Origin of the sequence: Bifidobacterium [indicum] DSM 20214 = LMG 11587 (genome assembly GCF_000706765.1) — a bacterium.
In the GTDB taxonomy this organism is placed as follows: domain Bacteria; phylum Actinomycetota; class Actinomycetes; order Actinomycetales; family Bifidobacteriaceae; genus Bombiscardovia; species Bombiscardovia coryneformis.
Genome location: NZ_CP006018.1, coordinates 288,357 through 749,729, shown reverse-complemented (window position 1 = coordinate 749,729; position 461,373 = coordinate 288,357). Strand labels below are relative to the sequence as shown.

The 461,373-nt window shown below is 61.6% G+C and carries 345 protein-coding genes, 7 tRNA genes, 1 other RNA gene and 6 pseudogenes (2 of these 359 running past the window's edge); 115 read left to right on the top strand and 244 right to left on the bottom strand.

All coding sequences use genetic code 11. From position 1 onward, the window contains the following. Positions 1-575: the 3' portion of a threonine synthase gene (thrC, locus tag BINDI_RS02780; RefSeq protein ID WP_033490832.1), read on the top strand. It extends 916 nt beyond the left edge of the window; only the last 575 of its 1,491 coding nucleotides appear in the window; its start codon lies beyond the left edge, outside the window; the stop codon is at positions 573-575. Between the two features lie 40 nt (positions 576-615). Here thrC and BINDI_RS02775 read toward each other — a convergent pair whose 3' ends face one another. The 13 genes from BINDI_RS02775 to BINDI_RS02715 form a co-directional block, all read right to left on the bottom strand. Continuing rightward, positions 616-1,281 (bottom strand): HAD family hydrolase, encoded by a 666-nt coding sequence (locus BINDI_RS02775; protein ID WP_033489965.1) that lies wholly within the window; start codon positions 1,279-1,281, stop codon positions 616-618. 169 nt (positions 1,282-1,450) lie between these two features. Continuing rightward, entirely contained in the window at positions 1,451-3,229 is a 1,779-nt protein-coding gene (locus BINDI_RS02770; RefSeq protein WP_033489963.1) for a DNA repair protein RecN, read from the bottom strand. Continuing rightward, positions 3,229-4,152, bottom strand: coding sequence for an NAD kinase (locus BINDI_RS02765; protein ID WP_051875628.1), 924 nt, complete (start codon positions 4,150-4,152; stop codon positions 3,229-3,231). The genes BINDI_RS02770 and BINDI_RS02765 overlap by 1 nt, the downstream gene beginning before the upstream one ends. A gap of 122 nt (positions 4,153-4,274) precedes the next feature. Beyond that, a complete protein-coding gene (clpX, locus tag BINDI_RS02760) occupies positions 4,275-5,636 on the bottom strand; it encodes an ATP-dependent Clp protease ATP-binding subunit ClpX (RefSeq protein ID WP_033490830.1) in 1,362 nt (453 codons plus the stop codon). A 161-nt stretch (positions 5,637-5,797) separates the two neighbouring features. Beyond that, complete coding sequence (locus BINDI_RS02755) at positions 5,798-6,466, bottom strand: ATP-dependent Clp protease proteolytic subunit (protein WP_033489961.1); 669 nt, start codon at positions 6,464-6,466, stop codon at positions 5,798-5,800. Between the two features lie 7 nt (positions 6,467-6,473). Then, complete coding sequence (locus BINDI_RS02750; protein WP_033489959.1) at positions 6,474-7,091, bottom strand: ATP-dependent Clp protease proteolytic subunit; 618 nt, start codon at positions 7,089-7,091, stop codon at positions 6,474-6,476. Between the two features lie 244 nt (positions 7,092-7,335). After that, positions 7,336-8,742: a trigger factor gene (tig, locus tag BINDI_RS02745; RefSeq protein ID WP_033489957.1), complete on the bottom strand. Its 1,407-nt coding sequence runs from the start codon at positions 8,740-8,742 to the stop codon at positions 7,336-7,338. Positions 8,743-8,791: 49 nt separating this feature from the next. Then, on the bottom strand, positions 8,792-10,114 hold the full coding sequence (locus BINDI_RS02740; protein ID WP_052108905.1) for an HRDC domain-containing protein: 1,323 nt from the start codon (positions 10,112-10,114) through the stop codon (positions 8,792-8,794). A gap of 136 nt (positions 10,115-10,250) precedes the next feature. Continuing rightward, positions 10,251-11,132 carry a pyruvate formate-lyase-activating protein gene (gene pflA / locus BINDI_RS02735; protein ID WP_033489955.1) on the bottom strand — a complete coding sequence of 294 codons (882 nt, stop codon included), beginning with the start codon at positions 11,130-11,132 and terminating at the stop codon, positions 10,251-10,253. Between the two features lie 94 nt (positions 11,133-11,226). Then, the gene (gene pflB / locus BINDI_RS02730) at positions 11,227-13,602 is read right to left on the bottom strand and encodes a formate C-acetyltransferase (RefSeq protein ID WP_033489953.1); all 2,376 of its coding nucleotides are present in this window, start codon (positions 13,600-13,602) and stop codon (positions 11,227-11,229) included. Between the two features lie 293 nt (positions 13,603-13,895). After that, complete coding sequence (locus tag BINDI_RS02725) at positions 13,896-14,108, bottom strand: hypothetical protein (protein WP_033489951.1); 213 nt, start codon at positions 14,106-14,108, stop codon at positions 13,896-13,898. A gap of 185 nt (positions 14,109-14,293) precedes the next feature. Then, the gene (locus BINDI_RS02720; RefSeq protein WP_052108699.1) at positions 14,294-15,976 is read right to left on the bottom strand and encodes an NAD+ synthase; all 1,683 of its coding nucleotides are present in this window, start codon (positions 15,974-15,976) and stop codon (positions 14,294-14,296) included. 81 nt (positions 15,977-16,057) lie between these two features. Further along, the gene (locus tag BINDI_RS02715; protein WP_052108698.1) at positions 16,058-17,773 is read right to left on the bottom strand and encodes an MFS transporter; all 1,716 of its coding nucleotides are present in this window, start codon (positions 17,771-17,773) and stop codon (positions 16,058-16,060) included. A gap of 331 nt (positions 17,774-18,104) precedes the next feature. Between BINDI_RS02715 and BINDI_RS07130 the strand changes: the two genes are divergently transcribed. The 5 genes from BINDI_RS07130 to BINDI_RS02690 all read left to right on the top strand — a co-directional run bounded on the left by BINDI_RS07130 (position 18,105) and on the right by BINDI_RS02690 (position 21,466). After that, positions 18,105-18,833 (top strand): TetR/AcrR family transcriptional regulator, encoded by a 729-nt coding sequence (locus BINDI_RS07130; RefSeq protein WP_158332588.1) that lies wholly within the window; start codon positions 18,105-18,107, stop codon positions 18,831-18,833. Then, positions 18,830-19,189, top strand: coding sequence for a YccF domain-containing protein (locus BINDI_RS02705; protein WP_033489949.1), 360 nt, complete (start codon positions 18,830-18,832; stop codon positions 19,187-19,189). Before BINDI_RS07130 ends, BINDI_RS02705 begins: the two co-directional genes overlap by 4 nt. Positions 19,190-19,381: 192 nt before the next feature. Continuing rightward, complete coding sequence (locus tag BINDI_RS02700; protein WP_033489947.1) at positions 19,382-19,921, top strand: peptidylprolyl isomerase; 540 nt, start codon at positions 19,382-19,384, stop codon at positions 19,919-19,921. 16 nt (positions 19,922-19,937) lie between these two features. Next, positions 19,938-20,417, top strand: a complete 480-nt coding sequence (locus BINDI_RS02695) for a very short patch repair endonuclease (RefSeq protein WP_052108695.1) — start codon at positions 19,938-19,940, stop codon at positions 20,415-20,417. A 2-nt stretch (positions 20,418-20,419) separates the two neighbouring features. Beyond that, positions 20,420-21,466, top strand: coding sequence for a Gfo/Idh/MocA family protein (locus tag BINDI_RS02690; protein WP_033489945.1), 1,047 nt, complete (start codon positions 20,420-20,422; stop codon positions 21,464-21,466). A 17-nt stretch (positions 21,467-21,483) separates the two neighbouring features. Here the strand turns inward: BINDI_RS02690 and BINDI_RS02685 are convergent, their stop codons facing one another. Next, on the bottom strand, positions 21,484-22,062 hold the full coding sequence (locus BINDI_RS02685) for a haloacid dehalogenase-like hydrolase (RefSeq protein ID WP_033489943.1): 579 nt from the start codon (positions 22,060-22,062) through the stop codon (positions 21,484-21,486). Positions 22,063-22,402: 340 nt separating this feature from the next. Between BINDI_RS02685 and BINDI_RS07125 the strand changes: the two genes are divergently transcribed. Together BINDI_RS07125 and BINDI_RS07490 are read left to right on the top strand one after the other, a co-directional pair. Continuing rightward, complete coding sequence (locus tag BINDI_RS07125; RefSeq protein WP_052357149.1) at positions 22,403-22,693, top strand: MarR family winged helix-turn-helix transcriptional regulator; 291 nt, start codon at positions 22,403-22,405, stop codon at positions 22,691-22,693. Then, on the top strand, positions 22,690-22,845 hold the full coding sequence (locus BINDI_RS07490; protein ID WP_158332587.1) for a hypothetical protein: 156 nt from the start codon (positions 22,690-22,692) through the stop codon (positions 22,843-22,845). The genes BINDI_RS07125 and BINDI_RS07490 overlap by 4 nt, the downstream gene beginning before the upstream one ends. 203 nt (positions 22,846-23,048) lie before the next feature. Here the strand turns inward: BINDI_RS07490 and BINDI_RS02675 are convergent, their stop codons facing one another. Then, the gene (locus tag BINDI_RS02675) at positions 23,049-24,440 is read right to left on the bottom strand and encodes a replication-associated recombination protein A (protein WP_033489941.1); all 1,392 of its coding nucleotides are present in this window, start codon (positions 24,438-24,440) and stop codon (positions 23,049-23,051) included. Positions 24,441-24,770: 330 nt separating this feature from the next. On the opposite strand from BINDI_RS02675, the gene BINDI_RS02670 reads away from it, so the two are divergent. After that, complete coding sequence (locus BINDI_RS02670) at positions 24,771-26,279, top strand: amino acid ABC transporter substrate-binding protein/permease (protein WP_052108902.1); 1,509 nt, start codon at positions 24,771-24,773, stop codon at positions 26,277-26,279. Positions 26,280-26,323: 44 nt separating this feature from the next. After that, the gene (locus tag BINDI_RS02665) at positions 26,324-27,118 is read left to right on the top strand and encodes an amino acid ABC transporter ATP-binding protein (protein ID WP_081830864.1); all 795 of its coding nucleotides are present in this window, start codon (positions 26,324-26,326) and stop codon (positions 27,116-27,118) included. Positions 27,119-27,333: 215 nt separating this feature from the next. Here BINDI_RS02665 and BINDI_RS02660 read toward each other — a convergent pair whose 3' ends face one another. The 7 genes from BINDI_RS02660 to hisS form a co-directional block, all read right to left on the bottom strand. Next, positions 27,334-29,871 (bottom strand): DEAD/DEAH box helicase, encoded by a 2,538-nt coding sequence (locus BINDI_RS02660; protein ID WP_052108691.1) that lies wholly within the window; start codon positions 29,869-29,871, stop codon positions 27,334-27,336. Between the two features lie 203 nt (positions 29,872-30,074). Then, on the bottom strand, positions 30,075-31,250 hold the full coding sequence (locus BINDI_RS02655; RefSeq protein ID WP_033489938.1) for an amino acid ABC transporter permease: 1,176 nt from the start codon (positions 31,248-31,250) through the stop codon (positions 30,075-30,077). 5 nt (positions 31,251-31,255) lie between these two features. After that, the gene (locus BINDI_RS02650; protein ID WP_033490820.1) at positions 31,256-31,933 is read right to left on the bottom strand and encodes an amino acid ABC transporter permease; all 678 of its coding nucleotides are present in this window, start codon (positions 31,931-31,933) and stop codon (positions 31,256-31,258) included. Positions 31,934-31,935: 2 nt separating this feature from the next. Continuing rightward, a complete protein-coding gene (locus BINDI_RS02645) occupies positions 31,936-32,787 on the bottom strand; it encodes a glutamate ABC transporter substrate-binding protein (protein ID WP_437123904.1) in 852 nt (283 codons plus the stop codon). Positions 32,788-32,831: 44 nt separating this feature from the next. Beyond that, positions 32,832-33,578 carry an amino acid ABC transporter ATP-binding protein gene (locus BINDI_RS02640; RefSeq protein WP_033489936.1) on the bottom strand — a complete coding sequence of 249 codons (747 nt, stop codon included), beginning with the start codon at positions 33,576-33,578 and terminating at the stop codon, positions 32,832-32,834. Positions 33,579-33,918: 340 nt separating this feature from the next. Continuing rightward, complete coding sequence (aspS, locus tag BINDI_RS02635) at positions 33,919-35,724, bottom strand: aspartate--tRNA ligase (protein WP_033489933.1); 1,806 nt, start codon at positions 35,722-35,724, stop codon at positions 33,919-33,921. 38 nt (positions 35,725-35,762) lie between these two features. Next, complete coding sequence (gene hisS / locus BINDI_RS02630) at positions 35,763-37,148, bottom strand: histidine--tRNA ligase (RefSeq protein ID WP_033489931.1); 1,386 nt, start codon at positions 37,146-37,148, stop codon at positions 35,763-35,765. Between the two features lie 123 nt (positions 37,149-37,271). Between hisS and BINDI_RS02625 the strand changes: the two genes are divergently transcribed. Beyond that, complete coding sequence (locus BINDI_RS02625) at positions 37,272-38,807, top strand: DUF349 domain-containing protein (protein WP_437123907.1); 1,536 nt, start codon at positions 37,272-37,274, stop codon at positions 38,805-38,807. A gap of 86 nt (positions 38,808-38,893) precedes the next feature. On the opposite strand, the gene BINDI_RS02620 is transcribed toward BINDI_RS02625, so the two are convergent. The 3 genes from BINDI_RS02620 to BINDI_RS02610 all read right to left on the bottom strand — a co-directional run bounded on the left by BINDI_RS02620 (position 38,894) and on the right by BINDI_RS02610 (position 42,118). Continuing rightward, positions 38,894-41,248, bottom strand: coding sequence for a RelA/SpoT family protein (locus tag BINDI_RS02620; RefSeq protein WP_052108897.1), 2,355 nt, complete (start codon positions 41,246-41,248; stop codon positions 38,894-38,896). Positions 41,249-41,336: 88 nt separating this feature from the next. Next, entirely contained in the window at positions 41,337-41,825 is a 489-nt protein-coding gene (gene dut, locus BINDI_RS02615) for a dUTP diphosphatase (protein ID WP_033489927.1), read from the bottom strand. Further along, positions 41,825-42,118: a DUF4193 domain-containing protein gene (locus BINDI_RS02610; RefSeq protein WP_033490817.1), complete on the bottom strand. Its 294-nt coding sequence runs from the start codon at positions 42,116-42,118 to the stop codon at positions 41,825-41,827. The genes dut and BINDI_RS02610 overlap by 1 nt, the downstream gene beginning before the upstream one ends. A gap of 152 nt (positions 42,119-42,270) precedes the next feature. On the opposite strand from BINDI_RS02610, the gene sepH reads away from it, so the two are divergent. Beyond that, positions 42,271-43,545 (top strand): septation protein SepH, encoded by a 1,275-nt coding sequence (gene sepH / locus BINDI_RS07120; RefSeq protein WP_052108689.1) that lies wholly within the window; start codon positions 42,271-42,273, stop codon positions 43,543-43,545. Positions 43,546-43,608: 63 nt separating this feature from the next. On the opposite strand, the gene BINDI_RS02600 is transcribed toward sepH, so the two are convergent. Further along, positions 43,609-44,832 carry an alkaline phosphatase family protein gene (locus tag BINDI_RS02600; RefSeq protein WP_033489925.1) on the bottom strand — a complete coding sequence of 408 codons (1,224 nt, stop codon included), beginning with the start codon at positions 44,830-44,832 and terminating at the stop codon, positions 43,609-43,611. A 120-nt stretch (positions 44,833-44,952) separates the two neighbouring features. Between BINDI_RS02600 and BINDI_RS02595 the strand changes: the two genes are divergently transcribed. Next, positions 44,953-47,571: a DNA gyrase/topoisomerase IV subunit A gene (locus tag BINDI_RS02595; RefSeq protein WP_033489923.1), complete on the top strand. Its 2,619-nt coding sequence runs from the start codon at positions 44,953-44,955 to the stop codon at positions 47,569-47,571. Positions 47,572-47,798: 227 nt separating this feature from the next. Here BINDI_RS02595 and BINDI_RS02590 read toward each other — a convergent pair whose 3' ends face one another. From BINDI_RS02590 to BINDI_RS07115, 3 genes are all read right to left on the bottom strand, one after another. Beyond that, positions 47,799-50,231 (bottom strand): DNA gyrase/topoisomerase IV subunit B, encoded by a 2,433-nt coding sequence (locus tag BINDI_RS02590; RefSeq protein ID WP_033489921.1) that lies wholly within the window; start codon positions 50,229-50,231, stop codon positions 47,799-47,801. A 147-nt stretch (positions 50,232-50,378) separates the two neighbouring features. Next, positions 50,379-51,971, bottom strand: coding sequence for an RNA polymerase sigma factor (locus BINDI_RS02585; RefSeq protein WP_033489919.1), 1,593 nt, complete (start codon positions 51,969-51,971; stop codon positions 50,379-50,381). Between the two features lie 112 nt (positions 51,972-52,083). Then, complete coding sequence (locus tag BINDI_RS07115; protein ID WP_052108687.1) at positions 52,084-52,782, bottom strand: hypothetical protein; 699 nt, start codon at positions 52,780-52,782, stop codon at positions 52,084-52,086. Between the two features lie 207 nt (positions 52,783-52,989). On the opposite strand from BINDI_RS07115, the gene BINDI_RS02575 reads away from it, so the two are divergent. Continuing rightward, complete coding sequence (locus tag BINDI_RS02575; protein WP_158332586.1) at positions 52,990-54,201, top strand: polyprenyl synthetase family protein; 1,212 nt, start codon at positions 52,990-52,992, stop codon at positions 54,199-54,201. Positions 54,202-54,250: 49 nt separating this feature from the next. Further along, complete coding sequence (locus tag BINDI_RS02570; protein ID WP_033490813.1) at positions 54,251-56,500, top strand: Stk1 family PASTA domain-containing Ser/Thr kinase; 2,250 nt, start codon at positions 54,251-54,253, stop codon at positions 56,498-56,500. 37 nt (positions 56,501-56,537) lie between these two features. Here the strand turns inward: BINDI_RS02570 and BINDI_RS02565 are convergent, their stop codons facing one another. Further along, positions 56,538-57,227, bottom strand: a complete 690-nt coding sequence (locus BINDI_RS02565; protein WP_033489917.1) for a lysophospholipid acyltransferase family protein — start codon at positions 57,225-57,227, stop codon at positions 56,538-56,540. A gap of 48 nt (positions 57,228-57,275) precedes the next feature. Between BINDI_RS02565 and BINDI_RS02560 the strand changes: the two genes are divergently transcribed. Continuing rightward, complete coding sequence (locus BINDI_RS02560; protein ID WP_052108685.1) at positions 57,276-57,821, top strand: hypothetical protein; 546 nt, start codon at positions 57,276-57,278, stop codon at positions 57,819-57,821. Between the two features lie 22 nt (positions 57,822-57,843). Here BINDI_RS02560 and trpD read toward each other — a convergent pair whose 3' ends face one another. The 4 genes and pseudogenes from trpD to hpf form a co-directional block, all read right to left on the bottom strand. Further along, positions 57,844-58,917, bottom strand: a complete 1,074-nt coding sequence (gene trpD / locus BINDI_RS02555; RefSeq protein ID WP_033489915.1) for an anthranilate phosphoribosyltransferase — start codon at positions 58,915-58,917, stop codon at positions 57,844-57,846. 229 nt (positions 58,918-59,146) lie between these two features. Next, positions 59,147-59,332: pseudogene (locus BINDI_RS07805) on the bottom strand (SEC-C metal-binding domain-containing protein); the annotation flags it as partial. Between the two features lie 177 nt (positions 59,333-59,509). Beyond that, a pseudogene (gene secA / locus BINDI_RS02550) lies at positions 59,510-62,056 on the bottom strand (preprotein translocase subunit SecA); the annotation flags it as partial. 280 nt (positions 62,057-62,336) lie between these two features. Beyond that, complete coding sequence (gene hpf / locus BINDI_RS02545) at positions 62,337-63,002, bottom strand: ribosome hibernation-promoting factor, HPF/YfiA family (RefSeq protein ID WP_033489911.1); 666 nt, start codon at positions 63,000-63,002, stop codon at positions 62,337-62,339. A 249-nt stretch (positions 63,003-63,251) separates the two neighbouring features. Here hpf and rnpB point away from each other — a divergent pair. Beyond that, an RNA gene (rnpB, locus tag BINDI_RS07225) (RNase P RNA component class A) lies at positions 63,252-63,623 on the top strand. Positions 63,624-63,716: 93 nt separating this feature from the next. Here the strand turns inward: rnpB and BINDI_RS07285 are convergent. From BINDI_RS07285 to BINDI_RS02510, 7 genes are all read right to left on the bottom strand, one after another. Next, the gene (locus BINDI_RS07285; protein WP_033489909.1) at positions 63,717-64,439 is read right to left on the bottom strand and encodes a regulatory protein RecX; all 723 of its coding nucleotides are present in this window, start codon (positions 64,437-64,439) and stop codon (positions 63,717-63,719) included. Between the two features lie 3 nt (positions 64,440-64,442). Beyond that, the gene (gene recA / locus BINDI_RS02535) at positions 64,443-65,618 is read right to left on the bottom strand and encodes a recombinase RecA (RefSeq protein WP_033489907.1); all 1,176 of its coding nucleotides are present in this window, start codon (positions 65,616-65,618) and stop codon (positions 64,443-64,445) included. Between the two features lie 180 nt (positions 65,619-65,798). Further along, entirely contained in the window at positions 65,799-66,032 is a 234-nt protein-coding gene (locus BINDI_RS02530) for a DUF3046 domain-containing protein (protein ID WP_033490811.1), read from the bottom strand. 221 nt (positions 66,033-66,253) lie between these two features. Next, on the bottom strand, positions 66,254-66,751 hold the full coding sequence (locus BINDI_RS07650; protein WP_033490810.1) for a helix-turn-helix domain-containing protein: 498 nt from the start codon (positions 66,749-66,751) through the stop codon (positions 66,254-66,256). A 133-nt stretch (positions 66,752-66,884) separates the two neighbouring features. After that, entirely contained in the window at positions 66,885-67,439 is a 555-nt protein-coding gene (locus BINDI_RS02520) for a CinA family protein (protein ID WP_033489905.1), read from the bottom strand. Between the two features lie 95 nt (positions 67,440-67,534). Beyond that, positions 67,535-68,170, bottom strand: a complete 636-nt coding sequence (gene pgsA / locus BINDI_RS02515) for a CDP-diacylglycerol--glycerol-3-phosphate 3-phosphatidyltransferase (RefSeq protein WP_033489903.1) — start codon at positions 68,168-68,170, stop codon at positions 67,535-67,537. 106 nt (positions 68,171-68,276) lie between these two features. Beyond that, the gene (locus BINDI_RS02510) at positions 68,277-71,051 is read right to left on the bottom strand and encodes an FtsK/SpoIIIE family DNA translocase (RefSeq protein ID WP_033489901.1); all 2,775 of its coding nucleotides are present in this window, start codon (positions 71,049-71,051) and stop codon (positions 68,277-68,279) included. A gap of 119 nt (positions 71,052-71,170) precedes the next feature. On the opposite strand from BINDI_RS02510, the gene BINDI_RS02505 reads away from it, so the two are divergent. Further along, the gene (locus BINDI_RS02505; protein ID WP_033489899.1) at positions 71,171-71,884 is read left to right on the top strand and encodes a Fic/DOC family protein; all 714 of its coding nucleotides are present in this window, start codon (positions 71,171-71,173) and stop codon (positions 71,882-71,884) included. 94 nt (positions 71,885-71,978) lie between these two features. On the opposite strand, the gene BINDI_RS02500 is transcribed toward BINDI_RS02505, so the two are convergent. From BINDI_RS02500 to miaB, 4 genes are read right to left on the bottom strand one after another with little or no spacing between them, the layout of a single operon-like run. Continuing rightward, positions 71,979-73,046 carry an alcohol dehydrogenase catalytic domain-containing protein gene (locus BINDI_RS02500; RefSeq protein ID WP_033489897.1) on the bottom strand — a complete coding sequence of 356 codons (1,068 nt, stop codon included), beginning with the start codon at positions 73,044-73,046 and terminating at the stop codon, positions 71,979-71,981. Beyond that, positions 73,043-73,582 carry a MerR family transcriptional regulator gene (locus BINDI_RS02495; protein ID WP_081830763.1) on the bottom strand — a complete coding sequence of 180 codons (540 nt, stop codon included), beginning with the start codon at positions 73,580-73,582 and terminating at the stop codon, positions 73,043-73,045. Before BINDI_RS02495 ends, BINDI_RS02500 begins: the two co-directional genes overlap by 4 nt. Positions 73,583-73,628: 46 nt before the next feature. Next, positions 73,629-74,648 (bottom strand): tRNA (adenosine(37)-N6)-dimethylallyltransferase MiaA, encoded by a 1,020-nt coding sequence (miaA, locus tag BINDI_RS02490; RefSeq protein WP_033489895.1) that lies wholly within the window; start codon positions 74,646-74,648, stop codon positions 73,629-73,631. A 4-nt stretch (positions 74,649-74,652) separates the two neighbouring features. Next, entirely contained in the window at positions 74,653-76,080 is a 1,428-nt protein-coding gene (gene miaB, locus BINDI_RS02485; RefSeq protein WP_052108683.1) for a tRNA (N6-isopentenyl adenosine(37)-C2)-methylthiotransferase MiaB, read from the bottom strand. Between the two features lie 97 nt (positions 76,081-76,177). Between miaB and BINDI_RS02480 the strand changes: the two genes are divergently transcribed. After that, positions 76,178-76,966: a GTP pyrophosphokinase gene (locus tag BINDI_RS02480; protein ID WP_496196047.1), complete on the top strand. Its 789-nt coding sequence runs from the start codon at positions 76,178-76,180 to the stop codon at positions 76,964-76,966. Positions 76,967-77,062: 96 nt separating this feature from the next. Here the strand turns inward: BINDI_RS02480 and BINDI_RS02475 are convergent, their stop codons facing one another. Next, the gene (locus BINDI_RS02475) at positions 77,063-77,902 is read right to left on the bottom strand and encodes an aldo/keto reductase (RefSeq protein WP_033489893.1); all 840 of its coding nucleotides are present in this window, start codon (positions 77,900-77,902) and stop codon (positions 77,063-77,065) included. 366 nt (positions 77,903-78,268) lie between these two features. Here BINDI_RS02475 and BINDI_RS02470 point away from each other — a divergent pair, with 366 nt between their 5' ends. From BINDI_RS02470 to BINDI_RS02460, 3 genes are all read left to right on the top strand, one after another. Beyond that, entirely contained in the window at positions 78,269-83,581 is a 5,313-nt protein-coding gene (locus tag BINDI_RS02470) for an InlB B-repeat-containing protein (protein WP_033489892.1), read from the top strand. A 210-nt stretch (positions 83,582-83,791) separates the two neighbouring features. After that, positions 83,792-84,766, top strand: a complete 975-nt coding sequence (locus BINDI_RS02465) for a Bax inhibitor-1/YccA family protein (protein ID WP_232340064.1) — start codon at positions 83,792-83,794, stop codon at positions 84,764-84,766. Between the two features lie 277 nt (positions 84,767-85,043). Next, positions 85,044-88,556 (top strand): RCC1 domain-containing protein, encoded by a 3,513-nt coding sequence (locus BINDI_RS02460; RefSeq protein ID WP_033489890.1) that lies wholly within the window; start codon positions 85,044-85,046, stop codon positions 88,554-88,556. A gap of 61 nt (positions 88,557-88,617) precedes the next feature. Here the strand turns inward: BINDI_RS02460 and acnA are convergent, their stop codons facing one another. From acnA to BINDI_RS02395, 13 genes are all read right to left on the bottom strand, one after another. After that, positions 88,618-91,332: an aconitate hydratase AcnA gene (gene acnA / locus BINDI_RS02455; RefSeq protein ID WP_033489889.1), complete on the bottom strand. Its 2,715-nt coding sequence runs from the start codon at positions 91,330-91,332 to the stop codon at positions 88,618-88,620. Between the two features lie 115 nt (positions 91,333-91,447). Continuing rightward, on the bottom strand, positions 91,448-93,937 hold the full coding sequence (locus BINDI_RS02450) for an HAD-IC family P-type ATPase (protein WP_052108681.1): 2,490 nt from the start codon (positions 93,935-93,937) through the stop codon (positions 91,448-91,450). A 2-nt stretch (positions 93,938-93,939) separates the two neighbouring features. Continuing rightward, positions 93,940-94,599, bottom strand: coding sequence for a type 1 periplasmic-binding domain-containing protein (locus BINDI_RS02445; RefSeq protein ID WP_148301964.1), 660 nt, complete (start codon positions 94,597-94,599; stop codon positions 93,940-93,942). Between the two features lie 174 nt (positions 94,600-94,773). Continuing rightward, positions 94,774-96,051, bottom strand: coding sequence for a class I SAM-dependent RNA methyltransferase (locus BINDI_RS02440; protein ID WP_033489886.1), 1,278 nt, complete (start codon positions 96,049-96,051; stop codon positions 94,774-94,776). Positions 96,052-96,096: 45 nt separating this feature from the next. Beyond that, on the bottom strand, positions 96,097-96,876 hold the full coding sequence (locus BINDI_RS02435) for a DUF3159 domain-containing protein (protein WP_237742966.1): 780 nt from the start codon (positions 96,874-96,876) through the stop codon (positions 96,097-96,099). A 4-nt stretch (positions 96,877-96,880) separates the two neighbouring features. After that, positions 96,881-97,552 (bottom strand): DUF3710 domain-containing protein, encoded by a 672-nt coding sequence (locus BINDI_RS02430; RefSeq protein WP_052357148.1) that lies wholly within the window; start codon positions 97,550-97,552, stop codon positions 96,881-96,883. Further along, a complete protein-coding gene (locus BINDI_RS02425) occupies positions 97,549-97,773 on the bottom strand; it encodes a hypothetical protein (RefSeq protein WP_041031338.1) in 225 nt (74 codons plus the stop codon). The genes BINDI_RS02430 and BINDI_RS02425 overlap by 4 nt, the downstream gene beginning before the upstream one ends. An 80-nt stretch (positions 97,774-97,853) precedes the next feature. Next, on the bottom strand, positions 97,854-99,869 hold the full coding sequence (locus BINDI_RS02420; protein WP_033489882.1) for a dipeptide ABC transporter ATP-binding protein: 2,016 nt from the start codon (positions 99,867-99,869) through the stop codon (positions 97,854-97,856). A gap of 11 nt (positions 99,870-99,880) precedes the next feature. After that, a complete protein-coding gene (locus BINDI_RS02415) occupies positions 99,881-100,870 on the bottom strand; it encodes an ABC transporter permease (protein WP_231570944.1) in 990 nt (329 codons plus the stop codon). 31 nt (positions 100,871-100,901) lie between these two features. Further along, the gene (locus BINDI_RS02410; RefSeq protein WP_033489880.1) at positions 100,902-101,828 is read right to left on the bottom strand and encodes an ABC transporter permease; all 927 of its coding nucleotides are present in this window, start codon (positions 101,826-101,828) and stop codon (positions 100,902-100,904) included. A gap of 230 nt (positions 101,829-102,058) precedes the next feature. Continuing rightward, positions 102,059-103,714: a peptide ABC transporter substrate-binding protein gene (locus tag BINDI_RS02405; protein ID WP_033489878.1), complete on the bottom strand. Its 1,656-nt coding sequence runs from the start codon at positions 103,712-103,714 to the stop codon at positions 102,059-102,061. A 143-nt stretch (positions 103,715-103,857) separates the two neighbouring features. Then, entirely contained in the window at positions 103,858-105,552 is a 1,695-nt protein-coding gene (locus tag BINDI_RS02400; RefSeq protein WP_033489876.1) for a peptide ABC transporter substrate-binding protein, read from the bottom strand. 208 nt (positions 105,553-105,760) lie between these two features. Next, positions 105,761-106,702 (bottom strand): tyrosine recombinase XerC, encoded by a 942-nt coding sequence (locus tag BINDI_RS02395; RefSeq protein WP_033489875.1) that lies wholly within the window; start codon positions 106,700-106,702, stop codon positions 105,761-105,763. Positions 106,703-106,772: 70 nt separating this feature from the next. On the opposite strand from BINDI_RS02395, the gene BINDI_RS02390 reads away from it, so the two are divergent. Next, positions 106,773-107,090 carry a DUF6725 family protein gene (locus tag BINDI_RS02390; RefSeq protein WP_231570900.1) on the top strand — a complete coding sequence of 106 codons (318 nt, stop codon included), beginning with the start codon at positions 106,773-106,775 and terminating at the stop codon, positions 107,088-107,090. A 4-nt stretch (positions 107,091-107,094) separates the two neighbouring features. Here BINDI_RS02390 and BINDI_RS02385 read toward each other — a convergent pair whose 3' ends face one another. The 18 genes from BINDI_RS02385 to msrB form a co-directional block, all read right to left on the bottom strand. After that, positions 107,095-108,132: a prephenate dehydrogenase gene (locus tag BINDI_RS02385; RefSeq protein WP_033490801.1), complete on the bottom strand. Its 1,038-nt coding sequence runs from the start codon at positions 108,130-108,132 to the stop codon at positions 107,095-107,097. A gap of 86 nt (positions 108,133-108,218) precedes the next feature. Further along, positions 108,219-109,244 (bottom strand): prephenate dehydratase domain-containing protein, encoded by a 1,026-nt coding sequence (locus BINDI_RS02380; RefSeq protein ID WP_033489873.1) that lies wholly within the window; start codon positions 109,242-109,244, stop codon positions 108,219-108,221. Continuing rightward, on the bottom strand, positions 109,241-109,792 hold the full coding sequence (locus BINDI_RS07105) for a hypothetical protein (RefSeq protein ID WP_052108680.1): 552 nt from the start codon (positions 109,790-109,792) through the stop codon (positions 109,241-109,243). Before BINDI_RS07105 ends, BINDI_RS02380 begins: the two co-directional genes overlap by 4 nt. 54 nt (positions 109,793-109,846) lie before the next feature. Next, positions 109,847-111,766 (bottom strand): translational GTPase TypA, encoded by a 1,920-nt coding sequence (typA, locus tag BINDI_RS02370; protein ID WP_033489871.1) that lies wholly within the window; start codon positions 111,764-111,766, stop codon positions 109,847-109,849. A gap of 120 nt (positions 111,767-111,886) precedes the next feature. Continuing rightward, positions 111,887-112,615 carry an SMC-Scp complex subunit ScpB gene (scpB, locus tag BINDI_RS02365; protein WP_081830761.1) on the bottom strand — a complete coding sequence of 243 codons (729 nt, stop codon included), beginning with the start codon at positions 112,613-112,615 and terminating at the stop codon, positions 111,887-111,889. Next, positions 112,612-113,439 (bottom strand): segregation and condensation protein A, encoded by an 828-nt coding sequence (locus BINDI_RS02360; RefSeq protein WP_237742965.1) that lies wholly within the window; start codon positions 113,437-113,439, stop codon positions 112,612-112,614. The genes scpB and BINDI_RS02360 overlap by 4 nt, the downstream gene beginning before the upstream one ends. An 8-nt stretch (positions 113,440-113,447) precedes the next feature. Beyond that, positions 113,448-114,287: a ParA family protein gene (locus tag BINDI_RS02355; RefSeq protein ID WP_033489870.1), complete on the bottom strand. Its 840-nt coding sequence runs from the start codon at positions 114,285-114,287 to the stop codon at positions 113,448-113,450. An 82-nt stretch (positions 114,288-114,369) separates the two neighbouring features. Beyond that, positions 114,370-115,275 carry a site-specific tyrosine recombinase XerD gene (xerD, locus tag BINDI_RS02350; protein ID WP_033490797.1) on the bottom strand — a complete coding sequence of 302 codons (906 nt, stop codon included), beginning with the start codon at positions 115,273-115,275 and terminating at the stop codon, positions 114,370-114,372. A 70-nt stretch (positions 115,276-115,345) separates the two neighbouring features. Further along, on the bottom strand, positions 115,346-116,767 hold the full coding sequence (locus tag BINDI_RS02345) for a sensor histidine kinase (RefSeq protein ID WP_158332584.1): 1,422 nt from the start codon (positions 116,765-116,767) through the stop codon (positions 115,346-115,348). Then, a complete protein-coding gene (locus tag BINDI_RS02340) occupies positions 116,758-117,417 on the bottom strand; it encodes a response regulator transcription factor (protein WP_033490796.1) in 660 nt (219 codons plus the stop codon). Before BINDI_RS02340 ends, BINDI_RS02345 begins: the two co-directional genes overlap by 10 nt. A 124-nt stretch (positions 117,418-117,541) precedes the next feature. Continuing rightward, a complete protein-coding gene (locus BINDI_RS02335; RefSeq protein ID WP_033489867.1) occupies positions 117,542-118,318 on the bottom strand; it encodes a lantibiotic immunity ABC transporter MutG family permease subunit in 777 nt (258 codons plus the stop codon). After that, the gene (locus BINDI_RS02330; protein ID WP_033489865.1) at positions 118,318-119,079 is read right to left on the bottom strand and encodes a lantibiotic immunity ABC transporter MutE/EpiE family permease subunit; all 762 of its coding nucleotides are present in this window, start codon (positions 119,077-119,079) and stop codon (positions 118,318-118,320) included. Before BINDI_RS02330 ends, BINDI_RS02335 begins: the two co-directional genes overlap by 1 nt. Next, positions 119,076-119,798 (bottom strand): lantibiotic protection ABC transporter ATP-binding protein, encoded by a 723-nt coding sequence (locus BINDI_RS02325; RefSeq protein WP_033489863.1) that lies wholly within the window; start codon positions 119,796-119,798, stop codon positions 119,076-119,078. The genes BINDI_RS02330 and BINDI_RS02325 overlap by 4 nt, the downstream gene beginning before the upstream one ends. Before the next feature lie 259 nt (positions 119,799-120,057). Beyond that, positions 120,058-120,441, bottom strand: a complete 384-nt coding sequence (rplT, locus tag BINDI_RS02320) for a 50S ribosomal protein L20 (protein WP_033489862.1) — start codon at positions 120,439-120,441, stop codon at positions 120,058-120,060. 49 nt (positions 120,442-120,490) lie between these two features. Then, positions 120,491-120,685, bottom strand: a complete 195-nt coding sequence (gene rpmI / locus BINDI_RS02315) for a 50S ribosomal protein L35 (RefSeq protein WP_033489861.1) — start codon at positions 120,683-120,685, stop codon at positions 120,491-120,493. Next, positions 120,666-121,427: a translation initiation factor IF-3 gene (gene infC, locus BINDI_RS02310; RefSeq protein ID WP_081830758.1), complete on the bottom strand. Its 762-nt coding sequence runs from the start codon at positions 121,425-121,427 to the stop codon at positions 120,666-120,668. Before infC ends, rpmI begins: the two co-directional genes overlap by 20 nt. Positions 121,428-121,738: 311 nt before the next feature. Next, the gene (gene asnB / locus BINDI_RS02305) at positions 121,739-123,628 is read right to left on the bottom strand and encodes an asparagine synthase (glutamine-hydrolyzing) (protein ID WP_033489858.1); all 1,890 of its coding nucleotides are present in this window, start codon (positions 123,626-123,628) and stop codon (positions 121,739-121,741) included. A 134-nt stretch (positions 123,629-123,762) separates the two neighbouring features. Continuing rightward, complete coding sequence (gene msrB / locus BINDI_RS02300; RefSeq protein ID WP_033490795.1) at positions 123,763-124,833, bottom strand: peptide-methionine (R)-S-oxide reductase MsrB; 1,071 nt, start codon at positions 124,831-124,833, stop codon at positions 123,763-123,765. Positions 124,834-125,083: 250 nt separating this feature from the next. Here msrB and BINDI_RS02295 point away from each other — a divergent pair, with 250 nt between their 5' ends. From BINDI_RS02295 to gap, 5 genes are all read left to right on the top strand, one after another. Further along, entirely contained in the window at positions 125,084-125,806 is a 723-nt protein-coding gene (locus BINDI_RS02295) for an AzlC family ABC transporter permease (RefSeq protein WP_237742964.1), read from the top strand. Continuing rightward, a complete protein-coding gene (locus BINDI_RS02290; protein ID WP_033489856.1) occupies positions 125,803-126,162 on the top strand; it encodes a branched-chain amino acid transporter permease in 360 nt (119 codons plus the stop codon). The genes BINDI_RS02295 and BINDI_RS02290 overlap by 4 nt, the downstream gene beginning before the upstream one ends. Positions 126,163-126,201: 39 nt before the next feature. Further along, on the top strand, positions 126,202-127,158 hold the full coding sequence (locus tag BINDI_RS07100) for a thiamine pyrophosphokinase (RefSeq protein ID WP_052108677.1): 957 nt from the start codon (positions 126,202-126,204) through the stop codon (positions 127,156-127,158). A gap of 56 nt (positions 127,159-127,214) precedes the next feature. Further along, positions 127,215-127,628, top strand: coding sequence for an arsenate reductase family protein (locus BINDI_RS02280; RefSeq protein ID WP_052108676.1), 414 nt, complete (start codon positions 127,215-127,217; stop codon positions 127,626-127,628). 189 nt (positions 127,629-127,817) lie between these two features. Next, the gene (gene gap / locus BINDI_RS02275; RefSeq protein WP_033489855.1) at positions 127,818-128,873 is read left to right on the top strand and encodes a type I glyceraldehyde-3-phosphate dehydrogenase; all 1,056 of its coding nucleotides are present in this window, start codon (positions 127,818-127,820) and stop codon (positions 128,871-128,873) included. Between the two features lie 83 nt (positions 128,874-128,956). On the opposite strand, the gene BINDI_RS02270 is transcribed toward gap, so the two are convergent. After that, positions 128,957-129,556, bottom strand: a complete 600-nt coding sequence (locus tag BINDI_RS02270; RefSeq protein ID WP_033489854.1) for a DedA family protein — start codon at positions 129,554-129,556, stop codon at positions 128,957-128,959. A gap of 168 nt (positions 129,557-129,724) precedes the next feature. Next, a complete protein-coding gene (locus BINDI_RS02265) occupies positions 129,725-130,846 on the bottom strand; it encodes a 4-hydroxy-3-methylbut-2-enyl diphosphate reductase (protein WP_052108888.1) in 1,122 nt (373 codons plus the stop codon). A gap of 301 nt (positions 130,847-131,147) precedes the next feature. Here BINDI_RS02265 and BINDI_RS02260 point away from each other — a divergent pair, with 301 nt between their 5' ends. Both BINDI_RS02260 and BINDI_RS07755 read left to right on the top strand, forming a co-directional pair. Continuing rightward, positions 131,148-132,098 carry an aldose 1-epimerase family protein gene (locus BINDI_RS02260; RefSeq protein WP_033490791.1) on the top strand — a complete coding sequence of 317 codons (951 nt, stop codon included), beginning with the start codon at positions 131,148-131,150 and terminating at the stop codon, positions 132,096-132,098. Positions 132,099-132,193: 95 nt separating this feature from the next. Beyond that, positions 132,194-132,268, top strand: a complete 75-nt coding sequence (locus BINDI_RS07755; RefSeq protein ID WP_099327425.1) for a 50S ribosomal protein bL37 — start codon at positions 132,194-132,196, stop codon at positions 132,266-132,268. 121 nt (positions 132,269-132,389) lie between these two features. Here the strand turns inward: BINDI_RS07755 and BINDI_RS07425 are convergent, their stop codons facing one another. Both BINDI_RS07425 and BINDI_RS02250 read right to left on the bottom strand, forming a co-directional pair. Then, entirely contained in the window at positions 132,390-132,680 is a 291-nt protein-coding gene (locus tag BINDI_RS07425; protein ID WP_237742963.1) for a hypothetical protein, read from the bottom strand. Positions 132,681-132,729: 49 nt separating this feature from the next. Continuing rightward, complete coding sequence (locus tag BINDI_RS02250) at positions 132,730-133,365, bottom strand: sigma-70 family RNA polymerase sigma factor (RefSeq protein WP_033489853.1); 636 nt, start codon at positions 133,363-133,365, stop codon at positions 132,730-132,732. Between the two features lie 173 nt (positions 133,366-133,538). Between BINDI_RS02250 and BINDI_RS02245 the strand changes: the two genes are divergently transcribed. From BINDI_RS02245 to BINDI_RS02230, 4 genes are all read left to right on the top strand, one after another. After that, on the top strand, positions 133,539-134,294 hold the full coding sequence (locus tag BINDI_RS02245) for an exonuclease domain-containing protein (RefSeq protein ID WP_033489852.1): 756 nt from the start codon (positions 133,539-133,541) through the stop codon (positions 134,292-134,294). Positions 134,295-134,460: 166 nt separating this feature from the next. After that, on the top strand, positions 134,461-136,065 hold the full coding sequence (locus BINDI_RS02240) for a UDP-N-acetylmuramoyl-L-alanyl-D-glutamate--2,6-diaminopimelate ligase (RefSeq protein ID WP_033489851.1): 1,605 nt from the start codon (positions 134,461-134,463) through the stop codon (positions 136,063-136,065). 75 nt (positions 136,066-136,140) lie between these two features. Beyond that, on the top strand, positions 136,141-137,385 hold the full coding sequence (locus tag BINDI_RS02235; protein ID WP_033489850.1) for a carboxylate--amine ligase: 1,245 nt from the start codon (positions 136,141-136,143) through the stop codon (positions 137,383-137,385). Next, positions 137,382-138,104, top strand: coding sequence for an aspartate/glutamate racemase family protein (locus BINDI_RS02230; RefSeq protein WP_033489849.1), 723 nt, complete (start codon positions 137,382-137,384; stop codon positions 138,102-138,104). Before BINDI_RS02235 ends, BINDI_RS02230 begins: the two co-directional genes overlap by 4 nt. A 180-nt stretch (positions 138,105-138,284) precedes the next feature. Here BINDI_RS02230 and smc read toward each other — a convergent pair whose 3' ends face one another. Further along, entirely contained in the window at positions 138,285-141,929 is a 3,645-nt protein-coding gene (smc, locus tag BINDI_RS02225) for a chromosome segregation protein SMC (protein WP_033489848.1), read from the bottom strand. Next, complete coding sequence (locus tag BINDI_RS02220) at positions 141,929-143,350, bottom strand: bifunctional folylpolyglutamate synthase/dihydrofolate synthase (protein WP_033489847.1); 1,422 nt, start codon at positions 143,348-143,350, stop codon at positions 141,929-141,931. Before BINDI_RS02220 ends, smc begins: the two co-directional genes overlap by 1 nt. A gap of 351 nt (positions 143,351-143,701) precedes the next feature. On the opposite strand from BINDI_RS02220, the gene BINDI_RS02215 reads away from it, so the two are divergent. Then, entirely contained in the window at positions 143,702-145,261 is a 1,560-nt protein-coding gene (locus BINDI_RS02215) for an aminopeptidase P family protein (protein WP_052108884.1), read from the top strand. Positions 145,262-145,264: 3 nt separating this feature from the next. Further along, positions 145,265-145,802 (top strand): annotated as a pseudogene (locus tag BINDI_RS02210) (NUDIX hydrolase). A gap of 100 nt (positions 145,803-145,902) precedes the next feature. Here BINDI_RS02210 and BINDI_RS02205 read toward each other — a convergent pair. Continuing rightward, a complete protein-coding gene (locus BINDI_RS02205) occupies positions 145,903-147,138 on the bottom strand; it encodes an ROK family transcriptional regulator (protein ID WP_033489844.1) in 1,236 nt (411 codons plus the stop codon). Between the two features lie 248 nt (positions 147,139-147,386). Here BINDI_RS02205 and xylB point away from each other — a divergent pair, with 248 nt between their 5' ends. Continuing rightward, a complete protein-coding gene (gene xylB / locus BINDI_RS02200; protein WP_033489843.1) occupies positions 147,387-148,892 on the top strand; it encodes a xylulokinase in 1,506 nt (501 codons plus the stop codon). A gap of 183 nt (positions 148,893-149,075) precedes the next feature. Here the strand turns inward: xylB and xylA are convergent, their stop codons facing one another. Next, positions 149,076-150,419 (bottom strand): xylose isomerase, encoded by a 1,344-nt coding sequence (xylA, locus tag BINDI_RS02195; protein WP_033489842.1) that lies wholly within the window; start codon positions 150,417-150,419, stop codon positions 149,076-149,078. A gap of 298 nt (positions 150,420-150,717) precedes the next feature. Between xylA and BINDI_RS02190 the strand changes: the two genes are divergently transcribed. Together BINDI_RS02190 and BINDI_RS02185 are read left to right on the top strand one after the other, a co-directional pair. Continuing rightward, positions 150,718-151,932: an ROK family transcriptional regulator gene (locus tag BINDI_RS02190; protein WP_033490789.1), complete on the top strand. Its 1,215-nt coding sequence runs from the start codon at positions 150,718-150,720 to the stop codon at positions 151,930-151,932. A gap of 156 nt (positions 151,933-152,088) precedes the next feature. After that, complete coding sequence (locus BINDI_RS02185; RefSeq protein WP_033489841.1) at positions 152,089-152,988, top strand: carbohydrate kinase family protein; 900 nt, start codon at positions 152,089-152,091, stop codon at positions 152,986-152,988. Between the two features lie 181 nt (positions 152,989-153,169). Here the strand turns inward: BINDI_RS02185 and BINDI_RS02180 are convergent, their stop codons facing one another. Next, entirely contained in the window at positions 153,170-153,454 is a 285-nt protein-coding gene (locus BINDI_RS02180) for a hypothetical protein (protein WP_033489840.1), read from the bottom strand. Positions 153,455-153,652: 198 nt separating this feature from the next. Between BINDI_RS02180 and dtd the strand changes: the two genes are divergently transcribed. After that, positions 153,653-154,126 carry a D-aminoacyl-tRNA deacylase gene (gene dtd, locus BINDI_RS02175; protein WP_033489839.1) on the top strand — a complete coding sequence of 158 codons (474 nt, stop codon included), beginning with the start codon at positions 153,653-153,655 and terminating at the stop codon, positions 154,124-154,126. Positions 154,127-154,130: 4 nt separating this feature from the next. On the opposite strand, the gene BINDI_RS02170 is transcribed toward dtd, so the two are convergent. The 12 genes from BINDI_RS02170 to mraZ all read right to left on the bottom strand — a co-directional run bounded on the left by BINDI_RS02170 (position 154,131) and on the right by mraZ (position 168,561). Beyond that, on the bottom strand, positions 154,131-155,159 hold the full coding sequence (locus BINDI_RS02170; protein ID WP_237742962.1) for a cell division protein FtsQ/DivIB: 1,029 nt from the start codon (positions 155,157-155,159) through the stop codon (positions 154,131-154,133). Continuing rightward, positions 155,156-156,832 (bottom strand): UDP-N-acetylmuramate--L-alanine ligase, encoded by a 1,677-nt coding sequence (locus BINDI_RS02165; RefSeq protein ID WP_033490787.1) that lies wholly within the window; start codon positions 156,830-156,832, stop codon positions 155,156-155,158. Before BINDI_RS02165 ends, BINDI_RS02170 begins: the two co-directional genes overlap by 4 nt. Before the next feature lie 196 nt (positions 156,833-157,028). Beyond that, positions 157,029-158,249 carry a UDP-N-acetylglucosamine--N-acetylmuramyl-(pentapeptide) pyrophosphoryl-undecaprenol N-acetylglucosamine transferase gene (locus tag BINDI_RS02160; protein ID WP_052108675.1) on the bottom strand — a complete coding sequence of 407 codons (1,221 nt, stop codon included), beginning with the start codon at positions 158,247-158,249 and terminating at the stop codon, positions 157,029-157,031. Positions 158,250-158,263: 14 nt separating this feature from the next. Further along, on the bottom strand, positions 158,264-159,493 hold the full coding sequence (locus BINDI_RS02155) for an FtsW/RodA/SpoVE family cell cycle protein (protein WP_033489838.1): 1,230 nt from the start codon (positions 159,491-159,493) through the stop codon (positions 158,264-158,266). Beyond that, positions 159,477-160,910, bottom strand: coding sequence for a UDP-N-acetylmuramoyl-L-alanine--D-glutamate ligase (murD, locus tag BINDI_RS02150; RefSeq protein WP_033490784.1), 1,434 nt, complete (start codon positions 160,908-160,910; stop codon positions 159,477-159,479). Before murD ends, BINDI_RS02155 begins: the two co-directional genes overlap by 17 nt. 87 nt (positions 160,911-160,997) lie before the next feature. Continuing rightward, positions 160,998-162,101, bottom strand: a complete 1,104-nt coding sequence (gene mraY / locus BINDI_RS02145; RefSeq protein ID WP_033489837.1) for a phospho-N-acetylmuramoyl-pentapeptide-transferase — start codon at positions 162,099-162,101, stop codon at positions 160,998-161,000. A 74-nt stretch (positions 162,102-162,175) separates the two neighbouring features. Then, the gene (locus BINDI_RS02140; protein WP_148301962.1) at positions 162,176-163,690 is read right to left on the bottom strand and encodes a UDP-N-acetylmuramoyl-tripeptide--D-alanyl-D-alanine ligase; all 1,515 of its coding nucleotides are present in this window, start codon (positions 163,688-163,690) and stop codon (positions 162,176-162,178) included. 9 nt (positions 163,691-163,699) lie between these two features. Continuing rightward, positions 163,700-164,578, bottom strand: coding sequence for a hypothetical protein (locus tag BINDI_RS02135; RefSeq protein ID WP_033489835.1), 879 nt, complete (start codon positions 164,576-164,578; stop codon positions 163,700-163,702). Positions 164,579-164,625: 47 nt separating this feature from the next. Beyond that, positions 164,626-166,410, bottom strand: coding sequence for a peptidoglycan D,D-transpeptidase FtsI family protein (locus BINDI_RS02130; RefSeq protein ID WP_052108674.1), 1,785 nt, complete (start codon positions 166,408-166,410; stop codon positions 164,626-164,628). Beyond that, positions 166,407-166,874, bottom strand: a complete 468-nt coding sequence (ftsL, locus tag BINDI_RS02125; protein ID WP_033489834.1) for a cell division protein FtsL — start codon at positions 166,872-166,874, stop codon at positions 166,407-166,409. The genes BINDI_RS02130 and ftsL overlap by 4 nt, the downstream gene beginning before the upstream one ends. Next, positions 166,874-167,989 carry a 16S rRNA (cytosine(1402)-N(4))-methyltransferase RsmH gene (rsmH, locus tag BINDI_RS02120; RefSeq protein WP_052108876.1) on the bottom strand — a complete coding sequence of 372 codons (1,116 nt, stop codon included), beginning with the start codon at positions 167,987-167,989 and terminating at the stop codon, positions 166,874-166,876. The genes ftsL and rsmH overlap by 1 nt, the downstream gene beginning before the upstream one ends. Positions 167,990-168,018: 29 nt before the next feature. Next, positions 168,019-168,561, bottom strand: a complete 543-nt coding sequence (gene mraZ / locus BINDI_RS02115) for a division/cell wall cluster transcriptional repressor MraZ (RefSeq protein ID WP_033489833.1) — start codon at positions 168,559-168,561, stop codon at positions 168,019-168,021. A gap of 507 nt (positions 168,562-169,068) precedes the next feature. Here mraZ and BINDI_RS02110 point away from each other — a divergent pair. Beyond that, positions 169,069-171,339, top strand: coding sequence for a HelD family protein (locus BINDI_RS02110; protein ID WP_033489832.1), 2,271 nt, complete (start codon positions 169,069-169,071; stop codon positions 171,337-171,339). Positions 171,340-171,416: 77 nt separating this feature from the next. Here the strand turns inward: BINDI_RS02110 and nrdR are convergent, their stop codons facing one another. Together nrdR and BINDI_RS02100 are read right to left on the bottom strand one after the other, a co-directional pair. Further along, positions 171,417-171,896 carry a transcriptional regulator NrdR gene (gene nrdR, locus BINDI_RS02105; RefSeq protein ID WP_033489831.1) on the bottom strand — a complete coding sequence of 160 codons (480 nt, stop codon included), beginning with the start codon at positions 171,894-171,896 and terminating at the stop codon, positions 171,417-171,419. Between the two features lie 257 nt (positions 171,897-172,153). After that, positions 172,154-172,525, bottom strand: coding sequence for a LysM peptidoglycan-binding domain-containing protein (locus BINDI_RS02100; protein ID WP_237742961.1), 372 nt, complete (start codon positions 172,523-172,525; stop codon positions 172,154-172,156). Between the two features lie 181 nt (positions 172,526-172,706). On the opposite strand from BINDI_RS02100, the gene lexA reads away from it, so the two are divergent. Next, complete coding sequence (gene lexA / locus BINDI_RS02095; RefSeq protein WP_496196046.1) at positions 172,707-173,486, top strand: transcriptional repressor LexA; 780 nt, start codon at positions 172,707-172,709, stop codon at positions 173,484-173,486. Between the two features lie 116 nt (positions 173,487-173,602). On the opposite strand, the gene BINDI_RS02090 is transcribed toward lexA, so the two are convergent. From BINDI_RS02090 to hflX, 3 genes are all read right to left on the bottom strand, one after another. Then, positions 173,603-174,553 (bottom strand): cation diffusion facilitator family transporter, encoded by a 951-nt coding sequence (locus BINDI_RS02090; protein ID WP_033489829.1) that lies wholly within the window; start codon positions 174,551-174,553, stop codon positions 173,603-173,605. Between the two features lie 339 nt (positions 174,554-174,892). Beyond that, positions 174,893-175,855 (bottom strand): L-lactate dehydrogenase, encoded by a 963-nt coding sequence (locus tag BINDI_RS02085; protein ID WP_033489828.1) that lies wholly within the window; start codon positions 175,853-175,855, stop codon positions 174,893-174,895. Positions 175,856-176,070: 215 nt separating this feature from the next. After that, positions 176,071-177,543 (bottom strand): GTPase HflX, encoded by a 1,473-nt coding sequence (hflX, locus tag BINDI_RS02080; RefSeq protein WP_437123905.1) that lies wholly within the window; start codon positions 177,541-177,543, stop codon positions 176,071-176,073. Between the two features lie 279 nt (positions 177,544-177,822). Between hflX and BINDI_RS02075 the strand changes: the two genes are divergently transcribed. From BINDI_RS02075 to BINDI_RS02065, 3 genes are read left to right on the top strand one after another with little or no spacing between them, the layout of a single operon-like run. Beyond that, the gene (locus tag BINDI_RS02075; protein ID WP_052108874.1) at positions 177,823-178,479 is read left to right on the top strand and encodes a class I SAM-dependent methyltransferase; all 657 of its coding nucleotides are present in this window, start codon (positions 177,823-177,825) and stop codon (positions 178,477-178,479) included. Further along, complete coding sequence (gene hrpA, locus BINDI_RS02070; RefSeq protein WP_033489827.1) at positions 178,476-182,666, top strand: ATP-dependent RNA helicase HrpA; 4,191 nt, start codon at positions 178,476-178,478, stop codon at positions 182,664-182,666. The genes BINDI_RS02075 and hrpA overlap by 4 nt, the downstream gene beginning before the upstream one ends. 2 nt (positions 182,667-182,668) lie before the next feature. Next, the gene (locus BINDI_RS02065) at positions 182,669-183,562 is read left to right on the top strand and encodes a LasA N-terminal domain-containing protein (protein WP_237742960.1); all 894 of its coding nucleotides are present in this window, start codon (positions 182,669-182,671) and stop codon (positions 183,560-183,562) included. A 31-nt stretch (positions 183,563-183,593) separates the two neighbouring features. Here the strand turns inward: BINDI_RS02065 and BINDI_RS02060 are convergent. The 16 genes and pseudogenes from BINDI_RS02060 to BINDI_RS01985 form a co-directional block, all read right to left on the bottom strand. Continuing rightward, positions 183,594-184,932, bottom strand: a pseudogene (locus BINDI_RS02060) (glutamine synthetase family protein). A gap of 46 nt (positions 184,933-184,978) precedes the next feature. Further along, positions 184,979-185,710, bottom strand: coding sequence for a bifunctional 1-(5-phosphoribosyl)-5-((5-phosphoribosylamino)methylideneamino)imidazole-4-carboxamide isomerase/phosphoribosylanthranilate isomerase PriA (gene priA / locus BINDI_RS02055; RefSeq protein ID WP_033489825.1), 732 nt, complete (start codon positions 185,708-185,710; stop codon positions 184,979-184,981). A 1-nt stretch (position 185,711) separates the two neighbouring features. Next, positions 185,712-186,461: an imidazole glycerol phosphate synthase subunit HisH gene (gene hisH, locus BINDI_RS02050; protein WP_033489824.1), complete on the bottom strand. Its 750-nt coding sequence runs from the start codon at positions 186,459-186,461 to the stop codon at positions 185,712-185,714. Positions 186,462-186,492: 31 nt separating this feature from the next. After that, the gene (locus BINDI_RS02045) at positions 186,493-187,284 is read right to left on the bottom strand and encodes a hypothetical protein (protein WP_148301960.1); all 792 of its coding nucleotides are present in this window, start codon (positions 187,282-187,284) and stop codon (positions 186,493-186,495) included. Beyond that, positions 187,281-187,883, bottom strand: a complete 603-nt coding sequence (gene hisB, locus BINDI_RS02040; RefSeq protein WP_033489823.1) for an imidazoleglycerol-phosphate dehydratase HisB — start codon at positions 187,881-187,883, stop codon at positions 187,281-187,283. Before hisB ends, BINDI_RS02045 begins: the two co-directional genes overlap by 4 nt. Positions 187,884-188,010: 127 nt before the next feature. After that, complete coding sequence (locus tag BINDI_RS02035; protein ID WP_033489822.1) at positions 188,011-189,159, bottom strand: histidinol-phosphate transaminase; 1,149 nt, start codon at positions 189,157-189,159, stop codon at positions 188,011-188,013. Then, positions 189,156-190,553: a histidinol dehydrogenase gene (gene hisD / locus BINDI_RS02030; protein ID WP_033489821.1), complete on the bottom strand. Its 1,398-nt coding sequence runs from the start codon at positions 190,551-190,553 to the stop codon at positions 189,156-189,158. Before hisD ends, BINDI_RS02035 begins: the two co-directional genes overlap by 4 nt. Before the next feature lie 82 nt (positions 190,554-190,635). Next, positions 190,636-194,196 (bottom strand): DNA polymerase III subunit alpha, encoded by a 3,561-nt coding sequence (gene dnaE, locus BINDI_RS02025; RefSeq protein ID WP_033489820.1) that lies wholly within the window; start codon positions 194,194-194,196, stop codon positions 190,636-190,638. A gap of 78 nt (positions 194,197-194,274) precedes the next feature. Then, entirely contained in the window at positions 194,275-195,204 is a 930-nt protein-coding gene (locus BINDI_RS02020; RefSeq protein ID WP_033489819.1) for an RluA family pseudouridine synthase, read from the bottom strand. After that, positions 195,201-195,764, bottom strand: coding sequence for a signal peptidase II (locus BINDI_RS02015; RefSeq protein ID WP_237742959.1), 564 nt, complete (start codon positions 195,762-195,764; stop codon positions 195,201-195,203). The genes BINDI_RS02020 and BINDI_RS02015 overlap by 4 nt, the downstream gene beginning before the upstream one ends. 10 nt (positions 195,765-195,774) lie before the next feature. Beyond that, positions 195,775-197,109: a DivIVA domain-containing protein gene (locus BINDI_RS02010; RefSeq protein WP_033489817.1), complete on the bottom strand. Its 1,335-nt coding sequence runs from the start codon at positions 197,107-197,109 to the stop codon at positions 195,775-195,777. Between the two features lie 99 nt (positions 197,110-197,208). Next, on the bottom strand, positions 197,209-197,493 hold the full coding sequence (locus tag BINDI_RS02005) for a YggT family protein (protein WP_033489816.1): 285 nt from the start codon (positions 197,491-197,493) through the stop codon (positions 197,209-197,211). A gap of 67 nt (positions 197,494-197,560) precedes the next feature. Next, entirely contained in the window at positions 197,561-198,025 is a 465-nt protein-coding gene (locus BINDI_RS02000) for a cell division protein SepF (RefSeq protein ID WP_033489815.1), read from the bottom strand. 17 nt (positions 198,026-198,042) lie between these two features. Next, positions 198,043-199,224, bottom strand: coding sequence for a cell division protein FtsZ (ftsZ, locus tag BINDI_RS01995; protein WP_033489814.1), 1,182 nt, complete (start codon positions 199,222-199,224; stop codon positions 198,043-198,045). A 350-nt stretch (positions 199,225-199,574) separates the two neighbouring features. Continuing rightward, complete coding sequence (gene dusB / locus BINDI_RS01990) at positions 199,575-200,765, bottom strand: tRNA dihydrouridine synthase DusB (RefSeq protein WP_269147297.1); 1,191 nt, start codon at positions 200,763-200,765, stop codon at positions 199,575-199,577. Between the two features lie 22 nt (positions 200,766-200,787). Beyond that, positions 200,788-202,305: a glycine--tRNA ligase gene (locus tag BINDI_RS01985; protein ID WP_033489813.1), complete on the bottom strand. Its 1,518-nt coding sequence runs from the start codon at positions 202,303-202,305 to the stop codon at positions 200,788-200,790. Between the two features lie 201 nt (positions 202,306-202,506). Here BINDI_RS01985 and BINDI_RS01980 point away from each other — a divergent pair, with 201 nt between their 5' ends. The 4 genes from BINDI_RS01980 (at position 202,507) to BINDI_RS01965 (ending at position 207,035) form a co-directional block, all read left to right on the top strand. After that, positions 202,507-202,851, top strand: coding sequence for an MTH1187 family thiamine-binding protein (locus BINDI_RS01980; RefSeq protein WP_033489812.1), 345 nt, complete (start codon positions 202,507-202,509; stop codon positions 202,849-202,851). Positions 202,852-202,922: 71 nt separating this feature from the next. Next, positions 202,923-203,972 (top strand): LacI family DNA-binding transcriptional regulator, encoded by a 1,050-nt coding sequence (locus BINDI_RS01975; RefSeq protein ID WP_033489811.1) that lies wholly within the window; start codon positions 202,923-202,925, stop codon positions 203,970-203,972. Between the two features lie 171 nt (positions 203,973-204,143). After that, complete coding sequence (locus BINDI_RS01970) at positions 204,144-205,436, top strand: MFS transporter (RefSeq protein WP_033489810.1); 1,293 nt, start codon at positions 204,144-204,146, stop codon at positions 205,434-205,436. 78 nt (positions 205,437-205,514) lie between these two features. Next, a complete protein-coding gene (locus BINDI_RS01965) occupies positions 205,515-207,035 on the top strand; it encodes a glycoside hydrolase family 32 protein (protein WP_033489809.1) in 1,521 nt (506 codons plus the stop codon). Positions 207,036-207,164: 129 nt separating this feature from the next. Here BINDI_RS01965 and BINDI_RS01960 read toward each other — a convergent pair whose 3' ends face one another. From BINDI_RS01960 to BINDI_RS01930, 7 genes are all read right to left on the bottom strand, one after another. Beyond that, positions 207,165-207,953: an isoprenyl transferase gene (locus tag BINDI_RS01960; RefSeq protein WP_033490772.1), complete on the bottom strand. Its 789-nt coding sequence runs from the start codon at positions 207,951-207,953 to the stop codon at positions 207,165-207,167. 2 nt (positions 207,954-207,955) lie between these two features. Further along, positions 207,956-208,678: a DNA repair protein RecO gene (gene recO, locus BINDI_RS01955; RefSeq protein WP_033489808.1), complete on the bottom strand. Its 723-nt coding sequence runs from the start codon at positions 208,676-208,678 to the stop codon at positions 207,956-207,958. A gap of 18 nt (positions 208,679-208,696) precedes the next feature. Further along, entirely contained in the window at positions 208,697-210,421 is a 1,725-nt protein-coding gene (locus tag BINDI_RS01950; RefSeq protein ID WP_052357147.1) for an alpha/beta hydrolase family protein, read from the bottom strand. 33 nt (positions 210,422-210,454) lie between these two features. Next, on the bottom strand, positions 210,455-211,702 hold the full coding sequence (gene ispG / locus BINDI_RS01945) for a flavodoxin-dependent (E)-4-hydroxy-3-methylbut-2-enyl-diphosphate synthase (protein WP_045921135.1): 1,248 nt from the start codon (positions 211,700-211,702) through the stop codon (positions 210,455-210,457). An 11-nt stretch (positions 211,703-211,713) separates the two neighbouring features. Next, entirely contained in the window at positions 211,714-212,982 is a 1,269-nt protein-coding gene (dxr, locus tag BINDI_RS01940; protein ID WP_081830754.1) for a 1-deoxy-D-xylulose-5-phosphate reductoisomerase, read from the bottom strand. An 85-nt stretch (positions 212,983-213,067) separates the two neighbouring features. After that, positions 213,068-214,756 carry a DivIVA domain-containing protein gene (locus tag BINDI_RS07090; protein WP_052108673.1) on the bottom strand — a complete coding sequence of 563 codons (1,689 nt, stop codon included), beginning with the start codon at positions 214,754-214,756 and terminating at the stop codon, positions 213,068-213,070. A 79-nt stretch (positions 214,757-214,835) separates the two neighbouring features. After that, positions 214,836-214,909, bottom strand: a tRNA-Val gene (locus BINDI_RS01930). Between the two features lie 116 nt (positions 214,910-215,025). Between BINDI_RS01930 and BINDI_RS01925 the strand changes: the two genes are divergently transcribed. Next, entirely contained in the window at positions 215,026-216,555 is a 1,530-nt protein-coding gene (locus BINDI_RS01925) for an MDR family MFS transporter (RefSeq protein WP_033489806.1), read from the top strand. A gap of 93 nt (positions 216,556-216,648) precedes the next feature. Here BINDI_RS01925 and BINDI_RS01920 read toward each other — a convergent pair whose 3' ends face one another. Together BINDI_RS01920 and BINDI_RS01915 are read right to left on the bottom strand one after the other, a co-directional pair. Beyond that, positions 216,649-217,065: a DUF3052 domain-containing protein gene (locus tag BINDI_RS01920; protein WP_033489805.1), complete on the bottom strand. Its 417-nt coding sequence runs from the start codon at positions 217,063-217,065 to the stop codon at positions 216,649-216,651. 83 nt (positions 217,066-217,148) lie between these two features. Beyond that, on the bottom strand, positions 217,149-218,030 hold the full coding sequence (locus tag BINDI_RS01915) for a S16 family serine protease (RefSeq protein WP_033489804.1): 882 nt from the start codon (positions 218,028-218,030) through the stop codon (positions 217,149-217,151). 92 nt (positions 218,031-218,122) lie between these two features. On the opposite strand from BINDI_RS01915, the gene BINDI_RS01910 reads away from it, so the two are divergent. Continuing rightward, positions 218,123-219,703: a zinc-dependent metalloprotease gene (locus BINDI_RS01910; protein ID WP_033489803.1), complete on the top strand. Its 1,581-nt coding sequence runs from the start codon at positions 218,123-218,125 to the stop codon at positions 219,701-219,703. Positions 219,704-219,827: 124 nt separating this feature from the next. On the opposite strand, the gene BINDI_RS01905 is transcribed toward BINDI_RS01910, so the two are convergent. Next, complete coding sequence (locus tag BINDI_RS01905; RefSeq protein ID WP_033489802.1) at positions 219,828-221,336, bottom strand: ATP-dependent helicase; 1,509 nt, start codon at positions 221,334-221,336, stop codon at positions 219,828-219,830. Positions 221,337-221,464: 128 nt separating this feature from the next. Between BINDI_RS01905 and BINDI_RS07645 the strand changes: the two genes are divergently transcribed. From BINDI_RS07645 to BINDI_RS01895, 3 genes are all read left to right on the top strand, one after another. Continuing rightward, positions 221,465-222,412: a phosphotransferase gene (locus tag BINDI_RS07645; RefSeq protein ID WP_237742958.1), complete on the top strand. Its 948-nt coding sequence runs from the start codon at positions 221,465-221,467 to the stop codon at positions 222,410-222,412. Positions 222,413-222,485: 73 nt separating this feature from the next. After that, entirely contained in the window at positions 222,486-223,019 is a 534-nt protein-coding gene (locus BINDI_RS07640) for a hypothetical protein (RefSeq protein WP_052357144.1), read from the top strand. An 89-nt stretch (positions 223,020-223,108) separates the two neighbouring features. Beyond that, positions 223,109-223,348 (top strand): DUF3107 domain-containing protein, encoded by a 240-nt coding sequence (locus BINDI_RS01895; protein ID WP_033490765.1) that lies wholly within the window; start codon positions 223,109-223,111, stop codon positions 223,346-223,348. Between the two features lie 44 nt (positions 223,349-223,392). Here BINDI_RS01895 and BINDI_RS01890 read toward each other — a convergent pair whose 3' ends face one another. Further along, positions 223,393-224,301 carry a PHP domain-containing protein gene (locus BINDI_RS01890; RefSeq protein WP_033489801.1) on the bottom strand — a complete coding sequence of 303 codons (909 nt, stop codon included), beginning with the start codon at positions 224,299-224,301 and terminating at the stop codon, positions 223,393-223,395. A 104-nt stretch (positions 224,302-224,405) separates the two neighbouring features. On the opposite strand from BINDI_RS01890, the gene BINDI_RS01885 reads away from it, so the two are divergent. After that, complete coding sequence (locus BINDI_RS01885) at positions 224,406-225,056, top strand: vitamin K epoxide reductase family protein (RefSeq protein WP_033489800.1); 651 nt, start codon at positions 224,406-224,408, stop codon at positions 225,054-225,056. 39 nt (positions 225,057-225,095) lie between these two features. On the opposite strand, the gene BINDI_RS01880 is transcribed toward BINDI_RS01885, so the two are convergent. After that, a complete protein-coding gene (locus BINDI_RS01880) occupies positions 225,096-226,124 on the bottom strand; it encodes a diaminopimelate epimerase (RefSeq protein ID WP_033489799.1) in 1,029 nt (342 codons plus the stop codon). Positions 226,125-226,191: 67 nt separating this feature from the next. On the opposite strand from BINDI_RS01880, the gene murI reads away from it, so the two are divergent. From murI to BINDI_RS01865, 3 genes are all read left to right on the top strand, one after another. Continuing rightward, positions 226,192-226,977, top strand: a complete 786-nt coding sequence (gene murI / locus BINDI_RS01875; RefSeq protein ID WP_033489798.1) for a glutamate racemase — start codon at positions 226,192-226,194, stop codon at positions 226,975-226,977. A 57-nt stretch (positions 226,978-227,034) separates the two neighbouring features. After that, a complete protein-coding gene (locus tag BINDI_RS01870) occupies positions 227,035-227,886 on the top strand; it encodes a patatin-like phospholipase family protein (RefSeq protein ID WP_033489797.1) in 852 nt (283 codons plus the stop codon). A gap of 354 nt (positions 227,887-228,240) precedes the next feature. Next, positions 228,241-229,188, top strand: coding sequence for an aldo/keto reductase (locus tag BINDI_RS01865; RefSeq protein WP_033489796.1), 948 nt, complete (start codon positions 228,241-228,243; stop codon positions 229,186-229,188). Between the two features lie 197 nt (positions 229,189-229,385). On the opposite strand, the gene ileS is transcribed toward BINDI_RS01865, so the two are convergent. From ileS to BINDI_RS01815, 10 genes are all read right to left on the bottom strand, one after another. Then, positions 229,386-232,733, bottom strand: coding sequence for a mupirocin-resistant isoleucine--tRNA ligase (gene ileS / locus BINDI_RS01860; RefSeq protein ID WP_269147296.1), 3,348 nt, complete (start codon positions 232,731-232,733; stop codon positions 229,386-229,388). Positions 232,734-233,023: 290 nt separating this feature from the next. After that, the gene (locus tag BINDI_RS01855) at positions 233,024-234,049 is read right to left on the bottom strand and encodes a LacI family DNA-binding transcriptional regulator (protein WP_033489795.1); all 1,026 of its coding nucleotides are present in this window, start codon (positions 234,047-234,049) and stop codon (positions 233,024-233,026) included. 219 nt (positions 234,050-234,268) lie between these two features. Beyond that, positions 234,269-235,648: a C4-dicarboxylate transporter DcuC gene (gene dcuC / locus BINDI_RS01850; protein ID WP_198181352.1), complete on the bottom strand. Its 1,380-nt coding sequence runs from the start codon at positions 235,646-235,648 to the stop codon at positions 234,269-234,271. Positions 235,649-235,682: 34 nt separating this feature from the next. Next, positions 235,683-236,603, bottom strand: a complete 921-nt coding sequence (gene rihC / locus BINDI_RS01845; RefSeq protein ID WP_033489794.1) for a ribonucleoside hydrolase RihC — start codon at positions 236,601-236,603, stop codon at positions 235,683-235,685. Further along, positions 236,600-237,067 (bottom strand): GNAT family N-acetyltransferase, encoded by a 468-nt coding sequence (locus BINDI_RS01840; RefSeq protein ID WP_052108670.1) that lies wholly within the window; start codon positions 237,065-237,067, stop codon positions 236,600-236,602. The genes rihC and BINDI_RS01840 overlap by 4 nt, the downstream gene beginning before the upstream one ends. 107 nt (positions 237,068-237,174) lie before the next feature. Beyond that, complete coding sequence (locus BINDI_RS01835; protein WP_033490759.1) at positions 237,175-238,449, bottom strand: glutamate-cysteine ligase family protein; 1,275 nt, start codon at positions 238,447-238,449, stop codon at positions 237,175-237,177. Positions 238,450-238,536: 87 nt separating this feature from the next. Beyond that, entirely contained in the window at positions 238,537-240,837 is a 2,301-nt protein-coding gene (locus BINDI_RS01830) for a glycoside hydrolase family 3 N-terminal domain-containing protein (RefSeq protein ID WP_033489793.1), read from the bottom strand. Positions 240,838-240,862: 25 nt separating this feature from the next. Next, positions 240,863-242,977, bottom strand: a complete 2,115-nt coding sequence (locus tag BINDI_RS01825; RefSeq protein WP_081830753.1) for a beta-galactosidase — start codon at positions 242,975-242,977, stop codon at positions 240,863-240,865. 19 nt (positions 242,978-242,996) lie between these two features. Continuing rightward, entirely contained in the window at positions 242,997-244,352 is a 1,356-nt protein-coding gene (locus BINDI_RS01820) for a glycoside hydrolase family 30 protein (protein ID WP_033489792.1), read from the bottom strand. 94 nt (positions 244,353-244,446) lie between these two features. Then, the gene (locus BINDI_RS01815) at positions 244,447-245,781 is read right to left on the bottom strand and encodes an MFS transporter (RefSeq protein ID WP_033489791.1); all 1,335 of its coding nucleotides are present in this window, start codon (positions 245,779-245,781) and stop codon (positions 244,447-244,449) included. 296 nt (positions 245,782-246,077) lie between these two features. On the opposite strand from BINDI_RS01815, the gene BINDI_RS01810 reads away from it, so the two are divergent. Then, positions 246,078-246,695: a TetR/AcrR family transcriptional regulator gene (locus tag BINDI_RS01810; protein ID WP_033489790.1), complete on the top strand. Its 618-nt coding sequence runs from the start codon at positions 246,078-246,080 to the stop codon at positions 246,693-246,695. A gap of 90 nt (positions 246,696-246,785) precedes the next feature. Here the strand turns inward: BINDI_RS01810 and BINDI_RS01805 are convergent, their stop codons facing one another. Together BINDI_RS01805 and BINDI_RS01800 are read right to left on the bottom strand one after the other, a co-directional pair. After that, the gene (locus BINDI_RS01805) at positions 246,786-247,439 is read right to left on the bottom strand and encodes a sugar O-acetyltransferase (RefSeq protein WP_033490756.1); all 654 of its coding nucleotides are present in this window, start codon (positions 247,437-247,439) and stop codon (positions 246,786-246,788) included. A 131-nt stretch (positions 247,440-247,570) separates the two neighbouring features. Next, a complete protein-coding gene (locus tag BINDI_RS01800) occupies positions 247,571-253,015 on the bottom strand; it encodes an acyl-CoA dehydratase activase-related protein (RefSeq protein WP_052108669.1) in 5,445 nt (1,814 codons plus the stop codon). Positions 253,016-253,484: 469 nt separating this feature from the next. On the opposite strand from BINDI_RS01800, the gene xseA reads away from it, so the two are divergent. Together xseA and BINDI_RS01790 are read left to right on the top strand one after the other, a co-directional pair. After that, positions 253,485-254,762: an exodeoxyribonuclease VII large subunit gene (gene xseA / locus BINDI_RS01795; protein ID WP_051875774.1), complete on the top strand. Its 1,278-nt coding sequence runs from the start codon at positions 253,485-253,487 to the stop codon at positions 254,760-254,762. Between the two features lie 77 nt (positions 254,763-254,839). Continuing rightward, on the top strand, positions 254,840-255,160 hold the full coding sequence (locus BINDI_RS01790; RefSeq protein ID WP_052108668.1) for an exodeoxyribonuclease VII small subunit: 321 nt from the start codon (positions 254,840-254,842) through the stop codon (positions 255,158-255,160). Between the two features lie 31 nt (positions 255,161-255,191). Here the strand turns inward: BINDI_RS01790 and BINDI_RS01785 are convergent, their stop codons facing one another. The 3 genes from BINDI_RS01785 to BINDI_RS01775 form a co-directional block, all read right to left on the bottom strand. Beyond that, positions 255,192-256,217, bottom strand: coding sequence for an endonuclease/exonuclease/phosphatase family protein (locus tag BINDI_RS01785; protein WP_033489789.1), 1,026 nt, complete (start codon positions 256,215-256,217; stop codon positions 255,192-255,194). 261 nt (positions 256,218-256,478) lie between these two features. Continuing rightward, positions 256,479-257,492, bottom strand: coding sequence for a coiled-coil domain-containing protein (locus tag BINDI_RS07080; RefSeq protein ID WP_052108667.1), 1,014 nt, complete (start codon positions 257,490-257,492; stop codon positions 256,479-256,481). Positions 257,493-257,553: 61 nt separating this feature from the next. Next, complete coding sequence (locus BINDI_RS01775) at positions 257,554-258,159, bottom strand: DJ-1/PfpI family protein (RefSeq protein WP_202805352.1); 606 nt, start codon at positions 258,157-258,159, stop codon at positions 257,554-257,556. 166 nt (positions 258,160-258,325) lie between these two features. On the opposite strand from BINDI_RS01775, the gene BINDI_RS07735 reads away from it, so the two are divergent. From BINDI_RS07735 to BINDI_RS01760, 4 genes are all read left to right on the top strand, one after another. Continuing rightward, positions 258,326-258,709 carry a GrpB family protein gene (locus BINDI_RS07735; RefSeq protein WP_367401670.1) on the top strand — a complete coding sequence of 128 codons (384 nt, stop codon included), beginning with the start codon at positions 258,326-258,328 and terminating at the stop codon, positions 258,707-258,709. Further along, positions 258,633-258,896 carry a GrpB family protein gene (locus BINDI_RS07705; RefSeq protein WP_202805350.1) on the top strand — a complete coding sequence of 88 codons (264 nt, stop codon included), beginning with the start codon at positions 258,633-258,635 and terminating at the stop codon, positions 258,894-258,896. Before BINDI_RS07735 ends, BINDI_RS07705 begins: the two co-directional genes overlap by 77 nt. Positions 258,897-259,085: 189 nt before the next feature. Beyond that, entirely contained in the window at positions 259,086-259,727 is a 642-nt protein-coding gene (locus BINDI_RS07275) for an excalibur calcium-binding domain-containing protein (protein ID WP_081962148.1), read from the top strand. Between the two features lie 175 nt (positions 259,728-259,902). Next, a tRNA-Arg gene (locus BINDI_RS01760) sits at positions 259,903-259,975 on the top strand. Between the two features lie 1,540 nt (positions 259,976-261,515). Here BINDI_RS01760 and BINDI_RS01755 read toward each other — a convergent pair. The 3 genes from BINDI_RS01755 to BINDI_RS07730 all read right to left on the bottom strand — a co-directional run bounded on the left by BINDI_RS01755 (position 261,516) and on the right by BINDI_RS07730 (position 263,287). After that, positions 261,516-261,588, bottom strand: a tRNA-Arg gene (locus BINDI_RS01755). 352 nt (positions 261,589-261,940) lie between these two features. Beyond that, entirely contained in the window at positions 261,941-262,792 is an 852-nt protein-coding gene (locus tag BINDI_RS07075) for an excalibur calcium-binding domain-containing protein (RefSeq protein ID WP_148301959.1), read from the bottom strand. A gap of 222 nt (positions 262,793-263,014) precedes the next feature. Next, positions 263,015-263,287, bottom strand: a complete 273-nt coding sequence (locus BINDI_RS07730; RefSeq protein ID WP_158332583.1) for a GrpB family protein — start codon at positions 263,285-263,287, stop codon at positions 263,015-263,017. Here BINDI_RS07730 and BINDI_RS01745 point away from each other — a divergent pair. Beyond that, positions 263,257-263,817 (top strand): DJ-1/PfpI family protein, encoded by a 561-nt coding sequence (locus BINDI_RS01745; protein WP_081830750.1) that lies wholly within the window; start codon positions 263,257-263,259, stop codon positions 263,815-263,817. The two genes, BINDI_RS07730 and BINDI_RS01745, sit on opposite strands and share 31 nt — an antisense overlap. Before the next feature lie 125 nt (positions 263,818-263,942). On the opposite strand, the gene BINDI_RS01740 is transcribed toward BINDI_RS01745, so the two are convergent. The 3 genes from BINDI_RS01740 to BINDI_RS01730 form a co-directional block, all read right to left on the bottom strand. Beyond that, the gene (locus tag BINDI_RS01740; protein ID WP_033491782.1) at positions 263,943-264,956 is read right to left on the bottom strand and encodes a LacI family DNA-binding transcriptional regulator; all 1,014 of its coding nucleotides are present in this window, start codon (positions 264,954-264,956) and stop codon (positions 263,943-263,945) included. Positions 264,957-265,057: 101 nt separating this feature from the next. After that, on the bottom strand, positions 265,058-266,347 hold the full coding sequence (locus BINDI_RS01735) for an oligosaccharide MFS transporter (RefSeq protein WP_033491783.1): 1,290 nt from the start codon (positions 266,345-266,347) through the stop codon (positions 265,058-265,060). 87 nt (positions 266,348-266,434) lie between these two features. After that, a complete protein-coding gene (locus BINDI_RS01730; RefSeq protein ID WP_033491785.1) occupies positions 266,435-267,430 on the bottom strand; it encodes a glycoside hydrolase family 43 protein in 996 nt (331 codons plus the stop codon). 265 nt (positions 267,431-267,695) lie between these two features. On the opposite strand from BINDI_RS01730, the gene BINDI_RS01725 reads away from it, so the two are divergent. Next, the gene (locus tag BINDI_RS01725; RefSeq protein ID WP_033491800.1) at positions 267,696-268,388 is read left to right on the top strand and encodes an L-ribulose-5-phosphate 4-epimerase; all 693 of its coding nucleotides are present in this window, start codon (positions 267,696-267,698) and stop codon (positions 268,386-268,388) included. A 65-nt stretch (positions 268,389-268,453) separates the two neighbouring features. On the opposite strand, the gene BINDI_RS01720 is transcribed toward BINDI_RS01725, so the two are convergent. Together BINDI_RS01720 and BINDI_RS01715 are read right to left on the bottom strand one after the other, a co-directional pair. Further along, a complete protein-coding gene (locus BINDI_RS01720) occupies positions 268,454-269,125 on the bottom strand; it encodes an endonuclease III domain-containing protein (protein ID WP_237742957.1) in 672 nt (223 codons plus the stop codon). A gap of 133 nt (positions 269,126-269,258) precedes the next feature. Beyond that, positions 269,259-269,462 carry a hypothetical protein gene (locus BINDI_RS01715; protein WP_033491604.1) on the bottom strand — a complete coding sequence of 68 codons (204 nt, stop codon included), beginning with the start codon at positions 269,460-269,462 and terminating at the stop codon, positions 269,259-269,261. Positions 269,463-269,801: 339 nt separating this feature from the next. Between BINDI_RS01715 and BINDI_RS01710 the strand changes: the two genes are divergently transcribed. Continuing rightward, a complete protein-coding gene (locus BINDI_RS01710; RefSeq protein ID WP_033491602.1) occupies positions 269,802-270,506 on the top strand; it encodes a DUF4391 domain-containing protein in 705 nt (234 codons plus the stop codon). Between the two features lie 131 nt (positions 270,507-270,637). Here the strand turns inward: BINDI_RS01710 and BINDI_RS01705 are convergent, their stop codons facing one another. Beyond that, positions 270,638-271,756 (bottom strand): zinc-binding dehydrogenase, encoded by a 1,119-nt coding sequence (locus BINDI_RS01705; RefSeq protein ID WP_052109092.1) that lies wholly within the window; start codon positions 271,754-271,756, stop codon positions 270,638-270,640. A 330-nt stretch (positions 271,757-272,086) separates the two neighbouring features. Here BINDI_RS01705 and BINDI_RS01700 point away from each other — a divergent pair, with 330 nt between their 5' ends. After that, positions 272,087-272,755, top strand: coding sequence for an SOS response-associated peptidase (locus BINDI_RS01700; RefSeq protein WP_033491600.1), 669 nt, complete (start codon positions 272,087-272,089; stop codon positions 272,753-272,755). Here the strand turns inward: BINDI_RS01700 and BINDI_RS01695 are convergent. The 3 genes from BINDI_RS01695 to pepN form a co-directional block, all read right to left on the bottom strand. Then, entirely contained in the window at positions 272,741-273,403 is a 663-nt protein-coding gene (locus tag BINDI_RS01695) for a peptide deformylase (RefSeq protein WP_033491598.1), read from the bottom strand. The two genes, BINDI_RS01700 and BINDI_RS01695, sit on opposite strands and share 15 nt — an antisense overlap. Before the next feature lie 50 nt (positions 273,404-273,453). Further along, positions 273,454-274,830 (bottom strand): phosphoglucosamine mutase, encoded by a 1,377-nt coding sequence (glmM, locus tag BINDI_RS01690; protein ID WP_033491597.1) that lies wholly within the window; start codon positions 274,828-274,830, stop codon positions 273,454-273,456. Between the two features lie 174 nt (positions 274,831-275,004). Further along, positions 275,005-277,629, bottom strand: coding sequence for an aminopeptidase N (gene pepN / locus BINDI_RS01685; RefSeq protein WP_033491596.1), 2,625 nt, complete (start codon positions 277,627-277,629; stop codon positions 275,005-275,007). Positions 277,630-277,907: 278 nt separating this feature from the next. Between pepN and BINDI_RS01680 the strand changes: the two genes are divergently transcribed. From BINDI_RS01680 to BINDI_RS01665, 4 genes are all read left to right on the top strand, one after another. Then, a complete protein-coding gene (locus BINDI_RS01680; RefSeq protein ID WP_033491594.1) occupies positions 277,908-278,750 on the top strand; it encodes an alpha/beta hydrolase family protein in 843 nt (280 codons plus the stop codon). Between the two features lie 314 nt (positions 278,751-279,064). Further along, positions 279,065-280,372 (top strand): ABC transporter substrate-binding protein, encoded by a 1,308-nt coding sequence (locus tag BINDI_RS01675; protein ID WP_033491593.1) that lies wholly within the window; start codon positions 279,065-279,067, stop codon positions 280,370-280,372. Between the two features lie 106 nt (positions 280,373-280,478). Beyond that, positions 280,479-281,417: a carbohydrate ABC transporter permease gene (locus tag BINDI_RS01670; protein ID WP_033491592.1), complete on the top strand. Its 939-nt coding sequence runs from the start codon at positions 280,479-280,481 to the stop codon at positions 281,415-281,417. 36 nt (positions 281,418-281,453) lie between these two features. Beyond that, positions 281,454-282,335 (top strand): carbohydrate ABC transporter permease, encoded by an 882-nt coding sequence (locus tag BINDI_RS01665; RefSeq protein WP_033491629.1) that lies wholly within the window; start codon positions 281,454-281,456, stop codon positions 282,333-282,335. A gap of 116 nt (positions 282,336-282,451) precedes the next feature. Here the strand turns inward: BINDI_RS01665 and BINDI_RS01660 are convergent, their stop codons facing one another. The 8 genes from BINDI_RS01660 to BINDI_RS01625 all read right to left on the bottom strand — a co-directional run bounded on the left by BINDI_RS01660 (position 282,452) and on the right by BINDI_RS01625 (position 298,048). Continuing rightward, a complete protein-coding gene (locus BINDI_RS01660; RefSeq protein WP_033491591.1) occupies positions 282,452-284,326 on the bottom strand; it encodes a ribonuclease J in 1,875 nt (624 codons plus the stop codon). Positions 284,327-284,394: 68 nt separating this feature from the next. After that, complete coding sequence (gene dapA / locus BINDI_RS01655; RefSeq protein ID WP_033491590.1) at positions 284,395-285,300, bottom strand: 4-hydroxy-tetrahydrodipicolinate synthase; 906 nt, start codon at positions 285,298-285,300, stop codon at positions 284,395-284,397. A 79-nt stretch (positions 285,301-285,379) separates the two neighbouring features. After that, entirely contained in the window at positions 285,380-286,132 is a 753-nt protein-coding gene (gene dapB, locus BINDI_RS01650) for a 4-hydroxy-tetrahydrodipicolinate reductase (RefSeq protein ID WP_033491588.1), read from the bottom strand. A gap of 174 nt (positions 286,133-286,306) precedes the next feature. Next, positions 286,307-287,608, bottom strand: coding sequence for an MFS transporter (locus BINDI_RS01645; RefSeq protein WP_033491587.1), 1,302 nt, complete (start codon positions 287,606-287,608; stop codon positions 286,307-286,309). After that, positions 287,605-288,303, bottom strand: a complete 699-nt coding sequence (locus tag BINDI_RS01640) for a GNAT family N-acetyltransferase (RefSeq protein ID WP_148301958.1) — start codon at positions 288,301-288,303, stop codon at positions 287,605-287,607. Before BINDI_RS01640 ends, BINDI_RS01645 begins: the two co-directional genes overlap by 4 nt. Before the next feature lie 240 nt (positions 288,304-288,543). After that, complete coding sequence (locus tag BINDI_RS07635; RefSeq protein ID WP_034260894.1) at positions 288,544-292,719, bottom strand: ATP-dependent helicase; 4,176 nt, start codon at positions 292,717-292,719, stop codon at positions 288,544-288,546. Continuing rightward, positions 292,716-297,191, bottom strand: a complete 4,476-nt coding sequence (locus BINDI_RS01630) for a PD-(D/E)XK nuclease family protein (protein WP_148301956.1) — start codon at positions 297,189-297,191, stop codon at positions 292,716-292,718. The genes BINDI_RS07635 and BINDI_RS01630 overlap by 4 nt, the downstream gene beginning before the upstream one ends. A gap of 89 nt (positions 297,192-297,280) precedes the next feature. Then, a complete protein-coding gene (locus BINDI_RS01625; RefSeq protein WP_033491586.1) occupies positions 297,281-298,048 on the bottom strand; it encodes a tyrosine-protein phosphatase in 768 nt (255 codons plus the stop codon). A gap of 158 nt (positions 298,049-298,206) precedes the next feature. Between BINDI_RS01625 and BINDI_RS01620 the strand changes: the two genes are divergently transcribed. The 5 genes from BINDI_RS01620 (at position 298,207) to BINDI_RS01600 (ending at position 310,492) form a co-directional block, all read left to right on the top strand. Further along, the gene (locus tag BINDI_RS01620) at positions 298,207-299,700 is read left to right on the top strand and encodes a serine/threonine protein kinase (RefSeq protein ID WP_052109089.1); all 1,494 of its coding nucleotides are present in this window, start codon (positions 298,207-298,209) and stop codon (positions 299,698-299,700) included. Positions 299,701-299,913: 213 nt separating this feature from the next. Then, positions 299,914-305,460, top strand: a complete 5,547-nt coding sequence (locus BINDI_RS01615; protein ID WP_052109088.1) for an Ig-like domain-containing protein — start codon at positions 299,914-299,916, stop codon at positions 305,458-305,460. Continuing rightward, positions 305,453-306,733, top strand: coding sequence for an AAA family ATPase (locus BINDI_RS01610; RefSeq protein WP_162472054.1), 1,281 nt, complete (start codon positions 305,453-305,455; stop codon positions 306,731-306,733). The genes BINDI_RS01615 and BINDI_RS01610 overlap by 8 nt, the downstream gene beginning before the upstream one ends. 4 nt (positions 306,734-306,737) lie before the next feature. After that, on the top strand, positions 306,738-308,078 hold the full coding sequence (locus BINDI_RS07070) for a DUF58 domain-containing protein (RefSeq protein WP_158332582.1): 1,341 nt from the start codon (positions 306,738-306,740) through the stop codon (positions 308,076-308,078). Then, a complete protein-coding gene (locus BINDI_RS01600; protein ID WP_052109085.1) occupies positions 308,075-310,492 on the top strand; it encodes a transglutaminase TgpA family protein in 2,418 nt (805 codons plus the stop codon). Before BINDI_RS07070 ends, BINDI_RS01600 begins: the two co-directional genes overlap by 4 nt. A gap of 134 nt (positions 310,493-310,626) precedes the next feature. On the opposite strand, the gene BINDI_RS01595 is transcribed toward BINDI_RS01600, so the two are convergent. The 4 genes from BINDI_RS01595 to BINDI_RS01580 form a co-directional block, all read right to left on the bottom strand. Then, complete coding sequence (locus BINDI_RS01595) at positions 310,627-314,754, bottom strand: DNA-directed RNA polymerase subunit beta' (protein WP_033491584.1); 4,128 nt, start codon at positions 314,752-314,754, stop codon at positions 310,627-310,629. Between the two features lie 114 nt (positions 314,755-314,868). Beyond that, positions 314,869-318,435 (bottom strand): DNA-directed RNA polymerase subunit beta, encoded by a 3,567-nt coding sequence (rpoB, locus tag BINDI_RS01590; protein WP_033491582.1) that lies wholly within the window; start codon positions 318,433-318,435, stop codon positions 314,869-314,871. A gap of 243 nt (positions 318,436-318,678) precedes the next feature. Further along, on the bottom strand, positions 318,679-319,353 hold the full coding sequence (locus BINDI_RS01585) for a hypothetical protein (RefSeq protein ID WP_033491580.1): 675 nt from the start codon (positions 319,351-319,353) through the stop codon (positions 318,679-318,681). A gap of 27 nt (positions 319,354-319,380) precedes the next feature. Then, positions 319,381-320,418 carry an HhH-GPD family protein gene (locus BINDI_RS01580; protein WP_033491615.1) on the bottom strand — a complete coding sequence of 346 codons (1,038 nt, stop codon included), beginning with the start codon at positions 320,416-320,418 and terminating at the stop codon, positions 319,381-319,383. A 263-nt stretch (positions 320,419-320,681) separates the two neighbouring features. Between BINDI_RS01580 and BINDI_RS01575 the strand changes: the two genes are divergently transcribed. Then, positions 320,682-321,350, top strand: coding sequence for a tRNA (cytidine(34)-2'-O)-methyltransferase (locus BINDI_RS01575; protein WP_081830747.1), 669 nt, complete (start codon positions 320,682-320,684; stop codon positions 321,348-321,350). An 85-nt stretch (positions 321,351-321,435) separates the two neighbouring features. Here BINDI_RS01575 and BINDI_RS01570 read toward each other — a convergent pair whose 3' ends face one another. From BINDI_RS01570 to BINDI_RS01480, 19 genes are all read right to left on the bottom strand, one after another. After that, positions 321,436-322,800, bottom strand: coding sequence for a PFL family protein (locus BINDI_RS01570; protein WP_033491578.1), 1,365 nt, complete (start codon positions 322,798-322,800; stop codon positions 321,436-321,438). Positions 322,801-322,812: 12 nt separating this feature from the next. Continuing rightward, on the bottom strand, positions 322,813-323,085 hold the full coding sequence (locus BINDI_RS01565; RefSeq protein ID WP_033491577.1) for an ACT domain-containing protein: 273 nt from the start codon (positions 323,083-323,085) through the stop codon (positions 322,813-322,815). Positions 323,086-323,248: 163 nt separating this feature from the next. Beyond that, entirely contained in the window at positions 323,249-324,508 is a 1,260-nt protein-coding gene (gene galK, locus BINDI_RS01560; RefSeq protein WP_033491576.1) for a galactokinase, read from the bottom strand. A gap of 111 nt (positions 324,509-324,619) precedes the next feature. Continuing rightward, the gene (gene galT / locus BINDI_RS01555) at positions 324,620-325,894 is read right to left on the bottom strand and encodes a galactose-1-phosphate uridylyltransferase (protein ID WP_033491574.1); all 1,275 of its coding nucleotides are present in this window, start codon (positions 325,892-325,894) and stop codon (positions 324,620-324,622) included. Positions 325,895-325,979: 85 nt separating this feature from the next. Next, positions 325,980-326,834, bottom strand: coding sequence for a DeoR/GlpR family DNA-binding transcription regulator (locus BINDI_RS01550; protein ID WP_081830746.1), 855 nt, complete (start codon positions 326,832-326,834; stop codon positions 325,980-325,982). A gap of 271 nt (positions 326,835-327,105) precedes the next feature. Then, a complete protein-coding gene (locus BINDI_RS01545) occupies positions 327,106-327,864 on the bottom strand; it encodes a polyprenol monophosphomannose synthase (RefSeq protein ID WP_033491573.1) in 759 nt (252 codons plus the stop codon). A gap of 30 nt (positions 327,865-327,894) precedes the next feature. Further along, positions 327,895-329,061: an NADH:flavin oxidoreductase/NADH oxidase gene (locus BINDI_RS01540; protein ID WP_081830745.1), complete on the bottom strand. Its 1,167-nt coding sequence runs from the start codon at positions 329,059-329,061 to the stop codon at positions 327,895-327,897. A gap of 146 nt (positions 329,062-329,207) precedes the next feature. Beyond that, positions 329,208-331,544: a transglycosylase domain-containing protein gene (locus tag BINDI_RS01535; protein WP_052109094.1), complete on the bottom strand. Its 2,337-nt coding sequence runs from the start codon at positions 331,542-331,544 to the stop codon at positions 329,208-329,210. 65 nt (positions 331,545-331,609) lie between these two features. After that, entirely contained in the window at positions 331,610-332,329 is a 720-nt protein-coding gene (locus BINDI_RS01530) for a Crp/Fnr family transcriptional regulator (protein WP_033491569.1), read from the bottom strand. 105 nt (positions 332,330-332,434) lie between these two features. Further along, complete coding sequence (locus BINDI_RS01525; protein ID WP_052109084.1) at positions 332,435-333,676, bottom strand: lipoate--protein ligase family protein; 1,242 nt, start codon at positions 333,674-333,676, stop codon at positions 332,435-332,437. Next, positions 333,676-334,743 (bottom strand): TM2 domain-containing protein, encoded by a 1,068-nt coding sequence (locus tag BINDI_RS07065; protein WP_237742955.1) that lies wholly within the window; start codon positions 334,741-334,743, stop codon positions 333,676-333,678. The genes BINDI_RS01525 and BINDI_RS07065 overlap by 1 nt, the downstream gene beginning before the upstream one ends. Positions 334,744-334,795: 52 nt before the next feature. Then, complete coding sequence (locus tag BINDI_RS01515; RefSeq protein ID WP_033491568.1) at positions 334,796-335,839, bottom strand: 3-isopropylmalate dehydrogenase; 1,044 nt, start codon at positions 335,837-335,839, stop codon at positions 334,796-334,798. A gap of 33 nt (positions 335,840-335,872) precedes the next feature. Continuing rightward, positions 335,873-338,224, bottom strand: coding sequence for a S9 family peptidase (locus tag BINDI_RS01510; protein WP_052357142.1), 2,352 nt, complete (start codon positions 338,222-338,224; stop codon positions 335,873-335,875). A 256-nt stretch (positions 338,225-338,480) separates the two neighbouring features. Continuing rightward, positions 338,481-339,686 (bottom strand): App1 family protein phosphatidate phosphatase, encoded by a 1,206-nt coding sequence (locus BINDI_RS01505; protein ID WP_033491565.1) that lies wholly within the window; start codon positions 339,684-339,686, stop codon positions 338,481-338,483. A gap of 27 nt (positions 339,687-339,713) precedes the next feature. Further along, positions 339,714-340,127: a glycine cleavage system protein GcvH gene (gcvH, locus tag BINDI_RS01500; protein WP_033491563.1), complete on the bottom strand. Its 414-nt coding sequence runs from the start codon at positions 340,125-340,127 to the stop codon at positions 339,714-339,716. A gap of 103 nt (positions 340,128-340,230) precedes the next feature. Further along, entirely contained in the window at positions 340,231-341,880 is a 1,650-nt protein-coding gene (locus BINDI_RS01495; RefSeq protein WP_052109082.1) for a L,D-transpeptidase family protein, read from the bottom strand. 70 nt (positions 341,881-341,950) lie between these two features. Beyond that, positions 341,951-342,994, bottom strand: coding sequence for an NAD(+) diphosphatase (gene nudC / locus BINDI_RS01490; RefSeq protein ID WP_033491562.1), 1,044 nt, complete (start codon positions 342,992-342,994; stop codon positions 341,951-341,953). A 1-nt stretch (position 342,995) separates the two neighbouring features. Beyond that, complete coding sequence (locus BINDI_RS01485; RefSeq protein WP_033491561.1) at positions 342,996-343,883, bottom strand: alpha/beta fold hydrolase; 888 nt, start codon at positions 343,881-343,883, stop codon at positions 342,996-342,998. A 55-nt stretch (positions 343,884-343,938) separates the two neighbouring features. Continuing rightward, positions 343,939-344,568 carry an NUDIX hydrolase family protein gene (locus BINDI_RS01480; RefSeq protein WP_033491559.1) on the bottom strand — a complete coding sequence of 210 codons (630 nt, stop codon included), beginning with the start codon at positions 344,566-344,568 and terminating at the stop codon, positions 343,939-343,941. A 170-nt stretch (positions 344,569-344,738) separates the two neighbouring features. Between BINDI_RS01480 and trxA the strand changes: the two genes are divergently transcribed. The 4 genes and pseudogenes from trxA to BINDI_RS01455 all read left to right on the top strand — a co-directional run bounded on the left by trxA (position 344,739) and on the right by BINDI_RS01455 (position 357,311). Continuing rightward, a complete protein-coding gene (gene trxA, locus BINDI_RS01475; RefSeq protein ID WP_033491557.1) occupies positions 344,739-345,083 on the top strand; it encodes a thioredoxin in 345 nt (114 codons plus the stop codon). Between the two features lie 159 nt (positions 345,084-345,242). Further along, a complete protein-coding gene (locus BINDI_RS01470) occupies positions 345,243-346,271 on the top strand; it encodes a resuscitation-promoting factor (protein WP_052109081.1) in 1,029 nt (342 codons plus the stop codon). 257 nt (positions 346,272-346,528) lie between these two features. After that, positions 346,529-351,749: pseudogene (locus BINDI_RS01460) on the top strand (RCC1 domain-containing protein). A gap of 351 nt (positions 351,750-352,100) precedes the next feature. Beyond that, complete coding sequence (locus BINDI_RS01455) at positions 352,101-357,311, top strand: RCC1 domain-containing protein (protein ID WP_041031335.1); 5,211 nt, start codon at positions 352,101-352,103, stop codon at positions 357,309-357,311. Positions 357,312-357,500: 189 nt separating this feature from the next. Here BINDI_RS01455 and BINDI_RS01450 read toward each other — a convergent pair whose 3' ends face one another. After that, positions 357,501-358,901 (bottom strand): NCS2 family permease, encoded by a 1,401-nt coding sequence (locus tag BINDI_RS01450; RefSeq protein ID WP_033491683.1) that lies wholly within the window; start codon positions 358,899-358,901, stop codon positions 357,501-357,503. Positions 358,902-359,118: 217 nt separating this feature from the next. On the opposite strand from BINDI_RS01450, the gene BINDI_RS01445 reads away from it, so the two are divergent. Further along, positions 359,119-359,298: a hypothetical protein gene (locus BINDI_RS01445; RefSeq protein ID WP_033491682.1), complete on the top strand. Its 180-nt coding sequence runs from the start codon at positions 359,119-359,121 to the stop codon at positions 359,296-359,298. Positions 359,299-359,341: 43 nt separating this feature from the next. On the opposite strand, the gene BINDI_RS01440 is transcribed toward BINDI_RS01445, so the two are convergent. The 5 genes from BINDI_RS01440 to BINDI_RS01420 form a co-directional block, all read right to left on the bottom strand. Continuing rightward, positions 359,342-360,349 carry an AEC family transporter gene (locus BINDI_RS01440; protein ID WP_033491680.1) on the bottom strand — a complete coding sequence of 336 codons (1,008 nt, stop codon included), beginning with the start codon at positions 360,347-360,349 and terminating at the stop codon, positions 359,342-359,344. Positions 360,350-360,514: 165 nt separating this feature from the next. Next, positions 360,515-361,294 (bottom strand): phosphate ABC transporter ATP-binding protein PstB, encoded by a 780-nt coding sequence (gene pstB / locus BINDI_RS01435; protein ID WP_033491679.1) that lies wholly within the window; start codon positions 361,292-361,294, stop codon positions 360,515-360,517. A gap of 67 nt (positions 361,295-361,361) precedes the next feature. Then, positions 361,362-362,378: a phosphate ABC transporter permease PstA gene (gene pstA / locus BINDI_RS01430; RefSeq protein WP_033491704.1), complete on the bottom strand. Its 1,017-nt coding sequence runs from the start codon at positions 362,376-362,378 to the stop codon at positions 361,362-361,364. Between the two features lie 53 nt (positions 362,379-362,431). Then, positions 362,432-363,427, bottom strand: a complete 996-nt coding sequence (gene pstC, locus BINDI_RS01425) for a phosphate ABC transporter permease subunit PstC (protein WP_052109103.1) — start codon at positions 363,425-363,427, stop codon at positions 362,432-362,434. Positions 363,428-363,447: 20 nt separating this feature from the next. Further along, on the bottom strand, positions 363,448-364,578 hold the full coding sequence (locus BINDI_RS01420; protein ID WP_033491678.1) for a phosphate ABC transporter substrate-binding protein PstS: 1,131 nt from the start codon (positions 364,576-364,578) through the stop codon (positions 363,448-363,450). A 386-nt stretch (positions 364,579-364,964) separates the two neighbouring features. Here BINDI_RS01420 and BINDI_RS01415 point away from each other — a divergent pair, with 386 nt between their 5' ends. After that, the gene (locus tag BINDI_RS01415) at positions 364,965-366,584 is read left to right on the top strand and encodes an MDR family MFS transporter (RefSeq protein ID WP_052109100.1); all 1,620 of its coding nucleotides are present in this window, start codon (positions 364,965-364,967) and stop codon (positions 366,582-366,584) included. 25 nt (positions 366,585-366,609) lie between these two features. On the opposite strand, the gene BINDI_RS01410 is transcribed toward BINDI_RS01415, so the two are convergent. The 14 genes from BINDI_RS01410 to BINDI_RS01345 form a co-directional block, all read right to left on the bottom strand. Beyond that, positions 366,610-367,383, bottom strand: coding sequence for an HNH endonuclease family protein (locus BINDI_RS01410; protein WP_033491676.1), 774 nt, complete (start codon positions 367,381-367,383; stop codon positions 366,610-366,612). 42 nt (positions 367,384-367,425) lie between these two features. Next, entirely contained in the window at positions 367,426-368,274 is an 849-nt protein-coding gene (locus BINDI_RS01405) for an aldo/keto reductase (protein ID WP_033491675.1), read from the bottom strand. 158 nt (positions 368,275-368,432) lie between these two features. Continuing rightward, complete coding sequence (locus BINDI_RS01400) at positions 368,433-368,732, bottom strand: hypothetical protein (RefSeq protein WP_033491674.1); 300 nt, start codon at positions 368,730-368,732, stop codon at positions 368,433-368,435. Then, entirely contained in the window at positions 368,722-369,858 is a 1,137-nt protein-coding gene (locus BINDI_RS07060; protein WP_052109099.1) for a class C sortase, read from the bottom strand. Before BINDI_RS07060 ends, BINDI_RS01400 begins: the two co-directional genes overlap by 11 nt. Before the next feature lie 470 nt (positions 369,859-370,328). Beyond that, a complete protein-coding gene (locus tag BINDI_RS01390; protein ID WP_148301954.1) occupies positions 370,329-371,141 on the bottom strand; it encodes a hypothetical protein in 813 nt (270 codons plus the stop codon). 222 nt (positions 371,142-371,363) lie between these two features. Beyond that, on the bottom strand, positions 371,364-373,289 hold the full coding sequence (locus BINDI_RS01385) for a SpaH/EbpB family LPXTG-anchored major pilin (protein ID WP_033491671.1): 1,926 nt from the start codon (positions 373,287-373,289) through the stop codon (positions 371,364-371,366). A 299-nt stretch (positions 373,290-373,588) separates the two neighbouring features. Next, positions 373,589-375,103: an L-arabinose isomerase gene (araA, locus tag BINDI_RS01380; protein ID WP_033491669.1), complete on the bottom strand. Its 1,515-nt coding sequence runs from the start codon at positions 375,101-375,103 to the stop codon at positions 373,589-373,591. A 56-nt stretch (positions 375,104-375,159) separates the two neighbouring features. Then, positions 375,160-376,773, bottom strand: coding sequence for a xylulokinase (locus BINDI_RS01375; RefSeq protein ID WP_033491668.1), 1,614 nt, complete (start codon positions 376,771-376,773; stop codon positions 375,160-375,162). 139 nt (positions 376,774-376,912) lie between these two features. Next, positions 376,913-377,989 (bottom strand): LacI family DNA-binding transcriptional regulator, encoded by a 1,077-nt coding sequence (locus BINDI_RS01370; protein WP_033491699.1) that lies wholly within the window; start codon positions 377,987-377,989, stop codon positions 376,913-376,915. A gap of 123 nt (positions 377,990-378,112) precedes the next feature. Next, positions 378,113-378,799, bottom strand: coding sequence for a ribonuclease HII (rnhB, locus tag BINDI_RS01365; protein ID WP_033491667.1), 687 nt, complete (start codon positions 378,797-378,799; stop codon positions 378,113-378,115). 9 nt (positions 378,800-378,808) lie between these two features. After that, the gene (gene lepB, locus BINDI_RS01360) at positions 378,809-379,579 is read right to left on the bottom strand and encodes a signal peptidase I (RefSeq protein WP_051875583.1); all 771 of its coding nucleotides are present in this window, start codon (positions 379,577-379,579) and stop codon (positions 378,809-378,811) included. Between the two features lie 187 nt (positions 379,580-379,766). Next, on the bottom strand, positions 379,767-380,135 hold the full coding sequence (gene rplS, locus BINDI_RS01355) for a 50S ribosomal protein L19 (protein WP_033491666.1): 369 nt from the start codon (positions 380,133-380,135) through the stop codon (positions 379,767-379,769). A gap of 229 nt (positions 380,136-380,364) precedes the next feature. Then, positions 380,365-382,059, bottom strand: a complete 1,695-nt coding sequence (gene pgi / locus BINDI_RS01350; protein WP_033491665.1) for a glucose-6-phosphate isomerase — start codon at positions 382,057-382,059, stop codon at positions 380,365-380,367. A gap of 190 nt (positions 382,060-382,249) precedes the next feature. Then, complete coding sequence (locus BINDI_RS01345) at positions 382,250-383,374, bottom strand: mannose-1-phosphate guanylyltransferase (protein ID WP_033491664.1); 1,125 nt, start codon at positions 383,372-383,374, stop codon at positions 382,250-382,252. A 119-nt stretch (positions 383,375-383,493) separates the two neighbouring features. On the opposite strand from BINDI_RS01345, the gene BINDI_RS01340 reads away from it, so the two are divergent. Then, positions 383,494-383,566: transfer RNA gene (locus tag BINDI_RS01340), tRNA-Thr, on the top strand. A gap of 205 nt (positions 383,567-383,771) precedes the next feature. Here the strand turns inward: BINDI_RS01340 and BINDI_RS01335 are convergent. Further along, positions 383,772-385,637 carry a SpaA isopeptide-forming pilin-related protein gene (locus tag BINDI_RS01335; RefSeq protein WP_033491663.1) on the bottom strand — a complete coding sequence of 622 codons (1,866 nt, stop codon included), beginning with the start codon at positions 385,635-385,637 and terminating at the stop codon, positions 383,772-383,774. A 53-nt stretch (positions 385,638-385,690) separates the two neighbouring features. Continuing rightward, complete coding sequence (locus BINDI_RS01330) at positions 385,691-388,792, bottom strand: Ig-like domain-containing protein (protein WP_033491661.1); 3,102 nt, start codon at positions 388,790-388,792, stop codon at positions 385,691-385,693. A gap of 400 nt (positions 388,793-389,192) precedes the next feature. Between BINDI_RS01330 and BINDI_RS01325 the strand changes: the two genes are divergently transcribed. Continuing rightward, positions 389,193-389,273: transfer RNA gene (locus BINDI_RS01325), tRNA-Leu, on the top strand. 26 nt (positions 389,274-389,299) lie between these two features. Here BINDI_RS01325 and BINDI_RS01320 read toward each other — a convergent pair. From BINDI_RS01320 to BINDI_RS01305, 4 genes are all read right to left on the bottom strand, one after another. Continuing rightward, positions 389,300-390,271: a class C sortase gene (locus BINDI_RS01320; protein WP_052109098.1), complete on the bottom strand. Its 972-nt coding sequence runs from the start codon at positions 390,269-390,271 to the stop codon at positions 389,300-389,302. Beyond that, positions 390,258-390,938, bottom strand: a complete 681-nt coding sequence (rdgB, locus tag BINDI_RS01315) for an RdgB/HAM1 family non-canonical purine NTP pyrophosphatase (RefSeq protein WP_033491660.1) — start codon at positions 390,936-390,938, stop codon at positions 390,258-390,260. The genes BINDI_RS01320 and rdgB overlap by 14 nt, the downstream gene beginning before the upstream one ends. Before the next feature lie 133 nt (positions 390,939-391,071). Further along, positions 391,072-391,836 (bottom strand): ribonuclease PH, encoded by a 765-nt coding sequence (gene rph / locus BINDI_RS01310; RefSeq protein WP_033491659.1) that lies wholly within the window; start codon positions 391,834-391,836, stop codon positions 391,072-391,074. 58 nt (positions 391,837-391,894) lie between these two features. Continuing rightward, a complete protein-coding gene (locus BINDI_RS01305; protein WP_033491693.1) occupies positions 391,895-392,530 on the bottom strand; it encodes a Pr6Pr family membrane protein in 636 nt (211 codons plus the stop codon). A 129-nt stretch (positions 392,531-392,659) separates the two neighbouring features. On the opposite strand from BINDI_RS01305, the gene BINDI_RS01300 reads away from it, so the two are divergent. Further along, the gene (locus BINDI_RS01300) at positions 392,660-393,991 is read left to right on the top strand and encodes a nicotinate phosphoribosyltransferase (protein WP_033491657.1); all 1,332 of its coding nucleotides are present in this window, start codon (positions 392,660-392,662) and stop codon (positions 393,989-393,991) included. A gap of 21 nt (positions 393,992-394,012) precedes the next feature. Continuing rightward, entirely contained in the window at positions 394,013-395,023 is a 1,011-nt protein-coding gene (locus tag BINDI_RS01295) for an aldo/keto reductase (protein ID WP_033491656.1), read from the top strand. 57 nt (positions 395,024-395,080) lie between these two features. Here BINDI_RS01295 and BINDI_RS01290 read toward each other — a convergent pair whose 3' ends face one another. Further along, positions 395,081-395,434, bottom strand: a complete 354-nt coding sequence (locus BINDI_RS01290; protein WP_033491655.1) for a DUF3039 domain-containing protein — start codon at positions 395,432-395,434, stop codon at positions 395,081-395,083. 127 nt (positions 395,435-395,561) lie between these two features. Between BINDI_RS01290 and coaD the strand changes: the two genes are divergently transcribed. From coaD to BINDI_RS01250, 8 genes are all read left to right on the top strand, one after another. After that, complete coding sequence (gene coaD / locus BINDI_RS01285; protein WP_033491653.1) at positions 395,562-396,062, top strand: pantetheine-phosphate adenylyltransferase; 501 nt, start codon at positions 395,562-395,564, stop codon at positions 396,060-396,062. Next, positions 396,055-396,807, top strand: a complete 753-nt coding sequence (locus BINDI_RS01280; protein ID WP_437123902.1) for a cell division protein — start codon at positions 396,055-396,057, stop codon at positions 396,805-396,807. The genes coaD and BINDI_RS01280 overlap by 8 nt, the downstream gene beginning before the upstream one ends. Positions 396,808-396,893: 86 nt before the next feature. Beyond that, on the top strand, positions 396,894-397,490 hold the full coding sequence (locus tag BINDI_RS01275) for a YceD family protein (protein WP_033491652.1): 597 nt from the start codon (positions 396,894-396,896) through the stop codon (positions 397,488-397,490). Between the two features lie 105 nt (positions 397,491-397,595). Then, positions 397,596-397,790 carry a 50S ribosomal protein L32 gene (gene rpmF / locus BINDI_RS01270; RefSeq protein WP_033491651.1) on the top strand — a complete coding sequence of 65 codons (195 nt, stop codon included), beginning with the start codon at positions 397,596-397,598 and terminating at the stop codon, positions 397,788-397,790. A gap of 120 nt (positions 397,791-397,910) precedes the next feature. Next, entirely contained in the window at positions 397,911-398,735 is an 825-nt protein-coding gene (rnc, locus tag BINDI_RS01265) for a ribonuclease III (RefSeq protein WP_081830741.1), read from the top strand. A 208-nt stretch (positions 398,736-398,943) separates the two neighbouring features. After that, entirely contained in the window at positions 398,944-400,884 is a 1,941-nt protein-coding gene (locus tag BINDI_RS01260) for an acetolactate synthase large subunit (protein WP_033491650.1), read from the top strand. A 16-nt stretch (positions 400,885-400,900) separates the two neighbouring features. Further along, positions 400,901-401,455, top strand: a complete 555-nt coding sequence (gene ilvN / locus BINDI_RS01255) for an acetolactate synthase small subunit (RefSeq protein ID WP_033491649.1) — start codon at positions 400,901-400,903, stop codon at positions 401,453-401,455. A gap of 76 nt (positions 401,456-401,531) precedes the next feature. Beyond that, entirely contained in the window at positions 401,532-403,544 is a 2,013-nt protein-coding gene (locus tag BINDI_RS01250) for an ABC-F family ATP-binding cassette domain-containing protein (protein WP_033491647.1), read from the top strand. Positions 403,545-403,636: 92 nt separating this feature from the next. On the opposite strand, the gene BINDI_RS01245 is transcribed toward BINDI_RS01250, so the two are convergent. After that, positions 403,637-404,362, bottom strand: coding sequence for a type 1 glutamine amidotransferase (locus BINDI_RS01245; RefSeq protein WP_033491645.1), 726 nt, complete (start codon positions 404,360-404,362; stop codon positions 403,637-403,639). A 159-nt stretch (positions 404,363-404,521) separates the two neighbouring features. Between BINDI_RS01245 and cysS the strand changes: the two genes are divergently transcribed. Together cysS and BINDI_RS01235 are read left to right on the top strand one after the other, a co-directional pair. Further along, positions 404,522-406,144: a cysteine--tRNA ligase gene (cysS, locus tag BINDI_RS01240; RefSeq protein ID WP_033491644.1), complete on the top strand. Its 1,623-nt coding sequence runs from the start codon at positions 404,522-404,524 to the stop codon at positions 406,142-406,144. Positions 406,145-406,166: 22 nt separating this feature from the next. Further along, a complete protein-coding gene (locus tag BINDI_RS01235; RefSeq protein ID WP_033491642.1) occupies positions 406,167-407,168 on the top strand; it encodes a LacI family DNA-binding transcriptional regulator in 1,002 nt (333 codons plus the stop codon). A 78-nt stretch (positions 407,169-407,246) separates the two neighbouring features. Here the strand turns inward: BINDI_RS01235 and BINDI_RS01230 are convergent, their stop codons facing one another. Continuing rightward, on the bottom strand, positions 407,247-408,383 hold the full coding sequence (locus BINDI_RS01230) for a glycoside hydrolase family 172 protein (protein ID WP_033491641.1): 1,137 nt from the start codon (positions 408,381-408,383) through the stop codon (positions 407,247-407,249). A 219-nt stretch (positions 408,384-408,602) separates the two neighbouring features. On the opposite strand from BINDI_RS01230, the gene ffh reads away from it, so the two are divergent. From ffh to trmD, 8 genes and pseudogenes are all read left to right on the top strand, one after another. After that, on the top strand, positions 408,603-410,219 hold the full coding sequence (ffh, locus tag BINDI_RS01225) for a signal recognition particle protein (protein WP_033491640.1): 1,617 nt from the start codon (positions 408,603-408,605) through the stop codon (positions 410,217-410,219). A gap of 21 nt (positions 410,220-410,240) precedes the next feature. Further along, entirely contained in the window at positions 410,241-411,278 is a 1,038-nt protein-coding gene (locus BINDI_RS01220) for an endonuclease/exonuclease/phosphatase family protein (RefSeq protein ID WP_033491639.1), read from the top strand. A 197-nt stretch (positions 411,279-411,475) separates the two neighbouring features. Beyond that, a complete protein-coding gene (gene rpsP, locus BINDI_RS01215; RefSeq protein WP_033491638.1) occupies positions 411,476-411,967 on the top strand; it encodes a 30S ribosomal protein S16 in 492 nt (163 codons plus the stop codon). Between the two features lie 28 nt (positions 411,968-411,995). Continuing rightward, positions 411,996-412,229, top strand: a complete 234-nt coding sequence (locus tag BINDI_RS01210) for an RNA-binding protein (RefSeq protein WP_033491689.1) — start codon at positions 411,996-411,998, stop codon at positions 412,227-412,229. Then, entirely contained in the window at positions 412,226-412,900 is a 675-nt protein-coding gene (gene rimM, locus BINDI_RS01205) for a ribosome maturation factor RimM (protein ID WP_052109097.1), read from the top strand. Before BINDI_RS01210 ends, rimM begins: the two co-directional genes overlap by 4 nt. A gap of 168 nt (positions 412,901-413,068) precedes the next feature. Then, positions 413,069-414,085, top strand: coding sequence for a YdcF family protein (locus BINDI_RS01200; protein ID WP_033491636.1), 1,017 nt, complete (start codon positions 413,069-413,071; stop codon positions 414,083-414,085). A gap of 335 nt (positions 414,086-414,420) precedes the next feature. Next, a pseudogene (locus tag BINDI_RS01190) lies at positions 414,421-419,752 on the top strand (RCC1 domain-containing protein). A 229-nt stretch (positions 419,753-419,981) separates the two neighbouring features. After that, positions 419,982-420,893, top strand: a complete 912-nt coding sequence (gene trmD / locus BINDI_RS01185; RefSeq protein WP_033491444.1) for a tRNA (guanosine(37)-N1)-methyltransferase TrmD — start codon at positions 419,982-419,984, stop codon at positions 420,891-420,893. A 70-nt stretch (positions 420,894-420,963) separates the two neighbouring features. On the opposite strand, the gene BINDI_RS01180 is transcribed toward trmD, so the two are convergent. The 4 genes from BINDI_RS01180 to BINDI_RS01165 all read right to left on the bottom strand — a co-directional run bounded on the left by BINDI_RS01180 (position 420,964) and on the right by BINDI_RS01165 (position 425,357). Beyond that, complete coding sequence (locus BINDI_RS01180) at positions 420,964-421,572, bottom strand: RsmD family RNA methyltransferase (protein ID WP_033491415.1); 609 nt, start codon at positions 421,570-421,572, stop codon at positions 420,964-420,966. A gap of 16 nt (positions 421,573-421,588) precedes the next feature. Beyond that, entirely contained in the window at positions 421,589-424,039 is a 2,451-nt protein-coding gene (locus BINDI_RS01175) for an ATP-dependent DNA helicase RecG (protein ID WP_052109054.1), read from the bottom strand. Positions 424,040-424,303: 264 nt separating this feature from the next. Further along, on the bottom strand, positions 424,304-424,498 hold the full coding sequence (rpmB, locus tag BINDI_RS01170; RefSeq protein WP_033491413.1) for a 50S ribosomal protein L28: 195 nt from the start codon (positions 424,496-424,498) through the stop codon (positions 424,304-424,306). Between the two features lie 178 nt (positions 424,499-424,676). Then, positions 424,677-425,357, bottom strand: coding sequence for a sugar O-acetyltransferase (locus tag BINDI_RS01165; protein ID WP_081830740.1), 681 nt, complete (start codon positions 425,355-425,357; stop codon positions 424,677-424,679). Positions 425,358-425,374: 17 nt separating this feature from the next. On the opposite strand from BINDI_RS01165, the gene BINDI_RS01160 reads away from it, so the two are divergent. From BINDI_RS01160 to BINDI_RS01150, 3 genes are read left to right on the top strand one after another with little or no spacing between them, the layout of a single operon-like run. Continuing rightward, the gene (locus BINDI_RS01160; RefSeq protein WP_033491411.1) at positions 425,375-425,605 is read left to right on the top strand and encodes a hypothetical protein; all 231 of its coding nucleotides are present in this window, start codon (positions 425,375-425,377) and stop codon (positions 425,603-425,605) included. Continuing rightward, a complete protein-coding gene (locus BINDI_RS01155) occupies positions 425,602-426,057 on the top strand; it encodes a GNAT family N-acetyltransferase (protein WP_033491410.1) in 456 nt (151 codons plus the stop codon). Before BINDI_RS01160 ends, BINDI_RS01155 begins: the two co-directional genes overlap by 4 nt. After that, the gene (locus BINDI_RS01150; RefSeq protein WP_330935110.1) at positions 426,054-426,968 is read left to right on the top strand and encodes a mechanosensitive ion channel family protein; all 915 of its coding nucleotides are present in this window, start codon (positions 426,054-426,056) and stop codon (positions 426,966-426,968) included. Before BINDI_RS01155 ends, BINDI_RS01150 begins: the two co-directional genes overlap by 4 nt. An 88-nt stretch (positions 426,969-427,056) precedes the next feature. Here BINDI_RS01150 and BINDI_RS01145 read toward each other — a convergent pair whose 3' ends face one another. The 9 genes from BINDI_RS01145 to leuC form a co-directional block, all read right to left on the bottom strand. Next, positions 427,057-428,220, bottom strand: coding sequence for a D-alanine--D-alanine ligase family protein (locus tag BINDI_RS01145; protein ID WP_033491439.1), 1,164 nt, complete (start codon positions 428,218-428,220; stop codon positions 427,057-427,059). Positions 428,221-428,465: 245 nt separating this feature from the next. Then, positions 428,466-429,467 carry an NAD(P)H-dependent glycerol-3-phosphate dehydrogenase gene (locus BINDI_RS01140; RefSeq protein ID WP_148301949.1) on the bottom strand — a complete coding sequence of 334 codons (1,002 nt, stop codon included), beginning with the start codon at positions 429,465-429,467 and terminating at the stop codon, positions 428,466-428,468. Between the two features lie 112 nt (positions 429,468-429,579). Further along, positions 429,580-430,473 (bottom strand): lysophospholipid acyltransferase family protein, encoded by an 894-nt coding sequence (locus BINDI_RS01135; protein WP_052109048.1) that lies wholly within the window; start codon positions 430,471-430,473, stop codon positions 429,580-429,582. A gap of 82 nt (positions 430,474-430,555) precedes the next feature. Further along, positions 430,556-431,887, bottom strand: coding sequence for a UDP-N-acetylglucosamine 1-carboxyvinyltransferase (gene murA, locus BINDI_RS01130; protein ID WP_033491405.1), 1,332 nt, complete (start codon positions 431,885-431,887; stop codon positions 430,556-430,558). A gap of 125 nt (positions 431,888-432,012) precedes the next feature. Next, a complete protein-coding gene (locus BINDI_RS01125) occupies positions 432,013-432,972 on the bottom strand; it encodes a CPBP family intramembrane glutamic endopeptidase (RefSeq protein ID WP_158332579.1) in 960 nt (319 codons plus the stop codon). 247 nt (positions 432,973-433,219) lie between these two features. Next, positions 433,220-436,645 (bottom strand): CPBP family glutamic-type intramembrane protease, encoded by a 3,426-nt coding sequence (locus BINDI_RS07055; protein ID WP_052109046.1) that lies wholly within the window; start codon positions 436,643-436,645, stop codon positions 433,220-433,222. A 127-nt stretch (positions 436,646-436,772) separates the two neighbouring features. Then, entirely contained in the window at positions 436,773-437,738 is a 966-nt protein-coding gene (locus tag BINDI_RS01110) for a CPBP family intramembrane glutamic endopeptidase (protein ID WP_033491399.1), read from the bottom strand. Between the two features lie 102 nt (positions 437,739-437,840). Beyond that, on the bottom strand, positions 437,841-438,527 hold the full coding sequence (leuD, locus tag BINDI_RS01105; RefSeq protein ID WP_033491398.1) for a 3-isopropylmalate dehydratase small subunit: 687 nt from the start codon (positions 438,525-438,527) through the stop codon (positions 437,841-437,843). A gap of 49 nt (positions 438,528-438,576) precedes the next feature. Beyond that, on the bottom strand, positions 438,577-439,980 hold the full coding sequence (leuC, locus tag BINDI_RS01100) for a 3-isopropylmalate dehydratase large subunit (RefSeq protein ID WP_033491397.1): 1,404 nt from the start codon (positions 439,978-439,980) through the stop codon (positions 438,577-438,579). A gap of 135 nt (positions 439,981-440,115) precedes the next feature. Here leuC and BINDI_RS01095 point away from each other — a divergent pair, with 135 nt between their 5' ends. Beyond that, the gene (locus BINDI_RS01095; protein ID WP_033491396.1) at positions 440,116-440,955 is read left to right on the top strand and encodes an IclR family transcriptional regulator; all 840 of its coding nucleotides are present in this window, start codon (positions 440,116-440,118) and stop codon (positions 440,953-440,955) included. Between the two features lie 10 nt (positions 440,956-440,965). On the opposite strand, the gene BINDI_RS01090 is transcribed toward BINDI_RS01095, so the two are convergent. Further along, complete coding sequence (locus BINDI_RS01090) at positions 440,966-442,453, bottom strand: metallophosphoesterase family protein (RefSeq protein WP_033491394.1); 1,488 nt, start codon at positions 442,451-442,453, stop codon at positions 440,966-440,968. A gap of 150 nt (positions 442,454-442,603) precedes the next feature. Here BINDI_RS01090 and BINDI_RS01085 point away from each other — a divergent pair, with 150 nt between their 5' ends. Next, positions 442,604-443,563, top strand: coding sequence for a polyprenyl synthetase family protein (locus BINDI_RS01085; RefSeq protein WP_158332578.1), 960 nt, complete (start codon positions 442,604-442,606; stop codon positions 443,561-443,563). Positions 443,564-443,595: 32 nt separating this feature from the next. Here the strand turns inward: BINDI_RS01085 and cydC are convergent, their stop codons facing one another. From cydC to nrdD, 10 genes are all read right to left on the bottom strand, one after another. After that, a complete protein-coding gene (cydC, locus tag BINDI_RS01080; RefSeq protein WP_237742954.1) occupies positions 443,596-445,422 on the bottom strand; it encodes a thiol reductant ABC exporter subunit CydC in 1,827 nt (608 codons plus the stop codon). Continuing rightward, complete coding sequence (gene cydD / locus BINDI_RS01075; RefSeq protein ID WP_033491392.1) at positions 445,400-447,232, bottom strand: thiol reductant ABC exporter subunit CydD; 1,833 nt, start codon at positions 447,230-447,232, stop codon at positions 445,400-445,402. The genes cydC and cydD overlap by 23 nt, the downstream gene beginning before the upstream one ends. 46 nt (positions 447,233-447,278) lie before the next feature. Further along, the gene (gene cydB / locus BINDI_RS01070; protein ID WP_033491390.1) at positions 447,279-448,331 is read right to left on the bottom strand and encodes a cytochrome d ubiquinol oxidase subunit II; all 1,053 of its coding nucleotides are present in this window, start codon (positions 448,329-448,331) and stop codon (positions 447,279-447,281) included. Next, the gene (locus BINDI_RS01065; RefSeq protein ID WP_033491388.1) at positions 448,328-449,824 is read right to left on the bottom strand and encodes a cytochrome ubiquinol oxidase subunit I; all 1,497 of its coding nucleotides are present in this window, start codon (positions 449,822-449,824) and stop codon (positions 448,328-448,330) included. The genes cydB and BINDI_RS01065 overlap by 4 nt, the downstream gene beginning before the upstream one ends. Positions 449,825-449,872: 48 nt before the next feature. Then, complete coding sequence (locus BINDI_RS01060) at positions 449,873-451,048, bottom strand: NAD(P)/FAD-dependent oxidoreductase (protein ID WP_033491387.1); 1,176 nt, start codon at positions 451,046-451,048, stop codon at positions 449,873-449,875. 275 nt (positions 451,049-451,323) lie between these two features. After that, a tRNA-Gln gene (locus BINDI_RS01055) sits at positions 451,324-451,395 on the bottom strand. Positions 451,396-451,437: 42 nt separating this feature from the next. After that, positions 451,438-451,510 (bottom strand) — tRNA-Glu (locus BINDI_RS01050). Between the two features lie 69 nt (positions 451,511-451,579). Then, positions 451,580-453,106 (bottom strand): glutamate--tRNA ligase, encoded by a 1,527-nt coding sequence (gene gltX / locus BINDI_RS01045; RefSeq protein WP_033491385.1) that lies wholly within the window; start codon positions 453,104-453,106, stop codon positions 451,580-451,582. Between the two features lie 46 nt (positions 453,107-453,152). Then, complete coding sequence (gene nrdG / locus BINDI_RS01040) at positions 453,153-453,878, bottom strand: anaerobic ribonucleoside-triphosphate reductase activating protein (protein ID WP_110444468.1); 726 nt, start codon at positions 453,876-453,878, stop codon at positions 453,153-453,155. A gap of 106 nt (positions 453,879-453,984) precedes the next feature. After that, the gene (gene nrdD, locus BINDI_RS01035; RefSeq protein ID WP_033491384.1) at positions 453,985-456,396 is read right to left on the bottom strand and encodes an anaerobic ribonucleoside-triphosphate reductase; all 2,412 of its coding nucleotides are present in this window, start codon (positions 456,394-456,396) and stop codon (positions 453,985-453,987) included. A gap of 537 nt (positions 456,397-456,933) precedes the next feature. Between nrdD and BINDI_RS01030 the strand changes: the two genes are divergently transcribed. The 3 genes from BINDI_RS01030 to BINDI_RS01020 all read left to right on the top strand — a co-directional run bounded on the left by BINDI_RS01030 (position 456,934) and on the right by BINDI_RS01020 (position 460,116). Then, positions 456,934-458,037: an ABC transporter substrate-binding protein gene (locus BINDI_RS01030; protein ID WP_148301948.1), complete on the top strand. Its 1,104-nt coding sequence runs from the start codon at positions 456,934-456,936 to the stop codon at positions 458,035-458,037. Next, on the top strand, positions 458,034-458,804 hold the full coding sequence (locus BINDI_RS01025) for an ABC transporter permease (RefSeq protein WP_033491382.1): 771 nt from the start codon (positions 458,034-458,036) through the stop codon (positions 458,802-458,804). The genes BINDI_RS01030 and BINDI_RS01025 overlap by 4 nt, the downstream gene beginning before the upstream one ends. Positions 458,805-459,051: 247 nt before the next feature. After that, a complete protein-coding gene (locus tag BINDI_RS01020) occupies positions 459,052-460,116 on the top strand; it encodes a DUF805 domain-containing protein (protein ID WP_033491381.1) in 1,065 nt (354 codons plus the stop codon). Positions 460,117-460,247: 131 nt separating this feature from the next. Here BINDI_RS01020 and BINDI_RS01015 read toward each other — a convergent pair whose 3' ends face one another. Both BINDI_RS01015 and BINDI_RS01010 read right to left on the bottom strand, forming a co-directional pair. Further along, entirely contained in the window at positions 460,248-461,123 is an 876-nt protein-coding gene (locus BINDI_RS01015) for a hypothetical protein (RefSeq protein ID WP_033491380.1), read from the bottom strand. Between the two features lie 74 nt (positions 461,124-461,197). Then, on the bottom strand, positions 461,198-461,373 hold the end of the coding sequence (locus BINDI_RS01010; protein WP_033491379.1) for a histidine phosphatase family protein. The gene runs 481 nt beyond the window's last position; 176 of the gene's 657 nt are visible here — the last part of the coding sequence; the start codon falls outside the window, past its right edge; it ends in the stop codon at positions 461,198-461,200.

Sequence of the window (461,373 nt, the reverse complement as noted above, 5' to 3'; positions counted from 1 at the left end):
TGTATGACAGGAACCGCCCCTTCTACACCACCACCTCCCCCAGCATGGACATCCTCATCTCCTCCAACCTGGAGAGGATGCTCTACTACATGTCTGACGGCGACACGAAACTGATCGCCTCCCTGATGGAAGACCTCGCCACTACCGGCCGATATCAGGTCCCGTCCGGCCTCCTGAGACGAATCCAGTCCCTCTTTGCATGCGGCTGGGCCGATGAAGACGAGGTGTCTGCAGCGATACACGATTGCTGGCAGGACCACAACTATCTGATGGACCCCCATACTGCCTGCGGCTACCATGTAATGAACCGCGGGCACCGCCGCGACGGCATCCCCCGCATCCTTCTTTCGACCGCAAACCCATACAAGTTCCCCCGTGTGGTCGGACAATCACTGGGGCTTGCCACCCAGGGCAGCGACTTCGCCTGCATGGATGTCCTCTCTGATGCGACCCACACCCAGGCACCGTCCAACCTGCGCAACCTGGAAACGGCCAAGGTCCGCTTCACGGACTGCATAGATATCGCGGAAATGCCGGCATACGTTCGCCGTGCCGCCATGGAAATGAACAGCTAGGGAACCCACCTGCCGGGACGCAGAGAGGAAGCGGCTTCTCTCAAAGTCGGAGCGGTGCCTGGTCGAAATCGCGAATGACCCCATCCGCTTCCTTGCGGATACGTTCCCAATCACCTTGGGAGGATGCATCAAACATGGCCCAGACCTGCATTCCTACTGACTTTGCCGTACGGACAGCGATGAGTATATCCTCGAAAACCGTACAATCTTCAGGAGCCACACCGAGGTTCTTCGCAGTATAGAGGAAGATGTCGGGGCGTTCCTTGCCTCCAAGACCGGCGTCATCGACACTGCATACCACATCAAAGCAGTCCCTGATGCCTGCATGCAACAGGGCGGCATCCCTCAATCTGGGTGCCAGGCTGGTCGCAACGGCCAATTTGGCCCCGGTGCTGCGCAGGTGATGCAGGTACTCGAGGGCGTGCGGTTTCGTCCGGACCTGGTTCGCATACAATTCCTCTGCCGTATCAGTCCATTCCCGCATCAGGTCCTCCCTGTCCTCATCCAAGGAGAATCGCCTGATGGTGTAGTCGGCTATATCGCCTGACTGCATGGCCGCCACCGCATGGGCATAGTCGGGTGGCATGGAGATGCCACGGCGTTCGAAGAACAGCCTGTCCACTTCCTTCCAGACCCCCATGGAGTCCAAGAGGGTGCCATCCAAATCGAAAATGGCGCCCTTACCCTCATTGACGAGCTGTGTCATCACTACCGATCACCTTCCCGAGTTGTGAACCTGCGGCAACCACTACAGTTTGCAGGATGCTTGAGATTCTCTATGCAGGCGGATCTCTGGCTAATCCAGGTCACCCGCAAGACCGCTGGAGTTGAAAAGGCAGGTCACCCACCGGTTCAGAGGCCTGACAGCGATTACCTCACAAGCGACTGGATACAAGAAGCTCCCGCGCATGTTCCAAAGAGGTCGTCGATTCGCTTCCCGACAGCATTCGTGCTATCTCACGCTGCCTGGTTTCGCCGGCAACCTCATCGACGACGGTTTCCACTCCCCCGGACTGGCCGTCATGTTTGGATACGACAAACTGAGCATCGGCCCAGGAAGCCACCTGAGGCAGGTGGGTGACCACAATCACCTGGGATGTGACCGCCAACCTGGCCAGGCGACGACCGAGCTCAACAGCGGCACGTCCTCCCACGCCGGCATCCACCTCATCAAAGATGAACGTCATGGATTCCCGCATGGCCTGATTCTGGTTCGGCAGGACATCCCCGCCTCCATCCGAGGCCTGGCCATTACCCGCACCGGGCTTCATGCCGGCCGTCCTTGCTTCAGCCGCCACCAGTTCCATGGCCAGCATCAGACGACTCAACTCACCACCCGAAGCACTCTTGCCCATAGGCAACTGGGGCGATCCCGGATAGGGGGTGAAGAGGAAGGATATGTCATCCAGTCCATGCTGGTCCAAGGCATCGTCGTCTTGCTGTACGACCTTGACCTCCAGGCCAGCCCCTGCCATTGCCAAGGATTCCAGCTCTTCGGAAACCCTGTCGCCCAGGGTATGGCCTGCTGTGGCCCGGGTCCGGGAAAGTGCTCGAGCCGCCTTCAGGGCGGCATCCCTGTCATGGCTGCACTGGTCCTGCAGCTCCTGGAGCTTCTCAGGCGAGGCATCCATGTCTTCCAGATCCAACCGGGACTTGTCTCTCCAGGCCAGCACGTCATCTATGGTGGGGCCCCACCTCCTGGTCAGCTCTCCCAGGTCGTGAATCCGGGCATTTATCTTGTCCAGATCCCCCTCTTGAACCTCATCATCCATCTCACTGCTGAGGGTGAAGACCAGGTCCGACAGGTCCGTGTTCATTGAACGCAACCGTCGGGCGCTCTCCTGGAAGACGCCACCGATCCCGATTCCTTCCAGGGCTGATATGGCCTGCTCCAGCAGTCCCGACACCGACGGACCGTCACCGTCCGGATCCACCTGGGCGGCATCCAAGGCACCCAGGGCCATCCTCAATCCCTGGCTTATCTGGGCAGCATGTTCAATCCTGTCACGCTGCTGGTGAAGGTCCTCGTCCTCACCGGGGTGGGGGTCAACCTGGTCAATCCTGTCGATGGACTCACGTAGGTAATCGGCCTGGGCCGCCAGACCTGCCTCCTGATTGCGCAGGGAATCAAGACGTTTCCGGCTGGACTGATAGCTGGACCAGGCCAGCCGAAACTCGGCCAGTTCGTGCTCATCCTGGGCATAGGCATCCAGAAAATCGCGCTGACGACCGGGATTGGCCATCCTCATCTGATCAGTCTGCCCATGCACGGTGACCAGGTCGGAGGAAATCCCCTCCAGAAGTGACAGAGGGGCAGACCTCCCGTTGACGGCTGCCCGGGATCTCCCTCCGACGGGTATCGAGCGGGAGATGAAAACCTGACCATCATCTTCGGCAGGCAGCCCCGCCTGATCGATGATTCCAAGTACCGGCGCCCCCTCTTCCTGGGTGAATATGCCCTGCACCCAGGCCTCTTTGCTACCCGGTGACACAAGGTCACCCCTGGCCGGAACCCCGGAAAGCAGCCTTATGGCGTTGAGCAGCATGGACTTCCCGGCCCCGGTTTCACCGGTGATGGCCGTCATGCCGGTCGCAGGTTTCAAAAGGGCATGATGGATCGGACCCAGATCACGGACCTCAAGCTCCTCCAACATCAGCGCCTCCCCTCAGATTGCCCTGGACCCGCGCCCCGCTGATTGGGCTTATGCTGCTCACGCCAGCCGACCACAGGCAGGTCGAACTTGGAAACCAGACGTTGGGTGAAGGGAACCCCGGAAAGACGCGCCAGACGCAGGATGTCTTCGGATTGGCGGACGACCACCCTTGACCCCGTGGGCACAAGCCGCTGCCTGCGACCGTCATTGCAGATCCATCCCGCGGACTGGGAGTCGTCAAGAACATCCAGGGTAAAGCGCGAATCCGGTCCAATGATGAGTGAACGGGCAAAGAGGGCGTGAGCCGCAATCGGCACCATTTGAAGGGAGTTGGCGTCGGGCCAGATGATGGGGCCACCCACAGAAAAGGCATATGCCGTGGACCCAGTGGGCGTGGACACAATCATCCCGTCGCACCCGAAGGAGCTCATCTCCACATCGTCAACCCGAACTGATACCTCAATCATCTTGCCCCGGTCGTAACGTTCGAGGGTCATATCGTTCAGGGCCCAGTCAGATATAGGCTCATCGACCCCGGGCAGCCACAGATCCACGTGAGCCAGCATCCGCTCGTCTATGGAGTAATCATGATCGGCCACCCGTCGGATGGCCTCGCCTATCTGGAAGCTCTCGAACTCCGCCAGGAAACCCACGTGCCCCGTATTGACACCGAGAATGGGGACCTTGGTGCCCTTGACCAGTTCGGCGGCACGAAGTATGGTCCCATCTCCGCCAAGAACGATGACGATTTCCGTATCATCGCTGACCTGCTGAGAGCCTTGCCCGAACTCTGGAGCCTCGATATTGTCTATGATGTCGACCTGGAACCCATCGGTCTGAAGCTGCTGGACCGCCTCATTGACCAGATTGCCACTGGAGCGCACACGTCTGTGCGTGACCACCACGGCATTGCGTTTGCCCATGGGCGTTCCTTCCGAAGACACCATTTGCGAACTGAGACGGGCATCCTATGCGGGACCCGCCTGTGTCCGCACCGGTTACCATCCTATCCGGCCCGGTCAACCGGGCACCCCGACCATTCCGATCAGCTCTTGCGACGACCGGTCCTGCCCGTCCCGCCCTGTTCCATCACATACTGGGGGGGCCTCCTGCCTTCCACCGCGTCGGCATCGACCAGAACCTTGGTCACATCCTGCCGGTCGGGAATCTCGAACATGGCCCCTTCCAGGATCCTCTCGATGATGCCACGTAGTCCTCTGGCCCCCACACCGCGCTCCAGGGCGATCCCAGCCACCCGGTCCAGTGCCTCATCGGTGAATTCCAGATCCGCCCCATCATCCAGGAACATGCGGCGGTACTGGTTGACCAGGGCATCGTCGGGTTGCGTCAGGACCTGCTTGAGCTGGTCTACGGTAAGCGGGCGCAGGGTCGTCACCACAGGCAGGCGTCCGATGAACTCCGGGAGGAGTCCGAACTCCTCCAGGTCGTCGGCACTCACCTCCCCCAGGATGTCCTCATCCGCCACCCGCTTCTCCTGCTCCCTAGCGGCGGAGAACCCGCTCTCATGCACCCCCAAACGCCTGCGGACGATGTCATCCAGCCCCACAAAGGCTCCACCGCAGATGAAGAGTATGTCACGGGTGTTCATCTTGACCGTCTTGATCTCACCATGCTTACGGGTCCCCTCAAGGGGGACGGAGGCCATGGTCCCCTCGATCACCTTGAGCAGGGCCTGCTGGACCCCTTCGCCCGACACATCCCGGGTAATGGAGGTGTTTTCGCCCGATTTGCGGGCGATTTTATCGATTTCGTCGATATAGATGATGCCGTGCTGTGCACGGTCAAGGTCACCGTTGGCTTCCTGCAGGAGGCGCTGTAGGACGGTCTCCACATCGTCTCCCACATACCCGGCTTCGGTGAGTGTGGTGGCGTCGGTGATGACAAAGGGAACATCCATGATTTTGGCCAGGGTCTGGGCCAGGTATGTCTTCCCCACCCCCGTAGGGCCAAGAAGCAGGATGTTGGACTTATCCACCTGCGCATGCAGGGCAGGGTCCTCGTCCTGGCCCGCAGGCTCACTGCTCGGACCTTTGAGCGTCATGGCGCTCCGGCCACCATCCCCCGCTGTGGTCTGGAGATCGTTCAACTCCAGGTTGACCCGTTTGTAGTGATTGTAGACCGCCACCGAGAGGGTCCTCTTGGCGGAATCCTGACCAATCACATACCGGTTCAGATAATCGAATATGCGGCTGGGCACCGGCAGGGACTTCCTGTCCTTGGCGGCATCCTTGGCCTGGTCCTCCTGGATGATCTGCGTGCAGAGTTGGATGCACTCGTCGCAGATGGCCGACGAGGGGCCTTTGACCAAACGACGCACCTGATGCTCGTCCTTGCCGCAGAACTCACATCTGCTCAGGCCGTCGTTATAGCTGACCACTCGTCCCATTCTCAACCTTCCCGTCGAATCGGTAAGGACCCACAGAAATCCCACCGTCATATTTCATGATAGGCCCTGCCTGCCTCCAGGATATGAAAAATCCCCGACCTGCCCATCTTCATAGACCAGTCGGGGAATTGCCCTGCCCGGAAAACCGGGTGGGACCGAATCTACTTGCGGTGTTCCAGAACCTCGTCCACCATGCCGTAGTCCTTGGCCTCCTGGGCCGTCAGGATCGTGTCGATTTCGATATCCTTGCGAATCTTCTCGACAGACTGGCCGGTGTGCCTGGAAAGGGTCTCTTCCAACCAGGTCCGCATACGCAGCATTTCCTTGGCCTGAATCTCTATCTCCGTGGCCTTGCCGAAGTCCTGTTCCATGGCCGGCTGGTGAATCAGCACACGGGCATTGGGCAGAATCAGCCGCTTGCCCTCGGTGCCGGCAGCCAGGAGAATGGCGGCGGCCGATGCCGCCTGCCCGAGGCAGACGGTCTGTACGTCGGGCTTGATGTACTGCATGGTGTCATAGATGGCCGTCATGGCAGTCATGGAGCCGCCGGGCGAGTTGATGTAGATAATCACATCGCGATTGGGATCCTGGCTTTCCAGGACCAGCAGCTGGGCCATGATGTCGTCGGCGGAGGTGTCGTCGACCTGAACACCCATGAAGATGATTCGATCGTCAAAGAGCCTGGTGTACGGATCCTGACGCTTGTACCCGTAAGGGGTGCGCTCCTCGAACTGAGGAAGCACGTACCTGCTCTGAGGCATGGCCGCAAGGCCGCGGGGACCAGCCAGACGCTGGGCCCGTGCCACGAATTTCGCTTCTTCTGATGCCATGAAAAGCTCACTTCCCTCCCTGGGCACCCATGGTACCCGGGGTTGTTACGATCTTGTCGACGAAGCCGTATTCCAGGGCCTGCTGGGCTGTGAACCAGTGGTCGTACTCGTTATCGCGGTAAATCTCCTCCACGGTGTGACCGGTCTGCTCTGCGGTCAGCTCCGAGAGAGTCTTCTTCATATCCATGATCAACTCTGCATTGATCCTGACATCGGTGGCCGTACCACCCACACCGCCCGAGGGCTGATGCATGAGAACCCTTGCATGTGAGGTGACGAAACGCTTGCCCTTGGCTCCGCTGGACAGGAGGAACTGCCCCATGGACGCTGCCATGCCAACCGCAACCGTGGCCACATCGGGCTCGATCAGCTGCATGGTGTCGTAGATGGCCATGCCGGCAGTGATGGAACCGCCTGGCGAATTGATGTAAAGCCAGATGTCCTTCTTGGGATCCTCGGCCGCCAGCATCAGCATCTGGGCGCAGATGACGTTGGCATTGGTGTCCTTAACCTCATCGCCCAGCCAGATGATCCTGTCCTTCAACAGCCTGTTGAAGATGGGGTCCGCAGGTGCAGCGGCCTCCCCCTCTTCCATGACAGGGCTGGTTGCAAGTGTATTGCTCACCGTGTCTCCTTCGATAAACGTGTCATGCCTTAGAGCCTAGCGCCCACAACCGACGCTTGGGGGAACTTCCGCTCTTTGCGCAACCATGGAAGGGCTAGGCCGGTCTACGGAGAATCCCTGGAGAGCGGCCGCAACAAAAAGGACGCCCGGCGACAATTCGCCGGGCGTCCTCTGATCAAACGGTCATATCACAGTAGGTCCGCAACCGCTCCTGAGAGCAGGTCCGATCCGCCGGATGAAGACGTCAGTCCTTGTTTTCCGCCTCTTCGGCCGAATCTGAATCCGAGAGTTCGTCGGCCACAGCGGCAGCGGCGGAAGCAGCCTGGACGCTCTCGTCCTGGTCTTCCATGGACTGTCCGTCCTCTTCATCACCACCCAGGAAGCGGGTCAGATCGACCTCGTTCCCTTCGGGATCCTTGAAGGTGACGGCACGCATGCCGGCGAGCATACCCTTGGAACGTCCGACCTCCTGAACGGCAGAACCCAGCTGACCGTTCTGGACGATGGAGTTGATGAAGGCGGAGGGGTCCATGCCGTACTGCTGGGCAATCGAAGCCAGGAAGTTGGTCACATCCACCTGGCTGACACTGACCTCCATCTTTTCGGCCAGGGCATCCAGGGTCATCTGGTCACGGAGTTCCTTCTCGACGTTCTTTTCGGCCTCGGCCTTCTCGTCCTTGGTGGCCTTCTCGGAATCCTTGCCGGTGTTCTTGAGCTGATCGGCGACCATGTTGGCCTTGATGCCCTTGGGGACCGGAATTTCCAGGCCGTCCTGAAGCTTGGCGATGAAGGCATCGCGGGCGTCGGTTGCCTGGCGGCCCTCGGCGTCGATCTCGCACTGCTTGCGCACATCGGCCTTGAGCTCTTCCAGGGTGTCGAACTCGGAAGCCTCCTGGGCGAACTCGTCATCCAGCTCAGGCAGCTCCTCGGCCTTTACCGAGTTGACCTTGACCTTGATCTGGGCCTTCTCGCCCTGGTGATCGCCGGCCTCCAGGGTGCCTTCGAAGGTGGTCTCCTCACCGGCGGAGAGGCCGTCAAGGGCCTCATCCAGACCATCGAGCATGGTGTTGGAACCCAACTCGTAGCTGATGCCCTGCTGGGAATCCACAGACTCCCCGTCGATGAGGGCATCCAGATCAATGCTGGCGAAATCACCCTTCTTGGCGGGGCGATCCACGCTGACCAGGGTGCCGAAGCGCTGACGGAGGTTGTCCAGACGCTTGTCGACATCCTCATCGCTGACTTCGGGCTTGGGGACCTCAATCTCCATGCCGTCCAGGTCGGGCAGGTCGAACTTGGGGCGAATCTCCACCTCCGCGGTGAACTTCAACTTGGTCTCGTCCTTGGCGGACTGGGGAACATCCTTGACATCAATCTGCGGCTGGTCCATGGCGTGGAGCTTCTTCTCCGCCAGGGCCTTGGAGTAAATCTCGGGGACGCCGGCATTGATGGCTTCGCCTGCAACGCTGGCGAAACCGACACGCTGGTCGACGATGGGGCCGGGCACATGTCCCTTGCGGAAGCCGGGAATGGTGACCTGCTTGCCGATCTCCTTGCGGGCCTGGTCCAGGTACGGGTCCAGCTCCTCCGAATCGACGGTGATTGTGAGCCTGACCTTGGTGGGCTCGAGGTTCCTGACGCTGATTTTCACGCTGCGCTCCAATTCATCAAAACCGTTTGATCTGCCAGTAAGGCAACCGTTACATGATAGCGCGACTTAGGGACTCTGACAGGAGGGAAACCTGCCAGGGCCTGGCGCCCTGCTCTTCGAGGAAGTCGGCCACGTCCCTTTTTCCGGGCTCATCGGTCCAGCAGAGGTTACGCAGGTACTTGGGCTTTATCAGAACATCGACCGGGGTATTGGTTTCCTGCCCTATCCTGGCCACGGTCTTCCGAGCCGCTTCGAGCCTCGCCATACGCTCCGGATGGCGCTGCCGCCACACCTGCATGGACTTGGGGGCGTTGCTCTGGTCCGCCTGCGGTTTAGGCCCTACGGGGAGTTCATCAGCAGGCAGATCGAGCGCCTCCAAGATGGTCTCCCTCCAGACCGTCGGCCGAACCTTGCGCTGAATGGGAGCGTACCGTTCGAACATCCTGTCCTGCTCCCCACCCGCATGGATCCTCACCCGCTCATTCAAGGAGCGGATGGCACGGAACTGGGCGGCATTACGTGGTTTCGCCTGGGCGGCGGCGATGATGGACCTGTCGGTCAGGAGAAGGCTGGGAGCGATGTCATACTCCCTGCCCAGTTCCTCGCGCTTGGTCCATAGGGCCCTCGCAACAGCCAGGCCGCGTCGGTCCTTGCGGAGGGTGCTGATCTGCGACAAATGCCGCCAGGGTTGCTCGGGTCTGGGCTTGCGCTGTGACCGCTTGTCCAGCAGCCAGACGAATTCCTGCCGGGCCCATTCTTCCTTGCCCTGCCTTTCCAGCTCCAGCAGCATGCGCTCACGCAGGGGAACCAGAAGCTCCACATCCAGGGCGGCGTAGTTGCGCCAATCCCTGGGAAGGGGGCGGTGCGACCAGTCGGCGGCGGAGTGTTCCTTGGCCAGGGAGAGACCAAGGAAGTGCTCGGTCACCGCAGAGAGACCGAAATGCCGGAGGTTCAGCATTCGCGCGGTCAACTCCGTATCGAACAACGATGAGGGCTTCATGCCCAGGTCGTGGAAACCGGGAAGATCCTGAGGTGAGTCATGGATGATCCACTGGGCACCATCAACGGCCCGGTTGAAATCGTCCCAGTCACATCCTGCACGGTTCAGTGCCTGAGGATCCAGAAGGAAGATATCCGATGACCCGCGCTTGAACTGGACCAGGTAATCATCATGTCCATAGCGAAAACCCGAAGCCCGCTCGGCATCGGCAGCCAGAGGGCCGCGTTCCTGGGAGAGTTCACGGCATGCCCGCGCAAACCCCTGCGCATCATCGATGACCGGTGGGACACCACCCCTGGGTTCGGCCAGCAACCGGGCTGGTTCGGCGTCTGACTCTCCTTGACCTGGACGCTCTTCCTGGCGACCGGTCATGTCCTGCCGACGGGCACTATCCTCCATACCTGTTCTCTTTCCGGAGGTGCCTCACCCGGGTCCCTCGCACGGCAGAAAGCATAGCTCAACAAGAGGGCCCCGGCCAACTTCCCGGCCGGGGCCCTCCGTCATCTCATCAGTAGACCACGAAACCATGGGCTTCGAGCTGCTCGGTCACACGCTTCTTCAGTGAGGCCGAGGGGCCCTTGGCATCCTCCAGGGGGTAGGGTATGCGCAACTCATGCCACTTGGGTCTGCCCAATTGGTGGAAGGGCAGAACGTCGATGTGCTCGATGGCATCCTTGAACTGCTCACATACCTCGGCCACCTTTTCGACGTTCTCCTCCGAATCGGTCAGGCCGGGGACCAGGACGAAACGTACCCAGATCTTGCTGCCCCGCTCTGCCAGCCTCTTCCCAAAGGCGATTGTCGGAGCCAGCGTGCCTCCGGTGACCTCCTTGTATGTCTCCTCGTCACCCGACTTGACATCCAGAAGGCACAGATCGATGTCGTCTATCATGTCGTCCGTGTAGTTGCGGTTGAGGAAGCCCGAGGTGTCGAGACAGGTGTGGACACCCATCTCCTTGGCTGCACGGAAGACACGAGATACGAAGGCGGCCTGCATCATCGATTCGCCCCCACTGAAGGTGATGCCCCCGCCCGTCGCCTTGAAGAGGTCCTGGTAGCGCGCCACCTTGTCAATCATGGCCTGGAGGTACACGGGCTGACCGTCACGCATCTTCCAGGTATCGGGATTCTGGCAGTACTGACACCTGAGCGGGCATCCGCTCATGAATACGGTCATTCTGGTTCCGGGACCATCCACCGAAGTATTGATGTCCCATGAATGTACAAATCCGATATCGCCCGTACGCAAGGCCGCCATCCGGTCGTGCCGGTCCAGTCCGATGGGTGATTCGAATCCCGATAGTCCACCCATCAAAGTCTGGCTCTGGTATACCTTGGACTCTTTGAGCATGTGCGGCTGGGTGGTATGGAAGGTCATGGTGTCCGTCATTGGAACCTCCTGATTACGAATTTGAAGGGGGCGGGGTTGCTTCCCCGCCCCCTTCGGCTCACCGTCTTTCAACGGGTAGGACCACCGATGTCAATCAGTCGGTCACTGCACCCTGATGGAAGGTGCGGGAGATCACATCGAGCTGCTGCTCGCGGGTCAGCTTGACGAAGTTGACTGCATAGCCCGAAACACGCACGGTCAGGTGCGGGTACTTTTCGGGATGCTCGACCGCGTCTTCAAGCTGCTCCTTGCGCAGGACGTTGATGTTGGCGTGATACAGACCGTGGCCATTGCCGGCATCCAGGATGCCCACCAGGTTGTTGATCCGTTCGTCCTCATCGCGGCCCAGGCCGTCAGGGGTGATCGTATTGGTCAGCGAGATGCCGTCGAGGGCATCGTCGTAGTCGATCTTGCCGACGGAGAACATGGAGGGCAGCATACCGTGGGAATCCATGCCGTTCTCGGGGTTCGCACCAGGGGCATACGGGGTGCCCTTCTTGTGGCCCGAGGGGAAGGAACCGGTGTTCTTGCCATACTCCACGTTCGAAGTGATGGTCAGGATGGACTGGGTGGGGACGGCGCCACGGTAGACGGGCAGGCGCTTGATCTGACCCATGACCGTGGAGACGGCCCACTTGGCCAGGTCGTCGGCGCGATCGTCGTCATTGCCGTAGACAGGGAACTCACCCACGGTCTTGTAGTTGACGATCAGGTCATCGGCAGCACCTTCGACATACTCCGGTGTACCCTTGGCATCCTTGTTGTAGATCGGGTAGACCTTGGCGTACTTGATGGCAGCCAGGGAGTCGGCCGCAATCGACAGACCGGACATACCGCAACCGAGGGTGCGGTAGACCTCCTTGTCGTGCAGGGCCATCTCGATGGACTCGTATGCATACTTATCATGCATGTAGTGGATGATGTTCAGAGCCTCGACATAGGTCTCGCTCAGCCACTGCAGGGCCTTCTCGTAGTTGTCCTTGACTTCCTGGAAGTCAAGGGAGCCGTCCTCCTTGGGGGTGACGGGCTTGATGACACCCTCGTCGATGACCTGCATTCCGGTCATCTCATCGCGGCCACCGTTCATGGCGTAGAGCAGGGCCTTGGCCGAGTTCACACGCGCACCGAAGAACTGCATCTGCTTGCCGACCCTCATCGGAGAGACGCAGCATGCAATGGCGGCGTCGTCTCCCCAGTGGGCGCGGATGTCCTTGTCGGACTCATACTGGATGGCCGAGGTGTCGATGGAGATACGGGCGCAGAAACGCTTGTAGCCTTCAGGCAGCTTCGGATCCCAGAAGATGGTGATGTTGGGCTCGGGGCCGGGTCCAAGGTGCTCCAGGGTCAGGGTTGCCAGCAGACGGAAGGAGGTCTTGGTGACCAGCGGGCGGCCGTCATCGCCGAAGCCTGCATCCGACCAGGTCGCCCAATAGGGGTCTCCGGAGAAGATGTTGTCGTAGTCCTTGGTACGCAGGAAGCGGACGATACGGAGCTTCATGACGATGTTGTCGACAATCTCCTGGGCATCCGTCTCGTCGATCAGGCCGCTCTGGAGGTCGCGCTCGAAGTAGATGTCGAAGAATGCGGACAGACGGCCGATGGACATGGCCGCACCATCCTGGCTCTTGACGGAAGCCAGGTAGGCCATATAGGTCCACTGGACGGCCTCCTTGGCATTCTGCGCAGGACGGCTCAGGTCCAAACCGTATTCCTGCCCAAGCTTCAGCAGCTGCTTCAGGGCCTTGATCTGCTCGGAGTGCTCCTCGCGGAAGCGAATCCAGTGCTCGATCTCTTCCTCGGTGAAGTCGTTGCGGTAGGGAATCGAATCCTTGTCGGCCTTCTTCTGGGCGATCAGCTCATTGATGCCGTACAGGGCCACACGACGGTAATCGCCGATGATGCGGCCACGACCGTAAGCATCAGGCAGACCTGTCAGAATCTTGTTGTGGCGGGCCAGCTTGATACGGCGGGTATACACGTCAAAGACGCCGTCATTGTGGGTCTTGCGATACCGGGTGAAGATCTTCTTGACCTCGGGATCGGGCTCCTTGCCGGCCTCCATGAGGGCCTGCTCAACCATGCGCCAACCTCCGTTGGGCATCATGGCGCGCTTGCAGGGAACATCGGTCTGCAGGCCTACGATGACGTTGTCCTGCGTCTCGTCAGCCGACTTGCCGTCGATGTATCCGGCGGGGAAGGCGTCGATTCCGGCAGGCGTGTGGGTGTCTACATCATAGATGCGCTGCTTGCGCTCAACGGCAAGGAAGTTGTCGTCGAGGTAGTTCCACAGGAACTTGGTCTTCTCGGTGGCAGGCGCCAGGAAGGATTCGTCTCCGGTGTAGGGGGTGTAGTTTTCCTGAATGAAGTCTCGGACGTCGATGTTCTTTTTCCAGTCTTCACCCTTGAAGCTGTCCCAAGCCTTGGCTTGCAGCTCCTCGGGAGAGACTGATGTGGTCTCAACTGCTGTCATACTCAACTCCTTGTTGATATGTCAATGGCGCTTCCTCACACCACTGTTACCACCAAGTATAGAGTTGGCGTCATTCCCGAAAGTCAGCCAGGGACGTGAGCTTTGTCACATTGAGCAAGCCGTTCTTGAAGATATGCGGAAATGGGCTTGCATCCGCCGCCAAGACCTACGGAACGAGCCCATGACATGCGCGGCAGGAGCGTTCCATCCACTCAGTCGGCGACGGAGATGGAGAGAGCCGAAACACAGTAATCAGCGGAGACTCCCCAACTCTTCCCATTTCCGATACCCCTCTATGAGGACTCCGGGTCCCCCTCCCACTCCTGGCGCCAGCGCCGGTCTTCCTCTTCCCAGGCCTTGTTGCGCTTTTTGGCGATTTTCCATGCATTGAGAGCTTCCTCGTAAGACTGATAAGGACCCATCCTGCGGTCGGCAGGTGACTGCTTGCCCAGCTCAGGCTCGCCCGTCACCGTGTTGAGAAACCACTCTGGCTTCCGCTTCGACATGATTGCCTCCTGGACATGATTCCTGTCACCGCATGCCGCCGGACCTGGTGGTGTCATGCAGCCGTATCCTGCGAGCGCCTACCAGCACCGGTCTTCACAACGGGAAAGACGAGGCCCCAGCAAAGGTGGATCCTTACTTCGCCATGCCGAAACCGAATCAAGCGGACTCGGTTTCGCCCTCGATGTCACTCCCTGAAAGCGTTGGTGATCGGGAGGCGACGATCCCGACCAAAGGCAAGCGATGTCACCTTGGGACCCAGGGGGTACTGACGCCTCTTCCACTCGGCCCGATCCACCAGACGCATGACCGTATTGACGGTCTCCGGGTCAAAACCGTCGGCCAAAAGGTCCTCGCGGCCGTGGGCCTTCTCGATATACGCCTCCAAGACACGGTCCAGAAGGGCATAATCAGGCAGGGAATCAGAGTCCTTCTGGCCCTCTCGCAACTCGGCCGAGGGTGGCTTGAGAATCGAATTGGCCGGAATGGGTTCAACCTGCCCCTGGCGCCTTGCCTCCTCATTGCGCCACCTGGACAACTCCCAGACCCTGGTCTTCAGAAGGTCCTTGATCGGAGCGTACCCGCCCACAGCGTCTCCGTAGATGGTCGAATACCCACAGGCGAGCTCGGACTTATTGCCGGTGGCCAGGGCCAGGAGGTTCCTGGAATTGGAATAGGCCATGACGATGACACCACGTATGCGGGCCTGTATATTCTCTTCGGCCACACCTTCCAGGTGCAACTCCTCCTGGAAGGCATCGAATTCGGGGCCGATGGCCTTCACCTCGTAATGCAGGCCCAGCCGCTGGGCCAGGTCGGCCGCATCGTCACGAGACCCTTCGGAGGAGTACCGGCTGGGCATGGAGATGCCCCATATGTTGGAGCCACCGCAGGCATCGGCGGCGATTGTGGCCACCAGAGCCGAGTCAATCCCCCCGGACAGTCCCAGACAGACCCCCGTGAAATGGTTCTTGACCATATAGTCCCGCAGACCGAGCACACAGGCCCGGTAGATTTCCTCATCTCCGGGAAGATCACCGATCAGGGCGGACTTGGACCCGGCAGCCGTCTTCCCCGCAACCCCCGATTCCGGCAGGGTCCAGTATCCCAGGTGCTCTATGAACTGGGGGGATCGCTCCAAGAGGGCACCGTCGGCACCTACCACGAAGCTCCCGCCATCGAAGACCAGGTCGTCCTGCCCTCCTACCTGATTGACATAGATGACCGGGGCATCGACCTGGCGAGCGCGCCTGGCCGCCAGGTCACGCCGTACATGTCCCTTGCCCTCCTCGAAGGGGGAACCGTTGATGGTCACCAGGAGGTCAATGCCCTCTTGGGCCATCTCGCTGATGGGCCCGCCCTCCTGCCAGATATCCTCGCATATGGCCAAACCGATACGTCGGCCTTTGATGTCGAGAATGACGCTCTCCTGGCCGGGAGTGAAGATTCGATATTCGTCGAAGACCCCGTAGTTGGGCAGGAAGTGCTTGTCATACCCGGCCCACACCAGACCGTCGTGAAGGACCACCATCCGGTTGCGCGGCCTGTCCTGTTCCCGGTCCGTGCCGACGGTACCGACGATGACGTATAAACCACCCAGCCCCTCATCCTGGAGACCCTTGGCCAACTGGTCGGCCTTGGACCAGGCTGCCCTGCGGAAAGTCGCCCGGAAGGCCAGGTCCTCGATCGGATACCCCGTCAGGGTCATTTCGGGGAAGACCACCAGATCGGCCTTCCTGGAGGCGGCTTTGCGGCAGTACTCCATGATTTTCGCCGCATTGCCGTCCAGGTCACCCACGCAGGTATCAATCTGAGCCAGGGCCACCAGGAGGGAGCCGTCGGATGAATGGTCGTGTTCTTCTATACCCATACTGGCGATTCTAAACCGAAAGCGGTGCCAGGCAGGGAAACCGCGCGTGATTCACCGGTCGATTCCCCTTGCACAGCCCTGTCAGACCCGGTCGGCACCGGCCTTGCGTGCCGCCTGCCGCACCTTGATCGAGGCCACCAGACCTACCAGAAGGAGCACCCCCGCGAAGGCCATGGACAGTTGGGCCCCCTGGGTGAATCCCCGTGTCAAAGCTTCTGTGACTTGGGGTCCCAGCACGCCGAGTTGCCCCTTGGTGCCCTGCATCCTCATGGAGGATATGACATTGCCCGCCGATGACCGCACCGACTGGGTCAATCCCTGGGCAACACCGGTTGGCAGGCCGGGGATCGCCTCCAAGTGAGCCGGCATGACCATACCCACGGCGGCGGAAAGAACGCTGCCGGAAACGGCTGCTCCCAGGGCTGTGCCCCACTGTCGAATCGTCGACTGGGTGGCGGAGGCCTGACCTGACTGGGCAACAGGCACGCCGGACAGGACCAGGCTGGTCAGCTGAGCGGACGCAAAGCCCAGACCCGTCCCATAGATGACAAGGGTCACCAGCATGGTCCAGAGCGGCATGGAGTCGCGCATGAACAGGACCGAGGCGGCAACACCGAGAATCTCCATACCCAGACCAAGCTGGACAGTACCGCCCGCGCCCAGACGAGCGGAGACCAGCCGGGCAAGCCCGCCGGAGACCACAGACCCCAGAGCCATGATGCCCAGGACCGATCCTGCCTGAAGAGGGCTGAGGCCACGGGCATTGATCATATAGAGAGGCAGGATGAAGATGACGGCGAACTGGCCTGCATTGATGATGGCCGCCGTCAGGTTTCCCCAACCGAAGGTACCGATGGTGAACATGGACACATCGAGGACAACGATACGGTCCTGCCTCTTGCGGCGAAGCTCCACCAGGGCAAAGCCGACCAGGAGGACCAATCCCAGGACCAGGCAGATCGGCACCGGTGATACTGGCGCGCTGTCCGACCAGACCAGCGGACCCAGGACCAGGGTGGACGCAGGCCTGACCCAGCCATAGGTCTGTCCCTCAATCAGGGCAAAGACCACAAAGGCCGAACCCAAAGCCGACAGGAGGATTCCCTCCCAGTCGCGGAGCAGACCGAAACGGTCGGCGGATCCCGCCGGCGACGACTTGGTCTCGGGTACGAAGGCCATCGAGGCGAGGATGACAACCAGCCCCAAGGGAAGATTGACCAGGAATATCCAACGCCAGCCAATCGTAGAGGTGAAGAGACCACCCAGGAAGGGTCCGACTGCTGCGGCACCGGACATGACGGCCCCCCAGACACCGAAGGCCGTGGCTCGGTACTTGCCTCGGAAGGTGGCCGACACCGATGAGAGGGTTGACGGCATGACCAGGGAGCCGCCTATGCCCTGGACGACACGTGCCATCAGAAGCCAGGACCCGCTGGAAGAGGTTGCCGCAAGAAGGGAACCCAGAATGAAGATGACGGTCCCGACCTGGAGCATCCGCTTCCTGCCGACCATGTCGCCCAGTCGTCCGGCGGGCAAAAGGAGGGCGGCCAGGACGATGCTGTAGAGTGCTGTGACCCACTGCGCCTCGGTCATGGTGATGTGGATGGCATTGATGATGGCCGGTATCGACACATTGACGATGGAAGAGTCGAGAACAATCATGGCCAGCCCCAGGGCCAGCACCCAGAGCGCCTTCCAGGGCGGTTTGCCTGCGCTCGCTTCCCCTACCGGATTCGTCCGTGCTTCTGTTGCGGCCCGGGTCCGCTCCCCCCCGTCGCCCTGATCTCGTCGGGTCATCCGACACCCCCTCATTGTCTGCCACCGGGAATCTTATGCGCTGATGTCCATTCAGCATCCCGATAACTCGTCTACGGACTTTTGAGACTATACGTCGCAAAAATTTCCCTGGCAAGCAGCGAGGCGGCAATCGCCAACAGCGGAACGGAAGAATCAGGACGGGGAATCGGGGCAGCATCGCAAAACGGCACCAACAAGCTGAGGCAACCAAGACCCGATGTCCGCCAGCCGAAGTTGAGTCCATACACCCGGAGCCATATGATTCTTTCCAGCGGGAAGAATCGCGGCCTAATGCGATCGCATCATGCAGGAGCACAACCCCAGGAGGATCATGCCCAAGATCGAGGAAGCCAGCCTGGACGAGCACCGTTCCAGGACACTCTCGCGCATCCTCACGGCAACCGAGCGGATACTCAGAACCTCTGGCCGGCGTGGTCTGACCATGGCCGCAGTCAGCAGAGGGGCAGGCATGGCGAGGAACTCCCTCTACCGGTACGCTGCCGACACCGACCAGCTCTGCGACATGGTCCTGGAGGCCCACCTGCCCGTCTGGTCCACGTCCCTGACCCAGGCTCTGAGTCAGGCGCACACGCCACAGGAGATCATCCTTGCCTGGACCCGGACCAACCTGATCCAGGCCGGCCATCACGGTCACAGCTGGCTGATGAACCTCTACGCCGACAGCAATGACACCCAGTTCCGAGACTCCTTTCTGTACGGGCAGCCCATCGCACCCGACCAGAAAAAGATAGGCTCCACAGATAGGACCACGGGCGCCATGGTGGACTTCCACCGTCAGGTGAACCAGCCCTTGATTGACGCCTGGGAGTCCTTGCGTCCAGGAGATGCCCGGACCGGCGTGGAGGTCACCAGAGGCATCGTCCAATCCGGTATGCGACTGATTGACGCCTTGGCCATGGAGGGCGGAGAACCCAGCCGCGACAAGGTATCACGTATCGTCGAAGACATCACGAAATCCACGCAGGCCGTGGTGGAAACCCTGTCTGCGGAACAAACACGGCCACATCAGAGGGACCGGGGCAAGGACAACCTCTCATGAGATTCCTGGGCAACATCATCTGGCTTCTCCTGGGCGGTCTGGCAATCTCACTGTGCTGGGCCCTGATCGGCATCATCCTCTGCTTCACAATCGTCGGCATTCCGCTGGGTGCACAGGCTTTCAAGATGGCCGGTCTGACCCTGTCGCCCTTCGGCCACTCCGTCGCTTATCAGGGACGGTTCGGATCCGCACTGGCCAATCTGCTATGGCTGGTCCTGGGTGGCTGGTGGTTGGCCCTGTCATACTTCGTGGCAGGCCTGATCAACCTCGCCACCATCGTCGGGATACCCTTCGGCATACAGTCTTTCAAGATGGCGAAATTGGCCTTGATGCCCTTCGGCGCCGTCATCCGTTGAACCAGGCAGAATCGCCAGGGCTCTGCGACAGCCCAACCCCCTCCCCCTCCCCTCTCGCCGAAACCGTACAAGGCGGAGCAATGAGCACACTTGGCCTTGCGGTCGTTGGCCTGCCCGAAACGAGAAGGGCACTCGATTGAACAGGTCGCGCACCTGGGCTATGCGTCGGGCAGTCATGAAAGAATAAGAGGCATGACTACCATCATCATGCATACATCGGAAGGCGACATCCGCCTTGACCTCTTCGACGACAAGGCACCTGAAACCGTGTCCAACTTCCTGGATCTGGCCCAGGGCAAGAAGACATGGACGGACCCGGAGACCGGCCAGGAAAAGGAGGACCCCTTCTACGACGGTCTGACCTTCCACCGAATCATCAAGGACTTCATGATTCAGGGCGGCTGCCCCCTGGGAACAGGCACAGGCGGCCCCGGTTATGAATTCGACGACGAGATTGACTCCGAGCTGACCTTTGACCAGCCCTACAAGCTGGCCATGGCCAATGCCGGCCTGCGTCGCGACCCCGCCACAGGCCGGGCCCACGGCACCAACGGCTCCCAGTTCTTCATCACGACCGTGCCCACCCCCTGGCTGGATGGTCACCACACCATCTTCGGCCAGGTTGCCGATGAGGATTCCAAGAAGGTCGTCGACAGGCTTGATGCCGTAGCCACCGACTCCGGCGACCGCCCCCAGGAACCGGTCTTCATCAACAGCATCGAAGTGCTCTGAGCATAGGGTCCCGGGTATGCCTTCGAAGGTGGCTCCAAGCAAGTACAAACCCGGTACCCGCAGCTACACCATGTCCCGCATCAGGGGCAAGGAGACCTCCATTGAACGGTTGGTCCGGTCCTACCTCTTCGCCCGCGGACTCCGCTTCCGCAAGAACGACAAAAGGTACCCGGGCCACCCCGATGTGGTCCTGCCCAAGTGGCGGGCCATGGTCTTCGTCAACGGCTGTTTCTGGCATATGCATGAGGGCTGCGCCAAATTCTCCATCCCGAAATCGAACGTGGAATTCTGGACCACCAAGCTGACAAGGAACCGTCAGCGGGACCAGGAACAGGGCAGCAAACTGCGTGCCATGGGATGGAGGGTCTTCACGGTATGGGAATGCCAGTTGGACGCCACCCACCGCGATAAGACCCTGGACGAACTGTATCAGGCCATCATCGACCCCGATTGCCAAGACGAGTCGATAAAAGCACCAATCCAAACAAAGGAGTAAAGATGAGCAGATTGAACGGCAGGCGGCAGGAAGCCCGGCAAAAGGGAATGCGCGTCAACGTGGCTATTCTGGGGGCCGGCCGCATAGCCCACTCCCTGGCCAGGACACTGGTCATGATGACCAAGGATGAGCGCTACAACCGACTTGTGGCCCCCTACGCCGTGGCCTCCCGAGACCGCGAGCGCGCCGGAGCCTTCGCAGCCCAGTATGGCTTCGAGCACCCATACGGTTCGTACCAGGAACTCCTGGAGGACCCCGAAGTCGACCTGGTCTACATCGCCACCCCCCATAATCTGCACGCGGAACAGGCCGTAGCCTGCATGGAGGCCGGCAAGAACGTCCTGGTTGAGAAGTCGTTCACAGCCAACGCCAAGCAGGCCAGGCAGGTGATCGAGACCTCGCAGAAGACAGGACTCCTCTGCACCGAAGCCATCTGGACCCGTTACATGCCTTCACGATCCATCATCGACCGCATCGTGTCATCCGGCGATCTGGGCACCGTGCAGACGGTCACCGGCAATCTGGGCTATGTGACCACAGGAAAAGCCCGCATGACCGACCCTGCTCTTGCCGGCGGCGCCCTACTCGATGTAGGCGTCTACCCGCTCAACTTCATCGACATGATCATGGGGCCCAGGCCCATCGAGCGAATCACCACAGACTGGGTACGCAGCCCCGAAGGGGTCGACAGCCAGAATTCAACGACCCTGCTCTACCAGGACGGGTCCATGGGGGTGGCAACCAGTTCCATGGTTTCGAACAGTGACCGCTTCGGCTCCATATGGGGAAGCGAGGGCTACCTCATGTGTGGGAACATCAACAACGTGGAATCCTTGGACCTCTACGACAATACGCACGAAAAGATCCGCAGTTATCCAATCCCAGATCAGCTGACAGGATACGAATACGAGGTGGCCAGCGCCGCCGAGGCCATCCTGGACGGACGGACCGAGTGCCCGGAGATGCCCCACCACGATACCCTGCGCATCATGGAGCTGATGGACTCGATTCGCCAGCAATGGGGTCTGGTCTACCCATTCGAAGGCTGATTCCTTGTTCCGAAGGGTCACTTGATGCGGTGCACGCATCCCCTCTCAACCAGGTATGCCTTCCTGGCCAGCTGCACCATCGGGGCATCGAAGTCGCTGTCAGTGTAGAAGGAGTCAATCCGTGCATCGTCCCCGACCGCTTCCATGAAATGAACTGGTTTGCCCGGACCGAAGTTGAGATACCCGACCTCCAGGGTCTCCATATCGAGTGTCGAACCGATGCATCGGCCCACTCCCAGACGGCGGCACGCCTCTCCCGCCACCACATCGAAACTAGCCGTCAGGATGACATCATCCTGACGGGGTCGGTACCAATCCATGATTTTGCTCATGTTCCTGTCCCAGAATTCGCTGACCAATCGATCCATATCAAAATCGGGACGGGACGTGAGCTGCTGTAGATACCTGCCGCCTATGCGGCGCATGGCCCTGTCGAGCTCTTCCAGGGTTACCCTGCCGAGCCGGTACCTGATGGCGTAGTACAAGGCGGCAGGGGCGAACCTCACCATGCTGCCGTACCGGCGCAGGGTGAAGAAGTAGAAGTCGAGCAGGCTCTCACCGTCATAGATGGTGCCATCGAAATCCAGTACCCGCATACCAACCTTCCTGACCAGGGCTCAGAACGAAGTGAACCCTAGCGTGCAGTAATGACAGGAGCGAGGGTATCTTTCCCCTTGAACCCAGACCTGGCAATCCGCACGTCCACCGGTAATCGAGTCCTGACATCTCCGGTAGGGCTCGTCAGATTACTTGCCAATCACTTGATTATTGTCATCGAGACTCCACGGTATGTACTATTGTCGCTATTCTGTCGGTTTTGCCATGGAAAACAGGGGGGTTGGCCATGTCGGAACATCGGCAGTAGACGAAAGGCAGCATGATACCCATGAGGGGGGGGGGGCATGTTCGTATCGGTTAGGGAAAGGCAACTGAACCATGCTCAGGAAGAAGCAATACCACAACCTCAGTGGCTGCATTGCCGGCATTTACCGGCACTCAAGAAACAACATCAACAGGTACATCAAGAGCAACGGAATCAGGGGCACGCAAAACGACCTGATCATACACCTCTATGACCACCCGGGACTGAGTCAGCGGCAGATCGCCCGTGATCTCTGCGTCGACCCCAGCCTTCTGGCTCGTGACCTGAAGGCCTTGATTGAGCAGGGCCTGGTGAGCCGTGAACAGAACCCCTCCGACCGTAGGGTGAATATGTCATCACCTTGACCGGAAAAGGCTCCGATATCGCCCAGGACAGGATCAAGGCAATCAACGGTTGGTGGGCAGAGCTCTTCGATGAGAATCCTCAGATCGATCCCGAGGGCTTCTATAAGGAGTTGCGTTGCGTTTACAACCGACTCCTCACGGCCGATGCGTGAGGGCCACCGAACCACGGAAAAGGCTGTGCTCCTTCTTTGTGTCCGGGCACAGTCTTGCCCCTTATCTGCCGCAGAGGTCACCTGATACAAGGACTCTCACCCGGCATCGATGCCGTTCTCCCAGCCAGAGAAAGCAACCAGGAAGAACAGGTTGCCTAGGCAGCGATCACCCATCCTCGATTCGCAGGCAAATCCATCACGACTTATCTGTCACCGGACCCGCTCTGTGAGCCATCAGCCTGATCCAGTATCCTCCTGATGGCCTCCAGCCGAGGCCCAAGCTGGTGTTCATACCCGCGGTCCTTGGGCTGGTAATAACGACGACCTACCAGATCGTCCGGCATATACTGCTGTGGCGCCACGGCACCCGGAGCATCATGGGCGTACTGGTAACCCTCGTGGTTGCCCAACTGCTTCATCAGTTTGGTGGGTGCATTGCGCAAGTGCAGGGGAACCGGACCGGTCCTGCCGGCATCAACATCGGCAAGCGCATCGTTGATGGCCATATAGGTGGCGTTTGATTTCGGGGCCGTCGCGACCGCAACGACCGCCTCAGCCAAAATCAGCCGGGCCTCGGGCATCCCCACCATGGCTACGGCCTGGGCCGCCGCCACCGTTACCTGAAGCACCTCGGGAGAGGCCATACCGACCTCCTCGGCCGAGGCGATCATAATCCGCCGGGCAATGAAACGGGGATCCTCCCCCGCCCTCAGCATCCTGGCCAGATAGTGCAGGGAGGCATCCACATCAGACCCTCGCATGGACTTGATGAAGGCCGAAGCCACGTCGTAATGGTCATCACCCTTTTTGTCGTACCGGACCGTGGCCACATCCATCACCGAGGAGACCACGTCGGCGGTGATAATGGGGCGCCTCGCCCCCTTCGCCCTGGGGCCGTCCTGAGTCACAGCCCCGGCCGCCGCCTCCAGAATGGTCAGCGATCGACGGGCGTCTCCCCCGGCGAAGCGGACAATCTGATCCAGGGCCGCAGGATCCATGCGAACCTGGTTCTTGAGTCCTCGCTCATCCTTCAGGGCTCGCTCGATCAGGGTTTTGACATCCTCCACATCAAGGGCCTCCAACTTGACAACCACGGAACGTGACAGCAGGGGCGCAATGACGGAAAAACTGGGATTCTCTGTCGTGGCGGCAATCAGGGTCACATCCCGGTTCTCAACACTCGGCAGCAAGGCATCCTGCTGGGACTTGGAGAATCGATGGACCTCATCGATGAAGAGGACCGTCTCCTGGCCACTGGTGACGAGTCGCTCGTGGGCCCGGGCAATGACGTCACGAACCTCCCTGACTCCGGATGTGACAGCGGAGAGTTCTTCGAAATGCCTGCCGGACTGACCAGCCACGATGTATGCCAGGGTGGTCTTGCCGACCCCGGGAGGACCGAAGAGAATGATTGAGCTGGGTGCAGTCAGCTTATTGGCCGGATCAGCCCGGGCCAGACGTTCCAGAGGTGTGCCGGGGGCGATGACCTTGTCCTGGCCCAGCACCTGGTCAAGTCTGGTCGGACGCATCCGTACAGCCAGGGGCAGGGTGTGATCCTGCGGAGGATCTGCCGCCTGAAACAGATCATCAACCATGGTGCACCTCTCTCATACGCTTACCTGATTCGTTTGCTCTGATGCTACTTCCAGCATAGGTGGTACCTCAGGCAGGCAAGGCGCGCCTGAGACCGACCGCAGCGATGGCAAATCGTATCGCCATACGCGAATTAAACGGTTCGTAACCATCGACGAGTAGAGTATTGCTCTACTTCACAGGCGTGAACAGAACAGATATGCCTTGATGTAGCTCGTGCCAAGCCCGGACACCCCTACCGGGCGTACCATTCGGTACAGCACGTCTTGAAACGCACGTTTCATATCCATGCCCCCTGTGGGGCACAGTACAGTCAGGAAGGGATGCACGTGATGCCTCTGAGGAATAATCAAGGCAGGAGCCTGAACCTGCCCAGGTGGGTTGCGATCCTCCTGTCGCTGCTGTTGGGTGCCGCCACCCTGACAGGAACCCTGGTGACGACCGGGGAGACGGCAGAGGCGTCCACCGTCTCTCAGGCGGTCGAGGGGAAGACCTTCAGAATCGCCACGGACACCACGTTCGCCCCCTTCGAGTTCCGCGACACCACAGGCGAACTGGTCGGTATCGACATGGACCTGATCCGGCAGATTGCCGAACGGGAGGGGTTCAAGGTTGAAATCCAGTCCCTGGGCTTCAATGCCGCCCTCCAAGCCCTGACCTCCAAGCAGGCTGACGCCGTCATCGCCGGCATGACCATTACCGAGGAACGCAAGCAGGTCTATGATTTCACGGACCCCTACTTCGATTCTGGCGTACAGATGGCCATTGCCAAGAGCAACGACGAGATCAAGGGATACAAGGACCTCAAGGGCGCGGTTGTCGCTGTCAAGACCGGCAGCGAGGGCGAAGCCTTCGCCAAGCGTAATGCAGACAAGTACGGCTACTCGATCAAGGCAGTCGATCAGTCTTCCACCATGTACGAAATGGTCAAGTCGGGCAACGCCCAGGCCGTCGTGGATGATTACCCCGTCCTGGCCTATGGCATAACCCAGGGCAACGGGCTCAAGACCGTTACCGAAAAGGTACCGGGCGGTTCATACGGAGTGGCCGTCAACAAGGGTGAGAACCAGGACTTCGTGGCCGCCTTCAATGAGGGTCTGGCCAAGATGAAGACCGACGGCAGCTATGACAAGCTCCTCAAGCAGTACCTGGGTCAGAGCGGCTCCGGAAAGAAAGCCGCAGCACCTAAACTCAGCTTCTTCGGCCTGGTCCGCCAGTCCTTCCCCTCCCTGATGCTCGGCCTGAAAAACACCCTGCTGATTACGGCCATGGCCTTCGTCATCGCCCTCCTGATCGGCGTTGTTCTGGGCCTGTGGCGAATCAGCCCCAACAAGATCCTCTCCTGGATAGCACGGATCTATGTGGCGATTTTCCGGGGTACGCCCGTCCTGGTCTGGGCCTTCTTCTTCTACCTGGGTGTTCCCCAGCTGATTGGCCATAAAATCAGCATCTGGCTTGCCGGTGCCCTGACCCTTGCCCTGAATTCCGGTGCCTACCTGGTGGAAATCGTCCGAGGAGCCATCCAGTCGGTCGATACCGGACAAATGGAGGGGGCTCGGTCCCTGGGTCTCACCCGGCGCATGGCCCTTCGCAGGGTCATCCTTCCCCAGGCTGTTCGCATCGCCACCCCGTCCATCATCAACCAGCTGGTGATCATGCTGAAGGACTCCTCGCTCCTCCTGGCCATCGGGTTCGGCGAGCTGCTCTACCAGGCCCAGCAGATATACGCGGCCAACTTCCGCGTTACCGAGACCCTCTTCATGGTGGGCATCATCTACTTCGTGGCCATAACCCTGTTGACATGGCTGGCCAATATCCTTGATAGGAGGATGAACCGATGAATCAGGCACTGAACCAGGCCATTGGCGGGCTTGAGGATTCCGACATGGACACCAGCCGGCTGACCCGGCGAATCCGTCAGACCCAGCAGAGCGACAAGCAGGGAAATACCGGAGTAGCCGTCAGAATCAAGGACCTTCACAAGCGCTACGGGAATACCGAGGTGCTCAAGGGAATCGACATGGAGGTGAAGTCGGGCGAGGTCATTTCGATCATCGGCCCCTCCGGTGCCGGCAAGTCCACCCTTCTGAGGTGCGTCAACGCCCTGGAAATGCCCAGCTCCGGATCGGTCACCGTCTACGGCATGGATCTATCCGACCCCAAGACCAACATCGACAAGGTCCGCGAGCATGTGGGCATGGTCTTCCAACATTTCAACCTCTTCCCCAACATGAGCGTGGCGGAGAACATCATGCTGGCACCTCGCATGATTCACAAGACCCCCAAGGAGGACGCCTACCAGCAGGCGCTGGACCTCCTGGAGATTGTGGGACTCAAGGAGAAGGCCGATACGCGCCCCACCGACCTTTCGGGCGGGCAGCAGCAGCGCGTCGCCATCGCTCGTGCCCTGGCCATGAATCCTGCCGTCATGCTCTTCGATGAAGCCACATCAGCACTGGACCCTGAAATGGTGGGCGACGTGCTGGAAGTCATCAGATCCCTGGCCGAGGGCGGCATGACCATGCTCCTGGTCACCCATGAGATGGGATTCGCCAGGGAGGTCTCATCCCGGGTCATCTTCACTGACGCAGGAGTGATCGAGGAGGAGGGAACGCCCGAACAGATTTTCGGGAACCCCCAGAGCCCCAGGCTTCAGTCCTTCCTCTCCAAAGTGCTCTGATGACAAAACACCTCATTCACAGCCTCTGGCGTTCGTCCGAGAACCGTGCCAAGCCCTGACGAACACCAGACCGGACACATGGACAGGGAGGCCCCTGCTTCGGGTTGCAGAAACCGAAGCAGGGGCCTCCCTGGTTTTCCAGTAGGAGGGCCTGCACATGTGACGGCCCGAACACCGGTTCACTCCATGCAGGGATGCCACTTGAACCGTCCGGGTCAGAGGGCCATGAGTTCTTCGATGGGCCCGACCCTATAGCCGCCGAATACCACCTGACCGCTTTCCTGGGTGGCATCCAGGTCTACGATGCCGGCAATCCCCCAGTCGTGGTCTCCCTCCACGTCATCGAAGATCTGGCGGACCTTCCAGGTGTGATTCCTGGATTCCCCCTGCTCGTCAATGCTGAAGTAGTCGGTGGACCGGGCCTGGGCATCCGTCCGTATCTCATCATGGGCCTCATAGAGGTCATCCAGCTTGTCCTGCCAAGCCCGCAAGCCGTAACCCCAGTCGGAGTCCAACTCGGCCAGACGCTCGGGTCTGTCGTTGGCGACCAGTTCCACCCGCTGGAACATGGCGTTACGGACCAGAACCGTCAGCCCTCGCCGGTCCCCGACCACCTGGTCGTCCTGGCTGGGCGGGGCTGCGTCCAGACCGCTCCCCTGGTCAGAGTCCGTACGTCCTGCGGCCTCCCACTCATCGACCAGGCTGGAATCGACCGATCGGACAATCAGCCCAAGCCAGGAGACGATATCCTCCAGGCGCTCGTCCAAGTACTCTTCGGGAACCGTCCTGTCCAAGGCCCTGTAGGCATCAGAAAGGTAGCGCAGGAGGGTCCCCTCCGACCGGGATATGCCATAGCGAGATATGTACCCGTTGAAGTCCGAGGCCGTCTCAACCATGTCGCGCAGGACGGACTTGGGGTGAATCTCATAGTCGTTGGCCCAAGGCACGTCCCTGCGATAGCGGTCAAAGGCCTCTGCCAGCATATCCCCCATCGGCATGGGGTAGGTCACCTCCTGGAGCCGTTCCATCCGATCCTCATATTCAAGCCCCTCCTCTTTCATCTCCTGAATTGCCACATCCCTGGCCTGTCGCTGCTGGGCCTTGAGTATCTGCCTGGGATCCTCCAAGGTGGCCTCAACCATGGAAATGAGATCCATATCGTACGAGGGATCATCGGGATCCAGCAGTTCCAGGGCGGCCAGAAGAAATGGCGAAAGAGGCTGATCCAGAGCGAAGTCCTCAGGCAGATCGACGGTGGTGTAGTAGTCAAGGCCACCATCAGGGTTCCGCTCCGTTTCGATGACCTCCGTGTCGGTCAGGGTCTGGAATATCTCGTCGGCTCTCTCCTGGAGGTTCTCCTTCTGCTGGGGCGTTTGACGGGAGTCCTCGATGAGGTCTTCCACCCTGGCGCGGGCATCACCACCCTGAGCCACCTCGTTCAGGACCATGGCATGGGTGATTTTCAGGTGTGGTGTCAGGGTTTCGGGGCTGGCGTGGATCAGCTTGTCGAAGGTGCCCTCGCCCCAAGTGACGAAACCCTCCTGAGGCTTCTTCTTTTTGATTCGTTTCAGCTTCTTGGGATCATTGCCTGCCTTGGCCACAGCCTTGGCGTTTTCGATTTCGTACTCTGGCGCCTCGGCCACGACCAGGCCCTGGGTATCGAAGCCCATCCGACCCGCGCGCCCGGCTATCTGGTGGAATTCCCTGGCCCGGAGCCTGCGCATCCTGGCCCCGTCGAACTTCGTCAATCCTGTCAGCAGGACCGTATGGATAGGTACATTGATGCCGACTCCCAAGGTGTCCGTACCGCAGATGACGGGGAGCAATCCCTCCTGGGCCAGCTGCTCAACCAGTCGGCGGTAGCGGGGAAGCATGCCAGCATGGTGGATTCCCACGCCAGTGCGGAGAAGCCGCTGCAGTATCTTGCCGAAGGCCGTCGTGAACCGTGTTCCGGCCATGGCCTCCTTGACCCGATCACGCTGCCTTCGGTCCGACACCCCTGAACTGGACAGGGCCTGGGCGGTCTCCAAGGCAGCATCCTGGGAAAAGTGGACGATGTAGACCGGAGTGTCCTGATTCTCCAGCAAGGATTCGACCGTTGTCGGCAGGGGTGTATCAACGTATCTGTATGACAGCGGTACAGGTCGTGGGGCATCCGAAACGATGTCCACATCCGATCCTGTCTTCCGTTCCAGGTCATCGGCGATTTGGCTGACATCACCCAGGGTGGCTGACATAAGCAGGAACTGGGTGTCGGGGAGGGTCAGGAGCGGCACCTGCCACGCCCAACCCCTGTCGGGGTCACCATAGTAGTGGAATTCATCCATGGCCACACAGCCGATATCGGCATGACGCCCCTCGCGCAGGGCCTGGTTGGCAAGAATCTCCGCCGTGCAGCATATCACCGGCGCATCCGTATTGATATGGGTGTCACCGGTAATCATCCCCACCCGGTCACGACCCAGAACCTTGACCAGATCGAAGAACTTTTCAGAGACCAGAGCCTTGATGGGCGCCGTGTAGTATGACCGCCTCCCGGTGCAGAGGGCGATGTAGTGCATGGCGAGAGCCACCATCGATTTCCCTGAACCTGTCGGAGTGGCAAGAATGACATGATTCCCAGACACCAAAGAGAGGACGGCCTCCTCCTGATGGGGCCAGGGGGTGATGCCTCGGGATTCGACCCATTGGAAGAAGCGCTCATAGATGTCATCATCCGTCAGATTGCGCGGCTCTCCCCACTCCGGCACCATGTCGCCGAGGAGAAGAGGGTCCCCGGTTTGCTCCTTGGACGAGGTCTCCCCCGGTGTGGATGAGGTGGGTTGCACATGTTCTGACAAAGACATGACTCCCAGTCTATCCATCGGCAATCACATAGGGTGCCGGACTCATGGAAAAGCCCCCGCCTGCCAACATCGATCAGGCAGGGGCGGAGGCTCACTGACAGGAATCAGGTTCAGGATTTCCTGCTGGACGAATCGGAGGCGCCATTGGAACCGCGCCCCTTCTTCTTCCCCTTGTTCCTCTTGTCCTTATACGGGATAGGTGGCTTGAGGAAATCGGATATCTCCATGCTCCTGGGCTCGACCAGGGTATCCGGCTGGGTACGGTCGTATCCCTGGATGTACCGGGTCTTCTTCCAGTGCTTGATGGAGGCGTTGGACCCCCGATGATGCTCATGGTACTGCCTGGGAGCGCCACCGTACTTGTCCTCGTCGACCTCCTTGGCCACGGCGATCTGGTTCACATTCGAGGGATCCATGATGGCCAGGGGCGCCACCGGCTCCACAAAATCAGATGGGGCCGCCGTCCGTTCCTGCATCTTCCTGGGCAGCCAGCGCGCGAAATGCGAGAGGAGGAAGCAGACGAAGAAGTAGACCACGGCCGCAACCACCAGGGTCTGGAGAATGTTGAAGTACATGGACCCCAACCGCCGAGACTCCTGGAGCAGATCCGTATACATGATGATTGAACCGAGGGCCGTATCCTTAAGAACCACGACCAGCTGGGTCACGGCCGCAGGGAGCATGGCGTAGACCGACTGGGGCACCTCTATCTGCATCAGGGACTGGGTCCTGGTCAGACCGAGGGCCAGGGAGGCTTCACGCTGTCCGTTGGGCAGGTTGCCCACCCCGGAACGTATCAACTCGGCCACAACAGAACCGTTGTAGAGGATCAATCCCAGAACAACGGCCCAGTAGGAGGCTTCGCCGATGCCGGAGAAGGCGAACCACCGCCAGAAGAAAATCATCAGCATCAGAACGGGGACGGCCCTGCAGAACTCGACGATGAAACCGGAAACCGTTCGAACGATGACGCTGGGAAGGAGGCGTCCTATGCCGAAGATGAAACCGAAGAGGACTGAGCCTATCACTGCCAGGACCGCGGCCTTGAGTGTCAGCCATAGGCCCGGCAGGTAGAAGTCCGTCCAGGCCTCATAATCAAGTGCCGGCTTCCATAGATCCCAACTGAGCTGGTTCTCCCCGCCCGGGGGATTGTGCAGACGCATCAGAATCAGGACAATGATCAGCGCGAAAACCAACGCCGCGACGAAATTGGCGATACGAATGACGCGACGCCCCTTGGGACCGGGCTGGTCAAAGAGGAGTGAACTCTCGTTTGTCTGTGCCATCCCGTTCACCTCCTCACGGCTAGCTTGTTGGACAGGAAGGTGGTCAGGGCCCCGATGGGCAGAATCAGAACAACGTATCCCATGGCGAATATCAGGAAGATCGCCACGATGGAATTGGCATGGTACTCAATCATCTCGCTCATCAGGGAGGAGCTCTCCGAAGCCACCGACGCGGCTGCAGCCACCGTGGAGTTCTTCAGGAGGGCGATGAAGGTGTTCCCCAGAGGCGCAACCGATCCTCGGAAGGCCTGGGGCAGGATGATCTCAGAGGCCGACTGCACGAAGCTCAGACCAAGGGCTCTGGCTGCTTCCGCCTGACCCAGGGGAACCGTGTTGATGCCGGACCGCAGGGACTCGCAGACGAAGGCTGCTGTGTAGAAGGACAGTCCGACCACGGCCAGCCAGAAGAAGTTCACGGAAAAGACGTCCGAGAAACTCAACTTGAGCTGGGCAAAGGCACCCAGGACCATGAAGACCATGATGATGGTCAGGGGCATGTTCTGGAAGAACTCCACATAGGCCTTGCTGAAGATCCTCATTGAGGAGATCGGCGAGATGCGCATGACCACCAGGAGCACACCCAGAATGAGCGAGAAGAGGGCAGCCCAAAGCGTCAACTGGATATTGACCCAGAAGGCGCCCGGTATGTTGTACTCGGAGAATAGCTGAAGCACGGAACCCATGATCACTCCCCTTCCTGAGGCTTGGGCGGATTGAACTGGGGATTGGGCTTGTAACGGGTGCCCCTGGTGTTGTTGTCGAGGGCGCGCTGCCAGGAGCCGTTGGCCTCCATATCCACCAGAGCGGCGTTGATCTTCTTTGCCAGTTCCTTGTCGCCTTTCTTGATGCCCACCCCGTAACGCTCCTCGGTGAAGGGCTTGCCGACCAGTCTGAGCCGCCCGCGGGAGGCTGAGGCCAGGCCCGCCAGGATGATATCGTCCGTGGTAACGGCATCGACAATCCCCGAAAACAGCGCGGTGGCGCACTCGGCGTATCCGGGCTGCTCCATGAGCTGGACCTCGCTGGCGAACTTCTGCTTGACGGTGACGGCCGACGTAGAGCCGGTCACCGAGCAGAGGCGCTTGCCGTTCAGGTCCTCCGGCCCGTTGATCTGGTGGTCATCCGTCCTGACCATGAGGTCCTGCCCGGCCACAATGTACGGCCCGGCAAAACTGACCGCCTTCTTTCGTTCATCGGTGATGGAGTATGTGGCCAGAATCATGTCCACGTCACCGTTCTGAAGCATGGCCTCACGTTGCTTGGAAGGGGCCTCCTTCCAGACGATGTCGTCTTCCGAATACCCCAGCTTGTTGGCTATGTATGTCGCCACATCAACGTCGAAACCCACGTAGGTTCCGGACTTCTTGAATCCCATTCCAGGCTGGTCGAATTTGATTCCGATGCGAATCTTGCCGGCCCCCTTGTCCGACCCGCAGGCCGCCAGGGAGAAGAGACAAGCCATGGCGCACAGGGCCGCTGTCAGGTTGCGTAAGAACCGCCTGGCATGGACCACCATCCCTTGCATGTTGTCTTTCATTCCATGTTCTTTCTATGACTGTTCAAGTCTTGCCTTCACTCGACTCAGTGGGTGAGTATCTTGGAGAGGAAGTCCTGGGCGCGCTTGGTCTTGGGGTGGTCGAAGAAGCCATCGGGGGTGTCCTCTTCGAGGATGCGACCATCGGCCATGAAGACGATTCGATTGGCTGCCCTGCGGGCGAATCCCATTTCGTGGGTGACGCAGATCATGGTCATCCCCTCCTGGGCCAGCTGGGTCATAACATCAAGCACCTCGTTCACCATTTCAGGATCAAGGGCCGAGGTGGGCTCATCAAAGAGCATGATCTTGGGCTTCATGGCCAGGGCACGCGCAATGGCCACCCGCTGTTGCTGACCGCCGGACAGCTGGGAGGGCATCTTGGATGCCTGGGATTCCACTCCGACCCTGGCCAGGAGATCCATAGCCAGGTCCTCGGCGTCCTTCCTCTCCATATGGCGCACCTTGATCGGCGCCAGGGTCATGTTCTCCAGGATGGTCTTGTTGGCGAACAGGTTGAAGGACTGGAAGACCATACCCACCTCGGCCCTCAGATTGGCCAGGTCCCTACCTTCCTGCGGCAGGGGTTCGCCGTCTATCCTGATGACACCGGAATCGATGGACTCCAGCCTGTTGATGGTCCGGCACATGGTCGACTTGCCGGAACCGGACGGACCGACCACCACCAGGACCTCCCCGGTGTTGACCTTCAGGTTGATGTCCTTGAGGACATGCAGGGACCCGAAGTGCTTTTCAACGTGGGACAGTTCCACCAAAGGCTTGGTGGCTGTCATGGCTGCTGAGACGCCATTACCGGCATGGCTTTCCGCGGTAGGCGCTGTTCTTGTCTCGGTTTCACTCATAAACGGCAGTGTAGTCAAGGTTTGTTAGGAGGCAAGAAACGAGGTCGGTTCCAGATAGGCGTTGATGGTGCCGAATCGGATAATCCTTGGAAAACCGCTGAATAGCAAAAAGGGAAACGGGAAAACCAGTCTCGCATATTGAGCAGGACCGTGTATTTCAGGAGGTGATGCGAATGAAACATGGGAATCAGCGGGAAGGATAACCCAGCACCCTGAAAAGCAATGGGGAGGGGCCGAAACAGATGGCCCCTCCCCTGCACGAAATCGACCGTCAGTCGGTCTCGTCCTCTGCATCAGGGTCGTAATCGACGCCGGTCTCGGCACGCTGGTCATCGGAGATGGGAGCCGGGGCACCGGTCATCGGATCCTGTCCGCCACCGGACTTGGGGAATGCGATGACATCGCGGATTGAATCGGCCCCGGACAGAATCTGCGCAGCCCGATCCCACCCGAAGGCGATGCCCGCGTGGGGCGGTGCACCATACTTGAAGGCCTCAAGCAGGAATCCGAACTTCTCCTGGGCCTCTTCCTTGTCGATGCCCAGCACGTTCAGGACCCTGTCCTGGATGTCATCACGGTGGATACGGACGGAACCGCCGCCTATCTCCTCGCCGTTGCAGACGATGTCGTAGGAATCACTCATGGCATGCTCGGGATCCTGGTCGAACCCGTCAATCCAGTCTGCCGAAGGCATGGTGAAGGGATGGTGCATGGAGGTCCACTTGGAGTGCCCCACTGCCACATCGTCGTCCTCCGGGTCATCCGTTGGCTTGAAGAGCGGGAAGTCGACAACCCAGGCAAGGGCGAACTCATCAGGCTTCAACAGCCCCTGACGACGGGCTATCTCGACCCTGGCGGCACCCAGGAGGGTCTGGGACACCTCACGCTGACCGGCGGCAAAGAAGACGGCATCCCCATTCTCGGCATGGACGGCCTCCTTGAGCCCTTCACGCTCCTGGTCCGACAGGTTCTTGGCCACAGGCCCCTTGAGAACACCGTCTTCGGAGAACTGGACGTATGCCAGGCCCTTGGCCCCACGCTGTCGGGCCCACTCCTGCCATGCGTCGAATTGACGGCGGGGCAGGTCGGCGGCGCCCTTGTAGACCACGGCACCAACGTAAGGGGCCTGGAACACCCGGAAGGGGGTGTCCTTGAAGTAATCGGTCAACTCGACAATCTGGTTGCCAAAACGCAGGTCAGGCTTGTCGGAGCCATACTTATCCATGGCATCATGCCAGGAGATGCGCTGGATGGGGAGCTTGACCTCAAAGCCTGCTGCCTTCCAGACGGACGCGATGACCTGCTCGGCCATGGCCATGACATCCTCTTGCGAGGCGAAGCTCATCTCGATATCAAGCTGGGTGAACTCAGGCTGGCGATCGGCTCGGAAGTCCTCGTCACGGTAGCAACGGGCTATCTGGTAGTACCGCTCGAACCCGCCGACCATCAGCAACTGCTTCAGGAGCTGGGGGGACTGCGGCAGGGCATACCAGGAACCGGGAGACAGGCGGGCCGGCACCAGGAAGTCACGGGCACCCTCAGGAGTGGACTTGATCAGGGTGGGTGTCTCGATTTCGCAGAAGTCCATATCATCCAAGGCGGCACGGGCGGCCTTGTTCATCTTGGCCCTGAGTCGAATCGCCTGCTGCATGGAGGGCCTGCGCAGGTCCAGATAGCGGTACCTGAGGCGGACATCCTCACCGGGAAGCTTGTTCTCGGACTCGTTCTCCAGGGCCGTGGAGACCTGGAAGGGCAGGGCATCGGACTTGGAAAGCACCGTGATGGCATCGGCCACGATCTCGACATGACCGGTGGTGAGATGGTCGTTGTCGTTGCCCTCGGGCCTGGCCCGCACCATTCCCCTGACCTGGACGACGAACTCGCTCCGAAGGGGACGGGCGACCTCTTCGTCGTAGATGACGACCTGGACCAGACCTGAGCGGTCCCTCAGATCGATGAAGGCCACACCGCCATGATCTCGACGACGATCCACCCAACCGGCGACCGTAACCTCTTCTCCGATCCTGGCCTCGGTGACCTCCGTGGCGTAGCTGGTTCTGTAAGCCGAACGGCCCATGCTTCCTCGTTCCTCCATTGTGCTCGCCTGTCCCTGTGTCAGGCCTTGAATTCCACTGTCTGCCGGGCATATACGCTATCCGGCGTCCAAGACAGCAAATCAGCAGGTTCCTGATCTCCTGTGATGATGTTCTTGACCTGGTCGCCCTCTTCCCCGTCTTCCTGGGCCGGGAACCAGACATAGGGGATACCCAGATGGTCGGCGTACCGGATCTGCTTGCCTATCTTGGCGGCTGTCGGTGCCACATCCGCCGCTATTCCCCTGGCCCGGAGGTCCTGGGCGATGTGGTTGCTGGCGGGGCGGTCATCCTCGTTCCAGACGGCCACCATGACCGATGCCGGGGAGACGCGCGAGGCCTGGGCCCCATGGGCCAGCAGGTACGACAGGAGTCGGGAGAGCCCGATGGACAGGCCCACACCCGGATAGGTCTTCTTGCCCTGGGAGGCAAGGTTGTCGTAGCGACCGCCGGAGCAAACGGAACCAAGGGACTCGGCCCCCTCAAGGAAGGTCTCATATACGGACCCGGTGTAGTAGTCCAGGCCGCGGGCGATCTTCAGATCCGCGATGACCGCGCCGGGTCTGATCCTATCGGCCTCGTCAATGATCATGGCCAGGGTTCCCAGTCCCTCCATGGCCAACGCATAGGAGTCCGATCCCTTATCGATGCCTACCCTGTCGGCCAGGTCCTCGAACCGCTCGCGCAGCTGGTCGCCGTTCCGGGCGGTCAACTCGGCCAGATCCAGGCAGGCGCGGGCCTGTTCCCGGTCGGCACCGCACTCGGATACCAGGAGGTCGGCAACCTCGTCCGCCCCGACCTTGTCCAGCTTGTCGATCTCGCGAAGCACACCCTCGATGTCGGTCAGCCCAATGCCCCGATAGAACCCTTCGGACAGCTTACGGTTGTTGGCATGGACCGTGGGTTTGGGCAGGCCGAACGCGCGAAGCTCCTCCAAGGCGCTGAGCATGACAAGCGGCACCTCTACCTCGTAGTGGTCGGGAAGATCACCATTGCCCACCACATCCACATCCGCCTGGACAAACTCGCGGAACCGGCCTTCCTGGGGCCTCTCCCCCCTCCAGACCTTCTGAATCTGCCAACGCTTGAAGGGGAAGACCAGCTGCCCGCTGTTCTCGACCACGTACCGACTCAGGGGCACGGTCAGATCAAAATGGAGTCCGAGGCGGTTCTCGACCGGCACGTCCTTTTCCTGGCCCAGATCCTGAAGCCTGGAAAGGAGATAGATCTCCTTGCTGGTCTCACCCTTTTTGAGCAGACTGGCGCCCTGCTCCACGGCCCTGGTCTCTATGCCTATATACCCGTTGAGCTCAAAAACCCTGCGGAGAGTATCGATGACCCGCTGCTCAACCACCCGCTGGGAGGGCAGCCATTCCGGAAATCCTGATAATGATGCGCCTTTTGCCATAAGAACCTATAATAGAAGAAATCAAGGAAAACGCACCGTCGTATTCTGCGATCTCTCCAACACACAAGCTTAAAGGAGCTGGCCATGGCCGATGAGACTGCCACCACACCCGAGAACACCCAGATGCCCGAGGGGGAGCAGCGCACAGACAATGCGGTGGGCGGCAACGCAACCGCCGTCACCCCCCAGGTCGGCACCGAGCCCACTGCCACAGCCGAAGCTCCGACACCCTCCGAGCCTGAGGTAACACCCGAAGCACCGGCAGCACCGGTTTCCCCTGTTGCGGAAGCCGCACCCGCCTCCGCCGGAAAGCCCGTACCCGCTCCGGGCAAACCCGAAGGTCCTGCCCCCACACCGGCTGCTTTTGCGAAGAAGACCCCGCAGGTGGCCCCCGCTCCCGGCACACCCACATACTCCGATAAGGACATCAAAGAGGCCGAGAGTTTCGGCCGGGTGGACGACGAAGGCAATGTGTTCGTCAAAGAGGGTGAAACAGAACGCCAGGTAGGCCAGTTCCCGAACGCCACCAAGGATGAGGCGCTGAACCTCTATGCTCGCCGCTTCCTGGACATCAGGGAGAAGCTTGACCTCTTCGCAGCCCGGCTCAAGACCACCAAGATCAAGCCTCACGAGATTGACGAGTCGGTCAAGAGCCTGGGTGAGGAAATCAAGGAGCCTGAGGTCGTCGGCGACATCGCCTCCCTCCGGTCCCGTCTTGACGACCTGACCAAGCAGGGCCAGGCGAAGAAGGAGGAACTGGCCGAGGCCCGAAAGGCCGCCATGGCCAAGGCCATCGAAGAGCGCACAGTCATCGTTCAGAAGGCCGAGGAACTGGCCAATTCCCTGGATGAATCGACCAACTGGCGTTCCACGGCCGACAAGTTCCGCTCCCTCTTCGAGCAGTGGCAAAACCACCAGCGCACCGCCATCCGCATCGATAAGGCCGAAGCGGATGTCCTCTGGAAGCGTTTCTCCTCAGCCCGGACCACATTCAATCAGGCACGCCGTAAGTGGGCCCAGCAGCGTGATGCCCAGCGTTCCGACGCCAAGCGCATCAAGGAAGAGATCATCGCCCAGGCCGATAAGATCAAGGATTCGACCGATTGGGGCGCCACCTCCCATGAGTTCAATGAGCTCATGGACCGATGGAAGCAGGCTGGGCGTGCAGGCCGTCAGGATGACGACCAGCTCTGGGCTCGCTTCCGACAGGCCGCCGACGTCTTCTTCAACGCCAGGCAGGCCGACCGCGACAAGACCTCCGTCGACGAAAAGGACAACCTGGCCAAAAAGGAAGCCCTTCTGACCAAGGCGGAGGCCCTGCTGCCCGTCAAGGATGTCAAGGCCGCCAAGCAGGCCCGCCAGGCCCTGGCCTCCATCCAGGAGGAATGGGACCAGATCGGATATGTCCCCCGCGATGACGTCCGACGCATCGAGGGCCGGATGGATGCGGTGGACAGGGAGATCAAGTCCGTGGAAGATGCCGCTTGGAACCAGTCCGACCCCGAAACCGATGCACGCGTATCCAGTTTCGAGGGGCAGCTCAGGGCCCAGCTGGAAGAGCTCAACCAGCAGATCGCCGCCGAGACCGACCCGGATAAGAAGCGTCAATTGGAGACCGAGAAGGCCACCAAGGAACAGTGGCTGAGCGCAGTCAAGTAATCGGCTCTCCTCGCCCGTGATTCAGGGCAAACCTAGAAGGGGGTCCGCACCGGTAAGGTGCGGACCCCCTTCACTTATGTCCTGTTCTAAAAACTGCGCATATGCGGGGTACCCGAATCCTTGGCGCCCGTCAGACGGTATGCGTCAAAGACCCCGTCAATCCTGCGGACGGCTGCCAGGAGGGTATTGAGATGCTGCGGGTCGCCCATCTCGAATACAAACTGACTGATGGCCACCCGGTCGCGACCGGTTGACTGGCTGCCGGACAGGATGTTGACGCCATGGTCCGAGAGGACCTGTGTGATGTCTGAGAGCAGATGCGGCCGATCAAGGGCCTCGACCTGAATCTGGACCATGAAGGTTCCCTGTTTGCTGGTCCAGGCCACCTCGATGATACGTTCGGGTTGCTTGCTCTTCAGGTCCAGAAGATTCTGACAGTCGGCCCGGTGAACAGAAACGCCCTGGTTCTTGGTGATGAATCCGACAATCCTGTCCCCCGGTACCGGGGTGCAGCAACGGGCCAGCTTCACCCAGACATCGTCTACGCCCTTGACGGAAATGCCTTGGGAGGACTCCGTGTGAGTGGTCTTGGTCACCTGGCCCAGGGGGATGGCCTCCTGCTCCACCTCCTCTTCCAGGTTGGACCTGCCGGCATCCTGGACCAGTCGCGAAATGACGTTTTGCGTGGATATCTGCCCGTCACCGATGGCGGCATAGACGGCTTCCTCGTTCGGGAAGTTCAGCTCGTCTGCCGCCCCGACCATGGCCTCCGGAGTCAGGAGGGTGTTGACAGGCAGATTGCGCTTGCGCATGGCCCTGATCAGGTCGTCCTTGCCCTCTTCAATGGTCTCGGATCGACGTTCCTTGCTGAACCACTGACGAATCTTGCTGCGTGCCCTGGGACTCTTGGCGAAACTGAGCCAATCCCTGGATGGCCCGTTGGTATCGGACTTGCTGGTCAGAATCTCGACCGTGTCGCCGTTCTGGAGCTTGGTGTCGAGAGGTACCAGGCGCCCGTTGACCCTGGCCCCCATGGTCCGGTGCCCGACCTCGGTATGGACCGAATAGGCGAAGTCGACAGGGGTCGAATCCGCAGGCAGGGAGATTATCTTCCCCTTGGGGGTGAAGACGTATACCTCCGAAGATCCCAGATCGTCCTTGAGTGATCCCAGGAACTCATCCGAATCGGGAGTCTCGCTGGTCCAGTCCGCCAGTTGCTGAATCCACTTGAGGTTGTCCTCCTGTGACAGCTCACTGACTTCTTCCTTTTCGCGCTTGACATCCGACTGGTCGGGTTGGGAGAGTTGCCTGCCGGCTGTCCCGTTCGCCTTGTACTTCCAGTGGGCGGCGATGCCGAACTCGGCCCTGCGATGCATCTCCCAGGTCCGTATCTGGATCTCGACCGGCTTGCCCCCGGGGCCAACCACCGTGGTGTGGAGGGACTGGTACATGTTGGTCTTGGGCATGGCTATGTAGTCCTTGAACCGGCCAGGAACCGGCGACCAACGGGCATGGACCGCGCCCAGTGCCGCATAGCAGTCTCGGATGGAATCGACGATGATCCTGACACCGACCAGGTCATAGATGTTCGCGAAGTCATGCCCCCGCACAATCATCTTCTGGTAGATGCTGAAGTAATCCTTGGGGCGGCCGGTCACCTGTGCTTCGATGCCCTGGGAGTCCAGATCCTCATGGATTTCGTCCAGTATCTGCCGCAGATAGACCTCACGCTGCCCCGCCCGCCTGGAAACGAGGACCACGATTTCGTCGTAGATCTTCGGGTAGAGGGTCTTGAAGCTGAGCTCCTCCAACTCGGTCTTGATGGCGTTCATACCCAGCCGATTTGCCAGAGGGGCGTAAACATCCAGGGTCTCACGGGCCTTACGCTGGGCCGATGAGGGTTTCACGTACCGCCAGGTACGGGCGTTGTGGACCCTGTCGGCCAGCTTGACCACCAGGACCCGAACATCCCGACTCATGGCCACGATCATCTTGCGGATGGTCTCGGCCTGGGCCGAATCACCGTAGTCCATCTTCGATATCTTGGTGACCCCATCGACCAGACCGGCCACCGTATCACCGAACTCCTCCCTACACTCGTCAAGGGTGTAGTCGGTGTCTTCGACCGTGTCGTGCAGGAGACCCGCCGATACCACGGTCGGCCCCATGCCCAGGTCGGCCAGGATCTGTGCCACGGCAAGGGGGTGGATGATGTATGGCTCCCCCGATTTGCGCCTCTGGTCGGCATGTTGCCTGACCGCACGGTCATAGGCCTTCTGGAGCATGGAGAGGTCTTCGTCGGGATGGTGGGCCCGGCATATCCATCTGATGGGGGCCAGCGGATTGAGAGGATTGTCGCTCACCTCGCACCCCAAGGCGCGGGAAGACAGCTCAGACGGCCCCTTGCCGCTCACGTCATTGCCGCAGACGCTGCCTTCCATAGCGACCATCAAACCTCCAATGTCCGATAATGCACCAATCCTACACGCTTCAGGCGTGCCGGCCCCAACCGTGTCTACAGTCCCCGGGTCAGACTCCTGTGGAGCCGAATCCCTGCGTGGAGCGGACCGAACCCGGCAGACGAGTCGCCGGCACGAACCGGGCCTGCACATAGCGCTGGATGACCAGCTGGGCAATCCTGTCACCCGGTTGGAAGCGGACCGTATGCTCGGGGTCCAGGTTGATCAGCGGAACCTTGATTTCACCACGGTATCCGGCATCGATGGTCCCCGGTGCGTTGAGAACGGTGACACCCTGCTTGACGGCAAGGCCCGAACGCGGATGGACCAGGCCGACGTATCCGGCCGGGAGGGCCAGGGATATGCCGGTCGGCACCAGAGCGCGACTGAATGGTGCCAGCTCCACAGCCTCGCGGGTTCGCAAATCGGCCCCGGCATCACCCTCCAAGGCGTAGACCAGGGGGACGGACTCCTCCGTCCCCTCACCGTCAGGACCACCTACAGTCTTGATGAGGACCTCAATGGTTTCAGGTTCGTTGTACGCCTCATCCCAGGCCATCAGGCGGCGCACTCCTTGCAGACAGGCTGCCCGTCAGGAGTGGTGTAGGCCAACTGGCTACGGTGCTTGACCAGGAAGCAGCTCGAGCAGATGAACTCATCACCCTGCATGGGAATGACCGTAACCGATGAATCCTCGTTGCTCAGGTCCGCTCCAGGAAGTTCGTAGTCCTCAGCAATGGCGTTCTCGTCATCATCCAGGTCCGCCCCGGCGTCCTGGCTGGTCTTGCCGAGTTCCTGCAGGGATTCCTCATCTTCGTCCTTGTCACGGGGGGAATCGTAATCCTGTGCCATCATTACCCTTTCATTATTCATCCGGCCCTGTTCACCGATGAAGCGTATACGACATGTACTGCGCATAGGATACACGATTTCAAAAGCACGTAAAATACAAGCCATAGGGCACAATGGAATAAACCATGACAATCGAAGAGATAGGGGCATGAATGTCTGAGAATGGGATCAGGATGGCCCGCTTTGACCACGTAAGTGAGAAGGGCGAGCTGGTCTTTGTCTGCGACCATCGGCACTTTGCCGTGCCGGTCGATGATGCGCTTGATCATGCCATTCTCGAGGCCAAGCAGGTCAAGGAAGAGGAGGAAGGCGCACCCCGTCCTCAGGCATCCACGCCCCTGCCGGTCTCCTCTATTCAGGCCGCGGTCAGGGCCGGTGCCCGCCCCGCGAACGTGGCCCAGCAATTCGCTGTGAACGAAGCCATCGTTCGGCGTTTCGCGGCCCCTGTCGAAACAGAGAAGAAATACGCCATAGAACAGTTCCTGACCATGCAGGCCCCCAAGGGTTCCGCCGGACACACCAATCAGGACCTGATCGCCAAGGTGCTCAGGCAGGCAGACGCAAGCATGAAGGACCTGACCTGGGAGGCCACACGCCGGGGGTACGAACCCTGGATGATAAGCGGGGTCATCCAGCTCGACAAGCTGATCATCAACGCCCAGTGGTCCTGGAACATGCGCGACAACACGGTCACCTGCCTCAACGATGCCGCACGGACCCTGCTTGACCAGTCCAGCCTTACCGACCTCCTCGGCAACATGTCCTCACCGACGCAAACACAGCAGGCAGACCCCGAACAGGTTCCGGAGACCGAGCCGATTCAGCCTCAGCCTGAGATGACGGGGCCTCTGCAGGATTCCTTCGGGACGGAACAAGCCCTCCCAATTCAAAACACCGCTCCGATCGAGAACCCGATTCCGGTCGATAACCCCGTTACCAGCACTCCAATGACTGCCGCTGAAGCGATCGACAATGGGCCTCTGCCGACCGAGACGCACGAAAGTAAGTCCGGGGCCGGCAACGATGACCGGCACTCCGCCCTCACCGCCTGGCTTTACGGGAAACCCTCCAAGGAGAAGGCCAAACCACGAGAGACCCCACGGCTTGAGAACACCCCCCAGGGGCTGGACGACGAAACCAAACACTCGTTAGGCCAACCCGCAGCGTCCGTCCCTCTCCAGGAGCCGATGGATGATGATGCGGCCACAAGGATTATGCCGACCCAGGAACCAGTCGCACCTCAATTCGCCGAAGCCGACACACCACAGCAGACGGAAGAGACCCAGGTCCTTCCCCGGCAAAACCAGATGCACCAGGTATCCAGGGAGCCGGAAGCACAGCCGAGCCAGCAGGCAAGGGTGAGTCAGCGCAAGCACTCGGGACGTTCGGCCGTACCCAGCTGGGATGAGATTCTCTTCGGCGACTGATTCCGGCTGGGAAGAACTCCAGCCTCCAGGGCAATGATCCGGGCGGGCTGGAGACCCGGAGTGTCAGACCAGATCGATCAGGCAGGGAATCCGGGTCTCCAGAACCGTCGAAGATCCATGCACACCCGGCAAGCGCGTTGCTGCATCGATTTGAATCCTTGAATCCACCAGGGTCACGCGGTCATGGGCCAAAACCAGGAGGTCACCGATCATCGGCCTGACCCGATTATCGACCTCCCCGAAGAGTCCGGCACCAATGGCCTCCTCTCTGGTCATGACCGTGGCCAGGTCGCCAAGTCTGGTCCTCCATCGCTCTGCTATGGCTTCCGGGGCCACGTCTTTCCGGGCATACAGCATGACGGCTCTGGGCTCCCCGCCGACCAGCTCCACCCCCTCGTTCAGCACCGGTTCACAGGCGATATCGATTCGCTGGGCAGGGTCGGCCGCGACCATGCCGTGGTCTGCCACAATCACGACCAGGGTGCCCTTGGGCAGGCTTCGATGCAGGAGGGCCAGAAGGGCATCGGCGCTCTCCAGGGCCGCGATCCACTCCGGCGTGTCCCAGCCGTGATGATGCCCAACCTTGTCAACGTCACGAATGTAGAGGTAGGTCAGACCTGGTTCGCGAGCGGCCTTGGCCGTATCCAGAACACGCTGACGGGAGTGGTTTGCCGATTGGTAAACACTCCCCCGTAGTGCCGCCCTGGTCAAGGCGGAATCACGGAATCGGGGAAGACCGCAGGAGGTCACCCTGACATCCTGGGCCACCAGCTGCTCGAATACCGTCGGCTGCCGTTGCAGGTCGAGTGGGTCGAGGGCATCCCGGAACTGAATCATCTGACTGATCAGACCGTTCTCAGGATTGAGCTGGGTGTAACCCGTCATTCCGGTCAGCCCCGGGCAGGTACCCGTGCCGAAGACGCCCATGGCGGCAACCGTGGTCGAGGGCAGGCAGGTGGTCATGGGGGGCTGGTTCAGGGGTTCATTCAAAAGCGAGCGCAGATAAGGCACATGCCCAGCCCGGGTGGCCAGGTTCCAAAAGCCCAGTCCATCCACCAGCACCACCACGGCAGAGTCTGCATCCGGCAGATTGAGCGCCGCCTGGAGCCCCTCCGGCGAAGGATGGACGGGAGTCGCAATGGGATGCCCTATGGCCGAGCTCACCGCAGGCAGAACAGAAGAGAGATGCCGGGCCCCGCCGACTTTCCCTATATCGTCCTGGTCCCCATATTGCAACGGCATGGTGGGGTGCAGCAGTTCCTTCATCTCCGGTACGTCCAGGCCCATGAGCCTCATTCAACCACGCTTTGCCGATATTCAGAGCGCCGCTCGATCCGTCGGAACCTGTTTTGGCGGACCATCCGGTTATCATGGGGCGGAACGTCAGGAAGCAGGAGAGCAGACAGCATGGCAAGGCAACGCAGGAGCAAGGCTGCCGGGTACGACCCCCGGGAGGTCAAGGAAAACATCGTCGAGACCCCTCTGAACGAGGAGATGAGCAAGTCCTTCCTGGAGTATGCCTACTCCGTCATCTACGCCAGGGCCCTCCCCGACGCCCGCGACGGCCTCAAGCCGGTGCAGCGCAGGATCATCTATCAAATGGGGCAGATGAACCTGACCCCTGACCGGCCCTACATGAAGTCCGCCCGTGCCGTGGGCGAGGTCATGGGCAAGCTCCACCCCCATGGCGACTCCTCCATCTACGAGGCCATGGTCCGTCTGGCCCAGCCCTTCGCCATGCGTCTGCCCCTGGTTGATGGCCATGGCAACTTCGGATCGCTGGATGATGGTCCGGCAGCCTCCCGATACACCGAAGCACGCCTGGCCCCGGCCGCGCTGGGCATGAACGCCGACATTGACCAGGACACCGTCGACTTCAGCCCCAACTACGACAACAAGCTGAAGGAACCGGTTGTCCTCCCCTCGGCCATACCCAACCTCCTGGTCAACGGGGCCTCCGGCATCGCCGTGGGCATGGCCACCAATATGGTCACCCACAACCTGGGCGAGGTCGTGGCGGCCGCCAAGTACCTGATGGGTCACCCAGACGCCGGCCTTGATGATCTGATGCGTTATGTCCCCGGTCCCGACCTTCCCGGCGGGGGTGTCATAGTAGGACGTGACGGGATTCGCCAGGCCTATGCCAAGGGCCGCGGCGCCTTCGTGACCCGATCGGTGACCCATGTTGAAAACGTCACCGCCCGGAAGAAGGCCATCGTCGTCACGGAACTCCCCTTCATGGTCGGCCCTGAACGTGTCCTGGAACGGATCGGCGAGGGGGTCAAGAACCACAAGCTGGAGGGGATTTCCAGCGCCATCGATCTGACAGACCGCCACAACGGCACCCGTATCGTCATCGAGATCAAGACAGGGTTCGACCCGGGCAAGGTCCTGGGCAAGCTCTTCAAATACACACCGCTTGAGGATTCGTTCACCATCAACAACGTGGCCCTGGTGAGCGGGCGGCCCCACACCATGGGACTCAAGGAGCTTCTTGAGGTCTGGATCGAACATCGACGTACGGTAATCAGACGGCGCAGCGAATTCCGCAAAACCAAGGCCAAGGAACGCCTCCACCTGGTCGAGGGCATGCTCCTGGCTCTGGTCGACATCGACGAGGTCATCCAGGTCATCCGCACCTCAGAAAACGCCGATGAAGCCAAAAACCGGCTCATGGCGGTATTCGACCTGGATCAGATCCAGGCCCAGTACATCCTCGACCTTCGTCTGCGCCGCCTGACCAGGATGAGCCGGATTGAGCTGGAAAGCGAAAGGGACGACCTGCGCCGCCAGCTGGATGAACTGGAAGGCATCCTGTCCTCAAGCGCCGCCCTGGACAGGGTGGTGATTGATGAGATGGACAAGGCCGTTGAGGAGTGGGGCAGCCCCCGGCGGACCGTGATCCTGGACCAGGAGCCTTCGGGCGAGTTGGCCCCGGTCACCGCCCAAGAGGATGAGGAGAGCGCCCAGAGACTGGCCAAGGCCACCAGGGCCCTTGCTGCGGCAGGAGAACCCGGCAAGAGTGGTGCCGGAGCAGGTGCCGACCTCCAGCTTGAGGACCAGCCCTGTACCGTCATGATGAGCGCGACCGGTCTTCTGGCCCGGAGCACGGCTGGTGCCCTGGATGTCTGGAAGGGCAGGAGCAACGCGGACGGGCGGGCGGCCGATGATCAGATACTCTCCATCTTCCCCACCACGACTCTTTCCTCCTACGGACTGATCACCTCCGCCGGCCGTCTGGTCACGGCCCAGGTGGCAGACCTCCCCCTGATACCGGCCACAGCCAGTCTCAGCCTGACAGGGGGTGTCCACGGGAGCGAGCTCCTGAACGGGACCCAGAGTACCGACCCCACGCCCGGGGAGGAGGCCATAACGGTCGTCGACCTCAAGGACACCACTCCCCTGGCCATCGGAACCAGGAACGGCATCGTGAAGCGGTGGAACCGTGAGGCGCCAACAACCATGGACTCCTGGCCCATCATTGATCTGAAGGATGGCGACGAGGTGGTCTTCGCCTCTCCTTGCGCAGACAAGGACCGACTGGTCTTCATCGCTTCCGATGCCAGCCTCCTCACCTTCCCGGCCGAGAAGGTCCGCCCACAGGGACGGAACGCCGGAGGCATGGCGGGAATCAGGCTGAACGAGGGATGCCGGGTCACCACATTCGCCGTGGTACCGGTCGGTGGACTGGCCTGGACCTACGAGGAGACGGATACCGGCCTGACCTCCCAGTCCGGTGCCGTGGTCCTGACCGTGGCCGGTGATTCCGAGGCCCTGCCGGGGACCGAGAACGGTGCCGCCAAAGTGACACCCCTGGAGATGTACCCCATCAAGGGACGAGGCACTGGCGGAGTGCGTTCCCAACGCTTCCTGAAGGGGCAGGACACCCTCCTGACGGCATTTGTGGGTTCCTGGCCGCTTCGAGCCTCCACGGCCGCTGGCACCCCCGTAGAACTCCCCGAAGTGGATATGCGCAGGGATGCCTCCGGTCAGGAACTGGCCGCACCCATTGCCTACGTGGCCTGAAAGCAGATCCGATTGTGTGAGGCTCCGGGTGGGAAGGTCCTGTTCCGGTAACACCGACTCTCCCGCCCGGACCTGAACGGGCGAGTCCCCTAAGGCACGAGCGCATATCGGCCGTCTTGGTGCAGGAGGCATCCCGACGCCTGTGAACAGGAGCACCTGAGATGAATCGGGGGTAAACGCCCCCATAGACGTTTACCCCCGAACCGAACAGCCGGAATCAGGACCGATCAGGTATCGATCTTGCTCCGATCAAAGTCATCGGCATTGTCCACGATGAACTGCTTGCGTGGCGGCACGTCATCACCCATGAGCAGTGGGAATATGCCGGAAGCCCTCTCGGCGTCCTCCATACGGATTCGGCGAAGCATCCTGGTCCTGGGGTCCATGGTGGTGTCGGCCAGCTGGTCGGCATCCATCTCACCCAGACCCTTGTAGCGCTGCACATCGGGGTTGTAATCGATATGCTGCCTACGCAGATCGGCCAGCTTCCCCTCCAGTTCATCGTCCGAATAAGTGTAGATGAACTCACCCTTGCGCTTGCCCGCCAGGGCGATTCTGTGAAGGGGCGGCACGGCGGCGTATACATGACCGTACTCGATCAGCGGCCTCATGTACCGGTAGAAAAGGGTCAGCAGGAGGATGCGGATATGGGCACCGTCAACATCCGCATCAGTCATCATGATGACCTTGTTGTACCTGGACTGGTTGATATCGAAACTGGCTCCGGAACCGGCCCCGACTACCTGGATGATGGAGGCACACTCCTTGTTGGTCAGCATCTGGGAGAGCGAAGCCTTCTGGACGTTGAGAATCTTCCCCCTGATGGGCAGAAGGGCCTGGAACATGGAGTTCCTGGCCGCCTTGGCCGTACCCAGGGCGGAATCGCCCTCCACGATGAAGAGCTCGGCGATATCGTCATTGCCCGGCATGGAATCCGAGAGCTTCGATGGCATCGAGGCGGACTCCAAGGCGTTCTTGCGCCGGGTGACCTCCTTGGTCTTTCTTGCCTGAATGCGGGCATGCATCTCGCCCACGATCTTTTCGAGGACCCGGCCCGACTGCTCCTTGAATCCCCGCCTTGAGCCGGTAATCATCTCACCGAACTGATCATCCGTCATTCGGGTCACCAGTGGCTTGACCTGCGCCGTTCCCAGGACGTCCTTGGTCTGACCCTGGAACTGGGGTTCGGCGATGCGAACCGTGACCACGGCCACCAACCCGGCCAGGACATCGTCACGTTCGATCTTGCTGTGGGAGTCCTTCAGGTTCACCTTGAGCTTACGGGCGTTGGCCTCTACGGCCTTGCGAACCTGGCGGGTCATGGCGTTCAGAAACCCATCCACGTGCATGCCGCCGCCGGGCGTGGCCACCACATTGACGAAACTGCGAATGACCGAGTCGTAGTCATTGACCCAGCGCAGGGCTATATCCACCCCGCAGGTTCGTTCCACCTGCTCGGCATGGAGCTCCCCGTCAGGACCTACCTTCTGGGTCTCTTCCTGGTAGGTGGACTCGCCGGAGATGTGCCAGACATCACTGACGGGCTCCCCCTTGGAAAGGAAGTCAACGAAGTCCTTGACCCCGCCCGTATGGAGGAACTCCTCCACGCGCCGGTGACCGGCCGATTCCACCGGCTCCAGCATGGCCTGGTCAGCCTGCTCGGTGGGGCCAATCTCCGCCCCGGCCTGCTCGGTCTCCCCTGCCTCGGCAGTCTTGGAAACCTCTACAGCGGCCTCATCCTCTTCGTCATCACCAGGTAGAGCGGCATCTGAGAGTTCTGATTCCAGATTCAGCGAAGCCGCCGAATCGGATAGGAACCCAGCTGTCGAATCCGTGGTCTCGTCAGCGGATGGACCCGACTCGGAGGACACGAACTCGGAGGAACCCTTGTCAACCTCCTGCATGAGGTCCCGGTCCGGATCGCCTGTTTCCGGCACCTGCTCATCTATGACGGTTATCTTCAGACCGGGAACCAGGAAGCTGGTCTGTCTGGCCCTGTCTATCAACTGCTCATAAGAGAAGCGGGCCGTGGTATTGAAAATCTCGGGATCGGCCCAGTACCTGACCCTGGTACCGGTCTTGCGCTTGGAAACGCTTCCCACAACCTCCAGGGGGGTGGGCTTGTTCTTTCTGGTCCGCTTGAAGGGGGAATCCGGTGAGGGATGCTCAGGGTCGGCATCCTGGTAGACACCGGGATGACCCTGGTGGAACTGCATCCGATGGGTCTTGCCGTCCCTGTCGACCTCAACATCCAGGCGGGAACTCAGCGCGTTGACCACGGACGAACCGACACCGTGCAGACCACCTGCAGCATTGTATGAGGCGTTGCCGAACTTGGCACCCGCATGGAGCTTGGTAAGGACCACCTCGACACCGCTCAGGCCCGTCTTGGGCTCAATGTCGACAGGAATGCCTCGGCCGTTGTCCGCCACCTCGATGGAGCCATCCTGATGGAGAGTGACCGTGATCTCTGTGCAGGCCCCGGCCAGAGCCTCATCGACGGAGTTGTCGATGATCTCCCAGAGGCAATGCATGAGCCCCTGGCTGTCGGTGGTTCCGATATACATACCTGGACGCTTGCGCACCGCGTCCAGACCTTCCAGAACCGTCAGACTATTGGCACCGTATCCACTGCCCGTCTCAGCCTTGCTGCCAGCCATTTTCCTCGCTGTCCACCTTCGAAACCGTGGGCGGCTCCCGCAGACCGGACCGGATTCCTCCGAGCCGACCCGAGTAGACTGCCCTCACCTACCGTCAACCTTTTCTAGCAAGGGACCCCCGACAGTGCCGGGCTCCCCCGCTTGGACTCACTGGTCCAGGAAGTCGCGCAGGGTCTGCGACCGTGAGGGGTGACGCAGTTTGGACATGGTCTTGGACTCGATCTGACGGATGCGCTCACGTGTAACCCCGTAAACCCTGCCGATGTCGTCCAGGGTCTTGGGCTGCCCGTCCTCCAGGCCGTACCGCATCTTTATGACGCCGGCCTCTCTGGGGCTCAGGGTCTCCAGAACCTGCTTGAACTGCTCCTGGAGAAGGGAGAAGGCCACGGCATCCGAGGGAGCGATGGCGTCCGTATCCTCAATCAGGTCCCCGAACTCGGAATCACCATCTTCGCCCAGCGGGGTGTGGAGGGAGATGGGTTCGCGACCATACTTCTGGACCTCCTGTACCTTCTCGACAGGCATGTCCAGTTCCCTGGCCAGCTCGTCAGGGGTGGGTTCGCGTCCCAGGTCCTGGAGCATCTGACGCTGAACGCGGGAGAGCTTGTTGATGACCTCGACCATGTGAACAGGCACACGAATGGTGCGGGCCTGGTCAGCCATGGCCCTGGTGATGGCCTGACGAATCCACCAGGTGGCGTAGGTCGAGAACTTGTAGCCCTTGGTGTAATCGAACTTCTCCACGGCTCGAATCAGACCCAGGTTGCCTTCCTGAATCAGGTCCAGGAAGAGCATGCCACGGCCGGTGTAGCGCTTGGCCAGGGAGACAACCAGACGGAGGTTGGCCTCCAGGAGGTGATCCTTGGCCTTCTTCCCGTCGTTGGCGGCCCACTTGAGCTCACGCCGACGCTTGAAGTCCATTCCCTCATCATCGGTATCCAGCAGGTGCTGGGCATAGAGACCGGCCTCGATGCGTTCGGAGAGGTCCACCTCCTGCTCAGCGTTCAGCAGGCTGACCCGGCCAATCTGCTTCAGGTAGTCCTTCACCGGATCCGCAGTGGCACCTGCAGTGACCACGCGACGTTTGGGATTGCCGGAGGGGGTGACGCTCTCGTCATCCTCGGAATCGTCTACAACGAAGGCTCCTTTGACCTTGGCGGCCAACTCGTGGGCGGCCTTTCGGTCCTCCTCGGCCTCCTCGCTTACTTCGCGGGCCTCGTGCTCTTCCTCGTCGTCACTGCCGGGCTCGTCTTCCAACTGGTCCTGGTCCTTATCCAGTTCGTCGGATTCGGGGGTGCCGTTCTCATCGATGTCCGTGACATCGAATTCGTCCTCGCCGGTCTGGTCCTCCAGGATTGCGTCGTCAACGGGCTTATCCGTCGTCTTACCGGCCTTGGTCGAGGTACTCTTACCGCTTGTTTTCTTGGTGGTCCCGGTCTTGGCTGCTGATTTTTTGGCAGAGGACTTCCTGGCTCCGGTCGACTTGGACTTCCCCGTTGAGGAACCCTCTACCGACTCCTTCTCAGCAGTGGCTCCGCTCTTGTTGGAAGAGGCCTTGGCGGCGGCGGTCTTCTTCGCGGCGGACTTCTTGGTCGGCGTTGCCGTCTTGCCCTTGGCCCGGGTACCAGTCTTGGCCTTGTCACCCTTTTGGCTCCGGTCCTTACCGGAAGTCGAGGGGGTCTTGGCCTCCTCGGCGTCCACCTCGGCTGTCTTGACTGACTTGGTGTCCTTAGTGGCCAAATTATCCTCCTGCGGTATACCCACCTTGCGAACCGCCCTTTGGGCACAGTTATGGCAAGGTCAAATCTTTACTCATTAAGTGAACCATCTCAGGGGGACGATTATTCCCGATTCAGCCGAATTCCTTCCAAGCCGGCAGAATCGAGTGAACCGTCAGGTTGAGCACGATGGCCGCCAGACTGCACTGGGCATCATCGGCAAGGGCCTCCTCCGCCTTGGCAGCAGCCCCATCACCACCCATCCACCAGAGGGTATAGGCGGCCACCGCATGGGATTGGGCCTTATGCCCCCGGCGCATGATCCCCGCCATGCGGTCCAGCAGGGCCAGTCCCGCCCTGCACCGGGGAAGGTCCGGATGTGAATCGCCATCCTTGAATGCCGAGTCGAGGATATCGCAGAGCAGGGTGACGTTGTCGGCCTCGTGGGGATGTACACACAAGTCCAGGAGTCTGGGACAGTCCAGATTGCCCTTTCCGTATATCAAGGAAACAATCAACCCGTCACGGATGGGCAGGGTTTCACCAATCAGGACCGCCAGGACCGCCATCTGAGCCAGGGACATGCACCGATCCGAAGTCGGGGCTTCCGCCTGTTTCCCCGGGCCGCCACATTCTGACTCTCCGGCTTGTTCCAAGGCCTGAGACCAGGCACTGAGCGGGGACTGCAACCATGCCTTATCGGCTTCCGCAACCCCCGACTCCCGCCTGTCCGCCCGGTACTTCTCCAGGATCGACTTCTCCTGGGAGGCCGTCAGAGTCCCATCAGCCCCCATGACCTCGAACCGCGCCCCGTCTTGATTGAACCCTGTCATTCCCGGTACCTCCCGACCTGTTGATCTGCTGGTGGCACACGGGAGAACGACCGGAACCACCCGAACCACTTGGCTTCGTGACACAAGCCTGTCATCGATGTCCCATGAGGCACATGCCTCACAGACGGTGTGGTCGAATGTGGGCACACCCCATCTGCCCTGAGAAGAGCCTGACCCATGGGGACGTCTGCGGATAGGCTCATATCCATGGAAACCCTCACACCTGAGACCATCGAACAGCGGATGAGCGAACTGGTCGAGGCCTGTCGGCAGGACCACCTCGGCGAGCCGGAAACGGGCGCAGACGGCATCCCGACCCCGATACAGGCCTTGAATGCCGTGTGGGACGAGGCCGGCCGGGCGGGCCGGGGCGGCAAACGACTGAGGGCACTCCTGCTCTGGGACACCTATCGGGCGATCGGAGCAGGCGAAGAGAACACCGACCAGGCAGTCATCGATCTGGCCTGCGCGCTGGAGGTCTACCAGACCAGTGCCCTGGTCCATGACGACATCATCGACAACTCCCCCCTTCGCCGCGGCAAACCGTCCTCCCATATGGTCCTGTCGAACCTGACAGGCCCCGAGGAGAACCCTGAACGAACAGACCTCGGAAATCCCATGCGTCAGGACCACCTCGGTGCCGGTCGAAGTTCAGAAGCGACAGCAGCCAGGGGGCGTGGGCTGGGCATCCTTCTGGGAGACCTGCTGTCCACCTCCAGCTCCGATCTGGTCTCCAGGGCGTCCGCCTCCCTCCCATCGGGCGAGAGCATCCTCCGGACCTTCCTCGGCATGCAGACCGCTGTGGAAACCGGGCAGGTCCTCGATATGGGCATGGAAATCATGCCCTTGGATGATCCCGAACAGCTGCGTCGTGAGGCATTCAGGACCATGGGATGGAAAACAGCCTCCTATACGACCATGACACCCCTTGCCCTGGGACTGATGGCAGGCGGCATCGACCCGGACCGCACCCGTGCCCTGGCCTATGATCTCGGCCTCCATCTCGGCCTCCTCTTCCAGTTGCGAGACGACCTCCTCGATGTGGAGGGCCGCAGCGGTCAAACCGGCAAACCCCAGGGAGGGGACATTCTGGAGGGGAAGCGGACCGTGCTCCTTGCCGATACCCTCTCAATGGCCTCTCAGGATGAGGCCGAAAGGCTCAGGGCGGCCTACAGGGCACCCCAACGCACACCGGATCAGGTGGCATGGGTCCGACGCCTGATGGAGACCAGCGGGGCTGTGGAGAAAAGCCGGAACCGTATGGATCGTCTGACCAGTTCGGTCTATGAGGAAATAGCCAACCTGTGCCAAGAGTTGTCACTGGATGACAGGCAGGGCTCCATCATCGAGCGGGCCTGCCGCCGTTTCATGCCCGATGCCGCGACTCCCGGGTATCATAGGCATGGAATTGACGGATAAGGAGGCCGAACCAGCCTCCCCAGCGACCAGAAGGCCATACGATACCAGCATGAGCGAAGCGGAAGATACGACCAGGGACCGAATCATCGACGGCCGCTACCGCATCCTGCGCAAGGTGGCGGAGGGTGGAATGGCCACGGTCTACGAGGCCCTGGATGAACGGCTGAACCGCCATGTGGCCGTCAAGGTCATGCATACGCAGTTGGCCCAGGGCCCACACCGCGCCCAGTTCGAGGAACGGTTCCGCCGCGAGGCCCAGTCGGCCGCGGCAATCGCCAACCCCCATATCGTCCAGGTCTACGACACCGGGCTTTTCGAGGGACTGGACTACCTGGTCATGGAGTATGTGCACGGCATCAGCCTGCGCCAGGAGATGGGCCGTCAGGTGACCTTCAACCTGCGGGAGACCATGCGTATCCTGGGTGAGATCCTCGATGGCCTCTCCTCGGCGCATCAGGCCGGAGTGGTCCATCGCGACATAAAGCCGGAGAACATCCTCCTCAACGACCGGGGCCACGTGGAAATCACGGACTTCGGCCTGGCACGGGCCGCCTCACAGGCCACCCTTTCCTCAACCGGCATGCTCCTGGGAACAGCCGCATATCTGGCCCCCGAAACCATCGAGAACAACCAGGCCACCCCCCAGGGCGATCTCTATGCAGTCGGAATCATGGCCTATGAGATGCTGACCGGCACGGTCCCATTCGCCAGCCAGAACCCCGTCACCATCGTCTTCAAGCACGTCCACGAGGATGTCCCCGCCTTGTCAAAGGTCTGCCCAGGCATTGACCCGGACGTTTCCGACATGGTCACCCGTCTGACAAGTCGCTCCATCGCGGGAAGGCCCAAGGATGCCACCCAGGCCCTGCAGGAATTGAATCTGGTCCAACATGGGCTGAGCATGCAGGCGCTTCAGTTCATCATGCCCGCCCCCCATGCTCCAGAGGCGACAAACAGCACCAACGGGGTCCAGCAGACATCGGACGCGACTGCCGACGGGTCTTCCCTACCTCAGTCCGATAAACATGACGCCACCACCGATATGGACCAGCCGGACTCCCCCGCCCCGCCAGTGCCGGCGCCCCCGCAAACGCCCGGACGGGATGGAACCGACAGGGCGACTTCAGCGGAGACCCGCAGGTACATCCTGAACGATGTCAACCCCGAACAGACCCAGGTCATGTCGTCCCCAGCCACGAACCCGTCGGAGACCACCCGAATCGGCTCTGATCCCCTGGCACCAGGCCTCCAGAGCGATGCAGAACTGCCGGCAGAGGCCCAAGGCGAGGAGCAGCTCCCCTCAGGGTCGGGCAGCAGGAAAAAGGGGAAGCGGGCACTGATCATCGCACTCATCGTCATCCTCGTCCTTGCCCTGGCAGGGGGCGGAGGCGGTTCCTGGTGGTACTTCATGGGGCCCGGCAGCTATCACACCCTCCCCAAGCCTGATGATATTTCCTGCGCTGAAAACCAGGCCTGCAAGGTCATTGGTGCAGATTTCGCCAAGTACTCCCGCACTCTCAAGGTCGCCGGCATTGAGATGGAATCTGCTTATGACTTCAGCGATTCTGTGGCCAAAGGCGCCATCATGGCAGCGGATCCTGACACGGTGGGATCCCGCATCAGCAAGAGGATGGGTCGAGTCAAACTGACCGTCTCCAAGGGCGTCCGTGAGGCCACGGTGCCGGAAAACCTCCTCACAGCAGACACCGCCGAAGGCAAGGACCCATTGCAGGCCCTGAAAACAGCTGGGTTCAGTCGGATAGACCATGACCAGTCCAAGGATCAGTACTCGATGGACATACCCGAGGGAGCGGCGATTTCAGTGGACCCCGCCCCGGGAACCAGGACCCGCCACGACACCCAGGTCACCCTGGTTCTGTCCAAGGGGAAGATGCCGGTGGCCATGCCCGACGTCGTCGGCAAGTCAAGAGAAGAAGCCAAGGCTGCCCTGGAGGCCCTTCGACTCACCGTCAACTACCGTGAGGACTGGTCGGACAAGGTGCCCCGCAACCGGGTGGTATCCGCCTCCCATCAGGCCCAGGAACAACTCCACTGGGGGGACACGGTCGACGTGGTGGTATCCAAGGGACCGCAGGCCATCTCCATGCCTGATGTCAAAGGAAAAAGCCAGGACGAGGCCACCAGGATCCTGGAAGGCTACGGGCTCAAGGTCAACATCTCCGCACCCTTGGGCAACCTGACCCATACCGTGCGAATCCAGGACCCCGAACCAGGCAGTCAGGTCAAGGTGGTCAATGATGATGGCTCACCGGCAGTGGTGACCCTGACCGTGGTCTGATGACCTGCCCGCAGGCATCCTTCGGCAGACCGGAACGTCAGTCGAGCTCCTTCTTCGCCTGATGCGCCTTGATGACCTGGGCATATACATCCACATACCGCTGCCCGCTCATCTCCTGAATCTCCTGCATGATCCGATCGGTCAGGTTACGGACCTCTTCATGGGTGAGACTGTTGACGGGAGTGTAGGGCACGGGAATGGGCTTGCCGAAGATGACCTTTGTCCTGCCCCGGTGAGGAAGCACACGACCAGGCTCCTGAAGTTCCCTGGTACCTATGATGGCTGCGGGAACCACGGTCGTCCCGGTCTCGAAAGCGAGACGCGCCACCCCGGTGTGACCCCTGTACAGCCGACCGTCAGGGCTGCGCGTACCCTCCGGGTGAATACCAAAGATATGCCCGTGCTCAAGGATGGAACGCGCGGTTTCCATGGCTCCCAGCGATTTGGAACCACCCGACCTGTCAACGGGGAACACCCCGACCGAGCTGAACCACCACTTCTTGAATCTGCCCTTGAATCCTTTGCCGTTGAAATACTCGGCCTTGCCCATGAAGTGAATCATCCTCGGGCAGGTGATGGGCAGGAGGGCATCGTCGATTACGGCCAGGTGGTTGGAGGCGATGATCACGGCCCCATCCTTGGGAATGTTCCCCGCACCTTCGACGGTCGGTCCGAACCAGGTACGGGCCAACGGACCAAGCAGTTTGACGAAGAACCAATACAGCACAAGGCCTCCTTGGTAGCGGATGCGTTCCGCCGAGGTTACGATGGTTACATGACCGAGCACAAGAATAACAACGCCGGGGAACAGTATAACAGCGATGAGGGAACCGGGTCCGCACAGGAGAACGGGGAGTGGGAGCACTTCCTGAACTCGCATGCAGACGAGTTGAATTCACTGGAGTCATCCAGGACGGCAAGGAAGTTCGAGAAAAAGGCTCGGAAGTCCGAGAAGAAGGCGGCTCTGAAGGCAGAGGATCTCAGGCAGGGCTCTTTTGTCGGCGGCGCCGGTCCACGCGATTTCCAAGGTAGGAGCTGGCTCGACACCGATGAGGTCATGGACGGGTCGTCGACCTTCACCCCGCCCGATCCCGATCTGAGCGACCTCGGCAGAAGCAGAATCGTTTACATCATCATGACCGTTTTGGGCCTGGTCTGCTTTTTCCTGACCTTACTCATTCCCGGATGGTCCCGACTGACAGGCATCCTGGCTGGCCTACTTCTGTTGATCGGAATCTCTGGACTCATCATCGACAGGAAGAACTTCCGTCAGTCCTCAAGTGGTCTCTTCGATGACGACGAACGTCTGTACCGGCGTTGATGTCAAAGACCCTTCACGCACATCAATCCTGCTCGTAGCGGGACCTTGCCGCCCGGGCCCCTTCCACCCAGGACGCAAGCAGGCTGGCGGCCCTGCCCTGGTCCACAGCCTCCTCTGCCAGGTGATAGGCCTGGGCAAAGCGGGAGGTCAGATCGGCCCCGGGCCCCATGTTGATTAATGATCCGTCCGCCACGATGGCGGATGCCGCATTGAGCAGGGCCGTGGAACGTGAGGGAACCGGCTTTCCTGCAAGGAAGTCCCTGACAACGCCGGCGTTGAAGGCGGGATCACCGCCGCGCAGGTCATTGATATCAACGGGGTCGATTCCCAATTCACGAGTCGGATCGAAGGTCCTCTCCTCCACCTGTCCCCGGCGAATCTCCCAGATGGAGACCGGACCGGTCGGGGCCATCTCATCAAGACCTTCCGCCGATGTGTAGACCATCCCCTCCTGCCCCCGAGATGCATAGACCTGGGCCATCATGGGGCTGAGTTGGCGTTGGGCGCAGCCGATGGCCACATGGCTTGGCTGGGCCGGATTGGTCAGGGGGCCAAGCAGGTTGAAAACGGTCGGAATGCCCAGAGCCGAGCGGACTGGGCCCACAAAGCGCATGGCGGGATGGAAGGTCTTGGCAAAGGCGAAGGTGATGCCGAACCGATCAGCCATATCGGCCACATCACGTGGCTTCAGGTCCAACGGGAGACCAAGCTGCTCCAGGCAGTCGGCTGTACCACTCTTGCTGGAAGCGGCCCTGTTCCCGTGCTTGACGATCCTGACCCCTGCCGCGGCGGCGACGATGGCACCCATGGTCGACAGGTTGACCGTTGCCGCCCCATCGCCGCCCGTACCGACAATGTCAGTCACGTCACCACTGACCTTCAGAGGCACCGCATGCCCCACCATGGCTTTGGCCGCCCCTTCAACCTCCTGGCTGGTCAGCCCCAAAGCCGACTGCATGGACAGGACCGCGCCCACCTGAACCGGGTCGGCGTTCCCATCCATCAGGTCGTTCATGTACCACTCGGTCTCATCCGCGCTCAGGTGTCGTCCGGACACCAGCGAGTTCAGGATGGATTTCCAGGTAAGTGGCCGCATGATGACTCTTTCCTTTGATCTGGGGCGTGAAGCATCCCTGTTTGCTCCAGGTTTACTCCCCCGCCCTCACTCCCGTGCAGGACCGTCCCGAATGATGGTCACCCCACGACCGGCATATGGAAAACGGCCACCGCCCTTATGGGCGATGGCCGCCAATCAAACCAGGAGCCCACGGAGGATTCCCGATTCGACCACAGGTCCTGAATTCAGTAACAGTACCTAGGGCACGTCACATTTCGTTCTGTCCGTGGCACATCTTGTATTTACGACCCGAACCACACGGGCAGGGGGCGTTCTTGGAGGTACCGGGGAAGGTCCTGCCGTCCGACCAGGGAGAGTGCTCCTCCTCGGCCTTGGGACGCTTGTTGACAGGGACCTTGCCATCGGCATGGCTCAGAGGCTCCGGACCAACCACGGCAGACCCTCGTTCGTCCTGGTCGGACAGATCCTCATTGCCGGACTTCTGACCGTCCACCTCGTCGATTTCCGCATCCTCATCCGCGGTATCGGGATCCTGGGGGGCCGTATAGCTGACCTCCTCGGAAGCGTCCTCCTCGGCATCCTGATCAGTCAGGTCTTCGCCTTCCTGTTCGGATTCCTGCTTCCGGGCCAACTCCTCAGCCTCCTGGCTGGCGGCAATCTGGGCCAGGTCCACATTGAAGAGGAGCTGAACACTCTCCTCCTTGATGGCATCAATCATGGAGTTGTACATCTGATAGCCCTCGCGCTGGTACTCGACCAGAGGATCGCGCTGACCCATACCACGCAGGCCGATACCGTCCTTGAGGTAGTCCATCTCGTAGAGATGCTCACGCCACTTGCTGTCGAGCACGGAGAGGACAACCTGGCGCTCCAGCTGGCGGGTGCCTTTTTCGCCCAGCTCCTCCTCGCGTTCACGGTAGATGCCTTCGGCATCATCAAGGACCTCCGTCAAGAGGGCCTTGACGGCCTTATCGCCCTTGCTGCCTTCCAGGGACTTCATGGTCTCGTCCTGGTCCAGGGTAATCGGATAGACCGAGCCAAGAGCCTTCCAGAGCCCATCGGCATCCCAGTCCTTGGGCTTGTCGGACCCCTTCTGAGCACCCCGAATGTAGGACTCGATGGTCTCCTTGATGAAGCGCATGACATCATCATGGATGTCCTCGCCCTGGAGAACCGCCTGACGCTCGGCATAGATGACCTTGCGCTGCTTGTTCATGACATCGTCATACTTCAACACGTTCTTGCGAATCTCGTAGTTGCGGGACTCGACCGACTTCTGGGCGTTACGCACACCCTTGGAAACGCTCTTGGACTCGATGGGCTCACCCTCGGGCAATCCGGAGGACATGACCCTGGCCACCAGCTGGGTGTTGAAGAGCCGCATGAGGTCGTCCTCCAGGCTCAGGTAGAAGCGGGACTCACCCGGGTCTCCCTGACGGCCGGAACGACCACGCAGCTGGTTATCGATTCTCCGGGACTCATGGCGCTCGGTGCCGAGTACATAGAGTCCGCCGAGATCGACGACCTCCTCGTGCTCGTCCTTCACCTGTTCCTTGACCTTATCGAGGGTCTGGGGCCAGAGCTTCTCATACTCCTCCGGGGTATCATCCGGTGAGTATCCCTGCTCCTTGAGCTGCTGGTCGGCCAGGAACTCCACATTGCCGCCCAGCATGATATCGGTACCACGACCGGCCATGTTCGTAGCCACGGTCACGGCGCCCTTGCGTCCGGCCACTGCAACAACCGAGGCCTCACGTGCGTGCTGCTTGGCGTTGAGCACCTGGTGGTCGATTCCGGCCACGTCGAGCAGGGAGGAGACCACCTCGGAAGACTCCACGGAGGCGGTGCCCAAGAGGACCGGCTGCCCCTTGGCATGACGCTTGGCCACATCCTTGACGATGGCGGCCAGCTTCTCCTTCTTGGAACGGTAGATCAGGTCGTCCCGGTCCTTGCGGATCATCGGCTTGTTGGTGGGAATCGGGAGCACACCCAGCTTATAGGTGTTCATGAACTCGGCTGCCTCGGTCTCGGCCGTACCAGTCATGCCCGCCAACTTGTCGTACATGCGGAAGTAGTTCTGCAGGGTGATGGTGGCGAAGGTCTGGTTCTCGGCCTTAACCTCGACGCCTTCCTTGGCTTCGATGGCCTGATGAAGACCCTCGTTGTATCGACGCCCATTGAGCAGACGGCCTGTGTGCTCATCGACAATCAGGACCTCGCCGCGCTGGACCACATAGTCGCGGTCGCGCAGGAAGAGCTCCTTGGCCTTGATGGCGTTGTTCAGGTAACCAATCAGAGCCGTGTTGCCGGGCTCATAGAGGTTGTCGATGCCCAGATAGTCCTCAACCTTGCTGATACCCGGATCCAGGATGCCGACGACCTTCTTCTTCTCGTCGACCTCGTAATCCTCATCCCGGTTCAGTCTTGGGGCCAGTTTGGCGAACTGCCGGTACCAACGAGTCACATCACCATCGGCAGGGCCGGAGATGATCAGCGGGGTACGGGCCTCGTCAATCAGGATGGAGTCAACCTCGTCCACGATGGCGAAGTGGTGCCCACGCTGGACCAGGTCGGCCTTGTCCCAGGCCATGTTGTCGCGCAGATAATCGAAACCGAACTCGTTGTTGGTTCCATAGGTGATGTCGGCCTCATACTGCTTGCGACGCTCCGCGGGCTTCTGGTCGGTGATGATGCAGCCGACACTCATTCCCAGGAAGCGGAAGATGCGACCCATGAGCTCGCTCTGATAGGAGGCCAGGTAGTCATTGACCGTGACCACGTGGACACCCTTGCCCTCCAGGGCATTCAGATAGCTGGGAAGGGTGGCAACCAGGGTCTTTCCTTCGCCTGTCTTCATCTCGGCGATATTTCCCCAGTGCAGGGCGGCCCCACCCATGAGCTGGACATCGAAGTGACGCTGTCCGAGGGTCCTCTTGGAAACTTCGCGTACGGTCGCGAAGGCCTCGGGCATCAACGAATCAAGGGACTCACCATTGTCCAGGCGCTCCCTGAACTTCGCCGTCTGGCCCTTCAGTTCTTCGTCATCCATGGCGGAGATCTTGTCCTCCAGGGCGTTTGTCGCGTCGGCGACTCCCTGAAGTTTACGGATCTGCCGTCCTTCACCCATACGAAGGACCTTGTCCAAGACTGCTACCACGTTGCGCTCCCTATACGTTCTTTCAATCCCCCGTCACACCATCATGAGCCGACGGAGGCCCAGACTTCCACCATATTACGCGAACGCACAGATTTTCACCATGCGACCTGCGTCAGCCTCGGCACGGCATCGGCAGGGTACCCACAAACCACCCTCAGAGCCCCTGTCCCCACTTCGTTTCCATGGCCGTCGGAGACCCCTTGCAGAGGACATGGAAAACCCGCCGACCAGGACTTCCTATCCATCCGTCCGGGACCGGCGGGCCGACAATCGCTACAGCTCACTCCCCGCCGACATGCTCGGGGGTGTCAATCTCAAAGACGCCGTAACTCCACCCGTGCCTGCGGTAGACGACGGAGGGTCGGTTGGTCTCCTTGTTGACGAAGAGGAAGAAGTCATGACCAATCAGCTCCATTTCGTACAGCGCCTCGTCGATGCTCATCGGCTCGGCGATGTGCAACTTCCTGCGAATGACAATCGGGGTGTCCCCGACCTGGACCTCGACAGCCTCTCCTGGCCCGAGGTCGGATGCCACGGCATCCTGTGCACTGTTGTCCGGTTCCGGTGCCGCCACGTCTTCTGGGCGAGGCGTCTCCGCAAGCGGCACTTCGAGCGGCAGGGGGGCATGGTCCAGACCACGCCGGTGGTCCTTGCGCCGATCACGTGCGCGACGCAGACGCTGTGTCAATTTGTCTATCGCCATATCGAAGGCACTGAACTCGTCGGCGCTGGAAGCCTCAGCACGAATCACCGTCTTGCCGGCCTGAACGGTCAGCTCAACCCGCTGTGCGCTGTCGGCCTGGCGAGGATTGCCTTCATGGGTCAGCTTGACCTGGATACGCTGAGCATCAGGAGCTATGGCCGTTACACGATTCATCTTGCTCTCGACGACATCACGGAACCGCTGCTTGATCTGGGTATGACGTCCGGTAATGACGATCTCCATGAGAATCTCCTTGCACTCGTAAGCGGTCAACCCGCTTGTGCGACGGTGAGGGAAAGTCACCGTCGACTGTCAATTCGATTGTAGCTGAAAGAAGCAGGCATTGGCTGATTGCAGGCTCACATTTGCATGTAGGCAATCTGAGTCCATTGGTCCGGTTCCTTGCATTCAGACCCGCTGCCGAAGGTTGCCCGCCCTCCAATCGACGGACCGGGGTGGCGACGGTCCCTCAGGTGGGATAAGCTGACCCCTCGAGACCTCTCGATGGCCGCGGCCATTCCTCTCGGGAATGGCTGAGGAACTTCCGGGCTCCATAGAGCACGATGGCGGATAACGTCCGCCCAGGGCGACCTGAGAGATAGCGCAACAGAGAACAGACCGCCTGCCCCTAGGGCAGGTAAGGGTGAAACGGCGGTGTAAGAGACCACCGGGCCGCTGGTAACAGCGGTCGCACGGCAAGCCTCATCGGGAGCAAGGCCAAGCAGAAGGCATTTAGGGGCTGCTCGTCCCGCCTTCGGGTAGGCCGCTAGAGCCTGGCGGTAACGTCAGGTCGAGATGGATGGCCATCCTCCTGTCGGACTCCGACGGATGACAGAACCCGGGGTATATGAGAGGTCTCATCCCACTTCATGCAGGGAACACGGCAGACACATGCCGCCATTGCGACCATTCCCACCACGTATCCGCCGGGTAATCAAAGCCTATAGGGCGAGACTTTCACACGTCCGTATCGGAGTCGGCCAGGAGGTCATTGGCCACCTGGATCAGGAGGGATGGGTTATGTCCCTTCCGGGAACCGGCACCCCAGAGGCGACGCCTGCGGACGTCGGGAGCGAGACCCTCTGTCCGCTTGGCAACCTTGCGACCCAGCTCATAGGCCGAGTCGACAAAGAGACCTTCTTCGGCAGCCCGCGCTATGACATCCTCCGACAGTGAGCGGTCAAGACCCTTTCGGGTCATCTCGTTGAGGGCGCCTCGCTCCCCCATGGTGCGGTGGAGGCACGAGCGGAGGAGGTCCTGAGCATATCTGCGGTCATCAAGAAGCCCCAGCTGGGTAAGTCTGGTTATGACCTGCTCGATGGTAGGTCCTGTAAACCCCTTGTTGGACAGACGCTGGGCCAGGGTTCCGCTGGACCGGGCCGAGGCATCCAGCAGGGTCAAGGCCGCCTCGCGGCAGGCATCCACACTGTCCGCATCAGGCCGAACCTCCTTGGCAGCCATATCACTGGCACCAAAGCCTCCAGCCTTGGGCTGATGAACCGGATAAGCACGCCTGCCTTTGCGCTTGAATCTGGTTCGGCCCCTCTCCTGGCTGTCGATACGATTACCCTGGTCGCTGCTGTCTCCGTCCCCGTCCTGAGCAGGAGCGCCAGGTTCCGGCTCCCCTGTTTCGGGGAGCCGGATCGGATTGGACTTAAGGAAGTCCTCTGCCGAAATCATCGATCATGCGGCCTGGGCCGTCATAGGGGCACCCTTACCCGGGTCCGCCTTGGCTGCTGACCCTGCAGCCGCCAAGGAACCGGCATCACCAGGCACGGACTTGCCTCCGTCCACGGATTGTTCGTCCTCCTTGGGCTCGGTCGCGAGTCCGAAAGCGGCCTTGACCTTATCTTCAATTTCCTTGGTCAGACCAGGATTATCCTTAAGGAACTGACGGACATTCTCTCGTCCCTGACCCAGCTGATCGCCCTCATAGGTGAACCAGGATCCGGACTTCTTGATGATATTGGTCTCCAAGGCCATGTCAAGAACCGAGCCCTCTTCGGAGATGCCCTCACCGTACAGAATGTCGAACTCCGCAATCTTGAAAGGCGGAGCCATCTTGTTCTTGACCACCTTGACCTTGGTCCTGTTGCCGACTGCCTCGTCCCCGTTCTTCAGGGTCTGAATGCGACGGATATCGAGACGAACAGAGGAATAGAACTTCAGCGCCTTACCACCCGTGGTGGTCTCCGGGCTGCCGAAGAAGACTCCGATCTTCTCTCTGAGCTGGTTGATGAAGATGGCCGTGGTATTGGCCTGGGACAGGGCACCCGTCATCTTACGCAGGGCCTGGCTCATCAGCCTGGCCTGGAGACCGACGTGGCTGTCGCCCATATCGCCTTCGATTTCGGCCTTAGGGACCAGGGCGGCCACCGAGTCGATGACGATGATGTCCAAGGCGCCGGAACGAATCAGCATGTCCGCAATCTCAAGGGCCTGCTCGCCATTGTCTGGCTGGGAAACAATCAGGGAGTCGGTATCGACGCCCAACTTCCGGGCATATTCAGGATCCAGGGCGTGCTCGGCATCAATGAAGGCCGCCACTCCCCCGTTGGCCTGGGAATTGGCCACTGCGTGCAGTGCCAGGGTTGTCTTGCCGGAGGATTCGGGACCGTAGATCTCCACGATGCGCCCACGGGGCAGCCCCCCGATGCCAAGAGCCATGTCAAGAGCCAGGGAGCCGGTGGGAATGACCTCGACATCCTGGGCGGGCTTGTCTCCCAGGCGCATGGCCGAACCCTTGCCGAAGTTCTTCTCAACCTGTGCGAGGGCGGTGTTCAAGGCTGCCTGACGACGGGGATCGATTCCGTCCTCCTGCTCCTTCTTCGCCTTGCCACTGTTGCTCTGTCGTGCCATATGGCTCTCCTTTTCCATAACGTCCTTACGAACCTCATGCTATCCGTCTCAAATCTCCCGGGAGGAGATCCCGACCAATGTGGTCGAACGAGCAGATGACACCCGAATCATCTGTATCACAGTATAACCTGCCATGCGAACAAATGTTCGAAACCTCTTTGACGGGGGAACCGGACCCAATCAGACGGCCGGCATTGGCGGGGCGTTGTGGTCCCTTCCCCACCGGCGCGAATCGGGAATCTCCATCTGGTCACAGAGAACGTTCCAGACCACGCGGGGCTCCATCCCTTCGCCGAGCGCCTCCACCACAGTCATGGAGTCCAGTCGATCCAGCCGCTGGTCCCGAGCCAGGCTGCGCCCATAGACGCGGCCGAAGACCTCCTCCAAGAGTTGCCAGAACTCCCGTTCACGCACAAAGACCACCTCCGCTTCAACTTTCTTCCAGCCCCGGGACCAAGACGAACAACCCCGGAAACATGGAATGGCGCCCGGACCTTACGGACCGGACGCCACACTCATATTGGACAATCCTCAAGCCAACCCGAATCAGTACAGAGCAGAAATACAGCCGGGTCGATTCACCACGGCAGGCCAGCAGCAAGCCGACTGGATCTGTCAGTCAACAATCCCGGAGTTCACTCCTGGGTCGATTCCAGGTAGTCGGCAACCATACGCAAGGTCTGGGGAACACCCAGACCCAGGGCCTCGGCGATGGAGCTGAGCAACTCGGAACTGGCCTCCTTCTGGCCTCGTTCCACCTCGGACAGGTACCCCAAGGAGACACCTGCCTTTTCGCTTACCTCGCGTAGGGTCTTGTGATCATTGGTGCGAAGCTCACGCAACACGTGCCCCAGTGCCTCACGCAGGGAAACCGTGTGCGAAACCGTCTGGGTCTCCTTTACCGAAGAGGCGCGCTGCCTACCCGCCTCCATACCGTCTTCTTCCATCCACATCTTGTTCAGGCTGGCCTGGCGTTCTTCCTTGGCCTTCTTGGCGGCCCGGGCTTTGACCACCTGCTGCTGGGCGAAAACCACAGCCCGGCGCTGTGCAGGGGTCAGATCACGAACGCGGGCTTTGCACTCCGTCGCCGACGCTGCCGGCTTGGCGTCATACCTCGTATCATTCCTCGTCATCACGGTCTCGGTGCTGGCCATTGCAGCCCCTTTCGCAACTTCCTGCTTTTCGTATTCCATTACACAAGAACCAACCGGCACACCGGGGGATTATTCCAGCGGATGAACCGGACGGCGGTATCTGTGACCAAGGTCACGTATAGAGCATCAGAGTCTTGTTCAGTCTATCAAGCACCCGCATGACCGTTCCCCTTCTGACCTGCTCCCGGTCGCCTTCCAGGTGAAGCTCATAGGACAGGGTCCGGTAATCATCGACCAGTTCACGGTGGACGGCCGTCGGCTCGATCAGCCGCCTGGGCAGCGCATACCCGATGTACACCAAGCCGGCAGGGTTGTCTCCATCAGGGCCGGGGCCGGCAACCCCCGTGGTGGCCATGCCGATGACCCTGCCCTCGTAGTCATACTGGGTGTATAAACGGGCCGTTCCCAGAGCCATCTCCTCGGCCACACGGGGATGGACCGCACCATGCATCTTGAGGAGATTCGGATTGACACTCAGAACGGAGGCCTTTGCGGCGATGTCATAGGTAACGGAGGACCCCAGAAAGACATCGGAGGCACCGGGAATCCTGACGAAGGCATCCGCCAAAAGCCCTCCTGTCAGCGACTCGGACGCAGCCAGGTAAAACCGGGAGTCTCGGCAGATGTCGATGACCCTGCCGGCCAGGTCATCGCAGCAATCCTGCATTCCAGTGTTCATCGGTCACCTCGCTACCCCAGGAAGAGCCGGGCCATACGTCGGACCAGGCCTGGGGCTATGCCTCACTATACCTCCGGTGTCCTTTATGAACGGGAAGAGGCCGCCCGCGATCCGCTACCGTAAACCCCTGCCAGATACTCTCCACCCGAATAGAGGCAGAGCACCAGGGCCAGGATGATGACCGCCCGCGTGATGGGCAGATACCAGGACCAGGACGACCCCAGGGGCACCATCAGCATCCCCAGACCCAGACACTGGAAGAGGGTCTTGTACTTGCCCGAATTGGAGGCGGCGATGACCGTCCCCCGCTTGTTGACCACCATGACCCTGAGCAGGGTGATGCCGATTTCGCGGACAAGGAAGAGGATGGTGACCCACCACCAGATTTCATGGTGGAGGGCGGCGATGATCAAGGCGGAACAGACCAGGAGCTTGTCAGCTATGGGATCCATCAGCTTGCCCAGCTCGGTGACCTGGTTATAGCGGCGAGCCATCCAGCCATCGAGTTTATCGGTCGAAGCGGCAATGATGAAGAGCACCGCCGCGGTCCAGCGCAGCCCCATATCAGCCTGCCCCCAGTCACCTGCCATGATGTCGAGGATGATGAAGACGATGACCAGCAGAATCCGGGTATAGGTGACCAGGTTGGGAGGGCTATTCCACCCGTCGAGAAGCGAGTGCTTCCCACCAGAGGTCGTAGACTCGGCATGCTCCTGCATTACCACTCCTTATTCGCAGCTCGTTTCATAGCCTTGCACGCGTCCCAGTGCCATGCTGTAGTGCCATCCTAACGGTAGACCACTCCATGCCTGACCTGGTTTAAGTTCAGCCATCCGCTTGCCCGTCGTCCTCGGAATCGGCCCGGGCCGGACCGATGGCCGCCTGATCGCCTCTGATGAAGGCCAGGGCCTCCTGAAGTTGGGATGGTTGTATCAGCACCTCACGGGCCTTGGACCCCTCGGAGGGTCCGACGATTCCCCTGGACTCCAAAAGATCCATGAGTCGGCCGGCCCTGGCAAAGCCCACGCGGAGTTTGCGCTGAAGCATGGAGGTGGAGCCGAATTGGGTGGTCACCACCAACTCCGCAGCCTGGAGGAGCTCGTCCATGTCGTCGCCGATCTCCTCCTGGATCTCGCTCTTCTTCTCCGCCGTATCGGCCATCTGCTCGATGTCCTCGCGGTAGTGGGGCTTGCGCTGGGTGCGCACATAGTCGACCGCCCTGCGGATTTCGGACTCGGAGACCCAGGCACCCTGGACACGGGTCGGCTTGGCCTGACCCATGGGCAGGAAGAGGGCATCGCCCTGTCCAATCAGGGTCTCGGCCCCGGTGGCATCCAGGATGACCCGGGAATCCGTGGAGGACGAGGTGGCGAAGGCCAGACGGGATGGAATGTTGGCCTTGATAAGACCGGTCACCACGTCGACCGAAGGGCGCTGGGTGGCCAGAATCAGGTGGACACCGGCCGCACGTGCCAGCTGGGTGATGCGCTGGATGGAACTCTCCACATCATTCTTGGCGACCATCATCAGGTCGGCCATCTCGTCCACCACCACGACCAGGTATGGGTACGGCGCCACCTTCCGGTTGGATCCGGCCGGGGCATGGACCTTGCCTTCACGTACCGCCTTGTTGAAGTCCTTGACATGGCGGAAGCCGAAGAACTGGAGGTCGTCGTACCGGGCATCCATCTCCTTGACCACCCACTCCAGGGCCTGGGCAGCCTTTTTGGGGTCGGTGATGATCCGGGTCAGCAGATGGGGAATACCCGCATAGGCGCTGAGCTCCACACGTTTGGGGTCGACCATGATGAGGCGGACCTGCTCCGGGGCGGCCCTCATGATGAGTGAGACGAGCATGGAGTTGATGAAGCTGGACTTGCCTGAACCCGTGGCGCCAGCCACCAGAAGGTGGGGCATCTTGGTCAGATCAGCCGTGACATAATGCCCTTCAACGTCCTTGCCGACGGCCGTCATCATCGGATTGTCGTCACTCCTGGCCTGGTCCGAACGCAGGACATCACCCAGATGGACAATCTCACGGTCCACGTTGGGAATCTCAATGCCGATGGCCGACTTGCCGGGTATGGGAGAGAGTATCCGCACATCTGAACTGGCCACAGCGTAGGCAATGTTGCGTTGAAGATTGGTGACCTTCTCGACCTTGACACCCGGGCCCAGCTCAACCTCATATTGGGTGACGGAGGGGCCGCGCAGGAAACCCACCACCTTGGCATCGATGTCGAACTGGCGGAAAGTGGATTGCAGGGCCTTGATGACGTTGTCATTGGCCTGGGTCCTGACCGCATGGGGCTTCCCTTTGGAGAGAAGGTCGGGACTGGGCAGAACATAGGGACGGGATTCGTCGATCGGCTCGGCCGCGCTTTCCGGTTCCTCCGGGGAATCCTCCCCGTCCGCAACGGCCCGCGAATCTACCTTACCGAACTGAGCGGTATCGGCCGCGGCAGCCGCTGCAGCCCACGGATCCGAGGCCCCCACCCCGGACAGGGCAGCAGGGCTCACCTGCAGCTGCCTTGTGGAGGAATCGACACCCGAATCACCATCGTGATCCGAAGAATCCGTCTCATCGACGGTTCCTCCGTTCATTGGCATGCCACCCATCTCGGGGTAATCGGCATCAGCCGAAGCTCCATAGGGGTCACCATCGGTGCCGTCAGGTAGATTGGCCGCCTGAGTAAAGGGATCATCGGCCTCGTAGTGCTCAAGGCGGTCATCATCCCCGCCAGACTTCCTACGACGGAAGAGGCGCTGGAACCAATTCCCCCCGGCGGATGCCTTGTCGTCTTCGCCATCCTGACCACGCCCGTCATGGGTGGGGACGCCCGGGGCCATGTCCAGCGTGCCATCGTCGAATCTGACCTCGTTGGGATAGGCCTGGTCCTCCGCCTCGTCCGAAGCGGTCTCACCCTTCCCATCGGAAAAGGCACGGACCCAGTCGAAGATGTCCCTGACATGAACCTGGAAAATCAACAGTAGGGCAAAGATGGCCACGATGACGAAGAAAATGGCCGCAAAGGTCTTGGAAAGACCCCAGGCCAAGGGGGACCCCAAGGCAAAACCAAGCAGGCCGCCGGAGGCTGTGACCGCCTGGAAGTCAAAACCGCGCTGGTCCGAAACCATGATGACGTCCAGAATCGAGCAGACCGACCAGAGGAGGACGAAGAGGCCGCCGACCACATGGATGTTGCCGGATTCATGACCGGAGTACCTTACCAGCCGGTAGGCCACGATAAGAAGGACCACAGGCAGAATGACGCTGCACAGCCCCAGGGATCCGGCAGCCACCACATGCAGACCGCGCCCCAGAAATCCATCGACACGGAACCACTCGCTGGCGCAGAAGAACACCGCCAGGATGACCAGGATGAAACAGATGCCATCCTTGCGATATGCCGGATCATACTCATCACCGGTCTGGCCGCGAATCAGGGAGCCAATCCCCCTGGGCAAGGCAAGCAGGACCTTGTGCCATAAGGCTTCCTGGGGTTGATCCGACCCTGATGACCGGCCTGCGCTCTTGGTGCCTCCGGACTTCGACGACCCGGACCGGCCCTTCCTGTCTGTGTCTTGCTTTCGTGTCATAACGCCTTTCAGACTACCCAATACCCCACCCCACCGCATGACGTCCGGCCACCGTCCACAAAGAATTCAGACGGGTCACCCGGTGGCGAGGCAGGACGGGCGGTACTAGCATCGGTGGCATGACACCCGCCGAACGCGAGAGCGCAATCGCCTTCGCCCGCCGTAACCTTCTGATTGACGGACTCAGACCCAGTACGCATGCCATGGGTATGGCGGCAGCATATTCAGCGGGAAACATCGACGACGATGCCCTGATTACACAGACCGGCAGCCAAACCACGGATATTGCCACCGACACCGTCTTCATTGCAACCATCCTGGTCTGCCGCCGACCTTGGGCGCCCACCTGCGACCTGGAAGAGCTCAGGGCCATCCACACCCGCCTCTTCGGACGGCTCGGCCCCTGGGCAGGGCGTCTGCGCGCCACCGATGAGGCTTCACCACAGCCGGATGGCTACTTCCCCGCCGGTCTCCTGAACCAGGGAGCCGCAAGCATCGGTAGCGGTCTGGCCGCGGAGCGGAACCTGACCAGCCTGGACAGGCCGGATTTCGTCGACAGGCTGGCCTACTACTACGACGAGCTGGGCTTCCTTCATCCCTTTGACAGGGGCAACGCCATGACCCTGCGCATCTTCGCATCCCGCCTGGCCCATGATGCCGGATGGGATCTGGACTGGGGCTCGGTGGACCGCCATACCTATCAGGAGGCCACCCACCGGGCATACCTGGGTGACATATCAGGACTCAGGTCTCTCTTCGCCACCATCATCAGGCCGGTCAATCCAACCAGGATCTTCCTCATCGCCGGTTGGGATCAGGGACCCGCTCACTGATTCACCGGTCGGACGTACCCACGGCACACTTGCAGACAGCCACAGCAGTCGTGGAAGCAGCTAGACGGGCACACGTCGTGATTCGGTAATCGGGTCAGACCTCACTGACCTTGAGCAGGGATTTGATTGCCCTGCGCTGGTCCATGGCACGGTAGGCGTCATGAATCCGCTCCAGCTCAAAGCTTGCCGTAAAGACACGTCCCGGATTGATTTTCCCTTCAAGGACCCGGTCCAGAAGCCCGTTCACGTCATAGGTGCGCACCGTGGCAGGGCCGCCACGCACACCGATGTTGCGGTAGAAGGTCTCCTGCGCCGGGATGGTCACCCCATGGGGAACCCCTACCCTGCCCACGATGGCACCAGGACGGGCCATGGCGAAAGCGCTCTCATTGGATTCCTTGGTACCCACGCATTCCAGGACGGCATCGGCACCATACCCGTCGGTCAACTCCATGACACGATGCACACCCTCATCGCCACGCTCGGCAATGATATCGGTGGCACCGAAGACCTTGGCCAGCTCCTGCCTGTCCCGGTGGCGACTCATGGCCACAACCCTGCCAGCCCCACGCATGCCGGCGGACAGAACCGCACAGAGGCCCACGGCACCATCGCCGATGACAACGACCGTATCGCCCTGCTCCACCTCGGCACTTACCGCTGCGTGGTACCCGGTGGCCATCACGTCGGAAAGGGTCAACAGGGATGCCAGCATCTCTTCGGAGAAACCGCGCGCACGTTCCACTCCACCCGGAACCACCACCAGGGTCCCGTCAGCCTGGGGCACACGCAGATACTCGGCCTGGGCCCCCATCCCCGGCTCGCCCCCGAAGAACCCGCCGTTGGGACAAGCCGACTCGAATCCTGCCTTGCAGATCAGGCAGCGACCGCAACTGAAGGGGAAGGGAACGATGACGAAATCCCCCTTACGGACAGTGGCGACCTGGTCGCCGACCTCTTCGACGACCCCTATGGCCTCATGACCCAGGGTGCTGCCGGGGGCGATGGTGGTCAGCCCACGGTAGTACCAGAGGTCCGAACCGCAGACACAGGCCCGAACAACACGGACCACCACATCGGACGGCTCCTGAATCTCCGGCTTCGGAACATCCCTGACCACTAGACCGTCAGCGCCGGCCCCCTCGAAAATCACAGCCTTCATGATTGCCTTCCCCCTTCTGCCGGCTTATCTTCGACCGGCCGTTCCATGTTTGCCTTTTTGACCACACTGCACCGGGCCGCCTCGATGATGGAGGAGCCCTGGTCGAGAATCTGTGCCGCGCCATGCTCATCATGGTCTCGGATGTGCTGCCAGTACCGGACCTTGACCTCAACATAGCGACGTTGCGCCTGAAGGCGCTCAATCTCCGTATCCAGACGACGACCCTGTTCGGCCATCAATTCCATCTGCCGCCCGGCCCGCTCGGAACCGTGGCTCTGGTTGGCCAGATACTCCTTCATGTTCTCCAGCGACATGCCCGTGGCGCTGAGGCAGGAGACCGTCAGCAACAGGTCGATATCACCGTCGTTATAAGAGCGGTGACCACTGGAGGGATCCCTGGCGATGGGCGGAATCATGCCGATGGACTCGTAGTATCTGAGCGTGGACTCCGGTAGGCCCGTCATCAGGGAGGTCTGTCGAATCGTGTACCACCGAGGAGCGCCCAATGGTGGTTCAACTTCCGTGGTGCTTGTCATATTCGCCACCCTATGAACTTCAAGCACTTGAAGTCAACACAGGAAGTCAGATGGATTCCCCGTCCAGGGACCCCAGAGGATGCCGGGTACCGTACAGGCCTTCGTCCTGGTCCGCCTCACGGTCGGTTCCGTCGAAATCGCCATTGTCCGCCTGGTCCACCAGGTCCAATGCCCGACGGGTCAGATCGGGCGCCAGGGCATTCAACCAGTGGATCCTGGGGTCACGCCCGAACCACCCCATCTGCTTTCGGGCCAGACGCTTTGTCTTCTGGGCTATCAGGGAGAAGGCATCATCAAGATCGGTGCGTCCATCAAGATAGTCCTCCACCTGGGGGTACCCCAGGGCACGGGCTGCAGTGGTACCCAGATTGCCGCGAAGCCGACGGACCTCACCCACCAGGTCGTTGCGGCGCATGGCTTCGGTCCTGGCATCTATACGTCTGTCCAGCTCCTCCCGGTCCAGGTCCAGACCGATCTGGACAGCCGGCAGGAGGTAACGGTACCGGGGCAGGGTGGCGGAATAGGGACGACCTGTAATCTCCATGACCTCAAGGGCCCGGACCGTGCGCCGCACGTTTCGTGGGTCCATCCGAGCCGCCGCCCGGGGGTCCTTCTCCTCCAGCTCTTTGAACAGCAGACCGGCCCCCTCCTTCTCCGCCCGTTCCTCGATGCGGGACCGTACCGCCTGGTCGGTCCCGGGGAAGGACAGATCATCGATGACGGCACGGGTATAGAGACCCGAACCACCCACCAGGATGGGCCTGACACCGCGCTCCCGCAAATCGTCTATCAGGCCCCTGGCCATCTCCTGGAATCGGGCCACGCTCATGGTTTCCCGGGGTTCGATTACATCGACCAGATGGTGGGGTACGGCGGCACATTCCTCGGCCGTGGGTTTGGCCGTACCCACATCCATCCCCCGGTACATCTGGTAGGCATCGGCATTGATGATCTCGGCCTGTTCACCTCGTTGGCGCAGGGCCAGGGCAAGGGCCACACCCAGACCCGTCTTACCAGAGGCGGTAGGGCCAACGATGGAAACGATGCGAGGTACCCCGCCGCCCATTCCCTCACCTGACTTCATAGACCTGCCCGGCTTCCGGATCGGGGTCGGCAACAAGGTAGTGGGGACCGCAATCCGTAACGGTGCAGGTGACCAGGTCTCCGACCTTGGGCTCCGGGAACCCCTGAGGCCTGCCGACATGGACCAGGACACCCGTTCGCTCGCGCCCGGTCAGCCTATGGGTGGTCCGATCGTGGCGACCGTGGCCTCCTTCAATCAGGACCTCCACCTGCCTGCCGACAAAGCCACGCATCTGCTCCTGGGTGATTGCCTCCTGAAGGGATTGGAGACGTTCGAACCTGTCATGAACGACCTCCCTGGGCAACTGTTCCATCCCCGCGGCAGGGGTGCCGGGCCTGGGCGAGTACTCGAAGATGAAGGCGGATGAGAATCTAGCCTCTTCCACCACCCGCATGGTCTCCTGAAAATCCTCCTCGGTCTCACCCGGGAAGCCGACGATGATGTCGGTGCTGATCTGAGCATCGGGCATGACCTGGCGGACCTTGTCAAGGATGGACATGAAGCGCCCGGACCTGTATGAGCGGCGCATGGCCCTCAAAACCCGATCGGACCCTGACTGGAGAGGCATGTGCAGCTGATGCATGACGTTGGGTGTCTGGGCCATGGCGAGAATCACGTCATCGGTGAATGCAGCCGGATGGGGCGAGGTGAACCTGACCCGTTCAAGCCCATCGATCCGCCCACAAGCCCTGAGCAGCTTGGAGAAGGCGAACCTGTCGCCTACAGACCATCCGTAAGAGTTGACATTCTGCCCGAGGAGGGTGACCTGCCGCGCCCCCTCGTCGACACAGCGGCGGATCTCCCCCATGATGTCATCCATGGACCGGTCCCGCTCCCGGCCACGTACAGCGGGAACGATGCAGAAGGTGCAGGTGTTGTTGCAACCGACGGAAATGGAGACCCAGGCCTGCGAGCGCGATGCACGCACCGTCGGCAGCTGGCTGGGAAAGACCATGAGGTCATCCACGACCTCCACCTGGGAACGCTTCGTCTCCTCGGCCTTCGCAAGCAATCCAGGTAAAGCGCCGATGTTCTTGGTTCCGAATACCGCATCAACCCAGGGGGCCGTTTCTGCGATCCGGTCCCTGTCCTTCTGGGCCATGCACCCGCCCACGGCGATCCGGGTATCGGGCTTGTGTTGTTTGAAGCGACGCCAACGCCCTATGGTCCCGTACATCCGCTGTGTGGCGTTGTCGCGCACTGCACAGGTGTTGAGCACCATCACGTCCACCTCACGGCGTTCCACCTGCTCAAGGCTGGCCGGCCTGTATCCCTGGGCCTCCAGGACCCCGGCGATGCGTTCGGAATCGTGCTCGTTCATCTGGCATCCCAAGGTATGCACGTAGTAGACGCCACGATCGGCCACTCCCCCGTCCATGACCTTTGACGGTTCCACGCTCTGTCCTGTCCTCATAAGCCCTGATTGTATCCACAGACGATGTCCAGGAAACCATCACGGCATGTGCGTACCATTGGGGTGTTCCTATTCAAGGACTGCTTGGGAGGTTTGCGTGATACTCGACCGGAACAGCACCATGAGCGCAGCCGAAATGAGGCAACGCCTTTCGGACCTTGACGAAAAGGAACGCCCCGGACTGAGCAAGGACGACATCGTTGAATTCGTCAACCTCATGCAGACCTATGAAGGTGCCATGTATGAGATTTCGACCAAACTGGATGTACTCGACACCGAATTCCAGGTCAGGTTCAGCCACAACCCCATCCATCACATGGAACGCAGGCTGAAGAGCGTGGATTCCCTGATAGGCAAGCTCCACCGCAAGGACCTGCCGGTCTCGATCGAGTCCGTTCGCGACCATATCTTCGATGTGGCCGGGGTCAGGGTCATCTGCAACTACCGCGACGACGTCTATTCGGTCTCCCGCTACCTTTCGGACCAGTCCGACATCCAGGTGCTCCGGGTCAAGGACTACATCCGCAACCCCAAACAGAACGGATACAGGTCCCTCCATGTCATTTACGCGGTGCCGGTCTTTTTGACATCCGGTCCCCACTACACCCCGGTCGAGGTGCAGTTCAGAACGATCGCCATGGATTACTGGGCCTCTCTTGAGCACCAGCTCCGGTACAAGTCGGATCTGCCGGACAACCGCCTGGCTGAGCACTCCCAGACACTGCTGGATTGCTCTCGGTCCCTGCAGAACATAGAGGTACAGATGCAGTCCATCCACCGCGACATCTCGGGATCACCGCAGGAACAGGAGTCGGACGATGCCACCATCCGTGCGGCCAAGTCCAATCTTGCCAACGGATTCGATACAGGTTTCGACGGGAACTGAACCAGCCCATCCTTGGCAGGCCCCGTCCGCATGTGTCCGGAAGCACCGAATCCGGGACCGGGCGGAGAGCGTGTCTCCGAGCCCGGTCCTCCTGAATCAGAAGTCGAAGTTATCCGGGTCCGCACCGGCACGGATGCCGGAGTCCATGGCTGAGATGGCCTTCATGTCGTCCTCATCCAGGGTGAAATCGAATACCTGGGCATTCTGCTCGATCCGCTCCTGATGGGTGGATTTGGGAATGACGACCAGCCCACGCTGTATATGCCACCTGAGGACAACCTGTGCCGGAGACCTGCCGACCTTCCTGCTGATGGACTCGAGCCTTGGATCAGAGAGCACGGAGCCGCCGGTGCCGCCGAGGGGACTGTATGCTTCCACATCGATCCTGAGTTCACCGTGGCAATAGTCAATCAGTTCCTGGTTCACGAACTGGGGCGAGGACTCAATCTGATTCACGGCAGGCTTGGTGGAGCTGATGGAATGAAGCTCCTCCAGATGGTGCTGCTGGAAGTTGCAGACCCCGATTGCCCGGACACGCCGCTGCCTGTACAGCTCTTCCATGTCCTGCCAGGCCTGCTGCCACCCCTGGGCCGGCCAGTGAATCAGATACAGGTCAACGTAGTCGGTGCCCAGCCTGTCCAGACTCTCCTCGAAAGCCTCTTTGGCCCGACCGGACCGGATGTCATCGTTCCAGAGCTTGGTGGTCAGGAAGACATCGCGGCGTTTCAGCCCGGAATCGCGTAAGCCCTGACCAACGGACTCCTCATTGCCGTAAATCATGGCTGTGTCGATGTGGCGGTAGCCTGCCTGCAGTGCCCAGGTGACCGCCTGACTGGTCGCCTTTCCGTCCGGGGTCTGGAAGACACCCAGTCCCAGCTGTGGAATCTGAACCCCGTTATTCATGGTCAATGTAGTGTCGGTGACGTTTTCAGTCATATGGTCTGCTCCTTGATCGGTTGCCCGTTATGGCCTTATCCTCATCGTAGGCCTGGCGGAGAGCCCCAGGAAAACGAATCTCCGAAAGTTGGTCTTCCCTTAGTCACCGATGTTTGCGCCCGACACCCCGATGCTCAGAGCCTTCCACACTAGGTATGCCCTCATTTTATGCTGCCTCTGGCAAGGGTACGAACACGCAGGCTGTCGCACCCTCGGGAAGCATGGTAAACTTTTCTCGGTTTGATTGTTGGGATCATCCTTACTCTTGTCCGATTCCGTCATGGGGGTGGCGGGATTCCGTTTTAGTTGGGTTTGCTGTTGTTCGGACGACAGTAGGGGTGGATTGTTGGGGAGGTAGCTACGCGTATGCGCAGTTCCATCGTGTCCGGGCGTCGTTTCTTGCGTCCCGTTCTGGGTATCATGGCCGCCCTGTCCCTTGCGGGGCTGGGATTGGCAGCGGGAGTCCAGGCATCGGGGGCCGAACAGGACCAGGTGGATTCCGTCAGCGTCTCTCCTGCCCCCTCGGCCTCTCCCTCTGTTATGCCCTCCCCCTCGGCTTCACCATCACCTTCGGTTTCGGCTTCGCCGTCTTCGGCAACTGCACCAAAGCAGCAAACCGCCCCCTCCCCGCTGTCGACGCCCAGTCCGCTGGCTGACGCGGGGCGCCCTGCAAGCAGGGCTCGGGGCAACCATACCGTGACCTTCTCTTCCGTGGCAGGCACTCAGGGGATGCCGTCCGGGCAGACCGTGGCCGACGGAAAACCAGCCGCCATTCCACATGACAATCCCACCCGTGCGGGCTGGACCTTCAATGGTTGGTTCCAGGGTGATGTGGCCTACGACTTCTCCAAACCCGTGACCGGGAACGTGACCCTGACCGCCAAGTGGGGCGGCTCGTTCTCCACCAGCCCAAACGAAGGCCCCCATCTGGGCGGCACCGACGTGACGGTGGCGACGCCAACCGACCAGGTCCGCCTTGCCCAAGTGTCCACAGGTAATGGCTTCTCACTGGCGGTGGGCAGCGACGGCAACGCCTACGCCTGGGGTGCCAACAAATACGGCCAGTTGGGTGACGGCACCACAACCCAGCGCAACATTACACAGATGGTCGCTCTGCCCGAAGGTGTCAGGATCGCCCAGGTGTCCGCCGGGGACGACTACGCCATGGCTCTGGACCGGGATGGCAAGATCTGGACCTGGGGACACAACAATTGGTACGGTAACCTGGGGCAAGGCTCAAACACCGAGGAGACCATATCGACACCCGTCTTGGTCGCCGCACCCGAGGACGTGACCTTCACAGCGATTACCGCTGGCTCCGTCCATTCCCTGGCCCTGGATCAGAATGGACGGGCTTGGTCCTGGGGTCATTCTGCTTACATTGCTCGCAACACCAGAAACTGCCCTCAATACACACCCGGACTGGTGGAATACAACATGCCCGAAGGGCTCACTGCAATCAGCGCCGGGAAAGACCACTCCATAGCCCTGACAGAGGATGGCATCGCTTGGACCTGGGGGACTTTCAGCAACGCTCTCGGTACTGACAGAACCCCCAACTTTCCACCAGGCATGTCCTTCAGTTTGGATCCCGCCCCGGTCTCTACTGACCTGCGATTCACTGTCATCAGCGCAGGCGATCGTTATTCGACAGCCATAGCCGAAGACGGAACCATTTGGACTTGGGGCGACACAGAAAATGGAAGACTGGGCCATACCATTGATAAGGACAACCCCGCCGAAAGACCAGGCCGCGTGCCCGGCCTGACAGGGGCAACCGGTGTCAGCGCCGGAGCCGGCCGTACCGTGGCCGTTACGGACACCGGTATCTGGGCCTGGGGAAGCAACGACCGGGGCCAACTCGGCGACGGAACCACCCAGGATTCAGTCACACCCGTCCGAGTCTCCGCCCCCGACAAGGTACCCGCAAGATTCGGGTACATCTCTATATCGAGCGGCTCAGCAGGCACCCATACCCTGCTCGTCGGCTCCGACGGTAATACATACGCCCATGGAGATAACGCATACGGTCAGTTGGGATTCAACACCGCGAACAAGACATCCAACCCCCTCCCGGTGATGGTCTGGCAGGTCGCCAACACCCAGCTCACCGACCTCCCCTTCGATGAATCACGCAACTCCGCCGGCCCCTATCGCAAGGCCGACGGTTGGCATGTCACCACCCCCAGGCACGGCCTGGGCACCGCCACCCTCACCATCCAATCCACGATTGACCGTGTCGCCCAACCTGACGACACCAGCCAACGTTTCACCTACACCGGCCGCACCGCCACCGTCACTTTCAAGACCGAGCACGGATCCTCCACGCCCGCACAACACGTCGTCGTCGGCGACACCGTACGCCTCCCCGACGACCCGACCTCGGACGGATGGACATTCAACGGCTGGTTCCAGGGCGACCTGGCCTACGACTTCTCCAAACCCGTGACCGGGGACGTAACCCTGACGGCCCGCTGGGGGCAGAGGGTCACCACCCCCAACAAGGGCCCCTGGCGTGGCGGCACCGACGTGCACCTGGCTTCACCCACAGCACCGGTCAGGTTCGCCCAGGTGTCCACAGGGCTACACCACTCTCTGGCCCTGGGCAGTGACGGCAATGCGTATGGGTGGGGGGGCAACTACGACGGACAGGTCGGCGATGGCACCACCACCAATCGTTCGACCCCAGTGATGGTCGCCATGCCCGAAGGCGTGAAGTTCACCCAAGTGCAGGCAGGCTACTGGCACTCCGTGGCACTGGACCGCGACGGCAAGGTCTGGACCTGGGGCTATAACGGACAGCACCAACAAGGCCGCCCAGCGGACGATGACCACCCCTACAAACGACCCGGCCTGATCGATGTGCCCGCGGATGTGAGGTTCATCGCCATCTGCGTTGGCATGAGCCATACGCTGGCCCTCGACCAGGATGGCAACATCTGGTCTTGGGGACTCAACGGTAACCGTCAGCTGGGACGCCACCTCGGCTCGGACGGCCGAGGTTGGGGTGACACTGCCGGGAAGGTGCTCGTACCCGAGGCGGCTTTCACCACACTTGGCGGAGCCGAATCCCATTCCATGGCCCTGACCAGCGATGGGACGGCCTGGACTTGGGGCGCCGATGACATCATGAGCGACCACCCTGCGGACCCCGATGCTGTGCTCGGCCACGTCGGCAACGGGCCGGCGCCCGTCGACACCCGACTGCGCTTCACAACTCTCTGCGGTGGCACTTTCCACACCATGGGAATCGGCCGGGACGGTAACGTTTACACCTGGGGGGATGAACCAAGAGCCACGTTGGGCCGCACCTCAGACGCAAACAACCCCGCCAACCGACCCGGCCGGGTACCCGGTCTGTCCGGAGCAACTGAGATAGGTGGCTCGTGGAACAAGTACATGGTCATCACAAGCACCGGTGTATGGGCTTGGGGCGATAACTCGTACGGAGAGCTGGGCTCCGACACCAACACGGGCCGCAACGACCCGCCTGTATCCAACCCCATCCGTGTCCCAATCCCCAAAGGAACGCCGAACGGATTCAAGTACGCCCGTCTCTTCACCGCGAACAGCGGCAGCTACCACACACTAATCATCGGTTCGGACGGCAACACGTACGCGTTCGGGAACAATGACCGGGGTCAGCTTGGCATCAACACCGACGGTGATGATAGCTACGACGAACGACGCCATATCGATCCGGTCATGGTGTGGCGCCCGGTGGACGGTCGAATCACAAGTGTCCTGTTCGGCCCCAAGACGAATCTCGGGGATATGCGGCGCAGGCCCGACGGCTGGCATGCCTATTCGCCACGGCACCGGCCCGAGACCGTCTCGCTGACCATCCGGACCCTGCCCGGCGTCCAGGGGGACGACGACTACGAAGAATCCCAGCACGTCGAGGACACGAGCCAGCAGTTCACCTACACCGGCGACATGGCCACCCTCACCTTCACCACCCCACACGGACACGCTCCCGACCCGCAGCAAGTTCCGGTAGGCGAGCCCACTCAACGCCCGGATGACCCATCCGAGGACGGGTGGACGTTCGACGGATGGTTCGACGGTGACCTGGCCTACGACTTCACCCGACCTCTGGAGCATGACCTGACCCTGACCGGTCGGTGGCACCGAACCGGTCGGTGGGTCCTGAGCCCGGACCACGGCAGCGAGTACGGCGACGAGACCCTGACCCTGACCGCGCCCGCCGCGCCCGGTATCCGCCTGGCCTCAGTGGACACGAGCGGATCGTCCGCTTTGGGCATCGGCTCGGATGGCAACCTGTACGCCTGGGGTGACAACACTTACGGGCAACTCGGGGACGGTACCCTCACCCGGCGCACCTCCCCCGTCCTGATTCCCCGACCTGACGGCACCGGCGACGAGTTCACCTGGGTGAAGGCCGCATCCGGGCGCACCCACAGCACCGCAGTCGGCTCCGACGGCAACCTCTACATCTGGGGGTCGCTACCCAGCGGACTTGGAGATAGGGACTACAGCACCAGCAGCGCCAGGCCCGTCAAGGTCCGCACCCCTGCCGATGCCGAAGACCCCGAATTCACCTGGGTCTCCACCGCCGCCGGAGACGGTTTCGTCATCGGGCTCGGATCCGATGGCACCATGTACACTTGGGGAACCATGCCAGAAGGGCTCGGCGACCCATACGGGAGCACCAAAAGCGACATCCCTCTGCTCGTGCACGTCCCCAAGGGGGCACCCCCGGCGTTCCGTTACGAACAAATCGCTGCGGGCGATCGGCATGCCCTGGCAATCGGATCGGATGGGAACCTGTACACCTGGGGGTCCAATACACACGGCCAGCTCGGCCACGCCGACACCGATGCCAACGTTGACGAAGACGATGAAGACGAGGACACCGGCACCCCCATCGCCGCCGCTGCACCCGATCCGCAACAGCCTACAGGCTATGTCCAGGCCAGCGCGGGAGGCGATCACACCCTGGCCATCGACCAGCAGGGACGCCTCTGGGCCTGGGGAACCCTCGCCGACGGCACCGACACCGCAACCCCCGTACGTATCCAGCCCGCAGGCACGGCCGACACATACCGGTTCACGCACACCTCCACCGGGCGCGCCCACTACACCGCCACCGGACAGGACCACCGCACCTGGACCTGGGGCGACAACACCAACGGACAAGCAGGCCATGACACCTCCACCCCGTTGCAGCCTACGGTCGTCCCCGGCCTTCGTACCACCGTCACCATTGCAGGCGATGACACCACCATCGCCATCGATACCAACGGCGACACCCAGGCATGGGGAGACAACACCAACGGACAAGCAGGCCACGGCGACACCGATCCCACGCCAACGCCACACAAGGCCACCGTCCCCCCGCAGCCCACACCCACCAGCCTGACCATCGACAACGCCACACTCCCCCTGCGACGGACAGGACCGAACACCTGGCAGGTCACCACCACCGTTCACGACCCGGGACCTGTACCCGTGCGCGTCCGGTGGACCCTCGCAGGGCAGGACCAGCCCGACGACACCACCAACACCTACACCTACCGGCACACCGGCATCCTGCCGAACGCGGGAGGCACCGGCATCATCCTTCTGATCATCGCCGGCATGCTCACCCTTGCCATCACCAATGCCAACCGGCATCGGCACACCCCACCAACCACTACCAATACTTCACCTGAGTAAGAGGCCATTTCGGGCATCCCAAAGCCCATGGCCATCGGAGGCGGCTCACTCAATTCCCCAGGGGGCCGCCTCCACTTTTCTCCCATAGGGGTAACCAGCCAATACGTCACGCATAGTACGGAGACTGGTATCGCATACACCCAGTTTCCAAACGTGTAGAATTGACCGAACGGTGCCTAAACCAGTCTCAGGCACTTCAAGGAGAACCTTATGGCACTCAACGGTCAGCCCCAAGAAAGCAATGACTTCAATCAGCAGGGCATCCAGTACAGGCAGCAGAACCCCCAGATGCAGGCCTCGCCTCAGGCGCAATACACGCCACAGGCCCCCTACCCAGGACAGACCCAGTACGCCCCGCAAGGTCAATATGCCCCACAGGGTCAGTACGCCCCGCAAGGACAGTATGCTCCGCAGGCCCAGTACGGCCAGACGATCTATGCTCAGCCACCGGCCATGCCGATGCCCCAGCCTCAATCCACACCGCCGATGAACAGCCGCGCTGCCGCTTCCCTGCGAAGAGCCGAGAATATCTCCATGTCCCGCGCGTACGGGGAAATGGCCGTCGGTCTGCTTGTCACGGCTGCTGTTGCCTACCTTACGGCCGTTTCCGGTCTCCTGTACGCCTTCATCATGGCCACGGGAATGTGGGGTTGGATTGGCCTGTCCGTTGCCCAGGTACTCTTCGCCGTCTTCCTGGGCACCAGGATCATGACGATGAAGACAACGACCGCCAGGGTCATGTTCTACCTCTATGCAGCCTTGATGGGCTTCACGCTGAGTTCCATATTCGTGGCATACTCCCTCCCGAGCATCCTGCTGACCTTGGTGATTTGCGCCGGGTTCTTCTTCGTTCTGAGCATGCTGGGACTCACCACGCGCAAGAACCTGATGGGCATGGGCAGCATCCTCCTGGTCGCCCTGATCTTCCTGATCGTGGTCCAGGTCGCGCTGATGTTCCTGACTCCCTCGAACACAGCCCTCAGGATTGTGGCAGGCATCGGCATCGTCCTCTTTGCGGGACTGACCATCTATGATGCCCAACAGACGAAGCGCATCTTCGCCGCTTACCAGAATCAGGGAACCGAGGTCATCAAGAAGGTCTCCATCCTTTGCGCACTGAACCTCTATCTTGATTTCGTCAATCTCTTCCTGTACATCCTGGACATGGTCGGAAACAGTGACTGATTGGTAGACCACCGGCTCAAGGCCGGAGCGGCTGGAACACCAGCTGCTCCGGCCTTTTTGATATATGAAACCCGCCTCCTTGCCGTTCCAATCGGAAAAAGAGACCGAGGTAACAAACCCTGTGTCGTGTCGTTTCTTCGAAATCAACGGATTCCAGGGTTGCATTCCCTACAGTGGATGATTCAGAGCTTATCGAACTTGCAGTAACGGATAAAGCGCCATGCTCGATTGCGCGCCCTTATTCTCTTGAGAAGAGGAGCACGACAAGGAGGCCCTCGTGTCCATAGGCAGACGTGCTTCTTCTACCCTGACCACACTTCTGGCTGCTCTGGTCCCGATTTTCCTTATCGTGCCCTTGATTACGACCACGGAAGTCGCGACGGCCAGCGAGGCCGGCTACCAGGTTGAGTTCGATGCCACACAGGGGCAACCGGCCCCCTCCCCCCAGACCGTGCCGGCCAGCGGACTGGTCACCAGGCCCACCAATCCGCAACGCGAAGGGTATCATTTCGACGGCTGGTTCGCGGGTGGTGTTGCATATGACTTCAGCAAGCCGGTAACCTCCCCATTGACTCTGAAAGCAGGCTGGACCCCTGAAAAGAACTGGTCCATGAATCCCGACAGCGGCGACCCGGCAGGTGGCACCCGGATCGTGCTGACGCCACTGGCACCGGACGGAACCAGATTCAGCAAAATAAGCGCAGGATCCTGGCGGACATTCGGCCTCGGCAGCGACGGCGACATCTACGCCTGGGGCGACAACCGCGACAACACACTTGGCGGAGACTTCGACAACCCCACCACCTCCCCCGTCCGGCTGAAAGGAATACCCGCGGGAACAGCAACCGACATAGCCACCGGTGACTACACCACAATTGCCCTGACCGCAGAAGGGAAGGCCTGGGCCTGGGGACATAACGACCGGGGCCAGTTGGGCGACCCCACCAAACCCTATGGATGGGGCAAGCCAGTCCCCGTTCAGCTCCCCTCGGACCTGACCCTGGCGCAGGTAAGCGCCGGAGCCAGCCATATGATCGCCCTTGGTCGAGACGGCAAGGTCTATACCTGGGGCGACAACCAGTATGGGCAGCTGGGCAGGACGGATCTTCCCACCGGTCGCGGGGAGGCGAGCGCCTTAAGCAGGACGCCTGTGGAGGTGCAGGGATTACCGTCGGGCACGGTACCTGTTTCCATCAGTGCAAGAGGCAACTTCAACATCCTCCTGGATTCCAGCGGGAGGGTGTTTACATGGGGCAGCAATGCCCACGACCAACTGGGCAATCCCTCAGTGCCCTCAGGATCGGACCGGGATGATTCCTGGTCCGCCGCACCTACCGAGGTGAAGGGATTCCCCGAAGGCACCAAAATCGTATCCGTCAGCGCAGGTTCCGAACACGCCCTGGCCTTGGACGACCAAGGCACGGTCTGGGCCTGGGGGGTCAATACGTCGGGGGAACTGGGTAACGGTCAGTCCTCCTCATCCAACTCCTCCCCCACCCGCGTGTCCATGCCCAGCGGGATGAAATGCGTTGCAATCAGCGCAGGTTACGGGCACTCCACCGCAATCGGAGGTGACGGCAAGGTCTGGGCCTGGGGTTACGGCGGTGGCGGGGAGATGGGCAACGGCACCACCACGACCACCAATAGGGTCCCGGTCCAGGTCCAGGGCCTACCCAGCCAGGTGCAGGCAAATTCCATCAGCGCCGGACGGGCGCATACCCTGGCTTTGACCACCAACGGCAGGGTCTATGGGTGGGGCGCCAATGGTTTTGGACAACTGGGCGGAGGCAACGGGGATCAGGCAGTTACCGTGGCCACCGAAACCCCCTTCCCCCTCCCTCAGGTCATCGATTCGGTCACCTTCGACGGGCAGGCGGGAACGGACCTGTCCAGGCTGTCTGACGGCTCCTGGACAGTCACCACACCCCCTCATCCTTCGGGAAGGGCCGTCGCCCTCCTCCACCTGACCCGATACGGGGCATCAACCACCACCGCCCTGCCTTACCTCTACACGGGAGAGACCGCCAAATACCAGGTCACCTTCGATACCGGTCAGGACGGCCCTACAGTCCCGGAACAAACCTTGGAGCCGGGGCAAAGGGTCGCACGACCGAATGACCCGGTCCGTTCCGGATACCGCTTCGACGGATGGTTCATCGGAAAAGTGGCCTATGACTTCAACCGCTCCGTCATCGGAGACACGACGTTGACCGCCCGATGGACCGGTCAGGACGGTTGGAAGATGCAGCCAGCCAAGGGTCCGGACACCGGCGGCACCCGGGTTACTCTGACACCCCCGGCACAACGGGGGGTCAGATTCAGCCAGGTCAGCGCCGGCGGTAGCCATTCCCTGGCCATAGGGTCGGACGGGAAGATCTACGCCTGGGGCTACAACGCCGAAAGCCAGTTGGGACGGACCCAGGCCGAGGGCGATTCCCCGGTACCGGTGGAGGTCAGGGGGTTTCCAAGCGGAGTGACCCCCGTCAAGGTCTGCGCCGGCAGCAACCACTCCCTTGCACTCGGATCGGACGGGAAGATCTATGCCTGGGGCTCCAACGAATTCGGCCAACTGGGACGTAGTGACATCCCAACCGGGAGCTCCGTATCCGTCGCAATGAGCCCCACACCCAAGCCGATACAAGGGCTGGCCTCAGATGTAACGGTGGTTGATATCTGCGCCGGTTACTTCCACAACCTGCTCCTGGACAGCAAGGGAAGAGTCTGGGCCTGGGGGAAGAACGGGCAGGGCCAGCTGGGCAACACCTCGGTCCCCACAGGCGATGGCAATGCGGCCGCCCTGAGCACCACCCCCGTACGCGTTCAAGGACTGTCGGAAGACGTCGGCGTGGTTTCCATCAGCGCAGGCAACAACCACAACGCCGTCCTGGACAGGTCAGGCAAGGCCTATCTCTGGGGCATGAACGGGTCCGGGGAGTTGGGCAATGGAGGCACCACCTCCAGTCCGACAGCTGCGCCGCTCATTGGACTACCGGCAGGTACCGTCCTGACCAAGATCCTGGCCACGTACGGCCATACAACCGCCATGGATTCCAACGGCAGGGCCTGGACCTGGGGATTCGGCGGATCGGGTGAGATGGGCAACGGTTCCGAAAACCGAACCAACCCACAGCCCCTTCAGGTTCCTCTCCCTTCGGGTGTTGTCCTGACCGACATCGAGACCGGCTACGGGTTCAACATGGCCCCGGCAACCGACGGAAAGACCTACTGCTGGGGGTGGAACGGCAGCGGGGCCCTGGGAGTTCCGTCCATTCCGAACGACTGGAACGATCAGACCTCCAAGGCCCTGACCCCGACCACGGTTCAGGGCCTGCCCGAAAACGTATCCTTGACCCAGGTGAGTTCAGGATTCCTCTTTTCCATCGCCATCGGCAGTGATGGGCAGACCTATTCATGGGGCCGCAACACTGAGAACCAGCTGGGACTGGGCGCCATCAACCAGACATTGGTCCTCACGCCGACGACGATGCCCTTCCCCGGAAGGGTGGATCTCACCTCCGTGGCCTTCGACGGCCGGAACGGCATCGATCTGAAGGCGGAGAACGACGAAACCTGGACGGTGACCACACCGGCCCATCCGGTTGGAGTCGTCGACACCACAATCGTATGGAAAATCAACGGAATCAAGCAGGACGACGCCATCCTCCCCTATGAGTATCTCAGTATGCTTCCCCATGCCGGCGGGCCGGGAATCATCATGTTCCTGGTGGTCGGCGGTCTGGTCATGGCCTTGGTATCGGCAAGCTCATGGCTGAAACGCCTGAAACGATAGACAACTCAGGGGCCATGGCCCCCGAACCCAGACGGCAGACCTCGTTCCCACCGGCAGCGGCCTAACGCCCATCCATCAGATTGCGCAGCACATACTGGAGGATGCCGCCGTTACGGTAGTAGTCGGCCTCGCCGGGGGTATCTATGCGAACCTTGGCCTTAAAACTGACGGTGCAACCGTCATCACGGCGCGCGGTGACCCTTATCGTATCGGGTATCTCCCTGTTGATGGCCTCAATTCCTTCAAACCCGTAGGTCTCCGTCCCGTCCAGGCCAAGGCTCTCGACCGATTCCCCCTGGGGGAGCTGCAGGGGAAGAACGCCCATACCGATGAGATTGCTGCGGTGAATACGCTCGAAGGATTGGGCAATGACCACCCTGACCCCCAACATCAGGGTCCCCTTGGCGGCCCAATCACGCGAAGAACCGGTTCCGTATTCCTTCCCGGCAAGAATGACCAGAGGGACACCCTGCCCGGCGTAGTCCCGGGAGGCTTCGAAGATCGTGGTCGGTTTGCCGGACAGGAAATCATAGGTGAACCCACCCGGACGGACCTCCAGCCCGACCGAGGCCAGGAGCTGGTTGCGCAGACGGATATTGCCGAAGGTGCCGCGAACCATGACCTCATGGTTGCCGCGCCGGGACCCATAGGAGTTGAAGTCCTTGGGGGCTATGCCGTGCTCCTCCAGGTAGAGCCCTGCCGGGCCATCCGTCTTGATGGCACCCGCTGGCGAGATGTGATCGGTGGTGACCGAGTCTCCCAGGAGTGCCAGGACCCTGGCTCCCTCGATGTCGTCGAGGGGAGCCGGGGTTGCCGTCAAACCATCGAAGAAGGTCTGCCTGCGCACATAGGTGGAATCCGGGTCCCAGGTGAAGAGTTGCCCGGAGGGGACGTCCAGACCCAGCCAGCGCTCGTCACCCTTGAACACCTGGGCATAATCCTTCACATACATGTCTCGGTCCAAGGTACGGTCGATGACCGTTTGAATCTCCTCATTGGAAGGCCAGATGTCGCGCAGGTAGACCGGGCTGCCGTCAGGGGCCTCCCCCAGCGGATGATTGACCAGGTCCACGTCCATGGAGCCAGCCAGGGCGTATGCCACAACCAGGGGCGGAGAGGCCAGGTAGTTCATCTTCACGTCGGGACTTATCCGGCCTTCGAAGTTCCTGTTCCCCGAGAGGACAGCGGTCATGGTCAGCTCGTGCTCGTTGATGGCCTTGGATATGGCGGGATCCAGCGGACCGGAATTGCCTATGCAGGTGGCGCAGCCGTACCCTACAAGTTCAAATCCCAAGGCATCGAGATCCTCGGTCAGCCCGGCCTTTTCCAGATAGTCCGTGACCACCTGGGACCCCGGTGCCAGGGAGGTTTTGACCCAGGGTTTGGGACTGAGTCCCAAGGCACGTGCCTTACGGGCCAGGAGGCCCGCCGCCACCATGACCGAAGGGTTCGAGGTGTTGGTGCAGGAGGTGATGGAGGCGATGACCACGGCCCCGTTGGTCAGGTTGAAGTCCCCGTTTGTCTCCGTGTGGATCGGGACCGGTTCCCGGTCGACATCAGGGGCCTCATAGTCGGGAAGGGCCGCCCTGTAGGCACTCCTGCACTGGTCCAGGGCGATTCTGTCCTGGGGACGTTTGGGACCTGCAATCGAAGGCCGGACGGTGGAGAGGTCCAGTTCCAGGGTCTCGGAGTACCCAGGCTCCGTGTAATTCGGGTCGTCCGGGTCGTGCCAGAGCCTGTTGGCCTTGGCGTAGGCCTCGACTAGGGCCACCTGGTCCTCACTACGTCCGGTCAGCCGCAGGTAGTCCAAGGTCACCTCGTCAATCGGGAATATGCCGCAGGTGGAGCCGAACTCCGGGCTCATATTGCCCAGGGTGGCCCGATTGGCCAGGGGGACCTGGCTCAGCCCCCGCCCATAGAACTCCACGAACTTGCCGACCACTCCATGTTCCCGGAGCATCTGAGTTACGGTCAGGACCACATCGGTGGCCGTCACCCCTTCGGGAATGGAACCGGTCAGCCTGAAACCGACCACCCGGGGAACCAGCATGGAAATAGGCTGGCCCAGCATGGCAGCCTCGGCCTCGATGCCGCCCACACCCCAGCCCAGGACGCCCAGGCCATTCACCATGGTGGTGTGCGAGTCCGTGCCCACGCAGGAGTCCAGGTAGGCCAGAGGCCGTTCACCCTCCCGCCCAGGGTCCTTCTGCATGACCACCTGGGCCAGGTATTCGATGTTGACCTGGTGAATGATACCGGTTCCCGGAGGTACCACCAGGAAATTCCTGAAGGCCTGCTGCCCCCAGCGCAGGAACTGGTAACGCTCCCTGTTGCGCAGGTACTCCACGTCCATATTGTGCTCGATGGCACCGGGCACCCCGGCCAGGTCAATCTGGACCGAGTGATCGATGACCATCTGGGCCGGCACCTGGGGGTTGATGACCTCCGGGTCACCACCCAGGTCCCTGACGGCATCACGCATGGTGGCCAGGTCGACGATGCAGGGAACTCCGGTGAAGTCCTGCATAACCACCCGACTCGGAGTGAACTGGATTTCATGGTTTGGTTCTGCAGCAGGGTCCCAGCCCAGAAGGGCATCCACCTGCTCGTCGGTGATGTTGACTCCGTCACGGTTCCGGACCAGGTTCTCCACAAGGACACGCAGACTGTACGGCAGCCGGTCCAGACCGGGAAGGTCGGCAATACGGTAGTAGTCGAACTCCCGGCCTCCCACACGAAGCTCGGACAGCACCTGTCCTGTCGGCCTATCGCTCATGGGCATATCCTCTCGCGCAGCCCGGGAAACCCTGTCGGCACGGTCCGGACAAGACGCAGGAACCGGCTCATACGGTTGCCCGGGAAACGGACACCATCGGAATATGCTCCCTGTTTTACCGCCTGCTTGTTAACTGGGATATGAACCGCGCACATGGCGGATAGGCCAGAACCGCCAAGGCCATGAGAACACCCCCAGCCACGACGGAGACCGCGGTCACCGCCAGCGCTCCCCCCTGGGGAATAGTGATGGCGAAGAAGCGTGCCACCAGGGGGATGCAGGCACCGATGACCCCGGCCACGGCAAAGACCAGGACCAGGAGGCCACGCCAGGAGTGCAGGGGACGCGCCACCTGAGCAAGAACCAGAACCCCCATGAAGAAAAGGATGATGGCACAGATGGACCGCAGGGCGTTCAAATCCGAGGAATCACCCCTGTCCAGACCCAACAGAGTCGGCATGAACCAGGCGGCGGCCAGGATCGTCAGCCCTGTGGCAAACCCGGAGGGGAGAGCAAAAGCGACCACCCGCTTCAGGAAACCGGGACGATAACGTCTGGTATTGGGGGCCAGGGCCAGGAAAAAGGCTGGGGTACCGATGGTCAGGGCACCAATGTAGGTGATGTGACGCGGAAGATAGGGGAAGGGAATACCCGTCAGGACCACACCCAGGGAGATGAGAGCCGAGTAAACGGTCTTGACCAGGAAGAGACCTGCCACACGTTCCATATTGGCCATGACCTGGCGGCCTCTGGCCACGACGTCAGGCAGGTGGGAGAATCTGGAATCCACCAGGACCACCTCGGCAACCGCCTTGGTGGCCGGAGCGGCATTACCCATCGCGATCCCCAGGTCGGCCTCTTTCAGGGCCAAGGAATCATTGACCCCGTCCCCCGTCATGGCAACGGTGTGACCACTCAGGTGAAGGGCCTGGACTATGGCCTTCTTCTGGTCCGGCAGGACACGCCCCAGGACATCCACCGATTCAAGGGCGCCAGCCAGCTCCTCCAAATTCTCAGGCAGGTCCCGGGCATCCATGGCACGCGGTTTGGCCGCACCTGTCAAGCCGACCTTATCGGCTATGGCTGCGACCGTGGCAGGATTGTCGCCGGAGATGACCCGGCAACGAACACCCTGTTCCCTGAACCAGGCCAGTGTGGGTGCAGCGTCCTCTCGGATATGCTCCGAGCAGGAAATCAGAGCCCTGGGAATCAGATCCGCAGGCAGGGCCTCAGCCTCCTGGAAGTAATCCTGGCCTGCATCGGACCTCCGAACCGTTCCCCCATCCGCCAGCATCAGGACCCTATGGCCCCTGTTGGCCAGGTCGGTCACCTGAGCCTCCACTACGGGATGTGCTTCGGCCTGGGAGGCCAGCAAGACCTCAGGAGCGCCGAAATACCAGAGCCTGCCTGACCGGTCAAGGATGGCACTCCACTTCCTCGCCGAGGAGAAGGGCAGGCGGGCCCTGACGGTTCCGGACGGGGATACCTGGGGCAGGCCCGCCATGATGGCCGTACCGGTGGCGTTGGGATTCTCCTCGGCGCAGACATCAACCAGGGGCTGGGCCAGGGCATCCTGGTCGCTCTCCCCTGATGGGTCAAGGGGATGGACGGCCTCGAAGACTATGCCCCCATCGGTGATGGTTCCTGTCTTGTCCAGGTTGAGGGCATCAACCCGGGCAAGGGTCTCCACCGACTCCATCTGCTGCACCAGGGTTTGCTTCCTGGCCAGCCGAATGGCTGCCAGGGCGAAGTTCAGTGAGGTCAGGAGCACCAGCCCCTCGGGAATCATCCCGACCACCCCGGCCACGGCAGAAACGACGGCCTGCCGCCAGGATCCGTTCGACAAGGCGGTCTGGAGCCCGCCTACGGTGCGCATCTGGGTGAAAATCAGAAGGATGCAGAGGGGTATGACCACCACTGTCATGACCTTGAGTATGGTGTTGATTCCCTCGTTCAGGTCAGAGTGGACCTTTTTGAAGACCTTGGCCTTGGCGGTAAGCCTGGCAGCATAGGATCCCACCCCGACGGCCGTGACCTCTGCCAGGGCCATGCCTGAAACAGCGGTCGAGCCCGAATAGGCCTGGTCGCCCGGCTCCTTGCGGACCGTTCTGGACTCCCCCGTCAGCATGGACTCATCCAGCTCCAGCCCGTACGACTCGACGATTCGGGCATCGGCGGGAATCTGATCGCCGGAGCGAATCCAAAGCAGGTCATCACGGACAATGGCATCATGGGAGACGCGCTGATTGGATCCGTCCCTACGGACGTAGTAATCCGAGGCCACCAGGATGGAGAGGCTGTCAAGGGTGTGCTTGGCCTTGAGTTCCGTAGCGATACCGATACCGGTGTTGATGATGATGACCAGTCCGAAGACGGCATCCTTCCACTGGCCTGTCAAGAGGACCACAACCATGGCTCCCAGGATGATGGCGTTGAAAAGAGTGAAGACGTTGGCCCTGACTATCTGCCCCAGGGTCCTGGATGACCTCTCCTGGCTCTTGTTGACCTGCCCGGCATCCCGGCGTTCCTGCACCTGGGAGCTGGTCAGGCCGGGTTCATCGACCTGGGGAAACGTGGGGATGCTTCCGTCTTTGCGTTCACTCATACCTATTCCCCCGCCTGACCCAGGGTGACCCGTATGGTTCGGGTATGAGGGCCGTCATCGATGATATTCTGCAGGGCGTCAGCCAAGAGCACCGGGGTGCCCTTCCCTGTGCCTCTATCCATGCTGAGAGTGGCGGCATAGTAGATGCCATCAGGACCATCTTCCCAGGCCGCCCCCCTCTCCGGTATGACCGCCACAGGTATGCCAGCCTTCCTGGCCTTGGCAAGGGAGGGTGTCCAATCCCCTTGTGCCGGGGCATGAACAAGAATCAGGTCGACCTCGCGATTGACCGCATCCTCCACACCCGCCTGCTGGTCGCCGAAGGATGCCGCCTGCGAGTAGTACCCGTCCATCCGTTGGCCCTTCAGGGAGGCCAGGATGCGACCATCCTCCTCATTGGCTCCCGCATCCGTGGGCTTGGAGGGACTCCCGACCAGCGCCACCATGATATCGGAGCGGTCAACCCCATCATGGTCAACGGTTGAAGGGTGCCAGGTATCGCCCACGGCCTGGCTGGATGGGGTGCAGGCCGTCAGGACAGTCGCCAGAATCAGGGTCAGGGACAGGGCCATCAGGGCTCGCGGAATCCGCCGTCTGCCGAAACGCAGGGTTGAAATACCGAACACGTCTGGTTCGCCTGAACCTCTCGTCATTCCTGCCATCACCGGTATTGTAGACGAAAACCACCATTTCCACCCGCAAGGCGTCGACTGCTGGGGCCATCGAGTCAAAGGATGACACCTCCGCCACCGACCTCTGGGCGACCATGGCAGGGCGGGGGCGTCAACACGGCCCGAAAAATCCACGGATGCAAGGCAGGGGCCATAACCGCGAACCTACCTGGTAAAGACCGCCATGGTCTCCACATGATGGGTCATCGGGTAGATGTCGTAGGCGTGAATATCGGCCAGCTCGTAGCCAAGCGAGAGCAGGGTTCCCGTATCCCTGGCCAGACTGGTGGGGTCACAGGCCACGTAGATGATCGTCGAGGGGGCCGCCTGATTCAGAAGTCTGCATACCTCGGCCTTGGCACCCGCACGTGGAGGGTCCAGGAGGACAAGGTCAGGATGGGCCAGTGCCTTGGGCACTCCATGCTTGAGCACGCGCCCCACATCGCCCCGCCTTACCTCCGTATTGGTCATATCCGCAGCCGCGAGGTTTTCCCTGGCCCTGGTCACCGCTCCGGCAGCACCCTCCACTGCCAGAATCCGTGACCGCCCTCCGAAGGCGGCGGCCAGGGGAAGGGTGAAAAGACCAGCACCGGAATAGAGGTCCCAGACAACCGGAGCCTTCTGCTCGCCAATGCGTCGTCTCGCCTCGGTCAGGACCGCACCCGAGAGCAGGGAGGGAGCCAGTCTATGTATCTGCCAGAACCCGCCGGCATCGACCCTGTACGTGAATGTGTCCTCATCCGGGCGACCGGTGTTCGGCCGTATCCGCTCGGTCAGGGGGTCGCTCCCCTTCTCGGTTCTTCCATCAACCTGCAGGGCAAAGTTCCCATCCGTGCCTTGACTGTCCAAGGGTTCCGGCACGGCCATTCTGATTCTGCTTCCCGGCTTGAACCCGCCGTTCCAGAGGCCGAGTTCATCGGCTTGGTCGAGAAGTCGTCGTGAAGCCAGCGGCATGGACTCCAAGGCCACCCTCTCGTGGGAGCCTCGGCGCCGCATTGAGGGTCTGCCCTGGTCGTCGGCAACCAGATCTATGCGGGTCCTCCAATGCAGACCATCCGGGCAGGTGTCGTCATCGGGGCGTGCAATAGGCACATCTTCGAGCCGGATGCCACCCAAGCGTTCCATCTGCTGGCGAATCAGGTCGGCTTTCCAGGTCAGTTGCCCGGGCAGGGAGACGTGAATCAGATCGGCACCGCCCAGACCGCCTCCCCATGCCAGTGGGCCTGCCATCGGCCAGACCGGCTCACGTCGGTCAGGGCTGGCCTCCAGGACCTCTATCACCTCGCCCGTGCAATACCGGTCCTGTCGCTTGTGCGGTTCATCCAGTCTGACCCGAACCAGCTCCCCCGGCAGGGCAAAGCGTACGAAAACCACTCGCCCGTCCAGATGGGCCACACACCGGCCCTGGTCCGCATATCGTTCAATGCGAAGTTCAACGTCCATATTCGCCTTTCTTACAAGCCAAGCGGTATCCCTATCCTGACGGAATCAGCCCTTGGACCGCCCAGCACCATGCGCACCTGCATCAATACCGTCAAGCTCTTCCGTTTCAGCACCCTTGTTCCCTGGCACAGCGTGGAAGGCATGGAAAGGATCGCGCATCATCAGCCAGGAAACCCAGATGGCCAGGGCGAAAAAGGGGACGCCGAGCACCAGCCTGGCCCCGCCCAGGAGACCGACTGATCCCGCAAAGTACAGGGGAACCTGCACGGCCAGACGGATGACGAAGACCAGTATCCAAACCAGGGTGACCCTCGTATAGGCCCGAAGCAGCACAGGGTCGGACCGCCAGGATTTCAACCAGGCCCGAAATCCCGAAAGCACGGGTTCGCGCACGTACTCCACCAGGACACCTATCCCCGGAATCCTGACCAGCAGGCTGACGCCCAGTACCAGGATCCAGAACGAGTTAATCAGGAAACCCGGCAGATAGTAGTTCCTGGCATCCTTGCTCAACCAGGCCGAAATCAGACAGATGCCAACCCCCAGCAGGCCGGTCAGGGCTCCCAGGAAGGATCCTCCTTGGAGGAGTCTCAGTATCAGCTGTACCAGGGCAAGGGCACCCGATGCCATGATGGTCCAGGTCAGGCTCCCCGTTATGAGGAACACAACCAGGAACACCAGGCCCGGCAACAGGGACTCCACAATGCCGCGCCATCCGCCGATGGCCTCGTAGACCGAGAAGTCCTCATCGGCCAGGGCCGCCAGGCCGGTGTGCTTCCCATCGCCCCGATCAGTGGACCGGTCATCCCGCCCCTGCACGCCCACAGACTCAGCGCACCTCGGTGAACATGGGGCCGCGTGAGAGGGTGGTCTTCACCTCGGTCTGCTGGTCAGAATCGAAAGGCCCCTCGGGCTTGTCGGGAATGGTGTCCTTGGACTTGCCGTCCTCGTCCCCGTCCTGTTCAGGAGTGACCGGGGCATGCATGGGGATCAGGTCACGCGGAGCAAGGGGCTCATCCCCCCTGACCACGACCAGGTCGGCCAGGTATTGGTCGAGCAGGTCCTTCTCCTTGCCCTTCGTTGCCGCAGGGCCGGAGAAAATGCCTCGCAGCATCCAACGTGGTCCGTCGATACCCACGACGCGGGTCATCAACTTCTTGCCACGGACCTCGACAGGAAGGGTCAACTCGCGACCGAAGACCCCATCCATTTCCTTGGACTTGGGATTGGCCTTGTGGATGTCGGCACGGATCTCCTCCCAGAGGCCCAGGGACTTGGGTGCCGCGAAGGCTTCCAATTCCAGGCTGGAGGACCCATACGTCACAGTGGCACCCAGGATCTCCCCCGTCTTCCCATTGGACTTGAGCCTGAGCTGACTGCCCTGGAGGAAGGGAAGCAACAGGGAACCGATGTCGAGGTAGTCGTCATAGTCGACGGCATCCTCATCTTCGCTGTCCCAGGGACCGTGATCCACACCACGTTCGCCTTCGGTCAGGCTCACGTCAACCCGTTCATCATGAGCTGACTTCTGCCTGGTCTCGCCGGTTTCCTCCGACTGGGCAGGGGCATCCTGGTCCTGTGCGTTCCGGTTTTCGCCAACCTGGTCGGAACACCCTTATCCTGGCTCTTCAGGGCTTCGGAATCAGACGTTGAGGTTTCCTCATCGCGACCCTCAAGTACCTGATCCTTCTTGTGCTTCCTACCGAAACCGAACAGTCCCATGATGCCTCGTTTCCTCAGTGACGCCAATCCGGCGCCTTCATAGCCGGCCCCTGCAACCCGTCACAGGAGCCGGCCGATCGTTAATCGAGACCCAGACGAAGCTTGCCGCCGGGAATGGCGTCAAGCAGGTCACGGGTGTACTGACGCTGCGGGTGGTCGAACACCTCATCGGTGGTGGCGTGCTCAACCAACCTGCCATGCTGCATGACAACCACCTCGTCGGCGATCTGCCTGACCACGGCAAGGTCATGGGTGATGAAGAGGTAACTCAGACCACGCTCTGCCTGAAGGTCATTGAGCAGACGCAGAACCTGGTCCTGGACCAGAACGTCCAGGGCGGAAACGGCCTCATCGCAGATGATGACATCAGGATTCAAAGCCATGGCACGGGCGATGGCGATGCGCTGACGCTGACCACCGGAGAGCTCGTTGGGGTAACGCCCCATAACCGACTCCGGCATCTCCACCATGTCAAGAAGTTCGCGGACACGCTCCTCCCTGGCCTTGCGGTCTCCGATCTTGTGGATGCGCAGGGGCTCCTCGATGGACCGGAAGATGGAGTACATGGGATCCAGGGATCCGTAGGGGTTCTGGAACACCGGCTGCACATGCCTACGGAATTCCAAAAGCTCCTTGCCCTTGAATCCGGAAATGTCCTTGTTTTCGTAGGACACCTTGCCCGACGTGGGATTGAGCAGGTGGAGGACCATGTTGGCCACGGTCGACTTGCCCGAACCGGACTCCCCCACTATGGCCAGGGTGGTTCCACGCTTGACCGAGAAGGAGACGTCATCGACGGCCTTGAAGAGTTCCCTCCGCTTCGGAAGCTTGAACTCCTTGGTCAGGTGCTCCACCGTGATGATGTGCTCGCTGCGTTCCAGGGTCGATTCACCCTTGACGTGGTGCTCCATCAGACTCTCGGCATCCTGCCCCCGCTCCTTGGCGGAGATGATGCGCTGGGAGGCCAGGGACGGAGCGGCCTGAACAAGCCGCTTGGTGTAGGGGTGCTGCGGGTGCTGCAGGACGTCCAGGCTGGGGCCGGATTCGACCACCTGACCCTTGTACATGACCACGATGTGCTGGGCACGCTCTGCGGCCAGACCCAGGTCGTGGGTGATGAAGAGCACGGCCGTACCCAGGGAGTCGGTCAGACCCTGAAGATGATCGAGGATCTTCTTCTGAACAGTCACGTCCAGGGCGCTGGTCGGTTCATCGGCAATCAGAAGGTCAGGCCTGGAAGCCAGACCAATGGCGATCAGGGCACGCTGACGCATACCACCCGAGAACTCGTGCGGATACTGACGGGCGCGGGTGGCCGCCTCCGGCAGGCCCGCCTCGGAGAGGAGACCTGCAATACGGTCGTTCATATCCGAACCGGTCACGTGGGCCTTGGCCAGGGACCAGGCCTCGTCCTCACTCAGACCGGCCTTAATCAGGGAGCTTGCAACCCCCCACCTGGTCTCGGAGCCTACATCCCATTCGGATTTGAGGGACTCCATGATCTTGTCGACATCCTTGACGCCGGCCTTGTCCAGGGCCGTCTTGGCGGCATCGAGGAGACCGGGCAGGTCAGCTGAGGAAATGAAGAGCTCATCATCCGAAGACTTGAGCTTGACCTTCTCGGTCTCCGCCAGCCGTTGGGCCAGCTTGGAGCGCTTCTCACGGGAAACATCCATCTTGTTGGCGACCAGGGCCTCCTTGACCTGTGTTCCGATCTTCCAGACCGGATTCAGGTTGCTCATCGGATCCTGGGGTACCAGGCCAATCTGCGAACCACGGAGGTCTTCATACTCCTTGGAGCTCAGCCCGACCAGCTCTCGGTCGTGCAGTTTGATGCTGCCGCCGACCACCCTGCCGGTGCCGGGGAGAAGGCCCAGCACACCCATGGCGGAGGTGGACTTACCCGAGCCCGACTCCCCCACGATGGCAACCCACTGCCCCGGGTAGACGCTGAAAGAGGCGTTGCGAACCGCATGGACATCCCGCCCGTCCGAGGTGAAGTCGACCTTGAGGTCCTTCACCTCCAGGAGAGGACTGGAGGCTTCAGGGGTTGCCTGCTCAGCCTGTTGATTTGCAAAGCTATCTTCTTGACTCATGCTTCCTCCACTCAGGCCGTTCTGCTCTTCGGATCCAATGCATCCTTGACCGCATCACCCATCATGATGAAGGCCAGGACCGTAATGGCCAAGGCTGCGGACGGATAGAAGAGGACCGAGGGATTGGTGGTCAGAAGGCTCTGTGCCGTCGAAATGTCGCCGCCCCAGGAGACCACGCTTGAGGGCAGACCCACGCCCAGGAAGCTCAGTGTCGCCTCGGAGACGATGTAGGTACCCATTGACGTGGTGGCCATGACGATGATAGGGGCCAAGGAGTTGGGCATGATGTGCCTGAAGAGGTTGCGCACCGGGGTGGAGCCCAGGGCCGTCGAGGCCGTGTTGAACTCCAGGTTCTTCGCTTCCATGACCGCACTCCTCGTTATGCGGGCCATGTTGACCCACCCGAACAGGGTCAGGGTGAAGATGATCTTCCACAGGGAGGTGGAGGTGCGGAACATCTGCAGGAGGACGATTGCGCCCAGCAGCATGGGGATGGCGAAGAAGATGTCGGTGATTCGGCTCAGAAGGCCATCGACCCAGCCTCCGAAGAAGCCCGCCAATGCACCAACCAGACCGCCGATCAGCGTGACCAGGATGGTGGTCATGATGCCGATGGAGACCGAGGTTCGGGCCCCATAGACCACACGGCTGTACACATCGCATCCCTGAAGATCGAACCCGAAGGGGTGGCCTGCGCGGCTAGGCTCAAGGGAGTCGTTCAGGTTGCAGACAACCGGGTCCTGCTTGGTGAAGAGCGAGGGGAAGAGGGCCACAACGATTACGAAAATGGCCAGAATCGCCGAGATGATGAAGAGGGGGTTCCTCCGCAGGGTCCTCCAGGCATCCACCCACATGCTGGTGGGAGGAACATCGTCATCCACGGAGTCCACCGCACGCAGGGGCGTCTCCTCGGTGGGTGCGACGAAGCGCTCCTGACCGGGCAGGGGGTCCGGGAAGAAGACCTCGGCCTGACTCTCGTTCATTGAATCGAATTCGTTCATTGTCATATCAGTCATATCAACCATGGCCCTTTCACGCGTACCTGATACGCGGGTCGAGGACCGCATAGAGCATATCGACCAGGAGGCTGCAGACCACAAAGATCATGACCAGGATGGTGACCAGGGAGACCACCAGGGTCCCCTCACCACGTGTGATCGCCTGGAACAGCGTGTTGCCCACGCCCTGGATGTTGAAGATTCGTTCCGTGATCATGGCGCCTCCCATGAGTGCACCGATGTCGGCGCCCAGGTAGGTCACAACCGGAATCAGGGAGTTGCGGAGAACATGGCGGCTGATGACCTTGGAGTTGCTCATGCCCTTTGCCCTGGCCGTACGCACGTAGTCCTCGGAGATGTTCGAGGTAATCTCGGTTCTCGTCAGTCTGATGATCGAAGCCATGGATACCGATCCCAGCACCACAGCAGGCATGAGCAGGTCGATGAAACCGGGTGAGGCCCCGGCTGTGACCGGAAGGATGTGCCATTTTACACCGCAGAGATACTGCAGGATGAAGCCGGTGACGAAGGTGGGCACCGAAATCAGGAGGAGTGAGAGGACCAGGATGACACTGTCGGACCACCGACCCTTGTTCAGGCCGCCGATGATGCCGAAGATGACGCCGAAGACACCCTCGAAGACGAAAGCCATCAATGCGAGCTTGATGGTCACCGGGAAGGCCCTGCCGATGACGGCGATCACAGGCTGCCCCGAGAAGGTGTTGCCGAAGTTCAGGGTCAGGGCGTTCTTGAGGAAGAGGACGTACTGAACGATGAACGGCTTGTCGAGATTGTACTCCGAACGTATCTGTGCAGCCACCGCCTGATTGACCGGCTTGTCTCCGAACATGGCGGCCACGGGGTCGCCGGGAAGTGCAAAGACCAGTGCGTAGATCAGCAGGGTGGTGCCGAGAACGACGGGGATCATCTGCAGAATACGCCGCAGAAGATATTTACCCATCGGCTTTTCTCCTTTATAGTCCGCGACCTGGGCTGACATTGGGACCCGGTCGCCTCAAAAATACTTGTACGAGTCTACCAGTACACCTCAACAGGGCCTGCCGAGACCCCATCCGGCCGGCTGTGCCGGGGTGCTGGATGGAAAAACCGGTGCGGACATCACTCATCCGCACCGGTTCAGACCGCCTCCCTGTCGACTGTACCGATCAGGGAAACAGTATCAGACCAAAATCACTTGCTGAGTTCGGAGTATTCGGGGACGCCCTTCCAGTTGAAGGTGAAGCCCTGAATATCCTTGGCAGCAATGCCGTTGGCGTTCCTGTAGTACAGCGGAATGGCAGGCAGGTCCTCGAAGAGAATCTGCTCGGCCTGCTGATAGATCTTGTTGGCTTCGTCAAGGCTCTTGGCGGAGGCCGCCTTGGTCAGCAGCTGGTCGAACTCGGAGTTCTTGTAGTCGCCATCGTTGGATCCCCTGCCATCGGCAGCCGAGGAAGCGAAGTTGCTCAGCAGGTAGGACTCGGGCGAGGGGTAATCGGGCTGCCAGCCGGAGCGGAAGGCCGAATCGGTGAACTTGCGGTTCTGGACGTTGCTGCGGAACTCGTTGAAGGTGGGCAGGGGGTTGCCGGCTGCGTTGATCTTCAGCGTGTTCTTGATGGAGTTGGTGACAGCGTCGTAGACCTCCTTGTGGGCACCATCGGCGTTGTAGGCAATCTTGAAGGAGTCGGCCTCGGTCCAGGGGCTGATCTTGTTGGCCTCTTCCCAAAGTTCGTTCGCCTTGTCGGGGTTGTACTTCAGCACGTCGGAGCCCTTGATGTCCTTGGAGTAACCGGGGATGACGGGCGAGGTGAAGTCGTGGACCTCCTGGCCGGTGTCGGCGAGCACCTTCTTGATGATGGCGTTGCGGTCGATGGCCATGGAGATGGCCTGACGGCGGAGCTTGCCTTCCTGGTCCTCACCGAAGTGCTTCATGTAGGTCGGCACGGTGAACATCTGAAGGACCGAACCGGGATCGTTGATGGCCTGAACGGAGCTGTTGGTCTGGAAGGTCCTGCGGTCGGAAGACGGTATGGTATCCAGAACATCAAGATGTCCGGCCTCGACGTCGCGGAATGCCGCGGTCGGGTCGAGGTAGGCACGGAACTCGATTCCGCCGTTCTTCACCTTGATGTCGCCCTTGTAGTTCTCATCCTTGACGACCTTGATGAACTTGTTGTGGCTCCAGGAGTCGAACTTGTAGGGGCCCACGGTCACCGGCTTCTCGCCGAAGGCCTTGGTGTCCTTGTAGAAGGACTCGGGCAGGGGTGCGAAGGCGGTGTAGCCGACCTGGACCGGGAAGGTGGACGAGGCCTCGTTCAGATCCACGGTGAAGGTCTTGTCGTCGACGACCTTGAGGCCGGAGAGCTGGGCGTCAGGTGCGACATCATCGCCCTGCAGCTCGTCATAGCCCTTGATGTCCGTGAAGAAGCTCGACCCCAGCTGCTTGTTGGCAGCATTGGCGGCAAACGACCAGGCCTTGGTGAAGGACTGCGGCGTCACAGGGGTGCCATCGGAGAACTTCCATCCGTCCTTGAGCGTGACGGTGTACTGCGTGTTGTCGTCGTTGGCCTTGATCTCCTTGGCGATCTCGTTCTTCGGCTTGCCCTTGTCATCAAACCGGACCAGCTTCGAGAAGAGGATATCGATGGGGTTGCCACCGCCTACCTCATTGGTCATGCTGGGGATCAGGGGGTTGGCGGGTTCTGGGTTGAACACACTGATCATGGTGTCGTTTCCGCCCTTGGCATCTGCGCTGCCAGCGGAATCGCCCGAACCACCGCAGGCGCTGAGCAGGAGCGCCATGGAGCACATACCTGCAGCAGCAATGGTAAGAACCGATTGCTTCTTCATAAACTTGCTTCTTCCTTTGTATTCCTGTTGGTACGAGGCGAGAAAGGAGATTTTGTCCTCTTCCCCGCAACGAATAATAATCTAAATCACGTAACGCCTATGTGAGCGAGGTTATCCAACATAGCGGACGGATGTGGTCAGAATCAATTATCCCGCTCTTCCCTGGACAGGTCCCAGAAGGAGGGCCACCCGTTCCATCCCGGTACCATCCCCCGCACCCTTCTGGACCCTGCACCGACATTGTTGACGGTGAAGAGCGGGATGGACGGAAGGTCCTCCAGGAGGGTCTCTTCCGCCTCCTGATAGAGCCTATTCGCCTCATCGACCCCCTGGGCCTCGCCGGCCTTCTTCAAGAGGTTTTCGAAAGCCGGACTGGCATACCCGGAAAGGTCTCGGCCTTGCAGAACCTCCGGACCGGCCGGGGATCTCCTACCACCACCGATTGCCACGAACCCTTGATTCAGGTAAGCCTCCGGCGAGGGATAGTCAGGCAGAATCCGGACCGGGAAGGCGACCTGACCGTACTCCCCCTTGTCAAGTCCAGACAGAAGCGCGGCCCTGGTGGGAACAGTCCTGACTTCAACATCGATGCCCAGGGCATTCCGAACCGATGCCGCCAGCCCCTCGTAAAAGGCCCCGGTGCCCTCCTCTGTCACACAGACCAGGGGCAGGGAACGGTCGTGCGGCCACATCCTGATGGCATCGGCCTGGGACCAGGCTTCCCTGGCGGCCTCGGCACGATACCGCAGATGCTCCTCCCCCTTCAGGTCCTCGGACCAGCCGGGAATGGTCGGAGAGGTGAAGTCCGTGGGCTGCTGGGCCAGATTGTCCAGGGTCTCCTCGATCAGTGTTCGCCTATCTATGGCCATGGAGATGGCCCGACGGCGCAGACGTCCTTCCCTGTCCTGCCCGAAGTGCTCCATACCGGTCGGAATGGTCAGCAGTTCAAGACCGGACCCGGCCTTGTTGTAGGACTGCAGACTGGAGTCCTCGACGAAACTCTTGCCTGCCGAATCGGGCACCGTGGTGATCACATCCAGTCTTCCGGCCTGTACATCCGACAAGGCCGAGACCGGATCAGGATAGACCAAGAAATCCACACCTGCATTCCTTATACCGATATCCCCGGTGTAGGTGGCACTCCTGCGGATTTTCACCACTTTCCGGTGGGCCCAGGACTCGAAGCGATAGGGGCCGGAGGTGACCGGCCGACTGCCGAAGGCCGCGGGATCCTTGTAGAAGGATTGCGGTAGGGGTGCATAGGCCAGGGCCCCTACCAGGATGGGGAAGGTCGCGGAGGGAGCACTCAGGTCGACCGTGAAGGTCAGGTCGTCGACAATCTTCAGGCCGGAAAGCTGGGCGTCCTTGGAGGTTCCGGCCTGCTGCAGGTCCTCATACCCCCTGATGTTGGAGAAGAGCATGGATCCGGCCTGCCCGTTGGCGGGATTGGCCGCCCAGGACCAGGCCCTGGTGAAGGAGGAGGACCTGACCGGACTTCCGTCCGAGAAGGACCGGCCGTCGACCAACCTGATTGTGTAGCGCGTCATCCGCTCATTGTGGGTGATTTCCTCGGCAAGGTCATTCTGCGGTTTGCCCTTGCTGTCGAACCGGACCAGACGGGAGAACATGGCGTTGACCAGCTGACCACCGCACTCGTCCGCCGTGTCGCTCGGAATCAGGGGCCTTGAGGGCTCGCATCCATATACCTTGATGATTGTGCCGGGGAGGGGCTGTTCGGTGGTCTGGGCGAGGTCCTCCGCATCAGTGCCGCCACACCCACCCAAGGCAAGGGAACAGGCCATGGCCGCAACAAGTGCCTTACCGATTCTCTTCTTCATCACACACCACTCCTGCCCACTGTAACCAGCAAGTAAAAACATGACCCTGCCCACATGATTGGCTACAGCGACCACCCTGCCCGGGGCTTTGACACCCCCGCATGCAGCACCGTTCATTGCTTTGCGGCTGTGGGCCTTTCGCAAAACGCCTCCACCACTGAACCTTAAAGGAAGCCCCATCCATATCGTCAGGCCCGGCCATAAACGTTCAGGCTCTGGGAAAGGCCAACCGATAGCGCTGACGCAGCTGCTCGATGGAAACATGCGTATAGCGCTGGGTGGTCCGCAAGGAGGAGTGCCCCAGCATCTCCTGAACCTCACGCAGATCAGCCCCGCCGTCCAGCATCTGGGTGGCAGCCGTATGGCGCAGGGAATGAGGGGCGATGTCGGGAACCTGGGCCCGGTCGGCGGCATCATGGACCACCTGTCGCACCTGACGCTGGCCTATCCGGCGACCGCGCACACCAAGGAAGAGGGCCTGGCCATCATGAACCTCCCCTCCCCCACCGGTGCGTTCAATCAGTCGCGGTCTCCCCCCGTCAAGCCATCCATCCAGGGCCCGTTCGGCGGGAAGTCCGTAGGGCACGACCCGCTCCTTGCGCCCCTTGCCCAGGACCTTGACGGTCCGAGACCGGGGGTTCAGGTCGACCAGGTCCAGCCCGCACAGCTCGGCAACCCGCATCCCGGTCGCATACAGCAGTTCCAGCATGGCTGCATCCCTGAGCTGGATGATTCCGGTCATGTCCTCATCCGCACCGTCCTCGACCGGGGACTCATCCACACGGTCCATCAGACGCTCGGCCTGGTTCCCGGTCAGAACCCGGGGCAGATGCTCCGACTGTTTGGGGGTCTTCAGTCCCTGGGCCGGGTCCGCCTCAATCAGGTCATGGTCGGCCAGGTAGGCGAAGAAGGAACGGATGGCTGCGGTCTTCCGAGCCATGGTGGACCGGGCATGGGACCGTGTTTCATGAGCCAGCCAGGACCGGAGGGTGGAGAGGTCCGTTTCGTTCAGATCCCTGATGCCCCGCAGTTCCATCAGGTGCAGGAAGGACGCCACGTCGGTCCGGTAGGAACGAACCGTATTCGGGCTCCGTCCCTGGATCTGGTCCAGATAGCGGGTGTATCCGTCCAGTTCTCGTTCAAAGGCCATCTGACACCTCCCATCCGGCCCAACCTAGTCTACCCGGGGCGGGACGCATATACTGGTCCCGGAGGTGACCATGCACTTGCCAAAAGAGATACCACCTGGTGTCCGTATTGTGGCCAGGACGGTCGAAGGGCGGGACCCGGAGGATGGGCGCCTCAAATTCCGCGACTACATAGGCCATGTCATTTCCTGGGACGGAACCACTCTGGACCTGAGCAGGGACCCGTCGGCCAACGGTTCGCGCGAAGCCCAGAAGGTTCGGTTGACGGCCACTTCGATAGTCGGGCTCAAACCCATTCCTGAGCGCAGATACCCTGCGGGGCACCATGACATGGATCAGGCGGGACTCAGTGACACCAATCCGGTCCAGGACCAATCGAACGAGGATTGAGGTCTCAGTCACCGATGGTCGGGAGCTGGACGACCCTGGCCTGATGGGTGGTCAGGAAGACCTCGACCTCCTGTCCCCGCCTCGCTGATTCCAAGAGCTCGGATCGCCAGCCCTCATCACTGAGTGCCAGCTCGAACCTGTTGTCCTCCTGGTCCGCACCGGCCAGCTCCGCCTTGTAGTCCCTGAAGGGACGGGCCTGGGTGAAGAAGTCATGGACGCCGGACCTGTTCCACCCCTCCGGGCCCCGGAGATTCTTGGCCACGGCACTCAGTCTGATGGCCATATCGTCCAGCAGGCCGGCCACCTGATCGGCATCCTCATCCACCATGGCCTCGGTCCTGTCGGGATCGGTCAGGGCCACCCGGGTCATGTCACGCCAGGACCCCGCCGCCAGGGCAGCGGCTATATTCCTGTCATCCGAATCCACCAGGAGGTTGGCCAGGGCGGTGGCCACCACGTGGGGCATGTGCGATATCAGAGCGGCCGCCCTATCATGTGTCTGGTCATCAAGGGCAATCAGTCGGTTCCCCAACCCCTGGGTGACCATATCCGCCACGGTCAGGAAACGGCCGTAATCAGTGTTCTCATCTACGGTTAGGGCCCAAAGCGCCCCCTCAAGAAGACCAGGGTCGGAAGCCTCATAGCCGGAGAACTCGCTACCCGCCATCGGGTGCCCACCCACATACCGGTCGGACAGGCCGGCTTCACGAACCTGCTGGCGGACCAGGCCCTTGACGCTGCCTACATCGGTCAGGGTGGTTCCGCGTGTCAGGACCGGGGCCAGACGACCCAGCATCTCAGGCATGGCCTTGAGCGGGGTGGCCAGAACCAGCACATCAGGCTTGCCCTGGGCCAGCTCCTCCAGGGTCTCCACGCAGTGGATGCCCTCGGACCTGGCTGCCTCGTATGGGCGGTCCGTATGATTCCAGGCCACCACGAACCTACCCTGCCGCGCCAGGCGTCTTGCCAGCGACCCGCCGATCAGCCCCAGACCTGCAATCGCGATCTTGTGGGCCGATGTCAGAATGGGCGATGCCGTCATACCAGCCATGGGGTGCATTGCATCCGGCCCGGTCGCAAGGTCATCACCGTGGGCATGGGCGGACCCTGCCTGCAGCTGTTGGTCCTCTACCATAACAACTCCTTGTCAACCCCCGAATTGTCCAGGTTACGTTCCCTCCAGGCACCTGCCCTGGGCAGCATCCAGTCCGGTATGGGAGGATCGGGGCGCTCCATCCGGGGATATACGGCCAGGGTTTTGATCCAATCCCCCAGGTCCAGAAGGTCCTGCATGACACCACCCAGGGCAGGCTCCCAGGGGGCCGCATCGATGGTGGCGATGAAACTGTATGTCCCGTCGTTGCCTTTGATGGGGCGGGACATGAAGGATGTCATGTTCAGCCCCGCATCACGGAACCGATCCAGGAGGTCGGCAAGAACACCCGACCCGGTATGGAGCGGAATGAAGGCGATGATGGACTCGAACTCGCGTAAAGGCCTGGACCCGGGACCTTCGCCTGCACCGGCACCCTTCGCACCTTCGACCTCAGACCGCCCGAACATGGCCCTGGCCAGACCGGATACCTCCTCCCGGGGGGCCAGAAGAAGGAAGTCCGTGCGGGCACCCTGATAGTCCTGAACCCCGCTCCTGTAGGTCTGCAAACCGTACAGGCCCCCACAAAGTCTGGGCCCCAGCGCCACCTGATCCTGTCCCAGGTCACGACAGGCAGCGGCATTGGAGGGTGCCGCTTCCTCCGCCAACCCGACATCACGGATGAATCCCCGGCACTGGGCCAACCCATGCGGATGGGCACTGACCGAGCTCAGCCTCCCATGGTCAGGGCGCACAAAGGCATCAAATACGATGGGGAGACTTGTCCTGCCGAACCCGGCCACATTGGTGGAGTCGATCAGGGCATCCATGTTGGGGATGACATGACCCTCAACGTTGCTTTCCCAAGCGATGATTCCCCAGCAACCACCGGATTCCACCGCTTCGACGATCCGAGTGGCCCGGTCGCAGGGCACCAGATCGACCTGCCTCCCCAGGGAGGACTCCAGGGAGACGGAGGCCTCAACAGCGGCCTGATGGGTGAACGACCCCTGGGGGCCGAGATAGCACAACCCGACTGAAGAATTCCGATCGGAGCTCATGCCTTGACTTCTTTCGTGGAGGCGGTTCCTGCTACCTGATGCCCATCATGGTCCCGACCGGCTTCCTCCCCGGGTTCGGAGACCGGCCACTCCCTGATGATTCCATCGTCGAACCAGGTCCTGGGAAGGCAGAGCGCCAGGAACTGAATCAGTACCAGTCCCCCCATCCAGAGGAACACGGCGTACTTGGCAAAAAAGCTCGGGAAGTCGGCATAGGGCATGAGTACATCCCCACCGGGCCCTCTCATGGACAGGGCCCAGACGACCATCGTGGAGGCCACCAAGTGGAGGGACAGGCCCAGGGTGCCGGAATCGTTACGGACCCACCAGGAGGCCAGGGCCACCAGGAGGTAAGCCAGGGCCATCCCCCAGGGAATGCCGGCGGCCGCCCCGGATCGTTGGACCAGAGTGCCCAGGGTGCCTACCAAAACACCAATGACCAGGGCCAGAAGATACCGACTGGGTCGGATCGCCTGACGCCTGGTCACCTGCTGCTTCCCACCGGCATCCTCATCATCGGCATGGATTGTGTCATGCTGTCTTGCCATGGGAATCAGCCTAGTCCGACCCGGTCACCGAAGCCTCGACCTGGTCGGTTCGTGTCACTTCTTGTTGGCGCGACGCTGGCGGGCATTCCACTTGTACCAGGCGTCACGGTCCAGGATGATCTTGCGCACCCGGATGGACTCGGGTGTTACCTCAACGCACTCATCGTCATTGGCGAAGTCCAGGGACTCCTCCAGGCTCATCTGGATGGGCGGGGTCAAGGTCTCCAGAACATCAGCCGTGGCGGAGCGCATGTTGGTCATGTGCTTCTCCAGGGTGATGTTGATATCCAGGTCCCCGGGCTTGTTGTTGATGCCGACGATCTGTCCCTCGTAAACCGGCGACTGCGGATTGACGAAGAAGTCACCACGGGCCTGGAGCTTCTGCATGGCGTAGGGGCTGGCCTTACCCGAGCGGTCGGAGACCATGGACCCGTTCTGACGGGTCTTGATCTCACCGGCCCAGGGAGCATATCCGGCCGAGATGGAGGACGATATACCCGTGCCGCGGGTGGCGGTCAGCAGGGCCGTACGGAAGCCCAGAAGGCCACGGGAGGGAACGGTGAACTGCATCCGCACCCAGCCGGATCCGTGATTGGTCATCGTGTCCATCCGGCCCTTGCGGTCTGCCATGAGCTGGGTCACGGCACCCATGTACTCCTCGGGCACATCGATGGTGTCGGACTCCATGGGCTCCTGGACCTTGCCGTCGACCGTCTTGGTGACCACCTGGGGGCGGCCCACGGTCAGCTCATAGCCTTCGCGACGCATCTGCTCGGCCAGAACCGCCAAGGCCAGCTCACCGCGGCCCTGAACCTCCCAGGCATCCGGGCGTTCGGTGGGGAGGACCTTGATGGAGACGTTGCCGATCAGCTCGCGGTCCAGGCGGTCCTTGAGCATGCGGGCGGTCAGCTTGTGGTCCTTGCCCTCGGTTCCCGCCAGGGGCGAATCGTTGGTGCCGAAGGTCATGGAGACGGCCGGATCGTCAACGTGGATCAGGGGCAGAGGCTTCGGGTCGCTCTGGTCGACGATGGTCTCGCCAATCATGATGTCATCGACACCTGCAACGGCCACGATATCGCCGGGGCCGGCCTCGTCCACGGGGAACCGGTCCAGCCCCTTGGTGCGCAGAATCTCGGTCAGCTTGAAGTTCTCGATGGAGCCGTCCACACGGGAGAGTCCGTACTGCTTGCCCTTGAGCAGGGTTCCGTTATAGACACGGACCAGGCCCAGACGGCCCAGGTAGTCCGAGGCGTCGATGTTGGTCACATGGGCCTGGAGGGGGGCGCCCTCCTCATACTCAGGGGCGGGGATGTTGGTCAGGATGGACTCGAAGAGCGGCTCCAGATCATCATTGTCGGGTACATCGCCGTCGGCAGGCTGGTTGAGCGATGCCTTACCGGCCTTTGCCGCGCAGTAGATGACGGGGAGGTCCAGGAGGGAATCCAGATCGAGGTCCACTCCCTCCTCGCTCACATCCTGGGCCAGACCCAGAAGGAGGTCGGTGGACTCGGAGACCACTTCGGAGATACGCGCATCGGGACGGTCGGTCTTGTTGATGACCAGGATGACGGGCAGCTTGGCCTCCAGGGCCTTGCGCAGGACGAACCGGGTCTGGGGCAGGGGGCCTTCCGAGGCATCGACCAGCAGGACGACACCATCGACCATGGAGATGCCGCGCTCCACCTCGCCGCCGAAATCGGCGTGGCCGGGGGTATCAACCACATTGATGGTGATGCCATCCGGCTGCCCGAGCTTGGGGGCCAGGGGGCCGGTGTACTTGACGGCGGTGTTCTTGGCCAGGATTGTGATGCCCTTCTCGCGCTCCAGGTCATTGGAGTCCATGACCCGGTCGGGCACCTCCTCGCGATCGGAGAAGACGTGCGACTGCTGGAGCATGGCATTGACCAGGGTGGTCTTGCCGTGATCAACGTGTGCCACAATCGCAACATTTCGTATATCGCCGCGTACCGCCATCAATACCTCATTCTCGTAAGTGCTTCATCTCATGTCGCCGGGATTCCAGGGCCGGAACAAACAGCCGCCGAAGACTCCCCAAACGGGCATGGTCCAAGGATTGGACAAACAGAGACAATACTAATCGTCTTTGCTGACAGGACCGCGGAGACCCTCACCCTGAGCGGAAACCACCTGATCCGCGCCCTGGGGCAGGGCCTCCTGAACCTGGGCAAGGGCCGACTCCTCGTCAGGCAGGAAGGGGGCCAGGGAGGGCAACTCCTCCAAGGAGTTCAACCCCATCTTCTCCAGGAAGATACTCGTGGTGACCAGGCGGGCGGCGTGGGTATCCGGATCGACTCCATCCTCACGGACCAAACCACGGACCAGGAGGGAACGGATGACCCCGTCGGAGTTGACCCCACGGATCTGCCCCACCTCGGAGCGGGTCATGGGTTGGCGATACGCCACAATGGCCAGGGCCTCCAGGGCGGCCTGGGAAAGCCTGGCCGTCTGCCCATCCTTGACGAATGCGGCAACGACGGGTTGATAGTCCGGGCGACTGTCCAGCTGCCACCCCCGCGTGGTCTCCCTGAGCTCGAATCCCCTTCCCTGATAGGACTCCGCCAGGGCCTGTAGGGCCGTCTGGGCCTGATTCGGTTCGACGGCGAGGACCCTTGAGAAATCCTGGCTGGTCAGGGGTTGGTCCGTGGCCATCAGAATGGCCTCCAGGCATCCCGCCAATCCGCCCGGGAAGTCGTCTACATCGAAATCCACATACTCCGGTCGGGTATCGGGATGTGTGACGGGAACCTGCCCCTCCTCCCCCGGCAGTCCATCCGCCTGGGTCTCTGGTTTGTCCTGGCTCATGCGAAGTCCCCCTCACTGATCCCTTGGAGATCTTCCTTCTCGGTACTGCCCACCCAGCGAAGATAGAGAGGCTCGTACGGCCCTTCCTGCTTGTACTGAATCAACTGCTGTTTGAAATAGACCAGAACGGCCAGGAATCTGGCCACAATCTCCAGGTTCCCTCCAGCCGAGGCGATGATGGACGCGAACGCCACCGGCCGTCCGGGAGTGGCCACCAGGGCCTCGCGAACCAGATTGGCCTGCTGGTTCAGGTCGACCAGGGGCACGTGAAGCTGCCCCAGTGAGACCTGGGAAGCCGGGGCATTGGCCAGAGCCGTGGCCGCCAGAAGGGCCAGGTCCCCGGGGCTGGTGACCCAATCAAGTTCAGGCATGAGGCTGGCCAAACCGTCATCCAGCCGCCCCGGATGAGCGTACCTGCCCGAGTTCGCCGCCAGAATGGCCCGGAAATCCTCACCGGCCTCTTTGAAGGCGCGGTATTGCAGAAGCCTGGCGAAGAGGAGGTCACGCTCCCTCAGGGCCTCCATGGAGGCCTGATCGCGCAGGGACTCATCCTCAATCGGCAGGAGAGCGGCGCTCTTGGCCTCCACCAGGACGGAGGCGACATCAAGAAAGGCGCTGGCCTGATCCAGACTGGTCTGGAAATCCAAGGTGCTCACATAGGACAGAAACTCGCCGGTCACCGCAGCCAGGGAAACCTCGGTCAACTCGAGCTTCCTGTTGGCCAGAAGGCTCAGGAGCACATCAAAGGGACCTTGGTAGACATCCAGGGCGACCGAAAACCCCTCGCCCGATCGGCCGATGGACTCCCGGGGGGATTCTGCCACAACCCCGCTCACGCCACGATGCCGCGGGAGATCAGCTCCCTGGCAACCTCCCGATACTCCTTGGAGGTCTTGTGCTCGGGAGAGAACATGGTGATGGGCTCGCCCGCCACCGTGGCATCTGGCAACTTGATGGAACGGGAGATGACGGAGTGAAGGACCCTCCCTTCGAAGGCCTCATGAATACGCTGGAGAACCTCCTCCGAATGCAGGGTGCGGGTGTACATGGTGACCAGTACCCCATAGACCTCCAAATCCGGGTTGATCCTGCTCTGCACCTTCTCGATGGACTGCATGAGGAGCGCCACGCCACGCAGGGCGAAGAACTCCGCCGCCACCGGGATGACGACCCCATCCGCCGCAGTCAAGGCGTTGACCGTCAGGAGACCCAGGGAGGGCTGGCAGTCGATGATGATGGCATCGTATTCATTGAGGAGGGGCCTGATGGTCGAGGCAAGGACCTGCTCGCGCCCGACCTCGGTGACCAGCTGAACCTCGGCGGCCGACAGGTCGATATTGGCGGGGATGATGTCAAGCCCCGGGAAACGGGTGTGGTGAACCACCTCATGCACGTCGAGGGATGAATCGAACATAGCCGTGTAGATGGTGTGGTCAACGCTGTTGGCATTGATACCCAGACCCACCGTAGCGGCCCCCTGGGGATCGAAGTCGACAATCAGGACCTTGCGCCCATAGAGACTGAGCGCACCGGCTATGTTGATGGAGGAAGTGGTCTTGCCCACGCCGCCCTTCTGGTTGCACATGGCGATGACACGGGCAGGGCCGTGCTGTTTCAAAGGCTCAGGGGCTGCGAAAGTCTCATACTCGCGCCCTAACAAATCCGTAGGCATACCTCTAGCCTACCAACATCCGGGAATCATCCGATCAGGGCGGGTTTACCGGCAGGGTGTGACGTTTCCGAGGCACCTTCCCTCAGCGGGCGCGGGGGTGCGCCGTCTGGTAGGCCTCAATCAGTCCTTGAGGGCTCACGTGGGTGTATATCTGCGTCGTGGTGACCGAGGAGTGTCCAAGAAGTTCCTGAACGGACCTGACATCGGCGCCACCCTCGATCAGATGGGTGGCGAAGGAGTGTCGGAGGGTGTGCGGGTGCAGAGGCCGCTGGATTCCCGCCCGTTCGCCGGCCTTGCGCACCACCTCCCAGACGGATTGCCTGGTCAGGCGCTTCCCGCGCTTGTTGAGGAAGACGGCTGTCAGCTCCCTTCCCCGGGTGGCGCGGCCCTGCAAATCAGGACGACCAAGGTTCAGGTATGACTCCAATGCAGCGCAGGCGTACGAACCGACCGGGACCAGGCGCTGCTTGTCCCCCTTGCCCGTCAGGCGAACCACATGCTCGTCCAGATCCAGATCGTCCAGGTTGGCACCCACAGCCTCTGATACCCGGCAACCCGTTGCATACATGAACTCAAGGAGGGCCTTGTCCCTGAGCACCACCGCGTCCTGTGACCCACCCATGGCGGCGGCATCCAGGAGCCGGGCGACCTCGTCAACGGTCAAAACGTCAGGCAGGGAGGCTGTTCCCTTGGGAGCCTTGACCCCCCTCGAAGCGTCCTCATCTGTCACCCCCTGCTGCAGAGCGAATTTGTGCCACTCGTGGACAGCGGCCAGACGGCGGGAACGACTTGCCGGGCTCTCCGACGAGAGTCCGGCAAGGAAGCCCTCCACATCTCCCTTGGTTACCTGGTCAAGGCTGCGGATACCCTGCCTGGAGAGCCATCCCGCATACATACTCAGGTCCGACCGGTAGGCCTTGACCGTCGCCGGTGCCAACCCCCGCTCCACACCCGTATAGGCAAGGAACTGGTCCAGCAGGTCCGCCATCGCCTTCGGAAGGTCATCGGGGATGGTCCTGCTCCCCTCCCGGTCGTGCTGGCTGGTCATAGGCGGTATTCTATCCCCTCCGACCTTCCGTCCGGAATGTCAGGACGACCTTGGCCCCACCCAAATCGGCCGAGCTCCCCAGGCTGATATCGCCACCCTGCTCACGGGCATCACGTTTGGCCACGCTCAGCCCCAGTCCGAAGTGATGCCCCGACCTGCTGGGGTCACCCATATACGACTGCTCGGTGGCCCGCTCGAGATCCTGCCGAGTGAATCCCGGGCCGCTGTCCTCCACCGTGAATACCAGGCGACCGGGTTGTTTCGTCATCTGCCGGTCGGGAACATCAAGCTCGACCCCGATCCGGATACGCCCCTGGTCGGGGGTGTGCTCAACGGCGTTGACCAGGACGTTGCCCAGGGCCTGCACGGTCAGGTCGGCATCGAGATTCACCTCGTCCGCTGTGAACTCCCCGACTTCAAGATCGATGGACTTGTCGAGGACCTGGCCCCTGACCATATCGATGACCGCGTTTACGAGTACCGACAGGTCGCAGTATCTTCGCTCGGGTCCGGCCTCCGGTGTGCTGAGGGAGGATTGAATCAGGGCCGAGGTCAGCTCCTCCATCCTCTTCTCCTCCGAAGCGAGCCTGTTCAGGTATTCCGCCTGGTCCACATCCAGGTCAGTCTCCCCCAGGAGGTCCGCCCAGCCTGCGATGCCCGTGAGGGGGGTCTTGAGATCATGGGCCAGGGCGGCCGTCCTCTGCCTGCTCTCCTCCTGGGTCCTCCACTCACTTTCCAGGGAGGAGCGAAGGTTGGTCTTCATCACGTCCACGGACCCCAGCACCTGGTCGAATTCGCGAACGGTGGATGATCCTACGGCGAAGTCCAGGTTCCCGGCTCCGATGTAATCCACGGCCCGGCTCAGGGGGGCCACCCCCCGGCGCAGATACCTCCCCAGAAGAAGGATGCCTACGACAGCGACCAGGATGACGTTTACGGCCATGCAACCGTTCAGAACGGTCTCAGGCGAGGGCAGCGCACGATTCAAGCCGTCCTCGGCATAACGGGCGCCCATCTGATAGGAAATGACCACGTACCCCTTCTCCTGTGGAATCATGACGAAGCTCCCCGCCGCCTTCATGCCACTCGCCGATATGAGGTCCAGGATCCTTGAACGGGTCCGGGCATCCATATTCGAGGATTGCACCTTGAGGCGGGAATCAAGGACCATGTATGCACTGCAGGAGGGCAAATCACTTGGGCGGAAGGTGGTGTCCCCCATCAGGGTCATGGCATATTCCCCAACGGACTCCTCGCATGAGTTCGCCGGCAGGATGAGTCCCGTATTCACGCCGACCGCCAGCCCAAGGATGGGAAGCCCAAGACCGAGGGCTTCCGCAGCCGTGAACATGACCAGAAACCACCCCAGAATCGTATTCAGTTTTCTTCCGTGGCCGCGTTGAGGGACTGCGCCGGGATTCTTCACACCCACAGGTAACCCACCCCCCATCTGGTATGAATCGGAGCCATTCCTACCTCCTGAAACTTGGCCCTGATGTTGCCTATATGGGTGGCTACGGCCGCAGCCTCCCCACGCGGATCAAGGCCGGATACCTCCCGGTGTATCTGCTCCTTGGAATAGACATGCCCACGGTTGACGGCCAGGAACTCGCAGATGGCGTACTCGGTCGGTGTCAGGTTCATGGCACGGTCCCCGCAGGTGAGTTCCTTGGCAGACATGTCGAAACGGAACTCACCCAGGGTCAGCACCTGCGAGCGCGCCCGACCTTCCCGGCGCAGGTGCGCATCGACCCTGGCGCGCAGCTCATCCAGGTGGAAGGGTTTGGTCAGATAGTCATCCGCACCGAGGCCGAGGCCGCGAACCACATCCGCCTGGTCCGTCCTGGCGGTCAGGAAGATGATGGGAACCCCGGTGGCCTCACGGAGCCTACGGACCAGCTCGAATCCATCCATACCGGGCATCATGATGTCCAGGAGGACCAGGTCGAAGTAGTCCAGGTGAAGCATATCCACCTTCCGCGGGTCACTGACTGTGGAAACCTGGTGCCCCTCCTTGCCCAGTCCGATGCGGATGATGTCCAGGATGGATTCCTCATCATCCACCGCGAGAATCCTGGCCATGACAACCTCCTTACAGAACCCGGCCGCGCAGACCGCCTGACCTGCCTCAATGCCAGACATGCATCACGTTGCGCCATATTCCTTTGGCTCGGTCACGTATTGCGGTAAGTCTCCGTCCATCTTCTCATTCGTTCCGCTCATGGCCGGGCCGACAGGCCGACACCCAGATCATCGCCAAGACCCAGGAGGCACATGTCAGCAGGATGCCCATCCCCCATCCCAGGTTCTGCTGGATGTTATAGGCCGCAAAGGCCGTCTGATCCGTGCCACCGGTCTGAGCAGCCTGGACCAGGGCTGCAACCCCCACGGGGAGTCGTGAAGGCAGGGCGGGGAGCAGAAGCCACCATATGCCGTCACCCAACCCGGTCTGAAGCAGGAAACCCATAAGACTGCCGAACACCCCGAGCAGGATGCAGACATGACGCCCCCACGCCATGGCAACCACCATGGTCAGGGGAATCAATGCCGCCCCACCGAGAACGAGTCCCAGCAATATCAACAGCCACGAATCCTTCCCCATCGGGTTCTGTCCGAGGAGGTCCATACCCAGAGCAAAAAGACAGACTGCAACCGCACAGACCAAGGCGTAGAGGAGTTCGAGATACGTCAGGATTCCGGCAAGGGCCAAGCGCCGAGAGGGCAATCCCAGAAGGGCCGCATAGTTGCCGGCCCTGAACTCCCTCTCGGATATGAAACCGCAGACCAGTCCCACAACCAGGGGCAGGATTCCTCCTATTACCTGCAGGTATCCCGTCACCTTGTACCAGGGCTCATAGGGGGTCACGGCAAAGTAGGCGAGGAAGAGGAGCACACCAACAAGCGTGATTACGAGAAGGATGGGGGTGAACCACGAGTGCCGTTGACGGATCGCCTCCGCTCTGATTGACCCGATCAGACTCATCAGACCGTCTCCCTCTTGGAGAACCACCGAGAACCAAGCACGGTCAGGACCAGGAAGAGGCTCACTGAGATGACCAGGGACAGGGCCGATTGCACACCGAAGACCCCGAGGGGACTCTCCGCCCGCATGGGCAGCCCATTGGGCAGGACCCCCAGCACTGGTGCGGTTGTGGTCAGTGAGGATGCAGATGGCACCAGCCACCAGATCGGGCTATCCCAGGCCATGCTACCTACATACTCCAAGAAGAAAGGCAGGGCCATGCCGAAAATCGGCCCTACCGCGGCTGTACCCAGCAGGCCCAGAGGGATCAACCAGGCGGACGTGGCCAGATTGAGCATGAAAGCCGCAAAACCTGCCTGAAGAGGGGTACCCCCCAGACCCAGCATCCCAGGCAGTACGGAGGCAAGCAGGAACACGACCAGATTGGATACCACACTCCACAGGAGAACCACCGCCGTCTTTGCAAGGAAGGCCAGACCAGGATCCCGCGGAAGCAGGAGAAGGGAACGAAGACGCTGCCGGGTGTCCTCCCCCATTACCGTGACAGCCAGGAGGGCAAGAAGGGCAGGCTGGAGAATGGAGCCCCACCAGTTCCATATCTCACTGACCATAACCTCGGTTCCCGGACCTGCGGGCATGAGGAGGCTTAGAAGAAACGCAAGAACCAGGTCAAGAACCGGCATGCCCAACCCCAACCAGGGCAGGGCTGAGTGACGGCTTTTCAGCAGCTCGGCTCGGATTGCAGCCCCAAGCACCCTCATCGTGCACCTGCCTCTGCGGATACGCGCCGGCATTCCCGCATGAACAGCTCCTCCAGATCAACGGAGTGGTCCAGACTGTGCTCATAGACCAATCGACCCTGGGCTATGATGCCGATGTGATCCGCCACCTGGGATATCTCGCTGAGGATATGGCTGGAAACGATGACCGTGGTGCCTTCGGCGGCCAGGGTGCGAATAAGGGCGCGGAGATCCTCGATACCCATGGGGTCCAGACCGTTGGTGGGTTCATCCAGGATGAGCAGCTCCGGATCCGACAGGAGGGACAGGGCGATGCCCAGCCGCTGCTTCATCCCCATGGAGAAACGACCTGCCTGCTTGTTTCCCGTGTCGACGAGACCAACGGTCCGCAAGGCCCGGTCCATGGTGGAGGGGTCCAATCCAAGAAGGGTGGCCCTGACCCGGAGATTCTCCCTGGCGGTCAGGTTGGGATAGAGCGGCGGACTCTCAATCAGAGCACCGATTCGGTAGAGGTCCTCCCTGGTCCAGGGGTGTCCTTGGAAAAGGATACTGCCCTGGCTGGGGCGGAGCATGCCCGTCAGCATCTTCAATGTTGTGGACTTGCCGGCGCCGTTGGGGCCAAGCAGACCGTATATATCCCCCCGTCCGACATGCATATCGATCCGATCGACCGCCTTTCTGCGGTTATGCCCCCGACCGAACCATCTGGTCAGCCCCCTGGTTTCGATGACATAGGTCATGATTCATCCTTCCTCGACTCCTATCGGACAAGGATGGATCAGAGATTTCAAGAATTCATCAAGATAGGCGAGCTGTATCCCATCGACCGAGATACGACGGCACGATTCTGAACTCAAAAGGCATCGACACAGGCTTCAAGGCTCCGGAAAGGCCATCGCCAGATATGAAAGAACCCCGCCGTAGCGGGGTTCTACAAGAATGCAGTCACAGGCACCAAGTCAGCCGATGACTCGGCGACGGCACCCGGAGAGACCGGACTCAGGCCTCGACGGGGGCATTCACGTCGGCGGGCAGGGCCTTCTTGGCCTCGTCCACAATGGCATTGAAGGTATCGATGTCATTGACGACCAGGTCGGCCAGTGCGCGGCGGTCCAGCTCGATGCCAGCCAGGCGCAGGCCCTGGATGAAGCGGTTGTAGGTGATGCCCTGAGCGCGGCATCCGGCGTTGATGCGCTGGATCCACAGCTTGCGGAAGTCACCCTTACGGGCCTTGCGGTCGCGGTAGTTGTAATTGAATGAGTGGAGCAGCTGCTCCTTGGCCTTGCGGTAGAGGCGTGAACGCTGACCGCGGTAGCCGGAAGCCCGCTCAAGGACGACCCTGCGCTTCTTGTGCGCGTTGACTGCCCGCTTGACTCGTGCCATAGATATTCCTCAGCTTTCTAAAAATCTAGTTCAATGACCAACGGCCCGCTCAGCGGCCCAGCATCTTCTTCATGTTCTTGGACTGGCTCGGAGCAAGCACCTGATCGGTGGAGAGGTGGCGGCGCTTCTTGGCCGACTTGTGCTCCAGATTGTGGCGCATACCGGACCCGGCGGCCATCAGCTTGCCCGTGCCGGTGACCCGGACTCGCTTGGACGCGGCAGAGTTACTTTTCATCTTCGGCATTGCTGCCCTCCTTGGATTTCATCTTCTTCGGGGAAGTAGTGGTTGACTTGGGAGCCTTGGGAGCGGGAGCGGCGTCGATCTTCTCGACGGCCTGCTCGGCCTCGTCCTCGGCCTGCTTCCTGGCTTGGGTCTCATCGGACTTGGCGGCCAGACGTGCCGCCTGCCTCGCCTGACGCTCAGCCCTGGCCTGGCCGCCCCTGCGGCGCTGCTCGGACTGGGTGTGGACCTTCTTGCCCTTGGGGGCCAAGGTCATGATGATGTTACGACCCTCCTGCTTGGGGGCGAACTCGATGGAGCCCAGATCAGCGACATCATCGGCCAGCTTGCGGAGGAGTTCCACGCCACCGATGGGCCTGGACTGCTCCCTGCCACGCAGCATGATCGTGACCTTGACCTTGTCTCCGGCGGACAGGAAGCGGCGTACGTGCCCCTCCTTGACCTCGAAATCATGGTCGTCGATCTTGAGACGGAAACGAATCTCCTTGATCTCCGATGTGCTCTGATTGCGACGGGCCTCACGGGCCTTGATCTTCTCGTTGTACTTGAACTTGCCGTAATCAATGAGCTTGGCGACCGGAGGTTTGGCCTGGGCTGCCACCTCGACCAGGTCCAGGTTCGCCTCCTTGGCCAGATTGAGTGCGACCGAGGTTGCGATAATCCCGACCTGTTCGCCGTTCGGGCCGATCAGGCGTACCTGAGATGCTCGTATCTCGTCGTTAATCCTTGGTTCGTCGCTAATGATGACTCCTTTTCAAATTCACACAACACCCACTGCAGGCGGACAACCATCAGGAACCGCAAGCGACGAATTCACAGCATGAGCCGGCGGAATCCTCCATCCGGAGGGAAAACCGCATTACTCCTCGTGGTCAGGCATCCAATATCACGGAGCCGAACCCACAATGTGAACCCGAAGCCATGGGAGGCTCCCAGGTGGGATTATCCACTTTCTTGATTTCTCAAGCCAAAGGACACTATACCACAGAACCGGAGACATGCCCACGGGAACGGGCCGCAGCAAAACACCCGCAGCCCGCTGGTCCGTGCAGGGAGCTAGTCCGCCAGGTCGAGAAGCTCCGGCTTGGTGCCGTCGTGGATGAAGTAGTCGTCGTACCAGGTCAGGAAGGAGTAGATGGTCCAGATCTTGCGCCGGGCATCGTTCCTGCCGGCATAGTTGTCGTCAATCATCTGCAGGAGGGCCTCCTGGTCGAAGAACTCCCCCACGTAATCCCGCTCGAAGACCGAACGGACCAGACGATAGTACTTTTCCCGGCGAAGCCAATCCTTGATGGGGACCGGGAAGCCCAGCTTCTCGCGGTCGGACCACTCCCGCGGTATATGCCGGTCAGCGGCCTTGCGGAAGGCGAACTTGGTGTTCTCGTCCGTAATCAGATACCTGGTGGGAACCTTCTCGGCCACATCCATGAGGCGCGTGTCGAGGAGCGGCACACGCAACTCCAGGGAATGGGCCATGGTCATCTTGTCGGCCTTGAGGAGGATGTCACCGGGCATCCACTGATGCATGTCCAGATACTGCTTTTTCTTGAGCTCGGACAGGTTCCGCCCTCGGAGACGGGCATAGGTCCGGTCCACGATCTGCTTGACCGAAGGCGCCTTGCGGTACTCGGGCCGAAGGATGCGCCCGGCCTCGTCCTCCTCGAAGACCTTGGCCTGGCCGATGAAGTTCTCCTCGGCCGGAGCCAGGTTGGCATAGAGATGCCAGGCCCCGGGGAAACGCTTCCCCTTGGCCCAGCGCCCTATGGCGTAGCGGGCCTTGCGGGGCAGGTGCCCCAGAATCCGGGTGGCCACCTTGATGACCTTGTACCGGGTGTGCACCCCGTAGTCCACATAACCCGCGAAGAGCTCATCGGCCCCCTCCCCGCTCAGGACCACACGCAGATCGCGGCTGGCCAGCTCCGAGAGGAAGAAGAGGGGCACACAGGAGGGGTTGGAGTCCGGCTCGTCCAGATACCACTGGATCTGCGGGAAATACTGGAAGGCCTGGTCGCCGTCCAAAGATTCGGTGGTGTTGTTGAGCTTGAGGAGGGAGGCCAGTTCCCCCGCCTGGTCGGACTCGTTATAGGTGCCCTTGCCGAAGCCGATCGAATAAGTGTGCTCCGGGCGGGCAACCGCGGCGACATAGCTGGAATCCACTCCGGAGGAAAGGAAGGACCCCACCTCCACATCGGCGACCTGGTGGGCCTTGACGGAATCCTCCACGGTCTTGTCGATCGAGTCGACCAGGTCGGCCAGATTCTGGTCGCTCTCACCAAAGGCCGGATCATAGTACTGGTGAATGTCCATCTTCCCGTCCCGGTAGGTGAACCAGTGGCCTTCGGGCAGTTTGAATACGCCCTTGAAGAAGGTCTCGGGCAGGGCCGGGTACTGGAAGGTCAGGTAGGGCCGCAGCGCTTCCTTGTTGAGTTCCTTATGGAAATCGGGATGCTGGATGAGGCTCTTGATCTCCGAACCATACATGAAGGTGCCGTTCATGATGGCGTAATAGAAGGGCTTGATGCCGAAGTGGTCACGGGCCCCGAAGAGTTCCTTGCGGTTGCTGTCCCAGATGACGAAGCCGAACATGCCGCGAAGGCGGGTCAGCACGTCTTTGCCCCACTCCTCGTACCCATGCAGGATGACCTCGGTGTCGGAGTCGGTGGTGAAGGTGTGCCCCTTCTCGATCAGGACCTCGCGCAGCATACGGTAGTTGTAGATCTCACCGTTGAAGGTGATGGCCATGCTGGAGTCCTCGTTGAAGATGGGCTGGTCACCGCCCTGGAGGTCGATGATGCTCAGCCTGCGGAAACCCAGGGCCACCTGCTCGTTGACGAAGTGCCCCTCCTGATCAGGACCTCGATGGGCGATGATATCCGTCATCCGCTTCAGGACGGCCGTCTTCTCCTCGATTGGGGCATCAGAGACGAACCCGGCTATTCCGCACATTGGCAGCACTCCTTATAGATTCAGACCAGCAATCAACGATAGCAAAGGCATGTGTCTGAACTGTGCCCGCGCGGAACCATCGGGCGCGGGCACAGTCATGACGGTCGGGGGTTCAGACCCGGCCACGACGGGATTCAGTCGGCCCGCCCACCGGCCTGGCCATCCACCAGGGGCAGATAGTCCCCGTAGCCTTGGGCCTCCATCTCATCCCTGGGCACGAATCGAAGGGCTGCGGAATTCATGCAGTAGCGGCGACCGCCCCGGTCCGCCGGACCGTCGTCGAAAACGTGCCCCAGGTGGATGCCCGACCGGGCCGTCCTGACCTCGATCCGGGGTCTGCCCAGGAGTTTGAAATCCTTCCGGTTGACCAGGAGGTCAGGGTCGATGGGTTTGGAGAAGGCCGGCCACCCGCAGCCCGAATCATACTTGTCCGCCGAGGTGAAGAGCGGCTGACCATCGACCACATCCACATATATCCCCGGGCGGAACTCCGCATCGTACTTGTTTGTGAAGGGCGCCTCCGTGGCAGCGTGCTGGGTCACCTCGTAGCTCTCCTGATCCAGGGCCCAGATCCGTTCGATGTACCGCTGCCGCTTGGGGGCTGCCGCGATGGCATCCAGGGGGATGTGGCAGTACCCGTCAGGATGCTTGATCAGATAATCCTGGTGGGATTCCTCAGCCGGGTAAAAGTTGCTCAGGGCCTCGACCTGGACCGCAGGATGCCGCCCCGTCCGCTCCTCAAGTTCGCGGATCGCCCTGCGGAAAACAGGCTCCTGTTGATCGCGCCGTCCGGCCTCCCAGTAAAGTCCACTCCGATATTGGCGACCCCGGTCATTGCCCTGTCTGTCTACGGAGAAGGGGTCAATCATATCCAGCAGGAGAAGGGTCAGGGTGCGCAAGGTGACCCTGCCCGGATCATAGGCGATCCTAACGGCCTCGACCGCATCGGTGTTGCCGGTGCAGACCTCCTCATACGAGGGGTTCTCCACCTTGGACTGGGCGTATCCAACCTGGGTATCGGTGACACCGCTCACTTCCTGAAAGAAGCGTTCCACCCCCCAGAAACACCCCCCGGCAAGGACGAGGGTTTCGGCCCCGCCAGGAGCCGCCTGCCGACCATCCGAACCCGTCGGCCCCTCGGCGACCACAGCCGGGGACTGCATCCGAGTGTGCTTCATCGTGAACATATCGCCTGCTCCTGTCATGATTCCTCGCATCGTCCACCTCATTACACTCGGTCCAACACGTGCCCGAACCGGCCTATTCCTACGTGGCCATCCATATGTTCCGCTTCTCACAGTTCCGACACCCTGCCTTGGCACCACTCCCCACTGCCGGTTACCATCGAGCCGGTATCCAAGCCATCCAGGTCCGTCTGGGCGGTTCGGAGAATCGGCGGTGGAAGCGTGGAAAGGTCGGAAAGAGACGATGAAACAGGTCAGGGAGGGCTCGGCTGTGAGCAAGGCGTTCAGGGCGGCCCTGCCGTTGACCCTGCCTATTCTGGCCGGTTTTCTCTTTCTGGGCATCTCCTACGGATTCCTGATGACCAGCAAGGGGTTCCCCATCATCTACCCCCTGGCCATGAGCGCCCTGATATTCGCCGGGTCCATGGAGTTCGTCACCGTTGAACTTCTCCTGTCGGCCTTTGACCCCCTCGGCGCCCTTGTCCTGACTCTGATGGTCAATGCCCGCCACCTCTTCTACGGGTTGGCCATGCTGCCCCGGTTCAGAGGGACGGGATGGAAGAAGCCCTACCTGATATTCGGCATGTGTGACGAGACCTTCGCCCTTATCTCCTCCAGCAAGGAACCGCCCGGAGTCGATCGAGGATGGTTCATGTTCTTCATCACCCTCCTCAACCACGCTTACTGGGTCGGTGGGGCCGTAGCCGGTGCGGTGCTGGGGAACCTGGCCCGATTCGACGCACGGGGACTTGAGTTCGTCCTGACGGCCATGTTCGCGGTCCTCTTCATCGACCAATGGATGAGGACGAAGACGCACTCCCCTGCCCTTATCGGCCTGACGGCCTCGCTGGTCTGCCTCCTGGTCTTCGGACCGGACCACTTCATCATTCCCTCCATGGTTCTTATCGTGGCGGCTTTCGCCATCGCCGACCAGACCCTTGGGAGGCACCGGAAAGACCAAGGCGACCCCGAAGAGACGGGGGCGAGCGCATGACCACCCTGCAAAGCGTCCTCACCATCGCCATCGTGGTTCTTGGCACCATGTGCACCCGGTTCCTCCCCTTCCTCATCTGGCCCGAGGGACGCAGGCCACCGGCATTCGTCATCCGCCTGGGGCAGGTGCTTCCCGCCGCAGTCATGGGGATGCTGGTGGTCTACTCCCTGCGCAACACCTCCCTGACCGGCGGAGACCACGGCATATACGAGGGGGTATCCCTCCTGGTTACGGTCCTGGTGCACTGCAGAAGGCGGAACATGATGGTCAGTATCGCCTGCGGAACCCTGACCTACATGGCCCTGGTCCAGGGTTGGATTCCCCTGGCAGCGCAGGCACTTGGCCTAGGATGGTGACCAAGCCCGGCAGGATCGGCCAAGGAAAGGCGGACAAGGATGAAGGAACCGGTTGAAGACACCTCCCCCCGTATCTGCCAGATCTGGGGGGCCGGTCAGTATTACGGCCACGAAACGGCATCCTCTGATGCCGACATCATCATCGCCGCCGACGGCGGGGCGGACGAAGCAGCCTCAAGGGGTGTCACCCCCGACCTGGTCGTGGGCGACTTCGACTCCATCACAACCGACAGGTCTGCATTTGTGGACCGCGGCGGAAACGACGGTGATTCTGCACATTCACCAGGCACGCCCGCACCGGACGAATCCCGCTCCTCGTCAACCGATTCGCCCTCGTCCATGAGACGACCTTCCTCGCAGGGTGCAGCCACCTCACCGGAATCACCGTCCCCGACCAGATACCAGCGGCTGCCGGCCGAGAAAGACGACACCGACATGCTGGCCGCAGTCAAACTGGGCTGGGAGGCCGGCTGCCGTATCTTCCGTATCTACGGTGGTCTGGGCGGACGGATGGACCACACCTTGGCCAACCTGAACATGATCTCCCTGGTGGCGGCCGCCGGAGGACGAGCCAGCCTATATGGCGACGGCATAATCGTCACCGCCATCAGCCGGGGTTTCCTCTCATTCGCCCCCTGGCGGTCCGGAGAGCGGGCCATGGTCTCGGTCCTTTCGGCCACCGATCGGTCGGAGGGCATCAACGAGCGTGGCCTGAAATACCAGGTCGAGGGAATGACCATGACCAACCTGGAACTGACCGGTGTCAGTAACGAGTTCCTTCCGAACACCCCCGCCCGGATCGGCCTGGACAGGGGAATCATCTACGTCACCTATCCGGACGCGGCCCCCATGCCAAGTTGGCACACGGACATCACCCCCGCCACATCCCTGGGCCACCTCGATACCCGACCCTCCCGCTGGCTGACCCGACCAGGACGGGACCAGGTCGAAGAGGAAACGGACCCGACCACCTCCCCGGTTCAGGGCAGCGAATGAACCCGCGCAGTGGAGGAAATGCCCGGAGGCCATGCCGAGAGAGAAAGGTCAGCATCATGTCGGATACATCCACGGAAAACCCAGTGAACAAGCCGATTTTTGTCTGCTACAAGCCCTGTTCGACCTGTGCCAAGGCGCGTACCTGGCTCAGGTCTCAAGGGATCGATTTCCTCGAACGTGACATCAAAGGAGACAATCCCACGTTCGAGGAGCTGGACACATGGCAAAGGCTGAGTGGACTGCCGGTAAAGCGGTTCTTCAACACATCCGGGCAACTCTACCGATCCATGGGACTGAGTGGGAGGTTGCCGGAAATGAGCAGGGAGGCGGCCCTGCGTCTCCTGTCCACCGATGGGATGCTGGTCAAGCGTCCTATTCTGGTCGACGGATCCACGGTGCTGGTCGGGTTCCGTCAACCACAGTGGGAGCAATGGTGGGCTGATGCGAACGAGAATCCTCACAAATCTTGAGCGGTTTGGTTGAATAATGTACAACAATTTCTAACATTGCAGGTGTTCGTTTTTGGCCCGACATTCCCCGGCCTTCCGCTTGGTTAAAGTACACACGACCCACTAAAGTATGAGATGTTATCAGTAAGTGGACGTGTACAGTCCCGAGTCACTTGTTCTGTATACGGCCGGTCTCCAAGGGAGAAATCAATGACAGTAAAGATTGGCATCAACGGCTTCGGTCGTATCGGTCGTCTGGCTTTCCGTCGCATCTTCGAGCTGCAGGCCCGTGGCGGCGACGCCTCCGAGATCGAGGTGGCAGCCATCAACGATCTGACCACCCCGTCGATTCTGGCCTACCTGCTCAAGTACGACAGCACCCAGGGCAACTTCCGTCATGACGACGGCACCCCGGTCGAGGTTTCCGCCACCGACACCGCCATCGTGGTGGACGGCAAGGAATACCCCGTGTATGCCGAGAAGGACGCCAACAACATCCCGTGGGTCAAGAACGACGGAGTGGACTACGTGCTCGAGTGCACCGGCTTCTACACCTCCGCCGAGAAGTCCCAGGCCCACCTGAACGCCGGAGCCAAGAAGGTCCTCATCTCCGCTCCCGCCAAGGACGACACCACCCCCACCGTGGTCTTCGGTGTCAACCAGGACATCCTCAAGGCTTCCGACAAGATCATCTCCGCCGGTTCCTGCACCACGGGCTCCATGGCCGCCATGGTCAAGATGCTGGATGACAACTTCGGCATCCGCATCGGCTACATGACCACCATCCACGCCTACACCGGCTCCCAGATGCTCCTGGACGGCCCCAAGGGCAGCAAGCCCCGTGGCACCCGTGCAGCCGCCATCAACACCATCGAGCACTCCACCGGTGCCGCCAAGGCCATCGGCAAGGTCGTCCCCACCGTGGACGGCAAGCTGCAGGGACATGCCCAGCGCGTGGCCGTCCCCTCCGGCTCCGTCACCGAGCTGACCACCGTCCTCAACAAGAAGGTCACCATCGACCAGATCAACGAGGTCGCCAAGAAGGCCTTCGAGGGCACCGAGTACTACGGCTACAACGATGAGGGCATCGTCTCCTCCGATGTCATCGGCGATACCCACGGCGGTATCTTCGATGCCACCCAGACCGATGTCAACACCCACGGCGATGACCAGCTGGTCCGCACCGTTGCCTTCTACGACAACGAGTACGGCTTCACCAGCAACATGATTCGCACCCTGCTCTACTTCGCCGAGCTGGGCGAGTGAGCATCATTCCGATGCGGTGAATAGTCCGGGGCCACTCCTCCAATCGGGGGGTGGCCCCTTTTTCATGCCCAGAGACCGTCTCCTCAACGAGAACGCGAAACGGTTTTCATGAGTATGTCGCAAAGAAAGCCGACCACCATACCAACCAGGAAACCCAGGGCCATCACGGTCAGGGGGTTATTGGCAAGCCAGGCGGAGGCCAGATAACCAAGTGTCCACATGTATATGCCCCAGAGGCCTCCGGCCAGGGCCGACAGGGGGATGTATCGGCTCAGCGGGTAGTGGGCCGCACCTGCGGTCAGGTTGATGATGGTACGCCCAGCAGGCACGAACCGGGAGGCCACGGTGAAGAACCCTCCCCCGCGCTCAAAAGCCCTGTGAGCCCATGAAATCACGGCCTTTCCGGCTGCACCCCGGAAGAAGACGATCTGTCGTAATGGCACCAGTCTGCCCAGCCAATAGGTGCAGACATCCCCGAGGGTGAAGGCCAGGACGCAGACCAGGATCACCCAGATGGGCAGGGGGGATCCGCCCGCCCTGAAAGCCGTGGCCGTGGCCAGCACCACCAGCTCGGTGGGAATGGGGATGATCAGGGCATCAAGGAAGGCCGCCAGGAAAAGGGACCAGAGACCCCATCCGCCGGAAACGGCGGCAAGCAGCCAGGCGTTGATTGCCTGCATCATGGGGCCACCAACCTTTCTTCCTCTTGACATCGCCCGATGGAACAGACCCAAGGATAACCTGACCTGGGGTCGTCAAGCACAGAACCGTAAGAGCGGGGAACGAGCTGAAAGGCTGAAGTGCCGGGAATCATCCACTCCCGAAAGGCACGGGCACATCGGAAACGGGAATCAGTCCCGCCGCTCCGTGGCTGAGGCGGGAGACGAAGCCCCTGTCTTCCTGTTGCCGGATGCACCCCGAGAACGCAAGGCCGAGGGCAGAACAAAGTGCATGGTCTCCTTGATGGTCTCCGCGTAGGAGACCCTCCCGTAGCCCCATCCCGCCAAGGCATCCAAGACACCCTGGACCAGGTCTTCGGGAACCGACGCGCCCGATGAGAGTCCGACCTTGGTGACCCCCCGGAACCAGGAGGGGTCCAGATCACTGGCATCATCGACCCGATGCGCCCGCCCCGGTCCGGAACCCTCGGCACCTGCATCACCGGCGGCGAACCGTTCATTGAGCACGTCCTGCGCAACTTCGACCAGCCTGACCGAATTCGAGGAGTTTGCAGACCCGACGATGACCACACAGTCGGCATGCCCGGCCACCAGCTTGACGGCATGTTGCCTGTTCTGGGTGGCATAGCAGATATCAGACCCGGGAGGCTCTTCGATCCAGGGAAAACGGCGATGAAGGGCCGCAACGATATCGGCGGTCTCATCCAGACTCAGCGTGGTCTGGGTCAGCATGACCAGCTTGGTCTCCGAGGTGAAGTCAAGCCCATCAACATCGGCCTCATGCTCGATCAGGTGAACGTGCTCCGGAGCCTCGCCCACCACGCCGATGGCCTCATCATGGCCGCGATGGCCGATATACACGATCTGGTACCCGTCACGGACGAAACGATGGACCTCCCGGTGCACTTTGCTGACCAGGGGGCAGCTTGCATCGACCACCTCCATCCCCCGCCTCCGGGCCTCGTCCTGGACCGCAGGTGCAATGCCGTGGGCCGAGAAGACCACAGGCACCCCGGCCCGGACGGCACGGTCGGGAATCTGGTCCAGCTCGTCGACGAAAACGGCCCCGCGGTCGGAAAGGTCTTCGACCACGTGACGGTTGTGCACAATCTGGCGTCTCACATAGACCGGCGGCAGGTCGGCATCATCGGCCTCCCCGTCAGGCGGAGTCCAGGCGTCCAGGATGGTCTCCACGGTCTGGATGGCCCGGTCAACTCCGGCACAGAACCCCCTGGGGTCGGCGAGGATGACCTCCCGGTCGTCCCGGAGGGCCTGGGTATCGGACTGATCCAAGACCTGCCCGACGCCGGTTGCTCTGAACCCTGACACTGAAGACTCCTTACAGAACCGCAATCACACCCTTACCCGAACCAAGGGTCGGGCAACGACTACTCCCGGGCCACACCCTGGCCGATAGGCCTGAACCGATCGCCCGGGTGCGACTTCCGGTACAAGCACATGGTAGGTGGTCCGACCCCTCCCTGCCATGCGGGGAGCCACTCTTTCACCAAGAACCCCAAGAAGGGTGTCACCAGGTAGGATTGTGAGGGAAAGTCGCAAACACTACGGAAGTGAAGCTATGCATAACAGTGAGATGGCAGGCCAGGCAATGCCGCGTACAGGTCAGCAATACTGCATTCACCATGGGGATTACTCGGCAGTGGTGACCGAGCTTGGAGCCACCCTGCGTGTACTGAGGTACCAGGACCAGGATCTGATTGCGTCCTTCGAGCCCGACGGACTTGTCCCCTGCTCCAACGGATGCGTGCTGGTCCCCTATCCCAACCGGATCGAGGACGGGGAGTACACCTTCCAGGGCAAGACCTATTCCATGCCCATCGACGAGCACGGCAGGCGGACCGCCATCCACGGTTTCGGATACCGCTATTACTGGAAGCTTGAGCGCCTCAGCGAGTCCTCGGTGACCCTGGTCTGGCGTGTACCCGACCTGGCCTCCTACCCCTTCGACGTCCTGGTCGGCGTCACGTACACCCTGGATGACCGTGGACTGACCATGACCACCACGGCCACCAACATGGGCGATGAGGCTGCACCCTGGGCCTTCGGAATCCATCCCTGGCTGGCCAACGGGGCCAACGGGAAGGGTGATGCCATTCAGGAGGACAACGGCAGGTGCTCCCTCTCCCTGCCGTGCAGGACCCATATCATCGCCAGCCCAGACCGGCTCCTCCCCCAGGGCAAGGAGCCCGTTGAGGGACGTACGGATCTCAGGGAAGGCCCAAGCCTGGAGGGACAGGCCTTCGATGATGCCTGGACCGATGTCGACCGGGCCGGTGACGGAACCTGCACGGCCGTCTTCACCCGCCCCGACGGGATCCGGATTCAGCTCTGGGGCGACGAGACCATTACGTCCTGGCAGGTCTGCACCGGCACCGGTTTCGATGCCTCCTTCCGGCCGGCCGGCGTCGCCGTGGAACCCATGACGGCCTATGCAAACGCCTTCCGCACCGGCGAGAATCTGGTGGTTCTCCAACCGGCATCGGTATATACCACCCAGATCGGGTACAGGGCGGAACGGGTCTGAACCGGCAGCCGGGACGGGTACAATCTGAGAATGGTCAAGTCGGTGTGCGATAATCGACAAGGCTTATAAGACCATCAGTAGCAAAGGAGTCCATTATGGGCATGCGCGGACGTAAGCGCAGGGATCGCCGCAAGAAGGCCGCCAACCACGGCAAGAGGCCGAACACCTGATCGTTGGCCCCGGTACCTATCGGTACCGGGGTTCTTTTTATGTGGACCCTCCCTGCATGGAAGCAACCGGACCTGTGTGGTCATCGAAGACCCACTACCACCAAGGGAGCCTCTGGATCGGCTAAATCCGACGGGCGGTGTCGCCTTCCTTCACCGGAGCATCCTCCAGTTGGTCGAACATACGGCGTAGACGGTCAATCAGGCAGGCCGGCGCAGACTGGGGACGCAGATACTCCCGCAACTCCTCGATCAGGAGACGTTCCCGCTCATCGCAACAGGTCTCCGGGTCGAAACAATCATCCACTGGTGCCATAGGGGTCTCATCGTGAATATGCAGGCTGGCGCTGGTGATGCTGACGGTCCCACGACTGTCGTCAGAGACGTACTGACTCACTTCAATGCGTCTATCCATCGCGATTCCCTGCTTCCTGAACAGTATCGGGGAACTCCATGCTCCCTGTTCAGCGGCCCCTGGTCGCTGTCCCTGACTTCATACTAGGACGGGCGGCACCTTCGCCGCCAGGTTCTGCTGAGGGCTTGCCCGGACTGGCCTTACCGGACCTGGACCCGCCAGATCCGTATCCACGCTCCTTGGCATAGCGTTCCAACTCCTGACGGAGCTGGGACCTGGCCCGGTTCAGCCGGCTCATGACCGTGCCTATCTTGATGCCCTCTTCATCCGCCACCTGCTGATAGCTCTTCCCGTCGATGGCGGCATCGATGAAGACCCGCCTGCGCTCCGGGCTGAGCCGGTCGAGGGCGGCCATGATCTCCTGGGGGGCGAAGGTCTCCAGATATTCCTGTTCCGCCGATTTGAGCCCCTCGGAGCCATGCTCCGATGCGGAGTAGATATCCCAGTCGTTGTACTCACCGGTCGAGTCATTGGCCCGCTTGGGACGGCGCTTGGCCTTGTGATACTGGTTGAAGTAGGCGTTGCGTTCAATCGTGGTCATCCATGCCTCGAAGTTGCTGCCCGGCTCGAACCTGTCGAAGGCCTTGAACCCCCGCTCGAAGGTATCCTGCACCAGGTCCTGGGCATCATCGGGGTTGTTGGTCAGTCTCATGGCCTGACGGTAGAGCACATCCACAGCCGGCATGGCGAGCTCTTCGAACCGACGCTTCCTGTCTTCGAGCTCTTGTTGATCTGCCACGCCTCCATTCTGCCATTCGGCCGACCGGTACGGGGTTACGACATGGGTACCCCTTGCAGAAACTACCCAACCGAGAAGACCCTCGGCTACCATGTTCCCTGAAGGGAAGGTTTGCAACCATGAGCACCGTTCTTACAGCCTTGCACGAAGCGCTTGACTCCGCGCCTGAACAGGATATGACGACCAGGCTTGACCAGTCCTGGCTCCTGGGTTTCGACACGGAGACCACGGGCACCAGCCCCAATCGGGACAACATCGTATCGGCCAGCCTGGTACTGCGTAACCCCCGAACAGGGTATGAGGGTGATGCCGTGGCCGAGTGGATCATCAACCCAGGCCGGCATATCAGCGAGGGAGCCAGCCGGGTCAATGGCTTCACCGACGAGTACCTGGCCGCGAACGGAAGTGAACCCGCCGAGTCGATAGAGCAGATCGCCGGGTTGATCATGACGGCCCAGAGCAAGCACATACCGCTCCTGGCCTACAATGCCCCCTTCGATGTACGTATGCTCAACGGCGACATTCGCCAATGGTGCTCAGGCAGGATGGAACCAATGCCCGAGAGGGAGCTCCTGGTGGTCGATCCGCTGGTCATCGACAGGGCCATTTCGCACCGCTCCGGGCGGCGGACCCTGACCTATACGACCGAATACTACGGGGTCGTTCCTCATGGGGATTTCCACGACGCAACCACCGACACGGTGGCCTCGGTGGATCTGATCGAGCCTATGACGACCCTTTATCCGCAGGTAGGCAGCATCACCCTGGGCAAGCTCATGGACTGGCAGCGTGATGCGCACAGAACCTGGCTGGAGCAGTTCAACGAATGGCTCGCCTCAAAGGGAAGCCGCCCGGCAATCGATACCTGGTTCTGAAACCTCCCCTCCCCCGCCCGGGGCTTTTGTCCATTCGGTCAAGGCGATGCCCCGCCAGGAGATTTCCGTCCCTTGCCGATATAGACTTGGCTTCTGGTCGCGCCCATGGCATTCCCGCCTACCGGCACAATCGACCAGATTCCCAATGGGTGAAGGGAGAGACGGCATGGCTCTGACGATGACTTCCGCACTGGATCTGCTGGGCAGGCACCACCTGCTCCGCGAGGTGATTCAGGGCGGGGACTGGTCCCTGGATGCTCCGAACCAGGACGGCGAGCCTGCCGAGTTCAAGACGCTGACCTACGACACCCGCCAGGTGGAACAGGGCAGTCTCCTCTTCTGCAAGGGGAATTTCAAGCCCGAATACCTGGACGGATGCGACCAGGCCGGGATGGCTGCCTATGTGGCCGAGACTGACCTGTCCGAACGGTGCCAGGCCCCGGGCATCATCGTTTCCGACGTGCGCAAGGCCATGAGCCTCCTGGCTGCGGCCCACTACGGATACCCGCAGGATGACCTCACCCTGGTCGGCATCACCGGAACCAAGGGGAAGACGACCACCGCCTACTTCCTCCAGAGTATGCTCAACCAGCTTTCGGGCGGACGGGCGGCCCTCCTTTCATCCGTCGACAACTGCCTGGACGGGCAGCACTACCGGGAGTCCGAACTGACGACCCCGGAGTCCCTGGACCTCTTCCGGATGATGCGGCAGGCCGTGGATGCCGGCATGCGCTACATGGTCATGGAGGTCTCCTCCCAGGCCTACAAGGTGGACAGGGTCTATGGGTTGACCTTCGACCTGGGCGCATTCCTCAACGTCTCCCCTGACCACATCAGCCCCATTGAGCATCCCACCTTCGAAGACTACCTGTTCTGCAAGCGTCAGCTCACCTACAACTCCAGGAAACTGGTCCTGGGGGCCGACTGCGCCCATGCCGACCTGATCAGGCAGGATGCGGCAGCCGCAGGCACACCGTTGACCACCTTCGGCATGGACAGAACCGAGGCGGGATCCCGGCCGCGACAGGATGCGGATTTCCTGGTCCGGCTCGGGGAACGTCACGAGGATGGCCCGGCGGACTCCTATTTGATTGGACCGGCCTCGGGTCCCATGACTGCGATCAATCCGTCCATGGACGGGGACTTCAATGCCCTGAATGCGTGTGCCGCCTTGGCCATGGTTCAGGCTCTCGGCCTGAAACCCGACCAGGAGGCCCTGAAGGCCATGGAGGAAGTCAGAATCGCCGGAAGGATGGAACACTTTGCCTCCGGCAATCGGGTGGCTTATGTGGATTACGCCCATAACCAGGCTTCGGTCAAGGCCCTCCTGGACTTCGTGGATGAGCAGTTCGGCAACCGCAACCCGGCTGTCACCCTGGTCTCCGGCTCAGCGGGCGACAAGGCCATCGACCGCCGCCAGGGAATCGTCCAGGCCGCCCAGAACAGGGTGGATCGGCTCATCATCACCGGCGACGATGAAGGCACGGAAGGAGCCGACCGCATCTGCCGGCAAATGCTGGGCTATGTGACCAATCCCGATCTGGACGTCTCGATCATCCTCGACAGGACCCAGGCCATCACCACGGCCATCCAGGAGGGGGCGGGCGACGGCACCGGGTTCCAGGTCATCCTGGTCATCGGCAAGGGCGAGGAGCGCTGGATCAAGGTTGGTCACCAGCAGATCCCCTACGAGGGCGATGACCGGATCGTGGCACGCCTCCTGGGAACCCGCAGCCATGATCTGGGTGCCACAGGCACACCCCGGGGATGAGCGGAGGGCGGGCTATATGATAGAAATCCGTACGAGTATTCCAACCGAGGTCAACACAGCAGGTGGTCCACACAGATGAAACGATTTCAGCCGGTCATTTTAGGTAGCGATATCAACGCCTACGGCATGGCCAGGGCCTTCCATGAGGCCTACGGACTGGTTTCGACCGCCTTCGCCCACTTCCAGCTGTCGCCGACCAAGTACAGCCGAATCATCGACGTCCATCTCGTAAAGGACTTCACCAAGCCCCAGGTCTTCGTCCAGGCTTTGACGGACTGGGCCAGGGAATACCTGCAGAAGCACCCCGGAACCACCCTCATCCTCCTACCCTGCGGGGATACCTACGCCAACCTTCTGGATCAGGTTGGCGCACCCCTCCGCCGGTATTTCGCGTTCAACGCCATCGATGCGGATCTGAACCGCAGGCTGAGCCTGAAATCCTCCTTCTACGACCTTTGCGAGGAATATGACCTTCCCCATCCGCTGACCAAGAGCGTGGACAAGGCCGGCGTGGAGGCCGGTGAGCATCGGAACCTCCCCTTCGACTACCCGGTGGCCATGAAGCCCGCCGACAGCGACGAGTGGCTGGGTATCGATTTCCCCGGACGCAAGAAGGCCTTCATCATCCAGGACCCGGAGGAGCTGGATACCCTGATACACCGTGCCTACCAGGCGGGGTACACCGGCAGGATGGTCATCCAGGACTTCATTCCCGGCGGCGATGAGAACATGCGGGTGCTCAACGCCTACGTGGACCAGCACCATCGGGTGCGGATGATGTTCCTGGGGCACCCGTTGCTGGAGGACCCGACCCCTGAGGCCGTGGGGAACTATGCGGCCATCATCCCCGATTACAACCAGGGCATCTTCGACCGGATCAAGACGTTCCTGGAGGATATCGGCTACTGCGGGGTGGCCAACTTCGATATGAAGTACGACCCGCGCGATGATACATACAAGCTCTTCGAAATCAACCTCCGCCAGGGACGAAGCAGCTACGTGGTGACCCTGAACGGATTCAACCTTGCCCGGTACTTCGTTGAGGACCTGGTCGAGGACTCGGCATTCGACGGCCGCACCGTCTTCGGCCGGGGACACAGGCTATGGATGGAAATCCCGCAGGACATTTTCCAGACCTACACCCAGCCGTCCAAGGACAAGGACAGTGCCCTGTCCATGATCAAGCGCGGCGACTGGGGAACCACCCTGGAGTACAGGCAGGACAGGAATCCGCTGCGCTGGCTGATGGTGCGGCATATGTTCTCCATCTACCGCAAACGCTATGCCCAGTACTTCAGGGACAAGGGAGGCCTGGCATGAGGAACTTCTTCGCCGTTCTGGGCGGCATGGGAACCATGGCCACCGAGAGCTTCGTGCGCGTTCTCGACAAGGAGACACACGCCACCCGCGATCAGGAGTTCCTGGACTATGTGGTCTTCAACCATGCCACGGTCCCGGATAGGACGGACTTCATTCTGGGGCGGAGCACGAATGACCCCTACCCCTACCTGGCCGAGGATGTGGACCAGGCCACCCGGATGGGTGCCTCCTTCATGGTCATGGCCTGCAATACGGCCCACCTGGTCCTGCCCCGCCTCCAGGACCGCACCACGGTGCCCATCCTGAACATGCCCCAGGAGACCATCGACTGGGCCGTGGAGCACTTCCCCTCCTCCACCCACCCCCGGATGGGGTACATGGGGACGGAAGGGTCCCGACATGCGGCCATCTACCACAGCCCTGCCAGCAAGGCGGGCTACGACCTGGTAGACCCGGACCAGGCCCTCCAGGACAAGGTCAACGCCCTGATCTACCAGGATGTAAAGGAGGGCAGGTTCGACCGGGACCGGTATCTGGCCGTGGTCCAGGAGTTCCTGGAACATTACCGCTGCGACACGGTATTGCTGGGCTGTACCGAGCTGTCGGCCCTGAACGAGGTTTACCCCATGCCCGACCTGCCCATCGTGGACTCTCAGGCCATCCTGGCCCTATCCACCGTGCGACGGGCCAAGGAACTCCGGGCGGAATCATCCCACTGATCGACCCTATATCCGCGTAATCGCAGGAATAAGCAGCAGCAGAAGCGATTCAATCAAAGTTGTCGAAAAGCCTCTTGGGAACATGGTTCACTCCGCCCAGCACCCTGACGGCTTTGGGCCCGCACGGGCAGGCCCGGTCCGAAGTGGTTCACGGCGTTCCGTGTCGATGACCGATGAACCCTACCCTTCGTCCTGCTCCCTGTCGAGCTTTTGGGAGATGACGGACGTGACACCATCCCCACGCATGGTGATGCCATAGAGCGAATCGGCGATGCTCATGGTCCGCTGCTGATGGGTGATGACAATCAGCTGGGCATGCTCACGCAGCTGATTGAAAGCCTTGATCAGCCTGGTCAGGTTCACGTCATCCAAGGCCGCCTCGACCTCATCCATGACATAGAAGGGGCTGGGGCGCGCCGTGAAGATGGCAAAGAGGAGAGCCAGGGCCGTCAGCGAGCGCTCCCCACCCGAGAGGAGGGACAGCTGTCTGACCTTCTTCCCGGCGGGACTGGCCTCGACCAGCACCCCCGTGGTCAGGAGGTCATCCGGGTTCTCCAAACGCAGCCTGCCGGTGCCACCGGGGAAGAGGGTGCCGAACATCCGCTCGAAGGCTTCGGCCGTGTCGTCAAAGGCCTCCTTGAAGACTTGGACCATGGTCTTATCCAGGTCCCTGACCAGCCCCATCAGGTCGTCCCTGGATTTGACCACATCATTGCGCTGCTCGTTCAGGTATCGGTTACGGGTCTGTAGGGCATCATATTCCTCGGTGGCCAGGGGATTGACCTTGCCCAGGGCGGCCAGGTCCCGTTTGGCCTTTTCGAGTCGTTTGACCTGCTCTGCACGAACATAGGGTACGGTCTTGCAAAGTCGGGTATCGGTCACCGACTCCGGAGATGAATCGGAGTCGGCCCCGTCCGCATCCAGGGGCACGGGGTTGCCCTCGTCATCAAGGACCGGTACCGATCTGTCCGGTCCGTATTCGCGGATGAGCTCATCGACCTCCATACCCAGGTCGTCATGAATCCGTTGCCTGAGCTGACCATCCTCAGTGGCCAGGCGTTCACGGTTCAGGTCCAGGGTGTGCTCACGTTCCTGGAGGGCGGCCACCTCGGGCTCCAACCCATCCCGTTCCTTGCGCAGACCGATCAGCTCCTGATCCTGAGCGGAGACCCGCTCCTGGAGGCGTTCCCGTTCCTGTGTGGCCGCCTCCATGCTCTTGGTGACCAGGCCGGACAGAAGCATGGATTGGGAGCTGATGCCCCTGAGTGTTCCGACCTCCTGGCGCCGCAGCTCGTTTTCCTTCTGCTGATGTTCCCTGCGTTGCTGCGCCTGATTGGCCTGATCCATGAGCAGTTCCGCCTGCCGGGTCAGGGAACCGGCCTTCCGGTCGGCCTCCTTCCAGGTCAACCGGGCCTCCATCTCCCGGGACCGGGCCTGGTCCAGGGCACCTTCCAACTCCCCCGACCGGCGGTCCATGTCATCCAGATCGACCTGGTCGTCCCCGTTGGCCTCCGCCTTGGCCAGGCTTGACTTGAGGTCTTCCAGCTTCAGGGTGTGCATATGGATCTGCTCCTGAGCCTGATCCCTGCGCTCCCTCAGGTCCTGGAGCCGCGCTTTGACCTGCGCCGCCTGGGTCCTGGCCCCTTCCAGGGCACGGGCGGACTGTTCGGCTTTGAGCCTTGCCTCGGTCTGTCGGTTCCGGGCCTCCTCCACCTGCCTGATAGCCAGGTCCAGGGTCTTCCGGGCCTCCTCCACCTTGGGTGTGAGGGCTTCCGACTCCCGGACCAGCCCTTCGGATTCCGCCAAGGCCTTGTCCCTGCGGGCCACCAAGGCCAGGTCGCTGGTGGCCGGGGATGAACCGCCTACAGCCCCCACCCGGTCGAAAAGGTCTCCATCCCGGGTCACGGCCTGATCCCAATCTCCGGTTTTCAGAGCCTCCAGGGCGGCTCGACCGTCCTCTACAGCTGCCGTTCCGGCAAGCAGGAGGCGGATGGCCGCCAGAACCCTGTCGGCCTGGCCGCTTCCACCCTCCGAGGCTGCTTTGCGTGGTCCGACCAGCGATGCTGCGGACCTGTGGCCTTCGCCTTCCCCCGCACCCTTCTGAATGGCATCGTCCTGCACTGCGTCACTCGGCACAAGCAAGGCCGCCCTGCCCAGTCTGTCATCACGGGCACGGTCCAGGGCCTTGAGCAGGGTATCGGGACCGTCCACGACGATTGCTCCGGCATAATCACGCAAGGCATGGGCCAGAGGTTCCTCCCAACCCTCCTCGACCTGAATGAAATCAGTGACGGAACCCAAGGAAACCAAGTCGTCCTGACCGGTCAGTTTGTCCGAGGCGCTCCTGCTCTCGATGGTGTCGGTCAGGGCATCGGCCTTGGCCTTGAGGGAGATGATCCGGGCATCGAGCAGGCGCTGCTGCTCTTCCAGGGCGTCCAGTTCCTGCCGGGCCTTCGATTTGGCTTCCTGGGCCGATTCGATGCCCTGGGGATCTTCCTGGGCAGGCTCCCTGGACTCCTCCTCCAGAAGGTCCAGACGCTGTCTGGCCTGGTCCTGCTCCTTGACCAGCCCCACCTCCTGCTGATCGAAGTCGTCCGTACGTCGCTGGGCCAGATCCAGGGCCGATTCCTCCTTGGCCACCATCTGTCGCAGGTCGCCCAGCCTGGCATCACGCCGCCGAGCGTTCTGTCGCAGCTCGGTCAGGGTTTGGCGGAGGGCCGCCAGCTGCTTCTCCTGGTCGGCCCTGGACTGCACCGCCTTGTCCAGGGCGATACGGGCATTGGACACCTGCGTTTCCTGGGCCTCAGCCTGATCTTCAAGCTCCTTGGCTCGTTTGCGCAGTATCTCCGGGTCGTCTCCCGGATGATCGATGATGCGTCCCTGGAGGGAGCGCGCCCGCTCGTCGGCCAAGGAGGCCATCGACCGGAACCGTTCCTGAAGCTGGGTCAGGTCATGCCATACCTGATTGATTCGCTCCATTTCAGGGTTCGATCTGCTGGAGACCGACTCAGCCTGTTCGATTTTCAGCTTGACCCGGGCAAGATCACGCTGACGCGAGGTCAGGTCCTGGCGGACACTCCCCATCTCCTGGCGGACCGAGACCAGCCCCTCCTTTGATTTCAGGGCATCCTCGGCATCGATCCTAGCCTGGGCGTCCCGTAGGGAGACCTGTATCTTGTCGGCCCGACGGGAAACCTTCGCCTGGCGGCCCAGCGGCCCCAGCTGGCGGTGAATCTCCCCTATCAGGTCATCAAGGCGCGACAGGTTGGTTTCCGTGTTGGACAGCTTGCGCAGGGCCCGCTCCTTGCGCTTGCGGTGCTTGAGTATCCCGGCGGCCTCCTCGATAAAGGCACGGTGCCCGCTCGGATCGGCCCTGAGAATCTCGTCCAGGCGCCCCTGCCCGACAATGACGTGCATCTGCTGGCCCAGGCCCGTATCGCTCAGAAGGTCCTGGATGTCCAGGAGACGGCAGGCGGATCCGTTGATGGCGTACTCGGAACCACCGTTGCGGTAGATGGTTCGCGAGATGGTCACCTCGGTATAGTCGATGTCCAGGGCATGATCGGAGTTGTCGATCGTCAGGGTCACCTGTGCCCGTCCAAGCGGCGGCCTGGAGGAGGTGCCTGCAAAGATCACGTCCTCCATGGAGGAGCCACGCAGACTCTTGGCCCCCTGCTCCCCCATCACCCAGGCCAGGGCATCCACGATGTTGGACTTCCCCGACCCGTTCGGGCCCACCACGGCCGTGATGCCGGGCTCGAACCGGAGGGTGGTGGCCGAGGCGAAGGACTTGAAGCCCTTGAGCGTCAGCTCCTTCAGGTACATCAGGCACGCTCCGATTTGGGCTTGTCCAGATCGGGGTTGTGATGCTCCTTGAGAAGGGTACGGGCGTCGCCTGCGGTGACGAAACTGCCGCAGATCAGCACACCCCTGCCGTATCCCAGACCGGTCTCATCCTCGGCGTCGACCATATTGACGGCCTCCTGGATGGCGTCGGGAAGGGAGTCCCTCCTGATGACCCGGTCGGGACCAAAGACCTGCTTGGCGATCTTCTCCAGGTCCTCGGCGGGCATGACCCTGTCACGCCAGGAGTTCTCGGTGACGATGATCTGGTCCATGATCGGCTCCAGAACACCCAGATAGTCCTCGACCTGTTTGTCGGCCATCATGGCCACCACCCCGACCAGCTGTTCGAAGTGGTAGTTCTCCTCGATGGCTTCCCTCAGGGACTGGGCGGCGTTCAGGTTGTGCCCGCCGTCGATGATGATGGTGGGCGAGTTGCGTATCTGCTCGATGCGCCCCGGAACGCGGACCTCGCTCAGGGCCTCGTCCACCAGATCCTGATTGAGGGTTCCGCTGACCGGGATGACGATTTCGGCTGCAGCCAGGGCAGCAAGGGCGTTGTGGGCCTGGTGGGCTCCGAACTTGTCGATGGGAACCTCGGTGTACTCCCCGTTGGGAGTGCGCAGGGTGGCCACCTGACCACCCACGGCGGGCATCCGGGACACCACCTCCAGCTCCTGCCCGTCATGGAGGACCCGGGCTGCACCACGCTCACGGGCGGCCGCCTCGATGATTGGCATGACAGCCTCCTCATGGGGCTGCGGCCCTACGATGACGGTGGAACCCTCCTTGATGATTCCCGCCTTCTCGGTGGCTATCTGTTCGACCGTGTCGCCCAGCCACTGCATGTGATCCAAGTCAACCGGACCGATGACGGCAACATCCGCACTCAGGACGTTGGTGGCGTCCCAGAGTCCGCCCATACCGACCTCAACAACCGCCACATCCACGGGGGCGTCCGCAAAGGCCCAGATGGCCATGGCCGTCAGGACCTCGAAGAAGCTCATCGGCGGCCGCCCCTCCTTGGCGAACCGGTCGTCGACCATCGTGATGAAGTCTTCAATCTGCCGGTATACATCCACGAAGCGCTCATCCGACAGCTCCTGCCCATCGATGGCGATCCGCTCGTTGATCCGCTCCAGGTGGGGGGAGGTATAGAGGCCCGTCCTCATGCCGTAGGTGCGGGCGATGGCCTCAGCCATCCGGGCCGTTGACCCCTTCCCGTTGGTTCCGGTGATGTGGATGACACGGAAGCTCTGCTCCGGATGCCCCAGGAGGTCCAGTATCAGACTCATCCGATCCAGGTCCAGATTGGTGGTGTTGTGCTCGGCAGGGCGCGACATGATGGCACGCTCCACCTCGCGGATATCCTGACCATCGCTGTTGGGTTCTTCGAATGACATACTCAGCCCTTGCTCCTGCTCCCGTACGGTACTAGCCCTACCTATTCTATGCGTCAGGGCGGTCCGGGCAGGCCTTCATCCCAAGGCCGAGATGCATCCCCCGCCCACCGTTCGCACAGCCCCGCCCACCCTGCTGGGCAGGCCCCGCCTCCTCCACATGCCGCCCTCGTGTTCTTCAGCGCCGGGCACTAGCATGGAACCACAGCACAAGAGATCCCTCTTCCTTCGCGTCTCAGACGCGGACTCGGCTCATTGAGAGGGATTACGGACTGGATTGACCCAAGGAGGCAGAGGATAGTGACGACACCCGCGGAAAAGGTTGCTCAGGACAAGGGACGGGACGATACCGACCTGAGGAATGTCGACGTGAACGAGCAGGACATGAGCGATCGGGTGAACAACCGCACCCTCAGGCCCAACTCCCCTGCCTTCCAGAAGTTCATGACCACCGGCTGGCAGGCCCAGGAGCCCGATATGGAGCCTTTGGAATCCAGCAGGTTCATCGGCCGCCGCCTGGAGGAGCTGGGACGACGCTTCCCCGGCGAGCGCCTCGTCATCCCCGCCGGCGACTTCAAGACCCGTAACAACGACAACGACTATGCGTTCCGCCCCGACACCACCTTCGCCTACTACACGGGGCTTGGCGAGGACTTCGAGCCGGGATCGGTCCTGGTCCTGGAGCCAGTGGCCCCCGATAGCGAAGAGGCCGGTGCAGGAAGGACGCATACGCCCGAACTCTTCGTCCACCCCAGGGCGGACCAGTCCACCTCCGACTACTACCGTTCGTCCCAGTACGGGGAATACTGGGTCGGCCCCAGGGCTGGTCTGAAGGAACTGTCCGTCATGACCGGCATCCCCACCCGCGACATCGCCTCCTTCCCCGATGCCATCGCCAAGGACCTGGGCCCGGATGACGGAGCGGTCAGGATCCGTGTGATTCGCACCGCCGACACCGAGGTCTGCAACCAGGTGGAGGCCGCCCGCAAGGCCAGCGGAATAGGCGGACCCGACAGGAACCAGGCGGCGGATGAGAAGCTGGAGGAATTCACCTCAGAAGCCCGTATGATCAAGGATTCCTATGAGGTGGGCGAGATGCGCAAGGCCATCGCCGCCACCAAGGACGGATTCGACAAAATCCTGACCCGCCTCCCCCAAGTGGTCGGCAAGCCCCGTTCCGAGCGGATGCTGGAGGGTGTCTTCAACGCCAACGCCCGAGAGGAAGGCAACGATGTCGGCTATGGATCCATCATCGCCTCCGGCAGCCATGCCCCTGTTCTCCACTGGATGCGCAACAACGGAACAGTCAAGGAGGGCGACCTCCTGCTGATTGATGCCGGAGTCGAGGTAAACAGCCTCTATACGGCCGACATCACCAGGACCTTCCCGGTAGGCGGCACCTTCAGCCCCCTTCAGAAACGAATCTACGAGACCGTTCTCAAGGCCCAGCTGGCCGGATTCGAGGCAGCCAAGCCCGGTGCCACCTATTCGGACATTCACCATGCCGTCATGCGGGTCCTGGCGGAGACCCTCCATGAGTGGGGCATCCTCAAGGTCAGTGTGGAAGAGTCCCTCTCCCCCGAGGGGCAGCAGCACCGACGTTGGCACGCTTGCGGATGCGCCCACCACCTCGGCCTGGATGTGCACGACTGCGCCGAGGCCCGCTATGAGTCCTATCAGGGAGCACCCATCACACCCGGCATGATCTTCACCATCGAGCCAGGCCTCTACTTCAAGGAGAACGATCTTCTTGTGCCGCCCGAGTTCCGCGGCATCGGCGTTCGGATCGAGGATGACGTGCTGATGACGGAGGATGGCCCGGAGTGGCTTTCCGCCGCCATCCCCAAGACCGTTGAGGACGTCCAGGAATGGATGGCCCGGCAGGCCACCCAGAGCGGACAGGACAGGGACTGACCCATGCCCACCCCGGACTTCGTGCTGAACCTGCGGCACTCCATCGGCCACGACCTGCTCTGGCTGAATGGGGTGACCGGGTTCGTGGAGGATGAGCGGGGTCGCATCCTGATGGGGCAACGTGCGGATACGGGCCAATGGGCCCTGGTCTACGGCATCAATGAGCCCGGCGAAGACCCGGCCGACACCGTTGCCCGCGAAATCAAGGAGGAGACCGGGGTGGACGTCGTCGTCACCGATCTGGTGGCGGTCACATCTTCCCGGGAGGTTGTCACCTACCCCAACGGCGACCGGGCCATGTACATGGACCACCTCTTTATCTGCAAGCCCGGCCCTGATGGAAATAAGGACCCCTTCGTGGGTGATGAGGAGAGCCTGTCAGTGGGTTGGTTCAGCCCCGACGACCTCCCCACCCCACTCGCCGACAGCACCGTAGAGCGCATGGCAAGGGTCCGCACCTACAAGGCGCGACTACCATGCCGGTGATGCCCGCGCCCTCTTCGTGTTCAACGGACGGGAAAAGCCCTCCGTCGACGATTAGGCATGGCAGGGCTCCCCGATTGTTCTCATCTTCTTGATTTCGCGTTCGGAGACCTTCCTCCGCCGATCTGATGGCCTGAAGCGTGCGAGTCCTACCGGCCTCAGTCGTCAAAGAACCCCAGCGGATTGTCGATGAACCTGCGCAGACCTATCAGAGCAGCCCCGCTCAGGGCCGGGTTGGGGGTCCTTGAGGGGATGAGGACACGAACGTGCACGGCATCCCGGCCCAGGGTCAGCTGATTCAGACGATTCTGAAGCCGCTGGGCGAGGTCCCCGCCGAAATTGGACCAGAACCCACCCAGGATGACCGTATCGACATCCACGATATTGATGGCCGTGGCAATGACCGAGATCATTGCATCCACACCCCGATCTATGGCATCGACGGCCTTGGGGTCATCCTGCTGCCATCGCCGATACAGCTCGTCCATGGCCTGTGAGGAAAGGGCCTCGCTGCCGGCGGCGATACCGGCGGCCTCCACCAGGGCCTTCCGTCCGGCATAGGTCTCCAGACACCCACGGCGCCCGCATCGGCAGGTCGGTCCGTTGAGATCGACGGATGCATGACCCAGCTCACCGGCGAACCCATGGTCTCCCGCCTCAATGGCCCCATGGCGCACCACCGCACCACCGATACCGATGTCAGTTGATATGTACAGGAAGGAATCCGTCGGGCCAAGAAGGTCATTGCCGCCACCGGTGGAACGCTGGGTGGCATAGCCGGGAATCTGCGAAAGCGCGGCCAGACGGGCCTCGTTTCCCGCGATTGGGTCAAGACGCTGCACCAGATCGAACCTGGACAGGTCCAACCTCTCCCAGCCGAGGTTTCTGGCCATCAACAGGGTCATATCGTCGGTAACCAGGCCAGGCAGGGCCAACCCGGCTCCCACCACCCGGTACCGTTTACGCTTCAGTTTCGCCTCCAGGGGCCTGACCAAGGCATCCAGACTGGAGAAGACATGATCGGGGCGGGCCTCATGCATGTCATCGTGGACCCAGGCCGAATCAATCAGGCTACCGTCCAGGTCCATGGCCAGACAGCCGTATCCATCGGTATTGATCTGCAGGCCCACACCAGCCCAACGACCATGGGAGATGGCGAGGGGGGTGCTGGGACGGCCATACGTGATCTGCGAGGTTTCCGGATTCCCCTCCCGGACCACCCGGTTCTTCAAGAGCAGGGCACCCAGCAGGGACATGGTCGCCTTGGTCAGACCGGTGGCCTTGGCAAGATCGGCCCGGCTCAGCGGCATAGGCGAACGCAGAATGGTATCGATGATGACCGAGAGGTTGTGATTCCTCAGATCATCCTGATTAATCGAGCGTAAGGCAGTCACTGGTCGACCTTCCAAAATAACCCACAGTCCCCTGATCCGGGTTCCATGACTTCCCAGTATCACATGACGACCGCCCAAACATGACAAAGGCGCACCCCGCTTTCCAGTACGGGATGCGCCTTGCAGCACACCTCGCTTCTCTCGACCCGGAAAGCCGATGCACCGTTTTCCCATTTTAGTATTTTCATCTAATAAACTGGGCTAATATGGAGCGAGGACGCTACGAGCACCCATGCAAGGAGGCAGGCATGAACGAGATTCTGGTGGCGGGGATTGATACCTCGACCCAATCCTGCAAGGTCAGAATCACCGAAGCCAGAACCGGCCGGATGGTCCGGTTCGGCAAGGCCCCCCACCCCGATGGGACCAGCATAGATCCTCAGGCCTGGTGGGAGGCCTTCCAGGAGGCTGCCCGCCAGGCAGGTGGCCTGGATGACGTCTCCGCCATATCGGTCGGCGGTCAACAACACGGGATGGTCCTCCTCGACGATTCCGGTCAGGTGATTCGCGATGCCCTGCTTTGGAACGATACCCGTTCGGCACCCGAGGCTGATGACCTGATCGCCCGTCTGGGTCGTCCTCCCCGCCGGGCCGACGAGGGCGACCTGGACGCAGACACCATGATGCGTGGACGGGAGCGCTGGGTCAGGGCCGTGGGGTCATCGCCCGTGGCCTCCCTGACCATCACCAAGGTGGCCTGGGTGAGCCGCAACGAACCCGACAAGGCCAGGTCAATCGCCGCCATCTGCCTGCCCCATGACTGGTTGAGCTGGGCCATTGCCGGGCATGGTCCCGCCGCCCAAGGCAACGGGAACGCAGGACTGGAATCCCTCTTCACCGACCGGTCCGACGCTTCGGGCACCGGCTATTTCGACTCCGCAACCGACACATACCGACGAGATCTCCTGGCCATGGCCCTACCGGAGGGGATGGCCGACACTGTGATGCTCCCCCACGTACTGGCACCCCACGAGATTGGCGCCAAGGCCGACCCACGCATCGCCGGCAAGAATGTTCCAGGAGGCTGCATCATCGCCCCGGGAGGTGGCGACAATGCCATGACCGCCCTTGGGCTCTCCATGCAGATCGGCGACGTATCCATATCCCTGGGCACCTCGGGAGTGACCGCAGCCATCAGCCCGGTTCCCGCCTACGACATGACCGCCTCGGTAACCGGCTTCGCCGACGCTACCGGACACTGGCTCCCCCTGGCCTGCACCATCAACGCTTCCAGGATCCTCGACGCCGGTCGTACCGCCCTGGGCGTCGACTATGACGAACTGGCCGACCTGGCCGACCAGTCGGAACCCGGCGCGGCCGGCATCACCCTGATACCCTACTTCGACGGCGAGCGCACACCCAACCGCCCTGACGCCAAGGCCAGCATCCATGGTCTCACCCTGGGTAACACCACCAAGGCCAACCTGGCCCGCGCCTTTGTGGAAGGACTGCTCTGCTCCCAGCGGGACTGCCTGGAACTGCTGAAACGACTGGGAACCGAGACAAGACGAATCCTCCTTGTAGGCGGCGGTGCCAAATCCCGAGCAGTCAGGGCGTATGCACCGCAGATCCTGGGTAAGGACGTGGAGCTGCCCAAGCTCGACGAGTACGTGGCCATCGGAGCCGCCCGTCAGGCCGCCTGGGTCCTGTCCGGGGACAACCAACCTCCCGAATGGTCCATCGAGGTCAAGGAGACCCTGACGGGGGAACCCGAGGAGGAAACCTATCGCCAGTACCGATCCTGGCGGAAGTAAGACCAGACAAGGGCCTCCTGTGAGCACTGCCGCAGGAGGCCCTTCACGTTCCCCGACCCGGACGTTTCCGCCCCCAGGTGGCGCGGGCTACTTCCCATCCGAGTCGAATCGGTATCGATTACAACGAAAGGCCCTGCGCGATGCCGAAGCACCGCGCAGGGCCTGCAATGTGGCGGTCAATAATCAGACTGCTGAGAGGGTATCGACAATGTAGTTGTTGATCGTGGCCTTGACCACCTCAAGATGATCCGACCTGTCGGCGGCAATCAGCTCGGACTGCGGCTTGTCGATGCTGTACTCCTCCAGGGAGGCCAGGGAGGCGGAGCCATCCTCGATGCTGGTGCCGATGCCGGAATCGAAGGAGGAGTATCGCTCCTCCTGGAGATTCTCGATATATCCGTCCTTATGCATCCTGTCGGCGATCAGCAGACCGGCCGCGAAGGTATCCATACCGACGATATGCGTCTTGAAGAGATCCTCGGGCAGGAAGGAGGTGCGACGGGGCTTGGCATCGAAGTTCAGTCCACCATGGGGTCCGATTCCTCCGGCGGCCAGCACCTCCCACATAACGGCCGTCGCGTCGTAGAGGTCGGAGGGGAACTCGTCCATGTCCCAGCCGACCAGCTTGTCGCCCTGGTTGGCGTCCAGAGAACCCAGGAATCCGGCCTCGCGGGCCACGCGAATCTCATGCTGGTAGGTATGCATGGCCAGGTTGGCATGATTGCCCTCGAGATTGAGCTTGAAATCGTCCTGCAGACCATAGGTACGCAGGAAGTTGATGGTGGTGGCCGCATCATAGTCGTACTGATGCAGGGTCGGCTCCTTGGGCTTGGGCTCAATCAGGAACTGAGCATCGAAGCCGATCTCCTTGGCGTAGTCCACACACATATGGAAGAGCTGGGCCATGTGGTCCTGTTCGCGCTTCATCTGGGTGTTCCAGAGGGATTCATACCCCTCGCGCCCACCCCAGAAGACATAGTTCTCAGCGCCCAGGCGCTTGCCTATCTCAAGGCTGTGCTTGAGCTGGCCCGCGGAATAGGCGTAGATGTCGGCGAAGGGCGAGGTGCCCGCGCCGGCTTCGAACCGGGCGTTGGTGAAGAGCGAGGAGGTGTTCCAGAGCAGCTTGACCCCGGTGTCCTTCATGTTCTTCTCGATCCGGTCGACCACCTTGTCAAGGTTGGCATTGGACTCACGAAGGGTGTCGCCCTCGGGGGCCAGGTCGCGGTCATGGAAGCAGAAGAACTCCACACCGAGCTTGGTGAAGAGCTCGAAGGCATAATCCACCTTGGCCAGGGACTGGTCCATGGGGTTGGTGTACTTGTAATACGGACGCTGGGCCGTCGGATCGCCGAAGGGATCCACCAGACCCTGGTTGAAGGTGTGCCACCAGGCCACGGCAAACCGCAGCCAGTCCTTCATCTTCTTGCCGGCCACCACCTTGTCCTTGTCGTAGTAGCGGAAACCGAGGCCTTCCTTTTCACCCTGCCGTCCGACGTACTCGATCTTGTCGACATCCCACAGACCCATCAGATTGCTCCTTTGCGTATGAAACTGTATTCAGCGGAAGTCAGAACTCCCCCTATCGGACAACGGTAGAGCAGTCGAGTTAATTTGTCAAACCGTTAAATTAAATAACGGGCGTTCGAATCCGTCTATGGGAAACCCTACCTGCATGGAGACAGGCCGGCGGCCGCCTTGCTGCGAGCAAAGCGACCAGCCGGTCGACAGTTTGCCTAAACGGTGTTAATCTATAAACGTCGTTAATTCGTCTGGACCAGAAAACCATGAGCGGTTTCCGTTGGCCCAACTCAAGGAGGAGGCGGACATGCGCCATACCAGACCTGCCAGCACCCCTGCAGCCATGTCCGAACTCAACCAGTCCAGGATTGTGCACAGCCTGCATGCCGATGGAATCAGCTCCAGGGCCGACATCGCCAGGAAACTCAACCTCACCGCCCCGGCAGTGGGCAAGCTGGTCGGCCGACTCATCGACGCCGGCATCGTCAGCGAGACTGGCGAAATGACCTCCGGAGGGCATGGCCGCTCCATTGGACTCAAACTGAATGCAAAACGCTACCAGGTCATCGGAGTCAAATTCGCCCGCAGCCTGGTCCAGATTGCGGTATTCGACATCGGTGGGCACCTGCTGAGCATGGAGGAGCTGCCTCCAGTGGCCGATGAGAACGTGGAGGACTGCGTCGAGGAGGTTCGCGGACGCATCCGAGGCCTGCTTGACGAAGACCCCTCCATTGTGGCCATCGGCATGGCCGTACCCGGACCCTATCTACGCGAAGAGGGTCGAATCGCGGTTGTCACCAGCATGCAGGGCTGGCGCGGCATCAACTTCATCAAGGAGTTCGGCAAAGCCTTCCGAGTCCCCACCTTCATTGAGCAGGACGCCCGGGCCGGAGCCATGGCCGAGAGTCTCTTCGATTCCCGCATCGCAGGCTCCAGCCTGGCCTATTACCTGGTGGGCGAGGGCGTCGGCCTCGGAGTCATCGACCAGGGCAATCCGGTGGATGGGAACCTGGGAGCCGCCACGGAAATCGGCCATGTCAGCATCGACATGAACGGAACCGCCTGCGAGTGCGGCAATCGGGGATGTCTGGAGTGCTACTGCTCGGCCGTGGCCATACACACCCTGATGGGCAGAACCAACCAGGGGGACCACTTCCCCGGACTGGCGGCCATGACCCACAAGGAGGCCTGTGACCTCCTCTTCACCATGGCCCGCCAAGGCGACAGGACGTCCATGGCGCTCCTCGACCAGGTGGCCGACTACGTAGGCTACGGATGCGTCACCATCGTCAACGCATATAATCCCGCGCAGATCATCATCGGCGACCTGGTGGCACAGGCTGGCCAACCCCTGCTGGACCGGGTCAAGAGCCTGGTGTCCGCACGGGCCCTCCCCCAAGTACGGGACCACACCGAGATTCTGCTGTCGGACCTCCCCGCGGATGCCACACTGACCGGGGCCGCCGCCGTGGCCGCCAACCAGTTCCTGGAGCACCCCTCAAGCCTGGGAGGAATGGGATGAGAAACCATGCGAGGCCATTCTTCGCGACATCTACTGCTCTGACCGACAGAGGGGCTCAAACACGAACATCGCCCCCAGCCGGCGCACCTACCGTACAGGCACCATCCGTAAGAAAAACACCATCAATCTGAAGAACACCATCAGGAAAGGAAGACCATGGCCGCAAAACCAATAGTCCTCAGCATCGGCGAACTCCTCTGGGACGTGCTGCCCTCGGGCAAGCGTGCAGGAGGGGCCCCCGTCAACTTCAGCTATCACGCCACGAAGAACGGCGCTGACGGGTACGCCTTCAGCGCCGTGGGCAATGACGACCTGGGACGGGAACTGGAAGAGGCCATCAAGGAGGCCGGGGTCAAGGCCATCCTGCAACACAACGACCATCCCACCAGCACGGTCGAGGTGGAACTGAACGAGGGCATCCCCCAGTACATCTTCAAGCCGGACGTGGCCTGGGACCATCTGAGGTGCACCGACGAGCTCTCCGCTCTTGCCAGGAAGGCCGACTCGGTCTGCTACGGAACCCTGGCCCTGCGCAGCGACGAATCCCGCAAGGCCGGCTTGGAAGCCCTGAAGGTCACCCGACCCGATGCCATGCGGTTCTTCGACATCAACCTGCGTGGCACCTTCTACTCCCCGGACCTGATTCACGAACTTCTGAACATGGCAACGGTCTTCAAACTCAACGACGAGGAGCTGGTGCTTCTGCGTGACATGTTCAAGATCCCCGGGGATACGGATGCCGAACTCTGCCAGTGGTTCATGGACGAGTACCACCTGAACACCATCGTCCTGACGGCGGGCAGCGACTACAGCACCATCTACCTTTCGAATGGCGAGACCTCCCGCATCCGGACCCCCAAGATCAAAGTCGCCGATACGGTCGGTGCCGGGGACGCCTTCTCCGGCACCTTCGCCATCAACCGTCTCCTGGGGGCCTCACTGGTCCAGGCGCACCGTGCAGCCGTCAACACGGCGGCCTTCGTCTGCTCCCAGCAGGGTGCCTGGCCGGAATACCCCGACCAGATTCCCGATTACCTGGCCCAGGAAGGGCGCTGAATCCCGACGAACCACTCCCCGACCTGCCTCTTGTAACTGGGACGGGGTGGCAATAGCTGCCACCGCTTCGTCTTTCACTTGGCTCTGCCTCGCCACCCCTGGCCGACGGGAACCCTATCCCGTCAAATCCAGCGATCCAAACCGCCCGATGGATTCACCGCCCTTACGTGCCCGAGCGAAGTCATGCGTATTTCCGTTCGAGTTCAGCACAGAGGGATTCGCGGGCGTCCAGCCTGATGGACTCGATATCGGCCTTTATCTGACGGTACTGGGCGACCAGACTGTCGCGACGGGGCGGGGTCAGGCTGGGGTCATCGAGCTGGTAGAGCACTTGATCCTTGCGTTTTTCAAGTAAGGTACGTATGCGGGCATGGTACTGATCGGGCGACTCAGGGCCGGAATAGCGGGGCGAGCGCAGGACGACATCTGCCGGATCCTGGTATTTCATGGGGTCAAACTTACCCATTCGTGGACAAATACAAGTTATTTCTTACCAAAGGCTTAGCCGGAGCGAAGACATCGAAACTGTCTGCATCTCTGACACCCGCAGTCAGAGATGCAGACACGGGCACCAACCTCGTTATCGGCACCGTCAGTTCACCGGGTGCCCTCCCCCACAGGACCCAGCCAACGTAGTCAGGCGGCGGCCCTTAGACTGGTAACCATGAGAATCGTCATTCAGCGGGTTACCCGGGGTCGCGTGAACGTAGTGGACGAACAGGGCCGTCCAGACACCGGGTTTGCTCCGCAACAGATCGACCAGGGACTTCTGCTCCTGGTGGCGGTCAGCGATCAGGACGGCCCGGACCAGGTGGCATACGCAGCCAGGAAGATCGTCAATATGAGGATCTTCGAGGACGAACAAGGCAAGATGAACAGGTCAGTACTCGACTGCCGGGGGCAGATTCTGTCGATCTCCCAATTCACCCTCTACGGCGATATCCGCCGCGGCAACCGACCCAGCTTCATAGGAGCCGGCAAGCCGGACCACGCCAAGGCGGTCTGGGAGGATTTCAATCAGGCCCTGTCAGAATACGGAATCAAGGTGTCCACCGGCAGTTTCGGCACCCATATGCGGCTTGACTTCATCAACGACGGCCCTGTGACCATCCTCCTGGACACCGACGAACTGATGTAGGCACCTATCTGACTATGGGCCTGAGGGGCGCGGAGACATCGAGCTGGTGCTTGTCTCCGATTTTGCTGGGATCGTTGATGATTTTATCCACGACGGCCAGCTTGAGTTTCAGATCGGAACTGTCGCCCCAGACAATCACGCGCTCACCATTATTCAGCTCGGTGGTGATGGAATCCTGGGTGTCGGCCGTCACCTTGGTCACGGAGTGGCGCATCGTTTCAGGCATGGCGGAGAGTATCCGAAGGGTCTGTTTGACCACCAGGTCGCTCTTGCCGTGTTCCAGGTTGGACACCTGGATGATGGGAATGTCATTGACAGGCTTGTCGACGGTGTTGAGCACCCGCCCCTCCCGGTCCACGGCAGTCATGGTGTCGTTGGAATCCTTGAGGATTGCAGTGGGCTCCTGGGCGTTGAAGGTCACACGAAGACCGTGGGGGAAGTGCTTGTGCACCTGGGCGTCGGTCACTCCGGCCATACCGCCGATGTCCCGCTCGATCGCCCCCGTCGAAATCAACAGGAGGGACCGGTCACCCTGCCCTTTGACGATTGTCTCCACCCGTTCGTTGTTCACCCAGGCATTGCCGCCCGAAACCTCGATGTCCTCGGCATGTAGCCTGAAGACGGGCGAGATGAAGAGAAGCCAGACCAGGGCGGCAACAAGGGCCAGCACCAGGACGGAGATACCGGTACGGATAAGGACGACCCGGCGATTGACCGACTTCTTTTCTTGGACCCTGGCCTGGAAATCGATGACCTTGGGACGGACGAAGACCCCCATGCCCTGCTGATCCTGGTCGGCCCCGATACGGTTCGATACCGCCTGGTTGGAGGGCATGTTCCTGGCGTCGACGAAGTCGTCGGTCTTGCTTTTCTTGGTTGAGCTAATGGTGCGGGCGGACGACTTGTCGACATCAGCCGGTGTCTTCCCCTTGGTCTTCCCCCGGCGGGAAATCAGTCCTCCGGACTTGACCGACCGCTTGGACCCCTCTTGCCCCTTCGGGTCCTGTGAGCTGATGACTCTGCGGGTTGTCACCGTGCGCCCTCTCTCCGGTCCCGGCCCTCGGACCTGGAGGCCAGCCGGTCAAGGATGACCTGCCCCATGGTTGTGATGTCACCGGCCCCGACCGTGATGATGACATCACCGGGCTGAGCCCGGTCAGCGACATCCAGAGCCGCCTGGTTCATGTCCTCACATGCGTGGAAGTCGGCCTGGTGCCCCGGTGCATCCTCCGCCTTCGCGGATCGTCGGGCCTGGAGGATGGTATCAGGGCCAACCTCCGGGTAGTCCTCCTGGCGCTCCCGGGCAGGGAAGATACCGGTCACGGTCACATCGTCCGCCTGGCTCAGGGCTGCAGCGAACTGGTCGGCGAAGATCCGGGTCCTTGAAAACAGGTGGGGTTGGAAGAGCACCCGGATGACCCGATTCGGATACCGCCTGCGGGCGGCATCCAGAAGGGCTGCGATTTCGGTGGGATGGTGGGCGTAGTCGTCCACCAGGGTCACGCCGCCTATCTCCCCCCTGACTTCAAACCTCCTGGAAGCGCCACGGAAGTCCCCCGCCGCCCTGGCTGCGGCCTGGGGATCCATACCCAGAAGGGTGCAGGCGATGATGGCCGCAGCGGCATTCCTGGCATTGTGCAGGCCGGGTATGGCCAGGTCGACGGGGATGTCGACCGTTCGGTCCGTCGAATCCCCCCGGCCTGCGGAATCACCTGAACCACCGGACCTCCCCGTATCGGTTCCCGACCCGCCTGCATTCAGGTCCAGGAGATTGGAAGGAATCCGCAGGGTGCACCGTTCACGCCCGGATCCACTGGCCTCCGACTCGGATACGATTCTGACCAGACTGGCCCCCTCCAGGGTCTCCTCCCCCAGCTGCGAACGCGTCCCGGTCGAGTAGACCACAATCCTGGCCCGGCAATCCCCATCCAGGTCCCTGAGAACATCCAGTCCCCCCTGGTCGTCACCGCAGATGACCAGGTACCCCTCGGCACGGCGGGCATGGTCGACGAAGGCCTGGCGGAAGGCGGTCGGCGTTCCATAATGGTCCAGATGGTCGGGTTCCACATTCGTAACGATGGCAATGGTGGGGTGGTATTTGCTGAAACTGCCGTCCGACTCGTCCGCCTCCGCCACAAGCACGTCACCCTGCCCGACATGTCCGCCGTCGATGGCCCCCTGTGCCGACTGGATGGAGCTCCCGATGGCGTAGCTTGGATCGGCGAGCCGACCTGTTCCGGCCTCAGTCAGGATATGGGCGGTCAGGGCGCTGGTTGTGGTCTTACCGTGAGCACCTGCGACGGTCACGGAACGCCGCGAGGCCATCAGGAGGGCGAGGATGTCGCTGCGGTGCAGGATCCTGGAGCCCTGAGCTCGGGCCGCCAGAATCTCAGGGTTATCCGGCTTGATGGCACTGGACCAGACCACGGTCCGGGCACCCAGCACATTCTCGGCCTTCTGACCTATGTGAACCGTAATGCCCAGCTTCTCCAGACGCTCGGTCTTCTCGCTGGCCTGCCTGTCGGAACCCGAAACCTGGACACCGGTCTCATGGAGCATCTCGGCCAGAACACTCATACCGGCTCCCCCGATACCGATGAAGTGGGTCGCACCCAGGGCCCGAGGGTCGATGATTCCCGATCCGACCAGTGAATCACGGGTCGGATCCAGCCCTGCCGAGTCGGCACCCTGAGCGCCTTGCGTCACACCCGAGCACAGGGACGGAGAATCCGAAGTCGGCACCGACGAGTCCATGGCCTGAGCCGACTGGTTCCCTGTGGCTGGATTCCTACGATCATTGCTGGGCAAGATACATCTCCTCGGACGATTCATACTGACTTCATTATGGCGGCAGACCTGTACGCAGGGGAAGCCGTTTCCAGGCATGGACCTGGGGTGGACATCAGCCCTTCCCGGCCGTGGATAGGATCCGGGAAGCCATGACCTGAGCGGCATCACGGATACCGTATTCCCATGAACGTCGTCGCATGGTCCGAAGCGCGTCCTCATCGGCCAGGAGGTCGGGCACATGGTCTTTAATCCAAGCAGGAGTCAGGTCGGCATCGCCCACCATCACCCCTCCCCCTGCCTCGACCACAGGCTGGGCATTGAACCGCTGTTCTCCGTTGCCGATCGGCAGGGGAACGTAAATCGCAGGCAGTCCCAGCGCCGTCAATTCACTGACGGAGCCTGCACCGGACCGGCATAGCACCAGATCGGCACAGGCAAAGGCCAGGTCGATGCGCTCCAGATACTCGGCCATGTGGTAATCACCGGACCCACGATGCGCCGGATCCAGATCGGTGACCACTCCCTCGCCCAGGTCGCCGACCACACGCCTGCTCACCTGTTCCGCCTTGCCGCGACCGGTCAGGTGAATCACCTGCCCCAGCTCCAGAAGCCTCCCTGCGGAAGCGGATACGGCCTTGTTGAGACTGGCTGCTCCCAGGGAGCCACCCGTCACCAGAATCACCTTCCGGTCCGGATCCAGGCCCAGCCGTGTCGCTGCCTCGACCCGGACGGATCGGGGATCGCGCTCCATCCTGTCGACCAGATCCGCAATGGCCGGCCTCAGGGGCAGACCGACACGTTCGACCGGAGCGCCGGGACGGGCCTTGATGCCCGTGTGCCCGTATGCGGTTCCCACATAGTCTGCCCAGCGGGCTCCCAGCTTGTTGGCCATGCCGGCCCGGGCATTCTGCTCATGAATCAGGATGGGGATGCCCATCACCCTGGCCGCCCGGTATACCGGTGCCGCGGCGTACCCACCGAAACCGACAACCAAATCGGCCGATTGGCGGCGGAGAATCTTCTTGACCCTACCGACCTCCCTGCACCAACGCACAGGGAATCTCAGGGCATCCAGGTTGGGCCGACGGGGAAAGGGCACCTTTTCGATTACTTCCAGGGGGAATCCCGCAGCAGGGACCAGTTCATGCTCCAGACCCACGGCAGTGCCGATGACGCTGATGTGCGCCTGGGGACATTCCTTCCGCAGGGCAGCTGCCACACTCAACAGGGGGTTGACATGCCCGGCAGTGCCGCCTCCGGCCAAGACCACATGAGGCCCTTTTCCGGCCTCTTTCCTCTGCTCTGCCACTTCAGTTCGGTCCTCGTCAATCATGGTGAAGATTCTACTCATTCCCCCGTAGCAATGGCATTGACATCCGGTTGGGTACGAATCATGCTCAGGGCCACTCCGGCCGAAACCAGACACATGATCAGAGCCGTACCGCCTGCGGAGACGAAGGGTAGCGGCAGACCGATGACCGGGAGAAGTCCGAGGACCACACAGATGTTGATCAGGGCCTGACCCACCAGCCATACATCCAGGCAGACCAAGACCATACCGGCATACCTGTTTTCGGTGGTCAGGGCGATGCGCAACATGCACCATCCCATGGCGATGAAGACCACGATGACCAGGACTGCACCGAAGAAGCCCAGCTCCTCGCCGATCACAGCGAAGATGAAGTCGTTATGCGCCTCGGGCAGGTAATTCCACTTCTCCCTGGAATTGCCGAGCCCTACACCGGTGAGTCCACCGGAGGCCATGGCATAGAGTCCATGTATGGATTGGTAGCAGATTCCCTGAATGTCATCGGCCGAGCACTCCCCGTAGGCCGCCAGGATGCGCTGGGTCCTGTTGCCGTTCCCCATGACGGAGAAGCCGACGATTCCGGCCAGGCCGAGCGTGGCCAGACTCAGGAGCCACTTCAGGGGGAAACCAGAAACCAAGAAGGCCACGAAACCTATAATGACGATGATCATGGCCGTACCCAGGTCCTTGCCCAGCATGATCAGGCCGAAACTGAGTACAAATCCGATAATCGGTTTCAGATATGGTGTCCAGGGATGGGCGGGATCCTTCCCGTCACGAATCTCGTGCTGCGCCACTATCAGCGCCTGGGGAAGCCAGATGCACAAGGCCAGCTTGAGCATCTCGGCCGGCTGCATGGAGATGCCGCCGATTGATATCCACCCCTGATTGCCGTTTGCCGAGCGCCCCAGTGGGGTACGTGTCAGAAGCTGTGTAAACTGGCTGAAAACCAGGAATGCCATCGACCAACGTTGATAACTCTCCACCTTGATGCGCTGGGCAACGAAGGCGCAGGCCAGGCCGACCAGGCAGTAGATGGCCTGTCGAATCACCTGGCTCCAGGGAGAACTGCCCTGGGCCACCAGATCGACCGAGGACGAAGAGAAGACCATCATCAGACCGAAGACCGTGGTGGCCATGACCGAGGTAACGAACCCGTTATAGCACCAGACCGGATTCAGGATGGCCCGCCAGCCCCGATATGGGTCGCGTGCCCCTCCCTTGCCCTTGCTCCTGTCGTCCTTGTTCGGGTCAGCGGTTTTCGCCATGAGCCTTCACCCACCTCCTGGCCTGGTCAGCGAATTTTCGACCACGGTCGGCATAGGACTTGAACTGGTCCATGGAGGCACAGGCCGGTGCCAGGAGGACCACCTGACCGGGGTGGGCGTAATCTCCGGCGGCCCGAACGGCCCTGCCCATGACATCCTGTTCGGAGTCCGGGTCGATGATGGTCAGGGGGATATCCGGAGCCTCGGATTCGAAGGCCTGAAGCATGGTGGTCTGGTCCTTGCCGATGATGACGGCGCCTGCCATCCGCCTGGCCTGGGTCCGTACCAGGTCCTCGAACCGACCTCCCTTGGCCAGGCCGCCGGCAATCCAGACCACTGAGCCGTCCGGGTAGCTGGACAGGGAGGCCTTGGCAGCGTGGGCGTTGGTGGCCTTGGAATCATCCACAAACCTGATGGCCTCCGCCCCGGACCCCAGGCTGGCCACGGTCTGGATTCGATGATCTCCCGGCGCAAAGACCCGCATGGCCTCCAGGGCGGCATCCCTATCGGCGCCCGCACCCAGGCATAGGGCCAGGGCACAGAGGGCATCAGCCAGCAGATGCGGATAGACGGTCCCGTCCGGTTCGCACAGGTGGGTCAGGTCGGCAAGGGCGACCAGGCGCTCGGCCAGTCCCGGCTGACCTCCACCGAGACCGCTCATGTCGACGACCCAGCCTCCGTCCACGCCGATCTGGCCTGGCTCGGGGGCACCAAGAGTGAATCCCACCTTGGCACATCCGGGAGCAGGATGGGCCTGGTCGGCCAGGGCACACACCCGGTGATCATCGGCGTTGTAGACCAGGGCCTTACGCACACCCTCGTAAATCATGGCCTTGTCGGCGGCATACTGCTCGAACCCGCCGTGCCAGTCCAGGTGGTCGGCAGCCAGGTTGGTGATGGCTGCGCACTCCAGGGCCGGCGATTCGGTGAAATGGAGTTGGAAGGAACTCAACTCGACGCACAGCACATCATTTGCAGGATCAAGAACAGCCTGCGAGACGGCCTTGCCGATGTTGCCGACCGCTGGTGCCCGCATGCCCGATGACTCCATCATGGCTGAAACCATCTGTGTGGTCGAGGTTTTCCCGTTGGTGCCCGTGATGCCTATCCAGGGTGCCGGGGCTCCGGTCCGCGTACTGTTCACCCGCATACGCCATGCCGCCTCGACTTCGCTCACCACCGGAATGCCCCGCCTTTGCGCTTCCAGAATGAAGGAAGTGCGCGGGTTGAAGACCGGTGAAGTCACAACCAGGTCGGTCTGGCCCCAGTCGATGGACTCGAAGTCCCGGAGGTCGGCCTCGGCCACGTTCTGGTCCAGGGTGGTCACGGCGGCCACACGTCCCCGAAGGGCTTCGGCCACACTTCTGCCGGAGATGCCCAACCCTACGACCAGTACCCGCTTGTCGCTCATGTCCATGAAGGGAAACACCCCGTTTCACTCGACCGGCGGTTCCTGGGTGTGGTTCCGGCCGCCGGTGGACCGATACCCTGCAATTTCAGCCGCTCAGATGGGCAGGCCGGACCGGGCCACCCAGTCCACGTAGAAGAGGACCAGGGCCAGGAGGACGAAAATCAGGTCGATCATCCAGAACCGGACCACAACCTTGGACTCCTGCCATCCCAGCAATTCAAAGTGGTGGTGGATGGGTGCCATCTTGAAGACACGCTTATGGGTCAGTTTGAAATACCCCACCTGGATTACATCCGAAGCGGTCTCGATCACGAAAAGTCCGCCCAGGATGACCGCCAGAAGCTCGGTGTGGGTGGCGATGGAAAGGGCCGCAAAGAGCCCGCCCAGGGCCAGGGATCCCGTGTCGCCCATGAAGATGGAGGCCGGATTGGTGTTGTACCAGAGGAAGCCGAAGCAGGCCACGGCCGCACAGCAGGCGATGATGGTCAGGTCCAGGGGGTCCGAAACAGCATAGGAATGGCCGGGATGCCCTGATCCCTTGAGGTGGTAGCTCTCCCAGAAGGCGATGACGGTGTACCCGGTGAAGGCGATCATGGAACTGCCCGAAGCCAGGCCGTCCAGGCCATCGGTCAGGTTGACGGCATTGCTCCAGGCCGTCATCAGGAGGTTGACCCAGATGATAAAGAGGATGATGGCCACCACATGGCCCGCCGCCTCGAAATTGATGATGGGATGCTCCACGAAGGATATCCCGGCCTGGGCGCTGGGAAAGCCGTTCTTGGTGGGGAGCTGAAGGGCCAGGATGGCGTAGATCGTGGCCAGGATGAACTGCCCGGTGAACTTGGCCTTGACGGAAAGACCCAGGTTCTGCTTCTTGCGGACCTTGGCAAAATCGTCGATGAAGCCCAGCCCGCCCATGGAGAGCATGGCGAAGAGGACCAGCATGGCCGAGAGGGATGGAGTCTCTCCCCGCGACAAGTAGCGGTAAAGCGCGGAAGCGGCCCACCCGAGGAGGATGGCCAGGTTAATGACCACTCCGCCCATGGTCGGAGTCCCCCTCTTGATCTGGTGGGATTGGGGACCGTCCTGGCGGATGTACTGCCCGTAGTGAAGACGGTGCACCAACCTGATCAGCAGAGGGGTGCCAGCCAGCGTGACCACCAGGGAGACCAGAATTCCTATGATGAGGGCTATCACTGTGTGTACTCCAACTCTTGGATCATGTCCGTGAACGATTTCGCCTGAAAACCGGTCTCCAGCTTACCCATACCTCAGCCCTGCCACCTGTCTGCCAGGGCCGAAAGGCCGGACATGTGCGACCCCTTCAAAAGGACCAGGGCTCCGGGATGCTCTGCGGCCAGACCCTCTACCGTCTCTCCGGCCCGGTTCGCATCGGGCGTATAGATGACCCGCATGGGCACATCGGACCCCCCGGTCTCTCCGCCGGCCCCCCGAACCATGGCTCGAACCAGGTCGTTTGCTGATGCATCATCACAGCCCACGGCAACCAGGGCATCCAGATCGATCCGACGGCAGTAAGCACCGATCTGCTCATGCAGTTGCGCCGACTGGTCACCGAGTTCCAGCATGACGCCCAGGACCGCGACCCGGTAGGGTTTGCCCTGGTTCCCGGCTCCCTGCCAGGTGGACAGGGCATCCAGCCCGGCCCGCATGGAATCGGGATTGGCGTTGAAGGAGTCATCAATCAGGGTGAATCCCGCCCTGTCGGTCCATACTGTTCCCACAGCCATGCGGTGTGGGCTGATCCTGGCATCCCGGCCCAGACCCTCGGCAATGGCATCGGGGTCCAGACCCAGATGATGGGCTACCGCAGCCGCAGCCAGGGCGTTCATCACATTGTGCATGCCCGATATGCCCAGGTGGACGCGGACAGGATCGGCTCCGGCGAAGGTCAGCGTGAAAGAGGGGCGGTCCAGGCCATCCCTGACCACATCGGTCGCACGGGCATCCAAATCAGACGACTCCTCGTTCATGCCAAACCTGAGGACACCGCCCGGAGAGAGAGGCGCCATGGCAGCAACACGTGAATCGTCGGCGTTGAGCACGGCCAGCCCTCCAGGGACCAGTCCTTGGACCATCTCGCTTTTGGCCTGGGCTATGCGGTCCACCGAGCCGAACTCGCCCAGGTGGGCCACACCCACCTTGAGGACCAGGGCCAGGTCAGGGGGAACAATCCTGGTCAGATGTGCTATCTCACCAATATGGTTGGCCCCCATCTCGGCCACCAGGAACCGCGTCCCCTCACCCACCTGCAGGGCTGTCAGCGGCAGTCCTATCTCATTATTGAAGGAACCGACCGGAGCCACGACCGTCCCCAGTGCTGACAGCAGGGAGGCCAGGAGGTCCTTGGTCGTGGTCTTACCGACAGAACCGGTGATGCCGATGACCGTGAAATCAGTACCCGCCGCCCGGCGCAGTTCAATATTGCGCTTGGCCAGGAGCCCCAGAGCCTCGATGGTGTCATCCACCAGAATCTGCGGCAGGTCAGCCCCGGAAACCGGGTGGTCCACCAGGGCGGCGCACACTCCACGGGCACCCATCCCGGGCAGGAAATCATGCCCGTCCACCCGTTCTCCATGGATGGCCACAAAGAGGGAGCCCTCCCCTGCCTGCCGTGAATCTGAGACCACCCGGAGCGATACGGACTGGGCGGCGCCACCTTCAATCGGCTCCGAACCTTCGACGGGAATCAGACGGCCCGACACACTCCGAGCTACCTCCTGCAGGGTCATGGGCATGGTCCCTGCCTGAACACACTGACTCATCCTCACCTCTCAGGACATTTCGCGGGAGACACGCAGGGCGCTCCTGATGTTGTTGCGCTTGACCCCGGCGGCCATGGTCATCGCTATGCACAGGGACAAATCCTCGAAGGGCGATCCCGGGAGCACCGACTGCCTGGCCAGGGAATCCGAATCGTCGGTTCGCCGTGCCACAGTGGTCCGCCCGCCCAGGCCGAATCCGAATCGTCGGGCATGGGAGAGCATCCTTGCACGTCGCAGATCGCTGGCGGAAGCCTCTTGCTCACCCAGGGCCACCACGTCCATGTCGACAGACCGGAGGGCATCCTTCTGCAGGGTCTCCTCCCCCACCGATATGACAACCGCGGCGGCGCCATCCTCAAGGTATATGGACAGACAACGCTGGATGTCGAACATGCTCAGCGGGTAGTCCAAATTCAGCTCGCGATCGAGGGAATAGGAACCGTGGGCGCTGATGACCCCCACCGGATTGCCCAGGACATGCAGGAATTCGGCCAGGGTATCCACCCCGCCGTACACATCAGACCCGACCAGGCCGAAGACGGCCAGGGAACTGGAAGGATCACCCGCCACAGTGGAAAGGAGCTGTCCCATTTGGGAAGGAAGCATATTGCCAAACAGGAGGGGAATCTGAGCATTTCGTATCTTGTGCCGATCCGTGGAGGGCAGGAGGGCGGCATAGGCGCCTCTGCGCTCGGCCTCGTCCACCATGCCCTGGTCTGCCTCCCCATCCGGCACATAGAGGCTGCCGGGACGCACTGATACCAGGTCATTGGCCAGGGATGTGACCGTGACGGGTTCCGCAAACGAAGGAATCAGGGTCAGCCCATACCTCCCCTTGAGCTGTCCCAGGGTCATTCTTCGGGAGATTGACTCGCTCAACGCGCTCATTCTTCAATCTCTCCTTTGCTCGGGAATTCGACGGTGGCCCGCCGGTGTCACCATTCTACCGGGATAGCATCGGTTCTCGGCGAGGAGGCGGGGACCCGGTATTTCTGCATAAGGAATTCACCGATTTGGGCGAAGACCGGGCCGGCCGTGATGCTACCGAAGACACCGTCGCTGCTCTTGGGGTTCTTCAGGACCACGGTGACCACAAAGTGGGGGTCGTCGGCCGGGAGGACTCCCACCCAGTCGCTGATGATGCCGGTCAGCTTACCTGAGTTATCGGCCACCTCGGCCGTACCGGTCTTTGAAGCCACCCGGTACCCCTCGACCCTGGCCGTGTTCTGATAGAGCTCGGCCACCGATTCCATGCCGTTCATCAGCGAGGCGGCCACCGCCTCATCGACCACCCTGACCTGGTTGGCGTTGGTCTTCCCCTCGCTGAGGATGATGGACTGGTCGGAGCGCACCCCCTTGTTGGCCAAGGTGGCGACCGCGTTGGTGAGCTGGATGGCATTGGTGGCATAGCCCTGACCGAAGAGAACGGTGTTGCGCGTACGGCGGTCCCAGGTCTGAGGCGTGGTCAGCAGGCCCTTGGACTCGCCGGGCAGCCCCAAAGCGGAAGGCTGGCCTATGCCGAACCTGGTCAGGTAGTCATAGCGTTTTTGGTCAGGGTACTTGTCGCCTGCCATGACCATGCCCACATTGGAGGAATTCTGGAGTATGCCAGCCAGGGTCCAGTGTTCAGTGGGATGGTCGAAGGCGTCCTTGTACTGCTGGTTGTCGACGGTGATGTGGTCCGGCACGGTGAACTTGTCGGACATGGTGTGCAGCTGTTCCTGGAGCATACCCGATATGGCGATGGTCTTGCCGATGGAACCAGGCTCGAAGGTCTCGGCCACGGCACGGGATGAGTGGATTTTGGCATCATCGCTGCCTGCCAGATAGTCATCGGTGTCGGCCAAGGCCACGATTTGGTTGGTATGGGTATCCTGGACCACTGCCAGAGCCCAGTCCGCGTGGAATCGATCACGACCGGTTTTCAAGGCCTGGCGGACGTACCACTGCACATCCTGGTCGATGGTAAGCCTCACATCTTTGCCGTTCTCGGGCGGATTGGACCTGGTCACGGTGCCGGGAATCTGCTGGCCCAGCATCCCCTGCTGGTAGACCTCGTATCCATCCTTGCCCGTCAACTGTCTGTTTTCGAGCTGCTCCAGGCCGGCGACACCCTTGCCCTCGGCGTCGATGCCGCCTATCAGTGAACCCATCAGGTCGGCATGCGGGTATGTGCGCTCGCTGCTGAGCTCGGCCGTGATGATACCGGCCAGCCCCAGCTTGTCGATGGAGCGCTTGACCTCGGGGGTGACCTGCTTGGCCAGAATCACATAACGCCCGGGCACACTGAGCTTGCCGCCAAGCTCCATGGCATTCATGTTCAGCTCGGGCGCAAGAAGACGCGCCACGCCTGCCGCTCCATCGGCCCCAACCGGGTTCCCGCCGATACTGTGGCAGTTCTCCTTGGTCTTCTTGGTGCAGTCGATGGGGACGAAATCAGCCGCAGCCTTCGGATCGCCCACAATCGTGTACCGCTCCAGACTCTGGGCCAGCACCCGCCCATTCACATCCAGAATCCGCCCCCGCTGAGCCTTGATGGTGTGCGGAACCGTGCGGCTTTCAGCCGCAGCCTGAGCCATGGACCGACCGTCGAACAGCTGGATATAAGCCAGCTTGCCAAGGGCCGCCAGCGCAACAATCACCAAGACCAGGCCCACCACCAGCGACCTGCGGCAGAAAGGACGACGCCACGAGATGGACGTACCCGATCTGCGGCTCACTGCTGACCGCCCGTCGCGTCTATGGAAGGAGCCTGGTATCCCTGAAGATCGATGGAATTCAGGCCCTGCTGAGGCTGCATACCGAGTTCTTGGGCCTTATCGGGCAGGGAAGCCTGGAGCTGGTCCAGTTGGTTCTGGTCGTCCTGAACATCCTGGGTCAGGTTGCTGATCGAGTTCTGGACCCGGGTGGCCTCGAAGGAGTTCTGGATCATCTGGGTACGGAGCATCAGGGATCCGAACATGGAGGCAGCCAGGAAGATGACCGCCACCAGGATGTGCATCATGGGAGTACCACGGTTGCGGGTCCAGGAGATGACCTTCCTGGCCCCCTCCGCCACGCTCCTGTCGTCGGACCGGCCACCCTTGATCAGACTGAGTTCAGGACGGGTCGAAATGGGTTGCGATTGCGGGTGACCCTTGCCCGGTGTCGCCTTGGAGCGCACGGTACGAGCTGCCGATGCCATCACAATCCCCTTCTGTAAGCGTGTACGGACCCGGCGGGGCCCGAACGGCCCCTTCCCTTCCCTTTCCGGGTCTTGGAGTCAGCGAAGTCAGTGTGTTTGGACAGGGTTTCCATTTCCCTGCGCCGTTCCTCGGGAATGGGGCCGGTCAATTCCACGGCCCGCAGTCTCACCGAAGCGGAACGTGGGTTCATGTCGAGTTCCTGACGGTCAGCCTTGATGGCACCGTGGGTCAGATCCTTGAAGAAGGGCTTGGCCTCTTCAGGGACCACAGGCATGCCGGCAGGCAGGTCCACATGCAGACCGGCCCCCATGAACCTCTTGACGGCGCGGTCCTCCAGGGAGTGGTAGGACTCCACAACCAAGCGCCCTCCTTGGGCCAGTCTCAGAGCAGCCTGCGGAAGGGTCCGCTGCAGCTTGTCCAGCTCACCGTTGACTTCGATTCGGAGAGCCTGGAAAACCCGCTTGGCCGGATTGCCCGGAGCCCTGTGGGCCTTGGGCACGGTCCTGTCGACCAGGTCATCCAACTGCGCCGAGGTGGTCAGGGGTTCCTTGTCCCTCGCATCAACGATGGCCCGGGCTATGCGGCCGGAGAAACGTTCCTCCCCATAGGCGCTGAAAATCCTGGTCAGGTCCTCCTGGCTGTACTCGGCAAGAATCCGACTCGCGGTCAGATCCTGGTCGGTGTCCATACGCATATCCAGGGGGGCATCCTGGCGATAGCTGAAACCCCGGTCCTGCTGGTCTATCTGCAGAGAGGAGAGACCCAGGTCCATAAAGACCAGATCGACCTGACCGATCCCGGCCTCCGACAAGACCTGATCCAGTTGGTCAAAGGCGGCATGGACCGGAATGAACCTGTCGGCCAGACCCGCATCGTGCATCCTGCCGGTGGCCAGATCCAGCGCCTCCCTGTCACGGTCGATGCCCACCAACCTGGCCTGGGGGCAAGCCTTCAGGAAGGCCGTGGCGTGTCCGGCCAATCCCAGTGTGCAATCCACCGCCGTGGCTCCGGGATGGTCCAGAGCAGGGGCGGCAAGGTCGAGGCAGGTCTGGAGGAGCACAGGCTGGTGCACCTGTCCCCTGTCAACAGCCTCCTGGTCGGGCCTGCCGGTCATCTGTCGCCGGTTCTCTTCCATGGCGCCCATCAGAAGTCCACCGCCGGCAGAACGTCGTCTGCAATGTCGGAGTACCCCTGCTCCTTGCTGTCCAGATAGGTCTGCCAGGCGTCCTGATCCCAAATCTCGGCCCTGGTGCCCACACCGATCACGACCACCTTCGAGGTGAGCCGTGCATAATCGCGGAGCATGGGCGGCACGAGAATGCGACCCTGCCTGTCCGGGGTCTGGTCGACGGCACCCGAAAGAAAGACGCGCAGATAGTCCCTGGCGGCCTTGTTGCCCATGGAGGTGTGCTGGATTCTCACGGCCATCCGACGGAATTCGTCCACGGGAAGGAGGCTGACGCATCGCTCCTGCCCCCTGGTCATGACCAGACCCTGACCCAACTCGGTCCTGAACTTTGCCGGCAGGGCCATGCGGCCCTTGGCATCCATCTTGGGCGTGTAAGTGCCCAGCAGGAGGGGCGGCAGGGCCGCGCCCTGCAGTACATCCTGATCATTTCCGTTGCCATTTCGGCCTGTTTCCAGGTCCTGGACCGGTGGGGTCGCTTCAAGTGGCCTGTCAGCCATTTCCCCACCTCCTATGCAACGAGCACCGAGGGGACTCCCCATTCAGAAAGGCGCCCCGATTCACAACGTTCCCCACTTTACCCCACGAATCACCATGAATCACCACCAATGTGCCAAATGGACACCGAATTAGGGTTTTGACACCAAAAATGACTTCACACGGCGTTTCTTCCCGATTCCTGCAAGTCGTGAAAACCGAGGCGGAACAGCTCCTCCTACCGGTCCCGGACAATCGGATTCCCGGCTCCGATGGGGGAATCCACGACGGCGATTTTCTCCTGCACCTGCTGTGACCGTCCCGCTCGATGCTCATATAGCGGTGGCGAGCTTCCCCAGGCAACCAATGAGGATGCCTGCACCACGGAGACCATCCTCGTAGGTTCATATCGATTCCGGCCAAAAGGTGGCGGAATACAGGGAAAGGTATAGGTCAAGCGGTATATTTAGTAGCCCGGTTTTTTGATTACCGGCGGTCTACCCGCAAATTCGCCACAGAAATGGAAGCACATGTCAAGCTATTCCTCACAGCTGCATGAAGAGCAGGAAGCGGTGGACAAGGCCTACGGACGGTTGGACGACCTGCGGAAGCAGGCTCAGACCCGACTGGATGCGGTCAGGGCGGCAGGTTCATACGGATCACCCACCCAGCGAACCGAGCGCGATTCGTTCGCCACCATGTACGAGGACAGGCTGACCCAGCTCCGGGCGGTTGAGGACCGCCTGGTCTTCGGGCGTCTGGACACCACCGAAAACCAGCGTCGATACATCGGCCGGATCGGACTGCTCAACAAGGAGCATGAGCCCATTCTCACCGACTGGCGCGCCGAGGCGGCAAGACCCTTCTATGAAGCGACGCCATCCAACCATGGCGATATCGTCATGCGCCGTCACATCACGCTGAATTTCCGGAAGGTCACGGGCATCGAGGACGAGATTCTTGACCTCCAGGCACCTGAGGTGGGCCAGGCAGCCGACAGGGGGACCCTGGCCGGAGAGGGCGCCCTCATGGCCTCGCTCTCCAGCCGCAGGACCGGGCGGATGACCGATATCGTGGCCACGATCCAAGCGGAGCAGGACCGAATCATCCGATCCGACATGAATCACCCCCTGGTGGTCCAAGGCGGACCGGGTACCGGCAAGACTGCAGTGGCCCTCCATCGTGCCGCCTACCTGCTGTATACACATCGGCGCATGCTGGAGCGCTCAGGCGTGTTGATGGTCGGCCCGAGTTCGGCCTTCCTGCATTACATCGACCAGGTTCTCCCCTCTCTGGGTGAGACCGGCGTACTGAGCAGGACCATGGCGGATTTGATCCCTGGCATCAGCGCCAAGGCCCATGATTCCCCTCGGGCCGCCATGCTCAAGGGCGATCACAGAATGGCCCAGGTGGTGGCCAGAGCCGTTGCCGCACGGGAACGGGTCCCCAAGAACCTGCCAACGGTCATGGTGGATGGGGTGTCGGTGCCCATGCTTGCCATCGATCTGGAGGAGGCCCTGACCGATGCCCACCGGAGCCGTCAGCCGCATAACCGGGCCCGAGCCACATTCGTCCGGTCGGCTCTTGCGGCCATGACCAACCGCTATGCGGAACGTTTGGATTACGAGCCCAAGGAGGACGAGCTTGCCCGGGCCGCCTCCCTGCTCAGGATGAACAACAAGGTCCGCCGTACCCTCAACCTTGCCTGGCTGCCCATGAACCCCCTCTGGCTGGTGGACAACCTCTGGTCACGTCCGGACCGGCTGCGCAGGTTCGCCCCATGGCTGAGCAACGATGACATATCAGAGCTGACCCGGCCCAGCGGATCGGAACTCACCGTTTCGGACATCCCCATTCTCGATGAGGCCATGGAACTCCTCGGTCCCGACCCCAGAGAAGATGAACGCCGCCGGGCCGAGGAGGCACGCAAGGAGGAGGAACGTCAGTTCGCCCGCGACACCCTGGCCCAGAGTGGAATTGGTTCGGGCATCGTCACATCCCAGATGCTCCTGGACTCCATCAACGGCTCGGAAGAAGCCCTGGCGGCCCAACAGGCTGCCGGCGACCGCGAATGGGTCTTCGGTCATATCGTTGTTGACGAGGCCCAGGAACTCACAGCCATGGACTGGCGGATGCTGATCAGGCGGTGCCCCTCGCGATCCTTCACCATCGTCGGAGACGTGGCTCAGACCGCGGCTCTTGGAGGGACCAGATCCTGGCAACGGACCATGGATCGACTGTTCGGCCCCGAGGAGTGGGACCTGCGCCAGCTCACCATTGACTACCGCAATCCCAGCCAGGTCTCTCAGTTGGCTTCAGACTTTGCCAGGTCCGAGGGTCTCGAGGTATCCACGCTGGAAGCCGTTCGCCAGGTTGATCACGCCGTCGAGCGGGTGCGGGTCGACACCCTGGACCAGCTCATGGAAGTGGCCCACGATCGCATATACTCCCTGGCAGGGGAATATGTGGGCAATGACGGAACAGGTCGTCTCGCGGTCATAGCACCCGACGGCATGGTTCAGCCGCTCCAGCGCCTGGTCGATCAGATCACTGCGGCCAACCCGGAATACGCCGCCGTACAGGATCAACCCCTGTGGGACCGCCAGATCCTGGTGACCGAAACCAACCAGACCAAGGGACTGGAATTCGATGCCGTGGTCCTGGTCAACCCCGGACGAATAGAAGACGACGCCCCATCGAGGCTCACGGCCGCGGCCGATCTCTACGTCGCCATGACCCGCCCCACACAGAAGCTGGTCGTCATACAGACCAGCGAGGACGCGCAGTCTCTGGACCTGTAATCAGATAAGGCCGGTTAGGCAGTACCACGCAGGATGGTCGTGCAGTCAGTGGGTTCGACTGCACGACCATCCCGGTTTCAGGCGGATATTGATTCCTGTCGGTCCGGGGATTCGTCTTCTTCTCGCAAGGAGTCAATAGCGGACTGGAAATCCGCCAATCCAGCGAAGTTCTGATATACCGAGGCGAAACGAAGGTAGGCAACCTCATCAAGCTCTCGAAGCGGTTTGAGGATGGCCCTGCCAACCTCTTCCGAGTCGACCTGTGCGAGACCTCGCGACCTGAGATCCTCCTCGACCTGCTGGCCAAGTTGCTTGAGGTCATCCTCATCTATGGGCCTGCCCTGGCATGCCTTTCGAACACCCGTGATGACCTTGTCCCTGTCGAAAGGCTCGGCATTACCGGACCTCTTCATCACCAGGAGTATGGAGGTCTCGACCGTGGTGAAGCGCCGGGAGCATTCCGGGCATTCACGGCGACGTCTGATGGCGTGACCATCTTCACTGATACGGGTATCCACAACCTTCGTATCCGGATTCTGACAGAAAGGACAATGCATGCCTGCCAGTTTAGCGCCTGCATGCCCAGAAATAAGGCAGTGAGCCGACACTGGACACTATCACCATAACCTTCGACTTCCATCACGCGGGCCTGCAGGAGCCGCCACATCTTGTGTTCAGGGATTAGAACACGCCCACTCCATCCGTACCGCCATCCGCAAACAACCCCATTCAATCGAAAACGAAGCGGACATCGGCAAGCGAGGGGTACCTCCTCACCGGCAAGAGAACGGCCGGATAAGCAACGAAAAGGACATCAGGCCTGATTGTCCGGGACCAGTATTCGGTCACCGACCTGAAGTCTGGGAGAGGACAGATTATTCATCTGCATGATTTGGTCAACCGAAGCACTGACATCCCCTCCGGCTGGAGTGACCGAGGCTGCATAAGACCAGATTGTGTCACCCGGACGAACCGTGTAGGAGATGACCTCCTGGGGACCCGTGGTCGACTCTGCATGTTGGACACCGACACTGAGTCCCGCAAAAACGAGCGCCACACTCAGGAGGAAGGTGATAAGCCTGCCTCTTGCGTTCAGTCGAATCCTCCTTGATTCCACCTTATGACCGGCTGGCTTCAACCCATTGAGCCGGTACAGGGATGACCGACCCGACGCAGAGGACGGCACGAGAACCTTAGTAGCACTGCAAGCTGTCATCAGAAGCCCCTTTCGAACAAATGTTCTATCGAACAGATGTTCTCATTGTGGCATGGGTCGGAGAACTTGGCAAGCCCCATTCGAACATTTGTTTGATTTTTGCTTTTTGCTGAGATACGATTACCGGCAGCAACTAGGAAAGGAGCCTGTCGTGAGCACCGTCCCATACAGACCCGAGACAGGCATGGGTTCACTCACTGGTCAGACAGCGGCCGAGGAAACCAGCGCCACGCATGACGGGATTACGGCTCCGTCTCCCGATGCACAAGAGCAGCCCCAGCTCACGGACCGTCAGGAGCGGGTGCTCCAGGCCATCAAAACCCACCTGTCCGAGCGTGGCTTCGTTCCTTCCTATCGTGAAATCGGCAAGAACGCCGGACTGAAAAGCACCTCCTCGGTAAAACATCAGCTTCAGGTTCTGGAAGATCTGGGGTACATCCGCCTTACGGCCAACAAGGGCAGGGCCATCGAACTGGTCCACGACCAACCCGAGCAGAAACAGGCATCATCCACCGTCATCCCCTTTCCGGACCAATACACGGACGAGGCCATTGTCGGTTCGCACGACGTTCCCCTGGTGGGCAGGATTGCGGCCGGGCAGCCCATCCTGGCCGATCAGCATGTCGACGATGTCATGCGGCTGCCCGAGCGATTGACCGGTACCGGGCAGCTTTTCATGTTGGAAGTACACGGAGACTCCATGGTGGACGCAGCAATCTGCGACGGTGATTTCGTCGTGGTGCGCCAGCAGCAGGAAGCCGAGAACGGCGATATTGTGGCTGCGCTTCTTGACGATGAGGCTACTGTCAAGACCTTCCGGCGCGAGAAGGGCCATGTGTGGCTCATCCCCCATAACCCGTCCTACTCCCCCATCGACGGCACCCATGCCAAGATAATGGGCAAGGTGGTAACCGTCCTGCGCAAGGTCTGACGAGATAGAAGATTGGCCCCCTCCGACCATTGCGGTCGGAGGGGGCCAATCTTACAGGCACAAGTGGAAATCAAGGACCGTCTTGGACCACAACCTGGGACGGCACCGGATCTCACTCACATGCTCAGGCGTTCACCACTCAGGTCCTGGTGACCCTGGGGCTCAATCTGGAACGTGGTGTGCTCGACGCAAACCGGGAAGTGGGTTCGCAGACATTTCTGCATACTGGTCAGTATCTGCTCGTTTTCATCAGTGGTGGAGTCGGTATTCACAATCACATGGGCGGTGAGCTGGGGCAAACCGCTGGAGACACTGTTGGCATGCAGGTCGTGCACCTCAAGAACACCAGGTACCTTTTCCAGATGCTCTCGGACATGATCCATGTTCAGTCCCTGGGGAGGCTCCTCAAGGAGGACCCTGATGCTCTTCGAAAGCAGTGAAAGGGCACGCGGTATCATCAGGATGGCAATGAGACCACCAGCAACGGCATCGAACCCGTTCCACCCCGTCAGGAGCATGACCACAGCCGAAATGATGACGGCCACGGAACCCAGTGCATCGTTCATGACCTCCAGGAAGGCCGCCTTCATATTCAGGTTGTCGTCATGACTGGACGACAGAACGAAGATGGACCCCAGATTGGCCGCAAGTCCCAGAACACCGAAGAACAGGAGGAGCCCCATAGCCTCCACCTGGTCCTGATTCGGCACAAAGAGGCGTATCCCGGCCTCGACGATGGCATAGATTCCCACCAGGAGGAGAACAATTGCGCCCCCTGCCGAGGTGATGACCTCCAGTCGCGACCAGCCCCAAGTCCTGTTGGAGGTCGGGCGCCGCTCCATCAGGATCGCGGTCACCGTGGATGCAATAAGGACGGCCATATCGGTCATCATGTGACCCGCATCGACCAGAAGGGCCAGGCTGTTGGTGACTATCGCCCCGACCACCTCTGCCAGGAAGACGCTCCCCGTCAGGGCCAGGGTCATCAAGAGTTGTTTGCGGTGTTTGGCACCGGCAGGAGCCTGGTGCCCATCGTGGAACCCACTGGATACAGCATCTTCAGCCATCGAACACCTCCAAATATAAGCCTCACGACGCCCGAACCCCAGGACACCGTATTGCAGCGGCACCAGCCACCGAGCGAAACAGTCAGATGTCAGCCGGTGCCCAACTTCATCAGATACCTACGAGGGTCTGTTAGCAATGAACGGATGACCCCGAATCGGTGCCATCCTATCATCGTCGACCAGGAGACAGGAATATCTTCACCTAAGCGCCGAACGATAAAGAAAGAACCAGGACAAGGCAAACAAACCCATGGTCCTGGTCCTCGCTAAAAGCCGACAGGCGCTATCAGTCGCCCGAATCCGACAGGTGAACCGGTACAGGAACGGACGGTACAGAAATCAGAAGCCGAACTTGGCGGCCGTCTCCTTCAGGGTCTCGGCGGACCGCTTCAGGGCTGCCAGTTCGCCGTCGCTGAGCGGGGTATTGATGTGGGTGTTGACGCCCTGGCGGTTCAGGACGCTGGGCACCGACATGCAGACGCCGGAGATGCCGTGGAAGTCTTCAAGCATGGAGCTGACCGGCAGGATCCTGTTGGTCCCGTTCAGGATGGACTCGATGATGTCGACACCTGACATGGCGATGGCGAAGTTGGTCGCACCCTTGCCCTCGATGATCTGGTAGGCGGCGTTCTTGACCCCCTGATGAATCTCCTCGCGCTTGGCTGCATCCAGGGGTTCGTGACCGGGCATTTCCTTCCAGTCGCACATGGGAACCCCGCCGATGGTGGCGGAGGACCAGAGTGGAACCTCGGAATCCCCGTGCTCGCCGGCGATATAGGCATGGACGTTCTTCACGTTGACACCGGTCTGCTGGGCAATCAGGTAACGCAGACGGGCGGAATCCAGGTTGGTGCCCGAGCCGAACATCTGGTTCGAAGGCAGCCCCGACAGATCCAGGGAAACCCTGGTAACGATGTCGACGGGGTTGGTGATGAGCATGAAGATGGCGTTGGGGGCGACCTCGACCATCTGCGGAATGATGGACTTCATCATCTCGATGGTCGCGCCGGCCAGGTCGAGCCGGGTCTGCCCTGGCTTCTGACGGGCACCGGCGGTGATGACCACCATGTCGGCCCCGGAACATATCTGCGGGTCATCCGACCCATCGATGGAAACAGTCGGATAGAAGCTGGAGCCGTGCTGCATATCGCGCACCTCAGCCTCCACGCGCTGCTTATTGACATCCTCAAGCACGATCTCGCGTGCAACACCACGCTGGGCAGCCGAAAATGCCAGGGTGGAGCCCACCGCCCCAGCTCCTACAATCGCAAGCTTGGTTGGCTTAATTGGTGATTCCGCCATAGTTTTTATTGGACCTCTCTCATCGGAACCCGGAAAAGACGGGTTTGCCGCATTCAACAGGTTCACTGTATCCGCAGTATATGACCTTCGGAAGCGAATCCTGTAGGGTGAACGATTGTTCGGTAACCCAGGCCACGAAAGCTGGCGACCGGGGCCTCGAGACATCCCGCAAGAACGGCATGAATCGGTCAATCAAGTCAATGATACCAGCAGTTTCAGTCTATTGATTCCTTCAGGATGGCGGCCGCCAGTCCGTCGTCCACATCGGCACTCAGCATGATGCCATCAGATCGATAGTCCAATCCCGTCACCCGGCCAAATTGCCTGACCCGGGCCAAGAGGGATCCGCTGGTATAAGGCATAAGCGCTTCCACGTGGACCTCCGGCTTGGGCAGAAGGTCCTCCACCCGCTCACGCAGGTCATCGATACCGGTTCCACTACGAGCCGAAACCAGGAAGGCATCCGGTTCCAGATTGGATAGCCTGTCTCGGGCGGCCCCTTCCATCAGGTCGACCTTGTTGAAGACCAAAATCCTGGGAATGGACCCCACGCCTTCTATATCGGCCAGGACCTTGTCGACGGCGCGAATCTGCCCGAAGGGATCAGGATGCGATCCATCCACCACGTGGAGAATCAGGTCGGCCTGGGCGACCTCCTCCAGGGTTGACTTGAAAGCCTCAACCAGCTGGGTAGGCAGGCGGCGCACAAAACCGACCGTATCGACATATACGTAGAGTCTTCCGTCCCTGGCCTTGGTGCGTCGTACAGCCGTATCCAGGGTGGCGAAGAGAGCATTCTCGACCAGCTCGCTGGACCCGGTCAACCTGTTGGTCAGCGAGGACTTACCTGCATTGGTATAGCCCACTACGGCCACGGTCGGCAGGCCGAAGCGCTGCCGCGACCCTCGCTTGACCTCTCGAGAGGGTGACATCTGGGCGATTTGCCGCTTCAGGCGGGTAATACGGTGACGAATGACGCGGCGGTCGGTCTCGATTTTGGTTTCGCCCGGACCCCTCGACCCGATACCACCGGACTGTCCAGCTGCCTGACCACCGGCCTGGCGGGAGAGCGATCCACCCCAGCCACGCAATCTGGGCAGCATGTACTCCAACTGGGCCAACTCCACCTGGGCCTTACCCTCGCGACTGGTTGCGTGTTGGGCGAAGATGTCAAGAATCAGGGCGGTCCTGTCCACCACCTTGACCTTGGTCACATCCTCCAGTGCACGCCGCTGGGAGGGATGGAGGTCGTCGTCGGCGATGATTGTATCCGCCTCAAGCCCGGCAACGATATCCGCCAGTTCCCTGGCCTTGCCCGACCCCACATAGGTGGCCGGGTCGGGCTTGGCCCGCTGCTGGAGGAGACCATCCAGGACCTCTGCACCAGCTGTCTGCGCCAGCGCCGCCAACTCACGGAGGGACTCCTCGGCCTCCTCCACCCGAGTCCGGGCGTTGGACCATACGCCAATCAGAACGACCCGTTCAAGGCGGATCTTCCTGTACTCGACCTCGGTTACGTCCCTGAGTTCACCCAGTCCCTCAACATGTCTGAACTGATTGCGTCGCTCGCGCTCCTCCCATTCCACCTGGTCCACGGTCTGGGGTGCATCCCCGGCGGACTGCTCCAAGAGAACGTCCGAACGCCCGGTCAGACGGTCAACATGTCCCGGAGACGAGGGTGAGGACACTTCCTCGAACTGCGGCACGGACGATTCCGGGCGGTCGGTCTTCCCGATGCCCGTGCTGTCTTCGCTGGAATGGTTCTGGGTCAAAGGCACCTCTGCACAGATAGATGATGGAATCAGTCCGGAATCCGGTATAAGCGGAATCAAGGCATGGTCTTTATTATCATCGTCTTAGCAGACATTGAGAAACCCTGAGCCGAGTCGGGGGCCGGGCCTTCCGGGAGAGAGATGCAGGCGGATGGTGACAGGGCGGACAGGATGGATGGAACGGACGGGACGGGTATGACGGACAAGAACCAGGAAACACCCACGGACGGGCGGCGGACTTCAGGCCGGAGCGAGCAGTACTTCACCGCTACGCCGGCCTCCCCCGACGAGCGCAGGACCATACAGGTCAACCTGGCAGGCCATCAGATTCCGGTGCAGGTCTCCAACGGGGTGTTTTCCGCCAACAGACTGGACCTTGGCACCTCCGTCCTCCTGAAGAAGGTCCCAACCCCTCCGCCGACCGGCGACTTCCTCGACCTGGGCTGTGGATGGGGGCCCATCGCCCTCAGCATGGGACTCCTCTCCCCCGAAGCAAACGTCTACGCCGTGGATGTCAACGAGCGGGCCCTTGACCTGACCCGGCGCAATGCCGAATCCAATGGGCTGAAGGGCATCCAGGCGGTCCTCCCCGACCAACTGCCGGACGACCTTATGTTCGACCTGATCTGGTCCAACCCACCCATTCGTGTCGGCAAGGAGGCACTGCACGAACTCCTGATGAATTACCTGCCCCGCCTGAAACCCGAGGGCCGGGCCTACCTGGTCGTCCAACGCAACCTGGGTGCGGATTCCCTTGTCCCCTGGCTGTCCAAGAACCTCGGAGATGGCTGGACCGTGACCAAGGCCGCCTCGGCAAAGGGCTTCCGAATCATCGAGATAGGCCGGGCATGAGGTTCCAATACCCTGTGGAGCTGCCGGTCAGTGCAGCCAAGGACGACATAGCGCAGGCCGTCAGAACCTCGCAGGTGGTCATCGTCTCGGGGCAGACCGGGTCGGGCAAGACCACCCAGATACCCAAAATCCTCCTGGAAATGGGGAGGGGAACCCACGGCCACCAGATAGTCCACACCCAGCCCAGGCGCATAGCCGCCAGGACGGTGGCGGAGCGAATCGCATCCGAGACAGGGGTGCGGTTGGGTGAGGAAATCGGTTACCAGGTCAGGTTCACCGACCAGTCCTCCAAACGCACCCGTCTGCGGGTGGTAACAGACGGCATCCTGTTAGCCCAGATACAGGGTGATCCCCAGCTGCGGGCCTACGACACGATCATTATCGACGAGGCCCATGAACGCAGTCTGAACATCGACTTTCTTCTGGGGTACCTGACGGCTCTACTGCCCAAACGCCGTGATCTGAAATTGATCATCACTTCGGCCACCATCGACTCGGTCAAGTTCCGAGACCACTTCGCCAAGGCCCTCCATACGCAGGTCCCGGTCATTGAGGTCTCAGGCCGCACCTACCCGGTCCAGACCCTTTACGAACCCGCCGGATCCCCACCCGCCCTTATGCGGGCGGTGCCCGGTTTCTCTTCCGGAGGATTCCTCCAGGAAGGTGACGGGGACCAGGATGACCTGGACGTACCCACCGCCGTTGCCAGAGCATGTGCCGAACTGGTCATCCATTCCACGCATGTGAACGGTCCACGTGACATCCTGGTCTTTGCGGCCGGCGAGCGCGACATCCGCGAGTACGAGACCGCACTGAGGCGCCACTTCGGCCCCAGGGCTTCGGATATGCAGCGCACCGATGCCATAGAGCTGGTTCCCCTCTTCGCCAGGCTTTCGGCCAAGGAGCAGCACCGGGTCTTCGAACAGCACAACCACCAGCGCATCGTCATCGCCACGAATGTGGCCGAAACCTCCCTGACCGTACCCGGCATCCGCTATGTGGTGGACCCGGGCATGGCCAGGATCAGCAGGTATTCCAAGTCGGCCAAAGTGCAACGGCTTCCCATCGAACCCATTTCCCAGGCATCCGCCGACCAGCGGGCCGGGCGCTGTGGACGCGTGGCCGATGGCATTGCCATCCGCCTGTACAGCAAAGACGACTACGATACACGACCCAGATTCACGGATCCGGAGATTCTGCGCACTTCTCTGGGGGCGGTGGTTCTCCATATGCTCTCGGTAGGCGTGGCAAAGACCGCCGAGGATGTAACCGGTTTCGGGTTCATCGACCCACCGGACACAAGGGCGGTCACCGACGGCTTCAACGAACTGACCGAACTCCAGGCTGTGGCCCGGACCCGGGGCGAGGTCAGACTGACCCCCTTGGGCAGGAAACTGGCCCGGATCCCCATCGACATCCGCCTGGGCAGGATGGTTCTCCAGGCGGGCCAGGACACCACGCCCGACACCCTGGCGGCGGTTCTGGTGGTCGTCGCCTTCCTCTCCCTCCAGGATCCCCGCGAGCGCCCCGAGGAGAAACGGGAGGAAGCCGATCGCCTCCATGCTCGGTATGACGACCCGACGAGCGACTTCCTGACCGCCCTGAATATCTGGCACCGCTTCTTCCCGGAGGTGAAGCAGTCCTCCAACTCGGCCCTGCGCAAGGCTTGCAAGCAGGAGTTCATCAGCTTCATGCGGATGCGGCAGTGGCACGACCTCTACCAGCAACTGGTACAGATGTGCCAGGGAATGCACATGCAGGTGGGGAACCCTAAGCCCATCAAGGCACCGGACAAGGGAATCCTGAACCTCCCCCAGGCCCAACAGGCCGCCCACTCCCTGGTATGTTCCTGGGACGACCAGGGGATCCACCGCTCCATGCTCTCCGGTCTCCTGTCCAGTATCGGCATGCAGGTCATCCATGAACCCAAGGCCTCGGACTTCACCGGCCTCAAAGGTGCCGCCAGAGCCAAGGCCATGAAACGTGCCCAAAAACGCTCCAAGAACGAGTACCAGGGCGCCAGGGGCACCCACTTCGCCATCTTCCCCGGATCGGCCGTCTCCAAGAGCACCCCCGCCTGGATCATGTCGGCCGAACTGGTGGAGACCTCCCGGCTCTGGGCCCGGTACTGCGCCGCCATCGACCCGGCCTGGGCGGAACCCCTGGCCAGGTCCCTGACCCGGACCACCTATGCGGAACCCCACTGGTCAGCCTCACGCGGTGCGGCCGTGGCATCCTCCAAGGTCCTCCTATATGGCCTCCCCATCGTTCAGGACAAGACCATCCAATGGGGCTCCATAAACCCCACCCAGGCCCGGGAGTTCCTGGTGCGTCAGGGGCTGGTCGAAGGCGACATACGGCAGAGGTTCCCCCACGACGACTTCATCCGGACCAATCGTGACATCCTCCGGGAGGCCGACGACCAGACCAGCCGAACCCGCCAAGTGGCCGACACCATCAACGAGACCGACCTGGCCGACTTCTACTTTGAACGACTCCCCCATGAGGCAACCTCCGTGGCAGCCCTCGGAAACTGGTGGAGGCACAACCACGACCAGGATCCGCACCTTCTGGACTTCGACCCCGGCAAGGTGGAACGACTCAGCCGGAATGAGGAGGGATACCGGCCAGGCGACTATCCCAACCACTGGCATACCCTGGGCAGGGACGGGAACGAACTGGACCTCCCCCTGACCTACGTCTACAACCCCAGCGACCCGAACGACGGGGTCACAATCCACATACCGGTCGGCACGCTCTCACAACTGAACCCACAAGAGTTCACCTGGAACGTGCCCGGACTCCTGGATGACCTCATCGTCTCGACCATCAAATCCCTCCCCAAGACTCTTCGTGTCCAGTTCGTTCCCGCACCCGACACGGCCCGGGCCATCCGCCGGTGGATCGACGGGCACTACGCCACCCTCCCCGGGTCCGATTACAGCGGGGCAGGGCAGGAACCCGTGTACGGGTCGTCCACCGCTTCCGGATCAGGCACGAACGGGAGAGGCAAGGCAGTCGACCAGGAATCGACGGTTGGAACCTGGCCTGATTTCACCCATGTCTTCACCGCCGCCGCCATCGATGTGGTCGGCGCGCAGATCCACCCCGAGGTATTCGACCAGGCTCAACTCGACCGATTGCCTCCCTACCTGCGAATGACCTTCCAGGTCGAGGAGGAACCCAGTCGTCATCGCAAGCATGGTCGCGTCAGGAAGGGCCGCTCCGATCCGGTCGCGTCAGGCCAGGACCGTCCGGGTGCCGATAGGCCGAGCGCAGGGCAACCAGCTCCGGAACAGCCGAAGGTGCTGGGGCAATCCAAATCCCTGTCCGAGCTTCAGTCACGCCTGGCCGGACTTGCCAGGGAGTCCGCCCGGACCGTGGTCGGAAACAGGGCCTCGCAGGCCGCCAAGGAGGGGAAGGCGGTCAGGCGCGCCGACCTGCTCCATAAGGCAGGAGCCACAACCGAGTCCCGGAAGGACATGATATGGCAGGCCGCTCTGGAGAAGCTTGAGCTCCCCTCCCAACGCATATCCTCCCGCTGGTTGAGCCGCGAATCACTGATGCTGGCCTCAGCCCCCTACCGCAATACGGATGCCCTGACCAGGGACCTTCAGTTGGCGGCCGTGAAACGCCTGATTCCCGAAACCGAAGCCATCACCGATGACCAGACCCTACAGGAGACGGTGTCCGGGCTGGGGCAGGTCTTCGAAGACACCGTCTACCAGGTGGCCAAGGATGCGATTGCCATCCTCCAACGCTACGCGGAGGTCGACAAGGCCGTATCGGGTCCTGCCGACCTCCCCCTCCTTTCCGTTCTGCAATGGATACGGCAGCATGCATCAACCCTGGTGCAGAAAGGGTTCATCGGGGTTGATCCTCCCTATGCCTTGCCCCGCCTGCAGACGTATCTCCATGCCGACTTGATGCGCCTGGAGAAGGCCCGCAGGGACAAGGACCGGGATGTGCGATGGGCCTGGCAGGCCCAGACCGCCCAGGACAAGGTGGACAAGGCACGGAAGACGGCCTCGGCACTCCCCAACGGTCCCGCCCGTGATGCGGCCATGGACAGGATTCAGCGGGCCAGGTGGATGCTTGAAGAGTACTATGTCTCCATCTGGGCCCAGGAGCTGGGTACGGCCACGCCTGTGAGCCTGCAGCGTATCGAGAAGGTCTTGGAGGCCTGAGCATGGGGAAGACACCGGGCAAACGACATACCAGCAGCAATCTGGCCAGGACCTGGAAGCGGATGGGGACCACCCGCCGCGTCGAGGCCGTTGCGGCGACAGTGATGGCCCTGGTTCTTGTGGTCGCCTTGGTCATCGTGTCTTTGCACTTCGTCTCATATCGGGAGCTGGTCGGCAGGACCCGGGAGCATCAGAACGAGATGGCCAGGCAGTATGAGTTCAACCCGGGCAGAATCATCACCGATCAGCGTTTCCATGACACCACCAGCATGAATGCCGAGGACGTCCAGGTCTTTCTGGACCAGAAGGGGGCCGACTGCACCGGGGACTCCTGCCTGAGAACCATGAGGGTGGACACCCCCAGTCCTGACGGGGATGGGCTCTGTGACCCCTACCAGGGTGGGAAGGGACAGACTGCGGCACAGATCATCGACGGAGCGGCAAGATCCTGCGGCATCAGTCAGAAGGTACTGCTGACCATGCTCCAAAAAGAGCAGCACCTGGTCACGTCCAAGAATCCGGACCCCACCCAAATCAGGTCGGCCATGGGGCTCTCCTGCCCAGACGATGCTGCCTGTGATGCCCGATATGCCGGCTTTTTCAACCAGGTCTACGGAGCCGCCAAGCGCTATCGGTACTATGAGACCCACCGATCCGATTATCAGTTCCAGACAAGGGCCATCAATCAGGTCAGGTTCAGTCCCGAAGCCTCCTGTGGTGCCTCTGATGTCTATATCGAGAACGATGCCACGGCGCTGCTCTACATCTACACCCCCTACCAGCCCAACACCGCAGCCCTGGCAGCCGGTGACGGTGAGGGCGACTCCTGTTCCAGCTACGGGAACAGGAACTTCGTCATCATCTACGATGCCTGGTTCGGAAGGGCCGACGAGTAGGGGGGGGGGCTACCACCTGACGGCAGGGGTCCTAGAGGCGCGGCAGGTAGTACTCCAGCTCGTAGGGATTGACCTGCCTGCTGTAGCTGTTCCACTCCTTGTGCTTATTGCGCAGGAAGTACTCGAACGTGTGTTCTCCCAGGACTTCGGCCACAAAGTCCGATTTCTCCATCAGTTTCAGGGCGGAGTCCAGAGAGTCCGGCAGGGGTGCGATTCCCATGGCCTGCCGCTCCGAATCGGTCAACTCCCAGACATCGTCACTGGTGGGCTCCCCCAGGGTCATCTTCTGCTCGATCCCATCCAGGCCGGCAGCCAGGAGGACGGAGTATGCCAGATAGGGGTTGGCCCCCGGATCCAGGCCGCGGAACTCCATCCTGGCCGAGTTTCCCTTGCCGGGTTTGTACTGGGGTATGCGCAGGAGGGCCGAGCGGTTGTTGTGGCCCCAGCATACGTAACTGGGGGCCTCAGCCCCTCCCCAAAGCCTCTTGTAGGAGTTGACGTACTGGTCGGTCACCGCGCAGATTTCGGCGGCGTGGGCCAGAATGCCGGCCGCGAACTGACGGGCGGTCTGCGACATGTTGAACTCCTGGCCCACCTCGTAGAAGGCATTGCTGTCGCCCTCGAACAGGCTCAGATGGGTGTGCATGCCCGATCCCGGCTGATCGGTGAACGGCTTGGGCATGAAACTGGCGTAAATCCCTCGTTCCAGGGATATCTCCTTGACCACGGTGCGGAAGGTCATGATGTTGTCGGCCGTGGTCAGGGCATCGGCGTAGCGCAGGTCGATTTCGTTCTGGCCCGGTCCGGCCTCATGGTGGGAGTACTCCACCGAGATGCCCATCTGCTCCAGCATGTTGACGCAGGCCCTGCGGAAGTCCATTCCCGGGCTGCGGGGAACATGGTCGAAATAGCCGCCTTCATCGATGGGAACCGGGGGCTGGGACCAGTCCTCCTGGTTCTCAAAGAGGTAGAACTCGATCTCGGGATGGGTGTAGAAGATGAAACCCTTGTCCTTGGCATGGGCCAAGGCACGCTTCAAGTACGTGTCGTGGATCACCGCTGCTGGGCTCGCCGTCGGGCGTGAGCACGTCGCAGAAAATCCTGGCGGTACCCTGGGGGCCTCCCCTCCAGGGAAGAATCTGGAATGTCGAAGGATCCGGCTTGACGATCATGTCATCCTCGGAGACCCTGGTCATGCCCTCGATTGCGGACCCATCGAAACCGAGTCCCTCCTCGAAGGCTACCTCCAGCTCAGCCGGGGCTATGGCCACCGATTTCAGCGTGCCCAGAACGTCCGTGAACCAGAGTCGAATGAACCGAACATCGCGCTCCTCGACAGTGCGCAGCGCAAATTCCTCTTGCTTATCCATAGAGCTCATGCTCCCATTCCTATATTTCGCCGACTTGCCTATCGCGTTAACAATGCCCGGAAACCAGGTCCAGAGCCTGCTCCAGGGTAAAGGCCCCCTCATAGAGGGACTTGCCCAGAATGGCGCTGTCCACACCCCGATCGGACAACCCGGCGATGTCCCTGAGGTCATTGAGGCTGGAGATGCCCCCGGAAGCGGTTACCTTGGCCGGGGTCCGACTGGACACCTCACCCAGCAGGTCCAGGTTGGGGCCGGTCATCATCCCGTCCCGGGCCACGTCGGTGACCACGTACCGACCGCATCCATCATCGTCCAGTCGTTTCATGGTCTCGAAGAGATCCCCGCCCTTGCTGGTCCAGCCTCGGGCGGCCAGGGTGTGCCCACGCACATCCAGACCTACACAGACCCTTTCCCCGTAACGACTCAGGACCCGACTGGTCCAGTCCGGGTTCTCCAGGGCGGCCGTGCCGATGTTGACCCGGGCCGCACCGGCTTCCAGGGCGGCCTCCAGGCTGGCATCGTCTCGGATTCCACCACTGAGCTCCACCTTGACCCGGTCTCCCAGCTCGTTGACCAGGGAGGCCAACTTGTCACGGTTGTCTCCAGTACCGAAAGCCGCATCCAGATCTACCAGGTGGAGCCACTCGGCACCCTGATCCACCCAGGCCTTGGCGGCATCGGCGGGTTCCCCATAGACCTTCTCGGAACCGGAGACACCCTGCCTGAGGCGGACCGCCTTCCCGTCGCGGACATCAACTGCTGGTAAGAGTGTCAGCATCTCATTCACCTTTCTCGGGTGCAGGGGTGGAATTCCCCGATAGGGTCCGCACCCAGTTGGTCAGCAATCGCGCACCCGCCATGGCCGACTTCTCGGGATGGAACTGGGTGGCGCTCAAGGGGCCGCACTCATAGGCCGCCACGAACCTGCTACGCCCGTAACCGGCCCATGTGACCAGCGGGGCGGGAGCATTTCCGGACGGCTCCATCCGCTCACCGTCCTTCCGGTCCCGGCCGGACACGGGGACCAGCAATGACAGGTCAGGGCCCGCTTCCCCTCCATCACCGTCCCCTTGCGCAGCCATGGCCGCGTAGGAGTGGACGAAGTAGAAGCGCTGGTCCTCGACCCCGGCCATGAGTCTCGAGCCTTGGGGCACCTGCACCTCGTCCCACCCCATATGGGGCACCACATCGGCATCCAACTTCGTTACCCGTCCGGGAATCAGCCCCAGACCGGGCTCATCATGACCATCCTCGTCCCCGGCCTGAAACATGACCTGGAGACCCACGCAGACACCGAGAACCGGCAGACCCAGGGCGATACGGTCGTGGATTATGCGGTCTCCGCCAACGGCGCGCAGCCCCGCCATGCAGGCTCCATATGCCCCCACACCGGGGATGACAAGGCCATCGGCGCTCATGGCCAGGTCCGTATCGGCGCTGAGCTCCGCATCGATCCCAAGCTGGGAGAAGGCATGCACCATGGACCGTACGTTGCCGAACCCGTAGTCAAGCACCTGTATCCTGGTCATGTTCCTCCTTGCAAGGTCCTCTGCCCGATGTCTATTCGACGCGACCCTTCCGAGCCGATCCCCCGGCCCCGAACCTGGTGTGCGCGGCGATGATGCCCATGGCCTTCTCGCGGTTGTACTCCCCCGAGTCGAAGATGGTGGCCCCTTCCTCACGCAACCTGTCCACTGTGGTGGTCCCGATCATCAGATCCTCCACAAAGTCGGCGGTGGAGGCGAAGAGCATGGGGGGCGCGAAGGTCTGGCCCGACTGCCCGTTGATCCAGAGGGTCGATTCAAGCTTGTCGGCCCGGTTGACCGCCAGGATGGCACTAAGCCCCGAGACGACGGTGGTCAGGTCGCGGATGGCCGCTTCGGGTCCATCCCCATCCAGGTTTCTCAGAACCGCCACGGCACCCTCACGGGCCTGTATGCACCAGGCCGAGATATCGGAGATCTGGCAGAACGCCGCCAGAAGCTCGGCCGAGGCCAGACGGGTCACCATGACGGCGGCCTTGGCCCGGTTGCCAATCAGCCCTTCAAGCTCCTGATCGAAGTCGGCAACACCATCAAGGTTCCCGTTCTGCTCCATAGGCTGTTCGCCGGTCGGCCCGGTTTCATCACCGGCCTCGGCTTCCGTGCCGGATTCGGAATCCATATCCGACTCAAATCGTGAGTCTTCCTTGGAATCGTCATCGGTGTTCCGATCGGTCCGATCCCGGCCCTCACCGAACTCGGCCTCAAAGCCGGCCAAGGCCCGCTCGATCTCCTCGTCACTCAGATGGTGGCCGAAATCGGGCAGACCATCGTCCTTCCGGTCCTTGTCCTCATTCCCGTCCGCACTCATAGCGATCCCTTGGTACTGGGAATGCCGTCCACCCTGGGATCCGGCTCCACGGCGAAGCGCAAGGCCCGGGCCAGGGCCTTGAACTCAGCCTCGGCGATATGGTGCGGGTCCCTTCCGGCCAAGAGGGTCAGGTGAAGGCAGATTCCCGCATGCATGGCGATGGATTCCATGACGTGCCTGACCAGGGAGCCCGTGAAGTGCCCGCCAATCATGGCATACTCGAACCCTTCCGGTTCTCCGGTGCAGACCGCATATGGCCTGCCGGATATGTCGACCACAGCTCGGGCCAGGGCCTCATCCAGGGGCACGGTGGCATCAGCGAACCGTTTGATGCCACGCTTGTCACCCAGGGCCTGGGCCAGCGCCTCACCGAAGACGATTGCCACATCCTCGACGGTGTGATGAACATCAATCGGGGTGTCCCCGCTGGCCTTGATGGTCAGGTCGATCAGGGAATGCCTGCCCAGGGCCGTCATCATGTGGTCGTAGAAAGGCACCGAGGTGTCGATATTGGTCGCCCCGGTACCATCCAGGTCCAGACTCAGACTCACCTTGGATTCACTGGTCTGGCGTGTGATGGTGGCTGTTCTGCCTGCCATTGCTGCTCCTCTGCTCTTGCCGCACACCGTTCTGCACCGCGGGCCATCGACCACTGTCGGTCCACACTGTGGGTTCGCGCACGGCCTCTAGACCACCAGCATAGCCGTGCCGCTGGTCCGTATACCCCTAGAACCGCTTCAGGACATCGACCAGGGTTCCGCGGAACCGTTCCATCTCCGCATCGGTGCCCATGCATACCCTCAGGTAGCCTTCAGGGCCTACGGCCCTGATCAGCACGCCGGCCTCTTTCATGGCCCCGAAGATGGCATTTCGGTCAGGGAAGATACCGAAGAGTATGAAGTTGGATGCCGACGGAACCACAGTCAGTGGTTGACCGTGGTACTCCTGCTCCGACAACCATCCGGCGGTCTTCCGGCGGGTCTCACGAAGCTTGCCCACACGAGCCAGCTGGAGGTCGGTGTGCTCCAGGGCGGCCAGGGCGGCGACCTGGGTGAGGGCGCTCAGGTGGTAGGGCATCCGGACGATGCGGACCGCGTCGATTATTCCCCGTGATGCTGCAAGGTAGCCGACCCTGGCACCGGCGAAGGCAAAGGCCTTGGACATGGTTCGGCTGACCGCCAGATGGTCGTATCGCCCAATCAGGCTGACCGCCGAGGGGGTGCCGGGGTCACGGAACTCGATGTATGCCTCATCTACGACCACAATGGGACGGGCCGACTGGTCCGCACCCGATACATGGACTTGTGAGCAGACCTCAAGAAGCCGGGTCAGTTCCTCCATGGGCAGAGGCGTTCCCGTGGGGTTGTTGGGGCTGGTCACCAGGACCATGGCGGGCCCAAGGGCCTTGATTCGCTCGATCGTCGTTTCCATGTCCAGGCTGAAATCAGGAAGACGGTGAGCCAGTTCCCAGTCCGTAAAGGTATCCCTGGCATACTCGGGGTACATGGAGTAGGTCGGATCGCAACCCAGCACGGTCCTGCCCGGCCCGCCAAAAGCCTGGAAGAGCTGAAGCATGATCTCATTGGACCCGTTGGCCGCCCATACCTGGTCGGGTTCCAAGGCAGCCTGGGACTCCTCCTTCAGGTAGGCGGCAAGGGCCTTTCGAAGACCCTCGTGCTCCCTGTCGGGATACCGGTTGAGCCCAGGGGCCTCCTCCCCCACACGTCGGCAGATGGCCTCGACCACCTCCGGGTCCAGCGGGTAGGGGTTCTCATTGACATTCAGGCAGACCGGAACATCCAGCTGGGGGGCACCGTAAGGCTCCTCTCCCACCAGATCCGTGCGGAGGGGAAGATCGGCAGGTATGGCACTCACCGCAAGCCGGCCTTCTCTTCGTTGGATTCCAGGTCGGCCTTGTCGTACGGGTCGTCCAGGAACCGGCTCAGGATGCACTCGCCGTGGGCGGGCAGGTCCTCGGAGACGGCAAAATCGTTGATCTTGGCTGCGATGGGCTTGAGTCCCTCCCGGTCATACTCTATGACCTCAACAGGCTTCATGAAGGTGTGTACGCCCAGGGCCACGTCGAACCTGGCTGTGCCGCCGGTGGGCAGGACGTGGTTGGATCCGGACATGTAGTCCCCCAAGGGCACCGGGGAGTATGGGCCACGGAAGATGGCGCCGGCGTTCCGAATCCGGTCGATGACGGCATCCGGGTCGGCCGTCTGGATCTCCAAGTGCTCGGCGGCATAGGCGTTGGCCACATCAATCGACTGGTCGATTCCATCGGTCAGGATGATTCCCGACTGGTTGCCACTCAGCGATGTACGCACCCGGTCAGCGTGCTCGGTTCGCGGCACCCTGCGCTCCAGAGCCTCCTGAACGCCCTGTGCCAGGTCCTGGCTGTCGGTGACGAGGACCGAACCGGCCAGCTCATCATGTTCCGCCTGCCCGATCAGGTCCGCCGCAACCCAGTCGGGATTGGCCTCCCCATCAGCCAAAATGGCTATTTCCGTAGGCCCAGCCACGGCATCGATTCCCACCATGCCTGAGACCATCTGCTTGGCTGTGGCCACGAAGATGTTACCCGGGCCGGTGATCTTATCGACCGGATCGCAGAGGATCTCCCCGTCTTGAGGCTCCGATCCCCTGGCTCCGTATGCGAACATGGCCACGGCCTGGGCACCGCCCACGGCATAGACCTCATCCACCCCCAGGATGGCGCAGGTGGCCAGGATGATCGCCGCCGGCAGGCCACGGGGGTCATCGGAAGCAGGCGGGGTGGCCACGGCCAGGGAATCGACGCCTGCCACCTGGGCGGGCACCGCATTCATGATGACCGAGGAGGGGTAGAGAGCCTTGCCCCCAGGTACGTAAAGACCGACGCGCTCGACGGGAATCCATCGCTCGCTGACACGGGCACCGGGGGCCAGGTCAGTGGCCATGGGCTCGGGCACCTGGGCGGCGCAGACCTTGCGGATGCGGGTGACGGATTCCTCTATGGCCGCCCTGACCTTGGGATCCAGTCCCTCAAGGGCCTCCTGCATGGCAGCAGCCGGCACCCTCAAATCATGGGGACGCACATGGTCGAACCGCTCCTCCAGATCACGAAGGGCCGCAGCCCCACGCTCACGCACCTGGTCCAGTATGGGCTGCACCTGACTGCTTGCCTCCCGAGTACCCATATCGGCCCTGGGCATGGCGGCGAGGAGCTGGGCGCGGGACATGGTCTTCCCGCGCAGATCCATGGTTCTCATCATGAGTTTTGACATACCTCGATGGTAGTGAACTTTTGTGTCGCCGAGGCCAGGCGTTCACCTCCATCCCAAATGGTGAGACGGTTCCGCAGGCGTCCTAGGCCGAGGGAAGGCAGGAGGGCCCGAAGACCGATTTGATCTCAGCCAGCATCGAGGTGTCGTGGGTGGTCCTGAAGCCGTCCCCGAAGGTCAGCATGCGCACGTTCCCCCGCTCATCGGTCACAGCCAGCCTGACCTGGCAGTACCCTGGATGGGTCTTCAGAATCTGCGCCAGCCGCTCCATTCGCCCGCGGTCCAGGGCCGTCCTGGGCAGGGTGATGGTCAGAGGCCGTTCATCGGCCGACTCCAGCATGGGCACCTCCATGTCGGTGACCCGCAGGCTGGATTCCTCATCACGCAACTCCACCAGTCCCCGCACCCGGATCACCGAGTCCAGGGAGAGGTCGTCGGCATTGGCGTCGTATACCTTCCCGAAGAACATGCACTGTATGGAGGATTCCAAATCCTCGATGGTGACAATGGCCCAGGGGTTCCCCTTCTTGGAGACCCTCCTGTCGACGGCCGTGACCAGTCCTGCCAGGGTGACGGTCTGGTTGCCCATGGTGTTCGCCCGGTTCAGCAGCTGGGCGATCGACATATCGCGCATACCCGCCAGAACCGAGGTCATACCGCTCAGCGGGTGGTCGGATACATAGAGGCCCAGCATCTGGCGTTCGAAGTTGAGCTTGGTGGACTTCTCCCACTCCTCGATGTCGGGAATGGTCACCTGGGCATCACCGAGGGCATCCGACTCGTTCCCCCCGTCGTCATCGGCCTCCGCGAAGAGGTCGAACTGCCCCTCGGCCTGCTTGCGCTTGATAGGCATGACCTGGTCGATGGCTTCGTCATGCACCTGGAAGAGGGCCCGCCTGTTGGGGTCGATCCCGTCGAAGGCACCACCCTTGATCAGGGATTCCACAGTGCGCTTGTTGAGGACGTCCATGGGCACCCGCTTGACGAAGTCCATGAAGTTGACGAACCTGCCCCGGGGACCTGACCGCTCGTCGATGATCGCCTGGACCGCCTTGGAACCCACGTTGCGGATGGCCGCCAGACCGAAGCGGACCACGTCGCCGACTGCGGAATAAGCGGCCACGGACTCGTTGATGTCCGGAGGCAGGATCTGGATCCCCATACGCCGTGCCTCGCCCAGATAGAGGGCCGTCTTGTCCTTGTTGGTCCGTTCGTTCTCCAGGAGGGCCGCCATGAACTCCACCGGATAGTGGGTCTTCAGGTAGGCGGTCCAGTATGCGATCAGGGCGTAGGCGGCGGAGTGGGCCTTGTTGAAGGCGTACCCGGAGAAGGGGACCAGAACGTCCCAGACGGCCTGGGCGGCCTCCCGGGAGTATCCGTGCTCCTTCATGCCCTCGAAGAAGGGCACCTGCTCCTTGGCCAGGACCTCGGGCTTCTTCTTGCCCATGGCTCGACGGAGCACATCAGCCTTGCCCAGGGAGTATCCGGCCAGGATTCGCGCGGCCGACTGAACCTGCTCCTGATAGACGATCAGACCGTAGGTCTCGTCCAGGACCGCCTTGAGGGGTTCGGCCACCTCGGGATGGATGGGTTCTATCTTTTGCTGGCCGTTCTTGCGCTTGGCGTAGTTGATGTGGGAGTTCATATCCATGGGCCCCGGCCGGTACAGGGCGATCAGGGCGGATATGTCGTTGAAGTTATCGGGCTTGAGCATCCTCAGGAGGGACCTCATCCCGTCACCATCGAGCTGGAAAACGCCCAGGGTATCACCCCTGGATAGGAGTTCATAGGTTTCCTTGTCGTCCAGGGGAACCTTCTCGATGCTGATTGGCTCCTTCCCGTTGCGCTCGATGTTGGTTATGGAATCCCTGATGACGGTAAGGTTGGAAAGCCCCAGGAAGTCCATCTTGACCAGTCCGAGGGTCTCGCAGGTGTGGTACTCGAAGGTGGTCGTGACCGTGCCGTCGTTGCGCTCCATCAGGGGGGAGGTGTCGGTGATGGGGTTGGATGCCATGATGGTGGCGCAGGCGTGCACACCGGTCTGGCGTATGATCCCCTCGATGCCCTTGGCCTCCTCAGTGATTCGTTTCACGTCCGGATTGGAATCGTAGAGGTCACGGAACTCCTTGGCCTCGGGGAACCGCTTGGAACCGGGATCGAATATCTCCTTGAGGCTCATGTCCTTGCCGTTGGCGGAGGGAGGCAGGGCCTTGGTCACCTGGTCACCCATGGAGTACTCGTAGTCCATGATCCTGGCAGAGTCCTTCAGGGCCTGCTTGGTCTTGATGGTGCCGTAGGTCACGCACTGGGCGACCTTGTCGGACCCGTACTTCTCGCCCACATACTCCAGGACCTTGGCCCTGCCTTCGGGGTCGAAATCCACATCGATATCAGGCAGGGACACACGCTCGGGGTTGAGGAAACGCTCGAAGATCAGTCCGTGCTTCAGAGGGTCCAACTCGGTGATGCCCATGGCGTAGGCCACCATGGAACCTGCTGCGGAACCACGGCCCGGACCCACCATGATGCCATGCTGCTTGGCCCAGTTGATGTAGTCGGAGACCACCAGGAAGTAGCCAGTGAACTGCATCTGGCAAATCACACCGCACTCGTAGTCGGCCTGATGGGACACCTCTTCGGGCACCCCGTCCGGATAGCGGTTCTTCAGTCCCTCATCGACCTTCTTCAGGAAGAGGGAGGTCTCATCCCATCCCTCCGGGCAGTCGAAGCGGGGCATGAAGGCCCCGTCCTCATGGTCGTCGAACATGATGTTGCAGCGCTCGGCGATCTCAAGAGTGTTGTCGCAGGCTTCAGGGAACTCCTTGAATATCTGCCGCATCTCCTCGGACGAACGGATGTAGTAGCCGGAACCGTCGAACTTGAATCGACCGGGGTCCGTAAGGCGCGAACCGGAGTTGATGCAGAGCAGGGCATCCTGTGCCGAGGCATCCTCTTCCCTCACATAATGGGAGTCGTTGGTGGCCACCAGAGGGGCATCCAACCGCTTGGCGATCTCCAGAAGATCCTTGGTCACGCGGCGCTCGATATCCAGCCCGTGGTCCATCAACTCGATGTAGTAGTTCTCCTTGCCGAATATGTCCTGGAACTCCCCGGCAGCCCGGAGGGCCTCGTCGAACTGCCCCAGACGCAGCCTGGTCTGAACGATGCCCGACGGGCAACCGGTTGTTGCTATGACGCCCTTGTGGTAGGTGGAAAGGAGGTCCTTGTCCATTCGTGGCCACTTGCCCACCAGACCCTCCAGATTGGCTAGTGAGGAGGCCTTGATCAGGTTGACCAGACCCTCGTCATCACTGGCCCAGAGGGTCATGTGGGTGATGAAACCACCACCGGAGACATCATCCGAACGCTGCTCCTCGGTGCCCCAACGAACCCTGGTCTTGTCCTGCCGGGCCGTTTCGGGGGTCACGTAGGCTTCGATGCCGATGATGGGCTTGACACCCGCGTCCACGGCGGTCCGCCACATCTCGTAGGCACCGTGCATATTGCCATGGTCCGTGATGGCCACTGCCGGCTGGCCCTGCGCCTTGACCTCAGAGACCAGGTCGGGGATCTTCGAGGCCCCGTCCAGAGTGGAGTAATGGGTGTGGGTGTGCAGGTGAACGAAGTTCGACTGGGAAGAGGACATACGTTCTAATCTAGCGTCCACCCCGACCGAATCGCCGAAGTCAGCTGCATGCGTATCACTGACTGCCGGGAAGGCCGGTCATTCATCGCGCTTCTGACGCTCCTCGCGCTCCATGTCCAAGGCCTTGCGCAGGTCCGCCGGGTATGAGGAAACCACCTTGGTCCAAATGTGGGTACGTGGGTGCCTGAATTCCAGGCGCATGGCGTGGAGCCACTGCCTGGTCAGGCCAAGCCGATCAGCCAGTTCAGGATTGGCCCCATACATGTGGTCCCCCACAAGGGGGTGCCCGATTGAGGAGAAGTGAACACGAATCTGGTGGGTGCGGCCGGTCTCCAGGTTGACGCTGGCCAGTGTCGTGGAGCCGAATCGCTCCATCACGTCCCAGTGGGTTATGGCCTCCTTGCCAGCCGGGGTGACCGTGAAGCGGAAGTCCGATACCTTGGCCCGACCTATCGGCGCCTCGATTGTGGCCCTGTCCTGGACGAGATTACCCTGGACCAGGGCGTGGTAGATCTTGACCACCTCATGGTCGGCGAACTGCCGTCGCATTTCCTTGTAGGCCAGGTCTGACTTACAGACCAGCATCAGGCCACTGGTGCCCGCATCCAGGCGCGAGACGATGCCCTGGCGCCCCTGGGCACCCATGGAGGTGATGTGCGTCCCCCGCTGCAGGAGACTGCCCAGAACGGTAGGTCCGGTCCATCCGACCGAGGGATGGGCGGCCACCCCGACCGGCTTGTCTACAACGATTACGTCCTCGTCCTCGTAGACCACCGGCATATCATCAGCCACCGGTTCCACCTCATCGACGAGGTCCGGCTGATCCAGTTCAATCAGATCACCACTGAGTAGGGTGGAGGATTTGGTCACCGTCCGGTCCAGGACTCGCACCCGGCCGTCTGCGATAAGCTCGGACGCTTTGGCACGTGACATGCCCAGCATCTTGGATAGGGCCATGTCCAAGCGTTTGCCCACCAGGGCATCAGGAGCAGGCAGGAGCTTGGTCACTGTTCCTCTCCCCCGTGTCCCTCTTCGATCTCCTGAAAATCGGGGGTCTTCTCCGTCTTTCCGGTGGAAACAAACCGAACATCGGCCAGAATAAGGAGCACCACGACCACTCCGGCCACGGTCAGATAGATATCGGCAACGTTGCCGACCGACCAGCCATAATCCAGAAAATCCACCACTTTGCCGTTCAGGAAGCCATCGGCATAGGCCACACGGTCAATCAGGTTCCCTGCTGCCCCCGAAAAGGCCAGGGAGAGGACCATGGTCCAGGCCATGGAGGTCGTCTTCAGGGCCAAGGCCACGATGATCAGGCAGGCCCCGACGGCAATCAGTGAAATGACCCAGGTAGCCCCGGACCCCAGGCCCAGGGAGGCACCCGGATTACGCAGAAGTCGCAGGGAAACCAAGGACCCCAGGAACGGATGCACTGCACCGTCTCCCAGAACGATCTGGGCCAGGGCCTTGCTCACCTGATCCAGACCGATGGCAACAGCGGCCAGGCATACGAAGACGGCCACGCGTTGGCGCAGCCGTCTCGGTTCCTGTTGTGAAGAGTTCACAGTCGGGTGCTCAGTGGTTGTCCCTGGCGTTGTCCTCCATGGACTGGAAGTTGCTGGTATCCGAAATCTGGTTGACCAGCTGGTTGAGGAACTCGGTCAGCTTGCTGCGGTAACCGGCCTCGAACTGCTTGAGTCCCTGGATGTTGTCCTCAAGAACCTTGGACTGCTCGACCAGCTTGCTCTTGACCTCGGTGGCGTAACGATCGGCACCGTCGCGGGTGTTCTTGTCGTACTCCTGTGCCCTGGTCTGCACCTGGGTCTCGTACTCGTCGGCCTGGTCGTGCTGGTTCTTGGAGTAGGCATCGGCATCCGAACGGGTCTTGACCGAGTACTCGTCGGCCTGGGTACGCACGCGCTCCGAGTAGCCATCAGCCTCGGAACGCACCCGCTTGGAGTACTCTTCGACCTCGGTGTGGGTGCGCTTGGAATAGTCCTCGGCCTTCTTGACGATCTCGTCGTGCTGGGCCTTCCCATCGGCCACCAGCTGTGCGGCGTTGGCCTTGCCCTTATCGACATACTGATCGTGCAGCTGCATGGCCAGGGTGAGCATGGCGGTCGCACGGCCTGCCTCGCTTCCGGCCTCGGCACCTGCGCCTGCAATCTTGCGAAGGCTGCCGGTCTCGGTCGAAGGCTCGACCTTGGAGACCTGCTCGCGCAGCTGTTCCTCGCGCTTCTTGGACTCTTCCAGCTGCTTGTTGAGCTGCTCGATCTTGGAGAGCTGCCCCTGCCCGGCCTGCTGTGCCTGGGTCGCCTGCTGACGTGCGGCATTCGCGTTCTGCTGTGCTGCATTCAGCTCGGACTTGGCCTTGTTGAGCTCGTTGGACAGGTTCTGGGACTGTCGACGGGCCTCGTCGCGTTCCTTCTGAACCGCATTGAGCTGGTTCGTCAGGGTCTGGGCGTTGTTGCCGTTGGCAGCCTGGGCGGTCAGCTGATCGATCTGGGAATTCAGCTGCTCGACCTGACGACGAAGCTGCTCGTTCTGCCCGCTCAGCGTCTTGACCTGCCCCTCAGCCTCAGCCAGCTGACGGGTGGCCTGGGTGGCGGCCGCGGAAGCCTGGTTGTTCTGCCCGGCAGCCTGGCTCTTGCTCTTCAGGTCGCGGTTCTCGGCCTGGAGGGACTCCACCTGGGCGCTCAGGTCGGAGATCTTGGAGTTCAGTGAGGCCACGTCAGTACCCAAGGACTGAGTCGAAGCCGTCCTGCCTTGAATGGCCTGCCTGCCCAGGGCCTCGACAGTCTCGGTCACTTCGTCCAGGAAGTCATCGACCTCATCGATGTCGTAACCGCTCTTGAGCCTAACTATATTGAAGTTATGCTCCCGGATGTCTTTGGGCGTCAAAAGAGCCATTTGATTCTCCACCTCGCTTCAGGCCAACCAGCCCGATTGTTTTTCTCTTATTGAATGCTAGCACGGAGCGTGCCAATTCGCTCCGTCTTGCCTTCTTACTCAAATCAGAATCTGTATCACAATGAGGATGAAATACAGGACCATAAAGGAGACATCCAGCTGGATTCGACCCATGGGCAGGGGCGGTATGTAGCGCCTGAGCCAGCGCAGGGGCGGCTCGGTCAGAGCATAGATGACCCGTATCAGGGATGAGACGACACCCCTTGGGTACCACCGCGGCATCAGGATCATGGCCCAATCCACTATCATCCTGATGAAAAGAACGAACAGGTATGCGTCGATAAGGACGTTGATCAGATAACGGAGCAGGGGAATAACAATCATGTGGTGAGACTCCGGAAGTAGTCCATATTAAGGAACCCCGCCCTGGCAGGGGCGGGGTCAGACGCAATCACTGAGCAAAGAGGCCTTTGGCGGAGGATGAGGACTTGACCTCTTCCACCTTGATATTGACCTGTGCAGGACTGAGCAGGAAGACCCTGGGGGTCACCCGTTCGATGGATCCGCGAACGCCGAAAACCACACCTGCGGAGAAGTCAACGATTCTGTAGGCCACGGACTCGGAGACACCGGTCAGGTTGAGGACCACGGGGACCCCGTCACGAAGTGCCCTGCCAACCATCTGGGCATCCTCGTAGGACTTGGGGTGAATGGTGGTGATGCGGTTGATGTGGCTCTGGAATGGGGTGGACTCCCCCTCCTGGCCGGCTGCTGATGACTGGGCCGCCATGGGTGTCACCGAGTGATCGGTGTCGAAGCCGTCACCGGTTTCTTCCTCATCCATGATTTCATCCTCTTCGTCCACAACGTCGGTCATCCCCAGGAAGGACATCGCGTTCTTCACCAAACCTGCCATCTTTGCTCCTTATTGCATCACCGAAGGAAATCGGGAATATCAAGATACCCCGGGTCGGCTGAGTTTCCATCATCCTCGGTCGTCGGGGGAACCACCTCATGTTCGGAAGTCTGGTCGGATTGTCCCTGTTCCTGCTGCGTGTCCGCAGCTTCCTGAAGCGGGGCGGCGGAAGGGGACGGGGTGGTTGCGCGCACCTGCTGCACGCCGGCCGACTGGGCTTCTTCCTCATCCTTCTTGGCGTTGGGGTCGAACCCGGCGGCGATCACGGTGACCCGGACCTCGTCGCCGTACGCATCGTCCAGGGCCAGACCCCAGATGATCTGCGCCTCGGGGTGGATTGCATCCTGGACCAGCTGGGCGGCGGCCGATGCCTCCTGCATGGTCAGGTCGGTGGGACCGGCAACGTTGATCAGGGCACCATGGGCACCTTCGATGCTCTCCTCCAGCAAGGGGGAGCTGATGGCGATCTCGGCGGCCTGGGTGGCCCTGTCCTCGCCACGGGCGGCACCGATTCCGAAGAGGGCCGTGCCGGCATCCTTGAGGATGGCGGTCACATCGGAGAAGTCGACGTGGATGTAGGAGTTCATCGTAATCAGGTCGGTGATGCCCTGGACACCGGCCAGGAGGGCGGTATCGGCGGTCTTGAAGGCGTCCATCACCGAGACCGTGCGATCGGAAAGATCAAGCAGGCGGTCGTTGGGGATGACAATCAGCGCATCGACTTCCTTACGGAGGTTTTCGATGCCGGACTCGGCCGAGGCGGAACGCCGCGGGCCTTCGAAGGTAAAGGGCCTGGTGACCACAGCGATGGTCAGTGCGCCCTGCTGTCGTGCCGCCCTGGCCACCAGGGGACCTGCACCCGTGCCTGTGCCGCCACCCTCACCGGCGGTGACGAACACCATATCGGCTCCCTTGAGAACCTCTTCGATGTCGGACTGGTGGTCCTGTGCCGCCTTGGCCCCCTTCTCGGGATCGGCACCTGCACCCAGACCTCGGCTGTTGCTGTCGGAAAGGGATATCTTCACATCGGCATCGGACCGGAGAAGATCCTTGGCATCCGTATTGATGGCCACAAACTCGACGTTCTGCAGGCCTTCGGCGATCATCCTATTGACCGCGTTACCGCCTGCGCCGCCAACACCGACGACCTTGATGTTGGTCTTGTCATTGAAATTGTCAGTCTGGGCAATCTCGCTCACAGTATGCTCCCGTCACTCACCTTACGCTTAACTCTAGCGCAGACCGTATACGCCAACACGCATTTGCCCATAGGCGCCCGCCCATGAGGCACCCATCCGCGGTGCTCGTGGCCTGCACGGAACTCCCGTACACGACCCGGACCCAACCAGATAGGAACCCCATGCTGTCTCTGTCGCATATTCTAAACCACAACCGGGTACTTTGGATACGGCAATTCACAACCCCACACGATATGAGCCCACCTGACAGGTCAGGATTCCCCTGTTTTCCATTGATTCACCCTTACTTACTGAAGGTGAGGGAGGCAACGGCTGACGAATCAGTTCCCCACACCTGGGCAAACCCAGACTCAGTACTCGGCATCCATGGGGTCGTTGCCGAAAAGCGCATGGCGCTCCTCGGAGGTGGTGGTTCTTGAATCAAGCCAGCCGTACGGCAGCCGAACCTTCTTGGCATACCTCACCCGGCCCCTGGGCTTGTCGGCCACACCTGCCGGATAGGGCATTTCCTGGTCCAGACCGGCGATGCACCCGTCCAGCTGATCCAGCGTCTCGCACGACATGAAGGCGCGGCGGGTCGCTCCCCCTACCGCGAACCCTTTGAGGTACCAGGCCACGTGTTTGCGCATGTCATGCACGGCCATCATCTCGTCACCATCGTAGAAGTCCACCAGGAGCCGGGCGTGACGGGCGATAATCCGCCCCACATGGCCCAGGTCGGGTTCCTCGCGCACGGCAGACCCCTGTAGGGCATGGCGGATATCGGCGAAGATCCAGGGTCTGCCCTGGCAGCCGCGGCCGATGGCCACACCTGCGCATCCGGTCTGCCTAACCATTTCCATGGCATCTTCGGCGGTCCATATATCCCCGTTGCCGAAAACAGGGATGCTCAGGGCCTGGACCAGCTGCGAGATGCGGTCCCAGTCGGAGTGCCCACCGTAGTACTCCGCCGTTGTTCGGGCATGGAGGGTGACGGCGGCACACCCCTCCTCCTGGGCGATATGCCCCGCCTCCATGTAGGTGAGATGATCCTGGTCGATACCCACCCTGATCTTCGCGGTGACGGGGATACCGGCAGGTTCGCAGACAGAGACCACCCGATGAACCAGGTCCTGGAAGAGGTCCGTCTTCCAGGGCAGGGCCGAGCCACCTCCATGACGGGTCACCTTGGGCACCGGGCAACCGAAGTTCATGTCGATATGGTCGGCCCACCCCTGCTCGACGACCATCCGCGTAGCCTGCTCCATGATTTGGGGGTCAACCCCATAGAGCTGGAGGGAACGCACCTTTTCCTCGGGTGCGAACCGGCAAAGACGGAAGGCCTTGGGATTGCGCGCCACAAGGGCCCGGGCCGTCACCATTTCAGCCACATAAAGACCGTCGGGACCGAATTCGCGGCAGAGCAGGCGGAAGGGCCAGTTGGTGACCCCCGCCATGGGTGAGAGCATGACCGGAGTGGGGATGCGTATGGGGCCCAGATCCAGGGGCTTGACCTTGACGGGTTCTCCTGACCGCTGCGATGCCTCGTCTGCAGATGTCACAGTTACCATTGCAGGTCCGGTCTCAGTACTCACCGCCGGCTTCGGCCACCTTGACCGGAGTGGATGCATCCTGCCCGGGCTCGTTCCTCACATCGGTGTACCCGTCGGCAGCCTGGGTACCGGTGATGGCGGCCGGTCCCATCGGATAGCGCAGGCGCTTCTCACTGATGCACTTGCGGACGTAGCCCTCGACCTGGTCCAGTGCGACCCGCTCCTGTTGCATGGAGTCACGCTGGCGGATGGTGACCGCGTGGTCATCAAGGGAGTCGAAGTCAACAGTGATGCACAGGGGGGTACCAATCTCGTCCTGACGACGGTAGCGGCGACCGATGGCGCCGGACTCGTCGTAATCGATCATCCACTCCTGCTGGCGGAGGTCAGCGGCCAGGTCGTGGGCGATCCCCTGAAGCTCAGGCTTCTTGGACAGCGGCAGGACTGCCGCCTTGACCGGGGCCAACCTGGGGTCCAGACGCAGAACGGTACGGCGATCCACCCCGCCCTTGGTGTTGGGGGCCTCGTCCACGTCATAGGCATCAACCAGGAAGGCCATCAGGGAGCGGGTGAGTCCGGCCGCAGGCTCGATGACGTAGGGAACGTAACGCTCCCCACTGGCCGGATCGAAGTAGCTCAGATCCTCACCGGAGTGCTCGGCATGGGCCTTCAGATCGAAGTCGGTCCTGTTGGCGATACCTTCCAGCTCGCCCCATTCCGACCCCTGGAAACCGAAGCGGTACTCGATATCGACGGTCCGCTTGGAATAGTGGGCCAGCTTGGCCTTGGGATGCTCATACTGACGCAGATTGTCGGGGTTGACTCCCAGGTCGGTGTACCACCGTGTGCGGGCATCGATCCAGTACTGATGCCATTCCTCATCGGTGCCGGGCTGGACGAAGAACTCCATCTCCATCTGCTCGAACTCGCGGGTCCGGAAGATGAAATTGCCGGGAGTGATCTCGTTTCGGAAGCTCTTACCCATGTTGGCGATACCGAAGGGGGGCTTGGAGCGGGAGGACGCCATGACCGTCTTGAAGTCGACGAAGATGCCCTGGGCGGTCTCCGGACGGAGGTAGTGCAGGCTCTTGTCATCCTGTACCGGTCCCAGATGGGTCCGGAGCATCATGTTGAAGTCACGCGGCTCGGTCCACTGGCCCTTGGTGCCGCAGTCGGGGCAGGGAATGTCCTTGAGTCCCTCGGCCGGATCGTGTCCGTGCTTTTCGACGTATGCCTCTTCGAGGGTATCGGCCCGGTGACGCTTGTGGCAGTTCAGGCACTCGATCAGGGGGTCGTTGAATACGGAGACATGACCCGAGGCCTCCCAGACGGCCGTGGGCAGGATGACAGAGGTATCGACGCCGACCACGTCGCCTCGGGTGACCACCATGGACCGCCACCACTCACGCTTGATGTTGTCCTTGAGGGCAACACCCAGGGGACCATAGTCCCATGCCGACCGGGTCCCTCCGTAGATCTCCCCCGCGGGGAAGACGAACCCCCGGCGCTTGGCCAGGGAGATGACCTCATCCAGTTTCGAGACTGCCACTGATCACACCTTCTCTTGAGGGACTGCCGTATGGCGCATACGGACCGACGACTGGCCCCAATCATACCGTCGGCTTATGACCTGCCCAGCCCGGCGCGGGAGACCTGTCAGAACCGGGACCTACGATTTTGCTTACTGCGGATGGGATGGGCACCGGACCTGCGAACTGACTCATCTCCATCATGATGAAAGGCATCCGACATGGACCAGTCACAGACCCCTGAGAATTCCTCCTACCTGAATACCGTGGCATCGGTCGCCATCGCCCCCAGCGGGCAGGGTGAAGAGCTATCGACCTACGTAGCCCAGGCCATCGAGGTCATCAGGGATTCGGGGCTGCCCAACGAGACCAATGCCATGAGCACGGTGATCGAGGGCGACCTGGGCCAGGTCATGCAGACCGTCGAGAAGGCGACCAGGGTCCTGGCCGAGCAGGGTTACCGGACAGGCGTGACCCTGAAATTGGACATCCGCCAGGGCAAGCGGGACCAGATTCACCGGAAGGTGGAGCTGATTGACGAGATTCTCTCGGCCAGGAAGGACTGACCGACCCAGACCCTGTAACGCAGGGAACGCCCGCCCCGACCGGAAATGAAAATGAGTGTAGAGGTACTCCCGTGATCACGATGAAACAGATCGCCGCCGAGACAGGTGTATCCGTTTCCACGGTCTCCCTGGTCATGAACAACCGCGACCAGGGGCGGGTCAAACCGGAGACATCCCGGGCCATACGGCGGACAGCCGAGCGGCTGGGATACCGTCCCAACCCCATGGCCAGGTCGCTGCGCACCAGTCGGACCGGCATGTTGGGATTCATCAGCGAGGAAGTCGCCACCACCCCCTATGCCGGTGCCATCATCAAAGGGGCCCAGGATGCGGCTTCATCCCTGGGGTACGTGCTTCTGACCGTTTCCACCGACGGAAGCGACAGGGAGTCGGACCAGATTCAGGCTCTGAACCGTTACGGGGTGGATGGATTCCTCTACGCCAAGATGTACGACCAGATGGTCGACCTCCCCGCCCCCCTTCGCTCCAGACCCTCCGTGGTCGTGAATGCCCAGGAGGCCCGGAACCGTTGCCCCAGCATCGCCCCCGATGAATTCCTGATTGGATACGATGCCACCCGGCATCTGATCGATTCGGGCTGTCGGAGAATCGCCTATCTCGGGACCACCCAGGACCTTCCCGCCCAGACGGACAGACGGCGCGGTTACCAGGCCGCCCTCCTTGAGGCAGGTCTGCCCGATGACCCCGGCCTGGTCTGCAACGTGGGCTTCAACCAGGAGGCTCTGGATGCGGTCAACGCTCTGATGGACCGGACATCACCGGATGGGTTCTTCTGCTTCAACGACTCCCGCTCCTTTTATATCTACCAGGCTGCGGCAGCCAGACACCTGTCCATCGGGCGGGACATCAGCCTCGTCGGCGTGGATAACCACCAGGTCATGGCCGAGACGACGGCACCACGGCTGACCACGGTGGAACTCCCCCACTATGAGATGGGATATTGGGCCGCCCGCAAACTCATGGATCTGATCGGCGACTCAGACGCGGCCACACTTCCCTGGCCCGAGACCCTGGCACCCCTTCCCCCGATTGATGCCGAAGAGCCTGTCCGAATCCACTGCCAGCTGATCGCCAAAGACTCCACCAGGGCCGACAGGTAATCCCACTATTTCTCTTTTGGGACATTGTCGACACAGATAGTCAATCGTTTGACGTAAATCGATTGACACTCTACTATGTAGTGACAGGATCCGCCAATGTTGGAGCAATACCTCGGGTCCCGACTCCGCAGGGATGCGGAGCGTCGCGAGAATAGAGAAAGAGACATGGGTATGGTCGGGAAAACGTCAATGTGGAGAAACCCATCCTACTTGGAATCCTCCACCGGTATATTCTTCTTCTTCTGTGCCTGGGGTGTCTGGTGGTCCTTCTACCAGCGCTGGCTGGTCACCGGTCTCGGCATGACCAACACCCAGGTCGGTAACATCTACTCCATCAACTCTGTGGCAACGCTGATAATAATGTTCGTCTACGGGGTCATCCAGGACGAGCTAGGGGTCAAACGCCGGCTCGCCGTCTTCATCGCAGCCATCGCGGCACTGGTCGGACCCTTCGTGCAGTTCGTTTACGCCCCTCTCATGCGTTCCAACCTGGTCCTGGGCGCCGTACTCGGTGCGGTCGTTTTATCCGCAGGCTTCATGTCAGGCTGCTCGCTGATCGAGGCCATCACCGAGCGGTACAGCCGCAAATTCGGATTCGAATACGGCCAGTCCCGGGCCTGGGGTTCCTTCGGTTATGCCATTGTGGCCCTGATTGCCGGGTTCGCCTTCAACGTCAACCCTATGATCAACTTCTGGCTGGGATCCGCCTTCGGTGTCTGCATGCTCCTGGTCTACGCCTTCTGGATCCCCGATGAGCAGCGCACGGAAATCAAGCGGGAGTCCACCCCCGAGGGCGAAAAGTCCCAGCCCTCCCTGCGCGACATGATCCACGTCCTGGGCATGCCCGCCCTGTGGCTTCTGATTATCTTCATGATCTTCACCAACACCTTCTACACGGTCTTCGATCAGCAGATGTTCCCCACCTACTATGCCAACCTCTTCCCCACGCCTGAGCAGGGTAATGAGGTCTACGGCATTCTCAATTCCTTCCAGGTGTTCCTGGAATCGGCCATGATGGGCGTGGTTCCCGTCATCATGCGCAAGATCGGTGTCCGCAACTCCCTGCTGCTGGGTGCCACGGTCATGTTCGCCAGAATCGGCCTGTGCGGTTTCTTCCATGACCCAATCGCCGTATCGGTGGTCAAGCTCTTCCACTCCATCGAGGTGCCGCTCTTCTGCCTGCCCGCCTTCAGGTACTTCACCCTCCACTTCAACCCCAAGCTCTCGGCCACCCTCTACATGGTGGGCTTCCAGATCGCCTCCCAGGTGGGTCAGGTCGTACTGTCCACACCACTGGGAATGCTCCACGACAGGGCCGGGGATCGGACCACCTTCTACACGATTTCCATTGTGGTCCTCGTTGCACTCATCTATGGATTCTTCGTCCTGAAGAAGGACGACCAGCAGGTGGATGGTGACCCCTTCATCAGGGATTCACAGAAAGTCAAGGTCGTCGAGGCCTGAGTAAACAAGAAGCACCAATCATAGGTATGGTTCGCCCCGTGACCTCTTGGCCGCGGGGCGAATCGGAAAGGCTCAAGGATGAACCAAAACGCAAACGAACAAACCGACATGACCGCCCAGTTGGAAAAGGCCCAGGCCGGCATCGACGAACTCTTCCAGCATCGCAATGATCGCTGGTACCCACTTTGCCACATCGCGTCCAAGGCGGGCTGGATCAACGACCCGAACGGTCTGATCTTCTTCAAGGGCCGCTACCAGGCCTACTACCAGCTCTACCCCTATGGAACCAAGTGGGGACTCATGCACTGGGGCCACGTATCCAGCGAGGACCTGGTGACCTGGCGGCGCGAGCCCCTGGCCATGGCACCCTCCCTCGAAGCCGAGAAGGACGGGGTCTTCTCCGGATCCGCGGTCCTGGCCGATGACGGCAGGATGGTCATCTACTACACGGGCCATCGCTGGCGTAACGGGGTGAACGAGGACCAGGGCAACTTCCAGGAACAGTGCATGGCCGTTTCCGATGATGGAATCCACTTCGAGAAGAAGGGCGTGGTTGTGCCATGCCCGGATGACCGCATCCTTCATTTCCGCGACCCCAAGGTCTGGAAGCAGGGCAATCGCTGGTATATGGTCTTCGGGGTCAGCAACGTCGAAAAGCGCGGAGAGATCTGGATGTACACCTCCCAGGACATGGAGCACTGGAGCTTCGACCGGGTGATCTACCGTCACCCCGATCCTGATGTCTTCATGCTGGAGTGCCCGGACATGTTCCCCGTCGAGGACAAGTGGGTCATCTGCTATTCGGCCATGGGCACCAAACCCCATGGGTTCAACCAGCGCAACCATAACAACGCCGGATACGTCATCGGCACCTGGCAACCCGGGGGCGATTTCCACCAGGAGAGCGACTTCCATCTATGGGACCTGGGGCAGAATTACTATGCGCCGCAGACCATGGAAGCCCCCGACGGAAGACGTCTGGTCTTCGGATGGATGAGTCCCTTCACCGAGCCCATCCCCATGCAGGACGACGGGTGGTGCGGCCAGTTCACCCTTCCCCGGGAGGTAACCCTTGCCGGCGATCACCTGCGCACCAGACCCGTGGCCGAGTTCTCCCGCCTCCGCAAGGACACCCGCGATCTGGGACCGATCGACCTGGACGTCAACGAGACCAGGACCCTGGTCGAAGATGCCCGCACCGCAGACATCGAGATGACCATCGATCTGGACCGGAACCAGGCCGAACGGGTGGGTCTGGAGGTCCACGCCACCCAAGACGGAGGCCATACCATGGTCTGCTACGACGACCAGCTAGGGCGTATCGTCCTGGACCGCCACAGCAACACATACGGAGACCGGGGCTACAGGACCGCCCCACTCGATGGCCACACCGACCAGGTCAAGCTGCGCATCATACTGGACCAGGGGTCCGTCGAAGTGTACGTGAACGACGGGTTGGAAGCCATGAGCTCCTACAGTTTCCCCTCCGATGGGCCGCGCGCCATCAAGCTCTTCAGTGAGTCGGGAGAAGGGCAGGCGCACATCTCCTCCCTGACCGTCTCCGCCCTTGACACGATTTGGGAGACCCCAGACAAGTAAGCCTCTACTGGATACACTTCGACCCTGGTGCAGTCATGTGACCGCACCAGGGTCGTTGTTTTCGCACAGACGCCACCGGGAACCGGAATCTCCATCTTGCGTCAAACAGGCACACGCCAGCCCCCCCCCCTACTCGGCTCCCCCAAAACGGCGGTCCCGGCGAACGTACTGGTCGATGGCTCTCCACAGAACATCCCGCCCGCAGTCCGGGAAGAGCTCCTCGGCGAAAACCAATTCAGCATACGCCGCCTCCCAGGGCAGGAAGTTACTGGTCCGGTACTCCCCCGAGGTCCTGACCACCAGATCGCAGTCAGGAATATCGGGATTGTAGAGGTGCTCGGCAATCATCTTCTCGGTAACCCGGGAGCCGGTGATTCTGCCCTGGGCAACCTCCTGGGCAATGGCGGTGGCCGCATCGGCCAACTCGGCACGGCCCCCGTAGTTGATGCAGAAAACCACGTCGATGACCTTGTTGTGCCGGGTCCTGTCCATGGCCACCTCGAGCTCGTCAATGACGGACTTCCAAAGCCGTGGCTTGCGTCCCGACCAGCGGACCCTGACCCCCCACTCATCCATCTGCTCCACTCGGCGGTGGATGATGTCACGGGAGAACCCCATCAGGAAGCGGACCTCCGAGGGCGACCGCTTCCAGTTCTCGGTTGAAAAGGTGTAGAGGCTCAGGTACCGCACACCCGCTTCGATGGCCCCGGCAATGGTGTCGAACACCACAGGCTCGGCGGCACGGTGCCCCTGGGTGCGTTCCATTCCCCTTTGCTTGGCCCAACGCCCGTTCCCGTCCATGATGACACCCACGTGCCGGGGTACGGACTTACTGGGAAAGCGGGGAATGCGGTCCGGATCCGAGAAGGGCGCCCGGGGCATATCCAGGGATGTGTAGTCAACCTGGTCAAAACTCATGGTCATGAATCTAATAGGCGCAGGGAGTGGATGGGGCGTTCCAGGTAATATTCGCCCCATTTCTCAACAAGCTGGTCGCAGAGGGGGGTCAGGGGGTCAGTGCCCAAAGACCGCCAGTCCCCTCGGCTCAAGGCCTTGAATTGGTTCAGGGTGACCGGATCCACGCGTATGGCATCGGTCGTCCGGTCTGCACTGCACATGGCCCCGCCACCGGAGACGGAGCAGTAGGTCAGGTCATCGGTACGCCCGCAGACCAGGCAGGAGTCAAGGCGGGGTCGCCAACCTGCCAGGGCCAGGGCACGCATCAGATAGGAGGCGGAGATTGCCCGTGGATCGTGCCTATGCCCGGCCAGGGCGGCCAGGGCAGCCAGCAGGAGGCCGTACTGATCCGAGGCGGGCTGGTCCTCACCGGCGATGAGCTTGTCGGCGGTCTCCAGAATCACACCACCGTTGGTATAGAGATCATAATCGGCGCTGATGGAATCCGCATAGGTGGCCAGGGATGAGGCCTGGGAGACGATATCCAGGTTTCTCCCCTGCGCAATGAGGAGGTCGACCCGCATAAAGGGCTCAAGGCGGGAACCGAACCGGGACTTGGTACGCCTGACGCCCTTGGCCACGGCCCTGATCTTGCCATGCTCCCGGGTCAGTATCGTGATGATCCGGTCAGCTTCGCCCAGTTTGGTCGTTTTGAGTACCAGACCTTCGTCACGATAGATGGCCATGTATGCTCCTTGACCGAATCAGTAGTAGATGAAAAGACCCCAGAAGGCGAAAATCAACAGGACCCCGAACATGGCCAGGGTGGTGACGATGAAGAGGGCCAGCCCCAGTCTGGTCGAGGCCACCACCGGCTGAGGATCGTTGGAGTGCATCTGCTGGGCCACGGTGGGGCCACCGGCCCGGTGCGCCTTGAGCTGGGAGGGAATCTGGGAGACCCCCTTGAATGAGGCCACTTCGGCCATTCTGGTGAAAATCCGTGACCAGGCCCAAATCACCAAGGCACAGACCACCTGAATGACCGGCCAACTCCAATAACTGACACCGGCAGGGTCGGGCACCCCGCCCCAACCCAGTTTGACCACGGCCATGATGACCTGTCCGAGCCCGGCCGCAAAGAGCACCAACGAGGCCAGGGTGGTTCCGGTGACGGTGGCCAGGGAACCCCCGAACCCGTGCGAGAAGCCCAGAGCAGGGCCCTTATGCCGAATCAGATGATGAATCTTCACCCCACCGGCCACCAGGGCCAGCACCAGGGAGATCAGCAGGAGCAGGAAGGTCAGAATGTGGAGGGCCAGCATGTAGATGGTCAGGACCGGCCTACCGCGCAGGTCGGTCGGAACGGCGATGGACTGGTGGATGGTCGCCCCTCCCGCGCTGGGACTGGTCTGTCTGAGTCCATTGGCCTGCCCCACGGCCCAGTTGGTCATGTCTTCCTGGTAGTGATCAGCCAAGGGAGTGCCGGTGTTGGCTTCGTCCCCCAGCCTCAGCACGTGGTTGGATACGGCGTATGAACGGACGGTCACGTTCTCGTTCCCGGCGGCATGGGCTTCGGCCAACACTCTTTGGACCCCCTCAACCTGGGCGGTCATCACATCCTTGGCCCCGTAGGCCAGGAGGGTCGGTATGGCGTAGGTGTTCTCGTCAGTCGGATCGATGTCCAGGCTGTTGATGTTGAAAAGGGAAGCGTCGGTGCTGAAGAGACGACGAACCACCGACTGGTAGCCCTGGTTGGCACCGGCGATGGCGAAATCCTGGGCAACGAAGAACCCGACGGCGTGACGGGGCGAGTAGACCATGGGGCTGAGAAGAATCTGGAAGGCGACATCCTTATCCATGCTCAGCAGGAAGGATGATATCCAGGTGCTCTCGCTGGTCGCATAGATACCCACCCTGGCGGGATCCACATTCTGCTTGGCACGCAGGAGATTGATGACCTGATCATAGGCCCTGGCGGATGCCGGATAGTCCCTGTTGGCATCGGTGGTCGACCAGACCGGCTTGTCGAGGACGGCCGTCACGAAGCCTGCCGAGGCCAGGGTCTCCGCCACATCACCAAAGGAGTTGTCGCAGGTTCCGTATCCCGCCCCATGCATGAAGACCACACCCGGGCGTTCCCCCTGCACTCCCAGGGGTTCACGGATCTGCACCCTGATCTCCTGGCGCTCATCGGTCCCCTCACGAACGGCCGTTACAGTCTCATGGTGGGCTTTGACCCGGTAGTCCCCCATCTTGTCAAGATGGATACCGTCCGGGTTGTCGAAGGTGACTGAAGTGTCGGGGGTGAGGGTGGGGAAGTTCTGGTCCACCGGATCGTATTTCCAAGGCACTGCGGTCAGATGGGACACCGATACCAGGATTCCCATCAGAATCACGAAGATGGGCAGACTGGTCATGAGCCGTCTTACCCTGCTCCACCTGCCCACCTGGTCCGGCTGCTGTTCATCCTCTTGCGACACGTTGGTCATTGTAGCCGTTGACCGGGATTGACCGACCCGGAATCAGCTGGCCGTGCCCGTCACAGGAACCACCGTGGGGCCCATGTCCGATATGGTCTCCCCCTCGGCCGCTGCCTTGGCCTCCATATCAGCCGCAATGGCCCGGGCCCGCTCCAAAAGGGTGGGGACTATCTGATCCTCGGGAACGGTCTGTACCACCTTGCCCTTGATGATGATCTGGCCCTTGCCGTTACCGGACGCGACTCCCAGGTCGGCCTCCCTGGCCTCCCCGGGTCCGTTGACGATGCATCCCATGACGGCCACCCTGATCGGTGCCGTGATGTCCTTGAGCCCCTCGGTAACCTCCCTGGCAAGCTGGATCACGTCCACCTGGGCCCGTCCGCAACTGGGGCAGGAGATGATGTCGAAGTGGCGCTGGCGCAGTCCCAGATACTCCAGGATCTTGCAGCCCACCTTGACCTCCTCGACCGGCGGAGCCGATAGGGAGACCCTGATCGTATCGCCGATCCCCTCGGACAGAAGGGCTCCGAATGCGAGGCAGGACTTGATGGTCCCCTGCCAGGCCGGACCCGCCTCGGTCACGCCCAGATGGAGGGGCCAGTCACCCTTGGAAGCCAGGAGCCGGTAGGTCTGGACCATGGTGATCGGGTCGTGGTGCTTGACGGATATCTTGAAGTCATGGAAGCCCACATCCTCGAACATGCGGGCCTCTTTCATGGCCGACTCGACCAGGGCCTCGGGCGTGGGGCCACCGTACTTGGCATAGATGTCCTTATCCAGACTGCCGGCGTTGACACCGATCCTCAGGGAGATGCCCGCCTCGGTCGCCGCCTTGCAGATATCAGGACCCACCTGGTCGAACTTGCGGATATTGCCTGGGTTGACCCTGACCGCAGCGCAGCCTGCGTCGATGGCCTGGAACACATACCTGCTCTGGAAGTGGATGTCGGCGATGACCGGAATGGGCGACTTCTTGGTGATGATCGGCAGGGCATCCGCATCGTCCTGGCTGGGCACCGCCACGCGGACGATGTCACAACCAGCCGCCGCCAGCTCGGCGATCTGCTGAAGGGTGGCATTGATATCGGCCGTTACCGTGTTGGTCATGGACTGGACGGAAATGGGGGCACCGCCGCCCACCGGAACGGACCCGACCATGATTCTTCTGGACTTGCGCCTGGAATGGAGGGGGGTCTCGCTGATGGCCTGGTCACCGGTCTTCCGGAATCCCGCTTCCTTCTTCACCTGGTCCGGCCGGCCACTGTCCGCGGATCGCCCGGAATCAAACATCTCATCACTAGTCACGCAGTAATCTCTATCAAAGCATCCGCACGCCGACGAGCTTCCTGCTCGACTTGCTCCATTACCTCCACGGATGTGAAAGTTCGTGACAGATGGGAATCGGCCATCTGGTCCATGACACGCTCCACCGTATCGACGATACCCAGGTACGGAAGGCGACGATCCAGGAAGGCCCGGACAGCCTGTTCATTGGCTGCATTGAACACAGCCGTCATCCCCTCCGAGGAATCCAAGGCACGCCGAGCCAGGCTCACGGCCGGGAAGACCCTGTCATCCAGTGGCTCGAAGGTCCACTGTGCAGCCTGGGTCCAGTCGCAGGGGACCGATACATCACCCAAACGTTCCGGGGCCGAAAGCCCCAGAGCTATGGGAAGACGCATATCGGGGGGCGAAGCCTGGCAGATTGTGGCTCCATCACGGAATTCAACCATGGAGTGGACCAGGGACTGCGGGTGGACAGTCACGGATATCCGATCCTGCGGGATTCTGAAGAGCCTGGCGGCCTCGATAACCTCCAGCCCCTTGTTGACCATGGTGGAGGAGTTGATGGTCACCACAGGGCCCATGTCCCAGGTGGGGTGGTTCAGGGCCTGCTCAGGGGTGATTCCTTCCATCCGACTCCTGGTCCAGCCCCTGAAAGGACCTCCGGAGGCCGTGACGACCAGCCTCGCCACCTCCCCGTGACGACCTGAGCGCAGGGACTGCCAGATTGCCGAGTGTTCGGAATCCACGGGATTGATCTGCCCCGGACGGACCTGGGCATCAAAGAGGAGATGCCCACCGGCCACGACTGATTCCTTGTTGGCCAAGGCCAACTGGGATCCGGCCTGAAGGGCGGCGATGGAGGGCCGAAGCCCTATCGACCCGGTGATGCCGTTCAGCACCAGATCAGCCCCCGACCCTGCCAGGGCGACGACCGCATCCATGCCTGCTTCAACATGAACCTGACCGGCGCCGGCCTGGGACAGGGCCTGGCGGAGTTCTTCAACCTTGGAGGGGTCCGCCAGGGCAACCTTCTCGACACCGAACCGGGCGGCCTGCCGGGCCAGAAGATCCGTATGACCGCCGCCAGCCGCCAAGCCCACCACCCGGAAGTGCTCGGGATGGCGACCAACCACATCAAGGGCCTGGGTGCCGATGGAGCCGGTCGAACCCAGGATCACCAGACTCTTGGACCAGTTCCCGTCTCCTTTACCAGTCCAGTCCTCCAGGGTCCTGGCCTGACCGGCCTCGGTACCTGCGTCGGCCTTATCATGACCGCTTATCATTCCTGCACACTTTCCACGGTCCGCTCGGACCGTAACTTTCAGGCCCTGAAGTCCGTCTCGTCGGGTCTGCCCGACGGACTCTGCGCTACGCCTGGGAACCCTTCGTCTCCTCGCCCTGCTGCCCATCGGCCTCAAAGGCCGGGAAGGAGATATCGGGAATATCAAAATCCATGTCCATCTTGGGCAGGTCGGTATTCACCAGGGAGTTCAGGTAGGAATCGGCATCCTGCGCAGCCTGTCTGACCGGGGCCTTGCTGATGGAATCCTCGGACACGGGACGGGCCCAGCTTGGCTCGTCCGAGACCGACGGAGCCGCATCAGGTTGCACGGACTCCTCCTGAGGACGGCTCCAGGCACTGGGGGCCTGGGGCTCGGGCTGTGCGGACAGGGGCCCGCTGACCCCGACCGGGGAACTGAAGGAGGACCCCGCGCCAGGCCTTGTCGAAGGGGCCGTAAAAGCGGGTTGCGTCGACCAGTCATGACCCGAGGCAGGGGCCGAGCTCGGTTGGTCGGATACTGGCTGAACCGGCTGAGAGGACGGGACACGGTCAGATCGCGAGGGCTGTACCGGTGAAGATGGTACCGACGGGGAGGATTGTGCCGAATCAGCGGACCTCACAGGCTGGGAAGGCGACGCGAACGAGGCAGGCTGACCGGCCTGAGCACCGCTTGCACCCGTATCGGTCCCTGCCTGGTCCCGGTTCTGCCCCACGGACCTGGCCAAGGCCCCCAGGGAGCCGTTCATCTGACTGGCCGCCGAAACCTCAGGAGTGCCGGACGGAATGGTACCCGAGGCAGGAACCGCGGGAGCCGTCGGCTGAGGAGAGTCAAAAATGGCCTGCTCCGCCTGATGCAGCTGGGCGAAATCAGTCGATCCGGTTTCGGCCGGTTGCACAGCGGGCGCCTCGGCAAATCCCTGACGAGCAGCATCGGCAGATCCTGTGGGCTGCCCGGCCTGCCAGGCAGGAGCCTGTTGCTGACCAATCAGGGGCTTAATGGACCCATCCTCGCCAGCAGTTCCAGCGGACGGACCCTCCTTCGACCGATTACCGCCTGATCCGGCATTCGGACGGGTTCCGACATGGACCTGTGCATCAAGCCCCAACCGGGCGACCGACTCCATCTGCTGCAGGAGTTCCACGGCCTTGGAAAGGAAGTAGTCCACCTGGCGCTCGTCATAGCCGTGCTTGCCCTTGCGCTGGGTGAAAATCACGTTGGAGATACGGTCCGAGGTGATGTCGACGGACTTCTTGCCATCGGCACGCTTGGCATCCCGCAGATGCAGGTCGTCGGCAATGCGGTCCAGAACCCGGAAGACCAGACGATCCACCTGTTTGCAGTCGTAGGAGGGCTTGCCGGAAAGGCCCCTGTCGAAGATGTCGCCACCGTCCCGGTTCGCATGCCTCTTCAGGGCCCGGTACTGACGTACCACCCGCGCGCTCCAGGCCTCCATGCCGGACTGGTTGATCTCCCTGGCTACACTCCTGTCAGAGATGGCGCGTTCCAGACGGGCCAAGGCGGCATCCACCTGGGCGATGGTGTACCCGCCCTTGCGCAACTCAAAGGAGGCGTTGGCGATCTGGTCCTGCGTCAGGCTCGGATCCTCGCTCTCATAGAGAGTGTGGGCCCTGTCCAGGAACTCATCGACCTGAACGGTGTTATAGCCGAACTTACGCTTCCCCACACGCGCTATGGTGGCTTCGTTCCTGCCGGAATCAGGCTTTGCTGACATCAGGACATCGACCTCCTGACCTTTCTTGCCGATGGGAGTCATGCCTACCCATCTTGATGGTAATGCAGACGATTCTACTTGAGAGTTCAGACTCGGTGGGGACTGGTCATTGCAGAGGGAGTGGTCCCGCTCGGACTCGAACCGGGGACATCCACCGTGTAAAGGTGGCGCTCTAACCAACTGAGCTACGGGACCGAGCAATATGATAGCAGAGTGTCCCGCCGGTGACAGGGCCGATATGGTGGTTATAATCCGCTGGGAGTTTCATCAATGGGGCGAACCTCGTCCATCCGTCCGAATCGAGGATGCAGATGTCGGCAAAAGGGACAGTCAGGAAAACCAATGTGACTCTGGTCACGGTGGCGGTCTTCATCGCCACCTTCATGACCGCAATCGAGGGGACCATCGTATCCACGGCCATGCCGACGATCATCTCCGACCTGCACGGTCTATCGATCATGAACTGGGTCTACTCCATATATCTTCTCATGTGTGCCGTCACCACCCCCATCTATGGGAAACTCTCCGACAGGTACGGCCGTAAACCCCTCCTGACCATCGGACTCCTGATTTTTGTGGTCGGGTCCAGCCTCTGCGCACTCTCCCAGTCCATGCCCCAGCTCATCGACGCCAGGCTCCTTCAAGGCCTTGGCGCCGGCGCCATCCAACCCCTGACTTATACGGTCCTGGCTGACATATACCCCCTGAGCAAGCGGGCCGGGATGATCGGACTGAACGGATCCGCCTGGGGCATCGCCTCCATCATCGCCCCACTCCTGGGCGGATTCATCGTCCAGCACCTCAGCTGGCACTGGGTCTTCGCCATCAACGTCCCCATCGGCCTGATCGTCATACTCCTGATACAGGCCTTCCTCAGCGAGCGTATGGAGTCCAGACGGGCACCAGTCGATTACAAGGGAATCGGGCTGCTCAGTCTGGGGCTGATCTGCCTCATGTTGGGCCTGCAGAGTCTGGGCTCCCACCAGGGCATCCTGACTCCGGCCCTCCTGGGCCTTGCCGCTGTGGTCATCTTTCTTGTCCTCCTGCGTCTTGAGAACCACCAGGCAGACCCCATTCTTCCCCTGAGGCTCTTCCGCAACCGGACCTTCGTCATCCAGAACGTCTGCATGCTTCTGATTGCCGGGTTCCTGATGTGCTTCGACACCTATATGCCGATTTGGATGCAGTCCGTCATGGGACTCAACCCTTCCATGGGCGGCTTTGTCGTGACCCCCTCCTCCATCCTCTGGCTTCTGGGCGCCTACCTGGCCGGGCCCTTGACCATGCACCACCCGCCGCATCGGGCCACCAACATCGCCCTTGCCTTCATCCTGACCGCGTGCGTATGTTACGTTTTCCTTCCCATGGCAACCCCCTATTGGGCGTTCCTGGTCATATCGGCCATCGTGGGGTTCGGTTTCGGCTTGGCCATCACCACTTCGACAATCACCGCCCAGAGCGTGGTACCGGCCAGTGATGTGGGTGCCTCCACCAGTTTCAATACCCTGGCGCGTTCCCTAGGGCAGACGCTGATGGTCTCGATTTTCGGAATCGTCATGAACACGGTCATTGCCGACAGGGTCCCCGATCATCCCGGCCTCACCGCCGAGATGATGGACAGGATGATCAACCCGGCCACGGCCAACCAGATTCCTCCGGCACTGCTGGCCCCGGCCAGATCCATCGTCTTCGACGGTCTGCACTGGATATTCCTGACCGGGCTGGTCATACTACTGTTGGCTCTGGGTGCCAACCTGCTCGACCTGCGATCCAGGTCGCTCCTGTCGGAATATCAACATTCCGCCACAACCAAGGCTGCAACAACCGGTTCGATCCGATGAGCAGATCGGCATCCGCCCAACCCGGGAGGAGAGATTAAAAATCCCCCGGCCGTAAAACCGGGGGATGGAAAAACAGGGGACCTGGAGGAGTGTTTACTTGCCTTTTCCGAAGGCACGCAGTTGGGTGGCGTTCCAATCCTTGCTCACGGTGGTGGGCATAAGGGCGTTCATTCCTGCAGTCTTGGCGGCATTGGAAACGGTGCTGGGACCGGGAGCACCATCACGCCCCGGCTTGGGGGTCAGCACCCAGAAGGGGGCACCGGGATTGATCATGGCCGAGGCGTCGACGATGGTATCCGCCAGGTCATCCTCGGAATCGCCATCGCGCCACCAGATGATCACGCCATCCACGGCCGCATCGTAATCCTCATCGACCAGCTCTTCACCGGTCAGGTCTTCGATTTGAGTCCTGATGCCATCATCGACATCGTCATCCCACATCCATTCCTGGACGATATCGCCAGTATGGAAACCGAACTCTTCCGCTGTATAGGTTGTAGTCTCAGCCACGTTGTCAGCATAACAAGACTGCTGGAATTCACCAATTGTGGCCCAGTGTTTCCGGATGCGCCTGGACTCGAACGCGGGGCATCCTACTTGCTTGGGGAACTCGAATCGACGGTGCAGCGAGGCAGGTCCTCCCCCCTGCTGTGGCCTATTTCCACAACGGCCTCGTATGCCTGGTCCAGGGTTTCCACCTGGACATCCCGCAGACCGTCGGGCACATGGCCCGCCACCTGACTGCAGTTGGCCTTGGGAGCCAGGAACCAGGTAGCCCCATCACGTTTGGCACCCATCAGTTTCAGATTGATGCCCCCTATCGCCCCGACGGCACCTTTTTCGTCAATGGTCCCTGTGCCGGCGATGGTCCTGCCGCCCGTCTCATCCTCGGGGGTCAGTTTGTCGATGGCTCCCAGGGCATACATCATGCCGGCGGAGGGGCCCCCTATATCGTCCACATGCATGGTGATCTCGATGCCGTCGGTCTGGTATCCCTTGGCCTGAAGGAAGGAGATGGCCGCCTTGGCAGCCGCATCCTGGGACCCGCTCATGTCGCTGACCTCCTGCTTGCGGTATTCGTCGGCGGTCATTCCCTCGGGAATTATGGCTTCCCTGGGCACGACCATGGCTTTGGGGTTGGCCCATCCCAGCAGGGCCTCCATATTCGTGACCATCGAGCCGGGTAGGCCGCCGGCGTTGATGGTGGTCAGGAGGAGCTTGCCGGAACCGGTGTAGGTCTGGCCTCCCTTTACGGAGACGACCTCGGTGGATCCGCTCCTGCCAAGAACGTCCTGGGTGGGCCCTGGGGTCTCGATTACATAAGGACTGGGCAGGAAGAGGATGACCAGGGAGAGGATGACCAGGAGTCCACCAGCCATGCCGCGCCTGGTCAACACGTGGCCCGCGGCGGCCTCAGGCATCTGTTCGGGTGCGCCTGTGGCGGAGATTCCCGCTTTCCCATGCGTATGTGTCATAGCTCCAATATTATGGGTGAAAGAGACGATACACTGCTCATGCGGTGCACTTTCAGCACCGTCACCCTATTTGCGAGGACTGGAACGACCTTATGGACGAGAATGCAATCCACCAATGGCTGATTGACTGCTTTGGCCCCTTCCAGGGCGAGCTGGCCTGGAAGCAATTCTCGCAACTGCCGGAGTCCGTCCGTTCCCAGATCGCCAATCAGGACCCCTCGCAGCTGCCCAAGCCCGACGAGGTGAAGGCCCTGATCCAGGCCTTCACGGCAGGTGGACTCAACACACCTGCCGACATGCAGAGTCAGGCCCAGGAAGGCCCCATCAACGTCAATCTGGCAAAGTCCATAGCCTTGGGGCGTGCAGCCGCCGACCAGTCCGACACCACGGTGACCGCCGAGGATGGCGACCGGGTGACCAGGATCATGAGTGAGGCCAACCTCTGGTTGGATTCCGTCTGTGCTTTCGACCCGGCTCCCGGCCACGCCGAAGCCCTGACCCGCTCCGGTTGGATTGAGGGCAGCATCGACTCCTGGATCCAGTTCGCATCCCCTGTGGCACAGGCCGTCAGCAATGCCCTGACCTCAGTACTGAGCGAACGGCTGGGGGGATTCCCAGAAGGCGAGATCTCCGGCATGTTTGCCGGGCCGGTCCCCATCCCCCTGCCCGACAACCTCAAGGACCCGGCCACCCTTATGAAACTCCTGGGCAACACCTCCTTTGCCATACAGCTCGGGCGGGCAGCCGGAGAACTCTCCGAAGAGGTCCGCGGCGGGTTCGACCAGGGGGTCGCCCTCCTGAAAAACCCTGCAGGAGCCCTGATTCCGCAGAACATCAAGTCCTATGCCTCATCCCTTGACCTGGATTTGGATGAGGTTATGAGCTATCTGGCCCTCCAGGAGGCCGCCCATGCCCGCCTCTTCGCGTCCGTCCCCTGGCTGATGCCACGCTTCGAGGCCCTGATAGGCAAGTACGCACGCGGAGTCTCCATCGATCTGGACGCCATGGAAGAGCAGCTCCGCGAGGCCACCGAGATCAATCCCGAGTCCATCGCTGGCGCCATCAACCTGAGCAATGTCGGCATCGAGGACACCCCCGAGCAGAAAGAGGCCCTGCGCAGTCTGGAGATTCTTCTGGCTCAGGCCGATGGTTGGGTGGACTGCGTGGTCTGGAACGCCGGCATGGCGCATATTCCGCATCTGGAACAGCTTCGCGAGATGACCAGGAGGGAGCGAGCCGTGGGCGGCCCCGCCGAGCAGACCTTTGAATCCCTGCTTGGTCTCAGACTCCACCCCAAGCGCCTGCGCGAGGCGGCTGAGCTTTGGGAGGGTGACACCGCAAGGCTTGGTTTCGAACAACGCGACGCCAAATGGTCCCACCCCGACCTCCTCCCAACCCTGCCCGAGGAGCAGGCAAAGGCCAGTGTTGATACCGGGAACCAGGCGGAACCCACCCAGGGTGAAACCAATCACACCGATGAGGGGGCCGCCAACCCTGATTCGGTCGACTGGGACGCCGAACTGGCCAAACTCTTGGATGCCGATAAGAAGGCACAGGGAACCGACTCCCCCGAGCGGCCCGACAGTCAGGCGAACAAAGGCCAGGGCGATACGGGCGACCCAGATGGGGAAAACGAATCCGCTGATGGGAATCCCGACGAGAACAATCAGTAACAGGGACTAATCGCGCCCATCACTCCAACGCCATAAACCGCAATCATGCTCCCCCCACAAGGGTGCATGCGGTTTTCACAAAGGATGACCGTTCCTCATATTGCACGCCGTCTGGAGAGGGGGCTTACCCCTGCACGAAGCGACTGGGGGTACGTCTGGCGAACGAGGCAGGATCCTTCTTCTCGGCGAACGAGAGATGGAGGGTGTCCTCGGCCCTGGTCACCGCCACATACATGAGCCTGCGTTCTTCTTCCAGGTCCTCCCCCTCCCTCGGCGAACCGAAGGGAAGAAGCCCCTCGGAACAGCCAACCAGGAAGACATGGCCGAATTCCAGTCCCTTGGCGGCGTGAATGGTGGAAACGGTGACCTGACCACGCGCCCTGGCCTGCTGAAGATCCTCTATCGTCTTCTCACTGCTCTGGACAGCCGTCACCTCGGATACACTCTGGTCCAGCCAGCCCGAGTCGGTCCGTAGGCGGTATGGAATGCCCCGTTCATGCAGGGCTGCACATATAACCGGCTGCTGGGCGTTGATTCTGGTAAGCACTGCGCACTGCCCTGGATCGGCTCCACCATGGATGAGCCGCTCTATACGCTTCGCCACCCCATGGGCTTCCTCGACATCATCCTGATACCGGGTGGTTCCAATGCGCTTGCCGGCCTCCCTGTTCGATTTCAGTTTCAGGTAGTCGCCACGATTGGGGGACTTGGAAAGGACCCTATTGGCATAGTTGACCACCTGGGGGGTGGACCGGTAGTCCGTGTTGAGCTGCAGGTCGGCTTTCATCGACGGGTACTCCTCGGGGAAATCCAACAGGTAGTAAGAGGTTGCCCCGGCAAAGGAATAAATGGTCTGGGCGGGGTCTCCCACGACGCAGAGATTGTCGCGGTCATCCAACCATAGCCTCAGTAGGCGGTGCTGCAGGGGTGACACATCCTGGTACTCGTCGACCGTCATCCAGCGAATGCGCGACCGGATGACGGCTGCCGCCTCCGGCTCCTCCTCCAGGATGTGACAGACCAGGAGAAGGATGTCGTTGAAGTCCATTTGATTATGGGCGGACTTGTCATATTCGAAGGCCTCGTAGAGGTCGGCCATCCTATCGGGGTCGAGACCCGCCGGCGGAGTGCGGTGTGTGGCTGCGCAAACCCGGACATACTCCTTGGGGGCAATCAAGCCCACCTTGGCCCAGTTGATCTCCGCCTCCAAATCGCGGACCTGGCCCGGATCGGCCTCCTCCTGACCACAGACCCGCTTATAGGCGGCCTTGACCAGGGGGCGGAGATCCTGAATCAGGGTGGGTGGATATGAGGAGCTGACCTGAGGCCAGACCTGACGGAGCTGCTGGAAGGCCGCCGAGTGGAATGTGGCGGCCTTGACCGATTCCGGCACACCGAGGGCGGTGAGTCTGGACCGCATCTCGGCAGCAGCCTTGACGGAAAAGGTGACGGCCATGGTCTTCGACGGGTCCCAACTACCCTGGGCACAGGCATAAGCAATCCGGTGGGTGATGGTTCGGGTCTTTCCGGCACCCGCCCCGGCTATGATTCTGACCGGCCCGTCCAAACTGGTGACCGCCTCCCTCTGGAACCGGTCCAGCCCCCCTAGGAGCTTCTCCTGATCTTCATGCACACCCCCATTGTGCCAAACCGTCCTGTCGAATCCGCACTGGAGTGGTCATGTGGTCGAAGGTGCCACGCAGAGCCTCTTCGACGTACCAGGCCACCCGCAAAGCCATACGCTTGTATTATCCTGAGAGTGTGAGTGAAAAAACGAAGCTGACCTTGGCCGCACTGGCCTCCGCCGCCATGCCTGATGTGCCGGTGACAGGCGCCAGGGATTGCGATCAGATCAGCCATAGGGACCGGGCCGAGGGAATCAGTTGTGCAGTGGTCCAGGATTCCACCGGGAACACCTACGATGTGTGGGCAACCGACCAGGAGGCCGGTAAGAAACGCATGGCAGCCCGGGTCAAGGCCGCACGGGCCCTGGAAGACGCCAAGGAAGTCGCCGCAATGGGCTTCCGGGTTGAGCGGGTCCTGGCCTATGAACCGGGACTGAGCGAAACCAGTCCTACAGGAAAGGTCAGTGTGACCGTCCTGAAACACAGCCCGGGCAGAATTCGCCCCCTCCATCTATTGACAATCAACGAGTGCACGGCCGCAGGCACGGCCATAGGGGCCATACACCGTATACGACCCGAGTTCCTCGGGGAACACGGCTACCCGGCCTTCACCACGAGCCAGATATCCTCCCAGCTCAAGGGCTGGATCACCCGCCTGCGCAAGGACGGTCACGTTCCCGAGGAAATCACCAACAGCTGGGCTTCGATTGCAGAAACCGACGGGCTCTGGTCTTTCGATACCTGCACGGTACATGGCGGATTCACGGATGGAGACCTCCTGTATTCGAATTCCGGACTGAGCTCCATTTACGGATGGCAGGACATGCAGGTCAATGACCCGGCCCGCGATCTGGCATGGATATTCTCCAAGCTGGACGGGTCCCGCCGCAATGCGGTCATCGCTGCCTACGGCAGGATGGTGGGCTCCCGTCTGGACGATCTAATCATGCTCCGCGCAAACCTCTGGCTGCAGATGGAGCAGGTCGGCGAATTCATCACCGCCCTTGACCGGGCCGACAACGAGCGAATCATCCAGTTCAAGGCACAGGTCGGAACGCCTGGCCCAGCAGCTCAGCGAGCATGAGCAACTCAGCCACGCCCGCCAAAACCACAAGCCAGCCAGGCCAGCCGCCAGTTCCAACCCTTCGACGATTACAGTGGGGAACCTCCTTGGTGGCGAGAACGACCCCGCTAAACCGGAATCAGGCAAGACCGGAAGCGCAGCTCCCAACAGGCCGACAGTCGAGCCCAAGGACGACCAGGCCAAGGCCAAGGAACCTGCAGACGACAGCTCGGTGACCATCGCCATCAACAAGGTCGATATGGCCGATTTGGCCAGAACACAGACCGCCATGAATCACCAGGCAGCCAAGGCCAAGGAGGAATCCAAAACCGACCACGCCCCCGTCACAGAGGCCGACAGCAGCACCAAGAGCAAGAGCGAACCGGTCCCGGATGGGAAAACCGCAACTGCCGAAGGGGAACCATCCGAAGAAGGTCCCGCAGTCCCGAACGAGGACGGCATTTCGCATCATGCGGCGACACAAACCGAGACCACAAAAGATAAGGCCGCCGAAGAACCACCGTTGACGGGCGCGGAGACAATCATCATGCCTAGCAAGCCCAGTCCGGACGATGCCCCGACCAGGACAACCGACGGAATCATCAGCCGGCATGGAGACGACGCTTAGGGCGTAATCGACCCGACCAGCGAATAATGAAATCAGCACATTTGCCTGTCGATTCGACTCGGTGGCAGGCGGCATCCCTGGAGGCAAACATGGATATTGAATTCGGCATCAGGAACGTGGCACGCACGGTCAGCTTCAGCACGGACGAAAAGGCCGACGAGGTTGCGGCCCACATCAGCCAGGCCTTGAAGGAAGGCGGGCCGATCGATCTGGTGGACGACAAGGGTCGTCACATCGTCGTTCCTAAGGATGCCCTGGGATACGCGGTCATCGGATCGGACACCACCCATCCGGTAGGGTTCGGTGCCTTGGGTGGCGCCACCGACTGAGTCAGAACTCGACAGACCAGAACGGACAGGCCGGCAGGAGCCCCTCAGACAGAGGGATATCCTACCGGCCTGATTCCGTATGCCCGGTCGATGATGCAGCCGACCACCTCAGAGCTGGTCCTGTTCTCCCCGAGCACATTGGGCTTACCCTTGCCGTGCCAGTCGGACCCACCGGTCACCAGCAGGTCCCACCGCTCGGCCAGAGCCAGCAGGCGTTCCTGCTCCTGAGGAGAGTTGTCACGATGCCGTACCTCCAGGCCGTCCAATCCCTCCCTGACCAGGTTCCCGATCTGCACATCGCTGAGTAGGACAGGATTGCGCTGTGTGGCACCCGGATGAGCGATGACCACGACCCCGCCGGCATGTTTGACCGCCTTCAGCACCTGGTGGGTGGTAGGCGACGGGGTAGGCAGGTAATACGGGCCGGACGACGAGCAGACCCCCGCGAATGCCTTGCTCCGGTCGGAATAGACCCCTGCCCTGACCAGGGCATCGGCGATGTGGGGACGACCGACGGTGGTCCGCTCCCCTTCCTTGACCTGATCCAGCACATCCTGCCAGGTAATCGGATAGTCCTGGGAGATCCTGTCCACCATGGTCCTGGTCCTGGCCAGCCTGGCCTGTCTGGTCCTATCGAAAAGCCTGGTGATGACCATATCCTCGGGATCATAGAGGTAGGCCAGCATGTGGACAGAGACGTTCTGGTCCTCGGCCGTTATCTCGGTGCCCAAAAGGAGGGGCATCCCCTCACTCTCGGCGGCCTCCGTGGCCATGGCCCAACCCGCATTCGTATCGTGGTCGGTTATGGCCAGACCCGCCACCCCCTGTTTCCCGGCCAGGGATACCATCTCCGCGGGGGTCATGGTCCCATCGGAGAACACCGTGTGGCAATGCAGGTCCCATCCTGCCCTCTCATGTGATGAGGCAGGGTTCACCCCGGTCTGATGAGTCATGCCTCCATCCTAAACTCGCTTCCGTATCAACGCCCTTAGCGAGCGCTCCCCCGTAGGAGTCGCCCCCGTATTCCGGACCATTCAGACCTAACGAGGTGGTGGCCATGAACGAGCAGATCCCCGAAGCCACACCAGGCTGGCGCCATGGGCATGTCTGGACCTACACGATGGCCGCGGTCACCTCCCTGATGGCCCTCTTTTCAAGTCTCATCCTGGCTGCGGAGACCCTGCAACTGGCCAGGAACCCCCAAGGGCGGCTCAGTTGCGATATCAACGCCGTGGTCTCGTGCTCGACCGTGGCCGGGTCATGGCAGGCCGAACTGATTCATCTGGGTACCCTCCCCATTCCCAACGCCTTCCTGGGGTTGGCCGCCGAAGCGGTTTTTCTGACCCTGGCCGTGGTCGGACTCAGCGGGGTCGGGCTCCCCTCCTGGATGGCCGGCCTGACCTGGTTGGGATCCCTGCTGGCCCTGGCCTATGCCGTTTGGCTCTTCACCCAGTCCGTGTTCGTCATCAGGGCCCTCTGCCCATGGTGCCTGGTCATGCTGGCCTCCACCAGCATCCAGTTCATGGCCTTCAGCCATGCCACGGTAACCGTTCAGGGCCTTCCCTCACCCCAGGGGCATATGCCCGGTCTGGGGAGGGGACTGCGCGCTTACTACCGTCTGCACTTCGATCTTATGGTGGACCTGGTCTGGCTGGCGGCCCTGATCACCATCATCCTGGCCAAGGAGGGGGCGGCCATCTTCGGGTGACAGGACCGGAAATCCGCTTTCTTGCCGGCCTTCGGCAAATCAGGCCAGACCCCGGGGGATGTCCTCAAGGGATACCCGCGCAACCATCCTGGCCTCGCCGGTCAGGTGGACTTCCTGGTCGTCCACGTCAACATCCAGGACACCGCCACCCACACGGATGGCCCAGTGGTCGAGGCCGGTCAGGGCACGCAGGACCACCCCGCTGGCACTCAGCCCCGTCCCGCATGAGAGGGTCTCCCCCACTCCACGTTCATAGACACGCATGGAGGCATGCCCCGATCCGGTCTGGGGGTCCAAGGATTCCAGTCTGAGGAACTCGATGTTCTGCCCCTCGTCAAGACCCGGATGGGCATTTGGCTGCCTACCGAGGTCCAAGGTGTCCAGGTCGGGCAGCTCGGTCTTGCCCAGGAGAGTGGAGACAGCTCCCGGCAATCCATCCGGTAGCGAGTGCTCACCTGCACCGTTCCCATCGACCCCGGTGCCTTCCGAATCCTGCCGGGCAAACCCCTCGCCCAGTCCTGCCAGGACCACCACATGAGGATTGCCCATATCGACCAGGGTTCCCGGAGCCGATTTGCCCAAGGCGCCGCCGTCAACCATCTGCCCGCCGAGGGCACCCATGGTCCAGGCACCGATGTTGACAGTAAAGACATGCCCGTCCACGTCAGAGGCGGCGCCACGGGAAACGATACGCTTGACCCCGGCCCGGGTGCCCAGCAGGAAGGATGATCCATCCATGGTCGGAGCCAACCCCTGCTTCTGGGCGAAGAGGGTGATGGCCCTGGTCCCGTTGCCGCACATCTGCGCCAGTGACCCGTCCGCATTGCGATAATCCATGAACCACTGGCAGCCGAACCGGTTGCATCCCTCGATGGCCTCCTGGTCCAGGTCGCTCACATCCTGGGGGTGGGCCAGACGAATCACCCCGTCGGCACCAACCCCGAAGTGCCTGTCGCAGAGCCAGCGAACCTGGTCGGCACTGGGTTCCAGGGTCCCCTGGGGATCCGCATAGACCACAAAATCGTTGCCGGTTGCATGCATTTTGTAAACAGTCCGGGGAATACTCATGGTTGTAGGGTACGGCCTTTCACCGACAGGCTAGGCTGGTCATTCGGCTTGGAAAGGAGCTGGTCAGATGGGTTCAGGGGCACCGATCGGAATCTTTGATTCCGGACTCGGAGGATTGAGCGTCACCGCCAGCATCCATGCCCTCCTGCCTTCCGAGGAACTCAGCTACTTCGGCGACTCGGCGAACGCCCCTTACGGGACCAAACCTCCCGAGATGGTGGCCCAACGATGCATGGACATCGGCGATGCCTTCATGGACCAGGGCGTCAAGGCGATGGTCATTGCGTGCAACACCGCCACCAGCGTCTGCGTGGAAGAAATGCGTCGGCGCTATCCCGTTCCCATCATCGGCATGGAGCCGGCACTGAAACCGGCCTGCCAGCGGGGCGGCGGCCTCCCCCAGCGGGTCATTGTGACCGCCACTCCCCTGACTCTCAAGGAAGACAGATTCTCCCGTCTGATGGACCGGTTCAAGGCCACCCACACGATTTTCGCCCAGCCCTGTCCGGACCTGGTCCGGATAGTCGAGTCGGGCCACCTGGATGACCATGACCTTGTGGACGCGACACTTCACAAGTACCTCGACCGGTACGACCTGGACACCATGGATTCAATCGTTCTGGGATGCACCCACTTCGTCTTCTTCAAGGAGCGTATCGCCAGCCTCTGTCCACCGGGCCTGGCCCTGATGGACGGCAATGAAGGCACCGCCAGACACCTCAGGGACCTCCTGTCCGAGGCCGGGCGGCTGAACGAGAGCGAAGCGCCGGGCCGGGTCCACATCGCCAACTCTGATTCATCGCCACGGATTATCGAGTACTCCCGCCACCTGCTCGAAACCTGCAAATCCTGAGTTTGTCCATCATCCACGCATAAGCTGTGAGGGATAACCGACGAAACGAGGTGCCTTATGGGAACGAACCGGACAGCAGTCATCGACGTAGGCGGCGGGTTCCGTTCCATCTTCGGCGCCGGGGTCTTCGACCGTTGCATAGAGGAGGGCATAACCTTCGACCACTGCTACGGGGTATCGGCGGGCAGCGCCAACCTGGCCTCCTTCCAGGCTGGTCAACTCAGGCGATGCTACAAGTTCTATACGGTCTACTCCTCGCGAAAGAAGTACGCGAGTGCCGGCAACTTCCTCAGGGAGGGAAGTTACGTCAATCTGGACTACGTCTATGGGACGCTTTCGGCCCACGACGGAGAATGCCCCTTGGATTACCCTGCGTTGAGAAAGAACCCTGCGGGGTTGACCGTTGTGGCATGCAACGCACTTGACGGATCGACGACATACTTCGACAAGTCCGACCTGGCACAGGACAACTACGACATTCTCAAGGCCTCATCAACGGTACCGGTGGCGAACAAGGCCTACATGATCGAGGGAGTACCCTACCTGGACGGCGGCATTGCCGACCCGGTACCGATAAGGAAGGCCTTGGATGAGGGGTACGAACGGGTGGTTCTGATCCTGACCCGTCAGCGCGATATCCTGCGCGAACAGAAGAAGGACGTCCTCCCGGCGAAAATCCTGTCCAGGACCTACCCGGCGGCCGCGGAACGACTCCTGGAGCGATACAGGACCTACAACGACGAAGTGGCCCTTGCCAAGGAGGCCGAGAGAGATGGCAAGGTCCTGATTCTGGCACCCGACAGTCTGTGCGGACTGACCACCCTCAGCAAATCCATGAAGGGGTTGAACGAGATGTACGACAAGGGTTATCGGAGTGCCGAGGCCATCAGGGACTTCCTGTCCGACTGAATCCGGCGAGCCATCCGGCTGATTGGTGGTCGGACTTTCGGTGGTGCGCGTCTGCCGTCAGGACATCGAAACGAAATGCCTGGCCTGAAACAGACCGTCTGGCAACCAACGCGACCAGCATGGTTAAGTCATGGTTTCGCCTACCCCCCCCCGCCCTCCTCAAGGGTCCTGACCTCGGGCTCCTGGCCAGGTATCCACGATGCCGTCATTTCAGCACCACTGGGGTTCGAATCTTGGTCTGAGCCTCTCCGGACTTTGGAAATACATCGCCAGCGTAATCGAAGGTAATAGACTCGGCCTTACCAGCCCGCGCCGAAACCGTGGACGAATGCACCTTTCCCGAAAGGACGATTCATGACACAACTTCGCAATACCGATACGGATATCTTCCCCCTGGTGCTTGGCGGAAACACCTTTGGATGGACCAGCGATGAGCAAACCAGCGACCGGGTCCTCGATGCCTACGTCGAAGCCGGGGGAAACCTGATTGACACCGCCGACGTCTACTCGGCCTGGGCTCCGGGCCACTCCGGCGGCGAGTCCGAGATCATCCTGGGCCGATGGCTGGCCAGGAGCGGAAAACGAAACGAGGTACTGGTGGCCACCAAGGTCAGCCAGCATCCTCAGTATCCCGGTCTATCGGCCGGGAACATCGAGCATGCAGCCAACGCCTCCATGCTTCGCCTGGGCGTGGATGTAATCGACCTCTACTACGCCCACTTCGACGATCAGGAGACCCCTCTGGAAGAGACCGTCTCCGCTTTCGACAAGCTGGTCAAGGAGGGCAAGGTCCGTGCCATCGGCCTTTCGAACTACTCCCCCGACCGGATTCGCGAATGGTTCAAAATCGCCCGTGAGAACGATCTGACCCTGCCGGTGGCCCTGGAACCTCAGTACAACCTGGTGTATCGGTCCACCTATGAGGATGGGCTCATGGAGGTCGCCAAGGACGAGGACCTGGCCGTATTCCCCTACTTCTCCCTGGCTTCCGGCTTCCTTACCGGCAAGTATCGCACCATGGACGACCTGAAGGGCAAGCAGCGTGAAGGCATGGTCAAGGACTTCTTCACCCAGGAGGGCCTGGACGTGGTTTCTGCCATGGACGACATCGCCAAGGCACATGGGACCGAGCTTGCCACGGTGGCCCTGGCCTGGTTGAACCACCGCCCGCAGATTGCGGCCCCCATCGCCTCGGCACGTACTCCCGAACAGCTGCCGGCCCTCCTGGCGGCAGCCGAACTGGAATTGAGCGATGACGAGGTACAGACCCTGAACACCGTCAGCGACAAGGTCGGCGCCTGAGCCTCTCATTGAGTGGCAGGCGGCAATCGTACGGACCAGGACCGACAGATAGGACTGGTTACGACCTGGATTACAGGCCGAGCGGAGTCAACCAGACCACGTGCTTCGATCGATGAAACCTGCCAAGCGCAACCTGGCATAGGAAAATGGGGTTCCCATCCTTGACGGGATGGGAACCCCATTTTTCCGGCTCTGTGTCAGGCCTTGGCCAGGTCCACCTGGGCCTCGGTCAGACCCTCGTCCGACCTGATCTCCAGGCCGGTGGCCAAGGTCTCCTGGCTGATCAGGTCCCGGAACCGCTCGGCCTTCGATGCATCGGCCTCGGGCAGGGTCAGGGTCAGGTCTATCCGATCTGCGATATCAAGATCGGCGGCCTTACGGGCATCCTGAACCTGCCGAATCAGGTCTCTCACATACCCCTCGGCGAGGAGGTCGTCGTTGAGCTGGGTATCGAGAATGACGAATCCTCCTGTCGGCAGGGCGGACGAGACCGACTGGTCCATCCTGGCTCCGTCCTCCTGCTCAACCCGGTTGTCAAGCTGATACTCGGTGGGTTCCAGGGCCACATCCCCGCCAGGGGTCTGGACGACCACACGACCGTCCTCTTCACGCCAGGCACCGGTCTTGGAGGCCTTGATGACGAACTGCACCTGCTTGCCCAGCCTGGGCCCGGCGGCCCTGGCATTGACCTTCAGGTCGTGGATGATACGCAGACCCTCTTCCTGGGCCTGGTCCAGAGTGCAGAACTCCACATCCTTGATGTTGAGTTCGGACTTGAGGATACCCGCATAGGGCCGGGCCGCCTCGGGATCGCGGTCGATGACGGTCAGTCTGGAGAGGGGCTGACGGACGCGAATCTGCTCGGACTTGCGCAGGGAGAGGGTGGCTGAAACAACCTCCCGGACCTTCTCCATGGCGGCAACCAGGGTCGGATCGTCCTTGACGACCTGACCCAGCTCGGTCTCTTCGCCAGTGGTCTCATTGACCAGGAAGGGCCAATCCTCCAGGTGGACGGACTCACCGCCGGTCAGCCCGCGCCAGACCGCCTCGGCCTCCATGGGGGCGAGCGGGGCCAGCACCCTGGAGAAGACCTCCAGAACCGTATAGAGGGTGTCGAAGGCCTGGTGATCCTCGCTCCAGAACCGGTCACGATTGTTGCGGATGTACCAGTTCGTCAGCACATCGATGAAGTCGGTGACGGCATCGCAGGCATCCGAAATGGCGAAATCATCCAGGGCCTTCTCCACGGTCAGAACCAGGCGACGCAGACGGGCCAGCAGGAAGCGGTCCATTTCGGGCAGGTCGCCGACCTGGTCCGCCGTCAGCCGTTGCGCCTCATACCCATTCCCCCCATTGGCCGCATTGGCATAGAGGGTGTAGAAGTAGTAGGAACTCCAGACCGGCAGCATGACCTGGCGGACCGTATCGCGGATTCCATCGGCCGTGACCACCAGGTTGCCGCCACGAAGGATGGAGGAGCTCATCAGGAACCAGCGCATGGCATCTGAGCCATACTCATCGAAGACCCCATTCACATCCGGGTAGTTGCGCAGATGCTTGCTCATCTTCTGTCCGTCGGACCCCAGGACGATACCGTGGCAGATCACGTTCTTGAAGGCCGGGCGGTCGAAGAGCGCCGTAGACATGATGTGCATGGTGTAGAACCAGCCACGGGTCTGACCAATGTACTCCACCACGAAATCGCAGGGGTCCCTGTCCTCGAAGTACTGCTTGTTCTCGAAGGGGTAGTGGAACTGGGCGAAGGGCATGGACCCCGATTCGAACCAGCAGTCCAGCACGTCCGAAATCCGGTGCATGGTCGACTTGCCGGTCGGGTCGTCAGGATTGGGCCTGGTCAGCTGGTCTATCCAGGGTCGGTGCATGTTGACCTGACCCTTGTCGTCGGTCGGGTAGTGGCCGAAGTCCCGCTTGAGCTCCTCCAGGGAGCCGTAGACATCCACCCTGGGGTACTTGGGATCGTCCGAGACCCAGACCGGTATGGGCGAACCCCAGAATCTGTTGCGTGAGATGGACCAGTCGCGGGCGTTGGCCAGCCACTTACCGAATTGGCCGTCCTTGACGTTTTCCGGAATCCAGTTGATCTCCTGGTTGAGTTCCAGGAGACGATCCTTGATCTTGGTCACGGAGACGAACCAGCTGGACACCGGCTTGTAGATCAGCGGGGTGCCGCAGCGCCAGCAGTGGGGATAGGAATGGACATAGCTCTTCTCCTGGAAGAGTATGGCCCGGTGTTCGGCGGGAACCCTGGCCAGAGGGCCGTCCCCGGCGCGTAGGTTGCGGATGATGGGCATATTGGCCTCGAAGGCCTGTACGCCCTCATAGTCCGGGCAGACACTGGTGAATACGGCACCGGCATCGAGCACATCAACACTGCGGATGCCCTTGGCGTTCAGGGTGTTCATATCGTCTTCGCCGTAGGGGGCCTGGTGGACCAGACCGGTGCCCTCCACCGTGTCGACGTAGTCGGCCGTGTAAATCGTATAGGCATTGGGTCCGGGGGTGCCGCCTTCGGACTCGGCCTGGTCCCCGGCGAAGTATGGGAAGACGGGCCAGTACCGCCAACCCTCCATCTCGGACCCCGTGAGGGTGCGGACCACCTGGTAGTCCTCCCCCAGCTGCTTGGCATAATCCCCCAGGCGGGCCGTGGCTATGTAGAAACGCTTACCGGCGAAGGGGCCCTCCACCGGGCTGACCTCGGAGTACTCGATGTCGGCCCCGACCACGATGGCCAGATTGGTGGGGACGGTCCAGGGGGTGGTGGTCCAGAAGACGGCATAGGCGTCCTCGTCCCGAAGCTTGACCGCCACGGAAACCGTCGTGTCCTGCCGGTCCTGGTAGACATCCGCATCCATGCGCAGCTCATGATTGGACAGGGGGGTCTGGTCCTTCCAGCAGTAAGGCAGAACCCGGTTCCCCTTATAGGCCAGACCCTTGTCGTAGAGGGTCTTGAAGGCCCACATGACCGACTCCATGTAGGAGACGTCGAGGGTCTTGTAGCCATGGTCGAAGTCGACCCAGCGTGCCTGGCGATGGACATAGTCCTTCCACTCGCCCGTGTACTTGAGCACCGAGGCACGGCAGGCATCATTGAACTTCTCGATGCCCATGCCCTCAATCTGGTCCACGCTGTCGATGCCAAGTTCGCGCTGGGCCTCAAGCTCGGCGGGCAGGCCGTGGGTGTCCCAGCCGAAGACCCGGTTGACCTTTCGCCCCTTCATGGTCTGATAGCGAGGAATCACGTCCTTGACGTACCCGGTCAGCAGGTGCCCGTAGTGGGGCAGACCATTGGCGAAAGGAGGACCGTCAAAGAAGACGAACTCGTTGTCGGCATGGTCGCCCGAGGGCCGACGGTCCACGGACTTGTCGAAGGTATCGTCACGGTCCCAGTAGTCCAGCACGGACTCCTCCATCCCCGGGAAGGATGGGTTGGGTGTCACCCTGGACAGAGCAGGGTCGACCACCGCCTTGGGGTAGACGTCGCCGCCCCGACTTGTCATGGTTGAGGTATCAGTGGTCCGATTCACCGTTCACGCTCCTCGCTGGTTGCTCATTCACCATGTCGAGGACGAGGGACCCTGGGGTCCACCGCGGTACCACCTCGCTTGCCCGGACGGAACCGTACCGGACCGCTTGATCTGATTGGGCTGTACGGGCCCACCCGTCGGTTCTACTGGGGACGCATCGCAACGGTCCCGTTCTTCCGAAGGCTCCCCGCTGATAACGGATCACTGCCCACTACCTAAAGAATATACCACCGGGCGTTTGCCGCCAGGGCGGTCTCGGAAAATGACATGAAGCATCTTCCCGGCCCCGTTCAGGTACGGGAATCGGAATCCTGTATCTTCCCCACAGACTCCCGCTGGACGAAAATCGTGGGGATGCTCAACATGGGTCCCAGACCCGTAACCCCATTCCGGATCAGTTCAAGGAGCATATCCACTCCCCTGCGCCCCATGTGACCGGCCTGCTGGGAGATGATTGAAATCCTGGGGGTCATGAGATTGAAGACATCGATATCATCGAAGGAGATAAGAGACATCTGGGATCCGATTCTGATTCCACGGTCGTGGAAGATGCCCAGACAGCTGATTGCATCAGGTGAGTACCCGAAGATGAGGGCCGTGGCACCGAATTCGGTAATCCTATCCAGGGCCGCTTCAAGAGAGGCGCCCGTACCATCACTTGAGAGGGTCAGGGCCCCGCCGTCCCCGAAGAAGTCGGGGCTCAGCGCTTTGAAGGCTTCTGCACGCTCGTTAAGGCTGAAAGACTTCAAGGATGGGTGGGCGAGGTAGGCGATTTTCCTGTGCCCATTGGCGCGCAGTGTGCTCATCGCCTCTTCCAGGCCGGGCCTGGGGTCAGAAACCACATAGGGAATGGTATCCATACCCGGTACGCGTCGATCCACGAAGACCGTGGGAAGTTTCCGCTTCACCAGAGCCTTCAACCCGTCCGACTTCTCGCCTTGGGGAATGACAATCAGTCCGTCGAATCGCTGCCCCAGGATGTTGGTGATGAAAGAGTCCTGACGCTCGACGCTTTCCGCGGATGTACCGATCAGGGTGTTGTATCCGCTCTCGTAGAGAATCCCCTCAACGGAGCTGACCAGATCGGCGAAATACCTGTTACGCAGATCAGGCACCAAAAGGCCGACCATTTTGGAATCGGACGCACGGATGGCCTGGGCCCTCGAGTCCGGAATATACCCCAGGTCATCAACGGTGTTCAGCACCAACGTCTTGGTTTTGTTTGAGAATCTGCCCTTGCCGTGCAGGACCTGCGAGACGGTCGCGATGGAGACACCTGCTTCTTGCGCCACATCGCGAATAGTCACAAATCCCATAAAGACTCTTTCTCATTTGACAAGCTGCAACTTTTCAAGCATAGCCCAGACTCAACATTGGATACTGAACACGCACCAGGTACCGGGGCCCGCCCGGCTGACCCCACAGAGGCCGGACGGTCGGTCGGCGACCTACCTCTACACCTGGAATCGAACAGGGGCCTCCCAGGGCCGACAACATCGACACCGGGAGGCCCCTGGCATGATTCCCGCCGCCTATCAGTACGGAAGCAGGAGGACGGAGAGGACCAGTACGCTGATGATGCCCACGATGCTGGGCACGCTGGTCCGCTTGAGCACCTTGGTGGGCTCCACCTTGATGCTGGCAGCCACGATCATAATGACCGCCGCCACCGGGGATATGCCACGGGCCAGGTTGGCGATCATCTGCATGGGCAAGGCGATAAGGATGCCGTTGACACCCGCAGCAGCAGCGATTCCGGGCACCAGGGCGATGACCGCGTAGAACATGGCCAGGCCGCCACCGGACAGGAAGCCGAACAGGCAGGTGGCCAAAGCGAAGATCAGAGCCACGGTCAGGCCGGCTCCGGTGGACCCCTCCACGGAGTGGGTCAGGGCATCAATCAGTCCCAGCTTCTGCACACCGGTGGTGAAGAGTGAGCCGCCGCAGACCAGGATGACCACCTGGCTGAAGCCACGACCCATACCGGTGAACATCTCGACGACCGACCCCTGGATCTTCTTGAAGGAGCGATGGCGGATGGTCTCGATGATGACCGCGATGAAGAAGGAGATGAAGGTCAGCACCACGATATCCATGGTCAGACCCTTGACGAACATGGCCGCAATACCGATGACCAGAATCAGAATGAGGGGCAGCAGGGGCAGGAAGGCGTAGTACCCGGGAATACCGGTGGTATCACGCACGGCTTCCGCTTCATGCTCGGCCTGGTCGGCAATGACCGTGCCCTCCTCATGACGGTCGCACCACTTCTGCCAGAGGTAGTGGGCCAAAGCCATGATAAGCAGGGAGGGAATGGCGATCTTGGCATTGTTGCCGACATATTCGATCAGATCGTAATTGAGTGTCTTGGCGGCAATGACGTTGTCCGCACCCAAGGGGGTGGGCATGATGGTGGCCGTGCAGGCAATCACTCCGGCGGCGGTCAGTGAGGAAAGGCCCATGCCCACCAGTACCGGGTAGAGGATCGACATGAGGATGATCGCCAGGCTGGAAGCGCTGGGGATGACCAGGGACATGACATTACCCAGCAGGAAGACAGCCGGCACGATGAGCGCCTTGTGCTTGATGTGACGCAGGGGCTTGACCATGTAGTTCACGGCAACCTGGTTGGCTCCGATGACGTTCATATAGGCCGAGTAACCAAACAGGACCATGATGACCAGACCAGCGGCCTGGAGCTGGTCGAGGATGGTGTCCTTGAATACCATGAAGACATCGAAGAGACCGAAACCGGTACCCTTGCCCGCATCATACAGGGGATGTCCCAGAGCCCAGGCACCCAGGAGGAGGACCAGGCCACCGATAATCAGGCTCAGGGCCGGATTGTATTTCTTGATGATCAGGTACCCGATCGCCACCAGGACGACCAGAACCAGAATGATCTCCGCAATCATCTATTGACTCTCTTTCTTGATCTTACTTTTGTTATCAAATGCACTTGCTCATGCCGTCCAGGAACCAGGCCCGGAATCCTTCGGAATCCACATCGACAGCGACGGAAGCGTTGGCGGCGCGGTTCCGATAGCCCTTCAGGTCAACGACGGTGCAACCGCGGGTCGGACCCTGCGCCAGCTCCACCTCAACGGAGGTTTCGGCGAATTCGAAGAGTTCGGGAGCCAGGATGCACGCGACCGCGCAGGGATCGTACATCTTCAGACCCGTGGCGAAGCTTCCTCCGCGGTACTTCTTGAACAGGTCGTGGGTCATCGTGCCCACCTTCCCCATGGCAGGCAGCTGAGCGCTGTCCTCGGGCAGGACCAGGGCCTTGAGACCGACGTCCAAACCGGCCATGACGATGGGGATTCCCGACTCGAAGACAATGGCAGCGGCCTCGGGATCCGTGGCTATATTGAACTCGGACATGACGCCACGGTTGCCGCGGGCAGTGGAGCCTCCCATCATGGCGATCCGTCCAATCCCCTTGGCGACCTCTGGGTAGACCTTGAGCAGGAGGGCGATATTGGTCAGCGGCCCGATGGTCACCAGGGTGACTGGTTCGGACGAGTCCATGATCTCCTTGCGCATGGCCTCGATCGCATTTTCCTTCAGCAGCAGTGAGCGATCGGGCTCAGGGAAGTCGAAGCCCTCCATTCCGGTCTTTCCATGGATGTCACTGGCATCCACGAACGGCTCCAGCAGAGGAGCGGGGGCCCCCTGGGCCACCGGAATGGGTCGCTCGAAATAGGTCAGCAACCGCAGGGCGTTCAGTGTGGTCTTGTCCAAGCCGACGTTGCCGGCCACCGTGGTAATCAGACGCACATCCAGCCGGGGCGAGAACAATGCCAGGGCGATGGCGACGGCATCGTCGATTCCCGGGTCGGTATCGATGATGACAGGTGTAGGATTCATGATTCCTTCTCCTTTGATTTGTTTACAGTTGATACTCGCGCTTCATAGGCACCATCCAGAAAGAGGACCATCCCGCTTCCCAGACCCGGACCGGGTCGCCGGGTAAAACCATGCTCCTCGTAGAAGCCTTCCTTGCCGGGGGTGGCCATCAGCCCTACGTAGGCATGCTCACAGGCCTCTTGGCCAATTCGGTCCAGCAGAGCCTGGAGGATGGCACTTCCCACGCCCTGGTGACGGCAAGGGGGCAACACCACGAGGTCCTTGATGAAGAAGGCGATGCGCCCGTCGGCCACGACCCGGCCTATACCGGCTGGCTCACCGTCTACGTCGGCCACGACCGAGCAGTAACCACCGTCCAAGGCCGCCTTCACATCATCGATGGGGTAAGGATGAAAGTCAGCAGTCGAGCGCACCCGTTCATAGAGTTCCGGAGTCAGTGCATCGTGCCGTATGACGACCTCCATTGGAATCCTCTCCTTTGAGTGCTTACGTTGCTATAACGTTTTATCAACACAACAGAGTGTAACCCGGCACCAGTGGTTTGTCTAATTCAGCAGTTTCGCGCTGAATGCTAGTCCTGGAATCGCCCGGTATTCTCGGGGTCTCCCGGCAGGCCATCCATGGTGTCCTCGGCGCCCAGGACCTGCCTCCAAAAGTCCAGGGGACGGCCATAGGGACAGGCCTGACCGCCCCTCACCTGTAGGTCGGCCTTGGTTTGCAGCACGTTCTCCTCGTCGATCCCATCCAGGAAGCCGGTCAGCCGGGTAAAGCGGTCGGGGTCGTAGAAGATGCCACCGACGATTTCAAGGAGCCTGCCGGCCCTCTGCATGGGCAGGGAGTCCCAGTGCCGAAGTTCGATGTAGTTCTTCAATCGAACGTCATTGAAGTGGGTGGTCAGGATATGCGCAATCTCGGCGTCATTGAGTCGCCGGTCAGGATAGATGTCCCCTGCGTTCTCATGCCAGGCTATGAAGACCTGCTTCCCCTCCGGCCCCTCCACCTCAGGGGTGCGGGAGACGTCGGCCACCATGAGCGGGGTCGACAGCACATCAACGGCGTAGTCCTCCCAACCGAATCCATCATCGAACAGACCAGGGGTCAGGCCGGTACGCTGAGGGTCGAGCCAATCCCATATCCTCTGTCGCCTCAAGGGCAGACGATTGGGACTACCCTCGAAGACCGGGGTGTTCCGGAAGAAGTAGGCGAGAATGGGACCGATGGCCGTACCCAGGCGAATCTTGGCAATGGCATCGGACTCGTCCCGATAGTCGATGCTGATCTGGGTGGAAGCGGTACTGCGCATCATCATCGGCCCGCATTGGCCGATGCGGCCCAGGTAGGTGTTCATGACCGCATACCGTTCCTTGGGGTTGACCCCCACATCCGCATAGGAACCTGCCGGACGGTACCCATACTCGACCAGGCGGAACCCCAGTCGCTCGGCAATCGGATCCACTTCCGCACGAAAGCGGCGGTACAGGTCTTCGAACCCCTGGCGATCGCGCACCACACCCAGCGAACACTCCACCTGGCTTCCCGGCTCCAGGGAGACCACGCAGCCCGGCCGACTCAGCCCGACCAGGTGCCCATCCTCACGATATTCCGCATCACCGTCGTAGTAGGGCTCCAAGGCCGAAAGCAGGGCCTCTATGCCCCGCTCCCCCTCATAGGGAACCGGGGCATCGCTTCCGTCATTGCTGACCGGGATGTGCTCTATTTCGACGCCGAAACGCCACTGGGACGAAGGCTTGGCCCCCCGAGAGAAGTAGTCGACCAGGCTGTCCACATGACGGGGATTGGGCACCGTCAACAGGTGTGCATATCCAACTCTTCCGTTTTCCCTCATGCTGCCATGGTAGGAGCGCGCGGAGGTCACAGGCAATCAACACGCCAGGATACCCGCACCTGGCGGACAGCCCGGGGCGATTGCAGCTCAGTCGACGGTCACCGTCACAGCCTGCAAATCCTCCCTGCGCGAGGATGACCCCACCAGCACCTGGAACTGACCCGGTTCGACCTTGCGGCGGCATTCGGCATCAACCAGGGTCCATTCGGCCACAGGAAGGTCGAAGACCACCTTGCAGGTCTGCCCCGGATCCAGTCGAACCCTGCGGAAGGCCTTGAGCTCACGGTCGGCCCAGCTGACCGAGGTCACCAGGTCGCTGATGTAGACCTGGACCACCTCGGTACCCGGCAGCCGGCCGGTGTTGGTCAGGTCCACGGACACTCTGACCACGTCTTCAGCTCCCACGGTGTCCGAGCCGTCGACCTGGGGCTGTCCGTACGCGAAGGTGGTGTAACCCATCCCCTGGCCGAAGGCGAAGGCCGGTTCCTGGGTCAGGTCGGCATACCGGTTGCCGTGCTGTCCTCGAATCTGGTTGTAATAGACCGGCAACTGCCCGGCATGCCTGGGGAAGGTGATGGGCAGTCGGCCCGTGGGCTCGACCATGCCTGCCAGAATCCTGGCCAGGGCCAATCCACCCTGCATACCAGGGTCAGGCTGCCAGATCAGGGCCCTGGCCGACTGTGCGGACGGGGGCAGAATCAACGGCTTGGAAGACATGAGCACAACAATCATGGGCTTGCCTGTTTGAGCCAGAGCATCCAGGAGATCGCGCTGAGGGCCGTAGAGTTCCAGAGTGGCAGTCGAGCAGCCCTCGCCCACCAACTGGACCACGTCACCAACCACGGCCACCACCAGGTCGCTTTGCCTGGCCTGGTTGACGGCCTTATCGAACCGGACCCGATCGATTTCGGCAGGGGCAGCCACCTTGGGCCTGGGCTGCCCGTCCGGGAAGAACGGGCCCTCCGGGTCGTCAACCAAGCGGACGATATCGACACCCTGCTCGCAGTTCAGGGTCCAGTTCTCCGGCAGCACCCGACGCAACCCGTCTGCCACGGTCGAAATCATCTCCCGAGGCTGGTCTTCGATCCAGTCGCATTGACCCGAGCCACCGGCCCAGTCCCCCAGCTGGTTCTGGGCATCATCGATCAGCGGCCCCACCAGGGCAATGCTGTGCGCCGCATCATCGCGAGGACGACCCTCCGCGTCCACCCCGCCGAACAGGGGAAGGATGCCGTCATTCTTCAAAAGAACCGCCGACTCCTGAGCCACCTGGAGATTGAGCTCCTGATGCTCTGGAGAGTTGATGACCGCCTTCTGGGCCTGAACATCCGGCAGGCGCGGATCTTCGAAGAGCCCCATACGGAATTTCAGGGCCAGGATGTGCCTGACCGCTCGATCAAGGTCTTCCTCACGGAGCAACCCGGAATCCAGTGCATCCAGGGCCCCCTGGTAGAAGCCGGGCGTGGTCATGATCAGGTCGTTGCCTGCCTTGACAGCGGCTGCGGCGGCCCTGGTGTAGTCGGGCTGTACCTTCTGTTCCCAGACCATCCGACCCACGTTGTCCCAGTCTGTGATCAGGGTCCCCTGGTAGCCCCACTGCCCGCGAAGAACATCGCTGAGCAGCCAATCGTTGACGGTGACCGGGACCCCGTCGATGGACTCATACCCCAGCATGAAGGTGGCCACACCCTCCCTGGCCAAGCGCTCGAAGGGCGGCAGGAACCATGAGAGCAGTTTGCGGTGGGATAGGTCCGCCTCGGAGGCGTCGCGCCCGCCTTGGGTCTCGGAATAGCCGGCGAAGTGCTTGGCCGTGGCCAGCACGGCATCCTTGGGCAGCTTTCCGGTCAAGGCCGATCCGCCCTGATACCCGCGCACCATGGCTGAGGACATCTCCCCAATCAGGTAGGGGTCTTCGCCGAAGGTCTCATCCACCCGGCCCCAGCGGGTGTCCCTTGCTATACACAAGACCGGGGAAAACGTCCAGTGGACGCCTGTGGTAGCCACCTCCCTGGCTGTGGCCCGACCCATTCTCTGAATCAGATCAGGGTCGAAGGAGGCCGCCATGCCGAGCTGCTCGGGAAAGATGGTGGCTCCGCGGAAGAAGGAGTGTCCATGGATGCAGTCGTCACCAATCAGCAGGGGAATGCCCAGACGGGTACGATGAACAGCCTCGTCGGCCTTGACCATGTTCTCCGGAGAGACATGCAGAAGGGATCCGGCGTGCTGGTCCACCACCTCCTTGTCAATTCCCTGGCGGGCATCCACCTGCATCATCTGCCCGACCTTCTCCTCACGGGTCATCCGGCCCACGAGGTCATTCAACCGTTCATCCACTCCCAAGTCGGGATTGCGATAGGGCATATCCTGCGCCGTAACATCCACTGTCATCAGACCAACTTCCTTCCTTACGAACCTACTTGACGATGATTGCCAGATCCCAAGGCCCGATGGTCAGGGGTTGGCCCTGACCCACGTGCGCCTGAGCATCAGACTGTCCGCCGGACACCAGCAGGTGGCCCTCATAAGGCGAATCAAGCCTGACTTCCTCAGATGAGTAATTGAGCAGGTAGGCGACATGCTCCCCCATGGCATTGATGCCTTCGCGTACAGTAACCACACCGGCCAGGTCACGGGCAGGTCCATGCAAACCGGCTGCATCCGCCGCATCCGAGAGCAACTGACGCATACCTTGGGCCGATGGAAGAGCACCGATCCATTCTGCGCTGCCAAGACCGTGATCGTGACGGGTCGCGGCCGCATACCGTCCCCAGACAGGGTGGTCATAGGAAGCCAGGACCTCGGTACCAGAGCGCGGATTCAGCAGTTCAATCAGCCCCTCGCAGGTCGGCTCGGTCTGGGCCATACCATGCAGATCCAGGGTCAATCCCTCTCCGGGGCGGGTGAACTGGTTGTAATCGATGCCGAATGCATCGGTCAGCAGGTGCGGGGCCTTGTCGTGCCAGACCTTAAGGTTCTCATCCGCCACGAACGAGCGCAGCGTGGCCACCAGGTGACCCCCCTTACGGACATAGGCATCCAAAGCCCTCAGCGTATCCTCACTGGTGCTGTACAGGGCTGGAACCACGACCATGGCATATTGTTCCAGCAAGGACCCGTCGGCCTTGTCGTTGACGAAGTCACACTCGATGTTCAGCTCGAATAGGGCATCGTATACCCGTCTGACCACGTCGTTGTAGGAGATCTGCCCCTGCTCACGCGGGAAGCCTGTCTCCAGAGCGAACCAGTCCAAGGCGGTCAGTGAGTCATTGCCCACCATGATGGCCACCTTGTTGCGCTTTTGGAGGTGAATCAGACGCTCACCCACTCCCTTCTGCGCTACCTGCCGACCGAATCCGCCTGCCTCCTCATAGGTGGGATTGGGCTCCAGATCATGCGAGAGCAGACCCTTCCAGTAGGTCTCAAAAGAGTTGTGAATGGAATGCCAGTGCCAGTACATGACCCCGTCAGCACCTGAGGCCATATGGCTGTATGCCTGCAAACGCAGCTGACCCGGGTATGGCAGCCAACCGTCCTGCCCCTGGGCCTGGGTCTCCAGAACCAGGTAATTGTCGCCACCCTTCAGACTGCGGGTCATGTCCCCGCCGAAGGCGATCTCCTTGCCTGTCAGGTCATCCTCTGTGGGATGGTAGATATCCACACCGGCCACGTCCACACATTCGGCCGCCTCGAAATGATCGACGGCAGGCTGGACCCCGTATGACCAGCCGGGACCCCAATCGAAATCGAAGTTGTGGGTGACGAACTGGTCGTCGCGGGCATATTCGCGCACGATGTCGGCCTGCCAGGACAGATAGCTACTGACCTGGTTGCGTCGGAAGTGATCGAAAGCCGATCCCAAGGACGCGTTGATGGTCCTGGTCAGGTCGGGTAAGTCCTCCCAGGAGTCGACCCTGTTGGACCAGTAGTCCAGCCCGTAGGCCGCATTGAGACGATCCAGATCATCGTCAAACCGCCGCCTCAGGTACTTGACGAAGAGGCGCTGCATGTCGGGCGATACGCAGTCGTAGTACTTGGTTTCATTGTCGACCTGGTAGCCAATCACCTGGGGGTTATCGGCCACATGGCTCACCAGCCTGCGGATGACGCGCTCGCCATAATATCGGTAGGAGGGGTTGACGATGTCCATGATCTGACGTGCGCCATATCGGTTGGGCCCTTGGGGAGTGTCCGCCAGAACATCCGGGTGCATGGCAACCAGCCAGGCGGGCACGGCATAGGTGGGTGTGCCTACGATAACTTGAAGGCCGAAGCGCCCCGCGGCATCCAGCACCCGGTCCACATGGCTGAAGTCGAAAACACCGGGCTGTGGCTCCAGGGTGCTCCATGTGGATTCAGCGATACGAATAGTGGTGATGCCTGCAGCCTTCATCATCGACATGTCCCTGTCAACCCGCTCATAGGGCATGTACTCGTCATAGTAGGCGCATCCGAAGATGAGGCTGTCCGGAAGGCGCGTATCGCCTCGCGAAGCTGAATGGTCCTTGGCGTGAACCGCATTATCTGACATGATGAGCTCCAATTTGCATCTATAGGACGAACGTGTTGAAGGAGCGTGGTTCCAGAATCACCTGGAAACCCTGGCCTAGCTCGCCTTCCCCTCCTCGCGACGAGAATGAGAAGGGCATGGTTCTATCGAGCGCGTTCTGGGCCACGACCACAACCGATCCATCCGGGTTCTCAAAGGCGGCGGCCATCGAGCTGAAATGGCCACGGGTATCAAGCAGGCGAGCGCCCGGGCGCACATAGTGGGAGAAGTGGCGCATGACATAATATTCAGGATTTCGCGTGAATTGGCCTGTGTCCGCATCAATCGAGAAGAGCGAATTCTGCCTCCAACCCCAGGTGGATACACCCTGACCGAGCACCATGTTCCAGTATGTGTAACAGGTCGCTCCGGCACGCAGATACCGGTTGATGAGCGAGAAGATGTACTCTGCATATTCCCAGGTATTGCCACCCATACCGCACTCGGACTCGGTCTGCTCCAACTCGATCTCGGGCCAGGACAGATGGGTGCGCTCGATGTCATGCTGCCCGGCCCATTGGTATCCGATGCCGGCGATAAACCTGCGGCAATCCTCATCGAAGAGGATGTTGTCCACATACCTGTTGTAGTTCTCCAGCTCCATGCCCCCGGGGCCGAATTTCATGTCCTCGGGACCGTTGAGCGTACCCAGGAAGATGGCGGTATCCGGAGCTTCTCTGGCGAAAAGCGGCCCCAGATAGTCTCGAATGAAGATGCGCATGTCTTCGCTGGACCATAGGCAGGAGGGGAATTTCTGGTCCGCAAAAACCTCATTCTGCACATGCAGCTGGTCAATGTGGATGCCACGGCGGTCATACTCTCGGACGTAACGCAGAAGGTAGCGGGCATATGCAGAAAGGTTGCGCTCGCTCATGTCAATCCTGCCAAAATTGTAGACCTTAGGCCTTTTCATCCAGGTGGGCGGGCTCCAGGGACTGGCAAAAAGTCCCATATTTGGTTGATATTTCTGAGCCTGTCGAATATATGGAATCAGGGTCTGCTCATCATGGTCGACGCTGAAGTGGTTCAGGTCATAGTCGCCATCGGTCTCGTCGTAGCTGTACCAACCCGCCGCGAAGTCGTTGGCACCCACTGGAGTCCTATTGAAGGTCAGATTCAGCTCGTCAGGACTGAAGAGCTCACGGATGACCTGTTCTCGATCTTCACTTCCCAACTCCTGCAGGGGTAGCCAGCCCAGCTCATTAAAGCAGCCGCCGAACCCTCTCAGAGCCTGCAATCTGGCACCGCTCCATTCCAGATCGGTGGACGATTCCAACCTTGATACACTCAGCGGCTGCTCCTGCATGGCTCGCTGACGAGTGGTCGAGACCCAAATAGGCCCAGTACTTCCGTTCATAAATCCTTCGCTCCTTTGCATAATCTTCCTTAATACACTCTCAACCGTGGATCCCGGCCGGTTCACCCGACCGGGATATCCGTAGAGGCCAGAATCACTTGACGCTCTTGATCATCAGAATAAAGACGCATCCCAGCAGGGCGAAGACGATGGCCGTGGGGAAGGCCGCCGCATAACCCCAGTTCAGCGTGATGAAGGACATGACCAGAGGACCGGCCATCTGCCCCAGTGTGGTAGCCAGATTGAGGATGCCCAAATCCTTGCCGGCCTCTTCCTTACTGGGAAGCACATCAACATTGAGTGCCTGGTCGACAGACGAATAGACTCCATAGCCGAATCCGGCGATACCGGCATACAGATACATGCCCATGACGGTGGGGCTGATCCACGGCATGGCGATACCGATGGCGAAGAGAACGGAAGCGATAACCACCGGGACCTTGCGTCGCCCGATCATGTCCGAAACCGGGCCGGAGACCAGGGAGCCCAACAGAGACACAACCATGGTGATTACGGACATGACCGAAATGGTGGCGGCGGCTTGGGTGACGGTTTGCCCCACGTATTTTTCGACGATATAGAGCTGATAGGCGGATATCATCTGATAGCTCAGCAGCATGCAGAGCCTACCGGCGAAAGCCTTGTAGAAGTCATGGGCTCCACGGAAACGCGGGGGCCGGAAGGACCTGAGTACATCCATCATGGTGCCCTCATCCTTCGGCAGATAAGCAGCCGAACCCTCCTTGGGCATGATCAGAATGGCCACAATGCCACCCAGGAACATGAGCACACCGGCCAGGACGAATCCGGTGAACATGTGGGTCACCAAGGCGGCACCTATCAGGGAACCAATAGGCGACCCGATCGTGGCCCCGGCTCCATAAAAGGCGGACAGGGTTCCGCGCACACCTGATGGCACGCGGTCGGAGAGGATGGCCACCATTGGGGCGATCATGCAGTTCAAGCCGAACATGCAGAGGCAGTACACGATGGTCAATAGGACAGGGTTCGTGGTCATGCCCGTCAGGAACAGGCTTACACCACCCAGGACGGCACCACCGATGACCCAGGGGGTTCGACGCCCGTACCGCGAGCGGCTTCGATCGGAGAAATTGCCGAAGAGCAGGTTGGAGACCAGCGAAGCAACCGCCGTGCAAGCGTTGACTATACCCATCAGCGCCTCGGGTGCGATGCCGGGAACCTGCTTGAGATGTTCGGGAAGAAGCACGATGCTGACGATTCCCAGGCCTGACATCCACAGGATACCGAAGGCCAGGAAACTGGCGCCAAACCGGAACAGGGTCTTCCTGGGAACCGGCTTGCCCGTCTCGGGAGACAAGAGCGGATTCTTCTGGGCAGCAACGAGGGCCGCCTTATGCGCCTGCAGAAGTTCCGAATTGGTCAATATCGGGGTTGTTGAGTCGCTCATTGCGTCGACCTCTTTCAATTAGTCTTCTCTGACAAATCCAATGCAGGCAGACAACAATATCTACCAGTCATTAGATAAATGTATATCTAACAACCATTCGACAACTTTGTCAAGTCGTTGACTCAATACGGATTCACAGACTCTTACCATCACGGCGCAATCGCCCGACCACAGCGAGACTCCGGCCGAGCCTTGTCTGCATATACTCCCGTATACGGCCTCAATGTACGATGGATAACAGGCAACCAGCACCACACCGGTGCCAACGAGCTCGGAAAGAGGCAGTGGAACCAGCAATGGCGAGCCGAACCAGAAAATCACCGGAGGCAAGACGGGCGGAAATCACACAAGCCGCCGCATACCTCATCAGTCGGCATGGATACAACGGCATATCTCTCAAAGACGTCGCCGACAAGGTAGGAATGTCACAGCCGGGCATTCTCCATTACGTTGGCAGCAAGGAAGGCCTGCTCTCCCTCCTGGTCACGGACATCTACGACGCCAATGGCACCCCCGAGGAATTCATGCAAACGGGCCTGCCGGGCTCAGACCCCGATCATCCGCACCTGCCGGCCTATTTCAACTATCTGGTCGCCCACAACGCCGGCCGGCCCGAGCTCACCCAGCTATATACGGTCCTGGAAACGGAAGCGATTGCAGTCAGCCATCCGCTGCACGACTACTTCATCCGCAGGCCATCTGGCGTATGGGAGCACTACTCCAAATTCCCCTGGCTATTGCCCGATGGCATGGAGTGGGAGAGAGACATGCGGAGCAAGGTAAGGATGAGCCTGGAGGTTATGGATGGCATACAGATACGGCTGCTGCGCGAGCCGAAAATCGACTACGTCCAGGAATGGGGTAGATTCAAGGACCTGATCTTCCCCTCCCCGCTCTGGGATGGGTGCTGCTGATCAGAATTACAGATAGGGCCTGAGACCCACACCTACCGTGGCAGAGCCGGCCGCCAGAGACCGAATATCAAGCGGCCGGCACATGAGAGGTCAGCTCTCCGGATCCATCTTGAACGGCCGGGCGTCAAAGGGTGCCTGATATCGACGGTCTCGCCAGAAGTACTCGTAATCGTGGTCATTGATTGGACGGACGACCTTGCAGGGATGGCCGTAGGCGACCACGTCGGACGGGATGTCCTTGGTAACCAGGGACCCCGCCCCGATGACCGTGTTGTCGCCGATGGTGACCCCCGGCATGATAATGGCACCAGCGCCAATCCACACATTCCTGCCGATGCTGACCGGGACAGTGAACTGGGGCGTTCCGCACTCCCTCACATCCGGCCGAATGGCATGACCGGTGGTGACGATGGTGACGTTGGGACCGAACATGGTATGGTCGCCGATATCGATGCGGCCATCATCGACCAGGACCAGGTTGAAATTGGCATAACACCTGCTCCCCCAATGGGTATTACAGGCCCAGTTGGCCCGAACGGGCCCTTCGATCCAGCTCCCCTCGCCGAAGGAGCCGAACATTTTCCTGCACAGGGCCTGCTTCTCCTCCACCTGGGAGGGACGGCAGGAGTTGAAGGCAAAGACCATATCCTGTTGGGCGTCCTGGACCTCCTTCATCTCAGGCGTATCGGCGATATACATCCGATCGGTATCCAGTGCTGCCATGATCTCCTCGCGGCTGGTCATGGGCATCCCCTCTCCTTGATTGGGGCAGACCCACCCTGTGGCGGATCCGTCCTTTTCTCCCCACCCGGATGGGTGGGGCAATACATCCTAGGAGCCCGCGGCCCGAACGGCGGCCACCAGCCCCGCTCCGGCTACGGCCTATCCGGAACCTTCTCCTGGTCGCCCTGCTTCTTGGCTGCGGCGACCATCAGCTTGATCCGGTTGAGCTGGTTGGCCTCCGATGCCCCCGGGTCATAGTCGATAGAGACGATGTTGGCCTCTGGATAGGACCTGCGGATCTTGCCGAACATACCACGCCCGGTCACATGATTGGGCAGGCAGGCGAAGGGCTGGGCACAGACGATGTTGGGGGCACCGGACTGAATCAGCTCGACGATCTCACCGGTCAGGAGCCACCCCTCACCGGCCTGGACCCCCAGCGAAGTGACCGAGGCCGCCTTCTCCCGTAACTCGCTGATGTGGGCCGGAATATCGAACTTCCCCCTGGAGGCCCGGAATCCGGCAATCATGGGGGCCCGGTAGGCGTCCGCAGCCTTGAGCACGACCTTCTTGATGCCTACCTGGCCGCCGGTTCCCAGCATCTCCTCGTTCCATTCGGCATTGGAGATGCCGTTGACCATGAAGTCGCAGACTCCGGGCAACACGGCCTCGCACCCCTGACTCTCAATCAGGTCGACCACGTGGTTGTTGGCGTCCGGATGGTACTTGACCAGGATTTCACCGACCACGCCCACCCTGGGCTTACGGGGAATCCTGCGAAGAGGCAGCTGGTCGAAGGCCTGAATCATCCGCTTCATCAGCGTGCCATAGGGCAGACAGCCACGGCCGTAGACCTTCTTGGCGGTCCTGGAGTAACCATGATGCTCGATGGTCTCCCTGCAGATCGTGTCCCAGAGCTTGTACAGTCTGTTGGCCGAGCCGGGCTCCTGCTCATAAGGACGGACCCTGAGGAGGCACTCTATCATGGCGTCGCCCAGGTAGAAGGCCTTGACGGCACGGTGCAGCAGGGCCGGGGTCACTTGAAGACCGGGATTGGCCCGGAACCCCTGAACGCTCAGCGTGATGATCGGCACATAGCCGTATCCGGCATCAGCCAGGGCCTTGCGGAGCAGACCGTAGTAGTTGGTGGCCCTGCACATGCCGCCGGTCTGGGTAACGATGACCGCACACGTGTGGGGGTCGAACTTACCGGAGAGGAAGGCGTTGACCAGCTGACCCACCACGATGATCGCAGGGAAGCAGGCATCGTTGTTGACGTACTTGACCCCGGTGTTGATGTCCTCGGCCGAGGCGTGCTTCAGAAGCTCGAAATGATAGTCCGCACTGGAGAAGACCGATTCCAGGAGGGAGAAGTGCACAGGTGACATCTGCGGTGCCACCACCGTGTATTTATGCCCCATCGCCTTGGTAAAGCGATGCTCGGTGGCATACTTGGACAGGGTCGGTTTTGCTGCGGCTCCGCCATTCTGAACGCCTAGGCCCTGTTCGCCATCACCCTCAGCCTGTTTCCTCTCAGCCTCCTTGTGCTGCGGGGCCGCGGTCTCTCGGATGGGCCGGATACCCATGGGATGAAGACCTACCAGACCCTGATCGCTCTTGTCGTGCAGGGCAACGAACCGGGCCAAGGCCACGATATCGGCCTTCTGCTCCGACAGACTGATTTTCCGGGCGTTGGTCGATCTGAACCTGTCGGATTTCGACTGCTCGCCTGTACCCGCCCCACCTGTTTCAGTACGGCCGTCAATGGCCTGGGGATTTGGCGAATCAGCTGAATTTCCCACATGGAACGAATCGGACAAAAGGCCGGAATCGCGGTCTGCCGTATTCGCAGGCACTTCCCGATCAGGGAGAGTCTCCCCATCCTCATCCAGACCACGTTGATGACGTTCATCCATGGCGGCCTTCAGCGAGCGCAGACGAATCTTAGCCGCACCCAGATTGGAGACCTCGTCAATCTTCAGCTGCGTGTAGACATCGCCCTTGTCGGCCAGAATCTCCTGGACCTGGTCCGTGGTGATGGCATCCACGCCACAACCGAAGCTGACCAGCTGGACCAGTTCCAGGTCGGGATACTCGGAGACAAACCTGGCAGCGGAGTACAGCCTGGAATGGTAGGCCCACTGGTCGGTCACCCTCAAGGGCATCTTCTGATGGTCGTCGCCAAAGCCCGGGACGGTCTTGCGGAACTTGGCGGCCGTGGGGTTGTTCGAGGCAAGGGCCCGCTCCCCCGCCTCGGGAATGATGTAGTCGCTCAGCTTGGGCAGGTCACGGACATCCAACTCACAGATCGAATCCTCGGAAAGCACAGCCATGCCCAGAGAGCAGATGGTCTCGGGAATGCCATGGTTGACCTCAGGATCCACGTGGTAGGGCCGTCCGGACAGGACCACACCCTTGACCCCATACTCCTGCATGTAGGCCAAGGCCCGCAACCCCTCCTGTCGGACATCCTCCTTGAATCGGGCATCCTCACGGTAGGCCTCCTGGACGGCGATTCGGGCCTCCTCCTCGTCCACCCCGGCCCAATCGAAGACCTTGACGATCCGCTCGACCATCTTCTCCTTGTTGGACAGGTTGAAGTAGGGCCGCATGAACCGAACGCCGTCCTCCTTGAGCTCGGCCATATTGGCCTCGATCACCACCGGGTAGTTGGCCACGATGGGGCAGTTGTAATGGTTGTCCGTTTCAGGCACCAGCTCCTGTTCATAGGTGACGCAGGGGTAGAAGATGGTATCGACCCCCTTGTCGAGGAGGGAGCGGATATGCCCGTGCACCAGCTTCGCCGGATAGCAGATGTTCTCCGAGGCGATTGACTCCATGCCGCTCTCGAAGAGTTCATGGTTGGACCGCCCCGAAATCATGACACGGAAACCCAGGGAGGTCAGGAGGGTGAACCAGAAGGGGTAGTCCTCATACATGTTCAATACCCGGGGTATGCCGATATCGCCCCTGGTGGCCTTGTCTGGGGTCAGACGGCGGTAAGCGAAGGCCCGCTTGTACTTGAAGTCATAGAGATTGGGACGGTCGGAACGTTTACGGTTCTTGTCACCGCCCCGTTCGCAACGGTTCCCCGTTACGTAGCGGCCACCGTCCTCGAACTCGGTGATTGTCAGCTTGCAGTGGTTCTGGCAGAGTTTGCAGACATCATGGGTGGTGGTCATGGAGAGGTTGTCCAGCTGATCCCCGGCCAGGATGGAACTGACCACATGGCCCTTATCGACCTGGAGGCCGGGCAAAGTCGATTTGACCCCTTGCTCGTTCTTGGACCCGGCGCTCGGCGGTACATGGGTGTGCCCGCTATCGGAACCCCGGGATTCGATCCTGTTGACCGAAGCCTGCGACAGCTGTGCCCGGACAGGAACCGGGGCCTTGTTGACGGTGGTGGGCGTGACCCCCTTGGCCCCATCCCCGTCAGCCACCCCTAAGGATGGGTGGGCCATGCGGGGACCCGCCGCGACGATATCTTCGATCTCCTCATTCTGAGGGCAGTGCATGCGTGCCGTCAGGGCGGCTCCGTAGGCCCCCATGAGCCCGGCGATATTGGGTCTGGTGACCTTGCGACCAGTCAGCAGCTCGAAGGCTCGCAGAACGGCATCGTTGAGGAAGGTCCCGCCCTGGACCACCACAACCGGCCCCAGAGCGTTGGCATCACGCAACTTGATGACCTTATATAAGGCGTTTCTGACCACCGAATAGCAGAGACCTGCGGCGATGTCCTCCGGGGAGGCGCCCTCCTTTTGGGCCTGCTTTACCGAGGAGTTCATGAAGACCGTGCATCGTGAACCCAGATCGGTCGGAGCCTCGGAAGCCAGGGCCTGCCTGGTGAATTCCTGAATGCTGATTCCCATGGACTGGGCGAAGGTCTGCAGGAAGGACCCGCAACCGGCCGAGCAAGCCTCATTGACGCAGATTGAATCGATGACCCCGTCGTTGACGGCTATGTACTTCATGTCCTGGCCACCGATGTCGATGACCGAGGTGACCCCCGGGCTTATCTCTTCAGCCGCCCGGTAATGCGCCATGGTCTCAACCACACCCTCGTCCACGTGCAGGCCGGCGGTGATCAGGCCTTCGCCGTAACCGGTGGCACAGGCCCGGGCGATATAGGCGCCATCCGGCAGGGACTTCCGAACCTCCCTGACAATATCCGCGGCGGCAATCAGAGGACTGTCCTTATGGACCCCATAGGTGGACCAGACAATGGTCTTGTCGTCATTGATCAGAACGGCCTTGATGGTGGTGCTTCCCGCGTCAATCCCCAGGAAGTGCGGCCCCTTGGCCCCCGTCAGATCCCCGGTTGGGATGACCTGGGCACCGTGCCGGTCGTCAAACTCCTCGTGCTCTTGCGTATTCAGAAAGAGGGGACGGATGGTCCTGGCCGTCGAGGGCATGTTCTCCAGACCGGCCAGAGCGGCAAGCACACCATCCAACGACGACAGATCGAAATGCCCGGTCCGGCAGCCATCCTGTGTGACTTCCTCCGGGTGGGACCGCCCAGCCGGAACCGCCGCCCCGCTCCCCTCTTCGTTGCCGACCAGACTCGTTGTACGGCCATCCTGCATCGCATCCTTGAGAGCCAGCCTGTCCAGGTCGGTGGCCTTCTCGGATCTGGCCCTGTCGACCTCCTCCTGGTCCAGTCCCCATGCCGGGCCGAAGGGGTCATTCACGTCGGTATCCGGTGAGTAGTCTGTTTTCACCTGCGCCGCACCATCAGAATCATCCTGATCGCCGCGCCCGGCCATGATGGCCGCCCCGTAAGCGACATAAAGGTGGGCGTTCTCGGGGATGATGTAGCGGCTGACCCGGTCCTGGAGAATGCGCTTGAAGGATTCCCTGAGCTCACTCATGAAGAACAGGGGTCCACCCAGGAAAATCACGTTGCCCCGGATGGGTCGGCCGCAGGCCAAACCGGATATGGTTTGGGTGGCTACAGCATTGAAGATTGACGCGGCCAGGTCCTCCTTGGCCGCCCCGTCGTTTATCAGGGGTTGGAGATCGGATTTGGCGAAAACCCCGCAACGTGACGCAATGGGGTAGATGGTCCTGTATCTGGAGGCCATCTCGTTCAGGCCGGAAGCATCGGTGTTGAGAAGGGTGGCCATCTGGTCTATGAACGCACCTGTTCCGCCCGCGCAGGAACCATTCATCCTTTGCTCAGGGGTTGGCTTCAGGTAGGTGATCTTGGCGTCCTCGCCGCCAAGCTCGATGATGACATCGCCTTCGGGATAGGTGGCGTTGATGGCTTCGGTTTCGGCGATGACCTCCTGGGCGAACTCCGCCTGGAGCTGACTGGCCAGTTCCAGACCTCCGGAACCGGTGATGACGAGACTGATCGGGTTCTTCGCCAGCCCGACCCCGGAGAGGGCGAGCCTGATGTCGGTGACCAGCTCGGCCACGCACTGTCGAACATTGGCGTGATGTCGGCGATAGTCGCTGAAGAGGGCCTGATCCAGCCCGTCCTCGACTCCAAGAACCACGGCCTTGACCGTGGTGGAGCCGATATCAAGCCCCACGCGCAGAAGTTCCCCTGCTTCTGTTCCCCTATACCGACCTGGGGCGTCGACGCCTTCAGACATGAAACAACCTCAATCCGTGAGACCGCCATGATGGGACCAAAAATAAACCCCTCATAATACCTGGCTTGCTCTCACAATGCTACCGCCAGGGAGTCAACGGCTCCGAACTTGATGGCGTTTCCCCGTGATGCACTTTCAATCACTCCTTAGGGACCCCACCAGCTGCCGCAGAACAATAGGATTTTGCACCAGGCAGGCGCATTTCTCCGCCCGCTGTTCCCCAGGATTATCGTATTTTGCCCTTGGTGAAACAGCTGGGTTGCCAACCTCTTTGCGAACCTGGGGGCGGACAGCATCCCATCTCATATTCGTTGGGTATTTGTCCCCGTATTGAGAGACCCTGAAAGGACTTTTCATGGCACCGGCCAGGCCGGATGGGGCATAGCCCGGTCAGCTGGTCTGTCCGGCGGAGCCAGCGGTCAGGAGGCAACAGGTGCGAGCATACATGGGTTCGGATGTGGACGGAACGATGAGCGCCCCCGCCGTTTCAGCCGGGCCGGGCGGCCCGGCCCCCAAACCTCTGGACCAGTTGCCCCGGTTGGCACGGGACACCACCGAGGAGGACCCGTGGCCGGTCAGCGTACTCAGTCAGAAGTACCACGATGCAGTGGCACGCTGGCCCGGGGCCTGGATTGAAGGGCAGATCGTCGAGATCAATACACGACGCACCGGTTCGGCATATCTGACCCTCCGCGACAACTTCGAAGACATATCCCTCAACGTCATGGGGTTCAGGGCCTTCGCCACCCAGGCCAGGGACTTCCGCCAGGGGGACCGCGTGGTGGTGCATGGCCGGCCCGACCTATGGACCAAGCAGACCAGGCTCAGCTTCATGGCCGACCGGATCAAGCGCGTCGGTACCGGCGACCTGAAAGAGCAGATCGATGAGCTGAGACGGAAGCTCAAGGGCGAAGGTCTCTTCGACGCGGAGAACAAGATCCCCCTACCCGAGTTTCCGGCGAGGATCGGATTGATTTGCGCTCCCAAGGCAAGGGCCGAGGGTGATGTCATCACCAATGCCCGTCTGCGCTGGCCCACGATTGAGTTCACAGTGGTTCACGCCCACGTGCAGGGACCGCAGTGCCCGCCCGAGGTGGTCCAGGCCATAAACAAACTCGATCAAGACCCCGATGTCGATGTCATTATCGTGGCCAGGGGCGGCGGCAGCTTCGAGGACCTGCTCGGGTTCTCCGACGAGACCGTGGTTCGGGCGACCGCAGCCTGCCGGACACCCATCGTTTCAGCCATCGGGCACGAAGATGATTGGACCCTGATCGATCTGGCAGCCGACCTGCGAGCCTCCACACCCACCGACGCGGCCAAGCGTGTGGTGCCCGACCTGGTTGAGCAGGAGGCAATCGTCCTGGAAGCCCGGACACGAATCGAATCCCGTATCCAGACCATGGTCGAGGGCGAGACACGGTTGATTGAGGGGTATGCCAATCGACCCAGTCTCACCAAGCCGCAGACCATGCTGGACAAGCCCCAACGGCTGGTCGACGATTCCAGGGTCCGCCTGGACATCGCCCTCCGGCGGATTGTGGATGATGCCTCCCTTACGGTGGAGAAACTCCAATCCTCCCTGACTGCCCTCTCCCCCCAGTCCACTCTGGACAGGGGCTACGCGGTGGTACAGACCGCCAATGGCAAGGTGGTCAGCAGTCCCGACCAGGTATCCGAGGACCAGGACCTGACCCTTACGGTCAAGGAGGGGAAGATTGAAACCAGGGTCGTTGCAGCCGGTTGATACCGACCCATGCCGCCATGGCCCGCATGCCTTCCACATACGAACCAAGCAACTGACAAATCCCACAAGGAGCATCAATGAGTGAATCATCCACCAAGCAGACGAAGGGCAGGCAGGAAGCACCCGAGCTGGCTTCGGCCCTGACCGACAAGGAACGCGAAACCATCGCCAAGCTCCCCTATGAGCAGGCCCGCGACCAGCTCATCCAGGCGGTTCAGGCCCTGGAAGCCGGCGGACTGGACCTGGATGCCTCCATGCGACAGTGGGAGATTGGCGAAGCCCTGGCCAAACGTGCCCAGGAACTTCTGGGTCAGGTCCGGGCAAAGCTCGATGCCGCCCAGGAGGAGCAGGCCAGCGCCGGCGCCCAGGCAGGAACCCAGTCCAACCTGGACGCCTGAATTCGGTTCGAACCGGTCCTTTCGGCCCCGCTCAGTCAACCTCCAACGTCGCGAGCAAGGCCGCGTGATCCGACCCGGGAATGGTCAAGGTCTGCATCTGGCTTGCCCTGATGCCCTGGTCGACCACCACATGATCGATGGCAACCGCCCTTGGAACCCACGAACGGTCGGTGGGCCAGCTCATGGTCATCCCATGCCCAGCCATATGGGCGGCATCCTGGAATCTGTCTCCCAGGAAATCACGGAACACGGCATGATCGTACGTGGAGTTGAAATCCCCCATCAGCACATACCTGGTGTGGATGTGCTGCTTGAGACTGTTCATGTCGTCGATGCTGTCGCGCCAGTCCGACCAGTACCCGGGTGTGGGCGAGGTCGTATGGACCGAAATAAAACGAATGCTGGTGGAACCCTGATTGAAGTCGATGCTCCCGGCCGGCATCATGGAGGCCCGGGAATCCACATCATCCCGGGAAGGTGACCCCATCGGGGCCGCTGTCCACAGGCCGTTGCCATACATCCCGTCGGCCGAGGACACCTTTTTATATGGCAGATATTCATCGATACCGGCATCTTGAAGCCGTTGGACGAAGTCGTCCGTCGTCTCCTGAAGCGCCAGAACCTCCACCCGGTTCTCCTTGACAGCGTTGACGATCGCGTGCTCGTCTGCCTGCCCCTTGTATACGTTCGCGGTCATGACCCGGGCGACGCCATCGTTCCGGTCTGGATGCCCCAAGGCCATCCTTGTCATGGACACATCCGAGATATCCCGACCCCCGCTGTAAAAGGGGTACTGCCAGGAGACATTCAGAGCCAAGGCACCAACCAGGATCAGGGCGGTCATCCACTTGGAAGCCGTCAACGCAAGGACCAGCGCAAGGAGATCGACCAGAATCAGCCAAGGTGTAAGCGACACAAGGTCCGGAAGATACGGGATGACAGGAAACCAGGCAGGCAGCATCCTGGCACCCAGCACCAGCAGGGAGACCAAGGCCAGAATCCGTGCCAACCAGCCGAACACCAGTCGAACCAGAAAAGACTGCCGGAACTTCGCCATATACGCCTTTCGAACACGATTCAGAGCTGATCTCATTTTACCCAGACCGCGCTACGCCACTCCCCATCAGATACAGCACCTACACCCTTGCACAGGCAAGCTTCTGCACCTTCGCCCACGCATATCGTCGGGCATGCTCTGCCCGTATATGGCCGAAATCGCCACGGAACAACAGTCACCATGATTACCCCTGACTACAGGGATGATCAGCTGCACGCAATGATTGCCAGTGGCTCACAAAGCAGCTTTCTCCTGTGCTAATCAGCCAATGCCACAAGAACCATCCGGATTACAACCATTGCCGCCAGTGGTATTCCCTTTGAGCCGGTCGCGCCAGTTTCCGTAACCCGAACTTCCCTGTAACGAAGGTGCGGGTTGCTGTGCCGGTGCGGGGATTGCCCAGCCGCCACCTCCGTTCTGCCCATAGGAGGGCCGATAGGATGAGGCCGTCTGTTGGGCGGCCTGTGCCTGCTGCCGTGCAGCTTCCTGGGCGGCCTGTTCTGCGGCCTGCTGGTCCGCCTGGGCCTTGGCCTGCATGGAGGCGTTCACTTGGTCGATGGCCGCCTGGAGAGGACCAACAGCATCCCGCCAGGCCTGTGCCTTGTCACCCTTGGTCTGCTCGGCCTGTCCGATGGCCTGTTGCAAAGCCTCGCGGGAGACGTTGTCCGCCACCTTCCCGTCGCTGTCGCCCAGCAGTCTGGAGGCCTCTTCCTTCTTCGCATCTAGGGCGGTGCGTGCGTCGTCCAGGTCCTTCGCGTCGCGGGAGGCCAGGACCGCCTTCGCGGCCTGGTCCAGTTCGCCGTACCGGCCGTTTAGACCCTCGGCCTTGTCGGCAGCAGCCTTCAGGTCCTGCGTCGTCATGGACGCGTCGCAGCCAAAGGTCTGCGGCCTGATACCGCCGGCGTTCTTCACGGCCCTGGCCATGGCGATCACCGTCTTCACGTCCTTGACCTGGTCGGAGCTAACCTCAGCCGCCTCCCGCCAGCGCGCCACCCTGGCGGCTGACCCGCCGGCCGGCCTCTCCAGAAGGGCCACAGCCCGGGAGCACCGCTCCGCCTCACGGTCATGGTCCCTGCCGGAAACCACCATCCAGGAGGCTACGCCAGTCACGACAAACACAACCACAACAACGGCCGAAACAACCGGAAGCAACCACCGAGGGCGACCCGACCCCTCGGCAGGGTCTGCATCATCCTTGCCCGGCGTCTGATTCGAACCGGCTTCCCTCACATCGGTCAGAATCTTCGAACCTTGCACATCCTCTTCCCCACTCATATCATCCCTTCTTCCTGAAACGTGTACGATGTCCTCTTCAGGGTGGTTTTCTGTATCGGTTCTAGTGAGTATTGGACCGGGAGAAGGGGTCGAAATTCGAATCCCTGTTGCGGACGTATTCCATTTCAGTGGTTGCCCGGTCCGCAGCATCAGGGCCGACCATGTCCTCAATGAAGGAGAGGGCCATATCGATACCGGCGGAGATGCCTGATGAGGTGCGGAAGTTCCCATCTACCGTCCAGCGGGCATCACGAATCCAGGTGACTCGATCACTTACACTGGTCACCCAGTCGAAGGCCAGGTCGTTCGAAGTCGCTCGGCGGCCGTCCAACAGGCCTGTGGCTGCCAGCAGGGCCGACCCTGTACAGACGGTCAGCACCTGTGAAGCTTCGGATGCAAGTTCTCCGAGCCTATCCAACCACCGACGGTCCTTGCTGAGGGGACGCGTGCCATCGCCACCGGGGATGAGGAGAATCCCACGATGGTCAATCTCGTTCGGTCCTACGGCGGAGACCGGAACATGACCAGCCCCACACACCACCTGCGGCCCATCCAGGCAGAAGAGCCGGTTTCGGACACCAGGGGTGTTGAAGAAAACCTCGAAAGGCCCGAAGACGTCGAGAGGTTCGAATTCCTCGAACAACAGTATGTTGATGTTCATATCCATTGGTTAGGCTCCTCGCGTCCGGTGTCCGCAATCAAGAAATCTGGACTTATGACTTCCTTGCCGTGGAAAAGACCTGCACCGAAACCGGCAGGTGCAACTTATGATTACCCTATCAAGCCTATGAGGCATAGTCTCTGGGCTGATATCCAATCTACCAAGCGGGGGGATGCTGGTCATGACAAGGAAACGGCTGACGGAAATGAGCAAGGAAGAACTATGGCGCTTGTTTCCCATTGAGCTTGTGGAGCACCAAGATGTGTGGGAGGACTATTACAAGGAGGAAGAAGAGAATCTGCTCAGCACATTGGGGGATGCAATCAGCAGGATCGACCACATTGGCAGTACCTCCGTTCCGGGGTTGTTGGCCAAGCCAATTGTGGATATCCTCCTCCAGGTAAGACCGAATACGGATATGAGGCGAATCGTTGAAGAGCTGGAAAGCGCGGGCTGGTTCGTCATGTACCAAGACATCAGTGGAGGCGAAGTCGACCTCAGCAAGGGGCTATACGGAAGACGGATTCGCCGACAAGGTCTACCATCTGCACCTTAAGCGGCTTGGAGATTGGGACGAACTGGTTTTCCGGGACTATCTCGAAGGTCATCCGAAAGTAGCAGCTGACTATGCGGCGCTCAAACTCGACCTGCTCTCAAAGTTCAAATACAACCGCCCCGCCTACACCGAAGCCAAAACAGACTTCATTCGTAATGTTGTAAAGCGGGCCAGGAACGACGAATAAGGGGCCGTGGTGGTGTAGAGAGCCGGCAGTGCATGCGGTCCCGCTTTGTGGGCGTAGCTTCACCTCAAGTACTGCCGGTCCGGCTCGCATCCTGTTTCCGGTATTATGGTATGCGGACTGCGCAAGAGTGCTGTAATTGACTCGCTGCAGGTCGAAGGGGATCAACAGAGGGGAAAGGCTCTGTCCATCATGGATGATGCAACAAAAAGAATGTCGAAAATCCTGACCAGTACGGTAAATCGAAAGTCAACGCCGTCATCGCCCTCTCCGGAGGAGCCTCAGGATTCAAAGCAGCCGTCAGAATCCGGGAAGAAGTTCCCGTGGGCCACTTCGCTTGTGGCTTTTCTTGTTGGTATAGGTGCAGCCTCATGCGGCGAGACAAAACCTACTGAATCTCATGAATACAAAAACCTGAGTGCCAAGTACTCCGATACCCAGAATGAACTTCAAAGAATGCGCATGGAGCTTGATAGCGCCAAGAGCGATTTGAAGACGGCCTCGCAGAAAGCGGATATGTGGGATAAGGAGCAGGAAGAGAAGAAGGCGGCAGAGGAGAAGGCAGCCAAGGAAAAAGCCGAGCAGGAAAAAGCCGAGCAAGAACGGGTCGAGCAGGAAAAGGCCGAGCAGGAAAAGGCGGCTCAGCAGGCCCAACAGCAGGCTCAGCAGCAAATTCAGCAGAGATCCCAGATGTCGGCTCCTGCGCCAGATACGTATGCGTACTATCAAAACTGCGATGCGGTACGAGCGGCTGGCAGAGCCCCTCTTTATGCAGGGCAGCCTGGGTATCGTTCTGCACTCGATCGCGACCACGATGGTATAGCCTGCGAATAACAGGTAAGGAAACCTGCATATTTCAGTCCGGTCACAGTGCTGCCGAGATTCCTCATGGCAAGTGCTCTGACCGGATTTTCCAGGCATTCAGGTTGCAGGGTTCACGGAGTGCCCCGTTTCCCAGAACACGGAGCCTCCCGACACGGGCGCCAGGCGTGGTACAGTAGTACGCGTTGCCCCGGTAGCTCAGGGGATAGAGCACTTCTCTCCTAAAGAAGGTGTCGTGCGTTCGAATCGCATCCGGGGCACTCTGAAGACTCAGGCATAACGAAATACCTAGCTTTGCTCTCTGCAACTAGGTCCTGACTACCTATTTCTGTACCCTTCTGGTTTACCTGACCCCATTCCGTCATGCGCCGGTAGATGGAATCGTCCATCAGGGCTTGTACTGAGGTGCCTAATTCATCGGCGATAAGGATTACATCCTTGAAAGATAAGCGGCCTGGTCTGTTGAGTTTGTATGACATTCCCGCCGTCGTGATATGGAAAAGCTTGGCGAGGCTCGTCTGATTAATGCTGGGAGAAGCGGCGAGCAGCATCTTTATGTTGAAACGAAGCACCTGGTCTTCATAATCTGCATGATCGTACGAGGTCTCTTGCACAGCCTCTATACTCGCGGTACTCATTGTGAATCACTCCACTCAATCTGCTTAACAGAACGAATTGCTCTTTATCATCTAAACACCTGGTTTGCACAAAGTCAAAATTTGCTCTACTGTTTAAATGTCAGTTAACAAGCAAAGTGAGCGGCTATGTCAAACATGTACCACTGGATGCAGAGTAGAGGCCTTTCTTATTCTGCTCTTGCCGGGATGCTGAACCAGACTCCTGTGAACGTAAGCAATAAAGTGCGAGGTAATACCACCTGGCAGCAAAGCGACTTGATTGCCCTTCATCGGTTATTCGGTTTATCGTCCGATTTTGTCATTGGCATTAGTGACAGCCCGCTAGCCAAAACTGACTGATATCAAAAGGAGCCCCTGGTTTGACGACCAAGAGACCTCCCATGAAATGTCAGCAGGCGCATCCGGTCGCTCCGCCAAGATTGTCTGGATGTACCTTCGGTCATTTCATCTACGGCTTCCTATCTGCATTAGACGGGAAGCCGTATCTCATACAGGCTGAAGAACCTTTGCCTTGTCGCAGAAGCCGAGAACAAAATCAGCAGAAAGGCCGAATTGCTTGTTCAATGTATGCAGCTCGTCTGCCTGCCAACTGACGCTCCATTTACTTTCTTGCAGACTGACGAGGAAGAGATACGAAGTATCCGAGCCAGAGCCCTGTAAGAAATATGCTGATCAGCTAGCCACTGCTTCATGTTCGTGTTCACGCCAGCATGTACTAGTTCATTCATATTGAACAACATAGTGTTGAACTGGAAGAAACGCAAGTTGTGATGTAAAGTGTTGCTATCACAAGGACATAGTAGAAGGAAGTGCAATGAGTTCAGTGCAAGAAATGGAAGTGACGCGACTCGATCCTAATCAGGTGGAGAACGTTATTTCCTTCAACGTAAAAGTCATGCTGACCGCCACCGGCAAGAGCCAGTCGAGCTTGGCGGATTACCTCGGAGTGCGCCGTTCCACCATATCCGTAAAACTGAGCGGGAAAACCCAGTGGTCGGTTCCTGATTTGGTCAATACAGCCAACTTTTTGGACACCACCCCCGAGGCGCTTATGGATGATTCCATGATGAAGACAATCAACAGGATGGGTATACAACAAGGTTCACTGACTCCGGCAGGGGCTGCAATGCCCAGGTATTTCCTTATGCCTGAGTCGTCAGAGTGCCCCGGATGCGATTCGAACGCACGACACCTTCTTTAGGAGAGAAGTGCTCTATCTCCTGAGCTACCGGGGCAACGCGTACTACTGTACCACGCCTGGCGTCCAGGTTGTGAGGTCCCGTGTTCAGTGAAGCTGGATAAGCACTTGCACTCTCGCGGAGCGTCCATACACTCACGCCTTGCCTTTAATTCAATGAAGGTCACCCACCGTTCTTCTTGCCGACCAAGAAGAACGGGAGACCTGTTTCACCTGGCATGTTCTTCAATTAAGACGGTATAGACATTCAACCGTTCAACCGGATATGGAGTCGTTAATCAGACATAGACCGCAATAAACTGATCCAAACACAAACCCGGTCAGAGTACTCGCCGCAAAGAACCTCGGCAGCACTCTGACCGGACTGAAATAGCCGGACTCCTTGTCCGTTATTCGCAGGCTATACCATCGTGATCGCGATCAAGTGCGGGGTGGTATCCAGGCTCCCCCGCATACAGGGGAGCTCTACCTGCGGCACGTACCGCGGCACAGTTCGGATAGACCACATTTGCATCCGGAGCAGGAGCCTGCATCTGGGCTTGCTGCCGTGCCGCCTGCTCAGCAGCCTGACGAGCTTGCTCCTGAGCCGCTTGTTCAGCTGCCTGCCGTGCCGCCTGTTCAGCAGCAGCCTGCTGAGCCGCCTGTTCCTGTTCGGCCCTTTCCCTGGCTGCCCGTTCCTCTTCGGCTTTCTTCTTTTCGGCTTTTTTCTTCTCGGCCTTCCTCTTTTCAGCCTTCTTCTTCTCCTTCTTCTTCTCCTTCTTCTTCTCGGAGTTCTTCTTATCAGCCTTCTTCTTCCCGGAGTTCTTCTTACCAGACTTCTTCTTTCCGGAGTTCTTCTTACCAGACTTCTTCTTTCCCGACTTCTTCTTATCAGCCTTCTTTTCGGCCTTCGCCGCTACCTGCTCCACGTTCCAGCTGTCTTCTTTATCAGAGGCAACTGCCAGATTAGTTTTGGCGCGTTCGAATTCCACGCGTGTTTCTTTAGGATCTTCCCTAGTTCCGACGTATTTGACACTCAGATCTTGGTGTCCCAGGGATTCCGTCGGTTTTGCCTCGCTGCAAGAAGCAGTACCTATAGCAAGGAGGATAGTTACAAGCACAGCTATCCACGAGGATTTCCTGCCTGATTTTGGCAACCGTTTGATTTCTTTGTTCCGCTCGGGCGGTGGTGTTGACTGCGTGCACTTCCGACTTACTGTATCGTCCTGAGCGGTCGGCAGCGTGGTTGTTTCATCATCCATGATGAGCGGAGTCCTTTCCCCTTTGTTATCCTCCTCACCTGCACAAGTCAATAACTACACTTGCGCAGTTTCGTATGCCATGATATAGCAAACGGGGAACGGCCTGGGCCAGATGCGGAACTCAAATCAGTCGAAGAACATCACTGCGCCCGCAAGTTACAGCAAGCGCACCACCGGTCCTTTACATGACCACGGACCCTTATTCGCCGGCTCTGGCCCGTTTTACAACAGTACGAGTGAAGGCGGTTTTGGCTTCGGTGTAGGCGGTGCGGTGTACTTGAACTTTGAGAGTAGGTCGAGTTTGAGCGCCGCATAGTCAGCTGCCACCTTCGGATGATTTTCGAGATAGTCCCGGAAAACCAGTTCGTCCCAATCTCCAAGCCGCTTAACGTACAGACGATAGACCTTGTCGGTGAACCCGTCTTCCGTATAGCCCCTTGTTGAGGTCGATTTCGCCTTGACTGATGTCTTGGTACATGACGAACCAACCGGCACTTTCCAATTTTTCAACGATTCGCTTCATATCCGCAGTCGGCCTTACCTGGAGGAGGTGTGGGGCAGGTCATGTTCCGGTCTCCGCCGTAGGACCGAACGAGATTGACCATCGCGGGATTCTCCTCATCCCCGGTGGCGATGGCACACGTCCCCTCAGCAAGGACCGTCAGTGGTTGGATAGGCTCAGAGATCTTTCATGCGAAGCCTCACATGTGCTGACCGTCTGTACAGGGTCGGCCCTGCTGGCAGCCACAGGCCTGTTGAACGGCCGCCGAGCGACTTCGAACGACCTGGCCTTCGACTGGGTGACCAGTGTAAGTGATCGAGTCACCTGGATTCGTGATGCCCGCTGGACGGTAGATGGGAACTTCCGCACCTCATCAGGCATCTCCGCCGGTATCGATATGGCCCTCTCCTTCATTGAGGACATGGTCGGCCCTGATGCTGCGGACCGGGCAACCACTGAAATGGAATACGTCCGCAACCAGGATTCGAATTTCGACCCCTTCTCCCGGTCCAATACTCACTAGAACCGATACAGAAAACCACCCTGAAGAGGACATCCCTCCCGTCAAAGGTACCCATAAAACACTGCCGACTCAGACTGAGTCAGAACAGAGCAGGCCGGTATCCGGTTCCCCGTTCGCCCGCTCCCCTAACGAGTGGTCTGGCGAACAATCAATTCAAGGGGAAGGGTGGTGCCTACCGGAAGACCGCCCTCAAGAAGAACGAGCAGCTGATCGACCATACGCTTGCCGATTTCTGCGAAAGGCTGGCGCATGGTGGTCAGGGGCGGTTCGGATATCTGGGCCAGGGGCTGATCATCGAATCCGATCACCTGCACATCGCCCGGCACGCTCTTGCCTCGCTCCCTCAAGGCCTGCATGGCACCGACAGCCATCAGATCCGACGAGGCGAAAATCCCATCCAGGTCCGGGGCACGGTCAAGAAGACGCAGGGCGGCGTCATGCCCGCTGTCCTTGGAATAATCGCCGTGCTCTATCCAGGCCGGCTCCCCCGTCATGTCCTTGACCACATCGCGATATCCGCGTACACGGGCCAGGGTGCCCGATGGCCCCTCAGGGCCGGCAATCATACCTATGGACCCTGCACCACGTTCAGCCAGGTACCGGGTGGCGCGGATGGCGCCACGGTAGTCGTCCACATGCACATAACTGGTGGAGTCACTGTCGACGCTGGGGTATTCGGCAACGACCACCGGCATCTCCATGGCATGCAGGGAGTGGATCAGCCCCTTGCGCACGCCGAGATGCCAGGCAACGAGAAGCACCCCGTCGACGTGCCCGCCGCGCAGGTATTTCAGGTTGCGCCTGTTCTCGTTTTCATTGTCGGTCGTCATCATGATCAGCGACATGCCCTTGCGGCCCAGCTCATCGGCTATGGACCTGAGCAGGGTGGAGAAGTTCGGATCCGCGAAGAGGAGCTCCTGGGGCTCCCCAAGCAGGAAGGCCACTGAATTGGAACGTCCTGTGGCCAGGGATCGAGCCCGCTCATTGGCCACATAATCGGTACGGTCGATGACATCCTGAATGCGCTTGGCCGACTCTTCGCTGACCCAGTGCCCGCCATTGAGGAAGCGCGATACCGTCGCCCTGGAGACCCCGGCCTCCTTCGCGATATCCCTGATGGTCATCGGCTTGTCCCGCATACCCCACCTTTCCTGCACCGACCGGATGTCCCGGCAAACATGCGAAGGCCCCTCGCTCCACCCGAGCAAGGGGCCATCTTATGATACATCCCGCAAAAAGGTCAGTCGGCGACGGCCTTGGCTGATTCCGCGGCACGCACGACCTTGGTGTCAGAGCGCATCAGGGAGGAACCAAGCAGGATGAGCACGGCGATGACGACGGCCAGCACCAGGTAGGCGTGCTTGAAGCCCATGGAGGTGATCATCACACCCATGCCGATCGAGAAGATGGAGACACCGATCTGTTTGGCTGTGCCGAACCCGTACATATAGACCGTGGCTGACATCTTCTTATCGAAGATCCTGGTGATGTACTTCATGACCGAAACCAGCATGAAGGGCATCTCCAGGGAGGCAAGCAGACGCCAGAAGATCAGCATGGGAACGCTGGCGATGAAGGCGCAGCCCAGGACCCTGATGAAGAGGATGGAACCGTAGATGATCAGGCCGGTCTTGGCACCGATCTTGTTGATCAGAGCGGGCATGAAGAGCATGAAGAAGGCCTCAAGCAGGATCTGCACCGACACGACCTTGGCGAAGAGGGCTTCGCCCTGGGCCAGGTTGCCCATGTTGGATTCGACGAACATCTTCGAGAAGTAGTTGGCGAACTGCTGATCGAACACGTCATACATGGTGGCGGAACCGATAACCAGCAGGACGAGACCCCAGAAGCTGCGGTTGCGCCAGGTGTTGCGGGCGAAGTCCTCCTTGGTGATCTCCAACTCCTCCTTGTCGCCCACTTCGGTATCGTTTATACCCTCGGCGCGCTCCATGGCGTCCTTGGGCACCTTGACCAGACTGAGGAGGACGATCAGGACGGCGCCGCAGAAGGTCATGCCCCAGAAGATGGATGAGGGGTTGGCCGAGTACATGTACCCGCCCACGAATGAGGCGCAGGCACCGGCGAGCGAACCGAAGAGTCGGGCGTGGCCGTACTCGAAGTCATAGGCGCGGGACGAACGTTCGTTGTAGGCCTCGACAATACCCACTCCGCCGTTCAGACAGAGGCTCAGATAGGCACCGGCCACGATTGCGCCGAGAATCTCGTTGAAGTGAATCAGCGGAAGGAAGACCCAGTTGAAGAGAGGCCCCACGAACAGTATGCAGATGACCACGAAGTAGAAGAGGTTCTTGCGAAGGGCCAGTTTATCCTGCAAGGGACCGAAGATGGGCTGCAGGATCAGGGCCCCGACGGCTGCAATCGTGTTCAGCATGCCGATGTGGGTGGCATTCATGCCGGCGGTATCCTGCAGCCACATGGGCAGGAACGTGGCCGACAGCTGCCAGGTGGCGAAATAGAAGAAGAACAGAAGACCGAAGTTCCAGAATACTGGTCTGCGTAGTGATTTCATGATAATCTCATCTGCCTTTTGACATTGAAGTATTGGTTGTTATCAGTGGGGACGGCCCGGCGGACCGCCCGCCTGTACATCGGGGAACTACTCGTGCGAACCGTCCGGGGGAAGAACCTCGGTGGTGGTGGGGGTCCAGCGGGACATGGCCTCGGGCTTGCCGAAAATCGGACCTTCCGTACCCCAGGAAATGGTCTTTGCGCAGGCCTGCCGATTGGGCTCATAGAGCGGATCGCCCACGATTTCGGTGTAGTTGCGTACGTGGTAGACCATGACGTCGGTCACGCCGTCTTCCGCCTTGGTGAAGGAGTTATGACCCGGCCCATACATATGGGCCTCGGCATTGGTGGTGAAGACCGGATTGGGAGACTTGCTCCAGGAGGCCGCGTCGAGCAGGTCGGCATCCAGGTCGGCGGTGAGCATGCCCATGGCATATTCGGGGCCGGTGCCGGAGGCCGAATAGGTGATGTAGATGCGGTCACCATGGGTGATGACCGCGGGTCCCTCGCAGACCTTGAAGCGGATGCACTCCCAGTCGTATTCGGGCTTGGCCAGCATGACCGGGGTCGTGGCCAGGGTCCAGGGGTTCTCCATACGGGCGATGTAAAGGTTGGAATGACCGGGAATATCGAGGTCCTGCTGACCCCAGACCAGGTACTGGCTCCCGTTGAGTTCGAAACTGGTGGCGTCCAGGCTGAAGGTATCCATACCGGTCTCCACCTTGCCGCGCTCGACCCAGGTTCCCGTGGTCGGGTCCTCGGCCTCGTTTTCCAGGCAGAATATCCGATGGTTGAAGGTGTCATCGGACTGCCCGTCGTTGGGAGCGGCGCCGAAGTAGATGTACCACTTGTTCTGAATCCTGTGCAGCTCCGGAGCCCAGATCAGGTGGCTCATGGGACCGGTCTCATGCTTCTCCCAGATCACGACCTCCTCGGCCCGTTGCAGGTCCTCCAGTCTCGAGGCCTTGCGCAGGGCTATCCGATCGAACGCCGGGTATGAACCGGTGAAGTAGTAAGTCCCCTTATACCGTATGACATAGGGATCCGCCCTCTGTAGGACGATGGGATTGGGTATCTCCGCCATTGGTTTCCTTTCTGCGCCTTCGCATGAATCTCTCGACCGTCCACTTTAGGACTCTGCGGTCCAACTTCACTGTGACCGGTCTCAGTCTGGAATTATATACACTCCGAACCCGGCAGGCAAATCGGATTGATCAGGTCGCCCCCTCACACCAACCCAGGCGCAACACTCCCCTGCCAATCCACGGAATCTTATATGATGACTGCATTGTTATCGCTAACACACAAAACCATATACAATGGTCCCATATCGAACAAAGGAGTGAGTTATGGCTGGTTTGGCTGATTTTTCGTCTGAGGTGCGTGCCGAGGTCAAGCAGGTGCGCGAGCAGGTCGCCACCCTGCACGAACAGCTGCTCAAATGGAACCTGGTCGTCTGGACCGCGGGCAACGTCTCCCAACGCCTCAGGACCGCCGACCTCATGGTCATCAAACCCTCGGGGGTGCGCTACGAATACCTCACCCCCGCCTCCATGGTCGTCACCGACCTCGAAGGCAACGTCGTCGACGGCACCGAGGCACCGTCCTCCGACACCCTCTCCCACGCCTACATCTACCGGCACATGCCCGACGTCCACGGCGTCGTCCACACCCACTCCACCTACGCCACCGCCTGGGCCGCCACCGGCCGCAGCATCCCCTGCGCCCTGACCATGATGGGCGACGAATTCGGCGGCGACGTCCCCGTCGGACCCTTCGAACTCATCGGATCCGAAGCCATCGGCAAAGGCGTCGTCGACACCCTCGCCGACCACCCCGGATGCCCCGCCGTCCTCATGCGCAACCACGGCCCCTTCACCATCGGCAAGGACGCCGAGGACGCCGTCAAGGCCGCAGCCATGACCGAAGAGGTCGCCCACACCGTATGGGCCGCCGAACAGATAGGCACCCCCATCCCCATCCCCGCCGACGACATCACCAAACTCAACAACCGATACAAGAACATCTACGGACAACACTAACCACCACGGGCCGGCCGAAACCAACACCACACGGAAAACGAGTGCACCGAATCGGCGAGCTCACATCACCGGCCAGAAGCCTCACTGGTCTGAGTGGTGAGGAAATCCCAATCACCCGACTGCCCAGCCTCCTTACCGGCTGTGACGATCAGCCCGTGGTACTCCTTCATCTCAGTAAGCGTGAAATCGTCCAGGTCGATGAACTCCCCCTGGTGGCGCAGGGCCTGGTCGTAGTTCCTCCAAGACGCCAAGTCCAGAGCGCGCAGCATCCGGAGAGCGTAGGCATCCCAGATGAAGCACTTTTGCCCAAAGGCATACAGTCGGATTACATCCGCGGTTTCATTTCCGATGCCAGGCAGGGCCAGGAGTTCCTCCCTGAGATCCGGATCACGGCTGGGCATCATGTCAGGTTCGGTATAACCCCGGTTCACGAGCCAAGAGGCAAGGCCCTTGAGTGCGCGGCTCTTGGACTTCATGAACCCACTGGGTCGGACGATGCAGGCCAGCTCTTCCTCGGAAACCTGCGCCAGGGCCCCCTGGCTGAGCAGACCCGCAGCCTTGAGCCCACGCAGGGATGTATCGACATTGCGCCAGGCAGTGTGCTGGACCAGGATGGCACCTGCCATCATCTCGAAATGGGATTCCGCCGGCCACCAGTCCTGCCTTCCGAATCTCTTGAGCAGGAGCTTATACAGCTGCCTGGCGGCTGTGCGGTCCTGATTCATCGAGGAAACCATGGGCATGCCCCTTCCGAGGACTCTCACAATCCTCACTACAGCCGGTTCGGGCATAGAAGATGCCGTCGTCACCCATGTATCTTATCGATAGTCGATGGGTCGCCGAACGCCTCGGAATCGTCACGACCCCACTTCAGATGTCGAAGGCCTCCTTGGCCAGTTTGGACACGGTGTCACCGCTGAGTTCGGCGGCATCGTTCTGGCACTGGTTGATCCTGCCGAAGAGCTTGTCGGCATCGTTGTATGAGAGAGGCTTACCGATCTCCTTGGAAAGGTCGACCAGTTCGTCGATGGTTTGCAGCTTGCTCATCCTGTCCACCAAGGTCATTTCGTCCATATCCCACTCCTTTGTATGCGGCAACACAATGCCGAAGGCTACTTCCATTTCCAGTTCTAATCACTTCAACCGCTCTTGTAAAACACCGAAACACCTTCACCTTCTAAGTACACCCGGCACCGGTGCCCAGAAGCAGCCATACAGTTGTGCGGATACACCCTCCCCGACCAGGGCCGGTTTGGCTCCTTGAGCATGGAAAAACGAAGGCCGAAGACCTCACGTTCAGCCTGGTTAGCAGAAGGGCCTGAAACCGGACGGTTTCCTCCCGGACAGAAGACCTGTGGATACAATGGCATTCAGCCAAGCGGGCGCCAGTCCCGAACAACCAGAGAAAGGCCAATGATGACTATTGCGAACCACGAAGGTGTTTCCGCCGCCAGTCTCGGCCTGCCGGCCACATCGGCCATCCCCGAAGCCAAGAGCCACCTGCCCGCCCAGGCCTTCATTACCAAGCCCCCGGCATCATCCAGGCTGAGGCAGCATTTCACCACAAAGGTTGATTCGATTACCATGCTCTCGCTCCTGCGCCCCGCCACAACAGGCCTGGCGGACGGAATCAGATGCCACGAGGTCCTGGTCATGGCCATCGGTCTGAAAAGTGAGGATGTACCGGTCGATGTCCTGGACCGCATCGCCTCTCTACGCTCCTCAGGCATCATCTTCGTCTGCATCCATCCCTCGGAGGGGAAGACCGCCTGCACCATGGCCCTTCGCCGCGCGCTCCCGACCCGACCCGGCCATCAGCAGGAATATGCGACGCACCTGGGCCGGACCCAGACCATCGATGAGGCCAGACTCAAGGTCAGTGGATCCACCATGGACGACCTTTGGGACAGTCTCTGCGCCCAGGTAATCCTGGGAACCACGGACGGCGGGGATCTGGACCAGCGCATCGCCAAACGCGAGCGCATCACCGCCCTGCTCAACGAGGAGAGCAAACTTGCAGGAGACCATGGGCGGGCAAAATCCACCCAGGACCGCAATGCGATCTATGCCAAGCTCCACAAGGTTCGTGCCGAGCTCGAAGAACTTCAGAGCGAGTAAGCCCGGGGGCAGGGGAACGACAGCCGCCACCGGGTATGGCAAGGGGGTGTCGGATGCAGCTGCACATCCGACACCCCCTTCCGATTCAGGTAGGCATGAGGGACGGGACCCGACCCACGACGCCGAGCCGCTCAGTCGAAATCGGTGATGACGGAACGGATGACCTCGCCCTTAACCAGCTGCTTGTAGGCCTCATCAATCTGGCTGAGCTTGATGTGCTGGCTGACGATATCGTGCATGTTCAGCCGCCCGTCGACGGCCAGGTCGGCATACATGGGAATGTCGTGCTTGATATTGGTCGATCCCATCCAAACACCCTTGAATCCACGCTGATGCACCAGGAGATCAGCCGGGTTGATTTCCAGGGAAATCGTGGCATCAGGCTTGGCCAGACCAATCGGGAAGGCAGTGCCTCCGACGCCGAGCATGTCCCAGGCCTGCTTCATGGTCGATTGCAGACCGATGGCCTCGAAGGCCTCATCCACGCCGCCGTCGGTGAGTTCACAAACCTTGGCGACCGGGTCTTCGTTCTTGGAGTTGATGACATCGGTGGCGCCGAACTTCCTGGCGAATTCCAACTTGTTGTCGAACACGTCGATGGCGATGATTCTCTTTGCACCGCAGATGCTGGCACCGGAGATGATGTTCAGACCGATGCCGCCGGTTCCGATCACAGCCACGGTATCGCCCGGGCGGACGTGGGCCGTATTGATGGCCGCCCCGGCACCGGTGATGGTGGCACACCCGATGCAGGCGGCCTCGTCCCACTTGACCTGGTTGTTGACCACAGCCAACTGGTTCTCGTGAATCAGGGCTTTTTCAGCAAACCCGCCAGTACCGAAGGCCTGGGTGATGGGCCGACCGTCGGGGAAGGACAGGCGGGGCTTCTCCCCCTCGCCACGCACGCACTCCTGCTGCTGGGTGCAGGACTGGGGCTGACCCTTGAGGCAGTTGGCGCAGTGTCCACAGACCTGCTCAAGGGAGGCCACCACATGGTCGCCCACCTTGATTCCGGACACTTCGGGCCCCACGGCCTCCACAACTCCAGCCACCTCGTGGCCGATGACTGCCGGGAAGGGGAAGAACTTGTCATCATCCTCAACCAGGTGGAGGTCGGAATGACACAGGCCGGAAGCCTTTACATCCACCAGCACCTCCGCACCGATGGGGTCGTCGATGATGATCTCCTCGGGCTGAGCGAATCCCTTACCGATACCATAGGCCACCGAGGCCTTGATCTTCTGAGGCATATCGTCTCCTTAGTCAACTACGTATGCGCCGGCTTCCCGTCGGCGCGAAACATGGTACATCGTGTCAGCAACGCTGCTTGTGTGCTTATTCCCGCAAGCGAACTTAACCCGCCAGCACACTCTAATTCTATCTCGCCGGCTCCGGCGGACCGTCATTACCGACCCCGGCGTTTATGGGAAGACACACTCCCCCGAACCCCGGGAATCGATGCATCGCCCGGTAGCGCCAACCCCATCCCGAGGGTTGCGGGAACTCAACCATCATCGGTATTTTCCGATGCATCCGTGCCATCCGATTGACCCGCGGGGCCCATCACCTACTATGGAATCATGTGCGGAAGATTCTCGGCGGCTTTTGACTATTCCAGCCTGGCAGAGCAGTACCAGGCCCAGCGGGCACCGAATCTTCCCAAGTCGTCTTGGAACATCGCACCCGGGGCGACGATTGCGATTATCGCCCAGGACAGGAACGGCATCCGCCACCTCAATCCTGCCAGGTGGGGCCTCATACCATCATGGTCCGTCAGCGACCATCTGGATTACCCGACCCACAATGCCCGGGTCGAGACGGCCCTGACCAAGCGGACCTATGCCGATGCGGCACGATGCCAACGAGCCATCATTCCTGCAAGCGGCTATTACGAGTGGACCAAGGACCACCGGCCCTTCTATTTCCAATCCCCGGATAAATCGCCTTTGGCCATTGCGGGGCTCTATTCCTGGTGGCGCGAGGATGAGCACTCCCCCTGGCTGCTGACAGCCACCATCCTGACAACCCAGGCCGAGGGTGAGGCGGCACTCGTTCACGAGCGCATGCCCCTGCTGATTACCGAGGCAAACGCGGATGAATGGCTTGACCCCGATCTGGATGGTTCGGACGTATTCCCCCGGGCCATGGATCTGGGGCGGAAATCGTCGGCCGGACTTGTCCAGCACCAGGTCGCTCCCCTCAAGGGCGACGGGCCTCAGCTGACTGACGACATCTCACTCAGACTGTAAGGCGAATCCCAGCTCCTCGGCGGCTTCGGTCGGTATGGGATCAAAAGCCCAGTACTCACTCAGGTTGTCGTCCGAGGAGAGACTGCGGATCTCGGCCTGGTCGATGTAGACCTCCCCGGATAGATGGTCGGTCTCGTGTTGGAAGATACGGGCCGGCCATCCGTGCATGGTTTCCTGATGGTTCTTGCCCGTCTCATCCTGCCAGTTGGCGGTGATGTCGAGCCAGCGGCTGCGCACGGCCTGGTACCCCTCCAGGGAAAGGCAACCTTCGTAGAAGGACGTCCTGGCGTTCCCCACAGGCTCATAGGAGGGGTTGATGATGGTCCTGAAAGGCAGTTCGGCAATCTCCCGGGGGTCGTCTTCGTCATCGCGTAGGTGGTCTTCGACCACCGCAATGGCCAGACCCAGGCCAATCTGCGGAGCTGCCAAACCCACTCCCGGGGCATCCAGCATCGTCCTACGCATGACCTCGACCAGTCGGCTCAGGGTCTTCTTGGAGAGCTGCCCGGTATAGGGTTCGGTCTTCTGACGCAACACAGGCTCCCCCATCTGGACGATGGGCAGGATTCCCCTCCTCCCGGCATCCGAGAGCAGGGCATCGACCTGATGATTGAGGGCGGTGTCGATTTTGGCGTTTCTTCCGAACATGGCGGCCTTTCCTGGATTTCAGACAGACGGGCGATTACCCGGTCCGGACTTCAGAGGGATAGCTCCTCGGCAACCACTTTGGCCAGCCGGTCGCAGACCTGATCGGCCTGTTCCTGGGTGGCGGCCTCGGCCATGACCCGGACCAGGGGCTCGGTGCCGGACGGGCGTAGAAGCACCCTGCCGGTCGCGCCCAGCAGCTCCTCTTCACGTTCCACTGCCGCCTGGACCTTGGCATTGGTCCTGGCCGCGTTCTTGTCCACACCGGGCACGTTGATCAGCTGCTGGGGCAGTTGGGGAAAGTCCGCGGCCAGCTCCTTGAGGCTCCGACCCGAGCGCACAACCTCCTTGGCCAGGGTCAGAGCGGTCAGAGTGCCGTCACCGGTGGTGGCGAACTCCCTGTTGATGACGTGGCCGGACTGCTCCCCGCCCAGGGTGTAGCCTCCACGGAGCATCTCCTCCAGCACGTACCGGTCGCCCACGCCGGTCTGTACCGTGACGATACCCATCTCTTTCAGGGCCAGTTTGAGCCCGAGGTTGCTCATGACCGTGACCACCAGGGTATCGTTGGCCAACTTGCCTTCACGTTGTTTGGCCCTGGCCAGAATGCCCATGATCTGATCCCCGTTGACCAGGGTACCGTCTTCATCGACCGCCAGGCAGCGGTCTGCATCCCCGTCGAAGGCCACCCCCATGGTCGCGTCCGAAGCCCGTACCATGGCCTGGAGCTGCTCGGGGTGTGTGGAACCCGCATGCTTGTTGATGTTGTAACCGTCCGGGGAGGCATTGATGACCACCACATCGGCACCCGCCCTGCGCAGGGCCTCGGGGGCCACCACCGAGGTGGCACCGTTGGCGCAGTCGGCGACGATGCGCAGACCGTCCAGGGGTTTGGTCTGGGTCTTGTCGGGGTTGATGGGCGCCACCGCCTCGACCAGGTGGTCGATGTACATGTTGGTGGCCGTCACCGTGTCGTGGGAAACCCGGCCCACCCCCTCACCCGTCGGACGCTCCCAGTCCTGCCCGAGGACGGACTCGATCTGATCCTCCTTGGAATCCTGAAGTTTGAAGCCACCCCGTGCAAAGAACTTGATTCCGTTGTCGGGCATTGCATTGTGGGAGGCCGATATGACCGCGCCCATCTCTACGTTGAGGACACTGGTCAGGTAGGCGATGCCCGGGGTCGGAATGATACCGACGTCAATCACATCGAAGCCGCCTGCCGACATACCCGCCGCCAGGGCGGAGGCCAGAAAGTCACCGGAAACCCTAGTGTCACGCCCAATCAGGGCACGCCTGCGCCCTTCCGTCTTGTCGGCACCCTTGCCCAGGACCCGTACGGCGGCATCGCCCAGATCCAAGGCCAGCTGCGAGGTCAACGCCCTGTTGGCCAATCCGCGAACACCATCGGTTCCGAATAATCTTGGCATCTCATTCCTCCGACTCCGTGTGCAGGTTTCCGGAGCCTGCACATCTCCACGCGATAGGTTAATTATGGCCCCTACCCTGACGGGCCGGTTCCGGGCGGGTGGGTTTGCACACCACTTCCACCGGAAAGGAAAGGGCCGGCCCCGATACACAGGGAGCCGGCCCGAATCCTGGATTCAGTCGTTCCGCCTCAGTTGCTCGTTGTAGGAGCGAACCTTGAGGAAGCGCCGGGATGCTGCCGTGTTCTGGGCAATCATGCCGCGCAGGGCCTTGGGCGCATCCTGGTGGGAATCCAGCCAGGCATCACCGGCCTCGACCAGGGCACGGGGGTCGGCCGATGACGGGTAGAGGCCTCCGGCCGAGAGCGGATTGAGCAGGGTCTCCGCAATATGGAAGGTCTTGTGTTCCCAGATCCAATCCACAGCCCCGAAGAAGCGGTCCACGTAGGGATCGAAGAGGCTCTCCTGACCGGAACCGGAGAACCCGTCAGCCACCGCCCCGATCTGGGAGTTGGTCAGGTCCTGGTTATTCAGGGCCTGGTCCCATGCCCAGTCCTTGGCCTTGGCGGTAGGCAGGGCGGCACGGGCCCCCATGGCGAACTCCCGGTTCTCGGTGGTGTCATGGCGGGAGAGTTCCTGATCGATCTCCCCATCGGCCAGGAGGTCGTGGGCGGCCAGGGCATGGATGATAACCCACCGGGTGTTGTTGTCGATTTCCAACCCTTCCAGCTTCAGATCACCACTCAGGAGCCCACGGGCCGTCTCCTCGAAATCGGGATCGTCTCCATAGCCCAGGTAGGCGCGAACCAGCTGGAACTGCTCATCCGATCCGGGCTCCGCCTTCCGAGCCAGATCCCAGAGCGACTGGGCAACGAGCTGGAGCATGGGCTGCCTGCGCCGCCCGGCCACAAAGTGATGGGCTGCGGTCGAAATCTGCGAAAGGGCATAGCGGAAGGTGGTGGACTGGTGCTCGGTTGCCAGGGCCTTGAGGCTGAGTCCAATGAAGCGCTCGGCGGGGAACTCTGCATCCCGGGTCATGTCCCAGAGGCTCAGCCAGATGACTGCCCTGGTCAGACGGTCCTGGACCCGGTAGAGGTTCTCGGACACGAAGTCCAACGATGCCTGATCCAAGCGAAGCTTGGCATAGGTCAGGTCGTCATCGTTGATCAGGATCAGGGCTGGACGCTTCCTGCCTTGGGCGGCGGTCACCTCGGTATGGCCGCCATCCACGTCCAGTTCGAACCGATCCGTGCGGACGACCCGGCCTTGATCGTCCAGGTCATAGAACCCGACGGCCAGGTGGTGCGGACGCAGAACAGGATGGTCCTCGGGGGCTGTCTGGTCGATGGCCATGGAGGTGATGACCCCGTCAGCATCGGTCTGGACCTTGCTGATCAGGGTGGTGATGCCGGCCTCTTCCAGCCAGAGCTTGGACCAACGCCCCAGATCACGACCACTGGTCTTCTCCAGCTCTGCCAGGAGGTCATTGAGTGTGGCGTTGCCATAGGAATTGGAAACCAGGTACTGGTGAATGCCCTGGAAGAACTGGTCACGCCCCACCCAGGCCACCAGTTGCTTCAATACGGAGCCACCCTTGGCGTAGGTGATCCCATCGAAGTTGACTTCCGTATCGTGCAGGTCGTTGATGGGAGCCACCACCGGATGGGTGGTGGGCATCTGATCCTCGGTCAGGGCCCAGCTCTTCTCGCCGGAGCAGAAGGTGGCCCAATCGTCGCTCCACTCGCTGGCCTCGGCGGTGGCCAGGGTCGACATGAACTCCGCGAAGGACTCGTTCAGCCAGAGGTCATTCCACCACTTCATGGTCACCAGGTCACCGAACCACATGTGGGCCAGCTCATGCAGGACGGTCTCGACACGGCGGTTGATCTGGGCTCCCGTGGCCTTGGATTCAAAGATATAGGAGTCGCGGAAGGTCACCAGGCCGATGTTCTCCATGGCTCCGGCGTTGTACTCCGGCACGAAGACCTGGTCGTACTTGGCCCAGGGGAAGGGCAGGTCCCAGGTTTTGGCGTAGAAGGCGAATCCCTTCTTGGTCACATCGAAGAGGTAGTCGACGTCTTTGGCCAGGGAGTCCTTGAGGGCCTGGCGGCAGTAGAGGCCCATGGGGATGGTCCGACCGTCCTCGTTGGAGTACTCGCTGGTCCAGGAGGCATAGGGTCCGGCGGTGAAGGCGGTCAGGTAGGAGCTCATGACCGGGGTCGTTTCGAACACCCACCGACGGCAGGATTCACTCTTGCCGCCCTCCAGGGTGCCGGGGGCGGTCTCCTGGTCGAGGGCCTCCTCGCTCACGGCGGGCATGTTGGAAAGAACCTGCCAGGAGGCGGGGGCCGTCACGGTGAAGTCGAATGTGGCCTTGATGTCGGGCTGGTCGAACACCCCGTATACGCGGCGGGCATCCGGCACCTCGAACTGGCTGTACAGGTAGACGTTGCCGTCCGATGGGTCGACGCTGCGGTGGAGGCCTTCACCGGTGCGCGAGTAGACGCACAGGGCCGTGACCTTGATCTGGTTGTGCTCCTTGAGCCCGGCCAGTTCGATACGGCTGTCGCGATAGACCTGGGCGGGGTCGAGACCCTCCCCGTTGAGTTCGATCGCGCTCACTTCATCGGCAATCAGGTCAAGGAAGGTCGATTCCCCCGGCTTGGCATCGAAACCGATGGTGGCCTGGGAAAGGAAGGTCCTGGGGCCCTTGGTCAGATCCAGGGCGACCTGGTAGGTGACATTCGATACGACGGTTGCGCGTTCTTCTGCTTCCACACGCGTCAGATTGGCTCCGGGCATGGTTTCCTTTCACACATACGGTTGATGCCGACGGCCTCTCGGGACTGGCAACGGGTGCACAGACGCCAGGGCCGGGTCTTGGGTACTCAGAACAAGTCTAATCAATGCCCCTGAGCAGGAAGACACCCGCCGGTTTTTCTCCGAGCACGGAACTTCGCGGCCTGCGGTACCTTAGGAACTCAACCGGGGGAATACCCCGGCAGACAAAGGACTTGTCATGATAGATCGGGGAGCCGCACCCGGTCGGACGGTTTTGCAGGCGGATGGAGAGAAGGACCATGAGGGGTATCAGGGCAGCCGGCGCCTCGATCCGGACACCATGCCGCCATCACCGCCGGCTGGCGGACGAGAGCTCAGCGGGCACAGTCTCGGCCGTTGCACCCCACACCGGCGGATTCAACCTCCACCAGCTCAACCTGCTCTGTCAGTACTCCTATGGGGTTGCACGAGGAGACGGACTGACCCACGTCGGCAGGCATCGGTTCCTGGACCAATCTCTGGGTTTCTACTGGGTGATTCGCTCCCACTACTGTGCCGGCAATGGGTTCGAGGGCATGGTGACCACACCTGACCGTCAGGGACGCCCCGACTACCGCCACCTGACCGTGGTCTTTGCCGGCACCAATCTGAGGGACGACACTTCGAGAGACATCCTCGCCGCCCTGACCACCTTTCTTGTTCCCTTTCCCCTCCCCTGGTCCCAGATCGGCGAGGCCAGGGCCATGGCCGACGATGCCTTGGGACTGGCCCGGAAACAGGTGGGAACGTCTGCCACAATCCTCTTGACCGGTCACAGCATGGGCGGCGGCCTGGCCCTGATGCAGGCAAACCGGCTCGGTATGCCGGCCCGGGCCTTCTGCGCCGTAGATCCCTGGAGGGCGATGGACCGACACCAGCGAACCCTGATCGAGACCCACCGCGCCAAGGGGCTCCTGCAGGATTACCGCCTGACCAACGACCTGGTAACAGGAACGGTCAACCATATCCTGACCGGTTGCGCCGACCGGAGCGCAAGAATCATCTGGTGCGGACGGGGTGCCGGTGGATTCAACCACTGGCTGAGCCATTTCACCTACGACGCGAACGGCAACCCTGTCGCAAACCCGGCCAGGAGGGCGTGAGGTCCTGATTGCAGACGCCCAGACCGGGAAGCGAAGAAGCTCCACCCCGGCGGCGCACAGAATTGACTTCTAGAAAACCCCTATGGTATCGTCGTTTATAGAAACGTTTCGACGACGATCGTAAGAATCGACAGCGAGGTGAAGATGCCTGGCGCAAAGGTTGCATAGCGATGAGGGCCCCGGTCACCCAGGACCGGCCCGATCAATCGGATACCAAACCGAACTTACGGAAACAATGCCGATTTTTGCAATCGAAACGTTTCTACTGCTGGTCGGACCAGTACGACCGGCCCGGAAAGGAAATGAGGAGAAATATGAGAATCAAGAAAGCGTTGGCGACCCTGTTGGTGGCCGCCTCGGCAGTGACTGCCCTGACCGGCTGCGGAGGCGGCGGGGAGCAGAAGGACGACAAGAAGCCCGAGAGTATCTCCTTCTGGTACTACGACAAGGACACCGCCGCCCAGACCATGGCCTGGCGTGAGGCGGCAGCCGATTTCACGAAGAAGACCGGTGTCAAGGTCAAGTTCGAGGTGAAGTCCTTCGCCCAGATCGCCCAGAACAGCAGCCAGTTCCTCAATTCCGACCAGGCCCCCGACATCATGGAGTCCAACAGGGGCAACGGCAGCGCCGGCATGCTCTCCTCCATGGGGCTCCTGACCGACCTGGGACCCTATGTCGAGAAGTACGGCTGGGACAAGAAGGTCACCGAGGCGGACGCCTCCATGGCCAAGTATGACGAGAAGGGCGTCATGGGCGGAGACACCTGGTACGGCGCCCCCAACTACGCCGAGTACCAGCGGGTCTACTACAACAAGGACATGTTCGCCAAGTACAACATCAAAGAACCCACCACCCTGGCCGAGTTCGAAGACGCCTGCCAGAAGTTCAAGGATGCCGGAGTGACCCCGATCGCCGCCGATGCAGGCGAGTTCGGAGTGCTGTGGCTCTGGTGGCAGCTGGTTTCAACCAAGGCCGACAAGGGCTTCATCCAGGACTGGCAGATGTACAAGCACGAGGTGAACTGGAAGGACGAGTCCCTGACCTACGCCACCAAGACCCTGAATGACTGGCTCGACAAGGGCTACATCTCCCGCAACGCCACCGGCCTCAAGGCCGAGGACACCACAACCTCCTTCATCAAGGGCGAATACCCGATATACCAGACCGGCACCTGGAACCAGGGGCGTTTCGTGGATCAGATCAAGGGATTCGAATGGGATGCCTCCATCCTCCCGGGATCCAAGTTCGCCCAGGGATGCACCGGCAACCTCCTGACCATCCCCGAGAAGAGCAAGAACAAGGATCTGGCGGCCCAGTTGATTGACATGGTCCTCTCCAAGAAGGAACAGAACGGCATTGCCAAGCACGGCGGAATTCCGCTGGCCGCAGACAACGACAGCATCGACAACCCCAAGAACAAGGCCATGGCCGAGGAGTACGCCAAGTTCTCCAAGGAGAATGCACTCTCCTACTACCCCGACTACCCCGCCTCCAACCTGACCGACGCCATCCCCGCGGCCCTCCAGGAACTGGTGAACGGAACCAAGACCCCTGACCAGACCCTGGAAGCCATCAAGGATGCCTATACCTCGGGTGTCAAGGACATGGACGTCAAGGACTAGTTCAAGCAATCCAATCACCTTCAAATCCGGACGGTGCCTTCCAGACCGGAAGCACCGTCCGTCTTTCCAGTATCAACTAGCTTCAAAGAGGAGTTCGGAGGCTGCCATGTCTCAAAGCGGTAGCAGTAAACGGTCCACAGCGTCAAGGCTGCCGGGCAACAAATCAACCAGGTTCATCCCCTATCTGATTCCGGGGATCCTCTCCCTGGCTGTCATCATCATCGTTCCCTTCGTCTGGAACATCTATCTCAGCTTCACCCGTTGGCGCGGGGTCGGACCGGTCCGTTTCGTAGGCCTGAAGAACTGGCAGAGGCTCGTCGCCGATGCAACCTTCTGGAAGTCCTTCATCAACTCCTTCTGGATCATCGTGGCGATCGTCATCATCCCCACCATCCTGGGACTTCTGATCTCGTCCGTCCTGACGGATGTGATTCAGAAGAAGTTCAACTCCGGAACAGCCTCCTTCATCCGGGCCCTGTACTACCTGCCCCAGCTCTTGCCCGTGGCTGTGGCCTCCATCATCATGGGATGGATCTTCCGTCCGGACGATGGCGCCTTCAACGCCCTCCTCGAAAGCATCGGGCTCGGTGGTCTCCAGCACAATTGGCTGGGCGATCCCGGCAGCGCCCTGCCGGTGCTCATGTTCATCCTGATCTGGATACAGCTGGGCTACCCCATCGTCATCTTCATGTCGGGCCTGCAGCGCGTCGATCCCGAGCTCTATGAGGCAGCCAGCCTGGACGGGGCCAACTGGTGGCAGAAGTTCAGGGTCGTGACCCTCCCCTCCATCATTCCGGAACTCCTGGTGGTCATCCTCACCGCCACCATCGGTGCTCTGAAGACCTTCGGCCCGGTCTATCTGCTTACCAAGGGCGGACCAGGCACGAGCACAATCGTGCCCTCCTACTACTCATACAACCAGTTCTTCCAGCTTCACCAGGTGGGCTACGGAGCCGCGATCTCCACAGCACTGACCTTGGTGATCATCGTCTTCTCCGTCGTGTTCACCCTGGTGCAGGGGCGCGTCGAAAAGAACATGGCCTAGGGAAGGGGACACACAATGACAGAGGCAAACATACAGATGTCAGAGCAGAACGGCGCCGCACGCCCGAGCAGGCAGTCCGGCAGGAAGAGCAAGCACATCCGCAGCTGGGGCAACTGGGTGGCACTGGTCCTCCTGGTCCTGGGTGCCGTGATCATGCTCTTCCCCCTCCTCATTTTGGCCATGAACGCCTTCAAGACCATCGGGGACTACAACGCCACGGGACCGCTCTCGCTTCCCGCCCACCCGACCATGAACGGAATCACCTCCTTCTGGGTCAGCAGCAACTTCCCCATGAAGTTCGTCAACAGCCTGATAATCTCGCTGGTTGTGGCCGTGCTTGGCGTCGTGCTCTCCGTGCTGAACTCCTTCGCCCTGGGTATCGGACGGGTCAAGGGCAACAGGTGGATCATCCTCTTGATCATGCTGGCCAATATGCTCCCCCAGGAGTCCCTGCTCTACCCCCTCTACACCATCTTCAAGGAGGCGGGACTCTACAACACCCAGCTCGCCATCATCATCATTTTCACGGTGATCCAGAGCGCCTACGGCACCTATCTGCTGTCGGCGGTGTACGGCACCTTCCCCCAGGCCATCCTTGAAGCGGCCTCCATCGACGGCGCCACCCGCTGGCAGGTGTTGAGCAGGATCGTCCTGCCCATCTCCTGGCCGACCATCAGCGTACTCTTCGTCTTCTTCTTCGTATGGACCTGGAACGAGTACATGATTCCCATGGCCTTCCTCATGGACGACTCGGTGCAGACCATCCCCCTGGCCCTGGCCACCATCCAGGGGCAGCACACCATGGATGCCACCGCCCTGGCAGCGGCCTCCCTGCTCAGCATCATCCCGACCATCATCTTCTATGTGATCTTCCAGCGAAAGCTGAACCAGGGAATCGTGGCAGGCGCAGTCAAGTAGACGGAGCGTCAGTCCGCACCCTCCCGGCAACATCAAGGCCCCGGCCGCTTCAACGAGCGGCCGGGGCCTTGATCATTCGCGCAGAAGGCCGTCAGGTCAATCCGCCAGACGAAACGTCAGTCCTGCTTCTCCACATCGGTGGCCACGTCGGCCACGACCGGGACAATCATGGGCCGGCGATGCAGCTTCCTGGAGATCCACCCGCCCAGGGTGCGACGCATGAGCTGCTGCAGTTGGTAGGTGCCCGTGGTGCCATTGGCCATGGCATCCTCAAGCTGGTCGACCACCTGCGCGTTGATGGACTTGAACTCGCTCTCGTCCTCGGCGACCGCATTCAGGTAGACCTTGGGGCCCGAAACGACCTTGCCGGTCTCGCTGTCGACCACGGCGAAGGCCGAGACGAATCCCTCGGTGCCCAGGATGCGGCGCTGCTCCAGCTCCTCATCGGTCAGCTCGCCCACGGAATCACCATCTACGTAGACATATCCGCAGGGCACGGATCCGACTACGGCGGCCTTGCCATGGTAGAGGTCGACCACGTCGCCGTCCTCAGCCAGGACGACGTTCTGGGGGTCCACACCGGTCTTGACGGCAATCAGACCGTTGGCCACCAGGTGGCGGTTCTCACCGTGGATGGGCATGGCGCACTTGGGCTGCACGATGTTGTAGAAGTGCAGGAGCTCGCCCTCGTCTGAGTGACCGGAAACGTGGATGGCCGCATTGTCGCGGTTGACCACCTTGGCCCCCATACGCACCAGCTTGTTGATGACCTTATAGACCCCGTGCTCGTTGCCGGGAATCAGGGAGCTGGCCAGGATGACCGTATCGAACTCGTTGATGGTGATGTCACGGTGGGTCCCATCGGCGATACGGCCCAGGGCCGCCATGGGCTCGCCCTGGGAACCCGTGCACATGTAAACGATCTTCTCGTCCGGGATGTCATGCGCATCCTTGAGGTCCACCACCGTGTCCTCGGGCAGATGGAGGTATCCGAGGTCGGAGGCGATCGACATGTTACGCACCATGGAGCGTCCGGCGAATACCACCTTGCGTCCATACTTGTGGGCGGTGTCCACCACCTGCTGCACCCGGTGCACGTGGCTGGAGAAGGAGGCCACGACGATCTTGCGCTGAGCCTCGGCAAAGGCCTTGTCGAGGGCCGGGGAGATGGAGATCTCCGGCTTGACGTATCCAGGCACCTCCGCATTGGTGGAGTCCGCCATGAGCAGGTCCACACCGGACTCACCCAGCTTGCCGAACTCACGCAGATCGGTCAGTCGGTGGTCAAGGGGCAGCGGATCGATCTTCATATCGCCGGTGTCGATGATATGACCGGCGGGGGTCCGTACGGAGACGGCCAGGGCATCGGGGATGGAGTGGGTCACGGACACGAACTCCAGGTTGAAGGGGCCGACTTTGAGCTTGTCGCGTCCCTTGACCTCCACCTCGGTGGGCTTGAGGTGGTGCTCCTCGCACTTGGCGTCAACGAAGCCTAGGGTCAGCTTGGAACCAATCAGAGGGATGTCCGGACGCATCTTGAGCAGGTAGGGCACACCACCGATGTGGTCTTCATGCCCGTGGGTCAGAACCAGGGCATCGATCTGGTCCAGCTTGTCCTTGATATAGCTGAAGTCGGGCAGAATCAGGTCCACACCCGGCTGCTCCTCTTCGGGGAAGAGGACACCGCAGTCAATGAGCAGAATGTGTCCGTTGTACTCGATCACATTCATGTTGCGGCCGATTTCGCCAAGACCACCCAGTGGAACGATCCGCATGGATCCCTTGCGGTACTTGGGAGGCGCCACCAGACGCTGCTCTACCTGGGTCCCCTTTCCTCGCTGCATGGAACCGTTGCGGCGACCGCGGGATTCACCACGCGACCTGCCGTTCCCCTTCTTGCCTGCGCCTGCGGACCGGTTGCGGCCCTTGGAGGCGGATTGCCTGTTCCTGCTCTTGCTTGTTGTCTTCTCTTCTTGCGTTTTTCTAGCCATTCTCACTTGTGTTTCCATTATCTGTACCCCTGCCTATACAGGGGCGACGTTTCGTTTTCCGGTCCCGGTCAGATAAGACCGGCGGCCTTCATGCCCGCCTTGGCCTTGGAGAGCTGCTCCTTACCGGGTCCCAGATTGGGCAGCCTCATCGTGGTTTCGTCGAGTGACCCCGCCACCTTCAGGGCGGCCTTGGCCATGACGGCCTGCTGTCCATCGCCGTTCAGGGCCTGGACCAGGGGCGCCAAGGTGGCAGCCAGCCGCTGCGCGCCCGTCAGGTCACCGGTATCGAATCGGGCCGCCAGATCCTGCATGGGGCCACTCGCCACATGGGCCATGACCGATATGATACCGACTGCCCCCAGGGCCAGGAAGGGCAGATAGAGCCCATCGTCACCCGAATACCATGCCAGCCCGGTCTCCTGCCGCTTCTGCGGCACCGCGGCCAGGTCACCGGTGGCATCCTTGACGGCTTCCACATGCTTGAGCTCCGACAGGCGGCGGTAGGTGTCCAGCTCGACATGCAGGCCGGTACGGCCAGGCACATCGTAAAGGATGACCGGACGATCGGCGGACTCGCATACCGACCGGTAGTGCGCCACCACGCCGTCCTGGGAGGGACGGGAATAATATGGCATGACCACCAGGAGGGCATCCGCCCCGGCCTCCTGAATCATCTCGACCATGCGGACCGTATGCGCGGTGTCGTTGGACCCGGCACCCGAAATGACCGGAACATCGACTGCCTGCCTGACCACCCGGACCAGATTGACCTTTTCGTCCATGTGGGTCACCGGGGATTCCCCCGTGGTGCCGTTGACGAGAATCCCATCGGCCCCATCGGCCACCAGTCTGCGGGCCAAGGCAGCAGCAGCCTGGAAGTCCATGGATCCATCGGCCTTCATGGGGGTGACCATGGCCGGAATGACCCTGCCGAAGGGGGCAGGTGGCATCAGATGGATTTCGGACTCAGTCATAGTTTCACGCTACTTGCAGATGGGGACTCAATCGGGCCTTGGCACATTCCCGCCACATCTCGTTCCATCTGGTGACCATTCACAGATCCAGGAAGCGGTCCAGCCCCACGGTCAGACCAGGGTGGGAACCTGAGGCGATGGTTCTCACAGCCAGGAGCACACCGGGCATGAAGGAGGACCTGTCGAAACTGTCTGCACGGATGGACAGCTGCTCACCGGAGTTCCCCAGGAGGACCTCCTCGTGGGCATTCAGGCCCTGCAGGCGAACGGCGTGGACATGCACCCCATCAATCACCTGCCCTCGGGAATCCGCCGCACCCTGGGTGCCGTCCGGCATCGGCCCCAAGCCGGCCTGACGCCGGGCCTTCCCGATGGCCTGGGCCGTGTGGATGGCCGTTCCCGATGGAGCGTCCACCTTGTCGGGATGGTGGAGTTCAATCACCTCGGCCGAGGTGAAGTACTCGGCAGCCTTGGCGGCGAAGTGGTCGGCCAGGACGGCGGAAATCGCGAAATTGGGGGCGATGAAGACCGATTGATGCTCACGGGGGGCCTGCTCCAGGGCCTGCCGTACCTGGTCGAGTCCCTCATCGGTCCAGCCTGTTGTACCCACCACCAGGTCGACCCCCCGCCCGACCAGGGTCAGCACGTTGTCCAAAGAGGCCTGGGGAACCGTAAACTCGACGGCCACATCGGTATTGTCGGAGGTAATCCCCTCCAGACCGTCCCGACCATCGACGGCAAGGGAGAGGGTCATGTCATCCGCCTCTTCCAAGGCCTGAACGACACTGGTTCCCATTCGTCCAGCGGCCCCTACGACTGCAACCCTGATCATGCCCACCTCCGTGACTCGTCCTGCTTGTGCACTCGACCCCAGTCTAGGAGCCGTCACCAACCGTGGCCCGTTCCTTCCACCTGGCGGATGTGCCGACCCTTGGAATCATCTCCGAAGGTCTCCCGGGTATCGAAGCGGCTGGCGGAGGTCCCGATTCGGGTCGGACCAGAACCCTTATTCCGACGACGATGCGGACGCCGTGCGCCTGCGGCTGCTGATCCATCCCAGGACTGCCAGGGGTATGGCACAGCAGGTGACGATGGCCGGAATGGTCATGCCGCCATGAGGGCCGAACTTATCCAAGGCAATTCCTGCCAGGGTGGACCCCAGCGAGGTTCCGATGGAGCCTCCGGTGGACAGCCAGGAGAGGCCTTCTGTCAGAGCGCGGGAGTCCACGCTCTCCCGGACTATCAGATTGCCCGTGGCGAAGATGGGAGAGACGCATAGGCCTGAGAGCACCTCGGCCAGACCCAGGAGGACCAGATTGTCCATGACCAGGCGGAAAACCACATAACCGGTGGTCAGCAGGGTCAGGAAGACCACCAAGTAGCGCCACCGGGAACCCTTGAGTTTGACCGACCCGAAGATCAAGGCCCCACAGAGGGACCCCAGGGCGAAGAGCGCAAGCTGGAGCCCCACGGCCCCCTCCCTGCCCATGGCCTTGGTCAGGGCCGTAACCGAAACGTCAACGGCCGAAAAGCTCATGTTGAAAACGATGAAGACCACGAAGAGGAGGAGTATACCCGGGTAGGCCAGAGCCGAACGGGCCCCTTTCATCCCGTCCGAGTCCTCGGGGTGGACACTGCCACCGTCATCGACCGGCGAGTGGTCGGCGGCCGTGGTTGCGGCGGTCTCCATCCTGACGATGGCGGGAGGTTCCGTGGACCGCATCGAGAAGAAGGTCAGTCCGCCGACAAGCAGGGCCGCAGCCGGCAGGAAGAGCTGGGATACCGGGTTCACCGAAGTGGCTAGGTAGGCGGAAAGGATGGGCCCCAGGATGAAGACGCACTCATCGAGACCGGATTCCAGAGCATAGGCCGTGTTGAGCAGATTGGTCCGGTCGTCCCGCAGGACCCAGGCCCAACGCGTGCGGACCAGGGCCCCGAAGGCGAACTGAGTCAGACCCATCAGGGCGGCCAGGATGAAGAGAATGCCCAGGGACACCCTCTTCATGGCCCCGAAGGCGAACCCCAGGATGGCCAGTGTCTGGATCATGAGTGCCACAAGTCCCACCCGGCGCTGACCGAACCTGTCGAAGAGACGGGCGTAGACGGGGGTGACCAGGGCCGCACAAAGCGTATAGACCGCGCTCATCATGCCTGCCGAGGTCCAATTATCGTAGATATGGTTCAGAGCCAGGACGATGCCCAACCCCATCATCCCCAATGGCAGTCGGGCAAGAACCGCCGCCAGGCAGAACCCTGCAGCGCCGGGGTAGGTGAAGAGCCGCAGGAAGGGGGACCTGGATTCCTTCATGACCGTCCGCACCTTTCCAGCTGTTCACGGACCTTTCCGCCGTAGATGTAGATGTCGTCGACCCCTTCGAAGAAGGCCGGATCGACACCGCGGGAATCGGCACCCTGCTGTTCGGAGAACGCCGCGTAATCCCGGCCCTTGAGCTCGGCCAGGCAGGTCATGCCCTGATGGTCGTAGTACCCAACATCGCAGGAAGAGTCGGTATGGAGGTAGAAGTCGGTGATTCCCTTTCCGTCCATGTACGTCAGGGCATCCAGCCAGAGCAGCCGCCCGATGCCGTGACCGCGGGCCCTGCCGCTGACCAGGAACAGCTTCAGTTCGGCTTGGGGCGGGGTCGTCAGACCGGCCTCCTCCTCAAGACGCACCTCCGTAGCGTGCCAGTGCCGGGCGCTGGCCAGGGTCTTGCTGCCCAGCGGAGTGGAGCCCAGGGAGGCGTCCACGGATTCCAGGCAGGCCTGTGCCTGGAGGAAACTCAGGGGTCCGACGCCCTCCCTGAGCAGGGTGACCCCCATGAACCGGCCATCCATGCTGGCAATGCGGGCTCGGGTGGTTTGGGTCAGGTAGTCAAGGACGAAGTGTTCCGCGCTTAACTGCGAAACCTTGCCCTGCTTGTCCGCCTCCACCTTCCAGGTCCTCTCGAATTCCCTTATCAGGTCGGGCATATCGCTCCAGGCCATGGGACGTATCGAAGGCATGCGGGGGCTGGTCCGGCCTGGTTCGGGCCGGCTTGTCTCTGTCATCTCTTGTCACTCCGTCTGGCTGCGCGGAAGGTATGGGCGCGTCAAACCGCCCCGGCCATTCCGGTCACCATGTACTCAGGGGCACCCATCGCCACCTGAGGGAGCGGGGTCTGCCTGGGACCGCCCCGACCATGCTCTGCATGCCGGTTTGCATCCCGTTCTTGTCATTGCGTGTACGCGGCCCGCCCTGCTGGTTCAGTCGTTGTCCGACTCCTGCGGAGCACCCCGACGCAAACCCTGAAGGATCTCCTCCTGGGATCTGGGTCTTGCCCTGATCAGCCGCCGGGATGGCTGGGCCTCACTTACATAGTAAAGGCAGGCGTCGATGGTCGACAGGTCGATTCCCTCCAAGCGTGAAAGGAGTATCCGGTACATGTCGAGCTGGGCCAGTTTTTCGCTGATGTCCTCCTCGGTCGTGGGCCGGGCCCCGGTTTTCCAGTCCACGATGGTGTAGAGCTTGGAGCCGTCATCCCGGTCGAGCCCCCCGCGGAACACGGCATCGAGTTTGCCCTTGACGATGGTGCCGTCCAGTACCGCCACGATGGGGCGTTCCACCCAGGCAGGAGTCCTTTGCCCCCACTCGGATTCAGCCAGACGCCGCTCCCATATCCTGAGGTTCCGGGCCGTTCGGTCGCTTCCCCCCTGCTTCCTTCCCGCTTCTTCCTTGTCCAAATCCGCCAGCATCCGACGGCGTTCCGCCATGGCCTCCGGCCCCAAGGGAACGGCTGACCCGGATGGGGTCTGTGATTCCACCAGGGAATCATCCACGGTCTGGTCGGTCACATCAAGCAATCCCGATGAAGGTTCGAAGTCAGGCATGATGTAGCGCTGAGCCCATTCATGGAAGAGGGTACCGGCCTGGGCCAGAGGCGAGGCCACCCGGGGCACAGGCCTGACCAGGCCCTCCCAATACTCCCGTTCCCTGACGGCCTCCATCCCGCCCGATCTGGCCTGGATGGAAGTGACACTCTGAGCGCCATGCCCGATGATTCTCCGCCCTGTACGGCGCAGAGCCTCCAGGTCCGTGACAAGGCGGTCACCGGCAACACCCAGCCTTCCGGTGCCAACCTGGAGCACCCGGACCGCGTCGGCATAGAGGCTGCCTTTCGCGTGCGGGGTTCCGGATGGGTCCTCGTCGAAGCCCACCCATTCGGCACTGCGTTGCAGGGCCTGCGACACCTTGGTCCCCATGGTTATCGGCCAGAGGACCCTGTCGGATTCATCCTGCCTGGCTGCCAGCTGGCCCACCTGGTCCAAGGCATCCTGAACAAGGGCCTGACGGAAGGCCTGGGCATCCTGACCAACCAGAAGACCCACAGGAGGAGTGGGGGGAAGCGGTTCCCCGTCGTCCCCATCCTGGCCCCCATCGATGGAATCCAATCTGACAGCACCATCTTCGCCTTCCAGACCCCTGACCAATTCCCGCCAGAAGTTCGAGGCACCCTTCTCGGGGTCGGCCTGGGGGGTGTTCAGGGCGGGATTGGTATCGGTGGCCTTGGTGCTGAACGTCAGGAGGAGGTCATGCCTGGCCCTGGTCACGGCCACATAGGCCAGTCGGCGCTCATCGTTGTGGTATCGGTTTCCGTATTCCTCTTTCTGCGGCAGGTATCCCCTGGCACTCAGGAAGTCGTAGTCATCCCCGGCATCGTCCACGCCGGTGTGCCTGATCTCACCGATTGCCTCGTCCTCCAAATCGGCCAGGCTCAGACCACCAAGGTCATCCCCCGGTTCGGATCCCGGACGGGCGTCATGGGGGAATCTGGGGAGAATCATGGCATCGGCCCTGACCGGTACAGGAACCGCCTGCGGATCCTCCAGCCAGGTATTTGCCGTGTTCCGGTAAGGCACTCCCACCGGGGAATCCTCGGTGCTCAGCGTCTCGATTTTCAGGTGGTCGCCCTGCTTGCTCGGGAAGGAGCCGGCGGACAGCCCGACCACGGCCACGGCATCCCATTCCAGACCCTTGGCCTGGTGGACGGTCATTAGGGTCACATCGGCATGCCCACCAGCCCCCTCATCGGGCAGATCGGGACTTTGGACCATGGCATCCACCCAGGCCACGAATCCTCGAAGACTGGGCCCCAGGCCGGCAGGTAATTCGGATATGTAGGTATCGACCTGTTCCAGAAGGGCTTCAACACCGGCATTGGCCCGGCTCGGTTGAAGAGGCTGGTCCGGATGTTCCATGGCCTGGGCCAGGACCAGATCGATGTCGAGGTCCAGGGCCTGGATGGCGGCGATGACCACCTGCCTGACCGAGGCCGAAGACTGGGACTGGACTGTTCGAATGACCTCGGCCGCCCTATTGACCAATGTACGTCCACGCGGACTGAGTCGTGAGGTCCGGAGCAGGTCGTCCAGGTCATCACGCAACAGGAGATCAATCAGGAAGAGGGAGTTCGGCACCTGGTTCCGATGTTCTCGGACCAGTTCTCTCCTGACCTTGCCGTCGTCCGTTTCGGGCACCATTCCGGCCTGGAGAAGAGCACGGTACTGGCTGTCGGCGTTGATGGTCTCTGCAAGGGAGGCTAAGGCTCGCAAGTCGGCGGGATTCATGTTGAACCGGGCCGAAGCCAGAAGGCGCATCAGCGAATCACTGTCGGTATGGTCGCAGATCACCCTGAGCAGGGCCAGGACATCCATGATTTCGGGCCGGTCGAAGAGGGCCGAATATCCCACCACCTGGCAGGTCAGTCCCGCGGCTTCCAGTGCCGTCCGATATTGGGGCATCCTGGACTTGGACCGAAAAAGGACGGCCACATGGGGGGCATCGGGATCCTCTCCTGGCTCATCCTCACCGTGCCCGCCGTAACGTGACCTGGCGTGGAGGGCGAAACGGACCACAGCGTCGATCTCCTGGCCAATCGTGCTGTAGCCAAGCAGGCCGACGGTCCCCTCGTCGGCCCCTTCCCTGGCCTCCAGCCGGGCCACGTCCACCTCGTTCATCCTGGCACTGGAGAAGCGGCCCGTATCCTGCCGGAGCGGAACCGTCAAGAGATTGGCGGCCTTCAGGACCATCCTGGAGTTCCTGAAGGTGCGGGAGAGCGTCAGAGGTTCCTTGTCCTCGGACCTGCCGAAGGTGGTGATTCCGCCAACCTGCCCGTCCTGGACACTGGGCCTGTCGGCCAGCATACCGAACTGGGACTGGAAGGTGCGGAAGGCTCCCGGGCTGGCACCACGCCAGGCGTAGATGGATTGGAAGGGATCCCCTACGGCGGTCACGGCCGACCTGGATGCCCCCTCCTTGTCGTTCGGATGGAAGATGGCGGCCAGGAGAAGCGCCTGGGTGGTGGAGGTGTCCTGGTACTCATCCAGGAATACGTGGGTGAACCTTCGACGATAATGGGCTCCGATGGCGGGGAATCGGTCGACAAGCTGGAAGGCGGCTACGGTGAAGTCGCCGAACTCGGCCATGTTGGCCTGGCGTTTGGCCTGCTGATAGTAGTCGGCCAGGGTCAGGAGCTTCTCCCGGGTCCTGACGGTCCTGAGCAGCCTATTGGCCTGATAGAGCCGGAAGTCCAGTCGGTTCTTCCGCATTTTCCTCAGCTTGAGCTCATAGTCCTCGTCGCTGTCCTTCTTTGCTCGTCTCGGCCTTTTCAGGGAGGCTTCGGTCGGTTCGGCATCCGGTATGGGACGACCATCGATCAGGGCCACGGTCCTATCGATGAAGGCCTGGTCCCACTCCCGTACCCTGGCCAGGGCCTGGTCGAAGTCCGGGCAGTCCCGACTGATCATGGAGGAGGTCAGGGCATGGGTGATCCCCAGGACCTGGTTGACGGTGGTTTCAAAGGTGCCGGAACCCACGTCATCCTGCCCCAATTCCCTGGCACGAGCCAGCCTGGCAGCCTGGGCCGGTCCGCCGAGGGTGGCTGCCGAGAATCCGGACAGGGGGTCATCCACATCCAGACCACCCTCGACCTGGTCCATGACCTCACCGCGGTCGGGGAAGACCAGGTCGATATGCTCGGCCACCACCCCCGCGGCCAGTTGAAAGGCCCCAGGAGCACTCAGGGGCTGGGTGTCCTGGTCCATTCCCACCAGAAGTCCATACTGGCGGACGATTGACTGGAAGAAGGCATCATAGGTGAAGACCGAAGGCTTGAGGAAGTTCCTCTCCGGGTCCACCTGGCCCTGGTCCGAACCGGGACGGTTCCTGATGACCGCGGCCGAGACCCTCGAGAGGAGTTCCGAGGCGGCCTTACGGGTGAAGGTCAGGCCCAGAATCTGCTCCGAAGGGACCCCATGCCGATTCAAGGCAATGATGCGTTGTGTCATGGTCATGGTCTTGCCGGAACCGGCTCCCGCCACGACCAGGAGGTCATCTTCGACTCCGGCATCGACTATGGCCGACTGCTCTGCTGTCTGCTTCATTCCTGGTCCTCCAGAAGATTGGTTGCCAGCCGCTTCCAGGCCGGGCATACCCCGTCCTTGCGATCCCTGCGGCAACGGGAGGGGTCGAAGAGGGCATCGGGGCGGTCGGCCGAAAGGCTGACTCCGGCGGCAAAGAAGACCCGGGCCACCATGGTCAGGTCCCATACAATCTGGGAGCCACCGCCGTGATTGCGTACCAGATCCCAGACCTCCTGGTCAACCCCGCGTGGGGACTCGGCAGGGAGGTCTCCAAGGTCAGCCAGTTTGGAGGGGTCGGGGACTCCGGTTCTCGGCTGGTAGGCGGGCGTGAAGGTCCCCTCGTGGAAGATGGGCGGCTGGTAGGGGACCTCCTCAGGCCTGGTTCCTGTATTGGCATCCTTGGCAGGTCTGCCTACGTCGAAGAGCAGGGACTGGCTGACGGGAAGCATTCCGTCCTGGGCGGGGTCAGGGGCACCAGGCAGGACCCAGCCGGCCTCAGCATCCGACCGCCTTCTTTCCTCGTCGGTCTGGAAGGCCAGACCAAGTTGGTAACAGACCAGCTGAAGGTCATTGAAGAGATCGCCTCGACTGTGCACCTTACCGGTTTTGTAATCCACCAGACGCAGGTAATGACGACCGTCAATGCACCGGGTTTCCAGCCTGTCTATCCTGCCGGACAACCGCACGGACGTCTCCGAGGTAAGTGCCTCGGGGAACCCTCCCACCAGACCGGACAGAAGATTGAAGAACTGCTCCCGGTCCAGCGCATTGCCGGGGAAGGTGGCCTTCCATACCCTGCAGAAGTCCTCCATGGTTATGGTCACGTTGAAGGACCGCTCGCTCTGAACCCCCTCCAGGCTTCCAACGGGAACCGGGGCCTTCCCACCACAACCGTAGCCGTCTGTCGTGGAATGGACGAAGTAGGAGGCCAGATTATCGATGATTCCCTCCGCCTGATGCTCCTTGCTGCGGATACCGTAAAGCTCCCTCGGGTTGAGTCCAGCCGGAGGATTCTGGGCGAACTCGTGGTAGATGTCCATCAATTCGGCCCCCACCATGGACTTGCGCTCCGCCAGGGATTGAGCATTCCGACCCAGTTTCCCGGGGTCAGGCCTGTCCAGACCGCGATTGGTCGCCTCCTGGGCCACCTGATGAATCAGGGAACCGAAGCCGGTATCCACCCTGCTCGGCTGTGGACCGGAATACCGGTCACTCAGCACCCATTCCAGTGGGCAGCGCCAGATTTGATCTACGGTGGATGGAGAGAGGGACACCACCTGGGCGGAGGTCGCAACTGCTTCTCCTTGTTGCGATGCTCCGGGCTTCAATGCCGGAGGTTCGCCCACTGCGGTCACCTTGGAAACGGAGGCCGGTGAATCCGTATCGGGGCGTTCGGATGCTCCGTTCGAGGACCGTTCAGTATCGAAATCGGCATACAGGAAGGGCCAGAACCTGGGGCCGGCCTCCTGCAAGCCCTCTCTGGAAAGGAGTCGCAGGGTATCGATGGCATCATCTACTCGACCACGGTCCAGACCATCCTCCTGGAGGGCCTGCCTGGCCAGGAGGGAACGGGCCACGGCGGTCAGCCCCCTGGGTGAGACCTCCAGACCACCGTATTCCCTGCCCGTGTCACCCCCGGACCCCACCGGGGTGAAGTTGGCTCGGGCCATATCCGCGGTCCGCTCATAGAACTCGGGCAGGTACCCGTAAAGAAAATCGGATGGGACCATATCGTCATTCCAGACGGCACTGACCCGTACCTGCTCGCCGGCACGCGTCACAGCCTCCAGGAACCCCTTCTTCTCGGTATACAGCACCGACTGAATCCTGGGGTCATGCCCGGAAGAGGGTTGGTCAAGCGTCCCGATTCGGCTGTGGAGAACAAGGTCGGCCAGGTCCTCTGCCCCGAACATGGTGTCACGGGGGGTCAGATTGGGCCAGTTGCCGTCCTGGACCGCCGGAATCCATACCAAAGGCCAGACCCTGGCCAGTGCTGCGGCACCGGCGGGCGTGGTTAATGTGACCGCGTGTTCCACGGGGCCGATATGTGCCAGGGAGTCCGCCTCGATCTGCATACTGCGCACCTGGTCCATGAAGGCCTCGATGGTGCGGAATCCCTGGGAGCCGGACGCATATTGGAAGAGACGCATCAAGGCATCGAGGCGGTCATTGACCTCCTCGCCCTCCTGGCTGGCCACCAGGGCACGCTTCTGCCAGTCATCGGCCAGGCCCAGGCTGTCCCAGGCCTCCCAGAGCACATACTGGGGTTGGGGATCAGGCAGGGCGGCCACCCGGTCGGCAGTGGTCCGGATAATCCGCAAGGCCCGGCGGAGGGCGCGTACGTCAGGGTCCTCCCGGCGGCCACCGGCGATGGAATCCATGGCGGACAGGATTGTCGGCGCACACTCCTGAGGGTTCAGAAGGAGCATGGTCTGCAGGGCATCGACGCTCAGACCACCCTCGATATCCAAGTCGTTTCCACCACCGGATATCACCGAATCATCAATACTGACCCCGTCCTGCCGGGCGGCATCGGCCCCTTGGGTCAGAATGCCGCGGCACCAGTCCCTCCAGACCGATACCAGACCGGGCAGAGTCGACAGGGTCTCCTCTGGGCGGCCTTCCCCTTCGCCCCCGTCCGCTCCTTCGTCATCACCGGCCTCTTCGACATCCGAACCCGCTTCCTGAGGAAGGACCCCATCGGTCGCCGGGACCGATGGGTCGGGCATGTCCCCCGAGGACTGGATTCGGGACAGTACGGCCATGGAATCCATCAGAGATTCCAGGTGCTCCATCCTCACCGGACGCTCATGGCCGGTGTCCCCCACCCTGGCACAGACAAGCGGGCTGGCCATGAGGGTCCTCAGGTGCAGCCTGACCCAGGAGGCAATACCACCGGGCCCGGTCGCTTCATCCGACAGTGCGGACAGGTCCCCCGCAACCCGGGCCAGCTCGACCAGGGCGAAGAGCCCCTGGATGACAGTCTCCTCACTGAGGGGCCTGGTCACCGACGAATACCGGACAGGGACCCCCTGCACCCTGAGCTTGCGGCCCAGGGCACGAATCGTCGCATTGTCATGGGCGATGACGGCCATGTCATTCCAATCCCTGCCCAGGGTCAGGAATTCATGCTTGACCTGCCAGACCAGGTCATCCTCCTCCTGGGCTGGAGTGTGGAACAGTCGGGCGGACACGGAGCCGTCGGCAAGGAGCGGATTGGAGGAGGCCAGGGGGGCAACGGGCCCGGCACCGGGCCAGGCCGGCAACTTACCCGGCCGGCTGGGAAGAGCGACATTCTCCTCCTCAAGACTGGCGATGCCCAGGGATATGCGGGCAGCCACCAGGTCCGCATAGGAGCCGGGCCCGTCCTGCAAGGGTTGACCCGCCGCGCTCGGAGCCACGATCTGCCGCTGCGGCAGGACCACCTGCCGGGCGTTGAGGCAGGCAAAATCCTCGGCCAGTATGGGGAGCGCCTCCCCCTGGTTCGGGGCAGTAAGACCAGTCAACCGGGTTGCCAGGAATTCCGGGTATGAACCTCGGAAGGACTGGACCGCCTGGTCGCAGTTGCCAACCAGAAGCAGGCTGCACCCGGCCCGATTCAAGGCCTGCAGGAATCCCATGCCGGCAAGGGTAACGTCCTGCCAGTCATCCACCACCAGGAGCCTGGGCAGGGTCAGCCCTTCGACCTTTCCGATTCCCTCCCTTGCCCGGACCATCAGCAAGGAGGGGTCCAGACGGAACTCGTCCGGGTAGGTCCGATCGATGCACGCCAGGTATTCGTCATTCATGGCGAAGGCCAGACGCCACTGCAGCCCCAGGCGTTCTTTCTGGTCGAGGTCGATGGCCTGGGTATCCAGTGCGGAAAGGAGCCGGTCCCTGTCTTCGGGGGTTACCCCCAGCTCCGTCATACGGGCGAACATGTCACGCAGCTGGGCGATGAACCGGTCACTGACCCCTTCGACCTGCCCGTCCGACCGGGTGACCAGGACGGAGGACCAGCCGGATCCACTCTGGAAGTAGCGCTCCAGGAGTCGGCATACCGCACAGTCGTCACCGGATCGGACGTGAGCGATATGACCGGTCAAGACCTGACGCAGGAGGGCATCCTGCTCGGCTCCGTTGAGCAGCCTGGGTAGCGGTGCCCCTTCGTCCTCCGACAAGGAGGAGACCTGGGTCAGTATCTGGAAGGCCAGAGCCTGAAGAGTACCTACTGGGCGGGTCCTGCTGGCGCTCCCCCGTTCCAAGATGACCTGGCGACTGATCAGGTCCGCAGCGGTGCGCCCCGAAACCACCATGAAGGCATCGCGGTCTCCGTATGCATCCATACCGGCCAGGAGGGCCTGGGTGGCGACGGTGGTCTTGCCACTCCGAGGCGGACCGGAGATGAGAAGGGTGGAGGCGTCCTCCCCGTTCGCCCCCTTGAGCCCACCGTCAATCAACTCCTGGACCTCCGAAGGGACCCGAGTCGCATCAACCGGTCTGTATGAATTCATACTTTCAGGGTAAGCCTCGGACTGGTCCGCGCGGCCAACGGGAACGACCCGGTTGAGGTGCACACAGCCAGGGGCGATAGCCAGTCTCCCTACTCGGAGACCAGGGCCTTCTTGAGGTCGGCGATATCGTCCGGATCGGCACCATTCCCGAGCAGGTATTCACGGACCGACCCGTATTGAGCGTCAATCATGTCCAGAATTTCGCGAATCAGGGAAGCCGGGGTCATGGTGATCATCGGCTCAAGACGTTTGGGGAAGTCGACACCGGATTGGGCGATCATCGCCAACATGGCATCCTTCCAGGCCCCCGAAAGATTGGCCTGGGATGAGGCGTAATCGGCGACTACCTGGTCACGGTCGGCCCCCACCAGGTCCAGCAGGAAGGCGATGGACGTACCCGTTCGGTCCTTGCCCGCCGAACAGTGAATCAAGGTTCCGCGTCCCTGCCTAGCCATGTTTGCGGTGCGGTGAAGCACCTGCACATAATCCGGGCCGTTATGTGCCACCAGGGAGAGATAGGACTGATGGAGTGCAGCCTCGGCATCCATCTCCCTGCCTGCCTCCAACGACCGCTCCCTATCGGCATCGATGGGCATGGCACCATCAAGCATGGGAATATGCACATCCTCGACGCCGTCCAACACCGGATCGGGCATGGCCTTGGCCTCGTCACCGGTGCGCAGGTCAAGCACGAGACCTATCGGGGAATCCTCCACCTGGCGCCTCCCCTCGGCCGTCAGCCCGTATAGGGCCTCGGACCGATACAGGAGACCGGACCTGACCTGTCCGCCAGCGGTCCTGATGCCGCCAAGATCGCGGAAATTGTACAGTCCGTCAATATGACCCACTCGTTCCATCCGCCCTGCACCTTCCTCGCGTTCCCTGCTTATGCCCCCCGGCAACGTTCGACTGAGCAAAACCGGCAGACCTTATCAGGACATCATTCCTCCTTTTATAGCACCATAGGTCCGGATACCTGTCGGTCCCACACAATTCGCGATATATTGTGGTTTTTATGACGAGCCAACCTTGCGAAACCCCTCCCGCAGACCCCCCGGACCTGCCGGGATACCATTACGTCCGCCCCCTGGGCATGGGAGGCACCTCATCCGTTTATCTGTATGAACAGGAGTCACCCTCACGACCGGTGGCCGTCAAGGCGAGCGCATACAGCCAGGCCACCCACGGGCTCTTCCTGAGGGAGGCAGACTATCTGGCCAGGCTCTCCACCCACCCCTATATCCTGACCATCCACCAGGCCGTCGTCAGCAGGGACGGTCGGGACTGCCTGATCCTGGAGTTCGCATCGGGCGGCAACTGCAAGACCATCATGCGCTCGACCAGGCTGAACGAGGAGCAGACACTCGACCTGGGCGTGCGGATGGCGAGCGCCCTCTACAGCGCCCACACCAAGGGAATCATCCATCGCGACGTAAAACCGGGAAATTTCCTGATAACCGAGCAGGGCCTTCCCGTCCTGTCCGATTTCGGCATCTCGGCCTCCACCTACGGAACGGCTGAGGCCAGGGGACTCTCGATACCCTGGGCGGCACCCGAGATCCTCGCCAACAGTGCAGGCGGTTCCGAGGCCAGTGACATCTACTCCCTGGGCGCCTCACTCTTCGGTATGTTGACCGGGCAATCCCCATTTGAATACGGGTATCAGGTAGCCAATGAGGATCAGCTGGCCCAGGCCATAATGCACCAGAGGCTTCCGTCTCTGCATGGGGGCGAGGCTTCGGTCATGTTCGAACAGGTTCTGGACCGGGCCATGGCCCACGATAGGGACGACCGATACTACACCGCTCTCGACTTCGGGCGGGCCATGCAGAAGATACAGCAGAAACTCTACGGCCACATGACCTCCTTCATAGGAGATGGGGTCGCCCCCTTCCCCGACAAGGGCGATGGCGGACACACGACAGGTTTGGGCATCGATGCTGGCCGGGATGGTCTCAGCGATGCCACCGACGTTGGCAGCCAAGGACGGTTGTACGGCGATGCAGGCCAGGCAAGGAATGGCGGCCGCCTATCCGGCAAATGGGTGCGACCGGTCCTGGCGGCAGGGGCGACACTGCTGGCAGTGACCCTTGTGGTCGGCCTGTTCGTTCTGCCAGACATCGACAGCATCAGGCCCGGAGCGGCCACGACTGCACCCGGGAACGAAACTTCGACGACGATTCCCGAAACAACCAACACCGAGGGACCCATTCCGCGGAACAGTTTCGAGGACCATACCCCTGTACCTTCGGTCGTTGGCGGAAGTGGGACCTACCAAGGCGCACAGGTCGTCTTTACCTGGGACAATCCGGATCCCCAGCCCGGCGACACCTATGTCTGGTACCCACTTGCCGATCAGGCCAGCAGGCATGGGTCCACTGCCCAGACCAATGAACCTTCGGCTGTACTGCCTCAGGCGGAGGGGACGCAGACCTGTATCGCAGTCAGTCTGGTTCGGGCGGATCAGCGGGTCTCCCAGGAGCCAACCACAATCTGCGCCACCCAGTGAACAGGAGCGGAGCCCGTCATCCTTCCCATCCGGCTCATTTATCCACATTGTTCTACCGGCCGATTTTCTCGACGGCAGGAAGATACACTCGAATCGTAGGCATCCCGAATGGGCGGGCGATGAAAAAAGAAGCCCCTTCCGGCAACGTGAAAGAGCCGGGGATGACACTATGGAATTCTTGTTGGAGCAATCATCACAAGGCAAGGAATAATAATGGGTAGTGGGAGCGGCCCCTCGCGGCGGCACCGAATCAGGCAGCGGATCCGTTCCCTCATGTCCTCGACGCGCAGCCCCTGGGCCATCCCTGTCGTGGTTTTTATTGCCCTGGTCCTGATTGCGACAGGCGCCATCCTGCTGAATACAATCAACCGGCAACAGGTACAGGTTGATGATGGAAGCGTCTGGATCACCTCCCAGGACGAGCGCAAGGTGGCCCGTTTCAAACCGGGAATCGGCGAGGCCGACGTGGCCTTGTCGACCAATACCAGCCGCTTCGACCTGGCGCAGAGCGGCTACACCACCATCCTGGGGCAGGATGGTGCCATGTCGCCCATCAACGCCTCGACCGCCAGCATCGGTGACCGAACCAGGCTGGGAACCCAGGTTGAGCAGATTGTCAACGGCCCGACCGTCGCCCTCCATCAGCGGACCACAGGCAAGGTGTGGGTGGGGCGGGGCGATGACCTGAAAGCCCTGGACCCGAATCAGCAACAACCAATCTTGACCCTTGGCCGCGGAGGGGCCGTATCCGTCACCCCCCAGGGTTCCGTCTACGCCTTCCGTCCCTCCGATGGAGCCGTACTGGTGGTGGACGGCCCCGGCGGGAAAACCCACCGTACCCTGGAATCCATAACCGACGGAAAGCCGATCAAGGCCGATGGGATGGCCGTGGTCGGAGACCAGGCAGTGGTCCTTTCAGGCAGGACACTGTACTGGTCCAAGGGATCCACCCGAATCCACAGTTCAGGCGACCTGACGATACAGGAGACCCCGGTCGACCGCATCCAACGTAACGACTGGGTGGGGGTCAGCGATCAGGGGGGTGTCCACCTGGTCAATCTGGATGCCCCGGGCACGGATCCCACCCTGATCACCACCGGCGGGAGCGGACAACCCGCCCGTCCGGTCTCTTCAGGAGGCTGCCTCTGGGCGGCGTGGTCCTCGCCCAGCCGCAACTTCATCCGCCTATGCGGCACAGGGGGCGCAATGCCCTCAGCGCAGGATGGGGGAAGGAAATCCGATCCTGATCCCCGCCTGTCCACGCTCCAGTCCATCTCCCCGACCGACAACCTGGTCTTCCGCGCCAATCACCGGCAGGTCATCCTCAATGACGTCCTGGCAGGCAACGTATGGAATCCCCGCGAGTCCACGAAGATGATCAAGGTCCAGTGGCGAACCATGGAGGTCAAGGAGACCCAGACCAGGGACCAGAAAGAGGACTCGGCAAACAACCAACAACGGTTCGCCCCCTCCTGCGACAGCCGGTCCGGGTCCATCAAGGCCGAAGACGACCAGTTCGGGATACGAGCGGGAACCCAGGCCCTCCTGGACCCCCTACGCAACGACCACCAGACGGATTGCTCGGTTCTGCAGATCAGCGATGCACAGACCTCCAGCGGCGAGGTGACCCTGGCCCCGGTCTACGATGGCCGATTCCTCCAGGTCGATGCAGGACGAGCCAACCCCGGCACCATACGGATCAACTACTCCATCACCGACGGCCACGGGCAGGTGTCCTCGGCCGGCATCGTCCTGACAATCGCCCCGGCCAAGATGATCGAGGAAAACAGGGCCCCCGAGCAGGTCGATACCCCACCCGAATACGAGGTGGAGCAAGGAGCCACCATCAGCATCAATGCCTTGGCCGGATTCATGGACCCCGACGGGGACACGATGACCCTGGTTGCGGCAGCCCCCACCAATTCCGACCAGGTATCGGTCACGACAAGGACCGATGGCAGGCTGACCCTATCCACCGGATCCGCCACATCCGGACGAGTCGGCATACGAGTGACCGTCTCCGATGGGAGACAGAGCGGAGACGGACTGGTCTACTTCTCCATCAGGCCCGCCAATACCCTGAGTCCCCTGGTCGACCCGGTCATCAGGCAGGTCCAACCCGGGAGGACCGTCAGGATAAATCTGAAGGAAACCACACACGGCAATTCCGCCCAGCCTCTGCAACTGGCAAAAATCAGCCAACCCGACGAGGCCCGGGTGGAGTTCAACACCGAGGACCTCTCCTTCACCTTCAGCGCCCAGAATCCCGGCACATACTACGTGCCCTACACCGTCGCCCAGGGCGATCACACCACACAGGGGCTGGCACGGTTGGAGGTGGCCCAGATCAAGGGGGAGGCAGCCAAACCGGTCGCGGTCAATGACGTGGCCCTCCTGGGAGCCGACCAGACCGCAATCGTCGATCCTCTTGACAATGACCTTGATCCCATGGGCGGGGTCCTTGCCCTGACTTCCGTATCAGCCGATCCGTCTTCGGGCATCAAGGCCGGAATCGTCAATCATAAGAGGATCTATCTGACAGCACGTCAGATCCCCTCCCACCCGGTCAACATCACCTACACCGTCGCCAACTCGGCCGGTGACGCACAGGGGACCATCACCCTGCAGCCACCGCCCCTGGATCGGGGATCCTCAACCCCCAAGGCCGACAACATCAGCGCCCAGGTCCGGCAGGGAGGCCTGGTCACGGTCAGGGTCATGGACCATGTGACCTACCCCGATGGAACCACAGTCAGCCTGGAACCCGATCTGGGCAGGGACCAGGGAACCTTCAAGGGACTTGTCTTCGTCTCCGGCGATGTGGTGCGTTATCAGGCAGGCCAGGAACCGGGAACCTATCCCGTGACCTACACGGTCAAGGACAACCTCGGCAACACCGCCTCGGGAGTCATCACCTTCGAGGTCCATACCGGCAACCAGAAGGACAAACCGGCTCCAACCCCCGACGACGTACAGGCCCAGGTGGCCGCAGGGTCCAAGGTCCGGATTCCCGTCGCCCTGACCGGCATCGACCCCGATGGGGACTGTGACACACTGTCCGGACTGGGAAACCAGGCACCCAAACTGGGGCGCATCACCCAGGTCGGGGCCGATTACCTGATATATGAGGCCTATGCCGACTCCAGTGGGACCGACGATTTCACCTATGCGGTCGAGGACTGGGTGGGACAACGCGCCCAGGGCCATATCCGAGTCGGAGTCTTCCGGAATTCCACAGGCGGGGGCGTATTCAGCCGGGACGACCAGGTGACCATGAGACCGGGCATGGCAGTGGATGTGCCCGTCCTGTCCAATGACATTTCGGGAGACGACACCCCACTGACCCTTGACCCCCATCTGGAGGCCACCGGTGTGAGCGAAGCCAAGGTGGTGGACAACATGATCCGCCTGACCACACCACCCCAGGCCGGCACCGCATATGTGGTCTACCGTGCCAGGAACCAGGCGGGCATCAGCGACCAGGCGACCCTGACCATCACCACGGACCCCAAGGCTCCGATACAGCCGCCGACCCTGCAGGATTATGACGTGGCCCCTGCCGATACCATCGACAAGCGCACGGTCGAGGTCGATTTGGCCGACTCCATGTCCAATCCCTCGGGAACCGTGGAGGACCTGAAACTTGAGGTGCATCCCAGTGCCGGAGAACATGCCCGGGTCAAGGGTGGTCCGGGGTCCACAGTCCTCAGCATTGACCTCACCGATCAAGCCAGGGCGGTCCCCTACACGGTCACCAACACCAGGTACGGCATTACCTCCACGGCCTTCGTCAAGGTGCCCGCGTTCGGGGTATTTCCACCCACCATCCGCCCCAAGGCCCCTGATCTGCGTGTCCGGGCCGGGCAGAGCATCACCATCGATATCGCCGACCATGTACGGGTGGGAGCAGGCAAGACCGCCCGAATCGCGTCACCCGATTCCGTTTCGGCCACCAAGTCCGACGGGTCCGACCCCTATGTGGATCCAACCACCCTCAGGTTCACCGCAGACAGGGACTATTCCGGGCCTGCCTCCCTGACCTTCACCGCCCAGGATGGAGTACCCGACGGGAAGACCATTGTCAACTCGGCCGTCCTGACCCTTCCCATCACCGTTGAGGGAGGGCGTGAAGAACCGCCCACCCTCTCGGCTCCACCCATAGACCTGGTGGCCGGAGACCCGGCTCAAACCATCTCCCTGAAAGCCCTGACCCGGATTCCCCGGGGAAGCGCCTCCGACTCCTACACCTATTCGACAAGCGGGGCCAGCGGCCCCATCCAGGTATCGCTCACACCCCAGGGTCAGCTCTCCGTCAGCGCGGACAAGACGGCTGCGCCCGGTGCCCGGGCAACCCTCCCCGTCACCATTGCCTATAAGGACGGCACCGTCAAAGGGGGCCTGACCTTCAGGGTCGTAAAGACCACCCGGCCTCTGGCATCGATACCGTCGCGGACCGTCAGGGCCAAGGCGGGGCAGAGCCTCAATGTCGACATGCTGGACGGGGCCATGAACCCCTTCCCCGACACTCCTCTGCGGGTGGTCGGCGTGGTGACGGACGATACATCCAAGCTGACCGCCTCACACTCCGGGGACGGACGGGTGACCATCAAGACCGATAGGGATATCGGCGCCTCGACCAACACCGTCCTGGTGACCGTGGAAGACGGCACCAGAGACAAGGACCGACGCGTAAGCGCATCCATAACAGTCAGTATCGTCGACAGGCCCCAGGCCCCCAAGATGCTGGCAGGGTCCCCCCGTGCAGGCGATGGAACAGTCTCGCTGGCCTGGCTGCCGGGGAGCGCCAACGGGAGTCCCATCGACGAGTACCGGGTCTCCTACCGGTCGAGCACCGGCTCCGGTCAGCAATCCTGCTCGCAAGCCACCACCTGCACCATCAGCGGCCTGTCCAACGGGCAGGACTACAGCTTTACGGTTCAGGCCCACAACGAGGTCGGATGGTCCCCGGCCTCCTCCCCGCTGGCGGCCAGACCTGACGTGATACCCGGCGGCGTTCGGAACCTATCCATGGACGGCAACACCAAGGAGACTCTGACGGTGAGGTGGGACCAGCCCGAGAACCGCGGTTCCGCCATTGACCGATACCTGATACAGACCACCGGATCAGGCTGCGGATCGATGAGGGGGCGCTCCCCCACGTCCACCAGCGCAGTCTTCTCCGTGGACCATCAGGATGCCGGACAGGCCTGCTCCATCACCGTTACACCATCCAATCTCGCCGGTGCCGGTGAAGCCCGGTCAGTCTCCGGTTCCACCTGGTCGCACCCCGACCCGCCCGCCTTCGGCAAGATAGAGCAGTCCGACCCCACCAACAACCCCGGTCTGATCGACCTGGCACTCATCCCGGGCGCCGACCACGGCAGGCCCTGCGGGGACATCCTGGTCACCATCGAGGGAGCCGACCCCTCGGCTGACTCCTGGACCCTGGGCTGCACTTCCGGAATGGCCACGGGGCAAATCACTCTGCCAGCCTCGATGGCAAGGCCCGGGAATACCATCCGGTTCAAGGCCATCAGCCGCATCGGCGGCATGGGAGAGGAAGGGCAGTCGCCAGCCACGACCAGGGAGCTGACGCTTGCAGGGACACGTCCACCCAAGAAGAGAGCCATGGAGAGCCGTCGAGCACAGGCCACCCGGGAAGCGGAATACGCGCCATCAGAACCACGGAACCGGGGGAAACCGCAAGCAAACGCAACCAGCCGGTCTTACGAGAGAACAAGGATTGACAGACATGAATGACCGATTCCAGGACGACCACACCCAGAATGCCCACACCCCAATGGACGATGCCACCAGAGTGGGTTCCCACCATGTTGGCGGCAGCCTTGCACACCCCGGCCAGGCAAACCCCAGGCAGCCCGCCGGTCGGGCAGGGACATCCAGCCGCAAGGAGATGCGCACCGACCTTGAAGACAGCACCAGGCTGGGTGCATACCAATCCAGGTCGCTGGCGGCGAGCAAACCACTGATTCAGGACAAGACCAACCTCAGTCCACTGGTCACGGGCAGCAACGAGATTCGGCACAGTGCACCCCAGGGGCCAACAGAGGCCGGCCCGGTAAGGACCTGCAGTGATTTCGCCAGGCTCTTCCGGTCCATCTCCGAGAACGTCAGCAAGGCAGTGGTGGGCAAGGAGGCGACCGTGGAGCTGTGCATCACGGCCCTGGTTGCCGGCGGCCACGTCCTCCTTGAGGACAATCCCGGTACCGGCAAGACCCAGCTGGCACGGGCACTGGCCAGGTCCATCGACGTGGAATTCAAACGGATTCAGTTCACCCCAGACCTCCTCCCCTCGGACGTCGTTGGCGTCACCTTCTATGACCAGACCGAGAGCAGGTTCTCCTTCAGGCCGGGGCCCGTTTTCGCCTCGATGATTCTGGCCGACGAAATCAACCGGGCCTCCCCCAAGACCCAGTCCGCCCTCCTGGAGGTCATGGAGGAAGAAAAGGTCACCGTCGACGGCAGCACCTACCAGGTGCCCCATCCCTTCATGGTCCTGGCCACCCAGAACCCGATTGAACAGTTGGGCACCTACAGCCTGCCTGAGGCTCAGATGGACCGCTTCCTGATTCGAACCTCCGTGGGAGCTCCCGGGCACGATGCAAGCATACGAATCCTTCAGGAGGCCGATATCAAGGACCGTGCCGGGATGATCACCGCCGTGGTCGGTGCCGACGACATCGCAGCCATGACCCAGTACGCTTCCAAAGTTTACTGTCATCCCTCCATCGTGGAGTACGCCGTTCGCATCATCGAGGCCACGCGTCACAGCAGGGCCATCAAGGTGGGCTCATCCATCCGTGGAGGCCTGGCCTTGATACGGTGTGCCCGCATCAAGGCATGCTCCCAGGAACGGGATTATGTCATCCCCGATGATGTCAAGGAGCTGGTCGACCCTGTTCTGGCCCACCGTCTGGTCTTGGAGACCGAAACCAGGCTCTCGGGAGTCGATGAGCACCAGGCCCTGGCCGAAGCCCTTGAAGGGGTTCCCGTGCCCACAACAGAGCACTGAAGGCATGACCGCAATGAGCTCCGACAAGACCTCACGACCAACCTCAGGGACCGTCCGTGAACCGACCGCCCATGCCTTATGGTGCCGGGTCCTCTCCATGGTGACACCACTCGGGTGGGGACTGGCCCTGGTCGCGGTCATTGCCGGTCTCGGGCTGGCCCTGACCGGCTGGGCCGAACTCCTGGCCCTTGCCCTGTCCAGCCTGGCCCTGATTGCCGCAGGGATGGTCATGAGCATGGGGAATCTGGGATACAAGGCGGAAGTCGACCTGAACAGGACCCATCTGAGTGTGGGCCAGGAGTCGGAACTCTCCATCATCCTGACCAACCCCGGCAAGCAATCCACCCGCAGCGGCAGAGTCGGCATCCTGGTCGGGGCCGAACCCTCCCACCTGCCGGTACCGGCACTATCGCCCGGACAGTCCGCCCACCTGCACCTGAATCTCCAGGCCCTGCGCCGCGGCGCCATATCCTTGGGCCCGGTCACTGTGGAGGCAGGCGACCCCTTCGGGGTGATTCGCCGACAGAGGGTTCTGGCCGCCGGAAACCAGGTTTATGTCCACCCGAGAACGATTGACCTTGATTCCATCACTGCCGGACTGCAACGGGACCTGGAAGGGCAGACGACTTCGGGAACCGTCGACGACGATATGGAGTTCCATACTCTACGCCCCTATGAGCCCGGAGACGACATCAAACGTGTCCACTGGTTGTCCACGGCCAAGACCGGTTCCATGATGGTCCGCCAGTATGAGCCCACACTCCGCACGGATACCGTCCTCTGGATGGATACGGACCCGACCTCATATTCCACCGCCGAGGAATTCGAACTGGCCGTCAGCATCTTCGCATCCCTGGGAGCTCGCTGCCTCCTTGACGACCGCGCGCTGGCCGCCATGATTCCCGCCGGCCAGACCGGCAACCATGCCGGATCGAACAGGGACGGGCAGATGAGCAACCGGAGAGTCGGCTTATCGCAAAACCGACCGACACGTGACGCAGACCTTCTTCGCACGGATACGCCCCGTGCCTTCCTTGATGCCTGCAGCCTCATCCTCCCTGTCCAGAAGCCCACCGAGGGAAGTGTCCGTCAAACCTCGGTCTCCTGGCTCAACATGATGGAATCCCATATCCCCGACGCTTCTTTGGTCCTGCTGGTGAGCGGCTCCCGTCCGGACCAGACGGATATCGAGACCATGGCAGCAGGTCTCCCCAAGTCCATCCGATCCATGGTCCTGACCGCAGCACAAGGAGAACGACCAACCATCCAGCAGCTGGGCACACTGACCCGGGCGCGGTTGGGCACCCTGGGAAACCTACCTCAGCTGTTGAGGACCCTCTCATGAAGACCGCTTCGACCTGGCAACCCCAGACACCCCCCTCCCCCATCCGCGTACTGGGAGGCGAGCAGACCGCACCTGTAGGCGCCGTGAATCGGGTGCGGGGTCTACTTTGCGCCCTGACCCTGGTACCACTCAACCTTCTGGCGGCCATCCAACTCCTCCCCGTGTACGCGGACCTCAAAGGATGGCTGCTGGTGGGACTCGTCTCCGGCATGACCGGAGCCCTGATCGCCCTGATCCGCTCCAGCCGTGCCTTCAGGCCATACCTCCAGGTTGGCCTGCTGCTTGTGGCCCAGTTCATCCTGGGCCCCATCATCACGCTTAATGGCACCACCCTCATCCATGTGCTTCCGACCAGCCAAACCCTGGCGGACGGATTCGCTTCCACGTTCGGCTCCTTCAAAGCCTTGATTTCGATTGACCCGCCACTGGGCTGGGAGGCGGGCGGATTCATGGCCTTGTGGACCCTGCTCCTGTGGACCTCCTTCCTGGCCGCCTTCCTGGAGGAACTACACCCCCTTGGACAGGAGGTACGCTCTGACGGCGGTATCGATCCCAGCCCTCTCCTGTCCATCCTGCCGATACTCGTCACCATGGGTGTATCGGCCCTCCTGGGAACCAGCCACGGTTGGCACCCCGGGCCTGCGGGGTACTGCCAGTGGATCCTGGTTCTTCTCTGGGCGTCCTGGCGCCTGGGCCTGCTTCAGCCCGGCAGGGTCATCGCCAAGTCACTGGTCCTGGCCCTGACCTTGGCCATTACCCTGGCCGGTACCCTTCTGGTCCCTCTCGACCGGCTGGCGCTGCGAGACCGGTACCGGCCTCCGATTGACCCCTACCAGTTCACCAGCCCACTGAGTGATTACAGGTCCTACATCAAGGACCATAAGGACGACACCCTGGTAACCGTTCACGACCTCCCGGCCGGCACCCCGGTCCGCATGGCCGTCATGGACAGGTACGACGGCAAGGTCTGGAACCTCTCCGACAGCACCATACCCGGGCAGTCCTCCGATTACCGACGCATCGGCAGTACCATCGCCCCCGACCCTGATGACGGAAACGATACCGGCGGAACGGAGGGGACAAGCTTCGAGGCCACCTTCACCATCCATCGGGATTTCGGGCACGCCTGGGTGCCCATGGCCGGGCAGCCAAGCTCAATCAACCCCGAAGGCAGATTGAGCAGGAACGACCTCTATTACAACAAGGCCACCGAGTCCGCCATCACCACCGCCCCACTCGGTGCCGATACCACCTATACGGTTCAGGGCACCACAAAGGCCAGACCCAGCCGGGATGCCATCAAGAACAGCCAGGCAGGGACGGCCTCGGTTCCCCCCGTCTCGAACCCTCCGGATTCCCTATCGAAGGTGGCGGCCCTAGTGACCTCCGTCCAGAGTCAACCCGGTGCCAAGGCCCTGTCAATCGAGGCCAGACTCCGCCAGGAAGGCTGGTTCTCCCATGGGTTGGAAGGCGATTATCCCTCCCCCTCCGGCCACGGGGACTACCGGATCGACCAGCTCCTCCAGGCCCAGGCCATGGTCGGAGACAGCGAACAATACGCCTCCGCCATGGCCCTTCTCGCCAGGCAGATGGGGCTCCCCTCCCGGGTCGTACTGGGGTTCATACCCAAGGACAAGCAGGGAGACATCAGCAAGGACCGCACCCATCAGGACGCCAGCGGCGGCACCACGGTGGACTTCAGGGGAGGGGATGCCGAAGCCTGGGTGGAAATCAACCTGGCGGGGTTGGGATGGGTGCCCTTCTATCCCACACCTCAGGAGACCAGGACACCGGACAGGAACCTGAACCTCACCCCTCCCAACCCCAAGACCTTGGTCAGGCAGCCACCGCCCCCACTGGTCGATCCTCCCAGGGATGACCAGGGCGCCAAGAGCAGGGCCCACATCGGCGGTCAGGATGCCGACAAGGAAGCCAGCCCCTCCTTCTGGGCCAGATACGGAGCACTGATCGGGAAGATTCTTGCCTATTCCTCGCCCCTCTGGATACTGACCCTGCTGGTCCTGTCCATCCTGGCACTCAAGGCATGGCTCCTGAATCGGGCCAGGACCGGAGGATCCCCCAAGGAACGAATCGAGCGGGGATGGAAGCAAATCAACAGCCTGGCCCGGCAATCGGGTCTCAGACTCAAGGGAACCAGAAGGGAACAGGCCAGAGCCATCAACCAGGACCTCCTTGGGCTCCACGAGCCCTTAATCGTTGAACCCGCTGGTGAAGACGACCTGTATCGGCTCTGCGCCATGGCCGACGGGGCAAGCTTCGACAATCACCTGGTATCGGACGAGGAAGCCGTCGAATACTGGAAGCTGGTGGACCAGGTCCGGCGGTCCATTCTGGAGGGCCTCCCCCGCTTCAGACGTTGGAAAGCGCGATTATCCCTGCGCCACATTCTCTGAGCCTGGTTGACTCGCGGTCTGTGCGCGCATGAGGCCACCCGGATATACGAAGAAGGGCCCCCGTCCGGTTTCGCACCGGGCGGGGGCCCTTCTTCGTATCGAGTCCTATACGGAACTCGAATCAACTCATCGAATCACTGATCGGAATCCTGGTCCGAGGAGGAGAAGGTGGCTTCGGTTCCCTGGTCTCCTGCCGCATCCTGGCCATCGGTCTGACCGATGCCGGACTCGTCCAAGGACTGGCCGGTGATGTCACCATGCCCGGAGCCCAGGTGGCTCTGGCCACCATGGTCGTTCAGGAAGTCATCCGGGTTGAAGTCGTCACCCAGCTTCAGGTCCCCGAAGTCGATGTTGGAGAAGTCCACATCGTTCAGGTCGGCGTCGCTCAGATCCACATCGTCGCCACCCAGCCCGAAGTTCGGGTAGATGGTGTCGCGGATGGCCTTGTCGGGCTCCACGGTGGCGTTGTGGTACCGGGCCAGGCCGGTGCCTGCCGGGATCAGCTTGCCGATGATCACGTTCTCCTTCAGCCCCTTCAGGTCGTCGACCTTCTGGCTCAGGGCGGCCTCGGTGAGGACGCGCGTCGTCTCCTGGAAGGAGGCGGCGGAGAGCCAGGAATCGGTGGCCAGGGAGGCCTTGGTGATGCCCATCAGCTCGGGACGGCCGGCAGCAGGCTTGCCACCTGCCTTGACGGCCTTCATGTTGGCGGACTTGAACCTGGACTGGTCGACCAGCTCGCCGGGCAGCAGGTCGGTATCACCGGAGTCGATGACCGTCACGCGGCGGAGCATCTGGTGAACGATGACCTCGATGTGCTTGTCGTGGATATCCACGCCCTGGGAGCGGTAGACCGTGTGGACCTCGTTGACGATGTTCACCTGGGCCGCACGCGGTCCCAGGATGCGCAGAATCTTCTTGGGATCCACGGAGCCCTCGATCAGCTGGGTGCCCGCCTCGACGTGCTGCCCGTCCTTGACCAACATGGGTGCACGCCTGGTGACCGGGTAGGTCAGGGCCTCGACGGAGGAATCGTCGGGGGTCAGCGTCACCTGGCGGCCACGGTCGGTGTCCTCCACCTTGACGGTGCCGGGGAACTCCGCAATCGGGGCCTCACCCTTGGGGGTACGGGCCTCGAAGAGCTCGGTAACACGGGGCAGACCCTGGGTGATATCGGAGGCCGATGCCACACCACCGGAGTGGAAGGAACGCAGGGTCAGCTGGGTACCGGGCTCGCCGATGGACTGGGCGGCCACGATACCGACGGCCTCGCCGACGTCCACCAGCTTGTTGGTGGCCAGGGACCAGCCGTAGCACTTGGCGCACACTCCGCGTGTGGACTCGCAGGTCAGGACCGAACGGGCCTTGACCTCCTCAACACCGTGGGCGACCATGTCGCGCAGGGCATCCATGGAGAGGGCGTCGCCGCGCTTGTAGAGCACGGTCTTGCCGTCCGCGGGGTCGATCACATCGTCGGCCAGGAGGCGGGAGTAAGGACCACCGTCGGCGGCCTTGACCAGGACCAGGTTGCCCTGGTCGTCGCGCTCGGCCACCTTCATGGCCAGACCACGCTTGGTGCCGCAGTCCTCCTCGCGCACAATCACGTCCTGGGAGACGTCGACCAGACGACGGGTCAGGTAGCCCGACTCAGCCGTACGAAGTGCCGTATCCGCCAGACCCTTGCGTGCACCGTGCTGGGAGATGAAGTACTCCAGCACCGAGAGGCCGTCGCGGTAGTTGGACTTGACCGGTCGGGGGATGATCTCGCCCTTGGGGTTGGCCACCAGGCCTCGCATACCGGCGATCTGACGGATCTGCATCCAGTTTCCACGTGCCCCGGACTGCACCATGATGTTCACGTTGTTGCCCGGTGTGAAGTGCTCCTGCATGGCATCCGCCACCTTGTCGGTGCACTCGGTCCAGAGGTTGATCAACTCCTGGCGGCGCTCCTCGTCGGTCAGCAGACCCATGTCGTACTGGGAGTTGACCTTGGCGGTCTGACGCTGGTAGTCGTCGACGATGTCGGTACGCTCCGGGGGCACCACGATGTCCGAGAAGGCCATGGTCACGCCGGACCACTGGGCCCTGGTGAAGCCCAGATCCTTCAGGGCATCCAGGGTGGCTGCCACCTGGGCGGTGGAGTACCTGGTTGCGATGTCATCGACGATGCCTGCCAGCTTGCCCTTGGCCACCTGCTCGTTGATGTAGGGGTAGTCCACGGGCAGGGTCTCATTGAACAGGACACGTCCGTAGTTGGTGGCGAAGAGCTTGGAACCGTCCTTGAAGACCTCTTCCTTGACCACATCGGGGCTGCCGGGCTCGGGGTCGACGACCTTGAGCTCGCCGGGCTCCCAATCCTTGGGCATGACGAAGTCCTCGGGCACGCGGAGCAGGATCTTGGCCTGCATGTCGATCTCACCCAGGTCAAGGGCCATACGGGCCTCGGCCAGGCTGGAGAAGATTCGACCCTGACCCTTGGCCCCCTCAATGGCGGACGTCAGGTAGTACAGACCCAGAATCATGTCCTGGGAGGGCATGGTGACCGTGTGTCCGTCAGCCGGCTTGAGGATGTTGTCTGAGGCCAGCATGAGCGAACGTGCCTCGGCCTGGGCCTCTGCCGACAGGGGCAGGTGGACCGCCATCTGGTCGCCGTCGAAGTCGGCGTTGAAGGCCGCGCAGGCCAGCGGGGGCAGGTGGATGGCCTTGCCCTCGACCAGGATGGGCTCGAATGCCTGGATGCCCAGACGGTGCAGCGTAGGTGCACGGTTGAGCAGAACGGGATGTTCGGCGATGACCTCTTCCAGGACGCCCCAGACCTCGGCATCGCCGCGGTCGACCAGACGCTTGGCGCTCTTCATGTTCTGCGCATAGTTCAGATCCACCAGGCGCTTGATCACGAAGGGCTTGAAGAGCTCCAGGGCCATGGGCTTGGGCAGACCGCACTGGTGCATACGCAGGGAGGGGCCGACCACAATCACGGAACGACCGGAGTAATCCACACGCTTACCCAGCAGGTTCTGACGGAAGCGTCCCTGCTTGCCCTTGAGCATATCTGCCAGGGACTTGAGAGGACGGTTGGATGCACCGGTAACCGGACGTCCTCGACGACCGTTGTCGAAGAGGGAGTCAACGGCCTCCTGGAGCATGCGCTTCTCGTTGTTGAGCATGATCTCGGGGGCGCCCAGTTCGATCAGCCTCTTCAACCTGTTGTTACGGTTGATCACACGACGATAGAGGTCGTTCAGATCGGAGGTGGCGAAACGGCCACCGTCCAACTGCACCATGGGGCGCAGGTCGGGAGGAATGACCGGGATGACATCCAGAACCATGGCTTCGGGCTTGTTGCCGGTGTTCAGGAAGGCGGAGACCACCTTGAGCCGCTTGAGGGCCCTGGCCTTGCGCTGGCCTGAACCGGTGTCGATCTCGTTGCGCAGCTCCTTGGCCGCGGCCTCCAGGTCGAAGTCCTGCAGGCGCTTCTTGATGGCCTCGGCTCCCATGCAACCGTCGAAGTAGTCACCGTAGCGGTCCTGCATCTCACGCCACAGGTCCACATCGCCTTCCATATCGCCAGGCTTGAGGGCCTTGAAGCGGTCGAAGACGGCGGAGATCCGCTGAATCTGGTCGTCATACCGCTTGCGGATGGAGGTCATGTCGCGCTCTGCACCATTACGCAGGCGGGACTTCAGGGAACCCTTGGCCTCGTCGGACTTCTCCAGTTCGGCCAGATCCTCTTCCAGCTTCTTGGCGCGCTTGTCGATCTCGAGGTCGCGCTTCTGCTCCAGACGGCTCACCTCGGTATCGAACTCGTCCTGAAGGTCGGGCATGTCGTTGTGACGCTGCTCCTCATCCACACTGGTGACCATGTAGGCCGCGAAGTAGATGACCTTCTCCAGGTCCTTGGGCGCGATGTCCAGGAGGTATCCCAGTCGGGAGGGCACACCCTTGAAGAACCAGATGTGGGTGACGGGGGCGGCCAATTCGATGTGGCCCATGCGTTCACGGCGAACGCGCGAACGGGTTACCTCGACACCGCATCGCTCGCAGACGATTCCCTTGAACCGCACGCGCTTGTACTTGCCGCAGGCGCACTCCCAGTCGCGTGTGGGTCCGAAGATCTGCTCGCCGAACAGGCCGTCCTTCTCGGGCTTCAAGGTACGGTAATTGATGGTCTCGGGCTTCTTGACCTCGCCATAGCTCCAACCGCGGATGTCGTCGGCGGTGGCCAGTCCGATTCTCAGTTTGTCAAATGCATTGACGTCCAGCACTCTATGTCCTGTCTCTGATCTTGTAACTGCTCTGAAGTTTCCGTCTTGGTCAGGTCCCCTGGTGGCCGGTGTCGTCCAGGCACCGGCCTGAGGGGATCATGTGGACACGCAGACTCAGCGATACTCCGGTTCGGGAGTGGACTGGTCGGCCTTGGCCGCTGCGTCGGGCCGGGCTCCGATGTTGAAGCCCAGGTCGTTGGATGCGGCGTTGGGGTCGTCGTCCTCGTCCTTCATCTCGATGACGTTGCCTTCGGCGTTGAGCACCTCCACGTTCAGGGAGAGCGACTGCATCTCCTTGAGGAGCACCTTGAAGGACTCCGGGATACCTGCCGCCGGGAGGTTCTCGCCACGCACGATGGCACCATAGGCCCGCACACGACCATCCACGTCGTCGGACTTGGTGGTCATCATCTCGTGCAGGGTGTAGGCGGCACCGTAGGCCTCCAGGGCCCAGACCTCCATCTCGCCGAAGCGCTGGCCGCCGAACTGGGCCTTACCGCCCAGGGGCTGCTGGGTGATCATGGAGTAGGGGCCGGTGGACCGGGCGTGGATCTTGTCGTCCACCAGGTGGTGGAGCTTGAGCATGTACATGTAGCCCACGGAAATCGGCTTGGTGAAGGGCTCACCGGTGCGGCCGTCGTAGAGCACGGCCTTGCCGTCGTCGCCCACCAGGCGCTCACCGTCACGGTTGGGCAGGGTGGTCTTGAGCAGGCCGTTCAGGGCGTCCTGCCGCACACCGTCGAAGACCGGGGTGGCCACGGCGGTACCGGCCTCGCCCTTTTCGGCTCCGGCCGGGATGTGCTTCTTCCACTCGGCCTCCAGGTCCGGATCCAGGCTGATGTCCCAGCCGGAATGGGCGATCCATCCCAGGTGGAGCTCCAGGACCTGTCCCAGGTTCATTCGGGAGGGCACGCCCAGGGGGTTGAGCATGATGTCAACGGGGGTGCCGTCGGCCATGAAGGGCATATCCTCTTCCGGCATGATCCGGGAGATGACGCCCTTGTTGCCGTGACGACCCGACAGCTTGTCGCCCTGGGTGATCTTACGGTGCTGGGCGATGTAGACCCTGATCATCCGGTTGACGCCGTTGGGCAGCTCGTCACCGTCCTCTTCGGCATCCTCGCGGGTGATCTCCTTGACCTCGATGACCGTGCCGGTCTCGCCGTGGGGAACCCTGAGGCTGGTGTCACGCACCTCGCGGCTCTTCTCGCCGAAGATGGCGCGCAGGAGTCGCTCCTCGGGGGTCAGCTCGGTCTCGCCCTTGGGGGTGACCTTGCCGACCAGGATATCGCCGGCCTCAACCTCGGCACCGATACGGATGATGCCTCGCTCGTCAAGGTTGGCCACTGCATCCTCGCCGACATTGGGCAGGTCGCGGGTGATCTCCTCGGCACCAAGCTTGGTCTCGCGGGCGTCGGTCTCATACTCCTCGATATGGATGGAGCTCAGGGTGTCATCCTGGACCAGACGCTGGGAGATGATGACGGCGTCCTCGTAGTTGTAGCCGTTCCAAGGCATGAAGGCCACCAGGAGGTTCTTGCCCAGTGCCATCTCGCCCTTTTCGGTAGCGGGACCATCGGCCAGGACGGTACCGGCTTCAACCCTCTCCCCGTCCTTGATCAGCGGGACCTGGTTGTAGCAGGTGGTCTGGTTGGACCTCTGGAACTTGGCCAGCTTGTAGGAGGACTGGGTGCCGTCGTCATTCATGACACGGATCATGTCGGCGGAGACGTAGGTGACCACGCCCGGTTTCTCGGCCAGGATGACGTCACCGGAATCGATGGCGGACCGCCACTCGGAACCGGTACCGACCAGAGGCCGCTCGGACTTGACCAGGGGGACGGCCTGACGCTGCATGTTGGTGCCCATCAGCGCTCGGTGGCCCTCGTCGTGCTCCAGGAAGGGAATCAGGGAGGCGCCCACGGAAACCATCTGCCTGGGCGAGACATCCATCAGGTCGACCTCGGAAATCGGCACATCCTTGGCCTCGGCCTCGGCGTCACGCACCAGGGCTTCGTCCTCGACGAAGTGACCGGTGTCGTCAATCTCCTGGTTGGCCTGGGCGATGGTGTGCTCGGCCTCCTGGTCTGCGGTCATGTAGACCACCTCGTCGGTCACCTGACCGTCCACAACCTTGCGGTAGGGGGTCTCGATGAAGCCGAAGGGGTTGACCCGGGCGAAGGTCGCCAGGGATCCGATCAGACCGATGTTCGGGCCTTCGGGAGACTCGATGGGGCACATACGTCCGTAGTGGGACGGATGCACATCGCGCACCTCCATGGAGGCACGGTCACGGGAGAGGCCGCCGGGGCCCAGGGCCGAGAGACGACGCTTGTTGGTCACGCCTGCCAGGGGGTTGTTCTGATCCATGAACTGGCTCAGCTGGGAGGTTCCGAAGAACTCCTTGATGGTGGCGTTGACCGGACGGATGTTGATCAGGGACTGGGGGGTGATGGCCTCGGCGTCCTGGGTCGTCATCCTTTCCCTGACAACGCGCTCCATACGGCTCAGACCAGTGCGGAGCTGGTTCTGAATCAGCTCGCCCACCTGACGGATGCGGCGGTTGCCGAAGTGGTCGATGTCGTCCACATCGACTCGAAGCTCGATCTCCTTGCCGTCCCTGGTTCCGGGGAAGGTCTGATCGCCCGAGTGGAGGGTCACCAGGTACTTCAGGGTGGCGATGATGTCCTCGGGGTGGAGGCTGCGGTCGTTGAAGTCGGCTTCCAGACCCAGCTTCCGGTTGATCTTATAGCGACCGACGCGGGCCAGATCGTAGCGCTTGGTATTGAAGTAGAAGGAATCCAGCAGGTTCCGGCCGGCCTCGGCAGAGGCGGTGTCGGCGGGGCGGATCTTCCTGTACAGATCGGTCAGGGCCTCGTCCTGGGTCTCGATGGTCTCCTTCTCCAGGGCATCAAGGACCAGCGGGTAGCCCTTGAAGGCCTTCCGGATCTGCGGCTTGGTCATGCCGATGGCCATGAGGAAGACGATGGCGGACTGCTTACGCTTGCGGTCCACCCGCACGCCCAGCACATCACGCTTGTCGATTTCGAACTCCAGCCAGGCTCCGCGGCTGGGGATGATCTTGGCTCCGAAGATCTCCTTGTCGGAGGTGCGGTCCGGGGTCCGGTCGAAGTAGACGCCCGGGGAACGGACCAGCTGGGAGACGATGACGCGCTCGGACCCACCGATGATGAAGGTGCCGTGGGGGGTCTGGAGGGGGAAGTCGCCCATGAATACGGTCTGGGACTTGATCTCGCCGGTGTCGCCATTCTCGAATTCGGCGTTCACATAGAGGGGTGCCGAATAGGTGTAGTCCTTTTCCTTGCACTCCTGGACGGTGTGGCGGGGCTCCTCGAAGTAGGGATCCGAGAAGGTCAGGCTCATGGTCTGAGCGAAGTTCTCGATGGGGGAGATCTCCTGGAAGACCTCATCCAGTCCGGAAACCGTGGGGACGGTATGGGTCCCGTTGGCCGCGTCCTCTTCGACCTGCTTCTTCCAGCGCTCATTGCCGACCAGCCAGTCGAAGCTGTCGGTCTGGACACCCAGCAGGTAGGGCACCTCGATGGGTTCGCGGATGGAACCGAAATTCACACGGTCCGAAGCCTTGTGCAGCCCGATCTGATCCTCATCAGCGCGTGCGTATGTTGTGGTGGTACTTCTTGCAGCTTTATTGGCAGCCAAAATGGACTTTCCTTATCGCTCGCTGTACTCGATAATTCCTCATATCCGGGGAGACACCGAACGGCCGCCATATGCCTATTCGCGGGCATCTCCTTGATGATGTATGCCCGCTATATGACACACCTCATGCAAAGAGTCAACTATACAGGGGATAAGGCCTTGACACAAGCGGCGTGTCGGCCATTTTGACCGTTCACCTGCGACCCGGGCCAGCGCACTCATGACCGGCTACCGGGAGGCGGCTCACTGGACCAAAACAGGAACCACCTGGGACTTTACTTTGTCGTTGGATTTGAGGACCAGCTGGGCCGAGTAGGAACCGGCATCGACCCTGGGCAGGTTATCGTCGGGTTGGCACTGTTCCTGGCTGGCATCGGCGTTCCAGGTGATGGTCTGCACATCCTTGTCGCCTGTGGCCATCAGGAGGGAGCGTGTCTTGGACGGGCAGGAATCCGACCTCCAGATGTTCTGCTCCCCGCTCGTGATGACGAGGACCCTCCCACTGTCGGACGCGTCAATCAGACAGGATCCGGTCCCCTTGTACTGAACGGCTGCGGTGAAGTCGATGGATCCGCCAACCCCGGTGGTCGGGTCGGGCGCACTCAGGTCCAAGGTGATATCGTCCGGGCCGCACTTTTTGACACCCGAAGTCTGGTTTGCCGCACGCTGCTTTTCCGCAGCCTTCTTGCCGTCTGATTCCTTCCTTGAGGCCTTCCCGTCCTTGGCCTTACTCCCCTCCTGGGAGGTGGTGGCCTTGTCGCCCTGGGTCGACCCCTCCCGGAGCGCGTGGATACCTGCGCCGATGCCCCAGATGATTCCCGCACAGGCAAGCAGGAAGAGCAGGGCCAGGACGAGGGCGATAATCCTGCGTCGCCTGTATATGCGCTGCTGCTTCTTGCTGATTTTCCGTTTGGCCATGCTGATAATCCTAATGCAGGAGTCAACCTACTCGGGGAGTTCCAGCGAGCCATCCTCCCTGATGACCAGCAGGCCATCCTCATCCAGGGAGGCGATACAGAGGTCCAGCTGGATACCGTCCTCGCAGACCTGCTCGATCCGGGCGCGATCAACCCGCCCCTTCTCCGACTCTCGGAGAGCCTGGAGTATCTTCCCCCTGACCTGCCTGTTGGTTCCCGTGAAACGCTGGCGGGGACGGGTCCGCTTCATGCCCAATTCAGGCAGCCCGGCCTTGAGGAAGCGGCAATGCTCAGCAAGGGGGCAAATCTGGCAGTCCGGCTTTTTGGCCTTGCAGACCGTGGCTCCCAGCTCCATGATGCCCTGGTTCCACTTGGCCGAGTCGGGCTCGCACCAGGCGTTTGAGCGGACCTGATCATCCGCACCCCCCAGTCGGCCGACCAGCCCCGTGTCCTTGGTGTCGACCGGCGGTTCCTGTCCTGACAGGCCCTGCATGGAACCATCCACCGAATCACGCCGCCCCTTCCCCGAGAGGCTGCCGACATCCTCCGGCAGGACGGTCTGGGCCAGCTCACGTTCGGTCCTTGTCGTGGAGCCGCCGACGGATTCGACCCCCAGAAAGACCCGGGAAAGGACCCTGCGAATATTGGTATCGATGACGACAATCCGCTCCCCGTAAGCGAAACTCATGACGGCACTGGCCGTGTAATCCCCGATACCCGGCAGTCCTGTCAGCTCTTGGTAGGAGCGCGGCAGGAGGTCGCCATACTCCGTACTTACCACCCTGGCGCACTCCTGGAGCCGGAGGGCACGCCGGGGGTACCCCAGTCTCCCCCAGGCCGTGATGACCTCGGCCTTCCCCGCCGCCGCCAGGGCCGCCGCATCCGGCCAGGCCTCCATCCAAGCCGTCCAGTAGGGCACGACCCTGCTCAACTGGGTCTGCTGGCTCATCACCTCGGAAACCAGAATCCCCCAGGGCGTAGTTCGCCCATACCTCCAAGGCAGGTCCCTGGAGTTCCGCTCCCACCAGGAAAAGAGCCGAAGCCGTATCGGCTCGACAGACTCCATCAGGATGCCCTCCACGAACCCCCGCCTTTCCTTTGCTTCGTTCAGTCTCCGCTTCCAACACCATACAACCGTCGACCCGAACCGGACCCGGCCCTGGAGCCGACTTCGCTGCGAGCGCCAGAACCTGATCGTCCCTTCTTCGGCACCCATTGCGGCAGACCTCGTTTTGATACCCGGTTCTTCTACGACATCCAACCTCCCCCGGAGGGGAAACCGGTCGGGCCCTGACCGCCCTGTCTTTTCCCGGCGTTACCTTGAATGGCATGACCTTCCAGGAGCAGACGAACGCGATGGGCAGCCAGGGTGGGGACCCCGCCAAGGCGGTCGACGAAATGTACGAGTACGGGTACCGGAAGTCCGACTACGGCCCCGATGAGCTGGTCACCGACGCCCATGGAAACCCGATTTCGGTCACCGAGGCCATGATGGATGCCAAGGAGGCCGGTCGAGCCGAGACAGTGACCCCCCACCTCTGCTACTACTCCCCAAGAATCCCCGGCAACACCGGGTCGGCCATCCGGCTCTGCGCGGTGACCGGGACCATCCTCCATCTGGTGGAACCCCTGGGTTTCAACCTCAAGGACACCAAGCTGCGCCGGGCGGGGCTGGATTACCACGACATGGCACATGTTGTCCTCCACCCGGATTTCGATGATCTGGTCGATTCCATGCCAGACTCGCGCATCATCGCCTTCACGGCCCACGCGACCAAGCTGTATACCGAGGTGGACTACAGACCGACCGACATCCTCCTCTTCGGCCCCGAACCGGGGAACATCCCCGATCCCATGGATGTCATGGCCGGCCCCCACGTCTCCGAGCAGGTCCGCCTGCCCATGCGTCCCAGCCTGCGGAGCCTGAACCTGACCAACTGCGCCTCCATCGCCATCTATGAAGCCTGGCGCCAGCTGAACTTCAAGGGCGGGCGCTGACCAGGGGTCCCGATACGTCAAGGCCCCGCCTTCCTCACCCTGGGATTGGAAGACGGGGTCTTGACGTATGACAGCCTCGTACCGGTCAGTTCTTGAAACTGTGTATGGGGGCCGGGATGCGTCCTCCACGATTGATGAAGTCGGCGCAGGAGCGGTCGTTGACAGGCAGGATGGGGCCGCCTCCCATGAGTCCGCCGAATTCCGCCGTGTCCCCCACACCCTTGCCCGCAACCGGAATCAATCTGACTGCCGTGGTCTTCTGATTGATCATGCCGATGGCCGCCTCGTCGGCGATGATGCCGGAGATGGACTCGGCGCTGGTATCGCCGGGGATGGGAATCATATCCAGACCAACCGAACAGACGCAGGTCATGGCCTCCAGCTTTTCGAGAGTCAGACTCCCCTCGGCGGCCGCCTGGATCATCGTTGCGTCTTCGGAAACAGGGATGAAGGCTCCAGAGAGGCCACCCACATAGCTTGAAGCCATGATGCCGCCCTTCTTGACCTGGTCGTTGAGGATGGCCAGGGCTGCGGTGGTGCCGGGAGCGCCAACCTGCTCCAGACCCATCTCACGCAGGACCTCACCCACCGAGTCGCCCACGGCCGGTGTCGGAGCCAGGGAGAGATCGATGATGCCGAAGGGAAGGTCCAAACGCCGCGAGGCCTCCTGCGCCACCAGCTGCCCCATCCTGGTGATCTTGAAGGCGGTACGCTTGATGGTCTCGCAGAGCTGGTCGAAACTGGCACCACGAGCGGTTTCCAAGGCGGTCTTGACCACGCCCGGACCTGAAACGCCCACGTTGATGACGGCATCGCCTTCGGTCACGCCGTGGAAGCCACCGGCCATGAAGGGGTTGTCGTCCGGAGCATTGCAGAAGACAACCAGCTTGGTGCACCCCGAACTGTCGGTGTCCCCGGTTGCCTGCGCCACAGCCTTGATGACCCGCCCCATCAGGGCCACGGCATCCATGTCGATGCCGGTCTTGGTCGAGCCCACGTTGACACTGGCGCAGACCCTCTCGGTCTGGCTCAGGGCGCGGGGCAGGGACTTGATCAGGAGGCGCTCCGCCGGGGTCATGGACTTGGAGACCAGGGCCGAATAGCCTCCGATGAAATTAACACCGACCTCCTTGGCCGACATATCCAAGGCCTTGGCCACGGCCACATAGTCATCGACCGAGTGGCAGGCCCCAGCGGCCACCAGGGAGATGGGGGTGACGGTGATCCGCTTGTTGACGATGGGAATCCCGTATTGGTGGGCTATGGACTCCCCTGTCGAAACCAGGTCCTTGGCCAGGGAGACCACCTTGCGGTGGATGTTCCTGCAGAGCATGTCAACATCATGGCTGGCGCAGTCCAGGAGACTGATGCCCATGGTGATGGTACGGACATCCAACCGTTCCCGGTCGATCATGGCATTGGTCTCTTGGACCTCATCGGGTGTAATCATGGCGCAGCCCCCTCAGACCCTGTGCATCCGGGTGAATATCTCCTCACGCTGGCACCTGATGGAGACGCCGATATCCTCACCCAGGGCATCCAGATCACGGACCAGGTCATCGAACTCCCCCGCGTAGGAGGAGCAATCGACAATCATCATCATGTTGAAGAACCCGTCGATGATGGTCTGGGAGATGTCAAGGACATTGATTGAATTCCCGGAGAGGCTGGTGCAGACCCGTCCGATGATGCCGATGGCGTCCTGACCCACCACCGTGATGATCGCCTTTTTCATGTGGTCCTCCTCCACCCTGGGATATCCCTTCAAGCCCAATAGGACAGACTCCGTCCGCCTGAGGGGTCATGGCTTCCCAGCTTAGAGGAGGAGGCAGAGAAAAGCCCCCGAAAACGGGGGCTGGAAAGCCGGTAAGTCCGGCATATGGACGGCTGCTCGGAACTCAGCACTCCCTCCGGGCGGAGGAAGAGGGCAAGGCCGCCAGAGCCCTGGGCTCATGGAAGCCGGCGGCATGGAACCGGTCCGCTATCGTCTGGGCCATGCCACGCCCCTTGCCGGCATCGACCAGGGCGATGATGGAACCACCGAATCCACCCCCGGTCATCCTGGCACCATAGGCACCCTCGGCCCGGGCCACATCCACGGCCAGATCAAGTTCCGGTGAGGTGACCTGGTAATCGTCGCGCAGGGAGTCATGTGAGGCGTTGAAGAGGCGCCCCGCCTCCTGCACATCGCCCCTGCCGAAGGCCTCTATGAACCGATCGACCCGCCCTATCTCGGTGATGACGTGCCGGACCCGATGCCTGGTGACCTCATCCGGGAGCCTCTCCAGGACCTCCTGAAGGGCGGTGGCGGAATCCTCGGAGACCTTGACCTCATCGGCCACCTGACGCAGGTTGCCCACACCCAGGATTCGGGCCGCCTCATCGCAGGTGGTGCGACGCTGCTCGTACTGTCCGTCGTTCAGCTGGTGCTGGGCCTGCGTATCGACCACCAGCAATTCCAGGCCCCTGGCCTCCAAATCGAAGGGGACCTGGGTCACGTTTTCCATGGCGGACAGCTCCGGCCGGCAGTCCAGGCGCAGGGCCTTTCCTGCCTGGCAACGCATGGAGGCACTCTGATCCATACCGCCGGTCGAGGCACCGGCCATGTCGTTCTCGGCCCTGACGGCGGCATCTATCAGGGTCACCCTGCCCTGGTCGCTCCCGCCCAGCCCCAGACCGAAGAGATCGTCCAGGGCCAGGGCTGTCGAGCAGGTCATGGCGGCCGATGAGCTCAGCCCCGATCCGACCGGCACGCAGGAGGCCAGGGCCATGTCAAACCCGCCCACCTGGTCGTATCCGGCCTGGCGCAAGGCCCAGGCAACACCCACCGGATAAGATGCCCAACCGGTGACGCCCCGGGCCTGAAGACCGTCCAGATCGACCCGCACTTGGTCATCAGGGGCCATGGAGGAAACCAGGCGGACCCGATGGTCCTGTCGCGGTTTCAGGGCCACGAAGGTCCGATGGGGCAGGGCTATGGGCAGGCAGAGTCCGGCGTTGTAATCGGTATGCTCACCAATCAGGTTGACCCGGCCGGGAGCGCTCCAGACCCCGGCGGGCTCCTGGCCGTAGACCCGGCTGAAGAGCGATACCGCCCCTTCCGGCCCCTGGCCGGTCTCTCCCCCGCTCCATGCCTCCATAAACCGTACTTGACTCATGATGCTCCTTTGAACCTTCGTTGTACTGGGTTGCCCCTTGGTTTGGACACCGTTGGCGGATCGGCCCCGACCGAATCACCGTCGGCACCGTCCACCCTGACTCGCGTACGCCTACTCCCCTATGTCCACCGGGCCGAGCTGGCGGAAACGCCGGGCGATCAGCTCGGGTGTGGTATCGGAGACCCAGGCGGCCATACCGGATTCGGAACCGGCAAGATACTTGATTTTGTCCACAGCCCTGCGGAAGGAGAAGAACTGCAGGTTCAGGCGATAGGTCTCACGCCGCCCGTCATGCAGGGGCGCCTGATGCCACGCCGCAATGTAGGGAAGATCCATCCCCTGCCCGTCACCCCTGTCGAAGAAGGCGTTGCCGCGCTTCAGGAGGGTGGAGTACATCTGCGCCAGCCCCCAGCGCTCCTCGTCATCGAGCTGGTCCAGGGTCAGGATTCCGTCGCGCACAGGGGCCATGTGGACCTCCAGGGGCCACCGGGCCGCGGCGGGCACATAGGCCACCCAGGTGGCATTGCGGAAGACCACCCGTTCACCGGCCCGGATCTCTCCCCGAAGGATGTCGCCCAGGAGGTTCCCGCCGGTGCGCTCATGGTAGTCATGGCACTGCCGCAACTCCTGTTCCATCCTCGGCGCGATGAAGGGATAGCAGTAGATCTGCCCATGGGGGTGGGCCAGGGAGACGCCGATTTCCTGACCGTGGTTTTCGAAGGGGAATATCTGCTCGATGCCATCCATGGCCGAAATCTCGGCGGTGCGGAAGGCCCAGGCTTCCACAACCGTTCTCAGGCGGCTCACCGGCAGGCTGGCTGGGAGGGCATGCTCATCCGGGTCGAAACAGACCACTTCACAGTGGCCGGAGGCCTCACGTACGGGCCAGAGCGGGTTCCCATCGACAAACCGATCCGGGCCGTCGGCAGAGGTGTTGCCTGGCACCTGCATCATCGAAGGGAAGCGGTTCTCGAAAACCACCACATCGTAATCCACATCGGGAATCTCCCCATCCTGATAGGGGTCTCCCGGCTTCCGGGCCGCCAGGGGATTACCCTGCGCCTTGGCCTTGGAGCCTGCGGTGATGGGCCGGTTCATCCTGGACGTGGCCATCGGGATCCAATCGCCGGTCAGGGGGTCACGGCGCATCTGCGGAGGCTGGAAGGGGATCTCTTCACCGTGAGCATCCAGGTGCGGGGCGAACCTGTCGGGCAGGTCCCGGGGATCATCCAGCCGCCTGGTCTTCTTCCCGGAGACATACTCCGGATCGTCATCCATATAGAAGAACCGCCGGCCGTCGGCCAGTCTTGTCGGGGTGATGCGGATGTGCTCGGATGCATAGGCTCCGGGCGCATAGCGCCGGGGAACAAACTGTTCAGACTTCATTGTCTCAAATCCACCTTCCTAGGTTATTGATGGAACGGAAATTCCCGAATTGCCCGCGAGCGGGTGTCACATCCCTCCATCCGCGTCACTCCAGAGCAGGGGTATCCGGCAGCCCCTCGGGGTGAGGGCCACGATCGGCCTGGGTCGTGGGAACCAGGACGAGTTCCTTGACCAACCCCCTGGTGGCCTCGGCCGAGTGCCGGTCCAGCTCATCGTCCGTGATGACCGTATCGACCTGATCGAACCCGGCGAAGAGGGAAAGGGATGTGCAACTCCACTTGGTGTGGTCCGTCAGAATGATGGTCCGGTCGGCGATGTCCATCAAGGCCATGTCCGTGGCCGCCTCCAGGGAATTGGGCATCAGGAAGCCGCGGGGTATGGATACCGAGTGGGTACCCAGGAAGACCGTATTGACCCTCAGGGAGGAAACGACCTTATCGGCGATGGGGCCGACCAGGGAATTGGATCGGGTGATGACCCCACCCGTGACGATGACCTCGACGTCCTTGCTCTCCATGGCCTGGACCAGTTCGGCCACCGGGATGGAATTCGTCAGGATGGTGACCCCGGCACAACGCCTGCTCTCCAGGAGGTGCTGGGCGAAGACGTAGGCGGTGGTCCCTCCCCCGATGGCAATCACATCGCCGGGGGAAACATAGTCGATGGCCCTGCGGGCGATGGTGTCCTTGAGCCCCATGTCCATCTGGGACTTGACCGAAAAGAGGGGCTCCGCCAAAAGGGAGCTGGTTGTCACTGCACCACCATGGACCCTCTTGAGCAGGCCCTTATCGGCCAGATCCGCAATGTCCCGCCGTATGGTCATGGCCGAGACACCCAGCTCCTTGGACAGGGCCGTGATGCGAACGGCACCACGGGTACGTAGCCGGTTCAGAATCAAATGTTGGCGCTGCGACGATATCATTCGCACATTATCGCACACATTCGACCAAAAACTCAAATCCGGTTTTCGTTCATTGTCGCCGCTCCACAGCCGGGCCTTTCAGCCGTAAGACCGTATGAGCCAAATCCAGCAACCGTCCAATCCCGCCATTGTGAACTCGATTACCATCCGCACCTTCCCGGTATCATAGCCACAAGGAGATTGAAATGGAACCAATTCGGTCGCCAGCAAAAGTGAACACCGCCTACAGGAAACATCCCAAAATGTAACGTTCCCCGGCGGATGCCGCGACCATGATGTGCCCCCGGACCTATCGGATGGGCCGACCCAGAAGCCTGCCCCAGCCCCATCTGGTCACCTGGACCACGGCCTCAAGGACAATCCCCGTGTCCATCTTGGACCGCCCCCGTATCCGTTCCACGAAGACGATGGGGACCTCATGGACCCTGCCACCGCCGGCCACGATCCGTCGGAGCATATCGATCTGGAAGACGTACCCGCTGGAATGCAACCGGTCCAGGTCGATTTTCCCAAGGGCCTCGGCCCGATAAGCCCTCAGACCGGCGGTCATGTCCCTGACGGGCATCCCCAGTGCCATCCTGGCATACCAGGAACCCAGGCGCGAAATCAGATCGCGGTACCAGGGCCAATTGCGGGTACTTCCACCAGGGACCCTACGCGAACCGATGACCAGATCGACTTCGGGATGACCCTCTGCATACTGCAGAACCCTGGCCATGTCCTGGGGCCGATGCGATCCGTCCATATCCATCTCGCAGATACGCCTGTACCCTCGTTCCAGGGCCCATCGGAACCCGGCCACATAGGCCGGCCCCAGCCCTTGCCGCACATCTCGATGCAGCACCGACACGCGTGCATCCTCCAGGGCCATGGCATCGGCAATCCTACCGGTCCCATCCGGCGATCCATCATCCACCACCAGCACATGGACCTCCGGGCAGACTCTCAGAAGGGCCTCAAGGGTGGTCCTGATATTCTGCGCCTCCTGATAGGTCGGCATGACCACCAGAGTCCCCAGGCCCTGGTCATTCAGCACTGCTCTGCTCATCTGCCTTCAGCCCCTGCCAAGGCGGTACTCTCAGCGATTGGTCCCGTAGGCCCCGCGCCGATACGGGTCAGGGTAAGGAATGTCCGCCTTGTCCATGCCCAGTTTGTGGGCGGCCCTGAGCGGCCAGTAAGGGTCGCGCAGACCGGCCCGCCCAATCTCCACCGCGTCGGCCTGACCCTTGCGGATAATCTTGTCGGCCTGCTTGGCCTTGGTGATCAACCCCACGGCCGTGGTCGGAATCAGGGCCTTGCTGCGCACCTGGAAGGAGAATGGCACCTGGTAATTTGGGCCGGCGGGAATGGTGACCCCCGGAACGATGCCACCTGTCGACACGTCAATCAGGTCCACCCCATGTTCGTTCAGCACCTTGGCCGTTTTGACCGTCTCCTCCAGACCCCAGCCGCCGTCGGCCCAGTCAGTGGCCGAAATTCGTACCAGAAGGGGCATTCCGGCCGGAATCACCTCACGTACGGCATCGGTGACCTCAATCAGGGCCCGCATCCTGCCGGACAGCCTGCCACCGTATTCGTCCTTCCGGTGGTTGGTCAGCGGGTCCAGGAACTCGGAGAGCAGGTACCCATGGGCGGCGTGAATCTCGATCCCCTCGAACCCCGCCTTGACGGCCCGCATGGCGGCCGAGCGGAAATCGGCCACGATTGTGGATACCTCCATCCTCGACAGTTCGGCAGGGGTGTCCATGTCCCCATAAGCGATGGGGCTTGGCGCCAGGGGCTGCCAGCCCCCTTCGGAGGCCGGGACGGTGGCGTTGATGTGACCGGTGGGCGTACACCCTGACGACCCCTTGCGCCCGGAGTGGTTGAGCTGAATGAAGGGCTGGGCACCGGCGGCCTTGATGTCGGTGACGATTCCCTGCCAGGCACTGGCCTGCCTGTCGTTCCAGATGCCCAAATCACAGGGCGAGATACGTCCCTGGGGGTTGACCGCGGTGGCCTCGGCTATGACCACACCAAAACCACCCAGGGCCCTGGAGACGTAATGCTGGTAGTGGAAGTTGGTGGGAATGCCATCCTGGTTCACGCAGGAGTAGGTGTCCATCGGGGGCAGCCAGGCCCGGTTGCGAATCTGCAGGTCACGCAACTGCATGGGCTCGAAAAGGTCGGGCAACTGACTACTCACCTTGCCCCTCCCCTTCTCGCCTTTCAGTGGGTTTCCCCCATTCACGTTGCCATGACCCATACGGCCCCTGCCTCTCTGTGACCGTGCGGGGACGAGCCGCGAGAAACCGCAATTTCACTTGCTCAACCCGTTGCCGCCCCGCCACGATGACCACTCGTGTGAGCTTCCCTATACCGCCATTTTAGGCACGAGGTCCAGATGGAAGCCTACTGGTCCTGCGGCTGGGCAGGAGCAACAGGTTGTTGCTCCGCATGTTGTTGCTGTTGAGCCTGCTGCTCGGCCTGCTGTCGGGCACGCTGTTGTTCTTCCTCCTGTGCCCGTCGCTGCGCCTCTTCCTGCGCCCGCCGCCGGGCCTCCTCCTGCTCCTGTTGCTGCTGGCTCTCGGTCTTGCCCTGCATGGCCACTGCGCGGGTGAACTTGGGATCGGGATTGCCATAATCGTTGTCAGGCGCGATGTTGGCGGCGGCCAGATAGGTGTTCATGAACTCCTTCCAGGCCGGGGTGGCGATATACATGCCGAACCAGGTCCCCATGGACCTGCCGTTGATGGTCTTGCCACTGAAGGACACCTGCCCCTCGGCGTTGCCCACGGTCACGAAGGCGGCCACCTGGGGCACGAATCCGCCGGTGGTCATGTACTTGTCCTCATGCGTGCCCGTCTTGGCGAAGGTCTTGCGTCCGCCGTCCAGCTGGGTTGTGGCCGCCTCGCCGCCCGGCTGGACCACACCCTGGTTCATGGCGTAGGCCACGGTCTCGGCGATGCCCGGCTCGATGGCCTGATGGCAGTTGGCCTTGGGGACCTTCAGGTTCTTGTTGTTCTTATCGACCACCTTTGTCATGGCTATCGGGGTGCAGGCAGTGCCCTTGGCCGCCAGGGTGGCATAGACATTGGCCATGGTCAGGGGTGATGCCTGAACGGAGCCGATGGTCATGGGCAGCTGGAACGAGTTGGGCGAGTGGATGTCCATCTGGTCCCTGGGAGAATTGTGGTATCCCAGGTCCTTGGCCGTGTCGGCGATGGAACAGAGTCCGATCTGCTGAGCCATGGACGCCTGGGTGGTGTTGTGGGACCGGACCAGACCCTGGAGCGGGGTCTCCGGCGAGGTGGTGCCGCCGCCGGAGTTCTCTACGTGCCAGTTGCCGCTGCCGAACCCATAGGAGGTCCCGTCGGGCTCCTGGCAGTTGAAGGTCGACTGGTTGTAGTTGGTCATGGTCCGCAGGGGCTCGTTGATCGACCTGCCCTCTTTCATCCAGGCAGCCATGTTGATGGGCTTCCATGTGGATCCGACGGGGAAGCCCCAACCGCCGCCATCCACCTGGTCTACGGCGTAGTTGATGGCCGTACGGGTACCACCACCTGAATTCTGGGTGGCGTCGTAGATCCTGTTGATTCCGAAGCCCAGAACCTCACCGGTGCCTGGCCTGATGGCTGCCATGGTGACCTCGAAGCCACTGGGATCGTCAACGGGAATCGTGTCCCTCGCCGCCTGCATAGCCGCCGCATTGGCGTCCACATCCATGGTGGTGTAGATATCGAGACCGCCCTCCTTCAGGAGTTTGTTACGGTCCTCCTGGGTCTTTCCGAACTCCTTGGAGTTGAGTATCTGCTTGGTTACGTAATCGCAGAAGAAGGCGGCATCCCCGGCAGCCTGGCAACCCGCGTCGACGCTCTGCACATGGAGCGTCTCCTCAAGGGGTTTGGACCTGGCCTGGTCATGCTGCTCCCGATCGATGTAGTGTTCCTGGAGCATCAGGTCAAGGACGATGTTGCGTTGCTCCTGGGAGGCATTGATGTCCACCGTGGGGTCGAATCTGGCCGGGTTCTTGGTCACGGCCGCGATGGTGGCCGCCTCACCCGGGTCCAGGTTCTTGGCGGACTTGTTGAAGTAGCGTCGAGCGGCAGTTTCCACCCCGTACACGTTGGTGCCGAACTGGGCGATGTTCAGGTACCCCTGGAGAATCTCGGGCTTGGAGTACTTCTTCTCCATCTGCACGGCGATCAGCATCTCCCGCATCTTGCGGGCGATGGTCTCCTCCTGGGCGTGGTACTCGGCGATGGGGTCGTTGTTCTCCTCAGCCTGGTTCATGAGCATGTTCTTGACATACTGCTGGGTCAGCGTGGACCCTCCCTGGGTATCGCCCTGCTTGATATACGTCTGGATGAAGGCCCTGAGAACGCCCTGGGTATCCACGCCTGAGTGCTCGAAGAAGCGGCGGTCCTCCCGGGCCACGACGGCCTTCTGCATATAGCCCGAAACGTTCTTGATCGGCACCACTATCCTGTTCTGGGCATAGAAGGTGGCGATGACCGTGTGCCCGTCAGAGGCGTAGAGCCTGGACTGCTGGGGCAGGTCATTCACGTTGAAGTCGATGTTCTCGGTCTTCAGAGCCGGCATCATGTTCGTGGCGGCCGCATTCACGCCGAGAACGGCCGGAAAAAGAAACCCTGAGACCACCACACCACCTGCCACGCAGAACAGGAGGTAGGCCAAAAGCAGGGTGAAGAAGCGGCGTACAGTCATGGACTTCTTTTTTTCGGGCATGAAATCCATAGTAGAGCCTCGGCTCTACCGACATGAAAAATCATGTCGACTTGTTCATGGGGTTCCTACATGCGCGAGCGCCGGATCAGGGCGCCGGGCTGGAAGATGATGATGGTACGGCCCCGTCGAGAGATCCAACCCCTGTTCGAGAAGTCCATCAAGGCCTTGTTGACGGTCTCCCTGGAGGCCCCCACCAACTGGGCCAGCTCTTCCTGGGTGAGGTCGTGAGGCACCATCAGCCCCTGCTCGAAGGGCTCACCGAAGCGGGTGGCCAGGTTGAGGAGGGTCTTGGCCAGGCGGGCCGGGACGTCCATGAAGACCAGGTCAGATATCCGCTCGTTGTTGGTCCGTAGGCGGTTGGCCAGGACCTGGAGCATGTCCACGGCCACCTTGGGATGCTGATTGAGCCAATCGAAGAGCGCATCGTGGTCCAGGGCGGCCACCTTGGTCCGGTTGACCATGACCACCGCCGAGGCCGTCCGGGGGCCACCTGTCGGGTCGAAGACCGGAATCTCACCAAGAATCTCGCCACGTCCGTGGATGCTGAGGAGCTGGATACGCCTGTCGACCGACTGCCTCACCAGCTTGACCCTGCCCTCCTCGACCAGGTACATGCGATGGTCCGTATCACCCTGGCGGAAGATGGTGGAACCCTTGGAGAAGGTGTACTCACTCAGGCTGTCGAGAAGCTGGTCGACCTCGTCCTGCGGCACCTGCTTGAACAGGGCGGTCTGCCTCAGGGCATTCCCTTCCTCGGGAATCTCATTGGGCTTGTGGACCGCCATACTTCACTCCTTCTTGCACCACCGGGCAAGTCGTCATCGACCTCGCACCTGGACGGACGCTGGCAATGGGTACACCTGACTGGCTGTCAATGATTATAGACACACTCATTCGATGACTCCTGTCCAACCAGGTCGGAGGTATCGTTCCTCGGCAAGTCGGGCGGCTCTCTCCTCCAGGCCATGGCCAGGCTCCCCCATGCTCACGCTTCCCGCCAGGGTTGTGAGGGTCCGCAGGATTCCATTGACCAGGGCCATGCGGCCCAGACCGGTCTGCCTCCCAATCGGATCCACCCGGCTTTTGGCCGATTGCACGGCCTTGTCGCTGATTTTTTCCTGGGAGGTGTTCAGAATCCGAACCATCAGTTCGGCATCAATCGAGTATGAGAGGGTCACATGGTGGAGGAGCCCGCCCGGACCGCCTCCCCTACCCGGGAAACGGCGCTGGGAGGCGCCACCCATCTTGCCCCTGGGTGAGGCGATGTCGTTGAGTCCCTCCCAGCCGGCCTCGATTCCCTGGGCTCGCAATGCGCGAATCAGCCAGAGGTCGCATAGGCGGTAGGACCGAATCGGATCCAGACCGCGTACGAACGAGGCGGGCACATACAGGGAGTATGTGATGACCCTGTCAGGCTCGACGAACATGGCACCTCCGCCCGTGCAGCGCCTGACCACGGTGAATCCAGACTTCCTGGCCCGGTCCGGATGGACCTCGTTGGCAAGGGATTGGAAACGTCCCAGCACCACGGCAGGGGCCGACCACTGCCAGATGCGGAGGGTGGGAGGTTGCGTGCCATCTGCCACGGACTCGGCCAGGGCCTGGTCCATCGCCATCTGCATGGCCGGGTCTCGCGGACGATCCTTGACGACGGTCAGGTCCAGTTCCGCCCATCGTCTCAGGGCTTCATCCAAACCGGTATCCGCATCATCGGCTTCACAGCCTCGCCTGCCGGAATCGGTATCGGTCAAGCTCCCCTCGGGTACGGCGGCCATGTCGGCATTCCCGCTTCGGACCTGCTCGGATGGAAGGGCCCTGGTCATGGCCGTGACCAGGGAAGGCGAGGATATGCCCAGGATCCGTTCGGCATCGTGCCTGTCCATGACCGCATCGAGGGTGGTCCTTGCATAGTCGGGATCCAGGGGCAGCCGCATCTTCATCATGGCGGACTCCAGGGCGGTCAGAAGCCCATCAGAGGTCCGACCATCCGAACGGTAATCGATGAAGAAGTCACCGTCGATCCTGCAGGAATCCAGACAGGGACGCCCGTCGGACGTCCGTCCAAGCTGCAGGGCGACCGCCACCAGTTTCCCACCGGGCTCCTTGCACTCCCCCCGAAGGACAGACGGCATTAATCGGTCAGCTCCTGTCCGTAGCCGTCACGATGCCATTTTGATCCGGGCGAGGAAACCAGAATCAGTATTCCCTCAATCAGGCTCCAGACGCTGGAGATGAACGGACCGAGGAAGAAGAAGAAAAACCCGATCAGGGTAATCATGAGCTGCGCCATGCCCTTGCCTGTATGACCAAGGTAGAAGTTCCCTACACCGAAGACGCCGAGGAAGATGCTGAGCAGGCCGGCGGCCAAGCGTGAGTGGCGAGCGGGATTGGCCAGGGGTGGAACCGGCTGCACATAGGTCGGAGGGGCGTACCCGGGATTGGCAGGTGCCTGGTAGGCCGGAGCATATCCGGTTCCGTACTGTTGATTCTGCTGATACTGCTGCGCGCCGTACTGCTGTTGGGCCGGATATTGCTGACCGGCATAAGGCTGTGCTGCGTACTGCTGGGCAGGATATTGCTGAGCCGGGTATTGCTGAGCCGGGTATTGCTGAGTTGCATACGGCTGAGCCGGATCCGACCAGGGCTGGTTGGACTGTCCGTATGGTTGCGAGCCATACGAGCGGCCATCATAAGCCTGTGCGCCGCTGGATTGCGTCGGATACGCCCCGGTTCCATACGGCTGCCCTTCACCAGGCTGCGCACCATAGGCCGCAGAGCCATAAGGCTGGCCGGCATAAGACTGCGCCGGGGCCGACTGCGGCCCGGAGGCCGGCACACCGTAGGACTGGGCCGTGGTCGCACCTGCCTGATTGCCCTGTGAGGGGAAAGCAGGGGTTGCACCCTGCCCCATACTCACATCAGGCTGGCTGGAGGGTTGATCGCCATACTGTTGCCCATATGAAGGAGTGACGGTCGTTTCATTCGAGGACGGCTGCGGCTCCACCGGCATCTGCATGAATTGCTGGCTCGTCTGGCCATCCTGCGGGTACTGGGAGGAGGGCGACGGGTTTGAATCGGGCGAAGACTGGGGGATCTGCGCCCCAGCAGGATTCGGTCCCTCCTGTCCGTCGGTGCCTGACCAACCGGTCCTGGCCTGGGGGTCATCGTCTGCGAATTGCCGATAATCGTCCATAGTCATGTTCTCAAGAGTAGACCAGAGTCCCTAAAAGCCCTGCAAGGGGCGAAATGACTCACAATCTGCCCAGGATGTCCTTTCCGATCCGGCTGGTGGAGCGGCTTGTTGCCCCCAGCTCTGCGATGTCGTCCTCAACGGCCTTGTTGATTCTGTCCGCTTCCTGGTCGAAGCCCAGATGGTCAAGCAGCATCGCGGCCGACAGGATGGCGGCCGTGGGGTTGGCGATCCCCTTGCCGGCAATGTCGGGAGCGGACCCGTGGATGGGTTCGAACATGGACGGGTAGGTGTTGCTGGCGTTGATGCAGCCCGAGGCGGAGTAGCCCACGCCGCCCACCACGGCTCCGGCCTCGTCCGTAAGGATGTCACCGAAGAGGTTGTCGGTCACAATCACGTCGAAACGGCTCGGCTCGGTCACCAGGAAGATGGTCGAGGCATCGACGTGCAGGTACTCACGCTCCACCTCGGGGTACTCCTCCCCCACCTGGTCAACCAGGCGTTGCCACATGTCACCGGCATTGGTCAGAACGTTCTTCTTGTGAACCAGGGTCAGCTTCCTGCGCCGCTTCATGGCCAGCTTGTAGGCATAACGGACGACCCTCTCCGCCCCGAAAGCGGTGTTGATGGAAACCTCGGTGGCCACCTCCTGGGGGGTGCCGCGGCGGACGGAACCGCCGGCGCCGGCATAAAGGCCCTCCGTCCCCTCGCGAACCACGACGAAGTCGATGTCGCCAGGATCGGCCAGGGGCGAGACCACACCCTTGTACAACTTGGAAGGACGCAGATTCACATACTGATCGAGTTCAAACCGCATCTTGAGCAGAAGACCCCGCTCCAGGATGCCCGCCTTGATCCGGGGATCACCGATGGCCCCCAGGAGTATGGCATCCTGCTGCTTGAGCCTCTCCAGTTCCTCGTCCGGCAGGATGGCCCCGTCACGCAGGTAGCGCTCGGCACCAAGGTCGAAATCAACATATTCGAAGTTCGCCCGCCCCTCGGTCACCTTCTCCAGAACCGCCTGGGCCTCGGGGACGATCTCCTTGCCGATGCCGTCTCCCGGAATGACGGCAATGTGATAGGTCTGTTTCTTCGTATCGCTCATATTCCGAGCATAGATAAGGGCACCGGGGCCGTCTCAGGAAGATACCGAATCCCGGACAGGGGTTTGATCGGGAACCATGATGGACAGGCACCAGGCATTCTCGAACGCCAGTTCCTCCCATTGCCTGTAGCGCCCGCTGATTCCCCCGTGCCCGGCCTCCACCTCGACCTTGATCAGGGCGTCCGCACCGACACGAGGCTCCTGGAGCCTGGCCACCCACTTGAGCGGTTCCACGTAGAGCACGCGGGTGTCGTTCATGGAGGTGGTGATCAGGATGGCCGGGAAGTGCCCGGTGCCATGGTCGCGGATGCGCTCGTCGGCGTTCTGGACGTTCTCATAGGGAGAATAGGACTTCATGTACCGGTAGACCTCCGGGTCGTGCAGGGGGTCCCCCCACTCGTCCCACTCGGTCACGGTCAGGGGAAGGTCCGGGTCCAGGATGCTGGTCAGGGCATCCACAAATGGCACATCGGCCTCGATCCCGGCATAGAGCTGGGGAGCCATGTTGGCCACGGCACCCATGAGAAGACCGCCAGCCGAACCGCCGTTCGCCACCGTATGGAGCGGGTCAGCCCACCCCTTGGCCTGCAGGGCGGCCGTTACGTCGATGAAGTCCTCGAAGGTATGCCTCTTCTGGAGTCTGCGACCCTGCTCGTACCAGGCCCGCCCCATCTCTCCCCCGCCCCGCACGTGTGGGACGGCATAAAGCACACCCCTGTCCAGGAGACTCAGGCGGCCAGTCGAGAAACCAGGATCGGAGCTTATCTCGTAGGCCCCGTACCCGGTGATGAACATGGGCGATCCGCCCTGCAGACTCCGGGAGGTGGAGGCCTCGTCGCCGGGCCAGGGCAGACGGCCGGGATCGGACGGCGCCGGGATGACCTCATCATCCAGACCGGTCCTTCCATCGGCATCCAAGGCAGGGACCATCCCCCGCCGCCAGACCAGGGAGACGGGCACCCTGGCACCGTCTCGCACATCCACCCAAAGGCGACGTTCGGCATACCTGTCCGGGTCGAAATCACCCAGGACCTCGGCCCGTTTAAGGAGCCGGTCGGCGCCCGTTGCCGGATCCATCTCATGCAGCTCCGATGGAACCGTATAGCTGCTGAAGATGTACCGCATGGTGGGGGCTTCGTAGGAGGGGTTGTCGGATGAGGCGATGCTGTAGACCCTGCCCTGACCGCTTCCCCGATCGGCATGGTCCAACAGGCCCTGCCCGGGAACCACCTGGCGGAAGCGCCAGGGACGACCGGCACGAAGGTCCTCGATGGCCTCCTCCTTGGGAATCACCGCAAGGCGGGGCAGGCTGTCGGCCCGGTAGGTCATGACCACAAAACTGCGGTGGATGCCCATGCCCTCGATGCCCAGTCCGCGAGCGCCCTGGAGAATGGCCGGGTTTGCAGGGTTCCGATAGGGCGTATCCGGGGATTGGCCCGCATCAGCCCCTCCCTGTTCACACCCATACGGGCTGCCCTGGGCGATGCAGACCCCCTGACCAAGGTGGTAGGGCGGCTTGGTCCGGCTCATATCGATCAGATCGACTTGGAAATTCGGGTTCAGCACATTGTGGTAGACCACCGCAACCGGAAGGTCCTCCCCATCGGGCCCGGCCCCCTCCAGGCGGCTCAGGCTCACATCGTACTCGACCCCGTCCTGGCGGGGGATGAAGGGAACGAAGTCACCGGTCGGGTCCTCCAGGGAGAGCATGAGGACCTCGCTGGTGGTCTTGGATGAGGATCCGATCATCAGACTGGCCTCGTCAAAGCTCAGGCCCAGGCCCACCCAGAAGCGTTGGTCGGGTTCTTCGAAGACCCGGACGTCCTCATCCCGGGGTTGCCCGACCTGGTGACGCCACACGGCACAGGGCCTCCAGGCCTGGTCCACGGTGGTGTAGAAGACCCACTTCCCATCGGGTGTCAGTACGGCCCCGGACGACACCTGGTCGATCCGGTCAGGCAGGTCCTTGCCGGTGGAGAGGTCTCGGATGCGCAGGTCATAACGCTCGTTCCCGCTGGTATCCAGCCCGTAGAGCATCCACCTTCCGTCCCTGCTCAGGTCCAGGCAACCCAGGGCGAAGAAGTCATGGCCCTGGGATTCCTTGTTGGCGTCGAAGATGATCTCCTCCCCCGGCAGGGAACCCGGGGCGCTTCCCTTATCGATCAGAGGCGGATCCCAGTCATCATCGCCCCTGACGGGCAGGCGGCACTGAAGGCCGTACTGACTCCCCTCCAGTGTTCTGCCGAAGTACCAGTAGCCCTGGATTCGGGTAGGCACCGACATGTCGGTCTCCTGCACCCGGGCCTTGAACTCGTCCAGGAGGGTCCGGCGCAACCCGGCAAGATGACTCAACCTCTCCTGGCAGTACTGGTTCTCCTGCTCCACATACTTGCCGGGTGCGCGGGTCCTCCTTCTGCCTCATCCACTCGTATGGGTCCTCGAAGAGGTCGCCGTGAAAGCTCCGTCGGGTCGCCTCGGCGAATGCCCTGGGAACAGTCGGGATGGTATCGGGAGAATCGTTGCAATCACTTGCCGAAAAGCTCATGGGGCGATTATAGCCGGAACCTGAACACCCGCGGCCTGGATTGACGGCCGGGGATGTGATGGTATCGGGCATAGGGCCCGAACAAGGACAGGGCGCTCAGTGGTTGGCGGCCAGGTAGGGCAACATGGTCCGCATCAGGTTGACCCCGGTCGTACCGTAGAAGACCGGTACGCCGGTCTCCGGTGCAGGCTGGGAGGAGGTTCGGTTGATGATGCCCAGACCCGATTCCCCCGGGCTGAGCTGGCGGATGCCTATGGCCAGGACCCTGCCCGGATAGCGGTGGACCACCTCGGCGAAGGTGGTGGGGTCGCTCTGTCCGTCGTCACCTATAAGGACGAAGCGCATATGGGGGAAGTCGGCCATCAGCTGGTGGATGAACTCCATCTTGTGCTGAACGATGGAGGGCACGAAGGTCTTGGGTCTGGGATCCAGATCTCGTAGGAGAAGCGGCCCGGAGGGGAAGCCGTGGTCACGGATGAAGCCCCGGATGGCGCCCTCAACATTCCAGGGCGAGGCCGAAAGATAGAAGAAGGGCGCCGAAGGGTCCAGATCATGGATCCGGTTGTAGAAGACCGACATCCCCGCCACCGAGGAGCGATTGTGAGGGTCGGAAAGAAGGAAGTTCCAGGCGGCCTTCCAGTGGGTGGGCACCTGGCTGACCATGATGGTGTCGTCCACATCCGAGATGACTCCGAATCGTGCCTCGGGAGGGATGATGTAGAGGGGCGCCGTGACGGTCGGCCGCCCCTGCACCTTGTAGGAGACCTGGTGAGTGCCGGGCGTCAGGTGGTGTTCGGCGACCAGGTCCAGGTAGCCGGAACGATCCGACAATACGAATTCGCCGTTCTGGTTCCGGCTGGGATCCACCGCGTCATAGACGGCGGAGTCCCCCACCTGAACCGTGCCCAGACGAACCTGATCGATGGCCAAGGCGACCCTGGTCCTGGGGGCAGGGACGGTCAGCAGCTCCCGTATCCCCCTCATCGCTCTGTCCGACCTGCCCTGACTATCGGATAGCACGGTCCGGCAGATCAAGCGCGAATAAGCCTGGGTCCCGTACCCCACATAGGGCTGTATCCGGGGGAACCAACCCATCCGTCCGGTCAAACCGGTTGAGAGGCCCACCCAGAACTCGAAGAGGCCTGTGACGATACGCCGGGCCAGACGAACCGGCGCCGGTCTGGATTCGATGCGCTCGCCAGGACCGGCAGCGTCAAAGGCCGTGCTGACACTGGTGACCTGCCAGGGGCCACCCCGGCCTCCCTGTTCAGAGGGCCTGCGACTATCCCGCTCGGACACCATTGCCTCCTGGGTGAGAAACGCCCTGACTCAGCCCAACTTCCTGAGCATCTTGCTGTATTCGTCGGCAGTCAGCAGGTCGGGCTCATCATCGTCAAGGGTCATCTTCATGATCCACCCCTCCCCATAGGGATCGGAGTTGATGACACCGGGATCGTCCGAGGCGGAGCGATTCACGTAGGCTATGGTTCCTGAAACCGGGCAGACCACAGGCTCCACGGCCTTGGATGATTCCAATTCCACCACCTCATCGCCGGCCTCGACCTGGGTGCCCGTCTCGGGGAGGTCAAGGAAGACGAGGTTGCCCAGCTGGTCCGCCGCATATTCGGTCACGCCGATTACAGCCGGGTCCTGGGAGGCGTCGATCCAGACATGGTCGGGGGAATACTGCAGGTGATCGGGCACGTCCAATCGGACGGTGCCTTCGCTGTTCTCTTCACTCATGGGTCCAAGCCTACTATGCTCCGGGATGTGCCGAGGCATAAACCGCCCGCCAGGTCCCGGACCATGGTCCTTTGACCACCGGGGACCAGATAGGAGGAGGCCCCTAACGGACCGGCCCCGGGGGAACCTCTCCCCAGACCTTGACCATGGTCCCGACCGGTGCGTTGTCGAAGATCCACTTGGCATCCTGCTCATACATGTTGATGCAGCCGTGTGAGCCGTAATGAGTGGGGTCGCCCGTGGCAATGCCGCCATGGTTCCAAGCGGCCGTATGGAAGCCTTCGCTGCCGTTGTAATAGGAGACCCAACGAACATCGGGCGAGACGTAGCCCGGCCCCCGCATGGTCTGAATCGCATACCGGACGTTGATGAAGAAGGTACCCGTATCCGAGCCGTCCCCATCGAAGGGCTTACCCGAGCAGATGAAGAAGGTCTGGACCGGGGTGGTGCCGTGGTAGACGGTGGCCGTCTGGTTGGAGAGATTCACATCGATCCAGGTATCGCCGTCGGGAACGTCATACCGGGCAACCCTGGTCTGCTCCTTGTGAGGAGTCACATCGGCCTGGACCTTGATGGTATCCATGTTCCCGCTCTTCAGCGCCTTGATGACCTGGTCGGCGGTGGCTTCGAAGTCCTTGACCTTGACCCCGTCGACACCCTTGGTGGTCTCGGCCACCACCTCACCCTTGGTGTTCTTGACGTTGACGGCCGTCACCATTTCCCGGTCGAGCGCCTTGGGGAGTTCCTGGCTCAGATAACCTGAGATGGCGGCCTGGTCGAAGTCCAGGCTCATGGTCCCCCGCTTCAGGTCGGTGTCCGGCTTGACCCAGGATGCCACGGTCGGAGCCGGTATCCTCATACTGTCGTTATCGGTCGCCTGAATAACCAGGTCCTTGGCGATGCGCTGGTTGGCTTCGCCCGCCACCTTGGAAGCCACTTCCACGGTGATGGGCATGGGGATGTCCTGGTATGTGACCGCAACCCTGGCCTCATGTCCAGGCTCCTGCACCAGGGAAGAGACCGCCTTCTCGACGGGCTCCAGCTTGGGGGCCTTGCCTCCGCGCCCCTCCTGGACCGTGAAGGCATGCAGGCCCTCGTCAAAGACGATGAATGAGGGAACGGAGCGACTGCCCTCGTCGATGAATCTCCCGGTGAGGAACCGGTCCATCGCCAGTTCGTTGTCTTCGGCAACCAAGGGTACAGACACACGACGGAAGGGGTTGAGCCGCTCGAAGTCGCCTTCGCGTTTGCTTCCCATGAGCTCCTTGACGGTGCGCTCCTGATTGACGGAAACACCGAGATCCTCCAGACCGGCAGTGACCGAGGGCTTGCCCTGGCTGGTCAGTTCGACCTTGGAGTCCTGCACCTTCTGGGCCACGATCTTCCTGACCTGATCGGCATCCTTGCCCATCATGCTCTGGCCAGCGAAACTGACCCCCGGAGCCACTCTGTCCTGGAAATACTGACGGGCGCCAAAGAACCCACCGACAAGAACCACAGCGAGGAGGAGGAACAGGAGCAGGGTAATCCATATGGCCTTGTGCGTGCCGAACCAGGAGGTGCGGGCAGTGGCCTCACCGAAGACCCGGCTGACGGACTCATCCTCGAACAGATCAACCGGCTCTTCGTCCTGGTACTCAACCGGATCATCGGCCAGGGGAACCTGGATGGGCTGCATGATTACCGTTTCAGCCTCTTCCACGCCTCCACTACCCTCAGGAAGCAGAGATTCCGATTGCCCCGCCGCAGCCATTGATCACCTTTCCGCACTGTTTCGATCCTGGATTATTTTACCCTGTGCCTTACCCAGAATCCCTTTTCCATCAGTACTCCGGCAGGTCGCTGCCGTACCACTCCTCGATCATGCCCCGAGCTATGGTTGCCCGCTTGGGCAGACGGATGGTGCCGCCGGCCATTCGTGCACCCAGCTCGTCCCGGGTGAACCAGCCGGCCTCCTTGGTCTCCTGACCATCCACGCGGATTTCGGTCCCCAAGGCCCGGGCCTTGAAGGCCACCATCAGCGAAGAGGGGAAGGGCCACGGTTGGGAGCCCATATAGCGCACCTCCCCCACCCGGATGCCCACCTCTTCCATGGTCTCGCGGCGGACGGCGTGCTCAAGGTTCTCACCGGCCTCAACGAACCCGGCGGCAACCGAATGGAAATCAGGTCCCCAGGAACTGTTGTGCTGCAGAAGGAGCCGGTCACGGGAATCCACAACGGACATGATTACGGCCGGCTCGATCCGGGGGAAGAGGATGTGCCCAGGCTCCACACCCCGGCAATGTTGGGCCCAACCCCCCTGACAGGGTTCCACAGGGGCGGCGCATTGAGGGCAGAAGAGTTGCTGGCTCTGCCACATCGACAGGGAAACCGCGCTGGTGGCCAGGCCCACCTGTCGGGGCGTGCCATGAGGGGCGAACTCCCTCAATCCGATCCAGTCGAACCTCTCCCTGGCCGCATGTATCAGCCTCGAATCACCTGCCTGTGCACCTTCGGCATACCGCTCCAGGAGGGCAAGATCCAGGGCCAGGTAGTCTCGGCCCTCCAAGGACCCCAGATAGTACAGCGGTCGGGTGTCGCACCCGTTCCCGCCGAGATCCTCCGTCAGGTAGGTTGCCGGCAGCATGACCAGGCGGATACCCGCATGCCGACGTCCGGCCGTGGCTCCCTGTCCCTTGGGGACGGCCAGGCGGTCACGGTCAACCAGAATCACATCCGAGGCGGGCGACCCCGCCAGTTCCCGCAAGAGACCGGGTTGCCCGCGACGGGCAACGCAGTAATCCACGTCCCCCTGCGCCAGGGGAAGGAAAGAGAGGGTACGGGTCAGGGCCAGGGGCGAAAAGGCGGAATGAGGGGAATCGGTCATCTCAGCACCCCTCGGATTCCTCGACCCTGCCCGAACCCTGAACATCGGCCACCAGATCGACCAGGGCGGAGGCCACCAGGTCGGGACGCTCAACGGCGCTGAAATGTCCGCACTCGGGAACCGATACGAATCGCACTCCTCCGGGTACCGAGGTGGCGGCATCGGCGAGGGGCCGCATGACCCTGGGCGGGCTGGAGGGATCCAGCTCACCGGAAACCATGGTCAGAGGCACTTCGATACCGGGCAGGATTCCGGTCTGGTCAGGACGACCTGCAGCCATCCGTTCCCTCCAGGCGATGCCCTGGGGTGACTGGGATTCAATCCACCCGGTCATGGTGTCGATGAACTCCGGCGAGGTCTTGAACCTGGAATCACCCTCCTGAGGCCGGGCGAAGTGCATGACCCCATCCACCCCGCCCGTGTCCAGGCAACGTTGGGCTATGGCGAGCCGGTTGGCCCGGGACTGTGGGGCATCATCCTTGGTCGTCGTGTCGCAAAGGGCCATACCGGCCACCACTTCCGGATGAAGCCGCCAGACGGCTTCCACCAGGTATCCCCCCATGGAGAGACCGACCCAGATGGCCTTTGAATGCCCAAGCCCGGCAACCAGGTCAACGTAGGCTTCAGCCATCCGGTCCAAGGCATGAGGATATGAACCGTCCGGGGCCAGCCCACCGTTCTGTTCCTCCAGAGGCAGTGGGCCATCACCGGCCCCGGGCATATCCGGCGCATAGATCGGGAAGGGGATCAACCCCCGCCGGTCGGCCTGATTGATCAGGCTGTCCGCACACACATCCCACATGCGATGGTCGACCGGGAAGGCATGGCAGAGAATCACAGGAAGACCCTCTCCCTCGCGATATACGGTATTGGTGATGGTCATGGTCATCGGCTCCGACCTGCCTTCCCTACTGCTGGTATTCCACTGGTTTATGACGCCTGAATCAGAGGACCCCCGCCCAGGACAGGGCCGTGCGAAGTACACGCCCGTGCCCGTTGGGCATCTGGCCTATGAAGGTGTCGAGCATATCCCCCCTGGGATCGACCCACTCCACTTCAAGGGTTTCATCCTGGGGCTTGCAGTCGCCGGCCACGGGAACCAGATAGCACAGGGCGATGGCATGTTGGCGGGGATCGTAGTACTCGGAGAGCCCGGGCGTGGGGAAGAACTCGGCCACAGTGAAGGGCTGGAGCCCGGCAGGCAGGACAGGAAGGGCAAGCTCACCCAGGTCCTTGGCGATGTTCCTTGCCAGGGCCTCCCTGATGGTCTCGTGGTAGAGCACCCTCCCGGTGATCAGGGTCCGCTCTATATTGCCGTCGTCCCCGACGCAAAGGAGGGACCCCACCTGCGACACCAATCCGAGATCGTCAACCCGTACAGGAACAACCTCGACATACGCCATGGGCAGCTTCCTGCGTGCCAGGTCTATCTGCTCCTTGTCGAGCCATCCGGGAGGATTGCCCCGCGAAGTGCCACGCACGAAATCCTCCGGAGTGATGTTGGAGAACTCACCGCGCCTGCGGTTGGAATCGAAGTCATCGTCGTCGGGTATTTCGTCATTCAACACTGGCATACACCCTATTATTGGTTCCCGGCTTGACCGGGCGAAACCACCCGTCCATATATATACCCTGAGCTTATTTCCGCGATTTCTCCAGCCTTGATGGAATGCTGATGGGAAGAGAACTGTTGTGCTGCATGGGAATTTCCCTTGCAGCAGCGGGATTCGTTAGGAGCGCGATTATGGCCACCACGACTATCACCTCGGATAACTTCGAGCAGACCATCAGCGGGAACGACCTGGTGCTGATCGACTTCTGGGCCACCTGGTGCGGACCCTGCAAGGCGTTCGGCCCCATCTTCGACAAGGCCTCCGAGCAGAACACCGATATCGTTTTCGGCAAGGTCGACATCGACAAGAACCAGGATCTGGCCGCAGCCGCCGGCATCCAGGCCGTCCCCACCCTGATGATCGCCAAACAGGGCCAGATCATATTCAAGCAGGCAGGAGCCCTGAGAGCCTCCGACCTTGACGACCTGATCGAGCAGGCCCGACAGGCCGATATGGATACGGCCACCCAGGAATAAGGCGGTCTCCCGCCCGCCAGGGTTGGTTCAGTACGGGCGGTGGACTAGAATCGAAGCATATGTTCCAGCGCTCCCTTCGGCATGCCCGGATGGGAGGCAGGGTCGGATTGCGTCCGGACTGCAACCGCTGAGGATCTGTTGACCGAACAGAGGAGTGTAATGGCGAAGCATGGCACAGGCCGGATGGCTGCGGTCAAGGCCCTGACCAAGCGTCAGTGGGTACGGCTTGCCGCAGGAACCACTGTCGTTGGCCTGATCATAGGCGCGGGGTTCATCTCCCGCGACTTCTATGCGACCCAGAACGGCGGCCCCGCACAGGGAATCACGGCCTACTCCGCCACCCAGCAGAACCACGAGGTCTCCAGGAGTTCCACCAGACAGGCCCTGCGTAACGGCGAAGGCGGATCGAGCGCCAACACCTCCTATGTCACCGTACAGATCAACGGCAAGAACCGGGTCGTCCTGGGCAACGGCTTCACCGATGTGAAATCCGTGCTCGAAGCGGGCGACATCACCTTGGAGCCTGGCGATCAGATCAGCCCGGCCCTGACCAAACCCGTGAGTGAGAAGACGGTCATCAAGATCGACCGGGCGGACGCCCAGGTCATGACCGACGAGTCCGACATACCCTTCAACACCATTGAGGAAAAGACCGACTCCCTCCCCGCCGGAACCACCAAGGTGAAGACCGAGGGCAAGAACGGCGTCATGGAAACCACCAGTCTGGTCACCGCGGCTGGCAACAAGAACCTCTCCAAGAACGTCTTCGCATCCTTCGTGAAGACGGCACCCGTCAACAAGGTCATCCTGGTCGGCACCGGTCGTCAGTCATCGGGAACCAGCGGGTCGGCATCGTCATCATCAGGGTCATCCGCAACCACGGCACCTGTGGGCGAATCCCAGAGCATCGCCCACGAACTGGTCACCGCCAGGGGTTGGGGCGAGGACCAGTTCACCTGCCTGGTCCAGCTCTGGAACAAGGAGTCCGGTTGGAGAACCAACGCCGCCAACCCCTCCGGTGCCTATGGCATTCCTCAGGCCCTGCCCGGAAGCAAGATGTCCTCGGCCGGCGCCGACTGGCAGACCAACCCCCGCACCCAGATCGTCTGGGGTCTCGGATACATCCAGGGTCGGTACGGCACTCCTTGCGGTGCCTGGTCTCACTCCCAGTCGTCGAACTGGTACTGATTCGATAAAAGCCGGACGAATCCCCCCCCCCGATATGGAGAGCCTGTCGGGGGGTCTTTTTGTGCGTGCTGCGACCGCTTCCTGTATTTGTGCGACCCGCTGTGGGCAAATACCCCATCGAGGACTTGAAGCGTGGTAGGGTCGGCCTCAGTTTGCGGATCACCTTGTGTCCGGATGACGCCGCGGGGACGGCGGGATTCCGGGTGGGGCCTCGGCCGTGGGACCAGGCCCGTGGGTGACAGTTGGGGGGAGAATCCATGCGTTTGCACAATCCGGGCAGGTCCGGCCGTCGTCCGGTCCGTCAGGTGGTCGCGGTCCTGGCGGCCCTGTCCGTCATGGGCGGTGGCCTCGCCGCGGGCGCACAGGCCGCCGACACCACCTACTCCCAGATCAACGGGGGGGGGGGGGGCAGCCTCCGGTGACGGCCTGACCACACCCACAGGACCCACCACACCGGCTGCGACCCCGTCACCCTCGGCGACACCACAGTCCCCGGCGGCGGCGACGCAGCCCACGACAGCCGCGGCCTCGCCTACCCCGCTGGCCACACCCAACCCGCTCACCACCAGACAGGCCACCGCAGCCGCCAACACCGGCAAGCCGGCCTCCGGCCCGCAGGCCAGGACCGGCAGCCACACCGTCACCTTCACCTCACAGCCCGACACCCAGGGCATGCCGGCCAGCCAGACCATCCCCGACGGCAAGACCGCCACATGGCCACACGACGACCCCACCAGGCCCGGATGGACCTTCAACGGCTGGTTCCAAGGCGACCTCGCCTACGACTTCACCAAGCCAGTCACGCAAGACCTGACCCTCACCGCCAAATGGGGCAAATGGACCACCAGCCCCGACAACGGACCCTGGCACGGCGGCACCAACGTCAAACTCGGTGCCAACACAGACCAGGTACGCTTCACCCAAGTATCCGCAAGCTATGACTACTCCCTGGCCTTGGGCAGCGACGGCAACGCATACGCATGGGGGAGCGGCGGCTTCGGACAGCTGGGACAGGGCATAACCGTTGTCGGACAGGAGGCCCCAACGATGGTTAATATGCCGGACGGCGTGAAGTTCACCCAGGTGTCCGCCGGATTCTGGCACGCCATGGCCCTGGACAGGGACGGCAGAATCTGGACCTGGGGCAACGACATAGGCAGTTGCCTAGGCCGCCCCGGCACGGACAGATACACTCCCGGTCTGGCCGTAGTACCGGAGGGGGTGACGTTCACCGCCGTCTCCGCAGGCAATACCACTTCCATGGCCCTCGACAGCAATGGACAGGCTTGGACCTGGGGATGGACCGACACAAAGACGCCCCACAAGGTTGACCAGGACGAGGGGACCGTCTTCACCGCCATCCACTCCGCAGCCGGTTTCAACGAATACGGATATACGGCCCTCGACACGGACGGCAGAATCTGGACCTGGCAGTTGCCTTATAACGAACTTGCCCCCGTTGATACCGGTGTCAGGTTCAAGGACTACAGCATCGAGATCCACGGCTACCGTGTCATCGCCATCGCGCGGGACGGGACCGTCTGGACCTGGGGCGATGATGACCTAGGAGGGCAGCTGGGCCGCGTCCCCGACAGCGCCAACCCCGCCGACAAGCCCGGCCGGGTCCCCGGCCTGACCGGAGCAACCCAAGTCGACACCAATGGCTGGGGATCATCCGGTACCTGCATAGCGATCACCGACACAGGCACATGGGCCTGGGGAAAAAACACCCGGGGCCAACTCGGCAACGGCACCAGCGAGATCACGGCCACCCCCACCCGGGTCGCAACCCCCACCGGGGCCCCCACGGACTTCCGCTACACCAGCATCGCAGCCGGCCAAACGCACACGGTGTTCCTCGGCTCGGACGGTGAAACATACGCGTGCGGAGACAACCTCGTTGGCCAACTCGGCAACGGCACCAGCGACAGGGGCGGCCACCCAGCACACCCCTTGCCTGTCATGACGTGGAGACCCGTCGTCATGGAGGTCACGAAGGTCCTGTTCGGTGAGGCCCGCAACATCGGCGGCCCCTACCGCGCGTTCGACGGGTGGTACGCCACCTCGCCCAGGCACGGACTGGGCACCGTCACCCTCACCATTCAGTACAAGTTCGAGGGCGCACCCCAGCCCGACGACACCAGTTCTCGGTTCACCTACACGGGCGGCACAGCCACCGTGTCCTTCAAAACGGAGCACGGCTCCCCCACTCCACCCCAGCAGGTAATCGTCGGAGACGCCGCCCGACGGCCCGACGACCCGACGGCGGACGACGGGTGGACCTTCAACGGCTGGTTCCAGGGCGACAGGCCCTACGACTTCTCCAAGCCCATAAGCGGGGACACGACCCTGACCGCACGCTGGGGCCGGTGGAAGGCCGACCCCGCCCAGGGGCCCTGGCGGGGCGGCACCGACGTGCGCATCGACACCCCCACCGCACCGGTACGGTTCACCCAGGTATCCGCCGGACAGTCCCACTCCCTCGCCGTCGGTTCCGACGGCAACCTGTACGCCTGGGGCAACAATGAGGACGGCCAGCTCGGCGACGGCACCACCACAAACCAGACCGCACCAATCATGGTCGCCGCACCCGCGGGCGTGAAGTTCATCCAGGTGTCCGCCGGGGGCAGCCACTCCATGGCCCTGGACCGGGACGGCAACATCTGGACCTGGGGAAGCGACCTCGCCAATCAACTCGGACGCGACGAACCCCACAACAGCAAGCAGCCAGGCCCGGCCGTCACGCACGCGGGCGTGACCTTCATCGCCGTCAGCGCCGGGGCCGAGCACAGCATGGCCATCGACCGGGACGGCAACATCTGGACCTGGGGATACGACGGGCACAGGCAGGTGGGTTCTTCCGGTTCCGGCTCGACGCCCAAGGGTGTGGGTGTGCCCAAGGCGGCCTTCGCCTCCATCAGCGCGGGCTCCAGGCACTCCATCGGCCTGGACACGAACGGGACCGCCTGGACCTGGGGCGGCCTCAGTGACGGCACGACCGACGACGACCTGACCGGCCACGCCGACTTCAGGCCCGCCCCCGTGGACACCGGTCTGCGATTCTCGGCCGTCAGCGCCGGCGAGGACCACAGCATGGGCATCGCCCGGGACGGCACCGTGTACACGTGGGGACACAACGGGAGCGACCAGCTCGGCCGCACCCCCACCGTCGCCGAACCCGCGGGCAGGCCGGGCCCGGTCCCCGGCCCGTCCGGCGCCACCGGCGTCAGCGCCGGACGCACCCACAACGCCGCCATCACCGGCTCCGGGATCTGGACCTGGGGCGGCAACCGGTACGGGCAGCTAGGCACCACCACCGGCAACGGCACCAACGACGGCGTGGCACCCGCACGCATACCCAACCCCAAGGGAACACCCTCAGGGTTCTCATACACCGCTGCCGTTGCGGGCGCAGACAGTACGCTGGCCGTCGGTTCCGACGGTGACGTGTACGCGTCCGGGGCCAACGGCTCCGGTCAGCTCGGCGACGGCACCAGCGACGGCACCACGTCCACCGCGGCCCACCCGGACCCGGCCATGGTGTGGCGGCCGGTGGGCTCCCCCGTCACCGGGGTGCTGTTCGGCGCCAAGCCGAGCGCTGGAGAGGTGCACCGCCGGGTGGACGGGTGGCATGCCGCCTCGCCGAGGCACCGGCCCGAGACCGTGCCCCTGACCATCCGCTCGGCAGCAGGCACGGGGCAGGTGCGGCCAGAGGACGCGGGACAGTCCGAGGACACCAGCCTGCAATTCATGTACACGGGGGACATGGCCACCCTCACCTTCACCACCCAGCACGGGCGCACGCCCGACGCGCAGCAGGTCCCCGCAGGCGAACCCACCAGGCGGCCCGAAGACCCATCCGAGTCCGGGTGGACGTTCGACGGGTGGTTCGACGGGGACACGGCCTACGACTTCACCCAGCCGTTGGAGCATGACACGACCGTGACCGCACGGTGGCACCGGACCGGACGGTGGGTCCTGAGCCCGGACCACGGCAGCGAATACGGAGGCGACACCGTCACCCTCACCGCACCCGCCGCACCCGACATCCGCCTCGCCTCCATCGACACGGGCGGCACCACCAGCCTCGGCATCGGATCCGACGGACAACTCTACGCATGGGGAGACAACACCAACGGCCAGCTCGGCGACGGCACCGACAGCCAGCACACCACCCCAACCCGGGTCGCCAAGCCCGACGGTTCCGGTGACGGGTTCACCTGGACGCAGGCCGCGTCCGGGCGCACCCACGGCGTTGCCGTCGGCTCTGACGGCAACCTGTACGCGTGGGGAGACAACACCCAGGGCCAGCTCGGCGATGGCACCACCAGCCGGCGCACCAGGCCCGTCAAGGTCTCCCGTCCCGCCGGCACCGACAGCACGTTCACCTGGATACGGGCCGCAGCCGGTGACGGCTACACCATGGCCCTCGGCTCCGACGACAACCTCTACACGTGGGGAACACTCGCCGGCGGACTCGGCGACGAGGCACGCACCGCGAGCAGCGCCAGGCCCGTCAGGGTCGCCCTGCCCCAGGACGCTCCCCCCGCCTTCCGGTACGAGCAGATCGCGGCGGGCGACACGCACGCCGCGGCGATCGGATCCGACGGCAACCTGTACACCTGGGGATCGAACACGCACGGCCAGCTCGGCCACGACGACACCGGAACCCCCGCAGCCGCCGGCCCGGCCGGCCCGGCCGGCCCGCAGCAGCCCGCGGGCTACGTCCAGGCCAGCGCCGGAGGCGACCACACGCTCGCCATCGACCGGCAGGGACGCCTCTGGGCCTGGGGCAGGCTCGCCGACGGCACCGACACCACAACACCCGCACGCATCCAGCCCGCAGGCACGACCGACACGTACCCGTTCACCCACGTATCCACCGGACGCAACCACTACACCGCCACCGGACAGGACCACCGCACCTGGACCTGGGGCGACAACACCCAAGGGCAGCTCGGCCACAACACCGGAACCCCCGGCATCCCCACCGTCATAGCCGGCCTGAACACCACCCTCACCGCCAGCGGAGGCGACACCACCATCGCCATCGACACCAACGGCGACACCCAAGCCTGGGGAGACAACACCAACGGACAGGCAGGCCACGGCGACATCAACCCCACACCCGCGCCACGCGCCGCCACCATCCCCCCACAACCCACACCCACCGACCTCACCATCGACAACGACACACTCCCCCTCAGGCAGACCGGACCGAACACCTGGCAGGCCACCACCACCGCCCACGACCCGGGCCCCGTGCCCGTACGCGTCCAATGGACCCTCGCCGGACAGGACCAGCCCGACGACACCACCAACACCTACACCTACCGGCACACCGGCACCCTGCCCAACGCCGGAGGCGCAGGCATCATCCTCCTCATCACCGCCGGCATGCTCGGCATCGCAACATCCGACGCCAACCGACAACGACACACCCCACCCACAACAACCATCACCACTTCGCACGAGTAAGAGGCCACACCAAAAGGGGAACACCAACCCCCCGGCCAACCGGAGGCGGTCCACCAAACCCCAACAACGGGCCGCCTCCACCCCCTCTACATCAGCCCCAAACCAGTCCACGCCTTGCAACCAGTCGCGCACACACCGCAGCAGGGATGCTGCACGCCGTACACGCCCGCGCTCGTTCTGCATATTGCGCCAAGCGGGAGCGGGATGATAAAGTCTGAGACGGTTTTATCATAGAGAAGAGCATACGTGATTCGGGTCCGCTATTGGGGATGGCGGATATTCCGGATTGGGTTTGAGACTATCGGCCTGAACCGAAGGATGATAGTTGGGGAAATTTGGGGAGAACGAACCATGCGCAGACTGAACCGTTTCGGTCGTCGTACCGTCCGTCCTGTCGTCGCGGCCCTGGCGGTGCTGTCCGTCATGGGTGCCGGCCTGGCAGCAGGTGCACAGGCCACCGACATCAACTCATACACTCAAGTAAATGGGGGAATGAAGGCGACCCCGGTCTCCGATGACGGCCTGACCACACCCACAGGAACCACCACACCGTCATCCTCGACCACACCGCAGTCCCCGGCAGCAGCGACGCAGCCCACGAAAACCACCGCGACACCCACCACCCTGGCCACACCCAACCCGCTCACCACCAGGCAGACCACCACAGCCGCACCCGCACCCGCCGGCATGAAGGCCTCCTCACCGCAGGCCAGGACCGGCAGCCACACGGTCACCTTCACCTCACAGCCCGACACCCAGGGCATGCCGGCAAGCCAGACCATCCCCGACGGCAAGACCGCCACATGGCCCCACGACGACCCCACCAGGCCCGGATGGACCTTCAACGGATGGTTCATAGGCGACCTCGCCTACGACTTCACCAAGCCAGTCACGCAAGACCTGACCCTCACCGCCAAATGGGGCAAATGGACCACCAGCCCCGGCACAGGACCCTGGCACGGCGGCACCAACGTCAAAATCGACACCCCCGGCAGCCAAGTACGCTTCACCCAAATATCCGCAAGCACTGCCTTCTCTCTGGCGTTGGGCAGCGACGGCAACGCATACTCATGGGGAAACAACAATAGCGGACGTCTGGGGACAGGCACCGATGACTGGACCCGAAAACCTCAAGGCCCACGGATGGTCGCCATGCCGGAAGGAGTGAAGTTCACCCAGTTGTCCGCCGGGATATCCCACAGTATAGCCTTGGACCGGGATGGCAGAATCTGGACCTGGGGGGCTGACTTCGGTGATAGCCTCGGCCGCCCGCGCACGGACAGATACACTCCCGGTCTGGCCGTAGTCCCGGAGGGGGTGACGTTCACCGCCGTGTCCGCAGGCGATGACAGTTCCATGGCCCTCGACAGCAGTGGACAGGTTTGGACCTGGGGATACTTCGATACAGATACGCCCCACAAGCTGGATATGGGCGGGGGGACCGTCTTCACCGCCATCTGCCCCGCACACAATCCCCAAACAAACGGATATACGGCCCTCGACACGGACGGCAGAATCTGGACCTGGCGGTGGCCTCGTTTCGAACCTGTCCCCGTTGATACCGGTGTCAGGTTCAAGGCCTACAGCATGGACAGGTACGGTCTCCATTTCATCGCCATCGCGCGGAACGGGACCGTCTGGACCTGGGGCGACAACAGAAAAGGACAGCTGGGCCGCATCCCCGACAGCGCCAACCCCGCCGACAAGCCCGGCCGGGTCCCCGGCCTGACCGGAGCCACCCAAGTCGACAGCGCCAACGGCGGAAGTTCAGAATCGGGTGTCTCCTTCGCCATCACCGACACCGGCACATGGGCGTGGGGATGGAACAGGTACGGCCAACTCGGAACCGGAACAGGCGAGATCACGGCCACCCCCACCAGGGTCGCAGCCCCCACTGGGGCCCCCACGGACTTCCGCTACACCAGCATCGCAGCCGGCGAGGGTCACACCTTGCTCCTCGGTTCGGACGGTGAAGCATATACGTACGGACGGAACGACTACGGCCAGCACGGCAACAACACCTTAACAGGCAGTGACCCTACCAACCCTGTCTTGGCCTGGCGTCCCGTCGACCGGGAGGTCACGAAGGTCCTGTTCGGTGAGGCCCGCAACATCGGCGGCCCCTACCGCAGGTTCGAAGGGTGGCATGCCACCTCGCCCAGGCACGGACTGGGCACCGTCACCCTCACCATCCAATCCACCGTCACCAACCGCGCACCCCAGCCCGACGAGACCAGTCAGCGGTTCACCTACACGGGCGGCACCGCCACCGTGTCCTTCAAAACGGAGCACGGCTCCCCCACTCCACCCCAGCAGGTCATCGTCGGTGACACAGTGCACCGCCCGGACGACCCCGCCACGGACGACGGGTGGACCTTCAACGGCTGGTTCCAGGGCGACAGGCCCTACGACTTCTCCAAGCCCGTAAGCGGGGACACGGTCCTGACCGCACGCTGGGGCCGGTGGAAGGCCGACCCGGCCCAGGGGCCGTGGCGGGGCGGCACCGACGTGCGCATCGACACCCCCACCTCCCGGGTACGGTTCGCCCAGGTGTCCGCCGGACAGTCCCACTCCCTCGCCGTCGGCAGCGACGGCAACCTATACGCATGGGGCAACAATAAGGACGGCCAGCTCGGCGACGGCACCACCACAAACCAGACCGCACCAATTATGGTCGCCGCACCCGCGGGCGTGAAGTTCATCCAGACGGCAGCCGGAAACGGCCACTCCATGGCCCTGGACCGGGACGGCAGGGTATGGACCTGGGGCAGCAACGGAAAAGGACAACTCGGCCGCACCCCAGACAACGGCAACCCCGCCGACAGGCCGGGCCCGGCCGCCACGCCGACGGGCATGACCTTCATCGCCATCAGCGCCGGGGCCGACCACAGCACGGCCCTGGACCGCGACGGCAACATCTGGGCCTGGGGAGACAACCAATACCAGCAGCTGGGGCGCAACACCACAGACCAGGAAACACCGCCCGCCGGCACGCCCACTGGTGTGGGTGTGCCCGAGGCGGCCTTCGCCTCCGTCAGCGCGGGCTCCAGGCACTCCATCGGCCTGGACACGAACGGGACCGCCTGGACCTGGGGCAGCTGCGACACCACCAACGCCACAAACGACGACGACCTGACCGGCCACGTCGGATCCGCGCCGTCGCCCGTCGATACCGGCCTACGGTTCACGGCCGTCAGCGCCGGAGCCGACCACAGCATGGGCATCGCCCGGGACGGCACCGTGTACACGTGGGGGCACAACGGGAGCGGCCAGCTGGGCCGCACCCCCACCGGCGCCGAACCCGCGGGCAGGCCGGGCGCCGTCCCCGGCCCGTCCCACGCCACCGGCGTCAGCGCCGGACGCACCCACTCCACCGCCCTCACCGACTCAGGAATCTGGGCCTGGGGCGGCAACCAGTACGGGCAGCTGGGCACCACCACCGGCAACGGCACCAACGACGGCGTGGCCCCCGCCCGCCTGCCCAACCCCAAGGGGACACCGGCCGGATTCGCGTACGCCGATCTCTGCGCGGGCGGTGACCGTACGCTGGCCGTCGGTTCCGACGGTGACGTGTACGCGTCCGGGGCCAACGACTCCGGCCAGCTCGGCGACGGCACCAGCGACACGGACCCGGCCACGGCCCACCCGGGCCCGACCATGGTGTCGCGGCCGGCCGGCTCCCCCGTCACCGGGGTGCTGTTCGGCGCCAAGCCCAGCGCTGGAGAGGTGCGGCACCGGGCGGACGGATGGCACGCCACCTCCCCCAGGCACCGGCCCGAGACCGTGACCCTGACCATCCGCTCGGCAGCAGGCACCAGCTCGGCGGGGCCCGAGGACGCGGACCAGTCCGAGGACACCAGCCTGCAATTCATGTACACCGGCGACACCGTCACCCTCACCTTCACCACCCAACACGGGCGCACCCCCGACGCGCAGCAGGTCCCCGCCGGGGAGCCCACCAGGAGGCCCGAAGACCCGTCCGAGTCCGGGTGGACATTCGACGGGTGGTTCGACGGGGACGTCGCCTACGACTTCACCCAGCCGCTGGAGCACGACCTGACCGTGACGGCCCGGTGGCACCGGACCGGCCGGTGGACCCTGAGCCCGGACCACGGCAGCGAACACGGAGGCGACACCGTCACCCTCACCGCACCCGCCGCACCCGACATCCGCCTCGCCTCCATCGACACGGGCGGGACCTCAACCCTCGGCATCGGATCCGACGGCAACCTGTACGCCTGGGGAAGCAACACCAACGGGCAGCTCGGCGACGGCACCACCAGCCAACACACCACCCCGGTCACGATATCCAGGCCGAACGGCGCCGGTGACGGGTTCACCTGGGTGCAGGCCGCGGCCGGGCGCACCCACGGCGCCGCCGTCGGCAGCGACGGCAACCTGTACGCCTGGGGAGACAACACCCAGGGCCAGCTCGGCGACGGCACCACCAGCCAGCGAACCAGACCCGTCAAGGCCACCCGCCCCGACGGCACCGACACCGGGTTCACCTGGGTGCGGGCCGCCGCGGGCGACGGCTACACCATGGCCCTCGGCTCCGACGACAACCTCTACGCGTGGGGCAGCCTGCCCGGCGGACTCGGCGACACGGCACACACCACCGGCAGCAGCCGGCCCGTCAGGGTCGCCCTGCCCCAGGACGCTCCCCCCGCCTTCCGGTACGAGCAGATCGCGGCGGGCGACACGCACGCCGCGGCGATCGGATCCGACGGCAACCTGTACACGTGGGGCGCCAACACCAACGGCCAGCTCGGCCACGACGACACCGACACACCCGCAGCCGCAGCCGCCCCCGACCCGCAGCAGCCCGCAGGCTACGTCCAGGCCAGCGCCGGAGGCGACCACACCACCGCCATCGACCGGCAGGGACGCCTCTGGGCCTGGGGCAGGCTCGCCGACGGCACCGACACCGCAACACCCGCACGCATACGGACGGCGGGCACGGCCGACACCTACCGGTTCACCCACGTATCCACTGGACGCAACCACAGCGTCGCGATCGGACAGGACCACCGCACCTGGACGTGGGGAGACAACACCCAAGGGCAGCTCGGCCACACCACCGGCACACCGACACAGCCCACGGCCGTACCCGGCCTGAACACCACCCTCACCGCCGCCGGCGGCGACACCACCATCGCCATCGACACCAACGGCGACACCCAGGCCTGGGGAGACAACACCAACGGACAGGCAGGCCACGGCGACACCAACCCCACACCCACGCCACGCAAGGCCGCCATCCCCCCGCAGCCCACACCAACCGGCCTCACCATCGACAACGACACCCTCCCCCTCCACCGGACCGGCGATGACACCTGGCAGGCCACCACCACCGCCCACGAACCCGGCCCCGTGCCCGTACGCGTACGGTGGACCCTCGCCGGACAGGACCAGCCCGACGACACCAGCAACACCTACACCTACCGGCACACCGGCAGCCTGCCCAACGCCGGAGGCGCAGGCATCATCCTCCTCATCACCGCCAGCAGCCTCATCCTCACCGCGGCCAGCGCCAACCGGCGCCACCGCTACTTCATCTGAGGAAGGACCACCCAGGGGAACGCCTAACTCCCCTGGGTACTCGTAGGCGGCCCACATCATTACCCCCCCCCCGGGCCCAAGACACTGACGGGGCGAATTCTACGCAAGCCGGACATAACAAAGGAGGGCCCCGCCGTCCGCACCAGGTCTTTGAACCTGGTCAGGCGGCAGGGCCCTCCATCCTTGTGCTCAGAGAACAGCCTGGAGAATGAAGTCCAGGATGAAGAGAGCTGCCACACCCCAGATGATGGGGTGAACCTCCTTGGCCTTACGCTTGCAGGTCATGGTCAGGCAGTATGTGATGAATCCAGCTGCTACACCGTAGGAGATGGAATAGGAGAATCCCATGAAGATGGCCGTGAAGAAGGCCGGAATGGCTTCGGCGAGGTCACCCCATTCGATCTCACCGAAGGAACTCATCATCATGCATCCCACAATGACCAGGACCGGTGCGGTCGCAGCCGAGGGAATGGCGGAGACCAGCGGGGCGAGGAGGGCACTCAAAGCGAAGCATCCGGCGATGACCACCGAGGTCAGGCCTGTGCGTCCACCTGCGGCGATGCCAGCGGCGGATTCAACATAGGTGGTCGTGTTGGAGGTGCCGAACAGGGCACCGATGGAGGTAGCGGTGGCATCGGCGAAGAGGGCCTTGTCCATCTTGGAACTGAATCCCTTGCCGTTCTCCAGGGACTCCTCATCCGCCGCCGAGAAGATGCCGGAACGACGGCCGGTGCCCACGAAGGTGCCGATCGTATCGAAGGTATCGGAAAGGGAGAAGGCGAAGATGGTCACCAGGACGATGGGGAGCTTGGCCGGATCCGAGAAGAGGGCCGGGAAGCCTTGTGGACTGAATATGGCCAGGAAGGTCTCCGGCAGCTGGGAGAAGGCCTGACCCAGATTAATCGAATTCGACATGGTGGTGACCCCAAGGGGGATGCCGATCAGGGTGACGACGATGATGGAGATGACGAAGGATGCCTTGTTGATGAAGGCCAGTCCGCCCTTGAATTTGAAGACCATCAGGAAAATGGTCAGGAGGAGCCCGATGACGAAGAGGATGAGTGTGGGCGTATTGAACACGGCCAGTCCGGGATTGGCTCCGGCAGCAGAGGTCTTGTCAGGACTGAATTTGATGACACCGACGTTGAGCAGCCCCACATAGGCGATGAAGATGCCGATACCGCCACCTATGGCGTGCTGAAGCATGGGTGGTATGGCCCGAATGATCATTTTCCGCAACTTGGTGGCCGTGACCAGGATGTTAAGGAGTCCGCAGATGAAGACCATGCTCAGGGTCTCCTGCCAGGAGAATCCCAGACCCTTGACCACGGTAAAGGTAAAGAAGGCGTTCAGCCCCACACCGGGGGCCACACCGTAAGGCACATTGGCCACCAGCCCCATGATGAGCGTGCCGATCACCGCTGCTATCAGGGTCGCGATGAAGACCGCACCCCATGGCATGCCCGCCGAGGAAAGCACCGAGGGATTGACCACGATGATATAGGCCATGGCGAAGAATGTGGTAATGCCAGCTACCACTTCCGTTGAGACTGTGGTATTGTTATCCGAAAGCCGAAATAGCTTTTGCATATTCTGTCCTTATTGTCTTATTTGGCGTTAGACAATTCGAAGAATATCATGAGTTCTCGGCTTTTTTTGTTTCCTCATGCACCCCTTTCCCCTCTTGGATACGCCCTGTTCGGCAAGAACCCGACCTGGCAGCGATCCGCACCTATAATCGGCACTACCCGAGCCATCCGGACAAGGAGTCAGCAGGCAAAACCGGGGACTTTTCAAGGAGGAAGTCATGGTCAGAGACAATCACTGGGACGAGGACGACCAAAAGCAGTACAAGCACATCCACGACACAGAAATCGAACGCGGTCAGGATGAGAAGACCTCCGAACGAATCGCTGCCGCCACAGTCAACAAGCAGCGCACCCGCGAAGGACGCACCCTCAAGCAGGAGCGCTCGGACAAGGACTGAACCGCCGATACAAGACCAGGGGAACCGAAGGTCACCGTTTGACTCAGACCGCCCCCATCAGCAGGTGGGCCAGAATCATCAGGACGGTTGAGCAGAAGGCGGTCAGAGCCAGGGTGAAGCCCGCCAATTTCGCATTGCCCAGCACCTTGTCGGTGAACATGGTGGCGAAAACCGCTGTGGGCGCCAGGCAACAGAGGGCCACCGCCTGCCGGACCAGAGGGCCGAAAGGAAGCAGGAACCAGGCCGCCAGGGCGAAGATGACACCGAACGGTATGCGCCATGCCAGAATTTGCGCCACCTCCTTGACATCCTGCACATTTGCGGGAAGATCCATCAACATGCCAACCATGAGCATGGAGCAGAATGCGTTGGCCGCCGAAAAGGGCCTGCTCGCCTGAGCCACCCAGCCGGGCAGGGTCACCCCGGCCAACATCAGGGCCAGCATGACCAGGTAGGTATCGAAGGAGACGGAGCCGAGGAACCCCTTGACGATATTGGTCAGCATGGCCTTGAAGCGGAGATTCCGCGCATCGGAATCGTCCAGTTTCACCGCTGGCGCGGTTCCGACCCTGACCAGTTTCTCCTCGCTGCTCAAAGGCTCCCCCGGCCTGATATGCAGAAGCCCCTGGGTCATGACGTTCGTTCCGGCGGCAACCATGACATTGTTGCCGATATCGAACATGGCGGCGGGAACCAGGGCCGCAGGACCCAGCAGGGACTGGAACATGGGGAAGCTGAAACAGCCGATGTTGAACCCGGAACCGTTCAGCATAAGGAAGGCCCTGTGGCCCACCGAAGCGTGCCGGCTGGTCAGGTAGATCGCCAATGGCGGCACCAGGGAGGCCACAAAGGCGAACACGGAGACCAGGAGAAGACTGGAATCATGGGGATTGGTGGCAAAGGAGAAGACGATGGCGCCCGGCAGAATCAGGTTGAACTCGGCCGTTTGCAGGACCCTGTAGTCCATAGGTTTGAAAAGCCCGACCCGCTTGAAGAGGTACCCCAGCAGGATGATGGCCAGGAGTATGACCGGCTCAAGCACCACAGACATACACCGCTCCTCTCGCCACCGGCTTCCTCAACCTTGCGGTTCGCTCCCATGGTACCGAGTTATGCGGGATGTGGCACTGATGGTGTCACATCCCGCACGCGTAGAGCGGGACTGAACGGACGAACGATACACGGAGACGGCAACCGAACCGTGCTGGGCCACGAATCAGCCGAACCGTCCGGAAATGTAACGTTCGGTGTCCTCTTCCTGTGGATTGGAGAAGATGGTGGTCGTATCGTTCATCTCGACCAGGTGTCCAGGCTGGCCCACGGCCTTGAGGTTGAAGAAGGCCGTGTAGTCCGAGACCCTTGCAGCCTGCTGCATGTTGTGGGTCACGATGACGATTGTGTAGTCCTTCTTCAACTCGTTGATCAGATCCTCAACGGCCAGGGTGGAGATGGGGTCAAGGGCGGAGCAGGGCTCGTCCATAAGGAGGACCTGGGGGTGGACGGCAACCGCCCGGGCGATGCACAGGCGCTGTTGCTGGCCTCCCGAAAGTCCGATACCCGGCTTGTCAAGGCGGTCCTTCACCTCCTTCCAGAGGTTGGCACCACGCAGGGCCCACTCGACGAGGTCATCGGCGTCCGATTTGGAGATGTGCTTCTTGTTCAGCCTTACGCCGGCCAGGACGTTCTCCCTGATGGACATGGTCGGGAAGGGGTTGGCTCGCTGGAAGACCATGCCCACGTCGCGCCGCACCTCGACCGGGTCCACATCCGGCCCGTAAAGGTCACGCCCCTCAAGGAGCACCTGCCCCTCCACATGGGCGCCCGGGGTGATCTCGTGCATCCGGTCCAGGGTGCGCAGAACCGTCGATTTTCCGCAGCCTGAGGGGCCGATGAAGGCCGTGACCTTGTTGGCCAGGATCTTCATGTTCACGTCCTGGACGGCCAGGACGTCGCCATAGTAGACGTTGAGGTGATTGATGTCTATACGCTGGCCCATGCCGTCTCCTCCATGGTCATCACGATTGTCGTTGCGGGACCGGAGCCCGTGGCCCCTACTCTTCGCCTCATTTGGCCTCCTGGACCGAGAAGATACGTGAAATCAGCCGTCCCAGCAGGTTGAGCAGGAGGACGATGATGATCAGAACCAGGGCCGCCGCCCAGGCGCGTTGCATGCGTATATCGGTCAGGCACCCCGGGGAGGCCCCCGGCCCGCAGACCGCCAACCCCTCCGAGTACTCGTTGTAGACGTAGACCGGAAGTGTGGTCATTCTCCCCGAGAAGAGGTTGGGGTTCGTCGTGGCGATGAAACCGGAGGCTATCAGCAGGGGGGCCGTCTCGCCGATGACCCTGGCTATGGCCAGGATGGTACCGGAGACGATGCCCGGCAGGGCCGTACGCAGAACGATTTTGGTGATGGTCCTTTGCTGGGTGACGCCCAGGGCATAGGCGGCCTCCCTCAAGTCGTTGGGAACCACAGCCAGCATATCTTCGGAGGTCTTGACCACGGTCGGGATCATCAGGAGGGAGAGCGCAACGGACCCGGAGAATCCGTTGACCGTTCCCGGGCCGACCAGGGTCGCGAACATGGAGAAGGCGAAGAGACCCGCAACAATCGAGGGGATGCCGCTCATCACGTCCACCAGGAGGGAGATGGCCTTGGCCAGCCGACTCCCGTGGGCGTATTCGACCAGGTAGACCGCACACATGACCCCTATGGGGATGGAGATGACCATGGCTCCCAGAGTGACCTCCAGGGTGCCGATGATGGCATGGAGAATGCCGCCGTACCCACCGGTGGCCGTGGGGTTGCCACCCACCACCCCGCTCATGTTGTGGGTCAGGAAGTCAAGGTTGAGCCGTTCCATCCCGTTGACCAGGCTGACCCAGAGAACCGAAACCAGGGGAACCAGTGCCACCAGGAAGGAGAGCACAATCAGGGCGGTCATGACCAGGTTCTTGCGTTTGCGGGCCCTGAGTGATGACCGGGTTGGCTTGAACTTGTCGAAGTCGATGACCGGAAGGGCGCCGTCGTCAGGAGTCCTGACCTCCGGGGATGCACTGGAAAGCCGCTGGTCACCCATGGTCGCCCCACCTTCCTTCCGTAGCCCTGCCGTTGTCTTGTCCGCCTTGTCCATCATTCACCCGCCTTGGACGTGATCCTGCGTGCGAGGTAGTTCACGAGGAAGGTGATGACGAAGAGGACCAAACCGGTAGCCACCAGGAGGCTCACCCCGATTGAGTCCGCCTCGGGGAACTGGGAGGCGATGTTGGCGGCGATGGTCTGACTGGTCGAGGGGCGAAGCAGGCGCAGAGCGTAGCTGAAGCCCGGGGATAGGATCATCAGAACGGCCATGGTCTCCCCAAGGGCCCGGCCCAGGCCGAGCATGGAGGCGGAGATGATTCCCGACCGCCCGAAGGGAAGTACCGCCAGTCGGATCATTTCCCACTTGGTGGCCCCCAGTGCCAGGGCGGCCTCCTGCTGGAGACGCGGCGCCTGGAGGAATATGTCACGGGTGACGGAAGTGATGATGGGCAGAATCATGACGGCCAGCACCAGGGCCACTGTGGCGACCGATCGCGCCGGGGCGGCCACAGGGCCTGCAAAGAGTGGGATCCAGCCAAGGTGATTGGCCACCCAGCCCCAGAATCCGGTGATGCCGGGAACCAGCACCAGTGCGCCCCAGAGTCCATATACCACCGAGGGAATGGCTGCCAGAAGGTCCACCACGTAACTCAATGCCGTGGAGAGTTTGGCCGGGGCGTAGTGGGATATGAAGAGGGCGATGCCCACAGCCACCGGGAAAGCCATAAGGAGGGCCAGCCCTGCAATCAGGACCGTACCGAAGACCAGTGGCCCCACATACTGCCAGAATCCGGAGGCCCTCCCCCCACTCAGGGAGTCGATGGCCCTGGTCCGCTGCTCCCCGTCCCCGATGAAGGCAGGGAAGGCCTTGATGATCAGGAAGAGGGTCACGGCCGCCAGGACCAGGAGAATCAGAATCCCGGCCCCCCGGGCACACAGACGGAAGATTCGATCGGCCCTTGCCCCTGAGTGGGGCCCGCCTTGCGTCTGACCGGCCGGAGGCTGTTCCCCTGTGGTCCGCTCGCCGGCCTCTGCATCGTCTTTCATCGGTTTTTCAGTGTCCCTCATCAGTCCACCTCGATCTTCTTGACCGATGCCATGACCCTGGCCCTGACGGCCTCGCTCAGCTCGGCACTGCCGGCGTTGGCCGCAGCCTGGCGCTGACCCTCCTCGCTGACGATGTAGGTGAGCCAAGCCTTGGCGAACCTGGCCTTGGACCGGTCCTGATCGTGCCGGTACACCGAGCAGGCAACGTCATAGGAAATCAGCATGATTGGGTATGCGCCTGCCTGATCCGTGGTGTGGTCGATGTCCAGGACCACCCGGTTGGGCTCCACGGCATCAGGGGAGGGCCTGGCGGAGTCCAGAACCAGTGCGGCCGCCTTGGCCGATGGGGGCGTCCAGCCATTGCCTACTTTCACTGCCACCGATCCCAGACTGGTGGTCTGTGCGGCATCGGCATACCCTATGGTCCCCTGGGCCTGGGTCATGGTCATGACCACGCCTGCAGTCCCCTTGGCGCTCTGCCCCAGGTCGTTGGGCCAGTTCTCCCCCACTGCATACGGCCAGGCCGATCCGGCGGCATCATGCAGGTATGAGACGAAGCTCTTGGTGGTACCTGACTTGTCGGAGCGGTGGACCACGGTGATGGGCAGATCGGGCAGGGTCGCGCCCGGGTTGAGCCTGGCCAGTTCCGGGTCTTTCCAGTTGGTTATCTTCCCACTGAAGATTCGGGCGATGGTCTCAGGCGTCATGTTCAGATGACGATCAGGTCCGTTCAGTCCGGCGTCGCCAAGGTTGTAGGCAACAGCTATGGGGGTGGCGTACACGGGGAGGTCGAAGGCTGTTCCATCCTGGCAGATGGCCTCGGATTGCCTGATCTGGCTCTTGCTCAAAGGGGCATCGGAGCCGGCCCAGATGGTCGAACCGTTCAGAAAGGCGTTGACCCCGGCACCGGAGCCGGAAGGGTCATACGAGATGCGCGCCTGGGGGTGGTTCTGCCGGAAGCCTGCGATCCAGGCCTCGTTGGCGCTCTGTTGGGAGGAGGCACCGGAGCCGGCGAATTCACCGCTCAGGCTCTGGTCCGTGCCGCCTTGCCCGCCGGATGGCAGGGCATTGTCGCCACAGGCCGAGAGGCCGACCACCAGACCCATGCTCAAGAAGAGGGCCAGAGACCGACCGAACACATGTGAATGCATGCTGCCTTCCTCAACCACCGAATCGTTCTTCACTTGGTAACATCCGAATCAAGATTACCGATGCTCACACCAATCAGCATACTGGAAACGCTGGTCCTGGGAAATCGGCCTCACGCAGCGTTGCGCAACCCAGCTCACCCTTTGGGAAAACAACCGCCACCATCCACAGGTCGGTATATTATTGACTTCCTGTTGGACACTCCACCCCAAACCCCCGACCGGTTCCCCGGCCCTGGTTTGTCTTGATTCTGTCGGCCTTCTGCGTATCCACTCACCGATGCCACCCGACGCCATGCAGACCCCTGAGGGGCGGTACCTGTTCCAAACCCTGAGCCATTCAAGGGGATTACCAAAGATGACCAAGCCGGAAAAGGAAGTGGTTGTGCATGAGGAAGAAGGAGCTCGCCAAGCAAGGGCGGACCCTCAGCAAGGATGGAGCCTTCATCAACGGCAAACTCACCCACGAAGCCTTTATCTCGCTATCCATCCTCACCGCCATCACCTTCCTGGGCAACTTCACCCAACTCCAGCTCGCCTCGGCCCTACCCACCATCGTTCATGAGTTCGGTATTTCACTGACCACCGGCCAGTGGCTCACCTCGGTCTTCCAACTGGTCATGGGGGTCATGGTGCCCCTTACAGGCTTCCTGACCAAACGCTTCTCGACACGCGAGATCGTCATCACCTCCATGACCATCTTCACCCTGGGGTCCCTCCTGAGCTGGCAATCCCAGACCTTTGCCCTGGTCCTCCTCGGACGCATCCTGGAGGCCGTGGGCACAGGCACCATGTGGCCTGTCCTCCAAATCACGGTCTTCTCCATCTACCCTCTGTCCAAGCGCGGCATGGCCATGGGCACGGTGGGTCTGGCCATGAGTGTGGCGCCCGCCATAGGGCCCACCCTGGGAGGCTGGCAGACCGATGCCAACGGCTGGCGCTCCATCTTCCTGACCCTGAGCATCTGCGGGGCCATGGCCCTGATCCTCTCCATCTGCGGTCTACGCAACTTCGGCGAGCGCGATACCAGCGTCAAGGCGGACTTCTTCTCGGTAGCCCTGTCGATATTCGGCTTCGGCGGCCTCATGTTCGGATTCACCAACATCGAGAACTATCCGATCACCTCTCTGATGACCTGGCCATTCCTGATCGTGGGCCTGGCGGGCATCGTCTGGTTCGTTCTCCGTCAGCTCCACCACACCAGCCCCCTCCTGAACCTGAGGGTGCTGAAGATCAGGAACTTCACGGTGGGCACCATCATCGCCTCCATGTCCTTCTTCGCCTTCAGCTCGGTTACGGTCATCCTGCCCATGTACATCCAGACCGACCGCGGTTATTCGGCCACCATGAGCGGCCTGGTCATGCTGCCCGGTGCCATCGGCACGGCCATCGCCCAGTTCCTCGGAGGGCGGCTCCTGGACCGTTGGGGGGCGCGGCCTGTGGCCCTGACCGGCTGTTCCGTCCTCTGCCTGGGAACCGTGGCCCTGAGCATGGTCGGCAGCGGAACCTGGATTGGACTGGTCTCCATCTGCCAGTTCGTACGCCAGATCGGTATGGGATTCACCCTGATGCCCCTGACCACCTGGTCCTTGAACAACCTTGCCCCGAAGGACGTCTCCGCCGGTTCGGCGGTAACCAACACGGCCCGTCAAATAGCCGGTGCCGTTGGGGCCCCCATCCTGGTCATCGTCATGGACTCCATCACCACCCTGCGCCATTCGGCCCTGGGAGGCGGTCCGTCCACCCAGATTGCGTCCAACATCTTCGGCATCCAGTGGGCTCTGAGAATCTCCGCCTTGATCTGTCTGGGCATGGTCCTGCTGGTTTACTTCGGTGTCCGGGGCAACGGGGCCGGATCAGGCCGCCAGATGACCCGGATGGTCCTGCGCCACATCCACGTCATCCACACCCCCTCACCCAAGGCAGCAGCCCAGGAAACGGTCACCACCTCAGACCGGCAGAACACCCCGAAACTCGAATCCGGCAACGGGCACGCCGAAGAACGGTAACCCTCTGAAGGCCCGTATCAGCCCCTCACTCATCCGAGGGCAGGGGCTGGCCGGGGCAACCATGCAGAACGCCCATCATGGCCTGCTTTTCGGCTGAGGTGACGCTCAGCCCATACTTGTCCTTGACACCGATCTGCCGAGCCACATAGGCGCACCGATAGTCCGCACGGGGAGGAAGCCAATAGTCCGCGGAGGCACTTCCCTTTTCCTGGTTGGCTGGTCCGTCCACGGCCAGAAGATTGTAGGGGTCGTTCCCGAAACGGTACCGCCTGGCCGTATCCCAGGTATCAGCCCCCGACTTCCAGGCATTTTCCAAGGCCACCACATGGTCGATTTGAACATCGGCGCTGGTCCTCTCACCCCTGATGAAGGTGATGGTCTTGCCGGTATAGGGGTCATCCAGGACACCGGAAGACACCTTGCACCCTCCGGGAGTGGTATGGCGCACCTGGCGCAGATCCCTGGTCAGCACATCCTCGCGGATATTGCACCCATTGCCATCAACATCGGTCTGTTTGAAACCGAATGAGTCCCGGCGGTATTGACGGCCCGGCCTGGGACGGTCCTGGACCCGGAGTCCTTCCAGGGTCTGGGCGGCATCGCCGGTTGCCTGGTACCTCCCGGTCATCACCCCGATCGTCCCATCCACCCTGGGAAGGACCAGACCGATGGTCACTCCGATCATCGCGACTATGACCAGGAGGACAAGAACCCGCTCCAAGGCCGACGTGGACCTGAACCTGGCACTGCCGGCGGCCCTTCTCCGACCCCTGTATCTTCCGGCGAACCGACGGGCCATCTGTATGCCTACCTCCCCTTGGTTACAAGCGCTTCCCGACCATCAGGCGTAGGAGTAGGTCCTCGGATCGTGACCGGCCCGAACCGGCCCGTCCAGGGCATCGATTGCAGCACGCTCCTGCTCGGTCAGGGAGAATCCGAACAAGTCCAGATTCTCCTTCTGCCGCTCGGCATGGACGGACTTGGGGATGATGATGGTCCCGTTCTCGATGTGCCACCGCAACACAACCTGGGCCGGTGAGCACCCTTTTGCCTCTGCTATGCGGTCTATCACTCCCTGACCGGCGCTCAGATCCGCTCCCCGCGCGAGGGGGGAATATGCCTCCACGGCAATCTTCCTGGAGCGGCAGAAGGCCACCAGATCCCGCTGCTGCCAGGTGGGGTGCAGCTCGATCTGGTTGACGGCGGGGTACTCCCCTGTCTCCCTGTGGAGCCTTTCCAGATCCTCCTCCAGGAAGTTGCAGACGCCCAGGGTCCTGACCCTCTTCTCCCGCCGCAATTCCCGGAAGGCCTTCCAGGTCTCGGCCGCACGCCAGTCAAAGGGTGTGGGCCAATGAATCATGTACATGTCGACATAATCGGTTCCGAGGAGACCCAACTGTCGGTCGAAAGCCCGCAGGGCCGAATCATAGCCCTGCTCGGAATCCCGGAGTTTGGTGGTCAGCCAGATGGACTCCCGGCGACTTCCGGTGTCATACCCCGCCGCCTTGAGGCCCCTGCCCACGCCTGCCTCATTCTGATACCCGGCAGCGGTGTCGATGTGCCGATACCCCAGGGAAAGGGCTGACTCCACAACCTGACCGGTCTGGTCATCCGCAATCCTGAGCACGCCCAACCCAATCTGGGGAATCCTGCGCCCGTCGGCAAGTTCGATATCCGGTACTGCGGCCATGATCTGCTCCTCTGTCCCTGCAAGGGTCCCAACTCCTGCTTCGCAGGAGGTCAACCTCATTCTAGGACCCGCAGGGACCGGAACCTGCCATGAGGCACTCTGTGGTCAAATGTCCCTCCACCTGCTCTGCGGGGCATCTCCTTACGCCGCCGACTCGGTCAGCGGGCGGCGACGCCGAAGAAGTAAAGGATATGGGAATCGAACCAGGAGTACCCCAGGTCGAATACCGGCAGGAAGCCGATTCGCATCATCATGCCGAAGGCGGCCCAGGCGAAAAAGAGGGCAAGCAGCGCCAGTACCCACATCAGGAAGGTATAGGTGCGCCTCTTACGGACCAGTGCACGTCGTCGCTCCGCTGGCGACAGTCGCCCCCTACCCCGGGAATTACGGTTGTGTCCAAGTTCCTGGTCATGGTCATCGAGCCGGTCCATGCCGGTCACCGATTGCTCATCCGTCATGATGTACCTCCTGACTCCTTGCATAGCCCTGTTCCACCCCTGGAAGGTCTGGTCGCCAGCCCCCACTGTCGCCATCAGGAGGATCACTGCCCATCAATGAGCCATCATCCCCTAAGGAGCCGTCAGGCTCGCCAGCCCTGCCATCGTCGTCGGCACCATAGACTCCCGTAACGGGGGAATCCTGCCCGACGCCCGCTTCGACCTTGTCCAGGTTCGCAATATGCTGTTTGCACTCTTTGCGGCGCCTGGACAGGTAGTACCAGGCCAGCAGACACAGGATCATGAGCAACAGGAGTATCCAGAGCATGTAGTTGGGAGCCCCCTGAGGCTTGGTGGCGGGGACATTCTCTCCGATGAACCGGCCGCGGATAAGCAGGCGGTGAGAGTTGATTCCGTAAGGGGTGCAGGTCAGCATGGTGACATAGTTCGAGCCCGCCACAGGCTGGAGGTCATCGACCTCGGTGGGCAGAATCACCTTGATCTGGTCCACCTGATAGCTCATGCGCTTGTCCAGAACGCGAATCTGGAAAACGTCCCCCTTCTTCATCTGGGTCAGGTTGTCGAAGAGGATATGCCCCACTTCGCCCGTGTGTCCGGTGATCACTGAGTGAATCGTGCTGTTGTCCGTGGGGACGTGGGTGGTGGCGATATGACCTATGCTGTCCCTGAGCACTTCGTCGGTTGTTCCGTGACGGATGGGGAGCTTCACATTGATCTTGGGGATGTCGACGTAAGCCATCATCCCCTTCCCATCAACGTTGAGAATCTTGGAGTACCTCCCGAGAGGCTCCTGAATCTCCTTGTACCGGAAAGGGTCTCGCAGGGTCGGCTTGCCGAGGTCATCATCATACTGCTTGGCATCCTGCCACATTTTCTGCCGCTGCTGCGGGGTGAGCTGATTGACGATGTTCTCGTACTCATCGACGGCCTGGGTGGTTTCCGCATAGTTGAGGTAGGCCGCCGCCAGGGGGTACAGGAACAAGGCCAGTCCAATCAGGAAGACCACCACTTCGATGAAGCCGAACCTGCGGTCGGATTTGACCCGGTGCTTGGCCTTACCGGCCCCCGTCGAAGAGCGCCGATCCGGTGCAACCTTCTGGTCGGTCTCCCTCACCGGCTTGGTCATCGCCGCCCCCTTGTATCCATCATCCTTTTCAACCTCCGTATACGCCTCTCGACCGCAGCAGGACCAACCATGGGACCAGGAACAGCGGAACCGTAACGACAAGCAACCGCCGTATCCCCAGTGCCTGAATGCCCAGTACACAACACCGACCCCGTTAAGGTCCCCGATCACCTTCAGTCCATGACTGTTAATCCCCGGGGGTCCATGTCAAGAGAGTCACTACGTTCTTACCTTACCCGTCTTCCGTCACAACCTTCTTGCCTGGTGTCACACCATCGATGCGACCGACCTCTTGTATAGAGGCATGGCTCTCATGGTCTCCTCGGAACACAACCAGACCGTGGGAGTGGAAGAGACCCGTGACGGGGCGGGCGAAAGTCACACTTAGTACGGAGAAAGCCGACAACACACTCGGTGTCATCGGCTTCCAAGGTTGCATGGCCGCTCAGAGACAGCCATACGAACAGAACTCAAACAATTGTATCGTGACGCTTCTTCACCGCCATGACCAGGACGACAACTCCCAGGACAAGGAAGACGGCCAGCAGAATGAGGGGAAGAATCAAGGATGATCCGGTTTTTGACAGGTGCTGTATCGAGACGGCGCTCCCCGGAACGACATCCGACTTGCTGATATCCAGCTTGGGATAGACATCTACCTGGAAAGTCGGGGAGCCTCCCGGAACCAGAGTGGGCAACTGCACAACGCAGGGGTCCGTCCGAACAGTAACCCCATGGGGGGCAGCAACCAGGCTGACCATCCAATAGGTCGGTTCCTCTTCCGTCCCGCCAAGCTGCGCAGCCGTTCCACCGGAAAGGGTCGCAGAGTTGACATCAAGCTGTGCGCCTTCCAGCCAGATGCCTTCAGGTTGAGTCGTCGAAGATGTGGTGATGACACCATTGGTATCGGATACACCGTAGAACTCTGTATTCGAAGAATCCTTGAACGAGTCAGGGTCTGCAATGACGGCAGACGTCAGGTTCTTCTGAAGGGTCTCAGGCGACGAGGCGAGGTCCGCAGCCGCCAGGTTGATCTTGCCCCTGTTCAGTTTCACTGCCTTGTAGATGTACCCGGGGCCTGCAGGAGGATTGCTGCTTCCCGGCAGGATGGAATCCGCATTATTCTGAGTTTCGAGAAGGGTGAGCGTAAGAGTGGGATCCGCGGTGCTTGCCGCTGCGTGAGTCAATCCACCGGTAAGCATGAGTCCGCAAGAAACAACGGAGACAACCAACCAGAGCAGGACCCGTTTTGTCTTCCCCGCCCGTAAGGAGCTAACCTTCATACAACATCCCTTCAAGAGGACCATCCTTCAAGGTGGTCATCCACGTCGGAGGTCAGCACCTACCGGTGTGACATCCCCTTCTCCGACATATCACTAACACAAGATTCATGTCTTCTATAAGATATCATAACACCCCATAACAAGAACGGCGGGTGGTTCACATAAGAACCACCCGCCGTAGTGATTGGCTCAGGCTAACCCAAACCAATCAGTCACAGCAGCTCAGGCAGTACGGGCTGCGTTGCGACGGTTGCGCAGGTAGAGGGCGCCACCCATGATGGCAACACCAACCACCAGCAGCAGGATGATGCCGCGGCCACCGGTAAGCGGGAGGCCAATCGGGGCATCCTTATCATCCTTGGTGTAGTTCATCATCATCTTCGCCACAATCTTGCCATTGAACTCGGCGGGGTTGGCAATGCTTGCAGCGCTATCCGGAGTGAAGGTAGCGAAGCTCAGCTGATTGTAGTCGGGCTCGATCGGGTTCGAACCATAGTAATCCACAATCTCCTGCTCGGTCTTACCTACGACGTTCTGGTCGAAGGTCACCTGGGAGAAGGGATTCGGGGCCGTGATGAAACCGTTGGGGGCCGTAACCTCGACCACGGTCCAGTTAGCGGCGATGCCCTTCTTGTTCGAGTCCAGAATCGGAAGACCGGTGAAAGCCACCAGACCTGCCGGAGAGGAAGTTGCAGAGAAGAAGGTCACACCAGTGTCAGTGGTGGGGTGGAATGCCCCATCAGTGGCGAGGTAGGAGGTGGGGTGGGCAGGATCAGCCAGACGGAAGACAGCGCCTTCCAGAGCCTTGAGCTGAGTCGGGCTTCCGTCCTTCTGCAACTTGCCGAAAGCAACGGAACCGGAGGGGGTGATAGTGCCATCGCTAGGAGGAGTATCAGGACCCTTGCCATTACCGTCATCGATGAAATCGGACTCGACCTTGTTGGCGACACCACCATCACCGGTGGAATCACCATCAGCGGTCACCGTGGCATCGTAGGTGATTACAACAGTCATCTCAGTGGGGAGATTACCTTGGGCGTCATGCAGGTTTGCAACAGCCTGCTGCAGTCTGGTCTTGTTTCCGAAGAAGCTGAAGGTGGTATAGGCAGCCTTACCATCCTGCTCGTTCGCAAAGAACGTACCGTTATTCCCAAGACGGGCGGGCTTGTCCGTACCAAAGGCAACCTTGTAATCGGTACCCTCGTCCAGGTCGACAGGTGACTGCGCGTTAGGAGCGGTGATGGAAGCATGAATCTTGGTGGCATCCATCTTCAGAGAGGTACCCATTCGATCCGCGATGCGCAGATCCTCGAACTGCCCTTTCACCTCAGCGATATCCAGCTTCTGGTCCTTATAGGCAGGAGTGCTCTCGTTGTAGATCTTATGCTCGACCCTGTAGGAGATGACATCGCCGGCCTGGGCAATGGAGACTAAGTTCTGTCCCCTCTTGACCCCAGTGACAGTCTTGGTCAGACCGCCCTTGCTGACGTTCTTCGGGAAGACATGCAGGTGATAGATGTAACCGCTCTTAGCCGGAGCACCCGGAGTGCTGTTATCGGTGGTCCTGTAAGGCAGTCCGAAGAACGAAGGAGCGGACTCAGTGTACTTGGCTGCATTGAAGCCCGGAGAAACAACCGGATTCGTATTCTCGGTCATCACATAGTAGTGCTGACCGGAGGCGAAGGTCACGGGAGTGCTGGTGGGCGCACCGCTGGCGTCCGCCGTGAACCAGGAGTCGATGACACCCTGTCCGTTGGTTATACCAGCTGCGTAGAAACCGCTGGGGGCATCAGTGAACGTTGAGGCATCGGTGGGGTTGATGTCGGCGACGGTCTTACCGCTCTCAGGGACGACCTCACGAACGTTGAAGACGATGTCCTTTGCAGGAGTACCAACGCCGGCGGTGGGCCTGTCAAGAATCGAGCCGGTGGCTGCGGTTCCGTTGGAGCCCGACAGGTACTTCGTGACTGTCAGCTGGGGGGTCTTGCTCGTGTCAAGAGCACCCTCGACGAAGTCGTCCGCAGCATCAAAGGCCGAAGCCTGAGTCACGGGAAGGGCAACCAGCCCGGCCAGCAGAGTGGCACCAGCCACCGCCAGACCGAGAACCTTGGAAAGCCCTCGCCTTTCATTTGTTTTTACTGTATGCATGCATGCATCCCTTCTATTTTGCGATGGTACGGAGCGGTGCGCAACAACACTGCGGCCTATCCGGCATATTCCATTCCCCAGCCGAAAAACCCTTCCGAGTGAGCCGTCGCGAAACATGACCCAATACCACTATCGAAGCTTAGTGCACGGCCTTAACCTTTGCAAACGGATAGATGCAATGTATGTCACATGTCTCTGCACTTGCAGAACGCCCTCATTCTCCTTGTACTGCCACTATCGGACCGCAGATCCAAGCGGCAAGCACACGGTGAATAAGGGCGAAATCCGATGGAAACAATTTATTGCCTGTTATCGAGACGATGCACCATCTCGGAGAGTTCCAGGTCCTTGCCAAACCGCTCGGCTGTGGTGTCCTCATCGATGGAAGCCAGTTCCACGCCGGCCATGCGGGCGAAGTCCTCCCAAGCCTCACGACCAACTGTGGTGGTCATGCAGGTGTGATGGGCGGCACCGGCTCGCAGCCAGCATTCGGCCGATACCTTCAGGGAGGGCCGGGGCTTCCAGATGGCGCGGGCCACGGGGAGCTTGGACAGGGAGCCACTGGGCTCAACCACATCCACCACGTTCATGACCAGACGGAAGCGCTCCCGCACGTCGGACAGGGAGACCACAACCGCATCCTTGCAGGGGGTGGCGGTGAAGACCAGACGGACGGGATCCTCCCGGTCTCCGATGGAGAGCGGATGAATCTCCAGACGGGGCCTGCCCTCGGTCAGGAGGGTCGGCGAGACCTCCAGCATGTGGGCACCCATGATCTCCTCTTGACCAGGCACGAAGTTATAGGAGTAGTCCTCCATCAGGGAGCAGCCACCCTTGAGGCCATACCCCATGACGTTGCCGATGCGGACCAGAACCGAGGTCTTCCAATCCCCCTCTGCCGAGAATCCGTACCCGTCGGCCATCAGCCGCTGGGCGCCGACCCCGGGGAGTTGGTGCAGGGCACCCAGGTCCTGGAAGTTGTCGACGGCCGCCGTGGCCCCGACCTCCTGGAGCATGTTGCGCATACCCGCCTCCTCCCGGGCGGCCACCACCAGGGAGTCGTACCGGGAATCGAGGAGTTCGGGGGCCACATCGTAGCTGCGCTTGTAATCTTCGATCAGATCCTTGACCTGGTCATCCTTGACGGCCTCCACATGGGCCACCAGCTCATTGACCGGCCAGGTGTTGACGGAGACCCCGAAAACGCGTTCGGCCTCGGTCTTGTCGCCCTCGGTCACGGCCACATCGCGCATGTTGTCGCCCCACCGGCAGACCTTCATGGAATTGGCGGCATCCCAGCCGGCGCAGGCCCGGGCCCAGGTCCCGATTCGCTCCGCCACCTCGGGATCGGTGTAGTGCCCCACGACAATCTTGCGGGGAATGCCCAGACGGGTAAGGATGTACCCGAACTCGCGGTCACCGTGGGCCGACTGATTCAGGTTCATGAAGTCCATGTCGATGGTCTCCCAGGGGATTTCGACATGGTGCTGCGTATTCAGCTGGAGAAGGGGCTTCCTCAACTGCTCCAGACCACGGATCCACATCTTGGCAGGGCTGAAGGTGTGCATCCAGGCCACAATGCCGATGCAGGCCGGGTCGGAGGAGGCGTCAACCATGAAATTCCTGATGGAGTCCGAGTCCTTCAGGGTCGGCTTGAGAACCAACCTGACCGGAATTCTGCCGGAATCGTTCAGGGTCTGCGCTATGTCGGCGGCCTGCACGGCCACCTGCCGCAGCGTATCCTCACCATAGAGGTCCTGGGAACCCACTGCGAACCAGAGTTCCTTACCCTGGAATGGATCTGTCATTGCCATGGTTGCTCCTTATTGCTATTGCTGATTATGGTCACGTATATATATGGAGTCATGGGTCATCCCTCCAGAGGGATGCTCCTGACTGCCGCCTGCTCGATGGGCAGGGACCTGGAGAAACGTTCGAAGAAGGTGCGGAACCCTTCGACATCCGCCGGGTCGGGATTCTCCACCCGCGATTCGACGTCGGCGAAGACCCGTGAATCCAGGTAGTCGGCCAGGGTCTGGTCGGTGTGGGTCAGGTAGTCGGCCAGAACAGCCATCCCCCAGGCCCCTCCTTCCGCAGCAGTCGACATGACCCGGATGGGGGTGTCGAAAGCCGCAGCCAGAATCTTCTGCGCCACCTTGGGAGTGGCGAAGATGCCGCCATGCCCAACCAGGGAATCCACCTGTACCCCCTCCTGCCGGGTCATCACATCCATACCGATCGTGACCGGGGAGAAGGCCGAGAAGAGCTGCGCCCGCATGAAATTGGCGAGGTTCATATGACTTTCGGGGCCCCGGGCGAAGACCGGACGCCCCTCTTCCAGGCCGGCCAGGAACTCACCGGAATAGAAGCAGTAGTTGATGAGGCCACCGGCGTCCTTGTCGCCCTGGAGGGCCAGGTTGAAGAGGGTTCCGTACAGCTCGTCATCGCTCATCCGCAATCCTCCGGCCTGGGCGAAGTCGCGGAAGAGACCCACCCAGGCGTTCAGGTCGGAGGTGAAGTTGTTGGCGTGGCTCATGCCTGCAGGATCGCCGGCCGGGGTGGCCACCGGATCGACTTCAGGGTGCAGGTGTTCCAACCGGTGTTCCAGAACCACCATGGCGAAAATCGAGGTGCCGGCCGAGACGTTGCCCGTCCTGGGCCGCACGGAGTTGGTGGCCACCATCCCGGTGCCAGCATCTCCTTCGGGAGGAGCCATGACCGAACCTGCTGCCAGGGTGCCCGTCGGGTCCAGCAGACGGGCGCCTGCTTCGGTCAGGGACCCCGCCTCCTCCCCCGCCACCAGGGGGCTGGGCAGGAGGTCGCGTATGGACCAGGGCTGGGAGGCAACCTCAGGCAGGCTGTCGAAGGTGTCGAGCATGGCCTGGTCGAAGCCGTGATTGTTCGAGTCGATGGGGAACATACCCGAGGCATCACCTATGCCAAGGACCTTGCGCCCCGAGAGCTGCCAGTGCACATAGCCGGCCAGGGTGGTGATGAAGGCCACCTCGGGCACGTGCTCCTCATGGTCGAGAACGGCCTGGTACAGGTGGGCTATGGACCAGCGCTCGGGGATGTTGACCTGGAATGTCCGGGAAAGGCTCTCATGGGCCTGACCGGTGTTCGTGTTCCTCCAGGTGCGGAAGGGCACCAGGAGCCGGTCGTCCTTATCGAAGGCCAGGTACCCGTGCATCATGGCCGAAAATCCCATGGCTCCGATACGGGTCAGCGGCACACAGTAGCGTTCCCTGACGCGGGAGGCCAGGGCGGCATAGGCACCTTGAAGTCCTTCCCAGACCTGCTCCAGGGAGTAGGTCCACAGGCCGTCCTTGAGCTGGTTCTCCCAGGCAAAATCGCCGTCGGCCAGGGTGTGGTAATCCTGGTCGATCAGTATGGCCTTGATTCTGGTCGAGCCCAGCTCGATACCCAGGGAGGTCCTCCCGGCCTCGATTTCCTCAGCGAAGTGCCGGTCGGTGTTCGTTTCCATGGTCCGCTCCTTTGCTGGCCGCCCCTGGTCCTTCAGACTCATCGCAGTCTGAAAACAAGGACTGTTAACGCTCACATTGCCTAGTGAACAGCATAGTAGCGATCGCCTTTTCCGGCAAGCGTGGTGATGTCAGGCGTCGTCAGGAACGCCGGACGGCCCGGCCCAGGGATCTGCGGGGTACCACATCAGCCTGGATGAGGCCCACACCGTGCCTGGTGACCGGAAAATCGACCGGCCTGCCCTGGTGCAACATGGCCAGGAGCTGGCGCATGGTCGCCGTTCCCAACTCTTCGAATCGGGGACGTACGGTCGAGAGGGGCGGATTCAGGTTGTCGACAGTGGGGATGTCATCGAATCCGGCCAGACTCACGTCCTGCGGAATACGGATGCCGTGCTCCTGAAGGGACCTGGCCACACCCACGGCCTGATTGTCATTGGCGGTGACCACTGCGGTCGGCATGGACCGCCCGGTCATACCCCGTTCGTCGATCAGGTGGTTCATCAGGGTGTACGACTCCGCGGATTCCCAGCTGCGCGCGTGAACCACGGCTGTCTTGACGTGATATCGGGCACAGGCCTTCCACCAGGAGGCCAGACGGGTCGAGGCGTCACGCCATTCAGGCGGTCCGGCCATGTAGAGCACCCGACGGTGCCCCAGTTGCACCAGCTGCCTGACCACCTGCTGGATGGCCCCCCACTGGTCGATTCCCGTCAAGGCCACCCGGTCGGAGCCGAGATTATGACTCAGGGCCTCCTCAATGCCCATACCTCCGTGGGTGGAGGTGACGATGACCCTGGGCTGGGTCACATTCACCTGGCAGGCCGCCTGGAACATGGTGTCGGTGGGCGTGATGAAGATGAAGGCATCGACGTTCTGCTCCAGGAAGGTCCCACACAGTTCCTGGAATCCCTGCTGGGTGCAGGTGGCTTCGTCGACCATCATGACCGACATGAAGAGCCCATGCGAACGCGCGACCGTCTCGATGGCGGTGATGGTGGAAACAGGACCATAGAGACTGACCCCACCCGCCACCAGGCCTATGGTCCTGCTGTGGCTGGAGGCCAGGGCCCTGGCCGAGTTGCTGGGTCGGTACCCCAGCTGCCGTATGGCCGCTTCCACTTTGAGGCGGGTCGGCTCGGAAACGTCCTTGGACTTGTTGATGACACGCGAAACGGTCTGATGGGAGACTCCGGCCAACCGGGCCACTTCAACCATGGACGGGCGGCCGGAACGACGCCGCTCCCTGCTGCCTGGAGGCATATATCCTTCTTCCCGAAACCCGTACCGACTGCTCCGATCATAGCCCGGAGAGGGGAGGATCACCGGCCGAGACCTGAGTCACCCCGTCAGGTGCCAACTGACACGGTGGAGGTCGGAGGGGCCATGCTGCCTGATGGCTTCAATGTGCTCGGCGGAACCGTACCCCTTGTTCTTCTCCCAGTGGTAGGGGGCCACGTCGGCCCGCTCCTGGGCCAGGCGAACCATGAGCCGGTCCCTGGTCACCTTGGCGATGACGGCCGCACTTGCCACCGTGGCGCAGGATACATCACCTTTGACCTTCGTGGTGACGGTCGGCAGGAGGGGTAGGGTCGGGGCGTCAAAGCTGTCGGCGGCCTTGGTTATAAAGTCGCTGGTACCGTCCAGAATGGCCGCCGGGAAGGAGTCCGGCCCCAGGTCAAGCCGCGCTTCGACATCAGCCAGGGCGCGTAGGGCGGCGATGCCCAGGGCATGCGTGATGCCCCACTCGTCGACTTCATGATTCGAACAGGACCCGACGGCCCAGGCCTCGGCCCAGTTCTCAAGATCAAGATGGATGGCCTCCCGACGGGCGGCGGTCAGCATCTTCGAATCAGCCACCCCGGCAGGCACCTTCAATCTGGGAAGATCCGCGGATTTCAAGGCCACGACACCGACCATGACCGGGCCGGCCAAGGCTCCGCGCCCCACCTCATCCAGCCCAAAAACGAAGTCCGCTCCCCCTGCCGCAAGTTCCGACTCAAGGGCCAGGGTGGGTATGGGATGCATCCGCCGTCCCTACCTGGGTTGCCTGTCGGGAACCGCGTCGAAGACGGAATGCCGATTGTTCAGGAATTTCCAGCTGCCGAAGGGGAAGTAGGTCACCATGGCAGTCCCCTTGATGTTCTCCATGGGCACTTGACCACCGTTCGAATCATCGAGATGATAGCGGGAATCGGCCGAGTTAGAGCGGTTATCGCCCATGACGAAGACATGGTCCGCCTTGACCGTGACCTCGAAGGGGAAACCACTCGGCTGGACACCCGGGCGAAGATAGGAATGCTCATCCAGGGCCACACCGTTGACCGTTACGGGGTACCCGCTCCCCTTGCAGGCCACCGTATCGCCTGGCATGCCGATAAGCCGCTTGACCAGGTAATCGCTCTTCTGCCCGACCTGCGAAGAGTTGTCCAGCCAGTTGCCGGGGTCGGTGAAGACGATGACATCCCCCCTGCGGGGCTTGGCCATACCCCTGGTGATGCCGTTGGTGGTCAGGATTCGGTCATTGATGCCCAGCGTGTTCTCCATGGAACCGGAGGGAATGACGAAGGGGGCCATGACGAAGAGTCTGCAAAAGGCCACAACAGCCAGCACCGACACTATGTCGACCACGACCTGAATCAGGGCTTTGACCTCATTGGAGGACCCTGGCTCCCCTCCCGATGCCGGGCGCTCATATGGTGCGGGATCATCTTCCGGTAAGGGGTCGCGATCACCGAAGCTGGTGGCGATATCGCGGACCGAAGTTCCGAAGGGCACCTTGGACCCGTGCCTGGGTTCCGCGTTCATCCTGATACCACCTGACTGGGGAGAACCAACATGCTCGCTCCTTCTGCTTGAGGCATCTGAAATCCGGCCCGATACCGCCTGCCCCCACCTGCTGCACCACCCACCAGGAAGGGTCTCCACTGCAAACTCTAGTCGGGAAAAGAAAGACCCGGGGACCTGAATGGCCTCCGGGTCGGCAAGGATGAAACTACTTGGTCTCGGCCTTGTTGTCGCGACGCTCAACGATACGTGCGGCCTTGCCGTGCAGGTTACGCAGGTAGTAGAGCTTGGCGCGGCGGACACGACCACGACGCAGGACCTTGATGGAATCGATCTGCGGGGAGTGCAGGGGGAAGCGACGCTCCACACCCACACCGAAGCTGACCTTGCGGACCATGATGGTCTCGCGCACACCTGCACCCTGACGGGCGATCACCACGCCGGTGAAGGCCTGGATACGGGTGTTGTTGCCTTCCTTGATGTTCACATTGACCTCGACGGTATCGCCGGGGCGGAAGTCCGGGATCTCCTCCGCGGGCTTCATGTGGCTGGCATCAAATTCCTGAATGGCGTTCATGCTGTTCCTCCATGGCCGCCGCACACCGACCCATGTTCCGGGCTCTCTCCCACGTTCGGCGGCAGGGAGCCGTTCTCAACCCAACGGTCTGCCGTCGGGGGATGCCGATCCGCCGGTCTTGACCGGCTGGACCCAGAAGGAGGGGGAGCCTATGCGGCAACTCCCCCTCCGGCATTGCAACTGTTCAATGATACACCAGGTCGGGACCCTTTGGACCCTACCGGATGGATCAGTGGCGGTGGGCCCTGTAGAACTCGATCAGGGAGCGGGTGGACTGGTCCTGGGCGGCCAGGGCCTGGTCGTCCTGGGAGATGGCCGGGGTGATTTCCTTGGCCAGCTTCTTGCCGAGCTCAACGCCCCACTGGTCGAAGGAGTCAACGCCCCAGACGGTCCCCTCGGTCAGGGTGATGTGCTCGTAGAGGGCGATCAGCTCACCCAGGGAGCGCGGGGTCAGGTCATCACCGAGGATGGAGGTGGTGGGCCTGTTCCCGGTGAAGACACGTGCCGGCACGATGGACTCGTCGGTACCCTCCGCGCGGACCTCATCGGCGGTCTTGCCGAAGGCCAGGGCCTTGGTCTGGGCGAAGTAGTTGGCCAGGAAGAGCTCGTGGACATCCTGGTCCTCATCCTTGGCCGGGTTGGGGGTGTTGGCGAAGGCGATGAAGTCGGCCGGAATCAGCCTGGTGCCCTGATGAATCAGCTGGTAGAAGGCGTGCTGGCCATTGGTACCCGGCTCGCCCCAGAAGATCTCGCCGGTCATTGAGGTGACGGGGGTGCCGTCCCAGCGGACGGACTTTCCGTTGGACTCCATGGTCAGCTGCTGCAGATAGGCCGGGAAGCGGTGCAGGTACTGGTCATAGGGCAGCACCGCATGGGAGTGGGCCCCGAAGAAGTTCACATACCAGACATTGAGCAGACCCATCAGGGCCACGACGTTCTCTTCCAGGGGGGTGTCGCGGAAGTAGCGATCGATGGCGTTGAACCCGGCCAGGAACTCCTCGAACCGCTCGGGTCCGATGGTGATGGCCAGGGAGGTGCCCACGGCGGAGTCGACCGAATAGCGGCCACCGACCCAGTTCCAGAAGCCAAAGGCGTTGGTCGGATCGATGCCGAAGTCCTCGACCTTGTCAAGAGCCGTGGAGACGGCGATGAAGTGCTTGCGGATGGCCTCGGCCGACTGGGCGTCGGAACCGTCGACGGCACCCTGGGCCTTGAGGTGGTCCAGGAGCCAGGAACGGGCCTGGCGGGCATTGGTCAGGGTCTCAAGGGTGGTGAAGGTCTTGGAGACGATGATGAAGAGGGTGGTCTCCGGATCCAGGTCGCGGGTCTTCTCGGCCAGGTCGTTGGGGTCGATGTTGGAGACGTAGCGGGCGGAGATGCCAGCGTCGGCGTAAGGCTTCAGGGCCTCATAGGCCATGACCGGCCCCAGGTCGGAACCACCGATGCCGATGTTGACCACGGTGGTGATCCTCTTGCCGGACACACCGGTCCATTCACCGGAGCGAACCTGGTCCGCGAAGGCGTAGATCCGCTTCAGGGTGTCGCGCACGTCGCCGACCACATCCTGGCCGTCGACGACCAGGCTGCCCCGGTCCTCCTCGGGCATACGCAGGGCGGTGTGGAGCACGGCCCGGTCCTCGGTGTTGTTGATGTGCTCGCCCTTGAACATGCTCTCGATGCGCTCGTCAAGCTTGACCTCCCTGCCCAGCTGGGCCAGGAGGGAGAGGGTCTCGGGCTGAATCAGGTTCTTGGAAAGATCGAAGTGGAGGTCCCCGGCCTCGAAACTCAGCTTCTCGGTGCGCTGGGGGTCGTTCGCGAACCAGGCGCGCAGGTCGATGCCTTCGTCCTGCAAGGACTGGAAGTGATCCTGCAAGGCCGCCCAGGCCTTGGTCTGCGTCGCATCTACTGGAGGATTGATGGCCATGTTCTATAGGTCCTTTCGTGACTGCATGCCCGACATGGGAACCGATCTCCGCCAGCACCCACCCAGGCTTGGGTCTCCTACCAAGCTACTCACAAAAGCGGACAGAAGACAACAAAAACCGCCAATCACCCAGGTGGTCCGGCGGTGAATCGGCGGTTGCGGATACGGAGTGTCCGGCTCTGGGCGACCCTCAGAGGATGTCGTCACGCCCATACTGGGAGAGTTTGCCCACCATGTCCTTGACCTCCTGACTTCGGGCCCTGGGAGCCACCAGGAGGGCATCCGGGGTATCGACGACAATCATGTCGTCCACTCCCAGGAGGGCGATGGTGCGTCCCCCGTCGGGCACGACCATGTCGCCACCGGAGTCCAGGGAGACCACCTGGTCGGAGTCGCCGAGAATCTTGATGTTGCGCCTACCCGATGAGGGTAGGAGGCCGGCCACGGAGTTGAAGTCGCCGATGTCATCCCAGTCGAAGCCGCCGGGGACCATGGCAACCCCTCCGGCAGTCGAGAGGGGCTCGGCCACGGCATAGTCGAAGGCGATCTTCTGAATGCCCGGCCAGTACTGCTCCATGGCCTCCTGACGCTCATCGGCACCCCGGTCCCAGGCCTCGGCAATGGCCATGATGCTGGAATGAAGTTCGGGCAGGTACCGTTTCAGACAACCCAGAACAACATCGGCCCTCATGACGAACATGCCCGCATTCCAGCGGTACTCACCCGTGGACAGGTAGGCCTGCGCCGTCGATGCATCGGGCTTCTCGACAAACTCGCTGACCAGGTGGGCATCAGGGGCATCGGGAATCTCGTCGGCCAGGGAAGGCCCCTGGTGGATATATCCGAAAGCCGTGGAGGGCCTTGAGGCCGCGATGCCGATCGTGGTCACATACCCGGCTCGGGCTGCGGCCACGGCCTGTCTGACGGAACGACCGAAGGCCCGGTCATCGCGAATCACGTGATCGGCCGCGAAGGATCCGACCACTATCCGGTCCCCGTGCCGTCGGGACAGAACGGCAGTGGCCAGGGCGATGGCCGCTGTTGAGTCCCTGGGCACAGGCTCGGCGAAAACGGCCTCATCGCCAAGCTTGGGAAGCTGCTGGCGGACCTGGTCCACATGCCTCTGCCCGGTAGAGACCACCACGTGGCCCTCCCCGCAGATGCCTGCCAGACGGTCGAAGGTACCCTGGATCATGGTCCTTCCCGACCCCAGGAGGTCATAAAGGAACTTGGGGCGGGCCTGGCGGCTGAGCGGCCAGAGCCTGGTACCCACTCCCCCGGCGGGAATGATGGCATAGAAATCGTCGAGATCCATACCCCCATTGTGTCAATAAGCTTGTACACCGCACCCGTCGTTACGAACCGTCAGAGGGCGTTTTTATCCCGGTCATCATGTATCATTGGTTGCGCTGTCCTCGCAGGGGATGGCGAAAGGCCACTTTAGCTCAGTTGGCAGAGCGTCTCACTCGTAATGAGAAGGTCGACAGTTCGATTCTGTCAAGTGGCTCTCTTCCTTTTCCGCCTATTTGGCAACACCACTCTTCCGCCTATTCCGAGCCGCGCATGTCCTCCTGTACCCGCGAAGGGTCGCCCCTTACCATGCCCCCGCCTTTCCCATGAAGAGCCTGCATACATAAAGGTCCGGTGCCGAAGAGGTGATTACCTCTTCGGCACCGGACCTGCGAAACCGCGGCTTACCTTACCGGCTCACCTCAGACTCGCATCTTGTTGGTGCGGTTCCTCACAACAATCAGCACACCTGCCGCACCTGCCAGCACCAGGGCGAGCAGGACCGCCAGGATGATTCCGGCACCACCGGTAAGAGGCAGCTGGGAAATGGACTTGACGTTGTTGATGGTGATTGCGTTGGGGAAGCCCTGCGACCAGGGCGACGTCAGGACGTGGTTGGCATCATAGACAGGCTGGCTGACCTGGGCCTGGTTGGTGGTCGTAGCAGCGACGAGTCCCCAGGTATCCGCCTCGTTGGTGATGACGGGCTTGCTTGCATCGGGCTTGCTGCCCGTCTTCTCCAGGACGATATCGACATTGAACGTAGGCTTGAAGGCCGACGAGTAACCGTCAGGCTGCTTGGTCTCTGCAACGCTGTACTTGCCGGCACTGAGACCATCGACGGACAGGGTGCCCGTATTGTCGGTCTTGAGGACGGTCGTCTGGTTCTGCCCCGTTGCCGGTGCGGATTGGTTCATGGCGAGCATGTACTTGCCTGCACTCTGCTCGTTGAACCAGAGCGGAGCGGTGCCGTCCGACCGGGTCACGGAGAACTCGGCATCAGTCAGAGCCGCACCATCGCTCTTGGCGACCTTACGGATCTTGAAGTTGTAGAAGTAGGCCGCATTGGTCGGAGTGTCGGGCGTGACGATGGTTCCGGTCGACCCGCCACCGGGCTGGTTCGAGAAGGTCAGCTTTGCCGAATTGGAGAGCTTACCGGCCTGGGCGGAATCATTGACTCGCATGTAGTAATCAATGGTGATGGGGTCCTTCCAGGTCAGCCTGGTGGCCGGATCGTTGTTCACGACCAGTTTGGTCAGATCGAACTCCACTCCGGTGGCGCCATCGGTCGGAGTGCCAGGGGTGACTATGTAACTTGCGGCATCCTGGGCCGTTGCCGCGGCATCGCTCCCGGACCTGGCCTTCACCACAACAGGATGGGCTTCGTCGCTGACGAAGTCCAATCCCTTGCCAGGGGTATCAGTGACCTTGTACACGAAGGTATCCGGGTTGAATCCTGTGGTCAGAGGAACCTTCAGGGTCAGGCGATAGTGGAGGTAGTCACCGATTGAGACCGAGGCACCGCGGTCGGCATCAGTCTGGATGAGCTCCTTGGAGATGCTGTTTTCATCATCCTTGATGTTGATGGTTCCCACAGGCATGCCGTCAACGAAGTCGGTGATGTGTTCGGGGCCGACGGTGGTACCCACCAGCATGGGGATCGAGTTGATACGCGTGTTGGTGCTTCCCTGAACATTAGTGACATCGGAGATGATATACAGGCCTTCGGGAAGGCTGGACAGGCTGGCATCCCCATCGGCGGCAGGAGTAACCGTGGCGGTCGACCCCGTCACCTTGGTGGTGAAGGTCGATGTCTTGGCTAGGGCGGTGACAAACTGACGAAGCTTGCCGTCACGGCCCCAGGCATCTGCAGCCGAACCCGAATTCGATACCGTGTCCTCGCTGCCCGGGGAGGCATAGCCCAACCACTTGCTGGCCACCTCGCCTACAGGGTTGTTGGCATAGGCCGGGTCAGAAGTCGCTCCACCTCTGGCCTCGGCGAGGGCGGCTTCGGCATCCGCCACGAGATCCGGAACGGTCGCGATTGAAATGTTGCTCACCTTGTTGTCACCGTTGACCGTGGCATCCTGGTAGGTGGCGATCTCGACCGCCGCATACTTGTGCCCGGCAACGGCGTTCTTCAACGTTATCTGACCGTCGTTGGCACTCACATCGACCGTGGTATCGGCGCTGGCCGACCCCACCCCAACCAGGGACACCCCCAGGAGGGCAGCCACGGCTGTCGCCAGGGAAAGCCCCCGACGAAGTTGACTATGTACACCCATCATCTTCTCCTTACTTATTGACTCTTCACATTTTTCTTGGCTGGAAGTCCGACCGGTCATGAAACCAGCCGACCGAAACCTCGTCGTTGCCGGACCCAGATAGCCAGGCAGGCTGTCAGAGCCAGGATTATGGCCGCCACGATCAGGAGGATCAGGCGGGGTCCGCCACCCGTGAAGGGCAGCCGTTGCACAGGGGGCACAAGCCCGATGTGCCTTTCGAAACGGCCAGACTCGTTACCGGCGGTATCGGTCAGGGTCACCGACACATCCCCCGAGGAAAGACCGGCTGGGGCCCGTACGTTCCAGGAGCCGCTTGCGTCGGTGGTTGCAGTATCGGTGCTTCCATCCGGCCAGGTGACCTTCAGGGAGGCATCGCGTTCGGGTATGTTCCCATGACCGGCTATGTAAGCCTTACCGGATACCTGGTGCGAGTTGGCTTTGGTGATTGTGGTCTCGGTCGGTGTCATATCGACCAGGAAGGTCTGGGCTCCGCGCGGTGAGGCGGTTCCGGCCTGATTGGTCAGGAAGGCCTGGAACTGGTAGGTCTGGCTGGACTCGGACCCATCCATGTTCGCCAGGAAGACGCTCGGTTCCATGGTCAGGGACCACTTCCATGGCTGGGAGGCGCTCGGCCGGGTCACCGTCAGGGTTGAGCCGGACATGACCGCCGGGGAGCTGCTCCTGGCACCTCCTGTGGTGAACGTACCCTGAGCGGACACGGCCAGGGTGGACTCCCGGTTGAACCCTGCTCCTCCGGACGGTGTCATGGTCACCGTCAGCGTGGAGTCCCTTGAGAGGCTGTCGGAGGGGTTCTTCAGGTAAGCGGGCGAAACCGTGCCGGATACCTTGACCTGCGAGCCCTGCGGAAGGGCCGTGGTTCCTATGCTCTCGTCGCGCTTGGTGTGGGGCACCGACACCGCATCAACCGTCGGCGCCTGTTCGGGCTTGGTCTGGAAGACAGCCTTGGCGATGTTGGTGAACCCGGATGTCATGTCGTAGCTGGTCGACAGCTCGGTCTGCCAGGCATGGTATCGGCGGGTGCCACCGTCCGCGTTGGGCGGCACGGCCGGACTCTGACCGCCATATGCCGTGTTGGCATCGGTGATGCTCCATGTACCGTCCGAACCGCAGATGGTCTCACCCAGATTCACACCGGCCGTATCACGGTTGTCCGGGTCGGGATTCGTACCAGTATCCTTGATGGGATGTGCGGGGTCCTCACCGAAGAGGGTGACCCTGTTGCCGGGGGTACAGGTACCGGATACGACAGGAGACAGGGTGGAGGAGTAGGCAACCGGGTTGTCCTTGCCGATCGCCTTTCCACCAATCGAGTTGATTGTCGGATCCTGAGGGCGTGGAACATCATAGCGGTAGAAGGCCGTGTCGATGGTCCAACCCTTGGATATCACATCGTTGATCTGGTCCTGGCTCATGGAATCCGTGATTCCCTTGGCTCCATCCGGCTGGTCGTAGAGCGGATTCTGGGCCGCCTTGGCCTGCTGGATGCGTTGAGCGGCATTGGATCCCTTGTAGGTGGTGTTCAGGGAGGCCATGCACCCCTGCAGGAGGGAGTCATCCGAATTGGCGGGATCGGTCGCCGGCTTGGTGGCATCAGGTTGGTTGGTGGTGATGGGCCAGGTGACCAGCTTGAAGTACCCGTCCAGTCCCTGGTCCTCCTTGGCCTTGGCGAAGTTGATGGAGCCATCATTGACCGTCACCTTGCCACCGGCGGTATCCAGGGTGTATCCCTGTGCCGGGGACGTGGAACGATCCAGGAAGAGCCTGTTGGGCCGGTTCGCAAGGCCACCATTACCGCTCAGCGCGGTTATGGAGTTGAAGGCCGAGCTGGCCATGGAGAAATTCCCCTCATTGCCCGAGTCGTTGGTCACCGGGTTCTGGTCCACCCTGACCGCATGGGGCGTCAGGGAATCAACCGGAACCCACTTGTTGTTTTTCAAACCCAGCCATTGGTAGTAGAAGCTGGCATTCCTGGAGCAGTTCGACATGGACATCCACGATGCCCAGGTTCCGTCGGGTTGTTGCGTTGTATAAGCGGTATCGTTCGCGGAGTTGTACCAGTAAACGAAGAACGAATTGGCCGGGGCCACGCCCGGCGGAATGGCATATTCCGTCTTGCCATCGTTGTAGAACCCGATACTGTTGGCGGCGTTCCAGTTCCATCCGAAGGAGGCCCGATCAAATCCGAAATCGGTCACCAGGCCCCAATTGGCCTGGTTCTGACTCCAGAGCAACGGGTAACCATCCCAACCGATGAAGGCGACCGGACCATTGCAGTAGTGCGTCGTTTGGTTTCCCGGATCGGCGCACCGCTGCTGGTAGAGCTGATAGGTGTAGTAACTCCCATCGGGTTTACGCAGGAGGTCAACCCCATACATGATGTTGTTGATTGCGGACCCGTACTTGGCGGCACCGTTTTCGTCGAACTGATCGGTGGGCATATTGCCGCACTCGCCGACACCGTTCCAACTACCCCAGCCGCAGGCCAGACTGGCAGGTCCCGCCGTCTTGGTCAGGATGGCGTAGACCCGCTCAACCTGGGTGATGCCACCGGGCGCGTATCCGGAGTCGCTCGTGTACGAATTCCCGACGGAGTTCAGCTGACCGAGGTTATCGGCAAAGTTGACATCAGCCTCGACGGAAATGGCCAGGTAGTCGTAATCGCCCGAGTTGATCACCTTGTGGACCGTAAAGTACTGATCCTTATTCGCGGCCCATTGAATCGCACCCGTCGTACCCGAGACGTTGCCGGTCGTCATGGTGTTCAGATAACGAACAGACACGTAGTCGCTCGGACTGGTCGTGCCCCAGTACTGATATGCGAAAAAGAGCCGGCATTTGCTGCCGTCGTCGTAGCTCCCGTTCGGCACACAGAACGGATCGAAATCGCCATGGGCCAGCCGCAGTACGAAGTCGTAGCGCAGTTCGTCGTTATTGGTATCGATACGGTCGTTGTAGGCCATCATCTGGAAGAGCTTGGGCTTGTGGTCCACGGTTTCGGCATTGGCGGGTTGGGAGGTGAACTGGAGGGAGAGCGGCAGAACCATGAAAACCGCCAGAATCACTGCGAACAGGGAGGACAGCCTCTTGAAGCCGCGCTTGCGTACTGGCGAATTCCCATTCCAATGGCTGATTCCCATCGCAACCCCCTTCACCCTGATTCCCGTCGACCATTCCAATCGCTTGATCGGTCGGCCCGATACCGCCGAAGCGGACCCGGTACTCGATTACCAGAGATCAACGCGTGAACCCGTTGCTTCGGTCCACATAATTGGACGCTACATGACCGGTGATTGACTCTCGGTTTTTACAAATGGCGGCGTGTCGATAATAAAAATGCGCTATGAAGCGCCCGGTCTCTCCGGTTCCCGGCATGCCGAGATTCATGGATAACTAACTTTTTCTTGTTTTCCCGGAAAATAGTCGGACTTTTTTTGGAGGATAGTGTCCGTATCTTCCTCAAAACAACCATCCCACCGTTGTGGTATTTATGAATAGGCGTGGGTATTCGCGGGCATCCGCACATACCCGCGGCCTTGGGCGCGAGTGGCGTAATGGTAGCCGCGCAGGATTTAGGTTCCTGTGTCTTCGGACGTGTGGGTTCGAGTCCCATCTCGCGCACCGGATTTGCTTCAGGCCGCTACGACTCAGGCCTTCCCGGCGGATTCCCCCAGACGGTGCCGTGGCGGCAGCCTGAATCTGAAGGCAACGACGGACGAGACGGTCCCCACCACCAGCAGGCCCAACCCCGTCATCAGGCCCAGCAGACGCCCATCCTTGGGCGCATCACCCGGGTCCGGTATGGGCTCCGGTATGGACTGACGCTCGGCGGTCAGAACCAGACGTTGCGTATTGACCCCATAGGGGGTGCAGGTCATCAGGGTCACCAGGTCCTTGCCCGGCACCACCTTATACAGGTGCACATCCTCCGGATCGATCACATGCACGGACTTGATCCGGTAACCCATGGTCCTGCCCAGGCTGTCGATGTAAAAGATGTCACCGGGCTTGAGTTCATCCAGCCTGGTGAAGAGGAGGGCGTTGGTCAGCCCCCTGTGCCCCGAAAGGACCACATTGGTGGAGGCTCCGCCAACCGGCAGGCTGGTGCCGTACAGATGCCCCACCCCATCCTGGAGCACCTCCTCGGAGGTCCCGTGATAGATGGGCAGGTGGATGGAGACCTGGGGTATACGAATGGTCCCCATGATTCCCCCCGGCCCCTCAAGGAGGGATTGGTAGGCCTTGTCTTCCTGTGACAGGGTGCCTCCCTTGCCCGGAGCGAAGGGGTCGGTCGCCTCGCCCAGGGTGGTCTGCCCCGAGGCCGCGATTCTCTGGTTATAGGCCTTGGCCTTGGCATACTCGGCCCTGATTCTGCCCTGGGGCCATGCAGCCATACGGGAAGCGGCGTTTTCCGCCTCCGCAGCTGAACGACGTTGGGACATGTATTGGACGGCGGGAATCCAAACCACGCATATAAGGGCAGCAAGCAGGAGGAGGACGATCAGTATCTGCAGAACCAGGTTCAGCCTGTTCCAACGCCTGTAGGAGGGGGTTCTTCCGTCACCGGCAAGAACACCGGCAAAGGCCGGCGTTCCCGCATCGGATTCAGGCCTGGACACCGGTATCCCCCAGAACCCACTCGACCAGGACCGGCAGGATGGCGGACAGGGCCTTCCCCCTATGGGAGATGCGGTTCTTCTGCTCGGGGGTCATCTCGGCGGATGTGAGGGGACGGTCGGCTGAGGCCGGCTGATCATCGGGGACGAAAATCGGGTCGTAACCGAACCCATCTTCACCCCTGGGTGCGCGAATGATCCTGCCCGACATCTCGCCCAGCCTCACGGTGTGGCGATTCCCTCCCGGGTACTCCGGTCCATCAGGAACAACCAGGGCAGCGGCGCAGACGAACCGTGCCGTCCGGTCCTGATCGGGTATGTCGGACAACTGGTTGAGCAGGAGGTCGATGTTGGCCTGATCATCTCCATGGCGACCACACCAACGGGCCGAGAGGATGCCGGGGGCCGCACCCATGACATCGACAACCAGTCCGGAATCGTCAGCAAGGGCGGGCAGACCGGAGAGTTCCGCCGTCTGGTTGGCCTTGAGCAGGGCGTTGGATTCGAACGTGGTCCCGGTCTCAACCGGGTCGGGCAGGTTCAGGTCCGCAGCAGATACGAGCTCGATCCCGGTCTGCCCACGTCCCAGGAGGGACTGCAGAATGCGACGCATCTCGACCAGTTTGCCCTGGTTGTGGGTAGCCACGACAACCCGTCTGGTCTGCTCCATGATCGATCCTCCTTATGCGTTCGCAGTCCGCAGCCGCCAGGGCCGCCACCCCGGCTGGCACAGGGGAATCAGCGGCGACCGGAGGACGGTTCAGGCAATGCCCGTCTACGCTCGAACTCAATCACTATAGGCATCAGTTTGCGGCAAGTGCGGCATCCTGGGCTGCCTGGAGTTCCCTGTTCCCCTTGGCGGCCAGTTCCAGCAGCGTGTCGAGTTCGGCCCTGCTGAAGGGACGATGCTCCGCCGTTCCCTGTATCTCGATGAAGTCGCCGGAACCGGTCATGGCCACGTTCATATCGGTCATGGCCTGGCTGTCTTCGATGTAGGGGAGGTCAAGCACGGGGTGGCCGTCGATGATTCCCACCGACACTGCCGAAACCCTGTCCTTGATGACCTTCTCGGCACTACGGATGTGATGGTGGTCCTGGGCCCAGCGCAGGGCGTCAACCAGGGCCACATAGGCGCCGGTAACCGATGCGGTACGGGTGCCTCCGTCAGCCTGCAATACGTCGCAGTCCAACTGCACCTGGTTCTCCCCCAGGGCCTTCATGTCGACGACCCCACGCAGGCAACGCCCAATCAGGCGGGATATCTCCTGGGTGCGTCCGCCCACCTTGCCACGGACGGATTCACGGGCCGTGCGCTCCGAGGTGGCCCTGGGCAGCATGGCATACTCGGCCGTGACCCAGCCCAGCCCTGAGTCCTTACGCCACCGGGGCAGGGTGGGGGTGAAGGATGCCGTGCACATGACCCTGGTGTTCCCGCACTCAATCAGAACAGACCCCTCGGGGGCATCGGTCCAGTGACGGGTGATCCTGACCTGGCGCAGTTCATCGGCCGCCCTGCCATCCGGCCTCACCACGGCGCCATGACCCAACATGTCCTTGATTGCCACCATCTATCTGCATCCTTTCCTGAAACTTGCAACCGGTTATCCGGGGAATCCTATACCTGGATCACGAGGCGGTCAGAGGGGTCTTGGGGGGAAGAATCCTGTCAATCAGGAAGAGCACCAGCCCAAGGATGAAGAAGCTCACCAGACATGCGGCGACGTTGACGGTCAGCTGCCCCCAGCCCAGCTTCCCCAGGTCGATGAAGGCGTAGGGATAGGGGTTTCCGCCGTCTTCCGGGCCGGAGTGGGGCCAGATGGCCGCGCGTACCAGCACAAAGGCCAGGTAGATGGGGAAGTAGATCAGCCAGGTCAGCACATAGTGCCATTTGAAGCGACGGTGGGGGTCGAAGAGGATGAAGTCGACCACGGCCATGATCGGGGTGATGACATGGACCATGTAGGAGGTCCTGATTCCCATCACCAACAGGTAGGACGAGGAGTTCAGGCCCAGAATCAATGCGGCCACCAGGCCGGTTATCACGATGTAGAGGGTCAGGCATCCCTTGAGCCAGGCCGGAGGCTGTTTCCCGTTGAGGAGGCTGGCTGCCCCGGCCCAGATCATGAGCAGGCCCAGGGCCATATTGGTCTGAAAAGTAAAGTAGACCCAGTGGTTTCCGATGCCCAGAAGCCAGGCCTCATGGGTGCCCGCCAGGCAGAAGAAGGCAATAAGGAAGCGATAGACAGCTACAAGGTATCTCATGGGGACCAGCATATCCCGGCGGTCGTACCGGAGGACGAAACGTCCGCCTCCCCTACCCCGACATGAGCAATGAGGGGACTAGACTATGGGGCAACACAGCAAGCACCGGAACCGCAAAACGAGGATGATATGAACGAATCCGACCGGACATCCACGGCCCTGATGACCGACATGTACGAGTACACAATGCTGGACGCCGCCCTCCAGGACGGCACGGCCAACCGTCGGTCGGTCTTCGAGGTCTATACCCGCCACCTCCCCGAGGGGCGGCGCTACGGGGTGGTTGCGGGCACGGGAAGAATCCTGGATGCCATCGAGCACTTCCGCCCCACCGAGGAAGAACTCCGGTTCCTCTCCGACCGGAGGATCGTAAGCCCCGCAACCATCAAGTGGTTGGAGAACTTCCGGTTCACCGGCACCATCCGGGGGTACAGGGAGGGCGAGATTTTCTTCCCCGACTCCCCCGTTCTCCAAGTCGAGGGAGGATTCGGCGAGTGCACCCTCCTGGAGACCATCATCCTTTCCATCCTGAACTATGACTCGGCCGTGGCTTCGGCAGCCTCCCGCATGGTTTCGGCAGCCAAGGGAAGGCCTTGCATGGACATGGGCGCCCGGAGGGCCAACGAGTGCGCTGCCGTGGCCGCCGCCAGGGCCGCCGTTGTCGGAGGCTTCCAGGGCACGTCCAACCTCCTGGCCGCCCAACGCTACGGATTCAAGGCCATCGGCACGGCCGCCCACTCATTCACGCTGCTGCACGACAAGGAACGCGACGCCTTCGTGGCGCAGATCAATGCCCTGGGCAGGAACACCACCCTCCTGACGGACACCTACTCCATCGACGAGGCGGTAAGGACGGCCGTGGAGGTGGCCGGTCCCGACCTGGGCGGGGTCAGGATAGACTCCGGCGACCTGGGCTCCCTGGCCCAGAGGGTCAGACACCAGCTGGACGCCCTGGGGGCCACCAAGGCCACCATCACCGTCACCAATGACCTGGACGAATACGCCATAGCCTCCCTCCAGACGGCACCGGTCGACTCATACGGGGTGGGCACCATGCTGGTCACCGGGTCCGGATCCCCCACCTGCGCCATGGTCTACAAGCTCACCGAGCGGGAGAACTCGTCCGGAGCCATGCAGGCTGTAGCCAAGAAGTCCGTCGGAAAGGCCTCGGTTCCGGGACGGAAGCTGGCCTACCGGTCATACGAATACAACCTGGCCAACGCGGAGCACGTCATATCCGGGACCGAGGAGGCACTCGCCGGATTCAACCCCGAGCCGGACTGGCGCGACCTTCTGGTCACCTACGTGGACCACGGCTCCATCAACGAGGAGTACCAGGGCGGCCAGGCCGTGCTCAAAGCCAGGGACCACCGGGCCAGAGCCCTGGACGAGTTGCCCATCGGGGCCCTCAGCCTGATGCGGGGGGAACCCATCCTGCCGACCACCATCGAAACGATATAAACGATATAGGAGGGATCTGCAATGCCATACCAAGACGGTTCATACATCCCATCACCCGACCGGTACCAGGCCATGGACTACCCTCATTGCGGGTCCAGCGGCCTCAGGTTGCCTCCCATATCACTCGGGTTCTGGCACAACTTCGGCGACAGCACCCCCTTCGAACGGATGCGGGACCTCTGCTTCACGGCCTTTGACCATGGCATCACCCACTTCGACCTGGCCAACAACTATGGGCCCGAACCCGGCGCAGCCGAGCGCAATACCGGCAGGATTCTCAAGAGGTATTTCACCCACCACCGCCAGGAACTGGTCATCTCGACCAAGGCCGGATACTCCATGTGGCCCGGTCCGTACGGGGATTTCGGGTCGCGCAAGTATCTCCTGTCAAGCCTGGACCAAAGCCTGGAACGTCTCGGTCTGGACTACGTCGATATCTTCTATCATCACCGCCCCGACCCCGACACCCCCTTGGAAGAGACCATGGGGGCCCTGGCCCAGGCCGTATCAAGCGGGAAGGCGCTCTATGTGGGCCTCTCCAACTACGACGGCCCCACCCTGCGACAGGCGAGCGCGATACTGGACGAACTCCATGTCCCCTTCATCATCAACCAGAACCGGTACTCCATATTCGACCGGACCATCGAGCACAACGGGCTCAGGGAGACCTCGCAAGAGCTGGGCAAGGGCATCATCGCTTTCAGCCCCCTGGCCCAGGGCCTCCTGACCGACCGGTATCTGCATGGCATTCCCGAAGACAGCCGAATCAGGGCCGACGGACGATTCCTCCACGAGTCCGCATTGACCCCCCGGCGCCTGGATCAGATCGGCAGGTTGAACGACCTGGCCCGTCAACGCGGGCAGACCCTGGCCGAGATGGCCCTGGCCTGGCTTCTGCGCGACCCGGCCGTGACCACGGTGCTGATTGGGGCCTCCAAGCCCGAACAGCTTCTGGACAACCTCAAGGCGACCGCCAATACGACCTTCACCCAGGAGGAACTGGACCAGATCGACCTGATATCCAAAGACTGACCACCGAACAGACGACCCGCGCCTCTTGCCTGACGGCTGACGGACTTCGGAATCGACCTACTTCCTGCCGCCGGTCATCTCTTCGTAGATGCGCCGGCAATCCGGGCAGACGGGATACTGGGAGGGGTCATGCTTGGGAACCCAGACCTTGCCGCAGAGCGCGACAACCGGCCGGCCCGTCAGCTTGGATTCGGCGATGCGCTCCTTGGATACGTAGTGGGCGAACCTGTCGGCATCACCCTGATCGCTACGCTGGGTCTCCTCCCGGGTTTCGGTCTCGGGCCTGTCCAGAACGGCTGTGCCTGCACCCTGGTCCGGATCGGAGAGGGGTGAGACCGGGTCCTGATCCAGGATGGGATCCGGACCATTCAGTGATGAAGAGGGATGCAATAAGGTCTCAAAAGCAGTCATATCACCATGATAACCGCTCGGAAGAACCCCAACAATAGGTGCCATCCCAGGGCTGAGAAGAGGCAGGCCGGGCCTGCGGCAAGCCACTGGATCCCGGCGGTTCCAGCCGGGGCGCTAATCTGGAGGCATGACTATAGCCGTATGCCCCGGATCGTACGATCCAGTCACCTCAGGGCACCTGGATGTAATAGAGCGTTGTGCATCCTTCTTCGATACCGTCCACGTCGTAGTGGCCGTCAATTCCGCCAAGACCCCCCTCTTCGGCGAGCAGGAACGGGTGGAGATGATCCGCCAGGCCCTGGACGCGGACGGGTACCCGCAGATTACGGTGGCTTCGACCACGGGCCTGATTACAGACTACTGTCTGCAGGTCGGCGCCTCGGTCATCGTCAAGGGGCTTCGGCAGAACGGGGACTACGAGGCCGAACTGGGTATGGCCCTGGTCAATCGCGATCTGGCGGGTGTGGAAACCCTCTTCCTTCCTGCTGATCCGCTCCGGGAGCATATTTCCAGCACCATCGTCAAGGATGTCGCCCGGCATGGCGGCAGCATCGACGGCATGGTGCCTGACAGCGTAGTGCAAAAACTGACCACCATATTGAAAATGGAGAGAGCCGAAAATGGTTGAGGATACAGACATGCTTGGAAGCGAGGGCACCGGCCCCGACCGGGCGGAAGGCACCTTCGCCTTCCGCGGCGGCGACCAGACCGACCCGAGCGACCAGACCGGTCAAAGCGCCCAGCCCATCGACGATTCCACCTGGATGAACCAGTCTCAGCAGGGCATGAACGTGGATGACCTGCCCGACCTGCGCGAGGACCAGGCGAGCGAACCCCGCGCCGAATTCACAACCGTCTACGACATCATCGACCGGGTCCAGATCATGCTGGACGAGGCAAAGGCCCCCCTGCTCACCCCGGGCATGGTCAAGGTGGACAGGGAGGAGCTCGTCAATGACCTGAACGAGCTCAAGAAGATGCTCCCGGTCCAGTTGGAGCGGGCCTCCGCCCTGATGAGGGAGGCAGAGCGCCGTCTGAATTCGGCGCAGACCCAGGCCAACGCCACCATCTCGGCGGCTCAGAGCCGTTCGTCCGAGATCATCAAGGAGGCCGGGGAACAGGCCCAGTTCCTTGCCGGCCAGGAGAACGTGGTGGCCATAGCCCAGCAGAAGGCCCAGGTCATCATCGACCAGGCCCAGGCCCAGGCGGACAAGCTGGTCCAGGGGGCCAACGGGTACGCCTCCCAGGTCATGCAGGAGCTCGGCACCCAACTCGACAGGGTCAGCCAGGATGTGCGGGTTGGGCTGGAGGTTCTCCACGAGCGTGAGCAGGATGCCGCGCGTACCATGGGCGGGAACCCCGACCAGCAGTAGGGACCGTGGGCCAAGGGCCGCATACCGGCCAGGCCATGGAAGAGACCCGGCGAGCCACGTCGGAGCATAGGAAAAGGAAGCAAGGGATGAGCAGACCCGAGGATTCACCCTGGGCCGTTTCGGTGGCCCAGGTGGCCGCCAGGGCCGGGCGCAGCAAGCAGATCGACCAGGACTTTCCCGCCCCTACCGGCATCGGCGACAAGGTGGTGGGCATCAGGGAGGGTGACCCTGTGCACGTCACCGGATCCTTCGAATCCATGGTGGACGGGTTGATCTTCACCGCCCACGTCAGCGCCCCCTTCCGAGCGGAGTGCACCCGGTGCCTGAAGCCCATCGACAGGGACCTTGAGGTGGACCCCGTGGTCTTCTTCCCCTACAAGACCCCCGAACCCGACCAGACCAACGGCAAGGTCGAGATCATCGCCGGCGAGGAGGAAGGCGGGGACACCTATCCGCTGTGCGAAGGCGGGGCCTTCGCCGACCTGGAGGCCCTCCTGCGTGACAACCTGGTCGAGGCACTCCCCCTGCAACCCGTATGCAAGCCCGATTGCCGAGGACTCTGCCCCCAGTGCGGAGTCGATCTGAATGAGCATCCGGACCACCACCACGAGGTGCTGGATGACCGGTGGGACGCTCTCAGGGGCCTCAGGGACCAACTGGAGGAGCAGGAAAACGGGGAATAACCCTTACCTGACGCTTCTCCGCACCGCCCCGGTGTGACAAAGACCCGGGGTTGCGGTAAACTGCTCTACGCTTAAGCTCTAGATTCGATCGAAACAGAGGAAAACATGGCACTGCCAAAGTACAAGACCTCGCGCGCCAACACACATTCGCGTCGCGCCAACTGGAAGACCAAGGCCGCCGCCACGGTGACCTGCACCAACTGCGGAGCCCCCGCCCTGCCTCACATGGCATGCCCGAGCTGCGGCATGTACCGCGGACGCATGTACCGCGATGCCATCCGCCCGCAGTTCAGCAAGTGAGCACACGTTCACAGCACTGATTGGGAGAACCCCTGCCATCGACGGGTGGCGGGGGTTCTCCGCATAATGGGAGCCATCACCAACATCGGGACCATATGACCGAAAGGCACTGTCGTGAGCATGGATAGGGATACAGACAAGGTTGCAGGCAAGGACGGGAATCCGGGTTCCACCCAGGCCCCGACGGTACGGGTATCCGCGGAAACCGCCCAGGAAGCGGACCTGCCGGCCAGGGAACTCTTCACGGCCCTGCATGCCGAACTGACCCCCGAACTTCTGATCCATGCGCTGACGCACCGGTCCTTCGCGCATGAGCACCCCGGCATGCCCAACAACGAACGGCTGGAGTTCCTGGGCGACGCCGTACTGGAGCTGGTGGCCACCGAGACCCTCTACAAGGCACACCCCGACCAGAGCGAGGGCCAGCTGGCCAAGATGAGGGCCAAGGCCGTTTCGGAGGAATCCCTCTCGGCCATCGCCCGGACCAAACTCCACCTGGGACCGTACATCCTTCTGGGCCGGGGTGAAGCCGAAAACGGCGGGGCTGACAAGGACTCCATCCTGTGCGACACGGTCGAGTCCCTGATTGGGTCCGTCTTCGTGGAGCATGGAATCGACGGGGCCCGCGTCACGGTCCACGCCCTCCTTGATGACACCCTGGAGGAGGTGGCCACGGAGGGCCCTGCCCTGGACTGGAAGACCTCCGTCACCGTCAAGGCCCACCGACTGGGACTCGGCGACCCCCACTACGCCATGGCCGTCTCCGGACCGGAATTCGCACAGGTCTTCACGGCGCGACTGACCCTGGGAGACGGCGACACGGTGATTGGCACCGCCGATGCCAGCAGCAAGCGTAAGGCCCAGCTGGCCGCCGCCGCCCAGGGGTGGAAGGCCCTGGATGATCCGGAGGTCCTGGCCTCCCTCCAGGCCGAGGAAGCAAAATAGAGTCGTTCCGTCATTCGATACCGGATTGGGACCCTGCCGAACCTGTGCATAGACTGTGAGAAACAACCGGGGCCTGCGCCACGAGCCGCAGGGACTCCCGGCTTATCGGGGCCGGCTTTGGCCGTACATGAGCTGCTGACCCGATAGGTGCCACGTTCGGGACGCACGACCGCATGTCGTCGCGCAGTCGAGAGGTTGAGAGGAAAATATGAGTCTGCCGACACCTCTGCAAGCGTTCAGCTCGGTCCCCAAGGATGAGGGCCGGGGCCAGGCGGGAATCACCCCCCAGGGAGAACCGATGACCGGGGCGCAGGCCCTGATCCGTTCTCTGGAGGACCTGGGGGTTACAGACGTATTCGGGGTTCCGGGAGGCGCCATCCTCCCCACTTACGACGCCATCGATGATTCGGTCGGATTCAGGTTCACCCTGGTCCGTCATGAGCAGGCGGCCGGGCACGCGGCCGAAGGGTACGCCGTCTCCACCGGTCGGGTCGGGGTCTGCCTGGTCACCTCCGGGCCCGGGGCCACCAACATGGTCACCCCCATAGCCGATGCCATGATGGACTCCGTTCCCATGGTGGTGGTCACCGGCCAGGTGGGTGTGGCATCCATCGGCACGGACGCCTTCCAGGAGGCCGATATCGTGGGCATCACCTACCCCGTGGCCAAGCACTCCTACCTGGTCACCAAGGCACAGGACATCCCCCGGGTCATGACCGAGGCCTTCCACATCGCCCAGTCCGGCAGACCGGGCCCGGTCCTGGTCGACCTGACCAAGACCGCCCAGAACGAGCAGATGGTCTACTCCTGGCCCCAGGAGATGATTCTCCCCGGGTACAATCCCGTCACCAAGGCCCACGGGCACGTGCTCACCGATGCCGCCAAGCTCTTTGCCCAGTCCCACCGGCCCGTCCTCTATCTCGGAGGCGGGGCCATGCGGTCCAACGCACGTCAACAGGTGGAGAAACTGGTCCAAGTCACGGGCGCCCCCGTGGTCACCACCCTGCCCGCGCGGGGAATCATCCCCGACTCCGACAAGGCCGTTCTGGGCATGCCCGGTATGCATGGAACGGTGGTCGCCAACGGGGCCATCCAGCACTCCGATCTCCTGGTCGCCATCGGTGCGCGGTTCGACGACCGTGTAACCGGAAGCCTGGAGGACTTCGCCCCCGTGGCCCGGGTGATCCACATCGACATCGACCCGGCTGAAATCGGCAAGAACCGCCATGCTGATGTCCCCATCGTCGGCGATGTGGGCCAGGTCCTCGACGACCTGATCCCCGCCATAGAGGAGGCACAGAAGACCTGGGGACGCCCTGACCTGAAACCCTGGTGGCACCTGGTCGACTCCTGGCGCCACGACTACCCGACCACCTGGGAGGAGACCCCGGACGGGTCCCTGGCCCCACAGTGGGTGGTGAAGACCCTGAGCGACAAGGCCGATCCGGCCACGATCTGGGTATCGGGCGTGGGTCAGCACCAGATGTGGGCCAGCCAATTCGTCGACTTCGAACAGACCAGGTCCTGGGTGTCGTCATCCGGCCTGGGCACCATGGGCTACGGTCTGCCCGCAGCCATCGGAGCCGCCATCGGCACCCAGGACGATGAGGCCCCACGCCCCGTCTGGCTGATCGACGGCGACGGGTCGTTCCAGATGACCTCGGAGGAGCTGGCCACGGCAGGTCAGATGGGGTTGCCCATCAAGATCGCCATACTCAACAACTCCGTGTACGGCATGGTCCGCCAGTGGCAGACCCTCTTCTACGGCAGCCACTACTCCCAGACCAACCTCCACGACGGGGATGCCGAGGAGACCGGTATCACCGGAATTCCGGACTTCGTCAAGCTTGCCGAGGCTTACGGGTGCCTGGGGCTGCGCGCCTTCACCGAGGAGGAGGCACGAGAGGCCATCGACCAGGCCAACCAGGTCAATGACCGCCCGGTCCTGATTGACTTCCGGGTCTGGAAGGATGCCATGGTCTGGCCCATGGTGCCGGCCGGGGCCTCCAACGACACGATCATCTACAAGCCGGGCATCCAACCACTGGCCGGTATCAGACCGGAGCAGGAGGAACAGGAGCCCCGGGAGCAAACCGGGGCCGACCGGGCCGCCATGGCCAGCGATGCCGCCGGGCACATGAAGAAGTAAGGAAGGGCTGCAAACCATGGCCAATTATCCAGCATCCAAGCCCGGCTCCGAGCGTCACACCCTTTCCGTCCTGGTCGAAAACCGCCCTGGTGTCCTTGCCAGGGTCGCGGGCCTTTTCGCCCGGCGTGCCTTCAACATCAACTCCCTGTCGGTCTCCTCGACCGAACGTGACGACATATCGCGCATCACGGTCACCGCGGATGTGGAAGCCGTGCCCCTGGAGCAGATCATCAAACAGCTCAACAAGCTCCTGCACGTACTCAAAATCGTCGAGCTCAAGGGTGATGAGGCCGTGGAGCGCGAGCTCATCCTGATCAAGGTCAAAGCCAACGAGCACAACAGGTCCGATGTACTCGAAATCGTCAACCTCTTCCGCGTGCGCGTGGTCGACGTCCACCCGGAATCCCTGACCATCGAGGCCACCGGAGCAGACGGGAAGCTCGAAGCGCTCCTCAAGCTCCTCAAGCCCTTCGGCATCGTCGAGCTGGTCCGCTCCGGGGCCGTCGCCGTGACCCGGGGCCCCAAAGCCCTGAGCGAAAAGGTCCTGGGATCCCAGATCACCGACCGCTGATGCCCCGGCCCACAGCGGCTTTACGTGATTCCGCTGCCGCCCCACCCATCCAAGGCTGGCGGTAGATTGGGGAATCATGCCCATCTATGATCTCGGTCTGGAACACGTAGCCCTGTCCTTTGCAACCAAAACCATCTTTACGGATGTAACCCAGGGCATCTTCGAGGGTGACCGAATCGGCATCGTGGGGCGGAACGGGGACGGAAAGTCCACGCTCCTTCACCTCCTGAACGGTACCCAGGAACCCGACCAGGGGCGGGTGACCATGCGCAATGGCCTGACCTTTGGCATGTTGGATCAGCGGGACCCCCTGAAGGACGAGGACACGGTCCGCAAGGCCGCCTTGGAGGACCGCCAGGACTATGAATGGGCCGCCGACCCCAGGTCGCGTGAAATCGTCGAGTCCCTTCTGGGCGGCATGGAGCTGGAGGCCAAGGTGGGCACCCTCTCGGGCGGCCAGCGCCGCAGGGCGGACCTGGCCAGGCTCCTGCTCAAGGACTGGGACATCCTGGCCCTGGACGAGCCGACCAATCACCTCGACATGGTCACCATCCACTGGCTGGCCGAGCACCTGAAGAACCGGTGGGCCAAGAACTCCGGCGCCCTGCTCCTGGTCACCCACGACCGGTGGTTCCTGGACGAGGTCTGCTCCTCGATGTGGGAGGTGCATGACGGTGTCATCGACCCCTTCGAGGGCGGGTACAGCGCATACATGCTGCAACGGGTGGAGCGCGAGCGCCAGGCCGATCTGGCGGAAACCAAACGCCGCAACCTGGCCCGCAAGGAGCTGGCATGGCTGACCCGTGGAGCCCGGGCCCGAGCCACCAAGCAGAAGTTCCACGTCAAGGCTGCCCGCGAGCTGATAGCCGACGTGCCCCCCATGCGCAACACCCTGGAGTTGAAAAGGATGGCCACATCCCGCCTGGGCAAGCAGGTGGTCGACCTTATCGATGTGACCAAGATATACCCGGACGGTGCGGCGACTCATGAGAGCGGTGACAGGACGGACCAGGGCGTGGCTGCGGAGGGCCGAATCAACGCCGTCCCCTCCCCCTTCGCCGAGAAGCCGCTGATGGGCTCGGTCACGGTTGCCGAGGACCCCGACGATTCCGCACCGGACGGTACGGCTGCGGCCCGGTCCAGGACCATCAGCGGCCACATGGTGCTGGACGACGTGACCTGGCTGATTGGCCCCGGGGACAGGTTCGGCATAGTCGGCGCCAATGGAGCGGGCAAGTCCACCCTCCTGGGGTTGATAGACGGGCGGACCGACCCCACGGCCGGTCACGTCAAAATCGGGAAGACCGTCAAGTTCGCAGTCCTGACCCAGCGTCTGGATGAGTTGGAGAAGCTCGGCAAGTACCGAATCAAGGAGGTTCTGAGCCGTTACAAGCCCTCCTACATGGTCGAAGGCAAGGAGGTGACCCCCGGGCAGCTCATGGAGCGGCTGGGCTTCGAGAGCGCCCAGCTGATGACCCGGATACGGGACCTTTCGGGCGGCCAGAAGCGACGCATGCAGCTCCTCCTGATACTCCTGGACGAGCCCAACGTTCTCATCATGGATGAGCCCGGCAACGACCTGGATACCGACATGCTTGCCGTGATGGAGGACCTGCTGGACTCCTGGCCCGGAACCCTGATTGTGGTCTCGCACGACCGTTATCTGCTTGAACGGGTGACCGACCAGCAGTTCGCCCTGGTGGGAGGCAAGGTGGTGCACCTGCCCGGCGGGGTCCAGGACTACCTGGACATGATCGAATCCGGCCGCCTTCAGGCCGGCGCAAACCCGAGTCAGGACCGCCAACCCCGCCCGGAAACCGGGGCGGGTGACCCTGCCGACAACCCCGATCCGGCCCAGGCCAAGGCCGAGCGCATCGCCAAGCGTAACCTGGCCAAGCAGGCCGCAGCGATAGAGCGCAAGTTGGCCAAGCTGGCAGACCAGCGCAAGAAGGTCGAAGCGGACATGGCCGAGCACGATCCCAGCGACTACGAGGGGCTGAACGACCTGAACGCCAAGCTCAAGGACCTGTCCAGCCAATCCGACGAGCTGGAAGAGGAATGGCTGGCAATCGGGGAAGAACTGGAGTAACCGCAGCAACTCCCCGCCACCCGGCAGTTCGGGGAACCACTCACCGGCAGGCGCAGAACGAGCAGTGGCTCATCCCGCTGCGTCGGATGAACTCAGGCGGCCTCCAGTGCAGCCGCATTGGTCTGGCAACGGGCGGCGAAGGCCGAGAAAATCGAATCCGCCAGGGGCTGCATCTGCGGCAGACCACGCTGGAAGTCCTCCCGCATCTGGGCAATCTGCGACTTTTTGAACCCGTCGGTCATCTGGGGCACGTCCATCCACTCGTCGAAGAGCGGGGCTGTCACCTCAAGGTGGAACTGGAGTCCGAGCCCGGAACCGAACCGGAAGGCCTGGACCTCGGTGTATCTGGAGCGCGCCAGGAGCTTTGCCTGGGGCGGCAGGGAGACCTGGTCACCATGCCAATGAAGGACATCGGTGCGCTTGCTCCACATGGAAACGTCATCGTCATTCCCCACCCAGCGTATGGGGGCCATGCCATGCTCCGGTTGCTTGTTTTTGATCAGGTCGCCTCCCAGGGCCCTGGCCAGAATCTGATGGCCCAGGCAGATCCCCAGGAAGGGCTTGTTGGCACCGACCGCGGCCCTGGCGAGTTTGGTCTCCGCCTTGAGCCCGGGGTGGTGTTCGTAATCATCGGCCGACATGGGTCCCCCCATGATGACCACACCCGCAAGGTCTTTGAAGTGGGGCAGTTCGGGCTTCTTCTCATCAACGATGTTGAGAATCCTCGTCTCCAGCCCGCAGTCCTGCAGATTTTCAAGAATGCGACCCGGCCGTTCCCAATCCACATGCTGCAGTACAAGCACACTTGGTTTAGCCATGACTCCATTCTTGCACACCTGCCTACCGGAAGCCTGCAGCCCTTCCGACCCACCGGTCAGGAGGTGTTACCGGCCGGGCTGAACCAGGCATTCGAAAGGGTTCGGCAAGGCGTTCGCGAAACGCTGCACCGGTCAACAAGCCTTGATAGGCTCTGGCTTATGGACAAGAGCTCACATCCGCAAAATGACAAGCATTCCGTCAGCCTTGCGGCCGCCGATCTGCGTCTCTATGACACGGCCACCCATCAGGTGACCCCCTTCCATCCGATAGAAGAAGGCAGGGTCGGCATCTACGTCTGTGGGGCCACGGTCCAATCCTCACCTCATATCGGCCATATCCGCACCACCCTGGCCTTCGACCTGATTCGCCGCTGGCTGATGCGCCTGGGCTACCAGGTGACCCTGGTGCGCAATGTGACCGATATCGACGACAAGATTCTCGATAAGGCCTCGGCTGCCGGTCAGCGCTGGTGGGAGCGGGCCTACATCTACGAGCGGGAGTTCAGCAGGGCATATGAGGCCCTGGGCGCCCTCCCCCCCACTTACGAGCCACGGGCCACCGGGCACATCACCGACATGATCGACCTGGTCCAGCGCATCATCGACCGGGGCCATGCCTATGTGGTACCCGACGCCGAGGGGAACCCTTCGGGCAACGTCTACTTCGACGTGCCCTCCTGGCCTGACTACGGGGAGCTGACCCACCAGCAGACCGGCACCCAGGCCGCAGATGAGCAGGCCGCCATCGCCGACCGGATGGGGCCCAGCGTGGATGCCGACGGGCGGGACGACCCTTACAACCCCGCCGACCAGGGCGAGGCAGGCAAGCGCAACCCCCGCGATTTCGCCCTCTGGAAGGCTCCGAAACCCACCGATCCGTCCACGGCCCGATGGAAGACCCCCTTCGGCACGGGCAGACCGGGCTGGCACCTGGAGTGCTCGGCCATGAGCCATCGCTATCTGGGAGCCGACTTCGATATACATGGAGGTGGGCTCGATCTGCGCTTCCCCCACCACGAGAACGAAATGGCCCAGTCCCACGCCGCCGGCTGGGGCTTCGCACATCGCTGGATGCACACCGCCTGGGTGACCCAGAAGGGCGAGAAGATGAGCAAGTCCCTGGGCAACGGGCTCTCCGTGGACCAGGTCCTGGCCGCATATCCGGCCTGGGTGGTCCGCTACGCCCTGATATCGGTCCAGTACCGTTCCATGCTGGAGTGGTCGGACCAGACCCTCCACGAGGCCCAGGGCGCCTACGGGCGAATCGCCAACTTCATAGAGCGCGCCGGTACAATCCTGGGTGGGCAACCCTCGCGCGACCAGGTCGAGACCCTGGGTGCGGACGGGTTGCCCGCCGACTTCACCCGGGCCATGAACGAAGACATCAACGCCTCTGCCGCCCTGGCCGCCATCTTCTCGACCATCCGCTCGGCCAACTCGTCCATGGATGACCTGGACAGGAACCGCTCCACAGCAGGACCGGAGCGCGACCAGGCCCTGGAAGACCTCAGGGGCACCCTCCTTCAGGTGCGGGCCATGCTGGACGTTTTCGGCCTGGACCCCCTGGCGGACCAGTGGAGCGACCAGGCAGGCCCGAACCGGGACGACGAACCCATGCAGCAGGCCCTGGACGCCCTGATCCGCACTCGACTCGATCAGAGGGCCGAGGCCCGCAAGGCCAAGGATTTCAACCAGGCCGACCAGATCAGAAACGAACTTGAAGAGGCCGGTATCGCCATCGTCGACACCCCCGACGGACCCACCTGGCACCTGAACCAATAGCAACCCGTGGAAGGGGTATTCCTTGTCGGACATACGCGATGTGGCAAGGCTGGCCAAGGTGTCGGTCAGCACGGTCTCCTATGCCTTTTCGGGGAAGCGCCCCATCCGCCCCCAGACCTATGAGCGCGTCATGAACGCCGCCAAGGAACTGGACTACGCCCCCAACGCCGGTGCCCGGATGATGCGTTCCGAACACAAGAACATCGTGGCCCTGAGCGCCCCGCTCCGATTGAAGCAGAACAAGGAATCCTATGCGGATTACTTCATCGAGATGGCCCGCCAGGAGCACGAGCGGGGGTATGACTCCCTCCTGCTGACCGCCGAAAACGGCGTGGAGGACATTCGCAGGGTGACCCGGAGCAACCTGGCCGATGGGGTGATCCTGATGGACATCGTCGATGATGACATCCGTGCCGCCCAGGCCGCGACCTACGGCCGACCCTGCATCGCCATCGGTCTGCCCCGCCACCACAGTGACCTGGCCTGCGTGGATCTCGACTTCGAACTGATGGGCCGTATGGCCATCGAAACCCTCCACGACAAGGGCCGGACCAGTCCGATCTTTCTCAAAGGGCCACGCAAGGAGTACGAGAGGCGGTCGTCATACCGGCTGATCATGCGCAACAGCATGCACACCTGGGCCAAGCGCTACGGCATGCATCTGACCGAGGCGGAGCAGAGCACCATCCGCGAGGACTGCATAGAGCAGACCTACGAATCCATACGGGACCGCCGGGTGGATTCCATCATCAGCGAGGTGAGGCCCATACAACTGCTGGGGGTCGTCAGAGCCTTGCAGTCACGGGGCATCGTCATTCCTGATGATGTATCGGTCATCTCCTGCGCGGCCGGCACACCCAGCAGTTCATTGGAACACCTGGGCATATCCGAGATGCCGCTGACCCCCCAGCCGCTCTGTGCGGCGGCATGCGACATCCTGACCGGGGCCATTGAGCAGGGGCAGCAAATCGCCGGCCTGGTCAGTCTGCGCAAACCCACCTTCTACAAGCGCACGTCAGTCTGAGAACCGACGTGGCCGCGCCGCCGTGCGTGGATATCAGAGCGGGCCGGACCCGCGACCGGGTCCGGCCCGCCACGGAATTCACCTTGGCCTGCGGTGACGCTCCGAGGTCTCCAGCACCTGCTCAGGGAAGGGCTTGTGAGGCTCACCCTGGTACCAATAGGCCACGCTGGCAAGGTCGTCCTGTCGTTCGAAGAGACCCTGCTCGTCCACGCCGATCTGCTGCACGGTCACCCGGATGTCCTTCTGGAAGGGGATGGGATCGGGTATGTGCCAGCGGTAGAACCCTCTGGTGACAGGGGTCTCCGTATCCCAGTAGTCGCTGGACCTTCCCACCAGGTTCTTCGCCCTGTGGGGGAAGCCCATGTAGGTGCCGTTGTAGGTCCGCTCATACATCCGGCCGGCCTCGTCACGGTCCGCGAAACTCCAGGCCCCGCCGAAGTAGTCTTCCGAACCCGTCGAGCACCAGGTGGGGTAGTCCCGGTCGCCGTCGAGGTACATCTTGACCTCACCTTCGCCCCACCAGCGGCTCTCCAGGGCGGTGAGGGCCAGGTAGGTGCCCACATAGGAGCCCCTCCCCTCCACCCCGTCGAGAATGGTGTAGTCGTCGGCCAGGTCGGTCAGCCGCTGGCGTCGCCACTGGGCATGGAAGGTCATGGCATCCGCGGGGAGGCTGTCGGTCTCGACATAATCGATCTGGTAGAAGAAGGCGGGAATCGGCTCGTTGTGCTCGCTGCGCAGCACCAGGCGGGCGTGGGTGTGGAAGGGCATGGGGAAGAAGCAGTTGAACCCCCGGTTGGGGTAGACCGCCATGGCGGCCGATTCAACCCGGCAACCCTGGGCATGGCCGCAGCAGAAGAAATCACCCAGCGGGACCGAGACCGAGGGGGTTCCCTCGCCATCCCAGTACCACTCCAGTATGAGGTTTCGAAGCACATTGGGCCCGGTGGGCGAGGTCGCATCGGTGACGGTCATCCAGATATGGCGGATGATGCCAGGCCCATCCACATCGGCCAGGACAGTGCGGCTCCCCGCCGGTATATCGTTCAGGCAGGGGGTGCCCTTCCGGGAGGGTCCCAGCTTGCTGGCGGTCTGGGCGGCCTGCCCCTTTCCGCCATGCGGGTTCTCTGCATTGATGCAACGAGGCCGGTAGTCGGAGGGCATCATGAGCGCTTCCAGACCAGACGGTCCTGTAATGGGCGTATTTCCGGGATTCATCGGTTTTTCTCCTTTTATCCGCAGGGCGGGCATCCTGCTAAGCCTTTCGAATCATGCTGGTCACCTACATCGGCGGAACCATCGGGCACTCTTGCCCGCCACGAATCATCGAAAGGATTCGCTAACCATTAGCATAGACGAGACCCGCCACCACGGATTGAGGGACCGTGCCCCAGCCCAGGGGCGAATCTCCCGGTCAGCGGTTAGACTTGGGTGCTTATGGCAGCTTTTTCATCTTTGACCGACCGGCTCTCACAGGCCTTCACCCACCTGCGTTCCAAGGGCAAACTGACCGAGGCGGATATCGACGGGACCATCCGTGAGATTCGCCGCGCCCTTCTGGATGCCGATGTCTCCTTGGATGTGGTGCGTTCCTTCACCGCCCGCATCCGCGAACGGGCACTGGGCGAAGAGGTCTCCAAGGCGCTGAACCCCGCTCAGCAGGTCGTCTCCATCGTGTACGAGGAGCTGACGGGAATCCTGGGATCCGGGGTGGATCGACCCCTCAACTTCGCCAAGAACCCGCCCACGGTCATCATGCTCGCCGGCCTTCAGGGTGCAGGCAAGACCACCCTGGCGGGGAAGCTGGGATACTGGCTCAAGGATGCCGGACACACCCCGCTCCTGGTGGCCGCCGACCTTCAGCGCCCCAATGCCGTGACCCAGCTCCAGGTGGTCGGCGAACGGGCCGGGGTGCCCGTCTACGCCCCCGAACCCGGCGTGCAGAGCGAGAGCTCCGATGTGGTCTCCCCCGGCCAGGCTCAGGGCGACCCGGTGCAGGTAGCCCGCGACTCCGTCCGACTGGCCCAGGAGAAGCTCTACGACGTGGTCATCATCGATACGGCCGGTCGTCTGGGCGTGGACCAGGAGCTGATGGAGCAGGCACGCAATATCCGCGATGCCGTGAATCCTGACGAGATACTCTTCGTCATCGACGCCATGATCGGCCAGGATGCGGTCGCCACGGCCGAGGCCTTCAACAAGGGGGTCGACTTCACCGGAGTCGTCCTCTCGAAGTTGGATGGCGATGCGCGTGGCGGTGCCGCCCTGTCCGTGGCCTCGGTCACCGGCAAGCCCATCCTCTTCGCCTCCAACGGCGAGGGACTGAAGGACTTCGAGGTCTTCCACCCCGACAGGATGGCATCCCGCATCCTCGACATGGGCGACATCCTGACCCTGATCGAGCAGGCCCAGCGCGAATTCGACGAGGAGGAGGCCCGCAAGGCGGCCGGGAAGATGTCGGAGGGCAGCTTCGGCCTGGACGACTTCCTTGAACAGCTCCAGCAGGTCCGCAAGCTTGGATCCTTCAAGAGCATCCTGGGCATGATCCCGGGTATGGCCCAGCACCGCAAGGAACTGGAGCAGTTCGACGAGAAGGGGGTCGACCGCACCCAGGCCATCATCCAGTCCATGACTCCGGAGGAGCGACGCAACCCCAAGATCATCGACGGTTCCAGAAGGGCCCGCATAGCCTACGGTGCAGGCACCACGGTCTCGGCCGTGAACGGACTCCTGCAACGATTCGAGCAGGCCGCCAAGATGATGAAGAGGATGACCAACGGCGCCCGTTCCATACCCGGCATGGGTGGAGCAGGCATCGGAGGCAAGGGCAAGGCCAGCAAGAAGGGCAAGAAAAAGAAGGGTTCCCGGTCCGGTAATCCCATGAAGCGTGAGGCCGAGGAGAAGGCCTTGCGCGACCGCCTGTCAGGCAAGGGCAGCACATCCAGCGGTTCCGCCTTCGCCAAGCAGCCCCAGGCCCCTCAAATGCCCGAGGGGATGCCCGACCTGCCCCCCAACCTGGGTGGCGGACTGGGTGGGCTCTTCGGCGCCAACTAACCCCTCCTCAGGAGATTCCTCGTGAATACCCTCCTTTGGATTTTCCTGACGCTCATCGCCCTGTGGATGGCCCTGCGATATCTTCCGGCCGGAGCCGACAGGCACCGTCCATTGGTGGAGCTGATTGCCCTGATCGACCTGCTCTCGGCCCCACTCCTGGCCCTCTTGGTCTGGGCCATCCTGATTCAGGCATGGCCACAGACCGCCCTGGCACTGGTGGAGCTGACCCTGGTTTCCGTATGGCACCTGGGGTACCGGACAGGGTCCGGCCCACGTAGCGTCATAGGGAGGAGTGAAAACCGCAATCGGGTCTCCGACCCGGCATCGGTTGCAACCCTGTCGGTCATGACCCTGAATTGCCGGTACGGAAAGGCCGACCCACAATCCATCGTGGACCAGGTCCGGCGGCACCATATAGACATCCTGGCCTTGCAAGAGGTTGACTCCTCCCTCTTGAATCGTCTGGAAAAGGCAGGCTTGCGGGCCACCCTCCCCCATCTGGTGGAGGGTTCCCCCACCGAGGTGGACAATGGGGGGCGCAATGTCCTCTTCTCACGCACGACCCCCGAGGATTCCCGTCCTGCCACCATCGACCTTGAGGCCTCGTCCGTCCCCACCATGAGGGTGAACACCGAGGCCGGACCGGTACGTCTGGCCTCGGTCCATCCCCGCTCGCCGCAGCGCGGAGCCAGGCAGTGGGGCCTGGGCATCGAGCGGCTGGCCCGGATCAACGTGGCGGAGGCGCCTACCGGGGAGGCCACATCCGAAGACAGGCCCGGCACCGAACCGGCCTTCACCATCATCATGGGTGACTGCAACGCCAACATCCACCATCCGACCTTCCGGTCCATGCTGACCGCAGGCAATCTCAGGGACGCCTCGCTTTCGCTGGGCAGGGGCCTCCACCCCACCTTCCCATACCAGGTGATGGGCCTACCCCCCCTGATTGAAATCGACCACATCCTCATCAGTCAGGGCATCAGGGTCAATGGCCTGCACGCCATCGGCGTTCCCGGCACCGACCACCGCGGGCTGGTGGCCGACCTGATTCTGCCCTGACCACCAGGGTCGCCCCGGGAAACAAGCGGCCCTGCGACGGCGGGGAACCCATATCCGCCTCTTGAGGTATACTTTTGCTGTTATTCATGTCCGACGGTGCCCTCTCAAGCCGCTGGCGCATGAGGAACATGCCGAACAGCGCCACCATGCCCCACATGGAGACGTTGCCAGGCGCACCAAATACAAGGAGAGCCATTTTGGCAACCAAGATTCGTCTGAAGAGAATGGGCAAGAAGTTCTACGCCTTCTACCGCGTGGTTGTGGTCGATTCCCGCAAGAAGCGCGACGGCAAGGTCATCGAGGAGATCGGCACCTACGATCCCAACACCCAGCCCTCTTCCATCAAGATCGACTCGGAGCGCGCCCAGTACTGGCTGGGTGTGGGCGCACAGCCCAGCGACCCCGTCTTCAACCTCCTGAAGATCACCGGCGACTGGCAGAAGTTCAAGGATCTGCCCGGCAAGGAAGGCACCCTGAAGATGCCCGAGGCCGAGATGGACGCCCAGGCTCGCATCGAGCAGGCCCAGAACGAGGCCCAGAAGCTCAAGGCCGCCAAGTCCGAGGCTGAGGCCAAGGCCAAGGCTGCCGCCGAGAAGGAAGCCCCCAAGGCCGATGAGGCAGCCGACGCCGCCCAGGTCGAGGAAGCTGCCGAGTCCGGCGCCGAGGAGAACCCCGCAGCTGCGGAGTAACAGTACGTGAGTGGAAGGGCTGGCTATCATGCTTGCACAGGCCGTTGAGCACTTGATCAGGAACATCGTGGATTTCCCTGACGATGTATCGGTCAAGTCCCATGAGAACCCCAGGGGTGAGTTGCTCCGAGTGAGGGTCAATCCCGAGGACATCGGCCGTGTGATCGGCAGGGGCGGCAGGACCGCCAATGCCATCCGAGCCGTGATTCAGGCACTGGCCGATCACAAGGTGCGCGTCGACATCATGGATGTGCGCCGGTGAGCTCCAGCCAGTCCACCAACCACAGCAGTGACGGTAGAGACCCTCGGCAACGCGAGTTGCTGAGGGTCTGCCGTATCGGCCGCGCCCAGGGACTCAAGGGCGAGGTCAACGTCTATTCATATACGGACGAACCGGATAGGCGGTTTTCTCCCGGAGCCCAATTGGAGACCGGGGATGGTGAGGTCTTCACGGTTGTTCGCTCGCGGCGGTTCAAGCAACGCTGGATCGTCCTCTTCGAGGGTGTCGATGACAGGAACGCTTCCGAGGCCCTGAACGGCACGGAACTCTATGTGGAGGCCGATCCAGCCGAGGACCTGGCCGACGAGGATGCCTGGTACCTCACCGATCTGATTGGCCTGGAGGTTCGTATGGCCCCGGGCAACGGGCTCGGGCTACCAGAGGGCAAGGTTGTCGGCAGGGTCAGGGATGTGCTGGACGGTTCGGCCCAGCAACAGCTCGACATCGAGATGGGATCCCCCTCCCCTGCCGCAGGGAACGATGACTCCCTTCCGGGCCGTTCCGGTGATTTGCCCTCGGGCCGACAGACTGCTGACGACAGCCCCGCAACCGGCCTGATTCCCTTCGTCGAGCAGTTGGTGCCCGAAGTCAATCCTGACGAGGGGTATGTCACCATCGATCCGCCGGGCGGTCTTCTGCCGGGACTGGGCTGAGGCCGGGGTAACGACACCCTCTACCCTCACCCGTCGGGATGGTTGCCTGTTGCGGGGAACACCCCGAAACCCTGTAAACGCGCCACACCAACCACAGTGCACATTGACACCCGACCTGGGTAGGCTGTGGATTAGAACCCTCTCCGGACACGAAACCAGGTGTATGGCATGATCAATATCCCTCAGCTGCTCCTGCTCTACTCCCCCACCATCATCTCGGGTCTCTTCCTCCTGTTTGGACTGCACCGGGAACCCAGACAATTCCGCAACGCCATCTGGCTCCTTCTTTTCCTCGTGTTCCTGAGCGGAACCCTGGTCCTGCAATTCGGTTTGCGGTGGTTGATTCTGCCCATTGTCGCCCTGGTGATTCTCACACCCATTCTCGTCGTTGCCTTTCTCCTGACCAACACGGTCATCGTCACCCGGCGGGAAGGCATCTCCCTGACCACTCTTCTACCAGCCCTCCTGGCTCTGGCCATGGCCTTCTACCTGCTGCTCTCCCCCCTCCTGCTCATCCTCGACGCCCCCCGCTGGTGTCTGGTTCCTGCGGGGCTCGTCAGCCTTGAGGGCACCTGGTTCTTCTTCTCCTTCGTGGCCCTTCTGCTTTACTCCTGGCTCTACCGGGCACTCCCCCGCAAGCGGCGGTACGACTACATCATCGTGCACGGTGCCGGACTGAACGGGGACCAGCCCACCCCACTCCTCCGCGGTCGGCTCGACAAGGCCTTACAGCTCTGGCGGAAACAGGGCAAGCAAGGCAGATTCGTGGTCTCGGGCGGACAGGGTCCCGACGAGGAGGTAAGCGAGGCCCAGGCCATGTCGAACTACCTGATGAACTCCTGCGGAGTACCGGCTGAGGCCATCATTATGGAAGACAGATCAACCACAACCATGGAGAACCTCCGCTATTCCAAAGGGATTCTGGACGACCTGTACAAGGCCGGCAGGGGGCCGCAGGAATATCGGGTGGCCCTGGTGACCAGCGACTACCACGTTTTCCGTGCAAGCGAATATGCCAGCAAGGTGGGGCTCAAGGCCGATGGTGTCGGCTCCCACACCAAGGGCTACTACTGGCCCACGGCGTTCATCCGGGAATTCGCGGCCGTGACCAGGTCACACTGGTGGCCCTATCTGGGTCTGGCCGCCCTCTGGGCCGTCTGGACCGGAATCAGCCTGCTACATTGAAAGCCAGTCCGGCTTCCGTGCTTCCTCCTCGCAAGGAACATGATCCCGACATATGAACCGGCTCACCTCGAATTCTCCCGGATAATCCCTTCGCCTCTCACCGGTTGGACTCCATCCGAGAACCAGCCGGACCTTACTCCTGCCAGGGAACAGCCTGGGTAGCTGCTTTCGGCTTACCCCTGCCGCGTTGCGTGGAGGGACCACGGGGTGGTAGGGTCAAGTAAGTTTACTTTTGAAGGGGTGATTCCTGGCCCGGCCAACTTCGGCTTCGTTTTGGGGACGAGTCGGTAGTTGTTACTTGGGCCAGGATATGAGTTGGTGAGGTGCTTTGTCGCATGCTTATTTGGAACGCGTTCCATAGTCGTTGTTTCGCACGTCCAGTTGTCGTGACCCTGGCGGTCCTTTCCGTCATGGGCGGCGGTCTGACGGCGGGGGCGCAGGCCACCGACTCCCATCAAGAGAACGACATCACCTCCTACTCTCAAATCAACGGGGGGGGGGGGTCAACCCCCGGTCGCCGGTGAAGGCCTGACAGCACCGACCGCTATGCCATCACCCACCGCAACACCGCAGTCCCCGGCAGCGGCGACGCAGGCCACGACAGCCACGGCTTCACCCACGCCGCTGTCCACGCCCAACCCGCTCACCACCAGGCAGTCCACCGCACCCGTACCCGCCGGAACGCAAACAACCGGCGCAAAGGAGAATCCGGCGCAGGCCAGGACCGGCAGCCACACGGTCACCTTCACCTCACAGCCCGACACCCAGGGCATGCCGGCAGGCCAGACCATCCCCGACGGCAAGACCGCCACATGGCCACACGACGACCCCACCAGGCCCGGATGGACCTTCAACGGATGGTTCATAGGCGACCTCGCCTACGACTTCACCAAGCCAGTCACCCAGGACCTGACCCTCACCGCCAAATGGGGCAAATGGAACACCAGCCCCGACAACGGACCCTGGCACGGCGGCACCAACGTCAAACTCGACACCCCCGGCAGTCAGGTACGACTCGTCCAAGTTGTCTTAGGAAGTAGATCCTGCCTGGGGCTGGGCAGCGATGGCAACGCCTACGCGTGGGGAGAAGACGAAGAAGGGCACCTGGGGATGGGTAGCGACCAGAGCCGAGACTTAGCTGCTGCGCGGATGATCGCCATGCCGGAGGGAGTGAAGTTCACCCAGGTGGCCAGCGGGTCTTACGTCCACTCCATGGCCATCGACCGGGACGGTAGAGTCTGGACCTGGGGCAGCAACATTGGAGGCGTACTCGGCCGTCCTACCTCCGGTAGCAGCGCAAATGACCCCAATCCCGGTCTAATCTCAGTACCGGAGGGGGTGAAATTCACCCAGGTGGCCGCCGGGGGCAGCCACTCCATGGCCCTCGACCAGGACGGCAGAGTCTGGACCTGGGGAAGAGACAGCTTATTTGGAGATAAGCCCGGCACGTTGGACTTACCCACGGCGACCGCAATCAGCGCCAGCGCCACCTACAGCATGGTCCTTGCCGCGGACGGGACCGTCTGGATCTGGGGAGAACCAACTAGTCGAACAACATACAACTTGAATCCCCGCCTTGTCGATACCAATACAAGGTTCACGGCCATCAGCGTCGGATGGAGTATTTTCATGGCCATCGCGCGGGACGGTACCGTATGGACCTGGATGGACGCATATTTACATGACTTTACCGATGCCGATGACAGGAGAATCTCTATGATTCACCTTGGCCGTAACATAGACGACAAGAACTCCGCCATCAAGCCCGGACAGGTCCCCGGCCTGACCGGAGCCTTCCAACTCGGCATAAGCACTCAAAATGCCGTCATCACCAACACCGGTGTATGGGGGTGGGGATTTAACAGAGAAGGCCAGCTCGGCAACGGCACCACCAACCGCGACCCCACCGAATCCGTCATCACTCGATTCGCCAACCCAGACGGGGCACCTGCAGGCTTTCACTACATCAGCGTCGCAGCCGACCATGAACACACCGCACTCATTGGGTCCGATGGCGAAGTGTACACGTGCGGAAGCAATGACCACGGTCAGCTCGGCAACGGCGCCATCCCCCCCTATGGCATCCGCACCACTCTACCAATCAGGGCCTGGCGTCCTGTCGACCGTGATCTCACGAAGGTCCTGTTCGGCGAGACCCGCAACATCGGCGGCCCCTACCGCAGTGTCGACGGATGGCACGCCACCTCGCCCAGGCACGGACTGGGCACCGTCACCCTCACCATCCAATCCACCGTCACCAAGGGCACACCACAGCCCGACCAGACCAGCCAGCGGTTCACCTACACCGGCGACACCGCCACCGTCACCTTCAAAACGGAACACGGCTCACCCATCCCGTCCCAGCAGGTCATCGTCGGCGACACCGCCCGCCGCCCGGACAACCCCGCCACGGACGACGGGTGGACCTTCAACGGCTGGTTCCAGAACGACAAACCCTACGACTTCACCAAGCCCATAAACGGAGACACGGTCCTGACCGCACGCTGGGGCCGGTGGAAGGCCGACCCCGCCCAGGGGCCCTGGCGGGGCGGCACCGACATCCGCATCGACACCCCCACCGCACCGGTACGGTTCGCCCAGGTGTCCGCCGGGCAATCCCACTCGCTGGCCGTCGGCAGCGACGGCAACCTGTACGCATGGGGCAACAACACCAGTGGTCAGCTCGGAGACGACACCACCACAAACCAGACCACCGCCACCAAGGCCACCACGCCCGCAGGCACAGGATTCATCCAGGCGGCCGCCGGGGGCAGCCACTCCATGGCCCTGGACCGGGACGGCAGGGTATGGACCTGGGGCAGCAACGAAAAGGGACAACTCGGACGCAACCCCGACAGCGGCAACCCCTCCAACAAGCCTGGCCAAATCGCCTCACCAGCGGGCGTGACCTTCATCGCCATCAGCGCCGGAGCCGACCACAGCATGGCCATCGACCGCGAAGGCAACACCTGGACCTGGGGCGACAACCAATACCAACAACTGGGCTACGACACCGGCTTCGGCAAACCAACCGCGACACCCAAGAGCGTGGACGTGCCCGAGGCGACCTTCGCCTCCGTCAGCGCGGGCACCAAGCACTCCATCGGCCTGGACATAAACGGGACCGCCTGGACCTGGGGCGGCAGCAACACCAGAGGCACCACGAGCGACAACGACCTGCTCGGTCACGATAACCCGTGGAATAAACCCTGGAACAATTCGTGGCTTGTTTATGTCAACTACGCGCCGACCGCCATCACGGAGGAGAGGTTCATAGCCGTCAGCGCGGGTAACGACCATTCCGCGGGTGTCACTCGGGATGGGACCGTACACACCTGGGGGCACAATGATAGCGGCCAGTTGGGCCGCACTCCCACCGATGCCGAACCCGCATGGATGGCAGGCGCCGTCCCCGGCGTGACCGGAGCCACCGGCGTCAGCGCCGGACGCACGCACTCCGCCGCACTGACCGACTCCGGGATCTGGACCTGGGGCGGCAACCGGTACGGGCAGCTAGGCACCACCACCGGCAACGGCACCAACGACGGCGTGGCCCCTGCCCGCATGCCAAACCCCAAGGGAGCACCGACCGGGTTCGCGTATAGAAGCCTCAGTACGTCGCCCGTCGGCTCCCATACGCTGGCCGTCGGCTCCGACTGGGACGTGTACGCGTCTGGTGCCAACGACTCGGGTCAGCTCGGCGACGGCACCAGCGACGGGAACACGTCCACCGCGGCCCATCCAGGCCCGGCCATGATGTGGCGGCCGGTCGGCGCCGCCGTCACCGGGGTCCTGTTCGGCGCCAAGCCCAGCGCGAGCCAGGTGCGCCGCCGAGCAGACGGGTGGCACGCCGCTTCGCCCAGGCACCGTCCCGAAGCCGTCGCCCTAACCATCCAATCAACCAATACCGGGCAGGCACAGCCCGAGGACACCAGCCTGCAATTCATGTACACGGGCGACATGGCCACCCTCACCTTCACCACCCAGCACGGCAACGCCCCTAACGTCCAGCAGGTCCCCGCGGGCGAGCCCACCAGGCGGCCCGAAGACCCATCCGAGTCCGGGTGGACGTTCGACGGGTGGTTCGACGGGGACACGGCCTACGACTTCACCCAGCCGTTGGAGCACGACACGACCTTGACCGCACGGTGGCACCGGACCGGCAGGTGGGTCCTGAGCCCGGACCACGGCAGCGAATACGGAGGCGACACCCTCACCCTCACCGCACCCGCAGCACCCGACATCCGCCTCGCCTCCATCGACACGGGCGGCACCACCAGCCTCGGCATCGGATCCGACGGACAACTCTACGCATGGGGAGACAACACCAACGGACAGCTCGGCGACGGCACCACCAGCGAGCACACCACCCCAACCCGGGTCGCCAAGCCCGACGGTTCCGGTGACGGGTTCACCTGGACGCAGGCCGCGGCCGGGCGCACCCACAGCGCCGCCGTCGGCTCCGACGGCAACCTGTACGCCTGGGGCGACAACACCCAAGGCCAGCTCGGCGACGGCACCACAATCCGGCGCACCAGGCCCGTCAGGGCCTCCCGCCCCGCCGGCACCGACAGCACGTTCACCTGGACGCGGGCCGCCGCCGGCGACGGCTACACCATGGCCCTCGGCTCCGACGACAACCTCTACGCCTGGGGTACGCTCGCCGGCGGGCTCGGCGACGAGGCACGCACCGCGAGCAGCGCCAGGCCCGTCAGGGTCGCCCTGCCGCAGGACGCGCCACCCGCGTTCCGGTACGAGCAGATCGCGGCGGGCGACACGCACGCCGCCGCGATCGGGTCCGACGGGCAGCTCTACACCTGGGGCGCCAACACGCACGGCCAGCTCGGCCACGACGACACCGGCACCCCCGCAGCCGCCGCAGCAGTGGCCTCCGACCCGCGGCAGCCCGCAGGCTACATCCAGGCCAGCGCCGGCGGCAGCACCACGCTCGCCATCGACCAGCAGGGACGCCTCTGGGCCTGGGGCAGGCACGCCGACGGCACCGACACCACCACCCCCGCACGCATCCAGCCCGCAGGCACGGCCGACACGTACCGATTCACCCACACCTCCACCGGACGCAACCACAGCGCCGCCACCGGACAGGACCACCGCACCTGGGCATGGGGAGACAACACCAGCGGACAGCTCGGCCACACCACCGGAACCCCCGGCACACCCACCGTCATAGCCGGCCTGAACACCACCCTCACCGCCAGCGGCGGCGACACCACCACCGCCATCGACACCAACGGCAACACCCAAGCCTGGGGAAACAACACCAACGGACAGGCAGGACACGGCGACACCAACCCCACACCGACACCACACGCCGCCACCATCCCCCCACAACCCACACCGGTCAGCCTCGCCATCGACAACGACACACTCCCCCTCAGGCAGACCGGACCGAACACCTGGCAGGCCACCACCACCGCCCACGACCCGGGCCCCGTGCCCGCGCAAGTCCGGTGGACACTGGCCGGGCAACCCCAGCCCGACGACACCAGCAACACGTACACCTACCGGCACACCGGCAGCCTGCCCAACGCCGGAGGTGCAGGCATCATCCTCCTGGTCATCGCCGGCTCCTTCGCCCTCGCGACGGCCAAGGCCAACCGACACAGGCACAACCTGCCCACAACCACCAATACTTCACCTGAGTAAGAGGCCAAATAAAGAGGGTCCCCACCCTCTGGCCATCCGGAGGCGGCCCACCCAACATCCCAACACCGGGCCGCCTCCACCCCCAACCTATCAACCCACACCCTGTCAACACCAGCGAGCGCCGACCCCTCGCCAAGGGTCCGACCATCAGGGCCCAGCATGTATCCTGCACCCACCAGGACCTCATCTTCGACACGGTGGTTGAAAGACCTTGGGTAGAGTTATGACCATGCAGATCGACATCATCTCCGTTTTCCCCGAGTACTTCGACGTAACCGGCCTCAGTCTGCTGGGCAAGGCTCAGGAGAAGGGCCTGGTGACCATCAAGGCCCACAATCTGCGCGACTGGACCCACGACGTTCACCACTCCGTGGACAGCACGCCGGTGGGAGGCGGGGCAGGTATGGTCATGAAGCCCGAGGTATGGGCCGAGTGCCTGGATGACCTGCTTGGTCTTGATCCCGCAAATCTGACCATGCCCAGTGACGGGGAAGCCACAGCCCAGCCCGATGCAGAGGCGGATGCAGGCCAATCGAACCGGAACACGGTTGAAGCCGGCCAGGAGCATGTGAACCCGTCAGTGGAGGATGGCCCGGTCCTCATCTTCCCCAACCCTTCGGCTCCGCTCTTCACCCAGGCGGATGCCACCGCCCTCTCCCATGCCGACCGGCTGGTCTTTGGTTGCGGCCGCTACGAGGGCTACGATGCCAGGATTCCCACCTACTATCGCAGTCAGGGCATCGACGTTCGAGAGTACTCGATAGGCGACTACGTGCTCAACGGTGGCGAAGTGGCGGTCTCGGTCATGCTGGAGGCCATAACCCGCCTCCTGCCCGGATTTATGGGTAACCCCGAGTCCATCGTTCAGGAGTCCTATACCGGCGACGAGCCCCTCCTGGAATACCGCCAATACACCCGCCCCACAACCTGGCGCGGCCTGGGAGTCCCTGAAATCCTGACAAGCGGCGACCATGGCAAGGTGGATCGTTTCCGCCGAGACGAGGCCATCAGGCGAACCAGCAGAATCCGCCCAGACCTGGTTGCCCGGATGGACTGCTCTTCCCTCGACAAGCAGGATCGCCGCCTCCTGGATGATCTGGGCTGGCGGACCGACGGAGCCCACCCCGTCAAGGAGAACTGACCGCCAGAAGCAGGGGGCGCTCCAAACGACTCAAGCCGGAACGCTACCCCCATCCTGTAGCACCCAAGCCTTATACGGCGGCTGATTCGATGTAGTAGACCACGGTTTCGCCGTAGGACCTGGATGTGGATACAGCCCACCCAGAAGGGGGCACAGGCAGCACTGAGCGCCCCGAGCGTTCCAGGACAATCACCGAGTCATGGTTGACGAAGCCACCCTTGACCAGGCCCGCCATAATCTCCTGGCAGTCTTCCGTGGGCAGGTCGTAGGGAGGATCCATGAACACCAGATCGTAGGTGCCTGCGGCAGGACCCGACTCGGCATCATTGCCAGTCTGGAGGGGCCTGACAAACCGCTCCGCCTTGACCCTGCTCACATGGATGCGCATGGCCGGATTCCAGGAAGGATGATGGGTCAGCCTGGCCGCTGACTTGGACAGGAGTCCGGCGGCCCGCCCGGATGACTCCACGGATTCCAGGAGGTTGGCTCCTCGGGACAGGGCCTCGAAGCCCAGGGCACCGGTGCCTGCATAGAGATCCAGCACCCTGGCCCCCTCCACGGCCCCGATGGCCTCCAGATGCGAGAAGACAGCCTCCTTGGTACGGTCTGTGGTTGGGCGGGTGCCTCTGAGTGCTGCGGGGATGGGGAATCCCTTGAATCTGCCGGAAATGATGTGCATGTATCCAGTTGTCCTTTCAGGCCGAGACCAGGAAACCCTCGTTGCCACGCATGAAGTCCAGAACCGCCCCCGCCAGTTCCACCTGCCCCTTGAGGTCCGGGTCTGACTCCAGGAGATCAGCAGCCTCCTGCCGGGCCTGGGTGATCATCTTGGCATCGGTAACGACCCTGAGCAGCTTCAGGGACGAGCGTCCACCGGACTGGGCCTCGCCCAGTACATCGCCGGCCCCGCGCAGTTGGATGTCGGCCTCGGCTATTTTGGCCCCGTCGGTGGTGCTGCGGATGACCTCCAGACGCTCGGCGGCCGGCGATTCCGCAGGAGCCCTGGAAACCAGGAAGGCCCATGAGTCCGTGCCGCCTCGCCCTACACGGCCACGAAGCTGATGAAGCTGGGAAAGACCGAACCGGTCCGCATCGAAGATGACAATGCAGGAGGCCTCGGGCACATCCACCCCGACCTCAATGACCGTGGTGGCCACCAGCAGGGGGGTCTCCCCCGATGCGAATTCGGCCATTACGGCGGTCTTGGCGCTATCGTCGTCGCGGCCCGTCAGGGTGGCTATTCCGATGCCCTGAAACTGGGGCAGGTCGGCAAGTCGCCTGCTGATTTCCGCCACTGAGTGCAGTGGTGCCCTGGTCCCCTCCGAATCGGTATCGCCCTGGTAAAGGTCCGGCTGGGGACCGTCCTGCTCTCCCCGTCCCTTTCCGGCTGCCTTGCCCCGGTCGTCGGCATCCTGGGTGGGGTCATCATCCTCGTCAATCCGGGCGCATACCACGTAGGCCCGCTCCCCCGCTTCGATGCGCTTGCGGAGATGAAGGAACATGCCCCCCATGGTGGCCCCATCGTTCTCGGAGACCACGTAGGTCTTCACCGGCTTGCGGTTGCTGGGCAGCTCGGTCAGGGTGGAGATGTCCAGATCACCGAACCAGGTCATGGCCGCGGTGCGGGGTATGGGGGTGGCTGTCATGACCAGAAGGTGGGGTGAGCGCTCCGATTTGCGCCTCAGTTCCTCTCGCTGCTCCACGCCGAAACGATGCTGCTCGTCAATCACGGTCAGAGCCAGGTTGGGCGCCTGGAAGGTCTTGGAGAAAGCCGCATGGGTGGCGACGACGATGCATGGCCTTCCCGAGGCCGAAACCGCCAGGGCCTGCCTCCGCTGGGCCAGCCGCATTCCACCGGTCAGAAGCACCAGCGGCAGGATGCCGTCCTCAAGCTCAGTGGACTGGTCGGAACCCATGTCGATCATGGACACGTTATCGGCCTGGGCGGTTTTCCCGCCGGAGGCCTTGGGCCTGACCTCGGTGCCCATGGCGGCCAGCATGCCCTTGATGGACTCGTAGTGCTGCTCCGCCAGGACCTGGGTGGGGGCCACCAGAACCGCCTGGTGACCGGCATCAACCGCCTGAAGCATGGCGGCCAGGGCCACCACGGTCTTGCCCGAGCCGACCTCGCCCTGGAGGAGGCGCTGCATGGGGTAGTCGCCGCACATGTCCTCGCCGATTTGCTCGATGACCCGGCTCTGCCCCTTGGTCAGCTCGAAGGGCAGGGACTTGATGAACCGTGCCCGCAGGGAGTCTGAAGCCGCATCCATCCCGGCATCCCGACAGGGATAGGTCGGGCTCTTTCTGGTCTCCTGACGGGTCTGGAGGAGGGCTGTCTGCGAGACGAATGCCTCCTCGTACCGCAAGGTCTTCCTGGCATCCCCGAAGTCCTTCAAGGAGTCCGGATCATGCATGCCCAGCAGGGCCTGGGCTCGATGCAGGAGTCCCCTTCCGGCGCGGACCGGTTCGGGAATGATGTCAGGAACGCCATGCCCCAGGGCTTCCGGATCTATTCGGGACTGATCTTGGTCACCTTCGCCGCCGCTGGAATCGATCCCGGTATCAGATTGGGCCAGAAGCCGCATGAATCCAAGAATGACATCGTGGATATGGTCGGACGATATGCGAGAGTTGGCATGGTAGACAGGTCTGGGACGAGCGACCCTGTCCAGGGCCTCTTGGATGTTGGTCGCATCGGCCTTGAGGTTGCCCCCCTCGCCCGAATCCGGGTCCTCGACAAGCAGGGTCTCCGGATGGGTGAACTGGAGTTGGTCCATGTAGGTGCCGGGCTCACCGGCCACAACCACCCTGGCCCCGGTTCGGAGCCGCATGCTCATCCAGTCCATGTAGGTCTTCCTGTGCGAGAAGAAGACCAGGCGGGCAACCAGGCCGGGCTGCCCCTGCTTGGCCGCGAATTCGGAATCGTCCACCACCACATCGAAGCGGAATCCGCGGCGTCCGTTCAAGGGCACCACCCGGGCACTCTCCACCCTGGCGGCAAAGGCACAGGGCCTCCCCAGGACGATGCCGCTGATGGTGGTGACCGGCACAGGGTCGGTGACACGGAACGGGTAGTATGTCAGTGCATCCCGGACCGTGTTGATGCCCAGGGATTTCAGGGCTCCCACCCGTCGCTTGTTGGTCATCAGGGATGATACGGGGCTGGACAGGCTTGCCTTGACTGTTGCCGTCACGCCGCATCACCTCCTTTGCACCGGAACCAGATCATCATTCGACTCGGCCTCATGCTCCGTGCTGGCGTAGCCTAAGTACCCCAACCATTTTCATGGGACCCCTGCCTCCAAGGAATCCCGCGGTGCGCTCTGACCGTTTTGAACCTATGTGTTCCTGTATAGCAAGAACCCCCGGAGACTGTTGCTCCGGGGGTTCAATCAAGACGAAAACCGCACTCAGGCGGCGACGCGCTGCACCTTGCCGGCCTTCAGGCACTTGACGCAGACGCGAACGCGGACGTTCTCCCCGTCAACCTTGGTGTGCACCGACTGCAGGTTGGGACGGAAGACGCGCTTATTACGAATATGCGAGTGAGAAACAGTGTAACCGGTCTGCGGGCCCTTGCCGCACACCGCGCAACGAGCTGCCATGATGACTCCCTTTACGTTGTTTTTCCAAGTCGTTCCAGGTGTTCATACCGGCAGCACAAGGCTACGGTCAAACACACAACTTTGTCAGATTACTACACTCAGCCGACTAAGGCAAGTCAAGGGGTCGGGCACCCGACACCCCCGCCCAGCATGGATGCGGTCGTGGGCCTGTAGGGAGCTACTGGCCCAGCTCGGGCAAATCCATCCGATCGGCCTCGGTGATGGTGCGTATCACCCGGCAGGGCACGCCCACCGCCAGGGAGTTAGCCGGGATATCGTGGGTCACCACGGACCCGGCCCCGATAACGGACCCCTCCCCTATGGTGACCCCACCGGTCACCGTTACGTTCGAGGCCAGCCAGCAGTTGGAGCCGATGGTAATCGGTGCGCCGAACTCGTAGTCATAGAAGGACCCGTCCTCATGGCGACGCAGGTTCCGCTCCTGCCAGCGGAGGGGATGCAGCGGGGTTGCCAGGGTGACGTTGGGGCCAATCATGACGTCATCGCCGATCACCACCGGGCAGGTATCGAGGACCGTGAAGTTGAAATTGGCGAAGATACGGGACCCGAGTTTGGTGAAGCATCCGTAATCGAAGTAGATGGGCCCCATGAAATCGGTGTCCTGGCCGTGTTCGGGAACCAGGTCATCCAGAATCCGGGCGCGCAGGTCCCGCTCCTCTTCGGATGAGGCGTTGAAGCGGCGGCAGAGCTCATGGGCCTTGACCCGCAGGCGACTCAGCTCGGGGTCCGAGGCATCGTAGAGTTCGCCTGCAAGCATGCGGCCCCTCTGCGGGCGGCGGCTCTTCTGAGAGTCCATGCCTACGGCATCCTCTGGATCACGGTCCTTGTCCATCGCCATTCCACCCTTCAAGTGTCATGTACGCGCAGGCCCCTATTGCCTGCGATCTCTCCACCCATATAATCGTCCAGGTCAGACAGGACCGGCACACACTTGACAGGGCGACCGGAGTGGAGGCCGTCGAATCGTCCATCGGCATCACCGACCGGAACCGGCCACACTCCCAAGGGTCGCCCCCTACTCGTTTCCGCCCGGAGGCGGCCTTGGTAGATTGGAACCAGTCAGGGTCCGACAAGGAGGAACCATGAGGTATGAAGTCAGCGAGCGCATCCCCCAGGATGCCAAGTCCATCCGGGAGACCGTCTTCGTGGATGAGCAGGGCTTCCATGACGAATTCGATGAGACCGATGAAATCAGCCTCCATATCGTGGCCTATGACGGCGATGCGCCGGTCGGGGTCTGCCGGGTCTTCCCAAACGAGGGGAACACCTGGACCCTGGGCCGCCTGGCCGTCCTGAAACCCTACCGGGGCAGGCACCTGGGGGCCGGACTGGTTGGCGAGGCCGAGAAAACCGTCCGCAGCCGTGGAGCGGACAGACTTACACTCCATGCCCAGGAACGGGTGAAGGACTTCTACCGGTCACTCGGATACAGGGATATGGGCATCCACGACCTGGACGAAGGGTGCCCCCATATGTGGATGGACAAGCCCCTGGCGGAAACCGTCGGGAACAAGGCAGGAGATGACGAGGAACTATGAACCTGATGCCTCCTCTTCCCGACTGGCCTGCAACCCTGGCCGTTGGGACCTTCGCCACCCAGGTCCGCACCGCCGAGTCCGGCAAGGTACCCATGGATCGGCCCGAGCGGGCCATTTCCGGCTTCACCGATGCCGTGGTGGGCTGGTTCCACCAGAACTTCGGCAAGATCATCATTCTGATAATCGTGGCGGCCTGCGCCACCCTCATCTCAAGGATTGTGGCCGCCGCCATGCGGCGCACTCTGGAGCGGACCAACCTCCCCAGCGCCTCCATTTTCATCAACATCGTCCGTGCCCTGATCTGGATCTTCGCCGCCGCCACGGTTCTCCAACCGGTCTTCGGCATCAACCCGTCCACCGTGGTGGCCGCCCTGGGAGTCAGCGGTCTTGCCCTTTCCTTCGGTCTGAAGGACACCATCTCGAATATCGTCGGCGGTTTCGGGCTGATGGTCAGCAAGGTGGTTCAGCCCGGCGACATCATCACCATCCAGGGCACCACCGGTACGGTCCGTGACGTGACCTGGCGCCACACCATCGTCATCGACAGGGCCGGCAACCAGCTGTTGATCCCCAACTCCATCCTGAACACCACGGCCCTGGAGAAGATCACAGAGGCCGGGGAGGCGGCCACCACCATCCCCTTCACGCTGCGTGGGGATGCCGATATGGCCAGGTCCTCCCGGTCCATCGCCATGACGGTCACCCAGGCCACCAAGGGCATGTCCATGTCCACCAACCCGCCCATCGTCCAGTTCCAGGGCTTCACCCCGTACGGCGTCAAGGGCCAGGTGGTCATGTTCGCCAGGCCGGGTGTCGCCGCCGCCGACATGCAGGATGCCGCCACCCGTGCCCTTGCCGGCCAGGATTACCTGGTCCAGGAGACCGAACTCGAATCGGATACGGCCGCCTAGCCAGAGGCCCCTCGGGGTTCGTCAGCGTCCAGACAGAGGCGGCACCCCGCCCGGGAGCACCATGCACCCGGCAGGGATGGGCGTCAGGTCAGGCTGATACACCCTCGATCAGCTCGGTAATCAGGTCGGTGTAGGTGACACCGCTGGCCTCCCAGGCCTTGGCGTACATCGATATGGGAGTAAAGCCGGGCAGGGTGTTGATTTCGTTGACGATGATTCCGCCCTTGGCGGTGACAAAGCAGTCGACACGGCTCAGACCGGTAGCATCTACGGCCTTGAAGGCCCTGGAGGCAAGGGCACGTATCCTGCTCAGGGTCTCGTCGGGCAGGTCGGCGGGGACCTCCACATGGGAGGCCGAGGAGTCCACATACTTGCTGTCGAAGTCGTAGAAGGCCTCATCCTGGTCCGTCCTGTCCAGCACAACCTCGCCGGGCCATGCGGTGCGGGGTTCACCTTCGCGGTCGGGAGCGAGCACGGCACACTCGATTTCACGGCCGTCCACACCCTCTTCAATCAGGATCCGCCAGTCATGCCCGGATGCTTCATCGACGGCAGCGGCCAGAGCATCGGCACCGGTCTCCTCCACCTTGACCACACCGAAGCTCGACCCGGCGCGGGAGGGCTTGACGAAAAGCGGATAATGCAGCCCAGCCTCTTCCACAGCGGCCTTCAGAGCAACACCGGACAGGCGGTCGCGGGCATCGATGGTGATTCCCGGTGCCACGGGAATACCGGCCTGGCTGAGAAGAATCTTCGTATAGTGCTTGTCCATGCAGGCGGCAGAGGCGAAGACCCCACATCCCACATAGGGCACACCCATCATTTCGAGCAGCCCCTGTACGGTGCCGTCCTCACCATACGGGCCGTGGAGCACCGGAAAGACCGCATCCACATGCCCCAGAGGTTCCAAAGAGCCGGAGGCCTGCGGGGAGTCCGTTTTGAGGCTGTCGGGACCGGAAACCAGGTCGTCATGATCACCGACCATGAACCCATCCCCGCCACGGGCCATGTCGAGAATGACCGGACGACTGCCCTCGGTGACCTGCACGGTGGGCAATTGGGTGTCGTCCAGGCTCCACCGCCTGGGATCCTCGCCGCCGACGATCCAACGACCGTCCTTGGTGATTCCGACCGGAATGGGCTCATAGCGGTCGGTATCGATGGCATTGAGCACACCGGCCGCCGATACACAGGATATGGAGTGCTCGTCGGCACGACCGCCATACAGCACGACAACACGTTTCCTGGCCATCATTCCTCGGCTTTCCTCATGCAGGGCATGAACCGCGACACGGCACCATGCAGCGGGAGGAGGTCTCGCGCGTCAGCCCGTGCGTTTTCGTCACTTACTACAGCAGAATATCCCCTCGGCAGGAGGCAGGGGGCCGCCGGAAACGCTCATCCACAAGCCTGGCACGAACCAGGCATGACTGAACCGGTCGGCGCCCCCTGCCGGCGAATCAAATCCGATGGATCGGGGTTTGCCTGCCGTACAACCTACTCCGGAGTAATCTCCCCGCCGAACAGCTCCTCAATCATGCCCCGGCAGTCCAGACCCTGGTCCAGCACATGGCTCATGGCCGTTGCCAGCGGGGTCTCTACCTGAAGGCTGCTGCCGAGGGCGACCACGGCATCGGTCGTGGGCACGCCTTCGGCGACGCCCTTGCTCACCCGGGTGGCCTCCTCGATGCTCTTGCCCTGGCCCAGATTGAATCCGAAGGTATAGTTCCTGCTCAGCGGAGATCCACAGGTGGCCACCAGGTCACCGACCCCGGCCAGACCGGCAAAGGTCTTGGCCTTGGCTCCGCAGGCTGCACCAAGAGCGGTGAGTTCAGCCAGTCCCCTGGCCTGGATCATGGCGGCCGTGTTCTCGCCGTATCCGGCCCCTCGCGACATTCCCACGGCCAGTGCTGTGACGTTCTTCAGGGATCCGCACAGTTCCAGACCAATCACGTCGTCGGTTACGAAGGCCTTGAAGTAGTCGGTGGTGCAGGCCCGGGCGACCCGCATGGCCGTGTCGGCATCAGAGCTGGCCACCACGGTGGCACCAGGCTCACGCGCTGCCACCTCCTTGCTCAGGTTGGGGCCCGAAACGGCGGCGAACCGCGACTGATCCAGGTCCAGGGTCTGGCAGACCACCTGGTCCATGCGCCTGTGGGTCCCCCGCTCGATTCCCTTCATCAGGGAAATGACGATGGTATCGGGCCCGAGCAGACCCTTGAACTCCTTCAGGGCCTCACCGGCATATTGCGCGGCTATGGCGACCACGACCATGTCGGTACCCTCCACGGCCTTGGCCCTGTCACCTTCTGCACCGATGGCATCGGGCAGCTTCTCGACAGTCGGCAGGCGGCGCGCGTTCGAATGCCTGAGGCTGATTTCCTCGACCACATCCGGGTCGATGTCCCACATGACCACTTGATTGCCTGCATCGGCCAGTACCTGGGCGAAGGCGGTCCCCCATGCACCTGCTCCCAATACCGTGATCTTCGCCATCATTCTCCTTTGCGTAATGCCGTGCGCACGGGAACGCCGACCAGATGCCTTATCTTTTCGTCACCATCCTATGACACCGTGCCCGATGAGGCGGAATCAAGGGTGAGTTTCGGCCCTATTGCTCACTTCTGGGCCGACGTGTCATGGTTACGTAATCGAAGTACCCCTCAGCCGGAGGCTCCTCGCCGCGAATCTCCGCCATGACCTCCTCCATCCGGTCGCGCAGGCGGACACAGAGGGTATGCACAGCCTCCTTGGGAGGCTCCGGACCCCACTGGTCCATGCCCTCAAGGAGGTCCGAGTAGTCCAGGGGCCGGTCGTAGCACATGACCACGTTCTTCCGGGGCCAAGGCCACTTGTGATTGATCGAGGCAGCACCCCAGGTGATGCTGGGATACAAGGGAACCATTCCCCCCAGCTGCCTTGAGGCCTCCAGAGCGATGAAACCGACACCGGGTTTGAGCGACATGGGCCATTTCAGGGGATCCCGGGTCACGGTGCCTTCCGGCCATATGGTCAGGGGGCGGCCCGAGGTGAGGATGCCTATCGACTCCTCCTCGATGGATCGGGCCTTGCCGGACTTGCGCTCCACCGGCTGCATTCCGACCATCTGGAACCAGTTTCCGATCAGGGGCCAGTGGGCCATCTCCGCCTTGGCCATATAGCGCGGTCTACGACCCAGGTGGAACATCGACATCATGGGGATGAAGACATCGAACTGGGTAACGTGCGTGGCCGCCGTAATGAAAGGACCCGTCTCGGGCACCCTCTCCAGACCCCATGCATAGAGTTTGCAGGAGCTGCGCATCACTTGCACGACACCATGCAAAAGACGGTGGGTGCCGGTCGGATGCTGCCCGCCTATCTCATCCAGGGCCGGTGCCCGGTGCCCGGTGGGATAGTACCGGGTCGGGTCCACCAGGTGGTGCCGCTCGCCCAGGAGGGCCACCTGCTGGTCGGACAGGGGCTTTACCGCGGAACGCGGTGACGGTTTGCCTTTGGAAGCCATCCCATTATTGTGCCCTCTGTTCCATGCAAGCACGCCGGTGGGCCCGTAAAAACCATGATTCCATTACGAGCCCATCCGGCTCTCAGTCTATCTGGGCATCCAGGGCCGCGAGCTTGTCGCGGAAGTCCTCGTAACCACGATCGATCAGGGAGATGCCGCGGACGGTGGAGGGACCGGATGCCGTCAGCGCGGCAATCAGATGGCTGAATCCACCGCGCAGGTCCGGCACGTCGATATCGCGGCCGGTGAGCGGCGTCGGCCCGAAGATGACCGCCGAGTGCTCGAAGTTCTGCTGCTGGAACCGGCAGGGCAGAGACCCCAGGCACTCCCTATAGAGCTGGATGGTGGCGCCCATCTTGATCAGGGGCTGGGTGAAGCCGAACCGGTTCTCATAGACGGTTTCGTGAACGATCGAAAGACCCTTGGCCTGGGTCAGAGCCACGACCAGGGGCTGCTGCCAGTCGGTCATGAAGCCCGGATGAACATCGGTCTCGATGGCCACAGGCTTCAGGTCGCCACCCGGATGCCAGAAGCGGATGCCATCGTCACGCACGTCGAATTCGCCGCCGATTTTGCGGAACACATTCAGGTAGGTCATCATATCGGGCTGCTGGGCACCCTTGACCATGATGTCGCCATGCGTGGCCAGGGCCGCCGAAGCCCAGGAAGCGGCCTCAATCCTGTCGGGCAGGGAGGTGTGGGTGTATCCGTTCAGGGACTCGACCCCCTCGATGCGGATGGTCCTGTCGACGTCAACCGAAATCTGGGCGCCCATCTTCTGCAGGACGGCCACCAGGTCCATGATCTCAGGTTCGGTGGCGGCACCGGAGAGCTCGGTCTTCCCCTTGGCCAGGACGGCCGCCAGGAGGGTCTGCTCTGTGGCCCCGACCGAGGGGTAGGGCAGATGGATCTTGGCCCCGTGCAGACCGTCGGGGGCGGTGATGTGGATGCCGGCCTCGTGCTCCTTGTCGACCTTCGCCCCCAGCTTGCGCAGGGTCTCCAGGTGGAAGTCAATCGGCCTGCTGCCGATGCGGCACCCACCCAGAGCCGGAATGAAAGCCTCTCCCAGCCTGTGCAGGAGGGGGCCGGAGAAGAGAATCGGGATGCGGGATGAGCCGGACAGGGTGTCCACATCGGCCACATCCGCCAGTTCCACATGCTTGGCATCGATGGTGACGGTGCCCTCACGGGGCTTGACATCGACCCCGACGCCGTGCAGTCTCAACAGGTCGGAGACCACCTGCACATCGCGTATCTCGGGTACGTTCTTCAGGACGGACACATCGGACGCCAGCAGGGCCGCAACCATGGCCTTGCTTACGAAGTTCTTGGCACCGCGCACCTGAATGGTGCCGTGGAGCGGTCTGCCACCGACCACATGCAGAAGATCGTTCTCGGGATTCACCTTGGCCATATCGGTTTCCTTATCCTATCGGCTCCAGACCGGGGCACCTCCACCTGGTCAGACCATGTATATTGTCAGTCTGCCATACAGGGTGTGGGGGCAACGTGAATAGTCACCGCTGGGCGTAGAGGAATTCAGGAGAGAAGCAGACGCAACATGGATATGCCCTCTGTAATCAGGAGGACGACGAACCAGGGAGCGGCCCAGCTGCTGTAGGCGTTTGAATAGGTGCGGTTTGCCATGACAAATGCACGAATCCTACGCTCGCTCAGACTGGGGACCACAATCAAACCCACGAAGCAGGCAATCAGCAGCATGAGAGCAACGAGATCGGCCAGGTCCGCATTCAGACCGCTGAGCCAGGGCCCGAAGAGATTGCTGACAATCAGGTTGTTGCTGATATGGACGAGGATGGACCAGAAAATGGAGTACTCGCATGAAAGGTACCCCAGAATCAGCCCGACAATGAAGGCGAACAGGCCCTGGGTCAGGTCTCCGTGGAAGAAACCGAACATGGCGGACGTGGTGACAATGGCAAAGACCTTGCCGTATGGCTTCAGGGAGTTCAGTATCGCCCCCCTGAACACGATCTCCTCGACGACGGGTGCAACGAAACAGGTGTAAGCGAGCATGGGTAGGGTGTCACCGGCCGCCTCGATGATATCGCTTGTGGTCCTTATGGGACCCAAACCCATGACCTCCGTGGTCCAGTCAAGGCCGGTTCCATAGATTCCCGCAATGAGCTGGGCCGAGAAGAGCAGGAAGAAGCAGCCCAGGAAGACCGACCAGGTCATCCGGTACTGCGAGCGGTGGAAGATACCGGTCGGTCCGCCGTCGGCAATTTGACGACGACGCACCAGAACCAGGAAAACCAAGCCGCACAGGCCCATAACCAAGTTGATCGTACCGGCATACTCGGCATCGGTGTGCTCAAAAATATACTCGAGGCTCCGATGTGAATCATCGGGGTCCGCCAGGATGTTCCACTCCAGCTGGGTCAGAAGCCCGACGAGCAAACCAGCGAGCTGGGTAATCAGGGCATAGAGGAGAAGGAAGCCGGCCTGTCTGTTGAGCACCCGGCGCAACGATTGCATCCATTGGCGTCCGGACCACCCGGGTCTACCGGTTACAGGAGCACCGGGCATGGGAGCACTGGCGCTTCCATGATTCGGGTGCATCGCAACCCCGATCCCCTCATTCACCTCTGCCAGCTGCATGCTATACACCCTTCCGGGCGTTGCGAATCATTCCACCACCCGTGTTCCATCCAAATGACTCAATCCTACCCTACGAGTCCCACCTTGCCACAGGGACCTTGAAGGCCTCTGGAGGCTGAGGGTCCTACATGTACTGGAAGACCGCCACGGCAAGACTGCACAGGCAGAAAATAACGAACCAGGACTGCCTCCAGGAGGCATAGACTCCCTTGGGGGCCCGGTACTCCCTGGCATATGCGCGCAGTGAGGAGAACTTCCTGACCAGGATGACCAGCCCGGCCACGACAATCAGGGCAAGCACAACGGCCACGGCCCAGCGGACCTGGACAGGGGCATTGGAGAGCCAACGAGGAATCAGACCCGAATACCCCACGCTTGCGAGAATATGCGCGCCGATGGCCCAGACCAACCCGTACTCCATGGACAAGGCACCGAGCACCAATCCAATCAGGAAGGCCCAGATGGCCTGCACCGGCTGCATTTGCATAAAGGCGCAGAGGAAGGCCGAGGTGATGATAGCGAAGACCCTGCCGAACCGTCGCAGCCCGTTCATGATGACACCCCTGAAAATGATCTCCTCGGTCAGGGGCAGGATCAGCAGGGCGTAGAGCATCATGGGAGCGGACCCGTACAGGTCGTTCAGGGGGCTCATGAGTACGGCCGGGGTGACATGAATCATGGGCACCAAGGCCTCAAGACCCCGGTTCAATCCCAGAACGATGCCCTGGCCGACCACCAGGAGGGCCAGCGCGAGAACCAGGGGCCACGCCACGATTCGGCGTCCGATATTCCAACGGACATCGTCATCACCGTGCAACTCATGGCCGGTCATGGTCTGTCGCTCACTGGAGAAGGCATAGACGATGGCAACCAGGCAGGAAAGCAGATAGAGGCCACCGCGCAGGAGGAAGTTCTGTGTCTCTCCGCTGATTCTGCCGCGCAGGTAGGTGACGACCACACTGCTGCCGAGCACGACGACCATGATGTTGATGGCCAGGTAGACAAAGGCGAAGGCGCTCTGTCCAACAGCCGCATCCATGGCCTGGTTGACATTCACCCTGATTTTGGCCTTATGTTCCTTGACCGCCACCGCCTTGCCGGTCGGCGTTGTGGGCTTGCGCGAGCCGACCTGCTTGCCGGCCACGACCTTCTTGTCGGGATTGCGGGAAACGGTCTGCTTGCTTGGGCCCCGAGAACCAGCAGGCTTACCCGATCTTGGCGTGCTGGTCGGCTTATCGACCTTTCGGGCTTCGCTCGGCTTGATGCGCTCTTTCGAGCCGGCAGACTTTCCGATCTTGACCGAATCGACCGGCTTGTCCGTTCCGACCTTGGGCTTGGTCGCAGCAACCGTCTTCTTGGCAGTGTCGGCAACACCTCGTACCGTCCGCGCCTTCTGAGGAACAGTCGTCCGCTTGGCATGGCGGATGGCCTTGCTGAATCCTGCGGTCTTACCTGCTCCACCGATGACCGAAGACCAGGTTGTATGGGTACCGCCGGTGGAGCCTGCATCACCAGGGTTCAAGTCCTTCTTGGGCGAGCCGGAGACCGACGCAGGCTTCTTCTGCGCGGGCTTGTCATTGGCCTTGTCCGAACTTGCAGCTTTCTTCCCTAAGCCACCGTCAATCTTCCCGGCCTCGACAGCGTTCTTCGGGGATTCAGACTTGCGGGCAGGCTTGGACTTGACCACTCGTCCCGATCCCGACGGGGACTCAGAACCAACGGACTGTCGCTTCCTCGCAGCCGACGGTCGGGGCGTGAAGGAGGGGCTCTGCTCAACAGCTCGGACCGTCGCACTGGGCGCAGTGGGTTCAGGTTCGCTTGAGGGCCTAGATACCTCTGCAGCGGCAGGGGTCGAAGCGAACGACCATCCGGCATTGGCTGCGGACGCCTGCTTGGCGTTGGGGACCGATTCGGAGCGCGACTCCGGCTTGGCCTCTGTCCGAGACTCGGATCGGGGCTCGGTTGTAAGAACAGGCTTCTGCCAACTCCAGCCTTGCTTGGGAGCCACCCCCACGGCCATGGAACTGGCCGCAGCGGGGACGGTGGCCTTGGGTGAAGCAACCTTGGGAGAAGGTGTTCCCGTCCCTGTCCCCTCGACGGAATGCACAGCCTGTTCCGGCTGTGACGAAACCGCCTGCACCGATTTCGGCACATCAGCCTTGACTTCAACCGGATTACCAGCCTGAAGGGATATCGGCTTCGATGCCGATACAACATCACCATCGCCTGCGGAATCGGCAGTCAAAGACGTGGGCAACGACGAGACCGGCGAAGACACACCAACGCCAACCGGGTCATCAGTCAACGGAAGAACCGGAGACGAAACCGCACCAACGCCATCGGCAACAGGAACCGAATCATCAACCGATGGAAGAACCGGCGAAGAGGACAACCCGACATCACCAACACCGACCGGGTCATCATCCAGGGGAAGAATCAACGACGCAACCGACGAAGAACCACCAGCGGGAACCGAATCGTCCCGCAAAGAAGGAACCGGAGACGAAGCCGAGCCAACGCCATCAGCAGCAGCAGCCGGACCAGCCGAATCATCAACCGATGGAAGAACCGGCGAAGAGGACAACCCAACGTCACCGATACCGACCGGGTCATCATCCAGGGGAAGAATCAACGACGCAACCGGCAAAGAATCACCAACACCCACAGGATCATCATCCAACGGAAGGACCGGAGACGAAACCGCAGCACCAGCACCAGCACCAGCACCAGCCGAATCATCAACCGATGACAGGGCAGGCGAAGACACCGTACCGACATCACCGACACCCACGGGATCGTCATCCAGGGGAAGAATCAACGAGGCAACCGACGAAGAGCCTCCAACACCCACCGGGTCATCAGCCAACGGAAGGACCGGAGACGAAACCGCACCAACGCCATCAGCGACAGCAGCCGGACCTTCAGTCAACGACGCTACCTCTACAGGGTCTGATCGGAGCGATCGGGGGGTTCCTGTCTTCGAGGAGTCCTTGGAAGACTTGACGGAATATGATTTGGCCTTCCCGGATTCAGTCGATTTGCTGGTCACGGGAGCGGCCAGGTCCTTCTCCTGCTGCTTCTGTTCTGCCTGGGTCTTCGGGGACTTCCCCCCGGTCGGCTTCCCCTTGACGGGTTTCTCCTTACCGGCCTTGCCCTTGGCTGGCTTGTCTTTCGTGGGTCCACCCTCCGCTGATCGCACCTTGGCGACTTCGTCCTTTGTGGATTTGGTCTTCCTGGTCACGGCCCCTACCGGCTTTGCCGCCGCCCGCTTCCCGCCGCGCGTCGAACCTGCCTTATCGTCCCAACCTTCGAAATCCCCATCCTCAAAAATCCTCTTGTCTGGAATCCAGGCTACGGAACGGGTTCGACCTCGACGCCCCACCCCATGATCGGCGCCTGTACCCAGCTCCCAGTGCTTGGCGTGGTTCTCTTCGGCGGATACCCGCTCGGTCCATGAATACCGGGGGGACTCCTGCCCCTCCCGGTGCGCGTTTGGGGGTCGCTGAGCCTCTTCCTGGCTACTCGCCCCCCGCTTGTACGCATGCCTCATGGCCGACGTCCTCCCCGAGTGTCAACCTACTGTTCCAACCTAACCCGCCATCCGCACAGATAATACACGAATAGTCAGGAAAAACCGACCCGGAAGCGTCGGATGGGCAACTACGGGCGGGTCTCGATCAGGCCCAGCCGGGAATCAGCTCGACCACAGCCATGACCAGGCAGACCACCAGGAAAATCAGGAACCAGGGGGCTAGCCAGGATGCATACACACCCTTGGGCGCCCGGTTGCCCTTGCAGTATTCCACCAGCGAGCGCGCCTTGACCACCATGCCGATGACCCCCGCCAGCAGCACCATCAGAATAACCACTCCCACGCCGATTCTGATCTCTGCGGGGACCGATTCCATGACCCGGGGAAGGATACCTGAATAGATGCCGTTATTGAAGATGTGGAGCACCAGGGACCATACCAGGCCGTACTCCATGGCCACATACCCCAGAATCAGCCCGGTAAGGAACCCGAACAGACCCTGAACAAAGCTGCCGTGCATGCAACCGAACAGGAGGGCCGATGTGATGATGGCGAAGACCCTGCCGAACCGCCTCAGCCCATTCATGATGACTCCGCGGAAGACGACCTCTTCGGCCAGCGGTCCGAAGATGAAGGCATAGAAGAGCATGATCGCCGAGGTTGAAGGATCGGAGGTGTCGCCTGCCTGTCCGGGCATCCGCAGACCCACAGATGACACCAGGGAGCCCATACCGGCACTGGCAGCCGTGGCCACCAGTTGGGCCAGGAAGAAAAGTGTCAGGCTGATTATCAGTGCCATCAGGGTGATTCGCCGCCCGGTCAACCACTGGACCCTGTCATCGCCTGCACCCTCAGCATCGAAGATGACCCTCCACTGGCTGATCAGGGCAACGACCAGGGCCACCACGACCGAGAGGAAGAGGAGCCCATCGCCATAGCGGGCATCGAGCTGGGACGCGGACATATCGGGGAACATCCTCGGCAGGACCAGCTTGGCCCCGACCAGCCCGATCAGTGTTTCGATGGCCAGATAGACCAGGGCGAAGGCACTGAGCCCGTTGACCCTTGACCAGACCTGTCCTGACTTGCCGTTGGTATTGCCGTGCCTCATAATCCCTCCCTGTCTCGATGGAATCGCCTACATTCCCATCCTAGGAGGCCAAAGGGCGCAATCCCGAGATACGACACCTCGGGCTCGAAGACCGGAATCGAATCAGATGATGCCCTTCTCGGCCAGCGGGCCGCTCCACTCGACCTCCTGCTCCCTGGCCGAGGTGATGTGCCGCTCGGGCATATGCTTGGCGGGCAGGGTCTTGGGCTTGAAGGGGAAACGTTCGGCCCGCATCTTCTCGTAGGCCACGATGTCATCCTCATGATGGAGGGTCAGATCGATATCGTCATACCCGTTCATGAGCCTCCAGCGCACATAGTCGTCCACCTGGAAGGGCAGGACCACATCAGCGCAGGTCACCGTTCGGGTTTCCATGTCGACGGTCATCTCCAGCCCCGGCTCCTGTTCCAGGAGCTTCCACAGGAGCTCAACCGACTCCTGGGGCATGATGGCGGCCAGAACGCCGTTCTTGGCGGTGTTCCCGTAGAAGATATCCGCGAAGCGGGGGGCGATGACCACCCTGAACCCGTAGTCACGCAGGGCCCAGACCGCATGCTCGCGGGAGGAGCCGATGCCGAAGTCGGGACCGGTCACCAGAATCCGCCCCTTGGCATACTCAGGACGGTTGAGCAGGAAGTTCGGATCCCTGCGCCAGGAGTAGAAGAGGGCATCCTCGAACCCGGTCTTCTTCACCCGTTTCAAAAAAGCGGCCGGGATGATCTGGTCCGTGTCGACGTTCGATCGACGGAGCGGGACCCCGACACCGGTGATGACGGTGAGCTTTTCCATGATTACCTCGTTTTCCTGCCTTTGGAAGAGTGGGTTGCCGCAAGCGGGACTACAGGTCGGCGGGGCTGGAGATGGTGCCCCGTATGGCCGTTGCGGCAGCCACCTGGGGCGAGGCCAGGTGGGTGCGCCCACCCTTGCCCTGACGTCCCTGGAAGTTCCTGTTGGATGTTGAAATGGACCGTTCACCCGGGGTGAGCTGGTCGGGGTTCATGCCCAGGCACATGGAGCAACCCGCGTTGCGCCACTCGGCCCCGAAGTCCTTGAATATCTTGTCGAGCCCCTCGGCCTCCGCCTGGAGCCTCACCCTGGACGAGGCCGGCACGACCAACACCCGATGGAGGTTCTTGGCCTTGTGGTTCCCCTTCATGATGGAGGCGGCAGCCCGCAGGTCCTCGATGCGTCCGTTGGTGCACGATCCGATGAAGACCGTATCGACGGCAATGTCCTTGATGGGCATGCCGGGCTTGAGCCCCATGTAGTCGATGGCCTCCTGGGTGGCCTGGCGCTTGGCCGCATCGGCGATATCCTCAGGTACAGGCACCTGGGAATTGATGGGCAGGCCCTGGCCGGGGTTGGTCCCCCAGGTCACGTATGGCGACAGGTCGGACGCATTCAGGGTCACCTCGGCATCGAAAACGGCATCGTCGTCGGTCTTCAGGGTCTTCCAATACTCCATGGCCTTGTCCCACATCTCGCCCTCGGGCGCATGGGGGCGCCCCCTGAGGTAGTCGAAGGTGGTCTGGTCGGGCGCGATCATGCCAGCCCTGGCGCCCGCCTCGATCGACATGTTGCAGATGGTCATGCGGGCGTCCATGGAGAGGTCACGAATGGCCTGGCCCCGGTACTCCAGCACGTATCCCTGCCCACCACCGGTGCCGATCTTGGCGATGATGGCCAGGATGATGTCCTTGGCGCTGACCCCTTCGGGGAGTTTCCCCTCAACATTGATGGCCATGGTCTTGAAGGGCTTGAGGCTCAGGGTCTGGGTGGCCAGCACATGTTCCACCTCGGAGGTGCCGATACCGAAGGCGAGCGCCCCGAAGGCCCCGTGGGTGGAGGTGTGCGAATCCCCGCAGACGATGGTCATGCCCGGTTGGGTCAGACCCAGTATGGGGGCAAAGGCATGGACGATGCCCTGGTCGGCATCCCCCAACGGATGGAGACGGACCCCGAACTCCTTGCAGTTCTTCTCCAGGGTCGAAATCTGGAGGGCCGAGACCTTGTCGGCGATGGGCCGGTCAATGTCGACGGTCGGGGTGTTGTGGTCCTCTGTGGCGATGACCTGGTCGACATGGCGGATGCCTCGCCCGGCCAGGCGGAGCCCCTCGAAGGCCTGGGGGCTGGTCACCTCATGCATGAGTTGCAGATCTATGTAGATAAGGTCCGGCTCGCTTCCCTGTCCCTTTCGCACCAAATGATCGGCCCAGACCTTTTCCGCCAACGTCTGCCCCATAACTCCTCCTAAACCAATGCTCTTAAGCCGGATTGGACCTTGAGCGGGCCCCCATCCGGCTTCTACCCCGAGTATGAAACCCCGCAGCCCTTATGAACTTTTGCATTTCACATACTGAGATGCCATAATGCAACCATGACCGAACCAGCCAGAACCGCCAGCGGGGCACAGGATTGGCCCCCGGAAAAAACACCCGCCCTCAACCTTCAATCCCAAGGTTCGCATGAGTCTCATGATGGTGAGATTCACTCGGGTGTCGGCGTTCTGGACAAGACGGTCAAGATTCTTGACACCCTGGAATCGGGGCCGATGACCCTGGGCCAGCTGGTCAACGCCACCGGGCTGGCCCGGCCCACGGCACACCGCCTGGCCATCGCCCTGGAGCGCCATCGTTTTGTGGTGCGTGACGCCCATGGTCGCTTCGTCCTGGGATCGCGGTTTGCCGAATTGGCTGCCGCCGCAGGCGAAGACCGCCTCCTGACGGCGGCAGCCCCCATCCTGAGAACCCTGCTTGACCGCTCCGGCGAGTCGGCGCAGATCTTCCGCCGCCAGGGCGACATGCGTGTCTGCATCGCAGCCGTGGAGAGGGCCTCCGGCCTGCGTGATTCCATCCCCGTGGGTGCCCTCCTATCCATGGATGCGGGTTCTGCCGCACAGATACTCCTTGCCTGGGAGGACTCCGAACGGCTCCACCAGGGCCTGCGCCACGCTAAGTTCAACGCCTCCACGCTGGCGGCCGTCCGCAAGCGCGGATGGGCCGAGTCCATCAACGAACGCGAGGAGGGTGTCTGCTCCATCTCCGCCCCCATCCGCAACGGATCGGGACAGGTCATGGCCGCCATATCCATCTCCGGGCCGGTCAACAGGATGTCCACCACACCCGGGCGCCACTACGCCCCACTGGTCATGGCCGCCGGCAAGTACCTGACCGAGGCCCTGCAGAGGGCATCATCCGGCACCCACCGCAGGGCCTGACCTGTTTCGGTCACGGTCTCTTGCGCCTGGATGACCCCCAGGAGGCGACCAGCCCGGCCAGGGCCGTGAGTCCTCCTGCCAGGAACCCCGGCCGGCGCAGGAGATTTACCGCGTCTCCGGTGGATGTGGGTACATGGCTCATGGCGAAGGTATAGACCTTGTGAGAGCTGGGTCTGCCGACCAGATCACCGAACTCCAGGAGCTGGGTGCGTGGATGGTGGGGGTGGCGGATATCGAACTCGAAGAGCCTGGCCGCCCGCTTGCGCGGCACAGGCCCATAGGACCCGAAACCGCAGGTCGGCGTGGCACCCAGGACAATCCCATCGGTCTTCCCCACAAACCCGTTGCGGTGGTCATGACCGGCGAAGAGGGCAAAGTACCCCTTGCCCCTGGTCAGGATGTCGAACTCCCCACTGTCCTCGTCGGGGCAGGAGACTCCCTCGCCCAGGTAGGAACCGGCATAGGTGCGGGACTCGTCCAGGATGTAGCACTGGGAGTCGAAGCGGCGATATCCCTGGACGGCATAGGCCGTGGTGGACGATACCGGCTTCAGGAGATTGTAGAACTGGGGCAGGGGCATGTGCTGGAAGACCATGGACCGGTTGCCCACCAACCCCGGTACGGCACCCAGGAAGTCCAGAGCCTGGCTGGATGGGGACCCATAGCCACCGGACTGGGCATAGTCGCCCGAATCCAGCAGGACCAGTCCCATCACCCTGCCCTTCCCCTCCGTATCCGCCACGGGTAGGGCGAAGGTACCCGGCTGGCAGACATAGGCCTCCTGATCGGGCAGAACGGAACCGCGCAGTGCATACGGTTTGGCCGGCCTGGCGGCTGTGGCTTCAGGGTTAAGGCAGCCGGGGAATTCACGGTAGATGGCATCCATCTGGTCGGTATCCAGTCCGCACTGAAAGTCATGGTTCCCGTAGGTCACCGCAAAGGGTATCCCCCGCTCCACCAGCGGGCCCGTGATCAGTTCGACGGTCCTGCGCACCAGGTCCTCGGTATGTTTGAGTTCCTGATGCCGGACCTGGTCCGCATCCCTGCCGGAAGCCCCCGACCCTTCGGCCTGGGAAACGGCACCGTTGGATGCCGCCGATCCGCCATTGACACCTGAACCGCCGGTCCTGGACACCGATGCACCGCCAAAGCCCAGGGCACCGCCCATGCTCAGACCTGCGGAGTAGACCCCATCCAGGGGTGTGCTCCAACGGCGCTTCCGGAAGGTCCGCTCGTAGGCCGTATCGTATCCCGCCAGCTGGTTGCCGGTGAAGACGACCAGGTCGGGTCGGGAGGCATCGCAGGCTGCGGCAATCAGCTTTACGGTGTCCGGGGAGACCTTGGGCCCCTCCTGGACATCAGCCAATTGCAGGAGCCTGAATTTGCCGGAATGGTGGAACTGCAGACGCCCCAGCCGGGCGGATACCGACAGGGGACGTCCGTCATCCTCACCGGCCTCCCCCGGGGAGACCTGGGCCAAGTGGTTATGCTGACTCATACCAACCAGACTACTTCACTTGGCTGGGAGCCCGCGGTCACCGGAGTCCCCCCCCCCCTGCCGGCCCTGGTACCGACCCGGGTATGGTGGTCGCAACTTGCTATATTGAGTACATTGCATTCACTGATGAGTATGAGGGAGCGGTTCTCCATGGCAGAAGGGCAAGAGCTCCTGGTACGCAAGGACATGAAGCGGGTCGTTGCCCGTCTCCACGAGGAGGAGACGAAGGTCGAACCCTATAGGGACGACTACCGCAGGCTCCTGGACAACCACGGAAAGATGATTCGGGCGGCAATGGTCGTCCTCTTCGCCCGGGCCTGCGGGCCCACCCGGGAACCCGTGGACGAGAGCGTCATCACAGGAGCCGCCGCCATCGAGATGCTTCACCTGGCCACCCTGGTCCATGACGATGTTCTGGATGACGCCCCCATCCGGCGTAAGCAGCCCACGGTCCATACGATTCGGGGCAACAAGGCGGCCATATACCTGGGAGATCTGATCCTCTCCCGGTACATGGAAATCATGGCGGGGATTGCCCCGAATACCGACTTCATCAGGGAACAGGCCGGGACCGTCTGCGAAATCGTGGGCGGGGAGCTCTACCAGGAGTCCGGTCGTCACCACACCGACATCACCGTGGACTACTACGACAAGGCCATTTCGGGGAAGACCGCCGCCCTCTTCCGCCTGGCCTGCCTGACCGGCATCCGCCTCTCCTCCCCCCGGGCCGACAGCCGCATGGAGGAGGCCGCCCGGGCTTTTGGGGGGAACCTGGGCATGGCCTTCCAAATCATCGACGACATCAACGACTTCGACCTGGGCAAGGACACCGGCAAACCCAAGCTGGAGGACATACGCGACGGCATATACACCCTCCCCGTCCTCCTCGGGCTCCGGAAGGACAGGGGGTTCAGGTCCGTCATCGAATCCGACAGCCCCGAGGAGGTACTGGGGTACCTCCAGGCTCACCCCGAATTGCTTGAAGAGAGCCGGCAGACGGCCCGTACCTATCTGGGCAGGGCCGACCAGGCCCTGGAGGGTTCACCACTCAACGAGGATGTCCGCAACCTCCTGGGTGAGATGGTCACGGCCCTGACCCGTCAGGTCTGAGGCAAACGGCACCGGGCCTCACCCGGAATCGCTTACGAAACGGCCCTGCCGACGTCGCCGACATCCATTCGGTACAACTCACGGAATCGCGGATTGGTCCGGTAGAGGTCAACCGGGGAACCCTGCATGGCGATGTGTCCGTCCTCCAAGAAAATGACCTTGTCGGCATCCTCCAGACCCTGGAGGTGGTGGGTGACCCAGAAGAGCGTGCGCCCGAGACTCACCTGGAAAATCATCTCCATCAGGTCGCGCTCGGTAATGGGATCAAGTCCGATGGTGGGTTCGTCCAGCAGGATGATCGGCGTGCGCTTAAGCACTATCCGGGCCAGGGCCAAACGCTGCCGTTGCCCGCCGGAAAGCCTGTTGCCGGCCTCATCGACCGGGGTGTTGATCCCCTCGGGCAGGGACTCCGCATATTGATCCAGTTGGACGGCCTTCAAGGCCTGGCGAACCTGGTCGTCAGTGGCCTCGGGAGCACCCAGACGAACGTTGGATGCGATGGTCGTGTTGAAGAGGAAGGCCTGCTGGTTCAGGTAACCGAAGAGCTCCGGACGCTGATCCTGCAAGGCGGCAACCGGTGTTCCATTGATCAGAATCCGCCCCCTGGTGGGTTGGAGGTCGCCAAGGAGCAACTGGAGGATCGTGGTCTTCCCCTCCCCGCTGGGCCCCAGGAGGGCCACCCGCTGCCCGGCCTCGATATGGAGGGAGAAGTCGTCCAGGAGGAGGGGGTCGTTCGGCCCATAGGAGAAGCTGACATGCTCGAAGTCGATGGTTCGGACCGGCCCGTCCAATCCGGATTGGTCCACTTCGACCTGCCGTCGTGATTCCACACGGTCGGTCAGGCCATTGAGGTGGTTCAGGGAATCCGTATACAACGGGACCTCGGCCACCGCCTGCGAGACCACGATGAAGCAGTCGACCAGGGGGAAGACCGAGAGAACCACAGCGGCGGCAAAGTCCGCCAGTGAAGTCGATCCGGTCATAAGGAGGTCGGCTCCGATGATGAGGGCGACCACCATGACGGCGAAGATCATCTGGATGCAGAGGTTCCGCCACCGCTCGAAGCGCTTCTGGTCATGCCTGTCCCGAGCGATGTCCTGGAAGTCATCGGCGGCCGTATCCACGAACTGCCTTTGACGGTGGGTGATGACCCAGTCGCCCAGACCCATGTAGCTTTCGGTCACCTTGGTGTACTGGTCCTGCTGTCTGGACTTTTCCTCGGCGTACCGACTGTCGGAGTATGCCAGGGAAACGAGGGGAACCAGGACCAGGATCAGGGCGAAAAGGAGGAAAAGCAGCAGGGAGGTCACCCAGGAGAAGACACCCACCGCTATGGTCACGACCAGCCACATCAGATAGGCCACAACCGTCGGGAAGATGGTACGCAGGTAGAAGTTCTCCAGATGGTCCAGATCGTCGGAGAGCATGCTCAGGACGGTGCCTGTCCGTTCGTGCTCGTTCAGGAAGGCCGCATCCTTGGATAGGGTCCGGTAGAGCTGGACACGCAGCTTGGAGACCACCCTCAGAACCCAGTCGTGGCTCTTGATCCGTTCAAGATACTTGAAGGTCGGGCGACCGATGCCGAAGGCCCTGGTCAGAACCACCGGCACATATACCGCAAAGATGTTGTAGGGGTGGCGGGCCGACCTGCTGATCAGGAAGCCGGACGTGAACATGAGCCCGGCGGCGCAGACGAAGGTGAGCGTACCCAGGAAGAAGATCAGTGCGAGCAGACCCTTGTTCTGGCGCAGGTAGGGCCAGAACCAGTGATCCTTATGCCAGATGCTGAGGTAGTTCGTGCGACGGCCGGGCTCTGCCGGTGTCCCCTGACCGGTTTCAGTCCTGCTGGTAGTCGGCAATCTGGTTACCTCCCATCTCATTGATCAGGGCATCCAGAGGGCCGCCCTTCCCTATCAACTCCTCAGGGCTTCCCTGGGCCACGACCCGGCCACCGTCCAGCATGATGACCTGATCCGCCTCCGCCAGCCAATGCAGGCGGTGGGTGGCAAAGATGACCAGGTGCCCCTCCATGATGGGCAGGAGGGTCTTCTTCAGCTCGTATTCGGTCTCGATGTCGAGGTGGGCGGTGGGCTCGTCGAAGATGAGAATCTCACGGTTCTTGTCCAGGAGCACCCTCGCCAGGGCGATGCGTTGGGCCTGCCCCCCGCTGATGCCGCGGTTTCCTTCCCCGATTCGGGTATCCAGACCCTCGTCCAGGGTGTTGAGCCAGCCGGTCAGACCGGCCTGGTCGGCCGCCTCGGCAACCTCCGCATCCAAGGCATCCGGGTTATAGAAGCGGATGTTGTCGGCGACTGTACCGTTGAAGATATAAGGGTTCTGGGGTATATAGCTGATGTGGCGCTGCCAGGTCCGAACATTGAAGTGGTCCAGGTCATGCCCGTCGAGGTCGATTCTGCCCGACTGGGGAAGGTTGAAGCCCGCCAGGAGGTTCATCAGGGTGGACTTGCCCGCCCCTGACCTCCCGACCACCGCCACCTTGGTCAACCCGCTCAGGGTGAAGGAGAGTCCCTGGAGGGCATCTGGCTGAGGGGCACCATCGCTGTCCACACTCCCGCCGGACTTGGCTATGGCATCCATCTGCGAGCCACCGGACACCAGACCCTCTTCGGATTTGGGGCCGGGATAGGAGAAGTCCATGCCTTCGACGGTCAGGCGACTGTCGCTCCCCCACCCGTTCCAGTCCAGGTCCTCCATGTACTCGGGTTCCGGGGCTGCCAGCATGGTCATGATATCGTTCAGGGCGTTCTTGCCGTTCAGGGTGGCGTGGTAGTCATCACCGAACTGCCTGATGGGCATGAAGTACTCCGGGGCCAGGATCAGGGCCAGGAGGGCCGGGAAGAGAGCCACGGTACCGTTGATCAGATTGTTGCCCAGGAAGACGGCCATGATGGCGATGGCCAGGGTGGCAAAGAAGTCCAGGGCGAAGGTCGAGGTCATGGCCACGCGTATCACGCTCATCGTCCGCCTTCGGAACCTGTCGGAGACGGAATATATCTCGTCTTCGTATTCCTCACTGATTCCCAGCATCTTCAGGGTGGGCAGACCCAGAACCGTATCCATGAACCGGGTGTTCAGCTTGCGGAACTGGGCATACTGCTTGTTGGACCTGTCCCGGGCGGCCATTCCCAGGATGGCCATGAAGAAGAAGAGCAGCGGAAGCATGAGAAGGAGGACGATACCGCTGAGGGCATCCTGAATCCAGACCACCACCAGGATCATCAGGGGGATGAAGACCATGTCCATCATCTTGGGAAGGACCGTGAAGACATAGGTCCTGACCTCATCCAGCCCGTCAATCAGCATGGTCACAGCCGATCCGGTGCCCCGCTGTGCCAAGGCAGCAGGCCCCAGACGAAAGACCTTACGCTGAATCCGTGGTCTGAGTTCGCCGACGATACGGTCTGCGTGGTCCGTCGCCACCCGCTGCTTGGCTACGTCGCAGAGCTGGCGGATGGTGAAGGCCACGAAGAAGATCAGAACCGGTCTGACCAGGCTCCGGAGACCGTGCCGGCCCCAAATCTGCACCAGGGCCAGGGTGAGCCCGTAGGCCTGGGCGACCACACTGGCTCCCTGCACCAGGGAAAGTGCGGCCAGGAGGCCCATGATTCGCCTGATTCCGGTGAACCGGAAAAGACTCTTGTCAATCACTGGGCCTCCTCAACCTGATCTCAGCCGGCTGCCTGACCGCTACATCCTACTTGGACACAGCTGCCGTGGCCGTAGACCGACTCACCGCAGCAAGGTCGGAGTCATCGGCGACCAGCCGCTTCCGCTGGATGAAGTAGCTCCAGATGAAGTAGGCCAGCATGATGGGCAGGAAGATGCAGAGGACCACGGTCATGATCTTCATCGTGTAGGGGGATGCGGCGGCATCCTCGATCATGATGCTGGAGGCCGGGTCAGTGCCTATCATCACCCGCGGGAAGAGCCCGTTGAAGATGAATGCGATGATGGCCATCAGCGTGATGCCGGAAGACGCGAAGGCGAACCCTCCACGTTTCTTGGTCACAGCCACATGGGCGCAGATGGTGGCAGCCAGGATGATCACGGTGATCAACCAGGTGGAGATGGGCCGGACCCTATAGAAATCGGTCCTGAAGAAGGCCAGGAGAACGAAGACGACCAGGGCCGGGTATGCAATCCAATACAGCTTCTCGCTGATATTGAGCATCCGGCGCGATGCCACGGGTCCCAGCTTCAGGCTCAGGAAGTGCAGGCCGTGGACGAAGCTGAAGAAGACGACAGCCACACCACCGACCACCGAAAGCCAGTTGACCACCCCGAAGAACCCGGGCCTGGCATCACCGTTGATATCCAGAGGGATGCCCTGGATCATGCTCGTCAACATCATGCCGAGGAAGAAGGGGGCAAATAGGGAGCCGATGAAGTTGGCCCACTGCCAGAACCCGCGCTCACGCACAGTCAGGGCATGGCTGGCGAACTCGAAGGATACGCCACGCAGGATCAGACTCACCAGAACCAGGAAGAGGAGGATGTAATACCCGGAGAAGAGGGAGGCGTACCAGAGCGGGAAGGCGGCGAACATGGCGCCTCCTGCGGTAATCAGCCAGACCTCATTGCCATCCCAGTGGGGACCGATGGCCCTCATGAAGGTGGCGCGCTCGTCACCATCCCGGGCAACGAACCGGGTGGCCATGCCCACGCCGAAGTCGAACCCCTCCAGCAGGAGGAATCCGGCGAACAGGAGACCTATGACGAAGAACCACAAACCTTGTAGGATACTCATGCCAGTGCCACTCTCCTCTCGTTCCTGCCGGTCTGCATCTGCAGGCCGAGACCTTCACCCTGGTAGTCGGGGCCCTGGTGCAGCACCCTGCGCGAGTAGAAGATCATGACCCCTCCCAGGAAGAGGAAGAGCAGGAAGTAAACGATATTGGTAAACAGGAGGCTGGGGACCGTGGCCGTGGGCGAAACACCGTCCGCGATGGTCTGCAGTCCGTAGACCAGCCAGGGGTAACGTCCCAGCTCCGTAATCAGCCAGCCACCGGTGTTGCCCACGAAGGGCAGGTATGTGCACAGGCCCAGAATCCACAATTTCCAATCACTGGACCAGAGGGTATCCTTGGACTTCCTGGTGAACCAAAGCACCAGTATCGATAGAAGCAGGACACCGAAGCCCACTGCGGCCATGAACCTGAAACTCCAGAAGAGCACCGTGACCGGCACGTAATAGTTCATGTCCTTGCCGAACTTGGCATCGTACTGCTGGTGCAGCTCCTCATTGGCGGTGTTCATACCCTTCACCGAACCGGAGGGGCTGTGATAGGCCAGGAGGGAGAGCATGTCGGGAATCTCTATGCTCTTGGCGGTCTTGTCCTTTTCGTTGATCAAGGAGACCACGGCCCAGGGGGCGGGATCCTTGGTGTCCTCGTAGATACCCTCCGTGGCGGCGAACTTCATGGGCTGATCATCGATGATGAAGGTGGTCTGAAGATCACCCGCGATGATGACCAGGATTGCCCCGATCAGGGCGATGACGGCGTTGAGCCTAATCGACCGGGTGTAGAAGACCCGCTTGGAGATGTGCTCGGACCCGTCAGCTTCGACAGTGGGCTCGACCTGGGCCGTACCGTTTTGTTCCTGCTTGTGTGCCCGGAGCAGACCCCAGGCACTCATGCCGACCAGGACCATGCTGCCTGTCACCACGGCACCGAAGAAGACATGGGGGAAGGCCCGCCAGAGCTGCGGATTGCCCAGGACATCCCAGAAGTTGGTCATGCGCACCCGCCCGGTGGCCTTGTTGATCTCGAAACCGGTGGGGTGCTGCATGAAGCTGTTGGCTGCCAGGATCCAGATGGCGGAAACCGAGGACCCCAGGAAGGTGAGCCAGATGAAGATGGCGTGGACAGCCGGCTTGAAGCGGTTCCAGGTGAACATCCAGACGCCGATGAAGGTCGACTCCATGAAAAACGCCAGGAGCGCCTCGATGGCCAGCGGGGCTCCGAAGATGTCGCCCATGAACCGCGAGTAGTTCGACCAGTTCATACCGAACTGGAACTCCTGAATGATGCCGGTGACCACACCGACGGCAAAGCTCAGCAGGAATATCTTCCCCCAGAACTTGGCCATTTTCTTGTAGATTTCTTTCCTCTTGACCACATACAGCGTCTCCATGATGGCCACGCAGAGCGCCAGGCCTATGGAAAGAGGTACATAGAAGAAGTGGAATACGGTCGTCATCGCGAATTGGAATCGCGACAGACCCAGAACGTTAAGCATCTTCCTTGCCTTCCCAATTCTCTCTCTTGTTCAACCCGGACGGGCGAATCAGTTGCCTTCCAGCATGGTCCTGATGTTGGCGAGCTCAAGGACGGAACGGTCGTTGACGATCTTCTTCACGATCCCAACCACAGCGCCCTTCAGCTTCCACTTGCCCATCATGTCGATCTCGGCAACGCCCACATGCGGTCCCAGGGAGCAGACGGTACCGATGCTCTTGAAGGTGAACCGTTTTGTTGGGCGCCCCTGCACCCTGGCGATGACGTTGGCTGCAGCCGTATCAGCCTGGGCGATCGAGATCTGTGCTGTGGTGGGGAACAGCCTGCCCGACTCGGGATCAGGAACGGCGCTGATATCGCCGATGAGGTATTCCTCAGGGTGATCCTTGAGTGAGAGGTCATCCTCCACTACAACGCGGTTGCGCTTTTGATTATATCCGGAATCGGCAATGACGTGGTTACCACGCACCCCTGTGGTCCAGATGATTGTATTGGCCTTGAACTCCTGGTCGTTGCTGATTACGGCACCCGGCCGGACCTCGGTGATGGCCGTGGAGGTGTGGAATTCGACGCCCTTCTTCTTCAGGTAGCCAACGGCCCAGTCAACCAGCTTCTGCGAGAACATGGGAAGGATCTTGGGCGAGGCCTCGATGCATGAGATATTGATCTGATCGGCCGGCAGACCATACTCGGCGACCAGCTTGGGCATACGGTAGACCAGCTCCCCCAGGTACTCGATGCTGGTGAACCCCGCACCACAGACCACCACGTGGAGGTCATTGGGGTCGTGGCTGTTCCGGTAGTTGGCCAGGGTCTGCTCCAGGTGGTGCCTGGCGGCCAGGGATGTGTCGATGTCGACCAGGGGCCAGCCGTTCTCCTCGGCCCCCTTGATGCCGAAGGTCTCCGATTCGAACCCCAGGGCGTTGATCAGGTAATCATACCGGAGGGGTTCATGCTCCTCCAGGGTAACCCGGCGCTCCTCCTGGTCGATGCCCGTCACCGTGTCGATGAGGACCTCGACCTTGGGTGAGACGACCTTGCGAATATCGAAAGTGACGTCGGCCGGTTCCTTGGTGCCGGCGGCAATCTGGTGGAGCTGGGTGGCCTCATAGTGGTAGGGGTGCCGATTGACCAGGATGATACGGGCATCAAGATTGGCATGTGCCAGCTTCTTTGCGGCACGCATGCCGGCATACCCTGCGCCCAACACAACGATAGTATTCATAGTCCTTCACAACCTTTTGCTCGAACAACCTTGTACAGCGTGCAACGGGACAGTCAGGACCGATTTCCATCCGTACCGGCCCACCCGCCGTTTATCTCTATCGTATCGGCTCGGACACCCCGAAAGGCCGAACCTGACCTTACGCGGCGAAATCATGTTGTGACCTAGACGACAAATCCGATGGCATACGGCAGTCGGGGCTACAAGCCTTCAACGGAACGGGGCCGAGAACAAAAAGCCGCGGCCCCCTGAGGGAAACCGCGGTTGAATACTCGCTGGGGTACCTGGACTCGAACCAAGAATGGATGAACCAGAATCACCTGTGTTGCCAATTACACCATACCCCAATTGGCTATGTGGCAACCGCTTGGACGGTTGCCACATAATCGTACCCCCGACCGGATTTGGACCGGTGTTGGCGCCGTGAGAGGGCGTAGTCCTAGACCGCTAGACGACGGGGGCTTTCTCTTTTCGTAGCGCGCCGACCTGATTCAACAAGCCGGTAGCACAACAAAAAGATAATATACCCGCTCAGAGATGTTGGCGCAAGTTGGTCAGCCGCTGGAGTGTTGCGGTCTTGCCGATAATCTCCAAGGACTCGAAGAGCGGGGGCGACACCCGGCGACCGGATACGGCGATCCGCACGGGCCCGAAGGCCAGACGGGGCTTGTACCCTCCCTGCTCAACCAGGGCCTCGGTAAGAAGGTCATGAAGATGGTCGGTGGTCCAACTCTGGTCGGGCACCTCCCGGAGCGTCTGCTCGGCCAGCTCCAGAACGGCAGCGGCCGACTCCTTGAGCTGCTTGCGTGCGTCGGGGTCGGGCTCGATGTAATCGGCATCGTTGAGCAGGCTCCCCATCATCCCGGAGACCTCGCCCAGAAGACGGACACGGGGCTGGACCAGGGGGCCGGACGCCGTCAGGACCTCACGCTCACGGTCGGTCAGGTCATCCCAACTCTCGGCAGTGACCAGACCATCACGTTTCAGATAAGGCAGGGATCGATTCAGGAAATCCTGCGGATCCAGCATACGGATGTGCTCGGCATTGATGGCGATGGCCTTGTCGATGTCGAAATGAGCCGGATTGGCCTTGACGTCGCGAACATCGAAGCGCTCAATCATCTCATCCATGGAGAAGACATCGCGGTCGGGGCCTATCGACCAGCCCAGGAGGGCCAGGTAGTTCAGGAGACCCTCGCGGATGAAGCCATGCTCACGGTGCAGGAAGAGGTTGGACTCGGGATCGCGCTTGGAGAGCTTCTTCTTGCCCTGACCCATCACATAGGGCATGTGGCCGAAGAGGGGCATGACCTGGGCGACACCCAATTCCATCAGATACCGGTAAAGAACGATCTGCCTGGGCGTGGAGCTGAGGAGGTCCTCCCCGCGCAGAACCACGTTGATCCGCATCATGGCATCATCAACCGGGTTGGTCAGGGTATAGAGGGGGTCCCCATTCGGGCGGACAATCACATAGTCGGGCACCGATCCGGCCTTGAACTCAATCCGGCCGCGAATCAGATCGTCGAAGGCAATGTCCTCATCGGGCATGCGGATACGCAGGGCGGGCTTACGGCCCTGGTCACGGAAAGCCTGCCGCTCCTCCTCGCTCAGGTTCCGGTCGTACCCGTCATACCCGAAGGCCTCGGGTCGTCCGGCGGCGACATTGCGCTCCTTGATTTCGTCCGCAGTGGAATAGGATTCGTACGCGTAGCCGGCATCAACGAGCTGCTGGGCGACCTTCTTGTAGATGTCGCCCCGCAGGGACTGGCGGTAGGGACCATCGGGGCCACCTACCTCCACCCCTTCATCCCAGTCAAGCCCCAGCCATCTCAGGGCATCCAGGATCTGCCCGTAGCTCTCCTCGCTGTCGCGCTGGGCATCCGTGTCCTCGATTCGGAAGACGAAGGTCCCCTTGGAATGACGGGCCTGGGCCCAGTTGAAGAGGGCCGTACGGACCATGCCCACGTGGGGGGTGCCCGTGGGGGAAGGGCAGAACCGCACCCTCAGATCCTTGGGCAGTTCGGGTTTCGAGTCGTGATCATGCTCATCAGTCATAGTCACCATTGTGCCCCGGCAAGGCGACGTTCGGAAAGCGGCCCGGTCAGCCCCGCTTCTGCTCCTGCTCCCTGTTCTTGCTGTAGGTTTCGGGAATGAACCTGGTCTGGTCGTGGACCTTCGCCCAGAGAACCAGCTGACCGGTTTCAAGAGACTTCGGAACATCGATGATGCGCTGGTTGGACGATCCACGGAATTGGAGGAGGGAGTTCTTCTGGTCCTCCAGGTAACGACCATCGACCAGGACATCCAGATAGGAGATCAACTCGGCCTTGTCAGGGGTCTCCCCCGGGCGATTCAGCTCCTCCCAGGTGTAGCCAGTCCAGCACCAGATGTCCTTTTCCTGGCCGAACTCCTGACGGATCCGTTTGGAGAGTCCGAGAAGCATGGGTGTATTAAGTAGGGGCTCGCCGCCCAGGTAGGTGATGCCCTGCACGTAGGAGAGGGAGAGGTCCCTGATTATCTGGTCCTCCAACTCCTGGGTATAGGGGTGCCCGGCCTTGAAATCCCAGATGGAGGAGTTGTAGCACCCCTGGCAACGGAAGGGACAGCCACTGACGTACAGGGAGGAACGGATGCCTTCCCCGTCGGTCATGACCAGTTGCTTGTAGTCGGCCACAATGCCCTGGCTGAGCTTGCGTCCGTCCCACTGACCGGCTTTGGGGTTGTTGGTCAGGAGGGAGGGAATTCCCGGGCCCCTGTCCTGTTCGTCGGCCGCGAAGTCACGGTGGCCGGCGGCACCGGTCTTCCTCATGACACCCTGCTTACCCATTGCCATCCTCCAAACTCCGCCCGGTCTGGCCGCCGGTCACGAAAATGGCGGGCCGTCACTGCACGGCCCGCCATCGGTATTGCTCTTCGACTCGCTTGGTCAGGGCCTACTCGGCCTTGTCGTCGAACCACTCCTTGATGTTGCCGTCCTTCAGAACCACGCGGCCGGTCTCGCCCTGCATGTGCTTGACCCTGTGGGCGATCTCCTCATGGCGGCCGTGGACCATGGGCCGCTGGACCGGATTGCCCAGGTAGCCGCAGGTGCGCTTGGTCACGTTGCACTTCTCCGGGTCGTCGTTACCGCACTCCGGGCACTTGAATCCCTCTTCGGTGGGCGCGAAGTCGCCCTCGTACCCGCAGACGAAACAGTGATCGATGGGGGTGTTCGTGCCCAGGTAGCCTATGCCGATTTGATAGGCATAATCCCAGACGGCCTCCAGAGCCTTGGGGTTCTGCTGCATGGAGGGGAACTCGCAGTAGTTGATGAACCCTCCCGAGGCCAGGTAGGGGAAGTCGCGCTCATAGCTGAGCTTCTCCATGGGGGTGGGCCGCAGCCAGACCGGGTAGTGGAAGCTGTTGGTGTAGAAGTCATGGTCGGTCACGCCCTCGACGGAACCGAACTTCTCCTTGTCCATCCGGCAGAAGCGGTCGGTCAGGGATTCGGCGGGGGTCGAGTAGACCGAATAGTGATACCCCTCGGACTTCTCCCACTGCTTGCAGAGCTGGCTCATGCGACGCACGATGCTCAGGGCGAATTCCTTGCCCTCCTGGTCCCAGGTATGGTCCTGCATCCAGTCCTTACCGAAGAAGACGCTGGTGGCCTCATACAGCCCGATGTATCCCAAGGAGACGGTGGAGCGGCTGTTGCGGAAGAGGGTGTCGACACTGTCGGTGGGCTTCAGCCTGCCGAAGGCACCGAACTGGTAGAGGGTCGGGGCGTTGATGGGGGTGGCCTGCTTGCAGCGCATGATACGGAACTGCAGGGCGTGGTGGGCCACCTCCATACGCTGGTCGAACAGCTTCCAGAACCGGTCCTTATCGCCACGGGATTCCAGGGCGATACGCGGGATGTTGACGGTGACAACACCCAGATTCATACGGCCGTCCTCTTCGTCCTCCCCGGTCTCCGGGTTGGTCCAGGCCTGGAGGAAGGAGCGGCAGCCCATGGGGGCCTTGAAGGAACCGGTGATCTTGATCAGGTTCTCATAGAAGACCACATCGGGGTACATCCGCTTGGTGGAGCACTCCAGGGCCAGCTGCTTCATGTCATAGTTGGGATCACCCTCGTCGGCGTTCAGCCCATGCTTGATGGTGAAGACCAGCTTGGGGAAGATGGCCGTGTGGCGGTCCTTGCCAAGACCACGGATGCGAATCAGGAAGATGGCGCGCTGAATCTCCCGGGCGAACCACGAGGTGCCCAGGCCGAAGCCCACGGTAACGAAGGGGGTCTGGCCGTTGGAGACGCGGTTGGAGTTGATCTGGTACTCCATGGTCTGCATGGCGTCGTAGATGTTTTTCCTGGTCAGAATCTTGGCGTAGACCTGACGCAGGCGAACCATTTCAGGCGCATCCAGATCAAAGGGGGCATCCTCACCGATGGGCTCACGGTCGTCCAGGTGGAGCCAGTCGGCCTCACGGGCCTTGAGACCGCGGACGACCTCCTTGGCCACCTCGATGGGCTCCTCGTCGGGGAGAACGGCCTCGGCCATGGTGTAGTTCTTCTTGTAATCAAGCCGGGCATAGCTGTCGAGCATCTCGTCGCAGCGGTTGACGGTCTGGCCACCGTACTGGGAACCGGCGATGTCCTTGATGATCTGGGTGATCTGCGTGGCAGCGGTGCCGATGGACTTCGGCGAGTCCATCATGGCGTTGCCCAGCTCGAACCCATGCTCCAACATGTCGCTGAAGTTCGGCAGGGAGCAATTGGTCTCCGCGGTGAAAGGCGAGTAGTCGGCATCATGGAAGTGGATGTCGCCCTTCATGTGGGCATTGGATACATCCTTGGGCAACATGCTGAAGGCCGATGCCTTGGACACGGCACCCGCCAGGAGATCACGCTGGGTGGCGTAGACGTTGGCGTCCTTGTTGGCGTTTTCCCGTACCAGGGACTCGTCCTTGCTGGTCAGACGGTGGACGGCCTCATTGACATCAGTGGCCTTGGCCCTCTGAATGTCGCGATCAAGACGGTAGGAAGTGTAGGCCCGGGCGATCTCGTAGAGATGGGCATTGACCAGGGCGTGCTCGACCAGGGTCTGTATGTCTTCGATCTTGACCGGATTGGTATAGCGATCACGGATCTCCGACTGAACGGTCAGGGCCATCCTGCGGATCTCCTGACGGTCGTCCGGCCCGATCTCGTGCATGACATCCGTAAAAGCGGCCTCAATGGCGTCCATGATGTTGACGGGATCGAAATCGACGATCCGGCCATCGCGCTTCTCGACCAGAATGCCATCGACCGAGTCGCGTTCGGAGGTGTTCCTCTCCTCTGCACGGCTTGCCACCACCTGCGTATCCATCGTCACTCCTTGCATTGCCGCTCTCCATGCCCGCGAAACCGCTGAAAGGCCGCGAACTACATTCTTGTCATCTGTGATAACGAGATAACTCTACCACCATACGCCACAATATCTAGTGCGAGTCACAAAGATGAGCACTAGATATAGTACAATGACGCCAAATGTGATTTGACTCACATCTGCCGGCAATCATGCCGACTCACTGAGCCGCATTATCCCGGGAAAAGTGGATGACAACATGTTGGTCAGGGACGACACGGCCCTCCAACACACCCTCATCCTGTCTATGGGACCATCCACATGCATGGAGAAGAAGTACCCGACGGAAGTCCTCGTCCTGGATTTCGCGCGGTCCATTTATGGTAGGTTCTAGAGTGATTTTGTTCGCGCGGTTGGTGGCAGCAACCGTGTCACGACACGTTTCATACACGGAATCGACTACACCGGTCAGGAACGTCGCGCGGGCTCCTCACCTTCCCGTCGAGACACCTCACCGGTCATGGCACCAGGGAGTGCCGGGAAGGCAAGGTGACAAGCATGAGGAAATCCATGGCGGGCGCAGCTCAGGCAAGAGGACCACACGGATTGGCCTTCAGACTGGCGGCCCTGACGAGCGCGGCAGTCATGGGACTCTCTCTGGCAGGCTGCGGTGCCGGCAATCAGGCCGAAGGCGCGGACGACGACTCCCACATCTCCTTCATGCTGGACTGGACCCCCAACACCAACCATGTAGGCATCTATGCAGCCCGTCACCTGGGGTACTTCAAGGACGCGGGCATCGAAGTCAAGATACTCCCCACTGCACAGGCCGGCGCCGAAACATCGGTGCAGAACAAGGTGGCGGATGTCGGCTTCTCCAAGCTGAGCAATCTGGCCACCTTCAACTCCCAGGGGTCCAGCCTCAAGCAGGTCTTCAACCTGGGGCAGCACTCTGTGGCACGTTGGTGCTCCCTGGCCTCACGCACCGATATCCAGACCCCCAAGGATTTCGACGGCAAGACCTTCGTCAGCTTCGGATCGGCCGAGCAGACGGCCGTGGTACAGCAGATGATCAGACATGCGGGAGGCAATGGCGATTTCAAGCGGGTGACCAGCGGAACCAATACCTTCGCCACCCTGACCAGCGGCAAGGGGGACTTCGCAGGCTTCTACGCCAATTGGGAGGGTGTGGAGAGCGAGATCGAGGGCCCGGCCCTGCACTGCTTCACACAGTCAGACTGGGGGGTGCCCGGCAACCCCGACCAGCTGGGCTTCGTGGTCAGGGACTCCTGGCTCGATCAACCCGGGCACCGCAAGGCCCTACAGAAGTTCATCACCGCCAGCATGAGGGGATATGACTACTCCCTGGCCCACCCAGATGAGGCCGCCGAAATCCTGGTCCAGGAGACCAAGGGATCGAACATCGACCCGGAACTGGCCAGCAAATCAATGGAGAGCATCGTAAAGGAAGGCTACTGGTTGGAAACACCCGGCCAGAAGACCATCAGCGGGATGATCGACATGGACGACGCCCAGAGTTATCTGGACTTCCAATTCAAGGCCGGCACCTACAAGGACGCCAGGAAGGGAAACCCCGACAAGGCACCCCAGGCCATCGACCTCTGGACCGACGAGTTCGTCAAGGAGGCAAGGAAGCAGTGAGGCAGACCAGCCCCAGACCTGGATGGACACGGCTCCTGGCACCGACCCTGACCCTGGTGGCCCTCTTGGTCATATGGGAGGCCGCCGTACGCCTGGGAGGGGTGCCGGACCAGGTCCTCCCCTCCCCCAGCCAGATCGCCCAGGCCACCTTCGACAGCCTTGACGATTTGATTCCGGCCACGGCGATCACCGGAGTCGAGGGACTCCTCGGTTTCCTCCTGGCCACCGCCCTGGGTCTGGTTATCGGCCTGGCAATCCATGCCTGGCGGACCCTGCACGATGCCATCTATCCGCTGATTGCTGGAGCACAGATGATTCCTCTGATCACCATCGCCCCGCTCTTCATCATCTGGTTCGGGTTCGAGCCCCTGGGCAAGGTGGTCATCGTAGCCATCTTCGCCCTCTTCCCCATCGTCGTTCAGACCTGCCGGGGCCTGGATGCCGTGCCGCGTTTCTACCAGGACGTGGCTCTGAACTGCGGGGCTACCAAGGCATGGGCCCTGTGGCACGTGAAGCTGCGGGTGGCAGCCCGGCAGATCTTCGGCGGATTGCGAATCAGTGCCGCCTATGTCTTCGCCACAGCAGCCACGGCCGAATACCTGGGCGCCCAGAGTGGTTTGGGAATCTGGCTCCAGTCGGCTTTCAACTCCTTCAGAACCCCGCTGATATTCTCCGCCACCCTGGTCATCGTGATTCTGACGGCTGCCCTCCTGGCACTCATCACGCTGGTCGAGCGTCTGCTCCTGGGAGCACCCGAGAAGGACTAGAGGGCCTGCCCGCCAAGAATCGGAGCAACTCCGTGATGAGGCCCACCCGAAGCACACGGACGATTGCTGCAACGATTTTCTTAGGAAACACACTGTCCCAGCCAGGTACCAGCCCCGGATTCAGGCCGTTATACGTATCCTCTGAGACACGGATATGGAAATATTGAAAAACTCTTGCAATAATATTTACATACCGCTAATTGGTATGCGGGGATTTTCGTTTATTACACAAGGGGAAGAAGTATCTATGAACCAGCCGAATAATGGCAATGAGGGTAATCTGCCTGACTTCTGGACGCAACCCGACCAGAACCAGCCCGAACAGGCGGCGGGAAGCACCCCCGATTATGCGTATGGGGCGGGGCAGGACCCGGCTGGCGCACAGGGATACCAGGGAGGGAACAACCCCTACCCATCATATTCAAATGAACCGGTCCAGGAACAGCAGTTCCCCCCGGCCCAGCCGACCCCTCAGGAGCCTTCTTACACTTACACCGAGCAGCAGCCCCAGGAAACACCTGGAATCGGTACTGAGCAGACCTACCAGTCGACGTACCAGCCGATGCCCACACCCGAGCCCACTCCAGTCGAGCCGGCCTATGGAAGCCAGGCGGCGTACACCAACAACCATCCGACTCCTGCAATGCCCGACTACCAAGAGCAGGCATACGGCCAGCAGCAGGCGGCCTACCAGGGTCAGGACCCTTATGCACAGCCGGTCGGATATGAGCAGGGGGCATACCAGCAGGGTGCTTACCAGCAGCCGGGTGTGGGACCGCAGATTCCGCAGACACCTGCCTACCCCTCAGGGGCGGGTTACGCCTACACCGGTGTTCCACCGATTGACCAGCCCTGGTACGGCATCGACTTCATCAACGCCAGCAAGCGCTTCTTCAACAAGTACACCACCTTCAAGGGGCGGGCCTCCAGGGGAGAGTACTGGTGGTCCATCCTGCTGAACATCCTGATCTATATGGCCTGTGGCGTGCTCCTCGCTCTGGCCCCCGACACTGCCGCCGAGGCAGTGGCGGACGCTGTTTCGGTCGCGCTGTTTGTCCCCAACATCGCGGTTGCGGTGCGCAGATTGCACGACAGCAACATGTCCGGCCTGTGGTACCTTCTGCCTATCGTCACCACCACTGTCGGCGTCATATTGTTGGTCTTCGGAATCGCGGCGGCTTTCATGCAGACACCAGGCGTAGTCATTACCCTCATCGCGCTGGGTGCCATCATCACGCTGGGGGGAGGCATCGCCAATCTCGTGTTCATGCTTCGGCCCAGCGACCCACGCGGCGCCCGCTTCGACAAGTGAGGGCGATGCCCTGGGTCAGATAGAGACAGCAGGACTCCGAACATAACCGAACCCCCGATACCGAGCAGGTCACGACCATGCAGGTCGAGATCCGAGGTATCGGGGGTTTGTCTATTTATCCAGGTCGAAACTCAGAGTTCCACAGGAGGCTTGTTCGGGTCTTCCGGGACATGCGCAAACTTCGCCTGGAGAGCCTCGCGACTCTTGCGCTCATCGTCCTCCTTGGCCTGGCGCTTGGCCTCTTCCGGATCCCAGACCACCTCATCCAGGTGCTTATTCCACTCGGCAGCCACCTCGGGGGCCAAGGTATCCGCCAGATCGTGAATCGTTTTCGACGAAATGACGGCAAGGGCCCCACGGACCTGCTCATCGGTCAGGAAGACCCTGGGGATACCCATTCGCTCGTTGAGCTCGTTCAGATAGAGCAGAATCGGCAGGATTCTGACCACCTGATCCCCGTCGGCATGGACGGCCGAGGCCAACCGGTCCAGAGCGATCACGGACGTGGCCAGGCGTCGGCCCACCTCGGCCTGCTCCGCCGAAGACTCCAGGGGCTCCCCTCTTGGCGTGACCTCCTTGGCGAGGCAATCGACCAGGTCGCGGGCGGCCTTGACATCCTCCTGGTTCCAACCGGCCCCGAGGACCTCGGCGGCCTGGACCAGCTTGTCCGATTGACCCTGTGCCGCCCCGCCGACCATGCCCTCATATGCGTCGTTGGCGGCCAGGAGGGCATCAACCAGTTCCTGCGGCCGGCCGGGAATATCCTCGGCTCCTTCATATACGTACTCGGCATCGGGGATGGTCACATCCTGGCCTGTCATCACCCGAGCCAGGACCCTCGTTATCCTCACCTGCAGGGTCTCGGCGTATTTGGCGTCGTTCCTGAGCCTGACCGCATCGGTCAACGGCCACAGGTCAATCAGGTCGACCCCGGCCTGGATGGCCTCCCCCATCGACGGCCTGGATGCCAGCTCTTCGACCAGATTCTGCTCATAGACCACAATCATCACGCTCCTTCACCTGAGTCGCGGTCCAATCCGCGTTGCAATCCTCCTGCCATCCTATGACACAGGGGACGGCCTTACACACCTGCCGCCGGATCCGCATATGTGATGCCAAGCACCTTCCGGGAGCCGCAGTCCAGGGTGATGGAGGTGACCGAGGCAAGGGCGGTGCCACGACGCAGCATATTGTGCTCGGGATGGCCCGTCTCCAACAGGTGCCGGAAAGTCCAGATGGGCGACTCATGGGAGACGG

Excerpts from the sequence above, each read along its gene's own strand:
- BINDI_RS02775 (WP_033489965.1), bottom strand. The coding sequence starts at position 1,281 with ATGACACAGCTCGTCAATGAGGGTAAGGGCGCCATTTTCGATTTGGAT.
- BINDI_RS02770 (WP_033489963.1), bottom strand. The coding sequence starts at position 3,229 with ATGTTGGAGGAGCTTGAGGTCCGTGATCTGGGTCCGATCCATCATGCC.
- BINDI_RS02765 (WP_051875628.1), bottom strand. The coding sequence starts at position 4,152 with ATGGGCAAACGCAATGCCGTGGTGGTCACGCACAGACGTGTGCGCTCC.
- clpX (WP_033490830.1), bottom strand. The coding sequence starts at position 5,636 with ATGGGACGAGTGGTCAGCTATAACGACGGCCTGAGCAGATGTGAGTTC.
- BINDI_RS02755 (WP_033489961.1), bottom strand. The coding sequence starts at position 6,466 with ATGGCATCAGAAGAAGCGAAATTCGTGGCACGGGCCCAGCGTCTGGCT.
- BINDI_RS02740 (WP_052108905.1), bottom strand. The coding sequence starts at position 10,114 with ATGACCGGTCGCCAGGAAGAGCGTCCAGGTCAAGGAGAGTCAGACGCC.
- pflA (WP_033489955.1), bottom strand. The coding sequence starts at position 11,132 with ATGACGGACACCATGACCTTCCATACCACCCAGCCGCACATGCTCAAA.
- pflB (WP_033489953.1), bottom strand. The coding sequence starts at position 13,602 with ATGACAGCAGTTGAGACCACATCAGTCTCTCCCGAGGAGCTGCAAGCC.
- BINDI_RS02725 (WP_033489951.1), bottom strand. The coding sequence starts at position 14,108 with ATGTCGAAGCGGAAGCCAGAGTGGTTTCTCAACACGGTGACGGGCGAG.
- BINDI_RS02720 (WP_052108699.1), bottom strand. The coding sequence starts at position 15,976 with ATGGGTATAGAAGAACACGACCATTCATCCGACGGCTCCCTCCTGGTG.
- BINDI_RS02715 (WP_052108698.1), bottom strand. The coding sequence starts at position 17,773 with ATGACCCGACGAGATCAGGGCGACGGGGGGGAGCGGACCCGGGCCGCA.
- BINDI_RS07130 (WP_158332588.1), top strand. The coding sequence starts at position 18,105 with ATGCCCAAGATCGAGGAAGCCAGCCTGGACGAGCACCGTTCCAGGACA.
- BINDI_RS02705 (WP_033489949.1), top strand. The coding sequence starts at position 18,830 with ATGAGATTCCTGGGCAACATCATCTGGCTTCTCCTGGGCGGTCTGGCA.
- BINDI_RS02700 (WP_033489947.1), top strand. The coding sequence starts at position 19,382 with ATGACTACCATCATCATGCATACATCGGAAGGCGACATCCGCCTTGAC.
- BINDI_RS02695 (WP_052108695.1), top strand. The coding sequence starts at position 19,938 with ATGCCTTCGAAGGTGGCTCCAAGCAAGTACAAACCCGGTACCCGCAGC.
- BINDI_RS02690 (WP_033489945.1), top strand. The coding sequence starts at position 20,420 with ATGAGCAGATTGAACGGCAGGCGGCAGGAAGCCCGGCAAAAGGGAATG.
- BINDI_RS02685 (WP_033489943.1), bottom strand. The coding sequence starts at position 22,062 with ATGCGGGTACTGGATTTCGATGGCACCATCTATGACGGTGAGAGCCTG.
- BINDI_RS07125 (WP_052357149.1), top strand. The coding sequence starts at position 22,403 with ATGCTCAGGAAGAAGCAATACCACAACCTCAGTGGCTGCATTGCCGGC.
- BINDI_RS02675 (WP_033489941.1), bottom strand. The coding sequence starts at position 24,440 with ATGGTTGATGATCTGTTTCAGGCGGCAGATCCTCCGCAGGATCACACC.
- BINDI_RS02670 (WP_052108902.1), top strand. The coding sequence starts at position 24,771 with ATGCCTCTGAGGAATAATCAAGGCAGGAGCCTGAACCTGCCCAGGTGG.
- BINDI_RS02665 (WP_081830864.1), top strand. The coding sequence starts at position 26,324 with ATGGACACCAGCCGGCTGACCCGGCGAATCCGTCAGACCCAGCAGAGC.
- BINDI_RS02660 (WP_052108691.1), bottom strand. The coding sequence starts at position 29,871 with ATGGTGCCGGAGTGGGGAGAGCCGCGCAATCTGACGGATGATGACATC.
- BINDI_RS02655 (WP_033489938.1), bottom strand. The coding sequence starts at position 31,250 with ATGGCACAGACAAACGAGAGTTCACTCCTCTTTGACCAGCCCGGTCCC.
- BINDI_RS02650 (WP_033490820.1), bottom strand. The coding sequence starts at position 31,933 with ATGGGTTCCGTGCTTCAGCTATTCTCCGAGTACAACATACCGGGCGCC.
- BINDI_RS02645 (WP_437123904.1), bottom strand. The coding sequence starts at position 32,787 with ATGAAAGACAACATGCAAGGGATGGTGGTCCATGCCAGGCGGTTCTTA.
- BINDI_RS02640 (WP_033489936.1), bottom strand. The coding sequence starts at position 33,578 with ATGACAGCCACCAAGCCTTTGGTGGAACTGTCCCACGTTGAAAAGCAC.
- aspS (WP_033489933.1), bottom strand. The coding sequence starts at position 35,724 with ATGGGCCGTTCGGCTTACAGAACCAGCTACGCCACGGAGGTCACCGAG.
- hisS (WP_033489931.1), bottom strand. The coding sequence starts at position 37,148 with ATGGCAAAAGGCGCATCATTATCAGGATTTCCGGAATGGCTGCCCTCC.
- BINDI_RS02625 (WP_437123907.1), top strand. The coding sequence starts at position 37,272 with ATGCCCGAGGGGGAGCAGCGCACAGACAATGCGGTGGGCGGCAACGCA.
- BINDI_RS02620 (WP_052108897.1), bottom strand. The coding sequence starts at position 41,248 with ATGGAAGGCAGCGTCTGCGGCAATGACGTGAGCGGCAAGGGGCCGTCT.
- dut (WP_033489927.1), bottom strand. The coding sequence starts at position 41,825 with ATGGCCTGGGATGAGGCGTACAACGAACCTGAAACCATTGAGGTCCTC.
- BINDI_RS02610 (WP_033490817.1), bottom strand. The coding sequence starts at position 42,118 with ATGGCACAGGATTACGATTCCCCCCGTGACAAGGACGAAGATGAGGAA.
- sepH (WP_052108689.1), top strand. The coding sequence starts at position 42,271 with ATGTCTGAGAATGGGATCAGGATGGCCCGCTTTGACCACGTAAGTGAG.
- BINDI_RS02600 (WP_033489925.1), bottom strand. The coding sequence starts at position 44,832 with ATGGGCCTGGACGTACCGGAGATGAAGGAACTGCTGCACCCCACCATG.
- BINDI_RS02595 (WP_033489923.1), top strand. The coding sequence starts at position 44,953 with ATGGCAAGGCAACGCAGGAGCAAGGCTGCCGGGTACGACCCCCGGGAG.
- BINDI_RS02590 (WP_033489921.1), bottom strand. The coding sequence starts at position 50,231 with ATGGCTGGCAGCAAGGCTGAGACGGGCAGTGGATACGGTGCCAATAGT.
- BINDI_RS07115 (WP_052108687.1), bottom strand. The coding sequence starts at position 52,782 with ATGACAGGGTTCAATCAAGACGGGGCGCGGTTCGAGGTCATGGGGGCT.
- BINDI_RS02575 (WP_158332586.1), top strand. The coding sequence starts at position 52,990 with ATGGAAACCCTCACACCTGAGACCATCGAACAGCGGATGAGCGAACTG.
- BINDI_RS02570 (WP_033490813.1), top strand. The coding sequence starts at position 54,251 with ATGAGCGAAGCGGAAGATACGACCAGGGACCGAATCATCGACGGCCGC.
- BINDI_RS02560 (WP_052108685.1), top strand. The coding sequence starts at position 57,276 with ATGACCGAGCACAAGAATAACAACGCCGGGGAACAGTATAACAGCGAT.
- trpD (WP_033489915.1), bottom strand. The coding sequence starts at position 58,917 with ATGCGGCCACTTACCTGGAAATCCATCCTGAACTCGCTGGTGTCCGGA.
- hpf (WP_033489911.1), bottom strand. The coding sequence starts at position 63,002 with ATGGAGATCGTCATTACCGGACGTCATACCCAGATCAAGCAGCGGTTC.
- BINDI_RS07285 (WP_033489909.1), bottom strand. The coding sequence starts at position 64,439 with ATGATTTCGGCAGAGGACTTCCTTAAGTCCAATCCGATCCGGCTCCCC.
- recA (WP_033489907.1), bottom strand. The coding sequence starts at position 65,618 with ATGGCACGACAGAGCAACAGTGGCAAGGCGAAGAAGGAGCAGGAGGAC.
- BINDI_RS07650 (WP_033490810.1), bottom strand. The coding sequence starts at position 66,751 with ATGACGAGGAATGATACGAGGTATGACGCCAAGCCGGCAGCGTCGGCG.
- BINDI_RS02520 (WP_033489905.1), bottom strand. The coding sequence starts at position 67,439 with ATGCAGGATTGCTGCGATGACCTGGCCGGCAGGGTCATCGACATCTGC.
- pgsA (WP_033489903.1), bottom strand. The coding sequence starts at position 68,170 with ATGCAGGAGCATGCCGAGTCTACGACCTCTGGTGGGAAGCACTCGCTT.
- BINDI_RS02510 (WP_033489901.1), bottom strand. The coding sequence starts at position 71,051 with ATGACACGAAAGCAAGACACAGACAGGAAGGGCCGGTCCGGGTCGTCG.
- BINDI_RS02505 (WP_033489899.1), top strand. The coding sequence starts at position 71,171 with ATGACACCCGCCGAACGCGAGAGCGCAATCGCCTTCGCCCGCCGTAAC.
- BINDI_RS02500 (WP_033489897.1), bottom strand. The coding sequence starts at position 73,046 with ATGAAGGCTGTGATTTTCGAGGGGGCCGGCGCTGACGGTCTAGTGGTC.
- BINDI_RS02495 (WP_081830763.1), bottom strand. The coding sequence starts at position 73,582 with ATGACAAGCACCACGGAAGTTGAACCACCATTGGGCGCTCCTCGGTGG.
- miaA (WP_033489895.1), bottom strand. The coding sequence starts at position 74,648 with ATGGGCGGCGGGGTACCTCGCATCGTTTCCATCGTTGGCCCTACCGCC.
- miaB (WP_052108683.1), bottom strand. The coding sequence starts at position 76,080 with ATGAGGACAGGACAGAGCGTGGAACCGTCAAAGGTCATGGACGGGGGA.
- BINDI_RS02475 (WP_033489893.1), bottom strand. The coding sequence starts at position 77,902 with ATGACTGAAAACGTCACCGACACTACATTGACCATGAATAACGGGGTT.
- BINDI_RS02470 (WP_033489892.1), top strand. The coding sequence starts at position 78,269 with ATGCGCAGTTCCATCGTGTCCGGGCGTCGTTTCTTGCGTCCCGTTCTG.
- BINDI_RS02465 (WP_232340064.1), top strand. The coding sequence starts at position 83,792 with ATGGCACTCAACGGTCAGCCCCAAGAAAGCAATGACTTCAATCAGCAG.
- acnA (WP_033489889.1), bottom strand. The coding sequence starts at position 91,332 with ATGAGCGATAGGCCGACAGGACAGGTGCTGTCCGAGCTTCGTGTGGGA.
- BINDI_RS02450 (WP_052108681.1), bottom strand. The coding sequence starts at position 93,937 with ATGAGTGAACGCAAAGACGGAAGCATCCCCACGTTTCCCCAGGTCGAT.
- BINDI_RS02445 (WP_148301964.1), bottom strand. The coding sequence starts at position 94,599 with ATGGCAGGAATGACGAGAGGTTCAGGCGAACCAGACGTGTTCGGTATT.
- BINDI_RS02440 (WP_033489886.1), bottom strand. The coding sequence starts at position 96,051 with ATGGACGTTGAACTTCGCATTGAACGATATGCGGACCAGGGCCGGTGT.
- BINDI_RS02425 (WP_041031338.1), bottom strand. The coding sequence starts at position 97,773 with ATGGGACTGTTCGGTTTCGGTAGGAAGCACAAGAAGGATCAGGTACTT.
- BINDI_RS02420 (WP_033489882.1), bottom strand. The coding sequence starts at position 99,869 with ATGAGTCAAGAAGATAGCTTTGCAAATCAACAGGCTGAGCAGGCAACC.
- BINDI_RS02415 (WP_231570944.1), bottom strand. The coding sequence starts at position 100,870 with ATGAACGAATTCGATTCAATGAACGAGAGTCAGGCCGAGGTCTTCTTC.
- BINDI_RS02410 (WP_033489880.1), bottom strand. The coding sequence starts at position 101,828 with ATGGGTAAATATCTTCTGCGGCGTATTCTGCAGATGATCCCCGTCGTT.
- BINDI_RS02405 (WP_033489878.1), bottom strand. The coding sequence starts at position 103,714 with ATGAAGAAGCAATCGGTTCTTACCATTGCTGCTGCAGGTATGTGCTCC.
- BINDI_RS02400 (WP_033489876.1), bottom strand. The coding sequence starts at position 105,552 with ATGAAGAAGAGAATCGGTAAGGCACTTGTTGCGGCCATGGCCTGTTCC.
- BINDI_RS02395 (WP_033489875.1), bottom strand. The coding sequence starts at position 106,702 with ATGGCCTTTGAACGAGAACTGGACGGATACACCCGCTATCTGGACCAG.
- BINDI_RS02390 (WP_231570900.1), top strand. The coding sequence starts at position 106,773 with ATGCACTTGCCAAAAGAGATACCACCTGGTGTCCGTATTGTGGCCAGG.
- BINDI_RS02385 (WP_033490801.1), bottom strand. The coding sequence starts at position 108,132 with ATGACGGCATCGCCCATTCTGACATCGGCCCACAAGATCGCGATTGCA.
- BINDI_RS02380 (WP_033489873.1), bottom strand. The coding sequence starts at position 109,244 with ATGAGCTCCGATCGGAATTCTTCAGTCGGGTTGTGCTATCTCGGCCCC.
- BINDI_RS07105 (WP_052108680.1), bottom strand. The coding sequence starts at position 109,792 with ATGGCAAGACAGCATGACACAATCCATGCCGATGATGAGGATGCCGGT.
- typA (WP_033489871.1), bottom strand. The coding sequence starts at position 111,766 with ATGGCGGTACGCGGCGATATACGAAATGTTGCGATTGTGGCACACGTT.
- scpB (WP_081830761.1), bottom strand. The coding sequence starts at position 112,615 with ATGAGCCAGGACAAACCAGAGACCCAGGCGGATGGACTGCCGGGGGAG.
- BINDI_RS02355 (WP_033489870.1), bottom strand. The coding sequence starts at position 114,287 with ATGCCTACGGATTTGTTAGGGCGCGAGTATGAGACTTTCGCAGCCCCT.
- xerD (WP_033490797.1), bottom strand. The coding sequence starts at position 115,275 with ATGGCGGACCTGCTGGACCAGTTCCTTGCCTATACGGGTGTGGAGCGG.
- BINDI_RS02340 (WP_033490796.1), bottom strand. The coding sequence starts at position 117,417 with ATGGCCAGGATTCTCGCGGTGGATGATGAGGAATCCATCCTGGACATC.
- BINDI_RS02335 (WP_033489867.1), bottom strand. The coding sequence starts at position 118,318 with ATGAGTCTGATCGGGTCAATCAGAGCGGAGGCGATCCGTCAACGGCAC.
- BINDI_RS02330 (WP_033489865.1), bottom strand. The coding sequence starts at position 119,079 with ATGAGGGTGCTTGGGGCTGCAATCCGAGCCGAGCTGCTGAAAAGCCGT.
- BINDI_RS02325 (WP_033489863.1), bottom strand. The coding sequence starts at position 119,798 with ATGACCTATGTCATCGAAACCAGGGGGCTGACCAGATGGTTCGGTCGG.
- rplT (WP_033489862.1), bottom strand. The coding sequence starts at position 120,441 with ATGGCACGAGTCAAGCGGGCAGTCAACGCGCACAAGAAGCGCAGGGTC.
- rpmI (WP_033489861.1), bottom strand. The coding sequence starts at position 120,685 with ATGCCGAAGATGAAAAGTAACTCTGCCGCGTCCAAGCGAGTCCGGGTC.
- asnB (WP_033489858.1), bottom strand. The coding sequence starts at position 123,628 with ATGTGCGGAATAGCCGGGTTCGTCTCTGATGCCCCAATCGAGGAGAAG.
- msrB (WP_033490795.1), bottom strand. The coding sequence starts at position 124,833 with ATGACAGGAGCAGGCGATATGTTCACGATGAAGCACACTCGGATGCAG.
- BINDI_RS02290 (WP_033489856.1), top strand. The coding sequence starts at position 125,803 with ATGACCACCCTGCAAAGCGTCCTCACCATCGCCATCGTGGTTCTTGGC.
- BINDI_RS07100 (WP_052108677.1), top strand. The coding sequence starts at position 126,202 with ATGAAGGAACCGGTTGAAGACACCTCCCCCCGTATCTGCCAGATCTGG.
- BINDI_RS02280 (WP_052108676.1), top strand. The coding sequence starts at position 127,215 with ATGTCGGATACATCCACGGAAAACCCAGTGAACAAGCCGATTTTTGTC.
- gap (WP_033489855.1), top strand. The coding sequence starts at position 127,818 with ATGACAGTAAAGATTGGCATCAACGGCTTCGGTCGTATCGGTCGTCTG.
- BINDI_RS02270 (WP_033489854.1), bottom strand. The coding sequence starts at position 129,556 with ATGATGCAGGCAATCAACGCCTGGCTGCTTGCCGCCGTTTCCGGCGGA.
- BINDI_RS02260 (WP_033490791.1), top strand. The coding sequence starts at position 131,148 with ATGGCAGGCCAGGCAATGCCGCGTACAGGTCAGCAATACTGCATTCAC.
- BINDI_RS07425 (WP_237742963.1), bottom strand. The coding sequence starts at position 132,680 with ATGGATAGACGCATTGAAGTGAGTCAGTACGTCTCTGACGACAGTCGT.
- BINDI_RS02250 (WP_033489853.1), bottom strand. The coding sequence starts at position 133,365 with ATGCCGGCTGTGGATGTGCTCTACCGTCAGGCCATGAGACTGACCAAC.
- BINDI_RS02245 (WP_033489852.1), top strand. The coding sequence starts at position 133,539 with ATGAGCACCGTTCTTACAGCCTTGCACGAAGCGCTTGACTCCGCGCCT.
- BINDI_RS02240 (WP_033489851.1), top strand. The coding sequence starts at position 134,461 with ATGGCTCTGACGATGACTTCCGCACTGGATCTGCTGGGCAGGCACCAC.
- BINDI_RS02235 (WP_033489850.1), top strand. The coding sequence starts at position 136,141 with ATGAAACGATTTCAGCCGGTCATTTTAGGTAGCGATATCAACGCCTAC.
- BINDI_RS02230 (WP_033489849.1), top strand. The coding sequence starts at position 137,382 with ATGAGGAACTTCTTCGCCGTTCTGGGCGGCATGGGAACCATGGCCACC.
- smc (WP_033489848.1), bottom strand. The coding sequence starts at position 141,929 with ATGTACCTGAAGGAGCTGACGCTCAAGGGCTTCAAGTCCTTCGCCTCG.
- BINDI_RS02220 (WP_033489847.1), bottom strand. The coding sequence starts at position 143,350 with ATGTCATTCGAAGAACCCAACAGCGATGGTCAGGATATCCGCGAGGTG.
- xylB (WP_033489843.1), top strand. The coding sequence starts at position 147,387 with ATGAACGAGATTCTGGTGGCGGGGATTGATACCTCGACCCAATCCTGC.
- xylA (WP_033489842.1), bottom strand. The coding sequence starts at position 150,419 with ATGGGTCTGTGGGATGTCGACAAGATCGAGTACGTCGGACGGCAGGGT.
- BINDI_RS02190 (WP_033490789.1), top strand. The coding sequence starts at position 150,718 with ATGCGCCATACCAGACCTGCCAGCACCCCTGCAGCCATGTCCGAACTC.
- BINDI_RS02185 (WP_033489841.1), top strand. The coding sequence starts at position 152,089 with ATGGCCGCAAAACCAATAGTCCTCAGCATCGGCGAACTCCTCTGGGAC.
- BINDI_RS02180 (WP_033489840.1), bottom strand. The coding sequence starts at position 153,454 with ATGGGTAAGTTTGACCCCATGAAATACCAGGATCCGGCAGATGTCGTC.
- dtd (WP_033489839.1), top strand. The coding sequence starts at position 153,653 with ATGAGAATCGTCATTCAGCGGGTTACCCGGGGTCGCGTGAACGTAGTG.
- BINDI_RS02160 (WP_052108675.1), bottom strand. The coding sequence starts at position 158,249 with ATGATTGACGAGGACCGAACTGAAGTGGCAGAGCAGAGGAAAGAGGCC.
- BINDI_RS02155 (WP_033489838.1), bottom strand. The coding sequence starts at position 159,493 with ATGGCGAAAACCGCTGACCCGAACAAGGACGACAGGAGCAAGGGCAAG.
- murD (WP_033490784.1), bottom strand. The coding sequence starts at position 160,910 with ATGGACATGAGCGACAAGCGGGTACTGGTCGTAGGGTTGGGCATCTCC.
- BINDI_RS02140 (WP_148301962.1), bottom strand. The coding sequence starts at position 163,690 with ATGAGTCAGTGTGTTCAGGCAGGGACCATGCCCATGACCCTGCAGGAG.
- BINDI_RS02135 (WP_033489835.1), bottom strand. The coding sequence starts at position 164,578 with ATGAGCGCGTTGAGCGAGTCAATCTCCCGAAGAATGACCCTGGGACAG.
- ftsL (WP_033489834.1), bottom strand. The coding sequence starts at position 166,874 with ATGGCATCGGCAGCTCGTACCGTGCGCTCCAAGGCGACACCGGGCAAG.
- rsmH (WP_052108876.1), bottom strand. The coding sequence starts at position 167,989 with ATGACCGGCAGGCCCGACCAGGAGGCTGTTGACAGGGGACAGGTGCAC.
- mraZ (WP_033489833.1), bottom strand. The coding sequence starts at position 168,561 with ATGGCTGACAGGCCACTTGAAGCGACCCCACCGGTCCAGGACCTGGAA.
- BINDI_RS02110 (WP_033489832.1), top strand. The coding sequence starts at position 169,069 with ATGTCAAGCTATTCCTCACAGCTGCATGAAGAGCAGGAAGCGGTGGAC.
- nrdR (WP_033489831.1), bottom strand. The coding sequence starts at position 171,896 with ATGCATTGTCCTTTCTGTCAGAATCCGGATACGAAGGTTGTGGATACC.
- BINDI_RS02090 (WP_033489829.1), bottom strand. The coding sequence starts at position 174,553 with ATGGCTGAAGATGCTGTATCCAGTGGGTTCCACGATGGGCACCAGGCT.
- BINDI_RS02085 (WP_033489828.1), bottom strand. The coding sequence starts at position 175,855 with ATGGCGGAATCACCAATTAAGCCAACCAAGCTTGCGATTGTAGGAGCT.
- BINDI_RS02075 (WP_052108874.1), top strand. The coding sequence starts at position 177,823 with ATGACGGACAAGAACCAGGAAACACCCACGGACGGGCGGCGGACTTCA.
- hrpA (WP_033489827.1), top strand. The coding sequence starts at position 178,476 with ATGAGGTTCCAATACCCTGTGGAGCTGCCGGTCAGTGCAGCCAAGGAC.
- BINDI_RS02065 (WP_237742960.1), top strand. The coding sequence starts at position 182,669 with ATGGGGAAGACACCGGGCAAACGACATACCAGCAGCAATCTGGCCAGG.
- priA (WP_033489825.1), bottom strand. The coding sequence starts at position 185,710 with ATGCTGACACTCTTACCAGCAGTTGATGTCCGCGACGGGAAGGCGGTC.
- hisH (WP_033489824.1), bottom strand. The coding sequence starts at position 186,461 with ATGACCAGGATACAGGTGCTTGACTACGGGTTCGGCAACGTACGGTCC.
- BINDI_RS02045 (WP_148301960.1), bottom strand. The coding sequence starts at position 187,284 with ATGAGTGCGGACGGGAATGAGGACAAGGACCGGAAGGACGATGGTCTG.
- hisB (WP_033489823.1), bottom strand. The coding sequence starts at position 187,883 with ATGGCAGGCAGAACAGCCACCATCACACGCCAGACCAGTGAATCCAAG.
- hisD (WP_033489821.1), bottom strand. The coding sequence starts at position 190,553 with ATGTCAAAACTCATGATGAGAACCATGGATCTGCGCGGGAAGACCATG.
- dnaE (WP_033489820.1), bottom strand. The coding sequence starts at position 194,196 with ATGTCCTCTTCCCAGTCGAACTTCGTTCACCTGCACACCCACACCCAT.
- BINDI_RS02010 (WP_033489817.1), bottom strand. The coding sequence starts at position 197,109 with ATGGCTCTTTTGACGCCCAAAGACATCCGGGAGCATAACTTCAATATA.
- BINDI_RS02005 (WP_033489816.1), bottom strand. The coding sequence starts at position 197,493 with ATGATTGTTATTCCCCTGCTCCGTTATCTGATCAACGTCCTTATCGAC.
- BINDI_RS02000 (WP_033489815.1), bottom strand. The coding sequence starts at position 198,025 with ATGGCAGGTTTGGTGAAGAACGCGATGTCCTTCCTGGGGATGACCGAC.
- BINDI_RS01980 (WP_033489812.1), top strand. The coding sequence starts at position 202,507 with ATGGACCAGTCACAGACCCCTGAGAATTCCTCCTACCTGAATACCGTG.
- BINDI_RS01970 (WP_033489810.1), top strand. The coding sequence starts at position 204,144 with ATGGTCGGGAAAACGTCAATGTGGAGAAACCCATCCTACTTGGAATCC.
- BINDI_RS01965 (WP_033489809.1), top strand. The coding sequence starts at position 205,515 with ATGAACCAAAACGCAAACGAACAAACCGACATGACCGCCCAGTTGGAA.
- BINDI_RS01960 (WP_033490772.1), bottom strand. The coding sequence starts at position 207,953 with ATGAGTTTTGACCAGGTTGACTACACATCCCTGGATATGCCCCGGGCG.
- recO (WP_033489808.1), bottom strand. The coding sequence starts at position 208,678 with ATGGCCATCTATCGTGACGAAGGTCTGGTACTCAAAACGACCAAACTG.
- BINDI_RS01950 (WP_052357147.1), bottom strand. The coding sequence starts at position 210,421 with ATGACCAACGTGTCGCAAGAGGATGAACAGCAGCCGGACCAGGTGGGC.
- ispG (WP_045921135.1), bottom strand. The coding sequence starts at position 211,702 with ATGTTTGATTCCGGGCGATCCGCGGACAGTGGCCGGCCGGACCAGGTG.
- dxr (WP_081830754.1), bottom strand. The coding sequence starts at position 212,982 with ATGATAAGCGGTCATGATAAGGCCGACGCAGGTACCGAGGCCGGTCAG.
- BINDI_RS07090 (WP_052108673.1), bottom strand. The coding sequence starts at position 214,756 with ATGACTCCCATCGGCAAGAAAGGTCAGGAGGTCGATGTCCTGATGTCA.
- BINDI_RS01925 (WP_033489806.1), top strand. The coding sequence starts at position 215,026 with ATGTCGGCAAAAGGGACAGTCAGGAAAACCAATGTGACTCTGGTCACG.
- BINDI_RS01915 (WP_033489804.1), bottom strand. The coding sequence starts at position 218,030 with ATGACACATACGCATGGGAAAGCGGGAATCTCCGCCACAGGCGCACCC.
- BINDI_RS01910 (WP_033489803.1), top strand. The coding sequence starts at position 218,123 with ATGGACGAGAATGCAATCCACCAATGGCTGATTGACTGCTTTGGCCCC.
- BINDI_RS01895 (WP_033490765.1), top strand. The coding sequence starts at position 223,109 with ATGGATATTGAATTCGGCATCAGGAACGTGGCACGCACGGTCAGCTTC.
- BINDI_RS01890 (WP_033489801.1), bottom strand. The coding sequence starts at position 224,301 with ATGACTCATCAGACCGGGGTGAACCCTGCCTCATCACATGAGAGGGCA.
- BINDI_RS01885 (WP_033489800.1), top strand. The coding sequence starts at position 224,406 with ATGAACGAGCAGATCCCCGAAGCCACACCAGGCTGGCGCCATGGGCAT.
- BINDI_RS01880 (WP_033489799.1), bottom strand. The coding sequence starts at position 226,124 with ATGAGTATTCCCCGGACTGTTTACAAAATGCATGCAACCGGCAACGAT.
- murI (WP_033489798.1), top strand. The coding sequence starts at position 226,192 with ATGGGTTCAGGGGCACCGATCGGAATCTTTGATTCCGGACTCGGAGGA.
- BINDI_RS01870 (WP_033489797.1), top strand. The coding sequence starts at position 227,035 with ATGGGAACGAACCGGACAGCAGTCATCGACGTAGGCGGCGGGTTCCGT.
- BINDI_RS01865 (WP_033489796.1), top strand. The coding sequence starts at position 228,241 with ATGACACAACTTCGCAATACCGATACGGATATCTTCCCCCTGGTGCTT.
- BINDI_RS01855 (WP_033489795.1), bottom strand. The coding sequence starts at position 234,049 with ATGGGATTTGTGACTATTCGCGATGTGGCGCAAGAAGCAGGTGTCTCC.
- dcuC (WP_198181352.1), bottom strand. The coding sequence starts at position 235,648 with ATGATTGCGGAGATCATTCTGGTTCTGGTCGTCCTGGTGGCGATCGGG.
- rihC (WP_033489794.1), bottom strand. The coding sequence starts at position 236,603 with ATGAATCCTACACCTGTCATCATCGATACCGACCCGGGAATCGACGAT.
- BINDI_RS01840 (WP_052108670.1), bottom strand. The coding sequence starts at position 237,067 with ATGGAGGTCGTCATACGGCACGATGCACTGACTCCGGAACTCTATGAA.
- BINDI_RS01835 (WP_033490759.1), bottom strand. The coding sequence starts at position 238,449 with ATGAGGGAAAACGGAAGAGTTGGATATGCACACCTGTTGACGGTGCCC.
- BINDI_RS01830 (WP_033489793.1), bottom strand. The coding sequence starts at position 240,837 with ATGACAGTGGATGTTACGGCGCAGGATATGCCCTATCGCAATCCCGAC.
- BINDI_RS01825 (WP_081830753.1), bottom strand. The coding sequence starts at position 242,977 with ATGTCAGATAATGCGGTTCACGCCAAGGACCATTCAGCTTCGCGAGGC.
- BINDI_RS01820 (WP_033489792.1), bottom strand. The coding sequence starts at position 244,352 with ATGAACGGAAGTACTGGGCCTATTTGGGTCTCGACCACTCGTCAGCGA.
- BINDI_RS01815 (WP_033489791.1), bottom strand. The coding sequence starts at position 245,781 with ATGAGCGACTCAACAACCCCGATATTGACCAATTCGGAACTTCTGCAG.
- BINDI_RS01810 (WP_033489790.1), top strand. The coding sequence starts at position 246,078 with ATGGCGAGCCGAACCAGAAAATCACCGGAGGCAAGACGGGCGGAAATC.
- BINDI_RS01805 (WP_033490756.1), bottom strand. The coding sequence starts at position 247,439 with ATGACCAGCCGCGAGGAGATCATGGCAGCACTGGATACCGATCGGATG.
- BINDI_RS01800 (WP_052108669.1), bottom strand. The coding sequence starts at position 253,015 with ATGTCTGAAGGCGTCGACGCCCCAGGTCGGTATAGGGGAACAGAAGCA.
- xseA (WP_051875774.1), top strand. The coding sequence starts at position 253,485 with ATGAGCGCCCCCGCCGTTTCAGCCGGGCCGGGCGGCCCGGCCCCCAAA.
- BINDI_RS01790 (WP_052108668.1), top strand. The coding sequence starts at position 254,840 with ATGAGTGAATCATCCACCAAGCAGACGAAGGGCAGGCAGGAAGCACCC.
- BINDI_RS01785 (WP_033489789.1), bottom strand. The coding sequence starts at position 256,217 with ATGGCGAAGTTCCGGCAGTCTTTTCTGGTTCGACTGGTGTTCGGCTGG.
- BINDI_RS07080 (WP_052108667.1), bottom strand. The coding sequence starts at position 257,492 with ATGAGTGGGGAAGAGGATGTGCAAGGTTCGAAGATTCTGACCGATGTG.
- BINDI_RS01775 (WP_202805352.1), bottom strand. The coding sequence starts at position 258,159 with ATGGATATGAACATCAACATACTGTTGTTCGAGGAATTCGAACCTCTC.
- BINDI_RS07735 (WP_367401670.1), top strand. The coding sequence starts at position 258,326 with ATGCTGGTCATGACAAGGAAACGGCTGACGGAAATGAGCAAGGAAGAA.
- BINDI_RS07275 (WP_081962148.1), top strand. The coding sequence starts at position 259,086 with ATGGATGATGCAACAAAAAGAATGTCGAAAATCCTGACCAGTACGGTA.
- BINDI_RS07075 (WP_148301959.1), bottom strand. The coding sequence starts at position 262,792 with ATGGATGATGAAACAACCACGCTGCCGACCGCTCAGGACGATACAGTA.
- BINDI_RS01745 (WP_081830750.1), top strand. The coding sequence starts at position 263,257 with ATGTCTTGGTACATGACGAACCAACCGGCACTTTCCAATTTTTCAACG.
- BINDI_RS01740 (WP_033491782.1), bottom strand. The coding sequence starts at position 264,956 with ATGCGGGACAAGCCGATGACCATCAGGGATATCGCGAAGGAGGCCGGG.
- BINDI_RS01735 (WP_033491783.1), bottom strand. The coding sequence starts at position 266,347 with ATGAAATCACTACGCAGACCAGTATTCTGGAACTTCGGTCTTCTGTTC.
- BINDI_RS01730 (WP_033491785.1), bottom strand. The coding sequence starts at position 267,430 with ATGGCGGAGATACCCAATCCCATCGTCCTACAGAGGGCGGATCCCTAT.
- BINDI_RS01725 (WP_033491800.1), top strand. The coding sequence starts at position 267,696 with ATGGCTGGTTTGGCTGATTTTTCGTCTGAGGTGCGTGCCGAGGTCAAG.
- BINDI_RS01720 (WP_237742957.1), bottom strand. The coding sequence starts at position 269,125 with ATGGTTTCCTCGATGAATCAGGACCGCACAGCCGCCAGGCAGCTGTAT.
- BINDI_RS01715 (WP_033491604.1), bottom strand. The coding sequence starts at position 269,462 with ATGGACGAAATGACCTTGGTGGACAGGATGAGCAAGCTGCAAACCATC.
- BINDI_RS01710 (WP_033491602.1), top strand. The coding sequence starts at position 269,802 with ATGATGACTATTGCGAACCACGAAGGTGTTTCCGCCGCCAGTCTCGGC.
- BINDI_RS01705 (WP_052109092.1), bottom strand. The coding sequence starts at position 271,756 with ATGCCTCAGAAGATCAAGGCCTCGGTGGCCTATGGTATCGGTAAGGGA.
- BINDI_RS01700 (WP_033491600.1), top strand. The coding sequence starts at position 272,087 with ATGTGCGGAAGATTCTCGGCGGCTTTTGACTATTCCAGCCTGGCAGAG.
- BINDI_RS01695 (WP_033491598.1), bottom strand. The coding sequence starts at position 273,403 with ATGTTCGGAAGAAACGCCAAAATCGACACCGCCCTCAATCATCAGGTC.
- glmM (WP_033491597.1), bottom strand. The coding sequence starts at position 274,830 with ATGCCAAGATTATTCGGAACCGATGGTGTTCGCGGATTGGCCAACAGG.
- pepN (WP_033491596.1), bottom strand. The coding sequence starts at position 277,629 with ATGCCCGGAGCCAATCTGACGCGTGTGGAAGCAGAAGAACGCGCAACC.
- BINDI_RS01680 (WP_033491594.1), top strand. The coding sequence starts at position 277,908 with ATGAGGGGTATCAGGGCAGCCGGCGCCTCGATCCGGACACCATGCCGC.
- BINDI_RS01675 (WP_033491593.1), top strand. The coding sequence starts at position 279,065 with ATGAGAATCAAGAAAGCGTTGGCGACCCTGTTGGTGGCCGCCTCGGCA.
- BINDI_RS01670 (WP_033491592.1), top strand. The coding sequence starts at position 280,479 with ATGTCTCAAAGCGGTAGCAGTAAACGGTCCACAGCGTCAAGGCTGCCG.
- BINDI_RS01665 (WP_033491629.1), top strand. The coding sequence starts at position 281,454 with ATGTCAGAGCAGAACGGCGCCGCACGCCCGAGCAGGCAGTCCGGCAGG.
- BINDI_RS01660 (WP_033491591.1), bottom strand. The coding sequence starts at position 284,326 with ATGGCTAGAAAAACGCAAGAAGAGAAGACAACAAGCAAGAGCAGGAAC.
- dapA (WP_033491590.1), bottom strand. The coding sequence starts at position 285,300 with ATGACTGAGTCCGAAATCCATCTGATGCCACCTGCCCCCTTCGGCAGG.
- dapB (WP_033491588.1), bottom strand. The coding sequence starts at position 286,132 with ATGATCAGGGTTGCAGTCGTAGGGGCCGCTGGACGAATGGGAACCAGT.
- BINDI_RS01645 (WP_033491587.1), bottom strand. The coding sequence starts at position 287,608 with ATGAAGGAATCCAGGTCCCCCTTCCTGCGGCTCTTCACCTACCCCGGC.
- BINDI_RS01640 (WP_148301958.1), bottom strand. The coding sequence starts at position 288,303 with ATGCCTTCGATACGTCCCATGGCCTGGAGCGATATGCCCGACCTGATA.
- BINDI_RS07635 (WP_034260894.1), bottom strand. The coding sequence starts at position 292,719 with ATGAAGCAGACAGCAGAGCAGTCGGCCATAGTCGATGCCGGAGTCGAA.
- BINDI_RS01630 (WP_148301956.1), bottom strand. The coding sequence starts at position 297,191 with ATGAATTCATACAGACCGGTTGATGCGACTCGGGTCCCTTCGGAGGTC.
- BINDI_RS01625 (WP_033491586.1), bottom strand. The coding sequence starts at position 298,048 with ATGGAACGAGTGGGTCATATTGACGGACTGTACAATTTCCGCGATCTT.
- BINDI_RS01620 (WP_052109089.1), top strand. The coding sequence starts at position 298,207 with ATGACGAGCCAACCTTGCGAAACCCCTCCCGCAGACCCCCCGGACCTG.
- BINDI_RS01615 (WP_052109088.1), top strand. The coding sequence starts at position 299,914 with ATGGGTAGTGGGAGCGGCCCCTCGCGGCGGCACCGAATCAGGCAGCGG.
- BINDI_RS01610 (WP_162472054.1), top strand. The coding sequence starts at position 305,453 with ATGAATGACCGATTCCAGGACGACCACACCCAGAATGCCCACACCCCA.
- BINDI_RS07070 (WP_158332582.1), top strand. The coding sequence starts at position 306,738 with ATGACCGCAATGAGCTCCGACAAGACCTCACGACCAACCTCAGGGACC.
- BINDI_RS01600 (WP_052109085.1), top strand. The coding sequence starts at position 308,075 with ATGAAGACCGCTTCGACCTGGCAACCCCAGACACCCCCCTCCCCCATC.
- BINDI_RS01585 (WP_033491580.1), bottom strand. The coding sequence starts at position 319,353 with ATGGCCAAACGGAAAATCAGCAAGAAGCAGCAGCGCATATACAGGCGA.
- BINDI_RS01580 (WP_033491615.1), bottom strand. The coding sequence starts at position 320,418 with ATGGAGTCTGTCGAGCCGATACGGCTTCGGCTCTTTTCCTGGTGGGAG.
- BINDI_RS01575 (WP_081830747.1), top strand. The coding sequence starts at position 320,682 with ATGACCTTCCAGGAGCAGACGAACGCGATGGGCAGCCAGGGTGGGGAC.
- BINDI_RS01570 (WP_033491578.1), bottom strand. The coding sequence starts at position 322,800 with ATGATTACACCCGATGAGGTCCAAGAGACCAATGCCATGATCGACCGG.
- BINDI_RS01565 (WP_033491577.1), bottom strand. The coding sequence starts at position 323,085 with ATGAAAAAGGCGATCATCACGGTGGTGGGTCAGGACGCCATCGGCATC.
- galK (WP_033491576.1), bottom strand. The coding sequence starts at position 324,508 with ATGAGTCAAGTACGGTTTATGGAGGCATGGAGCGGGGGAGAGACCGGC.
- galT (WP_033491574.1), bottom strand. The coding sequence starts at position 325,894 with ATGAAGTCTGAACAGTTTGTTCCCCGGCGCTATGCGCCCGGAGCCTAT.
- BINDI_RS01545 (WP_033491573.1), bottom strand. The coding sequence starts at position 327,864 with ATGAGCAGAGCAGTGCTGAATGACCAGGGCCTGGGGACTCTGGTGGTC.
- BINDI_RS01540 (WP_081830745.1), bottom strand. The coding sequence starts at position 329,061 with ATGGGTCATGGCAACGTGAATGGGGGAAACCCACTGAAAGGCGAGAAG.
- BINDI_RS01535 (WP_052109094.1), bottom strand. The coding sequence starts at position 331,544 with ATGCCCGAAAAAAAGAAGTCCATGACTGTACGCCGCTTCTTCACCCTG.
- BINDI_RS01530 (WP_033491569.1), bottom strand. The coding sequence starts at position 332,329 with ATGGCGGTCCACAAGCCCAATGAGATTCCCGAGGAAGGGAATGCCCTG.
- BINDI_RS01525 (WP_052109084.1), bottom strand. The coding sequence starts at position 333,676 with ATGCCGTCTGTCCTTCGGGGGGAGTGCAAGGAGCCCGGTGGGAAACTG.
- BINDI_RS07065 (WP_237742955.1), bottom strand. The coding sequence starts at position 334,743 with ATGACTATGGACGATTATCGGCAATTCGCAGACGATGACCCCCAGGCC.
- BINDI_RS01515 (WP_033491568.1), bottom strand. The coding sequence starts at position 335,839 with ATGAGCGATACGAAGAAACAGACCTATCACATTGCCGTCATTCCGGGA.
- BINDI_RS01505 (WP_033491565.1), bottom strand. The coding sequence starts at position 339,686 with ATGGTGTCCGAGCGGGATAGTCGCAGGCCCTCTGAACAGGGAGGCCGG.
- gcvH (WP_033491563.1), bottom strand. The coding sequence starts at position 340,127 with ATGAGTGAAGAGAACAGCGAAGGCACCGTCCGATTGGACGTGCCCGAT.
- BINDI_RS01495 (WP_052109082.1), bottom strand. The coding sequence starts at position 341,880 with ATGGCTGCGGCGGGGCAATCGGAATCTCTGCTTCCTGAGGGTAGTGGA.
- nudC (WP_033491562.1), bottom strand. The coding sequence starts at position 342,994 with ATGACCGATTCCCCTCATTCCGCCTTTTCGCCCCTGGCCCTGACCCGT.
- BINDI_RS01485 (WP_033491561.1), bottom strand. The coding sequence starts at position 343,883 with ATGACCATGACCATCACCAATACCGTATATCGCGAGGGAGAGGGTCTT.
- BINDI_RS01480 (WP_033491559.1), bottom strand. The coding sequence starts at position 344,568 with ATGCCAGTGTTGAATGACGAAATACCCGACGACGATGACTTCGATTCC.
- trxA (WP_033491557.1), top strand. The coding sequence starts at position 344,739 with ATGGCCACCACGACTATCACCTCGGATAACTTCGAGCAGACCATCAGC.
- BINDI_RS01470 (WP_052109081.1), top strand. The coding sequence starts at position 345,243 with ATGGCGAAGCATGGCACAGGCCGGATGGCTGCGGTCAAGGCCCTGACC.
- BINDI_RS01455 (WP_041031335.1), top strand. The coding sequence starts at position 352,101 with ATGCGCAGACTGAACCGTTTCGGTCGTCGTACCGTCCGTCCTGTCGTC.
- BINDI_RS01450 (WP_033491683.1), bottom strand. The coding sequence starts at position 358,901 with ATGCAAAAGCTATTTCGGCTTTCGGATAACAATACCACAGTCTCAACG.
- BINDI_RS01445 (WP_033491682.1), top strand. The coding sequence starts at position 359,119 with ATGGTCAGAGACAATCACTGGGACGAGGACGACCAAAAGCAGTACAAG.
- BINDI_RS01440 (WP_033491680.1), bottom strand. The coding sequence starts at position 360,349 with ATGTCTGTGGTGCTTGAGCCGGTCATACTCCTGGCCATCATCCTGCTG.
- pstB (WP_033491679.1), bottom strand. The coding sequence starts at position 361,294 with ATGGGCCAGCGTATAGACATCAATCACCTCAACGTCTACTATGGCGAC.
- pstA (WP_033491704.1), bottom strand. The coding sequence starts at position 362,378 with ATGGGTGACCAGCGGCTTTCCAGTGCATCCCCGGAGGTCAGGACTCCT.
- pstC (WP_052109103.1), bottom strand. The coding sequence starts at position 363,427 with ATGAAAGACGATGCAGAGGCCGGCGAGCGGACCACAGGGGAACAGCCT.
- BINDI_RS01420 (WP_033491678.1), bottom strand. The coding sequence starts at position 364,578 with ATGCATTCACATGTGTTCGGTCGGTCTCTGGCCCTCTTCTTGAGCATG.
- BINDI_RS01415 (WP_052109100.1), top strand. The coding sequence starts at position 364,965 with ATGAGGAAGAAGGAGCTCGCCAAGCAAGGGCGGACCCTCAGCAAGGAT.
- BINDI_RS01410 (WP_033491676.1), bottom strand. The coding sequence starts at position 367,383 with ATGGCCCGTCGGTTCGCCGGAAGATACAGGGGTCGGAGAAGGGCCGCC.
- BINDI_RS01405 (WP_033491675.1), bottom strand. The coding sequence starts at position 368,274 with ATGGCCGCAGTACCGGATATCGAACTTGCCGACGGGCGCAGGATTCCC.
- BINDI_RS01400 (WP_033491674.1), bottom strand. The coding sequence starts at position 368,732 with ATGACGGATGAGCAATCGGTGACCGGCATGGACCGGCTCGATGACCAT.
- BINDI_RS07060 (WP_052109099.1), bottom strand. The coding sequence starts at position 369,858 with ATGACCAAGCCGGTGAGGGAGACCGACCAGAAGGTTGCACCGGATCGG.
- BINDI_RS01390 (WP_148301954.1), bottom strand. The coding sequence starts at position 371,141 with ATGAAGGTTAGCTCCTTACGGGCGGGGAAGACAAAACGGGTCCTGCTC.
- BINDI_RS01385 (WP_033491671.1), bottom strand. The coding sequence starts at position 373,289 with ATGCATACAGTAAAAACAAATGAAAGGCGAGGGCTTTCCAAGGTTCTC.
- araA (WP_033491669.1), bottom strand. The coding sequence starts at position 375,103 with ATGGCAATGACAGATCCATTCCAGGGTAAGGAACTCTGGTTCGCAGTG.
- BINDI_RS01375 (WP_033491668.1), bottom strand. The coding sequence starts at position 376,773 with ATGGAAACGAACACCGACCGGCACTTCGCTGAGGAAATCGAGGCCGGG.
- BINDI_RS01370 (WP_033491699.1), bottom strand. The coding sequence starts at position 377,989 with ATGGTTGAAGTGGCCCGGTTGGCCGGAGTCTCCCATCAGACCGTTTCG.
- rnhB (WP_033491667.1), bottom strand. The coding sequence starts at position 378,799 with ATGCATCCCATACCCACCCTGGCCCTTGAGTCGGAACTTGCGGCAGGG.
- lepB (WP_051875583.1), bottom strand. The coding sequence starts at position 379,579 with ATGAACGCGGAACCCAGGCACGGGTCCAAGGTGCCCTTCGGAACTTCG.
- rplS (WP_033491666.1), bottom strand. The coding sequence starts at position 380,135 with ATGAACGCCATTCAGGAATTTGATGCCAGCCACATGAAGCCCGCGGAG.
- pgi (WP_033491665.1), bottom strand. The coding sequence starts at position 382,059 with ATGGCCATCAATCCTCCAGTAGATGCGACGCAGACCAAGGCCTGGGCG.
- BINDI_RS01345 (WP_033491664.1), bottom strand. The coding sequence starts at position 383,374 with ATGGATCTCGACGATTTCTATGCCATCATTCCCGCCGGGGGAGTGGGT.
- BINDI_RS01335 (WP_033491663.1), bottom strand. The coding sequence starts at position 385,637 with ATGATGGGTGTACATAGTCAACTTCGTCGGGGGCTTTCCCTGGCGACA.
- BINDI_RS01330 (WP_033491661.1), bottom strand. The coding sequence starts at position 388,792 with ATGGGAATCAGCCATTGGAATGGGAATTCGCCAGTACGCAAGCGCGGC.
- rdgB (WP_033491660.1), bottom strand. The coding sequence starts at position 390,938 with ATGGAGCAGACCAGACGGGTTGTCGTGGCTACCCACAACCAGGGCAAA.
- rph (WP_033491659.1), bottom strand. The coding sequence starts at position 391,836 with ATGGTGGCAATCAAGGACATGTTGGGTCATGGCGCCGTGGTGAGGCCG.
- BINDI_RS01305 (WP_033491693.1), bottom strand. The coding sequence starts at position 392,530 with ATGAGATACCTTGTAGCTGTCTATCGCTTCCTTATTGCCTTCTTCTGC.
- BINDI_RS01300 (WP_033491657.1), top strand. The coding sequence starts at position 392,660 with ATGAACGAATCCGACCGGACATCCACGGCCCTGATGACCGACATGTAC.
- BINDI_RS01295 (WP_033491656.1), top strand. The coding sequence starts at position 394,013 with ATGCCATACCAAGACGGTTCATACATCCCATCACCCGACCGGTACCAG.
- BINDI_RS01290 (WP_033491655.1), bottom strand. The coding sequence starts at position 395,434 with ATGACTGCTTTTGAGACCTTATTGCATCCCTCTTCATCACTGAATGGT.
- coaD (WP_033491653.1), top strand. The coding sequence starts at position 395,562 with ATGACTATAGCCGTATGCCCCGGATCGTACGATCCAGTCACCTCAGGG.
- BINDI_RS01280 (WP_437123902.1), top strand. The coding sequence starts at position 396,055 with ATGGTTGAGGATACAGACATGCTTGGAAGCGAGGGCACCGGCCCCGAC.
- BINDI_RS01275 (WP_033491652.1), top strand. The coding sequence starts at position 396,894 with ATGAGCAGACCCGAGGATTCACCCTGGGCCGTTTCGGTGGCCCAGGTG.
- rpmF (WP_033491651.1), top strand. The coding sequence starts at position 397,596 with ATGGCACTGCCAAAGTACAAGACCTCGCGCGCCAACACACATTCGCGT.
- rnc (WP_081830741.1), top strand. The coding sequence starts at position 397,911 with ATGGATAGGGATACAGACAAGGTTGCAGGCAAGGACGGGAATCCGGGT.
- BINDI_RS01260 (WP_033491650.1), top strand. The coding sequence starts at position 398,944 with ATGAGTCTGCCGACACCTCTGCAAGCGTTCAGCTCGGTCCCCAAGGAT.
- ilvN (WP_033491649.1), top strand. The coding sequence starts at position 400,901 with ATGGCCAATTATCCAGCATCCAAGCCCGGCTCCGAGCGTCACACCCTT.
- BINDI_RS01250 (WP_033491647.1), top strand. The coding sequence starts at position 401,532 with ATGCCCATCTATGATCTCGGTCTGGAACACGTAGCCCTGTCCTTTGCA.
- BINDI_RS01245 (WP_033491645.1), bottom strand. The coding sequence starts at position 404,362 with ATGGCTAAACCAAGTGTGCTTGTACTGCAGCATGTGGATTGGGAACGG.
- cysS (WP_033491644.1), top strand. The coding sequence starts at position 404,522 with ATGGACAAGAGCTCACATCCGCAAAATGACAAGCATTCCGTCAGCCTT.
- BINDI_RS01230 (WP_033491641.1), bottom strand. The coding sequence starts at position 408,383 with ATGAATCCCGGAAATACGCCCATTACAGGACCGTCTGGTCTGGAAGCG.
- ffh (WP_033491640.1), top strand. The coding sequence starts at position 408,603 with ATGGCAGCTTTTTCATCTTTGACCGACCGGCTCTCACAGGCCTTCACC.
- BINDI_RS01210 (WP_033491689.1), top strand. The coding sequence starts at position 411,996 with ATGCTTGCACAGGCCGTTGAGCACTTGATCAGGAACATCGTGGATTTC.
- BINDI_RS01200 (WP_033491636.1), top strand. The coding sequence starts at position 413,069 with ATGATCAATATCCCTCAGCTGCTCCTGCTCTACTCCCCCACCATCATC.
- trmD (WP_033491444.1), top strand. The coding sequence starts at position 419,982 with ATGCAGATCGACATCATCTCCGTTTTCCCCGAGTACTTCGACGTAACC.
- BINDI_RS01180 (WP_033491415.1), bottom strand. The coding sequence starts at position 421,572 with ATGCACATCATTTCCGGCAGATTCAAGGGATTCCCCATCCCCGCAGCA.
- BINDI_RS01175 (WP_052109054.1), bottom strand. The coding sequence starts at position 424,039 with ATGACCAACAAGCGACGGGTGGGAGCCCTGAAATCCCTGGGCATCAAC.
- rpmB (WP_033491413.1), bottom strand. The coding sequence starts at position 424,498 with ATGGCAGCTCGTTGCGCGGTGTGCGGCAAGGGCCCGCAGACCGGTTAC.
- BINDI_RS01165 (WP_081830740.1), bottom strand. The coding sequence starts at position 425,357 with ATGGCGATGGACAAGGACCGTGATCCAGAGGATGCCGTAGGCATGGAC.
- BINDI_RS01160 (WP_033491411.1), top strand. The coding sequence starts at position 425,375 with ATGTACGCGCAGGCCCCTATTGCCTGCGATCTCTCCACCCATATAATC.
- BINDI_RS01155 (WP_033491410.1), top strand. The coding sequence starts at position 425,602 with ATGAGGTATGAAGTCAGCGAGCGCATCCCCCAGGATGCCAAGTCCATC.
- BINDI_RS01150 (WP_330935110.1), top strand. The coding sequence starts at position 426,054 with ATGAACCTGATGCCTCCTCTTCCCGACTGGCCTGCAACCCTGGCCGTT.
- BINDI_RS01145 (WP_033491439.1), bottom strand. The coding sequence starts at position 428,220 with ATGGCCAGGAAACGTGTTGTCGTGCTGTATGGCGGTCGTGCCGACGAG.
- BINDI_RS01140 (WP_148301949.1), bottom strand. The coding sequence starts at position 429,467 with ATGATGGCGAAGATCACGGTATTGGGAGCAGGTGCATGGGGGACCGCC.
- BINDI_RS01135 (WP_052109048.1), bottom strand. The coding sequence starts at position 430,473 with ATGGCTTCCAAAGGCAAACCGTCACCGCGTTCCGCGGTAAAGCCCCTG.
- murA (WP_033491405.1), bottom strand. The coding sequence starts at position 431,887 with ATGGCCAAGGTGAATCCCGAGAACGATCTTCTGCATGTGGTCGGTGGC.
- BINDI_RS01125 (WP_158332579.1), bottom strand. The coding sequence starts at position 432,972 with ATGCAATCGTTGCGCCGGGTGCTCAACAGACAGGCCGGCTTCCTTCTC.
- BINDI_RS07055 (WP_052109046.1), bottom strand. The coding sequence starts at position 436,645 with ATGAGGCATGCGTACAAGCGGGGGGCGAGTAGCCAGGAAGAGGCTCAG.
- BINDI_RS01110 (WP_033491399.1), bottom strand. The coding sequence starts at position 437,738 with ATGAGGCACGGCAATACCAACGGCAAGTCAGGACAGGTCTGGTCAAGG.
- leuD (WP_033491398.1), bottom strand. The coding sequence starts at position 438,527 with ATGGAAAAGCTCACCGTCATCACCGGTGTCGGGGTCCCGCTCCGTCGA.
- leuC (WP_033491397.1), bottom strand. The coding sequence starts at position 439,980 with ATGGGGCAGACGTTGGCGGAAAAGGTCTGGGCCGATCATTTGGTGCGA.
- BINDI_RS01095 (WP_033491396.1), top strand. The coding sequence starts at position 440,116 with ATGACCGAACCAGCCAGAACCGCCAGCGGGGCACAGGATTGGCCCCCG.
- BINDI_RS01090 (WP_033491394.1), bottom strand. The coding sequence starts at position 442,453 with ATGAGTCAGCATAACCACTTGGCCCAGGTCTCCCCGGGGGAGGCCGGT.
- BINDI_RS01085 (WP_158332578.1), top strand. The coding sequence starts at position 442,604 with ATGGCAGAAGGGCAAGAGCTCCTGGTACGCAAGGACATGAAGCGGGTC.
- cydB (WP_033491390.1), bottom strand. The coding sequence starts at position 448,331 with ATGAGTATCCTACAAGGTTTGTGGTTCTTCGTCATAGGTCTCCTGTTC.
- BINDI_RS01065 (WP_033491388.1), bottom strand. The coding sequence starts at position 449,824 with ATGCTTAACGTTCTGGGTCTGTCGCGATTCCAATTCGCGATGACGACC.
- BINDI_RS01060 (WP_033491387.1), bottom strand. The coding sequence starts at position 451,048 with ATGAATACTATCGTTGTGTTGGGCGCAGGGTATGCCGGCATGCGTGCC.
- gltX (WP_033491385.1), bottom strand. The coding sequence starts at position 453,106 with ATGACTGATGAGCATGATCACGACTCGAAACCCGAACTGCCCAAGGAT.
- nrdG (WP_110444468.1), bottom strand. The coding sequence starts at position 453,878 with ATGGGTAAGCAGGGTGTCATGAGGAAGACCGGTGCCGCCGGCCACCGT.
- nrdD (WP_033491384.1), bottom strand. The coding sequence starts at position 456,396 with ATGGATACGCAGGTGGTGGCAAGCCGTGCAGAGGAGAGGAACACCTCC.
- BINDI_RS01030 (WP_148301948.1), top strand. The coding sequence starts at position 456,934 with ATGAGGAAATCCATGGCGGGCGCAGCTCAGGCAAGAGGACCACACGGA.
- BINDI_RS01020 (WP_033491381.1), top strand. The coding sequence starts at position 459,052 with ATGAACCAGCCGAATAATGGCAATGAGGGTAATCTGCCTGACTTCTGG.
- BINDI_RS01015 (WP_033491380.1), bottom strand. The coding sequence starts at position 461,123 with ATGATTGTGGTCTATGAGCAGAATCTGGTCGAAGAGCTGGCATCCAGG.